The 461,373-nt window shown below is 40.1% G+C and carries 484 protein-coding genes, 1 tRNA gene, 2 pseudogenes, 1 riboswitch and 2 other annotated features (2 of these 490 running past the window's edge); of the genes and pseudogenes, 356 read left to right on the forward strand and 131 right to left on the reverse strand.

What is annotated here, in order from left to right:
• On the reverse strand, nt 1-672 hold the 5' portion of the coding sequence (locus QNN06_RS08215) for an ROK family transcriptional regulator (RefSeq protein WP_284037393.1). Its footprint begins 513 nt before the window's first position; 672 of the gene's 1,185 nt are visible here — the first part of the coding sequence; it begins with the start codon at nt 670-672; its stop codon lies off the left edge, out of view.
• 234 nt (nt 673-906) lie between these two features.
• Here QNN06_RS08215 and uxaC point away from each other — a divergent pair, with 234 nt between their 5' ends.
• Nucleotides 907-2,310 (forward strand): glucuronate isomerase, encoded by a 1,404-nt coding sequence (uxaC, locus tag QNN06_RS08220; RefSeq protein ID WP_284037394.1) that lies wholly within the window; start codon nt 907-909, stop codon nt 2,308-2,310.
• A 104-nt stretch (nt 2,311-2,414) separates the two neighbouring features.
• On the forward strand, nt 2,415-3,827 hold the full coding sequence (gene gndA / locus QNN06_RS08225) for an NADP-dependent phosphogluconate dehydrogenase (RefSeq protein WP_213116772.1): 1,413 nt from the start codon (nt 2,415-2,417) through the stop codon (nt 3,825-3,827).
• A gap of 299 nt (nt 3,828-4,126) precedes the next feature.
• Here gndA and QNN06_RS08230 read toward each other — a convergent pair.
• Nucleotides 4,127-4,295, reverse strand: a pseudogene (locus QNN06_RS08230) (transposase); the annotation flags it as partial.
• 469 nt (nt 4,296-4,764) lie between these two features.
• Here QNN06_RS08230 and QNN06_RS08235 point away from each other — a divergent pair.
• From QNN06_RS08235 to QNN06_RS08265, 7 genes are all read left to right on the forward strand, one after another.
• Nucleotides 4,765-5,925 (forward strand): Gfo/Idh/MocA family protein, encoded by a 1,161-nt coding sequence (locus QNN06_RS08235; protein WP_217033056.1) that lies wholly within the window; start codon nt 4,765-4,767, stop codon nt 5,923-5,925.
• Nucleotides 5,926-6,506: 581 nt separating this feature from the next.
• Nucleotides 6,507-7,775: a nickel pincer cofactor-dependent isomerase, group 22 gene (locus QNN06_RS08240; RefSeq protein ID WP_213116770.1), complete on the forward strand. Its 1,269-nt coding sequence runs from the start codon at nt 6,507-6,509 to the stop codon at nt 7,773-7,775.
• A gap of 21 nt (nt 7,776-7,796) precedes the next feature.
• Nucleotides 7,797-8,567: an SDR family oxidoreductase gene (locus QNN06_RS08245; protein ID WP_213116769.1), complete on the forward strand. Its 771-nt coding sequence runs from the start codon at nt 7,797-7,799 to the stop codon at nt 8,565-8,567.
• 80 nt (nt 8,568-8,647) lie between these two features.
• Entirely contained in the window at nt 8,648-9,448 is an 801-nt protein-coding gene (larE, locus tag QNN06_RS08250; RefSeq protein ID WP_213116768.1) for an ATP-dependent sacrificial sulfur transferase LarE, read from the forward strand.
• A 127-nt stretch (nt 9,449-9,575) separates the two neighbouring features.
• On the forward strand, nt 9,576-10,316 hold the full coding sequence (locus tag QNN06_RS08255; protein ID WP_213116767.1) for a response regulator transcription factor: 741 nt from the start codon (nt 9,576-9,578) through the stop codon (nt 10,314-10,316).
• Between the two features lie 199 nt (nt 10,317-10,515).
• Entirely contained in the window at nt 10,516-12,714 is a 2,199-nt protein-coding gene (locus tag QNN06_RS08260) for a glycoside hydrolase family 3 protein (protein WP_213116766.1), read from the forward strand.
• A 152-nt stretch (nt 12,715-12,866) separates the two neighbouring features.
• Nucleotides 12,867-13,892: a diguanylate cyclase domain-containing protein gene (locus QNN06_RS08265; RefSeq protein ID WP_284037395.1), complete on the forward strand. Its 1,026-nt coding sequence runs from the start codon at nt 12,867-12,869 to the stop codon at nt 13,890-13,892.
• Between the two features lie 17 nt (nt 13,893-13,909).
• Here QNN06_RS08265 and QNN06_RS08270 read toward each other — a convergent pair whose 3' ends face one another.
• The 4 genes from QNN06_RS08270 to QNN06_RS08285 all read right to left on the reverse strand — a co-directional run bounded on the left by QNN06_RS08270 (nt 13,910) and on the right by QNN06_RS08285 (nt 19,124).
• Nucleotides 13,910-14,188, reverse strand: a complete 279-nt coding sequence (locus QNN06_RS08270; RefSeq protein ID WP_213116764.1) for a hypothetical protein — start codon at nt 14,186-14,188, stop codon at nt 13,910-13,912.
• An 11-nt stretch (nt 14,189-14,199) separates the two neighbouring features.
• Nucleotides 14,200-15,480 carry an ArsB/NhaD family transporter gene (locus tag QNN06_RS08275; RefSeq protein ID WP_213116763.1) on the reverse strand — a complete coding sequence of 427 codons (1,281 nt, stop codon included), beginning with the start codon at nt 15,478-15,480 and terminating at the stop codon, nt 14,200-14,202.
• Between the two features lie 297 nt (nt 15,481-15,777).
• On the reverse strand, nt 15,778-16,893 hold the full coding sequence (locus QNN06_RS08280; protein ID WP_213116762.1) for a metallophosphoesterase: 1,116 nt from the start codon (nt 16,891-16,893) through the stop codon (nt 15,778-15,780).
• A 92-nt stretch (nt 16,894-16,985) separates the two neighbouring features.
• On the reverse strand, nt 16,986-19,124 hold the full coding sequence (locus QNN06_RS08285; RefSeq protein WP_284037396.1) for a YhgE/Pip family protein: 2,139 nt from the start codon (nt 19,122-19,124) through the stop codon (nt 16,986-16,988).
• Between the two features lie 212 nt (nt 19,125-19,336).
• Here QNN06_RS08285 and QNN06_RS08290 point away from each other — a divergent pair, with 212 nt between their 5' ends.
• The 6 genes from QNN06_RS08290 to QNN06_RS08315 all read left to right on the forward strand — a co-directional run bounded on the left by QNN06_RS08290 (nt 19,337) and on the right by QNN06_RS08315 (nt 23,150).
• Complete coding sequence (locus QNN06_RS08290) at nt 19,337-19,657, forward strand: hypothetical protein (RefSeq protein WP_213116760.1); 321 nt, start codon at nt 19,337-19,339, stop codon at nt 19,655-19,657.
• 166 nt (nt 19,658-19,823) lie between these two features.
• Nucleotides 19,824-20,501: a CpaE/TadZ family protein gene (locus tag QNN06_RS08295; RefSeq protein ID WP_284037397.1), complete on the forward strand. Its 678-nt coding sequence runs from the start codon at nt 19,824-19,826 to the stop codon at nt 20,499-20,501.
• Nucleotides 20,502-20,506: 5 nt separating this feature from the next.
• Nucleotides 20,507-20,737: a 4Fe-4S dicluster domain-containing protein gene (locus QNN06_RS08300; protein ID WP_284037398.1), complete on the forward strand. Its 231-nt coding sequence runs from the start codon at nt 20,507-20,509 to the stop codon at nt 20,735-20,737.
• Nucleotides 20,738-20,754: 17 nt separating this feature from the next.
• The gene (locus QNN06_RS08305) at nt 20,755-21,819 is read left to right on the forward strand and encodes a 3-methyl-2-oxobutanoate dehydrogenase subunit VorB (protein WP_284037399.1); all 1,065 of its coding nucleotides are present in this window, start codon (nt 20,755-20,757) and stop codon (nt 21,817-21,819) included.
• Complete coding sequence (locus tag QNN06_RS08310; protein WP_284037400.1) at nt 21,816-22,571, forward strand: thiamine pyrophosphate-dependent enzyme; 756 nt, start codon at nt 21,816-21,818, stop codon at nt 22,569-22,571. The genes QNN06_RS08305 and QNN06_RS08310 overlap by 4 nt, the downstream gene beginning before the upstream one ends.
• A gap of 27 nt (nt 22,572-22,598) precedes the next feature.
• Nucleotides 22,599-23,150: a 2-oxoacid:ferredoxin oxidoreductase subunit gamma family protein gene (locus tag QNN06_RS08315; RefSeq protein WP_284037401.1), complete on the forward strand. Its 552-nt coding sequence runs from the start codon at nt 22,599-22,601 to the stop codon at nt 23,148-23,150.
• 1,025 nt (nt 23,151-24,175) lie between these two features.
• Here the strand turns inward: QNN06_RS08315 and QNN06_RS08320 are convergent.
• On the reverse strand, nt 24,176-25,030 hold the full coding sequence (locus QNN06_RS08320) for a nuclease-related domain-containing protein (RefSeq protein ID WP_284037402.1): 855 nt from the start codon (nt 25,028-25,030) through the stop codon (nt 24,176-24,178).
• 256 nt (nt 25,031-25,286) lie between these two features.
• Between QNN06_RS08320 and QNN06_RS08325 the strand changes: the two genes are divergently transcribed.
• Nucleotides 25,287-25,628, forward strand: coding sequence for a cupin domain-containing protein (locus QNN06_RS08325; protein ID WP_213116754.1), 342 nt, complete (start codon nt 25,287-25,289; stop codon nt 25,626-25,628).
• Between the two features lie 18 nt (nt 25,629-25,646).
• Here the strand turns inward: QNN06_RS08325 and QNN06_RS08330 are convergent, their stop codons facing one another.
• Nucleotides 25,647-27,821 carry an MMPL family transporter gene (locus tag QNN06_RS08330; protein ID WP_284037403.1) on the reverse strand — a complete coding sequence of 725 codons (2,175 nt, stop codon included), beginning with the start codon at nt 27,819-27,821 and terminating at the stop codon, nt 25,647-25,649.
• A 220-nt stretch (nt 27,822-28,041) separates the two neighbouring features.
• Here QNN06_RS08330 and deoC point away from each other — a divergent pair, with 220 nt between their 5' ends.
• Nucleotides 28,042-28,716: a deoxyribose-phosphate aldolase gene (gene deoC, locus QNN06_RS08335; RefSeq protein ID WP_284037404.1), complete on the forward strand. Its 675-nt coding sequence runs from the start codon at nt 28,042-28,044 to the stop codon at nt 28,714-28,716.
• 50 nt (nt 28,717-28,766) lie between these two features.
• Here deoC and QNN06_RS08340 read toward each other — a convergent pair whose 3' ends face one another.
• Both QNN06_RS08340 and QNN06_RS08345 read right to left on the reverse strand, forming a co-directional pair.
• On the reverse strand, nt 28,767-29,768 hold the full coding sequence (locus QNN06_RS08340) for an inorganic phosphate transporter (RefSeq protein WP_213116751.1): 1,002 nt from the start codon (nt 29,766-29,768) through the stop codon (nt 28,767-28,769).
• An 11-nt stretch (nt 29,769-29,779) separates the two neighbouring features.
• A complete protein-coding gene (locus QNN06_RS08345; RefSeq protein WP_213116750.1) occupies nt 29,780-30,397 on the reverse strand; it encodes a DUF47 domain-containing protein in 618 nt (205 codons plus the stop codon).
• Between the two features lie 308 nt (nt 30,398-30,705).
• On the opposite strand from QNN06_RS08345, the gene QNN06_RS08350 reads away from it, so the two are divergent.
• On the forward strand, nt 30,706-30,960 hold the full coding sequence (locus QNN06_RS08350) for a GlsB/YeaQ/YmgE family stress response membrane protein (protein WP_213116749.1): 255 nt from the start codon (nt 30,706-30,708) through the stop codon (nt 30,958-30,960).
• Nucleotides 30,961-30,999: 39 nt separating this feature from the next.
• Here QNN06_RS08350 and QNN06_RS08355 read toward each other — a convergent pair whose 3' ends face one another.
• Complete coding sequence (locus QNN06_RS08355) at nt 31,000-31,923, reverse strand: RluA family pseudouridine synthase (protein ID WP_213116748.1); 924 nt, start codon at nt 31,921-31,923, stop codon at nt 31,000-31,002.
• Between the two features lie 127 nt (nt 31,924-32,050).
• Here QNN06_RS08355 and QNN06_RS08360 point away from each other — a divergent pair, with 127 nt between their 5' ends.
• Both QNN06_RS08360 and QNN06_RS08365 read left to right on the forward strand, forming a co-directional pair.
• The gene (locus tag QNN06_RS08360) at nt 32,051-32,449 is read left to right on the forward strand and encodes a YhcU family protein (RefSeq protein WP_284037405.1); all 399 of its coding nucleotides are present in this window, start codon (nt 32,051-32,053) and stop codon (nt 32,447-32,449) included.
• Between the two features lie 199 nt (nt 32,450-32,648).
• Nucleotides 32,649-34,391 carry a phospho-sugar mutase gene (locus QNN06_RS08365; protein ID WP_284037406.1) on the forward strand — a complete coding sequence of 581 codons (1,743 nt, stop codon included), beginning with the start codon at nt 32,649-32,651 and terminating at the stop codon, nt 34,389-34,391.
• 116 nt (nt 34,392-34,507) lie between these two features.
• Here the strand turns inward: QNN06_RS08365 and QNN06_RS08370 are convergent, their stop codons facing one another.
• Nucleotides 34,508-34,762, reverse strand: a complete 255-nt coding sequence (locus tag QNN06_RS08370) for a YhdB family protein (protein WP_213116745.1) — start codon at nt 34,760-34,762, stop codon at nt 34,508-34,510.
• 198 nt (nt 34,763-34,960) lie between these two features.
• Here QNN06_RS08370 and QNN06_RS08375 point away from each other — a divergent pair, with 198 nt between their 5' ends.
• The 12 genes from QNN06_RS08375 to QNN06_RS08430 all read left to right on the forward strand — a co-directional run bounded on the left by QNN06_RS08375 (nt 34,961) and on the right by QNN06_RS08430 (nt 48,591).
• Entirely contained in the window at nt 34,961-36,370 is a 1,410-nt protein-coding gene (locus tag QNN06_RS08375; RefSeq protein ID WP_284037407.1) for a SpoVR family protein, read from the forward strand.
• 122 nt (nt 36,371-36,492) lie between these two features.
• The gene (locus QNN06_RS08380) at nt 36,493-37,248 is read left to right on the forward strand and encodes a GTP cyclohydrolase II (RefSeq protein ID WP_284037912.1); all 756 of its coding nucleotides are present in this window, start codon (nt 36,493-36,495) and stop codon (nt 37,246-37,248) included.
• A complete protein-coding gene (ribD, locus tag QNN06_RS08385) occupies nt 37,241-38,335 on the forward strand; it encodes a bifunctional diaminohydroxyphosphoribosylaminopyrimidine deaminase/5-amino-6-(5-phosphoribosylamino)uracil reductase RibD (protein ID WP_284037408.1) in 1,095 nt (364 codons plus the stop codon). Before QNN06_RS08380 ends, ribD begins: the two co-directional genes overlap by 8 nt.
• 183 nt (nt 38,336-38,518) lie before the next feature.
• Nucleotides 38,519-39,694, forward strand: a complete 1,176-nt coding sequence (locus QNN06_RS08390) for a hypothetical protein (protein WP_284037409.1) — start codon at nt 38,519-38,521, stop codon at nt 39,692-39,694.
• 95 nt (nt 39,695-39,789) lie between these two features.
• Nucleotides 39,790-40,743, forward strand: coding sequence for an NAD-dependent epimerase/dehydratase family protein (locus tag QNN06_RS08395; RefSeq protein WP_284037410.1), 954 nt, complete (start codon nt 39,790-39,792; stop codon nt 40,741-40,743).
• Entirely contained in the window at nt 40,727-41,659 is a 933-nt protein-coding gene (locus QNN06_RS08400; RefSeq protein ID WP_284037411.1) for a lysylphosphatidylglycerol synthase transmembrane domain-containing protein, read from the forward strand. The genes QNN06_RS08395 and QNN06_RS08400 overlap by 17 nt, the downstream gene beginning before the upstream one ends.
• Nucleotides 41,660-41,661: 2 nt before the next feature.
• A complete protein-coding gene (locus QNN06_RS08405; protein ID WP_284037412.1) occupies nt 41,662-43,155 on the forward strand; it encodes an alkaline phosphatase family protein in 1,494 nt (497 codons plus the stop codon).
• Entirely contained in the window at nt 43,115-43,876 is a 762-nt protein-coding gene (locus QNN06_RS08410; RefSeq protein WP_213116737.1) for a glycosyltransferase family 2 protein, read from the forward strand. Before QNN06_RS08405 ends, QNN06_RS08410 begins: the two co-directional genes overlap by 41 nt.
• A gap of 100 nt (nt 43,877-43,976) precedes the next feature.
• Nucleotides 43,977-44,732 carry a hypothetical protein gene (locus QNN06_RS08415; RefSeq protein WP_213116736.1) on the forward strand — a complete coding sequence of 252 codons (756 nt, stop codon included), beginning with the start codon at nt 43,977-43,979 and terminating at the stop codon, nt 44,730-44,732.
• A 37-nt stretch (nt 44,733-44,769) separates the two neighbouring features.
• Nucleotides 44,770-45,693, forward strand: coding sequence for an FTR1 family iron permease (locus tag QNN06_RS08420; RefSeq protein WP_217033043.1), 924 nt, complete (start codon nt 44,770-44,772; stop codon nt 45,691-45,693).
• A gap of 67 nt (nt 45,694-45,760) precedes the next feature.
• A complete protein-coding gene (locus QNN06_RS08425) occupies nt 45,761-47,230 on the forward strand; it encodes a hypothetical protein (RefSeq protein WP_213116734.1) in 1,470 nt (489 codons plus the stop codon).
• Nucleotides 47,231-47,256: 26 nt separating this feature from the next.
• The gene (locus QNN06_RS08430; RefSeq protein WP_213116733.1) at nt 47,257-48,591 is read left to right on the forward strand and encodes a UDP-glucose dehydrogenase family protein; all 1,335 of its coding nucleotides are present in this window, start codon (nt 47,257-47,259) and stop codon (nt 48,589-48,591) included.
• Nucleotides 48,592-48,625: 34 nt separating this feature from the next.
• On the opposite strand, the gene ald is transcribed toward QNN06_RS08430, so the two are convergent.
• Nucleotides 48,626-49,759 carry an alanine dehydrogenase gene (gene ald / locus QNN06_RS08435; RefSeq protein WP_213116732.1) on the reverse strand — a complete coding sequence of 378 codons (1,134 nt, stop codon included), beginning with the start codon at nt 49,757-49,759 and terminating at the stop codon, nt 48,626-48,628.
• Between the two features lie 131 nt (nt 49,760-49,890).
• Nucleotides 49,891-51,066: a PucR family transcriptional regulator gene (locus QNN06_RS08440; RefSeq protein ID WP_284037913.1), complete on the reverse strand. Its 1,176-nt coding sequence runs from the start codon at nt 51,064-51,066 to the stop codon at nt 49,891-49,893.
• A gap of 200 nt (nt 51,067-51,266) precedes the next feature.
• On the opposite strand from QNN06_RS08440, the gene QNN06_RS08445 reads away from it, so the two are divergent.
• A complete protein-coding gene (locus tag QNN06_RS08445) occupies nt 51,267-52,085 on the forward strand; it encodes a 5'-nucleotidase, lipoprotein e(P4) family (RefSeq protein WP_213116730.1) in 819 nt (272 codons plus the stop codon).
• Between the two features lie 107 nt (nt 52,086-52,192).
• Here QNN06_RS08445 and QNN06_RS08450 read toward each other — a convergent pair whose 3' ends face one another.
• The 4 genes from QNN06_RS08450 to QNN06_RS08465 form a co-directional block, all read right to left on the reverse strand.
• Nucleotides 52,193-52,561, reverse strand: coding sequence for a cytochrome-c oxidase (locus tag QNN06_RS08450; protein WP_213116729.1), 369 nt, complete (start codon nt 52,559-52,561; stop codon nt 52,193-52,195).
• A gap of 228 nt (nt 52,562-52,789) precedes the next feature.
• Nucleotides 52,790-54,046 (reverse strand): DUF445 domain-containing protein, encoded by a 1,257-nt coding sequence (locus tag QNN06_RS08455; RefSeq protein WP_284037413.1) that lies wholly within the window; start codon nt 54,044-54,046, stop codon nt 52,790-52,792.
• 131 nt (nt 54,047-54,177) lie between these two features.
• Nucleotides 54,178-54,741: a DUF3939 domain-containing protein gene (locus QNN06_RS08460; protein WP_217033038.1), complete on the reverse strand. Its 564-nt coding sequence runs from the start codon at nt 54,739-54,741 to the stop codon at nt 54,178-54,180.
• 140 nt (nt 54,742-54,881) lie between these two features.
• The gene (locus QNN06_RS08465; protein ID WP_284037414.1) at nt 54,882-55,187 is read right to left on the reverse strand and encodes a HesB/YadR/YfhF family protein; all 306 of its coding nucleotides are present in this window, start codon (nt 55,185-55,187) and stop codon (nt 54,882-54,884) included.
• A gap of 230 nt (nt 55,188-55,417) precedes the next feature.
• On the opposite strand from QNN06_RS08465, the gene QNN06_RS08470 reads away from it, so the two are divergent.
• Nucleotides 55,418-55,714: a hypothetical protein gene (locus tag QNN06_RS08470; protein WP_249366446.1), complete on the forward strand. Its 297-nt coding sequence runs from the start codon at nt 55,418-55,420 to the stop codon at nt 55,712-55,714.
• A gap of 46 nt (nt 55,715-55,760) precedes the next feature.
• On the opposite strand, the gene QNN06_RS08475 is transcribed toward QNN06_RS08470, so the two are convergent.
• The 5 genes from QNN06_RS08475 to QNN06_RS08495 all read right to left on the reverse strand — a co-directional run bounded on the left by QNN06_RS08475 (nt 55,761) and on the right by QNN06_RS08495 (nt 60,099).
• On the reverse strand, nt 55,761-55,946 hold the full coding sequence (locus QNN06_RS08475) for a hypothetical protein (RefSeq protein ID WP_213116725.1): 186 nt from the start codon (nt 55,944-55,946) through the stop codon (nt 55,761-55,763).
• Between the two features lie 115 nt (nt 55,947-56,061).
• Nucleotides 56,062-57,417 (reverse strand): hemolysin family protein, encoded by a 1,356-nt coding sequence (locus tag QNN06_RS08480; RefSeq protein ID WP_213116724.1) that lies wholly within the window; start codon nt 57,415-57,417, stop codon nt 56,062-56,064.
• Nucleotides 57,418-57,479: 62 nt separating this feature from the next.
• Nucleotides 57,480-57,917, reverse strand: a complete 438-nt coding sequence (locus tag QNN06_RS08485; protein WP_284037415.1) for a MerR family transcriptional regulator — start codon at nt 57,915-57,917, stop codon at nt 57,480-57,482.
• 148 nt (nt 57,918-58,065) lie between these two features.
• Nucleotides 58,066-59,373 (reverse strand): hemolysin family protein, encoded by a 1,308-nt coding sequence (locus tag QNN06_RS08490; protein ID WP_213116722.1) that lies wholly within the window; start codon nt 59,371-59,373, stop codon nt 58,066-58,068.
• Nucleotides 59,374-59,544: 171 nt separating this feature from the next.
• On the reverse strand, nt 59,545-60,099 hold the full coding sequence (locus tag QNN06_RS08495) for a GNAT family N-acetyltransferase (protein ID WP_213116721.1): 555 nt from the start codon (nt 60,097-60,099) through the stop codon (nt 59,545-59,547).
• Between the two features lie 166 nt (nt 60,100-60,265).
• Nucleotides 60,266-60,373, forward strand: a riboswitch (TPP riboswitch).
• Between the two features lie 72 nt (nt 60,374-60,445).
• Between QNN06_RS08495 and thiT the strand changes: the two genes are divergently transcribed.
• The 5 genes from thiT to QNN06_RS08520 all read left to right on the forward strand — a co-directional run bounded on the left by thiT (nt 60,446) and on the right by QNN06_RS08520 (nt 64,156).
• Nucleotides 60,446-61,033 carry an energy-coupled thiamine transporter ThiT gene (gene thiT / locus QNN06_RS08500; protein WP_284037416.1) on the forward strand — a complete coding sequence of 196 codons (588 nt, stop codon included), beginning with the start codon at nt 60,446-60,448 and terminating at the stop codon, nt 61,031-61,033.
• A gap of 138 nt (nt 61,034-61,171) precedes the next feature.
• Nucleotides 61,172-61,396: a FeoA family protein gene (locus QNN06_RS08505; RefSeq protein ID WP_213116719.1), complete on the forward strand. Its 225-nt coding sequence runs from the start codon at nt 61,172-61,174 to the stop codon at nt 61,394-61,396.
• A complete protein-coding gene (gene feoB, locus QNN06_RS08510; RefSeq protein WP_213116718.1) occupies nt 61,397-63,400 on the forward strand; it encodes a ferrous iron transport protein B in 2,004 nt (667 codons plus the stop codon).
• A 19-nt stretch (nt 63,401-63,419) separates the two neighbouring features.
• Nucleotides 63,420-63,578, forward strand: coding sequence for a FeoB-associated Cys-rich membrane protein (locus QNN06_RS08515; protein WP_213116717.1), 159 nt, complete (start codon nt 63,420-63,422; stop codon nt 63,576-63,578).
• Nucleotides 63,579-63,697: 119 nt separating this feature from the next.
• Nucleotides 63,698-64,156 (forward strand): helix-turn-helix transcriptional regulator, encoded by a 459-nt coding sequence (locus QNN06_RS08520; RefSeq protein WP_213116716.1) that lies wholly within the window; start codon nt 63,698-63,700, stop codon nt 64,154-64,156.
• 605 nt (nt 64,157-64,761) lie between these two features.
• Here QNN06_RS08520 and QNN06_RS08525 read toward each other — a convergent pair.
• Nucleotides 64,762-65,676: a nuclease-related domain-containing protein gene (locus tag QNN06_RS08525; protein ID WP_284037417.1), complete on the reverse strand. Its 915-nt coding sequence runs from the start codon at nt 65,674-65,676 to the stop codon at nt 64,762-64,764.
• Between the two features lie 499 nt (nt 65,677-66,175).
• Here QNN06_RS08525 and QNN06_RS08530 point away from each other — a divergent pair, with 499 nt between their 5' ends.
• The 3 genes from QNN06_RS08530 (at nt 66,176) to fumC (ending at nt 71,628) form a co-directional block, all read left to right on the forward strand.
• Nucleotides 66,176-67,933 carry an ABC transporter ATP-binding protein gene (locus QNN06_RS08530; protein ID WP_284037418.1) on the forward strand — a complete coding sequence of 586 codons (1,758 nt, stop codon included), beginning with the start codon at nt 66,176-66,178 and terminating at the stop codon, nt 67,931-67,933.
• Nucleotides 67,930-69,948: an ABC transporter ATP-binding protein gene (locus QNN06_RS08535; RefSeq protein ID WP_213116713.1), complete on the forward strand. Its 2,019-nt coding sequence runs from the start codon at nt 67,930-67,932 to the stop codon at nt 69,946-69,948. Before QNN06_RS08530 ends, QNN06_RS08535 begins: the two co-directional genes overlap by 4 nt.
• A 300-nt stretch (nt 69,949-70,248) precedes the next feature.
• Complete coding sequence (fumC, locus tag QNN06_RS08540; protein WP_217033027.1) at nt 70,249-71,628, forward strand: class II fumarate hydratase; 1,380 nt, start codon at nt 70,249-70,251, stop codon at nt 71,626-71,628.
• A gap of 72 nt (nt 71,629-71,700) precedes the next feature.
• Here fumC and QNN06_RS08545 read toward each other — a convergent pair whose 3' ends face one another.
• A complete protein-coding gene (locus QNN06_RS08545) occupies nt 71,701-71,904 on the reverse strand; it encodes an alpha/beta-type small acid-soluble spore protein (RefSeq protein ID WP_213116711.1) in 204 nt (67 codons plus the stop codon).
• Between the two features lie 514 nt (nt 71,905-72,418).
• Between QNN06_RS08545 and QNN06_RS08550 the strand changes: the two genes are divergently transcribed.
• On the forward strand, nt 72,419-72,589 hold the full coding sequence (locus QNN06_RS08550) for a hypothetical protein (RefSeq protein ID WP_349654949.1): 171 nt from the start codon (nt 72,419-72,421) through the stop codon (nt 72,587-72,589).
• Between the two features lie 63 nt (nt 72,590-72,652).
• On the opposite strand, the gene QNN06_RS08555 is transcribed toward QNN06_RS08550, so the two are convergent.
• The 8 genes from QNN06_RS08555 to QNN06_RS08590 all read right to left on the reverse strand — a co-directional run bounded on the left by QNN06_RS08555 (nt 72,653) and on the right by QNN06_RS08590 (nt 80,296).
• Complete coding sequence (locus QNN06_RS08555) at nt 72,653-73,765, reverse strand: ABC transporter ATP-binding protein (protein WP_213116709.1); 1,113 nt, start codon at nt 73,763-73,765, stop codon at nt 72,653-72,655.
• 109 nt (nt 73,766-73,874) lie between these two features.
• Nucleotides 73,875-74,777 (reverse strand): PucR family transcriptional regulator, encoded by a 903-nt coding sequence (locus QNN06_RS08560; RefSeq protein ID WP_213116708.1) that lies wholly within the window; start codon nt 74,775-74,777, stop codon nt 73,875-73,877.
• A gap of 101 nt (nt 74,778-74,878) precedes the next feature.
• Entirely contained in the window at nt 74,879-75,070 is a 192-nt protein-coding gene (locus QNN06_RS08565) for a hypothetical protein (protein WP_213116941.1), read from the reverse strand.
• 75 nt (nt 75,071-75,145) lie between these two features.
• Nucleotides 75,146-75,355, reverse strand: a complete 210-nt coding sequence (locus QNN06_RS08570; RefSeq protein WP_213116707.1) for a YheE family protein — start codon at nt 75,353-75,355, stop codon at nt 75,146-75,148.
• Between the two features lie 73 nt (nt 75,356-75,428).
• Nucleotides 75,429-76,475, reverse strand: a complete 1,047-nt coding sequence (locus tag QNN06_RS08575; protein WP_217033023.1) for a YheC/YheD family endospore coat-associated protein — start codon at nt 76,473-76,475, stop codon at nt 75,429-75,431.
• Nucleotides 76,472-77,836 carry a YheC/YheD family endospore coat-associated protein gene (locus QNN06_RS08580; RefSeq protein ID WP_213116705.1) on the reverse strand — a complete coding sequence of 455 codons (1,365 nt, stop codon included), beginning with the start codon at nt 77,834-77,836 and terminating at the stop codon, nt 76,472-76,474. The genes QNN06_RS08575 and QNN06_RS08580 overlap by 4 nt, the downstream gene beginning before the upstream one ends.
• Complete coding sequence (locus QNN06_RS08585) at nt 77,814-78,917, reverse strand: YheC/YheD family endospore coat-associated protein (RefSeq protein WP_213116704.1); 1,104 nt, start codon at nt 78,915-78,917, stop codon at nt 77,814-77,816. The genes QNN06_RS08580 and QNN06_RS08585 overlap by 23 nt, the downstream gene beginning before the upstream one ends.
• Before the next feature lie 5 nt (nt 78,918-78,922).
• The gene (locus QNN06_RS08590; RefSeq protein WP_284037420.1) at nt 78,923-80,296 is read right to left on the reverse strand and encodes a YheC/YheD family endospore coat-associated protein; all 1,374 of its coding nucleotides are present in this window, start codon (nt 80,294-80,296) and stop codon (nt 78,923-78,925) included.
• Nucleotides 80,297-80,447: 151 nt separating this feature from the next.
• Between QNN06_RS08590 and QNN06_RS08595 the strand changes: the two genes are divergently transcribed.
• From QNN06_RS08595 to QNN06_RS08615, 5 genes are all read left to right on the forward strand, one after another.
• Nucleotides 80,448-80,795, forward strand: a complete 348-nt coding sequence (locus QNN06_RS08595; RefSeq protein ID WP_213116702.1) for a YlbF/YmcA family competence regulator — start codon at nt 80,448-80,450, stop codon at nt 80,793-80,795.
• A 110-nt stretch (nt 80,796-80,905) separates the two neighbouring features.
• Nucleotides 80,906-81,775, forward strand: coding sequence for a Cof-type HAD-IIB family hydrolase (locus tag QNN06_RS08600; RefSeq protein WP_217033017.1), 870 nt, complete (start codon nt 80,906-80,908; stop codon nt 81,773-81,775).
• Between the two features lie 237 nt (nt 81,776-82,012).
• Entirely contained in the window at nt 82,013-83,524 is a 1,512-nt protein-coding gene (locus QNN06_RS08605; RefSeq protein ID WP_284037421.1) for a coproporphyrinogen III oxidase, read from the forward strand.
• Between the two features lie 275 nt (nt 83,525-83,799).
• Nucleotides 83,800-85,419: a long-chain fatty acid--CoA ligase gene (locus QNN06_RS08610; protein WP_213116699.1), complete on the forward strand. Its 1,620-nt coding sequence runs from the start codon at nt 83,800-83,802 to the stop codon at nt 85,417-85,419.
• Nucleotides 85,420-85,552: 133 nt separating this feature from the next.
• On the forward strand, nt 85,553-86,344 hold the full coding sequence (locus tag QNN06_RS08615; protein WP_284037422.1) for an enoyl-CoA hydratase: 792 nt from the start codon (nt 85,553-85,555) through the stop codon (nt 86,342-86,344).
• Nucleotides 86,345-86,386: 42 nt separating this feature from the next.
• Here the strand turns inward: QNN06_RS08615 and QNN06_RS08620 are convergent, their stop codons facing one another.
• Nucleotides 86,387-86,572, reverse strand: coding sequence for a YhzD family protein (locus tag QNN06_RS08620; RefSeq protein WP_213116697.1), 186 nt, complete (start codon nt 86,570-86,572; stop codon nt 86,387-86,389).
• 124 nt (nt 86,573-86,696) lie between these two features.
• On the opposite strand from QNN06_RS08620, the gene QNN06_RS08625 reads away from it, so the two are divergent.
• The 6 genes from QNN06_RS08625 to QNN06_RS08650 all read left to right on the forward strand — a co-directional run bounded on the left by QNN06_RS08625 (nt 86,697) and on the right by QNN06_RS08650 (nt 94,475).
• Nucleotides 86,697-87,596 carry an ABC transporter ATP-binding protein gene (locus QNN06_RS08625; protein WP_217033012.1) on the forward strand — a complete coding sequence of 300 codons (900 nt, stop codon included), beginning with the start codon at nt 86,697-86,699 and terminating at the stop codon, nt 87,594-87,596.
• Nucleotides 87,589-88,842 carry an ABC transporter permease gene (locus QNN06_RS08630; RefSeq protein ID WP_213116695.1) on the forward strand — a complete coding sequence of 418 codons (1,254 nt, stop codon included), beginning with the start codon at nt 87,589-87,591 and terminating at the stop codon, nt 88,840-88,842. The genes QNN06_RS08625 and QNN06_RS08630 overlap by 8 nt, the downstream gene beginning before the upstream one ends.
• Nucleotides 88,843-88,956: 114 nt before the next feature.
• A complete protein-coding gene (locus tag QNN06_RS08635) occupies nt 88,957-90,174 on the forward strand; it encodes a metallophosphoesterase family protein (protein WP_213116694.1) in 1,218 nt (405 codons plus the stop codon).
• 17 nt (nt 90,175-90,191) lie between these two features.
• Complete coding sequence (locus QNN06_RS08640; RefSeq protein WP_217033009.1) at nt 90,192-93,179, forward strand: ATP-binding protein; 2,988 nt, start codon at nt 90,192-90,194, stop codon at nt 93,177-93,179.
• Nucleotides 93,180-93,231: 52 nt separating this feature from the next.
• Nucleotides 93,232-94,176, forward strand: coding sequence for a 3'-5' exoribonuclease YhaM (yhaM, locus tag QNN06_RS08645; protein ID WP_217033008.1), 945 nt, complete (start codon nt 93,232-93,234; stop codon nt 94,174-94,176).
• Between the two features lie 104 nt (nt 94,177-94,280).
• Nucleotides 94,281-94,475 carry a sporulation YhaL family protein gene (locus QNN06_RS08650; protein WP_378580821.1) on the forward strand — a complete coding sequence of 65 codons (195 nt, stop codon included), beginning with the start codon at nt 94,281-94,283 and terminating at the stop codon, nt 94,473-94,475.
• Between the two features lie 118 nt (nt 94,476-94,593).
• On the opposite strand, the gene QNN06_RS08655 is transcribed toward QNN06_RS08650, so the two are convergent.
• Nucleotides 94,594-95,454, reverse strand: a complete 861-nt coding sequence (locus QNN06_RS08655) for a peptidylprolyl isomerase (protein ID WP_213116690.1) — start codon at nt 95,452-95,454, stop codon at nt 94,594-94,596.
• A gap of 213 nt (nt 95,455-95,667) precedes the next feature.
• Here QNN06_RS08655 and QNN06_RS08660 point away from each other — a divergent pair, with 213 nt between their 5' ends.
• On the forward strand, nt 95,668-95,760 hold the full coding sequence (locus QNN06_RS08660; protein WP_213116689.1) for a YjcZ family sporulation protein: 93 nt from the start codon (nt 95,668-95,670) through the stop codon (nt 95,758-95,760).
• Nucleotides 95,761-95,813: 53 nt separating this feature from the next.
• On the opposite strand, the gene QNN06_RS08665 is transcribed toward QNN06_RS08660, so the two are convergent.
• Entirely contained in the window at nt 95,814-95,993 is a 180-nt protein-coding gene (locus QNN06_RS08665) for a hypothetical protein (RefSeq protein ID WP_213116688.1), read from the reverse strand.
• A gap of 171 nt (nt 95,994-96,164) precedes the next feature.
• On the opposite strand from QNN06_RS08665, the gene QNN06_RS08670 reads away from it, so the two are divergent.
• Nucleotides 96,165-96,512 (forward strand): DUF1878 family protein, encoded by a 348-nt coding sequence (locus QNN06_RS08670; protein ID WP_217033004.1) that lies wholly within the window; start codon nt 96,165-96,167, stop codon nt 96,510-96,512.
• Here QNN06_RS08670 and QNN06_RS08675 read toward each other — a convergent pair.
• Nucleotides 96,509-97,084 carry an HTH-type transcriptional regulator Hpr gene (locus QNN06_RS08675; protein ID WP_213116686.1) on the reverse strand — a complete coding sequence of 192 codons (576 nt, stop codon included), beginning with the start codon at nt 97,082-97,084 and terminating at the stop codon, nt 96,509-96,511. The genes QNN06_RS08670 and QNN06_RS08675 overlap by 4 nt on opposite strands.
• Before the next feature lie 304 nt (nt 97,085-97,388).
• On the opposite strand from QNN06_RS08675, the gene yhzF reads away from it, so the two are divergent.
• The gene (gene yhzF / locus QNN06_RS08680; protein ID WP_213116685.1) at nt 97,389-97,580 is read left to right on the forward strand and encodes a membrane protein YhzF; all 192 of its coding nucleotides are present in this window, start codon (nt 97,389-97,391) and stop codon (nt 97,578-97,580) included.
• 52 nt (nt 97,581-97,632) lie between these two features.
• Here yhzF and QNN06_RS08685 read toward each other — a convergent pair whose 3' ends face one another.
• On the reverse strand, nt 97,633-98,160 hold the full coding sequence (locus tag QNN06_RS08685; protein ID WP_213116684.1) for a tryptophan transporter: 528 nt from the start codon (nt 98,158-98,160) through the stop codon (nt 97,633-97,635).
• 141 nt (nt 98,161-98,301) lie between these two features.
• Nucleotides 98,302-98,721 (reverse strand): HIT family protein, encoded by a 420-nt coding sequence (locus tag QNN06_RS08690; RefSeq protein ID WP_213116683.1) that lies wholly within the window; start codon nt 98,719-98,721, stop codon nt 98,302-98,304.
• A 575-nt stretch (nt 98,722-99,296) separates the two neighbouring features.
• Between QNN06_RS08690 and QNN06_RS08695 the strand changes: the two genes are divergently transcribed.
• The 3 genes from QNN06_RS08695 to QNN06_RS08705 all read left to right on the forward strand — a co-directional run bounded on the left by QNN06_RS08695 (nt 99,297) and on the right by QNN06_RS08705 (nt 102,064).
• Nucleotides 99,297-100,037 (forward strand): ABC transporter ATP-binding protein, encoded by a 741-nt coding sequence (locus QNN06_RS08695; protein ID WP_213116682.1) that lies wholly within the window; start codon nt 99,297-99,299, stop codon nt 100,035-100,037.
• The gene (locus QNN06_RS08700; RefSeq protein ID WP_213116681.1) at nt 100,030-101,256 is read left to right on the forward strand and encodes an ABC transporter permease; all 1,227 of its coding nucleotides are present in this window, start codon (nt 100,030-100,032) and stop codon (nt 101,254-101,256) included. The genes QNN06_RS08695 and QNN06_RS08700 overlap by 8 nt, the downstream gene beginning before the upstream one ends.
• Before the next feature lie 85 nt (nt 101,257-101,341).
• Nucleotides 101,342-102,064, forward strand: coding sequence for an EcsC family protein (locus tag QNN06_RS08705; RefSeq protein ID WP_213116680.1), 723 nt, complete (start codon nt 101,342-101,344; stop codon nt 102,062-102,064).
• A gap of 925 nt (nt 102,065-102,989) precedes the next feature.
• On the opposite strand, the gene QNN06_RS08710 is transcribed toward QNN06_RS08705, so the two are convergent.
• From QNN06_RS08710 to QNN06_RS08725, 4 genes are all read right to left on the reverse strand, one after another.
• A complete protein-coding gene (locus QNN06_RS08710) occupies nt 102,990-104,165 on the reverse strand; it encodes a M20 family metallopeptidase (protein ID WP_213116679.1) in 1,176 nt (391 codons plus the stop codon).
• Between the two features lie 397 nt (nt 104,166-104,562).
• Nucleotides 104,563-105,993 (reverse strand): recombinase family protein, encoded by a 1,431-nt coding sequence (locus QNN06_RS08715; protein WP_284037423.1) that lies wholly within the window; start codon nt 105,991-105,993, stop codon nt 104,563-104,565.
• A 128-nt stretch (nt 105,994-106,121) separates the two neighbouring features.
• On the reverse strand, nt 106,122-106,340 hold the full coding sequence (locus QNN06_RS08720; RefSeq protein ID WP_284037424.1) for a helix-turn-helix domain-containing protein: 219 nt from the start codon (nt 106,338-106,340) through the stop codon (nt 106,122-106,124).
• Between the two features lie 11 nt (nt 106,341-106,351).
• The gene (locus tag QNN06_RS08725; RefSeq protein WP_284037425.1) at nt 106,352-107,059 is read right to left on the reverse strand and encodes a LexA family protein; all 708 of its coding nucleotides are present in this window, start codon (nt 107,057-107,059) and stop codon (nt 106,352-106,354) included.
• Nucleotides 107,060-107,224: 165 nt separating this feature from the next.
• Here QNN06_RS08725 and QNN06_RS08730 point away from each other — a divergent pair, with 165 nt between their 5' ends.
• The 22 genes from QNN06_RS08730 (at nt 107,225) to QNN06_RS08835 (ending at nt 120,722) form a co-directional block, all read left to right on the forward strand.
• Nucleotides 107,225-107,515, forward strand: coding sequence for a helix-turn-helix transcriptional regulator (locus QNN06_RS08730; RefSeq protein ID WP_284037426.1), 291 nt, complete (start codon nt 107,225-107,227; stop codon nt 107,513-107,515).
• Nucleotides 107,516-107,852: 337 nt separating this feature from the next.
• Nucleotides 107,853-108,182, forward strand: coding sequence for a hypothetical protein (locus QNN06_RS08735; protein WP_284037427.1), 330 nt, complete (start codon nt 107,853-107,855; stop codon nt 108,180-108,182).
• Nucleotides 108,183-108,308: 126 nt separating this feature from the next.
• Entirely contained in the window at nt 108,309-108,659 is a 351-nt protein-coding gene (locus QNN06_RS08740) for a hypothetical protein (RefSeq protein ID WP_284037428.1), read from the forward strand.
• Between the two features lie 5 nt (nt 108,660-108,664).
• Entirely contained in the window at nt 108,665-108,916 is a 252-nt protein-coding gene (locus QNN06_RS08745; protein WP_284037429.1) for a hypothetical protein, read from the forward strand.
• 103 nt (nt 108,917-109,019) lie between these two features.
• Nucleotides 109,020-109,253: a hypothetical protein gene (locus QNN06_RS08750; protein WP_284037430.1), complete on the forward strand. Its 234-nt coding sequence runs from the start codon at nt 109,020-109,022 to the stop codon at nt 109,251-109,253.
• A 5-nt stretch (nt 109,254-109,258) separates the two neighbouring features.
• Complete coding sequence (locus tag QNN06_RS08755) at nt 109,259-109,807, forward strand: host-nuclease inhibitor Gam family protein (RefSeq protein ID WP_284037431.1); 549 nt, start codon at nt 109,259-109,261, stop codon at nt 109,805-109,807.
• 4 nt (nt 109,808-109,811) lie between these two features.
• Nucleotides 109,812-111,173 (forward strand): DNA cytosine methyltransferase, encoded by a 1,362-nt coding sequence (locus QNN06_RS08760; protein ID WP_284037432.1) that lies wholly within the window; start codon nt 109,812-109,814, stop codon nt 111,171-111,173.
• A gap of 62 nt (nt 111,174-111,235) precedes the next feature.
• Nucleotides 111,236-111,889: a hypothetical protein gene (locus QNN06_RS08765; protein WP_284037433.1), complete on the forward strand. Its 654-nt coding sequence runs from the start codon at nt 111,236-111,238 to the stop codon at nt 111,887-111,889.
• 11 nt (nt 111,890-111,900) lie between these two features.
• Nucleotides 111,901-112,572 carry an AAA family ATPase gene (locus tag QNN06_RS08770; protein ID WP_284037434.1) on the forward strand — a complete coding sequence of 224 codons (672 nt, stop codon included), beginning with the start codon at nt 111,901-111,903 and terminating at the stop codon, nt 112,570-112,572.
• Between the two features lie 19 nt (nt 112,573-112,591).
• The gene (locus tag QNN06_RS08775) at nt 112,592-113,068 is read left to right on the forward strand and encodes a DUF669 domain-containing protein (RefSeq protein ID WP_284037435.1); all 477 of its coding nucleotides are present in this window, start codon (nt 112,592-112,594) and stop codon (nt 113,066-113,068) included.
• A gap of 70 nt (nt 113,069-113,138) precedes the next feature.
• Nucleotides 113,139-115,493 (forward strand): phage/plasmid primase, P4 family, encoded by a 2,355-nt coding sequence (locus QNN06_RS08780; protein WP_284037436.1) that lies wholly within the window; start codon nt 113,139-113,141, stop codon nt 115,491-115,493.
• Nucleotides 115,494-115,738: 245 nt separating this feature from the next.
• On the forward strand, nt 115,739-116,167 hold the full coding sequence (locus QNN06_RS08785; RefSeq protein WP_284037437.1) for a hypothetical protein: 429 nt from the start codon (nt 115,739-115,741) through the stop codon (nt 116,165-116,167).
• Nucleotides 116,168-116,169: 2 nt separating this feature from the next.
• Nucleotides 116,170-116,571: a YopX family protein gene (locus tag QNN06_RS08790; protein ID WP_284037438.1), complete on the forward strand. Its 402-nt coding sequence runs from the start codon at nt 116,170-116,172 to the stop codon at nt 116,569-116,571.
• Nucleotides 116,572-116,575: 4 nt separating this feature from the next.
• Nucleotides 116,576-117,115: an ERCC4 domain-containing protein gene (locus QNN06_RS08795; RefSeq protein ID WP_284037439.1), complete on the forward strand. Its 540-nt coding sequence runs from the start codon at nt 116,576-116,578 to the stop codon at nt 117,113-117,115.
• Between the two features lie 118 nt (nt 117,116-117,233).
• On the forward strand, nt 117,234-117,755 hold the full coding sequence (locus tag QNN06_RS08800) for a DUF5651 domain-containing protein (RefSeq protein WP_284037440.1): 522 nt from the start codon (nt 117,234-117,236) through the stop codon (nt 117,753-117,755).
• Between the two features lie 601 nt (nt 117,756-118,356).
• The gene (locus tag QNN06_RS08805) at nt 118,357-118,821 is read left to right on the forward strand and encodes a hypothetical protein (protein ID WP_284037441.1); all 465 of its coding nucleotides are present in this window, start codon (nt 118,357-118,359) and stop codon (nt 118,819-118,821) included.
• A gap of 26 nt (nt 118,822-118,847) precedes the next feature.
• On the forward strand, nt 118,848-119,051 hold the full coding sequence (locus QNN06_RS08810) for a hypothetical protein (RefSeq protein ID WP_284037442.1): 204 nt from the start codon (nt 118,848-118,850) through the stop codon (nt 119,049-119,051).
• A complete protein-coding gene (locus QNN06_RS08815; RefSeq protein ID WP_284037443.1) occupies nt 119,042-119,233 on the forward strand; it encodes a hypothetical protein in 192 nt (63 codons plus the stop codon). The genes QNN06_RS08810 and QNN06_RS08815 overlap by 10 nt, the downstream gene beginning before the upstream one ends.
• A gap of 4 nt (nt 119,234-119,237) precedes the next feature.
• Nucleotides 119,238-119,540: a hypothetical protein gene (locus QNN06_RS08820; protein WP_284037444.1), complete on the forward strand. Its 303-nt coding sequence runs from the start codon at nt 119,238-119,240 to the stop codon at nt 119,538-119,540.
• On the forward strand, nt 119,537-119,827 hold the full coding sequence (locus QNN06_RS08825; RefSeq protein ID WP_284037445.1) for a MazG nucleotide pyrophosphohydrolase domain-containing protein: 291 nt from the start codon (nt 119,537-119,539) through the stop codon (nt 119,825-119,827). The genes QNN06_RS08820 and QNN06_RS08825 overlap by 4 nt, the downstream gene beginning before the upstream one ends.
• A gap of 24 nt (nt 119,828-119,851) precedes the next feature.
• The gene (locus QNN06_RS08830; protein WP_284037446.1) at nt 119,852-120,211 is read left to right on the forward strand and encodes an organic solvent tolerance protein OstA; all 360 of its coding nucleotides are present in this window, start codon (nt 119,852-119,854) and stop codon (nt 120,209-120,211) included.
• 70 nt (nt 120,212-120,281) lie between these two features.
• A complete protein-coding gene (locus QNN06_RS08835; protein WP_284037447.1) occupies nt 120,282-120,722 on the forward strand; it encodes an ArpU family phage packaging/lysis transcriptional regulator in 441 nt (146 codons plus the stop codon).
• A gap of 10 nt (nt 120,723-120,732) precedes the next feature.
• On the opposite strand, the gene QNN06_RS08840 is transcribed toward QNN06_RS08835, so the two are convergent.
• Nucleotides 120,733-121,524: a hypothetical protein gene (locus QNN06_RS08840; RefSeq protein WP_284037448.1), complete on the reverse strand. Its 792-nt coding sequence runs from the start codon at nt 121,522-121,524 to the stop codon at nt 120,733-120,735.
• Nucleotides 121,525-121,776: 252 nt separating this feature from the next.
• Here QNN06_RS08840 and QNN06_RS08845 point away from each other — a divergent pair, with 252 nt between their 5' ends.
• From QNN06_RS08845 to QNN06_RS08980, 28 genes are all read left to right on the forward strand, one after another.
• The gene (locus QNN06_RS08845) at nt 121,777-122,598 is read left to right on the forward strand and encodes a toll/interleukin-1 receptor domain-containing protein (protein ID WP_284037449.1); all 822 of its coding nucleotides are present in this window, start codon (nt 121,777-121,779) and stop codon (nt 122,596-122,598) included.
• 54 nt (nt 122,599-122,652) lie between these two features.
• Nucleotides 122,653-122,805: a hypothetical protein gene (locus QNN06_RS08850; RefSeq protein WP_284037450.1), complete on the forward strand. Its 153-nt coding sequence runs from the start codon at nt 122,653-122,655 to the stop codon at nt 122,803-122,805.
• Nucleotides 122,806-122,905: 100 nt separating this feature from the next.
• Complete coding sequence (locus QNN06_RS08855) at nt 122,906-123,220, forward strand: HNH endonuclease (RefSeq protein WP_284037451.1); 315 nt, start codon at nt 122,906-122,908, stop codon at nt 123,218-123,220.
• Nucleotides 123,221-123,384: 164 nt separating this feature from the next.
• Complete coding sequence (locus tag QNN06_RS08860) at nt 123,385-123,717, forward strand: hypothetical protein (protein WP_284037452.1); 333 nt, start codon at nt 123,385-123,387, stop codon at nt 123,715-123,717.
• Nucleotides 123,714-125,426 carry a terminase large subunit domain-containing protein gene (locus QNN06_RS08865; protein WP_284037453.1) on the forward strand — a complete coding sequence of 571 codons (1,713 nt, stop codon included), beginning with the start codon at nt 123,714-123,716 and terminating at the stop codon, nt 125,424-125,426. Before QNN06_RS08860 ends, QNN06_RS08865 begins: the two co-directional genes overlap by 4 nt.
• A 19-nt stretch (nt 125,427-125,445) precedes the next feature.
• On the forward strand, nt 125,446-126,588 hold the full coding sequence (locus QNN06_RS08870) for a phage portal protein (protein WP_284037454.1): 1,143 nt from the start codon (nt 125,446-125,448) through the stop codon (nt 126,586-126,588).
• A complete protein-coding gene (locus tag QNN06_RS08875; RefSeq protein ID WP_284037455.1) occupies nt 126,585-127,382 on the forward strand; it encodes a head maturation protease, ClpP-related in 798 nt (265 codons plus the stop codon). The genes QNN06_RS08870 and QNN06_RS08875 overlap by 4 nt, the downstream gene beginning before the upstream one ends.
• Nucleotides 127,383-127,388: 6 nt before the next feature.
• Nucleotides 127,389-128,546 (forward strand): phage major capsid protein, encoded by a 1,158-nt coding sequence (locus QNN06_RS08880; protein ID WP_284037456.1) that lies wholly within the window; start codon nt 127,389-127,391, stop codon nt 128,544-128,546.
• A 16-nt stretch (nt 128,547-128,562) separates the two neighbouring features.
• Nucleotides 128,563-128,757, forward strand: a complete 195-nt coding sequence (locus tag QNN06_RS08885) for a hypothetical protein (RefSeq protein WP_284037457.1) — start codon at nt 128,563-128,565, stop codon at nt 128,755-128,757.
• Nucleotides 128,758-128,804: 47 nt separating this feature from the next.
• Nucleotides 128,805-129,053 carry a hypothetical protein gene (locus tag QNN06_RS08890; RefSeq protein ID WP_284037914.1) on the forward strand — a complete coding sequence of 83 codons (249 nt, stop codon included), beginning with the start codon at nt 128,805-128,807 and terminating at the stop codon, nt 129,051-129,053.
• Entirely contained in the window at nt 129,040-129,393 is a 354-nt protein-coding gene (locus QNN06_RS08895; protein ID WP_284037458.1) for a phage head closure protein, read from the forward strand. Before QNN06_RS08890 ends, QNN06_RS08895 begins: the two co-directional genes overlap by 14 nt.
• Nucleotides 129,393-129,815 carry an HK97-gp10 family putative phage morphogenesis protein gene (locus QNN06_RS08900; protein WP_284037459.1) on the forward strand — a complete coding sequence of 141 codons (423 nt, stop codon included), beginning with the start codon at nt 129,393-129,395 and terminating at the stop codon, nt 129,813-129,815. The genes QNN06_RS08895 and QNN06_RS08900 overlap by 1 nt, the downstream gene beginning before the upstream one ends.
• A gap of 4 nt (nt 129,816-129,819) precedes the next feature.
• Entirely contained in the window at nt 129,820-130,194 is a 375-nt protein-coding gene (gene gp17 / locus QNN06_RS08905) for a tail completion protein gp17 (RefSeq protein WP_284037460.1), read from the forward strand.
• 5 nt (nt 130,195-130,199) lie between these two features.
• A complete protein-coding gene (locus tag QNN06_RS08910; protein WP_284037461.1) occupies nt 130,200-130,778 on the forward strand; it encodes a hypothetical protein in 579 nt (192 codons plus the stop codon).
• Nucleotides 130,779-130,834: 56 nt separating this feature from the next.
• The gene (locus tag QNN06_RS08915; protein ID WP_284037462.1) at nt 130,835-131,173 is read left to right on the forward strand and encodes a hypothetical protein; all 339 of its coding nucleotides are present in this window, start codon (nt 130,835-130,837) and stop codon (nt 131,171-131,173) included.
• Between the two features lie 23 nt (nt 131,174-131,196).
• On the forward strand, nt 131,197-131,463 hold the full coding sequence (locus QNN06_RS08920; RefSeq protein WP_284037463.1) for a hypothetical protein: 267 nt from the start codon (nt 131,197-131,199) through the stop codon (nt 131,461-131,463).
• The gene (locus QNN06_RS08925) at nt 131,460-134,195 is read left to right on the forward strand and encodes a phage tail tape measure protein (RefSeq protein WP_284037464.1); all 2,736 of its coding nucleotides are present in this window, start codon (nt 131,460-131,462) and stop codon (nt 134,193-134,195) included. The genes QNN06_RS08920 and QNN06_RS08925 overlap by 4 nt, the downstream gene beginning before the upstream one ends.
• A 2-nt stretch (nt 134,196-134,197) precedes the next feature.
• Nucleotides 134,198-135,061, forward strand: a complete 864-nt coding sequence (locus QNN06_RS08930; protein ID WP_284037465.1) for a phage tail family protein — start codon at nt 134,198-134,200, stop codon at nt 135,059-135,061.
• Between the two features lie 11 nt (nt 135,062-135,072).
• On the forward strand, nt 135,073-135,987 hold the full coding sequence (locus QNN06_RS08935) for a hypothetical protein (RefSeq protein WP_284037466.1): 915 nt from the start codon (nt 135,073-135,075) through the stop codon (nt 135,985-135,987).
• On the forward strand, nt 135,987-136,259 hold the full coding sequence (locus QNN06_RS08940; RefSeq protein ID WP_284037467.1) for a hypothetical protein: 273 nt from the start codon (nt 135,987-135,989) through the stop codon (nt 136,257-136,259). Before QNN06_RS08935 ends, QNN06_RS08940 begins: the two co-directional genes overlap by 1 nt.
• A 3-nt stretch (nt 136,260-136,262) precedes the next feature.
• A complete protein-coding gene (locus QNN06_RS08945; protein ID WP_284037468.1) occupies nt 136,263-136,451 on the forward strand; it encodes a hypothetical protein in 189 nt (62 codons plus the stop codon).
• A 4-nt stretch (nt 136,452-136,455) separates the two neighbouring features.
• On the forward strand, nt 136,456-136,689 hold the full coding sequence (locus QNN06_RS08950; RefSeq protein ID WP_284037469.1) for a hypothetical protein: 234 nt from the start codon (nt 136,456-136,458) through the stop codon (nt 136,687-136,689).
• Between the two features lie 68 nt (nt 136,690-136,757).
• Nucleotides 136,758-137,411: a HEPN domain-containing protein gene (locus tag QNN06_RS08955; RefSeq protein ID WP_284037470.1), complete on the forward strand. Its 654-nt coding sequence runs from the start codon at nt 136,758-136,760 to the stop codon at nt 137,409-137,411.
• 136 nt (nt 137,412-137,547) lie between these two features.
• Nucleotides 137,548-138,687, forward strand: coding sequence for a siphovirus ReqiPepy6 Gp37-like family protein (locus QNN06_RS08960; RefSeq protein ID WP_284037471.1), 1,140 nt, complete (start codon nt 137,548-137,550; stop codon nt 138,685-138,687).
• Between the two features lie 142 nt (nt 138,688-138,829).
• On the forward strand, nt 138,830-139,099 hold the full coding sequence (locus tag QNN06_RS08965) for a hypothetical protein (RefSeq protein WP_284037472.1): 270 nt from the start codon (nt 138,830-138,832) through the stop codon (nt 139,097-139,099).
• A gap of 75 nt (nt 139,100-139,174) precedes the next feature.
• Nucleotides 139,175-139,432 (forward strand): hemolysin XhlA family protein, encoded by a 258-nt coding sequence (locus QNN06_RS08970; RefSeq protein WP_284037473.1) that lies wholly within the window; start codon nt 139,175-139,177, stop codon nt 139,430-139,432.
• Nucleotides 139,432-139,698, forward strand: coding sequence for a phage holin (locus QNN06_RS08975; protein WP_284037474.1), 267 nt, complete (start codon nt 139,432-139,434; stop codon nt 139,696-139,698). The genes QNN06_RS08970 and QNN06_RS08975 overlap by 1 nt, the downstream gene beginning before the upstream one ends.
• Nucleotides 139,699-139,798: 100 nt before the next feature.
• Complete coding sequence (locus tag QNN06_RS08980) at nt 139,799-140,764, forward strand: N-acetylmuramoyl-L-alanine amidase (protein WP_284037475.1); 966 nt, start codon at nt 139,799-139,801, stop codon at nt 140,762-140,764.
• 42 nt (nt 140,765-140,806) lie between these two features.
• Here the strand turns inward: QNN06_RS08980 and QNN06_RS08985 are convergent, their stop codons facing one another.
• The 5 genes from QNN06_RS08985 to QNN06_RS09005 form a co-directional block, all read right to left on the reverse strand.
• Entirely contained in the window at nt 140,807-140,953 is a 147-nt protein-coding gene (locus tag QNN06_RS08985; RefSeq protein ID WP_284037476.1) for an aspartyl-phosphate phosphatase Spo0E family protein, read from the reverse strand.
• Between the two features lie 131 nt (nt 140,954-141,084).
• The gene (locus QNN06_RS08990; RefSeq protein ID WP_284037477.1) at nt 141,085-141,303 is read right to left on the reverse strand and encodes a hypothetical protein; all 219 of its coding nucleotides are present in this window, start codon (nt 141,301-141,303) and stop codon (nt 141,085-141,087) included.
• A 100-nt stretch (nt 141,304-141,403) separates the two neighbouring features.
• The gene (locus tag QNN06_RS08995) at nt 141,404-141,652 is read right to left on the reverse strand and encodes a hypothetical protein (RefSeq protein WP_284037478.1); all 249 of its coding nucleotides are present in this window, start codon (nt 141,650-141,652) and stop codon (nt 141,404-141,406) included.
• A complete protein-coding gene (locus QNN06_RS09000) occupies nt 141,652-142,245 on the reverse strand; it encodes a membrane lipoprotein lipid attachment site-containing protein (protein ID WP_284037479.1) in 594 nt (197 codons plus the stop codon). The genes QNN06_RS08995 and QNN06_RS09000 overlap by 1 nt, the downstream gene beginning before the upstream one ends.
• Entirely contained in the window at nt 142,229-142,444 is a 216-nt protein-coding gene (locus tag QNN06_RS09005) for a helix-turn-helix transcriptional regulator (RefSeq protein ID WP_284037480.1), read from the reverse strand. Before QNN06_RS09005 ends, QNN06_RS09000 begins: the two co-directional genes overlap by 17 nt.
• A 591-nt stretch (nt 142,445-143,035) precedes the next feature.
• Between QNN06_RS09005 and QNN06_RS09010 the strand changes: the two genes are divergently transcribed.
• Genes QNN06_RS09010 through QNN06_RS09020 form a run of 3 tightly spaced genes read left to right on the forward strand, consistent with a single transcriptional unit; the run spans nt 143,036 to nt 145,039 of the window.
• Nucleotides 143,036-143,224, forward strand: a complete 189-nt coding sequence (locus QNN06_RS09010; protein WP_284037481.1) for a hypothetical protein — start codon at nt 143,036-143,038, stop codon at nt 143,222-143,224.
• Nucleotides 143,221-144,411, forward strand: coding sequence for an FtsK/SpoIIIE domain-containing protein (locus tag QNN06_RS09015; protein WP_284037482.1), 1,191 nt, complete (start codon nt 143,221-143,223; stop codon nt 144,409-144,411). Before QNN06_RS09010 ends, QNN06_RS09015 begins: the two co-directional genes overlap by 4 nt.
• Nucleotides 144,386-145,039, forward strand: a complete 654-nt coding sequence (locus QNN06_RS09020) for a replication-relaxation family protein (RefSeq protein WP_284037483.1) — start codon at nt 144,386-144,388, stop codon at nt 145,037-145,039. Before QNN06_RS09015 ends, QNN06_RS09020 begins: the two co-directional genes overlap by 26 nt.
• Here the strand turns inward: QNN06_RS09020 and QNN06_RS09025 are convergent.
• Both QNN06_RS09025 and QNN06_RS09030 read right to left on the reverse strand, forming a co-directional pair.
• The gene (locus tag QNN06_RS09025; protein WP_284037484.1) at nt 145,036-146,349 is read right to left on the reverse strand and encodes a hypothetical protein; all 1,314 of its coding nucleotides are present in this window, start codon (nt 146,347-146,349) and stop codon (nt 145,036-145,038) included. The two genes, QNN06_RS09020 and QNN06_RS09025, sit on opposite strands and share 4 nt — an antisense overlap.
• Before the next feature lie 171 nt (nt 146,350-146,520).
• Nucleotides 146,521-147,015: an antibiotic biosynthesis monooxygenase family protein gene (locus QNN06_RS09030; protein ID WP_284037485.1), complete on the reverse strand. Its 495-nt coding sequence runs from the start codon at nt 147,013-147,015 to the stop codon at nt 146,521-146,523.
• Between the two features lie 237 nt (nt 147,016-147,252).
• On the opposite strand from QNN06_RS09030, the gene hemE reads away from it, so the two are divergent.
• From hemE to QNN06_RS09075, 9 genes are all read left to right on the forward strand, one after another.
• Nucleotides 147,253-148,299, forward strand: coding sequence for a uroporphyrinogen decarboxylase (gene hemE, locus QNN06_RS09035; protein WP_284037486.1), 1,047 nt, complete (start codon nt 147,253-147,255; stop codon nt 148,297-148,299).
• A 164-nt stretch (nt 148,300-148,463) separates the two neighbouring features.
• Entirely contained in the window at nt 148,464-149,396 is a 933-nt protein-coding gene (gene hemH / locus QNN06_RS09040; protein WP_284037487.1) for a ferrochelatase, read from the forward strand.
• 36 nt (nt 149,397-149,432) lie between these two features.
• Nucleotides 149,433-150,860, forward strand: coding sequence for a protoporphyrinogen oxidase (gene hemY, locus QNN06_RS09045; protein WP_213116674.1), 1,428 nt, complete (start codon nt 149,433-149,435; stop codon nt 150,858-150,860).
• A gap of 199 nt (nt 150,861-151,059) precedes the next feature.
• Nucleotides 151,060-153,294, forward strand: a complete 2,235-nt coding sequence (locus tag QNN06_RS09050) for a YhgE/Pip domain-containing protein (protein ID WP_213116673.1) — start codon at nt 151,060-151,062, stop codon at nt 153,292-153,294.
• Between the two features lie 116 nt (nt 153,295-153,410).
• Nucleotides 153,411-154,145 (forward strand): MBL fold metallo-hydrolase, encoded by a 735-nt coding sequence (locus QNN06_RS09055; protein WP_213116672.1) that lies wholly within the window; start codon nt 153,411-153,413, stop codon nt 154,143-154,145.
• A gap of 17 nt (nt 154,146-154,162) precedes the next feature.
• The gene (gene lplA / locus QNN06_RS09060; protein WP_217032976.1) at nt 154,163-155,152 is read left to right on the forward strand and encodes a lipoate--protein ligase; all 990 of its coding nucleotides are present in this window, start codon (nt 154,163-154,165) and stop codon (nt 155,150-155,152) included.
• Nucleotides 155,153-155,318: 166 nt separating this feature from the next.
• Nucleotides 155,319-156,881: a fatty acid--CoA ligase family protein gene (locus QNN06_RS09065; RefSeq protein ID WP_284037488.1), complete on the forward strand. Its 1,563-nt coding sequence runs from the start codon at nt 155,319-155,321 to the stop codon at nt 156,879-156,881.
• A gap of 74 nt (nt 156,882-156,955) precedes the next feature.
• A complete protein-coding gene (locus tag QNN06_RS09070; protein WP_217032972.1) occupies nt 156,956-157,732 on the forward strand; it encodes an enoyl-CoA hydratase-related protein in 777 nt (258 codons plus the stop codon).
• 137 nt (nt 157,733-157,869) lie between these two features.
• A complete protein-coding gene (locus QNN06_RS09075; RefSeq protein ID WP_284037489.1) occupies nt 157,870-159,141 on the forward strand; it encodes a M48 family metallopeptidase in 1,272 nt (423 codons plus the stop codon).
• 92 nt (nt 159,142-159,233) lie between these two features.
• On the opposite strand, the gene QNN06_RS09080 is transcribed toward QNN06_RS09075, so the two are convergent.
• Nucleotides 159,234-159,470 carry an IDEAL domain-containing protein gene (locus QNN06_RS09080; protein WP_213116667.1) on the reverse strand — a complete coding sequence of 79 codons (237 nt, stop codon included), beginning with the start codon at nt 159,468-159,470 and terminating at the stop codon, nt 159,234-159,236.
• Between the two features lie 192 nt (nt 159,471-159,662).
• Here QNN06_RS09080 and QNN06_RS09085 point away from each other — a divergent pair, with 192 nt between their 5' ends.
• Nucleotides 159,663-160,205: a competence protein ComK gene (locus QNN06_RS09085; protein ID WP_284037490.1), complete on the forward strand. Its 543-nt coding sequence runs from the start codon at nt 159,663-159,665 to the stop codon at nt 160,203-160,205.
• A gap of 18 nt (nt 160,206-160,223) precedes the next feature.
• Here the strand turns inward: QNN06_RS09085 and QNN06_RS09090 are convergent, their stop codons facing one another.
• Complete coding sequence (locus QNN06_RS09090) at nt 160,224-160,589, reverse strand: YhjD family protein (RefSeq protein WP_213116666.1); 366 nt, start codon at nt 160,587-160,589, stop codon at nt 160,224-160,226.
• A gap of 267 nt (nt 160,590-160,856) precedes the next feature.
• Between QNN06_RS09090 and QNN06_RS09095 the strand changes: the two genes are divergently transcribed.
• The 5 genes from QNN06_RS09095 to addA all read left to right on the forward strand — a co-directional run bounded on the left by QNN06_RS09095 (nt 160,857) and on the right by addA (nt 170,489).
• Nucleotides 160,857-161,798, forward strand: a complete 942-nt coding sequence (locus QNN06_RS09095) for an LCP family protein (protein ID WP_213116665.1) — start codon at nt 160,857-160,859, stop codon at nt 161,796-161,798.
• Between the two features lie 49 nt (nt 161,799-161,847).
• Nucleotides 161,848-162,501, forward strand: coding sequence for a TVP38/TMEM64 family protein (locus tag QNN06_RS09100; RefSeq protein WP_213116664.1), 654 nt, complete (start codon nt 161,848-161,850; stop codon nt 162,499-162,501).
• A 1-nt stretch (nt 162,502) separates the two neighbouring features.
• Nucleotides 162,503-163,057, forward strand: a complete 555-nt coding sequence (lepB, locus tag QNN06_RS09105) for a signal peptidase I (RefSeq protein ID WP_213116663.1) — start codon at nt 162,503-162,505, stop codon at nt 163,055-163,057.
• Nucleotides 163,058-163,222: 165 nt separating this feature from the next.
• The gene (addB, locus tag QNN06_RS09110; RefSeq protein WP_213116662.1) at nt 163,223-166,720 is read left to right on the forward strand and encodes a helicase-exonuclease AddAB subunit AddB; all 3,498 of its coding nucleotides are present in this window, start codon (nt 163,223-163,225) and stop codon (nt 166,718-166,720) included.
• Nucleotides 166,713-170,489: a helicase-exonuclease AddAB subunit AddA gene (gene addA / locus QNN06_RS09115; RefSeq protein ID WP_284037491.1), complete on the forward strand. Its 3,777-nt coding sequence runs from the start codon at nt 166,713-166,715 to the stop codon at nt 170,487-170,489. Before addB ends, addA begins: the two co-directional genes overlap by 8 nt.
• 47 nt (nt 170,490-170,536) lie before the next feature.
• Here addA and QNN06_RS09120 read toward each other — a convergent pair whose 3' ends face one another.
• The 6 genes from QNN06_RS09120 to QNN06_RS09145 all read right to left on the reverse strand — a co-directional run bounded on the left by QNN06_RS09120 (nt 170,537) and on the right by QNN06_RS09145 (nt 172,579).
• Nucleotides 170,537-170,755, reverse strand: coding sequence for a spore germination protein (locus QNN06_RS09120; protein ID WP_213116660.1), 219 nt, complete (start codon nt 170,753-170,755; stop codon nt 170,537-170,539).
• Between the two features lie 42 nt (nt 170,756-170,797).
• Nucleotides 170,798-171,187, reverse strand: coding sequence for a spore germination protein GerPE (locus tag QNN06_RS09125; protein WP_213116659.1), 390 nt, complete (start codon nt 171,185-171,187; stop codon nt 170,798-170,800).
• The gene (locus QNN06_RS09130) at nt 171,180-171,374 is read right to left on the reverse strand and encodes a spore gernimation protein GerPD (protein WP_213116658.1); all 195 of its coding nucleotides are present in this window, start codon (nt 171,372-171,374) and stop codon (nt 171,180-171,182) included. The genes QNN06_RS09125 and QNN06_RS09130 overlap by 8 nt, the downstream gene beginning before the upstream one ends.
• Nucleotides 171,371-171,982, reverse strand: coding sequence for a spore germination protein GerPC (gene gerPC / locus QNN06_RS09135; protein ID WP_213116657.1), 612 nt, complete (start codon nt 171,980-171,982; stop codon nt 171,371-171,373). Before gerPC ends, QNN06_RS09130 begins: the two co-directional genes overlap by 4 nt.
• A 118-nt stretch (nt 171,983-172,100) precedes the next feature.
• Nucleotides 172,101-172,340: a spore germination protein GerPB gene (locus QNN06_RS09140; RefSeq protein ID WP_213116656.1), complete on the reverse strand. Its 240-nt coding sequence runs from the start codon at nt 172,338-172,340 to the stop codon at nt 172,101-172,103.
• 17 nt (nt 172,341-172,357) lie between these two features.
• Nucleotides 172,358-172,579 (reverse strand): spore germination protein, encoded by a 222-nt coding sequence (locus tag QNN06_RS09145; RefSeq protein WP_213116655.1) that lies wholly within the window; start codon nt 172,577-172,579, stop codon nt 172,358-172,360.
• 193 nt (nt 172,580-172,772) lie between these two features.
• On the opposite strand from QNN06_RS09145, the gene QNN06_RS09150 reads away from it, so the two are divergent.
• The 3 genes from QNN06_RS09150 (at nt 172,773) to QNN06_RS09160 (ending at nt 173,905) form a co-directional block, all read left to right on the forward strand.
• Nucleotides 172,773-173,132 carry a YisL family protein gene (locus QNN06_RS09150; protein WP_217032964.1) on the forward strand — a complete coding sequence of 120 codons (360 nt, stop codon included), beginning with the start codon at nt 172,773-172,775 and terminating at the stop codon, nt 173,130-173,132.
• A 226-nt stretch (nt 173,133-173,358) separates the two neighbouring features.
• On the forward strand, nt 173,359-173,631 hold the full coding sequence (locus tag QNN06_RS09155; protein WP_213116653.1) for a ubiquitin-like small modifier protein 1: 273 nt from the start codon (nt 173,359-173,361) through the stop codon (nt 173,629-173,631).
• Between the two features lies 1 nt (nt 173,632).
• Nucleotides 173,633-173,905, forward strand: coding sequence for a MoaD-like domain-containing protein (locus tag QNN06_RS09160; RefSeq protein WP_213116652.1), 273 nt, complete (start codon nt 173,633-173,635; stop codon nt 173,903-173,905).
• A gap of 46 nt (nt 173,906-173,951) precedes the next feature.
• On the opposite strand, the gene QNN06_RS09165 is transcribed toward QNN06_RS09160, so the two are convergent.
• Nucleotides 173,952-175,781: an aldehyde ferredoxin oxidoreductase family protein gene (locus tag QNN06_RS09165; RefSeq protein WP_213116651.1), complete on the reverse strand. Its 1,830-nt coding sequence runs from the start codon at nt 175,779-175,781 to the stop codon at nt 173,952-173,954.
• A gap of 220 nt (nt 175,782-176,001) precedes the next feature.
• Between QNN06_RS09165 and QNN06_RS09170 the strand changes: the two genes are divergently transcribed.
• Nucleotides 176,002-177,030, forward strand: a complete 1,029-nt coding sequence (locus QNN06_RS09170; protein WP_213116650.1) for a ThiF family adenylyltransferase — start codon at nt 176,002-176,004, stop codon at nt 177,028-177,030.
• A gap of 34 nt (nt 177,031-177,064) precedes the next feature.
• On the opposite strand, the gene QNN06_RS09175 is transcribed toward QNN06_RS09170, so the two are convergent.
• A complete protein-coding gene (locus QNN06_RS09175; protein ID WP_213116649.1) occupies nt 177,065-177,628 on the reverse strand; it encodes a DUF2777 domain-containing protein in 564 nt (187 codons plus the stop codon).
• A gap of 223 nt (nt 177,629-177,851) precedes the next feature.
• Here QNN06_RS09175 and asnB point away from each other — a divergent pair, with 223 nt between their 5' ends.
• The 3 genes from asnB (at nt 177,852) to ltrA (ending at nt 182,961) form a co-directional block, all read left to right on the forward strand.
• Entirely contained in the window at nt 177,852-179,699 is a 1,848-nt protein-coding gene (asnB, locus tag QNN06_RS09180; RefSeq protein WP_213116648.1) for an asparagine synthase (glutamine-hydrolyzing), read from the forward strand.
• Nucleotides 179,700-179,780: 81 nt separating this feature from the next.
• Complete coding sequence (locus QNN06_RS09185; protein WP_213116647.1) at nt 179,781-181,154, forward strand: alpha-amylase family glycosyl hydrolase; 1,374 nt, start codon at nt 179,781-179,783, stop codon at nt 181,152-181,154.
• A gap of 532 nt (nt 181,155-181,686) precedes the next feature.
• Nucleotides 181,687-182,961 carry a group II intron reverse transcriptase/maturase gene (gene ltrA, locus QNN06_RS09190; protein WP_284035999.1) on the forward strand — a complete coding sequence of 425 codons (1,275 nt, stop codon included), beginning with the start codon at nt 181,687-181,689 and terminating at the stop codon, nt 182,959-182,961.
• 81 nt (nt 182,962-183,042) lie between these two features.
• Here ltrA and QNN06_RS09195 read toward each other — a convergent pair whose 3' ends face one another.
• Nucleotides 183,043-183,534, reverse strand: a complete 492-nt coding sequence (locus QNN06_RS09195; RefSeq protein WP_213116646.1) for a YajQ family cyclic di-GMP-binding protein — start codon at nt 183,532-183,534, stop codon at nt 183,043-183,045.
• Between the two features lie 113 nt (nt 183,535-183,647).
• Here QNN06_RS09195 and QNN06_RS09200 point away from each other — a divergent pair, with 113 nt between their 5' ends.
• Both QNN06_RS09200 and QNN06_RS09205 read left to right on the forward strand, forming a co-directional pair.
• On the forward strand, nt 183,648-184,511 hold the full coding sequence (locus tag QNN06_RS09200; RefSeq protein ID WP_213116645.1) for a CvfB family protein: 864 nt from the start codon (nt 183,648-183,650) through the stop codon (nt 184,509-184,511).
• Nucleotides 184,512-184,583: 72 nt separating this feature from the next.
• Nucleotides 184,584-184,715 carry a DUF3941 domain-containing protein gene (locus QNN06_RS09205; RefSeq protein ID WP_213116644.1) on the forward strand — a complete coding sequence of 44 codons (132 nt, stop codon included), beginning with the start codon at nt 184,584-184,586 and terminating at the stop codon, nt 184,713-184,715.
• A 101-nt stretch (nt 184,716-184,816) separates the two neighbouring features.
• Here QNN06_RS09205 and QNN06_RS09210 read toward each other — a convergent pair whose 3' ends face one another.
• A complete protein-coding gene (locus QNN06_RS09210; protein WP_213116643.1) occupies nt 184,817-185,677 on the reverse strand; it encodes a DegV family protein in 861 nt (286 codons plus the stop codon).
• A 111-nt stretch (nt 185,678-185,788) separates the two neighbouring features.
• Between QNN06_RS09210 and QNN06_RS09215 the strand changes: the two genes are divergently transcribed.
• Together QNN06_RS09215 and QNN06_RS09220 are read left to right on the forward strand one after the other, a co-directional pair.
• A complete protein-coding gene (locus QNN06_RS09215; protein ID WP_213116642.1) occupies nt 185,789-186,631 on the forward strand; it encodes a YitT family protein in 843 nt (280 codons plus the stop codon).
• Nucleotides 186,632-186,724: 93 nt separating this feature from the next.
• Nucleotides 186,725-187,414, forward strand: a complete 690-nt coding sequence (locus tag QNN06_RS09220) for a BsuPI-related putative proteinase inhibitor (RefSeq protein ID WP_213116641.1) — start codon at nt 186,725-186,727, stop codon at nt 187,412-187,414.
• A gap of 172 nt (nt 187,415-187,586) precedes the next feature.
• On the opposite strand, the gene QNN06_RS09225 is transcribed toward QNN06_RS09220, so the two are convergent.
• The 3 genes from QNN06_RS09225 to QNN06_RS09235 form a co-directional block, all read right to left on the reverse strand.
• Complete coding sequence (locus QNN06_RS09225) at nt 187,587-187,772, reverse strand: DUF3813 domain-containing protein (protein ID WP_213116640.1); 186 nt, start codon at nt 187,770-187,772, stop codon at nt 187,587-187,589.
• A 2-nt stretch (nt 187,773-187,774) separates the two neighbouring features.
• The gene (locus tag QNN06_RS09230) at nt 187,775-187,927 is read right to left on the reverse strand and encodes a hypothetical protein (RefSeq protein WP_213116639.1); all 153 of its coding nucleotides are present in this window, start codon (nt 187,925-187,927) and stop codon (nt 187,775-187,777) included.
• Between the two features lie 114 nt (nt 187,928-188,041).
• Nucleotides 188,042-188,854 (reverse strand): Cof-type HAD-IIB family hydrolase, encoded by an 813-nt coding sequence (locus QNN06_RS09235; protein WP_213116638.1) that lies wholly within the window; start codon nt 188,852-188,854, stop codon nt 188,042-188,044.
• 167 nt (nt 188,855-189,021) lie between these two features.
• Between QNN06_RS09235 and QNN06_RS09240 the strand changes: the two genes are divergently transcribed.
• From QNN06_RS09240 to QNN06_RS09250, 3 genes are all read left to right on the forward strand, one after another.
• Entirely contained in the window at nt 189,022-189,330 is a 309-nt protein-coding gene (locus tag QNN06_RS09240; RefSeq protein WP_213116637.1) for a metal-sulfur cluster assembly factor, read from the forward strand.
• Nucleotides 189,331-189,347: 17 nt separating this feature from the next.
• A complete protein-coding gene (locus QNN06_RS09245; RefSeq protein WP_213116636.1) occupies nt 189,348-189,686 on the forward strand; it encodes a DsrE family protein in 339 nt (112 codons plus the stop codon).
• A gap of 159 nt (nt 189,687-189,845) precedes the next feature.
• On the forward strand, nt 189,846-190,970 hold the full coding sequence (locus QNN06_RS09250; RefSeq protein ID WP_213116635.1) for a TIGR04053 family radical SAM/SPASM domain-containing protein: 1,125 nt from the start codon (nt 189,846-189,848) through the stop codon (nt 190,968-190,970).
• A gap of 43 nt (nt 190,971-191,013) precedes the next feature.
• On the opposite strand, the gene QNN06_RS09255 is transcribed toward QNN06_RS09250, so the two are convergent.
• On the reverse strand, nt 191,014-191,712 hold the full coding sequence (locus QNN06_RS09255; protein ID WP_213116634.1) for a Crp/Fnr family transcriptional regulator: 699 nt from the start codon (nt 191,710-191,712) through the stop codon (nt 191,014-191,016).
• A 225-nt stretch (nt 191,713-191,937) separates the two neighbouring features.
• Between QNN06_RS09255 and moaA the strand changes: the two genes are divergently transcribed.
• Nucleotides 191,938-192,954: a GTP 3',8-cyclase MoaA gene (moaA, locus tag QNN06_RS09260; RefSeq protein ID WP_284037492.1), complete on the forward strand. Its 1,017-nt coding sequence runs from the start codon at nt 191,938-191,940 to the stop codon at nt 192,952-192,954.
• 52 nt (nt 192,955-193,006) lie between these two features.
• On the opposite strand, the gene ric is transcribed toward moaA, so the two are convergent.
• The gene (gene ric, locus QNN06_RS09265; RefSeq protein WP_213116632.1) at nt 193,007-193,702 is read right to left on the reverse strand and encodes an iron-sulfur cluster repair di-iron protein; all 696 of its coding nucleotides are present in this window, start codon (nt 193,700-193,702) and stop codon (nt 193,007-193,009) included.
• A 226-nt stretch (nt 193,703-193,928) separates the two neighbouring features.
• On the opposite strand from ric, the gene QNN06_RS09270 reads away from it, so the two are divergent.
• Both QNN06_RS09270 and mobB read left to right on the forward strand, forming a co-directional pair.
• Nucleotides 193,929-195,194, forward strand: a complete 1,266-nt coding sequence (locus QNN06_RS09270) for a molybdopterin molybdotransferase MoeA (protein ID WP_213116631.1) — start codon at nt 193,929-193,931, stop codon at nt 195,192-195,194.
• Entirely contained in the window at nt 195,182-195,736 is a 555-nt protein-coding gene (gene mobB, locus QNN06_RS09275; RefSeq protein ID WP_372447573.1) for a molybdopterin-guanine dinucleotide biosynthesis protein B, read from the forward strand. Before QNN06_RS09270 ends, mobB begins: the two co-directional genes overlap by 13 nt.
• A gap of 19 nt (nt 195,737-195,755) precedes the next feature.
• Here the strand turns inward: mobB and QNN06_RS09280 are convergent, their stop codons facing one another.
• Entirely contained in the window at nt 195,756-196,448 is a 693-nt protein-coding gene (locus QNN06_RS09280) for a Crp/Fnr family transcriptional regulator (RefSeq protein ID WP_213116629.1), read from the reverse strand.
• A gap of 258 nt (nt 196,449-196,706) precedes the next feature.
• Here QNN06_RS09280 and QNN06_RS09285 point away from each other — a divergent pair, with 258 nt between their 5' ends.
• Entirely contained in the window at nt 196,707-196,886 is a 180-nt protein-coding gene (locus QNN06_RS09285; RefSeq protein WP_213116628.1) for a YjzC family protein, read from the forward strand.
• Between the two features lie 122 nt (nt 196,887-197,008).
• Nucleotides 197,009-199,606, forward strand: a complete 2,598-nt coding sequence (gene clpB / locus QNN06_RS09290; protein ID WP_284037493.1) for an ATP-dependent chaperone ClpB — start codon at nt 197,009-197,011, stop codon at nt 199,604-199,606.
• Between the two features lie 56 nt (nt 199,607-199,662).
• Here clpB and QNN06_RS09295 read toward each other — a convergent pair whose 3' ends face one another.
• Nucleotides 199,663-199,845 (reverse strand): YjzD family protein, encoded by a 183-nt coding sequence (locus QNN06_RS09295; protein ID WP_213116626.1) that lies wholly within the window; start codon nt 199,843-199,845, stop codon nt 199,663-199,665.
• 394 nt (nt 199,846-200,239) lie between these two features.
• On the opposite strand from QNN06_RS09295, the gene QNN06_RS09300 reads away from it, so the two are divergent.
• The 3 genes from QNN06_RS09300 (at nt 200,240) to QNN06_RS09310 (ending at nt 202,985) form a co-directional block, all read left to right on the forward strand.
• On the forward strand, nt 200,240-200,962 hold the full coding sequence (locus QNN06_RS09300) for an alpha/beta fold hydrolase (protein ID WP_284037494.1): 723 nt from the start codon (nt 200,240-200,242) through the stop codon (nt 200,960-200,962).
• 76 nt (nt 200,963-201,038) lie between these two features.
• A complete protein-coding gene (locus QNN06_RS09305; RefSeq protein ID WP_284037495.1) occupies nt 201,039-201,896 on the forward strand; it encodes a Rossmann-fold NAD(P)-binding domain-containing protein in 858 nt (285 codons plus the stop codon).
• Nucleotides 201,897-202,037: 141 nt separating this feature from the next.
• On the forward strand, nt 202,038-202,985 hold the full coding sequence (locus QNN06_RS09310) for a BMP family ABC transporter substrate-binding protein (RefSeq protein WP_213116623.1): 948 nt from the start codon (nt 202,038-202,040) through the stop codon (nt 202,983-202,985).
• Nucleotides 202,986-203,015: 30 nt separating this feature from the next.
• Here QNN06_RS09310 and QNN06_RS09315 read toward each other — a convergent pair whose 3' ends face one another.
• Nucleotides 203,016-203,351, reverse strand: coding sequence for a hypothetical protein (locus QNN06_RS09315; RefSeq protein WP_284037496.1), 336 nt, complete (start codon nt 203,349-203,351; stop codon nt 203,016-203,018).
• A 192-nt stretch (nt 203,352-203,543) separates the two neighbouring features.
• Between QNN06_RS09315 and QNN06_RS09320 the strand changes: the two genes are divergently transcribed.
• The 9 genes from QNN06_RS09320 to QNN06_RS09360 all read left to right on the forward strand — a co-directional run bounded on the left by QNN06_RS09320 (nt 203,544) and on the right by QNN06_RS09360 (nt 213,644).
• Nucleotides 203,544-204,476, forward strand: coding sequence for a beta-ketoacyl-ACP synthase III (locus tag QNN06_RS09320; RefSeq protein ID WP_213116621.1), 933 nt, complete (start codon nt 203,544-203,546; stop codon nt 204,474-204,476).
• Between the two features lie 72 nt (nt 204,477-204,548).
• A complete protein-coding gene (gene fabF, locus QNN06_RS09325; protein ID WP_213116620.1) occupies nt 204,549-205,787 on the forward strand; it encodes a beta-ketoacyl-ACP synthase II in 1,239 nt (412 codons plus the stop codon).
• Nucleotides 205,788-205,915: 128 nt separating this feature from the next.
• Nucleotides 205,916-206,710, forward strand: coding sequence for a DUF2268 domain-containing putative Zn-dependent protease (locus QNN06_RS09330; RefSeq protein ID WP_213116619.1), 795 nt, complete (start codon nt 205,916-205,918; stop codon nt 206,708-206,710).
• Between the two features lie 148 nt (nt 206,711-206,858).
• Entirely contained in the window at nt 206,859-207,881 is a 1,023-nt protein-coding gene (locus tag QNN06_RS09335) for an ABC transporter ATP-binding protein (RefSeq protein ID WP_217032959.1), read from the forward strand.
• Entirely contained in the window at nt 207,881-208,888 is a 1,008-nt protein-coding gene (locus tag QNN06_RS09340; RefSeq protein ID WP_284037497.1) for an ABC transporter ATP-binding protein, read from the forward strand. Before QNN06_RS09335 ends, QNN06_RS09340 begins: the two co-directional genes overlap by 1 nt.
• A gap of 74 nt (nt 208,889-208,962) precedes the next feature.
• On the forward strand, nt 208,963-210,678 hold the full coding sequence (gene opp4A, locus QNN06_RS09345) for an oligopeptide ABC transporter substrate-binding protein (protein ID WP_284037498.1): 1,716 nt from the start codon (nt 208,963-208,965) through the stop codon (nt 210,676-210,678).
• A 176-nt stretch (nt 210,679-210,854) separates the two neighbouring features.
• Complete coding sequence (gene opp4B, locus QNN06_RS09350; protein ID WP_213116615.1) at nt 210,855-211,820, forward strand: oligopeptide ABC transporter permease; 966 nt, start codon at nt 210,855-210,857, stop codon at nt 211,818-211,820.
• Nucleotides 211,821-211,833: 13 nt separating this feature from the next.
• On the forward strand, nt 211,834-212,745 hold the full coding sequence (opp4C, locus tag QNN06_RS09355; RefSeq protein ID WP_213116614.1) for an oligopeptide ABC transporter permease: 912 nt from the start codon (nt 211,834-211,836) through the stop codon (nt 212,743-212,745).
• Between the two features lie 152 nt (nt 212,746-212,897).
• Entirely contained in the window at nt 212,898-213,644 is a 747-nt protein-coding gene (locus QNN06_RS09360; protein ID WP_213116613.1) for a YjbA family protein, read from the forward strand.
• A 167-nt stretch (nt 213,645-213,811) separates the two neighbouring features.
• Here the strand turns inward: QNN06_RS09360 and trpS are convergent, their stop codons facing one another.
• Both trpS and QNN06_RS09370 read right to left on the reverse strand, forming a co-directional pair.
• The gene (gene trpS, locus QNN06_RS09365) at nt 213,812-214,801 is read right to left on the reverse strand and encodes a tryptophan--tRNA ligase (RefSeq protein ID WP_213116612.1); all 990 of its coding nucleotides are present in this window, start codon (nt 214,799-214,801) and stop codon (nt 213,812-213,814) included.
• 48 nt (nt 214,802-214,849) lie between these two features.
• Nucleotides 214,850-215,067: a binding site (T-box leader), on the reverse strand.
• A 46-nt stretch (nt 215,068-215,113) separates the two neighbouring features.
• Nucleotides 215,114-215,479, reverse strand: a complete 366-nt coding sequence (locus tag QNN06_RS09370; protein ID WP_213116611.1) for a DUF3899 domain-containing protein — start codon at nt 215,477-215,479, stop codon at nt 215,114-215,116.
• A 211-nt stretch (nt 215,480-215,690) separates the two neighbouring features.
• On the opposite strand from QNN06_RS09370, the gene QNN06_RS09375 reads away from it, so the two are divergent.
• From QNN06_RS09375 to QNN06_RS09395, 5 genes are all read left to right on the forward strand, one after another.
• The gene (locus QNN06_RS09375) at nt 215,691-217,403 is read left to right on the forward strand and encodes a peptide ABC transporter substrate-binding protein (RefSeq protein WP_213116610.1); all 1,713 of its coding nucleotides are present in this window, start codon (nt 215,691-215,693) and stop codon (nt 217,401-217,403) included.
• Between the two features lie 110 nt (nt 217,404-217,513).
• Nucleotides 217,514-218,443 carry an oligopeptide ABC transporter permease gene (gene opp3b, locus QNN06_RS09380; RefSeq protein WP_213116609.1) on the forward strand — a complete coding sequence of 310 codons (930 nt, stop codon included), beginning with the start codon at nt 217,514-217,516 and terminating at the stop codon, nt 218,441-218,443.
• The gene (gene opp3C, locus QNN06_RS09385) at nt 218,444-219,472 is read left to right on the forward strand and encodes an oligopeptide ABC transporter permease (RefSeq protein ID WP_213116608.1); all 1,029 of its coding nucleotides are present in this window, start codon (nt 218,444-218,446) and stop codon (nt 219,470-219,472) included.
• Between the two features lie 17 nt (nt 219,473-219,489).
• Nucleotides 219,490-220,533, forward strand: coding sequence for an ABC transporter ATP-binding protein (locus QNN06_RS09390; protein WP_213116607.1), 1,044 nt, complete (start codon nt 219,490-219,492; stop codon nt 220,531-220,533).
• Nucleotides 220,534-221,475 carry an ABC transporter ATP-binding protein gene (locus tag QNN06_RS09395; protein ID WP_213116606.1) on the forward strand — a complete coding sequence of 314 codons (942 nt, stop codon included), beginning with the start codon at nt 220,534-220,536 and terminating at the stop codon, nt 221,473-221,475.
• Nucleotides 221,476-221,518: 43 nt separating this feature from the next.
• On the opposite strand, the gene QNN06_RS09400 is transcribed toward QNN06_RS09395, so the two are convergent.
• Nucleotides 221,519-221,704, reverse strand: coding sequence for a hypothetical protein (locus QNN06_RS09400; protein ID WP_213116605.1), 186 nt, complete (start codon nt 221,702-221,704; stop codon nt 221,519-221,521).
• 563 nt (nt 221,705-222,267) lie between these two features.
• Here QNN06_RS09400 and spxA point away from each other — a divergent pair.
• The 5 genes from spxA to pepF all read left to right on the forward strand — a co-directional run bounded on the left by spxA (nt 222,268) and on the right by pepF (nt 228,588).
• A complete protein-coding gene (gene spxA / locus QNN06_RS09405; RefSeq protein ID WP_042455300.1) occupies nt 222,268-222,663 on the forward strand; it encodes a transcriptional regulator SpxA in 396 nt (131 codons plus the stop codon).
• 347 nt (nt 222,664-223,010) lie between these two features.
• Nucleotides 223,011-223,682, forward strand: a complete 672-nt coding sequence (gene mecA / locus QNN06_RS09410; RefSeq protein WP_213116604.1) for an adaptor protein MecA — start codon at nt 223,011-223,013, stop codon at nt 223,680-223,682.
• A 157-nt stretch (nt 223,683-223,839) separates the two neighbouring features.
• On the forward strand, nt 223,840-225,351 hold the full coding sequence (cls, locus tag QNN06_RS09415; protein WP_284037915.1) for a cardiolipin synthase: 1,512 nt from the start codon (nt 223,840-223,842) through the stop codon (nt 225,349-225,351).
• A 105-nt stretch (nt 225,352-225,456) separates the two neighbouring features.
• Nucleotides 225,457-226,638, forward strand: coding sequence for a competence protein CoiA (locus tag QNN06_RS09420; protein ID WP_213116603.1), 1,182 nt, complete (start codon nt 225,457-225,459; stop codon nt 226,636-226,638).
• A 126-nt stretch (nt 226,639-226,764) separates the two neighbouring features.
• On the forward strand, nt 226,765-228,588 hold the full coding sequence (pepF, locus tag QNN06_RS09425; protein ID WP_213116602.1) for an oligoendopeptidase F: 1,824 nt from the start codon (nt 226,765-226,767) through the stop codon (nt 228,586-228,588).
• Nucleotides 228,589-229,135: 547 nt separating this feature from the next.
• Here pepF and QNN06_RS09430 read toward each other — a convergent pair.
• From QNN06_RS09430 to QNN06_RS09440, 3 genes are all read right to left on the reverse strand, one after another.
• Nucleotides 229,136-230,002: a ClpXP adapter SpxH family protein gene (locus QNN06_RS09430; RefSeq protein WP_213116601.1), complete on the reverse strand. Its 867-nt coding sequence runs from the start codon at nt 230,000-230,002 to the stop codon at nt 229,136-229,138.
• Nucleotides 229,999-230,406 (reverse strand): globin domain-containing protein, encoded by a 408-nt coding sequence (locus tag QNN06_RS09435; protein WP_213116600.1) that lies wholly within the window; start codon nt 230,404-230,406, stop codon nt 229,999-230,001. Before QNN06_RS09435 ends, QNN06_RS09430 begins: the two co-directional genes overlap by 4 nt.
• 134 nt (nt 230,407-230,540) lie before the next feature.
• The gene (locus QNN06_RS09440) at nt 230,541-231,119 is read right to left on the reverse strand and encodes a CYTH domain-containing protein (RefSeq protein WP_213116599.1); all 579 of its coding nucleotides are present in this window, start codon (nt 231,117-231,119) and stop codon (nt 230,541-230,543) included.
• A gap of 120 nt (nt 231,120-231,239) precedes the next feature.
• On the opposite strand from QNN06_RS09440, the gene QNN06_RS09445 reads away from it, so the two are divergent.
• The 4 genes from QNN06_RS09445 to QNN06_RS09460 are packed head-to-tail and all read left to right on the forward strand — an operon-like array spanning nt 231,240 to nt 234,012.
• Nucleotides 231,240-231,599 carry a UPF0738 family protein gene (locus QNN06_RS09445; RefSeq protein WP_213116598.1) on the forward strand — a complete coding sequence of 120 codons (360 nt, stop codon included), beginning with the start codon at nt 231,240-231,242 and terminating at the stop codon, nt 231,597-231,599.
• A gap of 23 nt (nt 231,600-231,622) precedes the next feature.
• Nucleotides 231,623-232,261 carry a GTP diphosphokinase gene (gene yjbM / locus QNN06_RS09450; protein WP_213116597.1) on the forward strand — a complete coding sequence of 213 codons (639 nt, stop codon included), beginning with the start codon at nt 231,623-231,625 and terminating at the stop codon, nt 232,259-232,261.
• A gap of 42 nt (nt 232,262-232,303) precedes the next feature.
• Nucleotides 232,304-233,098 carry an NAD kinase gene (locus tag QNN06_RS09455; RefSeq protein ID WP_213116596.1) on the forward strand — a complete coding sequence of 265 codons (795 nt, stop codon included), beginning with the start codon at nt 232,304-232,306 and terminating at the stop codon, nt 233,096-233,098.
• 17 nt (nt 233,099-233,115) lie between these two features.
• Nucleotides 233,116-234,012 carry an RluA family pseudouridine synthase gene (locus QNN06_RS09460; RefSeq protein ID WP_213116595.1) on the forward strand — a complete coding sequence of 299 codons (897 nt, stop codon included), beginning with the start codon at nt 233,116-233,118 and terminating at the stop codon, nt 234,010-234,012.
• Nucleotides 234,013-234,110: 98 nt separating this feature from the next.
• On the opposite strand, the gene prpE is transcribed toward QNN06_RS09460, so the two are convergent.
• Nucleotides 234,111-234,851 (reverse strand): bis(5'-nucleosyl)-tetraphosphatase PrpE, encoded by a 741-nt coding sequence (gene prpE / locus QNN06_RS09465; RefSeq protein WP_213116594.1) that lies wholly within the window; start codon nt 234,849-234,851, stop codon nt 234,111-234,113.
• A gap of 75 nt (nt 234,852-234,926) precedes the next feature.
• Between prpE and QNN06_RS09470 the strand changes: the two genes are divergently transcribed.
• The 3 genes from QNN06_RS09470 to QNN06_RS09480 all read left to right on the forward strand — a co-directional run bounded on the left by QNN06_RS09470 (nt 234,927) and on the right by QNN06_RS09480 (nt 238,272).
• On the forward strand, nt 234,927-236,798 hold the full coding sequence (locus QNN06_RS09470; RefSeq protein ID WP_284037499.1) for a monovalent cation:proton antiporter family protein: 1,872 nt from the start codon (nt 234,927-234,929) through the stop codon (nt 236,796-236,798).
• Between the two features lie 90 nt (nt 236,799-236,888).
• Nucleotides 236,889-237,659: an enoyl-ACP reductase FabI gene (gene fabI / locus QNN06_RS09475; RefSeq protein ID WP_213116592.1), complete on the forward strand. Its 771-nt coding sequence runs from the start codon at nt 236,889-236,891 to the stop codon at nt 237,657-237,659.
• A gap of 115 nt (nt 237,660-237,774) precedes the next feature.
• Nucleotides 237,775-238,272 (forward strand): CotO family spore coat protein, encoded by a 498-nt coding sequence (locus QNN06_RS09480; RefSeq protein WP_213116591.1) that lies wholly within the window; start codon nt 237,775-237,777, stop codon nt 238,270-238,272.
• Between the two features lie 78 nt (nt 238,273-238,350).
• Here the strand turns inward: QNN06_RS09480 and QNN06_RS09485 are convergent, their stop codons facing one another.
• Nucleotides 238,351-238,860 (reverse strand): CotY/CotZ family spore coat protein, encoded by a 510-nt coding sequence (locus QNN06_RS09485; protein WP_213116590.1) that lies wholly within the window; start codon nt 238,858-238,860, stop codon nt 238,351-238,353.
• A gap of 148 nt (nt 238,861-239,008) precedes the next feature.
• On the opposite strand from QNN06_RS09485, the gene QNN06_RS09490 reads away from it, so the two are divergent.
• The 7 genes from QNN06_RS09490 (at nt 239,009) to spoVIF (ending at nt 242,631) form a co-directional block, all read left to right on the forward strand.
• On the forward strand, nt 239,009-239,365 hold the full coding sequence (locus QNN06_RS09490; protein WP_213116589.1) for a DUF1360 domain-containing protein: 357 nt from the start codon (nt 239,009-239,011) through the stop codon (nt 239,363-239,365).
• A 315-nt stretch (nt 239,366-239,680) separates the two neighbouring features.
• A complete protein-coding gene (locus QNN06_RS09495) occupies nt 239,681-240,151 on the forward strand; it encodes a YhcN/YlaJ family sporulation lipoprotein (RefSeq protein WP_249366443.1) in 471 nt (156 codons plus the stop codon).
• Between the two features lie 13 nt (nt 240,152-240,164).
• The gene (spoVAC, locus tag QNN06_RS09500; RefSeq protein WP_213116588.1) at nt 240,165-240,644 is read left to right on the forward strand and encodes a stage V sporulation protein AC; all 480 of its coding nucleotides are present in this window, start codon (nt 240,165-240,167) and stop codon (nt 240,642-240,644) included.
• A complete protein-coding gene (gene spoVAD, locus QNN06_RS09505; protein ID WP_213116587.1) occupies nt 240,645-241,661 on the forward strand; it encodes a stage V sporulation protein AD in 1,017 nt (338 codons plus the stop codon).
• A gap of 13 nt (nt 241,662-241,674) precedes the next feature.
• Nucleotides 241,675-242,031, forward strand: coding sequence for a stage V sporulation protein AE (spoVAE, locus tag QNN06_RS09510; protein ID WP_213116586.1), 357 nt, complete (start codon nt 241,675-241,677; stop codon nt 242,029-242,031).
• Nucleotides 242,032-242,139: 108 nt separating this feature from the next.
• Nucleotides 242,140-242,259, forward strand: coding sequence for a YjcZ family sporulation protein (locus QNN06_RS09515; RefSeq protein WP_213116585.1), 120 nt, complete (start codon nt 242,140-242,142; stop codon nt 242,257-242,259).
• A 117-nt stretch (nt 242,260-242,376) separates the two neighbouring features.
• The gene (spoVIF, locus tag QNN06_RS09520; RefSeq protein ID WP_213116926.1) at nt 242,377-242,631 is read left to right on the forward strand and encodes a sporulation-specific transcription regulator SpoVIF; all 255 of its coding nucleotides are present in this window, start codon (nt 242,377-242,379) and stop codon (nt 242,629-242,631) included.
• A gap of 18 nt (nt 242,632-242,649) precedes the next feature.
• Here spoVIF and QNN06_RS09525 read toward each other — a convergent pair whose 3' ends face one another.
• The 5 genes from QNN06_RS09525 to QNN06_RS09545 form a co-directional block, all read right to left on the reverse strand.
• Nucleotides 242,650-244,965: an ATP-dependent helicase gene (locus QNN06_RS09525; RefSeq protein WP_284037500.1), complete on the reverse strand. Its 2,316-nt coding sequence runs from the start codon at nt 244,963-244,965 to the stop codon at nt 242,650-242,652.
• 127 nt (nt 244,966-245,092) lie between these two features.
• The gene (locus QNN06_RS09530; RefSeq protein WP_213116583.1) at nt 245,093-245,515 is read right to left on the reverse strand and encodes a GNAT family N-acetyltransferase; all 423 of its coding nucleotides are present in this window, start codon (nt 245,513-245,515) and stop codon (nt 245,093-245,095) included.
• Between the two features lie 6 nt (nt 245,516-245,521).
• Complete coding sequence (locus tag QNN06_RS09535; RefSeq protein WP_284037501.1) at nt 245,522-246,034, reverse strand: YjcG family protein; 513 nt, start codon at nt 246,032-246,034, stop codon at nt 245,522-245,524.
• Between the two features lie 129 nt (nt 246,035-246,163).
• Entirely contained in the window at nt 246,164-246,886 is a 723-nt protein-coding gene (locus tag QNN06_RS09540) for an alpha/beta hydrolase (protein WP_213116581.1), read from the reverse strand.
• A 104-nt stretch (nt 246,887-246,990) separates the two neighbouring features.
• A complete protein-coding gene (locus tag QNN06_RS09545) occupies nt 246,991-247,215 on the reverse strand; it encodes a hypothetical protein (RefSeq protein ID WP_213116580.1) in 225 nt (74 codons plus the stop codon).
• Between the two features lie 155 nt (nt 247,216-247,370).
• On the opposite strand from QNN06_RS09545, the gene QNN06_RS09550 reads away from it, so the two are divergent.
• Nucleotides 247,371-247,443 (forward strand) — tRNA-Val (locus tag QNN06_RS09550).
• 4 nt (nt 247,444-247,447) lie between these two features.
• Here QNN06_RS09550 and QNN06_RS09555 read toward each other — a convergent pair.
• The 3 genes from QNN06_RS09555 to QNN06_RS09565 all read right to left on the reverse strand — a co-directional run bounded on the left by QNN06_RS09555 (nt 247,448) and on the right by QNN06_RS09565 (nt 250,303).
• Nucleotides 247,448-247,966, reverse strand: coding sequence for a tyrosine-type recombinase/integrase (locus tag QNN06_RS09555; RefSeq protein ID WP_261363768.1), 519 nt, complete (start codon nt 247,964-247,966; stop codon nt 247,448-247,450).
• Nucleotides 247,967-248,156: 190 nt separating this feature from the next.
• Nucleotides 248,157-249,035 (reverse strand): cation diffusion facilitator family transporter, encoded by an 879-nt coding sequence (locus tag QNN06_RS09560; RefSeq protein WP_213116579.1) that lies wholly within the window; start codon nt 249,033-249,035, stop codon nt 248,157-248,159.
• Between the two features lie 800 nt (nt 249,036-249,835).
• Complete coding sequence (locus QNN06_RS09565; RefSeq protein WP_284037502.1) at nt 249,836-250,303, reverse strand: DUF1259 domain-containing protein; 468 nt, start codon at nt 250,301-250,303, stop codon at nt 249,836-249,838.
• Between the two features lie 466 nt (nt 250,304-250,769).
• On the opposite strand from QNN06_RS09565, the gene QNN06_RS09570 reads away from it, so the two are divergent.
• Nucleotides 250,770-251,063, forward strand: a complete 294-nt coding sequence (locus QNN06_RS09570; protein ID WP_213116578.1) for a hypothetical protein — start codon at nt 250,770-250,772, stop codon at nt 251,061-251,063.
• Nucleotides 251,064-251,509: 446 nt separating this feature from the next.
• Here the strand turns inward: QNN06_RS09570 and QNN06_RS09575 are convergent, their stop codons facing one another.
• Nucleotides 251,510-251,986 (reverse strand): hypothetical protein, encoded by a 477-nt coding sequence (locus QNN06_RS09575; RefSeq protein WP_213116577.1) that lies wholly within the window; start codon nt 251,984-251,986, stop codon nt 251,510-251,512.
• A gap of 252 nt (nt 251,987-252,238) precedes the next feature.
• Between QNN06_RS09575 and QNN06_RS09580 the strand changes: the two genes are divergently transcribed.
• Together QNN06_RS09580 and QNN06_RS09585 are read left to right on the forward strand one after the other, a co-directional pair.
• Nucleotides 252,239-253,432 (forward strand): iron-containing alcohol dehydrogenase, encoded by a 1,194-nt coding sequence (locus QNN06_RS09580; RefSeq protein ID WP_213116576.1) that lies wholly within the window; start codon nt 252,239-252,241, stop codon nt 253,430-253,432.
• A 152-nt stretch (nt 253,433-253,584) separates the two neighbouring features.
• Entirely contained in the window at nt 253,585-254,511 is a 927-nt protein-coding gene (locus QNN06_RS09585) for an aldo/keto reductase (RefSeq protein WP_213116575.1), read from the forward strand.
• 112 nt (nt 254,512-254,623) lie between these two features.
• Here the strand turns inward: QNN06_RS09585 and QNN06_RS09590 are convergent, their stop codons facing one another.
• The gene (locus tag QNN06_RS09590; RefSeq protein ID WP_213116574.1) at nt 254,624-255,793 is read right to left on the reverse strand and encodes a pyridoxal-phosphate-dependent aminotransferase family protein; all 1,170 of its coding nucleotides are present in this window, start codon (nt 255,791-255,793) and stop codon (nt 254,624-254,626) included.
• A gap of 265 nt (nt 255,794-256,058) precedes the next feature.
• On the opposite strand from QNN06_RS09590, the gene QNN06_RS09595 reads away from it, so the two are divergent.
• From QNN06_RS09595 to QNN06_RS09605, 3 genes are all read left to right on the forward strand, one after another.
• Nucleotides 256,059-256,937 carry a GNAT family N-acetyltransferase gene (locus QNN06_RS09595; RefSeq protein WP_213116573.1) on the forward strand — a complete coding sequence of 293 codons (879 nt, stop codon included), beginning with the start codon at nt 256,059-256,061 and terminating at the stop codon, nt 256,935-256,937.
• 100 nt (nt 256,938-257,037) lie between these two features.
• Nucleotides 257,038-258,204 carry a tryptophan synthase subunit beta gene (gene trpB / locus QNN06_RS09600; RefSeq protein ID WP_213116924.1) on the forward strand — a complete coding sequence of 389 codons (1,167 nt, stop codon included), beginning with the start codon at nt 257,038-257,040 and terminating at the stop codon, nt 258,202-258,204.
• A gap of 324 nt (nt 258,205-258,528) precedes the next feature.
• Nucleotides 258,529-260,172 (forward strand): long-chain-fatty-acid--CoA ligase, encoded by a 1,644-nt coding sequence (locus QNN06_RS09605; protein WP_213116572.1) that lies wholly within the window; start codon nt 258,529-258,531, stop codon nt 260,170-260,172.
• Between the two features lie 94 nt (nt 260,173-260,266).
• Here QNN06_RS09605 and QNN06_RS09610 read toward each other — a convergent pair whose 3' ends face one another.
• Nucleotides 260,267-261,070 carry an alpha/beta fold hydrolase gene (locus QNN06_RS09610; protein ID WP_213116571.1) on the reverse strand — a complete coding sequence of 268 codons (804 nt, stop codon included), beginning with the start codon at nt 261,068-261,070 and terminating at the stop codon, nt 260,267-260,269.
• 498 nt (nt 261,071-261,568) lie between these two features.
• Here QNN06_RS09610 and QNN06_RS09615 point away from each other — a divergent pair, with 498 nt between their 5' ends.
• From QNN06_RS09615 to QNN06_RS09640, 6 genes are all read left to right on the forward strand, one after another.
• The gene (locus QNN06_RS09615) at nt 261,569-263,203 is read left to right on the forward strand and encodes a long-chain-fatty-acid--CoA ligase (RefSeq protein ID WP_213116570.1); all 1,635 of its coding nucleotides are present in this window, start codon (nt 261,569-261,571) and stop codon (nt 263,201-263,203) included.
• A 23-nt stretch (nt 263,204-263,226) separates the two neighbouring features.
• Nucleotides 263,227-264,006, forward strand: a complete 780-nt coding sequence (locus QNN06_RS09620; protein WP_213116569.1) for an SDR family oxidoreductase — start codon at nt 263,227-263,229, stop codon at nt 264,004-264,006.
• A gap of 135 nt (nt 264,007-264,141) precedes the next feature.
• Nucleotides 264,142-264,600 carry a hypothetical protein gene (locus QNN06_RS09625; protein WP_213116568.1) on the forward strand — a complete coding sequence of 153 codons (459 nt, stop codon included), beginning with the start codon at nt 264,142-264,144 and terminating at the stop codon, nt 264,598-264,600.
• Between the two features lie 3 nt (nt 264,601-264,603).
• A complete protein-coding gene (locus QNN06_RS09630; protein WP_213116567.1) occupies nt 264,604-265,209 on the forward strand; it encodes a hypothetical protein in 606 nt (201 codons plus the stop codon).
• Between the two features lie 14 nt (nt 265,210-265,223).
• Nucleotides 265,224-265,787, forward strand: coding sequence for a polyhydroxyalkanoate biosynthesis repressor PhaR (locus QNN06_RS09635; RefSeq protein ID WP_249366442.1), 564 nt, complete (start codon nt 265,224-265,226; stop codon nt 265,785-265,787).
• A gap of 24 nt (nt 265,788-265,811) precedes the next feature.
• Complete coding sequence (locus QNN06_RS09640; RefSeq protein WP_213116565.1) at nt 265,812-266,879, forward strand: alpha/beta fold hydrolase; 1,068 nt, start codon at nt 265,812-265,814, stop codon at nt 266,877-266,879.
• 84 nt (nt 266,880-266,963) lie between these two features.
• Here the strand turns inward: QNN06_RS09640 and QNN06_RS09645 are convergent, their stop codons facing one another.
• Nucleotides 266,964-267,743 carry an alpha/beta fold hydrolase gene (locus QNN06_RS09645; protein WP_213116564.1) on the reverse strand — a complete coding sequence of 260 codons (780 nt, stop codon included), beginning with the start codon at nt 267,741-267,743 and terminating at the stop codon, nt 266,964-266,966.
• Between the two features lie 212 nt (nt 267,744-267,955).
• Between QNN06_RS09645 and QNN06_RS09650 the strand changes: the two genes are divergently transcribed.
• The 4 genes from QNN06_RS09650 to QNN06_RS09665 all read left to right on the forward strand — a co-directional run bounded on the left by QNN06_RS09650 (nt 267,956) and on the right by QNN06_RS09665 (nt 271,449).
• A complete protein-coding gene (locus QNN06_RS09650; protein WP_213116563.1) occupies nt 267,956-268,507 on the forward strand; it encodes a hypothetical protein in 552 nt (183 codons plus the stop codon).
• Nucleotides 268,508-268,671: 164 nt separating this feature from the next.
• Nucleotides 268,672-269,814, forward strand: a complete 1,143-nt coding sequence (locus QNN06_RS09655) for a sensor histidine kinase (RefSeq protein ID WP_213116562.1) — start codon at nt 268,672-268,674, stop codon at nt 269,812-269,814.
• Entirely contained in the window at nt 269,807-270,406 is a 600-nt protein-coding gene (locus tag QNN06_RS09660) for a response regulator transcription factor (RefSeq protein ID WP_213116561.1), read from the forward strand. Before QNN06_RS09655 ends, QNN06_RS09660 begins: the two co-directional genes overlap by 8 nt.
• A 164-nt stretch (nt 270,407-270,570) precedes the next feature.
• Nucleotides 270,571-271,449, forward strand: coding sequence for a processed acidic surface protein (locus tag QNN06_RS09665; RefSeq protein WP_217032951.1), 879 nt, complete (start codon nt 270,571-270,573; stop codon nt 271,447-271,449).
• A 59-nt stretch (nt 271,450-271,508) separates the two neighbouring features.
• Here the strand turns inward: QNN06_RS09665 and QNN06_RS09670 are convergent, their stop codons facing one another.
• Nucleotides 271,509-272,357 (reverse strand): alpha/beta fold hydrolase, encoded by an 849-nt coding sequence (locus tag QNN06_RS09670; RefSeq protein ID WP_213116559.1) that lies wholly within the window; start codon nt 272,355-272,357, stop codon nt 271,509-271,511.
• A 184-nt stretch (nt 272,358-272,541) separates the two neighbouring features.
• Here QNN06_RS09670 and QNN06_RS09675 point away from each other — a divergent pair, with 184 nt between their 5' ends.
• The 5 genes from QNN06_RS09675 to QNN06_RS09695 all read left to right on the forward strand — a co-directional run bounded on the left by QNN06_RS09675 (nt 272,542) and on the right by QNN06_RS09695 (nt 276,451).
• On the forward strand, nt 272,542-272,736 hold the full coding sequence (locus tag QNN06_RS09675) for an IDEAL domain-containing protein (protein ID WP_213116558.1): 195 nt from the start codon (nt 272,542-272,544) through the stop codon (nt 272,734-272,736).
• Nucleotides 272,737-272,888: 152 nt separating this feature from the next.
• Complete coding sequence (locus tag QNN06_RS09680; protein WP_213116556.1) at nt 272,889-273,659, forward strand: nucleotidyltransferase domain-containing protein; 771 nt, start codon at nt 272,889-272,891, stop codon at nt 273,657-273,659.
• 79 nt (nt 273,660-273,738) lie between these two features.
• Entirely contained in the window at nt 273,739-274,914 is a 1,176-nt protein-coding gene (locus QNN06_RS09685; RefSeq protein ID WP_213116555.1) for an LL-diaminopimelate aminotransferase, read from the forward strand.
• Nucleotides 274,915-275,006: 92 nt separating this feature from the next.
• Nucleotides 275,007-275,456, forward strand: a complete 450-nt coding sequence (locus tag QNN06_RS09690; RefSeq protein WP_213116554.1) for an SRPBCC family protein — start codon at nt 275,007-275,009, stop codon at nt 275,454-275,456.
• A 125-nt stretch (nt 275,457-275,581) separates the two neighbouring features.
• Nucleotides 275,582-276,451 (forward strand): cadherin-like beta sandwich domain-containing protein, encoded by an 870-nt coding sequence (locus QNN06_RS09695; protein ID WP_213116553.1) that lies wholly within the window; start codon nt 275,582-275,584, stop codon nt 276,449-276,451.
• A gap of 112 nt (nt 276,452-276,563) precedes the next feature.
• Here QNN06_RS09695 and QNN06_RS09700 read toward each other — a convergent pair whose 3' ends face one another.
• The 6 genes and pseudogenes from QNN06_RS09700 to QNN06_RS09725 form a co-directional block, all read right to left on the reverse strand.
• On the reverse strand, nt 276,564-276,845 hold the full coding sequence (locus QNN06_RS09700) for a hypothetical protein (protein WP_284037916.1): 282 nt from the start codon (nt 276,843-276,845) through the stop codon (nt 276,564-276,566).
• Between the two features lie 178 nt (nt 276,846-277,023).
• Nucleotides 277,024-277,323 carry a hypothetical protein gene (locus QNN06_RS09705; RefSeq protein WP_213116552.1) on the reverse strand — a complete coding sequence of 100 codons (300 nt, stop codon included), beginning with the start codon at nt 277,321-277,323 and terminating at the stop codon, nt 277,024-277,026.
• A gap of 123 nt (nt 277,324-277,446) precedes the next feature.
• Nucleotides 277,447-277,728 carry a hypothetical protein gene (locus QNN06_RS09710; protein ID WP_213116551.1) on the reverse strand — a complete coding sequence of 94 codons (282 nt, stop codon included), beginning with the start codon at nt 277,726-277,728 and terminating at the stop codon, nt 277,447-277,449.
• A 251-nt stretch (nt 277,729-277,979) separates the two neighbouring features.
• Nucleotides 277,980-278,348: pseudogene (locus tag QNN06_RS09715) on the reverse strand (DUF1259 domain-containing protein).
• 261 nt (nt 278,349-278,609) lie between these two features.
• A complete protein-coding gene (locus tag QNN06_RS09720) occupies nt 278,610-278,789 on the reverse strand; it encodes a GMC oxidoreductase (RefSeq protein ID WP_284037503.1) in 180 nt (59 codons plus the stop codon).
• A 12-nt stretch (nt 278,790-278,801) separates the two neighbouring features.
• Complete coding sequence (locus tag QNN06_RS09725; RefSeq protein ID WP_284037504.1) at nt 278,802-279,089, reverse strand: GMC oxidoreductase; 288 nt, start codon at nt 279,087-279,089, stop codon at nt 278,802-278,804.
• 316 nt (nt 279,090-279,405) lie between these two features.
• Here QNN06_RS09725 and ppc point away from each other — a divergent pair, with 316 nt between their 5' ends.
• The 5 genes from ppc to QNN06_RS09750 all read left to right on the forward strand — a co-directional run bounded on the left by ppc (nt 279,406) and on the right by QNN06_RS09750 (nt 287,443).
• Complete coding sequence (ppc, locus tag QNN06_RS09730) at nt 279,406-282,159, forward strand: phosphoenolpyruvate carboxylase (protein ID WP_284037505.1); 2,754 nt, start codon at nt 279,406-279,408, stop codon at nt 282,157-282,159.
• 186 nt (nt 282,160-282,345) lie between these two features.
• On the forward strand, nt 282,346-284,949 hold the full coding sequence (gene adhE / locus QNN06_RS09735; protein ID WP_284037506.1) for a bifunctional acetaldehyde-CoA/alcohol dehydrogenase: 2,604 nt from the start codon (nt 282,346-282,348) through the stop codon (nt 284,947-284,949).
• Nucleotides 284,950-284,990: 41 nt separating this feature from the next.
• Nucleotides 284,991-285,593, forward strand: a complete 603-nt coding sequence (locus QNN06_RS09740; RefSeq protein WP_284037507.1) for a hypothetical protein — start codon at nt 284,991-284,993, stop codon at nt 285,591-285,593.
• An 18-nt stretch (nt 285,594-285,611) separates the two neighbouring features.
• Complete coding sequence (locus tag QNN06_RS09745) at nt 285,612-286,343, forward strand: hypothetical protein (RefSeq protein ID WP_213116547.1); 732 nt, start codon at nt 285,612-285,614, stop codon at nt 286,341-286,343.
• Between the two features lie 20 nt (nt 286,344-286,363).
• Nucleotides 286,364-287,443: an alpha/beta fold hydrolase gene (locus tag QNN06_RS09750; RefSeq protein ID WP_213116546.1), complete on the forward strand. Its 1,080-nt coding sequence runs from the start codon at nt 286,364-286,366 to the stop codon at nt 287,441-287,443.
• 72 nt (nt 287,444-287,515) lie between these two features.
• Here the strand turns inward: QNN06_RS09750 and QNN06_RS09755 are convergent, their stop codons facing one another.
• Nucleotides 287,516-288,298, reverse strand: a complete 783-nt coding sequence (locus tag QNN06_RS09755) for an alpha/beta fold hydrolase (RefSeq protein ID WP_213116545.1) — start codon at nt 288,296-288,298, stop codon at nt 287,516-287,518.
• 146 nt (nt 288,299-288,444) lie between these two features.
• On the opposite strand from QNN06_RS09755, the gene phaQ reads away from it, so the two are divergent.
• The 4 genes from phaQ (at nt 288,445) to yjcZ (ending at nt 289,951) form a co-directional block, all read left to right on the forward strand.
• Complete coding sequence (gene phaQ / locus QNN06_RS09760; protein ID WP_213116544.1) at nt 288,445-288,894, forward strand: poly-beta-hydroxybutyrate-responsive repressor; 450 nt, start codon at nt 288,445-288,447, stop codon at nt 288,892-288,894.
• Nucleotides 288,863-289,465 carry a hypothetical protein gene (locus QNN06_RS09765; RefSeq protein WP_213116543.1) on the forward strand — a complete coding sequence of 201 codons (603 nt, stop codon included), beginning with the start codon at nt 288,863-288,865 and terminating at the stop codon, nt 289,463-289,465. The genes phaQ and QNN06_RS09765 overlap by 32 nt, the downstream gene beginning before the upstream one ends.
• A 228-nt stretch (nt 289,466-289,693) precedes the next feature.
• Entirely contained in the window at nt 289,694-289,789 is a 96-nt protein-coding gene (locus QNN06_RS09770; RefSeq protein ID WP_213116542.1) for a YjcZ family sporulation protein, read from the forward strand.
• A gap of 21 nt (nt 289,790-289,810) precedes the next feature.
• On the forward strand, nt 289,811-289,951 hold the full coding sequence (gene yjcZ, locus QNN06_RS09775) for a sporulation protein YjcZ (RefSeq protein WP_213116541.1): 141 nt from the start codon (nt 289,811-289,813) through the stop codon (nt 289,949-289,951).
• A 137-nt stretch (nt 289,952-290,088) separates the two neighbouring features.
• Here the strand turns inward: yjcZ and QNN06_RS09780 are convergent, their stop codons facing one another.
• On the reverse strand, nt 290,089-291,813 hold the full coding sequence (locus tag QNN06_RS09780) for an AAA family ATPase (RefSeq protein WP_213116540.1): 1,725 nt from the start codon (nt 291,811-291,813) through the stop codon (nt 290,089-290,091).
• A 131-nt stretch (nt 291,814-291,944) separates the two neighbouring features.
• Nucleotides 291,945-292,205: a hypothetical protein gene (locus tag QNN06_RS09785; RefSeq protein ID WP_213116539.1), complete on the reverse strand. Its 261-nt coding sequence runs from the start codon at nt 292,203-292,205 to the stop codon at nt 291,945-291,947.
• 168 nt (nt 292,206-292,373) lie between these two features.
• On the opposite strand from QNN06_RS09785, the gene QNN06_RS09790 reads away from it, so the two are divergent.
• The 3 genes from QNN06_RS09790 to QNN06_RS09800 all read left to right on the forward strand — a co-directional run bounded on the left by QNN06_RS09790 (nt 292,374) and on the right by QNN06_RS09800 (nt 296,068).
• Nucleotides 292,374-293,954 (forward strand): peptide chain release factor 3, encoded by a 1,581-nt coding sequence (locus tag QNN06_RS09790; protein ID WP_284037508.1) that lies wholly within the window; start codon nt 292,374-292,376, stop codon nt 293,952-293,954.
• Nucleotides 293,955-294,239: 285 nt separating this feature from the next.
• Nucleotides 294,240-294,986: an RNA polymerase sigma factor SigI gene (sigI, locus tag QNN06_RS09795; protein WP_213116537.1), complete on the forward strand. Its 747-nt coding sequence runs from the start codon at nt 294,240-294,242 to the stop codon at nt 294,984-294,986.
• Complete coding sequence (locus QNN06_RS09800; protein ID WP_284037509.1) at nt 294,983-296,068, forward strand: anti-sigma factor domain-containing protein; 1,086 nt, start codon at nt 294,983-294,985, stop codon at nt 296,066-296,068. Before sigI ends, QNN06_RS09800 begins: the two co-directional genes overlap by 4 nt.
• A gap of 61 nt (nt 296,069-296,129) precedes the next feature.
• Here QNN06_RS09800 and QNN06_RS09805 read toward each other — a convergent pair whose 3' ends face one another.
• The gene (locus QNN06_RS09805) at nt 296,130-296,324 is read right to left on the reverse strand and encodes an alpha/beta-type small acid-soluble spore protein (protein ID WP_213116535.1); all 195 of its coding nucleotides are present in this window, start codon (nt 296,322-296,324) and stop codon (nt 296,130-296,132) included.
• Nucleotides 296,325-296,431: 107 nt separating this feature from the next.
• A complete protein-coding gene (locus QNN06_RS09810; protein WP_213116534.1) occupies nt 296,432-296,785 on the reverse strand; it encodes a DUF3905 domain-containing protein in 354 nt (117 codons plus the stop codon).
• Nucleotides 296,786-296,919: 134 nt separating this feature from the next.
• Here QNN06_RS09810 and QNN06_RS09815 point away from each other — a divergent pair, with 134 nt between their 5' ends.
• Nucleotides 296,920-297,081, forward strand: a complete 162-nt coding sequence (locus tag QNN06_RS09815) for a hypothetical protein (RefSeq protein ID WP_213116533.1) — start codon at nt 296,920-296,922, stop codon at nt 297,079-297,081.
• A 1-nt stretch (nt 297,082) separates the two neighbouring features.
• The gene (locus QNN06_RS09820; protein ID WP_261363767.1) at nt 297,083-297,208 is read left to right on the forward strand and encodes a hypothetical protein; all 126 of its coding nucleotides are present in this window, start codon (nt 297,083-297,085) and stop codon (nt 297,206-297,208) included.
• A gap of 33 nt (nt 297,209-297,241) precedes the next feature.
• Here QNN06_RS09820 and QNN06_RS09825 read toward each other — a convergent pair whose 3' ends face one another.
• Nucleotides 297,242-298,984, reverse strand: coding sequence for a B12-binding domain-containing radical SAM protein (locus QNN06_RS09825; protein WP_284037510.1), 1,743 nt, complete (start codon nt 298,982-298,984; stop codon nt 297,242-297,244).
• A 461-nt stretch (nt 298,985-299,445) separates the two neighbouring features.
• Between QNN06_RS09825 and QNN06_RS09830 the strand changes: the two genes are divergently transcribed.
• From QNN06_RS09830 to QNN06_RS09840, 3 genes are all read left to right on the forward strand, one after another.
• Nucleotides 299,446-300,459, forward strand: a complete 1,014-nt coding sequence (locus QNN06_RS09830; RefSeq protein ID WP_284037511.1) for a 2-oxoacid:acceptor oxidoreductase family protein — start codon at nt 299,446-299,448, stop codon at nt 300,457-300,459.
• Nucleotides 300,459-302,753, forward strand: a complete 2,295-nt coding sequence (locus QNN06_RS09835; protein ID WP_213116530.1) for a thiamine pyrophosphate-dependent enzyme — start codon at nt 300,459-300,461, stop codon at nt 302,751-302,753. The genes QNN06_RS09830 and QNN06_RS09835 overlap by 1 nt, the downstream gene beginning before the upstream one ends.
• Before the next feature lie 288 nt (nt 302,754-303,041).
• Nucleotides 303,042-304,148 carry a PAS domain-containing sensor histidine kinase gene (locus tag QNN06_RS09840; protein ID WP_284037512.1) on the forward strand — a complete coding sequence of 369 codons (1,107 nt, stop codon included), beginning with the start codon at nt 303,042-303,044 and terminating at the stop codon, nt 304,146-304,148.
• Between the two features lie 663 nt (nt 304,149-304,811).
• On the opposite strand, the gene QNN06_RS09845 is transcribed toward QNN06_RS09840, so the two are convergent.
• On the reverse strand, nt 304,812-305,720 hold the full coding sequence (locus tag QNN06_RS09845; protein ID WP_372447572.1) for a carbon-nitrogen family hydrolase: 909 nt from the start codon (nt 305,718-305,720) through the stop codon (nt 304,812-304,814).
• Between QNN06_RS09845 and QNN06_RS09850 the strand changes: the two genes are divergently transcribed.
• The 6 genes from QNN06_RS09850 to QNN06_RS09875 all read left to right on the forward strand — a co-directional run bounded on the left by QNN06_RS09850 (nt 305,712) and on the right by QNN06_RS09875 (nt 311,471).
• A complete protein-coding gene (locus tag QNN06_RS09850) occupies nt 305,712-306,893 on the forward strand; it encodes a pyridoxal phosphate-dependent aminotransferase (RefSeq protein WP_284037513.1) in 1,182 nt (393 codons plus the stop codon). The two genes, QNN06_RS09845 and QNN06_RS09850, sit on opposite strands and share 9 nt — an antisense overlap.
• A 364-nt stretch (nt 306,894-307,257) precedes the next feature.
• The gene (locus tag QNN06_RS09855; protein ID WP_249366437.1) at nt 307,258-307,518 is read left to right on the forward strand and encodes an aspartyl-phosphate phosphatase Spo0E family protein; all 261 of its coding nucleotides are present in this window, start codon (nt 307,258-307,260) and stop codon (nt 307,516-307,518) included.
• A gap of 484 nt (nt 307,519-308,002) precedes the next feature.
• Nucleotides 308,003-308,827 (forward strand): electron transfer flavoprotein subunit beta/FixA family protein, encoded by an 825-nt coding sequence (locus tag QNN06_RS09860; RefSeq protein WP_213116526.1) that lies wholly within the window; start codon nt 308,003-308,005, stop codon nt 308,825-308,827.
• A 40-nt stretch (nt 308,828-308,867) separates the two neighbouring features.
• Nucleotides 308,868-309,899, forward strand: coding sequence for an electron transfer flavoprotein subunit alpha/FixB family protein (locus tag QNN06_RS09865; RefSeq protein ID WP_213116525.1), 1,032 nt, complete (start codon nt 308,868-308,870; stop codon nt 309,897-309,899).
• Nucleotides 309,892-311,187, forward strand: a complete 1,296-nt coding sequence (locus QNN06_RS09870; protein ID WP_213116524.1) for an FAD-dependent oxidoreductase — start codon at nt 309,892-309,894, stop codon at nt 311,185-311,187. The genes QNN06_RS09865 and QNN06_RS09870 overlap by 8 nt, the downstream gene beginning before the upstream one ends.
• A complete protein-coding gene (locus tag QNN06_RS09875; protein ID WP_040204690.1) occupies nt 311,187-311,471 on the forward strand; it encodes a ferredoxin family protein in 285 nt (94 codons plus the stop codon). The genes QNN06_RS09870 and QNN06_RS09875 overlap by 1 nt, the downstream gene beginning before the upstream one ends.
• Nucleotides 311,472-311,598: 127 nt before the next feature.
• Here the strand turns inward: QNN06_RS09875 and QNN06_RS09880 are convergent, their stop codons facing one another.
• Nucleotides 311,599-311,946 carry a hypothetical protein gene (locus tag QNN06_RS09880; protein ID WP_213116523.1) on the reverse strand — a complete coding sequence of 116 codons (348 nt, stop codon included), beginning with the start codon at nt 311,944-311,946 and terminating at the stop codon, nt 311,599-311,601.
• 223 nt (nt 311,947-312,169) lie between these two features.
• Between QNN06_RS09880 and QNN06_RS09885 the strand changes: the two genes are divergently transcribed.
• The 3 genes from QNN06_RS09885 to QNN06_RS09895 all read left to right on the forward strand — a co-directional run bounded on the left by QNN06_RS09885 (nt 312,170) and on the right by QNN06_RS09895 (nt 315,106).
• On the forward strand, nt 312,170-312,649 hold the full coding sequence (locus tag QNN06_RS09885) for a hemerythrin domain-containing protein (protein ID WP_349654935.1): 480 nt from the start codon (nt 312,170-312,172) through the stop codon (nt 312,647-312,649).
• 226 nt (nt 312,650-312,875) lie between these two features.
• Complete coding sequence (locus QNN06_RS09890; protein WP_213116522.1) at nt 312,876-313,316, forward strand: MarR family winged helix-turn-helix transcriptional regulator; 441 nt, start codon at nt 312,876-312,878, stop codon at nt 313,314-313,316.
• A gap of 95 nt (nt 313,317-313,411) precedes the next feature.
• Nucleotides 313,412-315,106, forward strand: a complete 1,695-nt coding sequence (locus QNN06_RS09895) for a M3 family oligoendopeptidase (RefSeq protein ID WP_213116521.1) — start codon at nt 313,412-313,414, stop codon at nt 315,104-315,106.
• A 37-nt stretch (nt 315,107-315,143) separates the two neighbouring features.
• On the opposite strand, the gene QNN06_RS09900 is transcribed toward QNN06_RS09895, so the two are convergent.
• Nucleotides 315,144-317,288, reverse strand: a complete 2,145-nt coding sequence (locus QNN06_RS09900) for an ATP-dependent Clp protease ATP-binding subunit (RefSeq protein WP_213116520.1) — start codon at nt 317,286-317,288, stop codon at nt 315,144-315,146.
• Nucleotides 317,289-317,491: 203 nt separating this feature from the next.
• Here QNN06_RS09900 and QNN06_RS09905 point away from each other — a divergent pair, with 203 nt between their 5' ends.
• Nucleotides 317,492-318,541, forward strand: coding sequence for a YkvI family membrane protein (locus QNN06_RS09905; protein WP_213116519.1), 1,050 nt, complete (start codon nt 317,492-317,494; stop codon nt 318,539-318,541).
• 26 nt (nt 318,542-318,567) lie between these two features.
• Here QNN06_RS09905 and QNN06_RS09910 read toward each other — a convergent pair whose 3' ends face one another.
• Entirely contained in the window at nt 318,568-319,182 is a 615-nt protein-coding gene (locus QNN06_RS09910; RefSeq protein WP_213116518.1) for a CPBP family intramembrane glutamic endopeptidase, read from the reverse strand.
• A gap of 126 nt (nt 319,183-319,308) precedes the next feature.
• On the opposite strand from QNN06_RS09910, the gene QNN06_RS09915 reads away from it, so the two are divergent.
• On the forward strand, nt 319,309-319,428 hold the full coding sequence (locus tag QNN06_RS09915) for a DUF6254 family protein (protein WP_249366436.1): 120 nt from the start codon (nt 319,309-319,311) through the stop codon (nt 319,426-319,428).
• 58 nt (nt 319,429-319,486) lie between these two features.
• Here the strand turns inward: QNN06_RS09915 and QNN06_RS09920 are convergent, their stop codons facing one another.
• Nucleotides 319,487-319,675, reverse strand: a complete 189-nt coding sequence (locus QNN06_RS09920; RefSeq protein ID WP_213116517.1) for a YkvS family protein — start codon at nt 319,673-319,675, stop codon at nt 319,487-319,489.
• Between the two features lie 234 nt (nt 319,676-319,909).
• Here QNN06_RS09920 and QNN06_RS09925 point away from each other — a divergent pair, with 234 nt between their 5' ends.
• The 14 genes from QNN06_RS09925 to QNN06_RS09990 all read left to right on the forward strand — a co-directional run bounded on the left by QNN06_RS09925 (nt 319,910) and on the right by QNN06_RS09990 (nt 333,069).
• The gene (locus QNN06_RS09925) at nt 319,910-320,104 is read left to right on the forward strand and encodes a hypothetical protein (protein WP_213116516.1); all 195 of its coding nucleotides are present in this window, start codon (nt 319,910-319,912) and stop codon (nt 320,102-320,104) included.
• A gap of 116 nt (nt 320,105-320,220) precedes the next feature.
• Nucleotides 320,221-321,171, forward strand: coding sequence for an AAA family ATPase (locus QNN06_RS09930; RefSeq protein ID WP_284037514.1), 951 nt, complete (start codon nt 320,221-320,223; stop codon nt 321,169-321,171).
• The gene (locus QNN06_RS09935) at nt 321,168-322,364 is read left to right on the forward strand and encodes a DUF58 domain-containing protein (protein WP_284037515.1); all 1,197 of its coding nucleotides are present in this window, start codon (nt 321,168-321,170) and stop codon (nt 322,362-322,364) included. The genes QNN06_RS09930 and QNN06_RS09935 overlap by 4 nt, the downstream gene beginning before the upstream one ends.
• Nucleotides 322,361-323,563 carry a DUF4129 domain-containing protein gene (locus QNN06_RS09940; RefSeq protein ID WP_284037516.1) on the forward strand — a complete coding sequence of 401 codons (1,203 nt, stop codon included), beginning with the start codon at nt 322,361-322,363 and terminating at the stop codon, nt 323,561-323,563. Before QNN06_RS09935 ends, QNN06_RS09940 begins: the two co-directional genes overlap by 4 nt.
• A gap of 32 nt (nt 323,564-323,595) precedes the next feature.
• Nucleotides 323,596-324,150, forward strand: coding sequence for a glycerol-3-phosphate responsive antiterminator (locus QNN06_RS09945; protein ID WP_213116512.1), 555 nt, complete (start codon nt 323,596-323,598; stop codon nt 324,148-324,150).
• A gap of 129 nt (nt 324,151-324,279) precedes the next feature.
• On the forward strand, nt 324,280-325,770 hold the full coding sequence (gene glpK / locus QNN06_RS09950) for a glycerol kinase GlpK (protein WP_213116511.1): 1,491 nt from the start codon (nt 324,280-324,282) through the stop codon (nt 325,768-325,770).
• A gap of 177 nt (nt 325,771-325,947) precedes the next feature.
• Nucleotides 325,948-327,648 carry a glycerol-3-phosphate dehydrogenase/oxidase gene (locus QNN06_RS09955; RefSeq protein WP_284037517.1) on the forward strand — a complete coding sequence of 567 codons (1,701 nt, stop codon included), beginning with the start codon at nt 325,948-325,950 and terminating at the stop codon, nt 327,646-327,648.
• A 305-nt stretch (nt 327,649-327,953) separates the two neighbouring features.
• Complete coding sequence (locus QNN06_RS09960; RefSeq protein ID WP_213116509.1) at nt 327,954-328,220, forward strand: phosphocarrier protein HPr; 267 nt, start codon at nt 327,954-327,956, stop codon at nt 328,218-328,220.
• Nucleotides 328,220-329,932: a phosphoenolpyruvate--protein phosphotransferase gene (gene ptsP / locus QNN06_RS09965; protein ID WP_284037518.1), complete on the forward strand. Its 1,713-nt coding sequence runs from the start codon at nt 328,220-328,222 to the stop codon at nt 329,930-329,932. Before QNN06_RS09960 ends, ptsP begins: the two co-directional genes overlap by 1 nt.
• A 238-nt stretch (nt 329,933-330,170) precedes the next feature.
• Nucleotides 330,171-330,317, forward strand: coding sequence for a hypothetical protein (locus QNN06_RS09970; protein ID WP_213116507.1), 147 nt, complete (start codon nt 330,171-330,173; stop codon nt 330,315-330,317).
• A 193-nt stretch (nt 330,318-330,510) separates the two neighbouring features.
• Nucleotides 330,511-331,146 carry an FMN-dependent NADH-azoreductase gene (locus tag QNN06_RS09975; RefSeq protein WP_213116506.1) on the forward strand — a complete coding sequence of 212 codons (636 nt, stop codon included), beginning with the start codon at nt 330,511-330,513 and terminating at the stop codon, nt 331,144-331,146.
• 224 nt (nt 331,147-331,370) lie between these two features.
• Nucleotides 331,371-331,841 (forward strand): hypothetical protein, encoded by a 471-nt coding sequence (locus QNN06_RS09980; RefSeq protein WP_213116505.1) that lies wholly within the window; start codon nt 331,371-331,373, stop codon nt 331,839-331,841.
• Nucleotides 331,842-331,932: 91 nt separating this feature from the next.
• A complete protein-coding gene (locus QNN06_RS09985; protein ID WP_213116504.1) occupies nt 331,933-332,811 on the forward strand; it encodes an NAD(P)-dependent oxidoreductase in 879 nt (292 codons plus the stop codon).
• A gap of 81 nt (nt 332,812-332,892) precedes the next feature.
• Entirely contained in the window at nt 332,893-333,069 is a 177-nt protein-coding gene (locus tag QNN06_RS09990) for a hypothetical protein (protein WP_213116503.1), read from the forward strand.
• A 36-nt stretch (nt 333,070-333,105) separates the two neighbouring features.
• Here the strand turns inward: QNN06_RS09990 and QNN06_RS09995 are convergent, their stop codons facing one another.
• Complete coding sequence (locus tag QNN06_RS09995) at nt 333,106-334,254, reverse strand: aminotransferase A (protein ID WP_284037519.1); 1,149 nt, start codon at nt 334,252-334,254, stop codon at nt 333,106-333,108.
• 126 nt (nt 334,255-334,380) lie between these two features.
• A complete protein-coding gene (locus QNN06_RS10000) occupies nt 334,381-334,860 on the reverse strand; it encodes a YkyB family protein (RefSeq protein ID WP_372447571.1) in 480 nt (159 codons plus the stop codon).
• Nucleotides 334,861-335,068: 208 nt separating this feature from the next.
• Between QNN06_RS10000 and QNN06_RS10005 the strand changes: the two genes are divergently transcribed.
• Nucleotides 335,069-337,171 (forward strand): sensor domain-containing protein, encoded by a 2,103-nt coding sequence (locus QNN06_RS10005; RefSeq protein WP_249366435.1) that lies wholly within the window; start codon nt 335,069-335,071, stop codon nt 337,169-337,171.
• On the opposite strand, the gene QNN06_RS10010 is transcribed toward QNN06_RS10005, so the two are convergent.
• Together QNN06_RS10010 and QNN06_RS10015 are read right to left on the reverse strand one after the other, a co-directional pair.
• Nucleotides 337,160-338,026 (reverse strand): metallophosphoesterase, encoded by an 867-nt coding sequence (locus QNN06_RS10010; RefSeq protein WP_213116500.1) that lies wholly within the window; start codon nt 338,024-338,026, stop codon nt 337,160-337,162. The genes QNN06_RS10005 and QNN06_RS10010 overlap by 12 nt on opposite strands.
• Before the next feature lie 798 nt (nt 338,027-338,824).
• The gene (locus QNN06_RS10015; protein WP_213116499.1) at nt 338,825-339,667 is read right to left on the reverse strand and encodes a C39 family peptidase; all 843 of its coding nucleotides are present in this window, start codon (nt 339,665-339,667) and stop codon (nt 338,825-338,827) included.
• Nucleotides 339,668-339,810: 143 nt separating this feature from the next.
• Here QNN06_RS10015 and QNN06_RS10020 point away from each other — a divergent pair, with 143 nt between their 5' ends.
• From QNN06_RS10020 to QNN06_RS10065, 10 genes are all read left to right on the forward strand, one after another.
• The gene (locus QNN06_RS10020) at nt 339,811-341,022 is read left to right on the forward strand and encodes an EAL domain-containing protein (RefSeq protein WP_217032939.1); all 1,212 of its coding nucleotides are present in this window, start codon (nt 339,811-339,813) and stop codon (nt 341,020-341,022) included.
• A 64-nt stretch (nt 341,023-341,086) separates the two neighbouring features.
• Nucleotides 341,087-341,323 (forward strand): type II secretion system protein, encoded by a 237-nt coding sequence (locus QNN06_RS10025; protein ID WP_213116497.1) that lies wholly within the window; start codon nt 341,087-341,089, stop codon nt 341,321-341,323.
• Between the two features lie 226 nt (nt 341,324-341,549).
• Nucleotides 341,550-341,786: a YkuJ family protein gene (locus tag QNN06_RS10030; protein ID WP_213116496.1), complete on the forward strand. Its 237-nt coding sequence runs from the start codon at nt 341,550-341,552 to the stop codon at nt 341,784-341,786.
• A 111-nt stretch (nt 341,787-341,897) separates the two neighbouring features.
• The gene (gene cbpB, locus QNN06_RS10035) at nt 341,898-342,341 is read left to right on the forward strand and encodes a cyclic-di-AMP-binding protein CbpB (RefSeq protein WP_213141314.1); all 444 of its coding nucleotides are present in this window, start codon (nt 341,898-341,900) and stop codon (nt 342,339-342,341) included.
• A 74-nt stretch (nt 342,342-342,415) separates the two neighbouring features.
• Complete coding sequence (locus tag QNN06_RS10040; RefSeq protein WP_284037520.1) at nt 342,416-343,294, forward strand: transcriptional regulator CcpC; 879 nt, start codon at nt 342,416-342,418, stop codon at nt 343,292-343,294.
• A gap of 80 nt (nt 343,295-343,374) precedes the next feature.
• On the forward strand, nt 343,375-344,085 hold the full coding sequence (gene dapD, locus QNN06_RS10045) for a 2,3,4,5-tetrahydropyridine-2,6-dicarboxylate N-acetyltransferase (RefSeq protein WP_213116493.1): 711 nt from the start codon (nt 343,375-343,377) through the stop codon (nt 344,083-344,085).
• A gap of 58 nt (nt 344,086-344,143) precedes the next feature.
• Nucleotides 344,144-345,268 carry an N-acetyldiaminopimelate deacetylase gene (locus QNN06_RS10050; protein ID WP_249366434.1) on the forward strand — a complete coding sequence of 375 codons (1,125 nt, stop codon included), beginning with the start codon at nt 344,144-344,146 and terminating at the stop codon, nt 345,266-345,268.
• Between the two features lie 58 nt (nt 345,269-345,326).
• Nucleotides 345,327-345,782, forward strand: coding sequence for a TlpA family protein disulfide reductase (locus QNN06_RS10055; RefSeq protein ID WP_213116491.1), 456 nt, complete (start codon nt 345,327-345,329; stop codon nt 345,780-345,782).
• Between the two features lie 129 nt (nt 345,783-345,911).
• Nucleotides 345,912-346,829, forward strand: coding sequence for a DUF4349 domain-containing protein (locus tag QNN06_RS10060; RefSeq protein ID WP_213116490.1), 918 nt, complete (start codon nt 345,912-345,914; stop codon nt 346,827-346,829).
• 87 nt (nt 346,830-346,916) lie between these two features.
• Nucleotides 346,917-347,576, forward strand: coding sequence for a potassium channel family protein (locus QNN06_RS10065; RefSeq protein WP_213116489.1), 660 nt, complete (start codon nt 346,917-346,919; stop codon nt 347,574-347,576).
• 840 nt (nt 347,577-348,416) lie between these two features.
• Here the strand turns inward: QNN06_RS10065 and rnjA are convergent.
• From rnjA to def (QNN06_RS10080), 3 genes are all read right to left on the reverse strand, one after another.
• Nucleotides 348,417-350,084 (reverse strand): ribonuclease J1, encoded by a 1,668-nt coding sequence (rnjA, locus tag QNN06_RS10070; protein WP_213116488.1) that lies wholly within the window; start codon nt 350,082-350,084, stop codon nt 348,417-348,419.
• 6 nt (nt 350,085-350,090) lie between these two features.
• The gene (locus tag QNN06_RS10075) at nt 350,091-350,300 is read right to left on the reverse strand and encodes a DNA-dependent RNA polymerase subunit epsilon (RefSeq protein ID WP_213116487.1); all 210 of its coding nucleotides are present in this window, start codon (nt 350,298-350,300) and stop codon (nt 350,091-350,093) included.
• A 552-nt stretch (nt 350,301-350,852) separates the two neighbouring features.
• Nucleotides 350,853-351,407 carry a peptide deformylase gene (gene def, locus QNN06_RS10080; RefSeq protein ID WP_213116486.1) on the reverse strand — a complete coding sequence of 185 codons (555 nt, stop codon included), beginning with the start codon at nt 351,405-351,407 and terminating at the stop codon, nt 350,853-350,855.
• Between the two features lie 171 nt (nt 351,408-351,578).
• On the opposite strand from def (QNN06_RS10080), the gene QNN06_RS10085 reads away from it, so the two are divergent.
• The 6 genes from QNN06_RS10085 to QNN06_RS10110 all read left to right on the forward strand — a co-directional run bounded on the left by QNN06_RS10085 (nt 351,579) and on the right by QNN06_RS10110 (nt 357,973).
• Complete coding sequence (locus QNN06_RS10085) at nt 351,579-352,235, forward strand: YkyA family protein (protein WP_307851989.1); 657 nt, start codon at nt 351,579-351,581, stop codon at nt 352,233-352,235.
• A 394-nt stretch (nt 352,236-352,629) separates the two neighbouring features.
• A complete protein-coding gene (gene pdhA, locus QNN06_RS10090) occupies nt 352,630-353,745 on the forward strand; it encodes a pyruvate dehydrogenase (acetyl-transferring) E1 component subunit alpha (protein WP_213116484.1) in 1,116 nt (371 codons plus the stop codon).
• Between the two features lie 3 nt (nt 353,746-353,748).
• Nucleotides 353,749-354,726 carry an alpha-ketoacid dehydrogenase subunit beta gene (locus tag QNN06_RS10095; protein ID WP_217032937.1) on the forward strand — a complete coding sequence of 326 codons (978 nt, stop codon included), beginning with the start codon at nt 353,749-353,751 and terminating at the stop codon, nt 354,724-354,726.
• Between the two features lie 85 nt (nt 354,727-354,811).
• On the forward strand, nt 354,812-356,158 hold the full coding sequence (locus QNN06_RS10100) for a dihydrolipoamide acetyltransferase family protein (protein ID WP_213116482.1): 1,347 nt from the start codon (nt 354,812-354,814) through the stop codon (nt 356,156-356,158).
• 5 nt (nt 356,159-356,163) lie between these two features.
• On the forward strand, nt 356,164-357,579 hold the full coding sequence (gene lpdA / locus QNN06_RS10105; protein ID WP_284037521.1) for a dihydrolipoyl dehydrogenase: 1,416 nt from the start codon (nt 356,164-356,166) through the stop codon (nt 357,577-357,579).
• A gap of 151 nt (nt 357,580-357,730) precedes the next feature.
• Nucleotides 357,731-357,973, forward strand: a complete 243-nt coding sequence (locus QNN06_RS10110) for a hypothetical protein (protein ID WP_284037522.1) — start codon at nt 357,731-357,733, stop codon at nt 357,971-357,973.
• Nucleotides 357,974-357,993: 20 nt separating this feature from the next.
• On the opposite strand, the gene QNN06_RS10115 is transcribed toward QNN06_RS10110, so the two are convergent.
• A complete protein-coding gene (locus QNN06_RS10115) occupies nt 357,994-358,428 on the reverse strand; it encodes a DUF1885 family protein (RefSeq protein ID WP_213116479.1) in 435 nt (144 codons plus the stop codon).
• A gap of 284 nt (nt 358,429-358,712) precedes the next feature.
• Here QNN06_RS10115 and QNN06_RS10120 point away from each other — a divergent pair, with 284 nt between their 5' ends.
• Nucleotides 358,713-358,838: a GapA-binding peptide SR1P gene (locus tag QNN06_RS10120; RefSeq protein ID WP_213116478.1), complete on the forward strand. Its 126-nt coding sequence runs from the start codon at nt 358,713-358,715 to the stop codon at nt 358,836-358,838.
• Nucleotides 358,839-358,895: 57 nt separating this feature from the next.
• Here the strand turns inward: QNN06_RS10120 and QNN06_RS10125 are convergent, their stop codons facing one another.
• Nucleotides 358,896-360,368: an aminotransferase class I/II-fold pyridoxal phosphate-dependent enzyme gene (locus QNN06_RS10125; RefSeq protein ID WP_213116477.1), complete on the reverse strand. Its 1,473-nt coding sequence runs from the start codon at nt 360,366-360,368 to the stop codon at nt 358,896-358,898.
• 205 nt (nt 360,369-360,573) lie between these two features.
• On the opposite strand from QNN06_RS10125, the gene QNN06_RS10130 reads away from it, so the two are divergent.
• Together QNN06_RS10130 and QNN06_RS10135 are read left to right on the forward strand one after the other, a co-directional pair.
• Complete coding sequence (locus QNN06_RS10130; RefSeq protein WP_213116476.1) at nt 360,574-361,533, forward strand: NAD(P)H-dependent flavin oxidoreductase; 960 nt, start codon at nt 360,574-360,576, stop codon at nt 361,531-361,533.
• A 35-nt stretch (nt 361,534-361,568) separates the two neighbouring features.
• Nucleotides 361,569-361,841 carry a UPF0223 family protein gene (locus tag QNN06_RS10135; RefSeq protein WP_213116475.1) on the forward strand — a complete coding sequence of 91 codons (273 nt, stop codon included), beginning with the start codon at nt 361,569-361,571 and terminating at the stop codon, nt 361,839-361,841.
• 698 nt (nt 361,842-362,539) lie between these two features.
• Here the strand turns inward: QNN06_RS10135 and QNN06_RS10140 are convergent.
• Nucleotides 362,540-363,172 (reverse strand): YktB family protein, encoded by a 633-nt coding sequence (locus tag QNN06_RS10140; protein WP_213116474.1) that lies wholly within the window; start codon nt 363,170-363,172, stop codon nt 362,540-362,542.
• 169 nt (nt 363,173-363,341) lie between these two features.
• Between QNN06_RS10140 and QNN06_RS10145 the strand changes: the two genes are divergently transcribed.
• Both QNN06_RS10145 and QNN06_RS10150 read left to right on the forward strand, forming a co-directional pair.
• Complete coding sequence (locus tag QNN06_RS10145) at nt 363,342-363,536, forward strand: hypothetical protein (protein WP_213116473.1); 195 nt, start codon at nt 363,342-363,344, stop codon at nt 363,534-363,536.
• A gap of 263 nt (nt 363,537-363,799) precedes the next feature.
• Nucleotides 363,800-364,597 (forward strand): inositol monophosphatase family protein, encoded by a 798-nt coding sequence (locus QNN06_RS10150; RefSeq protein WP_213116472.1) that lies wholly within the window; start codon nt 363,800-363,802, stop codon nt 364,595-364,597.
• Between the two features lie 106 nt (nt 364,598-364,703).
• On the opposite strand, the gene QNN06_RS10155 is transcribed toward QNN06_RS10150, so the two are convergent.
• Nucleotides 364,704-364,889, reverse strand: coding sequence for a YlaF family protein (locus QNN06_RS10155; protein WP_213116471.1), 186 nt, complete (start codon nt 364,887-364,889; stop codon nt 364,704-364,706).
• A 143-nt stretch (nt 364,890-365,032) separates the two neighbouring features.
• Here QNN06_RS10155 and typA point away from each other — a divergent pair, with 143 nt between their 5' ends.
• The 3 genes from typA to QNN06_RS10170 are packed head-to-tail and all read left to right on the forward strand — an operon-like array spanning nt 365,033 to nt 367,502.
• On the forward strand, nt 365,033-366,871 hold the full coding sequence (gene typA / locus QNN06_RS10160; protein ID WP_213116470.1) for a translational GTPase TypA: 1,839 nt from the start codon (nt 365,033-365,035) through the stop codon (nt 366,869-366,871).
• A gap of 19 nt (nt 366,872-366,890) precedes the next feature.
• On the forward strand, nt 366,891-367,196 hold the full coding sequence (locus tag QNN06_RS10165) for a YlaH-like family protein (RefSeq protein WP_213116469.1): 306 nt from the start codon (nt 366,891-366,893) through the stop codon (nt 367,194-367,196).
• A 12-nt stretch (nt 367,197-367,208) separates the two neighbouring features.
• Nucleotides 367,209-367,502, forward strand: a complete 294-nt coding sequence (locus QNN06_RS10170) for a hypothetical protein (protein WP_213116468.1) — start codon at nt 367,209-367,211, stop codon at nt 367,500-367,502.
• Between the two features lie 31 nt (nt 367,503-367,533).
• Here the strand turns inward: QNN06_RS10170 and QNN06_RS10175 are convergent, their stop codons facing one another.
• Nucleotides 367,534-367,734 carry a YlaI family protein gene (locus tag QNN06_RS10175; RefSeq protein WP_213116467.1) on the reverse strand — a complete coding sequence of 67 codons (201 nt, stop codon included), beginning with the start codon at nt 367,732-367,734 and terminating at the stop codon, nt 367,534-367,536.
• A gap of 158 nt (nt 367,735-367,892) precedes the next feature.
• Here QNN06_RS10175 and QNN06_RS10180 point away from each other — a divergent pair, with 158 nt between their 5' ends.
• Entirely contained in the window at nt 367,893-368,348 is a 456-nt protein-coding gene (locus QNN06_RS10180) for a pyridoxamine 5'-phosphate oxidase family protein (protein ID WP_213116466.1), read from the forward strand.
• A 20-nt stretch (nt 368,349-368,368) separates the two neighbouring features.
• Here QNN06_RS10180 and QNN06_RS10185 read toward each other — a convergent pair whose 3' ends face one another.
• On the reverse strand, nt 368,369-368,959 hold the full coding sequence (locus tag QNN06_RS10185; protein ID WP_213116465.1) for a YhcN/YlaJ family sporulation lipoprotein: 591 nt from the start codon (nt 368,957-368,959) through the stop codon (nt 368,369-368,371).
• A 208-nt stretch (nt 368,960-369,167) separates the two neighbouring features.
• Between QNN06_RS10185 and QNN06_RS10190 the strand changes: the two genes are divergently transcribed.
• The gene (locus QNN06_RS10190; RefSeq protein ID WP_213116464.1) at nt 369,168-370,496 is read left to right on the forward strand and encodes a PhoH family protein; all 1,329 of its coding nucleotides are present in this window, start codon (nt 369,168-369,170) and stop codon (nt 370,494-370,496) included.
• Nucleotides 370,497-370,521: 25 nt separating this feature from the next.
• On the opposite strand, the gene QNN06_RS10195 is transcribed toward QNN06_RS10190, so the two are convergent.
• Nucleotides 370,522-371,019, reverse strand: a complete 498-nt coding sequence (locus tag QNN06_RS10195; protein ID WP_213116463.1) for a peptidyl-prolyl cis-trans isomerase — start codon at nt 371,017-371,019, stop codon at nt 370,522-370,524.
• Nucleotides 371,020-371,296: 277 nt separating this feature from the next.
• On the opposite strand from QNN06_RS10195, the gene QNN06_RS10200 reads away from it, so the two are divergent.
• The 3 genes from QNN06_RS10200 (at nt 371,297) to pyc (ending at nt 376,480) form a co-directional block, all read left to right on the forward strand.
• A complete protein-coding gene (locus QNN06_RS10200; protein ID WP_213116462.1) occupies nt 371,297-371,578 on the forward strand; it encodes an Fpa/YlaN family protein in 282 nt (93 codons plus the stop codon).
• Between the two features lie 192 nt (nt 371,579-371,770).
• Nucleotides 371,771-372,973, forward strand: a complete 1,203-nt coding sequence (gene ftsW / locus QNN06_RS10205) for a putative lipid II flippase FtsW (protein ID WP_213116461.1) — start codon at nt 371,771-371,773, stop codon at nt 372,971-372,973.
• Nucleotides 372,974-373,036: 63 nt separating this feature from the next.
• A complete protein-coding gene (gene pyc / locus QNN06_RS10210; RefSeq protein WP_284037523.1) occupies nt 373,037-376,480 on the forward strand; it encodes a pyruvate carboxylase in 3,444 nt (1,147 codons plus the stop codon).
• Nucleotides 376,481-376,514: 34 nt separating this feature from the next.
• Here the strand turns inward: pyc and QNN06_RS10215 are convergent, their stop codons facing one another.
• The gene (locus QNN06_RS10215; protein WP_213116459.1) at nt 376,515-377,423 is read right to left on the reverse strand and encodes a COX15/CtaA family protein; all 909 of its coding nucleotides are present in this window, start codon (nt 377,421-377,423) and stop codon (nt 376,515-376,517) included.
• A gap of 678 nt (nt 377,424-378,101) precedes the next feature.
• Here QNN06_RS10215 and cyoE point away from each other — a divergent pair.
• The 7 genes from cyoE to QNN06_RS10250 all read left to right on the forward strand — a co-directional run bounded on the left by cyoE (nt 378,102) and on the right by QNN06_RS10250 (nt 384,684).
• Entirely contained in the window at nt 378,102-379,028 is a 927-nt protein-coding gene (gene cyoE / locus QNN06_RS10220; RefSeq protein ID WP_213116458.1) for a heme o synthase, read from the forward strand.
• A 113-nt stretch (nt 379,029-379,141) separates the two neighbouring features.
• Complete coding sequence (gene coxB / locus QNN06_RS10225; RefSeq protein ID WP_213116457.1) at nt 379,142-380,200, forward strand: cytochrome c oxidase subunit II; 1,059 nt, start codon at nt 379,142-379,144, stop codon at nt 380,198-380,200.
• 31 nt (nt 380,201-380,231) lie between these two features.
• Nucleotides 380,232-382,106, forward strand: a complete 1,875-nt coding sequence (gene ctaD / locus QNN06_RS10230) for a cytochrome c oxidase subunit I (RefSeq protein ID WP_213116456.1) — start codon at nt 380,232-380,234, stop codon at nt 382,104-382,106.
• Entirely contained in the window at nt 382,106-382,732 is a 627-nt protein-coding gene (locus tag QNN06_RS10235; RefSeq protein WP_213116455.1) for a cytochrome (ubi)quinol oxidase subunit III, read from the forward strand. The genes ctaD and QNN06_RS10235 overlap by 1 nt, the downstream gene beginning before the upstream one ends.
• A gap of 4 nt (nt 382,733-382,736) precedes the next feature.
• Nucleotides 382,737-383,072, forward strand: a complete 336-nt coding sequence (ctaF, locus tag QNN06_RS10240; protein WP_213116454.1) for a cytochrome c oxidase subunit IVB — start codon at nt 382,737-382,739, stop codon at nt 383,070-383,072.
• 144 nt (nt 383,073-383,216) lie between these two features.
• Complete coding sequence (gene ctaG / locus QNN06_RS10245) at nt 383,217-384,122, forward strand: cytochrome c oxidase assembly factor CtaG (RefSeq protein ID WP_213116453.1); 906 nt, start codon at nt 383,217-383,219, stop codon at nt 384,120-384,122.
• A 97-nt stretch (nt 384,123-384,219) separates the two neighbouring features.
• Nucleotides 384,220-384,684, forward strand: a complete 465-nt coding sequence (locus QNN06_RS10250; protein ID WP_213116452.1) for a DUF420 domain-containing protein — start codon at nt 384,220-384,222, stop codon at nt 384,682-384,684.
• 45 nt (nt 384,685-384,729) lie between these two features.
• Here the strand turns inward: QNN06_RS10250 and QNN06_RS10255 are convergent, their stop codons facing one another.
• The gene (locus tag QNN06_RS10255; RefSeq protein WP_217032933.1) at nt 384,730-385,089 is read right to left on the reverse strand and encodes a YugN family protein; all 360 of its coding nucleotides are present in this window, start codon (nt 385,087-385,089) and stop codon (nt 384,730-384,732) included.
• Between the two features lie 179 nt (nt 385,090-385,268).
• Between QNN06_RS10255 and QNN06_RS10260 the strand changes: the two genes are divergently transcribed.
• Nucleotides 385,269-385,703 (forward strand): CBS domain-containing protein, encoded by a 435-nt coding sequence (locus QNN06_RS10260; RefSeq protein WP_213116450.1) that lies wholly within the window; start codon nt 385,269-385,271, stop codon nt 385,701-385,703.
• Nucleotides 385,704-385,903: 200 nt separating this feature from the next.
• Complete coding sequence (locus tag QNN06_RS10265) at nt 385,904-386,950, forward strand: CAP domain-containing protein (protein ID WP_307851988.1); 1,047 nt, start codon at nt 385,904-385,906, stop codon at nt 386,948-386,950.
• Between the two features lie 47 nt (nt 386,951-386,997).
• Here QNN06_RS10265 and QNN06_RS10270 read toward each other — a convergent pair whose 3' ends face one another.
• Both QNN06_RS10270 and QNN06_RS10275 read right to left on the reverse strand, forming a co-directional pair.
• Nucleotides 386,998-387,372, reverse strand: a complete 375-nt coding sequence (locus QNN06_RS10270) for a hypothetical protein (protein ID WP_284037524.1) — start codon at nt 387,370-387,372, stop codon at nt 386,998-387,000.
• 11 nt (nt 387,373-387,383) lie between these two features.
• The gene (locus QNN06_RS10275) at nt 387,384-387,866 is read right to left on the reverse strand and encodes a PaaI family thioesterase (protein WP_213116449.1); all 483 of its coding nucleotides are present in this window, start codon (nt 387,864-387,866) and stop codon (nt 387,384-387,386) included.
• Nucleotides 387,867-388,123: 257 nt separating this feature from the next.
• On the opposite strand from QNN06_RS10275, the gene ylbD reads away from it, so the two are divergent.
• From ylbD to coaD, 7 genes are all read left to right on the forward strand, one after another.
• Entirely contained in the window at nt 388,124-388,531 is a 408-nt protein-coding gene (ylbD, locus tag QNN06_RS10280) for a YlbD family protein (protein WP_213116448.1), read from the forward strand.
• A gap of 16 nt (nt 388,532-388,547) precedes the next feature.
• Complete coding sequence (locus QNN06_RS10285; RefSeq protein WP_213116447.1) at nt 388,548-388,787, forward strand: YlbE-like family protein; 240 nt, start codon at nt 388,548-388,550, stop codon at nt 388,785-388,787.
• Between the two features lie 94 nt (nt 388,788-388,881).
• Nucleotides 388,882-389,244: a hypothetical protein gene (locus QNN06_RS10290; protein WP_213116446.1), complete on the forward strand. Its 363-nt coding sequence runs from the start codon at nt 388,882-388,884 to the stop codon at nt 389,242-389,244.
• A gap of 63 nt (nt 389,245-389,307) precedes the next feature.
• A complete protein-coding gene (locus QNN06_RS10295) occupies nt 389,308-389,745 on the forward strand; it encodes a YlbF/YmcA family competence regulator (RefSeq protein ID WP_213116445.1) in 438 nt (145 codons plus the stop codon).
• 99 nt (nt 389,746-389,844) lie between these two features.
• Nucleotides 389,845-390,120 carry a YlbG family protein gene (locus QNN06_RS10300; RefSeq protein ID WP_213116444.1) on the forward strand — a complete coding sequence of 92 codons (276 nt, stop codon included), beginning with the start codon at nt 389,845-389,847 and terminating at the stop codon, nt 390,118-390,120.
• Nucleotides 390,121-390,487: 367 nt separating this feature from the next.
• Nucleotides 390,488-391,048: a 16S rRNA (guanine(966)-N(2))-methyltransferase RsmD gene (gene rsmD / locus QNN06_RS10305; protein ID WP_213116443.1), complete on the forward strand. Its 561-nt coding sequence runs from the start codon at nt 390,488-390,490 to the stop codon at nt 391,046-391,048.
• Nucleotides 391,049-391,060: 12 nt separating this feature from the next.
• Complete coding sequence (coaD, locus tag QNN06_RS10310) at nt 391,061-391,540, forward strand: pantetheine-phosphate adenylyltransferase (RefSeq protein ID WP_213116442.1); 480 nt, start codon at nt 391,061-391,063, stop codon at nt 391,538-391,540.
• Nucleotides 391,541-391,555: 15 nt separating this feature from the next.
• Here coaD and ylbJ read toward each other — a convergent pair whose 3' ends face one another.
• Entirely contained in the window at nt 391,556-392,776 is a 1,221-nt protein-coding gene (gene ylbJ / locus QNN06_RS10315; protein ID WP_213116918.1) for a sporulation integral membrane protein YlbJ, read from the reverse strand.
• Between the two features lie 334 nt (nt 392,777-393,110).
• Between ylbJ and QNN06_RS10320 the strand changes: the two genes are divergently transcribed.
• Entirely contained in the window at nt 393,111-393,890 is a 780-nt protein-coding gene (locus tag QNN06_RS10320) for a patatin-like phospholipase family protein (protein ID WP_284037525.1), read from the forward strand.
• Nucleotides 393,891-393,897: 7 nt separating this feature from the next.
• On the forward strand, nt 393,898-394,920 hold the full coding sequence (locus tag QNN06_RS10325) for a SepM family pheromone-processing serine protease (RefSeq protein WP_284037526.1): 1,023 nt from the start codon (nt 393,898-393,900) through the stop codon (nt 394,918-394,920).
• Nucleotides 394,921-394,943: 23 nt separating this feature from the next.
• Here QNN06_RS10325 and QNN06_RS10330 read toward each other — a convergent pair whose 3' ends face one another.
• Entirely contained in the window at nt 394,944-396,158 is a 1,215-nt protein-coding gene (locus tag QNN06_RS10330; protein WP_213116440.1) for a nucleotidyltransferase, read from the reverse strand.
• Nucleotides 396,159-396,383: 225 nt separating this feature from the next.
• Here QNN06_RS10330 and QNN06_RS10335 point away from each other — a divergent pair, with 225 nt between their 5' ends.
• From QNN06_RS10335 to QNN06_RS10350, 4 genes are all read left to right on the forward strand, one after another.
• Nucleotides 396,384-396,908, forward strand: a complete 525-nt coding sequence (locus QNN06_RS10335; protein ID WP_213116439.1) for a YceD family protein — start codon at nt 396,384-396,386, stop codon at nt 396,906-396,908.
• A 56-nt stretch (nt 396,909-396,964) separates the two neighbouring features.
• On the forward strand, nt 396,965-397,138 hold the full coding sequence (rpmF, locus tag QNN06_RS10340) for a 50S ribosomal protein L32 (protein ID WP_213116438.1): 174 nt from the start codon (nt 396,965-396,967) through the stop codon (nt 397,136-397,138).
• Between the two features lie 95 nt (nt 397,139-397,233).
• Nucleotides 397,234-397,995 (forward strand): enoyl-CoA hydratase/isomerase family protein, encoded by a 762-nt coding sequence (locus QNN06_RS10345; RefSeq protein WP_213116437.1) that lies wholly within the window; start codon nt 397,234-397,236, stop codon nt 397,993-397,995.
• A gap of 81 nt (nt 397,996-398,076) precedes the next feature.
• Nucleotides 398,077-398,694, forward strand: a complete 618-nt coding sequence (locus QNN06_RS10350) for an RsfA family transcriptional regulator (RefSeq protein WP_213116436.1) — start codon at nt 398,077-398,079, stop codon at nt 398,692-398,694.
• 151 nt (nt 398,695-398,845) lie between these two features.
• Here the strand turns inward: QNN06_RS10350 and QNN06_RS10355 are convergent, their stop codons facing one another.
• Entirely contained in the window at nt 398,846-399,313 is a 468-nt protein-coding gene (locus QNN06_RS10355) for an N-acetyltransferase (RefSeq protein ID WP_213116435.1), read from the reverse strand.
• A gap of 233 nt (nt 399,314-399,546) precedes the next feature.
• On the opposite strand from QNN06_RS10355, the gene QNN06_RS10360 reads away from it, so the two are divergent.
• The 48 genes from QNN06_RS10360 to pyrE all read left to right on the forward strand — a co-directional run bounded on the left by QNN06_RS10360 (nt 399,547) and on the right by pyrE (nt 449,842).
• Nucleotides 399,547-400,884: an acetyl-CoA carboxylase biotin carboxylase subunit gene (locus QNN06_RS10360; RefSeq protein ID WP_213116434.1), complete on the forward strand. Its 1,338-nt coding sequence runs from the start codon at nt 399,547-399,549 to the stop codon at nt 400,882-400,884.
• A gap of 14 nt (nt 400,885-400,898) precedes the next feature.
• On the forward strand, nt 400,899-401,111 hold the full coding sequence (locus QNN06_RS10365; RefSeq protein WP_213116433.1) for a biotin/lipoyl-containing protein: 213 nt from the start codon (nt 400,899-400,901) through the stop codon (nt 401,109-401,111).
• 10 nt (nt 401,112-401,121) lie between these two features.
• Nucleotides 401,122-402,663 carry an acyl-CoA carboxylase subunit beta gene (locus tag QNN06_RS10370; RefSeq protein WP_217032927.1) on the forward strand — a complete coding sequence of 514 codons (1,542 nt, stop codon included), beginning with the start codon at nt 401,122-401,124 and terminating at the stop codon, nt 402,661-402,663.
• A gap of 106 nt (nt 402,664-402,769) precedes the next feature.
• The gene (locus tag QNN06_RS10375; protein WP_213116431.1) at nt 402,770-403,669 is read left to right on the forward strand and encodes a 2-dehydropantoate 2-reductase; all 900 of its coding nucleotides are present in this window, start codon (nt 402,770-402,772) and stop codon (nt 403,667-403,669) included.
• Nucleotides 403,666-404,061: a DUF3397 domain-containing protein gene (locus QNN06_RS10380; RefSeq protein ID WP_213116429.1), complete on the forward strand. Its 396-nt coding sequence runs from the start codon at nt 403,666-403,668 to the stop codon at nt 404,059-404,061. The genes QNN06_RS10375 and QNN06_RS10380 overlap by 4 nt, the downstream gene beginning before the upstream one ends.
• A 90-nt stretch (nt 404,062-404,151) precedes the next feature.
• Nucleotides 404,152-405,786: a bacillithiol biosynthesis cysteine-adding enzyme BshC gene (gene bshC, locus QNN06_RS10385; RefSeq protein ID WP_284037527.1), complete on the forward strand. Its 1,635-nt coding sequence runs from the start codon at nt 404,152-404,154 to the stop codon at nt 405,784-405,786.
• A 383-nt stretch (nt 405,787-406,169) separates the two neighbouring features.
• Nucleotides 406,170-406,601 carry a division/cell wall cluster transcriptional repressor MraZ gene (gene mraZ / locus QNN06_RS10390; protein ID WP_213116427.1) on the forward strand — a complete coding sequence of 144 codons (432 nt, stop codon included), beginning with the start codon at nt 406,170-406,172 and terminating at the stop codon, nt 406,599-406,601.
• Between the two features lie 70 nt (nt 406,602-406,671).
• On the forward strand, nt 406,672-407,604 hold the full coding sequence (gene rsmH, locus QNN06_RS10395; RefSeq protein WP_213116425.1) for a 16S rRNA (cytosine(1402)-N(4))-methyltransferase RsmH: 933 nt from the start codon (nt 406,672-406,674) through the stop codon (nt 407,602-407,604).
• A gap of 32 nt (nt 407,605-407,636) precedes the next feature.
• Complete coding sequence (gene ftsL / locus QNN06_RS10400) at nt 407,637-407,996, forward strand: cell division protein FtsL (protein ID WP_213116424.1); 360 nt, start codon at nt 407,637-407,639, stop codon at nt 407,994-407,996.
• Complete coding sequence (locus tag QNN06_RS10405; protein ID WP_213116423.1) at nt 407,993-410,230, forward strand: penicillin-binding protein; 2,238 nt, start codon at nt 407,993-407,995, stop codon at nt 410,228-410,230. Before ftsL ends, QNN06_RS10405 begins: the two co-directional genes overlap by 4 nt.
• Nucleotides 410,231-410,358: 128 nt before the next feature.
• The gene (locus QNN06_RS10410; protein WP_213116422.1) at nt 410,359-412,278 is read left to right on the forward strand and encodes a stage V sporulation protein D; all 1,920 of its coding nucleotides are present in this window, start codon (nt 410,359-410,361) and stop codon (nt 412,276-412,278) included.
• A 169-nt stretch (nt 412,279-412,447) separates the two neighbouring features.
• Nucleotides 412,448-413,917: a UDP-N-acetylmuramoyl-L-alanyl-D-glutamate--2,6-diaminopimelate ligase gene (locus QNN06_RS10415; RefSeq protein WP_213116916.1), complete on the forward strand. Its 1,470-nt coding sequence runs from the start codon at nt 412,448-412,450 to the stop codon at nt 413,915-413,917.
• Nucleotides 413,917-414,366: a hypothetical protein gene (locus QNN06_RS10420; protein WP_213116421.1), complete on the forward strand. Its 450-nt coding sequence runs from the start codon at nt 413,917-413,919 to the stop codon at nt 414,364-414,366. Before QNN06_RS10415 ends, QNN06_RS10420 begins: the two co-directional genes overlap by 1 nt.
• 1 nt (nt 414,367) lies before the next feature.
• The gene (mraY, locus tag QNN06_RS10425) at nt 414,368-415,342 is read left to right on the forward strand and encodes a phospho-N-acetylmuramoyl-pentapeptide-transferase (protein WP_213116420.1); all 975 of its coding nucleotides are present in this window, start codon (nt 414,368-414,370) and stop codon (nt 415,340-415,342) included.
• Nucleotides 415,343-416,695 carry a UDP-N-acetylmuramoyl-L-alanine--D-glutamate ligase gene (gene murD / locus QNN06_RS10430; RefSeq protein WP_213116419.1) on the forward strand — a complete coding sequence of 451 codons (1,353 nt, stop codon included), beginning with the start codon at nt 415,343-415,345 and terminating at the stop codon, nt 416,693-416,695.
• Nucleotides 416,696-416,803: 108 nt separating this feature from the next.
• A complete protein-coding gene (gene spoVE, locus QNN06_RS10435) occupies nt 416,804-417,868 on the forward strand; it encodes a stage V sporulation protein E (protein ID WP_249366536.1) in 1,065 nt (354 codons plus the stop codon).
• A gap of 146 nt (nt 417,869-418,014) precedes the next feature.
• Nucleotides 418,015-419,106 carry an undecaprenyldiphospho-muramoylpentapeptide beta-N-acetylglucosaminyltransferase gene (murG, locus tag QNN06_RS10440; RefSeq protein ID WP_217032915.1) on the forward strand — a complete coding sequence of 364 codons (1,092 nt, stop codon included), beginning with the start codon at nt 418,015-418,017 and terminating at the stop codon, nt 419,104-419,106.
• Between the two features lie 80 nt (nt 419,107-419,186).
• Entirely contained in the window at nt 419,187-420,095 is a 909-nt protein-coding gene (murB, locus tag QNN06_RS10445; RefSeq protein ID WP_284037528.1) for a UDP-N-acetylmuramate dehydrogenase, read from the forward strand.
• A 251-nt stretch (nt 420,096-420,346) separates the two neighbouring features.
• The gene (locus QNN06_RS10450; protein WP_213116415.1) at nt 420,347-421,138 is read left to right on the forward strand and encodes a cell division protein FtsQ/DivIB; all 792 of its coding nucleotides are present in this window, start codon (nt 420,347-420,349) and stop codon (nt 421,136-421,138) included.
• Complete coding sequence (locus QNN06_RS10455; RefSeq protein WP_213116915.1) at nt 421,122-421,823, forward strand: DUF881 domain-containing protein; 702 nt, start codon at nt 421,122-421,124, stop codon at nt 421,821-421,823. Before QNN06_RS10450 ends, QNN06_RS10455 begins: the two co-directional genes overlap by 17 nt.
• 42 nt (nt 421,824-421,865) lie before the next feature.
• Nucleotides 421,866-422,597, forward strand: a complete 732-nt coding sequence (locus tag QNN06_RS10460) for a DUF881 domain-containing protein (protein ID WP_217032910.1) — start codon at nt 421,866-421,868, stop codon at nt 422,595-422,597.
• A complete protein-coding gene (locus QNN06_RS10465; protein ID WP_213116413.1) occupies nt 422,597-422,959 on the forward strand; it encodes a small basic family protein in 363 nt (120 codons plus the stop codon). Before QNN06_RS10460 ends, QNN06_RS10465 begins: the two co-directional genes overlap by 1 nt.
• A gap of 121 nt (nt 422,960-423,080) precedes the next feature.
• Nucleotides 423,081-424,376: a cell division protein FtsA gene (ftsA, locus tag QNN06_RS10470; RefSeq protein WP_213116411.1), complete on the forward strand. Its 1,296-nt coding sequence runs from the start codon at nt 423,081-423,083 to the stop codon at nt 424,374-424,376.
• A gap of 41 nt (nt 424,377-424,417) precedes the next feature.
• Nucleotides 424,418-425,572, forward strand: coding sequence for a cell division protein FtsZ (gene ftsZ / locus QNN06_RS10475; RefSeq protein WP_213116410.1), 1,155 nt, complete (start codon nt 424,418-424,420; stop codon nt 425,570-425,572).
• A 437-nt stretch (nt 425,573-426,009) separates the two neighbouring features.
• Nucleotides 426,010-426,948 (forward strand): sigma-E processing peptidase SpoIIGA, encoded by a 939-nt coding sequence (gene spoIIGA / locus QNN06_RS10480; RefSeq protein ID WP_213116409.1) that lies wholly within the window; start codon nt 426,010-426,012, stop codon nt 426,946-426,948.
• 45 nt (nt 426,949-426,993) lie between these two features.
• Nucleotides 426,994-427,713 (forward strand): RNA polymerase sporulation sigma factor SigE, encoded by a 720-nt coding sequence (gene sigE / locus QNN06_RS10485; RefSeq protein WP_213116408.1) that lies wholly within the window; start codon nt 426,994-426,996, stop codon nt 427,711-427,713.
• Nucleotides 427,714-427,882: 169 nt separating this feature from the next.
• Nucleotides 427,883-428,662: an RNA polymerase sporulation sigma factor SigG gene (sigG, locus tag QNN06_RS10490; RefSeq protein ID WP_149869517.1), complete on the forward strand. Its 780-nt coding sequence runs from the start codon at nt 427,883-427,885 to the stop codon at nt 428,660-428,662.
• Between the two features lie 243 nt (nt 428,663-428,905).
• Nucleotides 428,906-429,169, forward strand: coding sequence for a YlmC/YmxH family sporulation protein (locus QNN06_RS10495; protein WP_213116407.1), 264 nt, complete (start codon nt 428,906-428,908; stop codon nt 429,167-429,169).
• An 81-nt stretch (nt 429,170-429,250) separates the two neighbouring features.
• Complete coding sequence (gene pgeF, locus QNN06_RS10500) at nt 429,251-430,069, forward strand: peptidoglycan editing factor PgeF (protein WP_284037529.1); 819 nt, start codon at nt 429,251-429,253, stop codon at nt 430,067-430,069.
• A gap of 8 nt (nt 430,070-430,077) precedes the next feature.
• Nucleotides 430,078-430,755, forward strand: a complete 678-nt coding sequence (locus tag QNN06_RS10505) for a YggS family pyridoxal phosphate-dependent enzyme (RefSeq protein WP_213116405.1) — start codon at nt 430,078-430,080, stop codon at nt 430,753-430,755.
• A 10-nt stretch (nt 430,756-430,765) separates the two neighbouring features.
• Nucleotides 430,766-431,218 carry a cell division protein SepF gene (locus QNN06_RS10510; RefSeq protein ID WP_213116402.1) on the forward strand — a complete coding sequence of 151 codons (453 nt, stop codon included), beginning with the start codon at nt 430,766-430,768 and terminating at the stop codon, nt 431,216-431,218.
• A gap of 4 nt (nt 431,219-431,222) precedes the next feature.
• Nucleotides 431,223-431,486, forward strand: coding sequence for a YggT family protein (locus QNN06_RS10515; RefSeq protein ID WP_213116401.1), 264 nt, complete (start codon nt 431,223-431,225; stop codon nt 431,484-431,486).
• 27 nt (nt 431,487-431,513) lie between these two features.
• Nucleotides 431,514-432,287: a YlmH family RNA-binding protein gene (locus QNN06_RS10520; RefSeq protein ID WP_213116400.1), complete on the forward strand. Its 774-nt coding sequence runs from the start codon at nt 431,514-431,516 to the stop codon at nt 432,285-432,287.
• Nucleotides 432,288-432,368: 81 nt separating this feature from the next.
• Nucleotides 432,369-432,884, forward strand: coding sequence for a DivIVA domain-containing protein (locus tag QNN06_RS10525; RefSeq protein WP_213116399.1), 516 nt, complete (start codon nt 432,369-432,371; stop codon nt 432,882-432,884).
• A 48-nt stretch (nt 432,885-432,932) separates the two neighbouring features.
• Nucleotides 432,933-433,171: a binding site (T-box leader), on the forward strand.
• Between the two features lie 72 nt (nt 433,172-433,243).
• A complete protein-coding gene (ileS, locus tag QNN06_RS10530) occupies nt 433,244-436,015 on the forward strand; it encodes an isoleucine--tRNA ligase (protein WP_213116398.1) in 2,772 nt (923 codons plus the stop codon).
• Between the two features lie 219 nt (nt 436,016-436,234).
• Nucleotides 436,235-436,528, forward strand: coding sequence for a hypothetical protein (locus QNN06_RS10535; protein ID WP_217032908.1), 294 nt, complete (start codon nt 436,235-436,237; stop codon nt 436,526-436,528).
• 79 nt (nt 436,529-436,607) lie between these two features.
• Nucleotides 436,608-437,099 (forward strand): signal peptidase II, encoded by a 492-nt coding sequence (gene lspA, locus QNN06_RS10540; protein WP_213116396.1) that lies wholly within the window; start codon nt 436,608-436,610, stop codon nt 437,097-437,099.
• Nucleotides 437,071-437,982 carry an RluA family pseudouridine synthase gene (locus QNN06_RS10545; RefSeq protein WP_217032906.1) on the forward strand — a complete coding sequence of 304 codons (912 nt, stop codon included), beginning with the start codon at nt 437,071-437,073 and terminating at the stop codon, nt 437,980-437,982. The genes lspA and QNN06_RS10545 overlap by 29 nt, the downstream gene beginning before the upstream one ends.
• 169 nt (nt 437,983-438,151) lie before the next feature.
• Nucleotides 438,152-438,694: a bifunctional pyr operon transcriptional regulator/uracil phosphoribosyltransferase PyrR gene (gene pyrR, locus QNN06_RS10550; protein ID WP_213116394.1), complete on the forward strand. Its 543-nt coding sequence runs from the start codon at nt 438,152-438,154 to the stop codon at nt 438,692-438,694.
• A 177-nt stretch (nt 438,695-438,871) separates the two neighbouring features.
• Entirely contained in the window at nt 438,872-440,179 is a 1,308-nt protein-coding gene (locus QNN06_RS10555) for a solute carrier family 23 protein (RefSeq protein WP_284037530.1), read from the forward strand.
• A 160-nt stretch (nt 440,180-440,339) separates the two neighbouring features.
• Nucleotides 440,340-441,284, forward strand: a complete 945-nt coding sequence (locus QNN06_RS10560) for an aspartate carbamoyltransferase catalytic subunit (RefSeq protein ID WP_284037531.1) — start codon at nt 440,340-440,342, stop codon at nt 441,282-441,284.
• Nucleotides 441,244-442,530, forward strand: coding sequence for a dihydroorotase (locus tag QNN06_RS10565; RefSeq protein ID WP_284037532.1), 1,287 nt, complete (start codon nt 441,244-441,246; stop codon nt 442,528-442,530). Before QNN06_RS10560 ends, QNN06_RS10565 begins: the two co-directional genes overlap by 41 nt.
• Nucleotides 442,527-443,618: a carbamoyl phosphate synthase small subunit gene (locus tag QNN06_RS10570; protein ID WP_213116390.1), complete on the forward strand. Its 1,092-nt coding sequence runs from the start codon at nt 442,527-442,529 to the stop codon at nt 443,616-443,618. Before QNN06_RS10565 ends, QNN06_RS10570 begins: the two co-directional genes overlap by 4 nt.
• Nucleotides 443,611-446,817 carry a carbamoyl-phosphate synthase large subunit gene (gene carB / locus QNN06_RS10575; protein ID WP_284037533.1) on the forward strand — a complete coding sequence of 1,069 codons (3,207 nt, stop codon included), beginning with the start codon at nt 443,611-443,613 and terminating at the stop codon, nt 446,815-446,817. The genes QNN06_RS10570 and carB overlap by 8 nt, the downstream gene beginning before the upstream one ends.
• Nucleotides 446,814-447,587: a dihydroorotate dehydrogenase electron transfer subunit gene (locus QNN06_RS10580; protein WP_217032896.1), complete on the forward strand. Its 774-nt coding sequence runs from the start codon at nt 446,814-446,816 to the stop codon at nt 447,585-447,587. Before carB ends, QNN06_RS10580 begins: the two co-directional genes overlap by 4 nt.
• Complete coding sequence (locus QNN06_RS10585) at nt 447,584-448,495, forward strand: dihydroorotate dehydrogenase (RefSeq protein WP_284037534.1); 912 nt, start codon at nt 447,584-447,586, stop codon at nt 448,493-448,495. Before QNN06_RS10580 ends, QNN06_RS10585 begins: the two co-directional genes overlap by 4 nt.
• A 1-nt stretch (nt 448,496) precedes the next feature.
• Nucleotides 448,497-449,213: an orotidine-5'-phosphate decarboxylase gene (gene pyrF / locus QNN06_RS10590; RefSeq protein WP_213116386.1), complete on the forward strand. Its 717-nt coding sequence runs from the start codon at nt 448,497-448,499 to the stop codon at nt 449,211-449,213.
• Nucleotides 449,210-449,842, forward strand: coding sequence for an orotate phosphoribosyltransferase (gene pyrE / locus QNN06_RS10595; RefSeq protein WP_217032894.1), 633 nt, complete (start codon nt 449,210-449,212; stop codon nt 449,840-449,842). Before pyrF ends, pyrE begins: the two co-directional genes overlap by 4 nt.
• A 205-nt stretch (nt 449,843-450,047) precedes the next feature.
• Here the strand turns inward: pyrE and QNN06_RS10600 are convergent, their stop codons facing one another.
• Complete coding sequence (locus tag QNN06_RS10600; protein ID WP_213116384.1) at nt 450,048-451,757, reverse strand: Rqc2 family fibronectin-binding protein; 1,710 nt, start codon at nt 451,755-451,757, stop codon at nt 450,048-450,050.
• A 217-nt stretch (nt 451,758-451,974) separates the two neighbouring features.
• Between QNN06_RS10600 and QNN06_RS10605 the strand changes: the two genes are divergently transcribed.
• The 9 genes from QNN06_RS10605 to fmt all read left to right on the forward strand — a co-directional run.
• Entirely contained in the window at nt 451,975-454,653 is a 2,679-nt protein-coding gene (locus tag QNN06_RS10605) for a calcium-translocating P-type ATPase, SERCA-type (RefSeq protein ID WP_284037535.1), read from the forward strand.
• Between the two features lie 95 nt (nt 454,654-454,748).
• Complete coding sequence (locus QNN06_RS10610; protein ID WP_213116382.1) at nt 454,749-455,624, forward strand: YicC/YloC family endoribonuclease; 876 nt, start codon at nt 454,749-454,751, stop codon at nt 455,622-455,624.
• Nucleotides 455,625-455,684: 60 nt separating this feature from the next.
• The gene (gene remA / locus QNN06_RS10615) at nt 455,685-455,948 is read left to right on the forward strand and encodes an extracellular matrix/biofilm regulator RemA (protein WP_213116381.1); all 264 of its coding nucleotides are present in this window, start codon (nt 455,685-455,687) and stop codon (nt 455,946-455,948) included.
• 12 nt (nt 455,949-455,960) lie between these two features.
• The gene (gmk, locus tag QNN06_RS10620; RefSeq protein WP_213116380.1) at nt 455,961-456,575 is read left to right on the forward strand and encodes a guanylate kinase; all 615 of its coding nucleotides are present in this window, start codon (nt 455,961-455,963) and stop codon (nt 456,573-456,575) included.
• 1 nt (nt 456,576) lies between these two features.
• Nucleotides 456,577-456,795 (forward strand): DNA-directed RNA polymerase subunit omega, encoded by a 219-nt coding sequence (gene rpoZ / locus QNN06_RS10625; protein WP_213116379.1) that lies wholly within the window; start codon nt 456,577-456,579, stop codon nt 456,793-456,795.
• A gap of 377 nt (nt 456,796-457,172) precedes the next feature.
• Entirely contained in the window at nt 457,173-458,387 is a 1,215-nt protein-coding gene (gene coaBC, locus QNN06_RS10630) for a bifunctional phosphopantothenoylcysteine decarboxylase/phosphopantothenate--cysteine ligase CoaBC (RefSeq protein WP_284037536.1), read from the forward strand.
• On the forward strand, nt 458,384-460,795 hold the full coding sequence (gene priA, locus QNN06_RS10635) for a primosomal protein N' (protein ID WP_213116377.1): 2,412 nt from the start codon (nt 458,384-458,386) through the stop codon (nt 460,793-460,795). Before coaBC ends, priA begins: the two co-directional genes overlap by 4 nt.
• Nucleotides 460,796-460,846: 51 nt before the next feature.
• Nucleotides 460,847-461,332, forward strand: a complete 486-nt coding sequence (gene def, locus QNN06_RS10640; protein ID WP_213116376.1) for a peptide deformylase — start codon at nt 460,847-460,849, stop codon at nt 461,330-461,332.
• Nucleotides 461,329-461,373, forward strand: the 5' portion of a protein-coding gene (gene fmt, locus QNN06_RS10645; protein WP_213116375.1) for a methionyl-tRNA formyltransferase. It continues 900 nt past the right edge of the window; only the first 45 of its 945 coding nucleotides appear in the window; it begins with the start codon at nt 461,329-461,331; its stop codon lies off the right edge, out of view. The genes def (QNN06_RS10640) and fmt overlap by 4 nt, the downstream gene beginning before the upstream one ends.

The raw sequence follows: 461,373 nt of genomic DNA on the forward strand, positions 1-461,373 counted from the left end.
ATCTTTCATCATCATTCCCATTCCAATTCCAGAATAGAGAGTGGCACAGAGCAGGTTATCTGTTTCATGGTGGAAAAATACCCGTTCTGCAAAAGAGCTTAGGTTGGCATTGTTCTCAAGATAAACATCGATATCAATTTCATTTTCAAGATCGGTTTTTAAATGAATATCCTCCCATCCAAGCCGTGGTACAAAATGAACCACTTCGTCCTTTCCAACAAGGCCATGGATGGCAATGACAATTCCGACAATACCGTAGAGGCTTTCAGTGTATTCTGCTTTGAATTTTTTTATTTGTTCAACTAATATAAGAAGAATCTCTGCATAGTCTTTTGTATTTATTTTAATAATAGTAGATGTAACAGGATGACCTAGCAGGTCTGATAAGGTAAAAGATATTTGACCATAATCAAGGTCGATCCCAAGGGCATAGCCTGCCTTGCTGTTTAATGAAAGCATAATCGGCTTTCTTCCGACAGAAAAATGCTCTAGCTGTGTCTCAATAATCAGTCCTTCATCCAAAAGGTCAGCAACCTGGGCGGAGATGGTAGCTCTCGTCAGGTCAGTAACCTTGGATATATCTGCGCGGGAAATCATTCCTGCTTTTACAATTTCCTTAATGATTAAGGAACGATTTATTTTTTTTATATATGCCGCATCACCGGTAATCATTGATTTCCTCCATTTTATACACTTTTATAAGCATTTCTATTATATCAAATTATTAAATGGCGGAAAAACATATTATTGATTTCCTTCATTGACGAATTTAGATAAACGTGATAATTTATACTTGTATTTAATTAGTTTAATAAACAAATCAAATTAAACTATATGTATTTTTTAAATTTTTTAGCACAATTGAAAGGGTTTACAGCTAAAGCTTTACTATTGGGAGGGAATAGAATGAAAGCTTTTTTAGATAGTCATTTCTTATTAAATACCGAAACAGCTAAGGGACTTTATGAAACTGCCGCACAGGGATTGCCGATTTTTGACTTTCACTGCCATTTAAATCCCCAAGAGGTTTGGGAAAACAAACCTTATCGTAGTATTACGGAGGTTTGGCTTGGCGGCGACCATTATAAATGGCGGGCAATGCGTATGCATGGTATTGGCGAAAGATTCATTACCGGCGACGCTGATGACTGGGAGAAGTTTGCTGCATGGGCGGAAACAGTGCCTCATTTAATTGGCAACCCGCTTTATCATTGGACACATATGGAATTAAAAATGTTTTTTGGAATCGAGAAGGTTCTTAGTCCGGAAACCGCACGTGAAATTTTTGACGAGTGCAATGAAAAACTCGAGAAGCCGGAATTCATGCCAAGAGCTTTCATTGAACGATCTAATGTAAAATTTATCGGTACTACTGATGACCCAGTTTCAACTCTTGAATACCACCAATTGTTGAAGAAGGATGAAACGTTTAAGGCCATTATTGCGCCTACTTTCCGTCCTGACGGTGCGCTTTTCATTGAGCGTCCAACCTTTAAAACTTGGCTTGAAAGTTTATCTGAAGTATCCGGGATCAAGGTGGACTCTTTAGATTCTTTTTTACAAGCATTAAAACAGCGGGTTGATTTCTTCCATGAAAATGGCGGCCGGGCATCTGACCATGATATTCAAAAAATGGAATATGTTCAAACGACAAAAGAAGAGATTTCACCAATTTTTGATAAGCGGTTCAACGGTGAAGAGCTTAATGAAGAAGAAATCACTCTATATAGAGCGTTCCTATTGACGGAGCTTGGAAAAATGTATGCGGAAAAACAATGGGTCATGCAGCTTCATATGGGCGCCATGCGCAGCAATAATACGAAAATGAAAAATCTGCTTGGTCCTGATACAGGTTTTGATTCTGTCGGTGAAACTAATTTTGCTGAAGGCATTTCCCGCTTTCTTGATGCTCTTGACGTACAGAATGCATTGCCAAGAACAGTATTGTTTAATCTAAATCAGAAGGATAATGTTGTTCTTGCTGGCATGATGGGTAATTTTTATGAAGAGGGTATCCCGGGTAAGGTTCAATTTGGTTCAGGATGGTGGTTCCTCGATCATATCGATGGAATGGAAAGACAAATGAAGGATCTCGCAAACGTTGGGCTATTAAGCCACTTTATTGGTATGCTAACAGATTCCCGCAGTTTCCTATCTTACGCAAGGCATGATTATTTCCGTCGAATCCTCTGCAACATTCTTGGAGAATGGGTGGAAAGAGGCTTAGCGCCAAATAATCAGGAGTTCATGGAGCAAATGGTTAGAAATATTGGCTATCACAATGCAGAAAAGTATTTCTTACAGCGATAAGTTAGAAAATGCCTTTCTTGATGTTCTTTACTTAAACCGCTATTATGAATGGTATATTAATGGTGCCCACGAGCCCAAACCGATAAACGGAGGGAGATTGTAATATGTCAAAGCAACAAATTGGTGTAGTTGGATTAGCTGTAATGGGGAAAAATCTTGCTTTAAATATTGAAAGCAGAGGTTATTCTGTTGCAGTCTTTAACAGATCCTACGAAAAAACAGAGGAATTTTTGAAAAATGAAGCAGAGGGTAAAAACTTTGTTGGTGCCCGCACTGTCGAGGAATTTGTTAACTCTTTAGAAAAGCCTCGCAAAATTTTATTAATGGTTAAAGCAGGTACTGCTACCGATGCCACAATTGACTCTTTAAAGCCATATCTTGAGGAAGGCGATATTCTTATCGATGGCGGAAATACCTTCTTCCAGGACACCATCAGACGGAATAAGGAACTAGCAACAGCAGGATACCATTTTATCGGAACTGGCGTATCCGGCGGGGAAGAAGGCGCATTAAAAGGACCTTCGATTATGCCTGGCGGTAAACAGGAAGCTTATGAGCTTGTCAAACCGATTTTAGAAGCTATCTCTGCAAAAGTGGAAGGTGACCCATGCTGTACGTATATCGGTCCAAATGGTGCTGGACACTATGTGAAAATGGTTCATAATGGCATCGAGTACGGCGATATGCAGCTAATTTGTGAAGCATACTTTATCCTTAAGAATGTCCTTGGTTTAAATGCAGAGGAGCTTCATCAAGTATTTGCCGAGTGGAATAAAGGCGAACTAGACAGTTATTTAATTGAAATTACCGCTGACATTTTTACAAAAGTGGATGAAGAAACTGGAAAGCCAATGGTTGATGTCATCATGGATACTGCCGGCCAAAAAGGTACCGGTAAATGGACAAGCCAAAACGCTTTAGATTTAGGTGTACCGCTTCCGCTTATTACTGAATCTGTATTTGCGCGCTTTATTTCAGCAATGAAAGAAGAACGTGTAAAGGCAAGTAAAGTGTTGAATGGACCAGAGGCAAAACCATTTGAGGGCAATAAAGAAGAGTTGATTGAAGCGGTTCGCAAGGCATTATACATGAGTAAAATTTGCTCTTACGCTCAAGGCTTCGCGCAAATGCGTGCAGCATCTGAAGAGTACGATTGGAACCTTCGTTACGGCGATATCGCGATGATTTTCCGCGGCGGCTGTATCATTCGTGCCCAATTCCTGCAAAAAATTAAAGACGCTTACGATCGTGACCCAGCATTAGCGAACCTTTTACTTGATCCTTACTTTAAGGAAATTGTTGAAGGCTATCAGCAATCACTACGTCAAGTGCTATCCTTGGCAATTGAACGCGGTATTCCGGTACCATCGTTTGCAAGCGCAATTGCTTACTATGACAGCTACCGTACGGAAACACTTCCTGCGAATCTATTACAGGCACAACGGGACTACTTTGGTGCTCACACTTATCAACGTGTTGATAAAGAGGGAGTATTCCATACAAACTGGATGGAATAGGAAGATAAATAAATGTAAAAGTCGGCCATTTAGGCCGGCTCAGATTGTCGAGAAAGGGTATTTTTCTCGGCAATTTTTTATTTTGTCCAAACCTAAATTACCAAACTTTTTATTGTTTATCCCTGCTAACAGGCCTGTTGATTTCCGCTCCAGGCACTCGCTTTCCGCGGGGAGCTCCTGGAGCCTCCTCGACGCTTTTGGCGCCTGCGGGGTCTCCAGTGACCTCTATATCCCGCAGGAGTCGAGTGCCCTCCGCTCCAATCAACAAGGATGCAATTCGACCTAAAGGATTGCAACACACGAAAAACAAAAAAATACCCTATAACCACCATATAAAAAAGAAGAGGGATCAGATGGGCGGCTATTGTCCTCACTATAAAAAGGACGAATTTTTTCAAGAAGAAACGAGAATTCAATATATTTGTCAATCAAGCGAAGAAGGTGGTTATTTGGAACCAATCCATCAATAGAAACAAATTCATATTCACTTTGGCTATATTCTTATGGGCTTAACCATTAAATTTAACACTTATTTTTATTGGAGTTGAAGGACTTAATTGAATACACCTGTTGATTGGCGCGGAAGGCACGAAGACTCCTGCGGGAGTACGGGGCAGGGGAGACCCCGCAGGAGCGAAGCGATGAGGAGGCTCCCCTGCACGCCCGCGGAAAGCGAAGTGCCTGGAGCGCCAATCAACAGACTTGTTAAAAAGCTTTATATAAATGATATTCAAATTAACGCGGTCGATCCTTAAAGAAAATGAGTAAAATAAAAGGTTGTCGATAGTTTCTCGACAGCCTGAGTCGGCCATTTAGGCCGGCTTTTGTTGTAAACAAAGTAGAATAATGTCTTTTCTTTATGTGGCAGCTATCTTAAAATAAATATATGTTTAGTTAACAAATTAAATGTCATTCTTAATAGGAGGGGAAATTAAACATGGTTCAAGTGAAAGTAGGGATCATTGGCTTAGGGGCACAAGGCAATGCATATGCCGAATTTATATCTGCCGGAAAAGTGAAAAACATGGTCCTTGGAGCCCTATGTGCCACAAGCGCGACAAAAAAGGAAATGGCTGCCGAGAAGTTCCCGGGTGTCCCATTTTATCAAGATTATACAGAGTTGCTTGAAAGCGGAAATGTTGATGCTGTCATTATTTGTACACCGCACTATCTTCACCCGGAGATGGGGATTGAAGCAATTAAAAGAGATGTACATGTATTAATTGAAAAACCTGCCGGAATTTATACGAAGCAGGTAAAAGAATTAAACGAAATTGCGGCAGCAAAACCCGAAATAAAAGTTGGTATATTGTTTAATCAGAGAACAAACCCGCTTTACCAAAAGGTAAAAGAGATTATTGATAATGGCGAGATTGGCGGCATTCGCCGGGCAAACTGGATGATTACAACCTCGTGGCGGCCGCAGGGGTATTACGAACAAAACGAATGGAGAGCAACCTGGGGCGGTGAAGGCGGCGGGATCCTGGTTAACCAAGCGCCACACCAGCTTGATTTATTTCAATGGATTTGCGGCATGCCGAAAAAAGTATATTCTAATGTCAAGTTTGGCTATCAACGAAATATAGCGGTGGAAGATGATGTTACCGCTGTTTTTGATTATGGGAATGGAGCAACGGGTGTATTTATTGCTTGTACACATGATGTGATGGGGACGGACCGTTTTGAAATATTAGGTGACAAAGGAAAAATCGTTGTCGATGACAGTAAAAAAGTTACGATCAAACGGCTTTACAAGTCAGAATCTGAAATGAGCGCTTCGTTGACCCAGGAGGAAGTGGCAAATATTTTCAAACACGGGTATCTTGGAGATATTTACAAGGAAGAAGTTTTGGAGTTTAATTCTGTCTGGGGTGGACAACATACCGCTGCAATGGAAAATTTCGCCTCAAGTATCCTTGAAGACACGCCTTTACTTGCCCCTTGCAATGATGGGATTAATCAAGTGGAACTGGCAAACGCCATGCATCTCTCAACTTGGTTGGGGAAAGAAGTGGAATTACCAGTCGATGAAGAATTGTTTTTGGCAGAATTAAATAAAAGAATTTCAGAAGAAAATAAGTATCCTATAAAGAAATAAAAAATAAAAACCAATTCACACATTATTTTTGTGAATTGGTTTTTACTGGTTCTGATGAATCGAATGGTACGAATTCTCCGTGCTTTTCGATTAACTCAACAACTGTTTTAATAAGCTTTTTCATGTTTTATTTCCTCCTAGTGATTTGATACTCTCATTATCAGGGAATGGAAGGATTTTTACAAAGCGGCTGAAAACGGAAACATTCGAGATGAAAACGAAAACAAGGATACTGAAAGCGTACTTCATCTACCTTTTTCTCAGTATTTCGCTGTTTTTCTCCGTTTTTCAGGGGGTACAAGGTGCAGATAAATTTCAAAAACTACAAACACTGTAATCCGTTATTGGATCACCAAAAATAAGAGTACACTTTCGCAAATAAATTGACGTAAAATAACGATAGTGATATGATACAAATGAATTTGTTAGTTTGATAAACAAATTAAAATGAATGGTGGTTTACATCTCCTTTTTGAAATAATTTGAAAGGGATTACACTACGTAACAGATCTTGAAAAAAGGCCGTACATGTAAATTTTTCATAAGGAAACACTAAAGATATAGAGAAGGAGTGAAGAATTGTGGGTGTTATTCAAGACTTACTAAAAGATATACCAGTGCCGAAGATGGCAAAAGTGAAAGTGAATTTTAGCGACGAGAAAATTGATAATCTTGAACATGCGTTAATGGAAAAATTACAGCAAGAACATATAAGAAAAACAGTTAAGCCTGGAATGGAAATTGCCTTGGCCGTTGGCAGCAGGGGACTTGACCGACTTGTTGAACTAACGGAAGTGACCGTTAGATTCTTAAAGGAACTTGGGGCAAATCCTTTCATCGTGCCAAGTATGGGAAGCCATGGCGGTGCAACTGCTGAAGGACAGCGTGAAGTGTTAGCACATCTTGGCGTCACAGAAGAAAGTGTTGGCTGTGAAATCCGCTCCTCGATGGAAGTGGTTAAGATTGACGAACTGCCAAATGGTTTGCCAATTTATATTGATAAGTATGCTTCAGAAGCTGATGGAATTGTCGTCATCAACCGTGTGAAGCCTCATACTGCTTTTAGGGGCCCTGTTGAAAGCGGCATTATGAAAATGATCAGCATTGGTTTAGGAAAGCAAAGAGGTGCAGAGGCCTGCCATCAACTAGGCTTTAAGTATATGGCGGAAAATGTTCCGGCAATGGCCAAGGTCATAATGGCGAAAAAGCCAGTCCTGTTTGGTGTGGCGTCCGTTGAAAATGCTTTTGATAAAGTGGCAGCTGTGGACGTTCTTACACCTTCAGAAATTATCGAAAAGGAAGCCGACCTGCAGAAAAAAGCAAAAGAGCTATTGCCTAAGCTTTTCTTTGATCAATTGGATGTGCTAGTGATTGATGAGATTGGAAAAAATATCAGCGGTGATGGAATGGATCCGAACATAACCGGACGTTATCCAACTCCATATGCAACCGGAGGTCCGGATGTTAACAAAATGGTCGTGCTATCTGTTACTCCTGAATCCGAAGGAAATGCCAATGGGGTAGGTACCGCTGATTTTACAACTCAGCGCCTAGTAGACAATATGGACTTAGAAGGAACATATGCCAACGGCTTAACTTCAACGGTTGTGTCGCCTACAAAAATTGCCACTACGCTGCCAAATGATAAACAGGCGATTCAGGCTGCCGTTAAGACGTGTAATATTTTAGATTTTACCAAAGTGAAAATGGTGCGCATTAAAAATACATTGAAGATTAGTGAAATAGAAGTTTCTGAGGCATTGCTAGATTATATAGGCAATCATCCAAATATGGAGCAAGTTTCAGATTTATATGATATTAACTTTGATGAAAATGGAAATTTATTCTAGAAAAATCAGGGGGAGAACAATATGACAAACTTATTTGACCTAACCGGAAAAACAGCAGTAGCCGTGGGTGGAAATGGCGTATTAGGCTCAGCTATGGCCAAAGGATTAGCAGAGCATGGGGCAAAGGTTGCGATTGTCGGCCGCAATCTCGAAACGGCTGAAAAGGTTGTAAAGGAAATTGTCGAAGCGGGCGGGGAAGCGAAGGCTTTTCAAGCAGATGTCAGTTCCAAGGACTCTTTGCAGCAGGCAGCTAATGAAATCGAACAATGGGCAGGCGGCTGGGATATTCTTTTGAATGCACCAGGAACAAACAGTGCCACACCATTCTTTGAACTTGATATGGATGAGTACGACAAAATCATGGATATAAACTTAAAAGGTATTGTGATGACCTGCCAAATTTTTGCGAAGCGAATGATTGAGCAGGAGCGTAAGGGCAGCATTATTAATATTTCGTCTGTTTCATCGACAACTCCGCTTTCTCGCGTCTTTACGTATTCTGTATCAAAAGCCGGCCTTAATAGCGTGACACAATTTTTAGCGCGTGAATTTGCGCAAAATGGAATCCGTGTCAATGCGATCATCCCTGGGTTCTTCCCGGCTGAACAAAATCGCAAAATTTTGGACAAGGAGCGGATCGAGTCCATTATGCGTCATACGCCAATGAACCGCTTTGGTGAAGCGGAAGAGCTTCAAGGGGCAACTGTATGGCTTGCGTCTGAAAAAGCCTCCAGCTTTGTGACAGGTGCCATGATCCGTGTCGATGGCGGTTTCGGAGCGATGACCATTTAAACATAATGACAAGCAATTCCCTAATAAGATAACAATGATGAAGTATAAATAGATTGATTTTATTGAGGGGAGAGGGGACAATGCTTACCGAGAAATACAGTAAATTACAGTCTATTCTCCGAGAAATGGATTCAGTTGTCGTTGCCTTTTCAGGCGGTGTGGATAGTACGTTTCTGCTAAAGGCTGCAGTCGAGACATTAGGGCCTGAGAAGGTCCTGGCGGTTACAGCCGATTCAGAAACCTATCCATCCAGCGAGCTTCAAGAGGCGATTAAACTAGCGGAACAAATCGGCGTGAAACATCAGGTAATTGAAACTTCCGAGTTAGCGATTCCTGGTTATGCAGAAAACAGTAAAAACCGCTGCTATTTTTGCAAAAGCAGTTTGTTTGATCATTTAATCCCTGTCATGGAAGAAAAGGGCTTTAAAAATGCCATTTATGGTGTTATTGCCGATGATATGAATGAATTCCGTCCAGGCATGCAGGCAGCTAAAGAGAAGGGAATTCGCGGCCCGCTTCAGGAAGCGGACCTCTATAAGGAAGAAATCCGCGAGCTTTCCCGGGAGTTTGATTTGCCTACGTGGGATAAACCATCGTTCGCCTGTCTTTCTTCAAGGATTGCGTATGGTGAGTACATTACGAAAGAAAAGCTGACAAAGGTGGAAAAAGCAGAATACTATTTAAAATCCCTGCAAATCCGCCAAGTTCGCGTAAGAACTCACCAGGATATCGCCCGAATTGAGGTAGAACCTAAAGATATGGCGATCATTCTTGAAAATCATGATACCATTGTGCGTAATTTACAAGAGTTTGGCTATAAATATATAACACTTGATTTAATTGGCTATCAGAGCGGAAGTATGAATAAGGTTCTTTCCTAACAGCTTTTTAATTTGTTTTGCCTCCATAGAAAATTCACCAATAAAAAAGGTTTTGGATTTTTCCAAAGCCTTTTTTGTAGATTACTAGATTGACGGTTAATAAAAAAAGTGGATAGAGGTTAGCACAATGAAAAAAATCTTATTGGTTGACGATGAAAGGTGGGTTCGGACAGCCCTTAAGTGGACAATCAAAAAGTTGGCACTTCCCCTAGAAATTATTCATGAATGCGAGAATGGTTTAGAGGCACTGGACTGGATCAAGCAAAATGACGTTGACCTTGTCATCACAGATATCCAAATGCCGATAATGGACGGACTTTCGTTGGCGAATGAGCTATCAAAATTAAACAAGAAACAGGATTGTTTTATCATTAGTGTTCATCATGAGTTTCAATTAGCGCATCAGGCGTTGAGGAGCGGTGTGACGGATTATCTTATTAAACCGATTGAGGAAAATGAATTAAAAGAATGCCTGGAAAGATGGTTATTTAAACGAAATAAAGAAGAGGCATTCAGAAAAATTGCTCAAGTACAGGATGAGGCAATTCCATCATCTACCATTGAAAGGGTATTACAATATATAGAAAAAACCCCTTTAGATCAAATAACTCTAAAGGCTGCCGCAGAACATGTCCATATTAATCCCAGCTATTTAAGTCAATTATTCAAACAGCAGTTCAATAAAAAATTTGTTGGCTATATCACTGAGCTGCGAATTCAAGAGAGTAAAAGATTGCTTCAGAATACATCATTACGCATGTCAGAGATTGCGGAACGGGTCGGTTATTCAGATTTAGCTTATTTTAGTAATAATTTTAAAAGAATTACGGGTAGTTCTCCCTCTGAATTTAGAAAGTCAAGCGATTAACGGAATCTATTAAATGGCTCTTTTTTTTTATGCCTTAAAAAGATTAATAGGAATTTAGAAATAGGTAAGTTGACCTATTTTTCTAAATATTAAAAAAACACAAATATAGCAAAAAAAATCCTATACTACTATCATTCAATATCCTCTTAAAATTATAGTTGAAAGCGTTTACTAAAACCAATTAATAGGGGGAAGAAAAATGGCGTCAGTATCAAAACAAATAAGAAAAACGTCAAGACTGAGAAAAACACTTCTTACTGGTACACTTGCTTTATCTCTGTTAGCTCCAGTCATGGTCCCACAGGTAAGTGCAAATAGTAATGAAGACTTGGGGTACGTTGACCCAGCTTCACAAAATGCCGGAAACGGCGGGGCAGATACGGTTACATATCGTATTGCAGCCAACTCGGTTACCGGTCAACCAGAAATTGAGGCAGCAAAGAAAGGCGTTCTGACGGCGGATGGGAAGCAATTCAGAGATTTAGATGGTGACAGGAGTTTAGATCCTTATGAGGACTGGAGAAAACCTGTTAATGAGCGGGTAGCCGATCTGGTGTCAAAGATGACTTTGGCTGAAAAGGCGGGCATGATGTTAATTAACACGCACACTCCGATTGCCAACCCGGCTGATGGAAGATATGTAAGTGCAGATGACCCGATGATTGTTGGGAAAAATATGCGCCATGTCATCTTCCGGCAAACTCCGACCGTCGATGTGATAGCAAAATATACAAATCAGCTTCAGGAATTAGCAGAGGAATCGAGGTTGGGTATCCCAGTTGTTGTCACTTCAAACCCTCGTAACCATGCTTCCACAGATTACACTAATAATAGTGACGGTGCAGGTATGCACACCTTCTGGCCTGGGCCGCTAGGGTTTGCAGCAGCACGAGACGCAGAAGCAGTTAAGGAATTCGGACAAATTGCTGCAAAGGAATGGAGAGCGGCCGGCATTCGCAAGGTTTATGGTTATACAGCAGATGTCTCCACAGACCCATTATGGGCAAGAATCGAAGACACCTTTGGTGAGGACCCTACTCTAGCATCAGACATGGTATATAACGTCATAACCGGCTTCCAGGGCGAAAAGCTTGGCAGCGACAGTGTTTCGATTACGGTCAAGCACTTCCCAGGCGGAGGGGCACGTGATAATGGTTTGGACCCTCACTTTGTGGAAGGGAAATTCAATCCATATCCGACAGAAGGCAGCTTGTTAAAGTACCATATTCCTCCTTTCCAGGCAGCTATTAAAGCTAATGTTACGTCTGTCATGCCATATTACGCTTTTCCGAGTAACGAGTATAGCGCTGATCAAGGATTGCCATGGTATAAACCTGATCAGCAATTTGAAGAAGTCGGCTTTGCATTAAACAAAGGAATTTTGGATTTCTTGCGCAACGGCCTTGGTTTCAAAGGATATGTAAACTCTGATACTGGTGCTGTTGGTGGCAACGCTTGGGGTGCTGAAGATTTATCGCCGGAAGCGAAAGTAGCTAAGGCCATTCAAGCAGGAACAGATATCATTTCAGGATCATCCGACCCACAGGTTATTATCAATGCAGTAAAATCAGGGTTGCTGTCAGAATCAGAAGTTAACGAATCTGTCTCATTGCTGCTGACAGAAATGATGAATTTAGGTCTATTCGAAGATCCATATGTAAATCCACTGCAAGCTTTGGAAGTTGTCGCAGATCCTAAAGCAAAAGCACTTGCAGATGAAGCACACCTTAAATCAGTGGTTTTATTACGCAACGATAAAAATATCTTGCCGTTAAAAGATGCTAAGCTGCAAAAAGTGAAGCTTTATGTTGAAATGTTCGGCGGAGATGCAGCCGCTGCTACAGCCAATTTAAAACAGACTATTAAAAATCATGATGCCTCTATCACTATCGTGGATAATCTTTCGGAAGCAACACATGCGTTTGTTTGGGTGAAACCGGCACAATCCAACTGGGATAATAATCCACGAATCACAGTAGGTCCTGAAACAGGAGTCGCGAATGTAGATCGAATTGTTGAAATTCAAAAAACCGTTCCAACAATTACGGCAATCAACTTTATCAGCCCTTGGTTAATTAATCAAATTGAACCAAATGCGGCTGCTGTTTTAGCCACATACGGTACGAAGCCTGAAGCAGTAATAGATGTCATTCGCGGCGAATTTAACCCGATTGGAAAGCTGCCAATGGCCATCCCTGCTAGTGCTGAAGCTGTGGACAAGGAAGTTGGCGATGTCCCGAGCTTTGCACCTGAAGAAACCCCTAATTATTCTTATTTAAATAAAGCTGGTAACAAATACGAGTATGGATTTGGTCTTTCTTATAATCAAGGAAAAGCTGTTGGAAAACCAGACCATGCGGGGGAAATTGGCACACCTGCTCATGCCCAAAAAAAATAAAAAATAACATGTCAGGGCTGTCTCTACTGGGGACAGCCCTGACATGTTATTTTCATAAAATTGTTAGAAATGAAAAATAATTTAATGATAAACTATAATATGATATAGATAGTTTTATATATATTAGCAGGACAAAGAGGGCGGGATCAGAATTGAACAGACAATCCCTTGAACATGAAAATATCGAAAGTTTGAAAAAGAAAATTACTGATCTTGAAAAACGAGAAAAAGAGCTTTTAAAAAAACTCGATTATCATACATCCCTTCGTGCTATGGTTTTGGATGCCCTTCCTATTAATGTTTTTTTAGAGGAACCGGATGGGAAGACGATATTTGCTAATAAGCAGGCATGTCAAATGAATGGTATGAAATTAGAAGATCTCATCGGCAAAACGGTTTTTGATTTTTTTCCGAAACATATTGCGGAAATGAATCGGAAAATGGACCTTGAGGTTTGGCAAAAGCGTGACCTGATTACCTGTGAATTAAAGGCTGGATTCAAAGGTAAGGAACACCATATGTTTACCGGCAGAACCATAATTCACGTACCTGAATCTGGGGAGGAATATCTTCTCGGCTTTGGGTTGGATATTACCGAATTAAAATTGGCCCAGAAGCAGATTTCCCATATGGCTTATCATGATGCCTTAACCGGACTTCCCAACAGATGGTTTATAAAATCATACCTCGAGCAATATCAAGCGGAGCAAAGGAATCCAAACGAAATGCTCGGGCTGATTCTTTTGGACTTGGACCATTTCAAAATCATTAATGACAGTCTAGGCCATCAAGCAGGAGATGTGTTATTGCAATCCGTTGCTGATCGGCTTAAAACCGAGACTGGTACGGGAAATATTCTTGCTCGGTTTGGCGGAGATGAATTTATTATCCTTCTTCCACACTTAAATGGTGTGGAGGATGCTGTAGAAATTAGCCAATTGGTCCTAAATCTCATGGAGGAACCTTTTTGCGTTCATAGCCAGAATTTTAAAATTACCCCAAGTATCGGAATCAGCATACACCCATTTCATGGAGAAGATATTAATACATTAATAAAAAATGCCGACATCGCGATGTACCATTCGAAGGAAAAAGGGAGAAATCGCTATTCACTCTTTACCCCAAACATGAAGAAGCAGGCATTGACTGAAATGGAAAAAATAACGGCTGCCATTTGAATGGCAGCCGTTATTAATCATACCCATTTTAGTTCTAACAAAAATTGTTCCTTAAATAGCTGAATTAAAAACTCATTATAGTAGTCGTTTCTGACGATTATTTGATAGCGGTTGTTGGCATGAATATAAAAGTGAATGTCTGTCAGAACCTTATTATTGTCGAAATATTCACGGACCTTTTCAAGTCCTTTTTTCTGCTCCTTTGATAGAAGGGTGATGGAGAATTCATAATCATCTCCATTTTTCTTTTCCGTTAATTCAATCAGTTTCTCGTTCAATTTATACTTAACCTTCATCTAATCCCCTCCTAAATTAAATATCTCAAATAGATATAAACTGTACAAATCATAATTGAAAGAATCATTAATGGAAAGGCGATGAGCAAGAATTTACCGAATGAAATATGATGACCTTCCTTAGCTGCCAACCCAGCCACAATGACATTGGCGCTAGCACCAATCAAGGTCCCGTTTCCGCCGAGACATGCCCCTAGTGCCAGGCTCCACCAAAGCGGTTCAAGGTTTTGAATACCAAGGTCGCCCATATCTTTTATCATTGGAATCATCGTGGCAACAAACGGGATATTGTCTATAAATGCAGATGCAATCGCACTTACCCACAGAATTAAAAGCGAAGTGGAGGTAACGTTTCCACCAGTAAGATGAACAGCTTTGTCTGCCAATAAGGAAATGACGCCCGTCTCAACCAATCCGGATACAAGGACAAACAGTCCGATAAAGAAGAAAATGGTTGTCCATTCTACTTTTTCTAAAGCCTTATCCAAATACTTTTCGCCTGTTAATAAAAGCAGCAGGAAAGCTCCGGCTAAAGCAACAGTGGCTGATTCAATATGTAGTAATTGATGCAGGAAGAATCCTAATATCGTTAATCCGATGACAGTTAACGATTTTGTTAATAACACTTTATCGGTTATTTCCTCTTTTTCATCCAAATCCATTACATTAGCTTTTAGTTCAGTCGATGTTTTAAGTTGTTTTCGATATATGAAAGCCAAAATGGCAATATTCACAAAAAGGATAAGAAATGAAATAGCTGAAAGGTTATAAATGAATTCCATAAAGGTTAGTTCTTTAACAGCGCTTCCAAGCATGATATTCGGAGGATCACCAATCAGAGTAGCGGTTCCGCCAATATTTGACGCAAGAATTTGCGTTATTAAAAAGGGTATTGGATTCACCTGCAGTTGGCGAGTAATACTGAAGGTAACAGGGACCATCAACAGGACGGTGGTGACATTGTCCAAGAAAGCTGAAACTACTGCCGTTATGATCCCGAACATAATTAGCGTTTTTAAAGGATCAGCTCCAGCTTTTTTGGCGGACCATATAGCAAGATATTTGAACAAACCCGTTTCGGCTGTAATGGTAACGATAATCATCATACCGGTTAATAATCCAATGGTATTAAAATCAATATGATGAAGTGCTTCTTCTTGACCGACAATTCCCAGTACAACCATTAAAATTCCACCAATCATGGCGATAATGGTTCGGTGAATCTTTTCTGTGACGATAAAGGCATAGATGACGAGAAAAACGCCTAATGCTATGAGTGCTTGTGTTGACATGTTTCGACCTCTTCTCCCTAATTTCTGCTATAAGTGTGAATACAAAAAGGAGCCCGAAAATACGACAGACTCCTCTATAATTCACCGAATATTTCCTTATTTTATTTTATAAAAGTCTGCATAGGTTGTAAAGTGTCTAAACAAATAGATGTTGTCCAAGCTTTCGTCTGTAGCCGCACATTCCTCCAATGGAAATGGACAGCCAGAGCAAGAAAGCCGGACAACAATTATTATTTTAATCATATCCATCTGCAAAACAATGGATAATTTGTGAATAAAAAGATAACATTTTAAGACCTAGTGGCCTAATTTATTTATAGTTTTAACCATTTCCTTATGCTCTGGCATTAATAATTTATACAGCTGAGTATCTGTTTGGACAAGCGGCTTGCCTTTTTCGTCCGCAATTGGCCTGACCTGGGATATGCCATTTACGACCTTCCATTTGCCGGCCACTTTTTTTATATTTAAATCAATAATCCCCAGATGACTTCCAAAGGCTCCTGCCATGACTATCGGTTTTCCATTTATTCGTCCGGTTTTCATATCCGTGTTGGCAATCTTTTGATAGGAAGGCCCGGGAAACACGCTGTGGGAATGCCCTGAAAGGATAGCGTCAATCCCAGGGATTTTTGTTAAATAGTAAACCGCATCTTCCGTATCGGGATGGTATGGTTCGTCGGTGATTCCCGTATGGGCTAGGGCTATTACAACATCTGCACCTTCCGCCTTCATGATAGGGACATATTCCTTTGCGGTTTCCACAATCGGCCGCGGGAAAACTCTGCCTTCAAGGTTTGACTTATCCCACTTCATAATCTGTGTTGGCATAAAGCTAATCACACCAATATTCAGGTCATGTTTCTTCCCATCTTGGTCCTCCAGCTTTCGTTTTAAAATGACGTAGGGTTTAAAATATGGGGTGTTTGTTTTTATAGAAATAACATTGGCGTTAATGGCAGGCATTTCGGCCCCTTTTAAAGCAGTATTTAAAAATTTTAATCCATAATTAAATTCGTGATTGCCGATTGCGATGGCATCATACTTTAAATGATTGAAGGCCCGGTAAACGGGGTGGATCTTGCCTTTGTTGATTCCTTTAATTCTGGCCAGATATTCGCCAAGGGGATTCCCCTTTAAGTGATCGCCACCATCAAATAATAGTGAATTCTTCACTTCGTTTCGTGCCTGGCGAATGAGAGAAGCAGTTTGAACCAGGCCGATTCGATTATTTTCCCTTGATAGATAGTAATCATAGTTGATTAAATCTGCATGCAAATCGGTCGTTTCAAGCAATCTTAAGTCAATCGACGTGCTTTTCTGTGCCGTTGCTTTTGCAACCGGATGCGTTGCGGAAGGCTGCAACATGAATACAAGGGCAAGCAAAAATAGAAAGGAAGTTTTTTTAAACAATAGAGGGACCTCCTTTGGTCTTAAAAGTATAGGTCCAAATAGTATTTGTTTTTTTAAAACAATTATTAATTAAAATTGGACGGACATTCCTCTTAATGTATGAGTCTGCTTTCTTTTGCTTTTTTTTGCATGGTGCCGCCGTATTTTTCAATGGGCCCTTTTAAAACTAAACCAAAGATCAAAGTGATCACGGTGATCATCGAAAGGATGGTAAGGTCATGTTTGGCAACATCCCACTCGATTCCTCCGACGGCTTCCCGCATCAGGCTGATGGCATAGGTAAAGGGTAAAAAGGGATGAAGCTTTTGAAAGAATGACGGCATCACCTGAACAGGAAAAGTGCCCCCAGCACCGGAAATTTGCAGGACAAGAAAAACTATGGCCAACCCTTTTCCAACATTTCCGAAAATGGATACCAGTGTATAGGTAATCAGCATAAAGATAGCACTAATCAGTAATCCAAATAAGATAAACCAGGTCTTATCAACTACATAGGTCTTCAACAGCAGAATATCACCCGCGGTTACGATGAGAGCTTGGCATAGCGCGACGGTCAAAAAGGTTAAAAAGCGGCCTAAATAGACATGATTCGGATGATACGTACCTGGCAAATCATGCACTTCGACAGGGATTAATGAAATAAGCAGAGTCGCACCTACCCATAAAGCAAGTGTGGTAAAAAAGGGAGACATGGCCGATCCGTAATTCGGAATCGGAAATAGCCTTTTTTCCTTTAATAGAACAGGCTCGGCAAAAAAGTCACTTTCCTTTTTGACATCGTTACGCAGCAAATCAATAATGTCACGGATATCCTCCGTTTTTTCAAATTCACGGATTTGATTGGCTAGATTTGTGATTTTTTGCTTTACAGCAGGGAAATCCCTTTTTATTAGGGCCAAATCCCGTTTCCCGATGGCAATTCCGGCTGCGGCATCCTGAAGGATTTTTTTAATTTGTAAAAGTGTTTGGTCAGCGTTTGCAAAAAATTCATTTGCCTTGACGGGAACTTGTTTGGCGGCATCACTGATTTGCGCAAACTTCGGTTCGATTTTGCTGTCATATTGATTCACAAGCTGTCCTAAACCTGATGACAGATCCGAAGCAATTTGGTTAGTCCGCACCAGCAGGTCCTGTGAGGGTGTTCCAAGGCTTTGAATCGTTTTTAAATTATTTAATAGTCTTTCGGCGGAGTCTTTTTGCTTATTTAGTTGTGCTATTTCACCCGTAAAGAGTGGTGCAGTCCCTAAGCCATTTACTTGATTTAATAGGTTGATTAAAAGTGTTTCCGCATGGATTAATGCGGTAAGGCGGGTGATTCCATCATTTAGTGCACTCTGCTTTTCCTCTGTATTGGCGGTATTTGATAATAAAATTCCCGTGACTTGTTCCACATCTGCTGCTGTTTGCTCCATAAAGATTAGATTTTGCTTAACGGCGGGTGCGAGATTTTCGAATGTTTCTTTATTACTGTCAAAAAACGTTGTTAGTTGTTCGGATAGCTCTTGGGCGTGGCCCAATATGGAGTCTACTTCATTGATTTTTACTTGTAAGTCTGCCACGATTTTTTCCGCCTGGTCTGCGTCTTGATTCGAGGTATTAATGATATTTTCGGCCTCCGTCAAATGATCGTTTAACCAAAAAATCATGGTTTTCAGTTTCTCAATATCAGGCAGGTTTTTTTGCAGTTCAATGCCAAGCTGATTAAAAATATCAAAAATAACGCCATTGGCTGTCTTCACAAAGTTTTTGCTGATTTGCTCTTTGATGCCTGTGGCTCCTTTAGCTGTGATTTTTGGGGCAATAGCATTAATTTTTTCATTTACAACATAGATGAGTACCGGCTTTTGCGGGTTATCGCTGAGGACAGTTCCAATTTTTTTAGAGAAATCCTTCGGAATCGTAATGCTCGCGAAATAATCTCCGTGTTTCACGCCTTGGTCCGCTTTTTTAGCATCAACAAAATCCCAGCCAAGCGATTTATTTTGTTTAAGAGATTTCACAACCTCTTCGCCGATGTTGATCTTTTTCCCTCTTAGGACGGTGCCGTTATCCTCATTGATAACGGCAATTGGAATTCCGCCCGTATTGCCGTATGGATCCCATGACGCTATTATATTAAACCAGGCATAAAGAGACGGTAGAAACATCAGTGCGATAATCACGAGGGCTGCAGCCCAATTCGTCATGACACTTTTTATATCATCTTGAAAAATTTTCAAAATCTTATTCATATCAGCCAATCACCTAACATTGATGTTTAATAATTAATAGTATTTGTCATATTTACCTGTTGATACCCTAGATTTAAAAAGCAAATGCTAGGGATACTGGTCAGAAATTTGTCAAAAACATATGAACAAATAGTGAATAATACTATCTTCATAATAAAAAAGAAGATAAATTTTTTATAATGATGGTAGTTAAATCAGGGAGGTAATTTGACATGAATATAACTACTATTATTGAATTAGAGAATCAAGAAGTTGAAACGATCGCCGGTGCAAAATTAGTGTTCGCCCAGGAACAAATTGAGGAAAATATCATCGAGACCTGTGTGGAATGTTTTCAAGAGGATGATTCCGAGGATCGGATTTCAACGGAAGAAGCTATGGAAAGAGTGTTTGCCAAATTGCAGGAAGATGGAATTATTCCCGAAAATGTCGAGGAGTTTTCCTTTGAACTGCCATCCTGTGAGAGATTAAAAAGCAAAGCTGATAATATGGCCGACATTCCGCAAAAAGTTATTCTATCATTTGTGTCATAAAGAAGTTCCTTGGAGCTTCTTTTTTCCATTCTGAGTTGTAAGTAAGTGTGACATAAGTCGAAGCCAGAAGCTTCCATGTGCATTATAATGGAATTGGTAAACCTTGGAGATTGGTTCAGATAACTCATTTGTAAACGCTTACAAACGTTAGGGGGCGGCTGTTAATTTGAAGGCGAATGGCAAGATTACCATTTTATCAGGGCATTTTGGCAGCGGAAAAACCGAGATTGCCATCAATTTGGCTTTATCAGAACGGACGAAACATGATAAAGTTGCCATCAATGATTTGGATATTATCAACCCTTACTATCGTTCCCGGGATGCTGCCTCAGTTTTCAGGGAGCATGATGTAGAATTAATCGCCCCACAAAACCGCTTGGCTTCAGCGGATTTGCCAATCGTATCAGGGGAGATTTACCGGGTGCTCCATGACTCCAGGTATCGCTTAATCGTCGATGCCGGTGGGGACAAGGACGGGGCGACAGCGCTTGGGCAATATTATCACGAATGGAAAGATATGCAGCCAGAACTATGGTTTGTCTTGAATGCGAACAGGCCTTTTGTCAGTACATTAGAGGGGGCGGCATACACGATTGGCAAGATTGAAAACGCCTCCCGCTTGAAGGTGACCGGCATCATTAATAATACCAACATCGGTCTTGAAACCACCATGGAAGATGTTTGGCGGGGCCATGAGTTAAGTAGTCTATTGGCGGAAAAGCTGAATATCACATTTTTATTTACAACGATAGCCAATCATCTACAAAAAGATGCCTGCAATTTTGCTTACAGATATGAAGCGTTTTTTATTAAGCGGTATATGAAGTTACCTTGGGAAGGGTGAGTTCTATGGAAAAACGAGTTGTTTTTAATGAAGCCAGTTGTAAATCGTGCAGCCTTTGTGTGCAGGTTTGTCCCACCAATGTTATTTGTCTCGCAGACTATTTAAACGGTAATGGATACCGGCCTGCCGCAGTTGTTGATCAGGAGAACTGCATTAGCTGTGCCAAGTGCGCCCAGGTTTGTCCGGATACGGTCATCTTAGTGTATAGGCCAGTCAAGGTATTACAAACGGTGTGATAGGGGGCGTTAGTTGTATGGGGAAAGTATTAATGAAGGGAAATGAAGTGATTGCAGAGTCGGCAGTCCATGCTGGCTGCAAATATTTTTTTGGTTACCCGATTACGCCGCAAAGTGAGCTGGTTGCCTACATGGCAAGACGGCTGCCGGAAGTGGGCGGATTGTTTTTGCAGGCAGAAAGTGAAGTCGCCGCCATTAATATGGTGTACGGTGCCGCTTCGGCTGGTGTCCGAGTGATGACTTCCTCGTCAAGCCCAGGCTTTAGCTTGAAGCAAGAAGGGATTTCTTATTTAGCAGGAGCACAGCTGCCGGCCGTGATTGTCAATATTGCCAGAGGCGGCCCCGGGCTCGGCAATATCCAGCCCGCCCAATCGGATTATTTTCAGGTAACGAAAGGGGGCGGGCACGGTGATTATCATACTCCCGTTTTGGCTCCAGCCAGTCTGCAGGAAATTGTAGACTTGACCAAGGCTGCATTTGATATTGCCGACCGTTACCGAACACCGGTAATTTTGCTGGGGGACGGAATGCTTGGGCAAATGATGGAACCGGTGGAATTCACGGAGGGTACAGAAATTCGTAAATTTGCAAAGCCGTGGGCGACAACCGGAACCCTTGGTGACGGCCCTCCTAGGACGATCACATCGCTTGAACTTGATGCTGAAAGTTTGGAAAAACGAAACTGGGATTTGCAGCAAAAGTTTGCTGTCATGAAGGCAAATGAGATCCGCTATGAAACTTACCTGACGGAAGATGCGGATTATATTATGGTGGCTTTGGGGACGGTAGCACGGATTACCATGAATGCTGTTAATAAGGCAAGGGAGGCAGGCGTCAAGGTTGGATTGATCAGGCCGATTTCATTATGGCCATTCCCAGAGAAGCCGTTTCTTGAATCGCGTGACCGGGTAAAAGGCTATATTTCAGTAGAAATGAGCGCCGGACAAATGGTCGAGGATGTCAGGCTGGTTGTTGAGGGACATGCTCAGGTTGACTTCTTCGGACGAACAGGCGGCATAGTGCCAACGCAAGATGAAATTTTTGAAAAAATCATGATGGCTGCCGGGGGGGTTACGGTATGACAATGAAGATAGTCTTTCAAAAAACGAGCGGACTAACTGACAAGCCCACGCATTACTGTCCCGGCTGTACCCATGGCGTCATTCACCGCTTGGTGGCCGAGGTTTTGGAGGAAATGGGTGTTTTGGAAGATACGGTTGGCGTGGCTTCAGTCGGCTGTTCGGTTTTATCGTATGAATATTTTAATTGTGATATGACACAGGCCGCCCATGGCCGCGCCCCTGCTGTTGCGACCGGAGTGAAGCGGGTTTTGCCGGATCGGATGGTGTTTACCTATCAAGGTGACGGCGACCTTGCTTCAATTGGTATAAGCGAGGTCATCCACGCCGCTGCTCGTGGTGAGAATATTACCGTGATTTTTGTAAATAACGCCATTTACGGGATGACAGGCGGACAAATGGCGCCAACAAGTTTGATTGGGCAAAAGACAGCGACCACCCCTTATGGCCGGGATGTCTCGGTCCATGGTTCACCGATCAAGGTTTGTGAAATGATTTCTGTGCTGGATGGCGCCGCTTATATTGAGCGGGTATCGACGCATGATGTTCCCAATATACAGAAAGCCAAGAAGGCCATTCGCCGGGCCTTTGAAACACAAAAAAGAGGCGGTGGATTTTCAATGGTTGAGATTTTATCGACATGCCCGACCAACTGGGGACTGGACCCGGCGGAGTCACTTGAATGGGTAAGGGACAATATGGTGCCAGTTTACCCTTTGGGGGTTTATAAAAATAAAGCGACTGGGAACCTGTAGAAGGGATTAGAGGGGGTGGGCGGAATTATGCTTGAGGAAATGATTATTGCCGGCCTTGGTGGCCAGGGAGTGATGTCGATGGGACAGCTGATTGCCTATGCCGGTATGCTTGAAGGGAAAGGTGTCTCCTGGCTTCCTTCATACGGCCCTGAACAGCGCGGCGGGACAGCGAACTGTGCGGTAGTGGTGAGTGATGAACCAGTCGGATCGCCGGTCGTAACACGGCCGTCAACGGCGATTATTTTAAATAACCCTTCCTTTGACAAGTTTGAACCTTGTGTTCGTCCGGGTGGGCTGCTCATCGTTAATTCGTCACTGGTGACAAAGACCTCGGGGCGGGAAGATATTGAAATGATTGAAATATCAGCAACCGACATGGCCAATGATCTTGGAAATTCGCGTGTGGCCAATATGATTTTATTGGGTGCGTTCCTGGAACAAACGAAGGTCGTCTCAGAGGGGGCTGTTATTGAATCGTTGAAGAAGGTTCTTGGTGAAGAGAAACAGCACTTGATTGAGGTCAATAAGTTGGCATTGAAAAAGGGAGCGGCTTTTGTTGGGGGAAGAATGGTTGTTTGATGTTTGATGGTGGAGGGCCAGCCGAGGGTTCGGCTGGCTTTTCTCGTACCTCTCATTAATAATATAATCTTCGAGGAAGAGACGCTATATTGCTCAAGGACCAAAAAATGGTCGGTGGTAAAATAAGGCAGCTATATTGCCCATGGACCAACAAAAAAATGGCCGGTGGTAAAAATAAGGCAGCTATATTGCCCGTGGACCAACAAAAATATGGACGGCGGTAAAAATAAGGCAGCTATATTGCCCGTGGACCAACAAAAATATGGTCGGCGGTAAAAATAAGGTAGCTATATTGCCCGTGGACCAACAAAAATATGGTCGGCGGTAAAAATAAGGCAGCTATATTGCCCGTGGACCAACAAAAATATGGTCGACGGTAAAAATAAGGTACCTATATTGCCCGTGGACCAACAAAAATATGGTCGACGGTAAAAATAAGGTAGCTATATTGCCCGTGGACCAACAAAAATATGGTCGGCAGTAAAAATAAGGCAGCTATATTGCCCGTGGACCAACAAAAATATGGCCGGTGGTAAAAATAAGGCAGCTATATTGCCCGTGGACCAACAAAAATATGGTCGGCGGTAAAAATAAGGCAGCTATATTGCCCAGGAGCACCAGAAAAATAAGCTAACGGTAAAAATAGAGCGGCTATATTGCCCAGGAGCACCAGAAAAATAAGCTAACGGTAAAAATAGAGCGGCTATATTGCCCAGGAGCACCAGAAAAATAAGCTAACGGTAAAAATAAGGCGGCTATATTGCCCGTGGACCAACAAAAATATGGTCGGCGGTAAAAATAAGGTAGCTATATTGCCCAGGAATACCAGAAAAATAAGCTAACGGTAAAAATAAGACAGCTATATTGCCCGTGGACCAACAAAAATATGGTCGGCGGAAAAATAAGGTAGCTATATTGCCCAGGAATACCAGAAAAATAAGCTAACGGTAAAAATAAGGCAGCTATATTGCCCAGGAGCACCAAAAAAACAAGCTAGCGGTAAAAATAGGGGCTTTTTCCCCTTTTTATTCAAAATAACGCCCTAATGTATTCCCTTTAGCTATATAATTTTGTAGTAAAATTCTTCTAATTGTCTTTTTTGATACCATTTCATTACACCACTCAAAAACCAAATTGGTAGTAATCTTAATTCCCGGAAACAGCATTACCAACTCCCGTACACACCGCAAAACCGCAGAATCAACGTACTCCTCATGCCCGCATAATCCGCACAGAATTGTATTCCCCTTTAAAGATGTTGAAAGTGTATGGCAGGAAGAAGAAAGGATCCCTTTTTGCAAGTGAGTATATTCATATAAAGGAAATTCAGCAAAGGGCAATTCTTCTTGATCAAGCGAAATGAGCAGCTCTGCCAGTTTCTCATGACCCTCATTCAGTATCGAATATGGTTTATCCAATTTCTTCATAAATTTCTTGATTTGTGTCGGGAAAATAACATGGTCATTTTGAGGCGCTTGGTATAAGGTAAACTCGGGGTTTATGTGGACTAGGTAAGATTCAACATGATATTTGTATCCATAGTTTTGAAGCAATTGCCTAAATAGATTTTCACATCGCTCCAACTGATTAATAGGGTTTCTTATCTCTCGATTGCCTTTCTTTAAATGCCCGTCAGCATCGTAATAAAAATCCCCTTCAAAATTTTTCACATCAATCAGATAAATTTCTCTTTGATACATAATTACTGTATCAATTTGAAAATAAGATTTGTTGAGCTTGAGCTGCAAATCGTTAATAACTAGACACTGACACTGAAGCTTTTCAGTCAACTTGTCAAACTCCAATTCACCGGCAAAACCCTTTTCCGCATTCAGATAATTCCATTTGTCATCATCTGACAACAGCATGCGGGCATTCAATGACCTCATTTTCCTTAATTCCTTTCTTAATGTGCGCGGTTTCTTAAGCATAGTCCACCATCCTTTATTAAAATCTCAGATTTATTTTACTAAAAAAATAACTTTCACAACGGCACGAACTATGAAATATTTGTTAACATTTTCCTGCAAACTAGATATTTTTTGAAAAAATAGTGACATATTAAAAAAAGTGACCCAACTCACTTAACTGAAAATGATTATCATTTATAATGAAAACATAAAGGAGGCATAAACAATGGAAAAGAATTCAGTTAAAGCCTATATGGAATACAGTGAAGAGAAATTCACGAAAAGGATTATTTACAAGAAGGGTGAAACGACAGCATTTGTTTTAAACTTTCTGCCAAATCAAACCCTCCCAACTCATAAACACCCAGGAACAGAGGTTTATCTGTATGTTCTAACCGGCAGCGGCACAATAATCATAGATGGAACAGAGACAACGGTAACTGAGGCAGACCTCATCCATGTTCAAAGCGAAGAGGAAATGTCCTTCAAAAATACGGGCAGTGAACCTGTAAGTTTATATGTAGTATTAAGTAAAATTCCAAGCGAGCTATATGCTAAAAATATTTAACAGCAAAAGCCAGCCCAATCAGGCTGGCTTTTTACGATGCGAAATATCACGTTTATTCTTGAATCCAAAAAACCACCAATTCCAATCACCCAACAGCTTCATTAAAGAAGGAACAAGGACCATCCGGACAATGGTAGCGTCAATAAAGATGGCGACCGCAATGCCGACTCCCAATTGCTTGATGGGCATGACGCCAGTAAAAGCAAAAGCACCTGTTACGACAATCATAATCGCTGCCGCGGAGGTAATGATTTTACTCGTATACGTTAAACCGGAAATGGTCGCTTCGGTATTATCGCCAGTCCTCAAATAAAATTCTTGTATCCTGGAAATGAGGAACACCTCGTAATCCATTGACAGTCCAAATACAAGCGTAAACACAAAAACGGGCAGAATCAATCCGATGTTAACGGGAGAAACCCCGAGATGTCCCTCCTGGAAAACCCATACAACAATCCCAAATGTGCAGCCAAGGCTCAAGGCGTTCATCAAGATGGCTTTAAACGGAATGAGAATCGACCGAAAAGCAGCCATTAAAATTACCAAAGTTGAAATCATAATCAACAGCAAACCATACGGAGCCTTCTCGATAATCTCATCAAAGATTTCCTGCTCGAACTTAATGGGACCGCCAACCGAAGCCTTCACACCTAAATCTTTGTCCGACCAATCCTTAACCAATTGCCGGGCTTTAGCTGAATGCTCACCGGTCTTTAAGTAGACCTCAACAAGCATTTTATTTTCACGGATGAAGTGATCGAAAACAGGGGTAAGCTTGCTCATTTCACCATAAAGCAGCAGCTGTTGGAATTGCGCAGCATTCTTAATGCCAAAGGCAGAAAAGGGCGAATCGACCGTATAAACTAGTGGGTCCTTCTCCAATTTATTGATCACTAGGCTTACCTTTTCGAGATTATCCCTCGTCAGCACACCGCCGCTGGTCTCCAGAATAATCGATACCTTTTTTTCATCGCGTTTTTCTTTTTCGAAAAAATGATCCTTAAATTTTTCTAAAGCGACACGTGATGGATAATTAGGCGGCAGGGAATCGGTGCCCGGAATCGTAAGAACCATTTGCTTAACAGGAATAAGTCCAACCAGCAAAATGGCTAGAGCGCAGACTGCCATCAGAACGGGCCGGCGCATGACAAACTTGGCAAATAAGTACCAGCCGCTTAGCCGATTGTCTGAAATCTGCCACAAGCTAAATTTATTGATTCTGTGTCCTAATAGTGCCAAGAACGCCGGCAGAAACGTTAAAGAGCAGAGTGCGGAAACAAGGACGACAGTCATTCCGCCAAGGGCGACATTTTGAAAAATATCAATTTGGATAAACCAAAGCCCTGATAATCCGATAAATACGCATAGGCCGGAAAAGATAATGGACCTGCCGGCCGTGGCAACGGTGATCGCGATGGCTTCGCCCACTGATTTCCTTGTTAATTCTTCCTTATAGCGGTTAATAAATAACAGCGCAAAGTCGATACTTAAGGCAAGACCGATCATCGGCACTATATTTAAAATAAAAATAGTTAGGTCGATGCCGTAACTGAAAAAATAAACTGTCCCCATGGTGGTTAAAATGGATACCACACCAATAATCAGCGGAAGGGCTGAAGCGACAAGACTGCCGAAAGCGAGGATGAGAACGAGCAGGGCAATTGGCAGGCCAATCATCTCCGCTTTAGCCAAATCCTCTTGGCTGGCTGTATTTAAATCTTTAACGATGATTGGTTCCCCCGTCATCGTTACCTTTAACCCCTTTTTATTTTTAAGCAGCTTTTTTAAATCGCTTATTTCTGCCCCAAGGCTTTCCGCTTTTTTATTAAAAGTAAGCATGCCATAAGCGTAATTCCCTTTTATCATACCGTCCTGGGCAAATGGGGGAATAATGTCCTCTGCATGGTCAAAGTCCTTAAGTCTTACAAAGGTATCCTGCATAAAATCCTGAAACTTTTCATCGCTGACGCCCTTTTCTTTTTGAAAAACAAGGATGATAGAGGATTTGGCCTGTCCAAAGTCTTTTTCCAAAATCCGCCTCGTTTCGTTATATTCTCCCTTATATTCAAAACCGTTTCCGCTTAACACCGCAGGCAGTTTCAAAGCGAAAAAGCCAAACAGGATAATAGCTAAAATCCAAACCAGTATCACCCATTTTCGATTCCGATAAATAAATCCACCGAGCTTTTCCAACCCATCACCCCAATAAAAAATAACAACCAAATTAAGTATACAAATATTACAGCGATAAACGTTTGACTATTTCATGACTTTTTAAAAAGAAAACCTTCTATAAATATTTCCCTTCTTATCCAGTGAAAATGTACATATTTACAAATGTTCAACCGCTTTGTTATAGTTATTTCTGGGCAAGCTAAGATGCATAATGATATAAAAATAGGGGGAATCAGCAATGAGCCAAAACATAGCAAGAATGATTGACCATACATTATTAAAACCAGAAGCAACAAAAGAGCAAATCGTTAAATTAGCGGAAGAGGCAAAAGAATATTCATTTGCTTCCGTTTGTGTAAATCCTACCTGGGTAAAAACAGCTGCTGAAATACTTAAAGATACACCAGATGTTAAAGTTTGTACTGTCATCGGCTTTCCGCTTGGGGCAACGACCTCAGAGACGAAAGCATTTGAAACAAAAAATGCGATTGACAATGGTGCGGATGAAGTGGATATGGTCATCAACATTGGTGCACTTAAAGATCAGCAGGATGATTTAGTTGAATCGGACATTCGCAATGTTGTGGAGGCAGCGAAGGGGCAAGCATTAGTAAAGGTCATTATCGAGACTTCACTGTTGACTGATGAAGAAAAGAAACGGGCATGTGAGCTTTCAGTCAAGGCTGGTGCTGATTTTGTTAAAACTTCGACAGGATTCTCTACCGGTGGGGCTACGGTAGAAGATATCCGCTTAATGCGCGAAACAGTTGGCCCGGATATCGGTGTTAAAGCATCCGGTGGCGTAAGAAGCAGGGAAGATGCCCTTGCAATGGTTGAAGCCGGTGCAACACGGATTGGCGCAAGTTCAGGTGTGGCCATCTGTAAAGGAGAAGTTTCCTCAAGCAACTACTAATACTTATATGACAAAAAGAGGCTGCCCTTAAAGGACAGCCTCTTTCGTGACTAAAAGAAAAGATGTAGAACGTAATATAAAATACCAGCTAATAGTGCGGTTATTGGCAAAGTAATTACCCAAGTAATCAGCATCCGTTGGGCTGTATCCCATTTGACTCCTTTAAGTCTGTGAGAAGCACCCACACCTAAAATTCCGGAAGATATGACATGTGTTGTACTGACAGGCAAATGGATATAAGTGGCGCCAAAAATTATTGCTGCACCAGTTAAATCAGCGGCAACACCATTAATTGGACGGATTTTCATGATTTTGCCGCCAACGGTTTTTATAATTTTCCATCCACCGATAGAAGTACCAAGTCCCATCGCTATCGCACAGGATAATTGGACCCAAAAAGGTACCTCGGCATTATGTGGAAGATACTGATTCGCAATCAGTGCCATTGTGATAATCCCCATCGATTTTTGGGCATCGTTTGTTCCATGTGAATAAGATTGCAATGCCGCAGTTGCGATTTGGATAAAACGGAAATTTCGATTTGTTTTTGTTAAATTGAAATTTTTAAAAACAACTTTAAAAATACTATAAATAATGAAACCAACAACGAAAGCTAAAATCGGTGAAAGGATTAAAGCTTCCAGAATTTTTATAAATCCTGTGTAATTTAATACTTTTAGTCCTTCCGCTGCAACAGCGGCACCGGCAATGGAACCAATTAGTGCATGGGAAGAACTGCTCGGGATTCCGTAATACCAAGTGATTAAATTCCAGGCTATTGCCGCAAGCAGTGCAGCTAAGATAACAATTGATCCGTGAGCTAAATTAAATGGGTCAACGATATCCTTTGAAATTGTTTTAGCAACGCCTGTGAACGTAAGGGCCCCGACGAAATTCATGACAGCGGCAAGCAAGATTGCCTGTCGTGGTTTCAATGCTTTTGTCGAAACCGAGGTAGCAATTGCATTTGCCGTATCATGGAAACCATTAATAAAGTCAAATGCAAGAGCCCCGATGACGATTAATATTGTAAGTATTAAGACAGCACTCATATTAAGACTCCTTATGCATTTTTCATGATAATGGTTTCAAGAATATTGGCAACTGTCTGGCAGCTGTCGGCAACGTCCTCAAGGTTCTCATAAATTTCTTTATATTGGATGATACGGATTGGATCCTTTTCTACATTAAACAGATTTTTAATGGATTGTCGTAAAATATTATCGCACTTGGATTCGAAATCCTTAATTTTAATAGCATGTTCTCTTATTTGCGGAAGCTTTTTATTAGATAGAAGCTCCACGGCTTTATCAATTTCAATAACACTGCCTCGAATGGCGTCCACAAACTGAAGCATGAAATCATCTGCCTGAGTGATGGAGTACATTTCAAATAATGCGGAAGTTGCTTCAAGACCGTCTAATACATCGTCCATTACCATTGCAAGGTGAAGGATGTCTTCCCGTTCGATTGGTGTGATAAAAGCATCATTTAATTCTTTAATGACTTCATGAACAAAGGAATCTCCCTTCGTTTCAATTTCCTTCATTTTTTCAGAGAAAATTTTTAAATCACTGACGTTTTTCAGCTTATATTCTGTAAAAAAATTTGCCCCTTCTTTAAGGTTGGAAGAAATATTGCTTAGCAAAACTGAGAATTTGTCATTTTTCTTAAATGCCATTAGAGATACCCTCCATATTTGTACGTGTTGTTCATCAACGGAATAATTTTAATGAAGATAGTGTAAAAAATAAATAATTTAAAAATAAATTTACAAAAACTTAACAAAAGAATTTTCAGACAATTATTTTGCAGATGTACTATTTTACTTTTGCCAAGATGCCAAAATTTATGTATGAATTTTGGCATAGCCATGAGTAAAAAAAAGAAAACAGGGTAATTTATAAGGTAACAGGCAGACATCCTCAGATGCTCTGCTTGGCAGGCTCAAGAAAAAATCGAATGAATACTAAAAAAGGAGTGTTCTATGTGAGCTTTATTTGGGCATTAATTGTTGGCGGTATAATCGGTTGGTTAGCCGGCCTTATTGTAGGAAGAGACGTACCTGGGGGAATTATTGGTAATATCATTGCTGGTTTTGTTGGTGCATGGTTGGGGACTCTGGTATTGGGAAACTGGGGCCCGCATGTGGCTGATTTCGCCATCATACCGGCGATCATTGGTGCAGCAGTCCTAGTGCTTTTATTAAGCTTTATCATGAGGGCCTTCAGGAAAGCAGACTAATCATCATGAAGAAAGCCTCCCGAATTTTTGGGAGGCTTTTTATAGTGAGTAAATATCAAATTCTTTAAAAATAACCGGGTCATCCGTAAATGGTCCATATACAACGATTTTTTCCTCTGTTAAGGGGTGGGTTAACTCCAGTTTTCCGGCATGGAGGGCCTGTCTGTTCACGAGCGGTTTCCCCCCATAAACAACATCCCCAACTATAGGGTGGCCTAGATGGCTTAAATGCACACGAATTTGGTGCGTCCGCCCCGTATCAAGCCAGCATTTTACGTAGGATAAATTACCCTTTCTGTCTTCCTTCACCACTTGATAATGCGTAATCGCGGCTTGCCCAGAGGGGGATACCCTTCTTTTGGTGGGGTGATGCCGATCGCGGCCAATCGGGGCATTAATCGTCCCTTTTTTTTGCTTCAACAATCCATGGACCAAGGCAAGGTATGTTCTTTTGATTTCCCTTTTTGCAAGCTTTCCGTCCAAAAGTGCTCCTGCCAGTGCATGTTTAGCTAGCAGGATGGCACCGGAAGTATCACGGTCTAACCGATGAATCTGGCGGACATCCCTGATTTCCCCTTTTGCTTGCAAATAAAAGGCCGCTGCATTGATTAAAGTATCGGTATCATTTTCAGAGTCATTTGGATGTGTGTTCATGAATGGCGGTTTATTAATAATCAATAAATGGTCATCCTCAAAGAGGACATCGATATCCAGATAGTTAGGGATCACATGCGGTTCCTCTTCGGTAAATAATTGAATTTGCAGTTTCGTGCCCTCTGAGAGCGGAGTCGTCCAGGAACATTCAGTGCCATCAACCTGAACCTTTTTTTCCATTCGAAACGCATGTGTTAACTTTTTAGGGGCTTCCCATTCATGACGGAAGATTTCTTCGATTGTCGTTCCTGCCCATTTTTTAGGAACGATAATCTGAAACCATTCCCCGAGCCGTATTGTTTTCAGCATAATATCTCCTTCTTATTCCAGCAGGGCAGCTAACAGTAATTACCACCCTAAATACAAACTAAGATATGTTATTCTTATCATATATAATACGACAGAAATAAGCGCGTGAGCAAAGGTGGGTTATGGAGTGAAGATCGTTTTTGCCTCGACTCCAAGTCAGGAAGAAAAAATTTGTGAGCTCGTGGGATATATTTATTCCAATATATTTCCGCTATATTTTACGGACGAAGAAATTAACCGCTTTGAAAAATTAAAAATATTGCATACCTCTAAACAACATTTTGAAGAATTCAGCACGTTAAAGGATGCGTTTCAAGTGATGGCCAGTATTCAAACCTTAATATCGATACTGGAGTCACATCAGCTAGACGACCAATACGAAGCTATTTTTAATAAAAATGCGGCAAACCTTCATGATTTCGGCTTGTTTTTTCCGTTTGAGTTTGAACAGTTTGCTGAAGCAAAAAGCATGAAAAATACTGTTCTCAGCATTTACACGAAGGCAGATAACCAACTGCTTATTTAATAGAAGAAAAAGCCGTTATGCTGGCTTTTTCTTTTTTTTATAAAAAAACGGCTCATTTTAAGGTAATATAAGTATTGGATTGCCGAAAATATTGGGCCTGCGAAAATTGTCGGGATTTTGACGCTAGGTTTTAAAGGAGTATCAACCACCTGCTTAGAACCAATATTAGGTATAGATAACATACTGGAGGGAACCTAAAATGAATTGGAGAAATGCAGCAAAGAGCTGGATCGAATTTAATGAATTGGACTCCGAATTAAAGAGCCAATTAAAAACGCTTGAGAGAGACGAAAAACTGCTTGAAGAAGCTTTTTATAAAAATTTAGAGTTTGGAACAGGCGGAATGCGCGGAGAACTTGGTGTCGGGACAAATAGAATGAATATATATACTGTCCGCAAAGCATCAGCTGGTCTGGCTGCATACATAGAAGAGCAGGGGGAAGAAGCAAAACAACGCGGCGTTGTCATTGCGTTTGACTCTCGCCATAAATCACCGGAATTCGCGCTGGAGGCTGCTAAAACCCTTGCAACGCGAGGAATTCAAACCTATGTGTTTGATGAGCTTCGCCCTACTCCGGAGCTTTCATTTGCCTTACGGTATTTAAACGCATTTTCGGGGATTGTCATTACCGCCAGCCATAATCCACCGGAATATAATGGCTATAAAGTATACGGATCAGATGGCGGTCAGCTGCCTCCGGAGGCTGCCGATCAGGTTATTGCGAAAGTAAATGAAATTGACAATGAATTGGTTATCAAGGTCGATAAGGAAGAAACTTTAAGGGCTTCCGGTTTAATTAAAACCATTGGTGAAGAAGTCGACCAAGCCTATATTTATAAGCTAAAGACGATTTCCGAAAATCCGCAGCTTGCCGAAGAAACGAATATTCAAATTGTCTTTACACCATTGCATGGGACGGCGAATAAACCTGTCCGGTCTGCGCTTCGGGCATTAGGCTATAAAAATGTAACGGTGGTAAAGGAGCAGGAACTGCCTGATCCCGAGTTTTCAACCGTGAAAAGCCCTAACCCAGAAGAACATGCCGCTTTTGAGTTAGCCATTCGTGATGGCAAAGCAGTGGGGGCCGACCTGTTAATTGCAACAGACCCAGATGCTGACCGCCTGGGAATAGCTGTTCAAAATCCAGAGGGTGAGTATGTAGTATTAACTGGTAACCAAACCGGAGCATTATTGCTTGATTACTTACTTTCTCAGAAACAGCAAAAAGGGACTTTGCCACAAAACGGTGTGGTGTTAAAAACAATTGTAACCTCTGAATTAGGACGCAAAATTGCATCAGCCTATGATTTAGAAACGGTCGATGTTTTAACTGGCTTCAAATTCATTGCCGAAAAAATCAAGCAATATGAAGAAACAGGTGAACATACCTATTTATTTGGCTATGAAGAATCTTACGGCTATTTAATCGGCGACTTTGCCCGTGATAAGGATGCCGTTCAAGCAGCCCTTTTGGCGACAGAGGTTTGCGCGTATTATAAGAAGCAGGGATTGAACTTATATGAAGGTATGATGCAGGTTTTTGAAAAATACGGCTATTACCAGGAAGGACTCCGCTCTTTAACATTAAAGGGAAAAGAAGGAGCAGAATTGATTCAGCGTATTTTGGCTTCCTTCCGCAGCGAACCGTTAACGGGGCTGGGTTCCTTAAAAACGTCTATAACCGAAGACTATTTAACAGGTATTAGGACGATTGATAACCGAGAAGAGAAAATTGACCTTCCAAAATCAAACGTGTTGAAGTATATTTTTGAGGATGGATCATGGGTTTGCTTACGCCCATCGGGGACTGAGCCAAAGGTTAAATTTTACTTTGGTGTTAACAGCGGGACGCTTGCGGACAGCAAAAGCAAATTGCAAACCATTGAAAAGGACTTCATGGATTTGGTTGATCAAAAGGTTAAGCAAATTCAAAACGTATAGTATTATTTATGAAAACACGACATCCAAAAGGTTTTGGATGCCGTGTTTTTTTGGTGGAATTCATAGGTTTGGTTTGGAAAAAGGTTCTTTAATAAAATCAGTATCCACTTGATGTTTCAGGAAAGACTATACATCGGTATCTCATTTGGCGATTGTTCAAATGTTTCGTTGGCATGGTCGATGTAGCGAAGCAGGCTGTATAGTTTAGTCTCGATAACGGAATAGTCGCGTTCAAAATTGTAGGCGTGCAGGAAATGTTCAATCTTCTTAGATAAGAACTGGTCTGTGGTTCTCACCATTAATATCAATAAATTATCCCATTCAGACCGGTGTGTATAAAACAGCGCCCGGTCATAATCCAATTTATTCATTTAATTTTCTCTCCTCCTTACTAGGAGTTGAGATTATTTTATGAAGTTTTGCGCTGAACTTTCACGCAAAAATTTGGACACCTTGTCCTCACAACGTTTTCAACATTTACCTGTATATTTTGTAATTGTTATTATCTTGTTTCATCAATCCTTCTCTTTCTTCATACATTGTGGTAAGAGGAAAAGGGGGAATGGCGGATGAATGAGGGAGATAAGAAGGCACTCGAATATGCGATCGATGAAATAACGGAAATCGCCAAAGGTTTTGGCTTAGAATTTTATCCGATGCGTTATGAAATTTGCCCTGCCGAAATCATTTATACATTTGGAGCTTATGGGATGCCGACCCGATTTTCACACTGGAGCTTCGGGAAGCAATTTCACAAAATGAAGATTCATTATGATTTAGGTCTAAGTAAGATTTATGAACTCGTCATTAATTCTGACCCATGTTACGCATTTTTGCTGGATTCCAATACGTTAATCCAAAATAAACTGATTGTTGCCCACGTTTTGGCCCATTGTGATTTCTTTAAAAACAATGTCCGGTTCCAAAATACAAAACGGGATATGGTTGAAAGCATGGCAGCTACGGCGGAAAGAATTCATCAGTACGAAATTCAATATGGAAAAAAAGAAGTAGAAAGCTTTCTTGATGCAATATTGTCTATTGATGAGCATATCGACCCTTCCTTGATGCGTCCAAAATTGGCATGGTCCTTGGAGGACGATGAGGACGAGGAAGAACACCGGGCAGTTTCACCGTATGATGATCTTTGGGGTTTGGACAAAAAAGACGAAAAGGATTCAAAGCCGCCACGTCGAAAAAAATTTCCGCCAAGACCAGAGAAAGATATATTACTCTTCATTGAAACATATAGCCGCGAACTGGAGGATTGGCAGCGTGATATTCTTACGATGATGCGGGAAGAAATGCTGTATTTCTGGCCGCAGTTAGAAACAAAAATCATGAACGAAGGCTGGGCCTCTTTCTGGCATCAAAGGATATTAAGGGAAATGAATCTGACCAGCGGTGAATCCATTGAGTTTGCCAAATTAAATGCTGGGGTCGTTCAGCCGTCAAAAACGGGAATTAACCCTTATTATCTTGGCTTGAAAATTTTCGAAGACATCGAGGATAGATATAATAATCCGTCTGAGGAAATGAAAAGACGAGGTGTTGAGCCGAATTCAGGACGTGAGAAAATCTTTGAAGTCAGGGAAATTGAATCGGATATTTCCTTCCTTAGGAATTATTTAACCAAGGATTTAGTCTTTAGGGAAGATATGTATCTTTTCCAAAAGCAAGGCCGCGATTATAAGATTGTTGATAAAGAATGGGAACATGTCCGCGATCAATTGGTGAATATGCGGGTAAATGGTGGATTCCCGTATATCACGGTGAATGATGGCGACTATATGAAAAATGGCGAGCTATATTTGAAGCATTGGTTTGAGGGTGTAGAGCTTGATGTCAAATATCTTGAGAAGGTTCTGCCATATGTACATCAGCTATGGGGCAGGACGGTCCATATGGAAACTACCATTGAAGACAGAGCCATGTTGTTTTCCTATGATGGTAAAGGAGTTCACCGCAAGTACTTATAAATATGCACTTAATGACAAACATGATATTATGTTAGAGGCTGAAAAATTCCAGTCTCTTTTTTATTGTGTCATAAATGAAAATACATACCTTAATCCAAACTAATCTTAAGGGGGATTGAATGATGAAAGATACCAAATTGGATTCTAAAGTGCTTGATGTGCTTCAAGATAAAATTCAATTAATTAAAACAGAAAAAGGTGCCATCTATTTAGTTGGACCGATTCGCCTTCCGGTAAATTTATACGGTGAAACCGTTGTATTTCAATGGTATTGTTGGCTGAATTGCAATGAGGTAACCGAGGATTTTGAAAGGATTATTGATAAATTGTCTTCGGTTAATTTAGCCGAGCTTCAACAATCCAGTGTACTTGTATATGGCGACTTCACATATGGTGAGGATGCCATTATGCGAATGCATTCGATTTGCCACACAGGCGATATTTTTGGCAGCAAAAGATGCGACTGCGGCTTTCAATTGAAACGGTCCATGAAAATGATTGTCGAACATGGGACAGGCGCCTTGTTTTATTTGGCCAATCATGAAGGGCGTGGAATTGGTTTATTTAGCAAGGCAATGGCGTATATCCTTCAAGAAAACAATTATGACACCGTCGAAGCGAATCATGCGCTTGGATTCGTGGATGATGCAAGAAATTATAGCGATGCCATTCGGGTTCTTAAAGCATTGCGTTCTAAACCGGTAACCTTGATTACAAATAATCCAAAAAAATTAGATGCATTGAAAAACGCTGGTCTACCTGTTTCCGGGAGGAAGCCGTTATGGGGAGATGTATCCGAGTATAACGAGAAATACCTGCAAACAAAGATTAACCGTTCAGGCCATTTAAAGGACGAAGGGACCTGTCCAAATGACTAATCACGAATTTTATATGGATTTAGCATTAAAAAATGCTGGGGCGATGAAGGGACAGACGGCCCCCAATCCATTAGTGGGTGCGGTGATTGTTAATGATAACCGGGTGGTCGGAATCGGTGCCCACTTGAAGGCCGGTGAACCTCATGCCGAGATTCATGCCTTAAGAATGGCAGGTGAGAAAGCAAAAGGCGGAACTATTTATGTAACCCTTGAACCATGTTCCCACTACGGAAGGACAGGCCCTTGTGCTGTTGCTTTAGTGGAAGCAGGTATTAAAAAGGTAGTAATCGCAACCCTCGACCCGAACCCGGTGGTAGCGGGCAATGGCGTTAAAATTCTTAAAGATGCCGGAATTGAGGTCGTGGTCGGCGTTAGGGAAGCGGAATCCAACCGAATGAATGAGGTTTTTAATAAGTTTATCGTTCAAAAAACGCCATTTGTGACCATGAAGGCTGGATCCACCCTGGATGGAAAAATTGCCACTCATACCTCTGACAGCAAGTGGATTACCGCCGAGGAAGCAAGACTCGATGTCCACCAACTGCGAAACGAAAATATGGCCATTCTTGTGGGAATCAATACTGTCATAAAAGATAATCCGGAATTAACGGCACGCATTCCGAACGGACGAAACCCATTACGGGTTATTTTGGATTCTACCTTAAAAATTCCGCTGGATGCTAAGGTGGTTACGGACAAACTTGCTCCAACCTGGATTTTTACTAGTGAACAGTATGATACTGAAAAGCAAAACAGATTAGAGGACTTGGGAATCAAAGTTTTTCAAACAAATGGGTCAAACCGTGTATGTCCCGAACAGGTTGTACGTATTTTGGGTGAAAATCTCATTTCCTCTGTGTTTATTGAAGGGGGAGGGGCGGTTCATGCTTCTTTCCTTGAAAGAAAACTGATCGATAAAGTGGTATTGTATTTTGCCCCTAAACTAATTGGCGGTACTAACGCACCAACCTTCCTTGAAGGGACAGGTATAGAAAAAATGCGTGATGCAGTTGAATTAACAGACTGTTCTTTTACATCAATCGGAAAAGATTTTAAATTCATTGGTTATCCAAAATATAATTTTTAATAAAGTTGACTGCCATAAGAGTTCATTAGGGCAGTCTTTTTTTATCTATAAATCGTGTATATTTTGTGAAACCTTAAAAATGAATGTTGACATTGAGAATCATTCTCTCTATAATCAAAAATGTGAATGATAATCATTATCAAATAAATGGTTTACATAAAAATTAATCGGGGGAGTTACAACATGTCACTAAAACTGAAACTTATTACATCACTTGCAGCATTATCACTTATTCTTGGTGCATGCGGAAAAGCAGAAGAGACAGAAAACAAGCCAAAGGTTGAAAATACGGAAAAGCCAGCCGAAAAGAAAGAAGCAGCAGAAAAAGAAGTAGCAAACTATGCAGATTCATATAAAGAGGCTATTGCTGAGCTCGATAAAGCCAAAGAGGGCCAAGATGTAGATTTTGCTAAAGTAACAGAATTGTATAATGCAAACTTACAAGAATTAGTTAAACAACGTGATTCAGAATTCCAAGATACGCTGGATGAAAAAATAACAGCCGCTTTAGCAGCAGGTAAAGACGGGTCCATGGACAAAGTGGTTGTAAGGCAAATTTTCGATAAATTAATGCAAAAGGTATTCTATACATCCATCAAGCATGATTTCACAGAGATGGTAGAATACTGGGGCAAAACAGAAGAAGTGAATAAAGAACTTGAGGAAGCAAAAGAATTTTATGCTATCATCAAATCGACTGTTGAAAAGCGTGATGCTGCCTATGGAACAAAAATGGCAAGCGCCATTGAGGGCGGCTTTAGCGAAATTGATAATGGTATTAAAAACAATGACCAACTGGCAGTAAATTTAGGCAAGCAAGTAATCGATAAAACGTTAATGAAGACCTTCTATCTTGCAACCGGTGCGCTTCCAAACGGCTATGCAACAAAGGCAGCAGCTGATGCGCAGAAGGATGCTGCTCTTGCAAAGGTTGAACAGGCTGAAGGATGGGCTTTCTTACAATCCATTTATACTTACTTAAACAAGCATGCTGCTGATGAAACTGCCTTTATTGAAAAGCAATTTAATCTTGAAACAGATGCCAAAACAATTGATCCAGCCGCTGTTAATAAAGCATTTGTTCGTGGCTTTGCGAAAATTGCCATTGATGAATACAAAGAAAGTAAAGAATCGATTGGTGAAGATAAAGGTGTCATTACCGGATTAGAGGGAGCTTTATTTATCGATGTGATTGGTGAGGATATTAAAACGCTTATTGGCGAAGCAGAATATAAATCCTTAACTGATAAAGCGACAGAATATGTTGAAACAGCAAAAGCGAAAGATAAGGCGGCAGGCGAGGGACAGGTTGACGAGCTAATTGCTGCTCTATACTCCATCGTAGACAAGGCAAAATAATTTTCAGGAAAAACCTTGACTAAAGGCAAGGTTTTTCCTTTTGTTTCCGGTTATGAGAAAATGGGAATATTACTGTGTTGTAGAGGTGTTTTTACTTGAAAATAATCGTCACCGGTGGAGCAGGATTTATTGGTTCCCACCTATCAAGCAGGTTGATAAAAGAAGGGCACCAAGTGCTAATCATTGATGAATTACACCCGTATTACTCCGTTGAAAGGAAAAAGCGGCAGCTTGAAATGATCAAACGTGCCGGGAAATTTACCTTTTATCAGAAGAGCCTGATTCATCATGAAGGGGAAGTAAGGGACCTTTTTCATTTATTTAAGCCTGATAAGGTCATTCATCTTGCTGCCATTCCTGGAGTCCCCAACTCGATTGTGGTTCCGAATGAATATGTAGATTATGACATCAAGGCAACTATTAACGCTTTAAGACTTGCTGGTGAAACAGGTGCCAAGCAGTTTATATTCGCTTCGTCATCGTCCGTCTACGGTGACAAGCAAAACATCCCGTTAAAAGAAGAGATGGCTAATGGAAAGGTAGTTTCCCCGTATGCGGCGGCTAAGTACGGCGCAGAGGCGTTTTGTCATGCCTACTCGACCATTTATGATTATCAGGTATCGATTCTCCGCTTTTTTACGGTTTATGGCCCATGGGGACGTCCGGATATGGCGATCACGAAATTTATTAAACAGTTGATGGCTGACCAGGAAATTGTCGTATTTGGCAGCAGAACAGCCAGGGACTATACATATATTGATGATTGCGTTACAGGGATCATTAGTGCGTTTCAGCAAAAGGATCAATTCGCTATTTTTAATATCGGTTCAGGCAGTCCAATCCTGATTGAAGAGTTAATTGAGCAGCTGCGCGGTTTTTTTCCCGGAATGAGGGTCAAACATGCTGGATTTCGTCAGGGCGATGTTCATTCAACATGGGCAGATGTTTCGAAGGCTAAGGGCGAGCTTGGCTTTTACCCGTCTATGTCATTTACGGATGGACTAAGCATAACAATTGAATGGGCAAAGGCGCATGCAAAAGAATTTTAAATACATAGCAGGGGTCATTCTTTTTGGCATCTTTATTTATTTGTCCATCCGCTATTTTCATTTTGGAGAATTTTTAAAAGAAACGAAACGGTTCTTTTGGGAGAGCCCCTATCTGATTATTGGGGTGACGATTTGCTATAGTTTATCGTTTATACTCAGGGCTGAAGCCTGGAAATTGTTTTTTGGGAATAGAGTCAAATTTTATAGTTGCCTCGAGGGAGTGCTCTTAAGCCTATTCGTTAACCATATTACCCCCATCAAGCTTGGCGATGTCGTGAGGATAGGCGTTTTGTCTTTAAGAGAAAAACAGGTGAGCCCGGGGGAATCCCTTCAATCTGTGGTCATACTTCGGTTTATCGATATGGCCATGCTCTTGTTCTTTTCTTTTATTGGCTTGATTGTTTTTGCAAAGGCGTTTGTTTTCCGGTATTCAATTTTGGTAATTGTAATTTTAGCGATTGCTTGTCTGGTAGGAGGCATCATGTTGTGGAGGTTTCTTCCCACATTTGTTCACAGGCAAATTCAATTAGTTAAAACCAATTTATCAGGAAGGAATGCCTTGCTTATTTTTCTTATGATTGCCGTGAGTTGGGCATTAGAAGGGGCTGTCATATGGGGCGTTACTGCTTCCATGGGCAGTGGTCTTTCGATTTATAAGGCTATTTGGGTTAACTCGATTACCGTTGGCGGACAAATTTTTCAAATTACACCTGGTGGCATCTCAACATATGAATCTGTCATGACGGCAGCTTTAACGACATTTCATTTTTCAGTTAAAGACGGCTATATGGCGGCCATTATCAGTCACAGCTATAAATTTGTCTTTTCTTATTTGGCTGGAATGCTTCTGCTCCTCCATTCCCCTGTCTTAAAAATAAATCAAATTAAAGAAATCCTAGCAAGGAGAGGATTATAAGAATGAAAAAAGCATCATCTTTTGAAAAAGCAGCAGCAAGATGCTGGAATCTTTTAAACGAAGGGAAGCCCTTTACACCGATCTTTACAGTTGGGACAATGGCGATTTACTCGGTTACAAACCTCGGAAATTCCGGCTTTCTAGCCGATTTTTTGCTAGGCTTGTTAGCCATTTTGCCGTTGCTAGTGATTTATTACGTTTTTGATTTCCCGTTATTTTTAAGAAATTATTTATGGATTCCGCTAGTTGCCTATCTTATTATTTGGAACAACGTGAATCTAGGATTACTGTTTACGGCAGTAGGATTATATTTCTTCTTTACCGTCTTTTTTTGGGGCACCTTTTATTATCATTTACGAATTGGTACCTCATGGCTTAATTTTACCCGCTTTTGGAAGCTAGTCTTGAAAAACAGCGATTCTACCAGTGGCAATGCTCAGGAACAGCTGCCAAAGTTTCTTTTGTTATTATCACTATGGAATTTTTCGCTTTCGGAACATACATGGTCAGGGGCTGAAATCGGACAGCTTATCCTGTTTTATGTAGGAGTCCTTCTATTTTCATGGATTCTTCACAAAAATCTTTTTGATTGGAAACCAAAGGTTATTCCAACCTACACCTCTAATGTTGTGGCAACCACAAGGGCAATCAATCAAAAAGTTATTGTGATGGTCATTGACGGGATGAGAAAGGAACGGTTTGAGGAAGCGAATACGCCGTTTCTTGATTTTTTAAGGAAAAATGGAACAGAGTATGCCCGGATGGAAACGGTCTACCCTGCTCGAACCGTTGTTTGTTTTTCGTCTATGTTTACCGGAACCTATCCATTTGAACATGGGATTAAATCAAATATGGTGTGGAAGCTGGGAATTAAGGTTGAAAGTGTTTTTGATAGTTTAAGAAAGGTTAGTAAAAAGGGATCTCTTTTGGCAGTGGCCCATCTGGTTGATTCGTTTGGCAGTGATGTTGATACCTTCACGGCGGTCATGCATAACGATGTTGTCGATCGAAAAATTATCGAGAGGGCAAAGTTGATTATGGAGGAAAAAAATCCCGATTTGCAAATAGTTCAGTTGATCAGTACCGACCAAACCGGCCACAGCCGGGGAGTATTATACGACGAATATATTCAAAAGATTGAGGAAGCCGATGCGCTAGTCAAAGAGTATTTTGATTGGCTGAAGGAAAAAGGAATGCTGGAAAATTACACGTTCATCGTTTGTGCGGATCATGGCCAGGCGGATGGCATTGGCGGTCACGGTCACCTCGATGAAGGTGAACGGTTCGTACCATTTTTCATGTACGGTCAGGCGATTGAGAGTGGCAAGGTTGTCGAAGAAAAGCATAGTCTTGTTTCCCTTGCTTCAACCATTTCCTATTTATTAGGGGCGCCGTTTCCAAATAAAGCCCGTGGGCCAGTATTAAACGAAGCAATTAGGAAGGAAGTATTAATAAATGATGCAGCAAAAGGTGATCGTATTTCTTCCAGCTCATAATGAGGAAGAGTCAATCGCGGAGGTTATTAAAAAGATACCTAGAGATTTTAATCCACGTGTGCAAGTAGAAGTTTTAGTTGTCAATGACGGCTCCAGTGATCAAACGGTTGAACAATCTCTAAGGGCTGGAGCAGATCATATCTATACATTTGAAAAGAATCAAGGATTAGGGGCAGCTGTTCGAAAAGGATTGGAGCTTTGTGTAGAGAAAAAGGCGGATATCGGTGTCATGATTGATGCGGATAATGAGTATCCTGCTGAGCAGATTCCTGAATTAATTGAGCCTATCCTAACTGGAACGAGTGACTATGTTATGGGGTCACGGTTCATGGGAACAATTAAGGGGATGAAGTGGAACCGGAGACTCGGAAATTATTGTTTTACGCTACTTCAAGCACTCTTACTTCGGAAATGGATCTATGATGGTCAATCCGGTATGCGGGCTTTCTCTAGACAGGCAATGAGGGAGGCTGAAATCATTCATGATTATAACTATGCCCAAGTGCTTACATTAAATTTAATAAGAAAAGGATTTCGAATGAAAGAAATTCCTATTCATTATCAGGTTCGAAAAGCAGGAGAATCATTTATTAAGTTTAGGGCCTATATGACCTCAGTCCTGCCGGCCATTATCAAAGAGATGACAAGGCCTGTTAGAAAGAGAAGGGTTTATCTTGAACAAGACAGCGTTTTTCCGTTAATGAATAATAAGAAGGATTAATAAGTATTATAATTATGTTATTTATGTGAATTTCTAATTTATCGGATTGACAGCGAGGATGATAATCATTATCATTATCAGTGGAGGAGGAAATTTTTTAATGAAGAAATTTTCAGTATTGTTTTTCATTACTTTTTTTATCATAAATGCCCTTTCCATTCACGGGGTGGAAGCTTATTCCTACGGTGACCCCAACGAAGAGAAAGTTGCTGAAGTTTACAAAGAAATGCTCGTAAAGCTTGATGAGAATCCTCCAAATTTTACAGCTGCAAAAAAGTCTTATGAATCTGTTCAAGAAGAAATTGATATGCACATGGGGCCTGAGCCCTCAAAACTTATTCTGAAAAACTTGGCTGATGAAGATAAACAGGCGCTAACCGATAATATGGAAAAGCTTCTTGTCTTAAATATCGCGAGACGCCTTGATAGTATTGAAAATAATTTTTCAGAATATGAGACTACGAAAAGACTCCTTGCTAAAGGATTTGCTACATACGAAGCATTGTCACCAAAGGTTGAAGCTGAGCATCCGGAAAACAATAAGAAAATCCGAGCGGATTTTGATGAGGCACTTCAAGCATTGGGGAACCCTGGTTTGTTTGGCGTAGGGAAAAAGGAAGCTAGTCTAGATTCCTTTAAGCAAAATAAAGATGAGATTTTGGATACTTTAAAAACAGAATTTAAAATAAAAAGCCTTGATGTAGGACATTTTTCAGAGAGTGCGACAGAATCTAATGCCGGTGGCAAAAAGGATTGGACAGATGTTTCGAATATTCGAAATTGGATTCCGCTGATCTTAATTGCTGCAGTGATTATTGCAGTTGTCATATTTGTTGTCCGAAGAAGAAGGAAATAAAAACGAAAAGACACCTTTGGAGAGAGGAGAGGCGGCTGTGGAAATTCAAGCGCTGCTGATTACATTTCGGGAAGTTTTAGAGGCATTGCTCATTGTCGGGATTATTACGACCTATTTAAAAAGAGTGAACCAAAAGCAATACACCAAATATGTCTGGTTGGGAGCAGGCCTTGCCGTCCTGGCGAGCTTTGGGGCGGCCATGTTATTCCAGGTCGTGTTTACTGGATTTGCGGCAATGGGAAGCGAGATGTATCTGAAAATAGGGATTATGCTTGTTTCAACCGTCCTCCTCACGCAAATGGTGTTTTGGATGGCCAGTCATGCCCGTGATTTAAAAGGGAACATGGAAGGAAAAATGAGTAAGTTTATTACCACCGGCAACGTTGTTGGCATGGTCATTCATTCCTTTCTTGTCGTCCTTCGTGAAGGAATTGAAACGGTATTTTTCTTTGCTGCTATTACCGGCGGTAACATAGGCGCTGCCATGCAGGGCTGGGGTGCAATAACCGGGGTGATCATCGCCGCTGTCGTCTCATATTTCTTCTTTAAAGGGACAATGAGAATTCCATTAAGCACTTTCTTTAAACTAACTGGCGCATTTATTATTTTAATTTCCGCAGGCTTATTGGTACAGGCGATTTCGATGATGCAGGATTTAAACATTATCGGCAGTGTCATTCCACATGTTTATGACCTTACCTGGTTTTTACCTGAGCATCCGATTGATTATAGCCATTATCTTCGGGATCATGGTACTGCGCCGCTCCTTTCAGGGGATATTGGCATCTTTTTAAAGGCATTATTCGGCTATTCATCGATGCCTTCGATTGAAGAGGTACTTGCCTATATTGGTTATTTTGTAGCTATTTTATTGCTTACTTCCTCTAAAAATACTCCGGTAAAAGCAAAAAAGGAAGAAGCGGCCAAATCAGCCAAGCTGCTTAAACCACAGGCAAAATAGTTCAGCGAAACTAAAAAGTACAAGGCGGAAGCCTTGTACTTTTTCTCTTACCAAAAGAGGTGATTATATGAAGTTAGCAGGATTCAATCGTGGATTACTAATTGCGATAAGCATGGTTACAATCATAATTGTGATTGCCTCCCAGCTTTATTTTTTAAATCCATTCGCCTCAACATGGGATCAGGTGGATTTTTCCCTGGCGGTTAATCGTTTTGATTTAATGGCTATGCAGCCTCATTTTCCTGGGTATCCCTTCTTTATATTGGGTGGAAAAATCCTTTATCCTTTTTTAGGAAATCCAGCAGAGGCCCTGACCATGTTTAATATTCTGGCTTATGCAAGCTCGCTTTTTCCGATTTATCGATTATTTCGAAAATTTTTACCTAACCACTTTTCATGGCTGGCAACGGCCATCATTTTTTCGCAATCCTATATTGTGATCATGGTCAATCAGCCGATGTCAGAAGGTACGGCGCTCGCTGTATTTTGGTGGTTTGTTTGGAGTCTTTCATTAGCTATGGAAAGACACAACTCCTCCCTTATTTTATTGCCATTAGGCATTTTAAGTATCATGCTAGGTACCCGTCTTTCCTATCTGCCGTTTGCATTGGGCATCTTGTTATTATTTTTTTGGAAATGGAAAAATGGGCTACTAACCGTAAAAGAGGCAGGTTATTATGCTCTCTTTGGGCTTGTCTTTCAGGCCTGCTGGGTTGTCGCTCTAATCATCTCAGAGGGAAGTCTGACAGGTTTTATTAAGCTTTCTTTAGCCTTTACAAGTGGACATTTTACAGATTGGGGCGGAGCAGTCGAAACATCTGAGATTAGTTTTTTGAAGAGATCATCGATATTTTTATGGGATAATATTCTTTGGACAGGTATTGCCGCAAAAGAGTACATAATTGCTGTTATTTATCTTTGCTTGTTTATCATGTTGGGAGTTAGCAAGGGAACCCAAATAGGGCATGAAGCAAGAAAGCCTTTGGTAAATTTAATTTATCTGTTGTTTTTCAGTTATTTTTTATGGGCACTGTTGGCACAAAATATTGAAAAGCCAAGGCATATCCTCCCGCTTGCGGTTCTGCTTATTTTCTATCTTTGTTTTCAGCTTTTCGCAAACAGGATTCCCTGGTTCATCACTGTTTTAGCCGTTATTTTGCTAGGATTTCAAACAGTAAAAAGTGTTGAGTTATTAAAAACGGAAGCGGCTGAACTGCCTGCCGTTTATCAAATGAATGCGTATATTGAAAAAATGAATGAACCGGTTATTCTTTACACATGGGAGGAAACACGGGTATTGCAATATTTACATGCACCGTACACCCACAAAAGGATTAACACGTACCAATTATTTCAAATGGAAACAAAATATTATCAAGGAAGAACGGTGCTGCTGACGGACAAAGTAGTAAAAGGGTTTGTTTCGCAGGGGGGTTCGGTTAAGGGGAAAATAAAAAAGCTAAAGAGCTTCAAATCTCGAGAGCTTTATGACCCAGTTTATAATGAAATAACCTTATATAAATGGATCGACCATTAATTGTTGTAAGAGAAAGGACTTAGGCATTGAATAAAATTACGATCGCAGGAACAGGATATGCTGGACTAGTCACAGGGGTTTGTTTAGCGGAGATTGGTCATTCGGTGATTTGTGTTGATAAAGAATCGCCTAAAGTTGAAATCCTCAAAAAAGGAATATCAACGATTTATGAACCTGGCTTGGAAGAGATGCTAAAGAGAAATTTAGAGGCGGGCAGGATTTCATTTACGGCAAGTTCTTCGGAGGGATATAAGGATGCGGAAATAATCATCATTACTGTGGGAACGCCGAAAACAATAGATGGATTGTTGGATTTACAATATATTAACCAAGTCTCAATCGAAATCGGCCAATCCATTGTTCGTCCAGATGTCATTATCGTAACGAAAAGTACAGTACCTGCTGGAACTAGTGAAAAGATTAAGGGATGGATTAAGTCAAATCTATCGCAACAGCTCAATTTTCACATGGCGGCAAACCCTGAATTTCTGCGCCAAGGTTCAGCTATTTACGATATGTTTCATGGGGACAGGATCATTATTGGTTCGGAAAGTGAATATGCTTTAAATTGCTTAGAGGATTTATATAAGCCATTTGGCATTCCGATTATGAAAACAGATACAAGCAGTGCAGAACTAATTAAGGTTGCTGCAAATGCATTTTTGGCCTTGAAAATTAGTTATGTGAACGTCTTGTCCAATTACTGCGAACAAATCGGAGGAAATATTGAAGATGTTGCAGCAGGAATGGGGATGGACAATCGGATTGGCCTGTCGTTTTTAAATGCCGGCATCGGTTTTGGCGGCTCATGCCTTCCGAAAGATACCGAGGCACTTGTTAATATGGCCAAAAAGGCAGGAGAGCCAAACAAACTGCTGGAGGAAGCATTACATATAAATCGAAGGCAGGAATTACGACTATTTCAAAAGGCAAAGACCAGATTTTCTAATTTAAAAGGGAAGAGAGTAGCGATATTAGGTATTGCCTATAAACCCGATACAGATGATGTCCGTGAGAGTGCTGCAATCAAGCTGGCAAGACAGTTGGTGCAGGATGAGGCCTCAGTCATTGCCTTTGATCCTGTGTCAATAGAGAATGCCAAAGTGGAATTAGGGGAGCTCATCTCCTATACAAATTCACTAAATGAGGCACTTAAGGGGGCTGAGTTGGCGTTGATCGTGACAGATTGGGAGGAAATTAAAACGATTAACTTAAATACCTTTTCTGAACTCATGAAACAGCCGGTTGTTTTTGATGGAAGAAATTGCTTTCAGCTTGATATCGTTGAAAAATATCCAATCGAATATCACTCAATTGGCAGACCCAGTATATTTGGAAAAATGAAAAAGGAAATCCCGTAAGTAAATGGGATTTCCTTTTTGTAAGCAAGCGTGATTATTTTGAAGAAAGTTCCTTTTCTAATGCGGTTTCAACAGGTACATAAGCATATCCCAAATCGTGGGCAACTGCTTCGTAAGTGATTTCTCCGTTTGCCACGTTTACGCCAAGTTTCAATGCTGGGTTTTCCGAAATCGCTTTACAAACCCCATTATCAGCAATTTTTAGTGCATAAGGAACCGTTACATTTGTTAAGGCAATTGTAGAGGTTCTAGGAACCGCACCTGGCATATTGGCAACAGAGTAGTGAATAACTCCATGCTTCTCAAAGGTTGGGTTATCATGGGTGGTTACGTGATCAATTGTTTCTACGATACCGCCTTGGTCAATTGCCACATCAACAATAACTGCCCCCGGTTTCATTGCTTTCACCATTTCTTCTTTAACAAGCCTAGGCGCTTTAGCACCAGGAATTAACACTGCCCCAATTAACAGATCAGCTTCAGCAACCGCTTCAGCAATATTATATGGATTGGACATTAAAGTTTTAATTTGATTACCAAAAATATCATCAAGCTGGCGCAGCCGGTCAGCACTTAGGTCAATAATCGTTACGTCAGCACCTAAGCCGATGGCCATTTTAGCCGCATTTGTTCCTACAACACCGCCGCCAATGATAGTTACTTTTCCGCGGTTCACTCCCGGTACACCAGCAAGCAGAATCCCTTGACCGCCGTTATTTTTTTGCAGGAATGCGGCCCCGATTTGTGCAGCCATTCGGCCTGCCACTTCACTCATCGGCGTTAGCAATGGAAGTGTATTGTTTACTGATACGGTTTCATAGGCAATAGCAATGACGCCTTTATCTTTTAATGCCTGTGCTAATGCAGGCTCAGCAGCAAGGTGTAGATAAGTAAATAAAATCAGCCCTTGTCTGAAGTATTGATACTCACTGGCGAGCGGCTCTTTGACTTTCATAACCATATCCGCTTTTATCCAGACCTGTTCGGCGCTATTAATAATTTCGGCGCCGGCTTTTTCGTATGATTCATTATTGAAACCGCTTCCAATTCCGGCGTCCTTTTCGATTAAAACCGTGTGGCCGGCATTAATAAATGAAATAACACCTGCTGGAGTAAGTGCTACTCGATTTTCATTATTCTTTATTTCTTTAGGTACCCCGATAATCATATTGTTAATTCCTCCCTAATCTACAATCAAAAATCCTATGGATAAAGTATAAAAGGTTTAAGGAAGGATTTCTTTGTCAGGAAAGAAAAATAATTATTTAACTTTTTGGGGATTTTCACAAAAAGTTTTGTTTAAATCCCCTTATATTTATTAAGCTTTAAATCAATGTAGAGCATCATTTTTTGATTAGGGTCTTTAAAATTAATGTCGCCAATTTCTGAAATTCGTTTAAGTCGATAGGCCAAAGTGTTGGCGTGGACATTCAAATCCTTCGCTGCATCGTTTATATTGTCATCAAAGTTCAAGAAACTTTCCAACGTTTCAAGAAGATTGCTGTTATGTTTTTGATCATATTCGTGAAGCTTTTTTAAGGAATAGTTTTCGTATTCTTCATTTCTTCTTTTTTCTAAAAGCAAATCAAATAACTGATAAATCCCCAACTTTTGATAGTTAATGATGTTTTTTGTTTCCTTAGGGAATTTGCTTTTTACCGTTAATACAGCATTTGCCTCGTCGTAAGCTTTGCTGATTTTTGAATAATCCTCATAAATGCCGCTGCAGGCGGGGGTAATCTCTTTAATTCCGAATCGGTCATCCAATTTGGCGGCAAACATTTTCGCAAAATAATCTAGTTCTGGGATCAGGTTATCAAAATAATCGGCTGCGGCCAGTAAGATTAGCTGGTTACAATCAATGGCATAAAGCAAAATTTTGACCCGCTGAGTCGTCTTTAATAAATAGGAAATAGCCTGCTCTTCTTTGTTAGTAATGTTATGCGGCAGTTTGTAAACCTGCACGGCAAAGAATTTAGCGGGAGTTATTTGCAAAGAATGGAAGTGCTCCATTATTTCCCTCGGGGAGTTCAAATGCCGGGTTAACAGTTTCCAAAAGAATTCCTGGGTACGCTCTTCCTTTTTATTTTTTCTGGTCTGAAGCTGCAGCAGTTTGTTTTTGACTGCGTCTGCAGCATTTTTTAATAAGGTAAAATCATCGTTTGTTAATGACCGATCGATTTCCAGTGCCCAAATGAATCCTAATACCTCATCCTGCTTCCAGATCGAAATCGCGACCCGATGACCCAGTCCGATATCCTCCATGCTTTTTACCCGAATCGGTTCCTTGGTTTTAAGAAGGGCAGGAATCGTTCCTTCTTTCCATAATTGATTAATAACTTTTTCAGGTACTCGGCGGCCAATGATGGTGGAAATTCTAGCCGGATCCGTTCGCTCGTCATGGGTGCTATAGGCAAGCAGACGATGGTTCGCATCTTCAATTGTAATCGGGCATTTAAGCACCTGGCTAATCATGTCGGCAAATTCATCTAAACTATCAAAAGCGGCCTTAAAAGGGTCATATCGATTACCTTCCAATTTGTTGACCTCCATTTATGTAGGAAAACTTTTCTGTTATATAATGCTCTTTGTTTTATTTTACAAAATTACAAGATAAGGTTGAATGATTTATTTTTTCGCATACTAAAATTATATGCGTAAAGGAGGTATGTACAATGAGGAAACTGACAATGTTATTTGCCGCAGCTCTTTGTTTATTGATTTTCCCAAATTCACTTGGCTTGGCGATGACTGAAAAAAGTCCGCTTGAAAGCCTGTATGAGCAGAATACCATGTCAGTACTTTGGTTTCAAAAGTCTGGTGAGGCAAAGGCATTATATTATCAAGGGTACTACCTTGGCAGACTAAGACTGGATGAAATTCTTTCCAAGAAGGAAAAAGGGAATGGGTTAAAACCAGCGATTGTGCTTGATATTGACGAAACTGTCCTGGATAACAGTCCATATCATGCCTGGATGGTTCAGACCGGCAAAGGAGACCCAATTGATTGGAGTGATTGGTTTAACAGGGCGGAAGCAAAACCGCTGCCAGGTGCCCTGGATTTCCTGAAGTATGCCGAATCAAGGGAAGTGGAGATCTTCTATATTTCTAACCGCAAGGAAGCACAAAAGGAAGCAACAATCAAAAATTTACAAATGGTCGGCGCTCCGAAAGCGGATGCGAAGCATGTTTTATTACAGCAGGAGAAAGAAATCGGCAAGGAAATACGGCGGGAACAGGTGGCGAAAGATTACGATATTGTCTTGTTATTTGGAGATAATCTCGGGGATTTTAAAGGGTTTGATCAATTATCTGCTGTAGATAGGATAAAGTCAGTTGACAGAATAAATGCTGAGTTCGGCAGCAAGTTTATCGTCTTTCCGAATCCAATGTATGGGGATTGGGAAGGGGCCATTTACGATTATGATTTAAAGAAGACTCCTGCAGAATATATGAAAATAAGAAAAGACAACCTTCAAAGCTTTGAACCATAATTTTCATTTAAAAAGCGCTGCAGAAAAAAGTCCGTAGCGCTTTTTATTGAAATTTTAGAAGGACTATCAGAATAAATGCAGGAAATTTAATTTGTTAAGCCAGAATATTAATTTGCTTTTACATTCTTAAGGATATTGATGGCAAAAAGGATAATACCGAGTACCATTAATGTTCCGCCAGTAGCAACACCTGGACCGGCAGACTCATTACCTGAAACGAGCAGTGCCAGTGAGATCATCATGACAGGAAGGGCAATATTATGAAGCCAGAAGTGAACTTTTGCCAATGTGGTTTCCGCGGCTTGAGGAAAGGCAACATAAATAAGACCGGCAAGCGTCATCGCTGTCCATCCTAATAAATTAATATGGACATGAACTGGAGTAAAATTAAAGTTTTCCGTCATCGACATGTACATTCCGAGGCATACCCCAATGACAAAGTAGCACACAGAAACTTTAATAAACTTAACACCCATTTTCTTACCTACCTCCCTTAAAAATAATGACTATAGTAGTAAATATGTAGGTCTATTTCATTATAGAACCATCATTTACTAGGACTTGAACGGATTTTTGAGGGACTAAAGTAATGGAAAAAAAGCACCCTAAAAAAAGGTGCTTTCTATTTTAGCTAATAAGAAAGTATAAATTCAACTACGCCTCATGAACCGTCCTAGCGGACTCGCCAATCGGCGAGTTTTCATTTAAAATAACGCTTTAATTCCCACTAGTGCCAGCCCGATGAGGAAACCACACAATGCTCCATTTACCCGAATCCATTGCAGGTCTTTTCCTACATTAGTTTCAATCATGTGGATGAGCGTTTTATTATCCAGCTTTTCAAGATTTTCTTCGACCAGTTTTCCGACTTTGGAATGGTTTTTATCAACAAACCCGGCAATTTGCAATTTAATCCAAGCTTCAAGCTGCCCCATCTTTTCCTGATCTGAACCGAATTCACTTAGTCCTTCCTTTATGAAAGGAAGAAGATATTCATCGTAGAAAATAGGGTCTTCAACAAAATCCAGTGCCTTAGCTTGAGCATTCGCCAAGAATTCGTTGATTTTTTCTCCAGGTTCCCATTTTGCTATCAATTGGGATTTAAAGCGTTCCAATTCTTCATACATTTTTTCGTCACTTTTCAGGCTCTCAAGTTTCTGATGGATGTGAATCAATAGGGTTTGCCTGTTTTGGTTAAAGGGGTCACGAAAGCTATCGACACCCTTAATGATTAGATTCTGGATAATATTGCCCAGCTTTTCCTCATTCACGAGATTGCTAAATGAACGTATCGCAAACTGCATAATGCCGTCGGCTGGAATATTTTCAATCATGTCCACGGCAATTCCGCCGAGCCGATATTTAGTACTATCCTTTTTGGCCCAAACATCAATTTCCTTCAGAACCAAATCCAGTGCTTTTTCATCATATTTTCGGACTGTAACCTGGTCAATAAGAAGGGGGAGATAATGCTTTGTATCTAAGCTATTCAGTTGGGATTTAAGCTCCTTTTCAATGGCCGGGGCAACTTTTTGCAGGTTTACCATCTTAATTAAATGTTTAATAACCTTTATGCTATTCTTTTTTAGATTATTTCCGTGTATTTCCTCATTGATGAGTGAAAAAATTTTCTCAGTGAACTGGAAATTGTTTATTTTCTGCTGGATACTTTCTTTCGTCAGCCAATCATTTTCCAGCATCGAGATGATTTTTGCGATAATTTTACTGCGATTTTTCGGCAAAAGCGCAGTATGTGGGATGGGCAGCCCTAGCGGATGCCGAAAAAGTGCCGTCACGGCAAACCAGTCGGCAAGGCCCCCTACCAGCCCTGCTTCAAAACCGCCTTGGAGAACAGTTCTCCAAATGGATTGCGGCATTGGAATTGTAGCAAGAAACCCGGCTGCCATAATAATTAATGAAATGGTAGCTAGATGTCGTGTATTTGTTTTCTTATTACCCATTATTTTACCCCTCATTTTTTCATAAAGATAAAGTCATATTGCTATTATCTCAATATTGTAGAAAAAAAAGCAAAAAAAACCTATCTAAAAAACCTATTCTTGTTAAGAAAGAAAAAAACCTTCTCATTGACTTAAGAGGAGGTTTTTTTCGCGGGTTTTTTGTGGGTAATCAACCCGTCTAAATCAGTAATATAGAATTGTATTTCTGGAGCTGATTTTAAATATTTGTCCTGGATTAGCTGATAATAATTTACCCTGTGCTCCGGGTCAAACGGCAGCATCGGATATTCATTGTGCTCCTTGACATATAGGTCGACTGCTTTTTGGACAATGTCCATTTCCCCCGGGATATGCTTTTCGTGTTCTTCAAATATGTCATAGGTTTCCTTCGACATAAAGTATTTTCTTTCAGGTATCCCGCCAAGAAGATGGGCAAGCTGTTTAAAATCGATGCTGTTATCCTCTTTAACAAGAATGGTTCTGTATACCCCTTTGGGTAAGCTGTTAGAAAAATCATGAACAGTTTTTTTTATATCTTCTAACGTTGCACCTATAATCGGATATTGTCTTTCCTTCGTTGTACCATTGACTGGAACCTTTAGTTCCTTTTTGTGACTAGTAAGTTTTAAGAATAAATAAATTGCTGCTCCGCCTACTCCAAGTCCTAAGATAATATAAATTAATATAATATCCATGCCTCCCTATTTAGAAGTATTATTAACATTTAATATTTCATCTTATAAAATTCTGCCATTTTTTGGTGATAATGTCGAGGGGTTTTGAAAAATATGAAAAGGTATCCAGCAGGATACCTTTTCATATGCTCTTAGTGAGATTAATTTGCGAAATTTACATCCTTGTATATAACGTGTAACTCTTTAAGGAAATCATCAACGGATAAATAGGTTTCGGTATCCTCAAAAAACCATAAATCATTTTCTTCTATATAGAAGTTCATTCCATTAACTTCTTTCGAGAACCCAGAGTTTGCTGGTGTTTCAATTGAAAATGCAAGACTATAGCCTTTGTGCTTTTCGCCAAAGCCGGCATATTGCGGGAACAGACGAACGCTAAAGGGCCTTTTGTATTCGAATTCTCCTGCAAACCACGTTACTGCTTTTTCATCAATAGAAATCAACATATTCAAACACCAACCTTTTCTAATGAGGTGACAATTCTAAAGAAATATCTTTACTAAAAGGTTACGTTTTTTCTTGAAAATTGCCTATGATAATATTCACATGAAGCTATTTTCAGGGTTAATTGTAATAAAAAATTCATTTTTAAAAAATGATCATAGAGTTACTGTTTTTGTAACATCTTTATGGTGATAATGGTGATATGATAACCACATGAAAGGGGATGTTGTTGATGGAAAAGCAATTTGAGAAATTAAATGAGAATGTAAATGACATGAAGTCTCTAATAAATACTTTTAACAAAACTTTAGAAAACATTGAAAAAAGACTTTCAAGATTAGAGAAAATGGATAGTATAGAACATCGCGTCGCTGTTAACCAAATCGATTTATCTGATATTAAAGAAGTTTTAGAACGGATCGAGGAATCGCAAAAAAATGATATCCAGCATATCAATCGCCGTCTTGATTCCCACCTTATTAAAATTGCAAAAGTAGAAGAAGAAACTTTGATTTTAAAGTCAAGATAAAAAAGACCAGGGACACTGGTCTTTTTCTATCCAGAGGCGAATGCGCTTACAGCTTTTTGAAGAAAGCTTTAGCACCAAGGTAAAGTGTTGCAAGTGCGAAGATAAGAATGGCAAGTGCACCGATAACATGAAATAATGATGACAGGCTAGCTAAAAATGAAATGGTCGGCATTTTAACTAAGGCGAAGCCAGCCAAAATACAGGCCAAGAAAAGAATAGCTGTTTGGTTCAATTTTATCCCCTCCTTGTTAGCAGGATATGCAGGCAAGACAAATGTTGGAATGAGTCAATTGTCCTGATTAAAAGGACAAAAAAAACAAACCTTTTGCAGGTTTGTTTATATTATGTCAGTACAGAACCTCCGAGTTGGATAAAGACACCTGCTTGAGGTTTGTTGGTTCACCGTCGTTTATACTTTTCATGACTTCTATATATTTAATATGATGGTCTTCCATTTCAATAATTTTAAAAGTGTACGTTTCATGTGCAATAATGTCGCCTTCTTTGGCATCGTAATTCTCGGTTAAAATCCAGCCGCCGATAGTATCAACATCTTCGTCATTAATTTCGACGCCCAATAAATCATTGACTTCGCTCACTAAAACCTTTGAATCAATAATATAATGATTTTCCTTGATTTTGCGAATTTCAGGAATCTCATCCATATCAAATTCATCGCGAATTTCCCCGACAATTTCTTCAAGGATATCTTCTACCGTTACCAAACCTGAAGTTCCACCGTATTCATCCATTAAAACCGCCATATGCATTCGCTCTTTTTGCATTTTTACAAGCAAATCATGAATAGGGATCGTTTCAATTACACGGATGATAGGACGGATGTAGCCTTCGAGAGTTTGTGCCGAAAGCTGTTCGTTTCCAATAAAATCTGTCATGACTTCCTTGGCGTTGACAATCCCAACGATATGGTCCTTATCCCCATCGATTACAGGATATCTGGTGAATTTTTCTTCCCGGATCGTTGATAAAAAGGCATCAAGCGAGTCATCCTTAGACAATGAGACGATTTCGGTCCGCGGTACCATAATTTCTTTTGCTATTCGATTATCAAAATCAAATATTTTATTTACATACTTGAACTCTGATTGGTTAATTTCACCACTTTTATAGCTCTCCGATAAGATAATTCGAAGCTCTTCCTCCGTATGAGCGATTTCATTTTCGGAAACAGGTTTAAGCCCAAAGATTCTCGAAATGATTCGAGCGGATCCGTTCAATACCCAAATAAACGGGTACATAATTTTATAGAAGAGAATGAGCGGGCGAGCTACCTTAAGTGTTATCCATTCTGCTTTTTGAATGGCCAATGTTTTAGGCGCAAGTTCTCCGACTACGACGTGTAAAAATGTAATTGTTCCAAATGCAATCGAAATGGATAATATTTTTACAGCATTGTCGGGAAGATTCAATGAAATGAAGAGAGGACCAAGCAAATGTTCAATCGTTGATTCCCCAATCCAACCTAACCCAAGAGCCGTGATGGTAATTCCAAGCTGACAGGCAGAAAGATATTCATCTAAATTTGAAATCACTCTTTTGGCTGAAACGGCCTTCGAACTTCCTTCTTCAATTAACTGATCGATTCTTGAACTCCTAATCTTCACAATCGCAAACTCTGAAGTTACAAAAAAAGCAGTTAATGCTATTAAAATGGCTATTAAAACCAAATTAAATATGTCCAAATAAGTTCCCTTAACTCGTTGTTTAGACGAGTAAGGTAGTCACCTCCTGGTATTTTCAAAGATTAACTTGAAACCTTTAAAAGCGATTTCAATAATGCTGTTCTAAGCAGACTTAGGTTATTCGTCAGCGTCTCTTTTTGCTTTTCATCCAATTTTTCAATAAATGGGATGATGTCAAATAAATCATTGTGTAGCTTGAGCATTTGCTGGGTCAGCGTACACACATGTTTTTCCACTTCTGAAGCCTGAATGCTGCCTGCTGCTTTGCGCATTTCTAGTTTTCTTTTAATCTCGTCTAATGGATAATGCAAACTCTTGCATTCTTCGATAAATTTTAAATCATGTAATGATTCGTCCGTATAGATGCGGTAATTGGACTTAGATCGATCTGCTTTGAGCAGTCCAATAGACGTATAGTAATCAATTGTTCTCTTGGAAACCATTGCTCTTTCCGCTAATTCGCCAATTCGATAGACAGCCCCATCATACCACCTCGACATATATATAAATTAACAATATTATAGAGAATTTAAACCGTACAGTCAAACGTTTCGGTTATTATAGGCATTGTTAACTATATTTTATGGTGAATTATAGGTAATATGAATACTAATGTCAAAATATTATAAAAAAATAAAAAACGTCTCCTTATTCGGGAGACGCTGGCAATTTTTTTACTTCTATATAGCCGATATGGTGGCCGTCGATTTCTTTGATTTGAAAGGTGAAGCCATCTCTTTCGAGTGTATCGTCTTTTTGGACATCAAATTTTTGGGTCAAAAACCATCCGCCAATGGTATCAACATCATCGTCCTCGAGGGTAGTGCCTAAAATATCGTTGACCTCACTGATGAGGACTTTCCCATCTAAAATATAATGATTCTCACCCTTTTTCTGAATAAGGGGTACTTCATCCAAATCAAATTCATCCCTGATTTCCCCGACGATTTCTTCTAAAATATCCTCGACCGTGACAACCCCGGCTGTACCGCCATACTCATCGGATAGAACCGCCATATGAGAGCGGTTTTTTTGCAGTTTTACTAACAGTTCCTGAATCGGGATAGTTTCAATCACATGTATAACAGGCTTTATGTAAGTAGCAAGCGGTTCTTCGCCGCTGCATTTCTGCTGGATGCAGTCGGTCAGCACCTCCTTGATATTGACGACACCTAAAATGTTATCCTTATCCCCATCAATGACGGGATAACGGGTGTATCCTTCTTCCTGGACAGTTTCAATAATTTCATTAAGAGAGGCATCTTTGGAAAAGGTGATGACCTCCGTCCGCGGCACCATAATTTCCTTGGCGATGCGATCATCAAATTCAAAAATCCGATTCATGTAGCTATATTCCGACTGGTTAATTTCACCGCTCTTATAGCTCTGCGATAAAATTAGCCGTAATTCTTCTTCGGAAAGGACGATATCATTTTCCGAGGCTGGTCTAATCCCAAACAGTCCCGTAACATAACGAGCGGAGTGGTTTAACGCCCATATGAACGGGTACATTAGCTTATAAAACAAAATCATAGGCTTGGCAACATGCAGGATAATTTCCTCCGACTTTTGTATTGCAAACGTTTTTGGCGATAATTCACCAATGACCACATGGACAAAGGTGATGGCAATAAACGAAAAAATAACGGAAATTATGTGTCCCAGTGAAGCCGGAATTTGCAGCCAATCCAAGATAGGTTTTAACAGCATTCGAATTGTGGGTTCGCCAAGCCACCCCAAGATTAACGAAATAATCGTAATTCCGACCTGAGTGGCCGATAAATATCCATCCAAATTGGAAATGACTTTCTTGGCGGCTTCGGCTTTTTTATTGCCTTCGGCAACCAATTGGTCGATTCTGGTTGTCCGTACTCTGACGATCGCAAATTCTGATGCGACAAAAAATGCAGTAAATAGTATGAGCAGAGCTATTATCAAGATATTTATCCAAATCATTGGGGACCTTACGATGCGTAAGGTATGCCACCTCACTTACAAAATAATCTTTTTCTTCTTACGGCCTTCCCGTATTTGTGTATAGTTTTATTATTTCAAAAAAATGCTTCTTGAGCAAATTAATGAACAAACCAATATAAAAGCCGCCATCTGGCAGCTGGTGAAAGGGGTTTAATATGAGGGGGGCTGCTGCCATTCGCGGGCGAGCATACTGTACACGATAATATCATGGAAATAATCGTTCAAATGTTCTCCGTCCCTTAATATACCTTCTTTCCGAAATCTTAGTTTTTCGGGAATAGCCCGGCTTCTGATGTTCTTTACGCCACAGCGGATTTCAATCCGGTTTAAGCCTAAATCTAAAAATGCATAATTAAGCACGGCATGAACAGAGCGGATCATAATCCCATGACCTTCTGCATCCTTTGCTAAATAATAACCGATGCTGGCCATTTTATTGTACCAGTCAATTTGATGAAGTCCTATTGACCCAACAAGCTTTCCTTTGTAGAGGATGCCAAGGTTGCAGGCGTTACCCTCGGCCAATTGATTCAGCCAATGAGTGATCACAGTTTCGAATTGATAGGGAGTGGTCATGCTATCGACCCAGGGAAGCCATGTTCGCAAGTGGTCACGGTTCTTCTCGACAAGCTGATAAAGCTGTAAAGCATGCTGGCGTTGAAAGACAAGAAGTTCAATTTCATGGTCAGCCTTTAAAGTAAACATAGGTCATAACTCCTGAAAAATTTTTACTACATACTATGCAAATTGGATTTGGGCTGTGATGATGTTTTTTTTTTGAAAAAAATAGTTCCGGATTTACAACACGCTTGTAATAATTTCCTTGTCAAACCTTTTAATCAGTAGTATCATTCGTTATGTAAACAAGTAAATAGTCCACAGGGGGAGCTGCGCATAAGCGGCTGAGAGTGAACGTTCGAGTTCTGACCCTATGAACCTGTTAGTTAACGCTAGCGTAGGGATGTGGTTTTGCCGATATTAAAAAGCAATGCAGACAATCCTTACGTCCTGCATTGCTTTTTTATTTTTTATAAACAAGGGGGAAAATGGTGTGAATCAAAATGGAAGCAATACACGTTTTATCGCAGAGGTTGCCGTCTTTTCGGCACTTGCTTATTTATTAGACTTAGCTGCAAGTATTTTGTCCTTGAAAATTTGGCCACAAGGAGGATCAATCTCCATTGCGATGGTTCCGGTCTTTATTATGGCGTATCGCTGGGGAATTAAGGGTGGCTTATTAACTGGCTTCTTGTTGGGATTATTGCAATTCATTCTTGGTTTTGCGCAAATCTACACAATTATTCAGGGAATTATCGATTATTTTATTGCGTTTACGGTTCTCGGTTTTGCCGGAATTTTTGCCCGCCAGGTTAAGAATTCTCTTGAGGAGGGAAATAAAGGAAGCTGGATGGTCTATTCTATCCTTGGAACGTTCTTAGGAAGCTTGCTTCGATATATTTGCCATGTGTATTCAGGAATTGCTTTCTTTGGCGAGTATGCCCCTAAAGGACAACCGGTTGCTGTGTATTCCTTGATTTATAATGGGACCTATATGCTTCCAAACTCTATCATCAGTGCCATAATCGTTGTTTTAGTCCTTGCCGCTATGCCGAAAAGAATGGTTGTTAAATATCAATAATATTAATGAAGAAAAGCCTCGTGCTTTTCTTTTTTTCTTTTTTTGTCACAATTTATATATTTTTTTTTGAAATTTAGGTGTAAAATGTCAATATAGAAAGATAATCATTCTCAATTACAATGGATTGGGTGATAATATATGTTTACATCATTGAAAGCAGGGGAAAAGGGGAAAATCGTAGATATTTCCCATGTCGGCAACCTTGTGAAAAGACGTTTGCTTGATTTAGGAATAACCGAAGGATCGGAAATATGTGTGAAATGTGTTATGCCTTTTGGCGGCCCGATTATGATTGAGTCCTGCGGTCAATGCGTCGGTATCCGCCGCAAGGAAGCCGTCCAGATTGAAGTGGAGAGAATATAAATGGAAATTGCTCTAATTGGAAACCCGAATACTGGAAAAACATCATTGTTTAATAACCTCACTGGATCCTATGAGTATGTCGGCAACTGGAGCGGAGTAACGGTTGAAAAGAAAGTTGGCGTTTTCAAAAATAATATTGGCAGATTAATAGATTTACCGGGTGTCTACACACTAAACCCGCTTTCAAGAGATGAGGGAGTCGTCACTTCCTTTTTTCTAAACGATTCCGTGGATCGGCTATTGAATATATTGGATGCATCTCAATTAGAACGGAATCTACATTTAACCATGCAGCTGCTGGAGTTTGAAAAACCGCTCTTAATTGGTTTAAATATGATTGATGTTGCTAGCCAGCGTGGGATTATGATTGATGCCAAGAAACTTTCGGAAAAATTGGGTGTCCCGGTTGTCCCGGTTGTCGCCAGAAGTGGTAAGGGCTGTGACCAATTGGTTGATACTATTTCCACAAAATCATTTACGCCGGTGAAAAAGAACCTTGTAAACTATGGCGTGGAAGTGGAAAAGGCAATTGCCGATCTATCTCAGGAACTGGCTGGGAAAACAGAGCATTCAAAACGCTTTTTGGCGATTCAGTATTTTGAAGGAAATGAATACGTTAAAAATTACGTTACGCAAATTGTGGATGGCGAAAAACTTCAGGCTATTTCAGCTAAATTGGAAGAGTCCATCAAGAAATCGTATGAGGTTAAAACGTTACCAAACTTTATTTATATGAAAAGAAAAGCAGCGATTGAAACAATTATCGCTGAAACAACGAGTAGACGTGATGGTGTCGTACCATTATCTGAAAAAATTGACAGCATTGTCACCAATAAATATCTTGGTATGCCAATCTTCTTATTGCTAATGTATTTAATGTTTATGCTGACGTTTGACTGGCTTGGGACACCGATGTCTGATGCACTTGATGGGTTATTGACTGGACCGGTTGCGTCAGGTATTGAAAACGCCCTGACGGCTGTCCATGCGTCCGCCTTTATTCATGCGCTGATTATTGAAGGATTAGTTGCCGGGGTTGGCGGTGTTCTTGTTTTTGTACCGCAGATTTTTATTTTGTTCTTTTTCATATCGTTATTAGAGGATTCCGGCTATATGGCCCGCGTCGCGCTGGTTATGGACAGAATTATGGAATCGGTTGGTTTGAACGGGAAAGCATTTATCCCAATGATGATTGGGTTTGGCTGTAATGTTCCAGGCATCATGGCGGCAAGAACGATCGAAACACCGCGCGAACGGCTGTTAACGATTTTGCTGACACCGTTAATGTCTTGCTCGGCTCGTCTGCCAGTGTATGCCTTATTTGTCGGGGCATTTTTTGCAGCCCATAAAGCTTTTATTGTCTTAAGCTTATATGTATTAGGGATTGTGGTTGCGTTAATTTTAGCAAAACTCTTTTCATCGACCATGTTAAAATCGCAGACTTCCTTATTTGTCATTGAATTGCCGCCATATCGGCTGCCGCAGTTTCAATCCTTATGGAGAAGCACCTGGGATAAAGGCAAGGGTTTTGTTCGGAAAGCAGGTACGTTTATATTTGCCGGTTCCGTTTTCATTTGGATTTTATCCTATGCAGGACCGGGCGGCTTGAAGGTGGAGATGGATGACAGTTTCCTTGCAGCAATCGGTGGTGTCATTGCACCGATTTTAGCACCGATTGGCTTTGGAACATGGCAGGCGGCAGCATCCTTAATTACCGGCTTCCTTGCCAAAGAAGCAATCATTTCGACCATGAACATTATTTATTTTGTGCCGAGTGATTCAAGTCTGCAGGGGCTGCTAGCCAATTACTATACACCGCTTGCTGCTTACAGCTTTATGGTCTTTATTTTATTGTACATTCCATGCTTGGCCACTACCGCAACCATTTATAAAGAAACAGGTTCAAAAAAATGGACAGCCTTCGCGATCGGCTATGCTTTAGTCATTGCTTATGTTTTATCGCTGATTATTTATCAGGGCGGCAAGCTGTTTGGTCTGGTATAAACAAAAGGAGTGAAATTCTATGATTGCTAGCATTGTTATTGGAGTTGCTATTTTTGGATATGCCGCTTGGGCTCTTGTACGATTTATTAACCGCTCGAAACAAGGTAAATGCGCTGCATGCGAATTGAACAAATCTTGCTCCGGCGGATGTAGTGTACCGCCAGAAATCAATAGGTAATGAACGAACTGCTATCTATATGGGATAGCAGTTTTTTTTATGTGAATACCCTTATTACTTTTAAAATTGGGAAAACTTGTGTAAAATTACACTAGATGTTATTGAAGGAAGGGCTTTGTATGACCAGAGATGAAATTATTCAGAATGTTTCAGAGAAATTGCGGCTAATCCGGACTGAAGCAGGCTATACTCAGGATAAAATGGCAGATATTATTGGTGTTTCTAAGAAAACCCTTGTACAGATTGAAAAAGGAAGAGTTCTTGCCAACTGGTCAACGGTAGTTTCTGTTTGTGCCTTATTTCGTGAAACGGAAACGGTCCAATTTTTATTTGGAAACGAGCCCCTCGAAGTACTTGAAACGGTAGCAAGAGAAGGGATCGATTATCGGAAAGCCAAAACACTTGGCGGCCGGGTCTGGTGGCGGGTCGTTTTAAAGAAGAACGGATTCATGCTCCAGCAGAATATTCTAAGCAAGCATTTTCGGATCTTGGATGGGGGAAATTACCGTATTTTTAGCAGCTTTGACGAAAAGCTTTCTAAGCAGCGGTTCAAGGAATTGTCTAAAGATGAAGACTAAATACATGAAGATGGGATAGCCGTGGGTGGCTGTCTTTTTCTTTTTTGGGGATTGTTCTATGGTCGGGTAAATGAGCCCGAACCATCGAAAGAACGAAGAGTTGGGTAGCATAGAAAGGGTCTATGAGCCCGAACCATCGAAAGAACGAAGAGTTAGGTGGCATAGAAAGGGTATATGAGCCCGAAATGTCGATTGAACGAAGAGTTGGGTAGCATAGAAAGGGTCTATGAGCCCGAACCGTTGAAAAAACAAAGAGTTGGGTAGCATAGAAAGGGTCTATGAGCCCGAACCGTTGAAAGAACAAAGAGTTGGGTAGCATAGAAAGGGTCTATGAGCCCGAAACGTCGAAAGAACGAAGAGTTGGGTAGCATAGAAAGGGTCTATGAGCCCGAAATGTCGATTGAACCAAGAGTTGAGTAGCATAGAAAAGGTATATGAGTTCGAAACAACGAAAGAACGAAGAGTTGGGTAGCATAAAAAGGGTATATGCTACCGCAACCAGGAAAATCAAAAATTCTGTATTATAAAAATGGTGTAAGCTACCGAAATCGCATTAAAAACCAAGATCTTGGTTGAAGAAAAAGTCTGCCATGCACCTTTCCCATTTATACATAATAAGTCCATTTTCCAGATGACATCACCTTATAGTTCTGTTTTAGTACTCTTCCAATCGTTTTTCTCGGGACTGCACACCCACACCACTCATAAACCTCACTTGTCGTAATCTGCCTCTCCGGAAAAAGCAAAATTAACTCCCTCACGAACCGCCGCACCACAGATTCCAAACGCTCCTCACACCCACAAGTATTACATACCATTTTCCTCTCCCCCACAGAAACCGAAAATGAGTGGCACTTCGAACAATAAGGACCCTTTTTCAGCTCCTCATAACTATAAGCGGGCTTTGGAGCATTAGGATAATCACCTTGATCCAAAGAAATTAACAGGTCTGCCAACCTCTCAAGGCCGCCATTCAGGTTTGATGGGATATTTTCTAATTTTCTTATGAAGCGATTGATTTGTGTTGGGAGAATAACATGATTGTTTTGAGGAGCATTGTATAAGGTGAACGTGGGGTTAATATGAACCACGTAGGATTCAACCATCAAATTAAATCTGTACTCATCGAGAAGCTGCCGTAGTTTTGACTCGCTTCGAAACAATTGAAGGATAGGGTCGTCAATTTCAGTATCATTTTTACAAAAACGGTCGGGGTCAGACTTATAAATATAGTCTCCTTCAAAATTTTTAACATCAATCAGGTAAATCGTTTTTTGAAAAATAATAATAGTATCGATTTGAAAGTGCTTTTCCTTCAATTTAAAGAGCAAGCCATTTAATACGATGCAGTTATTCTTCAATCCTTCGGTTAAAACATCAAACATCACTTCTCCTTGATAGCCTTTTTCAAGAGCGTAATACTTTCTCCTGTCTTTGTCAGAAAGTTTCATACGCAGGTTTAAGGCACGTAATATAAGTAACTCCTCTGTTTCTTGGCGGGATTTTTTCGGTGTAGGCATAGTCCACATCCTTTCAAATTTATTAAATACCCATCTTCCATTTTACTCCAGTTTACAGAAAGGCAAATTCAAATGTATGAATATTTTGTTAACATTGGCCGATGTGACAATTCTGAAAAATGGGAATTGACATTTAAAACATCTGGTGTTAATCTTACAAAGTAAGAAAAAAAAGGAAATGGAGGGCTGCAAAATGATTATCTTAAACCACTTAATTTATCAATCAACTGAATATGTAAACGCAGCCAACCCTGAAGGGATTTCCTTGTAATATACACTTTACTTATGTATTTTCAAACACAGGCTGCGTTACTTTGTGATGCGCGGCGTGTGTTTTTTATTTTTAAAAAAGAGGCATACTGCACAGTTGCGGCAGTATGTCTCTTTTTTTATAAAAAAGGAGGAATTAGCATGCTGAAAAGACTAAATGTAAGGCTTGTACACAAAATAGGAGATCTAGAAAGCGGATAGATTAAACAGAAATAGGGGGAAAAACAGCATGTTTTCCGTATTGAAGAAATTAAGCTGGTTTTTTAAAGAAAATTGGAAGCGCTACCTAGTAGCGGTCACTTTACTTATATTCGTGGGTTTGCTGGATGTCATACCTCCCAAATTAATTGGCTTGGCAATCGACGATATTCATTCCGGGGCGATGACAAACCAGAAAATCTACATGTATCTTGTCTATCTCACCATCATTATGGTTTCATCGTACGCTATCACTTATATATGGCAATATCAATTGTTCGGCGGTGCATTTTTAATCGAAAGAAAGCTGCGCTCAAGATTTATGGGACATCTTTTAAAAATGACGCCGGCCTTTTTTGAAAAGAATCGTACTGGAGATTTAATGGCTCGTGCCACCAACGATTTAAAGGCTATTTCCATTACAGCCGGGTTCGGGATTTTAACTCTTGTCGATTCGAGTGTCTGGATGCTGACGATTCTGTTTACGATGGGCTTTTTCATCAGCTGGAAGCTGACCTTGGCGGCGATATTGCCCCTGCCGATCATGGCCATCCTGATGCAAATGTATGGAAAAAAGATCCACACCCGCTTTACCGAAGCACAGGATGCCTTCGGGGAATTAAATGACCGCGTTCTCGAATCGATTGCCGGAGTGAGAGTCATCCGTGCCTATGTCCAAGAAAATGCGGACCGCGAGCGATTTCACGAATTGACCGAAGATGTTTATCAAAAAAATATAAACGTCGCAAGAATCGATTCATTATTTGATCCGACCATTAAAATACTGGTCGGCATCAGCTATTTAATTGGCATTGGATACGGGGCAACTCTCGTTTTCCATCAGGCTATCACTTTGGGGGACCTTGTTTCCTTTAATGTGTACCTGGGGATGATGATTTGGCCAATGTTTGCCGTCGGCGAACTGATCAACGTAATGCAGCGGGGGAATGCGTCGCTCGACCGGGTCCATGAAACACTCAGCTATCAGGAAGAGGTCAAAAACCCATCCCAGCCAATAAAGATAACCGAACCAAACCCAATCCATTTCGAAAAAGTAACGTTTCGTTACCCATCTTCGAAAACGGATAATCTGCAAAATGTCACCGTCAAGCTGCTTCAAGGCCAAACACTTGGGGTTGTCGGCAAGACGGGCAGCGGAAAAACAACTTTTATCAAGCAATTATTGCGGCAATATCCACTTGGAAAAGGCGGACTTTCAATCGGCGGGGCCTCCATTGAAGACCAAACACTAGAACAAGTACGCCAATGGATTGGCTACGTCCCGCAGGACCATGTTCTTTTTTCGAGAAGTGTAAAGGAAAATATTTTGTTCGGCTGTAAGGACGCATCTGAGGACGACCTGCAGACAGCCATTGATCTCGCGGCTTTTCGCAAAGATTTGCAAATGCTCCCGGAAGGTCTCGAGACACTAGTTGGAGAAAAGGGAGTCGCGTTATCGGGCGGGCAAAAGCAGCGGATTTCGATTGCCCGCGCGCTCATTAAAAATCCGGAAATATTGATTCTCGATGATTCCTTATCTGCGGTAGATGCGGAAACGGAGAAGAAAATCATCGACAATATCCGTACAGTAAGAAACGGGAAAACAACAATTATTACTACGCACAGAATGTCTGCAGTCCAGCATGCCGACCATATCATCGTTCTTGATGAGGGGTTCATTATTGAGGAAGGAACTCATGAACAGGTGCTTGAGCGGGACGGCTGGTATAAGGAGCAATTTTTGCGCCAGCAGGTGGAAGCCAAAATCGAAGAGGAGGTATCAGCATGAAGGTCGGCAGACGCTTAATTAATTACGCTTTATTTTATAAAAAAATCATTATCGCGGCCCTGTTCATGCTGACCATCTCGGTCGTAACGGATTTGGCCGGCCCGTTTATCGCGAAGAACATCATCGATCAGCATATTTTAGGGATTGAGTCGGTTTGGTATGAAACAGCAGCAAAAGGTGATAAAGCCGTAAGCTATAACGGAACGTTTTATAAACGGGAAAAGTATTTTACAAAAGGCGAGGAAAAGGGAGAAAAAGTCCGGATCCTTCAGGTAGGAATAAAGTTTGTGTTTATAGAGGATGATCTGGAATTTGACGGTAAAAGAAACCTCAAGGACAGCAAACTATTTATTTCAAAAGGGAAGAAGCAAGCAGAATACCCTGCAAAAATTATCAAAGGGCCTGAACTTTTAGCGTTTTATCAGCCAGAAATACCGGGGATCTTTAAACTGCTGGCACTTTATTTTGGACTCTTGGTGGTTTCGGCGGTTTTTCAATACGGCGAGCACTTCTTTTTGAAAAAGTCAGCCAATCGGATTATTCAAAAAATGCGCGAGGATGTTTTTCATCATATTCAAAGACTTCCAGTCCGCTATTTTGACAAGCTTCCCGCAGGCAAGGTCGTTGCCAGAATCACAAATGACACCGAGGCGATTCGTGAGCTTTATGTAACCGTATTGGCAGCCTTTTTTACAAGCGCCATTTATATTACTGGCATTTACTCAGCTTTGTTTATTTTAAACGCAAAGCTGGCGGCAATTTGTTTGCTGCTCTTGCCCATTTTGTATATTTGGATTTTGATTTACCGGAAGTATGCTTCCAGATATAATCGGGTGATTCGTTCACGGAACAGTGAAATCAATGCGATGGTTAATGAATCGATTCAGGGGATGAACATTATCCAGGCCTTCAACCGGGAACAGGAAACGATGAAGGATTTCGAAAATCTTAACCATGGCCATTTTACCTACCAAAATAAACTGTTAAACCTGAATGCCTTAACAGGTCACAACCTGGTTGGAATTTTAAGAAATCTCGTCTTTGTGGCATTTATCTGGTACTTTGGAGGCCAGGCACTTTCACCTGAATCTGTTATTTCATTGGGAATGCTGTACGCTTTTGTCGATTACGTCAATCGGCTGTTTCAGCCCGTCCAAGGCATTGTAAACCAATTGGCCAATCTGGAGACAGCACTTGTTGCTGGTGAGAGGGTATTTAAGCTGATGGATGAGCCGGGGGAAAACGTCAGTCCGGAACGAATTTCACGGATTAAAGGTAACGTCACATTCGAAAATGTTTCTTTTGGTTACAAAGACGGTGAATATGTTTTAAAGAATATTCAATTTGAGGCAAAGCCTGGGGAAACGGTGGCGCTTGTTGGCCATACCGGTTCCGGGAAAAGCTCCATCATGAATCTGCTTTTTCGATATTACGACTGTCAGAAAGGACAAATCTTGATAGACGGAAAAGATATCGAATGCATCCCGCGGCAAACGATACGTCAGCATATGGGGATTGTCTTGCAGGACCCGTATTTATTTACAGGAACAATCTCCTCCAATGTGAGTTTAAATGATCCGTCCATTACAAGCGAAAAAGTCGAAAAAGCATTACGTGATGTTGGTGCGGAAAAAGTATTTAAAAACCTTGAAAACGGTTTTGATGAACCGGTAATAGAAAAAGGCAGCACACTATCAAGCGGGCAGCGCCAGCTAATTTCCTTTGCCCGCGCCCTTGCTTTTAATCCGGCTATTCTTATTCTGGATGAAGCCACCTCCAGCATTGATACGGAAACCGAAGCGCTGATCCAAGAGGCAATGGATGTCTTGAAAAAAGGGAGAACAACCTTTATCATTGCCCACCGTCTGTCGACGATTCGAAATGCCGATCAAATTCTAGTCCTAGACCGCGGTACCATCGTTGAACGCGGGACCCATGATGAATTAATGGCGTTTAAGGGAAAATATTATCAAATGTATGAGCTTCAAGTTGGAAGCACAGACATGGCAGGTTAAATAAAAACGTTCATAAAAAATTCATATCTTCGCCAAGAAAGTGTAATTTTTATCACTTGTATTCGTTTCACCCCATGATATTGTAGTTTTAATTCAAATTAAAAATGGGGTGGCAAATCAATGTCAGATTACACAGTTGTTCTAACCATTGGCAGTTTTTTAGTTCTTACGTATTACATTGGCTATACACTTATTAGCAGACATTAAGGCTGCGGACAAAGTTCCGCAGTTTTTTTTATTTATAAAACAGATTAGTTTGGGAATACATATGAAAGGATGATAAAAAGTGAGGTGGAAATGATGGAGAAATTTAGAATAGAACACGATACATTAGGTGAAGTCCGTGTTCCTGAAGATAAATTTTGGGGAGCACAGACGCAGCGGAGCAAAGAGAATTTTAAAATCGGGATGGAAAAAATGCCGCTCGAGCTCGTTTATGGTTTGGTTTACATTAAGCAGGCGGCTGCGATCGTTAATCATCAGCTCGGTAAATTGAGTGAGGGTAAAATGAACGCTATCAAAAAGGTGTCTGAAGACATTTTAGCGGGACAACATGATGAACATTTTCCATTGGCGGTTTGGCAGACAGGCAGCGGTACACAATCCAATATGAACGTTAATGAAGTCATTGCCAATCGCGCAAATGAATGGTTAAAAAGTCAAAATAGCACTGAAAAGATTCATCCAAATGATGATGTTAATATGTCGCAGAGTTCAAATGATACGTTCCCGACGGCAATGCATATTGCTGCTTTTATAAAAATTACCGAAAACCTTATTCCGGCAATACAGGAATTAAAAAATACGCTGATAGAAAAGGAAAAAGCCTTCGCAAACATCGTAAAAATTGGCCGAACCCATCTGCAGGATGCTACACCGTTGACTTTGGGGCAGGAAATCAGCGGCTGGAGGTATATGCTGGAGAATAATGAGCGAATGATTACAGAGGCAAGCCAGCACTTGCTCCAATTAGCTATCGGAGGAACTGCAGTCGGTACTGGAATTAACGCTAGTCCGGAGTTTGGCGTAAAAGTCGCTGAAGAGCTCCACACGCTGACTGGTTTCCCGTTTCAATCCTCAGAAAATAAATTCCACGCTCTGACAAGCCATGATGAAATCGTTTATGCCCATGGGGCTTTAAAAGCATTGGCGGCCGATTTAATGAAAATTGCCAATGATGTCAGATGGCTTGCAAGCGGCCCGCGCAGCGGCATTGGCGAACTGACGATACCGGCCAATGAACCTGGCAGCTCTATTATGCCTGGGAAAGTGAATCCAACGCAAAGTGAAGCATTGACGATGGTAGCCTGCCAAATCTTTGGAAATGATACATCCATTGGCTTTGCCGCAAGCCAGGGCAATTTCGAGTTAAATGTTTTTAAACCGGTGATTATTTATAATTTAATCCAATCAATCAGGCTTTTAACTGACAGCATTCGTTCCTTTAACGTCAACTGTGCAGTTGGGATTGAAGCAAATGAAGAAGCCATTAAAGAGCATGTTGGACGTTCGTTAATGCTGGTTACCGCCTTAAACCCTTATATCGGCTATGAAAAGGCAGCTGCAATCGCCAAACTTGCCTTTAAAGAAAATAGCACCCTGAAGGAAGCGGCAATCAAAACGGGCTATCTGACCGCTGAGCAATTCGATGAGTGGATTAAGCCAGAAAAAATGATTTAAACAAATGAAAGCCCCCTCTAAAGGAGGGGGCTCTTAGCCATATTATGAACTTTTATCAATTAGGTTTACTAATTAGCGTTGGAAACCGCCAAGTTGAGATTCAGCCATAGCGACAAGACGCTTAGTGATTTCTCCTCCAACAGATCCGTTAGCGCGAGAAGTTGTGTCTGCTCCAAGATTTACGCCAAATTCTTGAGCAATTTCATACTTCATTGAATCAAGTGCTTGTTGTACTCCTGGTACTAAAAGTTGGTTAGAGTTGTTGTTGTTAGCCATAGTAAGTTAACACTCCTCTTTTTAGTTTTGGGGTTAGTATGGAGTTGAACCATAATGGGATTATTACCATAGCCTCCTAGGCCTAACCCATGATAATAAATATTGTCTAGCTTCAGCGCCTAGGGGGACGAAGGTCTACAGCAATCCGTCCTGAAGGTTAAAAAGCACCCTTCATGCCGGCTCGTCTTATGCCTGTCGCCCCTGGTCGAGGCGCTTGAAGCTTTTCTTAGTTGGATGAACCGGAGTTGCACCGGTTGTAACCCTGTCTGGCTTCATCCATCGTTGTAAGTGTTGCTTGTTTTTCTTGGTGGGGTGCTGCTTGTAATCTTATTATGACTAAATCTAAAAAGCTTATTCGAAAATTTTAAGTGGAAATTTATTCCCTATCATAGGGGTTACAAAGTGACGCAAACTAAAGAAAACAAATTAAAGGGTGAATTAGATGACCGTGTGCCCAGTATGTAATGGCTTGAGGGAAGTATATTTATTATGTAGGGATTGTGGGGAGCCAATGTTGGAAAGCGGCAGACTTCAAGATTACTACGACGATTACAGTCCCTATATGGAAATTGAATTGATGAAAATGGAAGATGGATATGCGGATACCTATTCTGAGAATAAATGCCCGCATCTGTATCGTTGCTCTGCCTGCCATAAAGATGAGGTTATCTTTATTAAAGAATAATCAAAAGGTCCTGACCTCATTCTGCGGTATAGCAGGGTGGTCAGGACCCAAAAGAATCATAGTTTATTTTTCGCTTTGTGGGCGGATACGTAGTTCGGTTTCCACGTCGAAGAAGTGGGCTTTGTTTAAATCAAATGCCAACTCTAATTTATCGCCTGGTCTTACGTTGCTGCGAGAATCAAGGCGGGCCACATAATCTTGACCATCGATGCTGGAGTATATCATTAATTCAGCACCAGTTAATTCGGCAACATCAATATGGGCAGCAATTTTTGTACCTGAAGAAGCTTCAATAAATAGAGGCTCATCATGAATATCCTCAGGGCGGACACCAAGGATCAGCGATTTGCCGACATAGCCTTGCTCACGAAGGAATTTCATTTTTCCTTCCGGAACAGCAATGGAGTTTTTACCAATGATAAACTTGCCGTCTTCTAATTTTCCGTTGAAGAAGTTCATCGCTGGTGATCCGATAAAGCCGCCAACAAAGACATTTTCAGGCTTCTCATAAACTTCTTTTGGTGAACCAACCTGCTGGATGATGCCATCCTTCATAACGACTAAACGGGTAGCCATTGTCATGGCCTCAGTTTGGTCGTGCGTTACATAAATAGTCGTTGTATTTAAGCGGCGGTGAAGCTTGGCGATTTCAGCGCGCATTTGCACACGAAGTTTCGCATCAAGGTTTGATAATGGCTCGTCCATTAAGAATACTTTAGCATCACGTACAATCGCACGGCCTAATGCAACACGCTGGCGCTGTCCACCTGATAGCGCTTTCGGCTTACGAGCTAAATATGCTTCAAGGCCAAGGATTTTAGCAGCTTCTTTCACGCGGCGGTCGATTTCATCTTTAGGAAACTTACGAAGCTTTAAACCAAATGCCATATTATCATAAACGGTCATATGCGGATAAAGCGCATAGTTTTGGAAAACCATCGCGATATCGCGGTCTTTTGGTGCTACGTCGTTTACGCGTTTGCCATCAATGAGAAAATCCCCTTTTGAGATTTCTTCAAGACCGGCAATCATTCTAAGTGTCGTTGATTTTCCGCATCCGGATGGACCGACAAATACGATAAATTCCTTATCATCAATGTGTAAATTAAAGTCTTTAACTGCTGTTACCTTGTTATCGTAAATTTTATAAATATGGTCTAATTTTAATTCAGCCATGTTCACAGCCTCCTTGTGTTGTTTGTACTTTAAGTTTACAAGGAAAGCGCTTTAATCGATATGGTAAGGCTGCACAAATATTGAAAACGCTTTTTTGGGCAGATTGACATTAGCCCTTTTGTTCAAAGAGCAGGCACGCTAAAAAAACGATAAACGCACCGTTAAAATCCTTTAATACTATTCCGGTTTTTTCCACGAATTTATCAATCCGATATTGCAGCGTGTTTCGGTGGATATATAATTTTTTAGCTGTAAGACTGGCATTTAAATTGGTTTCAAGAAATACTTTTATCGTTGAAAACATTTCAGGGTCATCCGCAAAAAGGGCAAAAACCGCTTCGGGAACCATATTTTTTATTTCAGCGGGCAAGCGGGCAGAAAGGTAAGCAGGAAAAATTCTTTCAAAAGAAAAAATCTTGGAATTGTGCACTTTCGCTAGAGCAAACTGGAATAATTCTCTTTCCTCTTGGAAGAATGCTCGTAACTGCTCAGAAAAAGGATGAACTTTTCCGATGAAAAAAGTGACACTTTCATAAAAATCGCTTTCCAATGTTTCTGATATGGCCAGTAATTCTTCTTCGGAAAGAGAAATTTGTTTTTGTTCTTCAATAATCACACCTTTGGATTGACTTTCCCAAAGAAACACTGCCTCATCCGAAAAGAAGCCTTTTAACGCAGATTCCATTTCCTTTTGATCTGTATCATCGCCATTTAAATGAAAATGGATAAAGCGAAATGACGTGTCCTGCTTTTCTGAAGGGAGAACCCCATTTAAAAATAAAAACTCATACCAGGTGTTTACTCTGGACGACACGGCTGAAGACTGCCATTCCACCAGTTCATACAAAGTCTTTAGAAGGTGGAGCTCTATATCGCTAATTTCCTTTTTGGGAATACTCAGCCATTCATCAGCTGCCTGGTCGTAAAAAAGATAAAGCTGTTCAGATGGCACATCTGGCCTTTCGGAAAACAGCACTGAATTTTCATATACAGTAAGTAATTTTCTTAGCATAGTTCATTTCCCCATTAGATTTCTTAGAGCCTATTATACCAGTTTCAATTTGTTTCCACAGAAAAATTGCCGAACCCTCTAAACTGGTTCGGCAAATGTTATCATGTATTTTCATTTGGCGGTGATTCTTCTATAAGATCGCGCGCTTCTTCAATATTTGTTGAATCATATCGGGCGTGGACAGATCCTCCGGACATTCCTTCATTAATCATTCTGTCAATATCCATGTAAGCCATGTCCCTTCCTTCATAAGCAGACCCTTCAGCAATAGGCTGTTCATTTTTTTTAGTCACGTTCAACCATCCTTTCCTTCTAATTCGTTTTTAGTTTGTACAGAAAGGATGGAGTTTCATGCAGGGAATAGTCGATTATTCATATACATGATAAAGCATTAGCTCATGAATCTGGCTCGTCAATGCCGTCAAATCTTCTTCGGCAGGAGGATTTGAGGTCCATTCAAGATTTCCAGTTTGGTGATAAATTCCTGTATATCTCTGTTTTTTAAAATAGAAGGAAATATTCCAGCCGGGAATATTGGTATTTTCAAAAAGCGGATTATATTGAAAATGCATGATCATCCTATTGTCCTCCCCTAACACCTTATATTACTTATAGCTTACCTCGTTTTGAATATTATGCAAATAAAATTTTTTATGGGCAGGAGCTTGTTAAGTGGAGGAAAACACGGCATAGCTGTTCAATTTTTTTCTCTTCAATTTCAGCTTCATCAAAGCGCATTGGTTTTGAATTCACTTCATAAATATAATATTTTCCATTTTTGCTCATGCCGGCATCAATGGAAAATTCCCCGAAAAAGCCAAACTGTTCCGATAATGCTTTCCCAATGTGCGGGATGATCATTTGAAAAAACCTATCATGTTCGTTCGTTTGCAATAAAGAGTAGGGAAGAAGTCTTCCGCCCGATGGAATATGGGTGGTGACTCCTTGCTCCTGGGATTGCCGGATGCCGACGCCGGTTATGGCGTATTCCTCTTTTTCCGCGTGGGCAATAATCCGAAAATCATAGCGAAACCCTTCATATTCAGCAGAATTGATATCAATCTGTGCCAAATAGGTTTTTGATAAGAGCAATTCGCTCCAATCCTGCCAAAAATCTTCAAAAGATGGGTAGGAGATGCTTCTTTTCCTTGATTCAAATTGGATGTATGGCGAGGATAAATGCCTGACGCGAAAAATGCCTTTCCCCTTTGAAGAGGCTGCCGGCTTTAGATAAACACTAGAATTTGCTTTCAATAACAATTCTAGGTCTTTTTTTTCCTGAAGGAGGATCGTCTTAGGTACATAATCTTTAAGGACGGGATGGTTTTCCATTAGTTGATAAAGCTCGTACTTATCTATAAAACCTGGGTTGAAATAGGGAATTCCTTTATCCTTTAAATGCTGAAAGAACCTTTTACAATCTTCGGTCTGTTCTGTTTTTCTAAAGGGAATTCGGTTATACACCAAATCTGGATTGGGGAAAGAGCCCTTTATCCAGCGGTTTTCATCGGGTGAATAACTGAATCCCTCGATATATTCCGCTCCAGTCCCCTCAAGGGTAAAAATAAAGCTTATTCCATTGAGCGAAATAAGCTTTTTTTGCAGTTTGATAAAAAGCTCCCCGTTTCCAGCGACTGTTCCATCGGATTTAAGCGCGGTCATGATGCCAATCACCGGCCCTGCTTGTTTGTCGATCATTGATAAAGTTCCTCGGGATGGAGTAAGGATTGCTCGGTGAGAAAAACGGCGAAGGCAAGGGACAATTCACGCGTCAATAAATCAAATTCTTTTAATTCTGGATGGCTGAAAATTGAACGTCCGGGTTTGGAATTTGCCTCGAACAGCCAGACATCGCCGTTACGGTCAATGCCTAGATCAAAGCCAATTTCGCCGATAATTCCTTCGACATTTCGGTCTAGGGCATGACTTAAGGAAAGGGCAGCGTTGGAAAGCTTCTCTTCGAACATGCCGGCTTCTTCAGCAGGAAAGATCTCGCTGATGGTTTTAATTTCCCCGCCGCTTCTCTTATGGGTTGTCGGGCTTCCCGGCCCGGCTATTTTTGCTGCGAGCGCGGAAACATGCCAGCTGCCTGTTTCGTCCTTGTTCGTATGAACGCGAAAATCAACAGGCCGCTGCTCGTTGCGAACTAAATGAATACCCTGTTGGACAACCATTTTTTCAAGCGATTGCTTCGCGAATACCCGCTCAAACAATTTCTCCAGGCTGTGGAATTTTTGTAATCTGTTTGCCCCCTCGTCATCTTGATAACGGCAGTAATAGTCGTTTGTGTTTTTATCAAAAATAATTTGATGAATGCCAAAGCCAAGACTGCCGTTTTTCGGCTTTATATACACATGCCCGTATTTTGAAAGCATCCTCTCGATTAAGGAAAAAGAGGTAAATGGATGGGTCTCAGGAAGGTATTTATCAACCGAATGGTCTTGGAGAAGCCTTTCGTAAATATCTAACTTGTTGAAAAAGCCGGGATTATACCAAGGGATTAAATATTCCTTTTGAAGCCGTTTTTTTACTTTAACTAATTTGGGAGTTCCTTCACTCCTTCGGTTTGGCAGACGATCATAAATGACGTTAGGGAAAGGGACCTCCCGCTGTTCCCAATCTCCATCGTGGAAAAAATAACCATCAATCGTTCCTTGTTCCCAATCAATATGCTGCTTTCCGAAAACAAAAGCGAGGGCGCCGACGTTTTTATTTACGGATAAAAGCTTTGAAAAAAACTGTGTTCTCTCGCCGATGAGCTGATCAGGTAGCATTGTAAATCCAGCTGTGAAAATGCCAACAAGAGGACCGATATACAGGGTTTGATTATCTAAAAAGACATGGAGCGGCAGCTTGAATTCTGGAAATTGGAGTTCTTTTTGAATGGCCCTGCTAATCACAATCCGATCTTTTCGGTCAGGATGGGGCAGAAATTCTACTGCCATTGAATTTGAACCAAAAGCAATTCGCTTAGGCCCATCTTCTTGAAGGAGGGAAGGAGGGCAAAAAACAATCAATTGATCATTTTGGACGACCTCAATGAGATAACGTTTTCTCATAGATGTTCTTCCTTTCTTGGTCTTTCGATTCCGACAGGTATTTTGCGTAAAGCAGTGGTGCACAGTACAGCTTTTCCTTAAGATTAGGCCGGGTTTGCAAAATAACCTTCCTGCCAGGCTTTGAGTTCATATCTAAAATCCAGATCGAGTCGTTTTTGGCGATGCCAATATCGACTCCAATTTCAAAGAGCGGCAGGAAGCTTTTTTCAAGAAGATGTGGTAATTCTGTAAGAATGCTGGTTAATTCCTGCTGAATAAATTCCCTTCTCGTTGCAGGCAGGGAAGCTGACCATTCTGAGAAAGCTGTTGCCATCCCACCTGCACTTAAATTCGATAAAATCCCGCCGCTGGTACCGTTTCGCACTCCGCGCCCGATTTCTCCCCAATTGCCATGCTCATTTTTTTGCAGGAGAATTCGGATGTCAAAGGGCTGCAATTCACTGTTGGTTAATTCAAGATAGGGCTGCATAAGATATTGATGCCGCGCGAGCAAGCTACTAAGCCACTGCGAAAATTTTCCTTCGTTTGGAAAAATCCTTGATATAATCTGTTTTTGTTTTTCCGTTTTAACATGAATTGATTTGTCATTTTTCTTCAAGTAATAAATGCCATAACCCTGTGAACCGTTAATGGGTTTTATGACAATCCTTTTTCCACTGTTTAATTCTTTTAAAATTTCAATTGTATCGATTACCTGCTTTGTCGGCGGCAGATAGGCGGATAGCTTCGTGTCTTTCAGGGCCTGATAGAGGTCCAGTTTATTAGGCAGACCATATCCTAAAAAGTTAATATCCTTCCTGCTTTTTAGCCACGATACAATCGGAAGGCATTGTTTCGATTGTTCATCCTCCCCGTAGAAGCAACGGTCATAGAGGATGCGGGGGATGGGGAATTCGGCATTGACCCAATCCTTTTGTTCAGCGTCAAATTTTTTCCCTTGAACCTGAAGTGTATTTGGATTGATATTGGTTGGAACGAAGCGAAAAGCTTCGATACCTAAGTCTTTTGCATGTTCGGCCATTTCCGTTATATAGGGGGCCTCTGTTTCTAGGTTTAAGGACATAATACCAAATGTAATCAAGTGAATTAAACCTCCTTTTCATTCAGGGTTTCAAAGGCCAGGCTTGTGCAAAAGCGAATGATTGCTTTTGCAGACGGTCTGATTTTCCCTGAATCATCTTCAAATGCCTTTGATGGTTTTGAGTTTACTTCAATCAGCCAGGGCTTCCCCTTTTCATCAACGCCGACATCGATCCCCAGTTCACCGGTAATTCCGGCGGACAGTGCACTGACCTTTTCTGCGGTTTCCAACGATAGCTCTTTTATTAGCTTAAATGTTTGCAAAGCGGTTTTTGGGGCCATTTTGGAACGTAAGGCAGTTACCGGTTTTATCGTATGGCCGCCCCTGGCAACATTGGAGACAAATTCCTGTACAGCCCCGATTCTTGCCACAATCGATGTAATTTCCCACTTTTTTCCATAATTTCGATGGACCAATACCCTGAAGTCCATGGCAGATGATTGATAGTCAATAAAAGAAATACCCTCCTGAACAATACAAATTCGGTTTTGCATCAGTAATTTTATTTCTTGATAGATTTCATGCGCTGCTAGGGCTTGTAAAGCATCAGCCTGGGATTGGCCTGAAGTTTGGAGGGTAAATTGGTCTTCCGAGATTTTTTCCAGTTTAATAATATTTTTTCCCTGGCTGCCATGAATCGGTTTAATAAAAATGGTTTCATAGGTTTGCAGGAAGGAATGTAAAGTATCCCTTGAGAGCAAGGCTGTCTCGGGAATGTAGGATGACAAATGATGTTCATTTTTCAACTGGTCGTATACTTCCCATTTTGACAGAAAGCGGTCATTGAAGATGGGAATGGCTAGTTGTTCAAGCGTCCCTCGAAATTCAACAAATTCTTGTTTGTTTTCTAGTATTCGAGAATGGATCCGATTGTAAATAACATCAGGGGCAGGCGGGCTTGTTCCTATCCAGCTTCCGTTTTCAAAATAATAGCCGTGCTGTAAAAAATGTTTAAAAGAAAAAACATAAAGAAAGCCGCCATTTTCTGATACCACTTGATGGAGGTCCTCACAAAACTTATGAATGGAACGGAAATTAGGTTCTTCACCATTCTTCGGTGAAAAATCTGTCAGCAATCCGATGACAGGACCAAGCTTAAGTGTGTTGGACCCAGAAAAGTATTTTGCCTGAAGGTTAACCTTTCGGACAGGCAAACTAAAATAGGTAAAGAAGTCCTCCGGCATATGCAGTTCCCGGGGAAGGCTATCGCTAATCTGGATATTGGCACGAATTGTTTTTGTGCCGACCATGATTTGTAATTCGCGGTGATTCTCCATTTGCAGGTAGTGATACAGCCTGCGGGACATTTTAATCAAACGAGAATTGGTTTCTTCGGATTTCTCTGGTAAAATTGTTACGCTCGTTAATGAACCGGACATAATCACTCCTCATTCTTTATTAAATAGGCATCCGCTGATGTAGTATCCTATGTGGAAGCTTACGGGATGGTGATTTGAACATTCTCGCATTCCCTTGAATAGTTTGATATAGTTGGGAAGTATTGTTAACTAAAAAGGAGTGAGCCCGCAAATGGCAGTAAATTTATATGATTCCGCCTATGCTTTAGAAAATGCGATTCGTCAAAGTGATGAATTTAAACAACTACAGCAAGCTTATCAAGAGGTAAATGCTGACCAGGCAGCGAAGCAGCTGTTTGATCAATTTCGCCACATCCAAATGAATTTGCAGCAAAAACAAATGATGGGACAAAACATTTCCGAGCAGGAAATTCAGCAGGCCCAAGCAACAGTCGGAGTTGTTCAGCAGAATCCGAAAATCGCCCATCTTATGCAGGTGGAACAGCGAATGAATAATGTAATCGGTGAGTTAAACCAGATCGTCCTAAAGCCATTAGCTGATTTATACGGACAAATTTAATTTTTTAAGAAGCTGCCAAGCCCTCACTTTTACAAGCACTGTTCTATAAATTGGTGAAAAATCATAAAAGTGATATAAAGGTATTTTCACCAAGAACAGGGGGCAGCATAATGATTTATCGCTTACTTGCGTTAAATATTGATGGCACACTCTTACAAAGCAATGGCAAAATCCATAAATCGACAAAGGAAGCCGTAGAATATGTTCAGCAAAAGGGGATTTATGTCACACTCGTTACATCACGGAGCTTTCACTCAGCCAAGAAGGCAGCGAAAGCCTTAAAGATATCGTCACCTCTTGTCACCCATCAGGGGGCATTCATTGCGCGGGAGGAAAATAAGCCGGTATACGCGAAGCGGATTAATGAGGAAATTACCTATGATACCATTCGTCTGCTTGAGGCGCTGCCGTGTCAAATCCGTTTGGTTCACGAGAATTTTTCGATTGCCAATAAATATAAACTGCACCAGCAATTATTAGCAAAAACGGTTTTCACCACAGGCGACCCTTTTGTTTATTCACAGCAATTTGTCGAATCCCTCAGCGAATATTTGCATGATCAGCCGGCAACCCCTCCGAAGATTGAGGTTTATTTTGAAAATAAACGTGATTTGGAGGATGCCAAAACCGCCATTGAAAAAATGTTTACGGAAATCACTCCAATTAAACTTGATTCATTGCGGCTCGATCTTGTTCCGGCCGGAGTTTCCAAACTTAATGGGTTAGCGTTTCTTGGCAGCCAACTCGGTTTCCAGTTAAAAGAGATGGTCTATATTGGTGACAGCCTCGATGACATCCCGTTAATTGAAGCGGCTGGTCTAGGGGTTTCGATGTGGAATGCTCCTTTTGAGGTGAAGAAAGCATCAGATTGGGTAACAAGGTCGGAAAACGAACATGGCGTTTCCTATATGGTGAAGGAACACTTCAGAAAGCAGCAACCGATTGAATTTTTAAGAAAAATGAAGATTATCAAAAATTAATCTTGAATGGAGATATCAGGGCGTTGAGCCTCTGGTATCTTTTTTGCTAATAAGTATAAACTTTCTGTCGAAAGCTTTATACTTAACGCATAAATTCAACTACGCCTCATGAACCGTCCTGCCGGACTCGCCAATCGGCGAGTTTTCATTTATTTAGTCCAATGATTTCCACTATATTGACCTTATTTTTGTGATTTTGTACACTTAAAGAAGTTTATTTTTGAAAGGTGATAAAGCTTGCGAATTTGGATACTAGGCTTAGAGGATGAAAGATTCAACCGGCCATTGACGCTTATTGCGAATTTATTTTTTGAAGAGTCACAGATTTTGACATCTCAGACGGATGATGCTGATATACAGATAGCATTTCAATTACAGGTTCAGGAAAATATTGTTGTTTCGGCAAAATTAACGGATCAAAGTGGAAAAGCCCTATTTGCTGAATATCAGCAGGATTTTAAGGGAGCCGATTCTGAAAAAGAACGGTTTAAACAGATTAAAAATGCCGTTTCCCACGTTTATTTAACGGTTCTCCAGGACTTGACCGGCATTACGCAAAAATGGGGGATTTTAACGGGTGTGAGACCGACTAAGCTGCTTCACAAAAAACTGCAGGAAGGCATTCCAGCTGAAGTGGCCCATCAGCAATTAAAGGATGAATATCTAATTACTGACGAAAAAATTGCGCTAATGCAGCACATCGTCAACCGGCAGTTGACGGTTGTTCCAGACCTTTACTCACTCGAGCGGGAAGTGAGCATTTATATTGGCATTCCGTTCTGTCCTACGAAATGTGCTTACTGCACCTTCCCAGCCTATGCCATCAACGGGCGGCAGGGCTCTGTTGATTCCTTCTTAGGCGGCCTTCATTATGAAATGAGGAAAATCGGCGAGTGGCTGAAGGAAAAAGGGGTGCGGATTACAACCGTTTACTACGGCGGCGGCACACCGACAAGCATTACCGCCGAAGAGATGGACATGCTCTATGAAGAGATGTACAACTCGTTTCCTGATGTCTCTAATATTCGGGAAATTACTGTGGAGGCAGGGCGTCCGGATACGATTACCCCAGAGAAGCTTGACGTTTTGAAAAAGTGGAATATTGACCGGATCAGCATCAATCCGCAATCGTATACGCAGGAAACATTGAAGGCAATCGGACGGCATCATACGGTTACAGAAACGATTGAAAAATATCACTTGGCTCGGGAAATGGGGATGAATAATATCAATATGGACCTTATCATCGGCCTTCCAGGTGAGGGACTCAAGGAATTCACCCATTCCTTAGCTGAAACTGAAAAGCTGATGCCTGAGTCGGTAACCGTTCATACTCTATCATTCAAGCGTGCGTCTGAAATGACGAAGAATAAGGAAAAATATAAGGTGGCAGACCGTACTGAGGTTGAAAAAATGATGAATCTGGCCGAGGACTGGACCGCTGACCATGGCTATGTCCCTTACTATTTATACCGCCAGAAAAACATCCTGGGCAACCTGGAAAATGTCGGCTACTCTCTGCCGAATCAAGAAAGTATCTACAATATCATGATTATGGAAGAGCAGCAGACCATCATCGGACTCGGCTGCGGGGCATCGAGCAAATTCATTGACCCTGTCACTGGGAAAATTACGCACTTTGCCAATCCGAAAGACCCAAAATCTTATAACGACGGATTTGAAGCATATACTGAAGATAAGATAAAAATATTAGATGAGTTATTTTCGGAAAAAGGATCTCCTGCTTAATTTTAAGCGGGGGATTTTTAAATTTTGGGGGGTGGGTATTTCCCGTAATGGGTCGGTCGAGGGGTCAACCGGTAAAAAAAGAGCCGCTATTTTGACCGCTAGCAGGCGTAGAAGGGTTAACCGGAATAAAAGAGGTCCAGCAAACAGCATTTACCCCTGAAAAACCAATCAATTATGTTCTTAATAAAGGATTATTTTCCCCGATGTCGAATATTTAAGAGGAACTGCCACATAGGATACTATGGGGTTAAAACGCATTTAAGGGGGACTAAGCTATGATGCAAACACCTTTAACAATGACGCAAATGTTGGAAAGGGCTGAAAGGTACTTTCCAAAGAAGCAGGTTGTCTCAAGAACCGCCAGCGGAATCCAAAAGCTGACTTACAAACAAATTGGTGAACGAACACGGAGGCTTTCAGATGCCTTAACAAAACTCGGCGTTGAAAAGGGTGACAGGGTGGGTACATTAGCTTGGAACCACCACCGCCATCTCGAAGCCTACTTCGGCATTCCTTGCATTGGTGCAGTAGCTCACACCATCAACATCCGTCTTTCACCACAGCACATCAGCTTTATCATTAATCATGCCGAAGACAAAATACTCCTTGTTGATGCAGACATCCTTCCATTGCTTGAAAAATGTTCACATGAACTGAAAACTGTTAAAGCATTTATTATCATGACAGACGAAAAAGAGATCCCTCAGACCACACTCGCACCTGTATATCATTACGAAACACTTTTAGCTGAAGCAAACCCAGAATTCCAATACACTACTCAAATTGATGAAAATGACCCAGCCGGGATGTGTTATACATCAGCGACTACTGGAAATCCAAAAGGAGTTGTATATTCTCACCGGGGGATTTTTCTGCATAGCCTGGCGATAGGTTTAGCTGACACTTTAGCAATTAGTGAAAAGGATGTTGCCCTTGCGGTTGTCCCGATGTTCCATGCAAATGCTTGGGGAATGCCGTTTGCCGGCGTTTGGTTTGGAACAACGTTAGTCCTTCCCGGACCAAATTTTACACCAAAGCTGTTAGCTGAATTAATCCAGCAGGAAAAAGTGAGCATCACAGCCGGGGTTCCAACGATTTGGATGGGACTGCTGAAAGAACTTGAAGAGGGCAGCTATGATCTAAGCAGCCTAAGAGGAATCCTGTGCGGCGGTTCTGCAGCGCCTAAAGGAATGATTAAAACATTTGAACAAAAATACAATATTCCGTTTATGCACGGCTATGGGATGACTGAAACAAGCCCGCTTGCGGTATTCTCCTCATTAAAAAGCTATCAACAGGAGCTCGATTACGAGGAAAGATTGGAATTAAGAGCTAAACAAGGAGTTCTTGTCCCTGGACTAGAGATGAAAATACTTGGTCAGAACGGTGAAGTCGCATGGAATGGCAAGGAAATGGGCGAATTATGCTTAAGAGGACCATGGATTGCTTCCGAATATTATAAGGATGAACGGACGAAGGATGCTTTCCACGATGGCTGGCTGCACACCGGGGATGTCGCTACTATTGACGAAGAAGGGTTTGTTAAAATAGTCGACAGAACCAAGGACCTGATCAAGAGCGGCGGGGAATGGATCTCATCTGTTGATTTGGAAAATGCTTTAATGGCCCATGAAGCAGTGTTTGAAGCGGCCGTTGTAGCAGTTCCTCATGAAAGGTGGCAGGAACGTCCAATTGCCTGCGTTGTGCTAAAAGAAGCATATAAAGGAAAAACAACCAAAGAAGAGCTATTTGAATTTCTTCTGCCTCAATTTGCAAAATGGTGGATTCCGGACGATATTTTATTCATCGAAGAAGTTCCAAAAACCTCTGTAGGGAAATTTTTGAAAATGGCCCTTCGTGACCAGGTGCAAAAGGAAGTAAGTCAAAAAGGTTAATTGACAAGGACAAGGGGGGCCAGCTCTTTGTCCTTTTTGCCCGCGGAAAATTCAATCTATTACGAAAGTTTGTTTTTATTCTGTTCATTTCTCTATATAATGAAGATGAACAAGTTTATTGGGGGGATTGGAAATGGCTTTAAATTTTGTCACAGAAAAGGTGAACTTAAAAGTAGAGGGCCGGGTAGCCACATTGGAAATGAATCGGCCGGAAGCGCTTAACGCGATGGACGTGGATATGATTAAAGGCCTTGTCAGCAAACTGAAAGAAATCAGCGAATCGGATGATGTGGATATCCTGATTTTAACCGGAAAAGGAAAAGCGTTTTCAGCCGGGGGAGATATTAAAACAATGCTATCATATATGAACGAGAATGGATTTCTTCCGCTCATGGACTGTATCAGTGAGCTGGTTATCACCTTATATAGCATGCCAAAATTAACAATCAGCGCGATTACCGGTGCAGCAGCGGGCTTAGGGTTTAGTTTAGCGTTAGCAACCGATCATATTATCGCTGAAAAATCTAGCAAACTGGCAATGAATTTTATTGGTATAGGGCTGATCCCAGATGGCGGTGCCCATTTCTTCATGGAAAAAAGATTAGGAGAAACCAAGGCCAAGCTGGTTATCTGGGAGGGTAAAATGATGAGTGCGGAGGAAGCGCATTCAATCGGTCTTATTCAGGAAGTAGCTGATGGCGAGCTGCAGGATGCTGTACATACTAGAGTGGCAGATTGGCTGCAAAGACCTGTTCAAGCGATGATCAAAACTAAAAAGATATTAGCTGAAAAGAATCGCCCGCAGCTCTTGAAAATACTAGAGTTGGAGAAGTACGGCCAGCAGAAAATGCGCGAAACCGAGGACCACAAAGAGGGAATCAAGGCGTTTATTGAAAAAAGAAAGCCAAATTTTATCGGAAAATAAAAAACAAGAGGCTGTCATAAGACGGCCTCTTATTGCTGATTTTTAAGCATGGAAAAGTAGCAGTTTGCCTGCAGGAGATGTGCAGCGGTGCGTTTTATCTAGTAAATTTTTCTCTGATAATAGTTTTTCCCCCTGCGCCTTTGCAACATCATCGTTTTCTGCTTGGAAGGCTTCGTCTAAAATCTTTTCTCCATTTGCCTCAAAAGCCGTTAATTTATAAGTTTTCATTCCACATACCCCTTTTTAAAAAAATTCTTACTATTATTTTTGCATAATTCTATAAATTGTGCAAAGAGAAAATAAAATCCATAATATGGTACAATTGTATTGTTGGAGGAAAGGAGTAGGTAAAATGGTACTTAAACTGGAACGGGTTACCAAACGTTTCGGAGAATTTATTGCTGTCAGCGATTTATCCCTGACGATTCCGGAAAAAGAAATGTTTGGTTTTTTGGGGGCAAATGGCGCTGGGAAAACAACAACGTTTCGAATGATTTTAGGGTTACTCGATGCAAGCTCCGGTAAAATAACCTGGGACGATAAACCACTTGATTATTCTACCAGCCATCTGGTGGGCTATCTTCCTGAAGAGAGAGGGCTGTATCCAAAACTCAAAGTCCGGGACCAGATTGTTTATTTAGCTAGATTAAGAGGAATGCCTAAAGGTGAGGCTTTAAGGGAGCTTAGAAGCTGGCTCGAGAAATTTAAAATACCCGAATATGAAAATAAAAGAGTCGAAGAGCTTTCCAAGGGGAATCAGCAGAAGATTCAATTCATTGCTGCTGTGATCCATAAACCCAGGCTGTTAATATTAGATGAACCGTTTAGTGGGCTGGACCCTGTCAATGTCGAGCAGTTAAAAGAGGCGGTTTTAGGGCTAAAGGAAAACGGAACAACCATTGTCTTTTCGAGTCATCAAATGCACCATGTTGAGGAAATGTGCGAGCATCTCTGTATTCTCCAAAAAGGAAGTCCCGTGGTTCATGGCTCCTTAAAGGAAATCAAGCGCGCCTATGGGAAGAAGAACCTAATTATCCATGCGGATTTTTCTTTGGAGTCGCTAAAGGAGTTTCCAGGTGTGGTAAAGACGAAACCCACGATGGAGGGGATGGAATTACAGATTGAAGGAGAACAGGTCGCGGAAGGAATCCTTAAGGAAATTGCTGGGAAAGGCTTGCTGCGGAAATTTGCCCTTGAAGAGCCGTCATTGAATGATATTTTTATCGAGAAAGTAGGTAATGCATATGAATAATTTTTGGATTATTTTAGTACATACCTACATGAATAAATTAAAAAGCAAATCCTTTATTGTGACAACCTTTTTGACAATCGTAATTGTTCTGGGGTTAACAAACTTTCAAAATATCATTGAAATTTTTGATAAAAACGGTGGTAAAGAAAATGTTGCTGTCCTGGATGAAACGGGTAAGCTTTACGAGCCTTTCAAGCAGCAATTGAAAACGATCAATAAAGATATAAACTTAACATCCTATAAAGGCACTGAAAAAGAAGCGGAAAAAGCGGTTGAAAATGGTGAGTTTGCTGGATTGCTTGAATTGCGTTTCAACAAGGAAGAACTTCCGGAAGCGGGCTATAAGGCAATGAGCATTGCTGATTCTGCGTTGTATACGGATCTTCAGACCAGCTTGCAGCAGGTTAAAACGATGCTCGCCGCTTCGAAAATTAATTTGGCTCCTGATCAGCTGCAAAAGCTTTACGAGCCGGTTTCGTTTGAAAAAACAGCGCTTGAGAAAAATGCGAAAACAGAAGAAGAACTCAATCAAGCACGCGGGCTTGTCTATGTCCTCTTATTTATCATCTATTTTGCTGTCATTATGTATGCTAATATGATTGCCATGGAGGTGGCAACGGAAAAATCATCCAGGGTGATGGAAATCCTGATTTCCAGTGTCTCGCCAATCAAGCAGATGTTTGCCAAGATTCTCGGGATCGGTTTATTGAGTTTAACCCAGTTGGCCGTGTTTTTGATTGTCGGTTACTTCTCCTTAAAGAGCAATATGGAGTCGTTAAAGGATGGATTCTTTGGGGTGTATGGGTTTGGTGATATCCCGGGGGCAACCATCGTCTATGCAGTGATTTTCTTTATCCTTGGCTATTTTCTTTATGCCACCCTTGCAGCCTTTTTAGGCTCGCTGGTCAGCAGGATTGAGGATGTCCAGCAAATGATTACCCCGATGACGTTATTGGTTGTTGGCGGTTTTATGATTGCTATGTTTGGCCTTGGCAAGCCGGATGCTGCGTTTATTACCATCACGTCCTATATCCCATTCTTTACGCCAATGATTATGTTCCTACGCGTCGGGATGCTGACCATTCCGGCATGGGAGGCTGTTTTGGGGATTGCCATTCTTGTGGTAACGATTGCCGTATTAGCTATTTTTGGTGCACGAGTCTATCGCGGCGGTGTTTTGATGTATGGCAAATCCAATTCCTTTAAAGATATTAAAAAAGCGCTGCAATTAACAAAAAACGAATAGTCTGTCTCAGCTTTACCATTTTTGGTAAAGCTTTTTATTAATTACGACACAGAACGTGCATTCGTATTTGAGCCGTGATAAAATGAAAGAAAAGAACGTTTGAGAGGAAATTTTATGAAAAAATTATCATTTCTTCATGCTGCCGATTTACATTTGGACAGTCCGATGGTGGGTTTAAAGCATTTGCCCGCTGCTATTTTTTCAAGAGTAAAAGAGAGCACCTTTACTTCCTTAAAAAAGCTAACTGAAACAGCAATTGAAAGGCAGGTTGATTTTGTCATCATAGCAGGTGATTTATTTGACGGGGAAGATCGCAGTCTCCGGGCCCAGTCACGATTCAGAGCGGAAATGCAGAGGCTTGCAAAACATGGTATTCCTGTCTATGTGATCCACGGCAATCATGACCATTTAAATGGTTCCTGGGTGCACCTTGACATGCCGGAAAACGTCCATGTGTTTGGCAGCAAGGTCGAAAGGATAGAACTGCAGACAAAGACTGGTGAAACAGTATCCTTCTATGGCTTCAGCTACCCAACCCGACATGTGTTTGAGAGAAAAATAGATGAGTATGTGAAGTCAGTGGGTTCAGATTTCCACATTGGCATCCTTCATGGAAATGAAAGCTCTTCCTCTGAACACGATAACTATGCCCCGTTTACTGTTAAGGATTTACTTGATAAGGACTTTGATTATTGGGCATTGGGCCATATCCATAAACGCTCTGTATTATCTGAACATCCTCCGATTATCTATCCCGGTAATATTCAAGGGAGAAATAAGAAGGAAAAAGACGCAAAAGGATTTTATCATATCATGCTTACGGAACTTGAGGCAAAACTGGACTTTGTAGAAGCAGCAGATATTGTCTGGGAAGAGGCTGAAATTGATGCAGCATCAGCGATAAATTTTCATGATATTCTTCAATTATGTCAGTCAAGCCTAAATACCTGGAGAAAGGATAAAACAGGCACATTCTTGTCCCTAGCCATCAAAAATATTCTCCTTGAAGACGACATGGAGAAAAGAAGCTTACAAACGGACCTGCTTGATCTTTTGTTGGAAGATGAACAGGAAGAGGAAGCATTTGTCTGGATTGTGGAGTTATCTTTGTCCGAAAGGCAGCATGTGAACAAGGAGCAATTAAAAAAAGAAGCCAATTTTTATGGTGAACTTTTTGCTGCAATTGAGCAATTCGATCATGTAGATGAAGCCTTGTCCGTTTTGTACGAGCACCGCTTGGGTAAAAAATATTTGCCGCCCCTATCCTCAGGTGAGCAGCATGAACTGATTAATAGGGCGGAGAAGCTGCTAATTGAATTACTTTATAAATAGAAAGGAGTGAATCCAAATTGAAAATCACGGCAATGAATATTTACGGTTTTGGACAACTGGAAAATATCATCATCGAAAATCTGAATGAATTTCAGGTTTTCTTCGGAGAAAATGAGGCTGGAAAATCTACTATTATGGCCTTTATACATAGTATTTTATTTGGTTTTCCAACTAAGCAGCAATCCGAGCTGCGCTACGAACCGAAACATGGTACAAAGTACGGCGGGAATATCCGAATTTATCTTGAGGGGCAAGGCTTTGCCGTCATAGAACGGGTAAAAGGAAAAGCCGCCGGTGATGTCAAGGTAGTCATGGATAACGGGATCATTGGCGGTGAAGAACTTTTAAAGGAATTACTAGAAAGCTTTGATAAAAATCTATTTCAAGCCATTTTTTCCTTTAATATTCACGGGCTGCAAAACATCCACCAGATGAAGGGTGAAGAGCTGGGCAAATACCTATTTTCGGCCGGAACACTAGGGACAGAACAGCTGGCAAAGGCAGAGGCTGCCCTCCAAAAGGAGCTGGATATCCGCTTTAAGCCAGGGGGAAAAAAGCCCGAGCTAAATGAAAAACTGCAGGAGCTTCATGAGGTCAATCAGGAGCTAAAAAAAGCCGCTGCGAAAAATAAGGAATATGAGACCTTGGCAGCGAGAAAAGAAAGCCTGCGGCAGGAAATCGCTAATCTTCACGAACAGCTTACCACCCTTCAGGTAAATACAGCAAAGCTTTCGGAGTGGAAAAGGATAGAATCTTCTGTTAAACAAGAAAAATGGATTGAGAACGAGCTTGCTGAACTTGGAGAAGTACAGTTCCCTGTACGAGGAATGGAAAGACTCGAAAAATTAAACCAACTTATTCTTCCCTACAAAGCCGAGCTGAACAGTCTTGCGGAACGAATCGAAAAGGTAAAGCTGGAAATAGCCGATTTGGAGCCAAATGAGGGGCTTCTCGAGAACGAGCCGGCGATATTAATGTTATTGGATCAGATGCCAGTTTATGACCAGTTCAAATTGGAACTGGGCCAATATGAACAGAGAATGGCTGACTGTGATGCGGAACTTTCCAATATTAAAGCTAGGCTTCATCTCCCATTGCAGGATCAAGATTTTCAAGCCATTAATACAAATATGTATATGAAAAGCCAGGTTGAAACAACCGTAAAACAAAGCAGAAAACTGGCGGAAGCAAAAGAAGAACTGGATGAACGGTATGAGGAAGAAAAAAATGCCTTAGAGATGATTGAAAAGGAGGTTCTCTTGACCGAGGACTTATGTTTGCCAGACCAAGACAGAATGCTCCTTGAAAAACAGGTTCACGGAAATGATAAAAGGGGCTTAGAAGAGGAATTAAAGGGAATCAAGGAAAAAATCCATTTCCACCAAAGCTCGCTTGACCAGGAGCAGGCTGCTAAATCAAGGATTAAGCTTCAATTTATCACGTTAGAGCTGATTCTCCTCGGACTAATCCTTTATGGACTTCTGACAAAACAATGGGTACTGATGATCTTGGGGTTAGGAGGCTGTTTGGCTTTTGCCGTGTACATGCTGCAATCCTTAAAGCATGCTAAGGAAAAGCAGCTTATTCAACAGCTTGACGGGCTGCAGGAAAAAGAAAAACAGATAAGCGAAAAACTGCAATCTGCCGAATACGTGGATTTGAGCAAGGCAACTGAAGAGTTGAAGATAGACAATCAGCGGCGCGAAAAGCTACAGCTATTAAAATTAAAGCTCAAGCAGCAGCAAAGCCAATTTGAAAAAGTGATTTCGAAATTTGAAGAATGGGAGATTGCCTCAAGTCAGCATAAAGAGACGCTGCTTACAATTAGCAGGGAGTTAAAAATACCTCATAATCTTGCCGACGCCTTTTTGGAGGAAGCATTTAAACAAATCGAAAAATTTAAAGAGATTTTATGGGAACGAGATAAACTTATTGCAAAAGTGGACAAAGCTAATCAACAGCAAAGCCAGATCGCCGGAGGAATTCAGGAATATGGCAAACGCTTTTTGCCGGAAAAGGATCTCGGTTTACATAAGACCGCATTTTTATTGAGGACAAAGCTTAAGGAAGAACTTGAAAAGAGAATCAAAAACCAGGAAAGAAAAAATAAACTTGCTGGCATGGAAGCGGATCGTCAAGGCAAATCACAAGAATTGGAGCAGCTCGAAGCGGAGTATGCTTTACTGCTTCAGTCTGCTAATACAGATACGGAACAGCAATTCTATGAACTTGGAAAAAAGGCGGAAAAAAGATCCGAACTGATGGCTGCTTTGGATAATATCCGCAGTCAGCTCAACTATTCAAGCCTGTCTGAGGGAGAGAGGGAAAGCTTCCTAACCATCCATAATTGGGATGAATTAATAACTGATGGCCTTGATGAATCCAAGCGCTTGCAAGCTAGATTAAAAGAGCTGCAGGAGGAGCAAGCCAAGGTCAAGTACGAATTACAGGTTCTCGAAGAAGGTGGCGTTTATTCCGATATTCTCCATCATTATATACAGAAAAAATTTGAACTCGAGGAGGCAGCAAAAGAGTGGGCTGTTTATTCTCTTGCACAAAATATTCTGACGGAAACAATCGAGAAATACAAAAATGAACATTTGCCCAGAATGCTGGAAAGGGCGGAGGAGTTTCTGTCTTTTCTTACGAATGGCAGATACCACCGAATACACCTGCATCCATTGGGGACTGGTTTCCTAGTAGAACGGGAGGACCGGACCCTATTTGAAGCAAACGAATTAAGCCAAGCCACCACAGAACAGCTATATGTTTCGATCAGACTGGCACTGGCTACAACCCTTTATGAAAAATACCGGTTCCCGATTATCATTGATGACAGCTTCGTAAACTTTGATATCGGCAGAACAGAAAGGGTCATCGCGCTTATAAAAACGCTGGAACAAAATCAAATCTTATTTTTTACTTGTCATCAGCATTTACTACAGTTCTTTCCAAAGGAAAATGTTCTTTTCTTGGAAAAAGGTGCTGTTCAGATAATTTCATAGAGTGAAAGAAGGATATGTTATACTTTTACTATCGGAAGGGAGCGTGTCTAGGTTGGCGAAAGGTATTTTAGATTATGAAGTTGGGGAACAGATTGAGTTATATTTATTAATTAAAACGTCCACAAAAGGAATTGCGAGCAACGGAAAGCCGTTCTTAACGTTAATCCTGCAAGACCAAAGTGGGGATATTGAAGCCAAACTTTGGGATGCCAATGAAGAGGATGAAAAAATGTATGCCGCCCAAACCATTGTCAAAATTCAGGGAGACGTGCAAAATTACCGGGGCAAAAGCCAGTTGAAAATCCGCCAGATTCGGAGAACCGGACCAGCGGATGCGGTGAAATTGGAAGACTTCCTTGAAACCGCACCGTTAAGTCAAGATGAAATGGTGAGTAAACTGACCCAGTATATTTTTGATATGAAAAACCCGAATATCCAAAGGATTACCCGCCATTTAATAAAGAAGCACCAGAAGGCATTTTTGGAGTATCCGGCGGCGACCAAAAATCATCATGAGTTTGTTTCCGGGCTTGCCTATCATGTGGTCAGCATGCTTGACCTCGCCAAAGCAATCTCCGGCCTATACCCAAGTCTTGACAGGGACCTGCTGTATGCAGGTATTATCCTGCATGATATGGGCAAAGTCATGGAATTATCCGGGCCAATTTCAACTGTTTATACGCTCGAAGGAAATTTACTTGGGCATATTACGATTATGATCAATGAAATTGGCAAAGCAGCCGAAGAACTTGGTATTAACGGGGAGGAAGTGTTAATCCTCCAGCATCTCGTTCTAAGCCATCACGGAAAAGCGGAGTGGGGAAGCCCGAAACCTCCGTTAGTGAAAGAAGCAGAAATCCTTCATTACATTGATAATCTCGATGCAAAAATGAACATGCTTGATCGGGCTTTGGAAAGAGTCAAGCCAGGGGAATTTACTGAACGGGTTTTTGCGCTGGATAATCGTTCCTTCTACAAGCCTACTTTTCATAAATAGGAAGGGTAACCTCTTTATTGGGGGTTATCCTTTTTTTATGCATAATTTTTTAATCCATGAATATTATTTATTAGAAAATTGGACAACCATTATGAAGGGGGCAAGTGAAGTTGACTATACCTATTTGGGTTTATGCAGTTGTGGTTGGGATTATCATTAGCGCGTTAATGGCCATTAAAACAGGGCGGGAAGAGCGTCAGCTTGAACAAGAAGATATAGAACGTGAGGGAGAAATCTATATGATGCGCCTTGAAAAAGAAAAGGAAGCACGAAAAGGTGAACATGCAACAAGCGAATAAAAAAACGGAAGCGCAAAATTAGGCGCTTCCGTTTTTCTGATTTAGCTAATAGAAAAGTATAAATTCAACTATGCCTCATGAACCGTCCTATTGGACTCGCCAATCGGCAAGTTTTCATTTATTGGGCTGCACTCTGAGGTGTAAGTGCGTCTTTTAAGTCTTTGTCATTAATCTTTACATTAGCGTCTTTTAATTCACGTTCCATGGCTTTATTAATCACATCGGTAGTTAACTTTTGAGATTTTACTTGATATTCAATATCTTTTTTCATTTCATCATAGGATTTTTTCTCTTTTTTATCAGTAACCTGAATAATATGGTAACCGAATTGAGTTTTTACTGGAGCACTGATTTCATTAACTTTTAGGGCATAGGCAGCCTTTTCAAAATCAGGATCCATTTTTCCAGCTCCAAACCAGCCTAAATCGCCGCCATTTTGGGCAGAAGCTTTATCAGTTGAGTATTCTTTTGCCACATCTTCGAATTTTGCTCCGCCATCAAGCTTTTGTTTTACAGTGTTTGCTGTTGCTTCATCGGCAACGAGAATATGACGTGCCTTAATTTCAGGCTGATAATTATCATAGTAATCCTTTAATTCTTTATCGGTTACTTTAATGTCTTTCATCGCCGCTTTTTCCTGCAGCATACCAAGCTTCATTGTTTTCTTAAGGTCGGCTTCACTTTTATAACCATATTGGGCCAAGGTCATTTCAAAGTTTGAGCCAAGGTCCTCTTTGATTTGATTAATTTTGTCATCTAATTCTTTGTCGGTTACTTTGTACTTTTTAGAAAGAACCTTTTCATAGACAAGCTGCTGTAATGCCTGATTGCCGAATTTATCCTTCATTGCCTTGTAAAGATCCTCTTGTGTTACATCCCCAGCTTTGCTCTCTGCAACCGTTTCCGAACCATTTTGATTACATGCACTTAAGGCAAGAATTGAGCTTGCAAGCGTTAGGGCCATTATCCATTTTTTCATGATGAATCTCTCCTAAATAGTAAATTCTTATGGGTTTTTGTCCACATCCTTAACTATAACATAAATGGCAACTCCTGCAAAAAATTAAAAGGATTATCATTTTAAAAAATTCACCAAGCCCAAACTGGTCTTTACCCAAAAAATAAGATAAGAGCCTAGTCAATTGGCGATTGTTTGAATAGTATATCGTAGATTACGAAAGGAGGAATAAATATGACTGGTGGAGCAGGTTACGGAGCAGGCTTTGCGTTAATCGTTGTTCTATTCATTTTATTGATTATCGTTGGTGCTGCTTGGGTAATTTAAGCATAAGTAAAAAGCGATGAGAGACACCTCATCGCTTGTTTTTTACTTATACACTATGTATACAAAATTTCCAAATAGGAAGAAATTAATAAAATGGTAACGAGAACATTAATCGTACGAAACACCTTGTGCTGACGTTCTTCCGGAATTTCTTTTTGAATACATAATGAACTGGTCATTTTATTTACATAAAACAAAATAAAAATGGCAAAGACGATAAAAATGGAGATCATAAGAAATCCCTCCCCCCAGATACTGTTCCATTTTACCTTACCAAATAATTTATTAAAAAGATAGTCAAAAAGAATGGAAGGTTCTTAGATTTTGATGCCAAATAAGTAATACTGAAATACGTTTATCCAAGTCCCAAAAAGGTGAATAATATGGAAAAAGGGGGGCTTTTCATGGATAAATATGAAATGCTGGCAGAAAAAATAAATATGCTTGAATTTCATCAAAAGCTGTTATTAGAGGTAGTGGATCATCCATCCAAGAAGTTCACTCGACTGATCATTGAATCCGGCCTTTCCGAATCAGAAGTGAATCATTTTTATTCCATATGTGATAAACTGAGCAAAAAATTGGAAGAACAAAAAGCGGAAGGGTACGTATACTTTCATCCGCTTTTTGATGAGCTTTCGATCTCAATGCCAGACAAACTGGATATCGGACAAACCATCAAAGCATGTCTATCACAGAATCTATACAAATCACTTTTTCAGGAATTTGAAAAATTTATTGAGCCTAGTTAGGCAAGTTCTTGTTCTTTTTCTTCTGATTTTTTTAGCTTCCCGTCTTCTTCCACAAACTTACTTTCAAGATTATGGAAGGAACGTTCAAAAATCTCCATGAAGTCCTGTCCATAAATATTCCGGATAATCGCCATCATTTCAATGATGTCCGGAAATTTCCCGTATAATTCCCTTAAAGGCAGTGCTCCGGTAAATGCTGAGTAGGCATTTGGATCATAGGTTTCCATTAACTGCAGGAGAATGTTTTCACCCTCTGGTGTCAATTGAATATACGTATTCCGTTTGTCATTTTCCTTTTTAGAAAATTTCAGCAAGCCTCGTTCTTCTAATTTTTTTGAAAAATTAAAAGCTGTTGAGACATGCATGACACCAAACTTGGCTACATCGGAAATAGATGCACCGTTCAAATGGTAGGCAATCCAAAGAATGTGGTGTTCATTGATATTTAAATCATAAGGTTTTATCCATTGCTGCCAGTCTTTTTCAATTGATTTCCATAACGCCTTGCTTAATTGCGCAATTCTTTGACTAAAAATCATTGCTTCCTTCGCCGAATATTGTTTCTCCGTCATCTCCATTTTCACCTACTTTATTATTACTCTATTTTCATTATGCCAATAAAATAAAAATTAATAAAGAAAAAATTCACAAAATTTTTAGAAATTACGATAATTTTATATTGAAATTAAAATTGTTTAAAAGATTTCTATTTTATTATAATTGATTAATAAGAAAAATGGAAACTTTTTGAATATTTTTGTTAAAAATTTAATTTACTTATATAGTGTTACTAAATTTTTCATAGGTATGGACAGAAAAACATATAAATAGTTACAACATCAATTGAAAATTGGAATCCTGCAGGGGGATCTTACTATGAAAAGTGCAGCTATCATGTTTTTTGTTCTAAGTGCCATTTTTTTCATGGGTACAGGTAAGTTCGTCATTGATTTAACGAGACCAGGTGTATATCCGCCTAAACAAATAATAAAGAAAAGGGCAGCTGTCTGCGCTAGCGGCGGGGGAATCTTTTTAGTATTAGCCTTATTGTTTACCTATTTTTTCTAAAGTGAATTTAAGAAAAGAACCCTTAAGGGTTCTTTTCTTAACGTACCTGTCATTACTTTTCAATGACGGAAACAGTTGATGATTTAGTTCTTTTAGCAATCGATTGCGCGATTGGGTACAAGATAACCATTGTGACAGTATTGATGGCAGCAGCAGGTAAGACAGCTACGCCAAACAGCGCTGCAAATGGACCAGGCAGACCTACCAAGAAATAGGCAGATGTTAAAAAGACTGTTCCGGACACGATCGTTCCAATCGCTGTTAAAGCACCAACACTTACAATAGAATTGCGGTATTTTTTTAATGCTAAAAATAAACCGAAGAAGACTAATGCAGTGACGGGCTTATCAATGATATTTGGAAATTGCCCACCAGGGAACTGAGTAGTGATAGCGGATAATACTCCTGTTACAATCGCCAAAAGCATAACGCTTTTGATTTCCGGAATAAGAATAATTCCTAAGAACATCATCGCCAACATCATATCAGGTTTAATCGTTAGGAATGCCGGCATTACCGCGTGCAGCACAAATCCAATCGCCGCTAAAAGTGCTAAAATGACAAGGTTTTTTGTTTTCATTTCTCATCTCTCCTCTGCTCTTCTAAAGCTTTTTTCTTCCTGCAGTGCACTCATTGCCTGCAGCGAAGAAGTTATACACATTATAGCATATTACGATAATAATAATAAAGAAATAATTTTCAGATAACTTCCGGTACGGGCCTATAATTTCTTGGCAATATTGGCCGCCATTTCCTGGAGCATTTGTGGTGTATAGTCACTTTGATTATTTTTCCAGACTACACCAAGGCCATCTCCTTTGCCATAACGAGGAATTAAATGCATGTGGTAATGAAAAACAGTTTGTCCAGCTAACTCGCCATTATTGTTAATGGAATTTAAACCGGCCGGTTCAAATTCCTGTTTTAAAGCGTTGGCAATGGCAGGGACCACTTCGAAAAGGTTTCTGGCGATTTCGGGCGTCAGTTCAAAGACATTTTCTTTATGTATTTTTGGGATGACCAGTGTATGCCCTTTCGTCACTTGACTGATGTCCATAAAGGCTAGGACATGTTCATTTTCAAATACTTTTGCGGAAGGAATTTCACCATTAACAATTTTACAAAAAATACAATCGTTCATTTTTGGGACCAGCCTTTCATTATATTTTGTATATTTTACCATAGAATTCTTTCGCAAAAAAGAAAAGAGCAGGATTCGCTTAGAATCCCGCCCTCTCGAAGGGGAAATTGCTTCAAATTTGACGTTCAATAGGAGTGTTCTTTGATAAACACCTCATTTTACATTAGAGTGTTGTTATAAAGAAACATCATTGTTCAAGCTGACCATCCCCTATTTGTTTTTATCGGTTTTCTTACCTTTAAAAACGGACGATGTCTGCGACAAACACCTCATTTTCAGTTTTTTATCCAAAAACCTGGTGTTATTTGAACTCAAAATGGTTACCATGCACATTGTACAATACAACCATCCCCTTGTTTTGAAACGTTTTTAGAAGCTTCTGGGTTTGAAACGGATATTGTCTTTTGTAGACACCTCATTTCAAATGGTTGATGAATCACTTCATCAATTGAACTCCCCTTCGAATATTATGATGTCCGATTGAAAAGGAAATATACAAATAAAATTGAATTTCTATTTTTATTGAAAACGATTTGATAAAATAAAGGATAATCTAATGGGAAGGACTTAAAAAAATGTCTTTATTAACGATTGAAAATCTAGTTGGCGGTTACACAAGGAATCCGGTCTTAAAAGACGTTTCTTTTGAGGTGAACGAAAAAGAAATGGTTGGCCTAATTGGCTTGAATGGCGCAGGAAAGAGCACAACCATTAAGCATATCATCGGATTAATGGAACCACATCAAGGTGCCATAAAAATAAATGGACAAACCATCACAGATCATAAAGAGGCATATCGTAAAATGTTTACGTTTGTTCCGGAAACACCAATTTTATATGAAGAATTAACATTGGAGGAGCATTTACGCTTAACGGCGATGGCTTATGGACTTTCTGAAACGGACTATAAAGCCCGCGTTTCTCCATTGCTCACTGAATTTCGGATGGAGAAGCGCCTAAAGTGGTTTCCAGCTCATTTTTCTAAAGGGATGAAGCAAAAAGTAATGATTATGTGTGCGTTTCTTGTGCAGCCATCCCTCTACATCGTAGACGAGCCGTTTGTCGGCCTCGACCCGCTCGGTATCCAATCATTGCTCGATTTAATGAAGAAAATGAAAGAAAATGGGGCGGGAATCTTAATGTCGACCCATATTCTAGCTACTGCGGAAAAATATTGCGACCGGTTTGTTATTTTGCATGAAGGGAAAATTCGGGCAAAAGGGACACTTTCAGAGCTTAGGGAGCTATTTTCGATGCCGGCCGCGTCATTAGATGACATCTATATTCAGTTAACAAAGGAAGAAAATTATGTTTAATGCGGTGAAACTTTGGAAGGAACGGGCAGGCCGGCGTGTTAAGGATTTGAGCACGTATCTTCGCTATATTTTCAATGGCCATCTTGTCATTGTTTTATTGTTTCTGATTGGCAGCGGTGCTTATTATTATCAGGAGTGGATTAAAACTTTATCTACTGATTTTCCTGCGGAAATCATTCTCGCCCTGTTTATCAGTTTTTTCTTAACGTACAGCCCAGTTTATAATTTTTTATTGGAAGCGGATAAGGTATTTTTACTTCCGTTAGAAGATAAATTAAAAGGGTATTTTCTTCGTTCCGGATTCGTGAGCTTTGTCTTTCAAGGCTACATACTGTTAATCATTTTTGCTGTTCTAATGCCAATGTATGCCCATATAAGCAGCACTGGCTTCCGCTTGTTTTTGCCGTTTCTCATTGTTCTTTTTATCATCAAGGGATGGAATCTATTAGTCGGCTGGCGGATTTCTTATTTTGTTCAGACATCAGTACATAGATGGGATCTGACCGTGAGATATTTCATTAATCTCTCACTAACCTATCTGCTGTTTAAACAGGCAAATTTTGTGGTCCTTTTGGTAATTGCTTTGATTATGGTCTTGTATTATTTCTTTTTCCATAACAAAACAAAAGTCCTAGGGTTAAAATGGGATTTATTAATTGACCAGGAAGAAAAAAGAATGGCTTCCTTTTATCGGCTTGCGAATATGTTTACTGATGTGCCGAAACTAAAGGATACGGTAAAAAGAAGAAAATGGCTGGATTTCCTCTTGGGGGGGGGGCCCTTTTCGCAAGAAAAAACGTATCTCTATTTGTATGCAAGGACTTTTTTGCGGTCATCGGATTATCTCGGACTGTTTTTCCGCTTAACGGTTATTGGCATACTAGGGATTTATTTCATTTCGTTTGGATTGGGACAAATTCTCATCAGTATTTTGTTTTTATATTTAACTGGATTTCAACTGCTTCCGCTTATCCATCACCACCAAAACAAGCTGTGGGTCGACCTTTATCCGGTTGCTGAAAAACACAAGCGTGACGCTTTTCATTTATTGCTGATGGTCATTTTAACAATTGAAAACATTGCTTTTGCCTTGTTTATTTTTCTAAAGGGAGAAATGTACCTGGCATTATTGGAGCTTGCCGGAGGCTTATTGTTTAACTTCTTATTTGTTTATTTTTACAGTAAAAATAGAATGAAGGATAAAATGAACCCTCTTTGAGTTTAGGCAAAGAGGGTTTTTTTGAAACCAAATAGCTGATTCTTACGCATTTACGCATAAAATTAGTATGGTGAGGTGAGGTTTTATGAACGATTATGAATTAAAGGTATATGATGAAGTTCAAGATTGGAAACGAAAATTGACGAGACGGTCAGGAATGATGAACAGGATCTCCAAGAAGGCGCAAGGGAAAATCAATGAAATCATCCCCGAAAAAGTTCATGAAGTCATGACGGATAGCATTAAAACAATGGTAAAGGCTACTTTATTTGGTTCGCAGATGACCATCAACAGAAACGCCGCAGAAGGGTTAACTCTTGAAGAAAGAGATGAATTAGTCCGCAAGAAAATTTCCACCTACCAAAAAACAGCGATGGTGGAGGGGGCCGGCACTGGTGCGGGTGGGATTTTGCTGGGGCTGGCAGACTTCCCGTTGCTATTAACCATCAAGATGAAGTTTCTATTTGATGCAGCATCCGTTTACGGCTTCAATACAAAGGAATATGCGGAAAGGTTATTTATTCTTCATGTCTTTCAGCTTGCTTTTTCAAGCGATGAAATCCGCAGAAATACGTTAGCTGAGATTGAAAACTGGGAGGAGCGAAAGCAGGTTCTTGTGGAGATGGATTGGCGGAAGTTCCAGCAGGAATACCGGGATTATATTGATTTTGTCAAAATGCTTCAGCTTGTTCCGGGGATCGGCGCCTTTGTTGGGGCATACGCCAATAACAACTTAATGAAAACATTAGGCCAAACGGCGATGAACGCTTATCGGTTAAGAATTTTGCAAAAAGCCCCTGAGCTTTAAATAAGCTTCAGGGGTTCAGATTGTCGAAAAAGGGTATTTTCTCGGCATTTTTTTTATTTTATCCAAACCTAATTACCAAACTTTTGTTGTTTATCCCTGCTAACTGGCCTGTTGATTTCCGCTCCGGGCACTCGCTTTCCGCGGGGAGCTCCTGGAGCCTCCTCGGCGCTAAAAGCGCCTGCGGGGTCTCCAGTGACCTCTGTATCCCGCAGGAGTCGAGTGCCCTCCGCTCCAATCAACAGGGAGGGAAATTAACCTAATTGTTGCAACACACATTTCCTTGATAAGTGTTTTGCAATCTTTTTCATATTCTGGCAGGTTGCAGTAATGTCCTTTCAGAAAGAATACCAAAAAAATACCCAATAAACATCATTTTAAAAGAGTGAGGAGAACGGATGGGCGCCATTGCCGTCACTATAAAAAGGACGGAACTTTTTCAAGAAACGAGAAATCAATATATTTGTCAATCAAGAAAAACAAATCCATATTCACTTTGGCTATACTCTTTTGGATTAAATATTATATTCACCACTTATTTTATTGGAGTTGAAGAACTTAATTGAATACACCTGTTGATTGGCGCGGAAGGCACGAAGACTCCTGCGGGAGTACGGAACAGGGGAGACCCCGCAGGCGCCTACGGCGCCGAGGAGGCTCCCCGTACCGCCCGCGGAAAGCGAAGTGCCTGGAGCGCCAAGCAACAGACTTGTTGAAAAGCCTTATATTAATAATGTAATAACAAATTAACGCGGTGAATCAATAAAGAAAATGAGTAAAATATAAGGCTGTCGTTAGTTATTCGAAAGCCTGAACCCCTGAGCATTAAATAAAGTTCAGGGGTTTTTTCTTTTGCTAATAAGAAGGTATAAATTCAACTACGTCTCTGTCTCCGTCCTAACGGACTCGCCAATTGACGAGTTTTCATTTATTCGTTATGCACCTTTATGGCTGCTGTTCCCAATGTCTTGGCAGCAATCAGCATGGCTTTTTCATCGATATCAAATCGTGGATGGTGATGCGGGTAAGCAGCATCATCTGGTTCCGGCTTTGCTCCGGTGTAGAAGAAGGTTCCCGGCACCTTTTGCAAATAATAGGCAAAATCTTCTCCGCCCATGTCCGGTTCGGTCTCTTCCACGATTTTTACTTCTGCTGCAAGGTGAGCACAGGCAGCCAGGAATTCCGTTTCCTTGGCATGATTCACCACTGGCGGATAGCCGCGAAAATACTTATAGTCGTAAGTGCTGCCTGACATATAACAGGTGCCGTGGACAATTCGTTCGATTTCTTCTTCAATAAAGCTTCTAAGCTCCTCATTGAAGGTCCGCACAGTGCCGATAAGCTTTGCTTTATCGGCAATGACATTGAAGGCATTTTGGGCAGTAAATGATCCAATGGAGACAACAGCAGAATCAATCGGATTAACCCTGCGGCTGACAATTTGCTGAAGATTTAAGACAAGCTGGGAGGCTGTCACGATTGCATCTTTTGTAGTATGAGGCTGTGCGCCATGCCCGCCTTTGCCTTGAATTTCAATTTCAAACCGGTCAGCAGCTGCCATAATAGGGCCAGTTCGATATTGAATTGTACCAGTTGGCACGCTTGCCCATAAGTGGGTGCCAAAGATAACATCCACACCTTCCAAGCAGCCATCCTCAATCATCGAAATGGCACCACCTGGGGCATATTCCTCGGCATGCTGGTGAATAAACACATAGGTTCCTTCGAGATTGTCCTTAAGTTCATTCAATGCTTTGGCAAGGAGCAGGAGAGTGGCGGTGTGCCCATCATGTCCGCAAGCATGCATAACTCCTGGCACTGTTGATTTATATGGGACATCCTTTTCATCCTGAATTGGCAGGGCATCAAAATCAGCTCGCAATGCCACGGTTTTACCCGGCTTTTTACCATAAACCTTTGCCACTACACCGTTTCCGCCGACATTGCTGTTCACTTCAATTTCAAGTTTTTCATAAAAGGAAACAATAAATTTGGCCGTTTCGTATTCTTGAAAGGATAGTTCTGGATGCTGGTGAAGATGTCGGCGAATGGAGACCATTTCCGCATAGGAATTTTCTAATTTGGCAAACAATTCATCTAACATATGTAAATCCCCCTCTCAGTTTTTACTAGGCTAATAAGAAAGTATGAACTTTCTGTAGAAAGCTTTATACTTTCTTAACGCATAAGTGCAACTACGCCTTCTGTCTTCGCCCTTAGGGCTCGACAATCAGCGAGTTTTCTTTAGAAATAAATAATCTATTTTTCATACTATTTTAACATTTATATAAGATATGGAACAAATAGAAGAGGCTGAAGATTTTCAGCCCCATTTAGAGATTTAGATTAGAAACATTGCTGCTATCGTGGTCACCACAAGGCCAATCACGACCGGAACGAGATTTCGCCGTGCCAGTTCGAAGGGGTCAACATTACAAATTGCTGCAGCTGGGATGAGGGCCCAAGGGACAAGGGTACTTCCACCGACAAAAGACATTTTATTATTTAGCAGAAATAATGAGTATTTCTCGAGGTTTTCCAGTTCCTCTTTTATACTCATCTTTAGTATCTATAACTAATTGGGTAAATAGTGTGTTAATCATTTGTTTTCTCTCAAAGTCATTTGCATATTCCCATAAAGTCCAAATATTTTCTGAAATATAAAGAATTTCTTCATTGTTAGTTTTTTGAGCTTGAAAATATTGTTGAAGTTCAGAGTTTATCTTCTTCTCTTTTTCCCGTAGTGACTCGGATTTTTCAATCAATTCATCAATATCTATAATGTCATTTTCATACATGTTTTTTTGCTTTGTTAAAAGTTTCTGTATTAATTTTAGTTCACCTTCAAGTTCATTAATTTTCTCTTGAGATATATCACTTATTTCTGTTTTTCCCTTTACAGAATCAATCAAAGCATCAAATGAGACAAATATAGTTTTTACTAAATTATCTTCAAGAATTATATGGCTCGAACAATTTTTTCCAGCTTTTTTTCCGGAACATCGATAAGTCTTTTTACCAGCACTCATGTGCCCTGACATGGAGTGACCACAACGTCCGCATATTAGTATTGATGAAAAGTAATAGTTACTTGTTTCGCGTTTACCACCAACTCCTCTACGTTTATCCAAAATATCTTGCAATTCCCAGAATTCATCACGATTAATAATTCTTGGGTGAAGTCCTTCGAATAATGTTTGTTCTCTCGGAGGTTTTTTGGAGTCTTTTCGATTTTTATTATGGGTGAGGTATCCTGAGTATACAGGATTATTTGCGATTCCTCTTACTGTATCTACGTGCCAATCTCCGCCTTTTTTAGTCTGATAATTAGTGTTATTAGTGAGTGTTTTTGCAATCGTGTAAAAGCCTGTAGTTTTAGCCATTTCAAATATCTTTTTAACCACTGTAGCTTCTTTAGAATTAATAATAAGTTCATCATTGATAAAAAAATAACCATAGGGTGGTTCGCCGCCTGGCCATTTTCCCATTTTTGTTTTTTTCTCCATACCAAAACTTACGCGTTCAGCTGTATTTTCTCTTTCCCACTGGGCGATAGCAGCTACGAGTGTAATAAATAATCTTCCCATTGCGTTTGTAGTATCATAAACTTCCGTAGCACTTCTGAACTTACAATTATACTCATCTAATACTTGTAGAACTTTGTATAAGTCAAGTACTGAACGAGTTAAACGATCTAGTTTATAAACAAGTAAAACATCTGCATTCCCTTTTTTTATTTCGTTCATCATCAATTGAAATTTAGGCCTTTCTAAGTCTTTAGCAGAATACCCGTCATCAATAAAAGGTTCACCAACAATTTCCCAACCTTGTGAAAGGCAAAAAGCTCGTAACTTTTCTTCCTGCGCAGCAATAGAATATCCGTGTTTTGCCTGTTCATCAGTTGATACTCTTATATAAATAACACATTTCATTTTTGGTCACCTCAATAAAACTTATTTATATTCTTGGAAGTTATGTATGTAGGTATGTGAAGGAATTCTGTAGTATGTAATATTTGGAGTAAAGTAAGTACTTGACTGTCGTGCCCAGTGAGGTAAACTCACTGTTTTTCCGACCAAATGAAATCATATAGATCTTCCATTAGCACATTCAGTTGATAGGCGATATTCTTCGCTGTTCTATAGGACATGGTGGTTTCATTATTAGCATAGGCGTTAATTTGTTGTTTCTTCATTCCTAGTTTTTCTGCTAATTCAACTTGTGACATTTTCTTTTCTTTAAGGATTTCATTTAGTCGGCATCTGCCGACATCAAACACTCTTTCACCGCCTAGTTACTGATCATAGGGCTTACACTATATAAAAATTTTCCAATTATTTTTATGTCTTCACAATTTTCTTTTGTATATTTCTGATCAATAAATGTTTCATCATAAGAAAATGGTTCTAATACAATTAAATCCGTAAACTTATATACTTTTTTTAGTGTTGCATAATTCCCATTTACAATTACCGCAGCTATTTCTCCATTTTCAACCTCTGATTGCTTTCTTAATATCGCATAATATCCATTAGGAACTATCCTATTCATACTTTCACCTTGAACAACTAATCCAAAAATTTCAGTTGGATTAGTAAAATCATATGGTGGAACAATTTCATCCACAATATCTTCAACTGCTTCTATTGGTTGTCCAGCTGCTATTTTTCCTATGATAGGAATTTTCTTATTTTGTAAAGATAAATATTCAGTTACTAAATCTACTCCCTGTCTTTTTGTTACATATTGTAATTTTCCAGCAATAATTTCAGCAGTTGTATTCTTATAAGTTGTATCAATATCTGCTTTTGTAACGCCAAACACCAAGGCCATTTTTTCAAGTACTCCCGGACCAGGCTTAGCTCTATAATTCATATAATCACTCATGGTGCTCTTTGCAATTCCAATTCTATTCGCTAGTTCAGATTGTGTCATATTATTTTCCTCTAGAAGTCTTTTGATATTACTAGCGATGACCTGCTTTTGTTTATCCATCAAAATCACCACCTTATAAATTTTTTTTGGTAAATTACTCTTTACAAATACACAATACCACATTACGAAAAATTCGTAAAGTATGAATATTGTATGAAAATATCGTATTTTTATATTGAAATTACATAAAATTGGTACTATCATTGGAAATATAAGGAGGAGATGACATTGATAAATAAGCAGTGGACAATCAGTGAACTGCGTGAAAGAACTGGTTATAGTCAAGCGCAATTTGCTAAGGAAATAATGCATGTGTCACCAAAAACTCTCTGGTTATATGAACAGGACTCTAGCAATCTTCCAGATGATTTAATCAAAAAATACATGTACTTGTTCAATGTAACTTATGAGGAAATTTTTTTTGGTCCAAAGTACGAAAAAATCGTACTTATACGTAAAGAGATCGAAAAGCGTATCGAAATGTTAAAAAATATCGAACTTGTAGAGCAGTCCTCATAAAATCCCTGCATAAGCATATAAAGAGGTGATCAGCTTGAAGCTTAACATTACAGAAGAAAAACTTCGTAAGTTAAAACCTGTCTTCGAGAGTATTTTATCTAGAAAGTACGGGAAGGAAATAAAATTTGTCACTCTTACTATGGGGAAAATAACAATAAAAACTTAATTTTTTACTGGTTTTATTTTTGGGAAAATTCGTAAAAGCGAATGCATGAACTTATTAGAGAAGCTGGTTACTAAGGCTGAATAAGCCTTCTCTTTTTAGCTATTTGGCGAAATTTGAGGAACGAATTTAGGAATAAAAAATTAATAGATTCATAGGGGAGGAAAAATCGAAATGGAAAAAGTTTTGTTATCCAATCAAGAAGCTGAGGCGTTAAAAAGTGCTCTTGAAATTAATGGAGGAGATAAAGCACATGTTATCTCATGGCACTCCCAAGATTTGTGGTCAGATAAACTTGCGGTTTTAAACGATTTGGATTTGAACACAGTTTGCACTGCATTGTATGTCGGGTATGAAGTAGAGCCGGGGCCAGAAGAAAAAGTAATGGATTATTACCAAAGTCTTGATACGAGCCGTGAATTTTCAGCGGATTGGCATAAATCGATAGCAGTCTCACATACTCTCAAACTTTTAAACATCCATATCAAAGGAAACAATTGCTAGTCTTAAAAATTTGAAGGAGGTGATTTATACGGGTATCGGAGTTACAGCCGTAATAGTTTTTGGAATAATGGCAGTTGGTGTCGTAGCCGGTTGGATGTTAGATCTGTGGGAATTGGAGGTTAAATAATGTCATTGGGTAAAGTAACAGTTTGGTACATGACGGAAGAAGAGCGCCTAGCTTATATCAAAAAGCATCCTATTGTTCCAACGGAAAAACCATCGGGGGCAACATTTGAGAATACATCGCAAGCGCAATATGAAAAAGCCAAAGAAAACGGCCGGAAGAACCGGAAATACAAGAAAATCATGGATAGTGTGGATGTTAAATTACTGCATGAATTGTTTATCCAAGGAAATCCCTTAAATTACATCGCAAAAGCCTTACAAATTACTGAGGCAACGTTAAGCAATTACATCAAAGAGCAGCGCGAAATTGATCCGGAAAAATGGCCTTATAGACACCCTTGGAGGAGGTGAGTAGTTTGAAAGAAATCGAGAATCCTATGGTTATAGATTCACTTTGGCGCCACCGCGAAAAAGAACCGCAAGTATTCGGTGAGTGTGCCGGCTGCAAGGAAGATATTATTGCCGGTGATGATTACTACGAATTTGTAAGTGTTGAAATTGCAGAAGGACAAGCCCACAGAGAAACAATTCTTGTTCATCAAAGTCCTGAATGTTGCCAGCAGTATGTTGGGGAAATGTCTTTTTGCAGAACGGCAGGGGAAAAATAAAAGACCCATCGGCCAGGATGAGTCTTTAAAGAAGGTTTTTCTAAAACATATCTACTTACATCATAGAGGATGTTACAGGATGAATCAATAGGGAGGGAACGAAATGAATATTGAGGATAAATTAGCTTATATTCGCAAAGCACTTGAATTAGGTGCACTGGTAGAGATGAAGTTTTTCTTTATTAAAAACCAGGAAAAAGCAGCTGAAATTATGGATAATTTGCAACCAGTTGTTCAGACCGAATATGGAAGCAACCATGGTACACATTGGTGTTCAGCTGATGATCGTGACAACAAATTAGAAACTACAATTTATTTTCAAAATAAGGGGAGGTAACTTAAATGAACTCATTACAACAGATTGAACTCATGGAAGTTGAAGAAATCCAAGCACAGGAAACTAAGTTTGAAATTACAGACCTTAATAGCCTTAACTGGGCATTCCGTAAATTGTCTGCTTTAAAGTCAAAGGAAAAGGAAATCAAGCAGGTGGCTGACGTTGAAAGGGAGCGCATTGCCCAATGGGAACGCGGGGAGCTGTCCACAATTTCTAGCAGTGTTGAATTCTTTGAAAATATGATTTCTGTTTACCATGCCAACCAATTGGCTCAGGATCCAAAAGCAAAAACTATCAGCACACCTTACGGTAAATCAAAATCTAGGAAAACTAAGGAAGCACCTGATAAAGCGAATGAAGAAGCCATCCTGCAGCATGTTATCGAAAACGGAATGGATGATTACATCAAGAACAGTCTAAAATGGGCTGATTTCAAAAAGGCTGTCAAGATTGTGGAAATATCCGGCGAAAAGGTTGTAGTCGATGAAAATGGAGCTATTGTTCCTGGTATGACCGTAAAGCCTGAGTCAATCTCTTATGCTGTGGAAGTTTGATCTAATGCAACTCGATTTATTTAGAGAAATAATAGTGGACAACTTCGCGGGTGGCGGCGGTGCCAGTACCGGAATTGAAATGGCAACCGGCTTATCGGTGGACATAGCCATCAATCATGATCCTGCCGCAATCGCCATGCACAAAGCCAATCATCCCGACACTGAGCATTACTGCGAGTCGGTTTGGGATGTAGACCCTGTTCAGGCTGTCAAAGGTCGAAAAGTTGGGCTGGCATGGTTCAGCCCGGATTGCAAGCATTTCAGCAAGGCAAAGGGCCGCAAGCCGGTAAATAAAAATATCAGGGGGCTGGCTTGGATTGCGGTCAAATGGGCCATAGCTGTTAAGCCGAGAGTCATCATGCTTGAGAATGTGGAAGAATTTAAGACCTGGGGGCCGCTAACGGAGGAAGGCTATCCGGATGAGGCTAAAAAGGGAAGGACATTCAATAGCTTTGTTAAGTCGCTTGAGGCATTAGGATACAAAGTGGAATTCAAGGAGCTGCGAGCCTGTGATTATGGAGCGCCAACCATTAGGAAAAGGTTCTTTATGATTGCTAGATGTGATGGTAATCCAATCGTATGGCCGGAACCTACTCACGGTGATCCGCATAGTTTGGCTGTGCAAACAGGAAGATTGAAGCCATGGCGGACGGCAAGTGAAATTATTGATTGGTCCATAGGCACTCCTTCTATTTTCGAGAGGAAAAAGCCTCTTGCGGAAAATACAATGCGAAGGATTGCCCGGGGGATTCAGAAGTTTATCATCGAGGACCCGAATCCATATGTTTTGCCAGATAAAGAAGCGGCGGCATTTCTCACTCAATACTATACCGAAACTAATCCAGATGAAGTGAGAGGGCAGTCATTAAGGGAACCGATATATACCATTCCTACGGCAAACAGATTTGGTTTAGTGACAGCATTTATTGCACAGCATTATAAAACATCTACAGGGAATAGAGTTGACCAGCCTTTAGGAGCAATAACAACTGTAAATAAAGCCAGCTTAGTATCTGCCTTTCTGCTCAAATATTATGGCAGTGATGTGGGCCAGAGGTTGTCAGAACCGTTACACACTATTACAACGAGAGACCGTTTTGGGTTGGTTACATTGCAAGGGCAAGATTACAGAATCATGGACATAGGAATGAGGATGCTGCAACCACACGAGCTGTATCCAGCCCAGGGCTTTCCTGAGAACTATATTATCGACAGGGATAACACAGGCAAGCCGTATCCTAAAACAGAGCAAGTAGCAAGGGTTGGCAATTCAGTGCCTCCGCCATTTGCCGAGTCATTAGTAAGGGCTAACCTACCAGAATACTGTAGCAAAGAAAGCCGGTATAAGTCGGCGGTGGCTAATTAATAAAGAATCGCTAAGGCAAATGTTCTTATAGCACACCAAAAATACGAAATGGAGGTATAAAAGTGGATTGGTACGAAAATGATTTTTACGATGAACCAAGTGAATTCGATATCCAAGTGGATGAATTTAAGCAAAGGTTAATGAAATCCGTTAAAGAAGAATTCGTTTCCGAAATGGAACGTTTGATAAAAGAAAATAAAGAACTTCAAGATGTAAAAGCTAATTTTGAAGAAATCAAACGGGACTTTGAAAATGAAAAAAGAAAGCTAGAAAGTGAATATCAAACACTTAAAAGTAATGTTCGTAGAGAACGATTAGTGGACCTTTTGAAAGACCATAAAATCATTCTGTATAAAGCATACTCAAAGACAGAATATCCTCCAAAGTGCGATAAGTGCGATAAACACAGAAGGATTCAGTATATTTCTCCTTTGGGAAGAAAAACAAGTGAAGATTGTTTATGTAAAGAAGTCAAAACAGTTTATTACCCTCGTGAATTTATACGGTATGAGTTTAGGTTAAATAGGGATAAAAATGGTGTGACTGCATGGTACAGGCAATACAGTGACGATGAAGATGGTTATATTCACGAAAGTTCCATTCATGCGGACAGCATATATAGTCCCAACATGAAATTTGAGGATATAAAACAATATAGCACTTTCTTTAAAACTGAAGAAGAGTGCCTAGCTTACTGCGATTATTTGAATAGTTAGGAGGAATGAAAGTGGAAATCACAAACGGTGCCCAAATCACCAAAAGTAAAAAAGCCAAAATCATCATCTACTCAAAACCGGGTGATGGAAAAACTACAGTAGCAGGTAAGCTTCCAGGCAAAACATTGGTATTAGATATCGATGGTACCAGCCAAGTGTTAGAAGGGTACGCAAATGTCGATGTTGCAAAAATCAATGGAGATGACCCACACCGCAGCATTTTAGAGTTCTATGCCCATGCTAAGGCGAATATCGCAAACTATGACAATGTTTTTGTGGACAACCTTACACACTATCAAAAATTATGGTTGATGCATAAAGGGGAAAACACAAAAAGCGGTATGCCTGAATTAAAAGATTATGCTCTTTACGACACTCATTTGCTAAAAGTTGTTGAAGCTTTTAATGGATTAAATGCCAATGTCATTTACACCGCATGGGAAACTACACGAACTATCATCCATGACGATGGCCAGCAGTATAACCAATTCATTCCGGATATTCGGGATAAAATCGTCAATCACGTTATGGGGATCGTACATGTCGTTGCTAGATTGGTCCGAAAAGCAGATGGAACAAGAGGATTTATCCTTGAAGGCAATCAAAGTATTTTTGCGAAAAATCATTTAGATGATCGTAAAGGCTGTGTTCAAGAAGAATTAATAGTATCATCCACAAATTAGAAAATAGGGGGAATAAACAATGTCATTTTTTAAATTCGATGAAGAAAACGCAAGTGCAGGCTTCGAACTAGTTGCTGAAGATAAATATGAGGCAGTTATTGTTAACGCCGAAGCGGGGAAAACTCAAGCTGGGAAACCTAAATTATCAGTAGATTTTGAGATTCGTAGTGATGTACCTCAGCAGCATCAAGGCGCAAAGGTTCTTTACAACACATTCACCTTCGAACATGAGGTTTCAGTAAGAATCGTCAACTCATTATTAAAAGCTTGTGGCTTCCCAAATGGTCATCCATTTAGTTCGGCCGAAGATATGGCAAAGCAGCTTATCAACAAAAATTTGAAAATTACTGTTAAGCATGAGGAATATGAAAAAGTGGTTGATGGTGAGAAACAAAAACGCACTGCTGCTAAAGCGAAATATTACGATGTGTCCGATGTAAATCCGATTATGTCAGCTGGTGCAATTCAAATCGGCGATGATGATTTACCGTTCTAATAACTAAATAGAGAGGTTGGTCTTGCCGGCTTCTCTTTTTTATACCCTAAAAACGTAATCGGAGGGCGAAATGAAAGAAAATCCATACTATTTTAACGATATCCCTGCCGAATTAAAAGCCCTGCCGCAATGGATTTTGTGGAAATCAGAGAAGCGCAATGGCAAGCCAACAAAGGTACCATATCAAGCAAATGGTGAAATGGCGCAGGCTAATAATCGTCGAACATGGAGCACTTTTGCAACGGCTGTTAAGTTTTATCTCCAGGGCGATTATGACGGTATAGGTTTTGTTTTTAGCCGGCAAGACAATTACATCGGAATTGATATTGATAAGTGTGTAACTGATGGAAAAACTAATGCTTTTTCAACGGAAGTCATAGACACTCTCGATAGTTATACAGAGTTTTCTCCTTCCGGAAAAGGCATTCACATCATCGTAAAAGGGAATCTTCCACAAGGTGTTATAGGGACCGGCCGTAAAAACACAAAACACGGACTTGAAATATACGCGCATGGTCGTTATTTTACCTTCACTGGTAATAGGGAAAATTCCAATGAAATTTATGATCGGACCGATGAGCTAGCAGATGTGTTTGAGCAATATTTCGATGACAGCGATATTCAAGGCCGCATCAATTTAGCAGAATTTGAAAAAGACGAAATCAAAATTTCGAATGATGCACTCTGGGAAAGAATATTTCGCTCTAAAAATGGTGACGAAATTCGTTCATTGTTTAACGGCAATTTAATCAATGGTGATCATTCGGCAAGTGATTTGGCTCTTTGTAATCACCTCGCGTTCTGGACAGGAAAATCAGCAACTCGAATAGATACCATGTTTCGAGAATCAGGCCTTATGCGTGATAAATGGGACGTTATCCATTACAGAGATACAAATGAAACTTATGGCGAAAGAACAATAGCGACTGCTATTTCTTCTACTGCTACAACGATTTTAGATAACAAAGAACAATTCGCAGAATTCTCTTTTGACTTCCTCAATGAGGAAGCTGCAGAAGTTGTGGAGGAAAAGCCAAAAAAGAAATTCCGTTTAACCGAACTTGGTAATGCAGAACGGATCGCATATGAATATGGCCATGTAATCAAATATGTTTCTGACATGGGTTGGTTAATATGGGACTGTAAACGGTGGAAGCTGGACACTAAAAAAGAGATTGAACGGATTACGGCAAAGGTGCTGCGTAGTCTCTATAAGTCAGAAGATGAAGCTGAGACAAAATGGGCCCGAATGTGTGAACGAAGAAATATCCGAATGAACAGCATTAAGGACCTTATGCCATTGGTTCCAGGAGAACGGGAAGACTTTGACCGGCACAAATATTTGTTCAATGTCGAAAATGGCATAGTTGATTTGAAAACAGGAAAGCTACAGCCCCATGATCGGGAACTCGGCCTAACAAAAATCACAAATGTTGCTTTCGATGAAAATGCCAAATGCCCCGAATGGTTAAGTTTTTTAGAGCAAATATTTCAAGGGGATAACGAGCTCATCGAATACATGCAACGATTAATCGGCTATTCTCTCACTGGAGAAATCACAGAGCAAATAATGGTTTTTCTAATCGGTGGTGGATCCAATGGTAAATCAACTTTCATTAATACCATTAAGGACCTTATGGGTGAATACGGCAAACAGGCAAAATCAGATACTTTCATTAAGAAAAAGGAAACAGGTGCGAACAATGATATTGCTAGGTTAGTAGGCGCCCGCTTTGTATCTGCAATCGAAAGTGAAGATGGGGAACAACTATCAGAAGCATTCGTAAAGCAAATAACGGGTGGAGAGCCAGTGTTGGCCCGATTCCTTAGACAAGAGTATTTCGAGTTCATTCCAGAGTTCAAAGTTTTCTTTACTACAAATCATAAGCCAGTAATCAAAGGTGTTGATGAGGGTATTTGGAGACGCGTTCGATTAGTTCCATTTAATCTGCAGCTTCCAAAAGAGAAACGTGATAAGAAGCTTCCAGAAAAGTTGTCTCTTGAAATGCCTGGCATTCTGAACTGGGCCATCGAAGGTTGCTTGAAGTGGCAGCAGACAGGATTAAACGATCCGAAAACAGTTATGAAAGCAACCAATGATTACAAAGAAGATATGGATATCTTAGGACCATTCTTGTATGAACGATGTTATATCGGAGATGACCAAAAAATTTCCGCAAAAGAACTATATGAAGTTTATTCAGATTGGTGTTTCTCAAATGGTGAATTTTCTTTAAAAAATCGAGCATTTTATCGGGCGCTTGAAACGAAGGGTTTTAAAAAAGAGCGTGGCACTGGAAATAAATTTTTCATTCTTGGAGTTACTTTACAAGAGCGAAAAGTTAGTCATTATCAGCAAAAGTTATCAGGTTTAGACGAAAATCAGCATAATTCTTCAAAAAGTAACTTTTTCAAAATCACCTAAAAACCCTTTAGTATCAACGGTTTGTAGTTATTTTTTTTAGTTATTTAGTTACTTAGTTACCTAAAAAATATATAAACAAAAAAATATATATAAATATAAGTCTATTAGTAGCGTTAAACACCTTTTTAGGTAACTCTTAGTAACCCTATCGTGCAAAGCCTTGGGGCAGTAAGGTTAAAAGGCGTTTTTAAAAAGTAACTATTCGATAAAAATAGTTGTTTTTTAGTAACTAAGAGGTGAATCTCATGCAAGTATTAATGATTTTAAGCCAAATTTGGAAATCCGGTGCAAATATCTATCTTGATAGAAAAGATGATCGGATTGCAATTGATAGACAGAAATTAATTCCTCCAGAAGTTATGCAAGCTGCTGAACAGAATTTCCAAGCTATTGATGCTTGGTTTAAATCTTGGAAAGATGCGAGTCCAGAGAAAATTACACTTATGAAAATGGTTCATCAATTCTGTGGCTGGCAAGAAAATGAAAAGTTGCTTGATTGGTTATTGGATGAAAAAGATTCTCTAATGATGTTTGATGATTGGATGATCGCTCTTAATAAGAATGGCTGGAAAGATATATATGACGATTTTCGGCAATTTGAAAATGAGGAATCTAATAAATTGGCAAAAGAATTATACATCCGTGCTGTTACATATGCCAGGAAAGGTGCATGAGTATGAGGGAAATTAAGTTTCGTGCGTGGGAAAAATATCTAAAAGAAATAATTCCTGTAGATGATATAAATTTTGAAAAAAGAATGATTAATACAGATTCTGCTTGGCGGCTTTTCGATGAAATTGAATTGATGCAATACACCGGATTATCTGATAAGAACAGCCGCGAGATTTATGAAGGGGATATTGTTGTTCTTAATACTTCTCATAAAGTTTTAGATGTTCAATTTAACCCTGAAATATACGTTGTCCAGTGGAGAAGTAGCGGAGCGTGCTTTGATATGCTTCACAAGGATTACTTAAATCATGAAAGAAAAGTCGGATTAATGTTTGACAATGGAATGGTGGACTCTGTTGAAGTCATTGGTAACATTTACGAAAATCCTGAGCTATTGGAGGAATAGATTAATGATTTCCTACCATTACTCAGACACGGAATTAAATAAAATACTCAAAACATTAACCATCGTTATTGACACTAGGGAACAGGTCAATGGTCATATTCTAAATTATTTTCGCCAAAAAGATGTGCAAGTAAAAATTCAAAAATTAGATACCGGTGATTATGGCTGCATGATACCGAAAAATGAGGAGCTGGGGATAACGCGCGATATCTATTTGAATAGTCGAGTGGAACGGAAAGCTCACATGGATGAAATCACAGGGAATCTCCAAAAAGATACGGCAACAGCTTTTGAAAATGAATTGATCCGTTCCAAAGACATTCCCTTCACTTTAATTGTGGAGGACCTACATGGGTACGAAAAGATGCTGAAAGGTGAATATCGTTCCAAATATAATCCACTGGCATTGCTCGGAAGACTCAATACATTTAAAGCCAAATATAATTTTGAAATTGTGTACTTAGACCAAAAATACACCGGCAACTGGATATACCACCATTTTTATTATCAAGCCAAACATTATCTTAGAACGGGGGCTTTTTAATAATGGCCAATAAACGAAAGTGCAAAAGAAGGTTGAAAAAAGCCATTAAACGCCGGGAAAAGGACTATCTTAACTGGTGCTGGCGAAATATCTTTGTGAAAGCTGGGATTTTAAAACCATGAAAGATTATTTGAATAAATTTGAGACAAATCAATTTATGGTCATGAATTCTATTTTGCAGTCGATTTTAGGTATAAAAAACTCTGGAGTCGATGGTCCCAAACTAAAAACTATGAGGGAAGAATGGGCAAAAGGAGGAAACCTGACCAAAGAGGAACACAGAAGTTTGAAAACGATTGAGACATATATGGAAAAATTCATCATGTCCGTTTATAACAGGTTGAGTCCGAAAGAGCAGGAAAAAATTCAAAAGAAATTGTTCAAATATGCTTTCCAATTAGTTGACGATTACACTTTCCAGAAAATGAGCCGGGATGCGCAGGATAAAATTCAAAATGCAGTAATGCCTCGCCAGCAGTTTTACAATTGGTGCAAGGAAATTATGGCCGCAAAATGTAATGGCTGTACAAAAGATTGGAACACGTGTGATCTTTACGAAGTGTTTGAAGATAACTTTGTTCCTGAGTCCGGCTTTGATTGCAAGAATTGCAAGTTTGCTTACAGCCTGGAAAATGCATAGTCGAACTAAATTGTTCATTAAGGAAGGGTGAAATAATGTGCCAGACATTGTTGTTAAGAATTGGCTTGGAAAGTTACTGTGTAGGCATAAAAACAAAGGTTGGTTTGCTAAAAAATCAATGTTTCACGCTCTTAATGGAGAAAGACAGTACCAAGTCTGTAAGGATTGTGGAAAAGAACTTGATGAACGATTTATACCATATGACTAATGCGCATTTCGGATCTATACCTATTTATCTTGTATATAAAAAATGGTTATAAAGTGAAATAAAATTCGCAAATTATGGTGATTATCTCTCCAATAGTTTTAATGGCTATAGGTAATAACCAAATACACAAAATACACAATATTATTAAAGAAAATGGAAACAAAACAATAATTTTTTTGTTCAAAATAATTCCTCCATATTGGAATTGTGATTATTTAATAATATAAATCTCTTTTATTAACTCAATCATGTATCTTTGTTAAGACTTTATAAATTTATGTTAAATTTCGGATCAATAACGGAATAAGCATTTCTCTGTTTCATCAAATGGTGTTTATATTTGCAGTGATTGTTGGATAGATGGCGAAGATAAAGAATAAGTAGGGGGAAAACATGCAAAGACCTTTAACTAGTCAAATGGTTATTGATGAGTTTACTAAAATCATAGATTTACAGGATGAAAAAGGCTTTAAGAAATACGGCACAACCATCGATCAGGCTGATAACAAGGATTATAACTGGGAGCTTATGGCGCTTGAAGAGACTGCCGACTTACAGAAGTATTTGGTCCGTAGAATTCTACAGGTTGCGGGGGAACTTGTGAGGGCAAAAGAGGAGAATAGGAAATTGGAAAATGAACTAAATGGATACATCGATGATGTTGCCCAACTGGAAGGAATGCTCGCCCAGGCTAATGAACGGATAAAGGAATTGGAAAGCAAGCAATCTATCACTTTTGTAGATGAGGACCATCGAATCTTTAAAAAGCAATTAGCTGAATTCATGCAGCAGATTAATCCAAAACCAACTATGGAACAAATTGAACAATTACGGCAGCAGTATTTAAACAAGCGTTAAAAAATTTAATCCTAGGGTGTGATAGTATGGGAGTCTTATACAACTCAGTCATGCTACAACAGGAATTGAAACGGAAATTCGTTATTGAAAAATTACATGAACAAGGCATAACTCATACAAAGAACGGGACAAGCATTGAGGAACTGAGTTATGACGATCTGAAGTATGAATTAGTGCTTGCTGCCTTTCGGGAAATTGATTCGGATTGTGAGGCAGGAAAATGGTTTTAGATTTTACCAAAGCAAATAAACAACAGCTATTAACAATCTTGTCAGAGGATTGCCCGCATGGTTATAAAAGGCGGGCGGCCCTTGAATTATTAAGCAGTAAAGAAAACGAAATCAGCCGAAAGGTATCACAGTTTAAACATAAGGCAGCTTATTCGGACAAAACTTATCGTTTTGGAGGGTGAGAACATGTTTAAGATTTGGGATTTGGTTATTAACCATTACCGCTTTGGTTATATCACTAAAATTGAAACAGATGATATTTTCACAGACGTAATTGTTTATTTTGTTAAGTTTTTTCGCTATATGGACGGAGGTCGTGTTCATGCCTCTGGCTGGTTTGATGAAAATGAAATGGTTTTAGCTCCACTGGATATTTGGGAAGATGATTTATTAGCTATGCAGCACATGGCATTAGAAATGAACGATAAAGCGTGGTTTGAGGAATTAGGTCTTAGATTAAAGAATGAAAGGGAAGGAGTAATAAGATGATTAACAATTTATGCAAAGAAGCTTATCTGACAGCAAAGTCTAAGGGATGGCATGATGAAGAACGAGAAACCGGCACTTTATTAGCACTAATCCATAGTGAGGTTAGTGAGGCTTTAGAGGCTGACCGCAAAGGTGACCAGGAGCATTTCGCTGAGGAATTATCAGATGTTTGTATTCGTGTATTCGATTTGTGTGGATCCAGAGGAATTGACCTGGAAACTGCCATTTCAAGAAAGATGGAATATAACAAAACAAGGCCTTACAAGCATGGTGGAAAAGCTTACTAATCTATTAATAAAGGAGAAAATAACATGGCAAAAGTACAACTTAATCAAAAGGAACAACATTATGCAGATACACGTGAGCAAGCTGAGGAAATTATTTCAGCTGCTAAAGAAAATGAAAATCTTCAAATGCACAAAATTGCAGAGAAGTATAACAAGTACGGTCAATATTTCTTAATCGATTTAACTTACGCTTATCAAACTCCTAAAGAAGTAATGGAGAGTCGTCCACAAAAAGATAATGTGCCAGAAGGACAAATGAGCATTGATGATCATGAAGGCATTGAGTATTCTGTGGACGGAAGTGGCAATGTCTCGATGCCAGCTGGTCAATTATCCATAGAGGATGAAGAGGCCGAAGCGCCGAAGCTTCAGAGGGTGAAATAATTTAGAACCAAGTAATTAAAATAGATAAAACCCTGGGATTCCTCAGGGTTCCCCAAAGGGGTGTCGAATATTGGATTTTGAACTGCCTGAATTAGACAGAAAAGCAACTCAAGAAAAAGTCGAGGAATACTTAGCAAAATATCGTCTCTTTAAATATTTAGAATTTGAAGAAAGAGAAGCTTCCATTACTGCAAGCAGCACACCTCGTTATCATGGGGCAACTAATGTCACTAGTGACCAAACTGGTTCCATTGCTATTTATAATGTGGATGAACAGCAGAAAAGAAAGCAATTCTGTGAACGGATTGAATGGGCTGTAAAGCGTCTTCCTAAAATGGAGAGGTTCTTAATTGAAGAACGATATATGAGTGAGGATGCCGAATACTTAACCGATTTCAATGTATACTGTTTCAAATTCCAACCGCCCATTAGTCATGTCACATATGGAAATATACGGTGGAAAGCATTTTATAAGTTAGCCTTAAATTTGAACATAGCAGTTACAAAATAAAAGCCACTGTTTAGTGGCTTTTTTGTAGTTCAACAAGTTCACAAATATCTTTCACAAAAGTGTTTTCTTTTAGGACATCCATTAATTCATCCATTGCTATTTCAAAATTCGGAGAGAGCTGTATTATCATTTTAGATTCTACTGATTCATCACATACATTTAAACTTGAAAATACAGTATATGCTCCATGAAAGACATTTTTGAATATTAATGGGTATTCCTCTCTTTCTTGTTTATTATCAGATTTATTTGCAATATAAACACCTAATAATTCAAAATCCAACTTAACTTGATTTTTATATGTTTGGTAAATATAAAGTAAAACTAGACCCGAAACGGTTCCAATAGAAAAATAATCTTGTAGATATTTTTTCCATTCATCTTTGGAAAAAACTTCGAAATCAGAAGCATTGTTTTTCTTAAATAGACTATTTATGATTGATTCAATACCTTTTTGGTGCTCTTTTAATTTTATATTCATACTTTCATCAAGCGATCCATTTAATGATTCTATTTTTTTTTCTAAATTAATGAACAGATCATTAATACTAGTTTCTTGTAAAATTTTTGTAACATTTTCAATTTGTTTTGCAGAGTCCTCCAATTTTCTAGTGGAGTATAGTGTGGTAGAACTTTGGTCGAATGAATATATGATTGCTAGAACTGCAAGGATTATTGAAATAATAGTACCGGCAAAACTCCACTTACTTAAAGTCACGTCATAATTTGAAGTTAATAGCCAAATGCTAATTATGATAATAATCCAATATGTTAAGTCTTTTTTTGTAATCCACTTGAACATTGAAATTCACCTTTCGGGTTGATTTTCCTTTATATTACAATATATTTAAAAATTTTAGAAATATTTTTTAATAAATATTTAAAGTTATTTTATGTTATTAGGTAAATATCCTGTTAAATTTATATTATCGGGAATTGATTAAGGGACAACCTTTTCAGTTCCCTTTTATTTGTCATAATTTGACGAACGATAGTATTTGTTAAGAGCTCTCCTTTCATTAATAATGATTTAGTGAAAGGGTGGTATTTGCATATGAAAGTTTTTATAAGTTGGTCTGGAACACAATCAAAAGCAGTTGGTGATTTACTAGAAGAATGGTTGCAGTGTGTAATACAGGCAATAGATCCATGGATTTCAACAAGGTATATTGATAGGGGAGCGTTATGGTTTACAGAAATAACTTCCCAATTAAATGACACATCGGTAGGTATTATTTGTTTAACTAAAGAAAATTTAAATAAACCTTGGATATTGTTCGAAGCAGGTGCTCTTGCTAAAGGTCTTAATTCGAGTAGAGTTTGCACATTGCTAATTGATTTAGAACCAAGTGATATTCAAGATCCTTTAGCACAATTTAATCATACAATGCCTGATAAAACCGGAATGTATAACTTGGTAATGACATTAAACTCTAGCTTAGGTGAAAATGCACTTAAGGAAAAAGTTATTACCCAAGTATTTGAAACTTATTGGCCAGTATTTGAAAAGAAATTTAATGAAATTCTTGCAATGGGTCCAGTAGAAGAAAAAGTTGCAGTTAGAAGTGAAAATGATTTACTTAAAGAGTTATTAGCAATGACAAGATCAATGGATAAAAGAGTACGAGAAATTGAATATAATAATCTGAAGTTTAGAGATGATAGTCCTAGGAAAATTGCTGCTGCAAAGAATTTTATTTTGAAATGTGCATTGACTCGTGATCCAGTTGGGGCTGTTATTGAAAATACAATAAAACGTTACGGATTATCAAGAGCTCATGCTGTTGATCTCTACAATGAAGTAATAACAGAATATGAAAAGGAAATTTTGAATCACAATTCTTCCGAAAAAAATATTATTGAAGTAATCGAGTAAACATCCTCATTTGAGGGTGTTTTTATTTTGCCCAAGTAGGTGATGACTTTGAAATTGGCTGATCATTTATCAGATGAACAGATTAAAGAGCTAGAGGAAATAAAATCACCTAAGAAAAGGAAACAAGAAAAGGTTAACTGGAAAGAAATAATGGGTATGAACCGGGATACGTATACTCGGAAGAATGGAGCGATTCGGAGAAAATGATTAGAGTAATCCTGTTTGCTTTATTCCTTTGTTCTGGTGCCTCAGTTACTTATGCAGTATTGGAACCGCCTTTAAGGACAGCCGATTGGAGATTAATCTAATGGCAGACTATAAAACCTATGAACAAAAGATGCGCTTCTATAAGTCAGCTGGGTGGCAAGCAATTAGGCAGCAAGCATTAGTACGTGACAACTATGAGTGCCAAGAATGTAAACGCCAGGGAAAAGTTTATACAGACCATCATGATCCGGATAAGCGCAAGCGATTAGATGTGGACCATATCAAAGAGATTGAGCATCATCCTGAGCTTGCATTAGAACTGGATAACCTTCAAGTCCTTTGTGTTTGGCATCATAACGAGAAGCATGGACGCTTTTCGAAAAAAGAAAACAAGTGGGATGATGAAAAGTGGTAAAAAATGTCGAAATTAGAATAAAAATAAAAAATACGAACAAATATCCCCCCCGGTCAAAAATTTTTTAAATTTTTTTCCGGCTAAGGAGCGGTCGCGGGCTCGACTCTCTGAAAATATGTAAAAATAAATCCTTCACATTAGGGGAGGTAGGGGGGAGGGGTAACATGGAAAAGGAAGAATTAGAGAAACTTAGAAAACAGTTGCTGTCTCGAATTGATACAGAGGATTTGCTGGAAGTAAAGAAGGTAAATGATTTAATTCGGCTGCATGAATTGGATGCAGCTTGCGATGAAGTAATTGATCGTGATGGAGTAAGTATTACTGTCGAGAACGGAAAGCAAAAATTCACCAAGAGCCATCCGAGCATGAATGAAAAAATGAAAATTAATGCTCAAAAAATCGCACTGGAGAAATCGATTAAATTTAAATTGAAGGCAGCCCCTGCCCCTCCATCATCTAGTGTGGAAGACAACCCGAAGCGTGGTAGTTTACTTTGATTAGTTATCCGTACATCGAAGAATATATTCGCCAGTGGCGAGAGGGAAAAATCATTCTAAATAAAAGACGTATCAAGCTGCTGAAGTTAATTGAACGCGACATATTAACAGCAGATGATATGTATTTCGATAGCGAGCAAATTGAAAATTATATTGCTTTTACTGAGAAATATTATTTCCCTCTAACGCTTACTCAAAAATTCAAAACCTGTTTTATCTTCCTTTATTACAAAGATGGTTCATTAGTATTCGATGAACATTTAGATTATGAAGGTCGCGGCGGCGGTAAGACAGGCCGAATATCAACGCTGGCAAATTATTTTATTAGTGATTTGCACGGGATAGATAATTACAACGTATCGGTTGTAGCGAATAGCGAGAAGCAAGCGAAAATGTCGTTCACTGAAGTGTTTAATAAAATCGATAAAGACGACAGATTGAAAGGACATTTCCATCATAAAAAAGCTTTAATCGAATCCCGTGTCACGAAATCCGTATTCCAATATCATACATCTAATGCGAATACAAAAGATGGTTTGCGGGATGGTTGTGTTATTTTTGAAGAAATTCATCAATATGAAAATTCCTCCACAGTTGATGTATTTACATCCGGGCTTGGTAAAGTTCCGAATCCAAGAATCTTTTATGTTGGTTCGGATGGTTATGTGCGTGAAGGATTTTTAGACAAGCTTTTAGAACGTGCTGATAATATTTTAGATGGCCAAGTGAGTATTCGTGAGGATGGTTTATTTCCGTTTTTGTGTTGCTTAGATAAAGAGGAAGAAATGCATAGTTCCGAGATGTGGCAAAAAGCGAATTCGCAATTCCATCCACCACTCACAGATTACGCTAAAACACTTTTGAAAACTGTGATGAAGCAATATAACAAATTGGAACACAATCCAGACGGTTATGAAGAATTTGTTACAAAAAGGATGAACTTACCAAAAGTGGATTTAGAGAAAAGCGTAACCTCATGGAAGAAGATTATGGCAACTAATCAAGAATATGATTTAGACGAATTAAAAAAACGAGAATGCATTGGCTGTTTATATTATGCAGCTGTTCGTGACTTTGTTTCAATGGGATTGTTATTTTTGAAGAATGAAAATTATTTTATACCAAAAGAATTGACACACTCATATATTTGTAAGCCATTTGCTGATAAACATTATGCATACAGCAAGAAGAAAGCCGAGAATAATAACAAGAAAGACCATCGAAAATTCGCTCCAATTAGAGAGTGGGAAAACGATGGTCTTTTGACTGTCCTGGACATTGAAACAATGGATCCACACCTTGTAGTTAAATGGTTTGTCGATAGACGCGAAGAAGGCTGGAACATTAAAAAGATTATTGGAGATAGCTTTAAAATGGATATTTTAAAACCATTATTTGAAGCGGCTGGCTTTGAAGTTGAAGTAATACGAAATCCAGATGCTGCAAGTGGATTACTAGCTCCACGCATCGAAATAGCTTTCCAAAACGAGAAAATTATTTTTGGCGATAATCCATTAATGCGTTGGTATACAAATAATGTACTTGTTAAACGACTACCCAACGGAAATAAAGTGTTTAAGAAAAAAGAGGAAGTTAAGCGTAAAACTGACGGTTTTATGATGTTTTTATACGGAGTATGGGCATCTAGGGATTTAGATGATTACGATGTTTCGGATGCTTTAGATGCTCTAGACTCATTGGACTTTTAGGGAGGGGGTGAATATGTAAATGGGATTCTTGGACACTGTATTAAGGCGCAACAAAGAACTAGAATCAATGATTGATTTAGATTTGTTCTCTGAAAATGTACCTCATCGGGCTTACTTAAAAAAGATGGCTCTCGAGACATGTATTAATTTTATCGGCCGCACCATAAGTCAATCCGATTTTAGGGTAATGAAGAACGGAAAGCGGAAACTTGAAGATTGGCATTATTTGCTTAATGTTCGACCTAATACAGATCAGTCAGCTGCAGATTTTTGGCAGAGGTTTATTTATGAATTAATTAATGAAAATGAGGTCCTAGTCATCCTATCAGATAAAAACGATTTGCTGATTGCTGATGATTTTACCCGAAATGAATATGCTGTTTACCCTGATATTTTTACTGATGTTACTGTCAAAGACTATACTTTTAAACGCTCATTCAAGATGGATGAAGTTATTTATCTTACCTACAATAATGAAAAATTATCGAAATTCATGGAAGGTATGTTTGAGGACTTTGGCGATTTATTTAGTAGAATGATTGAAACAAGCAAGAGGGCTAATCAGATCCGCGGTACTGTTGATATTGATTCCACACAATCGCTTTCAAAAGAAAATCAAACCAAGTTGCAGAATTTTATCGACAAATTGTTCAATGCATTTAAAAATAATCTCGTTGCCATCGTCCCAAAATTAAAAGGTTTTGATTATAGCGAGGTCTCTAAAGGTGATGTTAATGGAAAGTCCATCGAAGAGATTATTAAGCTCAAGAAATCTTTGATTGATGATGTTGCAGATATACTCGGCATTCCAAATGCGTTAGTGCACGGAGAACTCTCGGATTATGAGACTAGCATTAAAGCGTATTTGAAATTCTGTATTGGTCCTCTCATCAAGAAAATTTCAGACGAGTTGAACGCAAAACTTCTTGATAAAAATGAATATTTGGAGGGAGCCAAGATTGAAGTGAGAGGTGTCATTGAAAGCGATCCTATCGAGAATGCGGAAGCGGTGGATAAGCTAGTTGCTTCTGGTGCTTACACTCGTAATGAAGTCCGTGAAAAATTTGGTGATGAGCGTTCCGACAATCCTGAATTAGATAAGTTTGTAATTACGAAAAACTATCAATCTGCAGATTCTGTGGAGGGAGGTGAAAGTGAATGAGAGGAATGACAAAAGAAGATTTTTTCAAGCAATTCAAGAATCAGTCTTATGTTGAACAATTAAAAAACATCCCGCAAAAGTTTAATGCTGTCCACAACGAGGAAACAAAAACTAGTGAAATCACTATTTATGGTGTGATTGGTACTTCATGGTGGAACGATAGCTTTTCTGCAAGTGATATTGACGAGGCCATCAAATCAGCAGGAAGTAATGACATAATTATCAACCTAAATAGTCCTGGTGGAGATGCATTTGACGGTATTTCCATTTTCAATCGTTTGAAGCGTCACGAAGGAAAGGTGACTATCCACGTTGATGGCTGGGCATGTTCAGCGGCTTCTGTTATTGCAATGGCAGCGGATGAATTAATCATGGGGCTTGGTTCAATGATGATGATCCACGAAGCCAGTAACATTGTTTGGGGTACCAAAACGGATATGCGTAAAGAAGCTGCTGTACTTGAGGAACTGGAGGAAGGCATCATCGATATTTACATGACTAAGGCAAATGTTAGTCGTGAGGAAATTCGAGAAAAAGTCGATGCTGAAACTTGGTTTAGTGCTAAAAAGGCTGTTGAAATCGGCTTTGCTAGTAAAGCAGAAGGTACAGAAGCAGAGGAACCACCAGAACCAAGCAATACTGTTTTAAATGCAGACCAGAAACGTCAAATCCTTAATGAATTAAACGGTATTTTAAAACCGGATAATCAATCAAAAGAACCTTCTCCTACATCCTCAACAACTGTGGAAAACAAAGGGAAAGGTTCTTTTAATTTACTTAAAAAATGGAGGTAACAAATTATGGTTATGAAATTAAAAGGTACTATGGCAAATTTTGAAGCAAAAAAGCAAGCGTACATGAATGTTATGAAGGCTGAAAATTCAACTCCTGAACAGTTGGAAGCAGCATTCAGTGAAATGTTTTCTGCTCTTCAAACTGATTTAACGGAGCAGATCACTAATGAAGCACGCAAAGAAGTGCACGATGCTCAAATTTTAGCAGCACGCGGCCAAAACGTTTTAACATCTACAGAGCGCAAATTCTTCAATGAAGTAATTGCAAGTGGTGGTTTTGCTGAAGATACTATCCTGCCAATCACAACTCAGGAGCGAGTGTTTGAGGATTTAGTAACTCAACATCCATTACTTGATGTTATTGGATTAAAAGATTTAGGGGCTATTACTCGCTATATTTATTCAGATGCAACAAAGGCATATGCTTGGGGTGCACTATTTGGAGAAATAAAAGGGCAAATTTCTGCAGCATTCCGTGAAGAGCAAATTGGTCAGTTAAAACTTACTGCTTTTGCCGTTATTCCTAAGGATATGCTAGAGCTTGGACCTGAATATGTTGAGCGTTATGTGCGTACAGTTTTAGTTGAATCTTACTCTGTTGGATTGGAATATGGTCTTGTGAATGGTCGCGGCCAAGCACAAAACGAACCTATTGGTTTGATGAAAGATGTGAATGCAGAAACAGGTGCAGTGACAACAAAAACTTCTTCTGGAATCTTAACATTTGCACCTTCAGAAAAAGGTGAAATTGTTGCTAAAGAATTAGGCGGAGTAGTTATTAATTTGTCAACTGATGCAAAAGGCAAATCTCGTAAAGTCTTAAATAAAGTTGTTATGGTAGTGAATCCGGTAGATGCAATTAAAGTGCAAATCGGCAACACCATTCAAACTCCAAACGGTCAATGGGTAACGACATTGCCTTATAACATTTCTCCAATTGAATCAGAAGAAGTACCAGCAGGTAAAGCATTATTCTTTGTGAAAGAGGCTTACTTAGCGGCAATTGCAGGTGGTTACAAGATTAATAAATTCGATGAAACTTTAGCGATTGAAGATGCGCGTTTATACACCATGAAGCAATTTGCTAATGGGAAGCCAAAGGATAATAAGACAGCTTTAGTATATGACCTTAACATTGATTTAGATCCTGCTCCAGCAGTGTAAATGAGGAGTGAATTAAATGTTTAAGGTAATTAATGATTTTTACGATAAGGAAAGTAAAAATACTTTTTATCGATCCGGCGACGAGTACCCAAAAGGAGACTACAAGCCTACTAAAAAGCGTATTAAAGAGCTATCTGAAGTCCATCCACAATACAAGAAGGTGTTTATCGAGGAAGTAAAAGAGGAAAAGAAAGCATCTGAAAAGGAGTGATGTGATTGAGCATCACTAACGACATTTTAAATGAATTCAAGGAAAGGATGCACTTAGGGGATCATGAAGACGAGAATCTAAGACGCATCCTTTCTGCGTCTGTTGCGGCATTGACAAGGATGTGCGGGGATTACGATATAGACGATGACGAAGAGTTCAAAGAGCTAGTTTTTGAGCGTTCCCGGTACGTCTATAACGATTCGTTAGAGTATTTTAACGATAATTTCCTTAGCCAGATTAATAATTTGGGCCTTGCTAAAGCCTTAGAGGAGGAAGATGCAGATGCAGCCGTTTAAATATAAGCCTAATAGAAATTCCGGCCTATTTAGACATCGCATCAGCATCTTTAAACCTCCAGACCCGGAAATCGATGTAGACGAAGCAGGTCAGCCTTTGGAGGATTGGATTCCGGTGGCAGAGACCTGGGCAGATGTATTCCCTTTACGAGGCCGTGAATTATTTGCGGCTCAGCAAGCCAGCGCAGAGGTTACGACTCGAATTACCATTCGTTATCGAACTGGAATTGACCGGACCATGAAAGTTGTTTATGACGGGACTGAATTTGAAATTCTTTATATCATCCACACGGATTATGCTAAAAAAGAATTACAGCTGATGTGTAAGGAGCGGCAATAATGGGCAGACGAATGCGGCTCAATACTAGAATGCGGTTAAGGGTCGATGGCATGGAAGATATCATTAGAGAGCTTCAACAAGCAGATGAGGAACTGCAAAAGGAATTAAATGATCTTGTGTCTGAATGTGCCGAAATTGTTTTCCGTGAGGCCGATTCAAGGGTACCTATTGAGACAGGAAAAGCCCGGGAAACACTGCGCATTGAGGTAGGTAAAAATAGCAAAGGCGTTTTTTACGCTAATGTTGTAATTGGTAATGGAACCGGAAAGAATGATCCATATTACATTACCTTTAATGAATTAGGAACCTCAAGACAGCAGCCTAGACCGTTTATGCGCCCGTCTCTCGATAAAAGTAAGAGAAAGATACGGGACCACCTAATTAACGGATTAAGAGCAGCACTGGCAAGACAAGGAAGGTGATAGCTTGCTAGAAATTGATATTCGAAACTATTTGCTTTCCCATGAGTCTTTGAAAGAAAAAATAGGTAGCCGTCTTTACCCGGGGTGGATACCTGAAAACGCAACTATGCCTTCTGTTGCTTTTCTTGAAGTTTCCGGGGTCCGGCACCATGATATCGATGTGGCCTATCCCCGATATCAATTTTCTGTATTTTCTCCCAGGTATCTCGAAGCAAAAGAGGTTACGGCAGAAATTCGAAATATCCTCCAGCGTTTTAAAGGTAAAATGGGAGATTCAAATATAATACAGGTTGCATTTCAAAATGAATATGAGACCTACGAACAAAATACAAAACTCTATCATATTGCAATGGATTTTAAATTTATTTTTTGGGAGTGAATTAAATGGGACGTAATATGACAACGGTTCAGCATGCCAATACTATCCGTTTCGGCTCGGCTAAGTTCGAGGTTGGGGAAACCGAGGAAACTTTAGTCGATTTAGGAGCAATGCGCGGCATCGCTTTTGAAGAGTCCTGGGATGAGCGGCAAGTAACAAGTGATAATGCAGGCGTGATCAGTGCTGGTATTAGCAACCATCAGGTGAAGGTTTCCGGTGATTTGATGGAAATTAACCTTAAAAATCTTGCTTTACTTCGTGGTGGTATTGATAAATATTCTGAAATTCCGGCGGACCAACAAGCAGGAAAGAAAGCAGCCGTTAAACTATTAAGCGGCGGAGTAAGCACTTTTAGCCCACGCATTGTGAGGATTACAAACTATAACGATAAAAATGAAGAATTCAGAATCACTGTATTTAAGGCGAATTCTGCTACAGGATTAAATATTTCCTTCCCGGAAGCAGACGGAGAGGATCCAGTTATGACACCAATTGAAATGACAGGTACTCTTGATACTTCCCGTGCTATCGGAGAACAATTATTCGAGATTTACGACGAGCAGGGAGTCTCTCCTGCTGTTTAAGCACTTCTAATTTCTAGAAGTGCTTTTTTATTTTTGACTTGAAAGGATGAAAATAAATGGCTCAAGATATTCTTGATTTAGACAAGCTTATTCCCGAGCAACGTATTGTGCGGTTATCGGGAAAAGAGATCGATGTTTCCAAAATACCCTCTCGAGTTACTCTGGAAATCGCGAAAAAATCAGATGTCCTCAAATCTGGTTCAGAGGAAAGTTTTCCTCTCCTTCTTGAATTAATCGTGAAAATTTGTAAACCATCTCAGCCGGATATCACCAGCGAATGGATTATTGATAACACTAGCCTTGATCAGTTGATGGCATTAATTGAATTCATCCTAAAACCGATTAAAGACCGGGCTTCTGGAAATGGAAAAAACGAGGTAAGCCCGAGCCCATAGAAATGGGGCGTATTTTCGCCCGTATGGGTTCTATGTATGCTTGGGCTACACCAGAATACCTTTTGGATTGTATGTCTCTAGATGCTGTTTTAATGTATTACGATTACGGCCTAGAGCACGAAGAAATCAAATCGAACATTTTAGTCAGCAGAATTGCTGTTGGCTTATTTGGTGCAAAAGAGCCACCTAAGAAAAAGAAAAAAGACTATGCAGAAACGCCTGATAAAGAGGCGTTTTATAAGCATTACGGAGACCGGATTAAACGGCCAGAGAAGGGAGGTAAAGCATGAGTCTATTAGGAAATTTGACAGTCGGTATTCTCGGTAATATGAGCGGTCTGTCAAACACATTTACTGATGCGCAAAACTCTGTTCGACAGTTCGGCCGACAAATGGAAAACATAGGTAAAAATTTAACTGATGCAGGTTCGGCTATTACTCAAACGTTCGGACCGGCATTCCTGGCATTAGGTGGAGCTATGGCATTTACCGTTAAAAAAGCTATGGATTTTGAGTCGCAAATGTCATCGGTATATTCCGTTATGGCTCCAGAAGAAGTAAAAAAATTTGGGAAATCACTTGAAAAGCTGGCCATACAAATGGGAGCGGAAACGAAATATTCCTCACTTGAAGCTGCTCAGGGGATTGAGGAATTGATCAAAGCCGGTGTCAGTCTAGACGATATCATTAAAGGCGGATTAAAGGGATCGCTCTCTCTTGCTGTGGCAGGGGAACTGGATTTGGCCAGTGCTTCTGAGATTGCTTCTACAGCATTGAATGCCTTTAAGAAGGATAGTTTAACCGTTACCAGGGCGGCAGACCTTTTAGCAGGGGCAGCAAATGCCTCGGCAACCTCTGTCGGGGAAATGAAATTCGGTCTATCCATGGTGTCAGCTGTTGCCAGTGGGGTCGGATCAACGTTTGAAGATACTACGACTGCATTGGCGACATTTGCACAAAACGGGTTAAAAGGCAGTGACGCTGGTACATCTTTAAAAACTATGTTATTAAATCTTTCTCCTAGCACTAAAGAAGCTACAGTGCAGATGAAGGAATTAGGACTTTTGACTAAAAAGGGCACAAGTGAGTTTTATAATGCGAATGGATCCATTAAAACAATGGCTGAGATTGCAGAGCTCCTAAAAACAAAATTATCCGGATTGACTGACGAACAACGGCAAATGGCTTTAAAGACAATGTTCGGTACGGACGCAATCAGGGCGGCTAATATCCTCTATAAAGAGGGGGCAAAAGGCATCGAGTCGATGAATACGGCAATGAATAAAATCTCAGCTGCCGATGTCGCGGCTACAAAGCTTGACAACGTAAAAGGTAGAATTGAAATCCTAAAAGGGACAATCGAAACAGCCGCAATATCAATCGGGAATGCATTTCTCCCAACTATCGACAAAGTAGTTGGGGCTATTCAAAAAATGACTAACTGGTTTAACGGCTTATCTCCTGAAATGGTAGATTTGATTGCCAAAATACTATTGGGAGCGGCAGCATTAACGGGGCTTGCCACAGCGTTCGGCGTAATCTTAATGGTGGTCGGCGGGGTAATATCCAGTATTGGCGTTATTACCACAGCTTTTGCGAGCCTTAGCGGTTCAATTGCGGCAGCTGGAGGAGTAATGGGGATTATTACGGGTCCGATAGGTATTGCTGTTGTGGCAGTTGTTGCGCTAGGAGCGGCATTAATAGCTCTGTGGAAGCATAGTGAAACCTTCCGGACTTCCGTCACAGAGATATTTAATAAAGTAAAAGATGCGGTAGTAACGGCATTTGGAATTGTTTCAAGTTTTGTCCAGGAAAAAATAGCGACTATTAAAAAGTTTTGGGACGAAAACGGGGATCAATTTCTCGCGGCTGTTGAGAACGTATTTAACGGCATAATGGCCGTTGTTAACTTCGTCATGCCAGCTATTAAATTCATTATTGAAATGGTCTGGACGGCCATTAAGCAAGTAATTGGCGGGGCGTTGGATATCATCATGGGGCTCATGAAAGTATTCGCCGGACTATTCACTGTAGATTTTAGCAAGATGTGGGAAGGCATAAAGCAAATATTCTGGGGTGCTATAGATTTTGTGCTGGGGATAATGACTTTAACCTTTGTCGGAGGTCTTAGATCACTTCTTACTAATCTTTTAAAATCTGGTTTAAGCCTGGTCAAAGGGTTAGCAGATGGCATCGTAAACTTCTTCAAGAATTTCGTTACGTCTGGACAAAGCTTGGCAAATGGATTCGTTAACAGCATCGTAGGATTCTTTAGAAGTTTAGTAGATGCAGTAATCACTTTATTTGACCTATTCAGAGCTCGTGGTGCATCCAGTTGGGAAGCTTTCAGAGGCGTGGTTATGTCCATATTTAACTCTTTAAAAGCTGGATTAGAAGCTGTTTGGAATTTTATTATAAGTTTCCTGACCAATGGAGCCTCAATGATTTGGAACGGAGTAACTGGAGCATTTAGAGGAATGTTAAACGGCATCAGCTCTATATTTGGAACTGTCAGGGGAACGGTAGAAGGAATTTGGAATAATGTAATGAGCTTTTTCAGAGGAATTGACTTGTGGCAAATCGGAAAAGACATCATTCAAGGCCTTGTAAATGGTATAGGTTCAATGGGGTCTGCGGTTTGGGAAAAAGCGAAAGGTATTGCCAGCAGCATTGGCGAGTCAATAAGGAAGAAGCTAGAAATTAATTCTCCATCTAAGGTCATGCTTCAGATAGGTAAATGGACAGGCATGGGTCTTGATGATGGTTTAAGCAGTATGGTTTCAAAAATTAACCGAACTTCCACGGAGTTGGCCAATGCAGCTATTCCAGACATTCCTTTAGTCAACACAGAATTAAATGTGGGTGGCAGAGGAAGTTCTAGCGGTGCTCAGCTCGCTCAAGGAGGTTTTGGTGGAATTACACAGAATATCACGATTAACAGTCCATCACTATTATCTGCATCCGAAACAGCCCGAAAAAATCTCCAAGTTGCTAGACAATTAGCGATGGAATGGGGTATTTAAATATGCAACGCTTATTATTTACAAATAGTAGAGGTAAAACAGTAGAGTTGGGGGATAATCCCCCTTTTATTCTTTCAAAAATAGATGGTCTCGGAGATGTGGAGGCCGAAAATCAGACGCAAAAGGCCCCATATCAAGACGGTTCAACTTATATTGATAGCTTGTTAAATGAAAGAATTATCTCGATGGAGATAAGTATCTTAGCTCCTTCCAAAGGTGAATTATCAGAAACGAGGAGGCATTTTTCATCCGTTTTTAGCCCGAAACACGGAGAAGGTTTTTTGCAATACATTTACGGAAATGAAATAAAAACGATTAAAGCGGTACCGGAACATGTACCGATTTACCCATCGGGAAAAGATAATCGATTTGACAATTTACAAATGTCGATTGTTACCCTTAAGTGTGCAAATCCACATTGGATGGATTTGATAGAAACAGAGAAACCACTTACAGCTTGGCTTGGCAAATTCGAATTCCCGTTTGAGTTTCCTGTCGAATTTGGAGAGAGAGCTAATCGGGCAACTCTTGTTAATGATGGTGATGTATCCACACCTGTCACAATCGACTTTTATGGACCGGCTACAAACCCGACAGTCACAAATGAAACGACCGGGGAATATATCAAAGTCAATCGTTCTTTAGGTGCAGGCGATGTTCTAGAAGTTTCAACGGAGTTTGGCAATAAGACGGTGGAAATCGTTTCTGCAGATGGGAACAGGACTGATGTGTTTAATTACATCGATTTAGATTCTTCGTTCTTTCAGCTTTTAACGGGTGAAAACGAAATTTCCTTTTCATCCGATGACGCGGAAAGCAGTGGATACGTGGAGATACGTTATAAAAATAGATACCTAGCAATCTAGGAGGTGAGACCTTGGAAAAATATTATTTCTTTGATTCAAATACATCGATTAATGACAGGCGACTTTACGCTTCCTCTGATTGGTCAAAGGTACTTTCGAAGTTTTTAGAAAACGGTATTTACAAGGAAGGGGACAACCTGGCGGTATCGGCTGATGGTACCGGGATGAAAGTTAAGGTTGGTATTGGTTGCGCATTTATCGATGGGCATATGTACGAAAACGATGCAGTTTTAACTTTAAATGTGGATGCAGCTGAGGCGACCTTAGACCGTATCGATTTGGTAGTTTTACGCTTAGACTTGACCGAGCAAAATCGATATATTAGAAGTTTCGTAGTAAAAGGGACAGCTGCGGCAAATCCAGTTGCTCCTGTGCCAGCTAATTCGACTTTTATTAAAGAAATTGCGTTAGCGGAAATCCGGGTAACAAAAAGCAAATCGACTATTGATCAGGCTCAGATTACGGATAAGCGGTCTGCAGATTTTGTAGATCCGTTTGTGGATGGGTCTAGAATTACTGCTTTGGAAAATGGGCTTTCCACTTTAAGACAAACTAGCGAAATAGTTGAAAGCGGGAGCAACGTGAATGGGTATTATATCCGGTTTGCAAATGGTCTTCAAATGTGCTGGTTGCGTAGTTCTCCTGTTTCCGTATCAAGCATAAATGTTGCACCTGGTGGAACTTACACTTCTCCTGAGCTACCTTATCCTGCTACATTTACTGGCGTTCCAGCCGTATCCATTATGGGCTATCCTACTAATTCTGATGGAAGTCGTTTGTATATCCCTATTATGGATGACCAAGCTACTGGAACTGGTACTATTGGCGTTTTAGGCGCTTGGAGATTCAGTTTTAAAAATACTTCAGGAAGCACCGTAAATAGTGTTGCTGGAATGAATTGTTTTGCGATTGGATGGTGGAAATAATGAGAGTTTATTTTAGTCCTGTTCGTTCTGACGATTCTCTAGTTTACGAGTTTAATGGAGAAGCGATTACTGTTACTCTAAACGGAGAATCGGAAGTATTTGATTTTTCCGAGATGCCTGACGGACGATTAGATAGCGTAGAAACGACCTTATCTGTTAATCCAATCCTTTCTGCAGAACGAGTGAATGGTGTTTTGTCGGTTCAGTTGTTGAATTTTATTGGTGTAAATGCGGATCAAGAGGACTTATTTCCTGAATGGAAAGAGGTGTAGGTAATGCCGAAGATAATATGGAAAACAAAAGAAGAAATTGAGGCAGAATTAAACGCACCTCCTGAAAAGTCAGAGATTGAAATTTTACGAGAAGAAAACGAAAAACTAAAAGCTGAAGCCAAAGCGCTTCGGCAGAGGGATGCAAAAATGCAAGACGATATTAATTTCATTTTGGAAACATTAGGAGGCTAACTCTATGGCTGAGACATTAAGACAGAGACTTGTTAGAGGATACTCTTATTCTATTTATATTGATGGTACACGCACGTTTTCGGGGACGATTGAAAGCTATCATGAAGAAATTAAACAGTATGCTGCAGCTAATTTCACTGATGTGCAAATCAATAACGCACTCGCTCAAGGATGGATTACTCAGCAAGAATATGATGATACAATTGCATATACACAAATGCAAACACCTTTTATATAAAATGTTAACCTATGTACTTCCCTTAAGGATTTTGGTAAAATATTACTGATTTTTAAGGGGGGATAATTATGAAAAGTTTTGATATAGATAGCAGTAAATTCGCTAGAATTTCAGGGTTTCTGACTGTAGGATATAGAGATTATTTGGCTGCTAGAACACTTTTAATCAATGGGTTACTTTTTAGAGGGATAATTCTTTCGGCTACAGCTATTGAAAAATTGTTGAAAGTGTTTATTGTTTTGAACGGAAGCTCAAAGAAAACACATCAGGTGGATAAGCTTTTTGCGGAGGTAATAACATTCGATGCTGAATTAAGCAAAAAGCTTAACGAAGATTTTATGGATTTTTTATCGCGATCCTATAATCTTCGCTACTTTGATAATCAGGTTTTTAATAATCCAAGTAAACCATTTAAGCTTTCGGTAGCACAATATAAAACATTAGCGGAATTAGACTTCACAGCTATCACAATTTTAAACAGTATTAGTGTCTCGATTAATGGGCATACGCTAAAATCTGAATATCATGAACATCTAGATGAAAAACATGATTTGTTATTTAATAAAAACTTTTTATTATGTAATATCCGAAAAGATGATTTCATACAGCAAAAGCAGTATGTATTTCAAATAATGTCCATTAAAGAAGGAATCGTGGATAGGACCTATCAAACTGAAAATGTAAAAGATGATGGCATTTTCCTATTTAAAGATGAACGTTGAGACAATATTGTCATTAAGTTAAACCAGTAAGAAGTGGGGTAAAAGAGGACACTAACAGTCCTCTTTTTTATTTTGAATACAATAAAGAGAGCCTAATCACTTATTAGGTCCTTTTTTATTAGAAAGCAGGTGGATCATGCAGCCAATACGAATAATCACACCGAGTTTTGAACTGTTAGCCGAAATAGATAACTATGAGTCTATGTTTTTTACTCGTTCATGGCACGGCATTGGTCAGCTGGAACTAAGGATTAATCGATATAAAAAGCATGTGGAACATCTTGTAAAAGGTAATATCATTTATATTAATCCTAAAAAGGCGTTTATTATTAAGCATCGTGAAATTGCTCTTGATGAAAATGGAAAAGCCTCAGAAAACTGGGCAATCAATGCTTTAGCTTTAAAGTCTCTTATTGGCCAAAGGGTGACAGTTCCACCTTCCACAACGGCTTATGATAATAAATCCGGAAACACTGAAACGGTGATGCAGCACTATGTTAATAATAATCTGATTAATGCTGCTGATCCTAACCGAAAAATTTCTCAATTGATCTTGGCAGCTAATCAAAATCGGGGTCAGTCTATTTCGTGGCAGTCCAGGTATAAAAATTTAGCAGAGGATTTGTCGGAAATATCTTTATATAGTGGATTAGGTTGGGATGTAAGTCTTGATATTCAGTCTAAAAAATGGGTTTTCGACGTAGCTGCCGGCAGAGATTTAACGGTTAATAAATCAACCCTTCCACCAGTTATTTTTAGCCCACAGTTTGATAGCTTGCAATCCCTCCAGTACACCGAGAGCGAGCTCAATTATAAAAATTATGCTTATGTGGGCGGCCAGGGAGAGGGCGTAGACAGGCGAATAGTTACCGTTGGAACCGATATAGGTTTATCTAGGCACGAAATCTTTATCGATGCCCGGGACGTGGCAGAGAAGGATGATAATGATGTACCTATTCCAGAAGCGCAGGTTATCCAAACTCTAACCGACCGGGGACAACATCAGCTAAATGAATTCCTACAGGAGCAATACCTGGAAGGACAGATTTTAACTAAATCACCTTTTAAGTACGAAAAAGATTACGACCTTGGCGATGTCGTTACCATCCAAAACAAAGACTGGGGAGTGACATTGGATTCCAGGATAACCGAAATCAAAGAAATCTATGAAGTATCCGGATTTAAGCTAGAAGCTACATTTGGAAACAATCGCCCAACCTTAATTAAGAAAATTAAGCAAGAGCTTTCTCAGATAGCAGGGGAAGTTAGAAGATGAACTTTAGTTCAAATCTCGATTCAGTTTATCAAATAGCTCAAAAATTTTATGAGTCATGATGTGAAAATATTTAGGACTTAAATATTGAAAAAATTCTTTTTTTGTTGGACAATATTACCATCCAATATGGGAGGTAATAAAAATGGTAAAGAGAGTTGAGACAGACAAAAAGAATCTTGAGCATTACGTAAAACAAGTATTAAAAAAATTAGTTAGTAACAAAACTACAGCGACAGGTTATAAAAGCATGGACCTCGATGGATTAGATTTATTATTAACAAAACATCTTAAAGGTTTTAAACTCGTTAAAAATTCAGATATGAGTATGACAGTTACTTGGGTAGAGAATGGGGTAGAAATTGAGGAAACATATTCTGTAGACCCAAATACTGGTGAAATCAACAAAGATTAACTTTAATTATTTTGAAAAATATTTCGACAAAAGAGCTCTTAGGGGCTCTTTTTATTTTGAATTCAGGAGGTCAAAATGGAGCCAAACGTTAGCAAACTCGAAGAAAAATTAGACGATATCAAGGACCGTCTCATTGTTATTGAAACAAAGATGGCCATGATAAACGGTGTAGAAAAGGACTCAACAGAAGCTCTGCAGAGTACCAGGAGCGCACACAAAAGATTGGACGAAATGCAGGGTAATATTACTTGGCTTTGGCGAACAGTCATAGCAGCAGTCCTGGTCGGGGCCGTCAACCTATTATTTCATTACGCGAAAAATGGGGGATTGTAATGATTAACTGGAAAGTCCGTTTTAAGAATTGGCCGTGGGTTGCCGGATTCGTATCACAGATTATGATTGTCGTGCAGCTGGTGTTATTCGCTTTAAACAACCTGGGAATAACTGATTTCCAAATAACAGAAGAATTCAAAGGGTGGGCGTTGGCATTGGCTAACGCTATTTTTGTGCTTTTGTCCATGCTCGGAATGGTACAGGACCCAACCACAAAAGGATATGAGGACAGCGAGCGGGCAAAACAGTATTCAGAGCCTAATTGATTCGAAATGATTACTCATAGTCCCAATTACTCAAAAAGAGAAATCGCCCACCCGAATATGAAATGTTACACATAAAAATATATAAAGGAGAGGATAAGTGATGGTTAAAAGAATTTATTTTGACCCTGGGCATGGAGGTATTGACCCCGGAGCATTAGGGAACGGATTGCGTGAAGCAGATTTGACCCTAAAAATTGTTCAGTATGCCATGACTTACTTAGAATCTTACTATTACGATTTTGAGCAGCGGGCAACCCGAACAAAGGATGCAACCGTGGAATTAACTAGACGTGATGATGGGGCAAATGCCTGGCCCGCAGATGTTTTTGTTTCCGTCCATATTAATGCAGGTGGGGGAACCGGTTTTGAAAGTTATGTATATAACGGCGCTGGAGCTTCCTCCATTGCTTTGCAGAATATTCTCCATGCTGAAATTTTAGCAGCTATGCGACAGTACGGATCTATTACAGACCGCGGTAAAAAGCGCGCAAATTTCGCTGTGTTAAGGACAACCAATATGCCATCTATCCTAACTGAAAACCTGTTTATCGATAGCAATGATGGCAACCGATTAAAGGATGAAGCATTTTTGAAAGCTCTAGGCGAGGCTCATGCAAGAGGAGTGGCGAAGTATTTGGGATTGCCAGAAAAACAACAATTTCAATCCACTTCTACCACTAAGCCATCTATCGTGTATGAAGCCCACGTACAAAGTATTGGGTGGCAAGGGCCTCGTAGAGATGGTCAAACAGCTGGGACGATTGGACGATCCCTAAGATTAGAAGCTTTAACCGTAAGACTGGATAATTCAGATGCAGCTGTTTCGGTTGAAGGACATGTAGAAAATAAAGGATGGACACCAGCTCGCACCAACGGGGAAGTTGTTGGAACAATTGGTGAAGGTCTTAGACTGGAAGCTGTAAAAATAAATTCTGACAAACTTAACTTATTATATAGAGTACACGTTCAAAATATTGGCTGGACTGATTGGAAGAAAAACGGTGAAGTTGCTGGAACAGTAGGGGAAGCCAAGAGAATAGAAGCCATTGAAATTAAATTAGCCTAACAAAATAAGCCCTCTTTCTCGATTGAGCAGGAGGGCTTATTATTATGTATTCATTTTTAAATTTAATAATTTATCTAGCATTTGACTTAAATTAATAGTAGCTGCAGATGTAAGGCCCTCAGTCATCCCCGTATGTATCATTTTCCCCCTTATTAGTTCGATTTTCTTGGTCAATTCATCATTGCTCACTTTATTTCTCTCCCACTTTAAAGTAAATATGGGATAATTTTACCAAATAGAATGAGTATTGGGTAGTAATAATTTGGTTACAAAATGGGAAAAGTGCCTGGCTCATTGAGTAAGGAGCTTAACCAAGATTATCAATGTTCTTTTTGCATTTCTTCGAGAGCTTGCTTTAATTTAAATAGAGCCATTTCTTTTGCTGCCTCTGGAGTATTTCCATAACAGTGCCAAACAAATGTCTTTCCGTTTCCGGCTGATGCCTCATAATTACCTTCGTAACCATAAACAGTAAACTTGATTTTCCCGCGTCGATAATACCAAAACCAATCCCAAAAGTCGCGTATCCACAATGGCATAATATTGCCTCCTTTCCATGATTGATTTCGATATCAATTCTTTATTCCCTAGCGCCAAATATGGACGTTTTATGGCAAAATAAAAAGCCCATATTCGGGCTTAAAAGGGCAAATTATCATCTAGCGATTTATCCCATTCCTGCTTCTCCAATTCTATTACCATCTGAGTTATATCCTGATCACCGTTTAGGATAACGGTCACCAGATTGGCGTGGTAAGACATATCTTTTTTAATTTGCTTCCAAAAAGCGAGTGCGACTTGTTCCGGGCGGCGCCCTCTTAACTGGAATGTTCCACTTTGAGATAATTTACTGGATGCGATGTAGTTTATTTGAATGTGTATGGTCATTATTTATTCAACTCATTCGCTAAAGCCGGATGAATCCAATATTGATCTGCAATCTTCTCAAAGTTGTTGTAATCAAAGTTTTGCCATTCGACTTTATCAAAAGTTTCACGTGTTAACGATATTTTTATGACATTTTCTTCTTTAGATTTTCCATAAGAGTCAACCATTGGAAACTGCCAAAATAAAGTGACCTCGGAAGCATCTTTATTCTTAAAAACTTCTTGGAACGCCTTGCTGCTATCCATTAACATTCCCTTAATTGTCATTTTGTTAGACAAATTTTCATCGCCGGCCAAAGTTAAAAGTATAATCTTATCTCCTTCTACCTCTGTTCCAGCATTATCATTCGCAGTCAGATCAACAATTCTTTTCTTTTTGGTGTTGGTCTGCTTACCAAGTTTCTTTTCGATATCCTTTGTGATTTTCTCTTCTAGTGTCAGCTCTTTCTTAGGTTCTTCTTTTGGAGCTGCAGCCTTTTTTTGTTTTTGTTCAACTTTTGGTTTTTCTTCCTGGTTAACAGGCTTGCCGTTTTCATATTTTGTACATCCGGATAGTAAAGCGGCTGCCACAAATAAACTAATCACTTTTTTCAACTTCATTTTCCTCCTTTGTGTATAGATCATCGACCTTAACACTTAATAATGCGGCCAATTTAAAAGCCTTTTCAATCGTCGGATAAGAGCGCCCGCTTATCCAGTTCGATAATTGAGTTGGAGATACTTCCAATTCTTTTGCTATGTATTTCTTCTTGTACCCAGCTGCATCAATAAATTCTCCGATTCGGCTTTTCATCAGTAAACACCTCTATATTTATATTCTTCTAGTCCATTTAAAATCCTTTCAAAATTTAATTTGCAGAGGAATCAAAATAAAATTTAAAGGACAGGCAAGATTACGGGTATTCGCCCATAGGCTATATCAACAACAAATCATCCGCAAAACATTTACAGCTGATTTATTCTTCTATTTTGTATCATTTCCACATCATCATTATCAGTGCACTTGTACAAGAAAAAAAGCTTATCTGATACGAAAAACAAAATCTGTTAATAGGGAGGCGAAAGCCGGACGTCCTAAAAGAGGGGGTCCGGGGGAGGTGGGCAATTTTCTGAAAATCTGGCAATTTGAAAGGAGGCGATTTTATGAGCGAGTTTTGTGTTAACTGTGGATGCCAAAAGGACGAAGATCATTGGAATTGCCGTTTTTGTGAAGATTGTTTAGAGGATTGGGCAGAGGAAAATGAAGTTTATTTATAGGAGGAAAATCAAAATGCACATTTGTGAAAATTGCGGCGAAGAAACTTATCGTACTCACGGTAATTGGTCTGACGCATTGGACGGTTGGTACTGCGGCGAATGTCTAGCTGAATTAAGGGAGGAATAAATGATGTTTTCAACCGGATTAATTATGGCAGCTGGCGGAACCATTGTAATTGCTATTGCGGATAAAGCTTTGGAGGATACCGGATTTTTCTGGCTAGGAACAATTTTAAAACTAGCGGTTCCCTTAGCAGGAATGGCTCTTGGAGTCTACTTCTTAGAAACAAATCCGATATTAGGGTGGTTAAGATGATTGGACAGTTTATAAATTCAATGAAACAAAGAAAGCAGCTGATTAATGCTTTTAAATTAGCTGGTATTTATAAGACTTTTAAAACAGATAACGGGGAACGAAAAGTGTTTCCTAAAATCCACAACGTACCAGGCGATAAATATAACTATTTTGTTTTCACCCTTCCAAATGGTGTTGATCCAAAGTTACTCAAAAAGCATTTTTATGTATTTCAGCAGTGTTTTGGGGATGGCGTTAACTTGGAAGGTGATTTTAAAAAATTCAAACTAACCATTAGGGAAAGTCAAAAAATAGGGGAAGTCGATTACACCTATCCAAAGTACTTAGAAATCATCAAAAAGGAAAATCTGATCATCCCGATTGTCTGTGGAGGTGATGCCCTGGGCAACTTCAGAATTTACGATGCAACTAACAGTCCAAACTTACTAATTTATGGTGAACCAGGCAGCGGAAAAAGTTCCATCCTACATGTAATATCCACAACCCTAATCCAGTTTTATTCTCCTCAACAAATCCAATTTTTTTTTGCTGACTTCAAAATGTCTGAATTAAACCTGTATGAAGGAATTGAACATGTAAAAAGCGTCTGCTATACCCAAAAGGAATTTGCGCCGGTATTAAAACATTTGAAAAAAGAATTAACGAAAAGAGGCCAATTATTAAAGGATCATAGAGTCCGTCATATTAACAAGCTGCCAAACACCAAAAAACCACCTTATATCGTTCTTTGTGTGGATGAATTTGTGATGATTAGGGACGAAGACATCATGGCTGATTTGCTCCAAATTGCAAGCCTGGGTAGGGCATACGGAATTTATTTAATCTTAGCCATGCAGCGGCCCAGCCATAAAATTTTATCCACTGATGTTAGAGGGCTGTTGTCGGTACGAATGGGCTTTAGAACCGTAGATAAACGCAATGCATTGATAGGAGAGACACCTGGAAGCGAGCTTATCAGTAAAGAACAGCCGGGGACATTCTTATTAAATCTTGATGAATTAACAGAATTACGGGCCCCATTTTTAAATGAGGATAAAACAGAAAAAATTTTAAAGCCTTACAAAAAGACTGATTGGAAAAATCATAACTATCAAAAGCAAGCTCCAGAGGAAAAAGAAGCGAAGGAAGAGCAACCAGTATTAACTGAGAAGGACGTGTTTAATGATGCCATTGACCAACAGGGATAAGGCAATTTTGAAGGATTTAAGCAAATTCAGAGTAATGGATCGCGATTCAATAGCGGAATTATATTTCGGCCATCTTAAGAATCCCACATATGCAGCCAACAGCGTTTTGTTAAGACTGCTCCGGGAAGGGCATGTGCAGCGGTCAACCAAATTCGTACCATACGTTTACTTTGCAGCTGAAACTAACATTAAAAAGGATTCAGCGAAGATAAATCATTTTCTCGCAATCTTAGAAGTGTATAAGGAGCTAAAACGATTAGGGAACCTGGAAACATTCCTGGTTGAACCAAAATTCGGGAAGAAGGGCGAGTGTGCCGAGCCGGATATATTTTGCCAATATAGGAGGACCAATTTCTTTGTGGAGGTTCAAAGAACGGTTTATTCCGAGAAGCAAATGAATGTAAAATTAGACCGATATGTTGATTTGTATAACACCGGCAACATGGGTACGCCCTTCCCTCATATTTTGATTCTTTCTGATCAACGTTATGCACTGGATGGGCAGTATCCCTTTAAAGTTTTCCAAGCGGAGTCGTTCGAGAAATTTGAAGCTAGTTTGAAAATGCGTGAAGAGAGGGTAAAAGTAGAAGTTAAGCCGTTTCGGGTGAAAATTGCTAATACCCTCTAAGGAGAGAGCACTATCTTTCTATATTTTTTGTCTTTTGTCGGTATCAGTGTTCCACCGCCAACCCAGATTGCAGCGATTTGACCTAGCGCAGTCAGGGTAGCCGCACCTTTTCCAATTGCGACGGCAAAAAGAGCAGCAACTGAACCGGCTAGTGAGATACCGGAAAATCCTGAGCCGTCAAGTCCGGTAATGGCACCAACAGCAGTCAGAGTAACGGCTCCAACCGCCTTGCTTAACGGAACGATGTTAGCTAGTGCCAGACCTAGATCGTTGACTATTCCTTGAGAGGCTTTCGGCAGATATTCTCCAATGATTTTTGTAAAGCCGGCATCTCCCAAGTAGAAGAAAGCGGCAATTGGAATGACTGGACCAAAGACTTTAAAACCAAATTGGAAGCCCTCAATCAAGTAATTAGTTGTTTTTTCAAGACCTTCATTTTTAAAACTTGTCAATGAGATTAACAGAAGAATTAAAATCGAGGTTCCGCCAATCAAAGCTGTTGCATCTCCCCCGGTTAAATCAAGGATTGTCATAGCAGCAACGTCAGCGGCAAATAATAAAGGAACTATTATGGCAAAGAATCGTTTTTGGGAGAGAGAAAGCAGCCCTGGCTGTATGGTTTCAGCTTCAGAAGCGGAGATAATTGATGTATCGGCCTTGAGAATTCCCCGCTTCATGTCACGGCGCAGGAAGTAAAAGGCCGCAATCGTTGTCACAATACCCATGATAAATACTAAAGGAATGCTGGCATCAATGACATCTTGGATGGGGATCCCGGCGGCATCAGATGTAAGTTTCGGTGCAGCTTGAATGACAAAATCCCCCGATAAAGCAATTCCGTGCCCGAACAGGTTCATGGCCATGGCAACACCTAGCGCCGGCAAGCCTGCTCTAATCGCTACCGGGAGGAGAACAGCACCAAGCAGGGCTACGGCAGGGGATGGCCAAAAGAACCAGGAGATGACCATCATTAAAATTCCGATTGTCCAGTATGCTAATGCCGGGTTGCGAATCAGCTTCCGAAAAGGCGAAATCATCACATCATTGATCCCTGTTGTGGTTAACGTATGGCTCATCGCCACAATGATGGAGATGACAAGGATGGTGGACAATAATTCTGTTATCGCATAAGCAAAACTATTAAAAATGCTGCTTATCGCATGACTTAAACTGCCTGTAGCGATAAGACCAATTAAGAAAATACCGGCAATGCAGACAATCGTCGTGTCTCGTCTCATGACCATAAAACCAATAATCAGTGCAATAAAGACGACATATATCCAATGAAGAGCAGTAAGCTCCACGAGCATAAAATTAACCTCCTTTCTTTCATCCATGGACTTTTCATAATAGGTATCTGCCCGGCTGGATGTAATACAGAATATGAAATTGCTTAAAAGAGGTGAGCGGGGGAAAAACAAATTTTTAAACCGTGGAAAGGAAAAAGGAATGGCTTTAGATTCTCCATTCCTTTTGAAAAATTAATCTTCAATTGTGTAGCTGCTGATATAGGGTGCACTTTCGAATATGTTTAGAAGATCGTCATTCTCGGGATTGTTTTTATCCCCTTCAAGAAATGAACTCGTGACATGCCAATCTTCAAAAGATTTTTCATCGGTCCACACGATCATAATTATATATGTATTTGAGGCCAAGGGGCGGAGCCCGCGAAGGGCGATAAAACCAGGTGTGCCTTCCAGTTTCCTGCTTTGATTTTTTAGGTGATGTTCAAATATTGGGTGGCCTTCAGGTGTAACGGGAATATTTTTCATCACAACAAACCCTTCGCCACTCATTTCTCCGATTGATTCAAAGACTTCATATTTCCTTGGTTCATTAAAAATGGTTTTTCCGGCAGTTTCATGGAATAATAATGCTCCATTTGCACTGCTCATCATAATAATTTTTTCAGCGGGATATTTCGCTTTAATCGTTTTTAAAAAATCGAGCGTTCCACTGGTAATATAAACGGTCATTTTCAAATCCCCCCATAAGTTTATCTTAAGTAATAGCTTATGCAAAAACTATTTTCTTATTTAAACTCATTTTCAAACGTAAAAATCGACTTTTTTTTGACAAAAGTAATCGTTTGCTATGCAGAGGAGGAAATTATCGATATAGTGAAGACAACTGTGTATGAAAGAAAGTTTTTAAAATCCTGTTCTATATATTAAAATGGAAAACAGAATGTCTTGAAAGGTGGACTTATTTTTATGGCAAAGCCTATTAATGAAACATTTTTAAAAGCAGCTCGGGGAGAGAAGACGGATTATGTTCCAGTTTGGTACATGCGCCAGGCAGGACGTTCACAGCCGGAGTACCGGGAAATTAAAGAAAAATACTCTCTATTTGAAATTACTCATCAGCCGGAATTGTGTGCTTATGTCACCCGCCTGCCTGTTGAACAATATAATGTTGATGCCGCGATCTTGTACAAGGATATCATGACACCGCTTCCTGCCATTGGGATGAATGTGGAAATCAAAGGCGGCATCGGTCCAGTCATTGATAATCCAATTTGTTCGCTTGCGGATGTGGAAAAACTAGGGGAATTGAATCCTGAAGAAGATATTCCTTATGTCATCGATACGATTAAATTATTGACAGAGGAACAATTAACCGTGCCGTTAATCGGATTTTCCGGTGCCCCATTTACGCTTGCCAGTTATATGATCGAAGGCGGCCCTTCAAAAAACTATAATAAGACAAAAGCGTTTATGTACGCTGAGCCGAAGGCCTGGTTTGCTTTGATGGATAAACTAGGCGATATGGTCATTACATACGTAAAAGCGCAAATCAAAGCCGGAGCACGCGCCATTCAAATTTTTGATTCTTGGGTTGGCGCTGTAAATGTAGAGGATTACCGTTATTTTATTAAACCAGTCATGAACCGGATTTTTGCTTCATTAAGAGAAGAGAATGTTCCATTAATCATGTTCGGTGTCGGCGCAAGCCACCTGGCATTGGAATGGAATGACCTGCCGCTAGATGTTGTTGGGCTTGATTGGCGTTTGCCAATCCGCCAAGCACGGGAAATGGGTATTCATAAAACAGTCCAGGGAAATCTTGATCCAGCGATCCTTCTGGCTCCATGGGAAGTAATTGAAGAGAGGGCAAAAGCTATCTTAGATCAGGGAATGGAGCAAGGCGGCTATATCTTTAATTTAGGCCACGGGGTATTCCCGTCTGTTAATCCGGAAAACCTGAAAAAACTTACGGCTTTTATTCATGAATATTCAGCAGCGAAAAACGGCAGATAACCTGTTGAATTAAGCTTTTTATTGGTATTAAGAGCAGATTTTTGGCAAAATAAAAAAGCTATTAAAAAGGGCCATAAGGGATGTCAGGTTGAGACTGTACAGGCCTTGTGGCCCTATCCCTAATTATAAATGGAATACGGAAAATTACATAAGAGGTGCAAACGATGACGAAAGAGAAAATGGGCTTGCTGGTGATGGCATACGGCACCCCCTATAATGCAGACGACCTGGAAAGATACTATACCCATATCCGGCATGGAAGAAAACCAACCCCGGAAATGATTGAGGACCTTCGTAACCGCTATGAAGCGATTGGCGGGATTTCTCCGCTTGCAAAAATCACTCTTGAACAAGGTGAAAAGCTGGAAGCATATTTAAATAAAATTCAGGATGAAGTTGAATTTAAAATGTATCTTGGATTAAAGCATATTGAGCCGTTTATTGAAGATGCAGTTAAACAGATGCATGACGATGGCATTAAAGAAGCTGTCAGTATCGTACTGGCCCCTCATTTTTCTACATTCAGCGTAAAATCCTACAATGGCAGAGCGGTTGAAGAGGCAGAAAAATTAGGTGGACTTACGATAAAAACGATTGAAAGCTGGTATCAGGAACCAAAGTTTATTTCATATTGGGCGGATAAGCTCAAACAAACTTTTGAACAAATGCCTGAAGAAGAAAAGAATCATGCGGTGTTTGTCGTTTCAGCTCATAGTCTGCCGGAAAAAATTCTTCAGTTTGGCGATCCATATCCAAAACAGCTGCAAGAAACTGCGGATTTAATTGCTGCTGAAGCAGGAGTAAAGAATTATGTGATTGGCTGGCAAAGTGCAGGAAATACGCCGGAGCCATGGTTAGGACCTGATGTTCAAGATTTAACGAGAGATTTATATCATAACCATCACTATAAGGCATTCGTCTATGCACCAGTCGGGTTTGTTTCGGACCACCTTGAGGTTCTATATGATAATGATTATGAATGTAAGGCTGTTACCCGTGAATTAGGTGTGAGCTACTATCGCCCGGAAATGCCTAATGCAAAGGAAGAATTCATTGATACATTGTCAACCGTCATCTTAAAGAAGTTAGCGGATTAGGAACGTGAAAATTTAATTTGAAGAAGGTGACGTCAGGTGGCAGAAGAAAAACAGAAGGTAATTATTATTGGTGGGGGAGCTGCCGGTTTGACCGCAGCCTATTATCTTCAAAAAGAAGTGAAGGAGAAAAATCTCCCGCTGGAGATTCAACTTATTGAAGCTTCACATCGACTCGGTGGAAAAATGCAGACCGTTGTAAGAGATGGTTTTACCATTGAAAGAGGTCCGGATTCCTTCTTGGCCAGAAAAACGAGTATCATCAGGCTGGCGAAGGAAGTTGGGATGGACGATCAATTAGTACCAAACTCAACGGGAAAATCCTATGTTTTGGTAAATGAAAAGCTCCATTCCATGCCAGGCGGGTCGATTATGGGAATCCCGACCGAAGTTGGGCCGTTTATGACAACAGGCTTATTTTCCATTCCAGGGAAGCTGAGAGCAGCGGCCGATTTAATATTGCCCCGCTCTGAAAGTGGAAAAGACCAAGCATTAGGCCATTTTTTTAGAAGACGGTTGGGCGATGAAGTGGTCGAGAACTTAATTGAACCGCTGCTTTCGGGAATTTACGCAGGCGATATCGATCAAATGAGTTTGATGGCCACCTTTCCGCAATTTTATGAAGTGGAACAGAAACACCGCAGCCTGATATTGGGGATGAAAAAATCAACTCCGGTGCAGCCAATACAGCAAGGTGATAAAGGGAAATCAAAAAAAGGCGGATTCCTCACCTTTAAAACAGGCTTACAATCGTTTGCTGAAGCGATTGAAGCGAAACTAGATGCCAACTCGGTTTTAAAAGGGCATCGGGTGGAGAACATCGCTCGGGTAAATAATAAATATGAGGTTTATCTAAACAATGGGGAATGCTTGACAGCCGATAGTATTATTGCTGCTACACCCCATAAAGTAACACAGGCGATGTTTTCTGATTATCGTTTTTTTGAACCTTTAAAATATGTTCCCTCGACTTCCGTTGCCACAGTTGCCTTGGCCTTCCCAGAAGCGGCCATAAATGAAGACATAGATGGGACTGGCTTTGTCGTTTCTAGAAACAGTGATTATACAATAACGGCCTGTACCTGGACACATAAAAAATGGGAGCATTCTACGCCAAAGGGGAAAGTTTTGCTCCGCTGTTATGTAGGCAGGGCCGGGGATGAAACGGTCGTCGACTTATCCGATGACCAAATCGTTAAAATAGTACTTGATGATTTAAACAAAATCATGCAAATTAATATGAGCCCTGATTTTGCCGTCATTTCCCGCTGGAACAACTCGATGCCTCAATATACAGTCGGGCATAAACAGCGGCTCACTTCAATTCTGGAGGCTATGAAACAAGAACTGCCGGGCGTATTTTTAGCCGGAGCATCCTATGGTGGTGTCGGTGTCCCGGATTGTATCGACCAAGGAGAAGCAGCCGTTAAAAATGTACTAGAGTATTTAAAAAACAAAGGAAGCTGAACTTAAAATCAGCTTCTTTTTTAATTTTTCTTGTCAACAAATTAAAAAGGGAGTATACTCATTAAGTGATTAATGACTGAAATGTTCATTTGGTCATTTTATTAGTGATTCATTTAGGATTGTCTGCTGGATAGTCCTTCTTTTTAGGATATAAATGACCGTATGAACAAATTAGTCAATAATAGAGAGGAGGATAAAATTGAAGTCAAACCTATTAAAGGCTGAACTATCAACTATTCTTAAAAATAGAAAAATCTTAATCCCGATCATTGCGGTCATGCTGGTCCCGGTGTTATATGCTGGCATGTTCCTTTGGGCATTTTGGGATCCATACGCCAAACTGGATAAGCTGCCTGTTGCCATAGTTAATGAAGATAAAGGGGCAACACTTGACGGAGAAAAGCTTAAGCTTGGCAATGACCTAGTGCGAAAACTGGAGAAAAGCAAGGAGTTTGGCTTTGAATCGGTTGGTAAAAGTGAGGGTTATAAAAAGCTCAAAGAACAAAAATATTATATGCTGATTGAAATTCCGAAGGATTTTTCGGAAAATGCGACCACATTAATGGACGACCAACCGAAAAAATTAAAATTAACCTATGTCCCAAACGAAGGCTATAACTTCCTATCTGCTCAAATTGGCGGTACGGCTGCAGAAAAAATAAAAACAGCAGTTTCTGAAAAGGTAACGGAAACGTATGCTGAGACTATTTTTTCCAAAATCACCGATCTAGCTGATGGAGTTCAACTGGCTAGTGATGGGGCCGGCAAGTTAAGCGATGGTTCGGTTGAATTAAATCAAGGATCGAAGGATCTTTACGAAGGTCTCACCACACTGGCAGAAAAATCCATCGAATTTGATGACGGCATGAAAACGGCGGATGCAGGATCGGATAAGCTTGCAGATGGCTCATCTAAGCTTAGCGCTGGTTTGTCTGAGGTGGATTCCAATCTTCCAAAGCTTGTTGCAGGAACAAAGGAGGCTTATGCGGGTGCTGCCCAATTAAAGCAGGAACTTCCTTCTGGAATTGCCAAAGAAATCAATAACCAATTGAGCGGCAGTGTCGTGGAATTAAATAATGGGATAAACAGTTTTGAATCCCAGTTATCCACGTCATTAATTGAACAAATGGCTGACCAGACTGCAGGGCAAATTTATCAACAAAAGCAAGCTTTGAATCAAATAGCTCAAAGCCTACTCTCAAGTGGGAAATTTACTCCGGCTGAAGTGCAAGGCATAATGGGGCCAATCATTGAAAATCAAACAAAGGCACTAGTCGCCAACGGTATCCCGGAACAGTACGCACAACAAATTATTCAGGCGGAAACAAAGGACCAAATCAAGGCAATCATGAAGCCAATTGTATCTGCCAAGCTGACCTCCAATTTGGGAGTGGGGTTTGATACGTTTAAATCAGAGTTGACTGGTAAACTTTCAGGAGCAACCTCAGGCCTGGAGCAAAAAATTGCCAGCCAAACAAACCCATACTTTGATCAATTGTTATCAGGAATCGGATCGATCAACCAAGGGCAGCAGGCCTTACAGGCAGGGGTCCATCAATTATATTTAGGCTCTAATGAGTTAAACGGCGGTGCGGGCAGTCTCTCAACAGGGATGAAGCAATTAACAGCTGGTGCCGATGCTATTGCCTCTGGTGCCGGACAGCTAGCAGATGGATCGGGGCAGTTAAAAGATGGAGCAGGCAAACTGTCTGCTGGTGCCAAGGAGCTGGCTGATAAATTGAAAGAGGGTTCTGATGATGCGGCAAAGGTCCACACAGATAACAAAACCTATGATATGATGGCTAAACCAGTAAAACTGGATAAGGAAAGTTTAAACACTGTACCAAACTATGGAACGGGGTTTGCGCCATACTTCCTATCATTGGGGTTATTTGTCGGTGCCTTATTATTATCCATCGTCTTCCCAATCAGGGATGCTGCCATTCGACCGGCGAACGGTTTTAATTGGTTTGCCAGCAAATTTGCCATTATGGCAGGGATCGGAATAATCCAGGCATTAATTGCTGATGCAATCCTTCTGTTTGGATTAAATCTTGAAGTTCAAAGTACGCCAAAGTTTATCTTGTTCTCGATTATTACAAGCTTAACTTTTATCGCGTTAATTCAACTGCTTGTATCGGTACTTGCTGATGCCGGGCGGTTTATTGCAATTATCATTTTGATTTTCCAATTAACAACAAGTGCAGGAACATTCCCACTTGAATTGATTCCTAATTTCTTGCAGCATTTTAATGCATTTCTGCCGATGACATATTCGGTGCAGGGCTTTAAAGCCGTGATTTCAAGCGGTGATTTCAGCTTTATGTGGGAAAATGCCCTCATTTTATTTGGCTTTATTTTCGGCTTCTGCGTATTGTCAATTGCCAACTATGCGATAAGGATGAAGCATCAATTTAAATTAGGACATGAATAAACTTCAAAGACCAGCCTTCAACATTGATACGGCTGGTCTTTTCGTGTATGAATATAGTAAAGAACTGCTGATAATGTACATATTAAAAATGAACTGGAATTCTGGAGGGATTTATCATGAAATTGACGGTCATCGGGTTTTGGGGCGGCTATCCGAAAAAGGATGCAGCAAGCTCAGGCTATTTACTTGAACATGAAGGGTTTCGGCTGCTAGTCGATTGCGGCAGCGGAGTTCTTGCGAAACTTCCAAATATCGTTGAGCCTGAGGAGCTTGATGCGGTTATTCTTTCCCATTATCATCCTGATCATATTGCCGATATCGGTGTCCTGCAGCATGCCCGTCTAATCCAAGGCTTTTTGGGAAAGCAATTTCCGACCCTGCCGATTTATGGGCACCATTTTGATCAACATGAATTTACTAAATTAACCTATAAAACAATTACGAAAGGGATTGCCTATGAACCAAATCAGGTCCTGTCTATCGGTCCGTTTCAAGTAAGCTTTTTAAAAACAGACCATCCTGTGCCTTGCTATGCAATGAGGTTTGAGGCGGGCGGCAAGTCATTAGTCTATACAGGGGATAGCGCGTTTAAAGAGGAATTTATTCAGTTTAGCAGCAATGCAGATTTGTTGTTATGCGAATGCAACTTTTACGGGCATCAAAATGGCAAATCAGCCGGACATATGAACAGTGTAGAGGCTGGCCGATTTGCTCGTGAAGCAGGCATAAAGCAATTAATTCTTACTCACCTGCCGCATTATGGAAATGTAAGTGATTTAGTTCATGAGGCATCAATTGAATTTACTGGTATAATAAAACTCGCAGAAGAATTTCAAACCATTGCACTTTAAAGGGGGATTTAAGGAGTATGCTGTTTATTGATAATAAAGGGATTACCGATCCGCGCATTAACCTTGCGATTGAAGAGTATGCATTAAAGAATCTTGATATTAATGAGACGTATTTATTATTTTACATAAATGAGCCATCCATCATCATTGGAAAAAATCAAAATACGATTGAAGAAATTAATACCGATTATGTGGAGAAAAACGGAATCCATGTGGTTCGCCGTTTATCAGGCGGCGGGGCGGTTTATCATGATTTGGGGAATTTAAACTTTAGTTTCATCACGAAGGATGACGGTGAAAGTTTTCATAATTTCCGTAAATTTACTGAACCTGTGATTGCGGCCTTAAGAAAGTTAGGAGTAAATGCGGAGCTAAGCGGCCGTAATGATATTGAAGTAGAAGGACGGAAGATTTCTGGGAATGCCCAATTTTCAACTAAGGGGAGAATGTTCAGCCATGGAACGCTGCTTTTGAATTCAGAAATGGAAAACGTTGCGTCTGCCTTAAAGGTCAAGAAAGATAAGATTGAATCAAAAGGAATCAAATCAGTCCGCAGCCGGGTTGCTAACATTTCTGAATTTTTATCTGAAAAAATAAGCATCGAGGAATTCCGCTCCCTGCTCCTTAAATATATTTTTGAAGGACAGGAAGATGTTCCTGAGTATGTGTTAACGGAAGAAGATTGGCAAAAAATCAATCAGCTTTCCCAAGAAAGATATCAAAACTGGGATTGGAATTACGGAAGGTCTCCAAAATTCAATTTACAGCACTCGCACAGGTTCCCGGTTGGTTCCATTGATGTCCGGCTTGAAGTGAGCAAAGGAATCATCGAGAATTGCAAAATTTATGGTGACTTTTTTGGTGTGGGCGATGTCAGTGAAATAGAACAGCGGCTTAGTGGAATTCGTTATGAAAAAAGCGAAATGGAGAGTGCGCTGGAAGATGTGGATACCACGTATTATTTCGGAAATGTTTCCAAAGATGATTTTATTAACTTAATATACTAATTTTAGGTTGTGGGAAGTGTTGGAATTAAAACGCTTCCCATTATTATTTTTTTCTGAAATTTTTAAGTATTATACTTGTATAGATAAATTTCTAGCAATATAATATATTTAGAAAATTGTTAAAAATTTGTGAATGAGTATTCATTCATTTGAGAGGAGAGAGAATATGAATCTATCGTCACAGCTTCATGAAACTGCCAAGGCTTCAACCACGAAAATTGCTTATCACTTTATGGGCAAATCCAGCACATATGCCGAACTAGATGGGGCGATTACCAAGTTTGCTTCAGGCCTTGAAAAATTGGGGGTAAAACAAGGGGACCATATAGCACTATTGCTGGGAAATTCCCCGCATTTTGTCATTGGGTTGTATGGGGCACTCCGCCTAGGAGCAACAGTTATTCCGGTCAATCCGATTTATACTGCTGATGAGATCGGTTATATCCTGAATAATGGCGATGTAAAAGTGGTTGTCGGCCTTGATCTGATGATCCCATTAGCAGAAAAAGTTCATACCATGCTTCCGAAAGTGAGCCACTATATTATTTGCGAAACAGAGCAAAATGGATTGGCACAGCCTGGTGTTGAGGGACTTTCCGTGTATCCTAAAATGAAATCGTTTACAGATGTGGTGGCATCCGGTGAATTAAGTTTCCAGGGTCCTGAACTTCAAGACGATGATACCGCCATTATCCTTTATACTTCCGGTACAACGGGTAAGCCAAAGGGCGCGATGCTAACACATAAAAATCTGTATAGCAATGCTAGTGATGTCGGCACTTATTTGAAAATGAATGATGACGACCGTGTGATTACAACCTTGCCAATGTTCCACGTCTTTTGTTTAACGGTTGCGTTGAATGCACCGCTGTTAAAAGGAGCAACACTTTTAATTGCTCCAAAATTTAGCCCGAAGGATATTTTTCATCTTGCGAAGGAATATAAGGCGACTGTGTTTGCGGGTGTCCCAACCATGTATAATTTCTTATTTCAATATCCGGAAGGAAGCCCTGAGGACTTAAGTTCATTACGTCTCTGCATTTCCGGCGGTGCAGCGATGCCTGTTGCCCTATTAGAAAACTTCGAAAAGAAATTTGATGTGCTCATTTCTGAAGGCTATGGTCTTTCGGAGGCTTCTCCGGTTACCTGCTTTAACCCGCTTGATCGTCCGCGCAAAGCAGGTTCGATCGGACCTTCCATCGTTAATGTGGAAAACAGAGTCGTGAATGAACTTGGTGAAGAGGTTCCTGTCGGCGAGGTTGGAGAACTGAATGTCCGTGGTCCAAACGTTATGAAGGGCTATTATAAAATGCCGGAGGAAACGGAAGCGAGCATTAAGGACGGCTGGCTTCATACAGGCGATATGGCAAGAATGGATGAAGATGGCTATTTTTATATTGTTGACCGTAAAAAAGATATGATTATCGTTGGCGGCTACAATGTATACCCACGAGAGGTAGAAGAAGTTATCTATAATCATCCTGATGTTGTCGAAGTCGCGGTGCTTGGTGTTCCGGACTTGAACCAAGGAGAAGCGGTACAGGCATATGTCGTAAGTAAAAGGGCAGATCTTACGGAAAAAGAGATGATTAGCTACTGCAAGGAGCATCTTGCCAAGTATAAAGTTCCTTCTTCGGTTGTCTTTCTAGAGGAACTTCCAAAGAATACAACCGGTAAAATCTTAAGACGGGCTTTAAAGACGCAGGTAGCTCAAACTGTTGGGAACTAAAATTTTTTAATGAAAAAGGCAGGCTTTTAGCTTGCCTTTTTCGAATTTATAAAGGCGAAAGGGGTGCAGGATAAATGAAGTCCATTTTACTTGAGGTTGCCAACCACATAGCGGTTGTTACGCTCAATCGCTCTAATGCGCTGAATGCCTTTAACCATGAAACTTTAATGGAATTGCAGGATACAGTTGAGGAAATACGCGTTAATTCGGATATACGGGCTGTTGTTTTTACAGGTGCAGGGGAGAAGGCATTCAGTGTCGGTGCAGATTTAAAAGAACGCAAAAGTCTGTCGGATGAACTGGTGAAGCGTAATCTATTTAAAATCAACGAATGTTTTAATGCAATTGACCAGCTGCCGCAGCCGACGATAGCGGCGATTAATGGATTTGCCTTTGGCGGCGGGATGGAGCTTGCTTTGGCTTGCGATTTTCGGTTTGCCGCAAGCGGTGCCTTGATGGGGCTGACAGAAACGAGTCTTGCCATCATTCCTGGGGCAGGGGGAACACAGCGGCTGCCGCGCTTGATTGGGCAGGCGAAGGCGTTGGAGCTGATTTTAACTGCTAGGAGGCTAACGGCAGATGAAGCCTTTAGCTATGGCATTTTAACAAGAGTGGTAGAAGGTAATGAGCTTTTGGCTGAAAGTCTCGCATTCTGCACACAAATCATTGCTAATGGTCCAGTGGCCCTACAGCAGGCGAAATTTGCGGTTAAACAGGGGATGAATACTGATTTGAATACCGGGCTGCAAATTGAGCGCAAGGCATATGAGGTAACGCTCCCGACAGAAGACAGAATCGAGGCACTTCAGGCATTTGCAGAGAAAAGAAAACCGGTTTTTAAGGGGAAATAAGCTAGTTTTTCAAATTCGGTCACGTAGATGTTTCTGCGTGGCCGAAACTATTTTAGCAGAAAAAAAACACGAAGTTCTATTTCCTGTATTTTTAACTAAACTAAATATAGAGGGTTGTACACAAAGGGGGACAAATCATGGCGAGAAAAATGGGGGTCTATGCGGTTTTGGCCTTTGTTTTATATGGCTTATTCTTTTACTGGTATTTATTCCAGTTTGCCGACCCGAAGCTTCCGTTTGAATATGAAGGAACAAATGCGGATCCGGCAACTTTTTTAAATGGAAGAGAACTTAGTTTGAGTGAGGAATATTCGAAAATTAGAAATCTACTGTTTTTCCTGTCTACTCCGCTCGAATGGCTGATTTATTTTTTGATTTTATTATTTGGCTTGTCGAAGGCATTCAAACGCTGGGCCGAGGACTCAGTGAAACATAAACTGCTGCACACCCCAATCTACCTATTTTGGTTATCCTTGTTTGCCTTTATTGCGGTATTGCCATTAAGCTATATCAGCTATTCTTTATCAAAAACGTATCATATTTCAACGCAATCCTTCCCTTCTTGGATGAAGGACGAACTGATTGATTTCTGGCTTAATTATGCAACATGGCTCATTATTGTTCCAGTTTTATACTGGCTAATGAGAAAAAGCCAAAAACGTTGGTGGCTTTACCTGTGGATATTATCGGTTCCTTTCACTCTATTTATGATGTTTATTCAGCCTGTCATTATCGATCCATTATATAATGACTTTTATCCTTTGAAAAACAAAGCATTAGAAACCAAAATCCTGACGTTGGCCGATAAAGCCCATATCCCTGCGGAGCACGTCTTTGAGGTGAATATGTCGGAAGAAACAAATGCCATGAATGCCTATGTTTCCGGGATTGGCTCCAATGCGAGAATTGTTCTTTGGGATACAACCTTAAATAAGCTCTCAGATGAGCAAATTTTATTTATTATGGCTCATGAGATGGGGCATTATGTGGAGAAGCATATATATTGGGGAATTGCCGGCTACCTGCTGCTTTCGCTTTTCGGGTTGTATTTAACCTACCGGCTGATGAATTGGGCTGTTGCCCGCTTTGGTAAAGAACTGAAAATTTCGGACACAAAGGATATAAGGTCGCTTCCGTTATTTTACATGATTATTTCAATGCTGTTATTTGCGTCAAGCCCGCTGTCCAATTTTGTTTCGCGATATCAGGAAACAAGGGCTGACACCTATGCGATCGAGATGACGAAAAATCCGGATGCCGCCATCACATCATTTCAAGAGTTGACCCGCAACGGCTTAAGTCAAGTCAACCCGCCGATGCTGGTGAAAATTTTCCGCTACACCCACCCGCCAATGCTGGACCGAATTTCCAAACTGGAAGAATATGAGGTCAAGCATCGAACAGAATAAAATTTTATTAAATAAAGCTGAGGATCATTGATCTTCAGCTTTTTCGCTTGACAAAAAGAAAAACCGTCAATGACGGTTCAATGTAGAAATTTTTAAGTTCCGAACTTTTTATTGATTTCCCTAAGCTGGCGCGATAATTGGAGAAATAATTTTTTGTCCCGCCGATCAATAGCCGAGTCAATTTTCCGCAGCAATTTTTCCTTTTCAACCGTAAGCTGGATTTCCGATAAAAGCATGTCGATGTAGAGGTCCTGGACGAAATTCTCTTTCCTTTGGTTCCGTTTCATGGCAGCAACTTTCATTAAGTCCGTGTAGGATTTTTCATTCAAGAAAATCACCTCTGATGCTTTTTTTTATTATATGGAGTTTTTAGTATATTATCAATAATATTTATAATTTTCGTAAAACTTTTTCCTTGACAGGATTTGTGAATAATTTAGTAACAATTCAGAAAAGTAAATGCTTTGGGAAATAAAAGTGTTAAGATATGGTGGAAGTCATATGAATAGGAGTTGACGAGTTTGAAAAAACAAATAGAAGAGTATGAGATTAATTCATGTACCATGTTTTTGGCACCAATGGAATACGGAAGTAAAGTATACACAAAGATTATTGAGGTGGATGATGAATTTATTTCACCTTTTAAACCATTAGACATCATCAAAAAAAGCTGCGACTATTTTGGCGTCGATTATGAAAGTAGAAAGAAGGGGACTAGACAACTAATTGGATATTCCCGTAAGATTCCTATTGCCATTGAGCCTGCAAACCATATTTTCTTTTTTCCAACCACATCACCGAGCCGCCCCGAATGTATTTGGATTTCACATGAGCACGTTGAGAATTACCGTCGTGTAGGGCCTCATCAAACTCAAGTTACTTTCCAAAACAAACAAACGCATCTTTTTTCAGTTTCATTTGGGACTATTGAAGGCCAAATGTTAAGAACGGCCTTATTAAAAACAAAGCTCCTCCAAAGAATCGAAGGTAATAAAAAAATGACTTACATATTTAATGCTCCAAAGCCTATTAAAGCCTCTGAACATTCACATGATTATAAATAAAAATGACTTTGTGGCGGGTTAACGGGACAGGTGTTTTTTTAATAAGTAGGTTTCCATTAATTCTTGGACCTTATTGCGGATGCGCGGATTAAAATAATTATGATGCTCTTCATAACCTTTATAGATAAACATGTACATGGTAAAGGCATCGTCCCGTTTGGTTTCACTAACCTGAAGCTTATTCTTTTTCATATATTGCTTTACCTCGGCTAATTCCCCTTGAATAGCCTTCATCGTTTCTTCGATTAACTCCAAATATGGCTTTTTTAATTTAAATGGACTCTTTTCCACCACATTCAAATCCCTATTTAAGATCGTTAAAACCATCGGTAAATAAATGGCCTTTTCCATCATATCACGGTCATTCTCCGGAATTCGCGTCATAATAAGATCTCACCCTTCATTTTATGCGAACCTGTGTTCCTGTTTTTATTTTACAAAAAAGAAAACAGAAATGCAATACTGCTGCCACGCTTCTAGCTTTGCTTTAGGTGAGCTTTTTAATTGAAATATTCGACAAATTCATGAGAAAGTTTTTATTAATAGAAGGATATCTGATAGGGGAAAATGAATTAAAGAAGAAACGAAGGATAGAAAAAAACAGTCATATATAGTGGTGAAACCAAAAATACATAGATTAAGGTGATAAACATGCGGGCTGATAAACATCGAAATAAGAAAAGGAGAAGATGGAAATCCATATTATTGGTGTTATTACTTTTAATTGGGGCCGGAGCGGCTTACTCCTATTTTCAATATAAACAGGGAGTCAATCAATCATTAAAAAAAATTGATAATGAAACGAAAGAGCAAAAGGTAGTGTATAAATTTAATGGACAGAAGGACCAGTATGGCGACACAAATGTTCTGATGCTCGGAAGCGATTCGCGCGGGGAAGAAAAAGCTCGCTCAGATACCATCATGATTGCCCATTACAACGAGGACAAAGGGACTTTTAAACTTACCTCAATTATGCGCGACAGCTATGTGGCCATCCCTGGGCATGGCAAGCATAAAATAAATTCTGCTTTCGCCATTGGCGGTCCGGAGTTAATGAGACAAACGATTAAGCAGAATTTTGATATTGATTTGCAGTATTATGCGATTGTTGATTTCCAAGGGTTTGTCCAGCTGATTGATGAAGCGTTCCCACATGGGGTAGAGATCGATGTGGAGAAGAAAATGTCCGCATATGTTGATCCGCCGCTGCAGCCCGGGCTGCAAAAGTTGAATGGCCAGCAGATGTTAAGTTATGTTCGCTTCCGTCATGATGCCATTGGTGATTTTGGGCGGGTCGAGCGGCAGCAGAAGGCAGTTAAGGCCATTGGTGACCAACTAAGTGCTATTCAAACCCTTCCAAAGCTGCCAAAGCTAATAGGTGTGGTAACTCCGTACGTTAATACAAATATGAAAACATCGGATATTCTCTTTATGGGTAAAGACTTCTTCGCCGATAAAAGAGGAAGTGTCGAAACATTACGGATCCCTGTTGATAACAGTTTTGAAGAGACGCGTGTTAAAGGGGAGGGCGCCATTTTGGATATAAATCTTGCAAAAAATAAAGAGGCGCTTCACCAATTTATTACAAAATAATACTTGTCTAGGATATAAAATAGAATTAGAAGTGGGTAGGAGAACACGGATGGATTTTGAAACATTTAGAGCTTGGTTTACACTAGAAAATATCATGAACCTTATTCAGGACTATAAAGCCCTTGGGCCTCTGCCTGGAATTCTGTTGACGATACTTGAAGCCTTCCTGCCGTTTCTCCCATTATTTTTATTTGTGATGGCCAATGCCAGTGCTTTTGGGCTCTGGCTGGGATTTCTGTATTCCTGGCTGGGTGCCTGCATTGGCGCACTGCTAGTCTTTTCGTTCATCAGAAAATATAGTCAAAAACGATTGCTTGCCTTTTTGCCGAGGCACCAGAAAGTCCGAAGGCTGATGGACTGGGTGGAGCGGCATGGGTTTGGCCCGTTGTTTTTGCTGCTTTGTTTTCCCTTCACACCATCTGCAGTGGTTAATATTGTAGCTGGGCTTTCGAAGCTAAGCTTTGCCCAGTATATGCTTGCTGTATGCATTGGAAAAATGGTGATGATTTTTACCATTAGTTTCATTGGATATGATATTCGCTCCTTGGTTACTCAGCCGTTTCGGACGATTATTGTTTTTATTATCATTTTTATTCTTTGGGTCGCTGGAAAAAGAATTGAAGCAAGACTAAACAAAAATGTTAAAAATGATCATGTAGAGGAGAAGCGCCAGGGGAAAGAGCTAAAAAAACGGAGGGGATAAAGTGAGGAGTGAATGGAGACAGGAAGGAATCGAATGGGTTAAGGCTTTTGCAATCGGTATTATTATTTTCGTTTTTATTCGAACATTTTTTTTCTCGAATTACGTAGTTGAAGGTGAATCGATGATGCCAACGCTCCAGGATGGGAATAAACTTGTTGTTAACAAGCTGGGCTTTCAAACAGGCGAACTGGAAAGATTTGATGTTATTGTTTTTCATGCTAATGAAAAAGAGGATTTTGTCAAACGGATTATCGGCCTCCCCGGCGACAAAATTGAATATCGGGATGACCAATTATTTATTAATGGCCATAAATATGAAGAACCTTTTTTAAAGAAGTATAAACAAGAGTCGCTTGGTATGAAATTGACTGGTGATTTCAGTTTAAAAGAGATTACCGGTGAAGATAAGGTCCCTGAGGGGAAATTATTTGTCCTTGGCGATAATCGTTTGGGAAGCTGGGACAGCAGACACTTCGGATTCATTTCAGAGACGCAAGTGGTCGGTAAGGTCGACTTGCGGTATTGGCCGTTAGATGAAGTGGACGTTCATTTTTAATATTTTTTCGTTTCTGAACACGATAGTAAGCTATCGTGTTTTTTGTCTTTTTAAGCTTAGTTTTACCATTTTTGGCTTTAATCTATCACTGGCTATTGCAAACGTTTGTACTTCTTTTATGATAAAATGAAGGATACGTAGTTAGGAGAGGACGGAGGGGAATACATGTCATTAAGAATGGTAATCGGACGGTCGGGAACCGGCAAAACGGCCATGTTTTTTAATGAAATTACCAGCAGCCTTTCGGAGAACCCGGAAGGAAAGCCGATTATATATATTGTTCCTGAGCAAATGACCTTCATGTCTGAATATCGTTTAGCAACAGACACAAATATTGGCGGAATGATTCGCGCCCAGGTATATAGTTTTCCGCGCTTGGCATGGAGAATCCTGCAGGAAACAGGCGGAATCAGCCGGATGCATTTAAGCACTGTCGGCATGAGTATGCTAATCCGTAAAATTATCGATGAAAAGAAGGAACAGCTGAAACTGTTCAATCGGGCAGCGGATAAAAATGGTTTTATTCAGCAGGTAGAGCAAATGATTACGGAGCTTAGGCGGTATTGTATAAGCCCTCAGGATCTTGCCCTAGGTTCATTCCGGATGGAAGCGGAAGGTTCTTCTGCTTCAAAATCCTTGCAGGATAAATTGAGTGATGTGGAACTGATTTATCAAAGGGTTGAGGATGAAATCTTCGGTAAATATTTGGATTCCGAGGATTATTTTCGGCTGCTTTCTGAGAAAATTTCCTCCTCCCACTATTTAAGAGATGCGGAAATTTATATTGATGGTTTTTACAGCTTTTCTCCACAAGAATATCAAGTGATAGCGGAGTTAATGAAGCGTTGCAGGAGAGTTTCGGTTGCGCTGACAACCGATTCCATTAAGGTTGATTCCGGACCGGATGAACTAGATTTGTTTCGTGCTTCGAGCGAAGCTTGTTTTACAATCAATGAGATAGCAAAGATCGAAGGGATAGCGGTTGAGCAGCCTGTTATTCTTAGAGGATCAAAAAAATGGTCTGGGAGCGTCTTAAGTTACCTAGAGGAACATTTCGATGCCAGGCCTGCTGAGCCCTATCACGAAAAAGCAAATTTAAATCTATTCCAAGCTGCTAACAGAAGGGCTGAAATTGAAGGAATTGCCCGTGAGATTCGTGATTTAGTCCGATTAAGAGGATACCGCTGGCGTGATATTGCTTTATTGGTTCGAAACGGCGGGGAATATCATGAATTAGTGGAACCGGTGTTTACCGACCATCAAATTCCCTTTTTTATTGATCAAAAACGGACGATGCAAAGCCATCCGCTAGTTGAACTGATTCGTTCTACGCTTGAAGTCATCAATTCTTATTGGCGCTATGACCCGGTCTTTAGGGTAATAAAAACAGAGTTAATCTATCCGCTTCAGGAAAACCCTGTGAAAATGCGTGAACGAATGGATAGGCTGGAAAACTATTGTTTAGCTTACGGAATAAATGGAAGCAGCTGGACGAAAAAGGATCGCTGGACTTATCGGCGTTACCAAGGACTAGATGTAGAGCAAAATGTGCAAACAGATGCTGAAAGAAAGATGGAACAAGAACTGAATGAGCTGAAGCTTATGATAACAGCTCCTATTCTTCGGCTGTCTAGAAGATTGAAAAAGTCGGATTCAGGCAAAAAATTTTGTGAGGCCATCTATTTATTTTTAGAAGAATTAGATGTTCCGGCTAAGCTTGAGAAATGGAAGATAGCTGCGGAAGAAAAGGGGAATCTGGTTAAGGCACGAGAGCATGAGCAGGTTTGGAATGCAGTAATTGATCTCCTTGACCAGTATGTGGAAATATTGGGTGAGGAGCCTGTTTCTTTAAAATCATTTGCAGCCATTTTGGAGGCCGGTTTTGAATCCATGCATTTCTCCCTAATTCCCCCGGCCCTTGACCAGGTTTTAGTAGGTGATTTGGAGAAATCGCGGCTGAATGATGTCAAAATTGTTTTCGTTGTTGGCGTGAATGAAGGTGTTCTGCCGGCGAAAATCGCTGACGAGGGGATTCTTTCAGACGAGGATCGGGAGCTGCTTGCAGTCGGCGGCATTTCGGTTGCGCCAAGCAGCAGAATACGCTTGCTGGATGAAAGCTTTATTGCCTATAAAGCCTTTACCGCCCCAACAGATATGCTTTATATCAGTTATCCGCTTGCAAATGATGAAGGAAAAGCGCTAATTCCTTCTTCATACATTAAGAGAATAAAAGATATGTTTCCGGAGGTTACTGAACGGCTGCTGAGTATCGACCCTTCACAGGTTTCAGAAGAAGAGCAGCTGACCTTTGTTTCCAATACTGGCGCTACTCTTTCATACCTTAATGCCCAGCTTCAATTGAAAAAGCGGAATTATGGGATTCCTGACCTTTGGTGGGATGTCTATAACTTTTATATGGATGGCCAGTGGAAAGACAGGGCACAAAAAGTATTTTCTAGTCTTTTTTATGCTAATCAAACTGTAAAATTGTCAACGGAGACAGCTGATAACCTGTATGGGGAAACGATTCAGGCCAGCGTTTCAAGAATGGAGCTTTACAACTCGTGCGCCTTTTCCCATTTTGCTCAGCATGGGCTGAAGTTAAAGGAACGGCAAATTTTCCGCCTTGAAGCCCCAGATATTGGGGAGCTGTTTCATGCGGCCTTAAAGCAAATAGCAGACACAGTTACTGAACAAAATTTATCATGGGCAAGCTTAACGAGAAAACAATGTGAGGAGCTTTCGAAAGATGCTGTTAAAAGCCTGGCACCTAAGCTGCAAAATCAAATCCTATTAAGCTCGGAGCGCCATCATTATATTAAACGAAAGCTGGAGCAGATTATTACCCGGGCTTCCGTGGTATTGAGCGAGCATGCAAAGGTTAGCGGCTTTTCGCCAATTGGCTTAGAATTAGGCTTTGGCCGGAATGAGAAGCTTCCGCCTTTATCCTTTACATTAAAAAATGGAAAACGGATGGAACTGGCGGGAAGAATAGACCGGGTTGATCAGGCTAAAGCCGAAGATAGCAGCATCTTTTTGCGGGTCATTGATTATAAATCGAGCGAAAAGGATGTCAATTTAACCGAAGTCTATTATGGACTTGCCCTTCAGATGCTAACCTATCTTGATATTGTTATGACTCATTCAAATGAATTAGTTGAGATGAAGGCAAGCCCGGCAGGTGTGCTCTATTTCCATGTGCATAACCCCTTTGTCCAGTCGACGAAAATGCTGACCATCGACGAAATTGAAAAGGAAATCATGAAAAAGTTTAAAATGAATGGTTTAATGCTTGGAGATCAGCAGGTCATCCAGCTTATGGATCAAACGCTTGAATCAGGTGACTCGCAGATTATCGCTGCCGGAATCAAAAAGGATGGACAATTATCAAAAAAATCAAAGGTTGCTAGTTTGCAAGATTTTGAGGATCTAAAGGTTTACGTTCGCAATTTATATCAGAAAACAGGAAATGACATCATGGAAGGCCGTACGGATATCGCGCCATATAAGTTAAAGGACAAAACGCCATGTACTTTCTGCGCCTTTAAATCTGTCTGTCATTTTGATGAATCGATTGAAAATAATCATTATCGTATTCTTTTCCCGCGTGCCAAGGATGAGGTACTCGAGTTAATCAGGAAGGAGCTGCATGAGAATGAGTAAAATCGTTATTCCCAAAAAGCCTGAAGGCGTAACCTGGACGGATGACCAATGGAAAGCCATTCAGGCGCGTGATAAGGACATTCTTGTTGCGGCTGCAGCGGGTTCGGGTAAAACGGCAGTGCTGGTTGAAAGAATGATCCAAAAAATCCTTGCTGAAGAAGACCCCATCAATGTTGATGAATTGCTCGTGGTTACATTTACGAATGCCTCCGCGGCGGAAATGCGTCATCGAATTGGAGAGGCATTGGAAAAAGCAATTGACAATGACCCTGCTTCAAGGCATTTAAGAAAGCAGCTCAGCTTGTTGAATAAAGCATCCATATCAACACTGCATTCTTTTTGTATGGAGGTCATCCGCAAATATTATTATCTGATTGATGTCGACCCTGGTTTCCGAATTGCGGATGTCACAGAAGCGCAGCTACTCCGGGATGAAGTGTTGGATGAGCTGTTTGAAGAGGAGTATGGGAAAGAGAATAATGAGGCATTTTTTAGATTAGTAGACTCCTTTACAAGCGACCGCAGTGATGCTGCCTTAATGGAAATTGTGCTTTCCATTTACGATTTTGCCCGGGCAAATCCTTCACCACAAGGTTATTTGCAGTCACTTGTGGATATGTATGACGTTTCTGCTGTAAAAAATATCGAGGAGCTGCCCTTCGTTCAATTGCTTCTCTTTGATATTGAGCTTCAATTAGAGGCTGCCAGAGATATGATTTTAAAAGCTTTAGAGATTGCCAAGCTGCCGGGCGGGCCGGCTCCGAGAGCGGAAAATTTTCTCGAGGACCTGCAGCTAATCGACTCTTTGATGCTGGCAAAACAGGAATCCTGGACTATTCTCTATGAGGCTATGCAGGCATGGTCATTTTCAAGAGCGAAACAAGTCAAAGGTGACTCTTTTGATAAAGAATTGACGGAAAAGGCTCAAAAGCTTCGGGATAAAGCAAAGAAAAAGCTTCAAGATTTGAAGGATGAACTTTTTTCGCGAAAGCCTGATAGCTTTTTACGGGATATGGATGAAATGAAGCCACTGATTCAAACGATCGTAAGTCTTGTAAAAGAATTTTCTGTTCGCTTTGAAAGTGTAAAAAAGGATAAAGGGCTTGTCGATTATGCGGATTTGGAGCACTATTGCCTTGATATATTGACAGGTGAAATTACGGTAGACGGGGTTTTTCATCCTTCAGAGGCAGGACTTGCCTACCGGCGTCATTTTAAAGAGGTGTATGTGGATGAGTACCAAGACACCAACATGGTTCAAGAAACGATTTTAAAACTTATCGCGAAAGAGGACGAGGCCAAGGGTAATTTATTTATGGTCGGGGATGTAAAGCAATCCATCTATCGCTTTCGGTTAGCGGAACCCAACCTGTTTCTTTCAAAATATAATCGATTTCGGCTCGATGGGGAAGCTTCAGGATTAAGAATTGATTTAGCCCGCAATTTCCGCAGCCGTAAGGAAGTCCTTGATGCGACAAACTATATTTTCAAACAAATCATGGGTGTAAAGGTCGGGGAAATTGAATACGATGAAGCTGCTGAATTGAAAAAAGGAGCTCCCTATCCTGAGGATCAGCCATTTCCTGCTGAGCTGATTCTGATTGACCAAAATCGTGATACCGATGGATCAGAATCGGCAGGGGGGATTGATGATGATTCCCAGCCTGCTGAATTCGATCAGATCGATCTTGAACAATCACAGCTGGAAGCACGGAAGATCGCGGCCAAAATAAAGGAATTAGTGGAAAATAGGGCTGAAGTGTATAATCCAAAAACGAAGTCAGGCCGGCCGGTTATGTATCGGGACATCGTCATTCTACTCCGTTCCATGACATGGGCTCCGCAGATTATGGAGGAATTCAAGCAACAAGGGATACCAATTTATGCCAACCTATCAACTGGTTATTTCGAGGCTTCCGAAGTGGCCATTATGATGTCGCTGCTGCGAATCATCGATAACCCGTTTCAAGATATTCCATTAGCGTCAGTGTTGCGGTCACCCATTGTGGGCTTGAACGAGGAAGAGCTGGCGCAAATCCGATTATGCAAGAAAATCGGATCATTTTGGGAAGCTGTTCATTCTTTTTGCATGAGTAAACCAGCTGAACACTCTGAATTCTTTTATGAAAAAGTTCGGCACTTCTACGATATATTGAAGGAATGGCGCTCAGTGGCGCGGCAGAGCTCGCTTTCAGAGCTTATTTGGCAGCTATACCGCGATACTCATTTTTATGATTTTGTCGGTGGTCTGCCGGGAGGAAAGCAGCGGCAGGCTAACCTCAGAGCCTTATATGACAGGGCGCGGGCCTATGAAAAAACCTCCTTTCGCGGTCTATTCCGCTTTTTACGCTTTATTGAACGGATGATGGAGCGAGGCGATGATCTTGGGGCTGCAAGAGCACTTGGGGAGCAGGAGGATGTTGTCAGGGTTATGACCATCCACAGCAGTAAAGGGCTGGAATTTCCAGTAGTTTTCATGGCAGGAATGGCTCGAAGCTTTAACATGGCGGATATACGTAATCCATATTTACTTGATAAAGAATATGGGTTTGCATCTAAATATGTTAATCCGGAAAAGCGAATCTCCTATCCGTCTTTGCCGCAAATTGCCTTTAAGCGTAAAAAGAAAATGGAGATGCTGGCTGAAGAAATGCGTGTATTATATGTGGCCATGACAAGGGCAAAGGAAAAGCTGTATTTGACAGCCACACTAAAAGATGCCAGAAAGAAAATCGATCAGTGGAACGACTCCGCTAATCATCTGGATTGGCTGCTGAAGGACTTTGAACGGGCTTCGGCCACAAGCTATATAGACTGGATCGGGCCGGCTATAATCCGTCACCAGGACAGTGGAGTATTAAAGGCTGTAGGTGCGGCAAATGACCTGGTTCCTGAGGAAATCACCCAGCATCCTTCCTCCTGGAAAATAGCCATTATGCACGCAGATGAGATTCAAAACCAAGTAATCGTTCAGGAGGAAGAAGAAAACCACTATTTAGATCTGGTCATGTCAGGGAAAAAAGTTCCCCAGTCCTCCGCACTCTCTGATGAGATAGCATCCAGACTATCATGGGTATATTCGTTTCCAGAGGCTTCTATTCATCGCTCAAAGCAATCGGTTTCGGAGATTAAACGCTTCTCGGAACTCAAAGATGAGCAAAGCGGTACAGACATTGTCCGCAGAATGAAGAAACCGATTCTGAAGCGGCCGAGGTTTATGCAGGAAAAATCGATCACTCCTGCGGAACGCGGGACAGCCATGCACATGGTCATGCAGCATCTTGATTTGACTAAACCTGTTCAGGCGGAAAATATTACCGAAAAGATTTACTGGATGGTAAATAATGAATTATTAACACTTGAACAGGCAGAAGTAATTCCGGTTGAGTTAATTGTTCAATTCTTTCAAACGGAATTGGGAAGAAGATATTTTCAAGCTGCTGCGATCCATCGTGAAGTTCCCTTTACGCTTGCCTTGCCTGCAGGGGAGGTTTACCCTGATTGGAAGAATGAAGAAGAATCCGTCTTTGTCCAAGGAATCATCGACTGCATTCTCGAGGATGAAAGGGGTCTTGTCCTCATCGATTATAAATCAGATGGAATTACCGACAGGTTTAAAGGCGGGGTTGAACAGGCAAAACCAATTCTTGAAGAAAGATACAAAGTGCAAATTAATTTATATACAAAAGCAATCGAACAAATTTGGAAAAGAAATGTAAGCGAAAGATATTTATTTTTCTTTGATGGTGCCCATATTTTAAGGTTTTAATAAAAACATAAAATGACATAAACCTAATTTGAAGGTTTATGTCATTTTTAATTGTTCCCGACAATTGGCTGGTCAAGCAGCTTTGTATCAACCACATTGGTCCCGCTAAGGCCATTGTTGGCAATCACTACTCCACCAGTATTGAACCCTCCAGAACCCGCGGCAGTTTTCGAAGTGGATTTTGGCGAAATATAAAAGGTATCTCCAAATTGCACGATTCCGCCGGAAACATTAACAATCTGAACTGGTCCTATAATTGCAGGCATTTATAACATCCTTTGCAAAAAAACTTGTTGATCGCGTATCTCTTACCGCAGATCCTCTTCATGTCCATGTGGAAGGAGCTGCCGGATATGTTTTACACGTGCTTCCATTGAAACATTCCTCGTATTACCGACATTCAGTACGGAGGCATTGGAAATTCCTACGATATCTATTTTCTGAACCTTTATAACAGGATTGGAATGATGCGACCTGATGGATATGTTTTCATTAATCGGCAGAAACGGAATCGGTTTTGTCGTTACCGGAAATGAAGGAGTATTCCCTTCTTGACCATAAAAGATTTCCGCTTCTCTTTGAACGGCAAGAGCCCGAGAGAATGCATCTAAAATGCAGGAATCACCCACCTGAATAATGGAGGAGAAAGAGACAACCTTTGTACCTAAAAAATCGACTTTAGATATTCGTTCAAGCATAACCAGGAGTCACATCCGGTGCAAGCGGAACGAAGGGGCCGATGATTAAGGATTCCGGAGGAGTATCAAAAGCACTTGCCAACTGGATGGTTTGAGTATCGCCCACCATGACCAATGAAGAGCTTGCAACCCCGGTGATTTTAATATTCCCTACACAAATATCCCTGTTATAGACTTCAAAAATCATTCCTTGTTCATTCCTTTCATATTATCAGGTATATTTTGCAGAAAAACGAATACGCCATTTTGAATTTCCTTTTTTATAAGTTCTATAATTTGTTCCTCAGTTGTATTTACATCAATTGTCCGGTCTTGGCTCAATGCCTTAAAATGAAAATCAATCCTGTTCGGAAGCTGTTTCATAATATCATCCCGAATGAAGCTAAAATAGGATTCATTTGGCGGGATAGCCAGCTGATTTTGGGCATTTTCAATAATTTGCGGCAAATCTGATTCTAAATATTGATAAATAGCCTCTTCTATTTTCATTGTTCTTTGCATGAAATCCTGGGGTGTAATTGGAGCCTTAGGAGATTGATTTTGAACCGCAAAATCCTCAATCCCGGAAAGGTCATTCGGATTTAACCCAATCGTTAATGTTCCTTCAAGTGTTTCCACCTTTAACTGGTCAAATTTGTATTCAATTCTCTCCACATTGATAGGCGGCTTTTCATTTAACTTTTTGATTTCATCCTTCATTTGTTGAATAGCCCTTTCTAATGAAGCAATTCGGTTTTCCTGTTCCTGAACACTCCGAACCAGCCATTGAATATATTGGTTCAAATCCTGATACATATATCTCACCTCACTAGAAAATTACTTTTTCCTGTTAAGTAAATATATGCAGCAGCAATGGTATTCTGGTTGTTATTTTACAAGAATGCTTATCTTTAAAGGATTCCATTCTTTTCTGCTACGTGACTGGCGCTTGCAGTGGAACAGCAGGGGCCAGTGTTAGTGGGGATGTAGTCGGGCTTACGACTTCACCAGGTTTAATAGCGGTTGGAGCCGGCTGTGTAAATCCGCCGGTATTGCTTAAATAGGCGGCTGATTTAATGATCCCGGCACTCCCAATTTGTAAGATAGAAGAATTGGTGATACCGCCGATTTTGATATAATTGATGTGAATGGATTGTTGAATAAAAAAATTCATAATACCCCACCCATTCATTACATATTAAAGGCATTTGCTTGATCAATCAGCTCTGGATCGTAGGTATTTGTGGAACTCATTCTGTTATTAACATCCAATCTTTCACCGGTATTAAAGGATCCAGCCCCGGAAAATGTTTTCGCAGCTGCAAACGGCATAATCTTATAAACATCGCCAATGTGAAAAACAGAGCTGTTACCCAGTGTAATGACTTGCGCAACTCCAACGATGGCTGGCATAAACAACACCCTTATGTTTTATTTGGTCCTTACCATTCTATGTTTGGGCTCATATAATGTGATAAAAAAGCCCAAATAAACTTATTATCGTGATTTTTATTCAAATAAGGCTCTTACCATTCCTTTTCTTCGTTTTTTTCATTTCCCTATGATATGATAGACAGGATAACAATACATAGGAGGCAGTTATTATATGATTCATGGTCACGTTACGGCTTGGGCGTTAGCTCTCATTTTGTTTTTTGTGGCCCTTTCCTTGCATTCGAGCGGGAAGGCAAAAGGGGCAAAAATTGTACAAATGATTTTAAGGGTGCTTTATCTTGTTATCATCGCAACTGGTGTTGGTCTGCTATTCATGCTGTCAAATATCAGCGTGTTGTATATTTTAAAAGCAGTTGTAGGACTTTGGATTATCGGCCTTTTTGAAATGATTCTCAGCCGCGCAACAGCTAAGCGAAAAACTTCAGTATTTTGGATTCAGTTTGTGATTGCATGGGCCCTTGTTTTATATTTGGGTTTTGTTGAACTGCCAATGTCCATTCTAAACCCTTAAAATTTTTAAGCTGTCGGATTGTTCCGATGGCTTTTTTAGCTATAGGAAATTATAAATTTTCACAAATTTATAATTTCCTAACGCATAAATTCAACTATGCCTCAGTCTTCGTCCTATCAGACTCGCCAATCGGCGAGTTTTCATTTATTTTATTTATTACCATTAATAGGATGACAACTAGGTGTTTTTCTTTTAATATTTTAATAAATAGAGAGGAGTGGAGCCGGTGGTTGTAAAGGTATTTGCTAACCTAAGAGAAATTTGCGGTGGTGTATCCGTAAATGTATTGCCTGAGGGAGATCGGGTCATTGACGTTCTTGATAAATTGGTGGAAATGTTTCCTGCACTAAGGGAGGAAATTTTTACAGAGGAAAAAAAATTGCGGCAATTTGTCCATGTGTTCATCAACGGCAGAAATATCATCCATCTTGATGACCTGGAGACAAAAGTAGTGGATACCGACCAGTTCGCCTTATTTCCGCCCGTTGCTGGAGGATAATATGCTGGTGAAAGAGTTAGAGTTTCGCGGCATCCGTAAAGAACATCTTGGAATGTATTTCGAGGAACTTGGCGCCGAAAAGGTGACGGATTTCTTCCCATATACATATTCAGCAGAATGCTGGACGGGTCAGATTCTATCAGAAGAAATCATATCCATTACATCAACTTTTAAGGTGAATGCTGTTTTTGTTCGTTTTTGTGCAGAAAGTACGAGCGCCCTTGAGGAACTAATCAAAAAATATCGATATAAAACCTCCAGGGTAGGAGGTTAAGAAAAGAGGCTGACTCATAATGAGTCAGCCTCTTTTAAATGAACTATTAAACTAATTGACCTTCATGGTCGATAATCCCTAATTCACGAAGTTTTTCTTCCGTTACAACTCCATCTTTCCATCCGCGTACCTGGTAGTATTCTTCAAGCATGATATCCATGCGGCTTACAAACCCAGCACTATTTCCTGAGGCAGGTTCCTCCGTAAAGCGTTTTGGAAGGAAATCATTTTCTCTCTTGTTAAAGCCGGCAAGGTTATTATAATAGCGTTCAAGATTGTAAATTCTTTCCCCTGCCTTCATTACATCTTCAGCAGTGAGTGAAATACCGGTCATTGCACTATACTGCTCGGCATAATGCTCAGCATTCTCAGAGAAGGAGGAGAACTTACAAATATTCATGGAATCACCAAAGGCCAGCATATCCTGGAATACCTTTAATAATTCGCCCTTTCCTTCTGGCTTTAAGCGGTCGGTAGGCTCCGGAATTCCGGCAATCTCACTTGCCACGGTATAACCGCGCAGGTGACAGGCACCACGATTGCTTGTCGCATACCCAAGACCAATACCCTGAATTCCGCGTGGGTCATAGGCAGGTATGGACTGCCCTTTAACGGACATGGATAATTCAGGCGCTCCAAAATGGGCTGCCGCACGGGCAGGACCTTCGGCAAGAATGCCGCCCAAACCTTCACGCAGAGCAATCTTTCTTGTCAATTCAATCATCGCATCTGCATCGCCCCAGTTGAGTTTGTCGGTAATAATCCCTTTTTCGTAAGCTTCCATTGTTACTGAAAACGCATGACCAAGCTCAATGGTATCAAGACCGTACTCATTGCAGCGGTCAATTAAGTAGGAGATGGCCTCGGAATCGCTTAATAAGCAGTTGGAACCAAGTGACCAAGCAGATTCAAACTCGATGCTTTCAACCCTCGTCTTATACTTGCCATCCTTTACTTCAACTTCAATTTTACAACCGACCGGGCAGGCATGGCAGGTGTTGTTGGCAACACGAAGGTGTGTGTTTACATATTCACCGCTATGCTTTTCGGCTTCTTCCCAGTGAGTGAATTGGGAGTTCTTTGTTGGAAGCGCGCCAACCTCATTGATGATATTGGTTAATACGTTCGTTCCGTATACGGATAAGCCGCCTTTATTTGGAGCGGTCAAACCGCCATCTAAAATCGCTTTCACAGCCTTTTTGTTGGCTTCTTTATATTCGTTTTCAAGCTTTGGCGCCGGCATATTGCCTTTTTGGGCTGCTTTAATGACAATCGCTTTTAATTTTTTATAACCAGCAACCGCGCCTGTTCCGCCGCGTCCTGCAGCCCGATCATGCTCGTTGATGAAGCATGAGAAGCGGACGGTATTTTCACCGGCCTGGCCAATGGTCATGACACTCAGGTCCTTCTCACCGTATTGGTCCTTCATCGTTTTAACAAATTCTCTGGCGCTTGTTCCCCACAGGCTTGAGGCGTCGCGAAGCTCGGCTTTGCCTTCTTCGATATAGAGATAAACAGGCTGGTCACTTTTCCCTTTGATGAGAATATTATCGACACCTGCCCATTTAAGGCGTGCCGCTGTCCACCCCCCCATGTGAGAATCTGTTACGGTACCTGTAAGCGGGGATTTTGTGACAACACAAAGGCGTCCGCTCATCGAGGAGCGTGAACCTGTAACAGGACCAGTCATGATGCAAAGCAGGTTCTCAGATGAGAGCGGTTCCACATCGGGGCCGTTATCTAAAACATATTTAACGCCAAGCCCCCGTCCGCCAATATACTTTTTCGCATCTGCTTCGTTGATGGCTCTGTAATCAATGGTACGAGATGATAAATCGACGACTACTTCTTTGTTTTTAAAACCACCTAAATTCAAGCTAATACCCCTCTTCCTATAAAAATGTATAGCAACATCTCTTATTTTTATATATTTTTTTAATAAGAGATTTCTCCCAAAAATTATCTTTAAATCCAATATTTATTGTATCATTTTTACAATATTTTTAAAATTAAAATTTATGTGATAGTAGGAAATTATGAATTTGATAAAATAGAAATAATTGCAATTCATTAACTTGTAGAAATGGGGCGGTTGGATGAGTAACTTAGAGCGGTATTCGAGACAAATTCTGTTTCGGGCCATTGGAGAAGAGGGACAAAAGAAATTGCTGGAAGCCCGAGTGGTTGTGATCGGAGCAGGTGCGCTTGGGACGGTTATTGCGAATCATCTAGTCCGCTCAGGTGTCGGTTATCTTAGGCTGATTGACCGGGATGTAGTGGAGCTGTCCAATCTCCAGCGGCAGACGCTATTTGATGAAGAGGATGCGGAATTAAATCTTCCAAAAGCGATTGCCGCGCAAAAAAGGCTGAATAAAATTAATTCATCCGTTAAGGTTGATGCTGTTATTGCCGATGTTAATTTGGATAATGCTGAAGAGCTGATAAGTGGGATGGATATAATTGTGGATGGAACGGACAATTTTATGACCCGTTTCTTAATCAATGATGTGGCCATTAAGTATGACATTCCTTGGGTTCATGGGGCGGCTGTCAGTTCAAGAGGAATGTTTGCCGTCATCAAACCAGGGATTACTCCTTGCTATCGCTGTCTATTTCCAGATGTTCCGGAAGGATTGGGCGAAACCTGTGATACTGTTGGCGTTCTTTCTCCGTTAACGGATATTATCGGTTCCTTTCAGGCGATGGAAACCATCAAATATCTAGTTGATGCAAAGACGACTCCTAATCTTGAACAAATCGACATCTGGGATATGACGATGATGCAAATGGATATTTCACAGGGGCGAAATCCTAATTGTCCGGCCTGCGTGGAAAGGAGATTTGACTTTCTGGACCGCTCCTCGGAGCAGCAGGCATCCTATACATCTCTTTGCGGGCGGAACACAGTGCAGGTCAATCCTAGAAGGAAACGGGAGCTAGATTTAAAAACAGTTCGTGCAAGGCTTGTAAACAGCACTCAAGCGGCCGGAAATGACTTTCTCGTCCGATTTTCCCCCGAAGAAGGGATTTCCATTGTCATTTTCAAAGATGCCAGGGTCCTAATCCATGGAACTAACGATATCATCAAAGCAAAATCACTTTATGCCAAATATATTGGAGATTAAATAAAAAAAGGCTGACGACTCAGCCTTTTTTTATTTATGAAATCATTTTTTCAATGATTAATCGCTTGCCAGTGTTAATTGTAAACTCAAACCGGTCGTTGACCTTTTCATAATAATAAAAATGATGCTGGACATTGCAAATGAGCTCTTGATTATCAAAAACCATAAAATTGACCCCATCTTTACGATTCTCATCCGAAAGAAAGGACAAATGATTATAACAGTAAATACAGTCATAAATGGAAAAATCCAAAGAATTCAAGGTCGTGACAAATTGGAAAAAGGCATCATCATTAATTCCATCTAAAAGCCGTTCGAGAGAGTAGATTAAATGCTTCCTAATTCTTACAGTATCATGATCCCGCAGCATCGTTACTTCGTTTCCAATTCTGATGTTGCCTGGTTCATACAATATTCCCTTTTTCCAGCGGTTCATCCGGAAGATTTCAATTTCCTGGTGAAGAAATTCCTCTAACATAGAAGCTTCCTCAGTTTCCTCATCAAAAAATATCCATTGATCATTTATTTGTTCTACGGTCCCTTCTGTATAAGACCGCTCTTGAATATCGTATAGATGGATTCGTTGTTGTCGATTCATCGTTAACCTCCATGCCAGATGCTTTCATTTTCCTTTTTTGACATCTTAAAGGGATTTTATAACTACACCTATTTTAAAAAAATCAATTGAATCGTAAGTATATATACAATCTGACCGATTCCATTTCTGTTATGGACAATTAACCAATTCTTTTGGGCTGAATAGAATAATCACCATCTAGGCAGTAAATTTAACTGCAATCACCGAGAGGAGTACAAATTACATGTGTGGTATCTCAGGATGGGTTGATTTTAAAAAATGGGTTGGAAGAGAACAACATTCAATTGAAAAGATGACGCAAACATTGGCAAAAAGAGGTCCTGATGAAACGAATCTATGGGCAGATACACATGTTGGTTTCGGTCATAAGCGGCTGATCGTCGTCGACCCTGCCGGGGGACGTCAGCCCATGTCCAAACAAAAGAATGGATCAACATATACAATTTGCTACAATGGAGAATTATACAACACCGAAGATTTGCGCAAAATTCTCCTTACTAAAGGATATTCTTTTAATGGTCATTCTGATACTGAAGTACTGTTAAGTGCCTATATAGAATGGGCGGAAGAGTGTGTGAACTATTTAAATGGGATCTATGCCTTTGTAGTTTGGGATAGCAAAAAAGAGCAACTCTTTATCGGACGCGACCGATTGGGTGTAAAACCATTATTTTACAAAGAACATCAGGATGGGGTGTTGTTTGCATCAGAGTTAAAAGCTATCCTTGCCCACCCAGAGGTGAAAACAGAGATTACTCATGAGGGTCTGGCAGAGGTTTTGGGTGTTGGGCCATCGAGGTCGCCAGGGTCTGGAGTTTTTAAAGGGATTAACGAATTACGGCCGGCACATGCCCTTACCTTTTCCAAAAACGGCTTGAAAATTTGGCGTTATTGGAATGTAAAAAGTGAGGAGCATAAGGATAATGCGGAGGAAACAGCGGAAAAAGTACGTTTCTTAGTCAGCGATGCCATCACAAGACAGCTTGTTTCGGATGTACCCTTATGTACCTTATTGTCAGGAGGTCTCGATTCGAGTATCATTACAGCCGTTGCCGCTAAAGGTTTAAAAGAGCAGGGGAAAGGGCAGCTTCAAACGTATTCGATTGATTATGAGGGTAATCAGCAATTTTTTACTGCGAATGAATTTCAGCCGGATTCCGACGAAAAATATATTAATCTTATGACAAATACGTTTCAAACGAAACACCATAACGAAATTATTAAACAGCAGCAATTAGTTGATGAATTAGTGGAAGCTGTTCACGTTCGTGATTTACCCGGCATGGCCGATATAGACTCTTCCTTACTATGGTTTTGCAGACAGATAAAAAAGGATTTTGTTGTAAGTCTGTCAGGTGAATGTGCGGATGAAATTTTTGGCGGCTACCCATGGTTTCATCGCAAGGAAGACTTAGAGCGCCCCGGCTTTCCGTGGATGCGATCGGTTGCGGAAAGGGAAAATTTATTAAAGCCGTTTTGGAAGGACCGGTTAAATTTAAGTGAATATAGCTTGGAACAATATCGTCAGACCATCTCCGAAACGCCTAAACTAGAAGGGGAAAGCTTGGAGGAATCAAAGCGAAGAGAGTTATTTTATATCAATATGATATGGTTTATGAACACTCTGTTGGATCGGAAAGACCGAATGAGCATGGGGGCTAGCCTCGAGGTCAGAGTCCCGTTTGCAGACCACCGAGTAGTAGAATACGTTTGGAATATCCCGTGGGAGATGAAAATGTACTGCGGCAGGGAAAAAGGACTTCTGCGTAAGGCCTTTGAGGGCATTTTGCCTGAGGAAGTATTGTACCGTAAAAAAAGCCCTTATCCAAAAACACATAATCCGGAATATACCAAGGCCGTTCAAAATCAGATGCTGGCTATTTTACAGGATAAGTCTTCAGCTATTCATGAATTCTTTGACAAAGAGCAATTGGAAAAACTGACTCAATCTGGAGGAAAATCGTTCAAAGAGCCTTGGTTTGGCCAGTTGATGACAGGACCGCAATTATTAGCCTACTTTGTTCAGCTTCACACATGGTTTAAGGATTACAATATCAATATCGTAAATTAAATTTGGAATAAAAACTTAATTAGATTAAAATGGATGTAGGGAAGAGGGAATCCTCTTCTCTTTTTATGAGGAGGAAGCTAGATGAACAGGATTATACTCATTTTAATCGCAATTTTACTTGGGGTTTCGTCACCGGCCTATGCAAATGTAACAAAAGAAAATCGACAGTGGCAGGATGAAACCATTTATTCTATTATGATTGACCGGTTTAATAATGGGAATACCCAAAATGATTTCGATGTGGATACAAAGAATCTCGAAAAGTACAATGGCGGGGATTTTCAAGGAATTATCGATAAGCTTGATTACATAAAAGACATGGAATTCACGGCAATTCGCCTGACTCCAATTTTTGATAATAGGGAAAATGGTTATCACGGTTATTGGGTGAAGGATTACTATAAAGTGGACGAGCATTTTGGAACAATGAAAGATTTCGAGAAGCTTGTCAACGAAGCACATAAAAGGAAATTGCGGGTAATAATTGATTTTCCTGCAAATTCAGAGGTAAAGGGCAAAAATTTAATTGATGCCGCCACATGGTGGATCAAGAAAACGAATATTGATGGATACAGCCTCCCAGAAGTCAATAAAGTTCCAATTAGCTTTTGGCGGGAGTTTTCGGCTGCTGTAAAGCAGGAGAAAAAAGACTTTTTATTGATGGGAGTCTCCTCGGGAAACACAGCCGATGACTTGGAAGTTTATCATGAAGCGGGAATTGATAGCTTATTTGATTATAACGAGAGTGAACAGATGAGGCAGGTGTTTGCCACTACAGACCGCTCCTTTCAATCGATTCCTCCTGCAGCGGACAAACAAAACTTAGATGCTCATTTTTTTGATAATGAATTTACCAAAAGATTTACCAAAGATATAGTAGATGAAAGACAATTCCCTGGAGCCAGATGGAAAACTGCCTTAACCTATATTTATACGACACCAGGGATTCCCGTTATGTATTATGGGACGGAAATTGCCTTGACGGGCGGAGATATTCCGGATAACCGCAGGCTGATGAATTTCCGGACGGAAAAAGATCTAATCGACTATATAACAAAGCTTGGTGAATTAAGAAATCAACTGCCTTCCTTAACAAGAGGAACGATGGAAATGCTCTATGAAAAGTCCGGAATGGCGGTTTATAAGCGTGTCTATAAAGGGGAAACATCGATAATTGCCATCAATAATACAAACAAATCCCAAAAGGTTACCTTAACTGGCGATCAAGTGGAAGGCGGCAAAGAGCTTCGCGGCCTCCTGGGCGGAGACCTTGTCCGTAGCAGGGATAATCAATATATTCTAATCGTTGATAGGGACAATTCTGAAATATATGTATTGGCGGAAAAAACAGGCTTTAACCTGAAATTTATTGCTGCGGCAGTGATACCGGGGATACTTGCCATTTGGTTTCTTCTGTTAGTTTTTAGACGGGGTAAAACGAATATCGTAGAATAAAGAGGCTGCCTAAGGACAGCCTCTTTTATTATGTGTGCCAGGCATGACAACTATCTAGGTGGTGAAAGTCCACTGTGGGGGTACACATCGACCAACCACTAAGGAAACGCAAGGCGCTTACCGTGAGGTAGGGGCTGGAGGAAGCGTGGAATAAAATCTTGGCTCGACGAACAGAAATCTGATACCAAGGCTTTATAAAAGGATAAGGCTCCATATCAAGTCAAAGTCCAAAAGATGTGCGTAACTTTATAGAGTAAATCAGGCGAGTAAAAGAGGAAAGATAGTTGTCTTACCCTGGGAGGTCTTGCGGATGTACAGAAATACAGTCGAAAAAGGTTAGCCGCAAGAAGTCAGCAGAAGCCATAGTAATGAATGAAAATTCATGAAGGGCTGAACAATTTATAGTGTTTCAACACCACGAATGCGTGAGTGACGTACTCCGAATGTGTTAATGGCGAAAGTATGAGCGTATCTCAAAGGATAACCAAAAGGGAGCTATCACTTACTACGTGAGAGGGAAGGAGAAACGAGTGTGGAACTTTTAGAACAGATTCTAAGTAATAAAAATATGAATGAAGCCTACTTACGTGTCTATAAAAATAAAGGTGCAAGTGGGGTCGATGGAGTAACGGTCGATGAATTAAAGCAATATCTGAAAGAGAATAAGGATGAGCTGCGTCAGCGTATCAGAACAAGAAAATACCAACCACAAGCTGCCTTAAGAGTGGAAATCCCAAAAGAAAATGGAAAGATGCGCAAATTGGGAATACCAACAGTAGTGGATAGAGTAGTTCAGCAAGCCATTCATCAAGTTCTCAGTCCGATATTTGAAGAGCAGTTCAGTGAATTCAGTTACGGCTTTAGACCAAAAAGAAGTTGTGAAATGGCGATTATAAAAAGCTTGGAAATTCTGAATGATGGACACGATTGGGTAGTAGACATTGACCTTGAAAGATTCTTCGATACAGTCCACCACGATAAACTTATGCGAATCATATCTAACACAATAAATGATAGAGACGTCATATCACTAATAAGAAAATACCTTGTCAGTGGGGTTATGGTGAATGGGAAATATGAAGAAACACCAATTGGGACTCCGCAAGGAGGCAACCTCAGTCCGCTCTTAAGTAATATTATGTTAAATGAATTCGATAAGGAATTAGAAAGTAGAGGACTACGATTCGTGAGATATGCGGATGATGCCCTCATCTTTATGAAGAGTGAAAAAGCAGCGAACAGAGTGATGAAATCAATCGTGAAATTTATAGAAGAAAAATTAGGGTTGATAGTCAATGTCGAAAAGAGTAAAATCTCTCGCCCAAAAGAATTGAAATTCTTAGGATTTGGGTATTACTACGATTTCACAAACAAGAGATACCAAGCGAAACCTCACCCAACTTCAGTACAGAAATTTCAAAGGAAGCTTCGACAACTGACAAAGCGAAACTGGAGTGTTCCGCTAGACTACCGAATATTGAAACTGAAACAAGTCATGTTCGGGTGGGTAAATTACTTTAGAATCGCAAATATGAAAAAATTAACAAGTCGAATTGATAAGAAACTACGCTCAAGAATAAGAGTAATCATCTGGAAACAATGGAAAGTATCGGCAAAACAAATCAAGTCGCTAATTCAACTAGGAATACCCGAAGAAGAAGCGAAAGGATTAACGTTCTGCCGGAAAGGATACCGGTATATCGGGTTATCAAAAGTTGTCCAAAGAGCAATCTCAAACAAAAGACTAAAGCAGAGGGGAGTACCCTCTGCTCTAGAACGTTACCTAAAAGTACACACTGTAATATAAATTGAAACGCCGTATACGCGAACCGTACGTACGGTGTTGTGAGAGGGGCGAAAATAGTCAACCTATTTTCCCTCTACTCGATTACCGATAATTAATAAATTGAACATCAATGGTGAGATCTGCTTCACGAACAAGGGATATGATTTTTTGTAAATCATCTCGGTTTTTGCCACTGACCCGGACTTGGTCATCCTGGACCTGACTTTTGACCTTCAGTCCGCTATTTTTAATAATAGTGTTAATTTTTTTTGCATTTTCCTTATCAATGCCTTGAACAAGTTTGGCTCTTTGACGGACGGTACCGCCTGAGGCCTTTTCGATTTTACTATAATCAAGATTTTTAATCGGGACGCCCCGTTTAATTAATTTGCTGAGCAAAACATCTTTAAGCTGGTCCATTTTATATTCATCGTCAGAAATAAGTACCAATTCTTCTTTGTCTAACGAAACTTCACTTTTACTTCCTTTAAAATCGTAGCGCGTACTAATTTCCTTCATCGTTTGTGTAATGGCATTGGTGACTTCTGAAAATTCAACTTTGGATACAATATCAAATGAGCTATCTTTTGACATGACAAAACCTCCGAATTTGCTAAAGTTTCCCTTTATGTCTACATTATAGTAAAATATAGCAGTTCAAACAACCTAAAGGATAACTCCGAGATGGAAAAGGGGAGTATAAGATAATGGCAATAAAAGAACTTATAGGACAAACAACAACTTTAACGGTAGCCCGTCAAGCTGAGTTCGGCTATTTTTTAACAGATGGCAATGAAGATGTATTGCTTCATAATAATGAAGTGAATCGAGATGTTGCGGAAGGCGACGAAATAGAAGTGTTTATCTATGTGGATTCTCAGGGACGTCCAGCGGCCTCCACGACGATACCTGAAGTGGCCGTCGGCCGCTACGCATGGGTTAAGGTGACAGATGTAAAAGAGGAGATTGGTGTCTTTTTAAATATCGGGTTAATGAAAGACATTCTGCTTGGTGCCGAAGATTTACCGGTGCATAAATCGGTTTGGCCCAAGGAAGGGGATATGGTTTATATAACCTTAAGGGTCAACCGAAATTCTCTTTTGTACGCCAAGCTTGCCAGTGACCCGGTAATCCAGTCTATATCCACAAAAGCTTCGAGAAACGAATTTAATAAAAATGTTCAAGGGTACATTTACCGAACGGCCAAAGTCGGCAGTTGGCTTTACACTATTGAAGGCTTCAAAGGATTCATTCATGAATCGCAGCGTCGGATTGAGCCACGTCTGGGTGAGAAGGTTGAGGGGCGAGTCATCGATGTTAAGGAAGACGGAACGATAAACGTTTCCTTACTTGCCAGAAAACAGGAGTCCCAGGATACTGATGCAGTCAAAATATATGAATATCTGATGAGCAGAAATGGTGCTATGCCTTACAGTGATAAAAGCATGCCAGAAGACATTCAAGAGCGTTTTGGCTTAAGCAAAGCCGCATTTAAGCGAGCTCTTGGTAAGCTCATCAAAGAAGGAAAGGTATACCAGGAAGACTTTTGGACCTACGTCAAGAAGGAGTAGATTTTGGCGTACATACTCTTTTCCAAATTGACAGACACTACTAAGCGAAAGCAGATGGAAAGGGGTAAGAAAATGCCACACACATCCGATAATGATAAAAAGGCACAAGACAATAATGCGTTGCACCATGAAAAAAATATGATGCGAGAAAAAAATCGCCAAGCAGGAAAAAATCAGTACTCGAAGAAAACCGATCATAAATGAAAACTTGCCGATTGGCATGTCCGATAGGACGGTTCATGAGGCGTAGTTTAATTTATGCTATTAACAAAATAAAAAACAGAGCCCAGAGCTCTGTTTTTTATTTATGAAGGAATTTTATTCAAGAAGAAAATGGAGATGGTCCCTGCACCGGTATGGGCCCCAATTGCTGAGCCGATGGAGGAAATATAAACTTCTTTTGGCTGGAATTCCTCCTCAAGCATCGCTTTTACTTCTAGTGCCGTCACTTCATTATCCGCATGACTGATGCCAATGATCTGGTTTGACAAGTTCTCGCCACGTTCATATGCAAGTTCAATTAGGCGCCGGAGCACTTTTTTCTTACCGCGGATTTTTTCAATTGGAACCAGTTTGCCGTCTTCCACATTCAAAATTGGCTTAATATTTAATAAGCCCCCAAGAAATGCTGAAGCTTTTGAGACACGGCCGCCTTTAGCTAAATAATCCAAATCTTCAACCGTAAAAAGATGCTCCATATGGTTTGCTCTAAACTGGACATCTCTTAAGATTTCATCTTTTGCTGCATTTTGTGCTGCAAGTTTTGCTGCTTCCATCACAATTAAGCCTTGACCGAGAGAGGCACATTTAGTATCGACAATGGTTAAATTAAAATTTGGATATTTTTCCTTGACTTGGTCAAGAATCATAACAGCGGTTGAATATGTTCCGGATAGTTCGGATGAAAAGGCTATGTATATTCCGTATTCATTATTTTCCGCCATTTTTGTAAATACTTCCTCAAACAGAAGTGGTGAAACCTGAGAAGTTTTCGGTACTGATCCATTCCGGATAGAATCATAAACCGCTTTCGGGTCTATGCTTTTGACATCTTCATATTCTTCACCGTTAATGAGGACCTTTAAGGGAAGTAATGTGACGTTGTTTTCTTCATAAAAACTTTTAGGTAAATCGCATGCGCTGTCAGCTAGTATTTTTACCTGCATGAAGCTCACCTCATTCAAAATCTTATCATACTCGTTTTAAGTGTATCGGTTTCATCTGGAAAAAACAATTAATTTATTAAGGTTGAAGTAAAAATAAAGGGGGATTTATCAATGGTTTGGCAGGAAACAAAAAAAATCGTCATCGTCATTGTGGGTGCTTTTTTGACTGCCCTTGGAATGAATTTATTTCTTATTCCCGCCAATGTTTATTCAAGCGGTTTTACAGGAATTGCTCAACTGCTTTCTAAAGTATTGACCGAATATACACCGTTGAACATTTCAATGGGGGTCTTGCTGTTGTTATTAAATATCCCGGTTGCGTTCCTAGGATGGAAAAAGGTAGGGAAGTCCTTTACCATTTATAGTTTTCTTAGCGTGGTTCTTTCTTCATTATTTCTGGAGCTTATTCCAATCCATCGGATGTCTCATGATATTTTGCTTAATGCTGTCTTTGGCGGTGTCATTATTGCGGCGGGCGTCGGGATCACCTTAAAATGGGGCGCCTCTACCGGAGGGCTTGATATTATTGCGATGGTGCTTTCAAGAATGAAGGATAAACCGATTGGCCCGTATATGCTTCTCTTGAATGGCATTATTATTATTACGGCCGGTTTTCTATATGGCTGGGAAAAAGCTTTGTACACGCTTGTTTTTTTATACACTTCAACAAGGGTGATTGATGCGATTCATACCAGGCATGCCAAGCTTACCGCGTTTATTATTACGAAAAATGCGGATGAGCTTAAGAAAGCGATTCATAAGAAACTGGTCAGAGGAATCACCATGCTTCCGGCGAAGGGTGCTTTTTCTAACGAAACAAGGGAAATGTTAATGATCGTCATTACCCGCTATGAATTATTTGATTTAGAGAGAGTGATTAAAGAAGTTGACCCCCATGCGTTTACAAATATAATTCAAACAACCGGAGTTTACGGTTTTTTTCGCAGAGACTAAAGGAAAAAGGAGCTCCATATGCGTATATTATGTTGTATCATGTTACTTTTCTTTCCTATGGTAATAAAAACAGATGCAAATGGGGTGGACCAATTGGCATACAAATTTTATGTAATCCCAACAAGCATGCCTGAGCAATTAACGATCGAAATGTTTTTAAAAAATGAGGAGGATTTCCCGCTCCATTTTGAATTTCCCACTTCACAATTTTATGAAATTAAAATTTTTGATACTGCGGGCCGTGAAGTATATGACTACTCAAAAGGCCGGTTTTTCCTTCAGGCGTTTCAAACCATCAGTCTTAAAGCACATGGTAGCAAGAAATGGCTTGAGACATGGGACTATCATTTTATGGGAAAAAGAGTTCCAGCGGGGGAATATACCATCCAAGCCGTTTTAAGGGCAGCAAGCTTGAACAGCAAGCCAGTAACTGACCGCTCGAAACTGAACATAATGCAAAAAATATATGTACCTGAGGAAAATGCTGTTTTCCGAAATATAAAAATATCAGGAACAAAAGGAAACTACCAAGTCAGCGGAGAAGTAAAGTCACCAAACAGGTTGGTTTATTATTCAGTGGAGGATGGGCATAGAGAATTCCTGAGGGAGCAAAAGCTTGATGTTGCCGGAAAAGGTGATAAATGGAGACCTTTTAAGGTAGATATTCAGATTCCAGCTGAAAAGCTTCCAAACCATGGTGGGGTCTTTCTGAATTTTTATGAAAAAAATGCTGAGGGCAAGAGGAGTAATCCTTACCCTGCATTATTAGAAAGATTTGAATGAAAAAAGCGGAAGTCGCCTCCCTAGGTACTTCCGCTTTCCTCATTTACTGTCCAGCTTCAGCGCCTAGGGGCTCGCAGGTCTACAGCCAATCGTCAAGAAGGCTAAAAGGCAGCCTTCTAGCAGGCTCGTCTTATGCCTGTCGCCCCTGTTCAAGGCGCTTCCGCTTTTCTTATTATTGGATCTGGTCAAGCTCTTGTTGCATTTCTTGGAGCTGTCTTTGCTCAGCGACCGTCGAGTTGGCATAAGCAGAACTTAGGGCATTCTTGGCTTTTGCCACTGCTGTGTCACGTTCACCTGGGCCGGCAGTTATTGCCGATTCAACAAATCTACGTGCTTCCTGGAATAAACGGTTACCCATCGTTAAATTCCTCCAAGCGAGGATTCTTGCACATTGGCCATTTTCTGAGCTTCCGCTTCAGCGTAGGTCATGTGATAAGGAATCCGTTCTGAATGCTTGTTGACCGAATCCTTTCCTTGCTGGACAAAGCGTTTTGATTTGTTTGATCTACCCATTCGAATCCCTCCAATATGCTAAAAAGCTCGGATTGAAACAGCTTCGCTGCCTCATCCATAGTATGCTCCAACATTGAGGGGTTCATATAGGTAAACAATGGTGACTAGATGTAATTATTTTAAACGTAACAAATCAGTCAAATATTCTGCGACTCCATCTTCTTCATTGGTAAGGGTAACATCATTGGCGATATTTTTCACTTGGTCAATGCCATTTCCCATCGCAATTCCATAACCGGCATATTCAAGCATTTCTAAGTCATTATCCTCATCACCAAAGGCAATCACTCTTTGTTTGGAGATACCATAATAATCCGCCGCTTTTTTTAACCCTACTGCCTTATTTAAGCCGGACTTAATGATTTCGATAACATGCCATGGGGCAGCCCAACTGCGGTGATCGATGACTTCGGCATGGGCGTCAGATAGATGGCCGCGGATCTTCTTTAATTGGTCTTCCTCTGTATGGATGAGCAGGCTTGTCGGTGAATCCTTCAAATAATTGCTTAAATCACCTGTGGTAATATTGGGATTGCCAAAATTAAAAATCTCAATCAGCTTTTGGTCATGATAATGGAAGTAAACATCATCCATCACTTCAGCAATTATGTTGTGAAAATGAAAGCTGCGGCAGGCCTCCACGATATCTTTTGCCACGCTAATATCAAGCGGCTCATGGAAAAAGCCCCATTTCGGATTCCGGGGATGATGCATGAAGGCTCCATTGAAATTAACAATTGGGGTATCTAAATCCAACTCTCGATAATACATTTCGCTGGAACGATATGGCCTCCCAGTGGCGATCATCACGATATGGCCATCTTCTCTTGCTTTTCTTAAAACTTCCTTCGTTTTTTCCGAAATCGTTTTATCATCTTTTAATAAAGTTCCGTCTAAGTCCAATGCAATTAAATGTCTATCTGTCATTTGAAACCTCTCTTTGGAAGTATTTGTTTCTATTATCAATATGTTATCAATTTATATTAAAACTGTAAAAAAATTCACTTCAAATGTTTCTGAAACGCGCTATACTGGTTTTCGAAATACCTTTTGTTATAATGGTTACAATAAAACTGAACAGGAGTGAAGATAAAATGAATGAAGATCTAAAAGAAAATATAATGGGTGCCCTTGAGCTTGTTATTGACCCTGAGCTTGGCGTCGATATCGTCAATTTAGGCTTAATATATAATACTGAAATGGACGACGAGGGAAAACTGACGGTTACTATGACATTAACAGCAATGGGCTGCCCACTTGCCGGTACAATTGTTGATCAGGTAAAAAGAGCATTGGCTGATATCCCGGAAGTCAAGGATGTCGATGTCAATATCGTCTGGAATCCTCCTTGGAATAAGGACATGATGTCCCGTTATGCAAAAATTGCACTGGGAATTCGTTAAGGAGGACCTTCAGCAGGATGAAAAATAAAGTCATTTTAGTTAGTTCAAATCAGTTGGGTAAAGGCGATCAGGTTTTAGGGGAGAATGTTTTAGAGACTTTCTTTACTGTTTTAAAACAAAGAGAGGAACTCCCAGCAGCTGTTTTTTGCATGAACAGTGGGGTATTAACGTTGACTGAGGATTCCTTTGTATCCGTTCATTTAAAAGAGTTGGAGGATAAAGGTGTTAACATTTTTGCGTGTAAAACCTGTGCCGACCACTACGGTGTTAGCGAAAAATTAACAGTTGGCAAAATAAGCGGAATGGCTGACTTTGTTGAGCTGTCTTCAAAATACGAAGTTTTAACCATCTCATAAAAGCAGAGCGATATGCTCTGCTTTTTATATTCACAAATCGTCCATATAATGAAAGCAGATTGTGAGGTAGTTCACTTTTTTCAAACATAAACACCTTTATAATACGAAGTAATAAGGCTATTTAGTTTGAACTAGCCGTTTTATAGGAGGCGTTTCAAGATGGATTTTAGCCGAGACTTTAATAAAGATCCGTTTATTGTCATTTGGGAACTAACTCGAGCATGTCAATTAAAATGTCTGCACTGCCGTGCAGATGCCCAGTATACGAGGGACCCTCGAGAACTTACGCTTGAAGAAGGCAAGCATTTGATTGATCAGATATATGAAATGAATAATCCGCTTCTTGTATTTACCGGCGGAGATCCGCTTATGAGAGAGGATATTTTTGAAATTACCAAATACGCAGTCTCAAAAGGGGTACGTGTTTCGATGACACCAAGCGCTACTCCTAACGTAACAATTGATGCAATGCGTAAGGCTAAAGAAGTCGGACTTTCTCGTTGGGCGTTCAGCCTTGATGGTCCTACTGCTGAGATTCATGACCATTTTCGTGGGACAGCGGGCTCTTTTGACTTAACAATGGAACGAATTAAATATTTACATGAACTGGAAATGCCGATTCAGATTAACACCGTAGTATCCAGATATAATTACGAACATCTTGATGAAATGGCGAAATTGGTTGAAGAATTAAAATGTGTTCTGTGGAGTGTCTTTTTCCTTGTTCCCACCGGAAGGGGACAGGCATCTGATATGATATCGCCTGTGGAGCATGAAAAGGTGCTAAGATGGCTCTATGATCTAAGCAAGCGAGTTCCTTTTGATATTAAAACCACGGAGGCGATGCATTACCGCCGTGTAGTAATCCAGCAAAAAATGCGTGAAGCCAAAGAACAGACGGAGGAGATCAGCTATTTATCTGCGTTGACAGAAAAAGGCTTAACTGGCTCGATTGATGGCCTAGGCCGTGCACCAAAGGGTGTAAATGACGGCAATGGCTTTGTGTTTATTTCTCATATTGGAGATGTCTATCCGAGCGGCCTGCTTCCGGTTAAAGCAGGAAATATTAGGGAAACCCCTTTGGCGGAAATTTATCGCGAGTCGCCAATCTTTAAGGCACTTAGAAATCCAGATGGATTTAAAGGGAAATGCGGTGTCTGTGAATTCCGACATGTATGCGGCGGCTCAAGATCAAGGGCATACGCCATGACTGGGGATTATTTAGAAAGTGAACCATTCTGCGTTTATATTCCTAAGTCTTTAAGGGAAAAACAAACACAATAAATTTATAGAGGCAATCGATTCTCGATTGCCTCCTCTCAAAAAACTATTCAATGCTGCAATAAACAGTGGAACAATTTTCACAGCCAATTTCATCTTTTAAATATTGCAAATCGAGGACGGTAATTTTACCTCGTTTAATGGAAATGATGTTATCACGCTTCAGCTCACTTAAGATACGGTTTGTACTTTCCCGTGAAGTGCCGCAGAAATTTGCCAGCTCTTGATTGGTCAACGGCAGATCGATTAATATTCCATCACTTTTTGGTACCCCATAGCTATTGGTCATCCGGATTAAGGTTGAAAATAAAGCGCCGCGCTTTCCGTTTAGGACAAGGTCGCGAAATTTTGTCTGCGTTTTGCGGAAGTGATCGCTCATCCACTTCATAAATTCAAAGGCAAGCTTGCTGTTTTGGAAAATTTCACTTTCAAGTACTTCTTTTTTTATTGCCGCGATCTCACCTTCTTCAAGAACTTTGGCACTTAATAAATATTTTGGACTATCAGTGAAAAGGGTTAATTCTCCGCAAATATCGTTTTCTCCGCAAATTCTTAGTGACAACTCCCGCCCATCTGCTGTAATTTTGCTGATTTGAATTTTACCGGAGATAATGACATATAAATCATCAGCAAGCATCCCTTCCTGAAATAGAAATCTTCCCCGTTCACTTTTAAACTTCCGATCAGCAAAATTAAGCAGTTCTTTTATTTCAATTGAATGAGTTGGTTTCATTGTCGTAACCATTTTTCTCCACCCCTGTACTATATTTCTATATAAATAACTTGGATTCGTTAGTAACATTTTATATCAAGATTAGTCACGTAGAAGTAGTAAACAATGACAATATAGTGAAAACTGTACGATTTTTTTTGAGGGAAATATGGATAGTGAAGAAAGTAACAGTATTTTTTTAAACCATCTGTTACAATGGTATTAAAATGAGCTTCTTTATTTATTGGAGTTGATTAAATGGAAAAAACAATCATTACAGATAAATTTAATAGACCGTTAAGGGATTTAAGAATTTCCGTTATCGATAGATGTAATTTTCGTTGTCAATACTGTATGCCAGCCGATCAATTCGGGCCGGATTTTGAATTTCTGCCAAGAAGCGCCCTTCTGACCTATGAGGAAATTGAACGGTTAGCAAAAATCTTCGTGCGGCTAGGCGTGAAAAAAATCCGCTTGACAGGCGGTGAGCCACTGTTAAGAAGGGATTTACCGATTCTCATTGAAAAGCTTGCCGCAATTGAAGGCCTTAGTGATATTGGCTTAACAACAAATGGCGTTCTTCTTCCTAAATTGGCTGCGAAATTGAAGGAAGCAGGCTTGAAGAGAGTGAATATCAGCCTCGATAGTCTTGATGATGAATTATTTGGCAAAATCAATGGCAGGGGAATTGGGACCGGTCCTGTTCTTGAAGGAATTCAAGCTGCTAAAGATGCAGGATTAGGCGTAAAATTAAATATGGTCGTCAAAAAGAATTTAAACGACCAAGACATTATTCCAATGGCTAAATTCTGTAAAGAAAAAGGGCTGGAGCTGAGGTATATTGAATATATGGATGTTGGCTCCACCAATGGCTGGAAAATGGATGATGTTGTGACGAAAAAGGAAATTTACGAAATGCTAAAGGCGGAATTTGAATTGGAACCGGTTGACCCTGCTTACTATGGTGAGGTTGCTAAGCATTATCGCTACAAAGGTACCGATGCCAATGTTGGTTTTATTACCTCCGTTTCGGAATCGTTCTGTTCCAGCTGTACCCGGGCCCGTCTTTCTGCGAATGGCCAGATTTTTACTTGTTTATTTAACGGCAATGGCCAAGATCTTCGTAATTTTATGAGAAACGGCGCATCCGACCAACAAATTTCCGGAAGAATTGCGGAGATTTGGAATGGCAGAAATGATAGATATTCAGATGAAAGAACGGCCGAAACAAACAAAAATCGAAAAAAAATCGAAATGTCCTATATCGGCGGTTAAACAAATTGCAAAGAAAAGAAAACAGCCTGCAATCACAGGCTGTTTTCTTTTCTTAAATATATCTTGGGAATAGAATGTTATTTTCCAAATGAACATGCATAAAGGTTAGTCCTTCGAGATCTTCTAAACGGTTATAAACCAGCCGATACGTACCGCAGGTATCAATCGGCGGCGTAAAGTCGCCGGTAATCTTCCGAAGCTCTTTCAATATGGCGCCGGCATTGTCATGTTCTTTCTCAAGTTCGATTATCATGTTAATCGCTTCTTCGCGATTTTCCACTGTTCCGTCTGCCAGTTTACGAATGATTGGGAATACGGTTTCTTCTTCTTTTGCCATATGTTCTAACATTTCTTTTTTCAATTCCTGGTAGAGCTCATAGACCTTTAGCAATTCAGGATGATTGTCTCCATGAACGCGGGACACCTTTGTCACATAAGGACTAAGCATTTTAAATTCTTCTTCCGTTGCCCGGTGGTAATTAGCGATCACATGGTCAATGATGGTGTTGGAATCAGAGTTAGTCCAAACTTCTAAATCGGTTTCTTTGGACTCATTTTTTTCATAAACCGCTTTTAAATCCTCTAAAATAGAATCGATATCAAGATCGCCTTGGGTTGCAGCTTCGGAAAGCGGGATATTACCGCCGCAGCAGAAATCGATTCGATAACGTTTAAATACATCACTTGTTTTTGGTAATTCGTTTACAATATCTTTAACTAATGAATTTGCCGAAAATGGGAAAGTCATCATGAATATTCCTCCTTGATAAAAGGGTTTTTCTATTTACATTAAGCATAATCGAAAATGAAATAAAAAATGGTGACTAAAATCACACTATCTGCGTGATTTTGATTTTTCCCTCAGCAGAAAAGTTTCGATTTTGTGACTTTTGATATGTCTATAAGTTTTTTGTAAGCTTATAATGGATACAGTTAAAATACATAACGTTCAAAAATGATAGGAGCCGATGAATTTGTTTGAAAGACGACAACCCATTCCAATCGGAGAAGCAGTTCAAAAAATAATGGAATACCAATTGTCCGGTGAGACGGAATATATCAACATAGAAGAAAGCTTTGGCCGATTTTTATCTAAGGATTTAGTTGCCACCTGCGATGTCCCTCACTTTGACAGGGCACCCTATGATGGTTTTGCTGTTAGAGCAATAGATACACAAAATGCATCCCAAGCTAATCCGGTGGAATTTGAGGTAATTGACCATATTGGGGCGGGGATGATTTCTAACATGACCGTAACAGAAAATCAGGCAGTCAGAATTATGACTGGCGCGATTATGCCTGAAGGAACTGATGCTGTTGTTATGTTCGAAGTAGCGAAAACCTACGAAAAAGATGGGAAGCCGTTTATGTCCATTAAGCGCAGTTTTAAAAAGGGGGATAACGTCTCCTTTCGTGGGGAGGATGCAAAAGAGGGAGAGGTACTAGTTAAAAAAGGTACACTAATTAACCCTGGAATTCAAGCAATGCTTGCCACTTTTGGCTATAAGCATGTTCCCGCAGCCAAAAAACCGATTGTTGGCCTGTTTGCAACTGGTACAGAATTATTGGATGTTGGTGACCCTTTAGTTCCTGGCAAAATCCGCAATAGCAATTCTCATATGATTGCCGCCCAGATTGAGAGGGTTGGTGGTATCGTTCACTATTTTGGAAAGCTTCCAGATGAATTTGATACCTGCTTCGAGGCTGTGAAAAATGCCGTAAACAAGGTTGATTTGTTGATTACAACTGGCGGGGTTTCAGTTGGTGATTTTGATTACCTGCCAGAGATTTACGAAAAGCTTGGTGCCGAGGTTTTATTTAATAAAGTGGCAATGCGGCCTGGAAGTGTTACAACAGTGGCCAGCCATAACAGAAAGCTTCTCTTTGGTTTATCCGGTAATCCGTCTGCTTGCTATGTCGGATTTGAATTGTTCGCAAGGCCAATTTTGCGCAGAATGCTTTTTTCTGAAAAACCTCATTTAAGGAAGGAGCAAGCAATCCTGGAGGTGGATTTTCTAAAAGCCAATCCATTTACAAGATTTGTTCGCAGCTCTGTTTTTATCGAGAACGGCCGGTTAAAGGTGACGCCAAGCGGCCTGGATAAATCCAACATTATCATGAGTCTTGCCGGTGCAAATTCATTAGCCATCCTCCCGGGTGGAACACGTGGGTTCGCTGCCGGAACTGAGGTAGATGTTCTTTTGCTTGAAGATCAGTTTGGCAGTGGATGGCCTTGGTAGGGCCGGTCATTTTTCAAGTTACCGGTTACCAGGATAGCGGGAAAACAACATTTATTGAAAAGCTTCTTCATGGCTTGAAGGCAGAGGGATTAATGACGGCTGTTATTAAACACCATGGTCATGGTGGTAAACCAGATGTTTTGCCTAAAAAGGACTCAACCAGGCATCTTGAAGCTGGTGCGATTGCTTCGATTGTTGAAGGAGAGGGAAGGCTGCTCCTGCAAACCGAACAGTTGGAGTTCAAATTGGATAAACAAATAAACCTGCTTGGCTTATTCAATCCGGATATTATCTTAGTTGAAGGACATAAACAAGAAAGTTTTCCAAAGATGGTCCTCCTGCGGGATACGCGTGACCTTTCCCTGATAAAAATGCTGAAAAATATTGCAGCGGTTGTTTATTGGGAGGAAGGGATGGAGGGGGCAATTAGTGAGGTTTTGGAAGTTCCATGCTTTCATATTGGCGATGCAAAAGCTGAGCATCAGATTGTTCGATTATTAAAACAGATGCATGATATGGAAACGGCTGACTCGAATAACTGAGTCAGCCGTTAATTTGATTTCAATCTACCCTGCAAATGTCCACAGGACAATCTTCGCAATCAATTTCATTTTTTAAATAATCAATGTCATGAATGGTGATCGTGCCTTTATTTATGGAAATAACCCCTGTCTTCCTTAAGTCAGCCAATAGTCGATTGACAACCTCCCTGGAGGTTCCACAGAAATTTGCCAGTTCCTGATTGGTTAAAGGCAATTCAATCAAGATTCCATTGATCGTTTTGACAGCAAAACTGTTGCTGATTCTGATTAAGGTTGAATATAAGGCACCTTTTTTTCCGTGTAAAACCAAGTCGCGAAATTTTGTTTGAGTTTTTCGGTATTGAAGACTCATCCATTGAATGAATTCAAATGAAAGAGGAAGATTTTGCGATAATTTTTCTTCCAGAAACTCTCTCTTTATTACCGCCGCTTCACCGCTTTCAATAATTCGTCCGCTTAACAGATATTTTGGCTGAGGGGAGAATAAATGTAACTCTCCCACAAAATCTCCGCTTGAACACATCCTTAAGGTAAGCTCTCTACCATCAGGAATAATTTTACTAACATGAAGAATCCCGCTTTTAACAATATATAACTCATTTGCTGGCATTCCCTCTTGAAATAGAAAGGAGCCTTTCTCCATTTTCTTTGTATGTTGTACTGTTTCGAAAAGACGAGACAATGTGACAGGCATTTCTTTAATGGACTGCATGCCGATACCCCCTTTTATGGGAATTTAAAAGCGATGAATCGCTCAGTAAAAATTTATAAGATATTACTGTAATTATATTGTTAATAATGAATCAATCGCAATAAATGGATGGATAAGTTCATATAATCGTCAAAATTTGGGTACAAAGCAATATTTCTTAGGAAATATTGTCGAACATTGTGAAATTGAAGGAACTTCCTTTAATGAACAAATGCTTAAAGGGAATAATAAAATCGAAATCGATAAGGAGGGAAAAGCATGGGACAAAGCCGTCAATTCGGGCCGGGAAAAAAAGCACCGAATAATGGTGTTTATATTGAAGTTGGGGATACAGGTGATAACGTAGTCAATCCCAAAAAAATAAAGTTAAAAGCCGGCGACAGATTTCCGGAAAACTCAAATGATGACCGTGTATGGACTTACCAGAGAAAGCCATGATTAATATAAATTTGTTGAAAGAGCTGTCCGGACCGGATGGCTCTTTCAAATTTTACTTTTAAATAAAGGATGAATTATAATATAAGTAATAGGTCAAAAAAGGTCAAAGGATGTGAAAACTCATGGATTTAAACCGAATGACGGAGCGGATGCAGAATGGTTTAATGGATGCTCAAAGTATTGCCATTAAATATAACCACCAAGAAATAGATGAGCCCCATTTGTTTTTAGCGCTTTTAAATCAAGATGACAGTCTTGCTGCATCCGTATTGGAAAGGGTCGGGATTTCCGCTAAAAAAGCAGAAGAAAGTTTGCTTAAGGCACTTGCCAAGAAACCACAGGTCACCGGCAGTGGAATTGAACAGGGAAAGCTTTATATCACAGCCAAACTGCAAAAATTATTGGTAAGTGCTGAAGAATACGCGGCAAAATTCGCTGATGAATATCTATCCATCGAGCATATTCTGCTTGCCGCAGCAAACGCGAACGATACGGAAATTAAAACAATTATTCATTCATTTGGCCGCACCTCGGAAGATCTTTTAAAGGTTATAAAAGAAATAAGGGGGAATCAAAGGGTGACAACACAACATCCTGAAGCGGGATATGATGCTTTAAAAAAATACGGGCGGGATCTTGTAGCAGAAGTAAGAGCCGGGAAAATGGACCCTGTCATTGGCAGAGATACAGAAATAAGAAATGTTATCCGCATTCTTTCAAGGAAAACAAAAAATAATCCCGTTCTAATTGGTGAGCCTGGTGTGGGGAAAACCGCCATTGTTGAAGGATTGGCCCAGCGGATTGTTAGAAAAGATGTACCAGAAGGCTTGAAGGATAAGACTATTTTTGCCTTGGATATGAGTTCTCTGATTGCTGGTGCGAAATTTAGAGGTGAATTCGAAGAAAGATTAAAGGCAGTTTTGAATGAAATTAAAAAAAGTGAAGGGCAAATATTGCTATTTATCGATGAAATCCACACGATTGTAGGTGCGGGAAGAACTGATGGAGCGATGGATGCCGGAAATATGTTAAAACCAATGCTGGCCCGGGGTGAGCTACATTGCATCGGGGCAACCACACTTGATGAGCACCGTAAATATATTGAAAAAGACCCTGCACTTGAACGGAGATTTCAGCAGGTCCTTGTTCAAGAACCGGATGTTGAAGATACAATCTCCATCTTGCGGGGGTTAAAGGAACGGTTTGAAGTACATCATGGGGTGAAAATTCACGACCAGGCCTTGGTCGCTGCTACTACCTTATCTGACCGCTATATTACGGACCGCTTTTTGCCTGATAAAGCAATAGACCTTGTCGATGAAGCCTGTGCGATGATTCGGACCGAAATTGACTCGATGCCAACTGAGCTGGATGAAGTGATCCGCCGGGTGATGCAATTGGAAATAGAAGAAGCTGCGTTAACAAAAGAGCAGGATGAGGTTAGTAAACAAAGACTCCGCTCCTTGCAAAAAGAGTTGGCTGATTTGAAGGAACAGACGAATGCTATGAAGGCGAAGTGGCTTGAGGAAAAACAAACCATTAATAAATTACAGGAAAAACGGGAGCAAATTGAAAAACTTCGCCGCGAGCTGGAGCAGGCAGAAGATAAATATGATTTAAACAAGGCAGCAGAACTTCGTCACGGTCTCATCCCAGCTACGGAGAAAGAGCTATTGGCACTTGAAGAAAAAGCTGAAAGTGACGACCGGCTTCTACGTGAAGAAGTAACTGCAGAAGAGATTTCCAATATTGTTTCAAGATGGACAGGGATTCCGCTTTCCAAGCTTGTCGAAGGTGAGCGGGAAAAGCTATTAAGACTGGAATCAATCCTGCATGAACGGGTCATTGGACAGGATGAAGCAGTAAGTTTAACTGCTGACGCTGTTTTGAGGGCACGCGCAGGGATTAAAGACCCGAACAGACCAATTGGTTCATTTTTGTTTTTAGGACCGACTGGAGTTGGTAAAACAGAACTTGCGAAGGCGCTAGCGGAAAGCTTATTCGATAGTGAAGAACATATGATCCGGATTGATATGTCGGAGTATATGGAGAAGCATGCTGTTTCACGTCTTATTGGTGCACCTCCCGGCTACGTAGGTTACGAGGAAGGCGGCCAATTAACGGAAGCAGTCCGTCGAAAACCGTATTCGGTTATATTGATGGATGAAATTGAAAAGGCGCATCCTGAAGTATTCAATATCCTCCTGCAGGCACTTGATGATGGGCGAATTACAGATTCCCAAGGCCGGGTTGTTGACTTTAAAAATACAGTCATTATTATGACATCCAATATTGGGTCACACATTTTACTTGAACGAAATGAAAATGAACAAGAAATCTCAGAAGGAACGAGAGAAAAAGTGTTGAATCTTCTGAGAGCACACTTCCGGCCGGAATTTTTAAATCGTGTAGACGAAACAATTCTCTTTAAGCCATTGTCTATGGACGATATTAAGAATATTGTCGTCAAGCTTTTAAAAGAGCTTAAGGCAAGGTTAAAAGAGAAACAAATCGATATCACGATTGATGATCAAGCGAAGGAATTCATTGCCGCAAATGGCTTTGATCCTGTATACGGGGCAAGACCGCTGAAACGTTATATTCAGCGAAATCTTGAAACAAAGCTTGCCCGTGATATTATTGCAGGAAAAATTCATGATGGGACAAACGTCGAGATTACAGTTGAAGACGGGGAAGTGGCTTTAAAAATCATTTCATAAAAGCCATCGAATTAAAAAAGGTCCTCCCATTGGGGGAGGACCTTTTTTAAAAAGTCTTAGTGTTTTTCAACAGGTTCATTTGGAATAACTGTCGAAATAATGAAAATTAAAATGGTAATTCCTACAGATAAAATGGCACCAAGCTTGAAATCAAATGCCGCACCGGACATCGAGCTGACTACATATGTAAGCATTTCCGTTAAAAGAAAAGCCCAGAAAAAAGTCCAAAAGAAACGCATATTTTTTCACCTGCCTATTTTAGCTAATAGGAAAGAATAAATTTTATCAAATTTATTCTTTCCTAACGCATTAAGTGCAACTACGCCTCTGTCTTCGCCCTTTAGGGCTCGCCAATCGGCGAGTTTTCTATACATCCAATCTTATATTACCACATGATATGAAATTAATGAAAGGGTTTCTTTAAGCTAATAAGAAAATATAAAATTTCCCCAAATTTTATATTTTCTTAACGCATAAATTCAACTACGCCTCTGACTTCGTCCTAACGGACTCGCCAATCGGCGAGTTTCCATTTACAAATAAACGAGTAATAAAAAATAGGCAATGCCCCATTCATCTTTTGTGAAATGACATACATTATCATGAGGAAATATGGAAAAAGGAGTTTTATCTATGGAATGTCGGAGTTTTCAAATGGATTCCCAATGGAACATTATTTATTATCCTGAAAAGCCTACCGGGTTTGGGGTCTTAGTAATCGGAGATGAACGGCATTTTGTGGACGAGAGTAAAAGCTTTTGGACTCAAAATGAAGGAAAGCAAATCATAATCAACGATTTAAAAGAAAAAGGATACACCATTTTTTCCTCAAATCTTTATGGGCGGAACTGGGGCAGTGATAATGCGGTTGAGCTTGCGCAAAGCCTGTATCAACATGTCATTCGAAGTGAAATTCTTAATCAAAAAATTCATATTTTGGCAGAGGGCATGGGCGCGCTAGTTGCTCTAAAATTAATGGAGAAAATGAAAGACAACATCAGATCGGTTATCCTCCTAAATCCTGTGCTTTCTTTAAAATATCATCTCCAGCAAGAAAAAGAACATAAATTTTTTTATAAAAAATTAATCAGGGAATTAGTTGCAGCCTATCAAACAAATCAGCAAGACCTTGAAAGTGCCATTTCTAAAATGGACGATATTGTAAATCTTAATTACGACTGCCCGATACAAATCATCCATATCTTGGCCGGCGGCAGATCCTATAACCAATCGAAACAATATCAGCAGATCCTCGGACCCTCAAAAATAAATCCAACGTTTATTCTTCTGGAAAAAAAGAAACAGCTAGGTAAAATATGTGCCAAATTTCTAAGCAGCCACGAATCGGTCTTGTGACCATCCCTCCTCAAGTGAAATAATTCCTTATTGAAGAGCATAGGATTCAGTAAGGTAGTTTGGGGAGGGTGATGAAATGGACAAGGCTGTCATTTGGGGCGTTTTCGACTTTGTCAATTTTCACGTTTGTAAAACGTTATTAAATAAAGGCATAGAGGTTACTGGTATCCATTTAGAGGATACAGGCAAAATCCCTTATTTAGATGAAAAAAGGCTTGAAGTGGGGAGAAATGCTAATTTTGACGAGTACTCCTTCTCACAATGGAGGAAAAAAATACAGAACCGATCAGCTGAAAACCAACTGTTTATTTTTTCTATTTATGATCTTTACATGCTTCGGCAAGAACATCTATTATTAAATGTGCAAGTTAGAGAAACAATATTGGATTATCTTAAAAAGTATAATAGAAATATAGAGGTACTTTTTATTTTGCCTATGCAAATGTTGGAAACGAACGAGGAAACTGCTGTTTTAGATTTTCAAAGGCAAATAAAAAATCTGGTGGAAAACTTCAAAATTATTTACCTGCCATCTGCTTACGGACCTTGGCAGCCCAACGCTTTTTTTATTCAACAAGCTATTGTTGCGGCCATTACAGATATAGCTATTTCAATTAATGATAGGGAATGGACTGAAGATGCAGTATATGTTGAAGATGCTGCTGAATCTATACTTGAACTGATTGAAGGAGAGGAATCAGGGGCATTTATTGTGGAAAGCGGTCAGGAGAATTATTGGGATAAATGTGTCACTTATTTAAATATTACGGAACAGTGGGAACAGTCCAAAAGGCGGATAGTGCCGCATCTCTCTGACCATTTTGTGGTAAGAGTACCTGTTAAAAAGATAACTGATTTAACTGAATCACTGAACAGACAAAAGCAGCATACTCAGATGCTGTATCTCAATTGTTTTGAAAATGATGGACGATAGGCTCCTTTGTACGGGGGAAGCGAAGAAATTTACTTTTCAATTATTTATTGAACAGGTAGAATAATAATTAACAAGATTTACTAAAAGGTTAGTTTAGTTTAGGTTTGAGAGCTAGGCCGCCGTACGAAGGAGTTGCATTCAATGCTTAGCCGCTTCGGCATCATTTTTTTATGCCTTTTTTTACTAAGTGCTTGCGGGGAAACGAAAGCACAAGGCCACCTGCAAAAGGCTGGTTTATTAGTGCCCGATACCGTAAATGATCAAGTGTGGGCCACGAAAGGCTTTAATGGACTGTTAAAGATTCAATCCAAATTTAATATCGATGTATTTTATAAAGAGGGCATGAATTCAGAGGATAAAGTAGAAAAGGCCGTAAAAGAGTTTGATCAAAAAGGGGTCAATCTCATTTTCGGGCACGGGTCGGAATACGCCGAATATTTTAATAAAATTTCAAAGGATTATCCTAATATTCACTTTGTCAGTTTTAATGGTGATGCCAAAACACCCAACACCACCAGCCTGAACTTCAAGGGGCATGCGATGGGCTTTTTTGGGGGGATGGTTGCAGCCCATATGTCAAAGCAGCATAAAGTCGGAGTCTTGGCCGCCTATGAATGGCAGCCGGAAATCGAAGGGTTTTACCAAGGAGCCATGGCGGAGGATAAAAATACCCATGTAAGTATTGAATATGTCGGCAATTGGGATGATGATAATAAATCCATCCAATTAGTTGATCGAATGCTTGATACCGGTGTGGATGTTGTTTATCCTGCCGGGGATGGGTTTAACGTACCCGTGATAGAAAGAGTAAAAGACCGAGGGCAATATGTGATTGGTTATGTTTCTGAACAATCGGATTTTGGAGAATCGACGGTCTTAACCAGCACGATTCAACAGGTTGATAAATTGTACGTTAAGGTTGCCGAACAGTTTAATAACCAGAAACTAAAGTCGGGGAATCTTTCCTTTGATTTTCAAGATGATGTCATTTCATTAGGCAAATACAGCCCTTTAGTAGACAAGGGTTTTATCCATAAAATGGATAAATATATCGAGACCTATAAAAATTCCGGGAATCTCCCCAAATAATGGATAAAGCTGCCTTTTTGGAAGGCAGCTCTATTTTTTTTTCAAAAGCTGTTCGACAAAGGGATAAATTTTTTGAAATAAGGGCTTTAATCCCCGGGCAGATTCCATTAAAGTATCTACATGCCCCATGACCTCCGTGTAATCAATATTCGGCGGCTGATATGGCTGATGTTGCGGGTGCTGGAAAAGATGGTCATGTTGGACCGTCTCCTGGCCCTGACGCCCCCGTCCATGTCCAAACATTAATGCCGTGAATGGATCTTCCTCCCACTCCTCTTCTTTTCCATCATGGTTAGCTAAACTCTCTAGGTCTTCCGCCTTGTCATTACCAAAATCCCTCAGTTCATTCAGTTCCTGATCGTCCACTGCTAATTTGGCTCCCTTCAAAAATAATTCGTTTAGTATTACCTTATGAATAAACCAATAAATGGAATGTACATTAGCGGAGGGATCCAGGAAGAAACTATTGCTAAACAAAGCACTAATTTGATAAAATTAGTACCAAGTCATAATAATTGATATTAAATGTATTTGGATAAATCCAAAGGAGATGGAAATATGCGAGCAGGCATTGTTGGTATTGGAAGATATTTACCGGAGAAAGTGGTAACCAACTTTGATTTAGAGAAAATGATGGACACCTCTGATGAATGGATTCGCACAAGAACAGGTATTGAAGAGCGGAGAATTGCAACGGATGATGTGAATACTTCAGATATGGCCTTTTTTGCGGCTGAAAAAGCGATTAGTGATGCAGGTATACGTGCGGAAGATCTAGATTTAATCTTAGTAGCAACGGTTACTCCGGATACACCTTTTCCATCAGTAGCTTGTAAAATTCAAGAAAGACTAGGTGCTCATAAAGCTGCTGCAATGGATGTCAGTGCAGCATGTGCAGGTTTTATGTATGGAATTGTGACAGCCAAACAATTTATTGAAAGTGAAGTTTATAAAAATGTCCTTGTTGTTGGTGTCGAAAAGCTTTCAAAAATCACCGACTGGAATGATCGCAATACCGCAGTTCTATTCGGGGACGGAGCGGGTGCAGTGATCATCGGACCGGTTTCGGACAATAGGGGAATCCTTTCCTTTGAACTAGGTGCAGACGGAACAGGAGCAAAGCATTTATATCAAGACGAATACATCATTATGAATGGCCGTGAAGTATTTAAGTTTGCGGTAAGGCAAATGGGTGAAAGCTGTATAAATGTTCTTGAAAAAGCAGGTTTAAAGAAAGAAGACGTTGATTTTCTGATTCCTCATCAAGCCAATATCAGGATTATGGAGGCTTCAAGACAAAGATTGGAGCTGCCTGTCGAAAAAATGTCTAAAACAGTTCATAAATACGGAAATACTTCAGCAGCTTCGATTCCAATTTCGATAGTTGAAGAGTTGGAAGCAGGTAAAATAAAAGATGATGATCTAATCGTGATGGTTGGATTTGGCGGCGGCCTAACATGGGGAGCCATTGCCATCCGCTGGGGAAAATAATCGTAAGTTTAGCTAATAATAGAACAAGGTTTATTTATAGGGAAAAGGAAATCCTAAAAAGGAGATGGAAAAATGAATAAACGCAGGGTAGTTGTGACAGGCGTTGGAGCGGTAACACCACTCGGGAATGATGCTGAAACAACTTGGAAAGGCATAATTGAAGGTAAATCAGGAGTCGGGCCGCTTACCCGCTTAAATGCAGATGAATATCCGGCCAAGGTTGCAGCAGAGGTCAAGGATTTTAATGCGGAAACCTTTATTGACAAAAAAGATGCAAGAAAAATGGATCGTTTTACGCATTATGCAGTAGCGAGTGCATTAATGGCTGTAAAGGATGCGAACTTAACAATAAATGAAGAAAACTCTCACCGTGTCGGAGTCTGGATTGGTTCTGGTATCGGCGGCATGGAAACTTTTGAAAATCAATTTGAGATGTTTCAAAAAAGAGGCTACAAGCGGGTCAGCCCGTTCTTTGTTCCTATGATGATTCCTGACATGGCCACAGGCCAGGTTTCCATCACACTTGGTGCAAGAGGTTTTAATTCGTGTACCGTTACCGCTTGTGCGACAGGGACAAATTCCATTGGGGATGCATTTAAAGTCATTCAACGCGGGGATGCAGATGTCATGGTAACAGGTGGTGCAGAGGCTCCGATTACGAGAATGGCGGTAGCAGGCTTCTGTGCAAATACAGCTTTATCGACAAACCCGGATCCAAAAACGGCCAGCCGTCCATTTGATAAAAACCGTGATGGCTTCGTTATTGGCGAGGGTGCCGGAATCGTTATTCTAGAAGAGTTAGAGCATGCGCTCTCCCGCGGAGCAAAAATATATGCGGAGATTGTTGGTTATGGAGCAACCGGAGATGCCTATCATATCACTGCACCGGCGCCAGGAGGAGAAGGCGGTGCCAGGGCAATGAAAATGGCAATTGAAGATGCCGGGTTGAGTCCGGAGGATATCGACTATATCAACGCTCACGGAACAAGTACTGAATATAACGATAAATTTGAAACAATGGCTGTTAAAAATGTTTTTGGAGAACATTCCTATAAGGTAGCCATGAGTTCAACAAAATCGATGACGGGACATTTACTTGGCGCTGCGGGGGCGGTAGAAGCTATTATTACCGTTAGGGCTATTCAAGAGAGCATTCTTCCGCCAACAATGAATTATGAGACACCAGATCCGGAATGTGACTTGGATTATGTTGTCAATGAAGCAAGACCAAAAGAAATCAACGTTGCCATGAGTAACTCATTAGGATTCGGCGGTCACAACGCAACCATTGTCTTTAAAAAATATCAATAATATGAAATGGGGACCGAGAATATCTTGGTCTCTTTTCTTTTTATGTTACAGCGCCTTTCAACCGAGAACCACCCCTAAAAGCCATCATAAACTATAAATTAGAATGAACACTTAAATGGGGTGCAATAATGGGGATCATCAGAACCGATCAATGGCTTGAAAAAGATTTTGATCGTCCAATAAAAATCTGTGAACGGCTGCTCCCATATTTTAAGGGGCAAAAGGCCAATGAAATATATAATCAGCTGCAAAACTTTGGAATGTACCGGCCATCCTGGAAATCCCGAAATAATGTAAGTGAAATGAAGGAATACAACGCCTGGGATAGGGTGGAAGAATTGTTCAATATCTATATAAAGAAATGGTCAGGCCCGAATATACCCATTTTCCTTTTCCCGTTAAATGAAAGGGGAGGGTTATTTATTAGGAGAGATGAGAGGCGGAAGGCAGGGGTATCTTTCCCTGATAAGATGTTCCTTTTTCTTTCCAGCTACGAAGATTTAAAAGAGGTTGAAGCTCTATTTGTACATGAATATCATCATGTCTGCCGGCTTCGTGCACTTAATAAAGATTTTAAAGAATACACCCTTTTGGACTCCCTTATCATTGAGGGCCTTGCGGAATATGCTGTCTATAAACATTGTGGCAAGGAATATTTAGCAAACTGGTGCCGTATGTATACAGATAGGGAAATCTCTTATTTTTGGGATCGTTATATAAAAAAACAGCTAGATATAAGTAAAAATCAAAAACTCCATGATGAACTTCTATATGGCGGGGGAAGATTTCCGTTGCTACTCGGATATGCTGCAGGATATAATATTATCCGAAAATTCTACGAGAAACAAAATTATTCTACAAAACTAAGTTTTACTCAGCCTGCTTCAAAATATTTAAAAGAGAATGTTGATTTTTCCAGGTAGAGCCTGATTTTTCAGGCTTTTCCCATTTCAGTTAATTTAGAATTGACTAATTAAACAAAAAAGTCTTGCAATTGTAATAACTCTGTAATAAAATTCTATCTAAATATAACTAATTAACAGAATAATACAAAAAGTAAGAAGGTGTAGCATGAGCGCAAATAAATCATCACTCAAAGAGGCACCAATGCTAGAAGTAAAAAATTTAGAAACTGCTTTCGATATTGACGGGACTTTTTATAATGCTGTCGATAATGTTTCATTTAAGGTTAAACCGAGGCAAATTGTCGGAGTTGTCGGTGAATCAGGCTGCGGTAAATCTGTCATGAGTTTGTCAGTCATGCAGCTCCTTCCTAAAGGGATAGGGAAAATCAAGGCAGGTGAAATCGTTTTTGATGGCATAAATCTTGAAAAAATGACTGAAGCACAAATTAATAAAATTCGCGGAAAAGATATTTCAATGATCTTCCAAGAACCAATGACCTCTCTCAACCCTGTTTTTACAATAGGATATCAGCTTGAAGAGGTTCTTTTTAACCATATGAAAATATCAAAAAAAGAAGCTAGGCAGAAATCTATTGCTTTGTTGAAAAGCGTAGGAATCTCCCGCCCGGAAAAAATCGTTGATGAGTATCCGCATCAGCTTTCAGGCGGTATGAGACAACGCGTTATGATTGCAATCGCGATTGCTTGTCAGCCTAAATTGTTAATTGCTGATGAGCCGACTACAGCCCTTGATGTGACGGTTCAGGCACAAATTCTCGAATTATTGAAAAGCATTCAGGAAGTAAATGATATGTCCGTCATTTTAATTACCCACGATTTGGGTGTGGTTGCCGAGATGTGTGACGAAGTCATCGTTATGTATGCCGGCAAAATTGTTGAACGTACTGATGTTGAAACATTGTTCTATAATCCAAAGCATCCTTATACGACTTTACTTTTGGGAGCGGTTCCAAAAATGGAACAAGAGGAAGAAAGACTTAGCTCCATTCAAGGAATCGTACCTTCTTTAACGAATATGCCTAAGGTCGGCTGCCGGTTTGCGAACCGCTGTCCAAAGGCGATGCCAGAATGTCTGACAACAACCCCAATTCTCGCTGAAACCGATTATGGCCATGAAGTTGCCTGCCTGCTCTACGAAACAAGTAAACCAAGAGAAGGGGTGAGGTAATGAGACCTACTTCTGTACATAACCAAGAAGCATTTTCCTCTCAATCTGAAACACTATTACAAATTCAAAATCTAAAAACCTATTATCCTGTTAAAGGTGGTTTTATTAAACGGACTGTCGGCCATGTCAAAGCGGTTGATAATATTTCCTTTGAGATTAAAAAAGGGGAAACGCTAGGGCTTGTAGGGGAATCCGGCTGTGGAAAATCCACGGCGGGCAGGACCATTTTAAGACTTCTAAAACCAACGGAAGGTAGTATTCTGTTTGACGGAAAAGACATTACGAAAATTTCCGGAAAACATTTAAGGGAAATCCGTCAAGATATGCAGATGGTATTCCAGGATCCCTACGCTTCTTTGAACCCGATGCAAATGGTAGGGGATATTATTGCCGAACCAATCTATAACTTTCACAAAAAAAGCAAATCTGAATTAAAAAATGAAGTAATGGATTTGTTAGAAAAGGTAGGCTTGCCGCCGGATGCCTATTATAAATATGCGCATGAATTTTCTGGTGGACAGCGCCAGCGGATTGGAATTGCCCGAGCCCTTGCGCTGCGGCCAAAATTGATAATAGCGGATGAACCGGTGTCTGCTTTAGACGTATCCGTGCAATCCCAAGTATTAAATCTATTAAAGGATTTACAGGAAGAATTTGACCTGACTTTTCTTTTTATCGCTCACGATTTAAGTGTTGTCAAACATATGAGTGATCGCATTGGGGTTATGTATTTAGGGAATATGGTAGAGATTTCCGATAAAAATAGCCTTTATGCCGAACCCTTGCACCCATATACCCAGGCATTAATTTCCGCAATACCAAATCCGGATCCACGGCATAAGAAGGAGCGGATCATTTTAACTGGAGATGTGCCAAGCCCAATCAATCCTCCTGCAGGCTGTCCATTCCATCCTCGCTGCCCAATGGCAATGGAGGAATGTTCTAAAAGCAAACCTACATTAAAGGAGGTGAAGCCCTCTCACCGAGTAGCTTGCCACCTTTATTAGTAGAAAAGCGGAAGCGCCTTGACGCTGAAGCTGGACATCTACAAAAGCAGTAAAACTTATTAGGGGGGAAACAAATGAAGAAGAGAAGTATGCTCTGGCTTGCAGTTTTAATGCTCGTGTTATCAGCATTTTTAGCTGCATGCTCCGGCGGCGAAAAAGCTGGTACTAAGAAAGAAGAAAACGGAGGAAAATCCGGTGAAACTGCAGGAAAACCTCAGGATGGCGGGACATTAGTTTATGCTTTGGATTCTTCCTTCAAGGGATTATTAAACTACTCTTTCTACGGCGATGCAGTTGATGATGAAATTCTTCAATTATTTGATGAAAACCTAATCGATTATGATGCGCAATTAAAGGCACAGCCATACATCGCTTCTTGGAAAACCGAAGACAATAAAGTGTTTGATTTTGAAATCAAAAAAGGTGTTAAATGGCACAACGGCGATGAATTATCAGTAAAAGACTGGGAATTTGCCCTATATACTATTGCCGACAAAGATTATGAAGGCCCTCGTTTTGATAACGTAAGAAATATCGTAGGTGCTCAAGATTTCCATGATGGAAAAACTGACAAAATTGAAGGTATTAAAGTCACCGATGATTATCATGTCCAAATTACATTTGACAAAGCCCGTGTCAACAACTTGGATAATCTTTGGACATACCCAATGAACCGTACTGCTTTTAAAGGTGTCGCTGTTAAAGATATGATGAGCGCTGAAGCAGTCCGCACTAAACCAGTGGGTCTTGGACCATACAAGGTAACAAAAATCGTTCCAGGTGAATCTGTTGAAATGGAACGATTTAATGACTATTTTGCTGGCAAGCCTCATATCGACAAAATTGTAGTTAAGGTAATTGACCCATCTCTATCCGTTGGCGAACTAAAAAACGGTACACTTGACATGACTTCATTCCACCCAAGCATTATTGATCAAGTTAAAGCTCTAGATAATGTCAATGCAATAACATATCCTGGCGTTAGCTACTATTATGTTGGTTTCCGCTTAGGTACTTGGGATGGCGAGAAAAACGTCATGAATGAACCAAAATACGCTGACAAAAAGCTTCGTGAAGCGATGTTCTATGCAATTAACCGTGAAGAGTGGGTAAAAGCGTTCTTCTTCGGCGTAGGTAAGCCGGTTAACCGTCCTATCCCAACGAACCACTGGATTGCAGCACCAAACGACCAATTAGAGCAGTACAAATATAATCCGAAGAAAGCAAAAGAATTGCTTGATGAAGCAGGTTATAAGGATGTTAACGGTGATGGTTTCCGTGAAGATCCAAACGGTAAGGAATTTGTTGTGAACTTCTCTCACTATGCAACACAAAACCCTACATTTGAAGCCCGTGCGAAAGCAATGGCTCAATATTGGGAAGCAGTTGGCTTAAAAACGAAGGTTTCCATGGTTGATTTCAACTTGTATTATGATCAACTTGAAAAAGCAGATAAGTCTATGGAAGTATTCTTCGGCGGCTGGTCCACTGGGTCCGATCCAGATCCAACTCCACTATGGGGCTCCAAAGCACTTTGGAACTACCCACGCTGGGTAAATGATGAAAGTGACAAGTTACTAGATGAGGCACTTGACATTAATGTTGTTGGAACAGACACCAACAAGCGTAAGGATCTCTATATTCAATGGCAAAAACTATTTATGAAGGATCTGCCTATTTTACCGATTGCTGAATTAGAAGAAACAATGGCAGTTTCTAAGCGTGTTCAAGGCGTTACATTTGACGTATCAGGTAAGAATCGTCCAAATGAATGGTGGATTAAGCAATAATCACAGCAAATAGACATGCATTAAACTATGTAAATGCATTTTCACATGAATATGTAAGCTATTGATATAAATGGGAAGAGGAAGGGGAGACTTAGGGTCTTTCTTTTCTCTCCCGTTTTAATCAACGGGGCATTGCACCACCGTATTTAACATAGTTATAGACAAGGAGAATGCACATGCTGAAGTACTCATTTCGAAGAATTTTGGGCATGATTCCGATGTTATTCCTCATCTCCATCGTCGTTTTTACTTTAGCAAAATTAATGCCGGGTGACGGCATCAGCGGCGAAATCGACCCACGGAATACAGATCCACAATATATCGCTGAGATGAGGGAAAAATTAGGCTATAATGATCCAATGCCTCAGCAATATTTTCGCTGGATCGATAATTTTGTCCAAGGGGATTTTGGCAAGTCAACACGCTTTAAAATTCCTGTAGCAGATGTTATTTCCGAACGCCTTCCTAATACTCTTATGCTTGGCATTACATCCATACTAATAACTTATATTCTCGCTTTTATTATGGGCTCATATGCAGGCCGAAAACCCTATACATTTGGAGATAATTTTATTGGGGGATTAAACTATTTAGGTTTATCTATTCCATCGTTTATTGCCGGTGTATTTGCGATATACTTATTTTCCTTTACTTTAGGATGGTTTCCTTCCAATGGATCGGTTGACATCGGGGTTACCGATGGTACATTGGAATATTGGTTAAGTCGTCTTCATCATGTATTGCTGCCAGCCATTGTACTTGGTTTATTAAGTACAGCAAGTTATACACAATTTTTACGGAACGATATTATTGAAAACAGCCGCAAGGATTTTGTTCGGACAGCACGCGCTAAAGGGACGCCTGAAAGAAAAATTTATAATGTTCATATTTTAAGGAATTCGATTATTCCTTTGATTACCTTTTTGGGATTTGACCTTGTTGCGATTATTAGCGGTGCCATCATTACGGAAACCATTTTTACATATCCGGGTCTTGGACAGCTGTTCCTCCAATCAGTTGGAACAAGGGATTATCCAGTTTTAATGACGTTGACCATGTTGTTCTCGTTCTTAACACTAATCGGAAACCTAATTGCTGATGTTTTATATGGTGTTGTAGACCCGAGAATCAGATTGGATTAAAGGGGGAGAAAAGATGCAAATCGATACACAAAAGGATACCAATATATCGGCAGCACCCCCGAAAAAAAGCTTATCACCATGGGCAATCGCTAGGAAAAAATTCGTTCAGAATAAACTCGCAATGATTAGTTTCATTTTCTTAGTTATTGTTGGGATTATCTCCTTTTTGGCTCCTTATATCACAACGGCTGATATAACGAGAGTAAATATTGCGGACATGTCCTTAGAGCCTTCGAGTAAGCATTGGCTCGGAACGGACAAATCAGGCCGGGATGTGTTTACCAGACTGATATATGGCGGTAGGATTTCGCTATTGGTTGGATTAAGCTGTACGATATTTGTTATTTTTATTGGGACATTAATTGGCTCTGTAGCAGGTTATTTTGGCGGAGCAGTTGATAACCTATTAATGAGATTTACTGATTTTATCCTAAACTTCCCATTTTTGGTTTTTGTCATTGTTATTAATGCCATTTTCTTTGGGAAAGTAAGCGGCTTATGGGTTTTAATCGCTGTAATTAGTTTCCTTTATTGGGGTGGTATTGCTCGGATTGTCAGAAGTAAAATTCTAGCCGAAAAAGAAAACGAATATATTACAGCGGCCATCTCTATTGGTTGTTCACCGGCAAAAGTAATCGTTAAACATCTTTTACCAAACGTATTATCAACTATCATTGTTCAAGCAACCATTACATTTGCTTCGATGATTGTCATTGAATCGGCACTGAGTTACCTTGGATTTGGTGTACCGCAAGAAACGCCAAGCTGGGGCAATATGCTTAATTCTGCGAATGAACCTGATGTCCTTCAGTACAAGCTCTGGATATGGATGCCGCCAGCACTCATCATTACCATGACCATTCTGTCCATCAACTTTATTGGTGAAGGCCTAAAAGACGCTTTTAACCCTAAATCAAGAAGATAAAAATCTACCATTTAGACATGGTAGATTTTTTTATGAGGCTTTATACCTAATAATATGGAAACAACCGGAGCAAAATGTATATAAAGGAATAATTTAACTGTCGCCTGCCCATACTGATTGACAAACAGTTTCTTGAAGTGAGGGATTATACAATGTTATATCTTCATGATGTATGGGTGAATTGGTTTGAAGGAGAAGAAAACGGTTATAATGTCTGCCACTTCCACGAATGGCGCAAGGATGACGGAGTTGAACTACTTGACCAAGTACCGCTGCTAAAAGTGGAGCCAATTCTTTTTAACTATATTGAAAATGATTTATCTGAATTGCCACAGCAGCTTCTAGATGATATTTACCAAAAAGCATACTTGCGAAAAAACCATGAACGGATCCAACTGGATTACTGCTTTGTGGTAACCGATGGGGTAGGCATTCTTGCTGTTGATACGATTGGCTATAATATTCCTATTCGAAAAAGCCGGTTAATTCCAAGACAGGAACAGCTTGTGTACGAAATGATCAGCAATCATGAACCTAAGGAATTTATATTTTATAATCAATCGAGTAAAAAAGACTTCCATATTCTTTCTCCAGAACCTACGTTAATGCTGGGTTTGACAAGAAAAGAGCGGCAGATAAAGCAGCTTCTGTTTATGGCTTTAGATCAGTTGTTTTCATCGAATAATGAAGCTGAGATTCGTTATTGGTTTACTGAGTGGTGCCCAGAACGCTACCAAACAATCCAAGAACTAAATTTTGCTGATGCCTGGGAACAGCTTTATGAAGAAATCAAATTTGGCTGGTCAAAAAAACACGAAATCTTTTGTGAAAATTTAATAAAGGGACAGCCATTTTTTGAAAAGCTATGGGAAATGGAACACGGTCCAAAGGTAAACTAAAAGCCTGACCCAAAAGGAATATATTTCATTCCTTTTGCGGTTCAGGCTTTTTTTGCTAATAGGAAAGTATAAATTTTCAAAAATTTATACTTTCCTGTCGCATAAATTCAACTACGCCTCATGAACGTCCTATCGGACTCGCCAATCGGCGAGTTTTCATTTATTAGCTATTTGCGCTTTCTTCCAAGGCCCATTGCATTTTCCATTTTCTTCAAGGTTTTGCTAGCAACTTTATTTGCTTTCTCTGCACCAAGGTCTAATATTTCGTCTAATTCAGTTGATTCCATTAATTCATAGTATTTATCTTGGATTGGTTTAAATGCCTTAATAACAACATCGGCCAAATCACCCTTAAAGTCCCCATAACCTTTACCATGGTACATCACTTCAAGTTCAGCAATAGTCATATTTCCTAAGATAGAGTATATGGATAAAAGATTTGAAATACCTGGTTTATTTTCTTTATCATACTTAACAATTCCCTCTGAATCGGTCACAGCACTTTTAATTTTCTTTTCAATTTGTTTTGGGTCATCAAGCAATGCAAGGAATGCTTTTTGATTCGGGTCGGATTTGCTCATTTTCCTAGTCGGGTCCTGCAGGGACATAATACGGGCACCGACCTCCGGAATGCGGACTTCAGGCATCGTGAGAATTTCTCTATATTTTTTATTAAATCTTTCGGCAAGATCACGTGTAAGCTCTAAATGTTGTTTTTGGTCTTCACCTACTGGAACAAGTTCAGCATTATACAATAAAATATCTGCGGCCATTAATGGCGGGTAGGTTAATAAACTTGCAGATACAGCCTCTTTACCTGCAGATTTATCCTTAAATTGGGTCATTCTCTCTAGTTCTCCGATATAGGACACACACTGCATCAACCATCCGGCTTGAGCGTGGGCGGGAACTTCTGATTGGATAAACAATGTCGCTTTTTCCGGATCGATTCCCACTGCGATATACAAGGCTGCCAAGCTGCGGATGTTCTTTCTCAAAGTTGCGGGATCTTGCGGGACAGTTATTGCATGCTGGTCGACTATGCAGAAGTAGCAATTATATTCATTCTGCAGCTCAACGAATTGCTTAAGTGCACCAATATAGTTACCAAGTGTGATTGTTCCACTTGGCTGAATTCCCGAAAATATTGTCTTCATAAATAATCCTCCTAAACAAATATATAAAAAAAGCCATTCATCCCCAAAAATAGGGACGAATGGCTCGCGGTACCACCCTAATTACTCAGTATACTGAGTCACTTTAAAACCCTTTAACGCGGGGAACGTCTACTCCTACTTTTCCTTTTATAAGGCTCAGAAAGAAGCTCCAAAGTCCATTCCGTATTTCTTTGTGTTTGTTTCCACCACCCACAAACTCTCTAAAACAAAGGACGATACGTACTACTCTTTTTCATTGCTTATCTAATATATTCGATTATTTCCCATTATAAATGATTTACATATTTCATTTCAAGCTAGTAAAACATAATAAACAACGAGGGCAATCAGCATAAGAATGCCGTTTACAATAGCATAAAAAAGGAAGGGTTTTTTATCAATTGTTACAAGTTGTGATAAACCAGGAATGTCTTCAAATTTCCGTTTATTAGTCTTAAGCGATTGGGTAAAGTTAAACGACTTGGAAATCGCATCATAAAATCCGCTTTGAATTGTGAAAATAAGCAAAAAGGAAAGGAGCAGTGCAAGTGAGATATAAAAAGATATATTGATATAACTAACAATGGAAATTTCACCGTAAAAAATAAACGATAAAATAAAAATGACAATTTGTGTAAACGCTACCAAAAAGACACTTTTATTAGGGACAATTTTCAATTAAATTCCTCCAAAACACTGTATTAGTAGGGTTTTTTAAATGAAAAAACCTTTATAAATATAAATTATAACATAGTAAATTGTAATTCATACGTAAGAATTGTCTCGAAAATGTAAATTAATTTTCAAAAAGTAATGTACAAGAGAATGAAAATATGTATAATAGAGAATGTAGTAATTTTTCAGAATAATAGAAAAGGGAGGTCTACTAGTGAAGAAATCAAAACTTTCACTACTTCTAGTTTTATCGCTAGTACTTAGCATGTTCCTTGCAGCCTGTTCTGGTGGTACTAAGAACGAGGAAAAAAGCAAGGACGAAGGAAAAACCAAAACTACAGAGGAAAAATTAGCGGCAGATCAAACGCTAAATGTTCTTGAGTCAGCCGAAATTCCAACAATGGATAGTGCTAAAAACCAAGACACCATGGGCGGCATCATGTTGAATGCTGTGAATGAAGGTTTATTCCGCTTGGATGAAAACCAAAAGATCGTTCCAGCCGCAGCTGAGAGCATGCCAAAATATAACGAAGATAAAACTGTAATTACAATCAAGTTGAGAAAAGATGCTAAATGGTCTAATGGCGATCCTGTAACCGCACATGACTTCGTATTTGGATGGCAGCGTGCGCTTGACCCAAAAACTGCTTCTGAATATGGTCCATATTTCATGGAAGACAGAATTAAAAATGCTTCTGAAATCATCGCCAAAGGGGAAAAAGCTACTCCTGAAGATATCAAAACTTTAGGTATTAAAGCTTTAGATGACTATACACTTGAAATCGATTTAGTAAGACCGCTTCCATATATTGAATCGTACCTTGCGTTTTATACATTCTTCCCTCAAAACCAAAAGTATGTTGAGGCACAGGGTGATAAATATGCGACAGATGCTGCACACATTCTTTTTAATGGTCCGTTCAAAATGACAAAATGGGACGGCCCGACAGCAACTGAATGGGCGTTAGAGAAAAACGACACCTATTGGAATGCTAAAAATATTACATTAAAGAAAGTTAACTTTAATGTTTCAAAAGACCCGCAAGCTTCTGCAAATGCTTTTGAAGCGGGGGAAGTAGACGTTACGCCTAAGCTTGCTCAAGCTGCTATTCTTTCACAATATCAAGGATCTGAAGAATTGCTTACTTACACAGAACCATCAGTATTCTGGCTAAAAATGAATCAAAAAAATCCTGCATTCCAGAACTTAAATATTCGTAAGGCTATTGCATTAACAGTTGATAAGAATGCCCTTGTTAAAGACGTATTGGCTAACGGTTCTATTGCTGCAGATTACATTGTTCCAAAGGAATTTGCTTTTAATAATGGCAAGGATTTCCGTGATGGCGCAGCCACTTATATGAAAATGAATAAAGAGGAAGCCAAAAAGTTTTGGGAAAAAGGTCTTCAAGAGCTTGGTCAAAAAGAATTAACGTTCACTTATGTAGGTCAAGATACTGAATCTTCTAAGAAAACGGATGCGTTCGTAAAAGACCAATTAGAGAAAACCTTACCTGGTTTAAAAATCAATATTGAAAGTGTTCCGTTCAAAATCCGTATCGACCGTGAAAATAAACAAGATTATGATTTATTATTTGCCGGATGGGGACCTGACTACGCAGACCCTATGACTTATATGGATTTATTCTTAACTGGCGGACAAAATAACCGCATGAGCTATAGCTCTGCAAAATATGATGAGTTGGTCAAAGCAGCCCAAACCACTTTGGGAGCGAAGGCTGATGAGCGCTGGAAAGCTCTTCATGATGCGGAGAAAGTTCTTTTAGAAGACGATGCAGCAATTGTACCGATGTATCAACGTGCAGCTAACATCTTAGTTAACCCGAAAGTAAAAGGTCTTGTTACTCATGCAATGAGCCCAGACATGGATTTCCAACATGTTAAGATTGTTGAAACCAATAAGTAATCATAATTAACCAAATAGGGGAGAGAGTATATTGTCGAAATATACTCTCTTTTCACCTGTATCTAAATTGTCGAAAAACGTCGAATATTTCATTAATAGGAGGTGTAGGCATGGCAAAGTATCTTTTGCAACGAATTGTCTATATGATATTGACCTTATTCATTGTAGCTTCTGTTACTTTTTTCCTCATGAAACTTATACCGGGTACTCCTTTTAATAGTGCGGAAAAATTAACGCCTCAACAGCTTCATATCATGCAAGAAAAGTATGGATTGAATGATCCTGTGCCTATTCAATATGTTCATTATATAGCGAACTTGGTTAAAGGTGATTTAGGAGTCTCCTTTCAATTTGATAATACCCCGGTTACAAAACTTCTTCAAATACGAATTGGTCCATCTGCTGTACTTGGTATTCAGGCAATGATTTTAGGTGCTTTAATAGGAATTGTCTTAGGAGTAGTTGCCGCATTAAAGCAGAATACATGGGTGGACTACGGTTCGACATTTATTGCTGTTGTTGGTAAATCAATCCCATCATTTATTTTTGCGGGATTGCTTCAGTATTACCTAGGAGTCAAACTTGGTTGGTTCCCTGTAATGTTTTGGAAAGGGCCGGAATATACCATTATGCCAACGATTGCTTTGGCGATGTTCCCAATCTCGATTACGGCACGTTTTATGCGGACTGAAATGGTGGAAGTTTTGGGTACAGAATACATTACATTGGCAAAAGCAAAAGGCGCAAGTTATTGGCAGATAAGTGTAAAACACGCTTTAAGAAATGCCTTAATTCCAGTTGTTACAGTTCTTGGCCCCTTAGCAGTAGGGCTTATGACAGGTTCCCTCGTTATTGAAAATATCTTTGGAATACCAGGTATTGGTGAGCAATTTGTTAAAGCGATTATGGTAAACGACTATCCGGTTATTATGGGAACGAATATTTTATTTGCTGCTTTGTTTGTGGTCATAATATTAGTAGTAGATATTCTTTACGGTATAATTGACCCACGTATTCGTATCTCGGGGGGGAAAAGTTAAATGTTAAACAAAGAAACAGCTATTTCGAAGGATATGTTTGCGCCCGCCCATATAGATCCATCTAAAAGTGAGAAAATTTCCAAGCCCAGCTTAAACTTTTGGCAGGATTCTTGGCTAAGGGTCAAAAAAAATAAAGGTGCAGTGCTAAGTTTAGTGATAATTGTCATCGTCATCTTTTTAGCGTTTGTCGGGCCTTTATTGACACCATATAAATTTGATACGCAAAATACAAAGAATAATAACTTACCACCTCGTATACAAGGGTTGGAAAACATCCACTGGCTCCCGTTTGATGGGACATTAAAGCGAAAGAATGGGACGGAGTACAACCCTTATGAGATCCGAGAGGTAAAGGAGTACTATTGGTTTGGTACAGATGGCCTTGGCCGGGATCTCTTTGCACGTCTTTGGAAAGGAACTCAAATATCACTTTTCATCGCTTTTATGGCAGCACTAGTGGACATGCTGATAGGGGTGACCTATGGGGCGATTTCAGGTTACCTAGGTGGGCGCGTAGATAGCGTCATGCAGAGGATAGTGGAAATTATCGTCGGGATTCCTAACCTAATTGTCGTCGTATTAATGATTCTTGTGTTAAAACCGGGTATTGTTCCGATCATTATTGCAATCGCTCTTACCGGTTGGACAAGTATGGCCCGTGTGGTCCGTGCCCAGGTATTAAAATTTAAAAATCAGGAATTTGTTTTGGCTGCCAAAACGTTAGGCGCTTCAAATGGATCTATCATATTTAAACATATGATTCCAAACATGTTTGGCGTCATTATCATAAATACAATGTTCTCTATCCCGAATGCGATTTTCTTCGAAGCATTCCTAAGCTTTATTGGGTTAGGTCTGCAAGAGCCAAATGCGTCCTTGGGGACATTGGTGAATGACGGCTATCATTCAATGATTGCTTTTCCATATCAAATGATTATTCCATCGATCATGATTGCGTTAATTATGGTTTGTTTCAATCTGGTGGCAGATGGTTTACGAGATGCATTCGATCCAAAAATGCGTGATTAGAAGGCGGGTGATTTATAGTGGAGAAAATTTTACAAATAAAAGATTTAAATATTTCATTCCACACCTTTGCTGGGGAAGTTAAAGCAATTCGCGGAGTGAGTTTTGATTTATTTAAAGGGGAAACTCTGGCAATTGTAGGGGAATCTGGTTCTGGTAAGTCTGTTACCACAAAATCCATTATGCGGCTTCTTCCAGAACATAATTCCGAGATAAAAGGAGGCCAGGTCCTTTTTGATGGCAAAGACCTAACCAAATTATCTGATAAGCAAATGCAAAAAATCCGTGGTAAAGACATTTCGATGATTTTCCAAGACCCGATGACATCATTAAACCCTACAATGAAAATCGGAAATCAAATTATGGAACCGCTGATTAAGCACCAAAACATGTCTAAAGGTGCCGCCAGAGAAAGAGCAGTTGAACTTTTAAGGCTGGTTGGTATTCCTAAGCCGGAAATTCGTGTTGATCAATACCCGCATCAGTTTTCGGGCGGGATGAGACAAAGGGTTGTTATAGCTATTGCGTTAGCTTGTAATCCTAAAGTTTTAATCGCAGATGAACCAACAACGGCTTTGGACGTTACAATCCAGGCTCAAATTCTGGAATTAATGAAGGATTTGCAAAAGAAAATTGATACATCAATCATCTTTATTACCCATGACCTTGGCGTTGTAGCTAATGTTGCTGACCGAGTCGCTGTTATGTATGGCGGTAAAATCGTAGAAGTTGGGACTGCTGATGAAATTTTCTATAATCCTAAACACCCATATACATGGGGATTGATTAGCTCCATGCCGGATATGGAAACAAATGATGAGGAATTATACTCAATCCCGGGAACACCGCCTGATTTATTAGATCCGCCAAAGGGTGATGCATTTGCACCCCGTAACCCTTATGTGATGAAAATCGACCTAGAACAGGAGCCGCCATTCTTTAAGGTATCTGACACTCATTATGCAGCCACTTGGCTATTGCATCCGGATGCTCCAAAGGTGGAACCGCCTGAGGCTGTGAAAAGGCGTCAAAGTCAATTCCCTGGTGTAAAGGTGGGAAAATAAATGAGTGAAAGAAAAAAATTATTAGAAATAAAAAATTTAAAACAGTATTTTAATGAAGGCAAACCTAATGAGGTAAAAGCGGTTGATAATGTCTCTTTTGATATTTATAAAGGAGAGGTAATGGGGCTTGTGGGTGAATCAGGCTGCGGTAAATCTACAACAGGCCGGACAATTATTCGTCTATACGATGCCACAGGCGGAGAAGTCCTTTATGATGGTGTTAATGTTCACGGAAATAAATCCAAGAAGGAACTGAAACAATTCAACCGTAAGATGCAAATGATTTTCCAAGATCCATATGCATCATTAAATCCTCGCTTGAAAATTGCGGATGTTATTGCCGAGGGAATCGATATCCACGGGTTAGCTAAATCAAAACAAGAGCGAATGGAAAAGGTATACGAATTGCTTGAAACTGTTGGATTGAACAAGGAACATGCTAATCGTTATCCACATGAATTTTCTGGCGGACAGCGGCAGCGGATTGGGATTGCCCGTGCTCTGGCAGTTCAACCGGAGTTCATTATTGCGGATGAGCCTATTTCAGCATTGGACGTATCGATTCAAGCGCAGGTTGTAAACCTAATGAAAAAGCTCCAGCATGAAAAAGGGTTAACCTATCTGTTCATTGCACATGACTTGTCAATGGTAAAATACATCAGCGACCGTATCGGTGTTATGTATTTTGGGAAAATAGTTGAGCTTGCACCAGCAGATGAACTTTACCGAAACCCGCTTCATCCATACACGCAATCATTATTATCTGCGATTCCTGCTCCTGATCCGATTAGTGAGCGGACACGGAAACGTAAAACATATGATCCGGCAACTCATAATTATCAGGACAATGAGCCGGTTGAATTCCGAGAAGTTACGCCGGGACACTTTGTCCTTTGTTCAGAAACAGAATTTAAACAATATCAAGCACAATCTAAACAATAATAAAAAAAACGACCTCGAATTTCGAGATCGTTTTTTTATTATTTTACTTTTTCTTTCCGCCAACGGTTTTCCAGCCAGTTTGAAATCTGGCACTTTGGTCGACAAATTCGCTGCGGCGTTTTCCGCCAAATACCTTTTCACCAATACCGTTTGTGATGACTCCCATAAAAGCTGTAATCCCGATCACTAACAGTGCAACAACTGTTAAATCAGTTATGTATCCAGCCATGATTGTCCCTCCATTTGATGAATCAAAGAATTGATTTTATTTTATTCACTATACCTATTGTAAAAGAACTTTGCCTTTAAGAAAAGAGAAAAATAAAAAACTATTGAAAAGCTATATTTAAATACTGATATCGTTTTCATCTTGTGATTTTAATTGAGAATGGATTTTTTAGAAAAAATCCTAGCAGGTTATTTGTTATTAAAAAGAGATTTAATTCACAATGCATTACCCTCAGAAAGCATAAATAAAGATACGAACATTTTAGTATGATTAACAAAGAAAAGTAATAAAAAATAAAAAAATAAAAAAATTTTTGAAACTTTTGCAGAAATTATTCGTCTAATATAATAAAGGACGTATAATTTAGGGGGGATTCTGATAGTGATTATTTTTGAAAAAGGGATACCTTTTTTCGATATTGTAGTGTATAATGGGTGATATAAATTCCTTATTTATAATAATTTTAATTTTATAAACTGTAATACATTGGAATTGTGTTAATTTCCCTTATTTCGGATTGATATATGATAGATTTGCAAATAATAGAGGAGTGTGAAACACAGATGGTAACACTATACACCTCACCGAGCTGTACATCATGTCGGAAAGCAAAGTCATGGTTAGAAGAGCATGAGATTCCATATAAGGAAAGAAATATTTTCTCTGAACCTTTATCTATGGAAGAAATCAAAGAAATTCTACGTATGACTGAAGATGGAACGGATGAAATTATTTCAACGAGATCTAAAACCTTTCAAAAGTTAGATGTGAATTTGGATACAATGCCTCTTCAGGATTTATTCAAATTAATTAAAGAAAACCCAGGTTTGCTTCGCCGCCCAATCATCATTGATGAAAAACGTTTGCAAGTTGGATATAATGAAGATGAAATCCGCAGATTCCTGCCTAGAAAGGTCAGAACGTATCAATTGCGAGAAGCACAGCGGATGGTAAATTAATTGAGAGTAAGACCTTTTTTATAAAGGTCTTTTTTTCATTTTTATTGTTTGAAATTTTTATTTAATTTTGTTATTATTAAAGGAATATCTATATTGGAAATTTTCCCTCTGAATGTTGACTGGACTACTGTTCGTATTGGATATTGGGCGGATTTACGGATTTTGTGAAATTGCGCTTTTTTATTTCCCTTATTGGTTCTTTTATCATAAAATGAAAGTACAAGAGTATTTGCTTTTTTATTTAAAGTTTCATTGAATAAACTTTTTTTAAGAGTGAATGCTAAGGGAGTTATCTGCTTGGGGGTATTTAGTCCCTTCAATATGAACAATGGAAGGGAGAGGTTAAAATGGAGATTGAACGTATTAATGAAAATACGGTTAAATTTTATATTTCCTATGGTGATATAGAAGAAAGAGGCTTTGATCGGGAAGAGATTTGGTACAATCGTGAACGAAGTGAAGAACTCTTTTGGGAAATGATGGATGAAGTTCATGGAGAGGAAGAGTTTGTGGTTGAAGGTCCGTTATGGATTCAGGTTCAAGCCTTGGATAAAGGCTTAGAGGTACTTGTGACCAAAGCGCAGCTTTCTAAAGATGGCCAGAAATTTGAACTTCCCATTCCTAATGATAAAATTAAGGATTTACCTGTTGACGATAAGATTGACGAACTTTTAGATCAGCATTTTAATCCAAATTATTCAGATGATGAGGAAGTCCTCCTTGAGGAAGATAATTTGGAGTTTATTCTTGCATTTAGAGATTTTGAAGATGTGATCAGTTTGGCAAAAAGGCCGGGTCTTGATAACTTAGTCACAACGCTATATCACTTTGAAGGAAAGTATTACTTATATACTGAATTCCCGGAAGATGTTTTCGGTGAAGATGAGATTGATGATGTTTTAAGCGTATTGCTGGAATATGGGTATGAAACACAGTTAACGATTCACCGAATTCAGGAGTACGGTAAAGAAATAATTGCTGAGAATGTTTTTGAAGTTATTCGAAACCATTTTAGCTAAAAAAGGTACCGATTTCACAGTTGAAATCGGTATTATTTTAGCTCATAGGAAATTATAAATTCAACTATGCCTCTGTCTTCGTCCTATCGGACTCGCCAATCGGCGAGTTTTCATTTATCTAACTTTAAATATTGGTGTTTCAAAGCAGGTGAGGACACTGAAGAATACGGTTCGGGTTGTCATATTTTTGTTGGTTCTTTCAATTCTTCTTTTTGCATTCAAAAATCAGTTGGAGAGTGGCATTTTAGGGTTCCTAAGTGTAATGATTTCGCTTTCCGTCATCTTTATCGGGTTTGTTATATTTCTGGAAAACCGACATCCTACACAAACCATAACATGGCTGGTTGTTCTTGGAAGCTTTCCGCTGGTGGGGTTTATTTTTTATCTTCTCTTTGGCAGGAATTATCGAAAGGAACGGATGTTTAGAAAAAAGTATTTTCTTGATAAACAGGCTTTTTTAACTATTGAGGGTGAAAATGACCCAAGAAGTGAAGAAAAGCTGCAGTTAATGGGGGAGCATCAAGGCAAATTATTCATGCTCGCTCAAAAACTGGGGAATAGTCCAATATCCTTTGATACAGCAACCAAGGTTTTAACAAACGGTGAGGAAACTTTTTCTCATATAATGGAGGAACTAAAAAGGGCGAGGCACCATATTCATCTGGAATATTATATTATTAGGCATGATCAGATTGGTCAAGAAATAAAGAATATATTAATTGAAAAAGCGAATCAAGGTGTAAAGGTTCGTTTTATGTATGATGCCGTTGGGTCCTGGAAGCTTTCAAAAGCTTATATCAATGATTTAAAGAATGCAGGAATAGAAACTGTTCCATTTGGGCCGGTAAAATTGCCTTTTTTAAATAATAAGTTTAATTTCCGCAACCACCGAAAAATAATTGTCATAGACGGGAATATTGGGTTTGTCGGCGGATTAAATATTGGCGATGAATATCTGGGACGAAATAAGGATATTGGATTCTGGCGGGATACCCATTTGATGCTTCGGGGCGAAGCAGTGCGGACTCTGCAGCTCATTTTTCTTCAGGATTGGTATTATATGACGAATCATAGTTTTCTGACGGCAGAATACTTATCTCCACAAATTGACCATAAAAGCCACGGCGGTGTTCAGTTAATCGCAGGAGGCCCGGATAACGAATGGAGTGTCATCAAGAATATATTTTTCTCCATGATTGGATCGGCAAGAAAATCAGTCTGGATTGCTTCTCCTTACTTTATACCAGATGAGGATATTTTCTCCGCCATTAAAGTAGCCGCCTTAAGTGGAATTGATGTACGGCTTCTAGTTCCAAACCGTCCGGATAAGCGGATTGTCTTTCATGCTTCAAGATCCTATTTTCCTGAGCTTTTAGAGGCAGGAGTAAAGGTGTTTGAATATGAAAGAGGGTTTATGCACAGCAAAATTGTCATTGTTGATGGGGAATTGGCTTCGATAGGAACCTCTAATATGGATATGCGAAGCTTTCATTTGAATTTTGAGGTAAATGCGTTTCTTTTCCGGACGAAAAGTACCCAAAAGCTTGTTGCAGAATACCTAAACGATATAGAATTTGCAATACAATTAGATTTAAAAACATTCCAACAGCGGCATTTGGGGTATCGGTTGCTAGAATCCACTGCAAGACTGCTCTCACCGTTATTGTGAAAATTTTGTTAAAACTCGTCGAAACCGGCGGGTTTTATTTTTTTTGTAAAGGAATTTTGGCAAGTTTAGTCGAATTGGAGAAGAAAAGAAGGAGGGGGATTCCGATTGTTAACAGCCCAGACGAAAACAGGTAAACAAATTTCGCTTGGAAATTGTTACTCGAAAGAAGCACTTTTAAGCCTTAGAAAATCCGAGGAGTTCATATGTCCTGTCTGTGGGGAAAATGTTTCATTAAAGCTTGGTGAGCAGCGAATATTCCATTTTGCCCATAAAAAAGGAAGCACCTGCTGCGAAGTATACGAAGCAGAGTCCATCAATCATATTGAAGGAAAGCTTCAGTTATATCATTGGCTATGCATGCAAAAAATTCCTTGTATCCTCGAATTTTATGATCGGAAGATGCAACAGCGTCCCGATATCATGTTTGAACATAATGGTCAGAGATTTGCCCTAGAGTTTCAATGCTCCACACTATCAGAAGAGATATTTTGGAAAAGAACAAAAAACTACCTTGAACACCACTATACTCCTCTATGGATTATCTCCAGCCATCACATTCATCAAAAAAACCGCTACATCATTCCTTTTTCAAATTTTCATTACTTATTTTTACGAACGGGCATGGCAGGTCAATTGTATATACCCTGCTATTCTACTGAAAAGAAAGCCTTCCAATTAATTAGTTCTATTACTCCGTATTCCATTAAAAATGCTTTTGCGGAGCAATCATTCAATTCCCTTGATCGTTTGCGACTTGAGGATTTGCTCAATCCTAAGCCCGATGCATGGAAGATTAACCTATTAAAGTGGAAGGAAGCCGCAGAAAATTATCAAATTAGTTGGGTTCTTCATGCAGGTGCCGTAAAAAATCCCTTTCTCCATGAAATTTATCAGCGGAAATTAAATCTCTTTTTATTACCACCAGAAATAGGCCTGCCAGTTCCTCATGCAGTTTACATTCAAACCCCTCCAGTTGTATGGCAAACCTACTTATTCCTTGATTGTCTAGCTGATAAAAATCCTGGAGCATTGATCTCGTATCAGGATATACATTACCAGGTGCAGAAAAGAATCTCAAAAAAAGATATTACGATCCGAACTTTTCCTTTACTAGAAACTATTAATCCGATGATACCGGTCATAGAATATTTCCGGACGCTGATTGAATTGGGCGTTTTAATTCGAAAAGGGGACTGGTTATGCGAAATAAACCGAAAAATCAAGATTCCACAATCAAACCGAGAAAAGGATGAGGCAAAGTCAAAATTTTATCAAAATAATAAATGAAAATAGATGACAGGGCATAATATAGGAGAGGCTTTACTGCTTATAAGCGTAAAGGAGGAAAAATAAAGAAAAAATGGAATATAATAAAGTGGAATTGGATTATCGAATGGAAATGGAGGATCAATCATGACAAATGAAACGGCTGTAAAGTCACTCCCGGCAAGAAGTGAAATTCCAGTTGAAGATACGTGGAAGCTGGAGGATATTTTTGCAAGTGATGAGGGATGGGAAAAAGAATTCCAAGAGGTGAAGGCACAAATTCCGGGAATTAAGCAGTTCGAAGGAAAATTGGGAGAAAGTGCAGAGACGCTTTATAAAGCCCTTCAATTTCAGGACCAGCTTTTTGAAAGAATCGGCAAGCTCTATACATATTCACATATGAGATACGACCAAGATACGACAAACTCTTTTTATCAGGGCTTGGATGATCGAATGAAGAATCTTTATTCTCAAGCAGCGAGCCAATTTGCCTTTATTGTTCCGGAAATTCTAGCAATTGACGAAAGTAAAGTAACTGGTTTTTTAAGTGAAAAAACGGAATTAAAGCTATATGAACATTCTCTTGAAGAAATTAATTTGCAACGGCCGCATGTATTGAGTGCGGAGCAGGAAGCTCTGCTTGCTGAGGCGAGTGAAGTAATGAATGCGTCTAGTAATACATTCGGCATGCTGAATAATGCCGATTTGGAGTTCCCGTCCATTAAGGATGAAAATGGAAACGAGGTTGAAATTACTCATGGCCGTTATATCCGTTTCCTTGAAAGTGAAGACCAGAGGGTTAGGCATGACGCTTTTAAAGGGGTATATCAAACCTATGGCCAGTTTAAAAATACATTCGCAAGTACCTTAGGCGGTAATGTAAAAAAGGATAATTTTAATGCTAGGGTCCGGAACTATGACTCAGCAAGACATTCAGCCCTTGCTGCTAATAATATTCCTGAAACGGTCTATGATAACTTAGTGAATACCGTTAATGAGAATCTGCATCTGCTGCACCGTTATGTAAAGCTCCGCAAACAAGTATTAGGGGTTCAGGAGCTTCATATGTATGATTTGTACACACCACTAGTTAAAGATGTGAAAATGGAAATTAAGTATGAAGAAGCAAAAGACCTTGTTATAAAAGGGCTAGCTCCGTTAGGTGATGAGTATGCCCAGATTCTAAAAGAAGGCTTTGAAAACCGCTGGGTGGATGTCCATGAGAATAAGGGCAAGCGAAGCGGGGCTTACTCCTCAGGAGCATACGGAACGCATCCATATATCCTGATGAACTGGCAGGATAACGTAAACAATTTATTCACCTTAGCACATGAGTTTGGCCACTCTGTACACAGCTTCTATACGCGGAAGAATCAGCCGTTCCCATATGGGGACTATTCGATTTTTGTTGCCGAGGTGGCTTCTACCTGCAATGAGGCGCTGCTGAACGACTATTTGTTAAAAACAATTGATGATGAACAAAAGAGGATTTATCTGTTGAATCATTATTTGGAAGGCTTTAGAGGGACGGTATTCCGTCAGACGATGTTTGCTGAATTCGAGCATTTAATCCACCAGATGGCGCAGAATAATGAGGCATTAACGGCTGAAACATTAACAAAAACCTATTATGAATTAAATAAAAAGTACTTCGGTGAAGAGGATATTGTCATTGATGAGGAAATCGGCCTTGAATGGACCCGCATCCCGCATTTCTATTACAACTATTATGTCTACCAATATGCGACAGGCTTCAGCGCGGCCACAGCACTAAGCAAGCAGATTTTAGAGGAAGGCAAGCCAGCAGTAAAACGGTATATTGAATTCCTCAGTGCAGGAAGCTCCGATTATCCAATCGAAGTATTAAAGAAAGCCGGAGTGGATATGACAAGCTCTGAGCCAATCAAGGATGCCTGCAAGGTGTTTGAAGAAAAACTAGGTGAATTAGAACAACTATTGCTAAAAAAATAAAGAAGGAGGGATGGTATAGTCGCCATCCCTTTCCTAACGAATAATTTCAACTACGCCTCATGAACCGTCCTATCGGACTAGCCAATCGGTGAGTTTTCATTTAAAATCCCTTAAATTTTTTTCTGTCATTGATGGAGATTATGGGGGTTAAGATGGAAAGAAACAATACGGGGATGCTAATTATAATCGGGAAAATTTTCATGAGTGCCAGTACATGTAAAAAAAATGCAAAAATAAAAAAAAGAATCATCAGCGTAATGGAGAACTTTTTCAATTTCTTAATCCATCCTTTTTTAGTAAATATCTTTCCTTTATATTTATGGTCTACTCTATGAATTTATGATATTTTGACAATAATGTGAAATAAAGCACAAACTTATTGTCACCCATCTCAGCCCATGCTATATTTAATACGTGAAGTTGATCACAACAAACATATACCCCTTTGTTTGACCGTGAAAAATTTCTCCCATCCCCTTTGTTCGTATTAAGAGAAATGCCCTGCAGTTGATGGCTGCAGGGCATTTCTGTTATACATTATCATAAGCTATTTAATATACTTCCAAAAGGTCCCGAACTTTGCAGGGATTTGCTGCACCACCTGCTTAAGGAGCAATTTTTTCATTTCCCGTTCAATTTGTGAAATGGTCATATTATATACAAGAGCAATTTCCTTTGAGGCGACAAATTTAAAATTCTTTAAAAATATTTCCAGTGGAGGAAGTGGAGATTTAATCGGTTTTTCTGCGAGCATTTCCTCCAGAATTTGAACATAAACCTCATATGGATATGTTCCTGTTATTTTTATTCCTTCTTCTTCAACGTTCTCATTGAAGAAGACAAGAGTGGGAATTTCGCGAACTTCCATTTCGGAAGTAATTTGCAGGTCGCACTGAAAAGCTTTTGCAGCACTCTCCGAATGCATGTCTTGAAGAAATTCTTGAATTTCAAGTCCTGCTTTATCTGCACACTCTCTTAATACTCCTAAATCTGAAATATTCCTTTTTTCCAAAAATAATACCTCTTGGATTGCGCGGAGGAAGCGAATTCCTGCACGTCTCCCCTGAAGCTCTGCTGCTTTTAACGCAATCGATACATTATAGGGAGCATGTACAGGGTCTTCAAACCCATGATTTCCTTCACAAGATATTATTGACCTGCTCGTTGTTTTCTCCCAAACCTGCGCAAGGTTTTCAACATTTTTTTTTCGGCTTATATTTAAATTCGTCAATTTTCCACTTAGAACATGCTTGATAGAAAAGTAACGTCCATACTCAATCTGAAGCTTTTTCATGATAGGCTCAAGTGACCAGCATTCGGGACAAAGCGGATCAATAAATAAATAAATTTCTATCGGTTTTTTATCGCTGCTATTGATTGGCTGCAAAGAATTTGAGTAATCAAAATTATTCACGATGGCTCACCGGAATTTTCTTGATTGTCAGGTGTATTTATCATGTGCTGGGCAGTTAGATAAAGCCTGTAATAAAATTCATCCCTAATCGGTCCTTCTAAGCCGATTTTATCCATTGCTTTGGTCATGCATGAAAGCCAGGCTTTGGCACGCTTTGGCGTAACCGGAAAGGGCAGATGGCGGGCACGCATCATCGGGTGTCCATGTTCCTCAGAATAAAGTGGAGGGCCGCCTAAATATTGTGTTAAAAATTGCTTTTGTTTATGGGCAATTTCAGAAAAATCATTTGGGAATATAGGAGCAAGGTCAGGATGTTGTGCAACAAGGCCATAAAAAGTGTCCACAAGACGATGGAGCGTTTCTTCTCCAATAACCTCAAATGGTGTTAGTTGATTATTCATCATGTTGACAACTCCTCCTCTCGTCATTATCAAGTTTACATTCATTTTAACAATGCCTAATTTTTATCTCAAATGAATTGCTTCAGAAAAAAGGATATTATTAATGTGTCCAATATGGCTTTTCTTACGAAACTAATTTATAAGTTGTATTTCTGCCTGTAAAAGCGGCGAATTTTGTTTTCTGTTTTTCTAACAGGAATTTGATAATTTTTTAACAGCTGCAAAAAGACTTCCTGCCCCTCCTGAAAGTTTTCAACCTCATATTCTAGTTCAAAATCCTCTTGATTTAGGTAAATATTGTGGTCGAAAACGAGTACGCCTTTCTTAAACGCTGCTTCAGCACGTCTTGTTGCCAAAGATCCGAAATAAACCAATTTACCAAAGGGGATACCCATTTCTTCTATGATCAGCTTTATTTGGCCCAAAGGAAGTCTCCCAAATTGAATTGCTTCTAGAGCTTCCCTTTCGCTAAGTATTTGATTTGTTTCAAGAAGTCCGATTTCTGCAGGCTGCTTTAACGTCATTTCCCAGCTATTCTTTTTTAACCGGATTCTTAAAGCTGAACCCTTATCCTTTAAGGCAAACTCCTTCGTATCGAAGTAATGGTTCTCCTGAAAAAAAATATTTATTTCATCAATTTGAAAATCGGTTAATAATCTTAAATATTCTTCTTTTGTCAGCATGTTTTTAAATTCTATTTCAATATTTTGCGGCATCGTTTGTCTTCCTTTCCGATAAAAATTATTTACATTATCTCATCTTCAGTTGAAACTGCAATCCTTGGGAGAAATGAGGAATTATGTTAAAATAGTGGGTATGGAAGATGGAGGTAAAAAATGAGGAAAAAACTAATAGTCCAAGCGGCAAATGTAATGGAAAATGCACTTGTTTTAGAAGTATCGGAAGCAATAAATGGTTTAGTTCCAGCCGAACAAATCCTGGTGGATTCTGAACATTATTCCTTTATTTATCTAATGGAAGATTCAGATGACTATACATACATCGTGTTTCCGGAACCAATCTGGCCAGACTTGAAGATGGCTGCAGAACTTCCGGTTTGGATTTCCGACGGAAATGAAAAAATAGAACTTCAGCGTTTTAATGAAGAGTTTGATTTTATTATTAACAACATAAAAGGAAATAGCAATTACGGTAAAGAAATGGTTGAAAAAGCAGAATCAGTTTTTCATCCATAATTTGTTCTTGTCGAGGTGGAGTCATGAAGCATTGGGACCAATTTTTAACCCCTTATAAGCAGGCAATTAATGAGCTCAAGATAAAATTAAAGGGAATGAGAGGTCAATTTGAACTCGATTCGACACATTCACCAATTGAATTTGTTACCGGCCGTGTAAAGCCAATTGCCAGTATTTTAGATAAAGCAACTCAAAAAGGAATACCGTTAGATAAACTTGAAGTGGAAATGCAGGATATTGCCGGCCTTCGGATTATGTGTCAGTTTGTGGAGGATATTTATCGGGTCGTTTCGCTGCTCCGAAACCGCAATGATTTTGAAATAGTGGAGGAAAGGGATTATATTTCTCATGAAAAAATCAGTGGATACCGTTCCTATCACGTTGTCATTCAATACCCGGTGCAAACTATTCACGGGGAAAAGAAAATTCTAGCCGAAATACAAATTCGGACCTTGGCCATGAATTTTTGGGCAACCATTGAACACTCCTTAAACTATAAGTATAAAGGTGCCTTTCCTACTGATATAAAAATGCGACTCCAGCGTGCGGCAGAGGCAGCTTTCCGTTTAGATGAGGAAATGTCACTTATTCGGGGTGAAATTAAAGAAGCACAGGCTTTTTTTACGAGAAAGAAGGAAACAGCCCAAGAAGAAAAAAAATGAGCCGCTGTTTATATAGATTATTCCAATACAAGGGGTAAAAAAATGAAATTTGCGATAACATCTAAAGGGGATCAAAAATCAAATATTCTAATGCATAAAATGAGGACCTATTTGCTGGATTTTGAGTTAAAGTATGATGAAGACCAGCCGGATATCGTCATCTCCGTAGGAGGAGACGGGACGCTCCTATATGCTTTCCACCGTTATAGCAGCCGTTTGGATAAAACGGCATTTGTTGGGATCCATACTGGACACCTCGGTTTTTATGCAGATTGGACCCCTGAGGAAATCGAAAAGCTGGTCATTGCTATTGCAAAGACACCGTTTCAGGTTGTTGAATATCCACTTTTGGAGGTCATTATTCGTTATTCTCATGCGGGTAAGGAATCCAGGTACCTAGCGTTAAATGAATCTACCGTAAAGGGTGTGGAGGGAACGCTGGTCATGGATGTAGAAATACGCGGCCAGCATTTTGAAAGATTTCGTGGAGATGGTCTTTGTATTTCTACCCCTTCAGGCAGTACAGCCTATAATAAAGCGCTAGGCGGAGCCATTATTCACCCGTCCATCCAAGCCCTTCAAGTGGCGGAAATGGCATCCATTAACAACAGGGTTTTCAGAACAGTAGGGTCGCCGCTTATTCTGCCTGCACACCACACATGTATGTTAAAGCCCGTAAATCGGACGGATTTCCAGATTACGATTGATCATTTAACCCTGCTCCATAAGGATGTAAAGTCAATCCAATTCAGGGTTCCGGAGGAAAAAATCCGTTTTGCTAGGTTCCGTCCGTTTCCTTTCTGGAAAAGAGTACATGATTCATTTATTTCGGACTAATTGAAGGAAAACACGGAATGACACAAAATTTTAAACTTCATTGGAGTATTGATCATAATAGTGCCGGATTGCTCATTAAAGAGTTTTTAAAGATGGAAGAAATCTCTCGGACTGCTTTGACGGATATTAAATTCAAGGGCGGGAGAATCCTTGTCAACAGTGAAGATGTAAATGTTAGGTATAAGCTCGTCGAAGGGGATGTACTGACAGTTATATTCCCTTCCGAGAGCCCGAGTTTTCCGGGAGAGAAGCTTCCATTGACGATTCTGTTTGAGGATGAATTTTTGCTTGTTGTAGTTAAACCAGCCGGTATGAGTACAATTCCATCAAGGGAGCATCCTGCCGGGAGCCTGGCAAATGCCCTTCTAGGATATTATCAAAAAACAGGTCTAACCGCCACAGCCCATATTGTAACTCGGCTGGATCGGGATACCTCTGGGATTGTTTTAGTGGCCAAACATCGTCATGTTCATCATTTGTTTAGTTTAATGCAGCGAAAATCTCAAGTGAAACGAACCTATGAAGCATTTGCAGGTGGTTTGTTGTCAGTGGATAGAGGCACGGTAAACGCCCCAATCGGACGTAAAGCGGAAAGCATCATCGAAAGGGAGGTCCGTGAGGATGGACAATATGCTTGTACCCATTACCGAGTCATATCAAGGCATAGGGAATTTACCCAGGTTGAACTGAACCTGGAAACTGGACGGACCCATCAAATCAGGGTCCATATGTCTTATTTGGGTCATCCTTTGCTCGGTGATGATTTGTATGGGGGAGACATCTCGTTAATTGATAGGCAGGCGTTACATTGTAAAGAAATCCACTTCATTCACCCCCTTACCCGGGAGGAAATGATCTTTACGGCACCTTTGCCGGATGATATGAAGAAATTAATAGAGGCTGGTCGTGATTAAAAAGGCCAGCCTTCTTTTAGCTAATAAGAAAGTATAAATTCAACTACGCCTCTGTCTTCGTCCTATCGGACTCCCCAATCGGCGAGTTTTCATTTATTTTATTCAAAATGTTTAAACTTTTCTTCAATGTATGGCATAGTGGAAGGGACGGAGACGACTTCCATTTCCGGATATCTTAACGCTGAAAGTTGGCCGCCAAATACTGCTCCTGTGTCAATATTATACGTTTTATTAATGATTCTTGGTTCCTTCACAGGCGTATGTCCATAAACAATATAAGCTTCCCCATGATACTGTTTAGCCCAGTCTCTTCTGACAGGGGATCCATCCGGGTGCTTTTCACCTGTAATATCTCCGTAAAGGACGAATTTTTTCACTTCATTATTTCTCTTTCCGATTAGTTCTTGTTTAATTCCCGCATGGGCGATTACTAGCTGTTTGTTGTCTAATACTAGATACATTGGAGCCTTTTCATAAAGTTCCATAAATTTTTTACGAATGGACTCTTGGTCTTTCCTATATAATGATTCATATTCCGCAACAGTTGTTTCGAGTCCGTGAGCAATTTGAACTTTGTTGCCAAGGAAAAAGCGATACAGCTTATTGCAATGGTTTCCAGGAGTATAGAAAGCTTTTTTCTGCTCGATGACCAGCTTCCAAACGACTTCAATTACTTTAAGAGAATTTGGCCCTCTGTCGGTTAAATCACCGACAAACCCAAGTATTCTGTTTTCCGAATGGAGGGGAATCCCACTTTTCCAATCGTAACCTAATTTTGCGGTTAACTCCGAGAATTCTGTGAAGCATCCATGGATATCTCCGATAATATCTATTTTCATGATAGTTGCCCCTTTCCAATTCTTATTTTTTGTCGGATTGTCAGCATTTATTACTATTCGTAAGGGAGGAGTATGATGGAACAACACGTCTCCATTATTTCATTATTGATTGTTGTGACAATGGCATTTTTAACTCCAATTCTTTTGCATCGATTTAAATTAAATTTCATTCCAGTTGTTGTTGCGGAAATTATCATGGGCCTCATTATTGGGTCGAGTGGATTCAATATCGTTCATGAAGATATGTGGCTGTCTACCTTGTCAACACTTGGCTTTATTTTTCTTATGTTCTTAAGTGGACTTGAAATTGACTTTACTGCATTTTCAGGTGGGAAAAAACGTGAGACCCTTCCAAACGGGAAAAAAGAACCGAACTCCTTTCTGGTCTCATCCGTTATCTTTGCCGGTGTCTTCATTCTCTCACTCGGTTTATCGTATCTCTTTGTTTTGGCAGGATTTATCGATAATGCTTTTTTAATGACACTGATCATTTCGACGATTTCATTGGGAGTAGTCGTGCCCACCTTAAAAGAAGCCCACTTAATGAAAACGGTGATAGGGCAGATTATCTTATTGGTGGCGGTAATCGCTGATTTAGCTACAATGATTCTTCTTGCCCTCTTTGTGTCCTTGAATGAAGGAGGAGAGGGAGATACATGGCTTCTGCTGATATTATTCGGAGCAGGAGTTATCCTCTATTTTATCGGCAAAAGATTTAAAAATCGCAGTTTTATTGAAACACTGTCAACAGGGACTGTCCAAATCGGCACGAGGGCTGTATTTATGCTGATTATTGTATTGGTGGGATTATCCGAAACTGTCGGGGCCGAAAATATCTTGGGTGCATTTTTGGCAGGTGTTCTCGTTTCTTTATTGGCACCAAACCAAGAGCTGGTTCATAAGCTTGATTCCTTTGGGTACGGTTTTTTAATTCCTATCTTCTTTGTAATGGTAGGTGTAGAACTGGATATTTGGACGTTATTCAGTGAAAAGAAACTGTTGTTATTAATACCGTTATTATTGATAGGGCTTTTATTGTCAAAGCTGATTCCTGTATACCTTTTAAAGATATGGTACGATATGAAAACAGTCATTGCCTCGGGCTTTCTGCTTACCTCCACATTGTCACTTGTGATTGCGGCGGCGACAATCGGAGAACGGATTGGAGTTATATCAGAGCAGATGAAAGGAACACTAATCCTTGTCGCAGTAATCACTTCTATTTTTACGCCGATTGTTTTTAAAAAGTTGTTTCCTCGAGAAGCAGCAGAGGGAAGAAGGGTGTCCATTGCCTTTTTAGGTGCTAACCAGATTACTTTGCCTGTCTCCCGGGAATTAAAGTCCGGACTCTATAATCCCGTCCTATATCATCAAAAAATTGAAAAAGCAGAAAAACCATTTGCTGACTCGGTATTTGAAATAAAGGAAATCCCGGATTATTCGCAGGAGGCCATTGAAAATACAAAAGTATTTGAGTCTGAAATAGTGGTTATTTTAACAGGAAACCAGGAAGTGAATGCAAATCTGGCTATGGCTGCAAAAGAAAAAGGTGTCCAAAGGGTCATTGCTAGGATTGAAAGTCCTGAACTGGAGACTAGATTGCGGGAACAAGGGGTTGAGGTGTTTTCATCTTTTACGTCAACTAAAGCGTTGCTTCGGGCGATGATTGAGTCTCCTACAGTCATAAATATATTGACGAATCAGGAAACAGGGTTATATGAAATTGTCATGAAAAATGAATTATTTGACGGTATGTCATTAAGAAGATTTCCGTTTACCGGGGATGTTATTTTTGTCAGGATTTTCAGAGGAAAGGATTCCATCGTGCCTCATGGAGATACGGAGCTGCAAATACATGACCGCCTGATTGTCACAGGTTCAAAGGAATATGTGGATGAACTGAAGAGAGAGCTTGAATTTTCAGAACCAGGCAAAAGCTATTATTAGAAAAGGCAAGTACTTTTCATTTATTCAGAATTAGTGTAGAATTAGTACCAAGTACTAATATCAGTTATCATGTAGGAGGATTTTTTTAAAATGAATTTATCTTTAACTGGAAAAACATTTGTCGTAATGGGTGTTGCTAATAAGCGGAGTATCGCTTGGGGGATTGCCCGCTCACTGCATGACGCTGGGGCACGGTTGGTATTTACGTTTGCCGGGGAAAGACTTGAGAGCAGTGTACGGGAATTAGCGGATTCCTTAAATGCAGAGGGAACTTTAGTGCTGCCATGTGATGTGACTAGTGACGAAGCAATTGCTACGTGTTTTGCCGAAATAAAAGAAGCGGTTGGAACTATTCATGGAGTGGCCCATTGTATTGCATTCGCTAATAAGGAAGAATTATCTGGCGAATATATGAATACAACTAGGGACGGCTTCCTGCTGGCACATAATATCAGCTCCTATTCCTTAACGGCAGTAGCGAAGGAAGCACGCGGCCTCATGACAGAAGGCGGCAGCATCGTAACTCTCACATACCTTGGGGGAGAAAGAGCCATCAAAAACTACAATGTTATGGGTGTTGCAAAAGCTTCCCTTGATGCAAGCGTTCGCTATTTAGCTGCAGATCTAGGTAAAGATAATATTCGTGTAAATTCCATTTCTGCCGGTCCAATCCGAACACTATCCGCAAAAGGAATCAGTGAATTTAACATGATTCTAAAGGAAATTGAAGAAAAAGCCCCATTACGGAGAACAACAACGCCGGAGGAAGTAGGCGATACGGCAGTTTTCCTATTCAGCCATCTTTCCCGTGGAATTACAGGGGAAAATATTCACGTAGACTCTGGATATCATATTGTGTAATACAAAAAAGCCCGCAAAATGAACTGCGGGCTTTTTTGTGTTGAAAAAAAGTTAACGACTATAGGCCATTTACATATATATAAAAGTGTAGGATGCCATAAGGGAGGTGCTTTTTATGTCAAATACAAAAAATCAGGGGCCATTTTTCAACATTGGGCAGCCTTTTTCAAGGAATCATACAAACCAAAATATGCAGGAGATTTTTAGAATTAAGATTGATGCTGAGCCGGAAGCGGAAGAGGAAGAGAACCTAAGTACAGAGGAAAATAAAAAAATTGTCACTAATGCTAACAGGGGGGCAGAATCGTTAGATGCAAAAACAGAAAAAAAGAATTCTGCATCTTCTATACCCCCCGAACATAACCGCTCTGCCTTTAAACGGGTTAAACCATTTAAGGAAATGTCGGTAAAGGAAAGGTTGGAATATTTAATTAACTTTCCGAAAGTACTTCCGCCTGTTCCCTGTGTCTTTTATACAAAAGATGAAAAACATTTAGGCTACCTGACCAGTTATGAGGATAATCAAATAACCATTCAATATCATAATAAAATGCAAAAAACATTTTATGCTGATGAAATTACAAATGTCATTATGATTGGAATAAAGAGATAATGAATAGCTTTAAAATACCATATTCTTCTTATAGCTAGACAAAAAAAGGCCAGCCGATTCACCGACTGGCTAATTTATTTAATCGCAAATTCCAAGGTTTACGTCTGCAATACATTGGATTGCACAGAAGCAGCTTAAGTCAACTGTTACACAATCGTTGCTTGCCTTAAAGCAAGTTACTTGGCAATGTTTAGAAAGGTTAATGCAGCATTTGTCATCGCCTCTTACGAAATTGACTGGAACAAAGTTTCCACCGTCTTTTTTGCCAGGAACTAATACGCGAAGTGTAGCACAGCAGTTATCGAACACATCCTCTACGCGGAAATAGATGGAGACGCATGCATTGTAATCGTCATTAAAGAATGCGTGAAATGGTGTGCCATCAGCTGTTTTTAAAACGAATACGCGCGTGTCAACCATTTCTTTTACAGGTGAGACTAATGAACCAAGCGGCTCATTAAAGCAGCTGGTACATGATTGACATTCTGCTTCTTCAACAGCGTTATCTTGGAGCTCTTTAATCGCGCGGACTACTTCGCATACACAGTTGGTGCTTTTGTGATCATTACGAAAATTTCCAGAACCCATTTATTTTTTCCTCCTTAATCCGTTATATATCTTACATTACTAACATATTTCACGAAAGCCTTATGGGTTACGGACAATTGCCTTATTTAACAAAATTAGGCTATTTCCATATACAGACATATGTCCAAAAATGAAAGGGTTTTTCAATATGAAGATAAATTTAATCAACCTGCTCCTTTTAGCGTTGGCAAGCTTTCGGTTTACAAGGTTAATTGTTTTTGATAAAATTACTGAATTTTTACGAAATCCCTTTTTTGATGAGGTAGAGGAAGTAAATCCAGAAGGTGAAGTGGAATTATATTATATTCCCAAAAAATCTGGAATAAGACGATTTATAGGCGAACTGCTGAGTTGTTATTGGTGTACAGGAATATGGTCTTCTGCCATTATTGTAGGTATATCCTATCTCTCCCCTAGATGGGCGGAGCCGATGATACTCATACTAGCCGTTGCAGGTATAGCGGCGATGGTGGAAACAGTTATTCAATATTTAATTGAGAAATAAGGATTTTGCCTGAGACAAGACTTTCGTTTTTTTCATATGATGATTAGTAACTAATGAATTGTATTTGAATGGAGGAAAAAACGTGACAAGGAAAAAGAAGAAATCCCAGACAAATCAGACAACGAAGGTTACACAACCATCAAATGCTATAAAAAAACAGGGATGCGGCTGTGGTAAAAAGACAACATATAAGTAGGAGTGAAAACTGCTGGGTAACTGGCAGTTTTATTTTTTTCTCTTAACTTAGTCATATTTTTAGTCAATGTCGAAAAAACTAATGACAGTCATATTTATAAAAAAGGGATGAAAACCGTTATGCATAATACATATCGATTCATTATATTGATGAGTGTAATCTTACTGGTTTCCTGCAATCAGGATCAAAAAGCAAAAGACAGCCAGCTCGCGCTCGTGAAAACTACAAATCCCCCACCAGTTGTCACTGATGGGCATAAAGGAAATGACCAGGTAGAGAAAATTAAACAAGATGTAAGTTCTTTTCCAGAATTGTATGATGTCGCTGTCGTCAAAGGGAAAAAAGCAATCCTTGTTGCCTATAAGGTAAAGCATTTGCATCGCTTTAAAATGAAAAAGATTGAAAAAAATGTTACCAAAATGCTTGAGAAAAAATATCCAAAAGAGAAATTTACCGTCTCAAGTGACTATAAAATATTTCTGGAAGTCGTACGGCTTGATGAAAAGATGAGGTCCTCGTCTAAGTTTAACCATCGAGATGCAGAAAAACGTTTTAATGAGATCGTTAAAATGACAGAGGATATCAAGTAGGAAAGGGGATTTAATGATGGCGAGCAAACAGAAAAATATGACACCCGAGCAGCAAAAATACCAGCAGCTTCAGCAAAAGCACGAAAAAAAACGGCCAGTTTTAAAAAATTGTATCAGGGCTTTTTTTGTTGGCGGACTGATATGCGCAATCGGCCAGGCCATCAGTTATTTTTACATTTACTTTTTTAATTTTACGGAACAAAGTGTCGGGAATCCAACGGTGGCAACAATGGTGTTTTTCTCCATGCTTTTGACCGGCTTCGGTGTTTATGACCGGCTGGGGCAGTTTGGCGGGGCAGGGAGTGCGGTGCCGGTCACTGGTTTTGGCAATGCCGTCATCTCTGCAGCCATTGAACATCGCACAGAGGGGTTTGTGTTAGGAGTCGGCGGCAATATGTTTAAGCTTGCAGGCTCAGTTCTTCTTTTTGGTGTATTTGCAGCCTTTGTGGTAGCGCTGATTAGAACGGTTTTAAGTATTTGGGGGGTATTGTAATTGCTAAAAGGACATCAATCATGGGTCTTTCAAAATAAACCGATGATATCGGCGACTGGAGTAACAGGAGGCCCCTTTGAGGCTAACGGAAATTTGGCAAATGACTTCGATTTATTGTATGAAGACCTATGGATGGGCCAAGAGTCCTATGAAAAAGCCCATCGAATCTTGCTTGAAGAAGCGATAAAAATCGCACTGGATAAAGCAAATATTGAAAAAGAAAAAATTCAATTTTTAATTGCCGGTGATTTAATTAATCAAATAACGCCGACTAGCTTTACGGCAAGGACTATGCAGATCCCCTATTTCGGGTTATTTGGGGCCTGTTCCACTTCCATGGAAGGCTTAGCGCTAGCCTCATTTATTGTCAATTATCATGGAGCACAAAATGTGGTGACCGGAGCATCTAGCCACAATGCCGCGGTTGAAAAACAGTTTCGCTATCCAACAGAATACGGCAGCCAAAAGCCTCCGACGGCTCAATGGACGGTTACAGGGGCTGGTGTGGGAATCATTCAGCCAAACGAACCGGGGAAGAAAAACCCTGTCACAATATCTGCAACCATTGGAAAGGTAATTGATATGGGTTTAACAGACCCGTTCAATATGGGAGGTGCGATGGCTCCTGCAGCAGCAGATACGATTATGGCCCATTTTCGGGATCTTGACCTTGATCCATCTTATTATGATCTAATTATTACTGGCGACTTGGGGAGAGTCGGCCATGACACGGCTTTTGAATTAATTAATAAAAGCGGCCTTAAGCTTGAAAGAAATCAATTTCAGGATTGCGGGATCCTCATCTATAAGGATGACCAGCCCGTTCAATCCGGAGCAAGCGGAGCAGGATGTTCGGCGACAGTGTTGTATGGACATCTGCTGAATGAAATGAGAAAGGGTACATACAGACGGATTTTGCTTGTTGCTACCGGTGCATTGTTATCCCCGCTCACCTTTCAACAAAATGAATCGATTCCATGTATTGCCCACGCAGTTGGTATAGAAATGAACAATTAAAGGGGTGACGATTATGTTAGCGATGTTTTTTTGGGCCTTTGTCATAGGCGGATTGATTTGTGTCATTGGCCAGCTATTATTTGATGTTGCCAAGCTTACACCAGGACATACATTAAGCTTATTGGTTGTAGCCGGGGCGATTTTGGCGGGATTTGGGTTGTATGAGCCACTTATTAATTTTGCTGGAGCAGGTGCGACCATTCCGATAACCAGCTTTGGAAATGCATTGGTTCACGGAGCGCTTGATGATGCCAACAACCATGGGCTGATAGGCGTGTTAACCGGGATGTTTCAGGTGACCAGTTCTGGTGTATCAGCCGCGATTATTTTTGGATTTATCGGAGCACTTGTGTTTAAGCCGAAAGGGTAAATGCTGATTTTTTTCTTAAATGAATGAATAGCTTATTCGTGCCTATACACTTTTTTAAGTGATTTCATATTGTATTAATGAGATTACTAAAGAGAGGTGAATGAATCGATGTGGGGTTGTGGAGGTTACGGCTACGGCTACGGCGGTGGCTTTGGTTATGGCAGCACCTTCGTACTAATTGTAGTTCTGTTCATCCTATTGATCATTGTAGGTACTAGCTTCTATTAATAGGTAAACGGACAGCAGGAAAGGGATGGCCAATTAAAGGCTATCCTTTTCTTTTTTCACCATTTTTTCATTCCTTCATACAATAAAGTAGTTTATGAAGGAGTGTGAATTTTGATCATGGATAATGGTTTCTTTAAAAATATAGAGAAAAAAACTGGCGTAAATATGAAAGATATTTTTGATTTGGCTAATTCTCTTCAGAATGCCAACTTTAAAGACGAAAAGACAGTCCGTGGAGTCATTCGCAAAGTATCTCAGCTTGCAAACAAGCCGATAAGCAGGGAATTAGAAGATCAGATTTGCAACACCATCATTAAAGATGGAAAAAGTCTTGATTTCAATACCATTTCAAACATGATGAATAAGAAATAAGCAAAAAGGCCGCTTTCCTTATTGGAATTTGGCCTTTTTGCTTAATTTTAAAAGTGGTGCGAGAAATCTGGAACGGTTGACTTTCTTTCCTCTTCGATTGTCCGGAATAGATAAATAAAGACCTTCTTGAGCCCGGGTCATGGCAACATAAAACAGCCTTCTTTCTTCTTCGAGACCGGAAAAGTCACCGTTTCGACTGGTTTCCAAAGCGTATTCGTGCGGGAGGCTGCCGTCGACTGCGCCAAGCAAATATACATATTTATACTCAAGTCCTTTAGCCCTGTGAATGGTGCTTAAGGTGATAGCGTCGCGAAAATGCTTGCTTAAATTTTTTATTTCTTTATTCATTGCTGCCATATGTTCGGCATGTTCTAAAAAACCATCGATCGTGTCAAAGCTTTTCGCCGCCACTTTTAAATCCTTCAAATCATCTGATCCTTTTTCGATTTGATTTGCTTCGTTGCCGCGTTTTTTAAGAAAATCCAGGAAGCCTATCTCCTTTTCAATCTTTTCAATCGCTTTTGCCGGTGTCAAGGTTTTAAGGGCGCGAATTAGCGGAACTGCCTTTTTTAATTTTTTTTCCTGAAAGGCATGGGATGTTTTTAAATGCATCAGTGCCTCAAGGAGACTGCAGTCCTGAAGGATACTAAGTGCTTTCATGTCCTTAAGGGCTGATTGTTTTAAAAATAATAATGGCAAAATTTCGGTCATGCTTTTTGGGTCTTCTTCATTTAAGCTGACCTTTAAAAAGGCTAGGGCGCATCTGACGATATAACGGTCATAAAAGGCTTCAGCGTCCATGTCGATTTTAAAAGGGAGGTTCGAACCTGCCAGCCTTTCAAACACTGCCCTTGAAGCAGCATTGGTCCGATACAAAATCGCAAAATCAGCGGGAGTTGCTCCGTTTGCAATCCGCTCAGAAAGATCAGTGACAATCATAGTGGCTTCTTCCTCTTCGTCAAAAGGGAAAAAAGTATGTGGCATTTCACTGCTAGAAAATTGCGCCTGCATTTTTTTTGCTTTTCTCAATTTATTAGCAGAAATTACTTGATTGGCGGTTGAAACAATCTCATGAGAAGAACGGTAATTTTGTTCAAGAGTTAATGTCTTTGATGAATGGAAGTCCATTTCGAATTCGAGCAGAAAATTTGGGTCGCTTCCTCTGAAGGAGTATATGGCCTGGTCATCGTCACCAACAGCACAAACATTTTGGTGCTTTTTCGATAGTAGTTTAATCAATTCATATTGAACTTTGTTGATGTCCTGGAACTCATCGATTAAAAAATAATGAAATCGGTCTTGATAATACTCCAATATGGCAGGAGTGGTTTTCAACAGCCAATAGCAGCCAATCAGCATGTCATCAAAATCAAACAAACCTTCACGCTTTTTGTAATCCTCATATTTTTTATATAAAATTGCGGTTTTTTCTTCCCATTCTGATGTCGGTCTGACCTCTGCGGGAAGGAGCATCGTATTTTTCCATAGTCCAATCTGCTGCAGTGCTAGATCATAAGCAAATTCCTTTTCGGACAAATCGAGTTCTTTACCGACCTCTTTCAATATTCTATCCCGTTGCCACTCTTTTTTTAATAGCTTGTCAGAGGTCCAACTAGCGGCATCATGAAACATGAGAATCCGGTAAAAGATACTGTGGAACGTGCCGGTTATGAGCTGCTGGATTTTTTCACGCTTCATATTTGGATAAGAAAGAAGACGATTTTTCATTTCAGCTGCTGCTTTGGTGGTGAATGTAACCAACATGATGGTTCGAGGATCGATTTGTTTAGCCTCGAGCATGAACGCTGTCCGGCAAGTCAGCACTCTTGTTTTGCCGCTTCCTGCACCGGCAAGCACTAATAAGGGGCCTTCCGTATCTATTACTGCTTTCGTCTGACTATCATCTAAAATAACTCCATTTGCTGATAGCTGTTGCAAATATGGGGGAAGGCTTTCTGGAGAATTTGTCTGTGTTTGCTTAAACGGAACTTTATATTCGATAGGTTTTGCTGTTTTAAATTTTACAGGAGCAGGATTTTCTTCTGTAATGGTTCTGCCCTGGGGAATTCTAAACCCGTTTCGTTCAATATAGTGATTTTCTGTGTGTGGATGTAGTCCTGTGTCAAGTCTTTCGGGTACCGGACACCTCTTTTCCGGTAAAGAATGGTGGAAAAAATGGGGGTCACTCAGGATTCCCAGATACAGCTGCACCTTTTCTTTACAAGTAGGACATGATAATTCGCCTCTTTTGCCGGCGATGTAAATAGACTGGAATTCCTCACGATTGAGCTCGTCAATCACAATATTCCGATTTCGATAAACTGCTGTTTTCATTTTTATAACCCTCTATTTTGAAATAAGACATGTTCTATCATATCAAAACCTGGAATGATGGGAAAGAAGTTTTGAAGAATACCAATAAAAAGCACCTGCCAACCTTAATATTGGCAAGTGCATATTTCTATAAATTCTTTACCATTGTTTTGTGTGGAATTCCGGCATCCATGAATTCCTCTGAAACTACCTCGTAGCCCAATTTTTCGTAAAAGGGGATGGCCTGCGTCTGAGCGTTAAGTTTTAGCTTTTGGAAGTCTTTATCCCGGGCATGGGACTCGATTGTCTCCATAATGGCTTTACCGGCACCAATGTTTCTAGCCTCTTTGAGGACACAAATTCGTTCTACCTTTCCAAAGCCCTCAACATTGCGGAATCGTCCGGCACCTACTGGGATGCCTTCATGGTACATCACAAAATGAGTGGCATCCTTTTCGAATTGATCAATTTCCTCGTCAAGGGGGACGTTTTGCTCATCTACAAAAACTGTCTTCCTTATTGTATAGGCATCCTCGAGTTCTTTTGGGTTTTCAACAACTTTTACTGTCACTTAGAACTATTCCTTTCTAAACCGAAATGTTTCAGAAACTGTCCAAGAGCCGTTATCCAGCTGGTAGAGGAGATGGAAACGGTCAATCGTTTCTTCGTGGTCAATTTTTTTCATACGCAGCGACCCGTAAACATCGGAGTGCTCATCATTTGAAAGGTTCTGGCCAATCGTAATATGGGGAACAAATGCGTATTCCGGATTTTGTTCGCTAAATTCTTTATTAACTTCTGCATGTAAGGAAGTTAGTTCTTCTGTCGGCTCAACTTTAAAGTAAATAACATTGTTAACCGGATGAAAAGAACTAACTTTAGTAGTTTTTATGGTGAAAGGCTGCGTATTGCCGGCAATTCTCCGCAGTTTATCGGCAAATTCTTTAACATCTTCCTCAGTTGCTTCAAAGGTATTTTTTAATGTCAAATGTGGTGTAATTAAAGCATAATGCGAATCATAGCGCTTGCGATAAGAATTTGCAAGGTCTTGAAGCTTTTTCGATGGAAAAATAACAACTCCAAATTTCATGGTAGTACCTCCGTTTTAAGTAGTGGGTTCTATCATAAGTCAAGGAATGACAAGGAAAATAGCGAGTAGAAATGGGTACTTTTTATTATAACAAATTTTCTAAATATAATAAATAATTCAAATGGCTTACTAGAACATCATTTTAAGGGCCCGTCGTAAGTCTGGCTGCCAATAGGTCCAAGTGTGATTTCCATTAAATTCTTCATAAAAATAAGTAAAAGGCTTTTTGGAAAGGACTTTTGAAAGCTCCCGATTGGGTGTCAGAAAATCGCTGATTTTTCCATCTGTTGTTTTCACTTCAGTTTCAAGTTTTCCTATGACATGATAAATTTCCAGTGATAACGGCTCTGTATAATGCTTGGCAGCTTCTAAAACAATCTCGTCCACATAGGGAGATTGAAGCAGCACTTTCCCAAACGTATGCGGGTATTGCAATGCAGTCATTAAGGAAACCGCTGCACCCAGCGAGTCCCCAATAAGTGCTCTGGTTGTCCCAACTTGGTACGTTGGGTATTCACTGTCCAAAAAGGGGACTAATTCATGAGCAAGGAAGCGTATGTATTGCCGGTTTTGGTCCCCGGCAGGATGATATTTTCTGCGGCGGTCCTTTACATTCTTATAGGGTACCCCAACAATAATTAAATTTTCCATTTCTTTTATAGAAAGATACTCGTCTGCCACTCGACCAATTCGGCCAAGCTGAAAATAATCACGGCCATCCTGAGCAATCAGCAGCGAGTATTTATATAGCGGTGAGAAATTGGCTGGTTGGTAAATGAGCAGCTGCATTTCTTCTCCAAGTTCATTGCTATAAAATGTTTGTTCTTTAATGGTACCTCTTGGATAATCCATATTGAAAAATCCCCCCGAGTTCAACTGTTTTATAAAAAGAATTTTATCATAATGAAAGTGGAAATGCAGAAATGTGTGTAAGGATAAGGGGGCTAGGTTGAGGATTAATGCAGGTAACGGCTTTTATTATGCTGATCAGGCATGATGGAAAGAATGTTGTCCCGTTTAAAGGTGCGGATTTGTTTCCGCAGCAGGCAGTAAGCGCGAATGTATTCGTCAGTTACCTCTTTAATTATTAATCTTCGCCGGGTAATTTCCTGGTTTTCGGCAAGATAAATCATCTCCAAAGGAATATTTTCTTCGATGGAACGAATAAACAGGCCATCCATTTTAAAACTCCTCCTTTCTATAAATCATTATAACCGAACGTTAGTTCTATAATCAATAAAAAGTGGAATGTGTGTTCTTTGGAGGAATATTTATTAAAAAATTGTATTGACTTTTTTGTTTTTTTTACTATAATAATATTTGTAGCTTAAATATCGATCTGTTAGCTCAGCTGGGAGAGCGCAACCTTGACAGGGTTGAGGTCGGGGGTTCGAACCCCTCACAGGTCATCATCTAAACGAGGCTCAAATCCTTATGTATCAAGGGTTTGAGCTTTTTGTTTGTCTCTTGGGTCTTCCATTTTTGCCCTGTATTTTTATACATTGCACAATGACTGCACAAACGCTGTACGAGAGAGCTGATAGGGCTAGGTGCAGCAAGGCTTCCATTGATTCTTTTCTGTTCATTTTTGTCCATTGTGTCCAAAATAAGTATCCAAGCGCTCGGCTGTTTTCTTCTGCATTTCTTCCTTGTATGTGAGTAAATGTCCAGTGTAATTCCCACTCTGGCATGTCCTAATCGCTCACTCACCACTTTCGGGTTTTCACCCATTCGCATCAGAATGGTGGCATGAGTGTGCCTAAGATTATGAAACGGTATCGCTGGCACCTTTGCTTTTTTATTAATGCCTGAAACTTTCTTAATAAGTTTCTTGGGTTCATGTAGCTGCCTGCTTGCGAAGGAATCACTAAATCCAATGGGTTCAACATCGGTTCTAAAGGCCCAGGTATTGCCTGTTTTGATGACTGACATGATGTTTACTTATACAGAGAATATATAACGAAAGATATTACGTTGGATAGAATCCCGTTATTTGCACAATAAAATAGTTTTGATCGTTAGAAAGACCTAACAACTTTCGGGTATATATTTGTTGTTCAACATACTTAGTATTTAGCACAAAAGAAAAGTCCCTCTTTGACAGAAGAACTTTCACTTATCTTTATCGAATTAAATTGGGTTCTACATGGACATGAACATCGAGTACACCATAATCTTTCATCATGACTTTTTCAACATAGGAAGCTATATCGTGAGCTTCTTTAATACCTAGCGTAGAATTAACAAGAATCACAACATCTATTACTTCATTATTTCCATAGTTTCTTCCTTTAATTTCTTTTACCCCTTTGACGCCATCCAATTGTTTAATGACATCGTGATAAAGCTTAATTTTATCTTCATTGAAACCGTCTGAAAGTTCATGTGATGATTCTCGAAAGATGTCCCAAGCAGTTTTACATATTAATAATCCGACAATAATTGCAGTTATGCTATCCAGCCAAGGCATTTTTAATTGTGAACCCAAAATACCTATTGCTGTTCCTATACTCACCCAAGCATCGGAAATGTTATCTTTTGCAGCAGCCATTACAGATTTGCTATTTATCCTAAGAGCTAATTTCTTGTTATAACGATAAACAAAATACATGACTAGCGCTGAAAAAACACCTACATACGCAGCCATAATATTCGGTGATTCTTTTGTTCCTTGAAACATAGAGGTACTCGCCTCAATTAATACTTGAATACCGACCGCAGCCATAATAAATGAAGCGACCATTGACGCAATTGTTTCGCTCTTCCAATGTCCATATCGATGGTTTTTATCGGGGGGTCTTTGCGAAATCTTGAGTCCAATGAGTACAGTAATAGATGCGATAATATCAGTTGTATTGTTTAGACCATCGGCTTTCAAAGCATCGGAATCACTTATATATCCAATAACTAGTTTTAAGAATGAAAGACATATATATGCAATAATACTAATGATGGCTCCACGTTCACCTAATTTAAGGTCATTATACTTTTCCTGCTCCATTTCAGTTCCTCCCCACAAAGCCCTTCACAATGATAACAGCTAAAATATAGGTGGGTCTAGAGCAATCTTTTTGCATTGTTTTATATTAATAAGGGACATGCAATTAAGTTGCACAAGGGAAAAAGTCAATAATGTTTTTCCCTTATTTAAAGTTGGCAGTAATATAAAGTTCTACTGATTTCGTCAACTATTTGTTTTGGAGAATGCGAAAAGCAGTGCGAATTCACTTACAAATTGCACTGCTTTTATATTTTTTATTATTTGGAATATCCAATGCAGGTACTCCAAAAGAGAACGTCTTACTTTAATGATTGTTCTTTAAATAGCTAATAAATAAGGTCTTTTACTTAAAGATGGGATTGCAGGAAAGCCCCCATCTTTTTTTGTTCTTCAATTAACGGAGGTTAGTGGAATAAGAAAGATGAAAATCAATCTCTCATTTATGTCTAATTAGACACAAAATCCGAAAAAAAAGAAGCGTCCTAAGACGCTTCAACGAATAGACGGAAAGTTTCCCCTTGAGCATAATTATTTTATGAAATTCTTATGAAGTAGTTTGGGCAAAAGTCTATTTTGTATTGATACAAAATGCGAAGTTAATAAAGAAGCCCCTCTTAGACATGCCGCAATAATAATGGACAACGTAAAAAAGGAGACATTAAGGCTCAGAAGCAAAATGGTTTAGCAAAGGATATTTTAAGGGGGGGTGTAGTCAACTTTCAGCTTTGGAAAAGGCCTGCTTCTCTTGCGGCGGCAAAACTGATTCTAGCAAATTCAAACGGATCCATTCCTACATTTTCCTAATGCATATACATTAACCGTGGTTTTTCAAAAAGCCAGTGGTTGTGAAAAGCTGTAACAATAAGTCCTCTTCTTCGTAAAGCAGTTAGCATTGGATTCACTTCTTTTTGGCGGAGTACAGTTTCACCCAGGTTAAGACTATTATTTTCAAAGGTTAACATAAATGGCAGTGCTAGTGGGGAACGGGTGGGAAGACCTAAAATAGTTGCTTTAATATCATCTCTAAGACGCATTATAGTACACACAGGAGTGGATGAGATAACCTCTCCACCGATAATATCTGCAAGTTGTTGGCACTTTGAGGCACTTATGCCCATAACATCCCGATGAGCAACATTTGTCTTTCGTTTTCCTGAATGATGCCTAGATGAGTATGAACCCGATTCTAGTAAATCAAAACTTGATCTTTCATCTGAACCTCTAAAGATATTTTGATTACCAAAGTTATCAATTTCTCTTCTACTCACTTAAAACCATCTCCTTGTCCGACCTACTCATTAAACAGCACATTCTGTGATTGTGGAAAGGAATAGATACATGACTATGGTTAAAAAGACTTTTTTACTATTATTATATTAATTGATAACTTGTAATATTTATTTCAATACCTCTAATCACGTAATAGGCGCTTTCCAATGGTATATCCTATTAGGAATGCAGCGGCAGAAGTGTTTCCATAAACTTTAATGGGTATTATTTATGCAGCCGCTTTTCCACGATAAAAATCACGAACCCCAAGCAAAAACGTGAAATATGAGTAGCATGGGGCTTTTAACCATATATTTCAACGCAACACGAAAAGAATACGGTATACGGATTGGAAAGAATCTCGTTCTACTAAAACGGGTAGTTGTGCTAGGACATGTGACCAAGCTTTTTTATTCATAAAGAATATCATATTTTTGAAAGTACAAAATTAAGGAGGAATTTTGAATGAACAGAAGGCGTAATAATAATACAAATGTTGATGTGGATACAGATATCGATAATCGATTAAGAAATCGAAGTGAATCAGAGGCTGAAGCAGAGGTACGTAATGTAGATAAAAATACCAATGAGGCTCGTGCAATAATAACTAACTCAGGTAATTCAAGAGTAGATGTTCGTTTAAACAGCAGAAGTAATGCGAAAGCTAATACTGATCAAGAACAAGAAAACGACCTGGACCTGGATCAAAACATTGATATTGATGTTGAAGAAGAGAGACGTAGACGTAGAGAATTTTGATGAAAGTTTTTAACATTTGGTTATGGGATGGAGTTTTTTAGCTTCATCCTTTTATAATAAAGCTTGAAAATAACGATTAAAAGAAAACGCACATGTGCAGGTATTTTTCTTAGATCGTTAATGCGAAAGAGAGCATCTTCATTTTCTACTGTAAAAGCAAATACATAAATTTTTCATATGCATAATATAGGACATGGAGAAGTTTCTTTTAATTGAAGCGCCTTAAAACGCTTTTTTTTTACTTCGCGATTTAAGGGGATAATAAAACATATGATGAGTATCCTAATATTTCCCTTGTTTGATTTAAGTATTACAAAAGGAGTATAGAGCTAATAATAATTTAATTACACCCTACTTGAATTTCAATTAATCCTAACATTTGCAGATGTTAGGATTTTTATTTTGTCTTGGATATGATGGAAAAATAAATATTAAAAAAGCAAACTTTAATCAAAAGCCTGCTTTTTTGGCTCAGCGAATTTTTTTATTATAGCTTTTATAATAAACCCTGCCGCGACCCCGGGTATGACAAACAACATCGGCAGCCAGACTGGTCCAAACAGGACACCAAAGATTTTTAATTTCGAGGAATAAATACAGCCGACCGTGACAAAATAAGCGGCAAATACGAAGGGAAGAAAGGAATATCTTTCACTGCCTCCGCCTCCATCCTTATACGCATCCCACATCGCAAAGAAATATAAGCAAGGATAAAACATCAGCCACTGATAATCAGTTAAAGCAATTGCCTTTTCAATCTCTCCATGAAAGCTTAGCATGATGATGGTATTGAAATTTGCTTGTGTATTCACCAGAATTTCTAAAAAAACAAACAAGAGACCTTTAAGATATTTTTTATTTAATAATTGCCCAAACCCTGGAAGGGCAATGCTCCAAAATAACTTTTCAATTGGATTTGACAAGCCAACTTCCCCTTCCAAGGATATGTCTTTAGGACTAAATGCTTATTTTTAAAGTAAACATATATCGTACTAATCAGTTTGTCCCGGATTATCATGGAATATGACAGACAATTTGGTACGGTTCAATAATTTTTTATTGGTGCTTAGGCTAAAAGGTTTTAAAAAAATTGAATGAATATAACAAGTTTCAACACAATTCTTTTTCTCCTTTTGTTATGATGTAATCGTTTACATAGAAAGGAGGATTTTTTGATGGGGGATATTGCTTATTTTAGGGCTCCGCAAAGTATCGTTTATGGAAAACAGGCATTTAATCGAGTAGGAGAGGAAGCAGCAGGATTAGGGGATAGAGCGTTAATTATTTCAGACAAAGTCATGAATCACCTTGGGTTTGTTGATAAATGTATACAGTTATTAGCAAATCATGGTGTTCAAAGCCATGTATTTCTAGGCGTGGACTCTGAACCGACAGTCAATTATGTTTCTGAAGCACATGAGCAGTTCAGTTTGGAAAAGTGTAATTTACTTATATCTATTGGCGGCGGCAGTTGTATCGATACCGCCAAAGCAGTTGCTGTATTAGAAACAAACGGAGGAGATATTGGAGACTATGCGGGCAGTGCAAAAATTGCCGGAGAGAAACCAATCCCACATATAGCGATACCTACCACTGCAGGGACAGGCTCAGAATCAACTGATGTCACTGTCATTACCGACACCTCCACTAATGTAAAAATTATGGTCAAACAGCCCGCGCTCATGCCAACAGTAGCCATAGTCGATCCGCTTTTAACCGTTTCCTCCCCGCAGCATGTAACCGCCGCAACAGGCGTGGATGCATTAAGCCATGCCATTGAAGCATATCTTTCCAAAAAAGCGAATCCTATGACAGATACGCTGGCATTATCAGCCATGAAACTCATTGTCCGAAATCTTTATCAAGCTTATACGAATGGAGAAAACCTTGAAGCAAGGGAAGCCATGTCGCTCGGAGCCCTTCAGGCAGGAATGGCGTTTTCCAATGCGTCTGTATGTCTCGTACATGGAATGTCGAGGCCGATTGGGGCGCTGTTTCATGTTCCGCATGGGTATTCCAATGCCATGCTGCTTCCGGCTGTACTTGAATTTAGTATGGATTCCTGTATTGACAGGCTATCCGATTTAGGGGATATCTTTGACCCCAATCATTCCAATCGTTCTAAAGAAGAAAGGGCGAAATTTGCAGTGGAATCGGTCAAACAGCTATGTTCTGCTTTAAAAATACCGAATTTAATGGAGTGGGGAATTGACAGACATAAATTTACCGGCACCATCAGTAAAATGGCCAAGGATGCATTAGATAGCGGCAGTCCAGCCAATAATCCAAAAGTCCCCACACAGCAAGAAATTGAACAATTATACCGTATATGTTATGAATATGATTTCTCGATTAAAGAAATAGTATGAATGCTTCATTAAAAGCCATTGTTTTTTGCAATGGCTTTTTTAGCTAATAAGAAATTCAACTACGCCTCATGAACCGTCCTAACGGCCTCGCCAATTGGCGAGTTTTCATTTAATATATAAGAAGGAAAAGACAATGAAAGAAGGAATAGAGTGTGGAATATATAAACATTGCCAATACCGATTTAAAAACTTCTAACATGATTATGGGCAATATGCGGTTAACCTCGTTATCGGTACCAGAGGCAGAAAAGTTAATCCGTACGGCTTTGGAAGAAGGGATCAATTTCTTTGACCATGCCGATATTTACGGAAGAGGTAAATGCGAAGAAATATTTTCTGACGCCATTCAAATGAATTCCAGAATTCGTGAAAACATGATTTTGCAGAGCAAATGCGGGATCCGTTTGCCGGAGGGCATTTTTGATTTTTCAAAGGATCATATCCTGAATTCTGTTGAAGGTATCTTAAAACGTTTAAAAACGGACTATCTTGATATTCTCCTCCTGCATCGCCCTGACCCGCTAATGGAGCCTGAGGAAGTTGCTGAAGCTTTTGAACAGCTTCATACAAGCGGAAAGGTAAAATATTTTGGTGTGTCGAACCACAATCCGTCCCAAATTGAACTGCTGCAAAAATACATACCTTTTAAACTAGTGATTAACCAGCTCCAGTTTAGCATAGCCCATACTCCGATGATTGACTCCGGAATTTCATTAAATATGAAAATTGACCAGGCTATTAATCGTGATAGCAGCATTTTAGAATACTGCCGTTTGAACGATTTAACCATTCAAGCATGGTCCCCATTTCAGCACGGCTTTTTTGAAGGTTCATTCCTTGGGGATTTGGAACGTTTTCCTGAATTGAACAAAACTATTGACGGAATTGCTGAAAAATACAGTGTAACCAACACTGCAATTGCGGTTGCTTGGATTACTCGCCATCCGGCCAACATCCAAGTCGTACTCGGAACGACCAATCCGGGACGATTAAAAGATGCCTGCAAAGGGTCTGAAATCAAATTAACAAGAGAAGAATGGTATCAAATTTATAAAGCTGCGGGGAATATTGTGCCTTAATTTATAATTAGAATAAATCCAACTTTTTATATGTCTTTCAATGCTTTATCATTAAGCGGAAATAAGCTAAGCTAAAAAGACCTGCCCTTACTTTGGGACAGGTCTTTCTCTATTACATTTTCAATGGCGATAGGCACTGCTGGAAAATTACAGCTGCCTTTTCCGGGTTTACTGAAAAGCCCATTTCCTTCATCGTTTCCCCGATTAAAACAACTGCTTTCTCAAGCATTTCATTTGTGGTGTTGCCCATATGGCCGATTCGGAATGCCTTTCCTGCTAAATGCGCAAGCGCACCGGCGACAATGACACCTTTTTCGGCAAGGGCAGCGCGGAAGGCGGCATCGTTCAAGCCTTCTGGGTACAGAATACAGCTAAGAGTAGCGGCAGCTACATCCTCATTGGCTATTGCCTTCATGCCGTATTCGACGAGAGCGGTCCGGACTGCTCGTCCGTAAGCTTTGTGACGTTTATAGCGATTTTCCATCCCTTCGGCAAGCACCAATTTCATTCCCTCGTCGTAGGCGTAAATAAGGTTAACCGGCGGTGTTGCAAAGTATTTGCCAGGATCATTCATAATTGGGATCCAATTATGAATGTCACAATAGTAGGCTGGTACACGCCCGATTTTTTCACGTGCGGCCAATGCCGATTGGTTAAAGGCGACAACTGCCAGTCCTGGAGGAACACCGATTGCTTTCTGCGATCCTGTTAACACAACATCGATTTTATAATCCGGATGGCCGTATGTCTTACTCATGTCTTCTTCCATCGCAGCAGTGGCACAAACACCATCCAGAATAACCAGTCCCCCGTGTTTTTTAATTACGGGAACAAGTGCATCCAAGTTTGCGGCGACACCTGTTGAAGTATCGGCATGGGTAATGGTAACCGCTTTGTAATTCCCGGCAGTTAATTTTTCTTCTACATCCTTTGTCTGAACCTGACTGCCCCATTCTGACTGAATGACGTCAACCTCAATTCCAAACGCCTTTCCTAAATGAATAAAGCGGTCGCCAAAATAGCCTTGACTGATGACCAGTAATTTCTCTCCTCCAGCCACTGTATTTACAATGGCCATTTCCATCGCAAGGGTTCCGGACCCGGAAACTACAAAGACTTCCCCGTCTGTTTTAAACATCTCTCTTGTTTTTTCAATAGCACTCTTAAATATTTTCACAAATCTTGGATCAGTATGACCCCGGGTTTCCTGTGCCAGCGCATCATAAATGGAATCAACGACAGGTGTCGGGCCGGGGATAAGCAGCATCTCTTCGTTACGCATTTTTCGTTCCTCCTAAATAGACTTTTTTTGCTAAAAAGAAAGTGTAAAATTTTCCGAATTTTATACTTTCTTAACGCATAAATTCAACTGCGCCTCATGAACCGTCCTAACGGATTCGCCAATCGACGAGTTTTCATTTAAATGAAAAATAAACCAACATTTACCTCTTCTATATCATTTTCGAAAATCCTTTAATATTTTTATGGATTCTTCCATTATATAAAATGGTATAATATGGTCTGGTTTCCAGAAAGGATGGTGTCGTATGAAAGAATTGGTATTCGCAAAGGGCTATCAAGAAAACGAACTCTTAAGAAAAAGTTTTAATGAATTAGCTTCCTCTATCTTTGGAATTGACTTCGAAGTTTGGTATCAGCACGGCTTCTGGACAGAAAAATATATACCTTATTCGTATATTGAATATGGCAGAGTCGTAGCAAATGTATCAGTAAATCTTGTGGATTTAATCATTGATAACGAAAAAAAACAGTCTGTCCAAATCGGTACGGTTATGACGCATCCCGATTATCGAAATCAAGGTTTGTCCAAAAAACTGATGAATCAGGTTTTGGAAGATTACAAGGATATAGATTTAATGTATTTATTTGCTAATCAATCTGTACTAGATTTTTACCCAAAGTTTGGTTTTAAAGAATATGAAGAACTCCAATTTTCTATGGATCGTTCGTTCGAGGCAAAAAACGAAACCGGCATACGAAAATTAAATGGGAGAAATATTGAAGATTTAGCATTTATTTATAGATTGGCAGCTGACCGGCTATCAGGGTCAGCTGCCTTTGGGACACACGGAACAGAGGAGCTGCTAATGTTTTATTGTTTGATGGTCTTTAACGAAGACCTCTACTATGCCCAGGATGAGCAGGCTGTAGTCATCATGCAGCATGAGGAGGATACGCTTCACCTTTATGATGTTATTAGTAAGGAGAAAGTAGAATTAATAAGTGTCTTAAGTAAACTTGTTAATAAGAATACTGCAAAAGTTGTTTTTCACTTCCAGCCTGAGGATGACAGGCTGCCGCTTAAGACTATGGTTGATAAGTCCAGTAATGTTTTATTTATCAAAAATCTTACAGGCGTTTCATTGCCAAATGGGTTTAAACATCCGCTTACCTCACAGGCCTAAAGCTGATTATTGGCAGAATATTAAAATAGTGATAATATTTTAATATTCAGTTAATGTTTTGTTTATAAATTGTTTTTGAAGGAGACGAGTAGAGATGAGTATGGAAAATTTGAGCGTAGCAAGAAAAGGGTATTTTGGCGAATTCGGAGGCAGTTTTGTTCCAGAGGATTTACAAGGAGTTCTAAACGAATTGGAACAGCAATTTTTAAAATACAAGGATGACCCCGAATTCATTGAAGAATATAAATATTATCTCAGGGAGTACATTGGAAGAGAAAATCCATTAACATTCGCTGAAAATTTAACAAAGCAAATTGGCGGGGCGAAAATCTATTTGAAACGGGAAGATTTAAATCATACCGGGGCCCATAAAATTAATAACGCGATTGGGCAGATTTTGCTGGCTAAACGGATGGGAGCGAAGCGGATTATCGCAGAAACGGGCGCTGGCCAACATGGTGTAGCAACCGCAACCGCCTGTGCCATGTTTGGCATGGAATGTATCATCTATATGGGAAAATTGGACACAGAGCGCCAAGCATTAAATGTTTTCCGTATGGAATTATTGGGGGCAAAGGTGATCCCAGTAACCAAAGGACAGGGGCGTTTAAAGGATGCTGTTGATGAGGCTTTAGGGGACCTTGTCCAAAACTATCAAAATACCTTTTATTTGCTTGGTTCAGCAGTTGGCCCGCATCCATATCCAACCATGGTGAAGCATTTCCAAGCGATTATCAGTGAGGAATCGAAGCGCCAGGTTCTTGAAAAAGAAGGAAAGCTCCCAACAGCGGTAATTGCCTGTGCAGGTGGGGGCAGCAATGCCATCGGTGCATTTGCCCACTATATCGATGAGGAAAATGTCCGGTTAATCGGTGTTGAACCAGCAGAGGCTCCGACCTTGACAGAAGGGGTGCCGGCTGTAATCCACGGTTTTAAATGCTTGACGCTGATCGATGAAAATGGGGAGCCGAAGCCCACCTATTCCATTGCGGCAGGTCTTGACTATCCAGGTGTTGGTCCAGAACACAGCTATTTAAAAGAGAGCGGCAGGGCGGAGTATGTTACAGCAACTGGTCAGGATGCGTTAGAAGCGTTTCAACTTTTATGTAAAACAGAAGGCATAATTCCGGCGCTTGAAAGCTCTCATGCGGTTGCACATGCAGTGAAGCTGGCCAAAGAATTATCATCGGACGATGTGTTAATTGTAAACCTTTCAGGACGTGGGGATAAAGACGTTGAGCAGGTTTTTCAGATGTTAAAAAAATAATGTAATGAAGGATGACCCTTTTTTCGGGTCGTCCTTTTTTTGTCAAAAGTTATTCACAAAAAATTGTTAAAGTTTTGTGAAATACTTCTGATAAATTGCCGAATTTCGACATCTTTCTCTCGTTGACAGTTCCAGAGGTAGATAATTACGGGAGTATTAGTTCATAAATAACAGGATGCATGCCGAAACGTGTCGAGATTATCGCGTTTACAATTTTTCCAAACCTATCAATAATTTAAATTGAATTATATTCCAATAAGTAATTTTTACGGAATTTGCTTGGTGGAATATGACCATTCATTAAATTTTTGAGGAGGATGTGTAATGGTGTATCAGCAAAAGCCTTGGTTGAAATGGTATGATCCTAGAGTGGAAGAACATGTAAGTGTAAAGCATGAGTCCCTGTATGATTTTTTAGAAAGTGCCGTAGATCGTTTTAGCGAAAAACCAGCATTCACTTTTTATGGAAAGGTTTTCAGTTATAAGGAAACAAAATGGATGGTGGAGAGACTCGCGTCTGCATTACATAAAGAAGGCTTTAAAAAAGGCGACCGAGCTGCAATTATGCTTCCTAATTGCCCTCACTATATATTCAGCTTATTTGCCGTTTTCCGTTTAGGCGGGATTGTTGTCCAAATGAACCCAATGTATGTCGAAAGGGAAATCGAATACGTATTGGAGGACTCGGGCGCTAAATATATGATTGTACTGGATTCATTCTATCCTAGGGTTAAAAAGGTTCAGCCGAGCACATCTCTAAAAAGGGTCATAGCAGTGAACTTAACCGGTAACCGCGGCGAGCTTGGCGAAGGAGATTATTATTTTGAAGCAGCACTTCAAGATGATGATGTTAATCTTCCTGAAGTGGAAATAGACCCGCATGAGGATGTCGCGGTGCTGCAATATACTGGTGGAACAACTGGTGTACCGAAAGGCGTTATGCTGACACACTACAATCTTTTAGCGAATTTCAATCAAGTCTGCGATTTTATTTATAATACCTGTGATGATGTTCCAGAATCTTTTAAAATGATTACCGTCCTGCCAATGTTTCACGTCTATGGACTTTCAAGTGTAGCTCTTTGCGGAATTCGCGAAGGCGCTAACCAGATTATCCTGCCTCGCTTTGATTTAAAAGAAGTAATGGAAACCATTAAGCGGGAAAAGCCATTTATCTTTGCTGGAGTTCCTACCATGTATTTTGCATTGAATAGTTTGCCTGAAGCATTAAAGGATTGCGGTTTTTCAGATGTATATTATGCGGGCAGCGGCGGGGCACCGTTACCAGTGGAGCAGGCGAAAGCATTTGAAAACATTACTGGTTCAACCCTCCGTGATGGCTACGGGCTTTCTGAAGCATCACCAACGATTGCATTCAATCCGCCGTTTTTGCCAAGAAAGTATGGAAGTATCGGCATACCGGTACCAAGTACATTTGTTAGAATTGTCCGGGAGATTGAAGACGGCGAATATGTGGATGTTCCTGTAGGTGAATCAGGAGAATTAATTGTTAAAGGGCCTCAGGTCATGAAAGGATATTGGAACCGTCCGAAAGATACGGAAGATGTAATCAAGGATGGCTGGCTGTTCACTGGTGATATTGCAAAAATGGATGAAGAGGGCTATCTTTATATTCTTGACCGGAAGAAGGACATGATTATTGCCAGCGGTTACAATGTTTATCCGCGCGAGGTGGAAGAAGTCCTCTATAAGCTGGAGGGTGTAGAAGAGGCGATTGTGATCGGTGTCCCTGATAGCTATCGTGGGGAAACGGTGAAGGCGTTTATTAAACTTAAAGATGGCTGTGGAATTTCTGTAGAAGAGATTATTGCGTTTGCAAAAGCCAACCTGGCACCTTATAAGGCTCCTAAAGAGGTAGAAATACTAGCGGAATTGCCAAAATCATCAGTTGGAAAGCTGCTTAGAAGAGTTTTGCGGGATGAAGAGATTGCAAAAGTGAAGGCTTAATATCTTTAAATTCAATTTGCTTGTAGGAATAAAGTTTAATAGTTTTAGCTGCACAGAAAAATGCCCAGTCTAATCGATAGGGCATTTTTCTGTATTATTGCTTTTTTAGAAATTCCAGTACCTTTTGATTAACAAGCTCAGTGGCTTCGGTAACATAGATATGTCCTGTGCCTTTAATGGTCAGGAATTCGGCATTTTCGATATTCTCTGCCAGGGTAACGCCATTTTCATATGGGACTAAACGGTCTTCATCGCCGTGAATAACTAGAGTTGGTACCTTAAGTTGTTCGAGTTCACTGTAAGTGTCGTGAGCAAGGCATGCTTGGAGCTGAAGCATATATGCGTATGGAAGAATCGGCCTTTCAACTCTTACTTTAATATCCTCTGCGACGAGATTGCGCTGATTTTCAATAAATGATTGGCTGTATAGAATGGGGGCAGTGGCCCAAGCCATTTCCTCAGGAGTCGCAGTGGACGAAGCTCTAGACAGCATAAGCATAGAGACATCCGCCCCTGGCTGAACATGATTTGTACCGCCGGAAGTGGTACACCCAAGGATAAGGGATTTAATCCGCTCCGGATATTTTATCGCCAGCCTTTGGGCAATCATCCCGCCCATGGAAATACCATAAACATGTGCGGCTTCAACTCCTGCCGCATCGAGGACGGCTCTTGCATCCTCTGCCATCAATTCAATAGAATACGGGGTAGTTGGCTTATCGCTTAAGCCAACACCGCGATTATCAAAAATAATTACTTTATAGTGTTCCGATAGAGCTGGCATAGTTCTATACCATGACCTGGAATCAAGGGATAACCCCATAATCAATAAAAGCGGCTCTCCTTCACCATGAACCTCATAATAAAGATCAATTCCATTTGCATTCGTAATCGGCACGCAAGCACAACTCCTTTAATCATAATATTAAAATATATGACCATAACTCTAAGGACATGTCTAAAAAATCGCTTATCCATTTTAAAAAAGAACTGACCGCATAATCATTAAACTGTCTACCCAACACAGACAAATGTCTTTTGTGGAGGCTGACACTAAGTATGCTATTCACCTCAAAATGAAAGCGTTTTCTTAAAATAGTGTCTTAAAGGAAGTTTTGGCGGGGATAACGGTGGGGATGGGGTGGAGGATGAGAAAATTTCCAACATTTTTCGACACAAATAGTATTGTTTTTGGAAGGGGGTTCAGAATAAGCACTTATTATTTAGGTATTGATTGTAAATTATGTGGTGTTCGTTCTGGAAGTTTGAAATTTTTTGCGGAATTTTGTCGATAAGCATTGGTTTACAAATCTAAACTTTCCTTCAATAATTAAAATTATATTAATATTCTAACAAATATTATTAAAGTTATTATCAAGAGGAGGCATCGTGTTTTATGGTTTATCAGCAAAAGCCATGGCTTAATGTTTATGATTCAAGACTGGAAGAGCATCTTAGAATTGACTATAATTCTCTTTATCATTTTTTTGAGGAAGCAGTAAATCGTTATAATACCAAACCGGCAATGACTTTTTTGGGGAAAGTGACTAGTTTCAATGATACCAAACTGATTATTGACCAGTTTGCCTCTGCCTTACATAGAGCAGGATTTGCTAAAGGCGATCGTTTAGCAATCATGCTGCCAAATTCCCCTCATTACATATTTACATTATTCGGGACTTTTCGCCTTGGAGGGATCAATGTCCAAGTAAATCCCATGTATGTTGAAAGAGAGATAGAGCATGTTTTAAATGACTCCGGTTCAGAGTACATGGTGGTCCTCGATGCGCTTTACCCAAAAGTAAAAAAAATCCAGTCAAATACTTCGTTAAAAAAGGTGATTGTTGTTAATTTTGGCGGTGCCAAAATTGATCTTGCAGATGGTGATGTTTATTTCGATGAATTCCTTGATAAGGAGGCCAGTCTTCCAGAGGTGGACATTGACCGTGATGAAGATGTCGCTGTGCTTCAATATACCGGTGGAACAACCGGTCTCTCCAAAGGGGTAATGCTTACCCATACGAATCTTTTAGCCAATTTAACACAGGTTTGTGATTTTGCTTATAAAACATGTGATGACAAACCAGAAGATTTTAAAATCATAACCGTATTGCCGATGTTCCATGTCTATGGATTATCAAGTGTTGCGCTTTGCGGAATCAGAGAAGGTGCTAACCAAATTATCCTACCGCGCTTTGATCCAAAGGAAGTAATGGAGATAGTCAAACGTGAAAAACCATTCCAATTCTCAGGTGTTCCAACCATGTTCTTTGCATTAAACAGCCAAGAGGGACTAGAGGATGCAGGTTTTGATTCACTATACTACGTAAACTGCGGTGGTGCTCCACTTCCAATAGAAGCGGCCAAAGTGTTCGAAAAAAGGACAGGGAAACAACTGCGTGATGGATACGGTTTATCTGAAGCAGCACCAACAGTCATCTTTAGTCCTCCATTTGTGCCAAGAAAGCACGGAAGCATCGGCATTCCAGTTCAAAGTACAGTTGCCAGAATCGTTCACGAAACAGAAGATGGCTTTGTCGATGCACCAGTTGGTGAGGCTGGGGAGATAATCATCAAAGGGCCGCAAGTTATGAAAGGTTACTGGAATCGACCTGAAGATACGAAAGCAGTAATAAAGGATGGCTGGCTGTTTACTGGCGATATGGCAAAAATGGACGAAGATGGATATTTTTATATTGTTGACCGTAAGAAAGATATGATTATTGCAAGCGGCTTCAATGTTTATCCAACCGAAATTGAAGGGGTTCTCTATCAGCTGGAAGAAATCGAAGAAGTGGTCGTAGTGGGCGTCCCGGATCCTTACCGCGGCGAAACCGTAAAGGCTTATGTAAAGCTAAAAGAGGGTTATTCTATTAGCGAAGAAGAAATCAAACAGTTTGGTAAGGAAAACCTAGCACCATATAAGGCGCCAAAGGATGTAGAAATCCTTCCGGAGCTGCCAAAATCTTCAGTTGGGAAACTGCTAAGAAGAGTATTAAGAGACCAAGAGAAACAAAAAGTAAAAGCCTAATAGTCAACTAGGAGGAATTTAAGATGAGTTTGCAAGATTTATTCAGTTTACAAGGAAAAACGGCGATTGTTACAGGCGGTGGCAGAGGCTTAGGACAGCAAATTGCCACTGTGTATGCAGAAGCAGGTGCTAATGTTGTGGTTTGTTCAAGAGATGTTGAAGCATGTCAGCAATTAAGCGATGCCCTTAAGGAAAAAGGCGTTCGCTCACTTGCATTTAAATGTGATGTATCAAATCCTGAAGATATCCAGCATGTTGTGGATGAAACGCTAAAAGAATTTGGCTCAATTGATATCTTGGTTAATAACAGCGGAACAAGCTGGGGAGCCCCTGCGCTTGAAATGCCAGCAGATAAATGGGATAAGGTAATGGATATCAACCTGAAAGCAGTATTTTTATTTTCTCAGGCTGTTGGAAAAATTATGGTCGAGCAGCGCTCCGGAAAAATCATTAATATTGCTTCGATTGCCGGTATGGGCGGTCAGAAACCAGAAGTTATGGATGCCATTGGTTATTCTGTCAGCAAGGGTGCAGTTATTACATTAACGAAAGATTTAGCAGTAAAATTGGCACCGCATAATGTCCATGTGAATGCCATTGCGCCAGGGTTTTTCCCAACAAAAATGACCAAAGCTATATTAGGCTATTCTGGTGAAAGTATTCTTGATCGTACACCTGCAGGACGTTTTGGTTCCGATGAAGATATGAAGGGGCCGGCGCTATTTTTAGCATCATCAGCATCAGATTATGTATTTGGTCATGTACTGGTTGTTGATGGTGGAACGACTGCAAGTGTGGAATAAGTCCGCAAGCACTTTTTAAAATTTTTCTGAATTTTTAAGAGATAGCCTTGTAGGGTTCCGGTAAATATGTTTAGATTGACATATTAGTACATATGTTAAGAAGAACATACCAACCGGTTAGTAAGAGGGAATCAAATGGAAACCACGCACCATGATGAAGTTGCTTTTTCCAAAGAACTCGAAGCAAAAATAAATAAAAGAATCCATGAACTCACTAATAGCCGGGGCTTTACCCTAGCATGGGGGAGGGCAATGGATGCCCATTTGGCTCGGTTAAAAATTCACAAAAAATTAACAACTAGATGGTTAAAACGATTAGACATTCCCAATAAAGATGAAGTAGCAGAGCTTTCAATAAGATTGGTTGATTGTGTGGAGAAAATCGACCTGCTCGACGACACGATCTATAGTTTTAAAAAACGGCAGCAAATAAATTTAACTCATTTAAAAATGGTACGACAATCATGGGAAGAACTGCTGGTTGTTTTGCGGACGGAAGAAAAAGAATTAAAAGCAGGTAATCTTACATCGCTTGAAAAGGAATTAATAGAACTAAAGCGATTATTTCAAATAGAATTCGAAATGGAGGAATAACCAATGTCTGAGAAAAATGAAAAAGAGTTAGAGGTTGAGGTTAATGTTGAAAATCAATTGTCAAGCCTTGAGCTAATTTGGAAGATTGGCTTTGATGAATTAGATGCATGGGCCAATCGTTTTAATAAACGCGATGAGCTATTCCTGTCAGCGGTTAAAAACTATGTAGAAAGTGTTAAACGCAATCAGGATAATCTAAAAGCCGTCACTGAGCAATTTAACCGGGAAGTCAAGGAATGGGAAAAAGCTGCGCGTGAAGAATTACTTGTGACAACCACCACTTTGCAGCATTTCTTCCCTGTTAAATCTTATGAAGAAATCAATAAAGTTGTAGATGACATCCAACAAAAAACAGCAGCTCTACTGTTAACTCCGGTAAAGGCATTAACCGGCGGTCAGGCACTCGACAAGTATCTGGATGCCGTTGCGCAATATCTGGCTTTCAGGAAAAAAGCACGTGAAAAATATATTGATAGTGTAAAGAAAACTACTAATGTATTATATGAAAATCAAAAAATATTTGTTGATTTATTCTCAAAACAATTAAAAGCAGCTATTTTCCCTTTTCAAAAATTCATGAAAAACGCGGTTGAATCAACAAAATCATAACGAGGTGAATGTTAATGTCGGAGAAAAAATACGATCCTTATGAATCCTTTCATAAATTAAGTCTTTTGTGGGAAAAGCAAATCAATGATTTTATCTACCTGTGGACAAATAACAATGAGTTTGTCAAAATGTCCAATTTCGGAACTGAAGTGCAAACCCGTTATCTGGAGCAATTGAAAAAAAATCAAGAAGCCTTCGCAAGTGTCCTAAATTTACCGACGAAGAGCGACGTTACAAATGTGGCAAACTTAACGATTCAAGCAGAAGAGAAAATGGAGGCACTTGAAGAGCAAATTTGGGATTTACAGGATTCTGTAAAATCACAGAGTAAAGAGATTGCAAGTGTCGTAGAAGTCTCTCAGGAAATCATTAAACTGACAAAACAGCTAAAACAGGAATTGGTTAAGTCAAAAAAAGAACTGGCCGATACAAAGAGCCTGCACGCTGAACTTCAGGAAATGAAATTTGAACTATTGAAGTTAAGTAACTTTAAAGAAGAACTTGACGCTATTAAGGGTCTGATTGAAAAGGAAAAAACGGAGCAACCTGTGTTATCTAGTGCAGGATCATCTAAATAATTTTAAAGGGAGGGAAACTTAACTGTGGCGATAGAGACACCTTTTAAGAATTTGATTCCAGAATTGAATTATGAGAAAGAAACGAATCGTTGGAAGAATGTTGTAAAAGCTTTAACTGGACCGGCGCCGAAAATGGGACACTCGCCAAGGAACGAAGTATGGCGGAAAAATAAATCGGTATTATGGCATTATCCTGCTAAACAAAAAAAATATGAAATTCCATTATTTTTTGTTTACTCCTTATTTAATAAGCCATATATTTTAGATGTTGCTCCCAAGACCAGCGTGATCGAGGGTCTCACAAATTTAGGCTATGAGGTGTATTTGTTAGATTGGGGTACACCAGGCTATGAGGACAAAAAAATTGGTCTCGATACTTATATCGACAAGTATTTAAGAACTGCGGTCAAGCGTGCAATCCGCCATTCAGGTGCGGATGAAATTACCGTGGTCGGCTATTGCCTTGGCGGAACGATTGCTTCCATTTATGCGTCAATTGCTGATGAGCCGATTAAAAATTTAATTGTTGCAACTGTGCCAATTGATTTCAAACCGGCTATCGGTCCGGATAAATGGACAGAAGGCTTTAGAAACGGAGATATTAACATAGACAGCTTTATTGATGTTTATGGCAACATCCCGCCTAAAATGGTCGAAGGCATGTTCAGGGCAATGCAAGCACCTGTTTATTTTACTAACTACACAATGCTGCTTTCGAGGGCACATGACCAGCGTTATGTTGATAAATGGCAGCGTATGAACAAATGGACAGTTGATCAGGTTCCATTTGCAGGCGAAGCCTACCGTCAATTAGCTAATGAGCTTTTTAAACAAAATAAGCTTGTTAAAGGTGAGTTAGTTATTGGCAATAAAAAGGCGGACTTAAAAAATATTAAAGCCAATTTATATGTTATTTCTGGTTCTAGAGACCATTTAATCCTGGAAGATCAAAGTAAACCAATCATGGACCTAGTTTCCAGCGAGGATAAAACGTATGTTGTTGTGGAAACCGGGCATGTAGGCTTGGCGCTTTCTGGATTATTTGGAAAAATTGTAGATCAATGGGCATCCAGCCGTTCCAATCCCCTATAACAAAGAAATAGGAATATAGTACGGTACAAGGGCATATATAGTATATAGTGTTGCATAAAAGAGGAAGGAATAATTTCCTTCCCCTTAACTTGCAGCCTGGTGTTTATTCAAAAAATTGCGAAGCACTTCATTAAATGCATCTTTTGCTTCAAGTTTAGCAACATGGCCGGTATTTCTAAAAACCACAAACTCGGAGTGGCGGATTTGTTTATGCATTAAATATTGAATCCAGACAGGTGTTACGGAATCATATTGTCCGCCAATAATAAGGGTCGGCACCTCGATTTTTGGAAGGAGTGTTAAATTATTGACCTTAAGACACGCTTCCATGGCTTTAAAATAATATTCCTTGTTCGGACGGTAAAATTCGTAAAATTGTTCAAAATTCTCATTCGACCAAGTATACAGGCAAACCTTTGCTGCAGTTTCCCTAGTAATGTCTGGAGTTTTATTTGCTGCCCGTGCCTTTCTATAGGCTAAAAATAATTTCCCGAAATTTTTCGGGGCATAATGGAACGTGCTGACCAGCATTAAGGAACGGCATACTTCTGGTGCCTGACGGTAAATCTCTTGTGCAACCATACCGCCCATGGATAAACCGCATATGTGTGCGCTTTCAAAGCCTAGCCCTTTTATAAGACTTATACAATCGGCTGCGAAATTTTTTATTGAAATCTCACCAGGCTTTTGATATTCACCGTGTCCTCGTAAATCAGGAATAATTAAGTCATATTGATCTGCTAATTCAAACTGATGTAACCAACCTTCTTTTACCTCCCCAAGTCCATGAATAAAAACTAAAGGCTCACCGGCACCGAGTCGTAAATAAGGAATTTCATGGGTGACTTTAAAAAAATTACGCAAATTGCATTCCTCCCTGTGAATTTTAATAACCTTTGTTTCCTTCATTTCTATAATATATACATTTATAATATTCTGATTATTTTATTATATAATTGGTGTTGACAAAATATAACACATAGGTGTAAATTACATATATAGACTAGCAATGAAATTACATAAAGAAAATGCCAGATTTAAGCGATTGGACTAAAAATGAAAAAGGAGGAAGAAACATGAGCACAACAAAGAAAAATGGCCAAGCTGAAGAATCTCTTCAGACCAACCAATTAGTTGACACACTTTGGAATCAATATGAACAATCCTTAGACCGTGCCAGAAAGATTCGTGAAAACAGGGAAGATGCTTATTTAAATGCAGTTAAAGAGGTAGTAAAGTTTAATCAAGAATTCAGATTTTCGCTTGGAAATCTATACCGTACTTTTAGAAACACCAATAGTGAATTAGTCAAGGGTGTTTCAAACGGACTTGTAAAAGAAGCAGAAGCAAAAAAAGTTGTTCGCCCAGAATTAAAAGAACAAATTGAAGAAGTAAATGGCCGGATTGAACAATTGGTAGCAGCTCCGATAGCTGCCGGCCTTGATTTGGTTGCCCGCACCGAAAATAGTTTTATTGAGAATAGTGAAAAATATGTTGAGTACTCAAGAGCGCGCAGAGGCAGCTGGCAGCAAGTTACAGATGGTTATGTAAAAGCCGCAAGAAAAAGCCATCAACAAGTGGTTAATCGCCTTGAAGAAAGTGTAAAAGTATTTGTAAATGCAAAATAATGATTTTAAACACTGCTGTTCATTTGGATAGCGGTGTTTTTATTTTTTATTCGTTGGCTTTAAAGCTGTTTTGTTTTCATAAAATAAAGAGTATAAAGAGGAAAATTTAATCATTTTCGGCTATGATAGAAAGTAAAGGATTTCAGGAAAAAAGAGGTTCAGCTATGCTAAAGAGTTTACTGACATTCCAAAAAGCGAACGGGATTGCACCGTATATTTGGACTGTTCTTTGTATTTTGCCATTTTATTTTATATTTCAGGCTCCAACAACACTGCAAATCGTTGTTGGGATCGCGCTGACATTGGCGTTCTTTATTTTCTATCGGATTGCCTTTATTTCCAAAGGCTGGCTTGTATATGTTTGGACAATGATTTTGATTGCGATTTCCATAACTGCAACCAGCCTTTTCAGCTATGTATATTTCGCTTTTTTTCTTGCTTACTTTCTAGGAAATATCAAGGATCGGGTTGCTTTCTTTACATTGTACTTTATCCATTTGCTAAGTACTTCCGCTTCCATCAATTACAGCATTGTCATCCATGAAAAATTGTTTTTGCAGCAACTCCCGTTTGTCATCATTATTTGGATTAGCGTCATTCTCCTTCCATTTAGTATCCATAACCGCAAGGAGAGAGGGCAGCTTGAAGAAAAACTCGAGGATGCCAACAAACGGATTTCTGAACTGATTAAACTTGAGGAGCGGGAACGGATTGCCCGCGATCTTCATGACACACTGGGGCAAAAGCTTTCCATGATTGGGCTAAAGTCTGATTTAGCAAGAAAGTTAATCTCGAAGGACCCCGATCAGGCCCGAAACGAACTAAAAGATGTTCAAGCTACGGCACGAACTGCATTAAGTGAAGTGAGAAAAATGGTTTCCTCCATGCGGGGAATTCGTTTAAAGGATGAAATTCAGCGTATTAAACAAATGCTTGCAGCCGCTCAAATCGGTCTGGAATGCAGCGGAGAATTTATTTTAACAAATGTCACGCCATTTACTGAGAATATTTTAAGCATGTGCTTAAAAGAAGCGATTAATAATGTTGTGAAACACAGCGGGGCTAGCAGTTGTTTAATCTCTATTGAGCAAACGTGGAAAGAAGTCGTGATGACGATACATGATAATGGTTCATTTAAAACTGTCAAGGGGAAAATTTCTGATGGCCATGGTTTGAGAGGGATGCAGGAAAGGCTGGAATTTATCAACGGCAGTTTAGAGCTATTGACAAGCAATGGTACTGCTATAATTATTAAAGTCCCAGTAGACTTAAAACCTCGCCAGGATAGGAGAGTTGGAAATGATTAGGATTGTCATCGCCGAAGATCAACAAATGCTTCTCGGTGCATTTGGGTCATTACTTAATTTGGAAGAGGACATGGAGGTAGTGGGGAAGGCCACCAACGGAGAAGATGCCGTTACTCTTGTCAAGAATCTAAGTCCTGATGTCTGTATTATGGATATTGAGATGCCCGGCAAAAGCGGACTTGAGGCCGCAGAGGAAATTAAGGGTCTAAGCTGCAAGGTGATCATTTTGACAACCTTTGCCAGATCAGGGTATTTTCAGCGGGCTTTAAAGGCAGGGGTGAGCGGATATCTTTTAAAGGATAGCCCAAGTGAAGAATTGGCAAGTTCCATCCGAAGTGTTGTGGCAGGAAGACGAATCTATGCGCCAGAATTAATGGACGATGTGTACGCCGAAGAAAATCCATTAACAGACCGGGAACGAGAGGTATTAGAACTAGTAGCAGACGGCAAAAACACAAAAGAAATAGCGGAAGAGCTTAGCATCAAAACAGGGACGGTCCGGAATTACATCTCCATTATTCTCGATAAACTGGAGGTAAAAAACCGGATTGAAGCCATAACCCAATCAAAGGAGAAAGGCTGGTTTAAATAGGTTTTCCAGCTAGCTTGTTTTTATTAATCGAAACGGGTGCCGATATAAGGCATCTTTTTTTTACCAATTTTTTATTTAACCAAATCAGCCAATAATTTTCATTTCTTAACTTTTTTACAAAGGGAACATTAATATTGAACAAAGTTCTGAGGAGGGAAATAAATTTGAATATAAAGAGGATCATTAGCTTTTCCTTCATCCTGTTCATGTTTTTGTTTAGTGTTCCTTTTGTATCTGCAGCACCAACAGATACAGAACTAAACCAGTATTTGCAGGAAATTGGTTGGACGAAGCAAGAACTTCAGGATTATCTTGATTTTTATGAAATTCCCTTGGATGAATTTGCTTCAATTGATGAACTTCGTGAGTTCCTCGGGACACCTATCAATGAACAAAATTTACAGGAACTATTAACGAAGTATCACCTGTCCCAGAAAGAACTGGATGATTTGTTGAATCATTTTGGTGATTCTCTGGGGGAGTATAAGTTCATAGAGGATTTGGATTCTGCATTAGACTTTTATGTCAATCATGATAAGTATATGGCTGATATAGAAAGTGAATTAAACGAAATTGGGATTACTGAAGAAGAATCTGAGAAGTTTTTTAATTATCTTGGGCAGGTAGAAGAGAAAAACAGATATCAGCTGGACCAAATGGATTTGTATGACTCTCTTTTGGAAAAATTTGTAGGTCTTGATGATACCACCGACCTTACAGAAGAACAGCTGGATGAATTGGTGCAAATACTCACTGAAACCATTGAAACTTATGAAATCAAGGTTCAATTTAAAGTCAACAATCAGAATATCTCCTTAAAAGAACTGCTTAAAATGAAGGAAGCACCTGATAATTTGTATGTCGGTATATCCAGTATTGCAGGTGAACATTTGATTGACTTTACAATTCCAGGGTCATATTTCCAAACTGGAGAAACAATTGACCAGGGAGAACTAATGATTCATTTGGGGGAAATCTCCAATGAGTTTATTGATCATCTTCATGATGAAAAATACCAAAATGCAGATAACCGATATAAATAAGGAATAACCCGCCAGTATCTCCAACCTGGCGGGTTTATTTTGCATAATTCATAAGTATTTCAGCTAGACGCAGTTGTTTGGAATTTGCCAATGTAGTTTTTTATATATTCGAATACCTCCATGGGACGTTCCTCTGGCAGAGCATGGCCGGTTTCTTTTAAGATAATCAATTCCGAGTTTGCTAGGTCCTTGTTTAATTTCTCCCCAATTTTTAAAGGCACTGATTTATCCTGGTCACCCCAGATTAATAAGCATGGTGTTTTGATTTGTTTTAAAATTTCCGATGGAAGATCGCCTTCGCGGTCGCGAATCATCCGTGTTAACGCAACAAATATTTCATCCTGTAAAAAGGGCTGCAGATAGCCATTTATCATCTCTTCATTAATAATGGAATGGTTATAAAGGGCCTCCTGAAGGTTTTTCTCTACCCCGGTTCTGGCAAACCAATACTTTACGAAGCGATGAAAGTAAGGCAGGTAGCTGGTAAGAATGAGCGGAAGTTTCGCGCGTTTTAAATAGGCTGAGCTGCAGAGTAAAATTGCCTTGTCGGCAAGCTCCTGTTTTAGGTGAAGAATATTTAAAACAATTTGTCCACCCATAGAATGGCCGATAAAAGTCATTTTTTTTAAGCCCAGTGATTCGATAAGTTGTATGACGGTATCGGCTAAATTTTTATAGGAGTAGATATATCGGCTGCATTTTGCACTTTTCCCAAAAGGGGGAAGATCAATAGATAACACCTGATACTCATTTTTTAATAACGAAATTAAATGACGATAGGTGAAGGTGGAAGAAAGAAAACCGTGCAATAAAACGAAGGTCCTTTCTGCGTTTGGATTAGGATAAAATTCATAATAAACATTAATGTTATTTAGCGGCTTATACCCTGCTACAACATTCTGCTCCATCATCCTTCCTCCCAATTAATAAAAATAGATGAAATTAATATTCCCCCTTTTATTAATCCATACAACAATAAATTAAAATAACTCCTTTTTTAATTCCTAAATTTTTAAAAATTTCCAAAATAAAGTGTTTGAATTTTTAGAAAACTAACTGTATAATAAGAAAAAGCTCAAGGAGTTGATTTCCATGGAAAAGAAGTTACTTAATTCCCCGCAACATTCGGATGAAAACACTGATTCTGTCCTTGCTGAGATGTTTTTAAACAACGCCCTGCTTGAATTTAAAAGGGAGAAGATCCGGAAGGAAATCGACCAAACGTTACAAGATGGGAACAAGGAATTATTTCTTCAATTGACAGAAGAATTGAAGAAAATTAACTAGTTCCGAACAACCAACTATCTATTATGACAAATTTAAAAAAAGAAGCCCTATCCAATACGGATAGGGCTTCTTGGCCGTTCTGACGGGAATTTCATTTGGACCCTGAACCCTTTTTTTGTATGATAAAGAAAAGGAATCGGGGGCGGTTAGTAGTGAAAGAGAAAATTATCGAGGAATTAAAAAAAATCGAAGAACAATATGCCGTAAAAATTTGCTATGCTGTTGAGTCAGGCAGCAGGTCCTGGGGATTTCCTTCAAAAGACAGCGACTATGATGTTAGGTTTATTTATGTCCCCAAAAAAGAATGGTATCTTTCCATTGAAGAAAAGCGGGATGTTATAGAACTGCCAATAAATAATCTCTTGGATATAAATGGATGGGAGCTTCGTAAAGCACTCAGGCTTTTTAAAAAATCAAACCCGCCCCTAATGGAATGGCTTCATTCGGGAATTGTCTATTATCAGGCCTATTCTTTGGTGGATAAAATGATGGCCATCCAAAACCAGGTGTTCCGGCCGCAGTCGGCCCTTTATCATTACCTGAATATGGCCAAGGGGAATTACCGTGACTATCTTCAAGCAGATGAAGTGAAAATTAAGAAATACTTTTATGTGCTGAGGCCAGTTTTAGCCTGTAAATGGATTGAAAAATATAATAGTGTCCCACCTATTGAATTCCAGGCATTAGTGGCGGACCTGATTATGGACGGCCCTCTTAAAAATGAAATCAATACATTGCTTGACAGGAAAATACGCGGCGATGAACTTAACTTCGAGCCAAAGGTTGTTATTATTAATGAATTTTTGGAGAATGAAATAAATCGTATTGAAGATTACGCAAAGAAAACGTCTTTTCCAAAACAAGATATTTCCCCAATACTGGATGAACTATTTAGGGACATACTTGACGAGGTATGGCCATGATTACCAAAAAATATGTTAAAATATATAAAAATATTATTTTCCGAAAGATTTTGAAAAAATAAAGAATGAGGGGAATTCTATGAATATCGTTGCATCCGAGAAACTTCAAAAAATGTCATCGAGTATTTTTCAAGAGGTGGCCGATCAAAAGCAAAAGGCATTAAAAAATGGAATTGATGTCATCGATTTAAGTGTCGGAAGCCCGGATTTTGCACCGCCAGCTTTTGTGGTCGAGGCATTAGCAGAAGCGGCAATGGACCGAAGTAAATATGGTTACACTTTAAAAGGGATTCCTGAATTTAATGAAGCGGTCAGTTATTTTTATAAACAGCGTTACGGTGTAGAACTTAATCCAGCATCTGAAGTTATTCAGCTAATGGGTTCGCAGGATGGACTTGCTCATTTAGCGATGGCGGTTATTAACCCTGGCGATTATGTTCTGGTACCTGATCCTGGATATCCAATCTATGAGGCAAGTGTGACGATTGCGGGCGGAAATATTTATCCAATGCCGTTATTGGAGGAAAACAGGTTTCTACCTCAACTAGATGAAATTCCTTTAGTGGTTCTAAAGAAAACCAAATTGATGATTATCAGTTATCCAGGTAATCCGGTTACCGCTCTCGCTGACAGAAGCTTTTTCCAAGAGGTGGTCCGTTTTGCCAAAAAGCATGATATCCTAGTTTTGCATGATTTTGCCTATTCTGAGTTAATTTTTGATAACAATCCGCAAATTAGTTTCATGTCTATGCCGGGAGCAAAGGAGGTCGGGATTGAGTTTAATTCACTTTCCAAAACATTTAATATGGCAGGCTGCCGGATTGGCTATGCGGTAGGGAATGAACAAGCTCTTGCCATCTTAGCTTCTTTAAAATCTCATATCGATTATGGTGTGTTTTATCCAATCCAAAAAGCAGCCATAACTGCTTTGACTTCGGATTTCTCATTTTTGCAATCTCAAGTGAGAGAATATGAGAAACGCCGTGATGCATTGATATCAGGCCTATCAAAAGGCGGGTGGCAGGCGGCAAAATCTCCGGCGACAATGTTTGTTTGGGCAAAAATCCCATCAGGATGGACATCCCGTCGCTTTGCCTTTGAACTGATTGACAGTAAAGGAGTTGCGGTTATTCCTGGAGATGCGTTTGGAAAGCTTGGTGAAGGCTATGTCCGGATTGCCTTGGTTCAGCCTTCGGAACGGCTCTCCGAGGCGGCAGAGCGAATTCAAGAATTCCTCAGGGAAACTCAAGTTTAATTCTTCTATTTAAACCTTTCTAAACATATATCTTTAACAAAAGGCCTTCACACGAACTGAAGGTCTTTTACTTTGAAGGGGAGAGGGAGATTATGCCTAGCGGAATGCATCAGGTCGAACTAGATTTGCCAATTGATGTGATTTGGGACTTTGTAAAGGATATGGACAATTGGGCACCGCTTGTGCCCAACTATATTCAACACGAAAAGCTAAATGAGCATAGGTCCACATGGGAGTTTAAAAGCGATATTGGCATAATCAAGAAAAAAATCAGTTTAATAATTGATATTAATGAATGGAAAGAACCAATAAGAGTCAGCTTTGCCTTAAAAGGCAAAAGTGAAAAATATTCTGGCGAAGGATTTTTCGAAGCGAAGGCAATAAACGTAAAAAGAACAAGATTAACAGGCTTTCTTGAAGTGAACGTTATTGGGAAGATGGCCGGAGCGTTGAACTCAAAACTGGAAACCGCTCTCCCAGAAGCGGTGAAAGAAATGGCGGAGGCTATTTCGGAAAAGCTTGTGGAAGTAAAATCTGTTTAATAGGTGCATCGATATCGACAAACTAGAAATTCGCCATATGTAAAAGTTAAGGTAATCTTAAGCTTAGCATGGTATGTTAGTCCCAAATCCACTATCAATCAGATAGTAGACAGGGGGATTAGCTTATGTTAAGCACAGGGCATAAAAGAAGTATAAATTTATTTCTTGTTACCGCTATGGCCGGTATGAGTTTGGGCTATTTTACACCTGTTGTTTATGCCGAAACGACTGAAACAACCCAACAAACCCAGACGGCAAGTCCATTGACAAAACTGGAAATCGACGGAGTAAAGCTCGACAAGGAGTTTTCAGCAGATGTAAAAGAATACTCCGCTTCCGTTGTAAATGAAGTTGAAACGATTAAAATGCTGGTAGAAGGGAATGAATCAGCCTCTGCCATCACCATTAATGGTCAATCTGTTCTTAGCGGGACACCTGCTGTTTTTTCACTTCAGTCTGGTGAGAATATTTTACAAATTATCATCTATGATGCCAATCATGCAGAAGCTACTTACTCAGTTCATGTAACTAGGTCCGCAAAGGTTGAACCGGTTACTCCTGCCGCTGTTGCAAATTCGTCAGACACGGCTGTAGGCAATGTTTCACAAACAACCTCTTTGCCCGGCACTAATTCCAGTTTTCAGGCAAGCCTAATACGTACCAATGCTAATAATGCTTCTCAATCTTCAACACAGTCCATGAGCGAAACAACTCAAACTGTTAGTAAGGCGAAATTGTCTTCACTAAAGGTCTCTGAAGGCACTTGGGATAGTTCGTTTTCATCCGATGATTATACATATCATATTGCTGTTCCAAGTGATGCAACAGCCGTGACTATCCATCCAACTGCTGCAAACCAAGGAGCCTCAATTAAGATTGAAGGAGGTACCACTAAAACAATCCAACTGGACAATGATAATAAAACAATTTTATCAGTAGTCGTGACCTATAGTGATAACGATCGGAAAACTTATGTACTTGTATTTGACAAATAACGTGACTAACATACCCTTCATATATAAATTCAAAATATGGAGGGTATGTTTTTTAAGTCCCGTTCAAAATAATCCACCAAAAAATAGCTCAATAAAAGAAAGTGGAACAACATTAATCCACTCTCTTTCTATCCCTTTTGTTTTCCAATAAATTTGTATTATTTGGGGGATTTAAGGAATAAATAAAATCTTCTTTTGGATTAAGACTTTGAAGTCTATCAACTGCTTCTTCAAACTCGAAATTGCTCATTTGTTTAGTGGCAAGTAATGAACAAAGTATCGCAAATGCAATTGGGGTTGTATCAACATGTACATCAACATGTACATCAACGTCAGAGTTTCCACTTTGCTCAATTGAATTTAATCCTTCGTTCCTTATTTTAATATTGTCTATTTGTGAGGCGCGTGATCTTAAGTTATTTTTGTTTTCAATTGAATCTCTTTGTGAATTACGTCCCTTTTGATTTACCCAATTTTGAGGAATATTTTGTCTTTGTGAACTTTTTCTATTCATGTTTTCACCTATTCTTCTTAAGGATGGGGTTTAATAACCCCACCCTCCAATATATATATTAGAATTCAAGATCAAAGTCAGTATTTTGATCTAAATCATTTTCCTGATCTTGATCGGATCTTACACGTGCATTGCTTCTGCTATTCAAAGTAACATCCACTCTTGCATTTCCGGAGTTAGTTAATTCAGCACGGGCAACGTTCGTATTTTTATCAACGTTCCGAACTTCTGCTTCGGCTTCCGACTCCGTTCTGTTTCGAACCTCATTATCCAAATCAGTATCGATATCTACGTTAACATTAGTATTATTTCGACGATTTTGCCTATTTACATTTCGATTTCTTCTTCTTCCTGCCATTTGATATTCCTCCCTAATTTAAATCAGCACTTGAAATTAAGCCATCGTTCCAGATGTTCGTAATCTTTAAATATACGAGGGCAGCTTTTAATTAAAATAATTGTTTTAACTACAACCTGCCATTTACCGATCAAAATCAATATCAAAATCATTATTAATATCTTGATCGTTTTCTTGTTCTTGGTCTGTTCTTACCCGTGCATTACTTCTGTTATTCAACCTTACATTAACGCGAGAATTTCCGGAATTGTTAAGAATTGCACGCGCGACATTGGTGTTGTTGTCAGTATTACGGACCTCAGCCTCAGCTTCAGACTCCGTTCTGTTACGAATATCATTATCAATATCAGTATCAATATCAGTATTTACATCAATGTTTTCGCGATTCCGATTTCTTGAACTCATAATTTCCCCTCCTTACCCCTGTACTTGATTTACATATTATTCATTAGTTAGAAAAAGGCTTAGTCATTTTACCGAGGACAAATACCTGTTTTGTTTTTCCAAACAGTATTCCTTACATTCCAAATATGGAAAATACGATGAAGAAGTAATTTAGTGGAAAGGTAGAACCTATCAATTTGCAAAAAGAATTAATATAGAATAAAAAAGCAGCCATTTGTGAAATTTTACGAAATATCACAAATGGCATCCATTCAGAAGAGGCCGGCCTCTAATGCTGCGTCAAAGCTTTTTTGAGCAAACACAAACGGATCGCCGACATTTTCCCAGTGCATATACATTAATCTTGGACTATCAAACAACCAATGATTGTGTACAGCTGTTACAATAAGTCCTCTTCTGCGCAATGCTGTCATGAATCGTTATATTTCTTTTTGAAGAATTACTGTTTCACCAAGATTTAGCGTTCTTCCATTTTGATTATTTTCAAAGGAAAGTGCAAATGGCAGAGCTAAGGGAGATTGAGTGCGGCGGCCTAAAATTGTTGCATTAATATCACGAAGGCGCTGAACCACACAAACTGGTGCTGCAGTAATAACTTCTCCTCCGATAATGTTTGTCAGCTGGTTGACATGTTGAAGTTTTCATTGCCTGACCACCAGTACGTTTAACATTTTGGTTTCTCCTTGTTGTTTGACGATGATGCGAACTTAATTGATTGGGGACATTTGAAGTTCTTAAGAAGTTTTGATTGCCTCTGTTATCAAAAAAATCATTATTCACAATAACAACCTCCTTGTCCATCTGAATCACTAATCAGTTTATTCTTTGTTTTGCTAGACGAATGGACGAATTGATATGGACAAGCACCCTTTTTATTAGATTTAGAACATATTTTCTTCTAATAATTGTTTTGTGATGGTATATCCAATTAGATAAGCTGTTGAAGATGTATATCCATCAACTGTAAACGGTATAATTGAGGCATCCGAAACAATTAAGTTATTGACACCGTGAACTCTTCCGAAACGGTCCACCACACCGCCATTATTTAACGGTGCCATTCGCAGTGAGCTTTATTGATGGTGATTATGACCAAAGTTTTCCTTAATAAAGTTTTCAATTTCTTTATCATTATCAATTGTGTCAAGAGTCGGATTGATAAGTTTATAGGCGGGGTCAATTTTTGAAAGTTTATCGGCTATATCACGAATGTAAATCTTATAAATCGCCTTTATAGTTTCCAAGTCAAAGCTGTTATTAAGAAACCCTTCATCTGCTAGCACGATCTTAAGGGGGGCGTTATTTTGTAGTTTAATAGATCCCCGGCTCCTAGGTTGAATAAAAAGTATGATGATATTCAATTTTCCACCTGCAACTGTTCCAATCAGCTGTACACTGCGGCGGTTACTATTTTTTGATAGAGGATGCGGCAGAAAAGCACCGCTGTGCCCAGTGCCAACAATAATATAGTCAAATATATTTTTTGACCGGCTTTTCATATGAAATAAGAGGAGAAAGAAATAGGGAAGATGACTAGAATGTAAAATGATTCGATTTATAGAAAGAAACTTTTTTATTGCTGTAAAAGGCAAAATTTTTTTAACAAAATTCAGAAGATATGGTATATTAATAAATAAAAATTTTAGTACTTTATTTGATTAAAGGGAAGGTGAGAGAATGGCAGCAGATTTGATGAAAAAAGACAGCAGTCTTCCGTTGCGTCGCGATGTTAAACTACTTGGCAAAATGTTAGGTGAGATTCTGGTGAACCACGGTGGCGAGGAGCTATATGAGAAAGTCGAAAAAATAAGACTTATGGCTAAATCACTTAGGATTCACTTTGACGAAGAAATTTATTCAGCATTAAAACAGGAAATCGTTACCTTGACACCGCCAATGCGCAAGCAGGTAATCCGAGCATTTTCTATGTATTTCCATTTAATAAATGTTGCTGAGCAAAACCATCGAATCCGCAGGCGCAGGCAATATCAGCTTCAAAGTGACAACATCGTCCAGCCTGCTTCAATTGAAAGTGCAATCCTTTCACTGAAAGAAAATAACATTAACATGCAAACTATTCAAAACGTGCTGCAAAGCATATCACTTGAGCTTGTTATTACGGCACATCCAACAGAGGCAACAAAGCGTTCCATTCTTGAAATACAACAGCGGATTGCCGAAATTCTAAAAAATCTTGATCATCCGCTTCTTTCAGGCAGGGAACAAAAAAAGCTCGAAGAAAGTTTGTTTAATGAAGTCGCTATTCTTTGGCAGACCGATGAATTGCGGGAAAATAAACCAACCGTAATGGATGAGGTTAGAAATGGGCTGTATTATTTTGATCAGACATTATTTGAAGTCCTCCCTGATATCCATCAAGAGGTTTCAGATAGTCTCGAGAAATATTATCCTGAAACCTCCTGGGATGTTCCAAATTTCTTGAGGTTCGGGTCATGGATTGGCGGGGATCGGGATGGTAACCCGAACGTGACCCATGATGTGACCTGGGAAACATTGGACCGGCAAAGGCGTCTTGTCTTGCAAAAATATAAAAATGTTTTAGTAGATTTAATGAAACGCTACAGCCATTCCACCTCAAGGGTAAAGGTCAGCGAAGATCTGCTGAAATATATTGATGAAAAAGAAGATTTCTATTTGACAGAAGATAAAAAATGGCCGGTCCAAGCGGAGGTATACCGTCGCGCTTTCGCCATTATAATTGAGCGGGTGAAGCAGACTGGGAAATCTGAACTAGGCTACAGCAGTGCGGAAGAATTGCTGGAAGATCTGTTTTTAATTAATAGAAGCTTAAAGCAGCATCACCCTGCCCGCCACGAACTCGGGAACATTGAAAAACTGATTCGTCAGGTCCAGCTGTTTGGTTTCCATTTAGCCACACTTGATATTAGAAATCATAGCGGGGAGCATGAGGCCGCAATAACTGAGATACTTGGAAAAGTAGGCATCACTGAAAACTATGCAGCACTAAGCGAAACAGAAAAATTAGAAATATTGCAAAGGATTCTCCTTGATCCTCGGCCGCTCCTTTTATTACATGAAGATTACTCCACGGAAACACAGGAAATGATTAAAGTATTTCAGATGATTAAAAACGCTCATGAAGAATTTGGACAAAGAGCAATTACAGTATATCTGGTAAGCATGACTAAATCACCGAGTGATTTATTGGAGGTTTTAGTTTTAGCCAAAGAAGCTGGACTCTATCGTCTTCATGCGGACGGGACGTTGACAAGCCATTTAAATGTTGCTCCGCTATTGGAGACCATTGATGATCTAACAGCCGGTTCACTTATTATGGAAGAACTTTTCAATATGCCAGTTTACCGCAATCATTTGCAGAGCTTGCGGAATCAGCAGGAAATTATGCTCGGCTATTCTGATGGCAGCAAAGACGGCGGCACGCTGACGGCGAACTGGAAGCTTTATAAGGCACAGGTTGAAATTCATGAAATGGCGAAAAAATATCAAATCAGCCTGAAATTCTTCCATGGGCGCGGCGGTTCATTTGGCCGCGGCGGCGGTCCTTTAAACAAAAGCCTTTTATCACAACCGGCTGAAACAATTGGTGACGGCGTGAAAATTACCGAGCAGGGAGAGGTTTTATCTTCTCGATACCTGCTTGAGGATATTGCCTATAGAAGCTTGGAACAAGCTGTATCGACCCTGATTCTTGCCGCAGCGCATGTTACGGAAGAAGGAGAAATGCGGGAGGCGTCATGGGAAAAAGCAATTGAAGAAATATCAAATGCTGCTCTTGCTAAATATCAATCTCTTGTGTTTGAGGATCCCGATTTTCTAACCTATTTTCAATCTGCAACACCACTAAGGGAAGTGGGTGCATTAAACATCGGCTCAAGACCAATGAGCCGCAAAAACCAAGGACGCTTTGAAGACCTGCGAGCGATTCCATGGGTTTTTGCCTGGACCCAAAGCAGACAACTCCTTCCGGGGTGGTATGCGGCAGGATCAGGTCTGGAAGCTTTTGCATCAGGCAGTGAGCAGAACTTAAAGCTGCTAAAGGAAATGTATCTGAAGTGGCCTTTCTTCCAATCAACGATTGATAACTTGCAAATGGCTCTTATGAAGGCTGATATTACAACTGCTAAAGAATATTTAACACTTGTTGAAGATAAAACGATTGCTGAAAGAATTTTTACGAATATATTCGAGGAATATGAGAAAACAAGAGCGATTCTTTTGAAAATTACGGGGGATCAAGAATTACTTGACCATACTCCTAACATAAAAGAATCTGTGTTCCGCCGCAATCCGTATGTCGACCCGCTTAATTTCCTTCAGGTCGAATTAATAAAAGAACTTAGAAAACAGGACGAGCCTGACGCTGCTGTTTTGACGGAAGTTCTCTTGACCATTAGCGGTATCTCCGCCGGTTTGCGTAATACAGGTTGATCTTTAGCCACAAACCTATTTTAGGGTTTGTGGCTTTTTTGAATTTTTTGTGAACTTTTGTAAAATGAATGGCTGTTCATTCATTTTGTCGCAAAATTCGACAAAATCGAAAAAAGTCACGTGCTATATTTATGCAGAGGGGAAAAGGAGTGATTCCATAATTCATTTTACCGGAGGGATGTCTACATGGCAGTAAAAGAAAAAGTTGTGCAGGAGAAACATCAGGTTTATGCAATGATCGATGAATTAGCCAATAACGGAGCGAAAGCACTGAATGAATTCCGCTGTTATAATCAGGAAATGGTGGACGAAATTGTTAAACAGATGGCTCTTGCTGCACTTGAAAACCACAAGTATTTGGCCAAGCTTGCAGTAAAAGAAACACAAAGAGGGGTTTACGAGGACAAAGTTTTTAAAAACATGTTTGCCACCGAAATGATTTACAACAACATCAGGGATATGAAAACGGTGGGTGTCATTGCCGAAAATGATAATGATGGGATGGTCGAAATGGCCGAGCCGGTTGGTGTCATTGCCGGTGTTATCCCCATCACCAATCCGACATCGACAGTCATTTTTAAATCGTTGATTTCACTTAAAACAAGGAATCCAATCATCTTTGCATTTCCACGATATGCTCAAAAATGCTGTACAATAACAGCCCAACTGCTTAGCGAAGCGGCTGAAAAGGCTGGCGCACCAAAGAATTGCATCCAGTGGATTGAGGTACCTTCTCATGAAACATTTCAGGCCCTAATGAAACATCCGCAGATATCGCTCATCCTTGCAACCGGCGGCCCGAATCTAGTGAAGGCAGCCTACAGCTCAGGAAAGCCTGCACTAGGCGTTGGTGCCGGAAATGTACCTTGTTATATTGAAAAATCGGCCAACATTAAACGTGCAGTCAATGACTTAATTTTGTCAAAGACCTTTGACAACGGTATGATTTGTGCTTCCGAACAAGCCCTAATCATTGATCAAGAAATTTATGATGAAGTAAGACAGGAATTGATCGCCAATCACTGCTATTTTCTCAATGGGGAAGAAAAGCAATTGCTCGAACGCGCCGCAATTGATCCGAAAACAAAAGAGCTTAACCCAATGATTGTCGGTCTTCCTGCTTATATGATTGCAAAAATGGCTGGAATCAATGTGCCGCTCAATACAAAGATTCTAATTGCCGAGTTAGATGGTGTAGGGCCGCAGTATCCACTATCCTGTGAAAAATTAAGTCCGATTTTAGCGTGCTACAAGGTAAATAGTTTTGCAGAAGGACTTCTTGTTGCTGAAGAGACACTTGAATATGGCGGTCTTGGGCATTCGGCAGCGATTCATACTTCCAATCAGGATGTGATTGATACATTTTCGCAAAGAATGAAAGCTGGCAGGATTATTGTCAATACACCATCCACACACGGGGCAATCGGCGACATCTATAATACATCATTACCGTCCTTAACTATCGGATGCGGAACATATGGAGGGAATTCTGTGTCACAGAATGTGGGAGCAGCAAATTTACTCAATATCAAAAAAGTAGCCAAAAGAAGAACTATGACTCAGTGGTTTAAAGTTCCATCACAGATTTACTTTGAGAAGAATTCGGTTCAAACACTTGCAGCCGTTCCCGGTATTTCAAAAGCATTTATTGTGACCAGCACAAGCCCGCTAAAGAATGGCTATGTCGAAAAAGTGCAGTATTATTTAAAAAAGAATCCGAACAATGTTCTTTGTGATATTTTCTGGGAGATTGAACAGGACCCAAGTATTGAAACGGTAATGGCCGGTGCAGAACGGATGAAAAAGTTCCAGCCTGATTGTATAATCGCCCTTGGCGGAGGTTCGGTCATGGATGCAGCCAAAGCCATGTGGCTGTTTTATGAACACCCAGACACAGATTTCAAGAGCCTGACGCATAAATTCTTTGATCCAAGCAAGCGAGTGGTTAAATTCCCGGCTCTACGAACTAAGGCGAATTTTATTGCGATCCCAACCACATCCGGCACAGGATCCGAGGTAACATCCGCCTCCGTTATTTCAGATAAAAAGACAAATATCAAATATCCAATGGTTGATGCGCAGCTGACACCAGATGTTGCCATTGTCGATCCACAGTTTGTCATGACTGTTCCTAAACATGTAACTGCGGATACGGGCATGGATGTATTAACACACGCGATTGAAGCCTATGTATCGGTTCTAGCCAATGATTATACGGATGGACTTGCAATGAAGGCTATTCAGTTGGTCTTTGAATTTCTGCCTAAGGCATACAGGGATGGAAGCGATGAACTTGCCCGTGAAAAAATGCATAATGCGGCCACGATTGCCGGTATGGCATTTGGCAATGCTTTCTTAGGCATTAATCACAGTCTTGCTCATGTCATTGGTGCGGAATGTAATATTCCTCATGGACGGGCAAATGCCATCATGCTGCCGCATGTCATCCGCTTTAACGCGATGAAGCCCAATAAATTAATGACTTTCCCTAAATATGAACACTTTATTGCGGATGTACGTTATGCGGAAATTGCCAAAATGCTTGGCCTGCCTGCAAGCACAACCGAAGAGGGAGTGAAAAGCTTAATCGCAGCAATCGTTGAACTTGCTGAGGAATTGGATATACCAATGTGCATCGAAGCGTCTGGTGTTAGGAAAGATGAATTTGAAAGCAAATTATCAGAACTTGCTGAACGGGCATTTGATGATCAGGATACAATTGCCAATCCAAAAATGCCTCTAGTAACTGAATTAGCACAAATCTATCTTCAAGCATACAAAGGTGTCTAAATAAAGTCAGTCTATGGAGGGAGAAAAAATTGTCGGAGGAAATGGAGCAAAAACAGGAAACCAAAACAGTAGGTGAAGAACATATTCAGCTTGAGGTCAGCGGTTTAGACCTGCTCTGGCGTGCAACTTTTAGGAAAATGGATGAATGGGCAAAACGTGCTGAATTCGAAGATGAGGTATTTTTGAAGAGGGCTAAGCTATTTGCAGATAGTGTAGGACGAAGCCAAGCAGATATGAAAGAAATCACTGATAAATTTACAAAGGAATTTGCACAATGGGAAAAAACAGCACGCGATGAATTTTTTATGTCAACAACCACTCTGGCACACTTTTTCCCGATTAAGTCTTTTAAAGAAATAAATGAGCAACTCGAGCGCATTCATCAAAAAACACTGTCACTTCTTAACAGGCCATGCCAATTTATAACTAATACGGACGCAGCAGATAAATATTCTGCAATGATAGAACAGTATATTTCGCTAAGAAAAAAGGCAAGAAGCCGATACCTTACAACTATAAAACAGGCTGGAAATCTAGTCTATGAAAATCAAAAAGTGTTTGTAAACTTATTTTCCAAACAAGTCAGTACGTTTGTCTTTCCGCTAAACAAATATCTGGAGAGAAGTACGATTAGAAAATTTTAATACAAGGAGTGAGGCGGCATGTCTAAAGAAAAAACCTATGATCTATTTGCAGGTTATAAACTGCTAAGTGAAATGTGGGAAAAACAATTAATGGATCTTTTATTTAAGGCGACTGACAACAAAGAATTTGTCCGCACGGCAAATATAGGACTTGACCTGCATTCGCGATATATGGAAAGGGTGCGAAAAAATCAGGAGTTTATCGCTGCATTAATGAATATTCCAACCAAGAAGGATGTCGCAAACGCGGCAAAAATGTCGATTCAGGCTGAAGAAAAATTTGATAGTTTAGAAGAACAGGTATGGAATTTGCAAGACGGTTTGGCAAGCTTTAGTAAAGAAAATTTGACCTTCCTTCAAGAAATAATCAACACTATCAATCAAATGAAAGCTGAATCACTGAAAACAAAAGCAGAGCTGGCAGAAACGAAAAAAATTAAGACAGATCTTCAAGATTTACGGCAGGGTTTGGTTGATATCAAAATCCTCCAGGTGAACCTCCAAGAAATGTGCAAGGAGCTTGAGGGACTAAAGGTAATTCAAGCAGAACTTAAAGATTCTCTCACCCATCAAGAACCGCCAAAAACGGATCGCGGTTTGGAGGAACTAAGGCAGGAGATTGCGCAATTGGCTGAAATAAAAAGCGAAATTGCCTCATTAAAGGAATTAATGGGAAAAGAGAAAGAAAGAAAACAAAAAAAGGAACCGGAAAAAGAGCTGGTCCTGCCAGGGGCCAGCACTACAAAATAACGTGAAGGGGGTATTGGTAAATGAGTGCTAGAGTTTCGACAAAAAGTTTTTTACCGCTTTTAAATATCGAGAAGGAAACGAAACGATGGAATCAGCTTTATAAAGTCATGACTGAGCCAAAGCCGGATATCATCCCTACACCGAGAAAATGTGTATGGAAAAAAAATAAAACTACTTTATGGTATCATCCTGCAAAGGAAAAGAAGCATGCCGTACCAGTATTTCTTGTATATTCGCTTTTGAACAAAGTGTACATTTTGGATGTAGGAGAAGGCAGCAGCGTGGTTGGCGGTTTAACGGAAAGAGGATACGATGTTTACCTGCTGGATTGGGGTACTCCGGGCCTGGAAGATGCTGATCTTACTTTAGAAAACTATATTATTGATTATTTGGAAAACGCACTAAAACGAGCGATAAGACATTCTGGTGCAAAAGAAATGTCCTTAATGGGATATTGTTTAGGCGGGACAATGGCCGCTATTCTTGCCTCTATTACAAGTCTGCCAATTAAGAATTTAGTACTAGCCGCAGTCCCGATTGATTTTAGCATAGGGACTGTACCGCAAAAATGGCTGGATGGGATTCAAAATGGTGAGCTAAGCTTTGACCGCTTTGCCAATGCTTATCAAACCCTTCCATCCGAGTTCCTTTACTTGATGTTTAAGCTGATCACACCGTTAAACGCGGCCACAATGGCCAACCTATATACCCGCGCTCATGATGAGATATATGTTGAAAAGTGGCGCCGGATGGATAAGTGGACGAAGGATGCTCAGGCATTTACGGGTGCCGCCTTTAAGCAATTTTTTAATGATTTTTATAAAGAAAACAAATTATTAAAAGGTGAATTAGTGATGGATGGAAGGAAAGTAGATTTGAAGAATATTAAATGCCCGTTGTTTGTGTTCTCTTGTTCCCGCGATACATTAATTGCTGAAAAGCAAAGTCTGCCGATCATGGACCTTGTTTCAAGTGAAGATAAGACATATGAAGTATATGAAGGCGGCCATGTTTCTCTCGTGCTCACAGGGGTTTTCGCAGAAATAATGGACCCATGGTTATCCACTCGTTCACATGATTTACAAGAAATCCGTTCATAATTTCCAAGGACGAGAATAAATTTATTAACGGGAAGAACGGAGTGGGGGCCCCATCCTTCCCGCTAATATAAATTATCCGGCATTTCGATGCTGGTTGAGGAATTCACGCAAGAGAAGGTTAAACCGGTCTTTTGCTTCGAGTTTGGCAAGATGGCCGGTATTCCTCATAATAATGAATTTAGAGTTTGGTATTAACTTATGCATCCATGCCTGTATCCAAACCGGCAATACAGAATCATACTGTCCGCCGATTATAAGGGTTGGCACTTCAATTGTTGGCAGTAATGATAAATTATTCACTTCTAGGCAAGCTTTCAATGATTCAATAAAAATCTCATGTTTAGGTCGAAAAAGTTGGTTGAATTGTTCAACAGTTTCCTTATCCCAGGAATACAGGGCCATTCGGGCTAAATATTCTGATTCCTTCCCGGCAGAAGCGACTTTTTGAAACTTTGCTTTTCGATTTTCGAATAGTAGGCGTTTGAGTTTATTTGGAAAGTAGTGGAATGTACTTACTAGCATGAGAGAACGGCAGATTGAGGGCGACTGGCGGTAGATTTCCTGTGCAACGGCTCCACCCATTGATAATCCAACAATGTGAGCGTTTTCAATTTTTAACTCCTTTAATAGGCTGATAATGTCTGCAGCAAAATTCTGAATCGTGATTCCATAGGTCTTGGTACACTCCCCGTGGCCTCTTAGGTCTGGAATAATTAATTCATATTCATCGGCAAATTCAAATTGGTGCTGCCACCCCTCCTTTATCTCACCAAGACCATGAATAAACACTAATGGCTCGCCTTTACCTAAATGTAAATAAGGAACACCCAATTTGCTAACCTTTGCTTTTTCCATTTTACACCACCTTTCATTTTTAATAGTTTATATCCAAGTTGGTAAAATTGTAAACAGGTTTACTCAGCTTTTAGTAATATTTATTGACAAGATTGACAAAATATTACTGATAGGTGTAAAATACATATAGGTGAGGTGATAAAGACATGGTAAACCAAGATAATCAATCAGTCAATCCATCAAAAAATTTTGTGCTGCCATTTATTTTATTGCTTCTTAGCAGGGTTTCTCTGCATGGGTATGAATTGAGTCAAAAGCTGGAGTCATTTGGCTTTAAAACTTTGGATCAAGGAAACCTGTACAGAATGTTAAGACAATTAGAAAAAGAGGATTTGGTTTCATCTGAATGGGATACTACTGGTGCAGGTCCAGCCAAAAGAAGGTATTCCATTACAAAAGCTGGTATTACATACTTAAAAGGATATGCCAATCAACTAGAAACGTATCAATCACTCCTCGATCAATTTTTCAAAATGTATACCAGTGTCCTTGAGCTCTATATTCCTTCTTTCCAAAAGAAGGATGCAATAGAGAAAGTAAATAATCGTAAGAGGAGGAAGGACGATGGCGCAGAAGAAGATCGAAGCGATTCCTGAAGTCGACGTAAAAACAGTTCCACAAGCTGCGGAGGAATCTATTGCTGAAGTTTCGTTTGTGAACACTTTTTGGGAACAATATGAGCTTTCCCAGGAACGGGCACGGAAGCTAAGGGAGAGCCGGGAGGATGCCTACCTTAATTCTGTAAAGGAAGTCATCAAGTTCAATAAGCAATATAGAAAATCCGTCGCGAAATTATATGACCAGGCAAGAAAAACAAACAAAGAAATGGTATCTGAGGTTGCCCAACAAGTTAATTTTCGTAAAGAGGATGCAAAGGATGAGGCAGTGCCAAATAACGATCGGGAAGAGCTTAAAAAGCAGCTTAGCGAGGTTTCCAGCCAATTGGAGATATTGGCTTTGACCCCAGTTAAAACCTTTTTCCAATTTGTCGAACAAATGGAAGACAATTTTGTGAAAAATACTGAAGCAGGAATTGGCTTTGCTCGCGAGCGCAGAAATGCGTGGCTGCAAGTTAGAAAGGAATACGTTAAATTGGCACGTAATACCCATCTTGATTTAGTTGAACGCGGGAAGAATAGTTTGAAAGAGCTTGTTAAATCGAATTAACTACTAGCATATCGCAGCAAAGGATTATCACAGAATGTGTATATACTTGAATTAAAGCCGCACTCTCTATTTTACAGGGAGATGTGGCTTTTTTACTTTAAGCCCAATTTCTTTCTAAGAATGGGCTTTTCCTTTTTTACAAATCTGGGTAATAGGGATAAGTGTCTATTGCACATTTTTATCTAGGTGAATAGGATATATGGAATTCAAAAAAGGAGGTAATGTTAAATGACTGGTGTAGCAGGTGGCTACGGAGCAGGATTTGCCCTAATCGTGGTTCTGTTCATTTTATTAATCATTGTAGGGGCTTCTTGGGTTATATAAAAATATAAGGAGGTAAAAAGTATGTTTGGATATGGCGGTTTTGGCGGCTACGGCTATGGCGGCTGTGGCTACGGCGGCTTTGGCTATGGCTGTGGTGGCTTCACTTTAATCGTGGTGTTATTTATCCTCTTGATTATTGTAGGAGCAGCTTGCTACTATTAAGAAAATGAATGGGTAATTAGCCCAAAAAACCCGCTCGGTTTCCCAAGCGGGTTTTGCCTGTTAGCTAAAAGGAAAGTATAAATTCAACTACGCCTCTGTCCTCGTCCTATCGGACTCGCCAATCGGCAAGTTTTCATTTATCCGGCTACATTCATATTCGCACAAACGATTTCTTCGACTTCATGCCCTTCCAAAGTTTCTTTTTTTAATAAGGCATCCACCAATTGTAAATACTGCACTTGATGGCTTTCGATTAATTTTTCTGCTTTCTCTATACCCTCTGCAAACAGTTCTTGCATTTTGATTTCTTTATCCGGTTTACTAAAGGTTAACGTAAAGCCGTCCTGAAGCATTCCAATTTCAACCATTTGTTCAATAATATGTTTAGCCTGTTGCACATCACCGGATACACCGATACTGTGTTCACCTAGAAACATCCTTTCGGCGGTACCGCCGGCTAATATCATGGCAACTCGGTCAAGCAGGTCGCTTGTTGTAGATAAATTTAATTCTTTTGGAATTGGTGCTACATACCCCAAGGCTTCACCCCGTGGAATAATTGTCGCTTTTCTGACTGAACCCGGTTTTGTTACAGAAGCAACAAGGGCGTGCCCGGCTTCGTGGATGGCTACCCGCCGCTTTGTCTCATGATCCTGCAACGACCGTGAAGTACTTCCTAAAATGGTTCGGTCAAGAGCATAATCTAGGTCCTGTTTTTGAATCATATCACGCCCATTACGGACTGCATGACGGCTTGCTGATTCAAATAATGAAAACAGCTCTGCTCCGGAAAACCCGGAAGTACTTTCCGCTAAATCATCTAATGACGTAAGGACATTTTTGGCAATCGCTTTTCCTTTTGAATGAATTTCAATGATTTCCCTGCGACCTTTTGTATCAGGCAGAGGAACATGGAATGAGAAATCAATCCTCCCGGGACGCAAGAATGCTTCATCAAGCATATCTTTTCTGTTTGTAGCGGCAATAAATAAAATGCCGTCATTGGAATGGCCGCCGTCAAGCTGGACAAGAAGTTCAGTTAATGTTTTTTCTCCTTCTTCGCCGCCATGGGCTTTACGTCTGCCGGCAAGGGCATCTACTTCATCGATAAAAATGACAGCAGGACGCTGTTTTCTGGCCGCCTGAAACAATGAGCGGACACGGCTTGCACCGACGCCGACAAATAATTCATTAAACGCCGACCCGCTGGCAGAGAAAAACGAAGCATTCAGCTCATGGGCGATTGCTTGCGCAAGCAAGGTTTTTCCGGTTCCAGGAGGTCCGTATAACAGGATTCCTTTCGGCGGTTTAATCCCAAGCTTTAACGCTCTTTCCTTATCCTTTAAAGTTGTTAAAGTTTGCAATATCTCTTCTTTCATTTCATCGCCTAGACCGCCTACATCCTTTAAACTGATGTTTGGCAGAGGGCGGGCCTTTGCGACGCTGTTTTTCATGGAATTTCCTAAGCCGATGCCGCCCTTTCTTTTTTGGACAGTGTAGACAGCACCTCCTAATAAAAGAAGGACTCCAGCCATGATCCATTTACCATAGCGGCTGCTAGATGAAAAGGAATATTTGATATTATATTTCTCAACCAGTTTATCCACCATTTGGCTATTAGGGGGAACTTGGGAAACATATTCAGATTTTCCTGCTTTTATAAAGAGACTTCCATCGGATTGTTCAGTTAGGGTGACTGTTTTTCCGTTTTGCTCTTGAATAATTGTTTCTACAGACGAAAACGGAATAGATACTTGGTTAGTAGTTGATTGAACGAACCAAATAATTCCGCCAATCACTATAATAAATGCAGCGAACAGCGGAAAGAATTTTTTTGAAACTGTTTTTTTGCTTTGATTCATGGGCTATTCCTCCTTTAACAGAAGTACAACCTCTATTATAAAGGGATTTCCAATAAAATGGATGTGGGAATCGATGGAAGCTGATCGAAGAAAAAACACTTCCCATAAAAAACAGGAAGTGCTGCTCAAAATTAGGATAATAGCCGAAGATGGGGAATAATGGGTGTGAGAACGCTTTGCGCTAGAACACCGATGCTGACGCCAATGCTCGATGCCTTTTTCCATTTAAATACATGAACCTCTTCAGCTTTACCTTCATATAAAAATACAAGCTGCTCAGCTTCTTCGGCAATCCCGATTTTTTTAAAGGGAATCTTGTTTTGTTCCAGCACGATTTCAAATGCCTTTTGCAATAAATTTAATGTTTGTCGATCAAATTTTGTAATTTCCATAAATCCTCCCAAAATCATCAATTATGTATATATTTATTATAGTCATTATTTCAGCCCGATTAAAGAAAATCTCAATTGTCTATTATTGAAATATTGCAAAGTAAACGTTTGAGCGATAAGATTGAAGTTATGGAAAAAACTTAGGCTGTTAAAAGAGAGGAAGACATAATGGGAAACGATTTTAAAAAAGAAGTATTATCGCGCCGTACATTTGCGATTATCTCGCATCCGGATGCGGGTAAAACAACCTTAACGGAAAAATTGCTATTGTTTGGCGGCGCAATCCGCGATGCCGGAACAGTAAAGGCAAAGAAGACAGGAAAATTTGCCACTAGTGACTGGATGGAAATTGAAAAGCAACGGGGAATTTCTGTTACCTCCAGTGTCATGCAATTTGATTATAGCGGTTTTCGCGTCAATATTTTAGATACTCCTGGACACCAGGATTTTAGTGAAGATACGTATAGGACCTTAATGGCAGTTGACAGTGCCGTGATGATTGTGGATTCGGCGAAAGGAATCGAGGATCAGACCATTAAGCTTTTCAAGGTTTGCCGGATGCGGGGAATTCCTATTTTTACGTTTATTAATAAACTTGACCGCCAAGGAAAACCACCGCTAGAACTTCTGGCAGAACTGGAAGAAGTTCTGGGAATTGAATCCTACCCTATGAATTGGCCAATTGGAATGGGAAAAGAGTTCTTGGGAATTTACGACAGATATTATAATCGGGTAGAACAATTCCGGGTTGATGAAGATGCACGCTATATTCCCTTAAATGATGATGGAGAAATTGATGGTGATCACAAGCTGAAATCTTCAGGTCTTTATGAGCAGACACTAGAGGAAATCATGCTGTTAAATGAAGCGGGAAATGATTTTTCTGCTGAAAAAGTGGCAGCAGGAAGCCTGACACCTGTGTTCTTCGGAAGTGCATTGACGAATTTCGGGGTCCAGACATTTCTAGAGACTTACCTGCAATTTGCGCCGCCTCCTAAGGCGAGAAATTCATCTATTGGGGAAATTGATCCGCTTTCCGACCAATTTTCCGGTTTTATTTTTAAAATTCAAGCGAATATGAATCCCGCACACCGGGACCGGATTGCTTTCGTACGAATTTGTTCTGGAAAATTTGAAAGAGGAATGACGGTAAACGTTCCACGGCTTGATAAGCAATTAAAGCTTTCTCAATCCACTTCCTTTATGGCAGAAGAACGAAATACAGTGGAAGAAGCAGTCAGTGGGGATATCATCGGTTTATATGATACGGGAACTTACCAAATCGGCGATACGCTTACCACGGGTAAGCACAATTTTCAATATGAGAGGCTTCCGCAGTTTACCCCGGAGCTTTACGTCAGGGTATCTGCCAAGAACGTTATGAAGCAGAAGTCCTTTTATAAAGGGCTGCATCAGCTTGTTCAGGAAGGTGCTATACAGCTCTTTAAAACCGTTAAAACAGACGAGTATTTATTAGGGGCTGTAGGTCAGCTGCAGTTTGAAGTATTCGAGCACAGAATGAGGAATGAATACAATGCCGAGGTTTTAATGGAACGAATGGGTTCAAAAATTGCCCGCTGGATTGATCAGGACGAGGTTGATGAAAATCTGTCTAGCACTAGAAGCCTTCTCGTGAAGGATCGTTATGAGCATTATGTATTTTTATTTGAGAACGATTTTGCATTACGGTGGTTCCAGGAGAAAAATCCGAATGTAAAGCTTTATAATCCAATGGACCAGCATGAATAAAATCCAAAAAATTAAGGCTGCCTCGGACGAGGCAGCCTTAATTTTTTTATTGTCCAGCTGCAAAAGGGATACTTCGTCAGCATAGGCTTCGCTTTTCTTATTGGGAAAATTTTTTAAAAACCCCCATAAAGAGTATTTCCATATACGTAACATTTATTTAATAAGACATGAACAATAACAAATAAACGAAGGCTCGTGGGCTAAATGCAGTCTTTTCCTATGCTTAACCCCATAAAGACCAAAGCTTGTTCTTATGTTATAATTGGTCGAATAAGAGGTGAGCAAATGCTAGGTTTATTGTTTATGGCTAAAAAGAATAAAAGAACATTAGAAGATACAGTTGCCTTGATTCAGCAAGGTGATAAGTCATTGCTGAATGAACTCATCCAGGCCTATAAACCATTTATCGCTAAAACTGTTTCTTCAGTATGCCGCCGGTATATCTATGAATCCGATGATGAATTTAGCATTGGCCTTATTGCTTTTAATGAGGCGATTGAAAAATATTCAAAAGACCGTGGCAGCTCTTTATTAAGCTTTTCAGAAGTGATTATTAAAAGACGAGTTATTGACTACATCCGAAAGCAAACAAAAAATCAGCACATCAGTATTGATATAACGAATTCCCTCCAAGATGAGGAATTACCTGGAACGGCAATAGTCAATGAGCTTTCCCTTGATGAATATCAGAAAAAGACTGACGAACAGCTAAGAAAAGAGGAAATTATTCATTTTCAATCATTATTAGCTTCATTTGATTTAACCTTTAGCGATTTGGTGGAGAATTCCCCGAAGCATGCAGATGCCAGGAAAAATGCAATCATCGCGGCAAAAAAATTGGTTGACAATGAAGAATTATTTAAATCATTACGCGAAAAGAAGCGGCTGCCTATTAATCAGCTTGAAAAAATGGTAAATGTCTCTAGAAAAACCTTAGAAAGAAATCGCAAATATATTATTGCCATTGCTTTAATTTTATCAAGTGATTATGTGTATATGAAGGATTATATAAAGGGGGTGCTTGATACATGAAAAAGGGAATAATAATGGAAATGGATGATTTTTTTCTCACGCTTTTAACCCCTGAAGGTGAGTTCTTACGGGCTAAGAGACTAAAACAATCCTATTCAATTGGAGAGGAAATAACTTTTTATCCCGTTGAAAGCAAGAATCAATTAAAATATCTATCGTCCATAAAGAAAGTTGCCAAAATGAAAACCGTTTGGGCTGCAGCGGCTGCAATTTTACTATTTTCCGGTTCATTTATTCCAATGTATCAAAATAATAAAGCTTATGCCTATATGTCAATTGATGTGAATCCGAGTATTGAACTAGGAATAAATAAAAAGATGCAGGTTGTGGAATTGACAGGCTATAATCCTGAAGGTAAAAAGATTATTTCCCATTTGGATGATTGGAAGAAACAAGATGTTACGAAGGTGACTGAAGAAATTTTGTCGGAAATAGGTAAAGAAGGGTATTTCAAAACGAATAAGCATGTTATTATTTCAACCGTTCCGACCGGTCATATGGAAAAGAAGGAAGAGCAAAAGCTTGAAACTGATATTAAAGAGATTACCAAAGCTGTTTCCGAGCAGCAGCTAGCATATACTGTTTTATCAGGCACTGAAAAGGATCTTGAAACTGCTCACGAAAAAGGTGTCACTGCTGGTAAATACAAGGCAATAAATAATCCGGTGGCAAAAGAGAAAGTGGAGAATAATTGGAAAAAGTACAAAAATCATAATAATCCTACTGGTCCGGAAGCAAATGCACCGCCAGGGCAATTAAAGAAACAAATGGAGGAAAATGTTACTCAGGAACCTCCTGCCGTTGATAATACTCCGCAGGCGACCGTAGGCCAATCTCCAGTCGAAGATAAAATCCCACCTGGACAGGCAAAAAAGATGGATGATAACCAACAAAAGCAAAATCCGGGGCAGGCCAAGAAGCAAGCCAATCAACAGGAAATTTCACATGGAAATTCACAAGGAAATTCACAAGGAAATTCACATGGAAATTCACATGGAAATTCACAAGGAAATTCACAGGGAAATTCACAGGGAAATCCCAATCCCAAAGGCAAATACCATCATTCAGACAACCAAAATTAAACAAAGAAACAAATAAAAAGAGGCGCTCCATAAGAGCTGCCTCTTTGCCATTTTTATGAAATTATTCACGTCCTGATAATTGTGCCTGTGCCTGCTGGACAAGTCTTTTAGTTATTTCCCCACCGACCGAACCATTGGCTCTAGAAACGGTATCGGATCCCAAATGTACTCCGAATTCTTGGGCTATTTCATATTTAACTTGATCAAGGTATTGTTCAATCCCAGGCACTAATAATTTATTTCTGCTGTTAGCCATATTTTTCACTCCTTATTCTATCCAGAGATTTATTTCTCTGTAAGGGTAGTATTGATTGCTTTGACTTTATTCATAAGTGGAAATGTTTATCGAATCTGGTTAGCTTTTCAATCTGTCCCTTTGCTTACATCCTTGGTGGGATGCATAAAAGGATATGCTTGCGGCTTTCTTTTGCTTTCTAGCAGTTCCCGATTTTCTGCTGTGTTCCAGCCGATATCGTTTGTCGGGTGCACCCACGCATCACCCGACATTATGGCTGGGTCCGTATCCTCTGACCAATTTTCTAGTGGAGAATTTTCTGAGGCATATAAGCTATCTCCAATGACTACTCCGTGCTCATTAACAAATGGCGCTTCCATTTTTATTCCTGTTCCTTCAAAGCTTGGTGCATTTATTTGATGCGGCAAAGTTTCATCGATACTTACTTTCTGTTCAATTTTCTTCCTATTATCTTTTTTCATCCAGCATTCCCCCTGTTTTCATTTATTATTTGCGTAAACCTTTTTTTTATTTATGAAAAATAAGGAAACGAATGATTCCACAAAAATTGCTTAAAACTATCTATGTAACATGAATTTTAAGGAGGTTTTCCAAGATGGCTAAGAGGAAGGCTGAATTTGATGCAGTGGAAAAGTACACCAAAACACCAAAGAAGAATGTCCAGGAAAGTGAATTTTCCGCTGAATTTACCGATAACAATAATGCAATCAGATTTCAAAACCGCAATTCAAAGCTAGGAAAAAAGGGAAGAAGTTAAAATGAAAGGCCGTCGCAAGACCCCGCCAAGAATACCTACAGAGGAATTTAGTGTAGAATTTGGTGATGTAAACGGTATTCCATTGGTTGAAAAAATAAAAAACAGATTTAAGAAAAAACGTACCTAAAAAAGAAAAATAAGCCGGGAGCACCGGCTTATTTTAGATTTTAAAAGGAAATAAGATTGTCTCTAGGTTGGTAGGGTCAAAATACGCCAATAAACCTGAGGACTGGTGGTCTATTTCACCGTTTAGAAAATACTTTGTCAAGTCAAAAGACAAAAGTTCCAGCATGGTATGCTTATAAAGTTCTTTTTCATCAAGCTCAAGTTTGAGAAATTCCGGTCCTAAAAGCTGCGGAGTCTCGGAAATTCGTTTGTAGATTTTCGAACGTTCGCTTTTTTCCAGCCCTGCTTCCCACCAAGGTTTTCTCGGTTTGTATTTATGATGATTTAAATAATCATATTTCATTAAACCGGAAATAACATCAAGGTTCGGAACCGCCCTCTTGACTAAAAATGAATGTAATCGCCGAAAAAGATCCTCCAACTGATGGCCGATTCTTGACCAGCCCTGTTCATCCCAGTAGGAACCAAAATCCTGAAAGAAATCGAACGGTGAAGGGAAAACATGTGTCACCAGGTATTCAACTGTGTGATCCATACGGTGGTCATTCCAATATTTCTCTAACACATCTTCCACTTGCTTTATTTTAACAATATCGTCAAACGATAGAACATTGTTGCTTAAAATCTCATATGGGGAATGATCCATATATACATAATCATGTTCTGCAGCACGTATACGTACCCCTGTTCCGCGCAGCATTTTTAAAAACCCTAACTGCAGTTCTTCCGGCCTCATTTCAAACACATCGTTGAAGGTCTTCCGGAAGGAGGCATAATCTTCTTCAGGCAGTCCCGCAATAAGATCAAGATGCTGATCGATTTTCCCCCCATCTTTCACCATCGTCACTGTTCTTTTCAGTTTTTCAAAATTTTGCTTTCTTCTCACAAGCTCATTTGTATAGTCATTCGTTGACTGTACACCAATTTCGAAACGGAAAAGTCCTTTTGGTGCCTCTTGGTTAAGAAATTCAATGACTTCCGGCCGCATAATATCGGCAGTAATTTCAAATTGGAACACAGTTCCGGGAAGATGTTCATCAATAAGGAAACGGAACATTTCCATTGCATAGCTTCTGCTAATATTAAAGGTCCGGTCAACAAATTTAATTGTTTTTGCACCGTTTGCCATTAAATAGCGAATATCCTCTTTAATTCGTTCCCGGTCAAAATAGCGGACACCGACTTCGATGGAAGATAGGCAAAATTGACAGCTGAACGGACAGCCTCGGCTTGTTTCGATATAAGTAACCCGTTTCCCCAACTGGGGAATATCCTCAGGAAAGCGGAATGGAGAAGGTAATTCTTTTAAATCAAGCTTATTTCTCTGTGGTGTGCTGGCTAAGTTTCCATTGTCACGATATGCAACTCCATGGACATTTTCGATATTTTTGTTTGTATTAAGCTCCGTCAGCAATTGTTTAAAGGTTTGTTCCCCTTCGCCCATTACGATAAAGTCGATTTCTGAATGTTTTTCCATCCATTCACGTGTGTCGTAGGAAACCTCAGGGCCTCCTAATACAATGATGAGGGAAGGGTCAATTTTCTTAAGCATATTGACGACCTTAAGGGTCTCTTCAATATTCCAAATATAACAGCTAAAACCGATAACATCCGGCTTTTGCTGGTGTAGATCTGAGACAATGTTCATCACCGGATCTTTGATGGTGTATTCCTTTAATATGATATCAAATTCAGGCGCTGCATATGCCTTTAAGAACCTGATGGCCAGATTGGTATGAATGTATTTTGCGTTAAGTGTGGAACAAATGACTTTCATAAAAAAGCTCCTTTTTTAGCTAATAAGAAAGTATAAACTTTCTGTCGAAAGCTTTATACTTTCTTAACGCATAAGTGCAACTACGCCTCATGAACCACCCTTAGGGGCTCGCCAATCGGCGAGTTTTCTTTATAATAAAACAAAATATTATTATAGCTTATTTTAGCCGAAAAGGACAGGGGACAAACCGGTGCCACTTTAGCTTATGCTAAGTTGATTATCAATTGCAATTACTCTGTTATAATACAACGTGAAACCTGTTATATAATTGAAAACAATGAAGATGCTTTGTAAATAAAGAATTTTTTCGATGGATTAAAATGTGTTTTAAAAAAAATGTTTGGATGTTTGATTTTTGTCACAGATTTAAAAAATAATATGGCCTACAATAGCGGTGAGATAAGTTAATTATTTATGTCTTTTTCGGGTAGTTTTATTGAACAAAGAAGGAGAGGGACATTATGTCTATTTTACCGCAAAAAAATGAGCTGGGTTTTTTTGAAATCCGTCTCGAATCAATCGGTGGTCTTGGAGCAAATCTTGCCGGAAAAATGCTGGCGGAAGCAGGGGTATTAGGGCTTGGTTTAAATGGCTCCAACTTTTCGTCGTATGGCTCGGAGAAAAAAGGAACTCCGGTTAAAAGCTTTATCCGCTTTTGTGAACCTAGGGTTGAAATTCGTGACCACAGTCCGATTGAGCAGCCTCATATTGTGGGCGTTTTCTACGAAGCATTGTATAAAACGATTAATGTGGTCAGCGGTTTAAATGCTGACGGTATCGTCTTAGTCAACTCATCAAGGGATTTCGATGATGTGAAACAGGACTTAAAACTGGAATATGGAACATTAGCGATTGTAGATGCTTTAACTATTGCCGTCGAGGAAAAAACGAAAGTAAATACAGCGATGCTCGGGGCGTTATTCCGCATATGTGATTTTTTGGATCCGGACGCCATGAGAAAAGTTATCCGGAAGACATTCGAGAAAAAATACCCGCACTTTGTCGAACCGAATCTGCGTACGTTTGACCGCGGCTATAGTGAAGTTGAATTTAAAACATACCATGTTCCGGAGGATGCCCAAGGTAAAGCCTTTACCCGCCCGCTTCCGCAGCTAGGCTATATGACCCAAGAGCTTGGTGGTGTTATCACCACTCAGGCAAATAGTATATTAAAAGATTTGAGCGGCTCAAGACAAGGCTTCTTGCCAAAGTTTGAACGCGATAAGTGTATAGACTGTGCGGCCTGCGATAACGTTTGTCCAGATTTCTGTTTCGTCTGGGAAGAGGGAGCGGACAAACGCGGCAGAGAGCAAATGTTTCTTAAGGGAATTGACTATCAATATTGCAAGGGCTGCTTAAAATGTGTGGAAGCATGTCCGACAAGTGCTTTATCGGATCTTCGAGAAATGATCGGATACGCAGACGCAAATCGTGTGAAGCAAAACTTTCCTTATGCAGTAGGAGGGAATTTATAATGGCTATTTTAGAGGAAAAATTAACAGCGCAGGTTGGAGCCGAGCAGATTTCGACCTTTGAATCCGGCAATGAAATGGCTGCGATGGCGGCAGCGCAAATCAACTATCATATCATGGGTTATTTCCCGATTACTCCATCTACAGAGGTGGCACAATTTTTAGATCAAATGAAAGCCCGCGGCGAGCATGATATTAAGTTGATTCCGGCAGATGGCGAGCATGGCTCGGCCGGTATTTGCTATGGTGCTGCCGCCACTGGGGCGCGCGTCTTCAATGCAACAAGTGCTAACGGCTTTTTATATATGATTGAACAGCTTCCAGTTCAGGCAGGCACACGATTCCCGATGGTCATGAATCTTGTCACTCGGGCTGTCAGTGGTCCGCTTGATATCCGCGGGGACCACTCAGATCTTTACTTTGGTCTAAATACCGGTTGGGTTATTTTAACGGCAAGAACTCCGCAAGCGGTCTATGACATGAATATTATGGCATTGAAAATTGCCGAACACTCCAAAGTCCGGCTCCCTGTCATTGTTGCATATGATGGATTCTGGACCTCCCACCAAAAACGGAGAGTTCAATACTTCAAGGACCGCCGGGTAGTCCAGCAATTTGTCGGCGAATGCCCGACTGATTACAATTTTATTAGAGATCCGCAAAAACCGGTAACGATCGGTGCCCACATGAACGGCGAAGATTTGATGAACAATCACTTCCAGCAATCCGAAGCTATGTACAATGCTGGAGAGGTATTCAGGGAAGTGTCTGCCGAATATGCAAAACTTTCAGGAAGAGAATATTCTGTTTTGGACTTATACAAAATGGAGGACGCTGAAGTTGCGTTATTCCTATTAAACTCTGCAGCCGAATCGGCAAAGGATGTTGTCGACCAGCTACGCGCCCAAGGAATTAAAGCCGGGGTAATCAGTCCAAATATTATTCGTCCATTCCCGGTTAAAGAAATCCGTGAAGCTCTTAAAAATGTGAAAGCATTATTAGTTGGTGAGCGTGCTGATTCCTATGGTGCACATGGTCCAAACTTAACGCATGAGGTCAAGTCTGCCCTGCAGGATGACAAGAATAATCAAACTATCGTGTTAAGCCGTGTATTCGGAATGGGCGGTAAGGATTTCTATGCAAATGATGCCCAAGAATTCTTTAATATGGCGATTGATGCGATGGAGAAAGGCTATGCAGAAAAACCATTTGATTATTTTGGGCATGTACCGGGAAATCCGGAAAAAATCCTGAAGCCTGTCATCACTCCGCAGCAGGGTGATGCCTATAAATCTGGTTTAATTGAAGTAAAAATGGATGAAGAAACAAATAAATTAAAAGTGAAAATCCCGCCACTGCGGATGCTGACAAATAAGCCGAAAAGAATTGCTTCCGGTCATGGCGCCTGCCCGGGCTGCGGCATATTCGGCGGACTGGAGTTGTTCTTTAAAGGGATTGAAGGGGATATTGTCACTCTATTCCAAACTGGCTGTGCCTACGTTACAACAACTGCCTATCCATATAGCTCGCATAAGCAGACGATGATGCATAACCTGTTCCAGAATGGTGCAGCAACCCTTTCAGGTACTGTTGAGGCCTTCATGGAATTAAAGCGGCGCGGGGAAATTCAAGTGTCTGATGATGCAACATTCGTGATGATTACCGGTGACGGCGGAATGGATATCGGTATGGGATCGGCAATTGGGACGGCACTTCGCGGCCATAAGCTGATTATGCTCGAATACGATAATGAAGGCTATATGAATACCGGGTCACAAATGTCTTATTCAACACCGCTTGGCCATATGACAAGTACTTCTGGTGTGGGAAAAACACAGCAAGGGAAAAGTTTCCACCACAAAGATACAGTACAAATTATGGCTGCGACAAATATCCCTTATGTATTTACTGGTTCAGAAGCATTCCCACAGGATTTGGTTAAAAAAGGTGCGAAAGCCCAGTGGTACGCACAAAATGTCGGACCAGTATACGGAAAACTTTTAATAACCTGTCCATTAAACTGGAAATCCGAGGACCGTTATGGAACAAAAATTCTTGAAGAGGCCGTCAACTCCTGTTTCTTCCCACTGTATGAAGTAGAACAGGGTGTTACCGCTATTACCTATAACCCAGAAGAAAAGAAAAAGCGCGTTCCGGTAACAGAATGGTTTAAATATATGGGGAAAACGAAACATCTCCTCAAAGAAGAAAACAAACATCTAGTAGACGAATTCGAAAGAGAAGTAGAAAAAAGGTGGCAGCGCCTTAAAGCAAAGCATGAAAATCCATGGCTATAAAAATAGAAAAACGCAAAGCAAATTAGCTTTACGCCAAATTGTCGAGAAAGGATATTTTTCTCGACAATTTTTTGTGCTTTTCCAGAATCAACTATCGATATTTTTGATTGCCCCTGCTAATCAACAGACCTCTTCGACAGCATGACTCAAAGCAATTTAGCTTTGCGTTTTTCTTTTTATAGGAAGAAATAAAAAATATTGGCAGAAAAAAGGAATTAACAAGTTTTGTATAGAATATAAGTTTTTAAATTAACGCTGAACTTTGGTTGATAGCGGGGTGGCCGTTTAGTGGAAATTAAATTGGAACAGGATGGTACTTTACCGAGCAAGCCTGATGTAGTGTTTTCAAAAAATGCAAAATTGCAAAAGCACGAACAAAGATATAAACGCATTTTTGAAGATTCCATTGATGGACTCATCCTTTGGGATTACCAATATCGCATAGTAGATGTAAATTTTACAGCAGAAAAGCTATTTGGTCTTCCAAAGGAAAAATTAATAGGTAGATTGTTTTTTGAGCCATTTAGCAAGCTTGAAAAACAAACGCTAGAAATAAAGAAACATATTAAGCAGGTAATTGAAAAGGGGTATCATACATCCATTATTGTTTTTGAGATGATTTCCGGCAAAAATAGGCATATCGAAATCAGTTCAAAATTAGACATTATGGAGGACTTGAATTTTACTGCCTTAAAGGATATTACTGAAAAGATGGATATGCAGGAACAGCTTAGGAAATCAGAAACGTTAAAGGTTATAGGCGAGCTTGCGGCTGGAATTGCCCACGAAATCAGAAATCCGATGACAGCTTTAAAAGGCTTTATCCAGCTACTTGAAGGTAGCATCAAACAAGAACATTCCATGTACTATGAAGTGATAACTAGTGAGCTAGAGCGGATTGATACCATCATTAACGAATTTTTACTATTGGCTAAACCCCAGGAAATCCGTTTTCAGGAGAAGAATCTGAATCAAATAATGAGGGAAACCTTAGACATTTTACACGCCCAGGCTGTTTTACATAATGTTCAATTCTCAACAAGATTTGATGAAACGCTTGCGCCGATTTTTTGTGAACCCAATCAGTTGAAAAAAGTTTTTATTAATTTAATCAAAAATGCGATCGAAGTCATGCCAGACGGCGGGACAATTACGGTTACTATAGAGGCCTTTGAAAATAATCAAGCTCTGATTTCAATCCAGGATGAAGGGATAGGAATATCCAAAGAGAAATTACAAAGGCTGGGGGAAGCTTTTTTCACAACCAAAGAAAGAGGCACAGGACTTGGGTTAATGGTCAGCTATAAAATTATTGAGGAGCATAAAGGCTCAATACGGATTGAAAGCGAAGTAGGAAAAGGGACTACATTCTATATCACCCTGCCGCTGCTTTAAAACTTAAAAAGTATGATTGCAGTCTCCCAAATTGTCGAGAAAGGTTATCTTTCTCGGCAATTTTTTATTTTATCTAAATTGATAGTCTATGCAACTAGGGCTGTTGATTTCCGCTCCGGGCACTCGCTTTCCGCGGGGAGGTCCTGGAGCCTCCTCGGCGCTTTAGCGCCTGTGGGGTCTCCAGTGACCTCTATATCCCGCAGGAGTCGAGTGCCCTACGCTCCAATCAACAGGGAGACAAATTAATCTAAATTATTGCCACACACTTTTTCGAACCTTGCTAAGTGTATCGCCTTTATGAGAGACATTTCCCTCAATGATTCCATCGATTTTGTCCTTCATTGGTCTTCTGGCAAGATAATAGAAGCTTCATCTTGTGAGTTGAAGTTTTAATTTAATACACCTGTTGATTGGCGCGGAAGGCACGAAGACTCCTGCGGGAGTATGGGGCAGGGGAGACCCCGCAGGAGCTTTAGCGACGAGGAGGCTCCCCGGCACACCCGCGGAAAGCGAAGTGCCTGGAGCGCCAATCAGCAGACCTGTTGAAAGGGCCAATATATTAATAATATTATAATAAACTATCGCGGAATATCACTAAAGAAATAGAGCGAAATGAAAGGCTATCGAAAAGTTTTTCGACAGCCTCTTATTTTCTGTGAAAAATTATTTGTAATAATCTGGTCTTCGGTCTTCAAAGATTGGAATTTGCTTACGGATTTCTCCAACAAGCTTTAAATCAATCTCTGCGGTTAAAATCTCCTCATCTGCGCCCGCTTCGGCGATAATCTCACCCCATGGATCAATGACGAGTGAATGTCCGGCAAATTGATTATTCGGATCGCTTCCGGAACGGTTACAGGCAATCACAAAACATTGGTTTTCGATTGCTCTCGCAATTAATAGATTTCTCCAATGTGATAATCTTGGAGCAGGCCATTCCGCCACTACAAACAGTGCTTCCGCCCCTTCAGATGTATGGGCACGAATCCATTCCGGGAAGCGGATATCATAGCAAATGACTCCGGCAAATGCGTGGTTATCAAGCTTAAACAGGCCTTTTTCACTACCCGCTTCCAAATAAAGGTGCTCATCCATCAGCTTGAATAAATGAAGTTTACTATATTCGGAACTAAGTTCGCCCTCACGGTTTATGATGAGAAGGGTATTTTTCACTCCCTGGTCGTCCTGATTGGCGACAGACCCGCCGACAAAGTTAACATTGTACTTTTTGGCAGCATTTTTTAAAAATTCTATTGTTTGAAGCGCTCCCTTATCAGCGATTGTATCAAGGCGGGTCAAATCATAGCCTGTTGTCCACAGCTCGGGCAATACAATGATATCCGGCTGTTCGCTAATAGCTGTTTCGATTAGTTTTTCTGCATTCTGATAGTTTTTTTCGGGATTGCCAAAGGCAATATCCATCTGCAAACAAGCAATCTTTAATTTCATTATTCTCTCTCCCTTATGAAATTTCGGAATTTTTCCTTTACAAGCCGTTATAAAAGTTATATCATTTGTGACTAGAATTTCAACCTTAAAATTAAGAAAATAGCAGGTGAGAACATGAAGCATTTTCCTCAATCGGAAATATTGAATAGTCTTCCAAAGCAATTTTTTGCATCACTCGTAAAAAAGGCAGGTGAATACATAGAACGGGGATTTGATGTGATCAATTTAGGCCAGGGGAATCCTGACCAGCCGACACCAGGGCATATCGTTGTTAAGCTTCAGGAGGCAGCGGCAAACCCTATAAACCATAAATATTCTCCATTTCAGGGATTTCCTTATTTAAAAAAAGCGGTCGCAGATTTTTATTTTCGGGAATATGGTGTAGAACTCAACCCCGAAAAGGAAGTCGCAATCCTTTTTGGCGGCAAAGCGGGTTTGGTGGAGATTCCCCAATGTTTGTTAAACCCTGGGGATACCGTTTTGGTTCCTGATCCAGGATATCCTGACTATTGGTCCGGGGTCGCACTGGCTAAAGCCGAAATGGTCACCATGCCTTTGAAAGAAGAAAATCGTTTCCTTCCTAACTATAGCGAACTAAGGACAGAGGACCTTGAGAAGGCAAAATTAATGTTCCTAAACTATCCTAATAATCCGACCGGGGCTGTAGCTGACCTAGAATTTTTTGAAGAGACTGTAAGGCTTGCAAATGACCATGATATTTGTATTGTACACGACTTTGCCTATGGAGGCATCGGGTTCGATGGTGTAAAACCACCAAGCTTCCTCCAGGCACAGGGTGCCAAGGATGTCGGCATTGAAATATACACACTCTCCAAAACTTATAATATGGCAGGCTGGCGCGTTGCTTTTGCAGTAGGAAATGAAAGTGTGATTTCTGCACTAGAGCTCATTCAGGATCACTTATATGTCAGTTTGTTTGGTGCCGTCCAGGAGGCAGCGGCAGAAGCGCTGACAGGCCCTCAGGACTGCGTGAAGGAATTAAATGAGATGTATGAGCAAAGACGAAATTGCCTCATTGACGGCCTCTGTTCGATAGGCTGGGACGTGACTGCGCCAAAGGGATCTTTCTTTGCTTGGCTAAAAGTGCCGAATGGTTTTTCTTCTGAAGAATTTTCCAACATTTTGTTGGAAAAGGCTCAAGTAGTAGCAGCACCGGGAGTTGGTTTTGGTTCGTATGGTGAAGGATATGTCCGAATCGGCCTGCTGACCTCAGAAGAGCGCCTTGCAGTAGCAGTCAAACGGATCAGTGAGTTAGAGATATTTAAAAAAAGCTAAAAATATAAAGTTACAAAGCTGGCTTAGATTTTTTTGAGCCAGCTTTTTTATATTAGATTCAGGGACTTTTGTACTAAAAAAATATTTTAAAAAAATGTACAATCCTTCCACAAAAGTGAATGCGCTTTCATTATTGGAACAAAGCGGTTTTCTTTAATAATTCCAATCCGTAACTAACGATTTGGAAATTTATGTCGAAATTTCAAGGAAACGAGCAAATAAACTGTCGAAAATAGAAAGTTTTAGAATGTTTTGTCTACTTTTGCGAATGTATTTACAATTGAAGAAATTCTTGTCATAATTCATCAAGTAGTCTAATTTTTTAGCGAATTACAGTAAGTGTGTAAGAGGTAGGAGGATAACATTGTACGAGTATAGTAATACCACTAGTCACAGTCCGAGCCATAGTCAAATGATTGAAAAGATAAAAGCAAAACGAGAACTTATGATAAAAAGTGCAAATACATTGGGATTTACAAGTGAACAAACCATTAAATACAGTCAAGAACTGGACGAGTTAATCAATGAGTATCACCGAATGATGGGACAAGCCTCCAAACCACCCGAAGAAATCAAATTCGCCTTAAAGCAAATGATCATGATTTGGCCCAAAGTATTAGTCTAACTAAAAGGTATCTTATCACTGTTCTAATGAAAACTACTTTAGTAAGTATCTAACTGTAAAATGCCCAGAAACCTCAAAATAAAGGCCTTCCGTTACATTTAATTATTGTAGCAGAAGGCCCATTCTTTTTAGTGCCTCCTTTAAAAACAAATTTTTCAGAGAGAAAAATATTTTCTACATGTATAGACAGTGCTGTGATTTTTATCATTGTCTATATCTCAATATTTCATATAGTTAAATTAGTACTATTTTCTATCTAAAATACCCACACCATGATGAACTTCACCCGTGCTTGCTGCACATGCAGCAAATTTCTCTTATATGAATTTTCCAGCTTTTTTCATTCAATTAAAGAAATCTATTAATTTTGGGTAATATGCTTAAATTGCGATTCATATATCGTTAATAAAAGCATTTTTAATAACCAACCAGAAAGTCAAACGCTTTCATCATTTTTAGCTTATTTGGAGGAGGGAAGTCCTACATGCACATTGTCGTATGTGTCAAACAAGTACCCGATACAAAAATCATCAAAATCAATCCAAAAACAAATACACTCGACCGCAGGAGTGCCCCGGCTATTTTGAACCCATATGATGCCCATGCGGTTCAAGAAGCTGTTAAAATCAAAGAAAAAACTGGCGGGACCATCTCGGTTTTATCAATGGGACCTCCGCAGGCAACTGCTGTCATTAAGAAAAGCGTTGAAATAGGCGCAGATCAGGGGTATTTAATATCGGATCGTGCTTTTGCCGGTGCCGATACTCTTGCTACCAGTTACGCCTTATCAAAGGCGTTAGAAAGAATTGCCAAGGAACTCCCGATTGACATGATTATTTGTGGAAAGCATGCCATTGATGGAGATACCGGCCAGGTTGGCCCTGGTATCGCACGGAGATTAGATATTCCTCCTGTTACAAATGTGATTGAGGTAACAGAAGTGAATGAGCGTGAGAAAACGGTCTTAATTAAACGGAAATTAACCAACGGATACGAACTGGTCCAGTCGGAAATGCCTTGTCTATTAACAGTTGAAAAAGAAATCAATGATATCGAGTATTCACCAATGCCGAACATGATTAGTGCTGCAAGATATGAACCGATTATTTGGGCAGTGGATGATCTTGAAAATGTTGACCGCTCACAGCTTGGACTAAAAGGGTCACCTACGGTTGTCGGTAAGATGTTCACACCTCCACGGCCTGAAGGCGGGAAAAAGCTAGATGGGTCCGCCGATGAGCAGGTAAGTCAGCTAATGGATATTCTGATGGAGAAAAAAGACCTGTTTACATTACAGTCAACTAAATAATGTTAATAAATTTTAGGGTATAGAGCAGGAGGGGTCTTAAATGAATCTTGACGATTACCGTGGAGTCTGGGTATTCATTGAACAAAATGACGGTAAAATTGAAGATGTTTCACTAGAATTGCTGGGTGCCGGCAAGAAGCTGGCAGATAAGCTTGAGGTTCCATTAGGGGGATTCTTGCTGGGCAATCAAATAAGGCCATTAGCCAATCAGGTTATTTCTTATGGGGCTGACGAGGTCTACCTAATTGACCATCCAGTTTTGAAGGATTATCGTACAGAATCTTATATGAGCGGTGTTATGCTGCTAGCGCAAAAATATATGCCGGAAATTATTCTTTACGGTGCAACACCCAACGGAAAGGACTTGGCAAGTGCTGTTGCAACTGATTTAGTTACAGGATTAACAGCAGATACGACGATGCTGGATGTGGACGTAGATAATAGATTGCTAGAAGCAAGCCGGCCGGCATTCGGCGGTAATATTATGGCAACGATTCTCTGTAAGAAGCATCGCCCGCAAATGGCAACAGTAAGACCTAAAGTAATGAAGGCACTTGAGCCAGATGCAGTAAGACAAGGAAAAATTATTGAAGAGAAAATAGCTTTGAACGAAGAGGAAATGCGTACAAAAGTACTGCAAATTGTGAATGACGTAACAAAAAAAGCTAAATTAGCCGATGCCCATGTTATCGTATGCGGTGGCAAAGGAATGGGCGACCTGCAAAATTTCCAGCTAATACATGAATTGGCGGAAACAATCGGCGCCAGCGCAGGCGGAACCCGCGATGTCGTTGAAGCAGGATGGCTGCCGCATGAGCAGCAGGTTGGACAGACAGGAGAAACGGTCACACCGAAAATTTATTTTGCCATTGGAGTATCCGGAGCGATTCAGCATGTGGTCGGTATGAAGAATTCCGAGTTTATAATTGCAATCAACAAAGACCCGAACGCCCCGATTTTTGACGTGGCAACGTACGGCATTGTAGGAGACGCAATGGAAATTGTCCCTAAACTAATCGAGCAATTTAAGAAGCTTAAAGCTGAAAAGGGCGGTGAACTGAGCTATGCCTGAGAAGTTTGACGTGATTGTGGTAGGGGCTGGCCCTGCAGGAACCTCTTGTGCTTACACTTGTGCTAAAAACGGTCTGAATGTGCTGCTGATTGAACGTGGAGAGTATCCAGGGGCCAAAAACGTTATGGGTGGAGTATTGTACCGCCAGCAAATGGAAGAATTGATTCCTGACTTTTGGAAAGAAGCGCCGCTTGAAAGACCGGTCATTGAACAGCGGTTCTGGATGATGGACAAAGAATCAGTTCTTTCGTTCGGATATAAGGGCCTCGAATGGGGCGTGGAGCCATATAATAACTTTACAGTCCTAAGGGCCCAGTTTGACCAATGGTTCGCAAAGAAAGCTGTGGAGGCAGGAGCGCTTCTAATTACCGAAACAGTTGTCACGGAATGTATTGTCGAAGACGGCAAGGTAGTTGGCGTCCGAACCGACCGGCCGGATGGTGAGGTTTTTGCAGATGTAGTCGTCCTTGCTGACGGAGTTAACTCGCTTTTATCCAAACAGCTTGGGTTCCATAAGGAGTTCCGCCCAGACGAAGTGGCACTGACGGTTATGGAAGTTGTTAATCTTCCAAAAGACAAAATAAATGACCGCTTTAATTTGGAGGACAACCAAGGCTGCACGATTGAGATCTTTGGAGATTCCACAAAAGGAAATCTGGGTACGGCTTTCCTATATACCAACAAAGAGAGTTTGAATATCGGTGTAGGGACAACACTATCGAGTATGATAAAAGCAAAAATGAAGCCATATGAACTGCTGGATTACTTAAAGAACCATCCAATGGTCAAGCCGTTCATTGCCGGAGGCGAGTCTGCTGAATATCTTGCCCACCTCATTCCGGAAGGCGGCTACCGCTCAGTTCCTAAAGTGGCAGGCAATGGAGTTATTGTTGTTGGGGACGCTGCCCAGCTTGTTAACGCCATTCATCGTGAAGGTTCGAACATGGCGATGCACTCTGGCTTATTGGCTGCCGAGACTGTTATTGAGGCGCACCGCCTCGGCAATTTCAGCCAATCAATGTTAAATAACTACCGCGAGGCCCTATATAATAGCTTTATCATCAAAGATTTAGAAAAGTACAAAGATGCTGCCCATACATTCGAAAAATACCCGCAATATTTTAAAGAGTATGTTCCGATGATGAATCAGGCAGCTAGCAAATTCTTTACGGTTGATGGCACGCCAAAACGTGATAAACAAAAGCAAATTATTAAGAATATGACCTCGCAAAGAGGAACGCTTCGCGTATTGCAAGATCTCTATCGTGCATGGAAGGCGGTGAAATAATGTCAACGAAGAATATTGAGGAAAAACAGTATCTTCTCAGGTTTAAGTGTGACACAAAGTCCCATCTTACCGTTCTTGATCATGACGTTTGTATGACCCAATGTCCTGATAAAATTTGTACAGTATTTTGCCCAGCCGAGGTATATAAGTGGGAAGGAACGCGGATGCAGGTAGGTTATGAAGGTTGTCACGAATGCGGAAGCTGCCGGATTGGCTGCCCTTACCAAAATATTAAATGGGAATATCCAAAAGGCGGTCATGGAATTGTCTTCAGGTTAGCGTAAAAAAAAGGTGCTGTTTGCTATTTGCAGGCAGCACCTTTTTTTGCTAATTGTAATTTACACTATATGTATATTTTTTCACAAGGGATTTTAAAAAGAAGGTGAAGCTAGAAGGTAAGTATTTACAGGGTCAGCTTATTTTCTCTAAAAGGGCTGCCGAGGAAAGTTCATCTTTTTTGCAGGAGGCTGCAAGCGAGGAAGCAAGGGCTATGGCATGATCCATTTGTTCCATATTTTGTGAGCAAAAATACGGCTTTTTCCAATTGAAGTCGCCGTCATTTGCGGCTGGATATATACTGACTTTCCAATGATAATAAATCCGTGGCTGAGGGAGCTGGACCCCTTCTACGGCAATTAGCCAATGTGTAGAATTGGATTCTGGAATGTAGGCATCTGTATCCTTAAGCGAAACAAAATCATTTGCACCAATCGGTAAAAATGCCGTTTGATAAAAGTCATGATAATTTGGGGTTTTCAATATATTTACCTCCCTTTCATAATATCTAACTTTATTATATGAAACTATAAAGATATTTTTGAGTGATAAATGTTATAATTTTTCAAAAAAATAAAACGTTTTCAAAAAGTTGTCAATAATATTCCGAGGACGTTGTAAATTTGGTATAGATGTGACGATTGTCACTACATAATAGGAATGGCGCTTTTATACTATAAGCAGAAGATTGAAAGAAGTGAATGGAATGAGCAGTTGTATGAGCGGTATCGGCGGGATGCCGAATGCTGAACTAAAAAGTAAGGGATTAAGGCAATTAAAGGAAGAACATCCCTCATTAAGAAGCCAAATGGAAGGATTGTTCAGCTTAACCCAAAAAATCGATAAAGATATTGATATAGAAGCTAATTTCCAAGAGTTAATTATGAAGGTAAAAGAATTTCAGGCAGCGCTTGACCCGCATTCGGAAAGAGAAGAAGGTGTGCTGTTCCCAATAATGGGGACTTATATTGGGACAACTTCTGGACCAATAGCGGTAATGGAGTATGAGCATGACCAAGCAAAAGCACATATTAAATCCTTTCTTGAACAGGCAGCCAGGACCCCTGCTTCACATGATGAATTAAAAATATTAGCCGGATACATCCAAAATGCTTACTTTATTTTAACAGAGCATTTTAACAAGGAAGAAAACGTCCTCATCCCAATGGCCGAGATTGCTCTCTGATGAAGAAAAAGAAGAGTTACATCAAAGGATTCAAAAAATTAAGTAAAAAGGATGGACATTCCATCCTTTTTACTTTTTTCGCAATAGAAACATTTAGGATAAAAAGTGTGACTTTGCCGTCAATTGACAGAGGTTCGAAATTTTTTTATAATAATTTTGAAATCGAGATATTATGGGTATTTTGCTTTTGAGGGCAATTTCCCAAAAAGATAAAGGATGAGTTGTTATGGAAAAAGATTCAACAGCTGTTTCGTTAAAGCTATTCATTGTTCTCTCAAGAGCCTATAAAGCCATTAATGAACACGTCAATAAAGTTATCCAAGCAAGCGGTTTAAACCCAACTGAGTTTGCCGTATTAGAGCTTCTTTACCACAAAGGCGACCAGCCGCTGCAACAAATTGGTGCAAAAATTCTGCTTGCGAGCGGAAGCATTACGTATGTTGTCGATAAGCTGGAACAAAAGGGATTATTGAGAAGGAGCGCCTGCCCGACAGATAGACGTGTAATTTTTGCGCAAATAACAGATGAGGGGAAAAAATTGATTCAGGATATTTTTCCTGAACATGCCCAACAAATTGATAAACTTATGTCAAGTTTATCTGATTCCGAAAAGCTGGAGGCAATTGACTTGTTAAAAAAATTAGGTCTGCCTGCAGGAAAATTTTAATACGGCTTTTAGTCGTATTTTTTTTGCAAAAAGGAATATTAATCAATAGTGTCGAAATGAATATAGCCGAAAAAAATGAAAAAGGGGGTTTTTTCATGGGCTTTGAACAGTATACATACGTACGACCTAACTTAGACGAGGTTCGGGCAAAATTTAATGAAGCATTAGAGCGTTTCAAAAACGCTGACTCAGTGGAAAAGCAGAGCGGGGTCATGAATGAAATCAATCAACTGAGAAATGACTTGGGGACGATGTTCAATCTTTGTAATATTCGCCATACCATTGATACGAATGATGAATTTTATAAAAATGAGCAGGATTACATGGATGAAATCCAGCCTGAGGTTGAAGGGTTAATCACAGGATATTATCAGGCTTTGGTTGATTCCAAATTCCGCCCGCAATTGGAAAACAAGTGGGGCACTCAGCTTTTCGCCCTTGCTGAAAGTCAGCTAAAGACGTTTAAACCGGAAATTGTTCCTTTGCTGCAAAGGGAAAACCGATTATCGTCAGAATACACCAAGCTTGTTGCATCGGCGAAAATCGAATTTGAAGGGGAAGAGCGTACACTTGCGCAAATCGACCCGTTTATTGAATCGACAGACCGGGAGATGCGCAAACGCGCGAGTACGGCGAAATTTGGTTTCTTTGCAGAGCACGATGCGGAGTTTGACCGGATTTATGATGAATTGGTAAAGGTGCGGACCGAGATTGCTCACGCCTTGGGTTATAAAAACTTTGTCGAGCTTGGTTATAACCGCATGATGAGAACCGATTACAACGCCGAGATGGTGGCTAATTTCCGTCAGCAGGTAAAGGACTTTATTGTTCCAATCGCATCTAAGCTAAAAGAGCGGCAGCGGGAACGGCTTGGCCTTGATAAATTAAAATTCTATGATGAAGGTTTTGTGTTCGAGACCGGAAACGCTGTACCGAAGGGTAGTCCAGAATGGATCATTGAGAACGGACAAAAAATGTATCAGGATCTTTCAGAGGAAACCGGAGAATTTTTTACCTTTATGATGGAAAATAATCTGATGGACCTTGTTGCCAAGAAGGGAAAGGCAAGCGGGGGCTACTGCACTTATATCGAAAATTATAAAGCTCCGTTTATTTTTTCGAACTTCAATGGCACATCAGGTGATATTGATGTCCTGACTCATGAGGCAGGCCATGCCTTCCAGGTTTATTCGAGCCGTCAGTTTGAAATACCTGAATATAATTGGCCAACCTATGAGGCATGTGAAATTCATTCGATGAGTATGGAGTTTTTTACCTGGCCGTGGATGGAGCTGTTCTTTAAAGAAGACACCGATAAATATAAGTTCTCTCATCTTAGTGATGCGCTCTTGTTCCTGCCATACGGAGTTTCCGTTGATGAATTCCAGCACTGGGTTTATGATAACCCGGAAGCCACGCCAACAGAGCGCAAGCAAAAATGGCGGGAAATTGAGAAAAAATATTTGCCGCATAAGGATTATGACGGCAATAAGTATTTGGAGAACGGCGGCTTCTGGCAGCGTCAGGGACATATTTATAACTCACCGTTCTATTATATTGACTATACGCTTGCGCAAATTTGCGCCTTCCAATTCTGGAAGCGGTCAAGGGAGAATCATCCAGAGGCATGGGCAGACTATGTCAAGCTTTGTAAGCTTGGCGGTTCTATGTCATTTACTAAACTAGTGGAAGCAGCCAATTTAATATCACCATTTAAAACCGGCTGTGTAGAATCTGTTGTTGGTGAAATCGAGAATTGGCTGAATTCGGTTGATGATAAAAAGCTATAAAAAAAGCGAAGCCGCAGGGCTTCGCTTTTTTTTTTGGCTAATAAGAAAGTATAACTTTGATTTGGCCATCTTCTAAAATAGCAGCAAGCTGTTTAGCATCTGGCTGGTCTAAAATAAAATCAGTAATTTTGTCCTCAAGCTGTTCCTGAATGGCACGTCTTAATGGACGAGCACCAAATGCAGGATGGTAGCCAAGTTCTGCTAATTTTCCTTTTACCTCTACTGAAATGGTTAGTTCAATGTTTTGTTCTTTTAATGTTTCTTGCAACTCAGAAGCCATTAGGTCGACAATAGATAAGATATGCTCTTTATCCAGCGATGTAAATTCAATGATGCTGTCAAAGCGATTTAAGAATTCCGGCTTGAAGAAGCTGCCAAGAGAGTCAAGGATGCTAGCTTCTTCCATAGCATTGGATGTTCCAAAGCCAACGTGAATGTTTTTGTGTCCAACGCCGGCATTACTAGTCATAATAAGGACGGTGTCCTTAAAGCTTACCACTCTTCCTTGGCTGTCAGTAAGACGTCCGTCCTCAAGAATTTGCAGGAACATATGCATTACGTCGGGATGGGCCTTTTCTATCTCATCCAAGAGAATAATGCTATATGGGTTGCGGCGGACTTTTTCGGTTAATTGACCAGCCTCCTCATGGCCAACATAACCTGGAGGTGAACCAATTAATTTTGACACGCTGTGTTTTTCCATGTATTCGCTCATATCAAGTCGAATCATCGAATCCTTCGTGCCAAATAATTCTTCTGCAAGAGTCTTAGATAATTCTGTTTTCCCAACACCTGTTGGACCGACAAATAAGAAGGACCCGATCGGACGATTTTTTGCTTTTAAACCGGCACGGCTGCGGCGAACAGCTTTTGCGACCTTCTGAACGGCTTGTTCCTGGCCAATAACCTTTTTATTCAAATTCTCTTCCAGTGATTTCATTTTAAGCTGCTCGTCTTCTTGAAGTTTACCGACCGGAATCCCAGTTTTTTCTTCAATAATTTTTTGGATATCAGAAACTGTAACAACCGGTCGCTCCGTTTTTGAGGCACTATTTAATGCCTTTTCAAGTTGTGCTTCTTCATCACGAAGCTTTGCTGCCAGTTCATAGTTTTCCTTTTTCAATGCTGTTTCCTTTTTAGCAGCAATTTCCTTAAGACGGGCCTCGATTTGTTCATTATTCCGATAATCTGAAGTTAGATTTAGTTTTGAACCTGATTCATCTAATAAATCAATCGCCTTATCAGGCAGGAAGCGGTCTTGAATATAGCGCTGCGATAAGGTCACACAAGCGTGGATGGCTTCGTCTGAATAATTGACCTCATGAAAGTCCTCATATTTTTTCTGAATCCCTTTAAGGATGGCAATGGCTGCATCTGTATCCGGCTCTTGAACCTGAATAGGCTGGAAGCGGCGTTCTAAGGCTGAATCCTTTTCAATTTGACGGTATTCTTTTAATGTCGTAGCACCAATAACCTGAAGTTCACCGCGGGCAAGGGCTGGTTTTAAAATATTGCCGGCATCCATAGAGCCTTCAGCGGAGCCTGCACCAACAAGCAGATGGATTTCATCAATGAATAAAATGATGTTTTTCCGCTCCTGCAATTCAGCGATTAACTGCTTCATCCGCTCTTCAAATTGACCGCGGATTCCGGTATTGGCAACTAAAGAAGCTACATCTAATAAATAAACTTCTTTATTTTGCAGCTTGCCTGGTACATTGCCATCGGCAATCTTTAAGGCAAGACCTTCCGCTATGGCCGTTTTTCCAACACCAGGTTCACCAATTAACACAGGATTGTTTTTATTTCTTCTGTTTAATACCTCAATGACTCGTTTAATCTCGTGATCACGGCCAATAACCGGGTCAATTAAGCCGGCTTTTGCCATTTGTGTTAGGTTACGGCCAAATTGGTCGATAAAGCCGCCGCGGCCGTTTTTATTTTCAACTGCCTGACTAAATTGACCATTTGGAATGTGGCCTTGGGAAAAGTTCTTGCTAGCAAAAAGCTCTTCAAATGGAAAACCGTTGAATGGGTTCATATTCATTCCAAAGCCTGCACCTAATGCTTTTTTCTCCTTTGTATAACATTCATGGCAAAGTTTCAAATCATGATGCTGCCCATTAACATTCATGTTTAATTGTACATTTGCTTGATTTTGATTACATTTTTGACAAAGCATGTAAACAACCTCCTTGTTATTAGCTTTTATCAATTTGACTTTGACTATATTTGACCTTATGACCATAGTATACTCTGACCTTTTTTGACTTTCAAGTCTTTCGCTTGGTGAAATTTTTTCCATGATAGGAAAATAAGCTTACGAGAAAAAGCTCGTCATTGTTTGTCCCTTTGGTCATATATTTGTGATAAGGGGGAGATGATGTGAAAAAAAGCTGGAATCAAGCTTTTCAAATAGCGGCAGTCTATGTGGGGACTGTTGTTGGAGCAGGATTCGCTACAGGAAAAGAAATCGTGGAATTTTTCTCACGGTTTGGTTTCTTTGGCTTTATAAGTATATTAATGAGCGGCTATCTTTTCGTTGTGATCGGTTCAAAACTGATGCGGATTGCTGCACAAATTAATGCAAAATCGTACCAGGAATTTAATGATTATTTATTTGGAAAATGGGCTGGAGGCATCATCAATTTTTTTATGCTATTTATGCTGCTTGGGGTAAGTGCCGTCATGCTGGCAGGAGCAGGGGCCGTTTTTGAAGAACAGCTTGGATTGCCAAAAAATGCGGGGGTGTTTATAACCATTTTTTTATCTTATTTGGTGATGCTTGTAGGTACTAAGGGGCTTTTTGCTGTCAATACTTTTGTGGTTCCTTTAATGATTGGCTTTAGTCTGATTTTAATGCTTTTGTCTTTGCAAATGCCAAACTTTTTAGAGCAATTTTTGTATATTCCTCATGCTTCTGATGGGTGGAAAAGCGTTATTGCACCATTTTCGTATGCTGCCTTGAATCTTGGACTTGCTCAAGCGGTACTAGTGCCGATTGCATCAGAAGTGAAGGACGATTGGACGATCAAATGGGGAGGGATTCTTGGTGGTGTGGCTTTAACGGTAATATTAATTGCGAGCCACTTTACATTAATCATGCTCCCAAACCTGGAATTATATGAAATTCCGATGGCCGTTATTATGAGAAATTTAGCCCCGTTTTTCTATTGGATTTTTGTTATTATCATTTATGGAGAGATTTTTACTTCAGTTATTGGTAATGTTTTTGGTCTCGACCGGCAGTTAAAGCAATATATGCCTGTACCGACGCTAGTTTCTGTAACAGCTATTTTTACAGTATCTTACTTAATTAGCTTGGTGAATTACGGAACACTTTTGTCCTATCTATATCCATTGTTCGGGTATATTTGCATGAGTTTTTTTATTCTCCTGTGGATGAAGCCATTTACACCCCCAGAAAGAAATTGAAAAGCAGCTGCTCAGGCCAGCTGCTTTTATGTTAGTGGCAGAAAGATAAACATCATCATGTCAAAAATGATATGAGAAACAATCACGAGGGGCATGCTTTTTTTCCAAAAGTATAAAAACCCCCACACAAGACCGGAGGAGAATGCAGCGAACATTAGTAAAAAGGACCCCGAATAAATATGAACTGACCCATATAATAAAGAGCCAGCAATAATGGCGACGTACGGTTTCAGGTGTTTTAACAGTCTTTTTTGGACAAACCCTCTCCAGAACATCTCTTCGCCAGGTGCTGCCACCAAAATCAAGGCTAAATAGTGCCAGAATAACGAAGGGGCAAACCATCGGTACAAACGTCTTACATCTTTTTTAAAGCCTGAATTGGCCATCTCGAAAAGCTGATAGCCAATCCAAAACAGCAAATATAATAGCAAACCGGAAATGACGCCTAAAAATAAATACTTGATAAAAGAGGCCTCATCTTCCACGTCTCCCTGAAACGTGGCAAAGGCGATTAGTATTAGGATGGAACCGGAAAAAATGTACCAAAATATCGCCTTATCATGAAAAGAAAAAAAGAGAAGGGCATGGGCGATAATCAATCCGGTAATTAGACGTAAATCCAGGGTTCGTTTTAATTCCATAATAGGCTCCTTCGAAAATCATAACTCAATATGTAAAGGAAAAGATTTCAATATACATTTTATCCAATAACATTGATAAGAATATCTTTAAATGAAAAAAATATAATCGAGAAAGGAGTGAAGAGAATGAGTAAAGCACAAAGTCAAAAGGAACGTGAATGGACGGTCAGAAAGCAGGATCAAAATCCTCATGGCAAGGTTAAATCGTTTAAAGAGCTTTCAAAGGAAACGGACCAAGGAAAATAAACGGCTTTCTGGTATAAAAAAGAAGAAAAGGCAGTGTGCATTCTGCCTTTTCAAACAATTAGTAAGCGGTTTCTTTGATAACCTTATAATTTTTATGATTAACGACTGTACGCTGATCTAATTCTAAATCACGATAATTATCCATATATGTTAAGTCAACTATTACAGAATTTTCATTAACTTTTTCAACAATCCCTTGCAGTCCGCCGCGAAATTCGATGATATTTCCTACCTCTGCTTTTTTCAAATTTCCTCTCTCCTTTATCTAGCAAACTTAAAAACTATTTAAATAACAGTTTGCACTATTTTTCCAAATTCGTAAAGGTGTTAATGTTACAATTTAGTTAATTTCTTATATGTTTTTGTAAAAAAATTCTGGAAATACAATTAGATTATGGTAACGTTTTCATATTTAGGGATGAAATTAGCTTTAAAATAGGTTTTTACGTTAAAATAAGGAAGTGGAAAGAGGTGCTGAAAAATGAGGGAAGAAACAGTTAACGATATATTAGATCGTCTTATGAACGGAGAGCTTTCCGAATATTACGTTAACGTTGAGGAATTTATGGATTTCCGTCAGGTGCTGGTAAAACGAAAAGATTTTAAACACTTCCGCGGCATTGCTCAGCGAAATGGAGATGTTCTCTACCAATATTTAAAAGAGCCGAGAAGTTAAATGAACGAACCCGTTTTTATAGGGTTCTTTTTTTACCAGTATGTTTGGGAAGGTGGAAAAATTTGATAAAATAAAAGGGTTACGTATATAGATGAAACTTCCAGGGGGATGAGAAAATGACTGTAACAGAAAATATACAATCGTTAAAGCAGGAGATTAGTAAAGTAATTGTCGGAAAAGACTTGGAAGTAGAGTTGATGGCAATTTCGTTATTGTTTAATGGACATATTTTACTTGAAAGTGTGCCGGGGACAGGAAAGACCATGCTTGCGAAAAGTTTTGCAGCAGCTATTGGCGGGCACTTTTCAAGAATTCAGTTTACCCCCGATGTTCTTCCGAGTGACGTCACGGGAATTCAATTTTTTAATCCGAAGGTACAGGAATTTGAGCTTCGCCCTGGGCCAATCATGGCTAATCTTGTCTTGGCAGATGAGATTAATCGCGCGACTCCGAGAACACAATCCAGTTTATTAGAGGTTATGGAAGAGAGACAGGTCACGATTGACGGTATTACTGTTCCAATTAATGAGCCATTTATGGTCATCGCAACGCAAAACCCTGTAGAATCCCAGCAAGGGACTTTCCCACTGCCTGTTGCGCAAATGGACCGTTTTTTTATGAAAATAAAGGTGGGGTATCCTGCATTTGAAGAAGAAAAACAGATTATGCATAATGGGCGGGTAAATCCAGGGCAGGATCCACTCCGTCAAGTTTTTTCACTTTCTGATCTTGTTGAGTTAAAGAAGACAATAAATAAGGTTTACATGACAAACGATATGGAAGATTACCTGCTATCTATTGTCAGAAGAACAAGGGAGCACAGCAGTATTGAGCTCGGGGTCAGCCCGCGGGGAACATTGGCACTAATGAAAGCTTCTCAAGGGAAAGCTTTTTTAAACGGGCGCACCTTTGTAACGCCTGATGATATAAAGTCAGTTGCTCCATTTGTAATTGGACATCGAATCATCCTATCAATCGAAGGGTCGTTAACCAAATCCCAAGAAGAGATTATTTTGGAAATTATCGATTCGGTTCCGGTTCCAGTAGAAGCGGGGGCAGACGGATGAATTGGAACAAATACTCAATAGAGGACCAGGTAATTCCCAGCCTTGTCGGTTTGGCTATTGTTATGATTATAATTGGACTCTATATCCAATCAAAATGGACTCTTTTTTTAGCCGGCTTTTTTCTGGCAATAATCATATTTAATCGTTATTATTTGAAAAAAGTAGGGAACGGCCTTTTTTTAGAAGATAGGAATGAGTTGAATCGCTTTTTTATTGGTGAGGAGGGTAACTGGAACATTGTGTTCAAAAACCATGGGTATCCAATCATTAAAGGTGAATTAAGAGTCTCCTTTGATTCCTATGTAGCTCCCAAAGGAAATGAACAAGAAGATAGGTTTTCTTTGTACGAGGTTAATGTCCCTTTTTCACTTTTTCCGAATCAAACAAAACATGTGGAGATTCCATTTACAGCAATCAAAAGAGGCATTGCTCGGATTCGCAAAATCGAATACCGTATTCCAAGTTTAATTGGGTTTGGGGAAATGGTGTTAGAGTCCAGATTTCTGTTAAAACAACAGGCTGTTGTTTATCCATCCACCGTACCGGTAAAAGGTTTAGCGGAACAAAAGACGATCCGCCAAGGATATAATGCCGTTCCCTTTTCTGTTTTTGAGGAGCGTCTTGGACCGTTAGGAACGCGGGACTATGTTGCAACCGACAGCTTTAACCGAATTCATTGGAAAGCAAGTGCTAGAAAGCAGATTTTACAAACGAAACTTTATGAAAAAATTTCTGAAAAGGGCTGCGTAATCGCCCTGAATATTTCTAATGGGCATTCCATTACCGGCGATCTTGAAACATACATAAGTGCGATTGCGGAATTTGCATATTATGCCTATCAACAGCAGCTGCCTTATTCTTTATGTATCAACGTTCGAACAGCAGGGAGCACCCCTTTTCTTTATTTGCCCAAAGGGGAGGGAAAAGAACATTTACAAAAGGCCCTGGAAACCCTTTCCTCCATCAGTTCACTTAATACAACCTTACCCTATCATCAGCTTGTTTCATTCTATCAGCGCCATTTCGAAAGACAGCCCTTTTTGATTCATCTCGGAGTCAGGACTGACGAAACAAATAGGCTACTATTAAATGAAGCGCAAAAAGGTGTAAGATTAATGGAATTGAGGTTAGCAGCCGAAGATTGCCTTTTAGGTGAGTTGGAAATTCACAAAGAAAGAAGGCAGCTGCTATGATGTATCGAATTGCAGCCGCATCCTCACATTTTATATTAGAAATAATCATTGCTAATTTATTTCTGTTTTTATTTTTTATCGGTCAAAAAGCGTTTCCCCCTATTTTGCTGTTTTCTTCTTTAGGTTTTATCAGCATCATTTTATTTTTCATATTGCTTGAAAGGTTTGCAAGTAAGGGGAAATGGCTTTTTTTAATCATCATCTTGCCGGTTATCATCATCATCGGTCATCTTGGGGGGCTATCTCTTTTTTTCACATCGGTAATAGGTTTGTTTGTTTTTTGGCGTGGAATTACCATTTATGATGAAAGTTCAGGGCTTTCAAAAACCATACTGTTATTTTTTTCCTTTATTCTTGGGATTATCGCCCTTGTGTATTCCGCAATGATTTCCTATCCATATCAAAATGAGATTATTTTTCAAATTATCCTTTTTATTGTCGTCATCATAATGGACGGTTTCTGTAGGAAGTGGTCTGCAATTACCAATGACAAAACGAAATTTGCCTTTTATTTTTTTAGAATAATGGCAAGTGTGACAGTGATTGGAATTGCCTTTATGTTCTTATTAAAATATATTCAGCTGATTTTCTCGAGTATTTTGCAAGGTATTGTTTTTTTATTTTCAGGCCTTGCAGTCCCCGTGATTCGTTTTATCGAATTTGCGCTATCCTTATTTGGCAGCAGCGCCTATAAACCTACTACAAAGACTGGGGAAGGTACAAACGAGGGGTTTGACTATCAGCCAAGATCCTTCGAAGTAACGGAAAATGTTTTGTATTTTCTTGCTCTCTGCACTGTAGTTGGGTTTGTTATATATTTGCTCCGAAGGAAATCAAGACTGAAGGAAACAGGCAGCCATTTTCATCATTCCGTGATTATTTCTGAAGGCGAGCCTGGCGGAGTATTCACCTCCATTTTTAAAAGAAAGGAAGTGCCGCCGGATGATTTTATTCGAAAGGAAATTTTTCGGCTGGAAAAATTTGCGCATCGTCTGCGTTTAGGACGAGCGGCAAACGAGACGCTTAAAGAGTGGCGGCAAAGGACTGGACTTCATTTGTCAAATGAAACCATTCAAATTTATGAAAGGGTACGCTATGGCGGAGATGAGGCTTCTATTGAGGATAAGAAATATGTTCAACAGGAAGCACAAGCATTAAAATTACATCTGAAGGAAATACGAAAAGAACAAAAAAAATAGACATTTAAAACTAGTAGGTGAACTTAAATACGATGAAACAAAATATCTTGCCGGCCTCTGGAAATATGAAGGAATTTGAGCGGTTTTTACAAAGTCCGTACGAAATTGGGGTTTTTTTAGATATGCATATTGCCCAGCTGAAAAATATTAATCAAATGGCCAAGCAATCTGGGAAAAAAATGATCTACCATGTTGACTTAATTCATGGCATTAAAAATGATGAATATGCAACGGAATATATTTGCCAGGAATTCAAGCCGTACGGACTTATTTCCACAAAGGCTGGTGTGATACAGAAAGCCAAGCAAAAGGGAGTCATTGCGGTGCAGAGAATTTTTTTAATTGACAGCCACGCCCTTGAAAAAAGCTATAAGCTAATCGAAAAAACCCAGCCGGATTATATTGAAGTACTTCCAGGGGCAATGCCGTGGATGATTAAAGAAGTGAAAGAACGCGTTAATATCCCGATTTTTGCAGGCGGCCTAATTCGAACAGCAGTTGAGATCGAAAATGCCTTAAATGCAGGCGCCACTGCAATAACAACCTCAAAAAAAGAACTCTGGAACCGATTTGAAAAAATAGGTTGACACCGTTTTCCTAACTTTATATACTCAATTTAACAAGTTAATACTTTGTGACGGAGATAAGGAGAAACACAGTTGGTCGTTTAATGCGGCTAGTTTGTGGTTCTCCTTTTTTGAATGTGAGGTGTAAGTATGGAAAAGTATATTTTATCACTAGATCAGGGAACTACAAGTTCCCGTGCAATTCTTTTTAATCAAAGTGGCGAAATAGTTTATTCTGCCCAGAAGGAATTTACCCAGTATTTTCCGAAACCGGGCTGGGTAGAGCACAATCCCAATGAAATATGGGGTTCTATTCTTGCTGTTATAGCTGCTGTCCTCTCGGAATCAGGAGTTAAGCCCGAACAGGTTGCCGGAATCGGAATTACCAATCAGCGGGAAACAACTGTTGTCTGGGATAAAGAAACAGGAGTTCCTGTTTATAATGCTATCGTCTGGCAGTCTAGACAAACGACCGAAATATGTGAAGAGTTAAAAGAAAAAGGGTATCAGGAAACCTTCCGTAATAAAACAGGTTTGCTGATTGATGCCTATTTTTCAGGAACGAAAGTAAAATGGATTTTAGACAATGTTGAAGGCGCACGGGAAAGAGCGGAAGCAGGGAAACTGCTATTCGGGACAATTGACACTTGGCTGATTTGGAAATTGTCCGGCAGGCGAGCACATGTGACAGATTATTCCAATGCTTCACGTACGTTGATGTTTAACATCAATGAGCTAAAATGGGATGATGAACTATTGGGAATTTTAAGTGTTCCAAAGTCCATGTTGCCTGAAGTTCGCCCATCATCTGAGGTTTATGCCAACACAATCGATTACCACTTTTTTGGCAAAGAAATACCGATTGCCGGTGTTGCAGGCGATCAGCAGGCAGCCTTGTTTGGCCAGGCTTGCTTTGAAAAAGGGATGGCCAAAAATACGTATGGCACAGGCTGCTTTATGTTAATGAATACTGGGGAAAAGGCTGTCCGTTCAGACCATGGTCTGCTGACAACGATTGCTTGGGGATTGAATGGCAAGGTTGAATATGCGCTCGAAGGCAGCATCTTTGTTGCTGGATCGGCGATTCAATGGTTGCGCGATGGGTTAAGGATGTTCAAGGATGCAAAGGATAGTGAGGTATATGCCCAAAAGGTGGAATCGACTGAAGGTGTATATATCGTACCGGCATTCGTTGGATTAGGAACACCATACTGGGATAGTGAAGTGCGTGGGGCCGTATTTGGCTTGACACGCGGAACAACAAAGGAACATTTTATTAGGGCGACACTTGAATCACTGGCTTACCAAACTAAAGATGTGTTATCTGCGATGGAAGCTGATTCAGGTATTGAACTGAAGACTTTGCGTGTTGACGGCGGTGCTGTAAAGAATAACCTCTTAATGACTTTCCAAAGCGGTATCCTCAATGTGCCGGTTGAAAGACCAGTCATTAATGAAACGACCGCACTCGGTGCAGCCTATTTAGCAGGTCTTGCGGTCGGTTTCTGGAAAAGCCAAGAGGAAATTTCAAAACAATGGGCTATTGATAATCAATTCAATCCAACCATGTCAGAAGAAATCCGGACTGGATTGTATGCCGGCTGGAAAAAAGCAGTAAAAGCAGCGATGGTTTTTAAATAATTAATAACCATTTGAGGTAAATTATGGTATAATATTATCAAGTTAATAAATTGTCTGGAGAAATTGGAGAGACCACAAAACATTATCTAAAAATAGATAATGGCTTTTGTGGTCTCTTTTTATTTCCCCTTAAAAAAGTTTGCATATAATATGGCAATTAAATTGGAGGAAATGACGATGAAATTTTCAAATTTAAATCGTATTGAAATTGCAACTAAACTAAAAAATAAACGATTTGACATTTTAGTAATTGGCGGAGGCATTACAGGTGCCGGAATCGCATTAGACGCGGCAACAAGAGGAATGAGTACAGCCTTGGTTGAAATGCAGGATTTTGCGGCAGGAACCTCCAGCAGATCAACGAAGCTGGTCCATGGCGGGCTTCGTTATTTAAAACAATTTGAAGTGAAGATGGTGGCTGAAGTAGGAAAGGAAAGGGCCATTGTGTATGAAAATGGACCTCATGTGACGACACCTGAATGGATGCTCTTGCCCATGCATACAGGCGGTACTTTCGGCCCGTTCAGCACTTCGATTGGACTTAGGGTATATGACTTTTTGGCAGGGGTGAAAAAATCCGAACGCCGCAGCATGTTATCAGCAGAACAAACGCTCGCTAAGGAGCCACTGGTGAAAAAGGATGGTTTAAAGGGCGCGGGCTATTATGTTGAATATCGTACTGATGATGCTAGACTGACCATTGAAGTGATGAAGGCGGCAGTTGAAAATGGAGCAACTGCCTGCAACTATACAAAGGTAACCAAGCTTATTTATAAAAATGGAAAAGTTGTCGGAGTAGTTGGTGAGGATCAGATAACTGGTGAAAAATACGAAATCAGGGCGAAAAAAATTGTTAATGCTGCCGGTCCTTGGGTTGATCATATCCGTGAAATGGACAAATCTAAAAAAGGAAAAACACTTCAGCTTTCAAAAGGGGTTCATCTAGTTATCGACCAATCCCGATTCCCATTAAAGCAAGCAATATATTTTGATACACCAGACGGTCGAATGGTTTTCGCAATTCCGAGAGATGGGAAGGCTTATGTTGGTACGACTGATACTTTTTATAATGAAGATGCAGTACATCCACAAATGACAAAATCAGACCGTACCTATATCATTAATGCAATTAATTATATGTTTCCAGAGGTTAAGATTACGGAACAGGATATTGAATCCAGCTGGGCTGGCGTACGGCCGCTGATTTATGAGGAAGGAAAGAATGCGTCAGAAATTTCCCGTAAGGATGAAATTTGGGAATCAAATTCTGGTTTGATTACAATTGCCGGCGGCAAATTAACGGGCTATCGGAAAATGGCGGAGACAGTTGTTGATTTGCTAGTTGATAAATTTCAATCAGGAGAAGGGAGAACGCTCCCTTCATGCCAAACAAGAAACATGCCGATATCAGGAGGAAATGTAGGAGGTTCTGCCAATTTTAATTCCTATGTTGCAAAACAAGTTCAGAACGGGACAGAGCTGGGGCTGTCCAGCAAAGAAGCTGAAAAATTAACGAGAATGTACGGGTCAAATATTGACTCTGTCTTTAACCTCTTAAAAGAGAATAAGGATGATGCAGTAAAATACAAACTGCCTTTGGATTTATTTGCAAAACTAATTTACGCAATTGAGCATGAAATGATTGCTACGCCAATCGACTTCTTAAATCGCCGCACTGGTTCAATATTATTTGACATACAAACAGTTCGGAAATATAAAAAACAAGTAATAAATTATATGTCTGCCAAATTTGGCTGGAGTGACAAGGATCAGGCAAAATACTCTTTAGCGGTCGAGGAGGCTTTAGTGTCCGCAGTCACACCGGTCGATGAACCGAACGATTTTCCCCAAGCAGTGAGCGAGAATAAAAAAAATTAGCATTAAAGGTACCAAAAGCCGTCCGTTTGGGCGGTTTTTAATGTTTTTGACGTTTTTGTGAACGTAAACACAAAATATTTGAATGAATTTAAAGAAAATGCTATTCTACCATTTGTAACATTATTATATAACCTTGATAGATAAATAATCATTACATGTTTGGATAACTTTCAGGGGAAAATAAATTTAAATTCTTTACTTTATTTCTTAAATGTCTTATTTGACTAAAGAAGGTATTTTGGCTATTTTATGAAAGTGAGCATTAATTTTTATTTATCTACATAAAAAAAGGAGTTTGATTGAAGATGGCAGAAAAACAATTTACAGTAACAGCAGATACAGGAATTCATGCTAGACCGGCAACACTCTTAGTCCAAACAGCTAGCAGATTTGATTCAGAAATCAATCTTGAACATAAAGGCAAAACAGTTAACTTAAAATCAATTATGGGCGTTATGTCTCTCGGCATTGGCAAGGGAGCCGAAATCAAAATTACAGCAGAAGGCAGCGATGCAAACGATGCTTTAAACAGCCTGGAAGAAACATTGAGAAAAGAAGGATTGGCTGAATAATGACTTTTTTAAAAGGAATTGCTGCATCAAATGGTATCGCCATTGCTAAAGCATACCGCATGGTTGAACCAGATTTATCTTTTGAACAGAAAAAAATTGAAGATGCTTCATCTGAAGTAGCGCGTTTTCGTGATGCCATGGCAAAAGCGAAGTCTGAACTTGAAATCATTCGCGACCGAGCAAAGGTTGACCTTGGCCCTGATAAGGCAGCTATTTTTGAAGCGCATCTCCTTGTTTTAAGTGATCCGGAATTAAATAATCCGATTGAAGATAAGATCGGGTCCGAGAACGTAAATGCAGAAGCAGCGCTTAAAGAAACTGCGGATATGTTTGTGATGATGTTCGAACAAATGGATAATGAATACATGAAGGAGCGTGCTGCGGATATCCGCGACGTGACCAAGCGCGTACTAGCTCATTTATTAGATGTGCAGCTGCCAAATCCAAGCATGATTGCGGAAGAAGTCATTATCGTTTCAGAAGATCTGACCCCTTCGGATACAGCACAATTAAACCGACAATTTGTAAAAGGGTTTACTACAAATATTGGCGGACGGACATCCCACTCCGCTATTATGGCGCGCTCATTGGAAATTCCTGCAGTCGTGGGAACCAAGACAGCTACCGAAGAAATTCAAAATGGCGATTTGGTCATTGTTGATGGGCTAAAGGGTGAAGTACATATTAACCCAACCCCTGAACTCGTGGAGCAGTACAAAAAAGTTCATGAAGATTTCGAAACACAAAAAGCAGAATGGGCCAAGCTTGTCAACGAGCCTACTGTTTCCGCTGACGGGCATCATGTTGAACTGGCTGCTAACATCGGTACTCCAAAAGATTTAAAAGGAGTAAAAGAAAATGGTGGCGAGGGAGTTGGCCTCTATCGTACAGAATTCCTTTATATGGGACGAGACCAGCTGCCAACAGAGGAAGAGCAGTTCGAGGCATATAAGGCAGTCCTAGAAGGAATGGAAGGAAAGCCAGTTGTAGTGCGGACATTGGACATAGGTGGCGACAAAGAGCTTCCATACTTGGAATTACCGAAAGAGATGAATCCATTCTTAGGCTTCCGAGCGATTCGTTTATGTCTGGAAGAGCAAGGAATTTTTCGGACACAGCTTAAGGCATTATTACGCGCAAGTGTATACGGAAACTTGAAAATTATGTTTCCGATGATTGCCACTCTAGATGAATTCAGGGCAGCAAAAACGATTCTTGAAGAGGAAAAGCAAAAATTGATTTCAGAAGGGCAAAAGGTTGCTGAAAAAATTGAACTTGGTATCATGGTTGAAATTCCATCGACTGCGGTTCTGGCTGATCAATTCGCCAAAGAAGTAGATTTCTTCAGTATTGGTACTAATGATTTGATTCAATATACAATGGCAGCCGACCGTATGAATCAGCGTGTCTCCTATCTATACCAGCCATATAGCCCATCAATTTTACGATTAGTAAAAATGGTCATCGATGCTGCTCATGCAGAAGGTAAATGGGCAGGTATGTGCGGAGAAATGGCTGGCGACGAAACAGCGATTCCAATTCTGCTCGGTCTTGGACTTGACGAATTTTCAATGAGCGCCACATCCATTCTTAAAGCACGATCATTAATCAAAAATTTACAGAAATCAGATATGGAAAAGCTTGTGCAGCAAGTCTTGAACATGCAGACAACCGATCAAGTAATTGAAGCAGTAAATGCTGCTGTTAAATAATTGAAAACTCAACATATCTTTCAAAAGGACTGGCTAATATGGCTAGTCCTTTTTTACTGTTTTTATTTTCAATTTATTATGTTCTTTCAGAGAATTTTTAGTTATAATATTAGTCATAAAGACCTGAATTTTAACTTCATACCATGTTGATAGTATGAGGAAATTTGAAAGTCTTCTAAGTAATTTGAATGAAACTTGGGCATCTTAAGTGTAAATCAATGTGGGAGTGGGTAGTATTATGGAACAAAAACCAGTACATTATGACGGCAGTTTCCATCTTGAACAAGCAGAAAATGAAGTGAATGTTAATGAACCTTTTCTAATGACTGATGAAATGAGAAAAAACGTAGGTCAAAGTCCTTATTCAATTGACGCAAATGAATAAAAACTACTATTGGATTTGTCAAAATGACAAATCCTTTTTTTATGTTTGAAAAGCAAAATAATTGATACGTTAAAGCTTTTATTTTAAAGTTACCTTGATTTTAATCATTTCAAACTGAAATAAATTTTGATTGGTTAAAAAATATGATTTTGAATCAGACTATGTATATCAATCGAAGAGAAAGGTGAATGACATGGCACAGGTTTTATATATCACAGCTCACCCTCATGATGAGGCTCAATCTTACAGTATGGCAGTGGGTAAAGCGTTTATTGACACTTACAAACAAGTTAATCCTAATGACGATGTGATCCATTTGGATCTATATTCTGAAAATATCCCTGAAATTGATGTGGATGTGTTCAGTGGATGGGGAAAGTTACGGTCCGGTCAGTCTTTTGATGATTTATCAGCAGACGAAAAGGCAAAAGTCGGCCGTTTAAATGAGTTAAGCGAGCAATTTATTGCAGCAGACAAGTATGTTTTTGTTACCCCTCTATGGAATTTCTCATTTCCTCCTGTCATGAAGGCATATTTTGATTCCGTGGCAGTTGCGGGTAAAACTTTTAAATATACGGAAAAGGGTCCAATTGGTCTATTAACCGATAAAAAGGCATTACATATTCAAGCCAGAGGAGGCTTTTATTCCACAGGGCCGGCAGCAGAACTAGAAATGGGGCACCGTTATATCAATGTCATGATGAGTTTCTTCGGTGTACCTTCCTTCGAAGGACTGTTTGTGGAGGGCCATAATGCCATGCCTGACAAAGCGCAGGAAATCAAAGAAAAAGCAATTGCTCGCGCAAAGGATTTAGCTCATACATTCTAATAGCTAATTATGATAGAGGCTGTCCCAAAAGTGTAACTTTTAGTGGCAGCCTCTTTTTGTATAGCTATATCTTTATTAATTGATTGTCTCTGCTAAAAGGCATGTTTGAATGTATTTAATACTAAATGTATAACGAGGTAATTCATAGAAGGAGTTTATGCTTCTCCTTATGTTTAACACCAAAAATTTTTGGCGATGGTGAAAGATATAAAGGAGTGGTCAAAATGAATAAAAACTTTAAACTTATTTTAGGTCTCTATATCATTTTCGGGTCTTTTCTATTAAGCGGATGTGGAATATTGACTTCCAATGAATTAATTGCGAACCGTTATGCGGATGCTCTGTTAACGAAAAATAACGAAATCCAATTTCGCTTTCGAATAAACAATGAAATTTTGGAGGGACACCAATTATATAAGGTGAAAGTAACCATCCACGATGACCGCTTGGCGGCTGCCATCGGCAGGCGGGAAATTGTCTATGGTGAGGAGCAGGTTCTTAACGGAGAATATATAGACGTTAAGGGGAAAAAGGAGAAATATATCTTTATGGACCCGCTTCCTCTGCAAAAGGATTTGCATATCCAAGAGCTTCAAAATATGATTGAACAGAATAACGCTGTCTCTATCGAAGTGTTCAATAACAAAAAGGTCTTTGGTAGAGCCTTTTTAACAAATTTTTCGTCTGAACTTTAAGACCGGAATAAAAAGTTTCGGTCTTTTTTATTACGATAATATTGGCGGAAAATGCTAAAATAAAAGCAAATATACGAGAGGAGAGATTTTTTTGTTAACAGCAGATAATACAGTAATCGGTTTTATTGGAATAGGGGTGATGGGTAAAAGCATGGCAGGTCATCTGCTTGCTGCAGGATTCCCTGTAATGGTTTATTCAAGAACAAAAGAAAAAGCTGCAGGAATAATCGAAAAAGGAGCTTTATGGGCGGAATCCCCGAGGGCCGTTGCCGAAAAGGCAAACGTGGTTATTACGATGGTAGGGTACCCAAACGATGTTGAGGAGGTCTATTTGGGTGAAAACGGCTTAATTCCAAATGGAATTCCGGGCAGTTATTATATTGACATGACGACTTCTTCACCATCTCTGGCTGAAAAAATATACAACGAGGCTAAAAAAAGAGACATCTATGCGATTGATGCTCCTGTTTCCGGCGGTGATATCGGTGCAAGGGATGGAAAGCTCTCCATTATGATTGGCGGAGACTACGATGCCTTTGAAGCCGTTCACCCGCTATTAAAATTGTTGGGAACCAATATTGTTTACCAAGGACAGGCAGGAGCAGGACAGCATACCAAGATGTGCAACCAAATTGCGATCGCTTCTAATATGATTGGTGTCTGTGAAGCCATTATTTATGCTGAAAAGGCGGGACTTGATCCTGAAACTGTTTTAAAAAGTATCACAGCAGGTGCTGCCGGAAGCTGGTCATTGAGCAATCTGGCGCCAAGAATGTTAAAAGGGGACTTTGAGCCTGGATTTTACATAAAGCATTTTATTAAAGATATGAAAATAGCATTGGATGAGGCTGAACGTATGGATATGGAAGTGCCAGGATTGGCTTTGGCAAAATCCATGTATGATAAGTTAGCTTCCCTGGGTGAAGAAAATAGCGGTACCCAAGCTTTATATAAGTACTGGAAAAAGTAGCGGACCGGCCACAAACTGCCAGGCATAATTACCTCCTTCCTACATGAAACTATTCTAGAAACTAAAATAGGAGGAATGTTTATGGCAAAGCGAACAAAGAAAAACGACCCGCAGCAAAAAAACAAAAAAGGTTTTGATTCTGCAGTATTAAATGAAGAATTTGCCCACGAAATGGGCTCTGCCGATACGAATAAAATTCATCATGATAAGGCAAAAAAGGTAAAAGCAGCGAAAAATAACGGAAAATATAAAGGTTGAATCCATAAAAAAGTAAAAGAGGCTGATTGGCCTCTTTTACTTTTTTAGGAACTGTTCGATTCGATTTAGTCCTTCTTCAAGCGTGCCCATTGAGCAGGCAAAGGATAAACGGAAATATCCTTCTCCGTATTCAGAAAAAGCACTACCGGGTACTACTGCTACCTTTACGTCATTCACAAGTTTAACTGCAAAATCAAAGCTATTCAAAGCAATCGTGCTTGGAATTTTTATAAAGAAGTAAAAGGCCCCGTCTGGCTTGACCACTTCAAAACCCATTGTCTCAAGGCGCTGATAGACATAATCACGACGCTTTTCATATTCCTTTTTCATGGAAAGGGCATCATCAATCCCTGTTGTAAGCGCCTCATATGCAGCTTTTTGAGCAATAGAATTTGCACAGGAAACATTATATTGATGAACCTTTAAGATATGCTTTGCAATATTTTCGGGAGCAAACAAAAAGCCGATTCGCCAGCCCGTCATTGAATGGGACTTAGATAATCCGTTAATGACTATTGTTTGTTCTTTAAGAAAGCTTGCAATCGAATAATGCATCTGGTTATAGGAAAGCTCGCTATATATTTCGTCAGCAAGAACGAAAATATCTTTATCCCTTAAATAATCCGCTATTTCTCGTAGCTCTACTTCGTTTAGACTTACTCCGGTAGGATTTGATGGATAAGGGAGGACGATACAGCGAGTCTTTTCTGTTATGTATGGTTTTATCATATCCAGCGTAAAGCGAAATTGATTTTCGCGAATATCACTATAGATCGGCTGTGCCCCCATCATTCGAATCACCGGTTCGTAACCCGGGTATATCGGTCCGGGTAAAATAACCTCAGTGCCTTCCGTTAAGATGGTCCTTAAAGCAATATCAATTGCTTCACTAGCTCCCATTGTGACGATTACTTCCGATTCCGGCTGGTAGTTCAACTGATATTTCTTTTTTACAAATTCACAAGCAGCCTTTCTTAATTCTATTGTGCCGGCATTATGTGTATAAGAGGTAAAATTATCAGTAATTGCTTCGATACCCGCCTTTTTTACATGCTCCGGGGTAGGGAAATCAGGCTGCCCGATTGTTAAGGAAATCACGTCCTCAACATGGGAAACCATATTGGAAAACCTTCGAATCCCTGAAATTTCAATGTTTTTTACACGTTCATTAAGTAAATGCTCCAAAATTGTCCGTCCTTCCCGCGATAAAATCAATAAAAGTTATTTTGCTTAATTATAGAATATTTACAAGAGATGTTTCTAGTATTAAGAACAAATGAAAAAGGCCGGAAAAGTCCGGCTTTTAAACCACTATGAATATCTTTCACCCAATTTTTTAAAGATCGGTTTTTGATAGGTCCGAGGCCTTTTTCTCGGGCTGCCTGGCGGAGGATCTAGCTCGGTTATGCCTGTATAAGTCTGCAGCAGGGCTTTTGCTGCATTAAGGGACAGTACTGCCTTTGGATTTCGGATATGTCCGTCCAATTTTCCTAAATGAGGAAGATCCATAAAGTCACTCTTAGTAGGCGGAATGTGGAATAGGTAATTTCCGCATTCTACTAAAACATCGGATTGCTGCTGACTATTTCTGGGATGTTCGGAAAAGTGAAGACCCACTTTTTTAGCTTTACCTTCTTCAATCAATTTCTTTAATGATTCTTGTTTTAGTTTATACAAAAACTTGGGATTTGGCGCTGTCTTTGCATGTCGGTTCACGATAAAGACAGCTTGTGAGAGGTTTTCGATGGTTAGGTTTACTTTTTTATGGGGGGATTTCTGGTCGGGATTCAAAATCATATCTCCTTTCTTTTTTAGACAATTATATTATACCGTTTTTTTTAGGAAAATAGAAATACATTAAGTAAAAGAGGAAAAATTTTTGTAGAATAGTCATTATTTTCTATAAATTACTTCCAATCAAATTATTTCGTTGTAAAATAAATTTAGAAATATTGTATAGGATAAGGAAAAAATTTATTTTGTTCGTGAGGATGATGAAATGACCCAATTCAATCAGTTTTTTATAAGTGAAATTGAATCCGGGAAAGCCGGGCCTAAAATACAGGAAATCATCTTCGATATTATTTTTCAATATATACAGGATATGGTATTTGTCGTCAAAGTGGAAGAAGGCCCAAGCTTTCGATACCTGTTTATCAATGAGGCGGGAATGAGAAAGGCAAACTTAAATGTGGAGGCGATAGGGAGGACTTTTCAGGATGTTCTGCCAGAGGATTTTGCCAAATCGCTTCAGCGAATGTATGAGAAACTATTAAAAAAAAGGGAAATCATTACTTTTGACGATGTATTTTATGGCGATAACGGGAAAGAGGTTTACGGGGAATCCATTTTAACTCCAATCTATGATGAGGATAACGCCATTCGTTATATTGTAGCAGTAACAAGAGATATTACCGAATGGTCCCTTGAGAGAAAAAGAATCGGCGAAAGTGAGCAGCGATACCGCTCTATAGTTGACCATAACTTGGATGCAATTATTATCATTAGTCCGGAAGGAAAAATAATGGAAGCAAACCCGGCTGCTGCTATTTTGACGGGATCATTGGAAAGACATCTGTCAAATCGGTCGATTTATGATTTAATTGATGACCATGATTTGGAAAAGTTTAAAGGTCTTATCGAAAAGACGTGTTCCGGTTTTTCTCTTGAGTCACTGGATTGTAAAATTTTAAACAATAAAGGGAAACGGCTCATTGTACATATAAAAACAGTACCAATTGTCGTATACGGGGAAATAAACGGGGTCTACATAATTTTAAGAGATTTGTCAGAGCAGGCAAAAAACATGGAAATGATAAAATTCATGGCATTTCATGATCAATTGACAGGATTATTTAACCGCCGCGCCCTGCTTGAACATTTAAATGAACGTATCCCGGCTGACCATCATCCGGCAGAGGAGTTTGCCTTAATCTCAATCGACTTGGACAGATTTAAATATTTGAACGATACTCTTGGACATTTGGCTGGGGATGAAATTTTAAAGCAGGTTTCCAACCGGTTATTACAATTCCAAAATGAATGCTGTTTTATTTACCGGGTTGGCGGGGATGAATTTACTATTCTATTGCTTAACACAAATCGTTCCGGGGCTAATTTTTTTGTAGGAAAGCTGCTTACTTCCTTTTCTCGATCCTTTTATTTTAATTCCCATGAGTATTTTATTTCTCCAAGCATTGGAATCAGCATGTACCCTAATGATGGGAAGGATGCAGAAATGTTAATTAAGAATGCAGATGAGGCGCTTTTTCGCGTTAAGGAGAGAGGCCGGGCGCATTACCAATTTTATCGATCAGATATGAATTCGTTATTTTCCAATATTGTAACTTTGGAAACTCATCTAAGAAGAGCGATAGACAGGGGCGAGCTTACATTGTATTATCAGCCCCAAATAGATGTCCTGACCGGGAAAGCTGCATCTTTTGAGGCGCTTCTGCGCTGGAAGAATACAGAGTTCGGCTGGATTTCCCCAGGGGTTTTTATTCCAATCGCTGAAGATACAGGCCTTATTGTTTCTATAGGGAATTGGGTAATAGAAAATGCCTGTAAACAAATTAAAAGCTGGAATGATAAAGGGATCATGGGTATACGGATTGCAATAAATATTTCACCGAAACAATTTCAACAGCCTAATTTGGTTTCTTTTATTCAATCGATGATCAATAAATATTCAATTCAGCCAACGTCATTAGAAATTGAAATTACCGAAGGCATTATGCGGGACATGAAGGAAACAATCCCGCTTCTAAGAAAGCTAAAAGACTTGGGTCTTTTAATATCAGTTGATGATTTTGGAACAGAGTATTCATCGTTAAACTATTTGAAAAGGTTCCCACTTGATTGTCTGAAAATCGACCAATCGTTCATCAAGGAAATATTAGACGATGATAAGGATGCGGCAATCACATCGACCATTATCCACCTTGGCAGAAGCCTTGGCCTTGAAGTGATTGCCGAGGGCGTGGAGAGGAAAGAACAGGCTGAATTTTTGATTCAGGCGGGCTGCCACAAAATTCAAGGCTTTTATTATTCGGAGCCTATCCCACCAACCTTGCTGGAAGAGCGTTTTTTAATTTTTTAAAGTAAACACTGTAAGCTCTGGCTTGGCCATAAATCGGAAAGGCAGGCGTGTCGTGCCGATTCCCCTATTTACATAAAGATTTAGCTCATGGCCGCCGCGGACAATGTAATGACCTTCCTGATAAATCTTCGCAAAAGGCGGAATAACAAGAGCGCCGATAAACGGAAGTTTAACCTGACCGCCGTGACTGTGTCCGCTCAGCTGCCATTCGATCGGGTATGAGCTTGCGGTATCGGCCATATCTGGCGCGTGTGATAATAATATTTTAAAACAATTATTTGGCACATTTTTTATGGCTGTCGTAATATCAGGTCTGCCTAACATTCGGTCATCAATCCCAAGCAGGCTGATAAAACTGTTATCCTCTAAGGTAACTGAAACTGCTGAATTTAACAGGATAGTAAAACCCGCTGTATTCATAATTTCCCGATATATTTCTGAGCCATAACCGCCATGATCATGGTTCCCATATATACAATACTTTCCTAATGGCGCATGCAATTTCTTTAGAATTGGCGCGAGCTGATTCGTTTCCAAATATTTATTTGGCTCGTCCATTAAATCGCCCGTAAAAACAATAATGTCCGGCTTGAGGTCATTGATGGAATCAACTAAACCTATAAACTTATCCAAGGTATATTGAAAACCAAGATGGGTGTCGCTGAATTGGACTATTTTTTTTCCGTTAAAGCTGCTGGGAATTCGTTCATGAATGATTTCCAATTGTTTAATTTCAAGAAGAGATGGTTCAATTCGATTTGCATAATAATATCCCCCCGCCCCCATTCCGAGGACTGTAAGCAGGGAACCAAATGTTCTTTTAATAAATGTCCTCCGAGTTAAATTTTGAAACATTTTTATTACCAGCCTATTTTTTTATTAGAGTCCCTTATGTATTTTCAGAAAAAATAAAGCTTATTGCAAGAATAAAGGCTCATGTTAGTGTTTATTCTGAAAAATCATAAAAAATACCAATAAAAAGCAGCCTAGACGACTGCTTTTTGTTTTGTCTAAATCTATATGCTGTCTCTGCAATTAGGCCCGTTGATTTCCACTCCGGGCACTCGCTTTCCGCGGGGAGGTCCTGGAGCCTCCTCGGCGCTATGGCGCCTGCGGGGTCTCCAGTGACCTCTATATCCCGCAGGAGTCGAGTGCCCTCCGCTCCAATCAACAGGGAGGCAAATCAACTAAAGTATAGCAACACACAATTTCCAGCCTTGCTAGTGAGTTACAATCTTTTTCATATTTTGGCAGGCTGCAGTAAGAATTCGCGGGGAACAATTCATCAATTGAAACAAATTCACATTCACTTTGGCTATTCAATTTTGGCTAAAACATTGAATTCACTACTTATTTTATTTTTATTGTATTTGAAGGTCTCTATTATAAAACACCTGTTGATTGGCGCGGAAGGCACGAAGACTCCTGCGGGAGTACGGGGCAGGGGAGACCCCGCAGGAGCGAAGCGACGAGGAGGCTCGCCGGCACGCCCGCGGAAAGCGAAGTGCCTGGAGTGCCAATCAACAGACTTGTTGAAAAACCTAACATTAATAATATTGTAAAAAGCGGTGTATCACTAAAAAAGAGCAAAAATAAAAGGCTATCGAAAGTTTTCCGATAGCCTGAGCAGCCGGGGTGGCTGCTCTTTGTTGTTTATTTGTAACTGACAGCACGATTTTTTAGGGCATTCCATGAAGCGATAAATTGATCTTTGTTTACTTTGACTTGTTTTTTTCCTGAAAGTGGATCATTCAGATATACATGACCCTCGTCATAGCCGACGAGCAAGACGACATGTAAATCAAGCGGTGTTTTTATATATTCTTTTCCATGATTCCATGCTTCCCACCGATCTGGGAGCCGGTAATCACCTGTTGTCCAGATCACGACAGGAAACCCACTTGAAACATGTTCCAATATTTTTTCAAATGGCTGATTGGTCAAATTAACGGCTCTGCCCGGCAACTTTTTATTTATTAAATCAATCATTGGCTGCTCAAAAGCAGCATACCCCGGTTGTTTGCCGGTCATATCACCAACAAATCCGTGATCGGGATTCCCCCAATGCAAGAAATCACCTTTTGGTGATTTGATGAGCGGATCGGGGTCTTTTTTTATCTGCCGGTACAACTCCATTTTGTTTGTTTGAACCCCGGCGTAGTTTAGCATCATCGCAAGGCTGGTCACTTCACATCCGTTTCTAAGCTCTGGGGTTTGCCGGATTATGATAACGTCCAATAAGGTGGATTCCTTCTTTACAAAGGGCTTTGCTGTTTCCTCTTCTTGGCTTATATTTATGATCTGACTGTTTAGGTCATTGAAATTATAGGAGCGATTATCCTCTTTTGTAGAAGAAACGTTCTTGGGTTTTTCATCCTCAATGATCGGAGGCTCTTGCTTAATATTGTTTTGCTTAGAACTCACTTCGTTATTTTCACCAACATGGCTGCATCCAAGCAATGGAAGGATTAAAGCGAACAGACTTAGCTTTTTCACATCCTTACCTCCTCTTTTGAAGAGCTAAGAATATTGTTTGATTGTTTCTTTAGAGTTATAATGGTATCCTTTTGGCAAAGAACAGACGGTAATTCTTGTGCGTATGGTATAATGAAATTAACAATTTTTTGGAGGTACTTTGGATGGATGCACTGGAAATACTCTCAAATCTAAATGATGTTTTTCCTTATTTCCAGCCGATTTTTAGTGCCGATGAACAGCGTGTAATCGCCTATGAAGTGTTAGGAAGATATAAATCAGCAGAAAATGTTATAAGCTTAGGTCCGTTTTTTTGTGATGAACAAATTCCTGAAGAATATAAATTCGAAGTTGATTTGCTTTTAGTTCGAAAAGCGCTGGAAAAGGCGGAGGAGCTGGATGAAGATGTCAGCATATTCCTGAACCGGAATGCTGAACTGCTTATGTATGGACATGGAGAACCATTTCTTCAGGAGCTTTTAGAATTCGAAAGCAGGGGTTTTAAGTTAAGTCGAATTGTCCTTGAAATTTCTGATCACAACTACTCAGGAGATTTAGACCAATTTGATAATCTTTTGCAATATTATCGGACCTATGGAATTAAAATTGCCATTGCAAATCTTGGCAGTGAAAATCATTTTTTCGAACGAATCGGGGAGCTTGAACCGGACATTTTAAAAATTAATTTAGAAGCTTTAAAATCAACCTCAATTGGTACCAATTTCAATGATGTTTTATTTTCCGTGTCGGTCCTTGCTAGAAAAATTGGAGCAACGCTCTTGTTTGAAAATATTGAGATGAGCTACCAGTTGCAGTTTGCTTGGAAAAATGGCGGCCGTTATTATCAGGGTTATTATTTGCACCCTCCAGCCGCAGAATTTATCAGCCGGGATTTCTTAAAACCCCGATTAAAGGAAAAATTCCACGACTTTATTGTATATGAAAAAAGAAAATTGGAGGCTGTTTATACAACTGCTGAATATTTTCAAGCAAAGGTTCAGGAAATTGTAATGAAAAACCGGAAGTCCGGCTATGAAGAGCTCCTGCATGTCCTGGGAAAAGAAATGGATCACATCGTCTTTCGGTTATATATTTGTGATGAAGACGGCTTTCAAAAGTCGGCCAATCTTTTTAAGGAAAACGGAGGCTGGAGTATTCAGGCTGAATATATCAATAAAAACTGGAGCTGGAGGCCGTATTTTCTAGAGAACATCATCAAAATGCGGAATGAAAGAAAAGGCATTTTGTCGGACCTATATAGTGATATTGAAACCGGTGAGCCGATTCGAACCTTTTCATTTCCCATCAATGGCAGTGAATACTTATTTATCGATATTTCATACCAATATTTGTTTGAACACGATCAATTGCTGTAAGAATAGAATGTGTCACGGAGTGGCAATTTAAAGATATAGTTTATCTTTAAAGGAGAAATGCTCAATGACTCTTTTTGAAATGACGGTTGCCATTCTTATTGTTGGTATTTTGGCTGTTTCCCTCATTTATACACTTGCCCTTGGAAGGCAGCAAAAAGCTGTGGAGGGTGAATTTGATACCCAGTTAGACAAAGGAATTCAAAAAAATGTATATGTCAAAAACCCTATTTTTTTATCCTACGGCATCTTCTTTGCACTGACTTTATTTATTATACTTTTTATAGCCATCAGATTTTTTTGAGAAGGTCTCAGTCAATGAGGGCCTTCTTTTTTCATTTAGAAAAATTTTTTAGCCAATTTTTTCATTTTTATTTGGACAAATAGAGGACGTTATTTTATTCTTTTAATATTGGCATGTTTAAAAGATGATTTTTTTATTGATGAAAATAATTCATTAGGATAGAAACATGTCAAATGCAAAACCTAATTTATAGAATTCTTGTTTGTGTTTGAAAGGAGATAAGCACATGTCACAGCTTCAAGGTATATTAACAAGATTAAAAAACCTTCAGGAACAATCCGCTAGCGGAGAGCCGGCGCAGCGTTATTTTGAGGTTAATGGAGAAAGGAAATGTCAAGTCACTTTCCATCCAAAAACTGAAACATTTGAGTTAGAGGTTTATTTTGAGAAGGAAAAGCCAAAACGATATCAATTCGATAATATTGATATGATTACAATCGAGATTTTTGACTTGATTCAATAGGAGCCTGTATGGTTCCTTTTTTTTATCAGGGCAATCGCAATTTTTGGCATGAGGTCCGAAAACTATGATAGAATAGGTCTGTAGAAAAACAAACATGAGGAGTTTTCGGTGATGATTAATCTTCCCAGCGGGGAATTTCTAGAATTAATGATAAAAGACTTGATTATCCCGTCTGAGCGGGTCGCACATGTACAAATCGGAAATAGTGTGGAACATGCCTTATTGGTGTTAACGAAAAGCGGTTACACGGCTATTCCTGTTTTGGACCCATCCTACAAGCTTCATGGTTTAATCAGTACACCCATTATAATGGATTCCATTTTAGGTCTTGAAAGAATTGAATTTGAAAAGCTTGAACAAAGACGGGTAGAAGAAGTAATGAAAAAGTCTATGCCTAGAGTCACAATATCCACCCCATTTAACAAATGTTTAGATTTGCTAGTTACCCAACCATTTCTTTGTGTTGAGACAGAAGATGGTTTTTTTGAGGGGATTTTGCCAAGAAGTACGGTATTAAATCAATTAAATCTGTTTATTAAGCGCGGTAATAGATAACTTACGAAAAGCAGGGCCCCCTTTTTTGGGGGCTATTTTTTGCAGGTGAAAAGGAAAAAGGAGGGGAAAAAACAGTGTCATCATTGTCGGAATTTCAACTACTGTCTGTTTTGGCACAGGAAATGAATATGCGCAAAGCCTCGGAACGGCTGTTTGTTTCCCAGCCGGCCCTCTCACAGCGTCTGCAAACCATCGAGAAGGATTGGGGGACTAAGCTTTTTATCCGCTCACAAAAAGGATTAGCGCTGACCCCTGCCGGTGAACATGTGATAGCCTTTGTAAACGAGGTCCTGAAAAAAGAGGAAAAGGTACGGGAAACAATTTACTCCCTGCAAGAGGGCGTATCGGGTACCTTAAAAATTGCTGTAGCCTCCATTGTCGGGCAAAACTGGCTGCCACAAGTTCTGAAGAAATTTATCGATAAATATCCCCAAGTAAAGCTTTCACTAGTAACAGGCTGGAGCAGTGAGATTTTAAACTGTTTGTATGAAGACCAGGTCCATGTTGGCATTATTCGTGGTACACCTGATTGGAAGGGGGTTAAAGTACACCTGTTTCGTGATCCGCTGTATTTGGTGGATAGAGAAATCACCAACCCAGATCAAGTCCTTGAAACAGACCGCCCGTTTATCCAATTTAAGAGTGACTCTAATTATTACCAAGAAATACAGGATTGGTGGATGCGGAACTTTAAAACCACGCCGAAAAGGACCGTTGTCGTTGACCAAATTGAAACCTGTAAGCAAATGGCCTTTAATGGAATTGGCTATGCGATTCTGCCTGGAATTACCTTAACGAAGGCAGAAAGAGATATTTGCAAAATTCCCCTTGTGAATGAAAAAAATGAACCTTTAAGCCGCGATACATGGCTTCTTGGGTATGAGTCTGCTTTTCAATTGAAACAAGTACAAGCATTTGTAGAGTTGATTAAAGAATATGTTTCGGAATCTTAAATAAAGCATATGTTTTTCTTGTTTTCAGCGCTTTTGTTTGCTAAAGTATTTTTTAGTACAAGTATAGGGGGATTTAGAAAATGAAAATGATGGATGCACATGAAATTATATCCTTTATCCAAAATAGCAAAAAATCAACACCAGTAAAGGTTTATGTAAAAGGTGAGCTTGAAGGCATTGACTTTGGTGCCAATGCAAAAGCATTCATTAATGGTAATACCGGGGTTGTCTTCGGTGAATGGTCTGAAATCAACACTGCTCTTGAGGCAAATCCGGCAAAAATTGAAGATTTTGTTGTTGAAAACGACCGCCGTAATTCAGCCATTCCATTATTGGATATGAAGCATATTAATGCCCGAATTGAACCAGGTGCTTTTATTCGTGACCAAGTAGAGATTGGCGATAATGCCATTATCATGATGGGGGCCGTCATCAATATTGGAGCTGTAATTGGTGAAGGAACGATGATTGACATGAACGCAGTTCTTGGCGGCAGGGCTACGGTTGGTAAGAAATGTCATATCGGTGCAGGTGCTGTATTGGCTGGAGTGGTTGAGCCGCCATCAGCAAAACCGGTTATTATTGAAGATGATGTTTTAATTGGCGCCAACGCCGTTGTTCTTGAAGGAGTAACAGTTGGAAAAGGCTCGGTTGTCGCTGCCGGAGCTATCGTTACCCAAGATGTTCCGCCATATACAGTGGTTGCAGGAACGCCAGCAAGAAAAATTAAAGATATTGACGAGCAAACAAAATCCAAAACAGAGATTTTAGATGCACTTCGTCAATTATAATTAGGACAAAAAAGCGTGGAATTGTTCCACGCTTTCTGCATAGATTGGAGTGGTAACCATGAATCCATTTGTTAAAATCCGCCGTGATCTTCATCAAATACCTGAACTTGGGTTCCAAGAATATAAAACTCAGGCCTATTTATTAGCTTACATACACTCATTACCCCAAGAGCGGGTTGCCTTAAAAAAATGGAAAACTGGCCTCTTTGTCAAGGTTTCAGGGTTGAACTCGAAAAAAACAATTGGTTATAGGACCGACATTGATGGTCTTCCCATTACTGAGGAAACGGGTCTTCCATTTTCTTCACAGCACAGCGAGCAAATGCATGCCTGTGGGCATGATTTTCACATGAGCATTGCACTTGGAGTGCTTACCTTTTTTGTAGAGAACCCAATTGATGACGATTTATTATTTATTTTTCAGCCTGCTGAGGAAGGTCCTGGCGGTGCCGAACCGATGTTAAGGACAGCGGAAATGCGGGAATGGATGCCAGATGTGATTCTTGCGCTTCATATTGCACCCGAGTATCCAGTCGGAACCATCGCTGTGAAAGAAGGATTATTGTTTGCAAATACATCTGAACTATTTATTGATTTGAAGGGAAAGGGAGGTCATGCTGCCTATCCGCATCAAACCAATGATATGGTCATCGCTGCTTGCCAGCTTGTCAATCAGCTGCAAACCATTGTTTCTCGAAATGTTAACCCATTAGACAGTGCCGTAATCACGATTGGAAAAATCACAGGAGGAACTGTTCAAAACATTATTGCCGAGAAAGCAAGGCTAGAAGGGACAATCCGAACATTGTCCCCGGAATCGATGAAAAAGGTCAAGCATCGAGTTGAAGCGATTGTAAAAGGAATTGAAGCCGGTTTTGAATGTGAGGCAGTAATTGACTACGGATCTATGTACCATCAGGTGTATAATAACGAGGAAATTACCAGGGAATTCATAAATTTTATAAAAGAAGATGATGCGGTTCAATTCGTAGAATGTAAAGAAGCCATGACAGGGGAAGATTTTGGCTACATGCTGAAAGAAATTCCTGGATTTATGTTTTGGCTCGGTGTCGATTCCCCCTACGGACTGCATCATGCCAAATTAACACCAAGTGAAGCGGCAATCGATGTTGCGGTAAGAGTGATCACAAAATATATTGCCTTAAAAGGAAATCATTCATAAAGCATGCTTAGCTAGACCTAACCTTCGTGTTAGGTCTATTTCATAGGAGGGAAAAGAGATGAAGCTAAGGGAGGAAATGCCCGAGTTAGTGGGAGCGGTTGAATGGCTAAATGGTCAGGTAACCAAGGATGAGTTAGTTGGTGAAAAGCCGACCCTATTTCATTTTTGGTCCATCAGCTGTCATCTTTGTAAAGAAGACATGCCGCGGATTAATCAATTTCGCGACCAATACAAGGACAAATTGAATGTTGTCTCAATTCATATGCCAAGGTCAGAGAATGATTTAAATATTCAAGATATCAAACAGGCAGCGGCTGAACATGGCGTCACCCAGCCGACTTTTGTCGACAGCGAACATAAATTGACAGCTGCCTTTGAAAATAAATATGTTCCTGCCTACTATGTGTTTGACAAAAAAGGCAAGCTCCGCCATTTCCAAGCCGGAGGCAGCGGCATAAAAATGCTCGAAAAACGCATTAACCGGGTGTTGGGTGAGATAGAGAAAACAGAATAAATCTTGTGAAGCTGTTTTAATCACGCGCCGTATTTTATTTTTTATCAGAAGGAAATGATGTAACCATACCCTTATAAAATCGTCAGTGTATTAAATGGACTATTTTATAAAAAAGGGGTGTCTTAAGATATGAAAAATGGAATACAACTTTTCATTATTTTTATTATGACATTGATGGTTATACTGACTGGCTGCAGCTCGAACAATAGCAGAAGTGAAAGTGGGAAAATGAATGTGGAAAACATGGCACAAATGGATTCTGCAGGTTCGGACAATGCTGAGAAACCCTCCTTATCTGCTAGTGACAAATCAACCGCAAATAAGGCTTCTGAAACGGTCAGCTTAGAGGTTCAAAGTAAAATGGTCATCTATCAAGCAGACCTAGAACTCCGTGTAAAGAAATTTGACCGGACTGTTCGGACTTTTGAAGAAAAAGTCGCCCAATATGGCGGCTATATTGCTGAGTCCAATGTTGCAAAAGCAGGAAAAGAACAAATCAGCGGACATATGAAGATAAGAATCCCGCAAAAACATTTCCAGGATTTTTTGCACGATGCAGAGGGGCAAGCAGTTGAAGTGTTCCAGCGGAATATTATCGGGCAGGATGTAACCGAGGAATATGTCGACCTTGAGTCAAGGCTAAAATCCAAACGGGTCGTGGAGGAACGTCTTCTTTCCTTTATGAATGGGGCAGTTAAGACAGAAGACCTTTTAAAAATCTCTGCAGATTTAGCGGCTGTTCAAGAGGAAATCGAAACAATCGAAGGAAAAATGAAATATCTCGAAAATCAAACATCTTTCTCAACAGTAAATATTGCTCTCTATGAAAATAAAATTATTGTTCCTGATATTGAAAAGGACAAACTAAATACTTGGGAAAAAACGAAAAAACAGTTTATGAAGAGTACCAATCTTCTGTTATCCTTCTTTTCCGGGTTGGTCGTTTTTATTTTTGGCAATATGCCGATAATAATACTATTTATCATATTAGCAGCAGCGGGCATAGTTATTTATAAAAAAAGAAAGCAGCAGAGAAACCGTGATTAAATCGCTGAAATCTCGCTCTATATAAAAATTATGATGGATGTTAAAATGATACCAGTTAACTAATTGAATTTCCTGGGGGAATTATTTGTGAAGAAAAGTTTTGCTGTTATTGGTCTTGGACGATTTGGCGGCAGTATCTGCCGGACCTTAACAGATGAGGGAATGGAAGTATTGGCAATTGACGTAAACGAGGAACGGGTAAATGAATTTTCGATGATTGCATCACATGCCGTTGTCGGCGACTCAACCGATGAAACAGTTTTAAAAAGTTTAGGAATTCGTAATTTTGACCATGTCATTGTCGCTATTGGCGATGATATTCAATCAAGTATTTTAACCACTTTAATTCTAAAAGAATTAGGAGTGAGCCGCGTAACCGCAAAGGCGCAGAATGATTATCACGAAAAGGTTTTAAGAAAAATCGGCGCAGATCATGTTGTTCATCCTGAAAGGGATATGGGACGGAGAATCGCCCATAATATGACCTCAAGTAATGTTGTTGATTATCTTGAGTTATCGGATGAACATAGCATCGTCGAAATCGTTGCAAACGGTAAAATTGGCGGCCATACCATTATGGATCTGGATATCCGGAAAAAATACGGTTTGAATATAGTGGCCATCAAAAGGGGAGAGGACATTATTGTTTCTCCTCAAGCAGGAGAGATGATCAATGTCAATGACGTTTTGATCGTGATTGGCACCGACAATGATATAGACCGATTTGAACATAAAGTGATGGAATAAATGAAAACTCGTCGATTGGCGAGTCCGTTAGGACGAAGACAGAGACGTAGTTGAATTTCTTATTAGCTAAAAAAAGGGAACCGGCCAAGCTGTTCCACTATTTGTCGAGAAAGGCTATTTTTCTCGGCAATTTTTTATTTGGTCAAAATCTATATTTATTGTGACTGCAACTAGGCCTGTTGATTTCCGTTCCGGGTACTCGCTTTCCACTGGGAGGTCCTGGAGCCTCCTCGGCGCTGAAAGCGCCTGCGGGTCTCCAGCGACCTCTATTTCCCGCAGGAGTCGAGTGCCCTCCACTCCAATCAAAAGGATGCAATTCGACCAAATTGATTCCAACACACGAAAAACAAAAAAATACCCTATAACCATCATCTTAAAAAAGAAGAGGAATCAGATTGGTGGCCAATATTCTTACTATAAAAAGGAACAATTTTACAAGGAAAAAAAGAATTCAATATCTTTGTCCATCAAGCAAAAAACGGTGTTAGTTTAGAACCCATTTATAAATAGAAACAGATCTTTTTCACTTTGGCAATTCTCTATTGGCACAACATTTAATTCGTCACTTATTTTATATTTATTGTAGGTGATGGTCTGTATGTAAAACACCTGTTGATTAGTGCGGAAGGCACGAAGACTCCTGCGGGAGTACGGGGCAGGGGAGACCCCGCAGGAGCGTAGCGACGAGGAGGCTCCACGGCACGCCCGCGGAAAGCGAAGTGCCTGGAGCGCTAATCAACAGACTTGTTGAAACCGCGGTGGATTTTTAAAAAAGGAGCATAATAAAAGGCTATCGAAAGTTTTTCGATAGCCTTGAGGAACCGCTAGCGGTTCCTTTTTTTATACTTCCATAATAATAGGTAAAATCATTGGTCTTCTCTTCGTTTTTTCATATAGGAATGGAGCCAGCGTATCGGTAATTTCATTTTTAATTTCTGACCATTGGCTTGTTTTTCGCTCCATTATCTTGTTAAGATGCTTGGTAATTAAATTTTGTGCATCATTGATTAGGTCCCCAGACTCACGCATATAAACAAATCCTCGTGAAATTAAATCTGGACCGGAAGCAATTTTAAATTCCTTCATGTTGATGCTGACAACAACTACTACTAAGCCCTCTTCAGATAAAATTCTTCTGTCTCTTAAAACGATATTGCCAATATCACCCACACCGCTTCCATCAATATATACATTCCCAGATGGAATCTTTCCGGCAACCTGGGCTGTATTTTCTGATAAAGCAAGGACTTCGCCATTGTCCATAATGAAGCAATTTTCTTCTAGCACGCCGCAATCGACGGCAAGTTTAGCATGCATTTTTTGCATCCTATATTCGCCATGAATAGGCATAAAGAATTTCGGCTTGATTAATCGGAGCATTAACTTTTGTTCTTCTTGTCCGCCATGACCGGATGTGTGAATATTACTTAATTTACCATGGATTACCTCGGCGCCCGCTCTAAACAACATATTAATCGTTCTTGAGACACTAATAGTATTTCCTGGAATAGGAGATGAGGAAAAGACCACAGTATCACCAGGAATAATTTGAATTTGTCTATGTGTGCCGTTAGCGATTCTCGATAACGCAGCCATTGGCTCTCCTTGGCTTCCTGTGCAAAGGATGGTTACTTTATCAGCCGGCAGGCGATTAATCTGACCAGCATCAACAAAGGTTTCTTTCGGTGCCCTAATATAGCCTAAATCAAGACCGATATTAATCGCTGCTTCCATACTCCGTCCAAATACAGCAATTTTGCGGCCGTATGTAACGGCTGCTTCTGTTACCTGCTGAAGTCTATGAATATTGGAAGCAAAAGTGGCAAAAATGATTCGTCCGTCTACCTTGCGGAAAATATCATCGATGCTTTCACCAACCCGACGTTCCGACATAGTGAAATCAGGAATTTCACTATTGGTACTATCAGATAATAAACAAAGCACGCCTTCTTTGCCGATTTCCGCCATTTTTGTTAAATTTGCTGGTTCTCCGACTGGTGTGAAATCAAATTTAAAATCACCTGTGTGGACGATCTGGCCCGGAGGCGTTTTTACGACAATGCCATATGAATCTGGGATACTATGGGTTGTCCGGAAAAAGGTAACCGATGTTTTCCGGAACTTAATCACATCATCTTCTTTGATTTCGATTAATTTAGCATTCCGCAATAGACCATGCTCTTCCAGCTTATTTTTAATTAACCCAAGTGCCAGCTTCCCTCCATAAATCGGAATATTGACTTCGCGCAATAAATAAGGAATGCCGCCTATGTGGTCTTCGTGGCCGTGGGTGACGAATAAGCCCTTAATTTTGTCTTCATTTTTAACTAAATAACTGTAATCAGGAATGACATAATCTATTCCTAATAATTCATCCTCGGGAAATTTAATTCCAGCATCAATTAAGATAATTTCATCTTGGAATTGTACCCCGTATGTGTTTTTGCCTATTTCACCCAATCCCCCCAGGGCAAAAACAGCTGCTTGATCGTTTTTTACAAATTTCATAAATTATCATATCTCCAATACTTTAAAGTTTTCGTTTTGCTGCTCATATTCTAAATAGGCTCCTTTTACCTCTTGAACATATTCAACATTAAATTTCCGTTCCGCAATTTTTGAAAGAACATTCCGTTTTGATTCACTTTCAACGAAAAGGGTTTTTGTATTTTCTCTAACTGGGACTTCGCTAATGCTTTCTTGATAGTAGACCTTAAATATCATTATTCTCGCTCCTTAATTCATCATGACTTTTTCTATTATATAAAACATTTTCATCTTTTTCATTATTTTCAGTGGAAAACTTAGTTTCATTATGAAATGTATGTAAAAATGCATGTTTTAATAGCTAATAAGAAAGTGTAAAATTTCCCCGAATTTTATACTTTCTTAACGCATAAATTCAACTACGCCTCATGAACCGTCCTAACGGACTCGCAATCCGGCGAGTTTTTATTTAATTTACAATAACGAAGGAGCCCTTCGCAACTTTGAAGGGCTCGAAAAGTTTAGGCAATCGATTTTTTTCTGAGTAATTCTTTCCACTGTTTTAAAAGCTTCTTCCTTAGCTTCTTTAACATAGTGGATCATCTCCTTACTTCTTATTTTAAACAATCCTTGTCCAATGTAAAGGTGGTGATGGCAGATAATTGAAATTTTTTGAAAGAGCCTTTTTTTACTATTATTATATGGTGAAATGGCTGAATTTTTTCATGGATAAACATGGAATAAGGGGGGAAGCAAACATAAAAAAAGGCTGTCCTTAAAACAGCCTCATCATCGTTCAATCGCGCTGGCCCCTTCAATTGGCTTTAAAGGGTCCTTTTTATCAATATGATCATAAAACATAATCCCATTTAAATGGTCGATTTCATGTTGAAAACAAATAGCAGGCAAACCTTTTAAGCGGATTTTAATTTCCTCGCCAGTTAGACTTGTTCCTTTTACAGTGACACGGGCATACCTCGGCACAAAGCCCGGAATCGATTCATCAACCGATAGACAGCCTTCGCCTGTTTGTAAATAGGCCTTTTCAACCGAATGACTGATGATTTTGGGGTTAAATAGAGCATAGCTGATAAGCTGTCCCTTGTCATCGGTGCAGTGAACAGCAATCATCCGTTTGGATACATTTATTTGCGGTGCTGCAAGTCCTATCCCAGGCCGCAGACCATATTTTTGCGCTATTTCAGGGTCCTGGCTGTTGATAACATATTCTAACAGACTCGAAAGAATCTGTTTATCCTCATTACTTGGCGGCATGGAAACTTCTGCTGCTGCCATCCTTAAAGTGGGATGTCCATCACGAATGATATCATCCATCGTTAACATAAACCTTCACTCCTATGTTCGAATAAAATTATTGTACTCATTAGTCTATCAAACATTTTGGGATTTGTTAACGGTGATGGTTCTTTACTTCTCGACAAAAGGGTATGTTGTCAAATAAACAAAGTAAAGATATAGTAGAGGGTGATAAGAAGGAAAGTAAGGTGCTTTATGATGAAAAGAAAACGGTATGTTCTGTTTATTTTCGCTCTTATTTTGATATTATCGGGCTGCACAAATGAAAAAGATCCCACGAAGGAAATGTATGATGTCCTAGAAAAGGTTGTAGCAAAAGAGAAAGGGTTTGAAGAACAACAGGAACCACTCGTTTCTCTGGAAAAGAAAGAAAAAGCCCTATATGACCAAATCATAAAACTAGGAATGAAGGAATATGAGCAAATTGTTAAGCTATCCGATGAGGCATTAGACTCTGCGGATAAAAGAAAAGAGCTTTTGGAAAAAGAAACAAACAGCTTAAAAGAGTCTGAAAAAGAATTTCAAAAGGTAAAAAAAATAAAGGATCAGTTAAAAGACCCGGAACAAAAAAAATTTGCAAATGAACTGTATGATATTATGATGCAAAGATATAGGGCGCATGATGTCTTATACAGTAATTATTCCGAGGCATTAAAAAATGATAAAGAATTGTATGAAATGTTTAAAAACAAAGAGCTCCCGCTAGATGCTCTGGAAGCCCAAGTTATGAAAGTAAATGAGACGTATAAAAACGTTCTTGCAGCAAACGAAAGTTTTAATAAGTTAACAGAGGAATACAATGCGACAAAGCTTTCGTTCTATAAACAGGCAGGAATAAAATCATCTAATAAATGACATTATAGAAAGTCAGCCGAAAAACAAGGCTGGCTTTTTTCTATATTATAACAACTCCAGATAAATGATGTTTTTTATATAACAGATTAGGATTATAAATTAATACAGGTTATTAGTCTGGGCGAAAAATAAATAATATGGATGTGGTGAAAAATTATGGTGTAAAGGATTTGACGCTTCAGATTGGATGGTGTAAACTCGGTTATGGAATGATATGTTGTATTAATATTTTCTATTGGAAATATTAATACAGATTATATGTGGCAGTTAGGTTCATGATTTTTACTTGAAAAAATTTGGAATACCCTATTTTCTTGCTTTTTTGGGTAACCTAACGTAGTGGATTTTATTTTAATAATAAGTATTTAAATAATGAAAGGAAGATGTGACCACGATGGCTTCTCAAACCAAAAATATGCCGTTGGATGCAGTTAAGTCACTCCAAGCAGCAGAAGAACAGTTTAAAACATTCCAAATCTTAAATGAAGAAGGGGAAGTTGTTAATGAAGGCGCAATGCCAGAATTAACAGACGAGCAGCTGCAGGAACTTATGCGGCGGATGGTGTACACAAGAATTTTAGACCAGAGATCCATTTCCCTAAATCGTCAGGGCCGTTTGGGTTTCTATGCACCGACAGCAGGACAGGAAGCGTCCCAGTTGGCATCACAATTTGCTCTTGAGAAAGAAGATTTTATTTTACCTGGATATCGGGATGTTCCTCAGTTAATTTGGCACGGACTGCCGCTTTACCAAGCATTCCTGTTTTCACGTGGACATTTTCATGGCAACCAAATTCCTGAGGGAGTTAATGTTTTATCTCCACAAATTATTATTGGTGCCCAATATGTGCAGACAGCAGGTGTGGCATTAGGACTTAAAAAGAACGGCACGAAGGCAGTAGCGATTACCTATACAGGTGATGGCGGCGCGTCCCAAGGAGACTTCTATGAAGGTATTAACTTTGCAGGTGCATTCAAGGCGCCAGCTATTTTCATAGTTCAAAACAACCGATTTGCGATTTCCACTCCAGTTGAAAAGCAATCTGCGGCTAAAACAATTGCCCAGAAAGCGATGGCTGCTGGAATCCCTGGTATCCAAGTCGATGGAATGGACCCGCTTGCAGTATATGCTGCCGTAAAAGATGCTCGCGACCGTGCCATCAATGGCGAAGGACCTACCTTAATTGAAACGTTAACCTATCGTTATGGACCACATACGATGGCTGGTGACGATCCAACCCGTTACCGTACTGCTGACCTTGATAATGAATGGGAAAAGAAAGATCCGCTTGTCCGTTTCCGTAAATTCCTTGAGAAGAAAGGCTTATGGAGTGAAGAAAAAGAAAATGAAGTAATTGAACAAGCAAAAGAAGATATTAAAGAGGCAATTAAAAAGGCGGATTCGGCTCCTAAACAAAAGGTTACCGATTTATTATCCATCATGTTTGAGGAAATGCCGGTTAATTTAAAAGAACAAAATGAAATTTATCAAGCAAAGGAGTCGAAGTAAGTCATGGCTCAAATGACAATGATTCAAGCAATTACTGATGCACTTCGTACGGAGTTGAAAAATGACCCTAAAACGTTAGTATTCGGCGAAGACGTTGGCGTAAACGGCGGTGTATTCCGGGCGACAGAAGGCCTTCAAAAAGAATTTAGTGAAGATCGTGTATTTGACACTCCTCTTGCCGAATCAGGAATTGGCGGACTAGCAATTGGTCTTGCTATGACAGGATTCCGCCCAATCCCTGAGATTCAATTCTTTGGCTTCGTATTTGAGGTAATGGATTCTATTGCAGGGCAAATGTCACGTATGCGCTACCGTTCAGGCGGTCGTTATCATATGCCGATTACTGTTCGTTCTCCATTTGGCGGCGGTGTCCACACGCCTGAGCTGCATTCCGATAGCTTAGAAGGTTTGATGGCGCAAACACCAGGGTTAAAAGTCGTTGTCCCATCTACGCCGTATGATGCAAAAGGATTATTGCTTTCAGCAATCCGTGATAATGACCCTGTCATTTTCCTTGAGCATTTGAAGCTTTATCGTGCTTTCCGCCAAGAGGTGCCAGAGGAAGAGTATACTATTCCACTTGGTAAAGCTGATGTAAAACGTGAAGGTACTGATTTATCTATTATTACTTATGGTGCAATGGTGCACGAATCTTTAAAAGCGGCAGATGAGTTAGCGAAGGAAGGACATTCTGTTGAAGTAATCGACTTGCGTACAATCAGCCCACTTGATATCGACACTATTATTGCATCTGTTGAAAAAACGGGCCGTGCGATTGTCGTTCAAGAAGCACAAAAAATGGCCGGTGTTGCTGCCAATGTAGTGGCTGAAATCAATGACCGTGCAATTTTAAGCCTAGAAGCACCAGTTCTGCGCGTGGCTGCACCGGATACTATTTATCCTTTCTCACAAGCCGAGTCTGTTTGGCTTCCAAATTACAAAGACGTAATTGAAACAGCTAAAAAAGTATTAACATTTTAATGAAAAGGGAAATAGGGCTTAACTGTTTCCCTATTGCCCTTGATACTAAAAGCAAACCACAAGCGAAATAGGAGGATGAATACCAGTGTCATTTCAATTTAAAATGCCTGACATCGGTGAAGGTATTCACGAAGGGGAAATTGTTAAATGGTTCATCAAACCTGGAGATCAGGTAAAAGAAGATGATGTCCTTTGTGAAATTCAAAACGATAAAGCTGTAGTTGAAATTCCTTCCCCTGTTGAAGGAACAGTACTTGAAGTATTAATTGGTGAAGGAACGGTAGCAACAGTAGGACAAGTTCTGGTGACTTTTGATGCACCGGGTTATGAAGACTTACAATTTAAAGGAGACCATGCGGAAGAACAGCCGCAGCCAGAAGCACAAGCAGCTCCTCAGCCGGCACCTTCTCCAGATACAAAACCTGTAGAAGCGCCATCTCAGCCTGCTGCACAGCCTCAAGAAGCTGCAGCGGCACAACCGCAGGCTGATGTGGATCCTAATAGACGCATTATTGCTATGCCATCTGTTCGTAAATATTCACGTGATAAAGGTGTAGAAATCAGTTTAGTGGCTGGGTCAGGGAAAAATGGCCGGGTTCTAAAAGAAGATATTGATTCATTCTTAAACGGTGGTGCACAAGCAGCGGCACCTCAAGCAGCAGCACCTGCAACTGAAGCTGCTGAAACGGTTGAAGCGCCTAAAGCTGCTGCACAAATTCCGCAAGGGCAATATCCGGAAACTCGCGAGAAGTTAAGCGGAATCCGCAAAGCAATTGCGAAAGCGATGGTCAATTCCAAACATACTGCTCCACATGTTACATTAATGGATGAAGTGGATGTAACAAAGCTTGTTGCCCACCGTAAAAAATTCAAGGAAGTTGCTGCCCAGAAAGGCATCAAGTTAACCTTCCTTCCATATGTCGTAAAAGCTTTAACAAGTGCATTGCGTGAATACCCTGTTTTAAATACATCGATTGACGATGCTGCCGGGGAAATTGTTCATAAGCACTACTTCAATATTGGCATTGCTGCTGATACTGAAAAAGGTCTATTAGTTCCGGTTGTTAAGGATGCAGACCGTAAATCAGTTTTCTCAATCTCTCAAGAAATTAATGAATTGGCTGACAAGGCTAGAAGCGGAAAGCTAGCTCCTGATGAAATGAAAGGCGGCTCATGCACAATCAGCAATATCGGTTCTGCTGGAGGACAATGGTTTACTCCAGTCATTAACCATCCTGAAGTGGCTATTTTAGGAATTGGCCGTATTGCCGAGAAACCGATTGTCAGAAATGGCGAAATCGTTGCAGCCCCTGTATTAGCCATCAGCTTAAGCTTCGACCATCGCATGATTGACGGTGCAACTGCTCAGAATGCACTAAATCATATCAAGCGATTGTTGAACGATCCAGAACTATTGTTAATGGAGGCGTAAGAAAAATGGTAGTTGGAGATTTTCCGATTGAAACAGAAACTATAGTCATCGGCTCTGGTCCTGGCGGGTATGTGGCAGCTATTCGTGCGGCTCAACTAGGACAAAAGGTAACAATTGTAGAAAAGGAATATGTAGGCGGAGTATGTTTAAATGTCGGCTGTATTCCTTCAAAAGCTTTAATCGCCGCAGGTCATCGTTATGAAACTGCGCTTCATTCCGAGGGCTTCGGGATTACAGCTGAAAATGTAAAGGTTGACTTCTCGAAAGTTCAAGAATTTAAAGCTGGTATCGTTAAAAAATTAACCGGCGGTGTAGAGGGCTTATTAAAAGGGAATAAAGTGAACATTGTACGCGGAGAAGCATACTTTGTGGATGCTAATACCCTTCGTGTAATCAATGAAGATTCTGCTCAAACTTATACTTTTAATAATGCTATTATTGCAACTGGTTCCCGTCCTATTGAACTGCCGGCATTTAAATATTCAAAGCGTGTTCTAAATTCGACTGGTGCCCTTAATCTAAACGAAATTCCTGAGAAAATTGTCGTGATTGGCGGCGGTGTTATCGGGATTGAACTTGGCGGTGCTTATGCAAACTTTGGCAGTCAGGTGACGATTTTGGAAGGTGCCGAGGAAATTTTAGGAATGGGCGTTTTTGATAAGCAAATGGCGGCCTTAGTTAAGCGCAACATGAAGAAAAAAGGTGCGGAGTTTTATACGAAAGCCTTAGCTAAAGGTGTGGAAGAGACAGAAAACGGCGTCGTGGTAACCTTTGAAACAAAAGGTGAAGAAAAGAAAATCGAAGCTGATTATGTTTTCGTCATGGTTGGACGACGTCCTAATACTGATGAAATGGGTCTTGAACAAGCCGGGGTGAAATTATCAGACCGCGGATTGATCGAAATCGATAAACAATGCCGAACTAATATTAGTAATATTTACGCTATCGGTGATGTCGTGGCAGGCCCTCAATTAGCCCACAAGGCATCATATGAGGCTAAAATTGCGGCGGAGGCAATTTCGGGACATCCGTCTGAAATTGATTATTTAGGAATTCCAGCCGTTGTCTTCTCTGAGCCTGAGTTGGCTGCAGTTGGATATACTGAGGCGCAGGCGAAGGAAGAAGGAATGGAAGTAACGGTTGCTAAGTTCCCATTTGCAGCAAATGGCCGTGCTCTATCGCTTGACTCAAGTGATGGTTTCTTACGATTAGTTACTCGGAAAGAAGACGGCCTTGTAATCGGTGCACAAATTGCCGGTGCAAACGCTTCTGATATGATTGCTGAGCTTGGCCTTGCGATTGAAGCAGGGATGACTGCAGAAGATTTGGCTATGACCATTCATGCCCATCCAACCCTTGGTGAAATCACTATGGAAGCAGCGGAAGTAGCTCTAGGAAGTCCAATTCACATCCTTAAATAATAAAAAAGAGTCCCTTTTGTGCATAAACACGAAAGGGACTTTTTTTATGGGGGAAATCAAATATTTGTAGTTAGTATTGCAAAGTTTTACAAATAATTTGCTGTTCCTATAATATAATTATTTTAATAAATGTAACTGCGTGGTGACAAAGATGAAGGTTTATATCGTCATGATGCTGCAATTTATTATTTGGAGTGGCTATACATTAATCGAATGGCTGTCAAAACATGATCAGCTTCTATTTAAAGTTATTATGTTTTTCGTCTTTTTTTATTTGGCTTTCATTATCGGCAACAAAATCACCAATTCTTTCCGTAAGACACTTTTTATTACCACATTAAGCCTAGTGGTCTATACATCAATCCATTACACCATGGCACGTTATATACATTAAAAAAAGCTCCCGATGGGAGCTTATTTTCTTGGGTAAAAATACATAATTCTTTCGTTAAAGAGGTGCAATTCTCCTTGAAGTTTTTTGGCCAGGAATTTGCAAAATTCATTTGCTTTTCCTTTATCTCCGTATGTAGATTGTTCCGGCAAGGTAACCTGAATATATGTCTGCTCATATTCCCCGCCTTCTTCTGTTTTGACAGTTTCTTTATCAACACCTATTAAAATGGCAAAGTAACGCTCATGGTCAGAATGTAAATAAAACCAGTTTCCTTTTCCTTCAGACGTTTCTTTTATCTCATAAGGTAGTGCTGCATCCTCAAATTGCCAATTCAGCTGATCGCCTGTTTTGCTTGTAATGTCTTTATAGTAGTGAAATAAATCCTTTACTTCTTCGATTGTAATCGTTTGCTTCGCTGATGAAGGCACGAGCTTTATATATGCATTTAAAGCCATCATTATCCCCCTTATATACCTGTAATATCACCTCTTTTATTCTAGCATTGAATAAAAAATAATGACAACTTAAATAGGAATATTTATAAACTTTTCTTTATTTGTCCAGTTCGAAGCTAAAATGTTTGTTATTGGGACATTTTTAACTCCTATTTAAATTATTAATTTTAAATGTGACATACAATTAGGCTTGAAATTTTTAATGTGATATATTATTATGATTTCAAGGATAGTAAATCGCTTTCAATTTAGTGATAATTCCATAAAAAAGGGGACTAATAAGCATGGGTACTATTGTATGCCAAACTTGTAATTCAACAATTGATCATTTTGAAGATGAAAAAGTTACGGTTCTCTATTCAAAATGCGGCTGCTGCTGCGAAAGCCATGGGGAAAAAGAAGTAAAATAAATATAATTTACTTAAAAATAAACAGGATTCCATTAGGAATCCTGTATTTTTTATTTGCTATTGAATTGCCTTATATTCTTTAATAACCCGGATTGTTTTCAGTTCATCGTCCTCAGGTCCTTGAACAGGCAGTCCGGCCTCCAGGTTTTTCTTTATATAGTGGAGGTTTTCTTTCGTAATAATCTCACCAGGAATAAAAATTGGGATTCCTGGAGGATACACCATAATGAATTCAGCAATTATTCTGCCCTCAGATTCCTCAAGTGCAACTACTTCCGTTTCAGAGTAAAACGCATCCCTCGGAGTTAAGGCAAGTAAAGGAATTTCCGGAAGGAGAACCTCAACAGGCTCAATCTTTTCAGAACGATGCTCATACTCTTTAGAAAGCTCCCTTAATGCGGTTACTAAAAGATCCCCTTCATTTTCCGTATCTCCTAAAGTAATTATACAGAGGATATTGTAAAGATCAGACATTTCCACTTCAATATTGTGCTTTTCCCGGAGCCAATTTTCTACTTCATAGCCCGTAAGCCCTAAATCTTTGACGGAAATAATCAGTTTTGTCGGGTCATAATCAAATATGGCTTTGGAATCTAAAATTTCTTCACCAGGGCAATAAAGATGTTCAATTTCGTTCACTCTTTGACGGATGGACTGCGAAAGGCGAATCGTTCTGTCAATTAATTCTCTTCCTTTCATCACCAGCTGTTTCCTGGCAACATCCAGCGAAGCCAATAATAAATAAGAAGTGGATGTTGTCGTCAGCATGCTGAGAATGGATTGAACATGTTTAACCGAAACAAGACCTTCTTTAACATTTAAAATGGAGCTTTGCGTCATCGAACCGCCAAGCTTATGAACGCTTGTTGCAGCCATATCCGCACCTGCCTGCATGGCTGATATTGGAAGGTCTTCATGGAAATGAATATGAACTCCATGGGCCTCGTCTACAAGGACAGGCACTTCATAAGAGTGGGCAATTTCCACGATTCTTTTTAAGTCGGCGGAAACTCCAAAGTAAGTAGGGTTAATGACTAATACCCCTTTAGCATCAGGGTGCTGTTCAAGTGCTTTTTCTACTGATTCCGGTGTAATGCCATGGGAAATCCCCAGCTCCATGTCAATTTCCGGATGGATAAATACAGGAATTGCACCTGAAAAGACAATCCCTGACATGACTGATTTATGGACATTTCGTGGCACAATGATTTTATCTCCAGGGCCGCAAACTGCCATAACCATTGTCATAATGGCTCCGCTGGTACCTTGGACGGAAAAGAAAGTATGGTCGGCACCAAAAGCTTCTGCCGCCAATTCCTGGGCCTGCTTGATCATTCCTTTAGGTGAATGCAGGTCATCAAGTGGTCCAATATTGATTAAGTCAATGGAAAGAGCATTCTCACCAATGAACTCTCGGAATTCCGGATCCATACCGGCTCCTTTTTTATGTCCAGGTATATGAAATTGAATTGGATTTCTATTGGCATGTGCTAATAAACCGCTAAAGAGCGGTGTTTGATTTTGGGACAATTTATACACACCTCTTATTAAAGATCTCTTATAAATAAATTCAAAAAAACAAATTGAATTATAGCATTAAATATGTGGTCTGCATAGGAATTCTGTAAATTTTTATCCGAATGGATTTATAAAATTTAGTTTCCCAAAAGAAAAGGAAATTTACCCGTTTGAAACGAAATAACAAATAACGACTAATTAAGGAGTGATTTTTAAAATGAATTGGCAGACACGAGTAACGGAAATATTAAATATCCGCTATCCAATTATTCAAGGCGGGCTTGCGTATTTAGCTTATTCTGATTTAGCCGCAGCCGTATCCAATAGTGGCGGCCTTGGGCAAATTACGGCCATGTCCTTGGCAAGTCCTGAACTTCTTAGAGAAGAAATTAAGAAGGTTAGAGAATTAACCGATAATCCTTTTGGAGTGAATTTTGCCATCGGACAAACCGGAAGGCCTTTTGCTGACTTTTTGCAGGTTGCTATTGATGAAGAGGTACCTGTTATTTCTATGACTGGCGGAAATCCGGCTCCTATTTTTGAACAATTACAGGGTACAACCATTAAAAAGCTTGTCCTTGTTGCTGCAAGAAGGCAGGCAGTGAAGGCGGAGGAACTTGGCGCTGATGCCGTAATGGTAGTTGGTCAGGAAGGTGGAGGGCATCTTGGCCGTGATGATCTAGGTACCATGGTGTTAATTCCTCAGGTTGTCGATTCAGTGTCAATACCTGTTATTGCTTCGGGCGGAATAGGTGACGGCAGAGGGCTAATGGCTGCACTCAGTTTAGGTGCTGAAGGAATAGAGATGGGTACTCGTTTTATTGCCACTAAGGAATGTGTTCATGCTAATGATGTGTATAAAAATGCATTGATTGAAGGCACTGAAACTGATACAGTGGTGATTAAGCGCTCGCTCGGCGCACCAGCAAGAGCAATTGCGAACACATGGACAGATAAAATTCTTGAAATTGAAAAGAATCATGGCGGTTATGAAGAGCTTAAGGATTTTATTAGTGGAAAAGCTAATCAACGGTACATTTATAATGGTGAAGTAGATGAAGGCTTCGCGTGGGCGGGCCAGGTCATGGGACTTATTAAAGACGTACCGTCTACTGCCGAGCTTTTTGATCGGATTATCCTTGAAGCTGAACAAATTCGCCGGAAGTGGAAAGAATAAGAAACAATACAAAAGAGAAAACAGCAGGTGATCACATGGAATATCAGTATCCAATAGACTACAGATGGTCGACAGAGGAGATTGTCGATGTCGTTCATTTCTTTGAAGCCATTGAAAAAGCGTATGAATCCGGAATTGAACGCGACCAGTTGATGTCCGTCTACCGGAGATTTAAGGAAATTGTCCCAAGTAAAGCAGAGGAAAAGACCATTTGCGGTGAATTTGAAGAAATCAGCGGATATTCATCCTATCGGGCCATAAAAAAAGCAAAAGAAGCTTCTCCCGGTGACCGGATTACGATGAAATAAACAAAGGAGACAGCAACTGTCTCCTCAGATTGTCGAGAAAGTGTATTTTTCTCGGCAATTTTTTATTTTTTGTTTAAACCTAAATTGTGCTTGTCCCTGATAACCTGCCTGTTGATTTCCGCTCCGGGCACTCGCTTTCCGCGGGGAGGTCCTGGAGCCTCCTCGGCGCTGAAAGCGCCTGCGGGGTCTCCAGTGACCTCTATATCCCGCAGGAGTCGAGTGCCCTCGGCTCCAACCAACAGGGGGGCAAATCTATCTAAAAGATTGCAACACACCTTTTTCTAACCTTGCTAAGTGTGTTGCAATATTTTTATATTTTTGGCAGGCAGTTAGAAGAGCCTTCTATTGAACAATTTAACACCAAGTGCCACCCGTTTTGTCCAATAGAAGTGTTTTATTGGACATTTTCATATGAAAAACCACCCGTTTTGTCCATTAGAAGCCTCCTACACTCAAAGCCACACCTGTTTTGTCTTTAAGAAGCCTTTTATTGGACATTTTCCATTTGGCTTCCTACCCTTGTCCTATATCATCTTTTCTTATTTTGTAAGTTGAAGGTCTTTAATGAATACACCTGTTGAAAAGCTTATATATTCATTATGTCTTAACAATTAAGGTGTGAATTATTAAAAAAATAAGTATAATAAAAGGCTATCGTAAGTTTTTCGACAGCCCAAGAGAGACAGCAACTGTCTCTTTTATTTTAAATTACAAGCAATTTTATAAATCGGCGCAACTTTTTGAAAAACATTTTCGATTTCGTTTATCAAGCCTTCAGAGCCAAGCGCAATAGCAGCTTCTCGCTCTATTGTATAGCCGCATAATAGTTCTGCTTTTTTTATTGTTTGTAAGCGGTCGATAAGCCCCTTTAATTCTTCCTTTGACATTTCCCTGTGTGATAAAGTATCAGGCTTCGTATGATCAGCGGACCACGCAAATTCTTTTGGTATTTCTTTATATATTTTGGTCAATTTTTTTGACAGGCGAGCTGCGATTACTTCCTTTTGTGGAGCTTCATAAATAACCGCAAACCAAATAAATAAGTGGGTATGCCACAAGCCGATTTGAAAATGTGGCAGCATTTTATAGCCGCGCGGATTATTGGCGAAAGCCACCCAGGTATCCTTTGGCGGATTAACTGTCCGCCTTGCATGTTTGGCAATATGAACAAACATTTCATCTCCTGTTAATACATTCAAGGCTGGGGTGAAATGATGGCCCAATTGCTCTAATTTAGGACGAATGGAGGTTTTTAAGGCTTCCATTCTATTCTCCAATCCTTCGACCAAAAACACATTAAAATCTTCTTCAGTAAATCCTTTAAAATCCATCCCTATACCTCCTACAAGCAATTCCCCAAACATTGTAGCATAATGCCTTAACAGACATGAAATGAATAGCATTCTGGGTTAAAGCACATATTTGTTCCAACATTTCAAAATGCCTCATATTATACAGTAAAAAAATAATCCAAAATGAATCGATAGGGGAGGAGAAAAGGTGAAGCAGTTGATGAATACATCACTTAAAAAAGTTGGCGAAAAGCAAAAAGCAGCGGTTCTAAGATTGGAAATGGACTATGAATTAGCAGTTTTATTTGAAGCGATTGAAGAAAAAGACGAGAAAAAAATCAAAGAATGCAAACAGAAGCTTGAAAGAATCCGTTTAGAATTAATGCGGCTAAAAGCTTTTTAAAAATAAATTTGTATTAATAATTTAAGGGGATACAAAATAGAATGAAACGAAAAGTTTTCATGCTCTAAACGAACTCCAATATGGACGGGGGAGTTCGTTTATTATTGTGTTGGGAAAAACGCTAATAAGAGCAATAAAGGCGGCTAAAAGTTGATGATTGGCTTATCTTTGATTAAGCTATAGATACATGAAATTTTTTCCGTATCTCATACTACATACATCGAAAGCTCACAAGAAATAAAGATAAATTGGAGTGAAGAAGGATGAAATGGGAAAGTCTTTATTCCCAGGCGAAACAATGGGTAAACGAAGCAGGAGAGAGGATTCGGCAATCCTTTAATCAGCGCTTAAGTATTCAAACCAAATCAAATGCCAATGATTTGGTAACAAATATTGATAAAGAAACAGAACAATTTTTTATCAAAAAAATAAAAGAGGCTTACCCTCATCATAAAATCATGGGAGAAGAAGGGTTCGGAGATAAATTGGACAGCCTTAAGGGAATCGTCTGGATGATTGATCCAATCGATGGAACGATGAACTTTATTCATCAGCAAAGAAATTTTGCGATTTCTATCGGGGTCTATGAAGACGGTGTTGGTAAAATTGGGTTAGTTTATGATGTGGTTCATGATGAATTGTACCATGCTTTCTCCGGCAAGGGAGCCTATTTGAATGAAACTCCCATTGCGAATTTAAGCGAGACTGCAGTGAATAAGTCCATTATTGCCTTGAACGCAACATGGGTAATGAAAAATCACCGAATTGATCATAATTTGTTAATTCCATTAGTTAGGGATGCAAGAGGGACAAGATCTTATGGGTCAGCGGCTTTAGAAATGGTGTTTGTGGCTACTGGACGGGTAGATGCGTATATTTCTATGCGTCTGTCACCATGGGATTATGCTGCAGGGGCTGTGATTATCGAGGAGCTTGGTGGAGTTGTCACTAATTTAAGGGGAGAAAAGCTGGATTACCTAACACAGGACTCCCTTTTTGTCGCCAAGCCGGGGCTGCATCAAACGATTCTTCAAGAATATTTAAAGGACGGAAAATGGTAAGAGGCGGACTTAAAGGTCGGCCTCTTTTTTACGCTAATAAGAAAGTATAAATTTAACTACGCCTCATGAACCGTCCTCACGGACTCGCCAATCGGCGAGTTTTCATTTATAATGTTCCGTTTTCGCGCATTTTCTTTTTTGTTTTAAAACCAAGTCCCATTATAACGACAACAGCAATAATACATCCTAATATTCCTAGCAGGCTCTTTTCGGCTATTGCAATACCTATTCCCATAATGCTTGCTGCGGTAAGGATTGCATAAATGAGGAACGGCCATTTCACTTCTTTCATGATTTTTACCCCTTTATCAAAACTTTATTTTTCATTTACAAAAAAATACTTTTAGGTTTCCACTTCTATTATGGTATAATGTTTTAGTTGTAAATGAAACTATAAATAGATTTTACCCGAAAATAGTCAGGAGTGGAACTTCTTTGAAAAAAAGAGATAATATAAGAAACATTGCGATTATTGCACACGTTGACCACGGAAAAACCACCTTGGTGGACCAGTTATTAAAACAGGCAGGAACGTTCCGTTCAAATGAGCATGTTGAGGAACGAGCTATGGATTCCAATGATTTGGAAAGAGAGCGCGGCATTACAATCCTTGCCAAAAATACTGCTATTCAATATAAAGATACGAGAATTAACATCCTGGATACTCCCGGACACGCTGACTTCGGCGGGGAAGTAGAGCGGATTATGAGAATGGTCGATGGTGTTCTGCTCGTGGTGGACGCCTATGAAGGCACTATGCCGCAAACAAGATTTGTGTTAAAAAAGGCGTTGGAACAAAATCTGACTCCAATCGTTGTCGTGAATAAAATCGACCGTGACTTTGCCCGACCAGCCGAGGTTGTAGATGAAGTTATTGACTTGTTCATCGAATTGGATGCCAATGAGGAGCAATTAGAATTCCCTGTCATTTATGCATCAGGCATCAATGGAACAGCAAGTTTGACTCCAGACAAACAGGATGAAAACATGCAGTCATTATATGAAGCCATTATTGAACACATTCCTGCTCCAATCGATAACAAGGATGAACCCCTGCAATTTCAGGTAGCCCTTCTAGATTACAGTGACTATGTTGGAAGAATTGGGATTGGCCGGGTCTTCCGCGGAACGATGAAGGTTGGACAACAGGTTGCTTTAATGAAGCTTGATGGCTCAGTCAAACAGTTCAGAGTAACGAAAATTTTTGGTTTCTTTGGATTAAAGCGCGAGGAAGTTCAAGAAGCGGTTGCCGGTGACTTAGTGGCTGTTTCTGGTATGGAAGATATTAATGTCGGGGAAACCGTCTGTCCAGTAGAAAATCAAGAAGCCCTGCCGGTGCTAAGGATTGATGAACCGACCCTGCAGATGACCTTTGCAGTCAATAACAGCCCATTTGCCGGCCGTGAAGGCAAATATTTAACATCCAGAAAGATTGAGGAAAGACTTCAAGCTCAATTGCAAACAGACGTCAGCTTACGTGTTGAAAATACGGATTCACCGGATGCCTGGATTGTTTCCGGACGCGGAGAACTGCATTTGTCCATCTTAATTGAAAACATGCGCCGTGAAGGATATGAGCTTCAAGTATCCAAACCAGAAGTTATTGTTAAGGAAATTGATGGAGTACGCTGTGAGCCAATCGAGAGGGTACAAATTGATGTTCCTGAGGAGCATACAGGTTCTGTCATGGAATCTCTTGGAGCTCGCAAAGGTGAAATGCTTGATATGATTAATAATGGAACAGGTCAGGTTCGGCTAATATTTAATGTTCCTGCCCGCGGCTTAATTGGCTACACAACAGAATTTTTGACGCTGACTAGAGGGTACGGAATCATCAATCATACATTTGACAGCTACCAGCCAATGGCTACGGGTCAGGTTGGCGGAAGAAGACAAGGTGTTCTTGTCTCAATGGAGTCTGGTAAAGCATCGACTTATGGTATAATGCAAGTGGAAGACCGCGGAACCATTTTTGTTGAGCCGGGAACGGAAATTTACGAAGGAATGATCGTAGGGGAACATACCCGAGAAAATGACCTTACAGTTAATATTACGAAGGTTAAGCAGGCAACAAACGTTCGTTCTGCTAATAAAGATCAGACTTCTGTTATTAAAAAACCTCGTCTCTTGACCTTGGAGGAATCATTGGAGTATTTAAACGATGATGAATTTTGTGAAGTCACTCCACAATCAATCCGCTTGCGGAAGAAAATTTTAGATAAAAACGAACGGGAACGTTTGGCTAAAAAGAAAAAATATGCTGAAATGAGTTAATAAAAGGAGTGCAATTTAAATGGAAGGATTCTCCCCCACTCTAAGATTTTTCATGCAGCTTACAGATGTTAAAACGGCTGTTTGGCTACAGTTTATATATATCGTGATTTTAGCTGTCGTTGTTTATAAATTAGGATATGCGAAGAAGCTGCCTCTTTTAAAAAACGTGGTCATTTATACCTGTCTCGTAATTGGATGCTTAGTTTTGCTGATCCTTTCTTATGCATTGCCAGTAGCCGAAGCGTTAGCTGTATCTGCGCTAATCTTAATAATATATAAAATCCGCCTGCATCAATCGAAAAAGCAGCAGTCAGAAGCAAAGTAATGGGGGGATACGATGAATTCCGTTCAGGATGTTTTATATAATTGGCTTACCATAAAAGTAGTTAGTGATGCCCGTCCGGAAGATACGGCTGCGATAGATACCCTAAAGCATTTCGAACGAATGCTTAAGGATGAATACCTTATTAGCAATGTTGAAATTACGCACGATGAAATGATGTATTATGTTGCCTATCAGCAGGGTGAAGATAGTAAGAAAACACGCTTCCCACGGGAATTAATTGAAGTTATGCTGGATCAAATCAGTAGAGAACCAGAGAAATACGAAAACTTTCCTATTGCAGATTAAAAAAAGAGGCTGACCCGAAAAGTCAGCCTCTTTACCATTCATCCCTATCTGATTTTGGCCTGAGAAAACGGAAATTTCCGGTTTCCAGCCGGTCGTTCGTTTTTTTCGCTATACGTTCCTGACATGGATCGCACATATATGTATGGATTGGACGATTTCTTAAGCGTTTTGCCTCTGGAGATTCGTCATCAATCGTTTCAATTTTATCACAAAGCACGCATTTAACTCTCATTTTGCACCTCTTTATATTTCTTGGTTACTACTTATTATACTATAGTATCAAGGCTGTCTGTAGGGGAACTGTGTATTAGTTGAAGAAAAAAAGAGATAGTAGTAATATGGGAATATCTGTTTTAAGACAGCATGAAGAAAAGGGAGTTGAAAATAGAAATGGTCAATCAAGTCGAACCAAAATTAATTAAACCATTATATGAGGAATTGCAAAAAGAAAGATTTGTTACGCTGGCTACCGTTGATTATGAAACAGGTGGACCAAATGTCAGTGCAATATCCTGGGTACTTGCAAAAGATGAAAATATCATCTATTTTGCGGTTGATAACCGTTCCAGAATCATCGAAAATATAAATAAAAATAATCATGTCGTGATTAATATAATTGCTAATGAGTCTACATACTCCATCCAGGGAGAAGCTAATTTAAAAGAAGAAAGACTGAAAGATGTTCCGTTAAAACTGGCCCTTATTGAAGTGAAAATTAAGGAAGTAAGGGATGTCATGTTTTATGGCTCTAAAATTGTTCAGGAAGTCCAATATGACAAAACCTATGATAAAAATGCCGCTGAAAGATTGGACAGGCAGGTCATGGATGCAATAAGAAAAGCTTAGCCTACAGCTAAGCTTTTTTCTCATTTATGATAATTAGACTGTTTTTCCTGCTCTTTTTCAAGCTGGTTTTCTTGTTTTGCAGGGAGCTTTTTATCGGGTTCTTCCGTTGCATTTTTCGGATTAGGGGTTATTAAATCTCCAGGTATTTCCGGCATTAACCTCCCGGCAACGTCAGCCAGCTCCTCCATAATCCCTTGGATTGGACGCCCATTGTTTATATCTGCCTGAATTTCTTTGAGCCGCTCAGTGGTATCGGCATCTGCTACAACGATGGCATTGGCACCATAGCGGTCCTTTTTGAGGCTTTCTGCCACGGAATATTTTATAGTCCCCACCTGAGAACGGTCAATTTTGGCATTTACATCGATTCCAACGATTGCGTAACGCCCTATTACCACGGCAGTTGCATCATTTACATTCGGTACACTTGTCGCCAGCTCCACCAACCGCTTTGATATTTCCTGACCCGTTTTTCGGTCTACACTTTCTATGTAGCTATTTTTTACATTTACTAATTTATTTTGTTGATTTTTTGCTGTCTCGTTTTTTTGATTCGTATTACATCCCGTTAATAATAAGAAAATGGCAGCTGTCACTAAAATCTTCTTCATAAAAAACCCTCCCAAAAAGCTAATTAAAAGACTGGGAAAATTCACATGAGATTCTCTTTGATATGAAGGTCCCAACTAACAATTATTGTGCGGAACACCTTCTATCTTTATTCCAATAAACATATATTTTACCAAAGTCCAACCGGCAAAATGGCATGTATAGTAACGTTACACTTTCCTTACACCAAGTAAAGCAGGAGGCGTCGCTTTGAGTAAAATATACGTGTTAGATACAAACGTCTTATTACAAGACCCGTATTCCATTTTTTCCTTTCAAGATAATGAAGTAGTTATTCCTGCAGTCGTACTCGAAGAAGTGGACTCAAAGAAAAGGTACATGGATGAAATAGGTAGAAACGCTAGGCATGTATCAAGATTAATTGATGGTCTCAGAGCCTCGGGAAAGCTCCATGAAAGAATCCCGCTCGAAAATGGGGGAACCATCAGAATTGAGCTAAATCACCGATCATTTCATGAGCTTCAAGATATTTTTGTTGAAAAAACGAATGATAATAGAATTCTTGCGGTTGCAAAGAATTTGTTTTTAGAGGAACAAACAAAGGAGAATGGGAAACCTGTTATTCTAGTCAGCAAGGATGCATTAGTAAGAGTAAAAGCGGATGCCATCGGTCTATCTGCAGAGGATTTTCTAAATGACAGGGTGGTGGAAGTTGATTCTTTATATACGGGATTTCTTGAGGTCTATATCCCAAAAGACCTGTTAAACCGTTATTATGAGAAAGGAGAACTTCTACTATCAGAAATTACGAATTATACCTTTTATCCAAACCAATTTCTGATATTAAAGGATGCCCTCGGCAGCTCGGCCTCGGCGATTGGGATGGTTAATATAACGGCCAAGAAGGTCAAGAAGCTAGCGCTGAACCAAGAACATGTTTGGGGAATTCATTCGCGGAATGTACAGCAAACAATGGCAATCGAATTGTTGCTGCGAAAAGATATCCCGCTAGTAACTTTAATCGGCAAAGCAGGAACAGGAAAAACCTTGCTGGCATTAGCCGCTGGACTTATGCAGACAGAAGATTTTCACGAATATAAAAAACTGCTCGTAGCCCGGCCGATTGTTCCTGTCGGCAAGGATTTAGGCTTTTTGCCAGGTGAAAAACAGGAAAAGCTGCGGCCGTGGATGCAGCCAATTTATGATAATTTGGAATTTCTGTTTAATACAAAAAAACCTGGGGAACTGGATGCAATCTTAGCTGGTATGGGATCCATTGAGGTGGAGGCACTAACTTATATTCGGGGAAGGAGTCTTCCTAAGCAATTTATTATTATCGATGAGGCGCAGAATCTGACCAAACATGAAGTGAAAACGATTATAACCAGGGTTGGAGAGGACAGTAAGATAGTTTTAATGGGGGATCCGGAGCAGATTGATCATCCATATCTTGATGCTTATAATAACGGTTTAACCTATGTCGTGGAGAAATTTAAAAATCAAGTCATTTCCGGTCATGTGAAACTATTAAAAGGGGAAAGGTCGGGATTGGCACGACTGGCCGCGGATTTATTGTAAGTAAAAACGGGCAAGATTGCCCGTCCTATTTTACGATAAAACTTGTTACTTTTTTAATAGGGTTTTGCTGGTTTGAGCCGTCCCCAAAATAAACGTGAACAGGACCATCAGCGGATAGCTGCTTGCCTTTATCTGAGAAGCCCAAAATCAGTTCATAGGCCTCATTTAAAGGCAGCTCATAATTATCATCTTCTGTTTCAATTACAAGCGCTCTGGCAGTGCTTTCCGGCTCGGAATTTTTCAGAAATGGTTTAAACAGAATTCCAAAGGTTCCGGTTAGCATCTTTTGTTTTTCATATATGCGCTCTGTTTTTAATGTCGGAGGGAAGACGGCTCCTTCCATAATTTCACGGTCCCAGTGCTTTGACACGGCTTTTGTATATGCTTCCGTAGAATCGGTATTATCTTTTTCAGTTGAAAAATGAGTAGTTAAATCAAGCCGGCGATCATCGAAAATCCAAACACTTGGGTCAAGTGTGATTGGATATTTTACTTTACCTGTAATATTGATAATGCGTTCCATTGTCAATCCTCCTTTTTAGCTAATAAGAAAGCATAAAATTTCCCTAAATTTTATGCCTTCTTAACGCATAAATTCAACTACGCCTCTGTCTTCGTCCTAACGGACTCGCCAATAGGCGAGTTTCCATTTACATTACTAAGTATAGCCTTTTTCTGCTCGAAAGTCATAATTATTCAATCGAGCGGCAGCTAAGCCTCATTGTTCTTGCAATTTTCCGCTGCAAAAGGTAAAATTTATAGATAAGTTGAATATTCGCTCTGAAATGGGGGGATCAATGTTGGCGTCTGAAATGATCGTGAATCACCAGGAAAAAGCTTTTGCCTTATTGCAGGCAGACGCTGAAAAAATATTAAAGCTTATCAAAGTGCAAATGGACAATCTCACGATGCCTCAATGCCCTCTTTATGAAGAGGTGTTGGATACCCAAATGTTTGGCCTATCTAGAGAAATAGACTTTGCGGTAAGATTGGGCTTAATAGATAGCAAGGATGGGAAAGCGATTTTAGATCAATTGGAACGAGAACTATCTGTGCTTCACGATGCATCCATAAAAAAATAACGCAAAAGGACTCAAACAATGCTTGCGATTGTTTGAGTTTTTTGTTATATATAGAGTTAATATTTTTTACCTCACTTTTCTGAATTTTCTCTATTAAAATCTTGTAACAAATAATTGTTTCATCAAGTCATAACATGAAATTTCGATTATAATAGAATGATATAAACCTAAATTGAAAATGAGGATGTAAGCATGGTAAAGAAAATATTGAAATCATATGATTATTCCCTAATCATTACCATTATACTTTTATGTACTTTTGGATTAATCATGATCTATAGCTCCAGCATGGCTTGGGCCGTCCAAAGGTATGATGTGCCAAGTGATTATTTTTATCAAAAGCAAAAAATGTGGCTGCTATTGTTTGCTTGCATCTTCCTTTTTACAGCTATCATTCCGTATAAAATTATGAAGTTTACGCAAGTAATGGTATTTATTGTTCTGACCTCCCTTATCACTTTATTGGGACTTTTCGTATTTGGTACTGTCGCAGGTGGTGCACAAAGCTGGTATCAGATTGGTGGTTTTAAATTTCAGCCTTCTGAATTTGTGAAACTGGCTATTATCATTTATTTGGCAGCTGTTTATTCGAAGAAGCAGGATTATATAAACCAATTTAACAAAGGGGTACTTCCTCCAATTTTCTTTCTTTTTATTGTTTGTGTATTAATTGCTCTTCAGCCTGATTACGGCACAGCGAGCATCATTGCGCTCATTGCCGGCATGGTCATTTTTAGTTCTGGAATGAATTATAAAACGATCGGGAAACTGCTTGTGATGGCTTTAATCATTATCCTGCCTCTTTTTATTGCGGCTAAGGGTTTTATCTTTTCTGAAAAACGGCTTGAACGATTCTCATCTTGGGGTGATCCGTTTGCTGATGCCCAAAACGCTGGATTTCACCTTGCAAATTCCTTTATTGCAATAGGACAGGGCGGAATAAATGGTTTGGGGCTAGGTAAAAGCATTCAAAAGCTAGGCTATTTGCCGGAATCTCATACTGACTTTATTATGGCGGTAATTGCCGAAGAATTAGGAATCTGGGGTGTAGGCTTTGTCATTCTGTTACTAGCTTATATTGTTTTGCGTGGGATTTATATCGGCTTACAATGTAAGGACCCCTTCGGTAGTCTCCTTGCGATTGGGATTTCAAGTATGATTGGGATTCAAACCTTTATTAATCTTGGCGGGATATCTGGGGTTATTCCGTTAACAGGTGTTCCGCTGCCGTTCATCAGCTATGGAGGTTCCTCCTTGTTAATGCTGGCTGCGGCAATGGGAATCCTTGTGAACGTTTCTATGTTTGTTAAATATGAGAAAAAATATAAAACAAAAAAACAAACAGCTGATACTAAAGTGCAAAGCGGTAATGGAAAAGTTATTTATATGAAATAAAAATGAGGGGGCTGATTATCAGCCTCCCGCATTTTTAAAAATACATAGATTGAGGTGTTTTATGTGGCAAGACAAATAAATAAAATATTGGTTGCAAACCGTGGGGAAATTGCAATTAGGGTTTTTCGCGCCTGTACTGAACTGAATATTCGAACTGTTGCGATTTATTCTAAGGAGGATTCCGGCTCTTATCATCGCTATAAAGCAGATGAGGCATATTTAGTGGGCGAAGGGAAGAAACCAATTGATGCCTATCTAGATATTGAAGGAATCATTGGGATTGCTAAAAGAAGTGGTGCAGACGCCATTCATCCGGGCTATGGGTTTTTGTCGGAGAATATCCACTTTGCCAGACGCTGCGAGGAAGAAGGGATCGTGTTTATCGGTCCTGCTTCTAAACATTTAGATATGTTTGGCGATAAGGTAAAAGCCCGCTACCAGGCTGAACTGGCGGGAATACCAGTTATACCAGGGAGCGGTGGACCTGTTAACAGTGTTGAGGAAGTGCTGGAATTTGCCGAAGAACATAGCTTCCCAATCATCATCAAAGCAGCGCTTGGCGGCGGTGGACGAGGAATGAGAATTGTCAGAAGCCGCGAAGAAGTTCGTGAAGCATTTGAACGGGCTAAATCAGAAGCAAAGGCAGCCTTCGGAAACGATGATGTTTATCTGGAAAAATTAATTGAAAAACCAAAACATATTGAGGTTCAGATTATTGGAGATAAAGAAGGAAATATCGTTCATCTTTTTGACAGGGATTGCTCTGTCCAGCGGCGCCACCAAAAGGTGGTCGAGATTGCTCCAAGCGTCTCCCTTACTGCTGAGTTAAGAAAGCGGATTTGTGATGCGGCTGTAAAATTAATGAAAAATGTCAATTACATCAATGCAGGAACAGTGGAATTTCTAGTTTCGGAGAATGATTTTTATTTTATTGAGGTAAACCCCCGTGTTCAAGTGGAGCATACCATTACGGAAATGGTAACAGGTATCGATATTGTCCAGACACAGATTTTAGTTGCAGAAGGACATGAACTGCATGGGCCTTTAATTGGGATACCAGAACAAGAAAAGATTCTTTTATATGGATATGCTATTCAATCCAGGGTTACAACAGAAGACCCGTTAAATAACTTTATGCCTGATACCGGTAAAATTATGGCGTACCGCTCTGGCGGTGGTTTTGGCGTACGACTGGATGCCGGGAATGGATTTCAAGGCGCAGTCATTACTCCTTACTATGATTCTTTATTAGTGAAGCTTTCCACATGGGCATTGACGTTTGAACAGGCATCTGCAAAAATGGTTCGTAATTTGCAGGAATTCAGGATAAGAGGAATCAAAACGAATATTCCATTTTTAGAAAACGTTGTGAAACACGAATTGTTCCTAAACGGCAAGTATGATACCTCCTTTATTGATACAACACCAGAGCTGTTTATTTTCCCAGTCCGTAAAGACAGGGGAACAAAAATGCTGTCCTATATCGGCACTGTCACAGTAAATGGTTTTCCGGGCGTGGAAAAAAAGAAAAGACCCGTTTTTTCTAAGCCGCGAATTCCTTCTCTGCCATATGATTTAGCATATAAAGAAGGGACTAAACAAATTTTAGAAAAGCAAGGAGCAGATGGCCTCGTCCAGTGGGTAAAAGACCAAAAGCAGGTGCTGTTAACTGACACAACTTTCCGAGATGCCCATCAATCATTGCTGGCAACACGGATGCGCACAACTGATATCGCTCATATCGCCGAACCGACAGCAAAGCTATTGCCGGAGCTATTTTCTTTTGAAATGTGGGGAGGAGCTACGTTTGACGTGGCCTACCGGTTCCTTAAGGAAGACCCTTGGGACCGACTCTTGAATCTTCGCGAAAAGATTCCGAATGTTCTGTTCCAAATGTTAATTCGCGGAGCAAATGCTGTTGGGTATAAAAACTATCCTGACAATTTGATCAGGGAATTTGTTACGCAATCGGCGTCGGCTGGGATAGATGTGTTTCGAATTTTTGACAGCTTAAACTGGATCAAGGGAATGGAAGTGGCTATCGACGCTGTAAGGCAGACCGGAAAGATCGCCGAAGCCTCCATTTGTTATACTGGGGATATATTGGACCCAACGAGAACGAAATACAATCTTGAATATTATAAAAACCTCGCCAAAGAGCTTGAAAATCAAGGTGCCCATATTCTTGGCATAAAGGATATGGCAGGCCTATTGAAGCCAGAAGCTGCTTACCGGCTGGTGTCAGAATTAAAAGCGACAATCGATATACCAATCCACCTTCATACTCATGATACTAGTGGTAATGGGATTTATACTTATGCCCGTGCAATCGATGGAGGTGTAGATATTGTCGATGTTGCCATGAGTACAATGGCAGGGTTAACATCCCAGCCGAGTGGTAACTCCCTTTATTACGCTTTAGAAGGCAATCAGCGAAAGCCTGATGTAAACATCGATGCTCTAGAAAAGCTATCCCATTATTGGGAGGATGTCCGCAAATATTATCAAGATTTTGAGTCCGGAATGATGTCGCCGCATTCGGAAATTTATCAGCATGAAATGCCAGGAGGACAATACAGCAACCTTCAGCAGCAGGCAAAGGCAGTCGGGCTTGGCGAGCGCTGGGATGAAGTTAAGGAAATGTACTCCCGTGTTAACCAAATGTTTGGCGATATTGTCAAGGTAACCCCATCCTCAAAGGTTGTTGGCGATATGGCGTTATTCATGGTGCAAAATGACTTAAATGAGGAAGACGTCATATTAAAAGGAAATTCGCTCGATTTCCCTGATTCAGTTGTTGAATTGTTTGAAGGTTATTTAGGTCAACCGCATGGCGGATTCCCTGAGGAGCTGCAGAAGGTGATTTTAAAGGGCAAGAAGCCTTTGGAAGTGCGACCTGGAGAACTGCTTGAACCAATTGATTTTAATTCGTTACAAGAAGAGCTTTATGAGGAATTGGGAAGACAGGTAACTGATTTTGAAATTATTTCGTATGCCCTTTATCCAAAGGTGTTTATGGAATATGCTAAAACAACAGAGCTGTATGGGGATATTTCCGTTCTTGATACTCCAACCTTCTTGTATGGAATGCGCTTGGGCGAAGAAATTGAAGTAGAAATCGAAACAGGAAAAACGCTCATTGTGAAACTAGTTTCGATTGGTCAGCCGCAGGCAGACGGGACAAGAGTCATATATTTTGAATTAAATGGCCAGCCTCGTGAAGTGGTTATAAAAGATGAGAGTATTAAAGCAAAGGTTGTCTCTAGACTTAAAGGGGATCCGAAAAATGAAAACCATATTTCCGCCTCGATGCCTGGAACAGTTATAAAAGTATTGGTAGAGAAGGGCGAAAAGGTCGAACGTGGTGATCATTTGATGATTACAGAAGCAATGAAGATGGAAACGACCGTTCAAGCACCATTTTCCGGAGTCGTAAAAGACATTTATGCATTAAACGGTGACTCTATCCAAACCAGTGACCTCTTGATTGAACTAGTTAAAGCGTAAGAAAAAGGCTGTCTCAACTCGAGACAGCCTTTTTTTATTGAAAGTTCCTTTTTGACCTTGAATATAAAAGGACAAAATAGCTTAAGAGACCAAATAAACAGGTAATAAAAAATGCATGCAGCAAGGCAATGTAAAGGTTTAGGCGGCTGAAAATGATAAATGCGCCTGCGGTTACTTGCAATGATACCAATATAAACGAAATAATCCAGCCCCAATACAGGACTCTCTGGTGCTTATAATGACGGACAGCGAGCACAGTAATGTAAAGGATCCAGAGAAAAATCAAGCCCGCGGCCGTTCGGTGGCCCATTTGCACCCACTCGTATAGATTGGTTGGAAGTCCGGGAGAATCGTTTAGACAAAATGGCCAATCCCTGCAGACTAGGCTTGATTTTGTATGACGGACAAGGGCGCCGGTGTAAATGACGATATAACTATAAATGGTAACGCCAATAATATGGAAACCCATCCGTTTATCAATATAGAGTTTCTCAGCGGCGAACTTTTTATCGATTTCAAAAATGAGCAGCGTTAATAAGAAAACAGCCGCAAATGAAATAAGAGAAATACCGAAATGTAAAGCCAGGACGAAATCGGATTGTCCCCATTTTACTGCCGCAGCCCCAATTAACCCCTGGAGCAGCAGAAAGAAAAAAGACAGAAAGGAAAGAAATTTTGTTTCCCTTATATGTCCGATTGCCTTCCAAGACCAAACGGACAATATTAATACCATCATGCCGACAGCACCTGAAACAAGCCGGTGGGCAAGTTCAATAATAAGTTCCGGTGTAATGTCCGAAGGCAGAATTTTGCCGTGGCATAATGGCCAAGATCTGCCGCAGCCCATTCCTGAACCCGTTTTGGTAACGAGTGCCCCGCCGAGTAAAATAAGTATCATTCCAATGGTGGTGGCAACAGCCAACCACTTCAAAGAGCGTCGCAAAAAATTTCACCTCTAACTAAAGTTCAATAATTTGTCAAAAAAAAATCTTGACAGTATAATGGATAAAAAAAGAAGCAAGATTAAAAGTACTTATACATCATAACGAATTATCCAAAAAAAGAACAGAATTTCAGCCTAGTTTCTTAAAGGATTTTTTTTGGCTAATAAGAAAGTATAAACTTTCTTTCGAAAGCTTTATACTTTCTTAACGCATAAGTGCAACTACGCCTCTGTCTTCGCCCTTAGGGGCTCGCCAATCGGCGAGTTTTCTTTAAAAATGGATAATGTTAATTTATCACTATTATTATAGTGAAAAACGTTGAAACTTAAGGTGTAGTCTGTTAGAACTATAGAGGGATGAAATTTTCAAGAGGTTCGACAGGGTTTGCATACGCAGTCTTAATTCAACAATCCTATGTTCTGCCTGTTGAAATAAATACATAAAAGACTTCTTTTTTATTTTTTTACAAAACTTTAATGGTCTGAACAATGGGAATATAAGAAGAAATTTTTTTTGGTCACAAATTAGTCAAAAATTATTCAAAAAAAGTTCACAAAAATTCCTGAAAGTGTGATTTAATATACAGAGAAAGTGTTATTAAAATCACGGTATACATAAAGAGGGTATGCTTCATCAAGTGATAAAGGTCAGTATTAAGAATCAGGAGGAGAAATTAAATGTCCAACTCAAAGGCTGCCATTGGAAATGGTGCAACAAGCCTGGATTCTGTTTCAGAAAAAACATCCGTTTGGAAAGACTTTATGGCCCTTATCAAAATTGGAATCGTTAATTCCAATCTGATCACTGTCTTTACAGGTCTTTGGCTTGCATTGCATTTTTCCGGCCTTAGCTTTTTGAATAATTTAGATATTGTCTTCTTTACAGTGGCGGGTTCAGCTTTAATCGTTGCTGGTTCCTGTGCAATAAACAATTACGTTGACCGGGATATCGATCACTTAATGGAAAGAACAAAATCTAGACCTACAGTTACCGGGAAAGTGGTGCCGGTAAAAGTTTTGGGGTTAGGTATTTTACTTATAGGACTGGGAACACTGTTTTTATTGTTTACAACGATAACTGCAACAGTAATAGGACTGCTTGGAGTTTTTAGTTATGTTTTCTTATATACACTATGGTCAAAAAGACAGCTTGTCTCTAATACCATCATTGGCAGTATTTCCGGGGCTGTACCACCGTTGATTGGCTGGGCTGCAGTAGATGCAAATCTTGATGTCATGGCATGGGCATTATTTGTTTTAATGTTTGTATGGCAGCCGCCTCATTTCTATGCTTTGGCGATGAGAAGGGTGAAGGAGTATAAAGCTGCGAACATCCCAATGCTTCCGGTAGTAAAAGGGTTTAAAACCACAAAAATTCACATTGTACTCTGGGTTACAGCACTTTTGCCAATCCCATTTTTTCTTACTAAATTAGGAATCCCATTTCTAATTCTTGCCACCGTCTTAAATCTCGGCTGGCTGGCATTAGGGATTTATGGATATAAGATCAAAGATGACATAAAGTGGGCAAAACTAATGTTTGTTTACTCATTGCAATATTTGACTATTATTTTTGTGGCGATGGTTATAGTTACATTAATCTAGTTTTGCTGACGTATCTTTCCTGAAGTAATTTCTTTCGGGAAAGGGGTCGTACATACTTCTTTGATCAATCAAAAAAATAATAAACTAAGAGTGAAAGAGGGGTTTGATTAAGCATGAAAAGGCTTGCAAATTGGCGTTTATTCTCGCTGTTTGCGATAGTAGCGCTTGTACTTTCCGGTTGTGGTAAACCATATTTATCCACATTAACTCCAGCCGGTGAAGTTGCTGACATCCAGTACGATTTGATGGGGCTAAGTACGATAATTATGGTTGGCGTTATTATTGTAGTTATGTTAGTTTTTGTTATCGTCTTTTTCCGTTTTAGAAGGAAGGATGACAGGATACCTAAACAGGTGGAAGGAAGTCATAAATTAGAAATTATTTGGACCGTTATTCCGATTCTTTTGCTTTTGGTTCTAGCTGTTCCAACTGTTTCCGCAACATTTAAGCTTGCGGATGTTAAAACAATGGATGACAAAAACTCTAAAGCAGTTGTAGTTAATGTTCGTTCCCATTTATATTGGTGGGATTTCGAATATCCTAAACAAAAGATTGTAACCAGCCAAGAACTAGTAGTACCAACTGATGAAAAAGTATATTTCAGTTTGAAATCCATGGACGTTAAACACTCCTTCTGGATTCCGGCTGTAGGCGGAAAACTTGATACGAATACAGACAATATTAATAAATTTTGGTTAGAGTTTGATGCAGAAAAATCTAATGAAGCAGGAAATCTTTTCTATGGAAAATGTGCTGAACTTTGCGGACCATCCCATGCTTTAATGGACTTTAAAGTAAAAGCAATGAGCAAAGACGATTTCAATGCTTGGGTGAAAGATATGCAGAGCGTCAAAGCGCCTGAAAAAGCCCAAACTGCTTTAGCACAGCAAGGTCAGGATATTTTCAATAAAAGCTGTATTGGCTGTCATGCTGTAACACCTGAAAACAAAATGCCGGAAACAGCCCGTATCGCGCCGAACCTTTCAAACTTTGGCGAAAGATCACGTGTTGCTGGTATTTTGGACCATAATAAGGAAGAAGTAAAAAATTGGATTCGTAATCCAGAAACCTATAAGCCAGGCAACACTATGACTGGTAAGTATCCGCAAATGACGGAAGATCAGCTAAATGCTTTAGCAGAATATCTGATGGGCTTAAAGGTTCAGGACTAATAGGGGATTTGGTTGAAAGGGAGGTAAAAACGTGAGTACCTATGCTCAAAAAAAGGGATTCGGTGCAACTTTATGGGACTTTTTAACAACAGTTGACCATAAAAAAATCGCCATCCTATATCTGATTGCAGGTGGATTTTTCTTCTTAATTGGCGGTATTGAAGCTGTCTTTATCCGTATCCAGCTTGCAGTTCCTAACAATGATTTTGTAAGCGCCGGTGCATTTAATGAAATCATTACAATGCACGGAACAACAATGATTTTCTTAGCTGCCATGCCGCTTGTGTTCGCGTTCATGAATGCCGTTATGCCACTCCAGATAGGAGCTCGTGACGTAGCTTTTCCTTATGTGAACGCATTAGGGTTTTGGTTGTTCTTCTTTGGTGGTATTTTTCTAAACCTTTCATGGTTCTTAGGAGGAGCGCCAGATGCTGGTTGGACTTCTTATGCATCTCTCGCTATACACTCCAAAGGACATGGTGTTGATTTCTATGTTCTAGGTTTACAGATTTCTGGTTTAGGTACGTTGATTGGTGGTATTAACTTCCTTGTAACGATCATTAACATGCGTGCGCCTGGAATGACCTATATGCGGATGCCGTTGTTTACTTGGACAACATTTGTAACGTCAGCACTTATTCTTTTTGCATTCCCTCCATTAACAGTGGGATTAGTATTAATGATGTTTGACCGTTTATTTGGAGCTAATTTCTTTGAAGTTGCACAAGGTGGTAATACCGTAATTTGGGAACACTTATTCTGGATTTTTGGTCACCCGGAAGTATATATCTTGATCTTGCCAGCTTTCGGTATTTTCTCGGAAATCTTTGCAATGTTCTCAAGAAAACGTTTATTTGGTTATTCGTCTATGGTGTTTGCAACAGTCCTAATCGGTTTCTTAGGATTCATGGTTTGGGCGCACCATATGTTTACAACAGGACTTGGTCCGGTAGCAAATGCTATCTTCGCTGTAGCTACGATGGCAATTGGGGTGCCGACAGGTATTAAGATTTTTAACTGGCTGTTCACCATGTGGGGCGGAAGTGTTAAATTTACAACTCCAATGCACTATGCGTTTGCTTTTATACCTACATTTGTTATGGGTGGAGTAACAGGGATAATGCTTGCTTCTGCTGCTGCTGACTATCAATACCATGACACATATTTCGTTGTTGCCCACTTCCACTATGTTATTGTTGGTGGGGTAGTCTTAGCGCTTTTAGCTGGTACACATCTGTATTGGCCAAAAATGTTTGGAACAATGTTAAATGAAACAATGGGTAAGATTACGTTCTGGACTTTCTTTATCGGATTCCATATGACATTCTTTATCCAGCACTTCCTTGGTCTATGGGGTATGCCTCGCCGCGTATTTACCTATCTGCCAGGTCAGGGCTTTGAAACCTCAAACATGATCAGTTCCATAGGAGCTGCCTTCATGTCTGTCGGTGTTATTGTCCTATTAATCAACATTATTGTGACATCTGTTAAAAATGTTAGAGTTGGAAATGACCCTTGGGGTGACGGACGTACATTAGAGTGGTCTATTCCATCTCCACCGCCTTTCTATAACTTTAAGCAGCTTCCACTTGTTCGCGGTTTGGATGCTTATTGGATAGAAAAAATGGAAGGAAAGAAAGAAATGACTCCTGCTGAGCCGCTTGGTGATATTCATATGCCAAACTCTTCTTTCTTGCCATTTACAACATCGCTTGGTCTTTTCATCGCCGCTTTTGGTGCTATGTACCATGTAGATGATAAGGGATGGGCATTGCCAGTCTTGTTTATTGGTCTGCTCGTAACATTTGGTTCCATGTTATTACGGTCTGTTAAAGACGACCATGGTTTCCATATTCATAAAGAAGAATTAATGAACGAAGATGATAATAAGGGGGTTAAGGCATAATGCACGCTGAAGAAAAATTAACTTATGAAACTTGGCCTGCAGAGCCGGAGAAATCAACCCTTGAAGCGAAAAATAAATTTTTAGGTTTTTGGTTATTCTTAGGGGGAGAGACTGTGCTTTTCGCCTCTCTCTTCGCCACTTACCTTTCATTAAAGGATAAGGTGCCAAATACTTCTCAGCCGCTGGCCAAGGATTTATTTGAACTTCCGTTGACATTCGTGGCAACGATGCTGTTATTGACAAGCTCTTTAACAAGTGTTTACGCAATTTACCACATGAAAAATTTTGCTTTCAAAAAAATGATGGTGTGGTTAGGGCTTACTGCTTTATTAGGATTCGGGTTCTTAGGACTAGAAGTTTATGAGTTTAACCATTATGTCCATTTAGGCCATAAATTTACCAGCAGCGCCTTTGGATCTGCCTTCTATACCTTGGTTGGCTTCCACGGAGCACACGTTGCTTTTGGATTAGCTTGGTGCTTATCGTTAATGTTCCGTAATGCAAAACGTGGCTTAAACTTGTACAATGCGCCAAAATTCTATGTATTTAGTTTATATTGGCACTTTATTGACGTTGTATGGGTATTCATCTTTACTGTTGTATATTTAATGGGAATGGTGGGATAAACTGATGGCAAATCAACAATTAAATTCAGGGAACCCAAGAGTTGACCTTGAATATCGCCGCCGTAAAAGTGCGGAAGAGATGAGATATCAAGTCATTTCATTTGCTTTGATGATTTTCTTAACATTGGTTGCTTTTGCTGCTGTAGCTGCTAAAGGATTTACAGCGTGGTTTACAATACCATTTATCGTTCTTTTGGCTGCGGTGCAAGTAGTCTTCCAATTGTTTTATTTTATGCATATGAGTCATAAAGGCCATGAGGCCCCAACATTATTCCTTTTTTCAGGATTATTTGTTGGCTTGGTTATGATTTGGGCATTTTCGACCATTATCTGGTGGTAGGAGTTAAAAGGAAAATCGGCTTTTAAGCCGATTTTCTTTTTTAGTAATTGGAAAACATATGCAGCATCATTTCTTTGCCTATCCCAAAGGCCAAGGGTATAATAAAGTTGATGATTCTTTAATTAATTTTGAGGTGATATTGCAGTGCTTACCTTGGATATATTTGGTTTTCAAGCGCTATGGAGCCCGTACTTTTTATTGATTATGATTGTTTTGACAGGAGGATTTTTTCTTCTAACCACAAGATTTAGACACCGTTTCCAGGACAGTTTGCGCTTAACAAAGCAGCAAGGGGCTTTATTTCTTACCTCAATGATTCTTTTGTATGCTATTAAAGGATCTCCATTGGACTTAATGGCCCATTTAATGTTTTATATTCATATGATACAGATGGCTGCACTTGTCTTAATTGTTCCGCCTTTATTCATTTTGGGTGTACCTGCATGGCTGTGGAGAGCGGTTTTGCGCATCGAAGTATTTAAGTCTCTCTTTAAGTTTTTCACTAGACCACTTATGGCTCTATTAATCTTTAACGGGTTATTTTCGTTTTACCATGTTCCAATAATTTTTGATCATGTCATGCAAAATATATGGCTGCATGCAGGCTATTCGATTCTATTGTTTGTAGTTGCCATTTTTATGTGGTGGCCATTAATTAATCAGCTTCCTGAGCATCAAACCCTAAGTGGTCTAAAAAAGGTTGGTTATATTTTTGCTGATGGGATTCTCTTAACACCTGCCTGCGCTTTGATTATCTTTGCTGAAACACCTATTTATGCCACCTATTCTGATCCGCATGTATGGGGCAAAGTGATGAGCCTGTGTGTGGGTACTGCCAATTTTGAAAGTTTAAATTTGAGCGGTCCAGAGCTGTTTAGTTCGATGTCCTTAATCCATGACCAACAGCTTGGCGGCGTATTGATGAAGATTATGCAGGAAATCATTTATGGGGTAATCCTTTTCCGCGTCTTTTTTGAATGGTATCGTAAGGACCAAGCAGAAACAGAGCGCGATTTAAATCAAAAATTAAATCCATCGCTCATTAAATAGAGGCTGTCCGAACGACAACCTCTTTTTCTTTTGGTTGAAGTTTAGGAAGGTTTACTCTACTATAAGAGGAGAATAAACAAAAAGAGAGGATTTATGCATGGATTCGATACCAATTTTACCCACGATTAGTACCACTTTTATTGTTTTAAGCGGGATTACAGTTGCCATCGGTTGGTGGCAGATTAAGCAAAGAAAATTGGAAGCTCACAAACGGACTATGTTTTTTGCAGCTATTTTTGCTCTTATTTTCTTTATTATTTATGCATCTAGAACTATTTTCATTGGGAACACATCGTTTGGAGGACCAGATAATATCAAAATATACTATACTGTATTTTTGATTTTTCATATTACCTTGGCCACGGTAGGAGCAGTTTTGGGGATATTGTCTCTTAATTCAGGTTATAAAAATAAACTCTCTTTCCATCGCCGCCTTGGCCCCATTACCAGCATCGTCTGGTTTTTTACAGCCGCTACCGGAGTAGTTGTCTACCTGCTTTTATATGTATTTTACCGAGGCGGGGAAACGACTTCCATGATAAAAGCGATTTTAGGTTTATAAGATCAAAAAAGCCGCATGATTAACATTCATGCGGCTTTTTCAGCATTATACAGCAAATTTGCTGATTTCGTTTTTGATATCTTCGATAATTTTTTTACATTGATTCACAAGTGATGCAGGGAAGGTTTCGCCTTCACCGTATTCAACACCGTGCGGGTAATAATGTTTTCCTAACAAAGGAGTCATCAATTGTATTACAGCTTTGAAGGTATCTACATCTCCTTCAACCGAATAGCCTTGAATCCGAAGGTAAAATACTCCCTCTCTTAGTTCAAACTTTTTGTCGTATGTAACGCGTTCATAATCCCATTGTCCTGCGCGCACTAAACCATGCTGTTGCATTACGTCATCAAGCCGGTTTATGTCTGCTTTAAACTCCTCAATTCCAGTGTTTTCGAATTTCATAAATAAATCCCTCCTAGAAACGCTTGCCTGTATTCATTATTTGGTAATAAAGCAAGATTAATTCAATTTAATAATAGATGAAATTTCTGTAACTTGCAACGAAATCATATAACGAATAAATCCATTATGGCTGGATATTCTAATTTACGAAAAGAGCTATAATTTTTGGAGGCGATTTTATGGAAAAAATCCGTGATATTATGACTGATGATGTAGACTGCTGTACTCTATTAGATAATATCTATGAAGTAGCTGTAAAAATGAAAGAATTAAATGTCGGGGCTATTCCTATTGTCGATAAAGAAAAAATTGTTGGAATGATTACTGATCGTGATATTGTCATTAGAGGCGTGGCAGAAAAGCATCCTGGCTCATCCAAAGTGGAGGAAATCATGAGCAATGACCTGATTACTATTTCTCCAGAGGCTTCTACTAGAGAGGCGGCAAAATTGATGGCACAACATCAAATTCGTCGTTTGCCTGTTGTAGAGGATGAGAAGTTGATTGGTATTGTATCACTTGGCGATTTTGCAATCCGTGAACTAACGGATGATCAAGCGAAGCAGGCCTTGACACAAATTTCCGAACAAAATTATAATAGTGCGCAGCATTAAAATAGTAATTTATTATAGGACAAATATTTCTAAACAGGCGCCCCGGTGCCTGTTTTCTTTTTTAATTAAGCATTTTCAGACATTTTAGGAAAACGGGTATTACTTAAAAAGATATAAATGCTATAATTATTCTAACAGTACATACAATGGTAGAAATAGTAATAGAGAGGGTGTAGCCTCTGAAGACGCTTTTAAGAATTTTGGTACTTTCTGCGGTAATCGTCACAATTGGCTTTTATGTTGGCATAAATGAAAAAAATCAGGATAAGGTTTTAATAAAGAAAGACAGCACATCAGAAATGGAACAAACTTATCAGCAAAATTCTAATTCACAATCAAACAATAAATTGAAAAAACCTGAAGAAGGTTTGTCTTTATTGATAGGCAAAAATGCTGCGGACATTGTCAAAGAACTAGGGGAACCACAGCGAATTGATGAGACTCCATATGGCTATCAATGGTATATTTATAACTTGGACTTTAAACGTTATGTTCAAGTTGGGATTGAAAATAGTCAGGTAGCAACGATTTTCGTCCTTGGTGAAAATTTGAATATATCGCCTTTTGAGATCGGGCAGCCGGTGGAAGAAATATTTAATACTCAATTTTTCGAAACGAATATCAATATCGATTTGAATGGGAATAACTATCGGTTTGAATTAAATGACACAGATTTAAACCTTCGACCAATCATTCAGCTGGGGGATGTTTTTTTTCAGCTTTATATTGATAAATTCACTGGTACTCTTTCAAGCGTACGCATTTTAAATGCAGAGACGTTTATCAAGCAGCGCCCATATGAGCTCGTGTACCGCGGTGAATTAATCGATCAGCCTCTGCCTGACGAAGAAATGTGGGAAAAGATCGAAACAGGGGCAGAACAAGAAATTTTTGATATTTCAAATGTGTTAAGGCAAAGGTACAAATTGGATCCATTAAAATGGGACGACAGTACGGCTGAAGTAGCATTTGGCCATAGTAAGGATATGGCATTGAATAATGATTTTTCACATACATCTAAAAAATTTGGCAGTCTTGCCGATCGATTAAATAAAGCTGAGGTTGCCTATAAAACGGCTGGTGAGAATATCGCCGCGAATTATACGGACGGGCCTGCTGCGGTTGAAGGGTGGCTGAACAGCAAGGGCCACAGGGATTCGTTATTAAATAAGGAATTCACCCATCTTGGTGTTGGTGTATATCAAAAATATTATACGCAAAACTTTATCCAAAAAACAGAACAATAAAAAGGAGAAAAAGCAGTATATCCTGCATTTTTCTCCTTTTTTATTCATTATTTGACATTTGAAGTTTTCGATTCAAATCGGTTAAATAAAAACGTATTTCCTTCCCAGCTCCCATATAGACGAATGAAATGGCCTGGTGTAAATAAGCATTTTTCCATGTTTTTCGTAACAGGAGTCATTCTTTTGGCAGTGATTATTTTAGCATCAGTTTGAAGTTTAATTGTCTGAACCAAAAGATAACGGTGATAATAATAACGTTCCTTGCTTTCGTCGATGCTTTTAATTTCACCTGTTAATATCGCTTCTTCCCCTACATTCCCTGCAGCAAGCCATTTTTCATCGTGCTCTTTCATCTCTTTTTTAGTCAGCAGGTAGAAATAAAAACAAATAATCGGGATAAGAATGGCAGTAACCATTATCATTAAACCCCTTCTTATTTATTTATGATAAAAAATGTGCCAGTGGCATAGGCTATTTTTTTGCCGTCATTTCGGTAGGCAGTGCCTGAGACGACGATTGTTTTCGTGCCATGATGAATGATGTCAGCCTTGCAGCTTAATGTGTCCCCAATTCCAGGAGCAATATAGTGGATATTAAGCTGATTGGTTACAGCCCCCAAACCTTCTGGCAAAACATAGTTTGCTAATGAACCCATTGCCGTATCCAAAACTGTGGCTGTTATTCCGCCATGAACAATGTCTAAATTATTATGAATGATTGGATTAATGGGGATGGTAATTTCACACGTGTTTTTGTCCATTTTTCTGTCCATATGGAGAAGATGGCCAATATAAGTATCACTGTTCATATCAATCTTTTGTTGAACTCCCCGTAATAGGGAAGCGAGACTTTCCAAGTCTGATTCCGAGCCATTCTCGATACAATCTTCTAAAAGCTGCCGTAACTCTTGTTTCATTTTTTTACCTCTTTCTTTTTGGCTAATAGGAAAGTATAAATTTTCACAAATTTATACTTCCTAACGCATAAATTCAACTATGCCTCATGAACCGTCCTATCGGCCTCGCCAATCGGCGAGTTTTCATTTGCGTTTCTTTGACCATCTTACCACTTGTGTGCCTAATAATAAATGTTTTGAACCTAATTCGCCGTTTCACATTTCTTATGATTTATCATACTTTATTATTGGAATGAATAGGGGCAGAGGTGAGGATAATGACGCAAAAGAAATTGCACCCATCCGTTGAAAAATTTAAAGAATTTGTTAGAAACAATCCAAAAATTATTAAGGAGGTCCGCAAGGGAAACGCCACCTGGCAGGAATTATACGAGGACTGGTACTTATTAGGCGAAGAAGACCAGCGTTGGGAGAAAATTGGTTCAGATGGTGAAGCTGCGGAGGTAAAAGATGAGAAAGAAGCCAAAGGGGACTTAATGTCCAATGTGATGGGGATTTTCAAAAAAATGGATCCCAATCAAATGCAGTCCCATCTACAGAATATCAGCCAGGCGATTGGCGCCATCCAAGGCCTAGTTTCCCAATTTCAAGGCGGTAATGCACCTAATAATCCTGTAAAACCTCCTGAAGGGCCAAAACATCCATTTTCATTTAGACAAGACTAATTAAAGGGTGGGGGATATGCGCAAGGAAATTTTAGAATATGTAGAAGGACAAAAGGATTTAAAACGGTTTATTCGGGAGCAGCCACTTTGGTATCGGAAACTGTCAAGAAACCCTTATGATATTCAATCATTAGAAATTGCAGCATTACATCATTACAAAAAAACCATTCCCGATCAAGTGGAGAAATTCACAAATGGAGTGCAAATGGCTTCAATGATGTACTCCATGTTCCAAGCCATGAAAAACCAAAATTAACAAAGGGCACCCAAATTTGGATGTGGCCTTTTTTTGTTTGGATTAAAAAATATTGAGAAGGCGAACAATACAAACATGAGAAGGAGTGATATTGGTGAAAAAACATATCCTCATTGGTTTTATTTTGTGCTGGGTTTTAGGAGCCTCAATGCTTCACGAGGCAAAGGCAATCTCAAACGAAATACCTGAGCTGATTGTTCAACACGAAACAAAAGGAAATCAAGTGCTGGTAGAATGCATTTTAACGGGAATTAGTTTTAGGGAGACAGAGGATTCAAAACAAAAAACGGGTAAAATTGTCATTTGGGTAGACGGACAGAAAAAATCCGAAGCCTCCTCGGCAGTATTCATTATCAAGGATCTTTCTCCAGGGAACCACAAGGTAAAGCTGGATGTGGTTGATTTAAAATATAATTCCTACGGTTTGAAAAAGGAGTTTGTAATAAATATCCCCTAATTAAATGGATTTTTTCGCTTTCAGGAGGTTTTCGTGATAAAATGTCAGTGGAGGTGAGCGTACATGCTTGCTACATCAGAAAGAGTTGAATTACTGGACTACGCTGAACAGCTGGCAAAAATGGTTCTCGAATCTGACATTGTTGAACATTATCGGATTTGTTTATATAAAATGCAAAGCAGCCGTGAAACGCAGCAAAAGATACAGCGTTTTGCGAAGCTTAAAGACCTTTATGAAGAGGTGCAAAGGTTTGGTAAGTACCATCCTGATTATAAAAATGTGATGACTCAAATTCGTCAATATAAACGGGAAATGGACTTGGACGCAAACGTAGCCGAATTTAAATTGGCGGAAAATGATTTGCAAAGCCTTTTGGATGAAATCAGTCTCCACGTTGGTCGATCCGTCTCCGAGCATATAAAAGTCCCGACCGGCAACCCGTTTTTTGATAACGGTCATTCAAGCGGCTGCGGTGGCGGAGGAAGCTGTGGCTGCAGTTAAAAAAATGAGCATGTGGGATAAAGGGGTAAGGATTGAAATAAAACCTTTTCATGTGCTAGACTTATTTAAAAAGAAGCCTGCAATGAAGGGGAAAAAATTATGTTTGTTCAAAGACAAGGATTAGTTGTTTGGCTGTATTCATTAAAACAGGCCAAAATGCTCAGACGTTTTGGAAATGTCCATTATGTGTCAAAAAAGCTAAAATATGTTGTGGTGTACTGTAACCAAGACGATGCAGAGGAAATTATAGAAAAGCTCCAATCCTTTTCGTTCGTGAAAAAAGTAGAGCCTTCATACAAGCCCTTTTTAAAAATGGAATACGAAAATTCAGCACCTGACAAGGCAAAAGAATATGACTATAAAATGGGGATATAAAAAGGTGAGAATCATCTCATCTTTTTTTTGCCCTAAAAAGAAAAAAACCCTGCAAAAATTTTGCAGGGTCCTTCTAAATCCTGATATAGGACAGAAGGCAAAGGGAGAGGAGAAACCGGAGGAAGAACTTATGGGGAAACGTAAGTCTTCTCCGCGGTTGGCAACAACATCCTCGAATTGATGTTGTTACTTACATTATTTCCACAACCCAAAACCTTATACGTCGAAATTTAAAATTTCCTTTTTTCGCAAATTTTTTATAAAATGTAAGAAAAGAAAAAACTAATGTGACAAATTTGTTTATATTTTGCAGCCTATGGTAGGATGTAAAAAAACGTAATTTTGGATAAAATGTGGTGGTGAACACGTGAGAGTAGTTTCTGGCATCTGTAAAGGCCGTCCTCTTAAAGCTGTCCCTGGTAATACAACAAGACCTACAACAGATAAGGTGAAGGGAGCCCTATTTAATATGATTGGCCCTTATTTTGACGGGGGTACCGGGCTTGACCTCTTTGCTGGGAGCGGAGGATTAGGTTTGGAAGCACTGAGCAGAGGCTTGGATAAAGTGATATTTATCGACAGGGACGCCAAAGCAATTCAGACAATCCAAGACAATATCAGCGCATGCAGGTTTGAAGACAAAACTGAGGTATACAGGAATGATGCAGACAGGGCACTTAAGGCTTTAATTAAACGAGAAATTATGTTTGACTATATTTTCTTGGACCCGCCGTACAAGCTTCAAGAGCTGATCAGGTTAATGGAAAAAATGGATAAAGAGAATGTGGTTAAGGACCAAGGAATTATTGTCTGTGAACATAGTTTTGATGTCGATTTACCTTCCTCTGTCGGGCGGTTCTCGCAGATAAAACATGAGAAATATGGGATTATTGCTATAACAATATATTTAAAATCTAATGGGGAATAAGGGGGAGTCAAGTTGGCAAGTATAGCCGTTTGTCCGGGGAGTTTTGATCCAATTACATATGGCCATTTAGATATCATCCGCAGAGGGGCTAAGGTTTTCGATAAGGTTTATGTTGTGGTATTAAATAATGTCTCAAAAAATCCACTCTTTACTGTTGAGGAAAGGCTTGACCTGATAAAGGAAGTTACAAAGGACATCCCTAACGTGGCTGTCGATCAATTTTCCGGGCTGCTTGTCGATTATGCCAAGAGTGTGAACGCAAATGCAATCCTTCGGGGCCTTAGGGCTGTTTCCGATTTTGAATATGAAATGCAGATTACCTCGATGAATAGGTTTTTAAACGATCATGTGGAAACCTTTTTTATGATGACCAATAATCAATATTCCTTTTTGAGCTCAAGCATCGTGAAAGAAGCAGCAAAGTACAAAGGGGATATTTCAGGGCTTGTTCCGCCTCCAGTCCAAAAAGAATTGCAAAAAAAATACAGATAAAAAAAGAGCTAATTTTTAGCTCTTTTTTATATTACTTTCTTTTAGCTTGATAAATAAGATTAGTATATATATTGATAGGGAGCAAATCGTGATGAGTGGGCCAGTTTCCAGCATTTTATGATAAAAATCCTTTGTCCATATTCCATCTCCAAATACTGGCAGGGCGCCTGCAGGCTGATTATGGCCTTGGAAGCGCACATAAATGGGATTCCATAAGAGGAGCGTTAAGAGCCCGGCAAAAATGCCTTGGAAGATTCGCGCAATAAAGAATGGCCGAAAGCGGATGTCAGTCTGGGCTAAGATACTGGCAACCTGCGCTTGGACACTAAAACCGCCAAAGGCTAAAATAAAGCTTGTTATGATTGCTTTCTGTAACAATAACGCCTCATCCACCCTGCTGGTCAGATCGCTCCCAAGTGTGATTTCAAACAATCCGGAGATAAACGGTATGCTTAACATTTCTGGAAAATTAAACACGGAAAAAATCATTTCCACGAATTTTGCCAGCGCAGCCGTGATATGTAGATGGTAAAGAAGTTTATTTATGACAGAGAACAGGATGATAAAACCGCCGACCATCAATAATGTTTGAATCGAAGAGGTAACAGCATCGCCAAGAAGCTTTCCAATCGGGCGGTTATCCTTTAGCCTTGTTTGGTGCAAAGCCGATAAGGCTGCTCGAATCTTAAGTTTTTTGGCGTTTTTCGCTTTATCAGGTGATTCCTTTCCATAAAACCGCATCATAATTCCAACACATACGTTGCCCAAATAGTGAGCAGCCGCTAAGAGTATCCCTAATTGGGTATTATGAAAAAATCCCACAGCTACTGCGCCAAAGATAAATAGGGGATTAGAGGAGTTGGTAAAGGAGACGAGTCTCTCGGCTTCAATCCGTGTTATGTGGCCTTCTTGCCGCATTCTTGCAGTAAATTTTGCGCCTGCTGGATTCCCTGATGCCATTCCCATGGCCCAGACGAATCCCCCTACACCAGGAACTTTGAAAAGCGGTCTCATAAAAGGTTCGAGAAGAACCCCAATGAACTTGACTACTCCAAATCCAATCAACATTTCTGATACAATAAAAAAAGGCAGGAGGGAAGGGAATACGATTTCCCACCACAAATTAAGGCCACGGATAGAGCCTTCAAATGATTCTTTTGGATAGAAAATAAGTGACGCCGCTAAAACGATGCCGGAGATGGCTAAAGCAAGCGTTTTGAGCTTTGACCGAAACATCGAAGAGTTCTCCTTCCTTGTGAAGCTGTCCAGCTTCAGGCGCCATCGGCTCGTGGTCACAAGCGGGTCCTCCAAAAGGTTAAAGAACTCCCTTTCGGCCGACTCGTCTTGTGCTTGGCTATAGAAAGCTTTCGCTTTCTGTACGCATTAAGGGCGACTAATCCCTGTCTTCTCTACGCTTGTCAGTGATAAGTCGCCCTATATCGCCGATAAACGGGCGCCTTCTGCTTTTCTTTCTACTTGTCCTCATATAAAATAAATATACTCATAGAATGTTGTTTTAGACCATAAGATTGAACGTGATTTATTAGATGTATAATAGGAGGGTTCTGCTATGGAGCACCCTAAGATTGGCTTGGCGCTCGGCTCTGGAGGAGCTCGCGGGTTTGCTCATTTGGGTGTTATAAAGGTGTTAAAGGATGCCGGTATTCCGATTGATTTAATTGCAGGCAGCAGCATGGGAGCCCTGGTCGCTTGTTTTTATGGAGCTGGGATTGATTTAGACCTTCTATATAAATATTCAACCGCTTTTAGGAGAAAGTATTTTCTTGATTTTACTGTCCCGAAAATGGGATTTATTACAGGCAAGAAAGTAAAGGAATTTATTCGTATCTTTACCCATGGGAAAAATATCGAAGACTTGTCAATACCACTTGGGATTGTGGCAACGGATTTATTAACCGGAGAAAAAGTTGTCTTTAAAGAGGGGCCGGTGGCAGAGGCTGTCAGGGCAAGCATTTCCATACCAGGAATTTTTGTGCCTGAGAAGTATAAGGGAAGAATCCTCGTGGATGGCGGAGTTGCTGACCGTGTTCCCATTTCTGTTGTGCAAGAGATGGGGGCGGATATTGTGATTGCCGTGGATGTCTCACGGGTTAAGCGAAACGCGGAAATTACCTCCATTTACGATGTCATCATGCAAAGTATTGATATTATGCAGACTGAGATTATCAATTTCCATGAAACATCTGCAAATGTGATGATTCGTCCCCCTGTCGAGGGCTATAGTTCGCGGGCATTTACTAACATTGAAGAAATCATTAAAATTGGCGAAGACGAGGCAAAAAAGTATCTTGAGCAAATTAAGAAGGTAATTGATAATTGGAAGGGGTGATGGCAGCTTGCGTAAAAAACTATCAATTGGCATTTTCTTTATCCTTGCAGTATTTCTGATAGGCGGAATGTATTATTCATTACCTTACTATGTTTCAAAACCAGGGATGGCAAAAGAACTTGCTCCAATCATTACAGTTGAAGGCGGTTATCAGGAAAAAGGAAATTTTATGCTGACAACTGTCCGGATGGGAAGGGCTAATATCTATTCCTATATAGAGGCCAAAATGAGAAAATATGAGGAAATCTATCCGCTCGATATGGTATTAAATGAACAGGAAACGGAAGAAGAATATAATGTCAGGCAGCTGCATTTGATGGCAGCATCAAAACTTAATGCGATTGAGGTGGCATACCATAAAGCAGGGCTGCCTGTACATTATAAATATAAGGGAATATATGTGATGCAGGTCCTGCCGGGAATGCCTGCAGAAGGGAAGCTCCAGGCAGGTGACCGCGTTTTTAAAATGGATGGACACACATTTCCCTCATCAAAAGATTTCATTGAATATTTAGGGAAAAAAAGTGCCGGAGATCATGTGAAATTAACCTATTCCAGAAATAACGAGGAAAAAAGTGTGAATCTTATTCTGCAGCCCTTTAAGGATCAGCCTGGGAAGGCAGGCATAGGCATTTCACTTGTGGACGATAAAGAAATCACCGTCGATCCCGAGGTTAAAGTCAGAACAGATGAAATCGGCGGGCCTTCTGCGGGTTTTATGTTTACCTTGGAGATATATAACCAGTTAACAAAGAATGACCTAACGAAAGGCTACCAAATTGCCGGAACGGGAACGATTGACCCAGATGGCACCGTTGGGCCGATTGGCGGTATCGAACAAAAAATTGTTGCCGCTGATAATGCCGGCGCAGAAATCTTTTTTGCACCGAACGAAAAGGGTGCTAAGGACTCCAATTATCGGGCAGCCTTAAAGGCAGCACGAGATATCAAAACAAAGATGAAAATTGTTCCGGTCGATACCTTTGACGATGCGGTAAAATATTTAGAAAAATTGCCTAAAAAGAAATAGGATGGTGCCAAAGAGGCGCCGTCCTATTTCTTTATAATGATTGGAGGCTGTTTGAATTCCTGTTCCATCAAAATTTTTTTTGCCGGGCCCGGGACCCCCATTGCATATACCCTAGCAGCCTTTAGGTCGAGGTTAACCTCTTCGTCCTTAAATGAAGACAATTTCGCAACCAGAGGCAAAGCAAATTCCTTTTTCATTTTATTTAGGTATTCTTGTCCTCTCTCTGACATCCCAAGGAGCCTTAAATAGCCCGCTCTTTTGCTTCCTTCCATGTCTATTTTTTTGCTATTGGTCAATATGTGAACACATAATCGCTGCAGCCTCGTCCATGTATAGCGTTTTGTTTTTATTCTTTCCATAAACTCCTGAAAGCTTCCTGCTTCGGTTGCTGCATGTTGTAACCTGTTCTCAAGTCCCTCTTCAGCCTCATATATTTCTTTTAACTCTTCTGGGGAGGAATGGAGGAGACGAAGCTGAAGAAACGGCCAATAATTTTCCCAGCGGTGGTAAAGACCATGTTGATTTAGATATTCATGTAATAATTGCCTAGTAGCCTCCGGCACATACTGATTAATTTCAGATGGGCGGTTTATATCTGAGAATAGTGCTTTCCTGATGCTGGTTGCACTGGCAATTGTTTCGGAGGCAAAATGTTCATCATGATAGTCGGCGATTTTGCGTGCTACAGTTAAGGGAGTAATCTGACTTCTTTGCTCATGGATCGCTTTTATGTAGTGAAAGCCTAGTATGTTGTTTGGCCTGGACAAATCTAAATAATTTTCCGAATTTGACAGCTGTTTGTATGACAATGCTAAAGCCTTCGGATAGCTGACACCTGAACCCATAAAATGCTTTATATTTTTTTCATGGGAATCCTGCTGACTTTCCAAAAAATGAATCGTTTGTTGAAAGGCTTCAATCTCCCCGCTTTCGCTGCCAAAACAAAGGTACTGACAGCCTGCAGCAGCAAGAATGGACACTGCCCCATTTGCAAAGGTTTCGGCATTTTGTGTGGCATAGCGGTAGGGAAGTTCAAAAACGATGTCCACGCCATTTAATATGGCCATTTTCGTTCTCTGCCATTTCGAAACAAGTGCAGGCTCCCCCCTTTGCAGAAAATTTCCGCTCATTACCGCAATAACCACATCTGCTTGGGCTGCCTCGCGGGATGCCTGCAAATGAAAGGCATGTCCATTATGAAATGGGTTGTATTCAACAATAACACCAACTGCTCTCATAACTCTCTCCTTGAAATTTAATTACTATCATTATAGCAATTTATTCCGTTTTCCAATCGAATAATATGATATGATGATACATATGTTTGCAAAAGGTATTTATGGATACACTATAATGGAAAAAATTTATTTATTTATGCAACATAAGGTGAAGTGTAAAGAAAAAATATTGACAAAAATTTTATCGAAAGCTATAATTACCTTTGTTGCCTTGGGGTGATTCAATTGAAATGGACATTAAATCAATTGCAAAAATATCGAAATAAGGAATTTTCGATTGACGATACCATTCGGGTTGACGAGCTTAAACTGGATGACCCAACTATTCGTGAAGTGTCTCCAATGCAAATTACCGGACGTGGAGATATAGATTCTTCAAAAGTTACCTTTCATTTAAAAATTGAGGGGTATCTGATTCTTCCATGTTCGCGAACCTTAGTGGATGTCAAATTTCCAATTAATGTCGAAACGACGGAAACCTTCCTCCTGCAAAATTCAGTTTACCAAACTGAAGAGGAGGCCCATCAGGTAAAAGGAGATATGATTGATTTAAAACCAATCATAAGAGAAATTCTGATACTTGAGGTTCCAATGCAAGTATTCTGCGATGATGTCCAATCTGAAGATGCAGCACCGCAATCCGGTAAGGATTGGGAGGTTATTCAGGAGGAGGAACAATCTAAAAAGATTGATCCACGCCTTGCAGGGCTTGCAAAGTTTTTTGACAAAAACAATTCTTCGGAAAGCTAATCGAAATGATCTGACTTCAAGCGCTCCTGCGCATTTTTTATAAGGAGGTGGGAAGAATGGCTGTACCTTTTAGAAGGACTTCTAAAACTGCGAAGAGAAAGCGTCGTACTCATTTTAAATTAAACGTTCCTGGTATGGTAGCATGCCCAAACTGTGGTGAAATGAAACTTGCTCACCGCGTATGCAAATCTTGCGGAACATACAAAGGAAAAGAAGTAGTAAACGACTAATTTCTACTTAGATAAAGCACAAGGAGCAAACGCCCTTGTGCTTTTGTCATTTCAAAACAAATACATACTTTTTTAATTGAGAGGGTGAGCAAAAAATGGCTTTTTCGATTGAAAGGCGGGACCCGGGATATTTATTATTTACCATCGAAAGAAGCGAAAAGCGAAACGCCATAAACTACGATGTTATGGAAGGGCTATCGCAAGCGTTAGAAAAAGCTAGTGAACCTGAAATAAAAGCTCTTGTCATTACGGGGAGTGGTGAGAGTGCGTTTTGCTCCGGCGGAGACTTATCCGTTTTTCATCTCCTGCACACCAAAGAGGATGCGTATCCAATGCTTTCAAAAATGTCCAATATTCTGTATTCCTTATTAACCTTGCCCATTCCTACTATTGCACTAATGAACGGTCCAGCGGTTGGCGGAGGCTGTGAGCTTGCAGTTGCCTGTGATTTCCGGCTCGCTAGAAAAGGCGTTAAAGCAGGGTTTGTTCAAGGAAAACAAGCCATTACGACCGGTTGGGGTGGAGGCTCTATTCTAGTCGAAAAGTTCCCATCCCCATTTGCCATGAAGCTTTTGATGGAAGCAGACCTCGAAACCGCAGAATATTTATTTAAAACCGGTTTTATTAATCACCTATTCGACGGAGACTCCCTTCAACAATGTGGAGATTACCTTGAGAAAATGCTGTCCAATGATTTAGAGGTTCTCAAATCCTATAAAAGAATATGGATTAACAAGTGGAAGCAGGCAGGCCTTCGTGAAAGAATAGAGGAAGAGGTTAAAAACTGTGCCATCCTTTGGGAAAGTGATGCCCATCATCAATATGTAAAAAATTTTATTAAGAAAAACACCAGATAAGATGAATTCACGGCTCCAGATTAAGTCTATCTTTTCTAGTAGATGCATATGTTTATAAAAACACTACTAGGAGGGGATTTGATGTCACCAACTCGACAAGATGCTTGGAGCCAAGATGAGGATTTACTGCTAGCTGAAGTTGTATTAAGGCATATTCGAGAAGGCGGGACACAGCTTCAAGCATTTGAGGAGGTAGGGAAACAGCTATCGCGGACACCTGCGGCCTGTGGATTCCGTTGGAACTCATATGTAAGAAAGCAATACAAGTCTGGAATAGAGCTTGCCAAGAAGCAGCGTAAAGAATTGAAAAAACATATTACTCCTGCTGAAGCTGATCCAGCCCCTGAAATAATCAAAAAGGAAGCTGTCTCGACCGAGCCGGGGGGTACTTTGACATTTCCGGCTGTCATTCAGTTTTTAGAGGGCATTTTTAAACAAGTGGAGAATTTTGCTGAGCTTGAAGAGGGAAGCAGGAAGTCTTCCGAAAAAATAAAAGAATTAGAGAAGAAAACTTATTATTTAGCAGCAGAGAATGAAAGACTCACGGAGAACCTAAAGGCCATCGAAGAGGACTACCGTTCATTACTGGAAATTATGGAAAGAGCTCGCAAAATGGTTGTCCTTCAGGATGAAGACCGACAATCTAAAGTTAGATTCCAGATGGATAAAAACGGCAACCTGGAAAGAGTAGAGAAATAGAAAAAAGCGGACATCCGGTCCGCTTTTTCGCTTAGCTAATAAGAAAGTATAAACTTTCTGTCGAAAGCATTATACTTTCTTAACGCATAAATTCAACTACGCCTCTGTCTTCGTCCTATCGGACTCGCCAATCGGCGAGTTTTCATTTATATTATTGTGCTTCCACACCTTCTGGATACCAGACAAGCGGATTTTCCCCGCGGTCTCGTTCCATATCGTAATCAACACTTGTAAAGCCCATTTTTTCCCAAAAGCCGCGAGATTGCATTCTTGCATTTGTCTTAATTGGAAGTCCAAAGCTTTTGGCGAAATCTACAAGTTGTCTACCAAAGTCTTTTCCCTGATAGTCTTGTAATACTTCCAGTTTCCATAATTCCAAATAACTTTGTGGCGGATAAAAATATCGATCGAATTTAGCTTCAATTTGGTATAAGCTCATCCGGGCAACAAGCTTATCTCCATAGTAAATACCATAAAACGGTGAATCGATATCATTGTCTATCATATTGGCTTCAAGATCTTCGAACATTGAAAGCTCTTGAAGACCATATTCTTTAAACTTTTTAAATTCTTCTAGAGTTTTGAAATTAACTTTTAATTTTTCCACTTTAGTCCCCATGTTCTTCCTCCTAGAAATTATATTCTGTAATCTTGTATATATTTTTTTTAACTGAATAACATGATATGAATAATTTTTTCATTATTCAAATGAATTACTATCATTATAATACAAAAAAACTAAAATTTCCTCATTGAATAATCGAAAGCGGTTTCAAAGGTGGCAGGAAATTCGAAGAATGATGTAGAAACTTAATAGTGAAAGTGACATTGGGTCAGGAAAGGGGAAGAAATGTGCAAAAAATTTTAATTGCCAATCGGGGAGAAATTGCCCTTCGTATTATTAGAACGTGCCAAGCGATGGGAATTGAGACAATTGCTGTTTATTCCGAAGCAGATAGGGAGATGCCTTATGTAAAGGCTGCGACGAGGGCGGTATGTATTGGGGAAGCGCAAGTTAACAAGTCTTATTTGCAGGCAGAGAAAATTTTAGAGGTAGCAAGAGCAGAAAAAGTGGATGCCATCCATCCAGGCTATGGCTTTTTATCGGAGAATGCAGCCTTTGCACAGCAAGCCAGAAACGAAGGCATGATCTTTATTGGACCGAAGCCCGAAACAATTGATTTAATGGGAGATAAAATTGTTTCCCGACAAACAATGGAAAAAGCGGGAGTTCCGGTCGTCCCAGGCAGCGGCACCGGTTTAAAAACGGTTGAAGCGGCCCTTGCCTTAGCAGAAAATATAGGCTATCCGATAATGCTGAAGGCGAGCGGCGGCGGCGGGGGAATCGGCATGGTGTTATGTGAAAATGAGCAAGCGCTCGCTAAGTCATACGCATCCACCAAGGCAAGGGCGCTTGCCTATTTTGGGTCGGATGAGGTATTTATCGAAAAATATATCGCGGATGCCAGACATATTGAGGTACAAGTTTTCGGTGATGAATTTGGCAATCTCATTCACTTATTTGAAAGGGACTGTTCCGTCCAAAGAAGGCACCAGAAGGTTATCGAGGAATCGCCATCGCCGTTTCTTTCCGATTCAGTCCGGCAGCAAATGTATGAAACGGCCGTTAAAGCGGCTCGTGCCGTCAATTATACAAATGCGGGAACGATTGAATTTATTGTTGATGAGAACGAGAATTTTTATTTTCTTGAAATGAATACGAGACTTCAAGTTGAACATCCAGTAACTGAATCTATTACAGGTCTTGATTTAGTAAAATGGCAGATTCTCGTTGCACGGGGAGAAAGGCTGCCGCTGCTGCAATCAGAAGTCCATTCTTCCGGCCATGCTGTAGAATTTCGTCTTTATGCGGAAGATCCTGTACGGTTTTTGCCTTCTCCTGGCAAAATCACCACCTTGAAGTGGGAAGAAAAAGAAGGTGTACGGATCGATTCGGGTTATGAAGAAGGTGGAACGGTCACCCCATTTTATGATCCGATGATAGCTAAATGCATTTTTTATGGTGCAGACCGACAAAAAGCATTGGAAGCGGCTGAGACTTTCTTCCAGGAAATTAAAATTGAGGGGATTAAAACAAATGCCCCATTATTCTTAAATATTCTTGCTAATAGAGATTTTCAAAATGGAAATTATACCACAAGCTTTTTAACAAAAACATTAGTGAACTAAGGAGTGTTTTAAAGATGAAAGAAATAACAGCATCAATGGCAGGAACCGTACTTAATATTTTCACAGCAGCAGGCGAATCCATCAACATGGGTCAAGAGGTATTAATGCTTGAATCCATGAAAATGGAAATTCCGATTGAAAGCAGTATCGAAGGTGTTGTCAAGGAAGTAAAGGTTAACATCGGAGACTTCGTAAATGAAGGCGATGTGCTGATTGTTCTAGTTTAGGAGGGGCATTATGGCACAGACAAATACATTAAATGATCAATTAAACGAATACCGGAAACAAATCGAAGCGGGCGGGCATCCAAAATATCATGAAAAGGCCAAAGAGCAGAATAAGCTGTTCGTCCGTGACCGCTTAAGGTTATTGTTTGATGATGGGCAATATGAAGAAGACGGCAAATTTGCCAACTTTACGGCAGGTGATTTGCCTGCTGATGGCGTGGTAACAGCAATTGGCAAAATAAATGGCCAGACTGTATGTGTAATGGCAAATGACTCCACTATAAAGGCAGGCTCCTGGGGAGCACGGACCGTTGAAAAAATCATCCGTATTCAAGAAACAGCTGAGAAATTGCAGGTGCCTTTATTGTATTTGGTGGATTCGGCAGGTGCGAGAATCACCGACCAATTAGAGATGTTTCCAAACCGCCGCGGGGCCGGAAAAATTTTTTATAATCAGGTAAAGCTGTCCGGCATGATTCCGCAGATTTGTATCCTGTTTGGGCCATCCGCAGCAGGCGGGGCCTATATCCCAGCTTTTTGCGATATTGTCATCATGGTCGACCAAAATGCCTCCATGTACTTAGGGTCGCCGCGAATGGCGGAAAAGGTCATCGGCGAAAAGGTGACGCTAGAGGAAATGGGCGGGGCTCGAATGCATTGTACAATTTCGGGCTGTGGTGATGTTCTGGTTTTCAACGAGGAGGAGGCAATTGAGTCTGCCAAAAGATATATCAGCTTTTTTCCAGCCAATTTTAAAGAGAAGACAAAAAAGATTGCTGGTGCGGCGGCTAAGGAAGGAAGGGAATTAGAGGCGATTATTCCGGAAAACCAAAATGCCCCGTTTGATATGTATGAGTGTATTGATCGACTGGTTGATGCCGGCAGCTTCTATGAAATTAAAAAATTATTTGCACCTGAGTTAATAACTGGACTTGCTAGAATAGATGGAAGAGCGGTTGGAATCATTGCCAATCAGCCAAAGGTAAAGGGCGGCGTCCTGTTTGTCGATTCCGCGGATAAAGCCGCAAAATTCATTCAGCTTTGTGATGCCTTTCATATTCCGTTATTGTTCTTGGCAGATGTGCCGGGCTTTATGATTGGAACAAAGGTCGAGCGTGCGGGCATCATCCGTCATGGGGCTAAATTAATTGCTGCTATGAGTTCTGCCACAGTGCCAAAAATCTCAGTCATTGTTCGCAAGGCTTACGGTGCCGGGCTTTATGCGATGGCAGGCCCTGCCTTTGAACCGGATTGCTGTATCGCTCTGCCTACCGCACAAATCGCCGTAATGGGTCCTGAAGCTGCGGTAAATGCTGTCTACTCCAATAAAATAAATGAAATTAACGATCCAAAGGAAAGAATCGCTTATGTTCAGGCGAAACAAAAGGAATATAAAGAAGCTATTGACATTTATAAGCTGGCTTCTGAGCTTATTGTTGATGAAATTGTTGCCCCATCCGAATTAAGAAGCGTACTCATTCAGCGCTTTGATTACTATGAAACAAAAGAATTGAACTTCGGTGTCAGGAAACATCCTGTCTACCCGGTCTAAAAAAATATCCCTTTTCGAACTTTCTGTCGAAAAGGGTTTATTTTTTTACAAACAATTAATTGCTTTTGGTAAAATACGGGTAAGACGATTTAAAGAAGGGATAGCGATGAAGGTTGGAATTATTGGAGCGGGTTCATTAGGTTTATTATTTGCTGCCTATTTGAGCCGGGCTTTTGAAACCATTATTTACACAAGAACCCCGGCACAAGCAGAGCAAATTAACCAAAATGGAATCGTGCTTAAAAAAGGAGATACTGAGACGAGCACCAACGTACAAGCCTTCCCAATCAGCGATTGGAAAGGAACGGAAACTGTTACGGTTGTTGCTGTAAAACAATATCATCTGCAAACGATTATTGAAAAAGTGAACAGCTCGGCGGCACCTAACTTACTTTTTATCCAAAATGGTATGGGGCATTTAAAGCTGCTCGAAGCAATTAAGGAAAAAAATATTGCGGTAGGCTCTGTAGAACACGGTGCCTTAAGAGAAAATGCCTACACGGTTTATCATAATGGCGAAGGAATCACGAATGCTGCCAGGTTTCAAGGAACGGCCGATTGGCTGCATTTTCTTGCAGCTAAAGTACCGAATGATTTTCCGATTGTGATAAGAGAAAATTATTTTGATATGCTGCTAAAGAAATTGATTGTCAATGCAGCAATTAATCCTCTGACGGCTATTCTTCGCGTCAAAAACGGAGACTTAATCGAGAATCCATATTACCTGCAGGCACTGAACAACTTATTCGAGGAAATCTCGGACGTGCTGCGTTTAGATGATAAGGAAGCCTATTTGCAGCATATTCATTATGTTTGTCAATCAACAGCCGAAAATCGTTCGTCCATGCTGAAGGATTTGGAAGCGGGCAGAATGACCGAGGTGGACGCTATTTTAGGCTTTCTCTTGGATGAGGCAGAGACGCTGCATAAAAAGGCCGCACAAATACAGGGGCTATATTTTCTAATTAAGGGAAAAGAACAAGAAGAAAGGAGTGAGCAGTTTTGAGCTCCATCCTATCAACTTTGTTAACGCTGTTGTTCATTATGCCGTTCCTTGGCTTTTTACTCGTTTTTCTCGTCTTTAAACTCATCACGAATGACACTCGAAAATCAGTGCATCATGCCCTTGATTATTCAACCATTTTATTTATTATTTCTGTTCATTTTTTAGTAAAAACAATTTGGGGGAATTCATTTTTTTGGATAATACTACTAGTAATGATTTTCATCGCGATCATTTTTGTTGTTGTCCATTGGAAGGTGAAAGATGAGATCATTTTAACAAAGGTGATGAAAGGTTTTTGGCGGTTTAATTTTCTTCTATTTTTTCTTGCCTATATATCCCTGACGCTATTTGGTGTAATTCATCGGGCCATTATCTTTTCGTTAGCATCTTAAAAAAATTGAAGCATATGTTTTTTTTATATAGGCCGGGGAGTGGTATACTCTTAAAAGAATAATTTGGGTTTACAGAAAGGGAGTTCATGAATGGAGATTTTAAATCTCTCTTTACCAGCGGCCAACCGGTTCGCTTCAAATTACTTGGCGCAATCAAAGGATGTTATGCCTTTTTTTCATTATCACTTCAATGATTTAAACGAAGATTTAAAGAGGATGGCTGAATTAAGGGAGAGAAGCTTTCCGCGCATTGAGACTGCTAGACATATTGAAAGCTTTATGGAGCGATTTGGCAACTCGGAAGCGGTGGAAAACTCCCTTGAGAAGCTGAAGCGTGAGGACAGTGCAGTCGTAATCGGGGGACAGCAGGCAGGAATCCTCACAGGTCCGCTTTATTCGATACATAAGGTTATTTCGATCATTAAATTGGCAGAACAAAAAGAGAAACTTCTTGGGATTCCGGTTGTCCCTGTGTTTTGGATTGCGGGTGAAGACCATGATTATCAAGAAGTGAATCATGTCTATGTTCCGATGGAAGAAAAGCTTGATAAATGGACCTATCCGAAAAAGGTTCATAGCAAGCCAATGGTTACTGATATTCCGTTGGACCAGGAAATCTGCCGGGAATGGGTTCGGAATATTATTGAGAATTTCGGTGAATCGGAGCATACGAAGCAGCTATTAGACTTTGCTGAAAGGCAGATTGAAAAATCAGCCACCTTTGTTGACTTTTTCGCTTATATAATTATGGAGCTTTTTAAGGATTATGGTTTATTACTTGTCGACTCCGGCGACAAAAGCTTCCGGCAGCTTCAAAAGGATTTTCTAACGGAGCAAATTGGCAATCATGAGGTAATCACCTTTTCACTATTGGAACAGCAAAAGCAAATAGGCGAGAAAGGATTCCCAATCACCATTGAAGCGGGGGAAAATGCGGCTAATTTGTTTTATTATGATCAAAAATTAAAAGAACGCATTTTGCTGGAATATGACAGGGCCGCCAATCTCTTTGTGGGGAAAAGTGGAAGAGTTACCTTTACCCAACAGGAATTAGTGGAGATGGCAGCACAATATCCTGAAAAATTTAGCAATAATGTGGTGACCAGGCCGCTCATGCAGGAATGGCTCTTTCCTACCCTTGCCTTTATAGCAGGTCCAGGCGAGATATCGTATTGGGCGGAACTAAAGCTTGTCTTTGAACATTTTAACATGAAAATGCCGCCAATTGTTCCTCGTTTAAATATTACGTTTTTGGACCGCTCCGTGGAAGCGGAAGTGACACAATTAAATTTAAAGCTAGAGGAAGTTTTACAAAGGGGAACGAATCAAGAAAAAGAGCAATTTCTTGAAACGGTAAAGGATAAGGAAGTTGAAGCGTTATTTTCTACTGTTAAGGAAGAACTGCTTAAACAATATCAGTTTATTGAAACAAAAACAGCTGTAATCGACCGGGGTCTCCTGCCGCTGCTCAAGAAAAATGAAAGCTATCTTCTTAAGGAGATAGGGTTCATGGAAACAAAGCTCGAAGATGCAGTAAAGCAGAGACACGATATCCAATTAAAAAAATTCAGCCGGATCAATCTCGCCTTAAGACCAGACGGCTCCCCGCAGGAAAGGGTCTGGAATATTTTCTATTACCTAAATCAATATGGATTAACCTTTATCAAAGACCTCATGATATTACCATTCGAATTTGACGGTCTGCATAAGGTTATCAAAATCTAGGGGCTGTCCAAAAAGTCAGGTAACTGACTTTTGGAAGCCCCTCTTTATTTTATTTGACTGTGTAATAAGTCTGGAATAAGTCTGTTGATTTCCGCTTCAGGGGCTCGCTTTCCGCGGGCGTTACGTGGACCTCCCCGCGGAAAGCGAGTGCCCGGAGCGGAAATCAACAGGCCCATTAGCAGGGGCAATCGATCAATAAAAAATTGCCGATAAAATAAATTTTTTACAATCCGAGAAAACTTCGCCTATGTGGGGTTTTCTTTTTTTTGTAAAAATAACCAATTTGAAAAGGATTTTTGGATTTAAAGAAGAATAGTTAAAAAATAGGTGGTGGAAAGTGGGGGAATGTGGTACATTTTTAATAGAAAGTGGGGGTAGTGGGTATGTTCATGGGTGAATACCATCATAGCATTGATAACAAAGGCCGACTGATTGTGCCCTCCAAATTCCGCGATGAACTCGGCGAGATGTTCATCATCACTAGGGGTTTGGATCAATGTTTGTTTGGTTACCCATTATCAGAATGGAAGCTGATTGAAGAAAAATTAAAAGGCTTGCCGCTGACAAAAAAAGACGCCCGTGCCTTTACACGATTCTTCTTTTCCGGCGCAACAGAGAGTGAACTGGATAAACAAGGAAGAATTAACATCCCCGCACCATTATTGCAGTATGCAAAATTAGATAAAGAATGTGTGATTTTGGGTGTTTCCAATCGAATCGAAATTTGGAGCAAGCAGATTTGGGAAGACTATTTTTCACAGTCTGAAGAATCTTTTGCGGAAATTGCAGAAAATATGATTGGCTTTGATATATAATGGATAAGTTATCTTAATATATTTTCTGCATACAAATGTTTAGCGATAGATTGGAAAAGGTGGTACGTAAATGTTTAAACATACAACTGTGTTATTGGATGAAGCGGTAGAAGGCTTGAATATTAAGCCTGATGGTATTTATGTGGATTGTACATTGGGTGGTGCAGGGCATAGCTCTTTAATCCTCTCGAAACTCGGGACAGAAGGCAAATTGTTTGCATTTGACCAGGATGATACAGCCATCAGAAATGCAGAGCAGAAATTAGCCGAATATGGCGACCGCTTAACCATTATTAAAAGCAATTTTTTACATTTAAAAGAAGAACTTGAAAAACAAGGAATTGAAAAAGTTGATGGAGTTCTGTATGACTTGGGTGTATCCTCCCCACAGCTTGATACTCCTGAGAGAGGCTTTAGTTATCATCATGATGCCCCTCTCGATATGAGGATGGATACGGGTGCACCAATCTCTGCCTATGATGTAATTAACCATTGGTCTTATGAGGATTTAGTCCGAATCTTTTTTCACTATGGTGAGGAAAAATTCTCGAAACAAATCACCCGTAAGATTGAAGCGGCGAGAGCGGTCAAACCAATTGAAACGACATTTGAATTGGTTGATTTGATTAAGGAAGCCATTCCGGCCCCTGCAAGGAGAAAAGGCGGGCACCCTGCCAAACGAATTTTTCAAGCGGTCAGAATTGCAGTTAACGATGAACTGGGTGTGTTTGAGAAGTCTTTAAACCAGGCGATTTCTTTACTGAATAAAGGCGGGCGTATCAGCTGCATCACGTTCCATTCGCTTGAAGATAGAATTTGTAAAGCAACATTTAAAAAGGCAAGTGAAACACCACCGCTGCCGCCAGGTTTGCCGGTCATTCCGGATGAGTACAAGCCTATTTTAAAATTAATCACAAGGAAACCGATTATTCCATCCGAAGAAGAGGTGGAACACAACAATCGTGCACGATCGGCAAAGCTACGTATTGCCGAAAAAATATAGAATATAAATAATCAAACCGGAGGGGAAAAAGATTGAGTAATCTTGCCAGGAAAGTTCAAGAGCAGCAGCGAACAGAACAAACAGTACGCGACGAAAGACAGGTAAAAATAAAAAAATCCTGGCTTACTCCAGGGGAAAAAATAATCGGAGTTGTTTTTGCAGGTGTCGTTTGCTTTGGGGCTGCCCATCTCCTAAACAATCAGGCAAAAATCTATGACGTGAATAAAGAAATTCAAACGGTTGATGCCAAGTTGAAGGAACAGCAGAAAGTTAATAGCGACCTGCAGGTACAAGTTAGCGAATTAAGTACGTACGAGCGGATTTATGAAAAAGCCAAACAAATGGGATTAATTTTAAACGAAAATAACGTCAAGGTTGTGCAGCAGAAATGATTAAGAAACAGCCATATATAAATTCTGGAGCAGCGATATTGTTTATAATATTCAGTCTGCTCTTTTTTGTCTTATTGTGCAGATTTCTTTACATTCAAGTTACTGGTGAAGCAGCAGGCCAGAAGTTATCAGCACTTGCTCAGGAAAAATATAACCGAAATGGAACCATCCCTGCTGTACGGGGAGTCATTTACGATCGGAATGGTGAGGTGGTTGCGGAGGATACTGCATCTTATTCCTTAGTAGCAATTCTTGATAAGAAAATGACGACTGACCCGAAGAAACCGATGCATGTAAAGGACCCGGAGAAAACGGCAAAAGAGCTGGCCAAATATATTAAAATGGATGAATCAGAGATTTACCGCAGACTAACGATAAAAGGCAGGTTTCAGGTGGAGTTTGGAAAGGCAGGAAAAGATATTACCCATGAAACAAAAACAAAGATAGAGGCACTGAAACTGCCAGGAATTACATTTATCCGTGATTCGAAAAGGTTTTATCCAAATGGTACCTTTGCCTCGCATTTAGTAGGTTATACAGACAGCGTTAAACAAAAGGATAATACCTTCAAATATGAAGGGATAATGGGAGTTGAAAAATCGTATAACGATGCCTTGACTGGCAAAGACGGAAAAATACAATATGAAAGTGATAAATGGGGATATATTCTTCCTACCGGAAAAGAAAAAGTCACCCCCGCAAAAGATGGAAATGATGTCTATTTAACGATTGATAAGAAAATCCAGACATTTTTAGAGGATGCCATGGACAAAGTGGTTAAGGACTACAAGCCGAAGAAAATTATTGCGATTGTGGCCGATCCGAAAACAGGTGAGATATTAGCAATGGGCCAGCGGCCGTCCTTTGATCCAAAGACAAAAGACGGGATTGATAAAAGCTGGCATAACGAAGCGATTGAAACTTCGTTTGAGCCAGGTTCGACGATGAAAATCTTTACACTTGCTGCAGCCGTTCAAGAAAATGAGTTCGATCCAAATGAACTGTATCAGTCCGGGTCCTACCGGGTGACGGATAAGGATAAAGCCATCCATGACCACAACGGGTCTGGCTGGGGCAGCATTACTTATCTTGAAGGTGTACAGCGCTCCTCGAATGTGGCGTTTGCGAAAATTGCTAAGGAAAAATTGGGCTTTGAAAGATTCAGAGAGTATTTAACGAAATTTGGTTTTGATAAGCCGACAGGCATTGAACTGCCAAATGAAACATCCGGGAAAATTCAATACACTTATCCAATTGAAAAAATCACCACCGCCTATGGTCAAGGAACAGCGATAACACCAATTCAGCAAATCCAGGCGGCTACGGCCGTTGCCAATGGCGGGAAAATGGTAAAGCCGCATGTGGTCAAGAAAATTGTCAATCATGATACCGGTGAAACGATCAAAGAAGAAACTGCTGAGGTTGTTTCTAGCCCGATTTCCGCCGAAACTGCCAGCAAGGTTCTCGATTACCTAGAAACGGTGGTCACCTCTCCAAAAGGCACCGGCGGGCGTTATAAAATTGACGGCTACAGTGTGGCAGGGAAAACAGGAACAGCTAATATTCCCGGTCCGGATGGAAAATATCTAAGCGGGGTTAACAATTATATGTTCTCCTTTTTAGGGATGGCTCCAAAGGATGACCCGAAACTGATTGTTTATGTGGCCGTTCAGCAGCCTGATTTGAAAGGACTTGATGCAGGCCAAGGCGCCATTCCTGTGTCGGCCATTTTTAACCCTGTCATGCAGAACAGCTTACACTACTTAAATATTCAGCCGTCTGCTGCGGAAAAAACGAATGTCAGCGAATTGCCTGATTTACAGGGGATGGACGTAAATGAGGCGGTAAAAAGTCTAAAGGACAAGGGAATTGAAGCAGTGGTTCTCGGAACCGGAACCAAGGTGGACAAGCAGCTGCCTAAAGCCGGAACGGAGATTCTCGAGGGTGAAAAGGTGGTTATACGAACAAATGGTGAATTGACTGCTCCGGATCTAACAGGCTGGTCACTAAGGGATGTCATGAAGGTTGCCAATTTGGCCGGATTAAATTTGAATCCAAAAGGAAAAGGATATGTTGTTAGTCAAAATATTCAACCACAAGCGTTATTGCGTAAGGATGATTTCTTGATTGTCGAACTTAAAACGCCCGAAGAACAATGGACAGAGGAAATAAATGGGCAGCAGCAAGAGGGAACAAATCAAGAGGACAATCAGGAAGAAAAAGTGCAGGATTAACTAAGAGAAGAGGCTGTAATCGGACAGCCTCTTTTCCGCGGTTTGAACCGTTTGGACCCGTTCTAATCAAGGAAGTACAAGCATATAAATGAACGATAAAGTAAAGGAGTAGGAGGCATTGTTCAAATATGCGCGTTTCAAATGTAACGGTCCGTAAACGGTTATTACTTGCACTAATCATCGGAATTCTGATCTTTTTGATTATTGATGTCAGGCTAGGTTATGTACAATTTTATCTCGGAGACATGTTGACTGGACGTGCAAAGGATTCTTGGAGCCGGAATATTCCATTTGAGCCTCAGCGAGGCGAAATTGTTGACCGCAATGGTGTTCCATTAGCGACTAATATGAGTGCCCCAACTGTCTGGGTTGTCCCAAGGCAGGTTAAAGACCCGGCGACAACAGCTGAAAAACTGGCCACAGTATTAAATATGCCTAAAGAAACAGCCTATCGCGAGATCACACAAAAAGAGAGAATTGTTCGGATAAAGGAAGGGCGAAAGATCTCCCATGAAAAAGCAAAAGAGATCCGGGCATTAGGTCTTGATGGTGTCTATATAGGGGAAGATTCTAAACGACATTATCCTTACGGCAGCTATTTAGCCCATGTTCTAGGCTTTGCAGGAGTGGACAACCAGGGATTGATGGGCCTTGAAAAATATTATGATAAAGAGCTGAGCGGGGAAAGAGGCTCTGTTAAATTTTATGCAAATGCCAAAGGCGAACGAATGAATGATATGGCTGATGATTATGAGAAGCCCGTCAACGGTCTTGACCTAAAATTAACGATTGACACAAAGGTCCAGACGATTGTCGAAAGAGAGCTGGATATTGCCGAAGCGAAATATAATCCAGATGGAATTATTGCCATCGCGATGAACCCGAACAGTGGGGAGATTTTAGCGATGTCAAGCAGGCCATCCTTTGACCCGGCAAATTTCCGCAACGTTCCGCAGGAGGTTTACAACCGGAATTTACCTGTCTGGATGACGTATGAGCCGGGGTCGACTTTTAAAATCATTACGCTGGCAGCGGCATTGAATGAGGGAAAGGTAGACTTAGAGAAAGAACATTTTCATGATTCCGGCTCAGTTCAGGTAGCCGGTGCCAGGTTGAAATGCTGGAAACGAGGCGGACATGGAGATCAAACCTTTTTAGAAGTTGTGCAAAATTCCTGCAACCCCGGATTCGTGGAGCTTGGTCAAAGGCTGGGCAAGGAAAAGCTTTTCCAATATGTAAAGGATTTTGGCTTTGGCCAAAAGACAGGGATTGATTTACAGGGGGAAGCAACCGGGATTCTATTTAATATGAACCGCGTCGGCCCGGTTGAATTGGCAACAACTGCTTTCGGACAAGGGGTATCTGTTACACCAATCCAGCAGGTTGCTGCAGTGTCTGCTGCCGTAAACGGCGGGATCTTATATAAACCTTTTATTGCAAAGGAATTAATCGATCCAGTAACAAAAGAAATCGTAATGAGAAATACTCCGGTTGAAAAGCGCAGGGTTATTTCTGAGGACACATCTAAAGAAATTCGCCATGCCCTTGAAAGTGTTGTTGCCCAAGGAACTGGAGGTAAAGCATTTGTTGATTCATATCGGATTGGCGGCAAAACTGGAACAGCCCAAAAAGCTCAGGGTGGCCGATACTTAGAAAATAACTATATCGTCTCGTTTGTTGGCTTTGCTCCCGCGGATGACCCGCAAATTGTTGTTTATGTTGCTGTTGATAACCCGAAAGGCGTAACTGCATTTGGAGGTACTGTTAGTGCTCCGATTGTAGGGAATATAATGAAGGACAGTTTAAGTGCGATGGGAGTAGAACCAAGAAAAGAGCAAATTGAAAAAGAAATCAAATGGCCTGATACTGCACCAATCGAACTACCTGATTTTGTCGGCATGACAAAAGTTGAACTTATGGAACAAATCTTGAACCTTCGAGTTGATGTAAGCGGCGAGGGCGATGTTGTTGTGAGACAATCTCCTGCACCTGGAACGAAAGTTAAGGAAGGTTCAAAAATTAGACTATACTTCGGCAGTGGTGATTAATTAATAAGTCTTAAATCAATTCTCACCTCTAGCTTTTGCCAATACAAAAAACAAAATGGCAAAAAAATTTATTTTCATGTAAAATAAAGTGAAACTTTCGCCCACTAGTCTCTTCTAAAGGGGCATTGGCAAAAGCAGAGGTAAGGTAATGAGAGGATTTGAGATGAACATGAAGCTGAAAAAGCTGCTTGAGAGTTTGCATCTGATAATTCCCTATGAAGGAGAAGACCGGGAAATCACTTCAATAGAAAATGACAACCGCAAGGTGCAAAATGGGAGCTTATTTATTTGCATTAAAGGCTACACCGTGGACGGGCACGATTTTGCTGAATCGGCTGCAGCAAGCGGTGCTGCTGCTATTCTCGCGGAACGTCCGCTTATGCTCGATGTTCCTGTTATCGTTGTGAATGATACAACAAGAGCAATGGCGGTTCTGGCTGATACCTTTTTCGAACAGCCTTCAAAGAAACTGCACTTGATTGGAATTACAGGTACAAACGGAAAAACAACAACCAGCCATATGATTGAAAAGATTGTTGCTGATTATGGGCGGACTACCGGATTAATTGGCACGATGTATACAAAAATTGCTGATAAGCTGATTGAAACTAAAAATACCACACCTGAAAGCTTAACGCTGCAAAAAACCTTTAAACAAATGGTGGATGATGGGGTGGAAACAGCCGTCATGGAGGTCTCTTCACATGCTTTGGATTTAGGAAGGGTCCATGGCTGCGACTTTGACGTGGCCGTATTTACCAACCTTACTCAAGACCATCTCGATTATCATAAGACAATGGATGAATACCAACGGGCAAAGAGTCTATTATTTGCTCAGCTCGGTAACACCTTTAACCAGAAAAATCCAAAATTTGCCGTGTTAAATGCTGATGACCCTGCGTCAATCATGTTTAAACGGTCGACGGCTGCCTATGTTGTGACTTATGGGATCGACTCAAAAGCGGACATTCAAGCGGAAAATATCCAGATGAACGCATCAGGCACCGAATTTGAGGTCGTGATTGGCAATCATAGATATCCCGTAAACATTCAGTTTATCGGCAAATTCAGCGTTTATAATGTTTTGGCCAGTATCTCGGCCGCACTGGTATCAGGGCTTCCAATAGAGACGATTATTGGCTCTCTTGAAAGTATTAAGGGAGTGGCAGGAAGGTTTGAGCTGGTCCAAGCAGGTCAAGATTTTACCGTGATTGTCGATTATGCCCATACACCGGACAGCTTGGAAAATGTTTTGAAGACAATTCAGCATTTTGCCAAGCAAAAAATCTTCGTTGTGGTCGGGTGCGGCGGTGACAGGGACAGGACGAAACGTCCTCTGATGGCGCAAATTGCCTGCCAATATGCAACTGATCCGATCTTCACGTCGGATAATCCACGCAGTGAGAATCCGCTTGAAATTTTAAAGGAAATGGAATCTGGGGTTCAAGGCAGGAACTATATTTATCGGGTGATTCCTGACCGTAAAGAAGCCATTGGCGAAGCGGTAAAGCAGGCAACAGCAGGTGATGTCATTTTGATTGCCGGCAAGGGACACGAAACCTATCAGATTATCGGCAGTGAAGTTTATGATTTCGATGACCGGCTTGTCGCTAGGGAAGCAATTGAGGAGAGAAAATAATGGTTTTGACCTATCGGGACTTGGCTGAAATTTTTTCGGAAAAACAAGGAGTCCAAGGTGATTTTGCTTTTTATACGGTGACTGATATGGCGGGGGATATACAGCCAAAGGGACTGTTTATCCATATAAGCGAAGATAGCGGCAGTCTATCTGAAGCCATTGCTCAAGGTGCTATCGCGGTTCTTTGGGACAAACGAAAAAAACTGCCGAATTACACTCCAAATCATTTTCCGGTATTTTTTACAGATGATTTAGGGGATGCAATTGTACAGATTTTAACACGATATATTGAAAAATTGGATGGAGAAACAACTGCAAAAATGGAGACAACTAACTTTAAATTTTCAAATAAAAAACTTCTTAATAAAAATAACGAATCATATGATATTGCTGTAATGCTAAAAAAAATAATCGAAAAACAAGAAAAGATACACGGGGGGAGGGGATAATATGCTGGAGCAAGTTATATTTTTCACAATCATCATGGCGTTTCTAATATCGGTGCTGCTATCACCAGTTTTTATTCCCTTCTTAAGAAGGTTGAAATTTGGACAAAGCATCCGGGAGGAAGGACCTAAATCACACCAGAAAAAATCAGGAACACCGACGATGGGCGGCATCATGATTTTATTTGCAATTGTCATAACAACGCTGGTGATGACGGGCAAATTTTCCGAACCGACGGTTAAAACGTATTTGCTGCTTTTGGTCACGCTTGGGTTTGGTTTATTGGGATTTTTAGATGATTTTATAAAAGTAGTCCTGAAGAGAAACCTGGGATTAACCTCCAAGCAAAAGTTTTTAGGACAAATTATTATTTCCGTTATATTTTACTTGGTGTACAAACAAAACGGTTTTTCAACCGAAATCATCCTTCCATTTACCGACAAGTCGCTTGATTTGGGATGGTTTTTTGTCATTTTTATTGTTTTTTGGCTAGTAGGTTTTTCCAATGCTGTCAATTTAACGGACGGATTAGATGGCTTGGTGTCCGGTACTGCCGCTATTGCGTTCGGCGCGTTCGCCGTCCTTGCCTGGAATCAGTCGCAAATGGAAGTTGCGATTTTTTCTGTTGCCATTGTCGGTGCTGTACTTGGCTTTTTGGTATTTAATGCCCATCCGGCCAAGGTTTTCATGGGGGATACAGGCTCGCTTGCGCTGGGAGGAGCCATTGCCGCCATTTCCATCCTTACGAAGCTAGAAGTATTGCTTCTGATCATTGGCGGGATCTTTGTGATTGAAACTTTATCAGTCATTCTTCAGGTTGCTTCCTTTAAAACAACTGGAAAGCGCATCTTCCGAATGAGTCCCCTGCATCATCATTATGAGCTTGTCGGCTGGTCTGAATGGAGAGTAGTTGTTACTTTTTGGAGTGTCGGCCTAATTTTTGCGATTCTTGGAATCTATATCGAGGTGTGGTTGTAATTGAAGCAGATTGAATCTTATCGCCATAAAAAAATTCTTGTCTTAGGGTTAGCCAAAAGCGGAGTTACGGCCGCCGCTCTTTTACATAAGCTTGGAGCCTTTGTAACAGTTAATGACAAAAAGCCATTGTCGGAAAATCCCGAGGCTCAAGGGCTGTTAGAACAAGGGATTAAAGTAATTTGCGGGGAGCATCCGGTTGAGCTGCTGGATGAGGGATTTGAGTTGATTGTCAAAAATCCCGGAATTCCATATACCAATCCAATGATTGAAGGCGCATTTGAAAAAGGTATTCCTGTCATAACTGAAGTGGAGCTTGCCTATGAAATCTCCGAAGCCCCACTTATCGGGATTACCGGAACGAATGGGAAAACCACTACGACAACACTCGTGTATGAAATGCTGAATGAGGGTGAAAAGCAGCCGTTAATTGCAGGGAATATCGGGACAGTTGCATCTGGTGTAGCTGAGATAGCGGGGAAAGACAATACAATTGTTATTGAATTATCATCCTTCCAGTTAATGGGGATTAATACTTTTAAACCGAAAATTGCTATTATTACAAACATCTATGATGCCCATCTGGATTATCATGGGACTAGAGAGGAATATAAAAGGGCAAAAGCAAACATTACGAAAAACCAAACAGAGGATGATTATTTAATCATAAATGCCGACCAGGAAGAAACTTTCGAAATGGCCCGCCATTCCAAAGCGAAAATCATTCCCTTCTCTACCAAAAAAGTGCTGATGGAAGGGGCCTGCATCAAGGACGGCTGGATTTGTTTTAATCAAGAAAAAGTCATGGAAATTGAGAAAATTGTTCTGCCGGGCCGCCATAATTTGGAAAACATCTTATCGGCCATGGCTGCAGCCAAGCTTTCAGGTGTTGAAAATCATGCCATTCAACAGGTTCTTCTTACATTTACAGGAGTCAGACATCGCTTGCAATACGTTGCTGAAGTGAATGGGAGAAAATTCTATAATGATTCAAAGGCAACGAATACGTTAGCAACAATCAAAGCACTTTCGGCATTTGACGGTCCGATTGTCCTGCTTGCAGGCGGGCTGGATCGGGGTAATGAGTTTGATGAGTTAATTCCTTACTTTGAAAATGTAAAAGCAATGGTTACGTTCGGCCAGACAGCGCCAAAGCTTGAACGCGTGGGGCAAGTTGCGGGAATAAAATGCATAAAGCGTGTCGATAATGTTGACAAGGCTGTACCTGCTGCATTCGGATTTTCGGAACCGGGTGACGTAATTTTGTTATCTCCTGCCTGCGCCAGCTGGGATCAATATAAAAGTTTTGAAATCAGGGGAGACATTTTTATCGAAGCGGTGCATAAGCTTAAGTAAGGGCATGTCCAACTTAGAGTTCTAAGGCGGTGATGTTTCAAGCCCTAAAACTTGTAGTTGAGGTGTTTAGCTGTGCCGACAAAGAGAACAACTCCCGATTTTATTTTAATGATCGTTACCTTTACCTTGCTCGCCGTAGGGTTGATTATGGTGTACAGCGCTAGTGCAATCTGGGCTGAATATAAATTCGAAGATTCCTTTTTCTTTGCAAAACGGCAAACCTTATTCGCGGGTGTTGGCATACTGGCAATGTTTTTTATTATGAATATTAACTACTGGACATGGCGGACGTGGTCTAAAACTATTTTAATTGTTTGCTTTGTCTTATTAATTCTCGTCTTAATCCCGGGTATCGGAAATGTTCGGAATGGGTCACGAAGCTGGATTGGGGTAGGGGCGTTCTCGATTCAGCCGTCAGAATTTATGAAGCTTGCGATGATTGCCTTTTTGGCAAAGTATCTTTCGGAACGGCAAAAATTGATTACTTCCTTTAAAAAAGGACTTGTCCCTTCATTGGGCCTCGCTTTCGTTGCGTTTGCAATGATTATGCTCCAGCCAGATTTAGGGACTGGTACTGTCATGATGGGCACGTGCGTGGTGATGATCTTTATCGCGGGTGCACGCATCAGTCATTTTGCCTTTCTGGGACTCATTGGAGTAGCCGGATTTATCGGCTTAATTGCCTCTGCTCCCTATCGTATTAAAAGGATCACGTCATTTTTAGATCCATGGTCTGACCCTTTGGGAAGCGGATTTCAAATCATTCAATCGCTTTATGCCATAGGCCCTGGCGGTTTGTTCGGACTTGGTCTTGGTGAAAGCCGGCAAAAGTTTTTCTACCTGCCTGAACCGCAAACAGATTTTATTTTCGCGATTCTCTCGGAGGAACTGGGCTTTATTGGCGGATCATTCGTTATTCTTTTATTTGCGCTTTTATTATGGCGCGGGATCCGTATTGCCTTAGGTGCACCTGACTTATATGGAAGTTTTCTAGCCGTCGGAATAATCGCAATGGTTGCGATTCAGGTTATGATTAATATAGGTGTTGTTACAGGATTGATGCCGGTTACGGGGATTACCCTGCCATTCTTAAGCTATGGAGGATCTTCCTTGACACTTATGCTAATGGCAATTGGTGTGCTCCTGAATATAAGCCGCTATTCGAGATATTAAAGAGTACCCTGTTGGTTGACAGGGTCTTTTTGTTTGTTTCTAATTTTCTTTTTCATTACAAATAGATAACATTCTTTTTTCGATAGCTTTTTTCATATAATTTTTATAGTAGAATGTGTTTAGCTGACTTTTACGAGGTGAGAAATTTGAAAATAGCGGTAAGCGGCGGCGGTACAGGAGGTCATATATACCCTGCACTTGCACTTATTCGAGAAATCCAAAAGGAAAATAATCAAGCCGAATTTCTATACATAGGTACAAATAATGGTTTGGAAAGTAAACTTGTTCCTAGGGAAAATATCTCTTTTAAGTCCATCCACATTACAGGCTTTAAGAGAAAGCTATCCTTTGAAAATGTGAAAACGATTTGGCGGTTTCTTAAAGGAGTAAGAGACAGCAAAAAAATATTAAAAGAATTTAAACCGGACATAGTGATTGGGACAGGAGGATATGTTTGCGGGCCGGTTGTCTATGCTGCTGCCAAACTGCATATCCCTACGATTATCCATGAGCAAAATAGTGTTCCAGGCTTAACGAACAAGTTTTTGAGCCGTTACGTCAGCAAAATTGCCATCTGTTTTGATGAAGCGAAAGAGTTTTTCCCTAAAGACAAAGTAGTCTTTACAGGTAACCCCCGCGCATCTGAGGTCATTGGTACGGATGGCATTAAGGGGCGGCTTTCTGCGGGTTTGAGCACGACAGAGCCTTGTGTCTTAATAGTTGGCGGGTCGAGAGGGGCGAGGCCTATAAACGAGGCGGTTATTAAGGCAATCCCTGAGTTTGCAGGTAAACCATATCAGGTGCTTTATGTAACCGGTGAAGTGCATTATGAAGATGTTAAAAAAGAAGCTGAATTGATTGGAAGCCCCAAAAATGTCGTCATCAAACCTTTTATTCATAATATGCCCGAAGTTTTGGCGGGGACTGATTTAGTTGTAGCGAGAGCAGGGGCTACCACATTGGCAGAGCTCACTTCGCTTGGAATACCTAGTATTTTAATCCCAAGTCCGTACGTAACGAATAATCATCAAGAAAAAAATGCCAGGTCACTTAGCAGCCATGGAGCTGCACAAGTTTTACTGGAAAAGGATTTAACGAGCGTGGCCCTTGTTAAGGAAATAGATCGGATTTTGCTAAATAAAGACATACTCAAGGAAATGAAGCAAAAATCCAGGGAAATGGGTGTTCCGGATTCAGCTGTTAGACTTTACAAAGTTATGAGGAATCTGATGAAATAATGGTAATCATTAGTAGCCCAAATTATTTTTTTGGCATAAACTAAAACGATATGTAAGTTAGGAAAGCTAGGTGGTATAAATTGGTTGAAGCTGTAAAAGAATTGCAAGAATTAAATATCGGAAGAGTGAAGATAAATGAACCTCTTGCCCATCACACCACAATTAAAATCGGCGGTCCCGCTGATATACTTATTGAACCTTCTTCAGTTGAAAATTTGCAAAAGGTAATGGAAGTCATTAGAAACCATCACTTAAATTGGCGGGCCATCGGCAGAGGCTCCAACCTTTTAGTGTCAGATAAAGGAATTGAGGGAGTTGTCCTGAAACTGGGCAATGGTATCGATTCGCTTGAGATTAATGGAACTGAAATAACTGTTGGCGGCGGACATTCGCTTGTTAGTCTATCTACCCTAATTAGCAAAAAAGGTCTATCCGGTCTGGAATTTGCTAGCGGAATTCCCGGTTCTGTCGGCGGGGCCGTGTACATGAACGCTGGAGCGCACGGGTCTGACATCAGCAGGGTTCTTACAAAAGCACATATCCTATTTTTGGATGGTTCAATGGAGTGGCTTTCTAATGATGAGCTAGAGTTTTCTTATCGGACCTCCATTCTGCAGAATAAACGTCCGGGTATCGTCGTCGAAGCTGTATTTCAACTCGAGGCAGGAGAAAGGAACTCGATAGTAGCCCAGATGCAAAAAAACAAAGATTACAGAAAGGAAACTCAGCCTTGGAATTTTCCGTGTGCAGGCAGTATTTTTCGGAATCCACTACCTAATTACGCCGGAAAATTAATTGAAGTAGCAGGCCTTAAGGGCTTTAGTATTGGCGGTGCAAAGATTTCCGAAATGCATGGGAATTTTATTGTCAATGCCGGCAATGCCACGGCAGGGGATGTGCTTGCCTTAATTCAGCATGTTAAAGATACGATTTACAATTTATATCAAATAAAAATGGAAACGGAAGTTGAAATCATCGGGAGAAAATAAGCAAGGCCGCCTGTGGAATTTTCCTGACATTAGTTCCAAAATTTTACCCTTATTTTGAGCAAGAAATGTCTTACGAATGACAAATATTGTGATATAATTACTGGTAATATTATAGGAAAAATGCGGTAGAAAATGAATGACGGCATGACTTTTCGTGCCGTTGTTTCTCTTTCTTAGAAGCGTCTTCCAATCTTTTGGACAAGCACGACAAAAATCAAGGGAAACCACTTTTTATGGTGGAGGAATTATAAATGGAAAATGGAAAAATAGTTGCTCTAGAGGATCGAATTCCTAAATTAAAAGAACAAAGGCGGAAAAAGGCAAACAAAAGGCTTGTGCTTTTATTGTTTTTGTTTTTTACAATGATAGCAGCTGTTGCTTATACACAATCACCGTTAGCCCATATAAAAAAGATTACCATAAAAGGAAATGAGGTATATTCCCAAGCCGAAATCATCAAAACAAGCGGCCTAACGAACAGCACGAACATTTGGGAAGTCAGAAAGGATAAAGTAGCCGCCAGCCTGAAACGGCTATCTGAAATTAATAGTGCAGAAGTTAAGGTTATTTGGCCGAATTCAATCTTGATCCAAGTAAAAGAACATAAAAGGATGGCTTATCTATATCAAGACAATGCCTACCTTCCGGTGATGGAAAACGGAAAAATCCTAACCGATAAAAAAACTGATATGATTCCCAGCAATTCTCCGATTCTAGTTAAATTCAAAGAAGGGCCAGTCCTCGATGAAATGGTTGAAGGGTTAAAAAATCTTCCGGTTGGAATTGTGAACTCCATTTCTGAAATTCATTACACTCCGAAAAAAACCGACAAATATCATATTACTCTTTTTATGAATGATGGTTTTGAGGTAAGTGCCACACTTAGAAGCTTCGCTGAAAAGATGGTCCACTATCCTTCCATAATCAGCCAGTTAGACCCAAATAAAAAGGGCATTATTGATTTAGAGGTAGGTTCATATTTTAAGGCTTTTGATACGGAAGTGGAGGAAAATAAAGTTGAAAATCATGAAGGTGAAGGGTAATCATCTCGTTTTATCCCTTGTCTGTTTAGTTTTGGGGTTCATTATGGCATTCTCGTATCATTTAACCCAATTGGAACATGAATCGGAAAGGACAAGCCTTTCTGATAACCAATATAAAACAACCCTTGCCTTACGAAACCAGTTAATTTCGCAGGAAGAGGCGAATCGAAAACTGCAAAAGGAACTGCGGCAAAAACAGGCCAGTGTGACAGAAAATGAAAAAAGCCTAGCAAAGGAAGCACAGGTGTTTACCAACCTTGCCGAGGATGCAGAAAAATACAGGATGTTTTTAGGTAAGGTAAAGGTTACGGGAAAGGGAGTAAAAATTACTCTGACTGATGGGGCTTACAATCCGAAAGAACAGAATATAAACAGTTATTTGGTTCATGAACATCATGTTTTCAAGGTGATCAATGAGCTTTACATATCAGGAGCGGCTGCGGTTGCGATAAATGGCCAAAGGTTAACGAGCCATTCTTATATTAACTGTGAGGGCCCTGTCATAACAGTTGATGGAGTGCAGTATCCAGCCCCTTTTGTCATCACAGCTATCGGAGACCCTGAGGTCCTTGCATCATCTATTAACTTAGTCGGCGGGGTGAAGGATCAGCTGGTTAACGATAATATCATTTTCACACTAGAAAAAGAAAGTGAAATTGTTTTAAACCCTATTCTTGGCGGTTAATAATGTGTCCACAAGTATATATGAGAAGGCTGGGTGGAAAAAGTGGACAAACGGAAAATGAAAATAAACTTTACGCTGATTGCGGCGATAATTGGTTTTATGATAGCAGTCCAATTTCAAACGGTAAAAAAGCCTGAGGACAGGGATACAAGGGATATTTGGCAGCTTAGAGAAGCCTTGCTAAAGGAAAAGGAGCTGCAATCTAATTTATTGAATGAAATTCGATCAAATGAGGAAAAACTATCAGCCTATAAATCTAAAAGAGAGCAAAGCAAAGAAAAGGCTCTGCGGGACACCCTAAATGAATTAAAGACAGACGCAGGCTTAACAGAAGTAACTGGCCCGGGAATTACTTTAATGATTGAACCCGTCATGGAAAATATTCAACTTGGGGAAACGACGAAGAATGTTGTTTCACCGGAACTCTTGAAAAGACTGTTAAATGAGCTAAACATGTATGAAGCCAAATATGTTTCGATTGATGGACAAAGGGTTATTAATACGACTGTTATCCGGGATATCAATACCGAAACGAAAATTGATGGCCATACCGTAAAGGAACTGCCACTCGAGGTAAAAGTAGTCGTCAATGATCTTAGTACGGCTGAAAAGTTATATAACCGAATGAAAGTTTCCAAAGCGAGAGACGAATTTTTCACGGAGAACTTAAGGCTCGATGTGAATGCGCCAAATCCGGAAATAACAGTCCCTGCTTATCAGAATCCAATTCGCATCCGGTATATGGAGCCGGTTAAAGAGGGGAGCGGTTCCTAATGTGGCTTCCGGTCATGGGATTAATAATTGGCATTATTCTGGGCTTGCTGACAGAAATTCGGATTCCTGAAGAATATTCCAATTATTTGTCGATTGCTGTCTTAGCAGCACTCGACACATTATTCGGAGGAATCCGTGCTTATTTGCAAAATATTTATGATGAAAAGGTCTTTGTTTCTGGATTCTTTTTTAATATAATACTTGCTGCAAGTTTAGCTTTTCTCGGTGTTCATCTTGGTGTAGACTTGTATTTAGCAGCGGTTTTTGCATTTGGCGTAAGGCTTTTTCAAAATATTGCTGTAATTCGTCGAATTTTGTTAACGAAATGGTCAACAAAGAAAGAAAAATTAGAAAAAAGTTGAAAATTTTTAAAGGGAATCATTTAGTTTTGACGAATATTTTTATAAGATATTACTATGAATAATTCATTTGAACAAATAAATTGTTGTTCAATAAAAGGGAAATTAAAGGAGGTGCCAGAGAATGAACAGCAATGAAATATACGTAAGTCTTGACATCGGTACATCCAGTGTAAAAGTAATCATTGGTGAAATGGTCAATGACTCAGGAAAAGGCTCGTTAAATATAATTGGAGTTGGCAACGTAAATTCTGAAGGCTTGCGCAAAGGCTCAATCGTCGACATGGACGACACCGTTCATTCTATAAAAAGGGCGATTGAACAAGCGGAAAGAATGATCGGAATGGAAATTCATGAGGTTGTTGTCGGAATACCGGGACACAATATCATGATGCAGCCCTGCCATGGAATAGTAGCTGTCTCTGGTCAAAACCGTGAAATTACGAACGATGACGTTGCACGTGTTATTGAAGCGTCCTATGCTGGTTCTATTCCACCTGAAAGAGTGAATATGGGGGTTATCCAAAGGCAATTTATTTTGGATGGAAAAGATGAAATCAATGATCCTCGCGGGATGATAGGTGTCCGCCTTGAGATGGATGGAACACTTGTGACCGGATCAAATTCAGTTCTGGCAAATATCATTCGTTGCGTTGAGCGCGCCGGACTTCAATTTTCAGATATTATTCTTCAACCTTTGGCAGCGGGAGATTACGCTTTATCAAAGGATGAAAAAAATCTTGGCGTCGCCTTGATTGATATGGGCGGCGGCTCGACTACAATTGCAGTTTATGAGGAAGGCTATTTAAAAGCTACAAGTGTCATTCCTGTAGGTGGTGATTTGCTCACGAATGATCTATCTAAAGTGCTGCACACATCCACAGAGGATGCAGAAAATATAAAATTAAAATATGGACATGCATTCTATGATCATGCATCTGAAGACCAATTTTTCAGTGTACCGATTATCGGAAGCGACCAGCATCAACAATTTAATCAGCTTTATGTATCAGAGATTATTGAAGCCAGAATGGAAGAGATTTTTGAGCTTATAGCAAAGGAATTAAAACGTATGGGCGTGTCCGACCTGCCAGGCGGTTTCGTATTAACGGGCGGAACAGCCAATATGCAGGGGCTGCTAGAACTTGCTCAGGATATGTTTAAAAATCCCGTCCGCATTGCCCGTCCCGATTATATAGGTGTAAGAGAGCCTCAATATACAACAGCGGTTGGCTTGATAAAGTATGCTTACAAGAATGCTAGATTACCAGGGAGCGTGGCGAGCCCGCAATCCGCAGTTTCAGAGCCAGTCGAAAAGAGGGCCCCGAAGCAGCAACAGCCAAAAACAAAAGTAGAAAAGCATCCGGAAGAAAAAATGACTTCAAGAGTAAAAAAATTCCTTGGATACTTTTTCGAATAAGCTAAATTGAAAAGGATATCGAAGAATTAGGAGGATTTTTCATGTTAGAGTTTGATACAAATTTAGATTCTCTTGCCACAATAAAGGTAATCGGGGTTGGCGGCGGCGGTAATAATGCAGTAAACCGAATGATTGAGCATGGTGTGCAAGGTGTGGAATTTATTGCAGTGAATACAGACGCACAAGCGTTAAATCTTTCAAAAGCAGAAGTAAGAATGCAGATCGGCGCTAAGCTAACCCGCGGTCTTGGGGCAGGGGCAAACCCTGAAGTGGGCAAAAAGGCCGCGGAAGAAAGCAAAGAGCAACTTGAGGAAGCATTGCGCGGTGCGGATATGGTGTTCGTTACAGCCGGCATGGGCGGTGGTACTGGAACTGGTGCTGCACCTGTAATTGCTCAAATTGCCCGTGATTTAGGAGCTTTGACAGTAGGAGTAGTTACCCGTCCGTTTACGTTTGAAGGTAAAAAGCGGGCTACACAAGCCTCCGGCGGAATCGGCTCAATGAAAGAGGCAGTGGATACACTGATTGTGATTCCCAATGACCGCCTGCTTGAAATTGTGGACAAGAGCACTCCGATGCTTGAAGCATTCCGTGAAGCGGATAATGTTCTTCGCCAAGGTGTTCAAGGTATTTCCGATTTGATTGCCGTGCCTGGTCTTATTAACCTGGACTTTGCCGATGTAAAAACGATTATGTCGAATAAAGGTTCTGCTTTAATGGGTATCGGTGTATCTGCAGGTGAAAACCGTGCTGCAGAGGCGGCGAAAAAAGCAATCAGTTCTCCTTTATTGGAAACTTCTATTGACGGTGCTCAAGGTGTCCTAATGAACATTACCGGCGGAACAAACTTAAGCCTTTATGAAGTTCAAGAAGCTGCAGATATCGTTGCTTCTGCTTCTGACCAAGAAGTTAACATGATCTTCGGTTCTGTCATCAACGAGAACCTTAAAGATGAGATCATCGTAACTGTGATTGCTACAGGCTTTAAGGAAGAGGTAATCCAGCCAAAGGTAACACGTCCAACTTTTGGACAAGTTAAACCTCCAGTCGGCGGCGTCAAGAGAGAGCCAAAACGCGAAGAAGCACCACCACAGCAGCAGGCTCCACAACAAGAGCCAGTACGTAATAACAATTCATACCAGGAAGACACACTAGACATCCCAACCTTCCTGCGCAACCGCAACAGAAGACGATAGAATTATCTAAAAGATAAAAGGTATGGCCTGAAGGCTGTACCTTTTTTATTTTGGGGTTTTTACCATATTTTAATCGCTTAGTTGATTGGAGTGGAAGGGGCGAGACTCCTGCGGGAGTACGGGGCAGGGGAGACCCCGCAGGAGCGATAGCTCCGAGGAGGCTCCCCTGCACGCCCGCGGAAAGCGAGCCCCTCCTCCTAAAAGCTACTGCTTTTAGTCGTGCGATGCTTATGCTGCCGAAGCATTCCTTGTGGAGCGCAAATCAACGAACTTGTTAATAGCCATTATATAAAATTTATCTGACAAAATCCGAACAGAATAGGGAAAATTTCTGTTTTTTTGATTACAGAAAGTGACACACTTCAGACATACATCTAAGGTATACTTTTCCATAATCAGAATAATAGAAAGGGCCATGAAGAAGGAGGAAGCGTTTTTTGATTGTCTATTTGGATGTGATTTGGGCTCTTAACCTGCTATTTGATAGTCTTCTCCTTTTTTTAACAGCTATTATTCTAAAAAGAAGGATTCGGCTGTGGAGAATCTTTGCCGGGGGATTCATTGGTTCACTGATCATTCTATTATCTTTTACGCCAGTAAATGCCATCTCCGGCCACCCGCTTTCAAAACTGTTATTTTCGATTGTGATGGTCTTAATAGCCTTTGGGTATAAGCGTTTGTCCTTTTTTATAAAGGCATTGATGACGTTATATGTGTCAACTTTTTTAATTGGCGGCGCATTAATGGGCGTTCATTTTTTTATCCAATATGACCCGAAACTTACCGTCGGTGTTCTAAAGTCGAGCGTGTTGGGATTTGGCGATCCGATTAGCTGGTTGTTTGTCCTTATCGGATTTCCTGTTGCGTGGCACTTTTCAAGAAAAAATATTGAAAGCATGGAAATGACAAAAATTCAATACGATCAAATTGTAACTGTAACGGTAGTGATTGAGGAACAAACTTTATATTTGAAGGGCTTAGTCGATAGCGGCAATCAGCTCTATGACCCTCTGTCAAAGCTACCTGTCATGTTTGTTTCTATTAAGAATCAATTTGATAATATGTCGGACCTAATCAAGAAAATGGCGGCGGACCCTGAAGCACTTGTATTAGGCAATTCTGAGTTCCCCGAAGAATGGCAGAGCAGAATGAGAATTATCCCTTACCAGGTAGTAGGCCAAACCTCTCAGCTCATTATTGCGGTTAAACCCGATAGGATATTGATTGAACATAATGGTTACGAATACTTGTGTGATAAGGGGCTGGTAACATTTACACTTCAGCAGCTTTCATCTGATGATGCCTTTCAGTGCATTGTTCATCCAAAAATGCTAACCGGGTCAAGGCAGAATGGGGAAACAGTGAAGGTAAGTTAATATTACTATACTCAGAAAAACAAAATTTTAGAAGGAGGAATACACATGAAAAAATGGAGACTTCGCTTATCCTATTATTGGTATAAACTATTAATGAAATTAGGTCTGAAAACAGATGAAATATATTATATTGGCGGAAGCGAAGCACTGCCGCCTCCTTTAACAAAAGACGAAGAAGAAATGTTATTAAAGAAATTACCTGGCGGCGATAAGGCGGCAAGATCGATATTAATCGAGCGAAATCTCAGACTCGTAGTCTATATCGCCAGGAAGTTTGAAAATACCGGCATCAACATTGAAGACTTAATCAGCATTGGGACAATTGGCTTAATTAAGGCCGTTAATACATTTAACCCGGAAAAGAAAATAAAACTGGCTACATACGCTTCAAGATGTATCGAAAATGAAATTCTCATGTACCTTAGACGCAATAATAAAATCAGGTCAGAGGTTTCCTTCGACGAGCCGCTTAATATTGATTGGGACGGCAATGAACTGCTTTTGTCAGATGTTTTGGGAACGGATGACGACATCATTACAAAGGATCTTGAAGCAAATGTGGACCGAAAACTGTTAACCAAAGCATTGCATCAGCTTAGCGACCGGGAAAAGCAAATCATGGAGTTAAGGTTCGGCCTGACAAATGGGGAAGAAAAGACACAGAAGGATGTTGCCGATATGCTTGGCATCTCCCAATCCTATATATCAAGACTTGAAAAAAGAATCATTAAAAGGCTCCGCAAGGAATTTAATAAAATGGTCTAAAAGACAAGGTCTAGAAAAATTTTTTTCCGTAAAAAAGCTTTGAAAAATATTGCCTCTAATGCATTTTTCGACAATAGCTGACTTTTCCTTCCATTCATCAAGTGCATATTTTTCCTCCTCAAGGAGATACTGTTTTTTGTACAGCAGCTCTCTCGAGGAGGGAAAAGAATTGACTCGAAATAAAGTTGAAATTTGCGGTGTAGACACATCAAAACTTCCTGTATTGAAGAACGAAGAAATGAGAATACTCTTCAAGCAAATGCAAGAGGGCGATATAACCGCCAGAGAAAAGCTAGTAAACGGCAATCTACGCCTAGTATTAAGTGTTATCCAAAGGTTCAATAACCGGGGCGAGTTTGTTGATGACCTGTTTCAGGTTGGCTGTATTGGACTGATGAAATCCATTGATAATTTTGATTTAGGCCAAAACGTCAAGTTTTCCACTTATGCCGTCCCGATGATTATTGGCGAAATCCGGCGCTATCTGCGTGACAATAATCCGATCCGAGTATCCCGCTCTCTAAGGGATATTGCTTACAAAGCCCTCCAGGTCAGGGAGAGGCTGATGAGTGAAACCTCTCGGGAACCGACTGCTGAAGAAATTGCGAAGGTCCTAGAAGTACCGCATGAAGAAATTGTCTTTGCGCTTGATGCAATACAAGACCCGGTATCTCTATTTGAGCCGATTTATAATGATGGCGGGGATCCTATTTATGTTATGGACCAGCTGAGCGATGAAAAAAATAAAGATATCCATTGGATCGAAGAAATCGCCCTTAAAGAGGGAATGAGAAGATTAAACGAACGTGAAAAGTTGATTTTGAGAAAGCGTTTCTTTCAGGGGAAAACACAAATGGAGGTTGCAGACGAAATTGGCATCTCCCAAGCGCAAGTATCCCGCTTAGAAAAAGCAGCAATCAGACAAATGAATAAAAATATCCAAAGCTAAGCTGCCTTGTAAAGGCAGCTTATTATATTGCCGGGAAATGGTGTTTTCTCGGCAATCTTTTTGTTTAAATTAATGATTGTCTCTGCTATTGGGCCTGTTGAAAGCTTTAAATTTTTTAAAATAGGAAAATTACTCGGTGAGTTAAATAAGTGAAATAAAAGACTAGCTTAATTTTTCCTTTCTAATTTCCAAAATACAAACATATATTTTATATAGTATCGTAAGATTGGGAGTGGTTGTTTAATGGTTAAAATTTCCGATTTTCAGATAAAAGATGTTGTGAATGTTTCAGATGGCAAAAGACTAGGGAATGTTGGAGATATAGAAATTAATTTAACGACGGGAAAAATAGAAGCGGTTGTAATTTCCGGAAACGGGCGCGTGCTTGGCTTTTTTGGGAAGGACGAAGATATAGTGATCCCGTGGAAAAACATTATTAAAATTGGTCAGGATGTCATCTTGGTCCGCTATAAAATCAGCGATGAAAAAATAACGGAAGAAGAGTAGGCATTAAAGGAAATAAAACTGCTTCGATGACCAAAGCCCGGTTTCATGGTAAACTATAGAAAAAAGTTCAGAGGTAATGGAATGGAACCATTTATTATAAAGAATGAATCCTTATTAACCATCGACGGTTGGATGAATAGTAATCCCGGCCTTGTGGCAGGAATAACAACCAAGCTGGGGGGACAAAGTAAAGGCAGCTTTGAAGCCCTGAATCTCGGCTTTCATGTTGGTGATATTTTCAATGATGTTTGCGCAAATAGAATGAAAGTTTCCGAACTGCTTGATTTTCCATTAGCTACATGGGTTAGCGCTGAGCAAACACATGATATTTTTCTGCAAAAAGTAACAAAAGCAGATCGCGGGCGAGGGTCTATTTCCTACGAACAGTCGTTTAAGAGCACAGACGGCTTCTATACAAGTGAAGAGGGAATATTGTTAACGCTCTGTTTTGCCGACTGTGTCCCTCTTTTTTTTATTGCTCCCGAATATCGGATGATTGGGGCGGCACATGCTGGATGGAAGGGGACGGTAGGACAAATTGGCCGTGAGATGATAAAAAGATGGCAAGAGGAAGGCATCAAGGCTGAGAAGGTTTTTGTCGCCATCGGTCCATCGATTTGCGAAAAATGTTATATTGTGGATGAACGTGTCGTTAACTTGGTTGAAAATATACTAGAAGATGTCGATAGAAAACCCTATAATTTAATTAGTGAAGGTCAATATTCATTAAACCTAAGGGAATTGAACAAGCAGACTCTTGTCAAGGCAGGAGTTCCAAAGGAAAATATAATCGTCACCAATTATTGCTCAAGCTGTAACAACCATTTGTTTTTTTCCCACCGGAAGAGCCATGGCAAAGCCGGAAGAATGTTAAGCTTTATTGGCTGGAAGGAGAATTAGAACCGCTTATGAGAGTAGCAGCAAAGTATGAACTTATTAGACAGCAAATACATGAAGCGTGCGAAAAGACAGGCAGGAAACCAGATGAGGTAACAGTAATTGCCGTTACAAAATACGTCAGTACCCAAAGAGCGCAGGAAGCGCTTGATGCAGGCATTCAGCATCTTGGTGAAAACCGGGACGAAGGAATGCTTGAAAAATGGGAAGTTCTTCAGGACAAGCCAATTTGGCATTTTATTGGAACTCTGCAAACACGAAAGGTAAAGAATATTATCGATAAAGTGGAGTACATTCATTCCCTTGACCGTCTTTCTTTGGCTCAAGAAATAAATAAACGTGCCAATTCAAAAGTAAAGTGTTTGGTACAAGTTAATGTAGCAGAAGAGGACTCAAAGCACGGTTTAGCGGTTGAAGAAGTGATCGACTTTATTAAATCACTTGGCTCCCTAGAAAATATTATTGTTGCTGGTTTAATGACAATGGCCCCATTCACGGACGATGAAGAAGTCTTGCGTGATTGTTTTCAAAAACTTAGAGAACTTCGTACTCAAGTTCAATCCTTTCACTTAGACTATGCTCCTTGTTCAGAGCTGTCGATGGGTATGTCTAATGATTTTGCTATCGCCATCGAAGAAGGGGCTACGATGGTAAGAATAGGTACAGCGCTTGTTGGTGAAGCTGGTTAGGAGAGTTGATATGACAATTAAATCTAAACTAAAAACATTTTTCTTTTTAGACGATGACAACGATGAGCAAAATGAAGATTATAGTGAGCCGAAGGAACCGATAAAGCAGAAAAAACAGCCGTTAAAAAGTCATAATGTAGTCAGCCTGCAAAGTGTGCAAAAGCCCCCTGTCCAAGTAAAGCCTTCAAAGCTTATATTGGCGGAACCGCATTCCGAATCTGAGGCAACCGAGATTGCCGACCATCTAAAAAACCGCCGTGCGGTGGTGGTGAATTTGCAGCGGATTGATCCAGAGGAAGGCCGGCAGATTGTTCATTTCTTAGGAGGAGTAGTATATACTCTTGGCGGGGAAATCCAGAAAATTGGCGCCAATATATTCTTGTGCACCCCGGATAATATGGAAGTATCGGGGAATATTTCGGAATTGCTCCCTGACCACGAAAATATGAATACGAGGTGGTAAAGAGATGTTTTTTGTTATCGGTTTAATACAAAAACTCATTTGGGCTTACTCGTGGGCATTAATTATTTACATATTGATGTCTTGGTTTCCGGGTGCCAAAGAATCCGCAATCGGTCAATTCTTAGCAAGAATTTGTGAGCCATATTTAGAACCATTCAGAAGGATTATTCCCGCAATCGGCATGATTGACATTTCTCCGATTGTCGCATTTCTTGTGCTCAACTTTGCAACACGGGGCTTAAGCTATGTAGCTGTCTGGCTCTCATAATAATTAAAATAGGTTGGTTTTTAGAGCATGAATATATATCAGCATTTTCGTCCAGAAGAACGGGATTATATTGACCAGGTCATGCAGTGGAAAAACACTGTCGAACTTCAGTATGCCCCGAAATTAACGGACTTTCTTGACCCAAGAGAACAGCATATCTTAAAGACGATCATCGGTGAAAATGGTGATGTAAAATATCAACTCTTTGGCGGCTGGCCAGGGGCAGAACGAAAAAGGGCTCTTCTATTCCCTGAATATCTAGTGCCAGTTCAAGAGGATTTTCAAATCAGCTTGTTTGAAATTGACTATCCAAAGAAGTTTATCAAAATTGAACATCCCAACGTCCTAGGCACATTGATGTCGTTGGGACTAAAACGTGGGAAATTTGGCGATATTCTTGTCGATGATGAACAAATCCAATTCTTGGCAGCCAAGGAAATCGGCGGCTATATCAGCACTAATCTTGAATCAATCGGTAAAGCAACGGTTCATTTATTTGAGAAGCCGCCCGAAAATATAATTTCTCCTAAAGAATTATGGGAGGAACATGAATTAACAGTATCTTCTTTAAGGCTGGATACTGTTATTTCTGGTGTTTATAATCTTTCTCGGCAAAAATCGCAAAACTATATTGCGGCAGGCCTAGTTAAGGTCAATTGGACTCAGATTGAAAGCCCGGCCTTTGTTTGTGAAATTGGCGATATGCTGTCGGTCCGGGGCCATGGAAGGGTAAGATTGTCCGGTATTGAGGGGAAAACAAAGAAAGAAAAATGGCGAATTTCTGTCGGAAGACAAAAATAATTTATTTTCTTGCAGGATTTTCAAAAAACTTGTCGAATATTCACATTTACATAGATTGCACAGATTGTTGGAGGTGGCATCATGCCGTTAACGCCGTTAGATATTCATAATAAAGAATTTAATAAAGGATTTAGAGGGTATGACGAGGATGAAGTAAACGAATTTCTTGATCAGGTAATCAAGGATTACGAGCTTGTCCTAAGAGAGAAAAAAGAATTGGAAGAGCGTTTAACTGACCTGCAGGAGCGTTTAGGGCATTTTACAAGTATTGAAGAAACACTTAATAAATCGATTGTGATTGCCCAGGAGGCAGGGGAAGAAGTAAAACGCAATGCCCAAAAGGAAGCGAAGCTAATCGTCAAGGAAGCGGAAAAGAATGCGGACCGTATCGTTAACGAATCCCTATCTAAAGCGAGAAAGATTGCTCTGGAGATAGAAGATTTAAAGAAGCAGTCGAAAATTTTCCGCACCCGTTTCAAAATGCTGATTGAGGCACAGCTCGATATGCTGAATACTGACGATTGGGATCACCTTTTAGAGTACGAACTTGATGCCACCGAGCTGAAAATCCACGAAGAAGAGGATTCATTAGCTTGACGAACAGCTATTTAGTAGCATATAATTTCTTAACAGATTAATTGAATGAAAATGACGAAGACAGGGACAGTACAATTTTTCAAAAAGCTTATTAGCGAGTCGGGGATGGTGGAAGCCCGATAAAGCCGAAAGATTGGAAAATCACCCTCGAGTTCCGAGGTCGAACCTCTATATTTAGAACAGTAGACTAAGGCGTGTATTCACGTTACGAATTCGCAAGAGGATAGAATAAGACAGTTCTATCAATCAGGGTGGTACCGCGGGAATAAAACCTTCTCGTCCCTTTTTTGGGATGAGGGGGTTTTTTTATTTGCAAGAATGTCAATTCTGTTCAATAGAAAGGTATTGGAGGAAATAAAATGGAATACAAAGACACGTTATTAATGCCGCAAACGGATTTCCCAATGCGTGGTAATCTTCCGCAAAGAGAACCGGAGATGCAGGCAAAATGGGAAGAAATGAATATTTACCAAAAAGTACAGGAGCGCACTAAAGGGCGTCCGATGTTTGTTTTGCATGATGGCCCTCCATATGCAAATGGTGATATCCATATGGGCCATGCATTAAATAAAATTTTAAAGGATTTTATTGTCCGCTATAAGTCAATGAGCGGCTATCATGCCCCATATGTGCCGGGCTGGGATACTCACGGTCTGCCGATTGAGCAGGCTTTAACTAATAAAGGGGTTAAACGGAAGGAAATGTCCGTTGCAGAATTCCGCCAGCTTTGTACAGATTATGCGCTTGAACAGATTGACAATCAACGGACCCAGTTTAAACGCCTTGGTGTCCGCGGTGATTGGGAGAATCCATATATCACTTTAAAGCCTGAATACGAAGCCCAGCAAATCAAGGTTTTCGGAGAAATGGCAAAAAAAGGTTATATCTATAAAGGGTTGAAGCCAGTATATTGGTCTCCGTCAAGTGAATCCGCTTTGGCTGAGGCAGAAATTGAATATAAAGATAAACGTTCACCGTCCATTTATGTTGGTTTTCCGGTGAAGGATGGCAAGGGAGTACTTGATACGGATACGGAAATCGTCATCTGGACAACAACCCCATGGACCATTCCTGCCAACTTGGGAATTTCGGTTCATCCTGAGCTAACTTACGTGGTTGTAGCTGTAAATGATAAAAAATATGTTGTGGCTGAAAGCTTATTGGAAAGTGTAACGAATGAAATTGGATGGGAAGAAGCGGCCGTTCTTAAAAAGGTCAAAGGGGCTGAGCTTGAATATGTTGTAGCCCGTCATCCGCTTTATGACCGTGATTCTCTTGTCATGTTAGGCGAGCATGTGACAACTGATGCTGGTACTGGCTGCGTTCATACTGCTCCTGGTCACGGGGAAGATGACTTCCATGTTGGTCAAAAATACGGCTTGGATGTCCTTTGTCCGGTTGATGATAAAGGAAATATGACAAATGAAGCACCGGGATTTGAAGGATTATTTTACGACGAGGCCAACAAACCGATTTCCCAAGCCCTAGAGGAAAAAGGAGCTTTGTTAAAGCTTACATTTATTACTCACTCCTATCCACATGACTGGAGAACAAAGAAGCCGGTTATTTTCCGGGCAACTGCTCAGTGGTTTGCGTCCATTAAAGATTTCCGCGACCAATTGCTCGAAGCTGTGAAAGCAACCAAATGGGTGCCGGCATGGGGCGAAACAAGGCTTTTCAATATGGTCCGTGACCGCGGTGATTGGTGTATTTCCCGCCAGCGCGTCTGGGGTGTGCCAATTCCGGTATTCTACGCCGAAAATGGAGAAGAAATCATTACCGACGAGACGATTGAACACGTTTCTAATTTATTCCGCGAGAATGGATCAAACATTTGGTTTGAGCGGGAGACAAAGGATCTGCTTCCGGAAGGATTTTCGCATCCTGGAAGTCCGAATGGCAAGTTTACGAAGGAAACAGATATTATGGACGTTTGGTTTGATTCTGGTTCTTCCCATCAGGCTGTGCTTTTAGAAAGAGAGGATTTGGTCCGTCCGGCAGACCTTTATCTTGAAGGTTCTGACCAATACCGCGGCTGGTTTAACTCGTCTTTATCTACTGCAGTAGCTGTCACAGGCAAGGCTCCATATAAGGGAGTATTAAGCCATGGATTTGCTCTTGATGGTGAAGGTAGAAAAATGAGTAAATCATTAGGTAATGTCGTCGTCCCTGCGAAGGTTATGAATCAATTGGGAGCAGATATTTTACGCCTATGGGTGGCTTCTGTAGATTATCAATCCGATGTCCGCGTATCCGATGCAATTTTAAAGCAGGTTGCTGAAGTATATCGGAAAATCCGCAATACATTCCGCTTCTTGTTGGGGAATTTAGCGGACTTTGACCCGGCTGTTAATAAGGTTGCTTACGAAAACCTTCGTGAAGTAGATCAATTTATGCTGGTAAAATTAAATAAGCTGATTAAGAGTGTTCGCAATTCTTATGAAAATTACGATTATGCAGGCATTTACCATTCTGTTAATAATTTCTGTACGCTTGATTTAAGCGCGTTCTACCTAGATTTTGCAAAAGATGTTCTGTACATTGAAGCAGTTGATCATCCAGAACGCAGGGCGATTCAAACTGTTTTATATGAATCATTGCTTGCTCTGACCAAATTGGTTTCGCCAATCCTTTCTCACACTGCAGACGAGGTGTGGAAATATATTCCGAAGGTTCAGGAGGAAAGTGTTCAGTTGACAGATCTTCCTGAATATCAGGAACTTCCAGGTGCTACAGAGTTGGAGGAGAAATGGTCTGCATTCATGAAGCTGCGCGATGATGTCTTAAAGGCACTTGAAGAAGCCCGGAATGCAAAGGTGATCGGTAAGTCATTAACAGCGAAAGTAACCTTATACGTAAATGATAATACAAAAGCGCTGCTCGATTCTGTTTCAGAGAACTTGAAACAATTGTTTATCGTATCTGGTTTTGAAGTGGCTGGTGCTTATGATGAGGCGCCAGAAGATGCCTTGAAATTAGATACAGCGGCAATTGTGGTCACAAAAGCAGAAGGTGAAACCTGTGAACGCTGCTGGGTAGTGACGCCTGATGTTGGCCAAGATGCGGAGCATCCAACTCTTTGCCCTCGATGTGCCCAAGTTGTAAAAGAAAATTATTCACACTTAGCGTAAAATAGAAAGGGGCTGACTTGTCAGCCTCTTTCATTTTGCTAAAAGAAAAGTATAAATTCAACTACGCCTCATGAACCGTCCTATCGGAATCGCCTAACGGTGAGTTTTCATTTATTTCCACCTCCGTTAATTGTTGTTGCTGATGTCAAATTATTATCCGGGTCAATGGAAAACGATCGGTAATAATAAGACAAATAACATAACGGAGGTATTAACACTATGAATGCAATGCAGGAAAAGCTGTTTCAAGAACTCCGTCAAACAAAAACAGAAATCGAAAGGTCATTAAAGAAAAAACAAACAGAGAATTGGCTTACAACCATTTTAGAGGAAGAAATGGCGGACATTGATTTAGCACTGAAAAAAATCAAAGAAGGAAATTTTGGCCAATGTGAACTTTCCGGTGAATTATTACCCCTCGACTTGTTAAATTTGATTCCAACCATTAGAACAGTCAATGATCCCAGCTTGCTTGGCGGCTTTTGCAAGAAACCGATCTTCCCCACACCGTAATTTTTGTTTCATTGTGATATAGCGATTAAGTATGCTAAACTAGGGGAGCAAGTCTAGCTTAAGTTGGAGGTATTTCTTAGTGTATTATTACTTAATCGCCCTATTCGTTATTGTGCTCGACCAAATTACTAAATGGCTTATTGAAAAAAATATGTATATCGGTGAGAGTATACCCATCATTGATAAATTTTTATATATTACTTCTCACCGGAATCGCGGGGCCGCATGGGGAATCCTTCAAGGGCAGATGTGGCTTTTTTATGTCATTACGGTTATTGTAATTATTGCGATTATGTATTATCTTTACAAAGCGGCCAAAGGAAAATGGCTGTTAGGTGTATCTCTTGCTTTCATGCTTGGAGGTGCAATTGGGAATTTTATCGACCGAGTGGTTCGGAAAGAGGTTGTTGATTTTATTCATACCTTTATTTTCGGCTATAATTTCCCTGTATTTAATATTGCTGATTCAGCATTAGTTATTGGTGTTGGATTATTAATGATTCAAATGCTGCTTGAAGAGAAGTCGTCAAAGGAGAAGTCTTATGGAGAAAATGGAACACACCATTCTTGAGGAACAAAAAGGAGACCGGATTGATAAGGTAATCTCCGGCCTGAATGAAGAATGGTCTAGAACACAGGTGCAGGATTGGATAAAAGAAGGCAATGTACTTGTGAATGGGAAAAATGTAAAAACGAATTACAAATGCAGTGTAAGTGATTTTATCGTTATTTCCATTCCAGAACCGGAAGAATTGGACGTGGTTCCGGAAGAAATGGATTTAGATATCTATTATGAAGATAAGGATGTATTGGTCGTAAATAAGCCAAAAGGGATGGTGGTCCATCCTGCACCTGGGCACCTTACTGGGACACTTGTTAATGGGTTAATGGCCCATTGTAAGGATTTATCCGGTATCAATGGTGTATTAAGACCCGGTATTGTGCATCGGATTGACAAGGATACATCAGGGCTGTTAATGGTTGCGAAAAATGATTTGGCCCACGAAAGTCTAGTTAACCAACTGGTGGAAAAGTCTGTGACACGGAAATATAAGGCGATTGTCCATGGAGTGATCCCTCATGAATATGGAACCATCGATGCTCCGCTTGGGAGGGATCCAAAAGATCGGCAAAGCATGACGGTTGTTGATAACGGGAAGCATGCTGTTACACATTTTCGTGTCCTTGAGCTTTTTAATGAATTCACATTCGTGGAATGTCAATTGGAGACAGGCCGGACCCATCAGATTCGTGTCCATATGAAATATATCGGTTATCCGCTTGCCGGTGATCCAAAATATGGACCAAGAAAAACACTTGATTTAAATGGACAGGCATTGCATGCCGGTCTGCTCGGTTTCATACATCCAAGAACAAATGAGTATCTAGAATTCGAAGCCCCGCTTCCCGAGGATTTTGAAGAGCTTCTTGACCGGTTAAGAAATAATCGTTGACAGGATAAATAAATTAAAGTATGCTTACTATAGTTTAATAAGCCTTTAAGTCGGTCCCGTGAGGCCGAGAAGGAACGGTTAATAGGTTATTTCCCTAAGGAAGAACTGTCTCCCTCTCGCCATCACAGGCGAGAGGTTTTTTATTTCAGTATAATAAGAAGGTGAGACTATGAGCCAAAAAGCAATTGTTCTGGATGAACAGGCAATCGGGCGGGCGTTGACAAGGATTGCCCATCAAATCATCGAAAAAAACAAAGGAATCGAAGACTGCGTGCTTGTAGGAATTCGGACCAGGGGAATTTACATAGCAAAACGACTCGCTTTAAAAATAGCCCAAATTGAGGGAAGTCCGATTCAAGTCGGTGAATTAGACATCACTCTTTATCGGGATGATTTAACAAAGAAAACGGAGAGTCAGGAACCGCTAGTAAAAGGATCGGACATTCCGTTTGACATAAGTGACAAAAAAGTAGTCCTCGTGGACGATGTTCTTTATACAGGAAGAACAGTTAGGGCTGGACTTGATGCCCTTATGGACCTTGGACGTCCTGCTTCCATCCAGCTTGCGGTACTAGTCGACCGCGGTCACAGGGAGCTGCCAATCAGAGCAGACTATGTTGGGAAAAATATCCCTACTTCAAGCAATGAAAAAATTGTCGTTGAGCTGCTGGAAGTAGATAAAGTTGATCAAGTAAGTATTTATGACAAATAAATAGCAGCCCTTTTAATTTCAGTCCCGTGAGGCTGACAAAGGGAAAAGCGCAAACCTTGGACCATGTTCCGGTGCGCCTTTCACCCCTCTTTGTCAACCACAAGGCAAAGAGGGTTTTTTATATGAACAATTGAAGAAAATAAAGAAAACAATATAGAAATTAGGAGAGAACAGAAAATGAGTAATAAACCAATCCTAGATGTTAAAGATAGACCAAAACCAGCCCAATGGCTGACCTTAAGCTTGCAGCATTTATTTGCGATGTTCGGGGCAACAATCCTAGTACCATACCTGGTTGGTTTAGACCCAGCGATAGCACTAATATCCAGCGGACTCGGAACGTTGGCATTCCTATTGATTACGAAATTTCAGGTTCCTGCCTATCTCGGTTCATCTTTCGCTTATATTGCACCGGTAATTGCCGCAAAAGCCTCTGGCGGACCTGCAGCCGCGATGGTCGGTACATTTTTGGCTGGTCTTGTTTATGGAATTGTCGCTTTAATTATAAGCAGAGCGGGGCATCGCTGGATTATGAACTTACTCCCGCCAATTGTTGTTGGCCCGGTCATAGTTGTGATTGGCCTCGCCATTTCCGGAACTGCGGTTGGAATGGCAATGAACAACCCAGCCGGAAAGTATAGCATGCTGCACTTCTCAGTGGCGCTTGTGACGCTGGCAGCGACTATTATTTTCTCAATATATGCTAAAAAAATGCTCAGCATTATCCCTATCTTGGCCGGGATTATTGTCGGCTATGTGTATGCTGTGATTGTAGGGATTGTTGATTTCAAACCTGTACTAGAAGCAAAGTGGTTTGCCGCTCCTGATTTCTTAATTCCGTTTGTCAGCTATGATGTCAAGTTTACGTGGAATATTTTCTGGTTAATGGTGCCTGTTGCCATTGTTACACTATCTGAGCATATTGGACACCAGCTTGTTCTTAGCAAGGTTGTCGGCCGTGATTACATAAAAGAGCCGGGCCTGCACCGTTCAATCCTTGGTGATGGAACAGCAACAATAATCTCGGCACTAGTAGGTGGACCTCCCAAAACCACCTATGGTGAAAATATTGGCGTATTGGCAATTACAAGAGTCTACAGTGTATATGTCTTAGCAGGTGCTGCGGTTCTAGCCATCATCTTCGGGTTTATTGGAAAAATAACAGCTTTAATCCAAACGATACCAACACCTGTAATGGGGGGAGTTTCCATTCTCCTGTTCGGAATTATCGCTTCCTCAGGATTAAGAATGTTAGTTGACAGTAAAATTGATTTTGGAGACAAACGTAACCTCGTGATTTCATCGGTAATCCTTGTCATTGGTATCGGTGGTGCGATTGTCAAATTGCCTTTTAATATAGAAATCCAAGGTATGGCCCTGGCGGCAATTTCCGGAGTGTTATTAAACCTGATCCTTCCTGGAAGACCTAAAGTCAGTGAAAACATGTTTGAAACAGAAGAAACAACTAACAAAAAAACAGCATAAAAAAATGCCTTTTAAATTAAGTACAGAGAGACTTGGAAGGGTGTGTTACTTAACTTGGATATGGGCTGCAGTTGTGTCCATATCTTAAGTTAAACTTTTGGCACCCTGACCACTTAGTCAGGGTGTTTTTTTTAGCAATCAGAGAAGGTGGGGAAAAAGGATGTTACAGCACCTATTAACAACAAACGAGTTAAAAGTTGAGGAGATTTATCAAATCCTTGAGGATGCTGAAAGGTTTTCACAAGGACTGTTTTGGAAACCGGAAAGACAAATGTATACAGCAAACCTCTTTTTTGAAGCTAGTACCCGAACGAAAAGCAGCTTTGAAATGGCTCAAAGAAGATTAGGATTAAGCGTCATTCCTTTTGAAGTCCAAACCTCTAGCGTTCAAAAAGGTGAGACATTATATGATACTGTAAAAACGCTGGAATCAATCGGTGTTGATACTGTTGTCATCCGCCACAGCCAGGATCGCTATTTTGATGAATTGGTTGAAAATATCAATATTCCAATTTTAAATGGAGGCGATGGCTGCGGACACCACCCGACACAATCCCTTCTTGATTTGTTAACGATAAAGCAGGAGTTTGGCAGTTTTTCAGGCTTGAAAATTGCAATAATTGGGGACATCAGTCATAGCCGCGTAGCGCGTTCCAACGCGGATGCATTGACCAGGCTGGGGGCGGAGGTCATTTTTTCAGGGCCGGAAGAATGGTTTGACTATCATAGTTTAAGTACTTCCCGTTTTAAGCCAATTGATGTGGCTATCAGCGAATCCGATGTTGTCATGTTTCTGCGTGTGCAGCATGAACGCCATCAGAAAAAGGGAAGCTTTACTGCCTCTGAGTACCATAAAAAATATGGCCTAACCATAGAGAGGGAAAAGCAAATGCAGCCGCACAGCATTATCATGCATCCGGCCCCGGTAAACCGAAACGTTGAAATTGCAGACAGCTTAGTTGAATGTGAACGGTCAAGAATTTTTAAACAAATGCAAAATGGTGTTTATGTAAGAATGGCTGCCCTGAAGCGGTCACTTGAAAGCTTAGGAGGAGGAAATCAATATGAAGCTGCTTATTCAGAACGCAAAATATATAGCATCTAATGGTGAAATGAAACAATCTGATATTTTAATAGAAAATGGGATTATTATCAAACTGGCACCTAGTTTAACAGAATCGGCTGAAAGAACTGTAGATGCACAAGGAATGCTTGTATCACCAGGGTTTGTTGATCTTCACGTCCACCTAAGGGAACCTGGCGGCGAGAAAAAGGAAACCATCGCAACTGGTACGATGGCAGCAGCCCGGGGTGGTTTTACGACAGTAGCGGCCATGCCAAATACGAGACCGGTGCCTGACACCAAGGAGCAGTTGGATTGGGTGATGGACAGGATTAAGGAAACAGCAAGCGTACGTGTTTTGCCATATGCCTCCATTACAACAAGACAGCTTGGTCAGGAATTAACTGATTTTGCGGCGCTGAAAGAGGCTGGAGCATTTGCCTTTACTGATGACGGTGTAGGTGTCCAATCAGCAGATATGATGCTTCAGGCAATGCAAAAAGCAAAAGAAGTAAATATGGCAATCGTAGCCCATTGTGAGGAAAATACGTTGATTCATAAAGGTTGTGTACATGAAGGTACATTCTCCAAGCAGCACGGGTTAAACGGGATCCCTTCTATTTGCGAATCCGTTCAAATTTCCAGAGATGTCCTGCTTGCTGAAGCTTCCGGCTGCCATTATCACGTCTGCCATATCAGCACAAAGGAATCGGTGAGGACCGTCCGTGACGCCAAGCGGGCCGGCATTAAAGTTACCGCGGAAGTAACTCCGCATCATCTATTATTATCAGAAAATGATATTCCAGGACTGGATGCTAACTTTAAGATGAATCCTCCGCTACGGGGGGAAGACGATAAAAAGGCGTTAATCGAAGGGCTGCTGGATGGTACGATTGATTTTATCGCCACTGACCATGCACCGCATACTGCCGAAGAAAAAGCTGAGGGAATGCAGCTGGCGCCATTTGGAATTGTCGGTCTGGAAACTGCCTTTCCACTTCTTTATACCCATTTTGTCTTGAAAAACATCATCACACTTGAACAGTTAATTGCTTATATGACGACAAAGCCTGCTGATTGCTTTGAACTTCCTTTCGGAAGAATTGAAGAGGGTGCGGCAGCGGATATCGTGTTATTAGACTTGAACGAAGAAAAAGAAATCAATCCTGATGAGTTTTTATCAAAAGGGAAAAACACCCCATTTGCCGGATGGAAGTGCAAAGGGTGGCCGGTATTGACAATCGCATCTGGCCAAATAGTTTGGGAAAAAGGACGTGTTACAGCATGAAGGCGCAGCTTATATTAGAAGATGGAACTGTTTTTATCGGTGATGGCTTTGGAAGCCATGTAGATACAATTGGTGAAGTTGTTTTTAATACAGGAATGACAGGCTATCAGGAGATTCTATCCGACCCATCCTATTGCGGACAAATCGTTATGCTCACATACCCGTTAATCGGGAACTATGGGATTAACCGCGATGATTTTGAATCCATTACTCCTGCCGTAAAAGGTTTTATTGTTAAAGAAGTCAGCGACTTTCCGTCTAACTGGAGAAGTGAGTTTACTGTTGATGAATATTTTAAAATGAAAAAAATCCCTGGAATTGCCGGGATCGACACCCGTAAACTGGCAAGGATTATCCGCCAGCACGGCACGTTAAAGGGAGCGATTTGCAGTATTGAAAACGATGCAACGGAAGTGTTAAGACAGTTAAGACAGACTCGTCTTCCAATTGACCAAGTAAGAAGGGTTTCCACAAAGAATCCTTATCCAAGTCCGGGACGCGGAAAAAGAATCGTGCTTGTCGATTTCGGGATGAAGCACGGAATTTTGCGGGAATTAAATGAACGCGGCTGTGATGTAGTTGTCGTTCCATACCATACAACAGCCGATGAGATCTTAAGATTGCGTCCTGATGGAGTCATGCTTTCCAACGGACCTGGGGATCCAAAGGATGTTCCGGAAGGAATCCAAATGATAAAGGACATCTTGGGAAAAGTGCCTCTTTTCGGAATTTGCCTTGGCCATCAATTGTTTGCCCTGGCATGCGGCGCTGATACCATTAAAATGAAGTTCGGACATCGCGGTGCGAATCATCCAGTTAAGGACTTGGCAACTGGTAAAGTTTCGATTACTTCTCAGAATCATGGTTATACAGTCGATGAAAAATCAGTTAAAAATACTAGATTAGAAGTAACACATATCGCTTTAAATGATGGAACCGTCGAGGGCCTTAAGCATCTGGATGTCCCGGCCTTTACCGTGCAGTATCACCCAGAGGCCTCACCAGGTCCTGAGGATGCAAACGGACTATTTGAACAATTTCTTGCGATGATTGAAGCTGAAAAACAGGAGGTAGCAGCAAATGCCTAAACGCACAGATATCAACTCCATTCTAGTGATTGGCTCGGGGCCAATCGTCATCGGTCAAGCGGCAGAATTTGATTACGCAGGTACTCAAGCTTGTCTGGCCCTTAAGGAGGAAGGATACCGGGTGATCCTCGTCAACTCCAATCCTGCTACCATTATGACAGACGCAGAGATTGCCGATGCCGTTTATATTGAGCCTCTGACACTGGATTTTGTCTCAAGAATTATCCGTAAGGAGCGTCCTGACGCCGTTTTAGGAACTTTAGGCGGTCAGACTGGGCTAAATTTGACTGTTGAACTGGCAAAATCAGGCGTTCTTGAAGAGTGCAGCGTTGAGATTCTGGGAACGAAGCTTACTGCCATTAATCAAGCAGAAGACCGTGAATTGTTCCGTGCACTTATGAATGAATTGAATCAACCGGTACCTGACAGCGAAATTATCCATGGGCTTAATGAAGCCAAAGTTTTTGTGGAAAGGGTAGGTTTTCCGGTCATTGTCCGTCCGGCCTTTACACTGGGTGGAACTGGCGGCGGCATCTGCCATAATGACGCCGAGCTTGAGGAAATCGTAACAAGCGGACTTAAGAACAGCCCTGTTCACCAATGTTTATTGGAAAAAAGCATCGCTGGTTACAAAGAAATTGAATATGAAGTGATGCGCGATGCAAATGACAATGCCATCGTGGTCTGCAACATGGAAAACATCGATCCGGTCGGTGTTCATACGGGTGATTCCATTGTTGTTGCGCCAAGTCAGACATTAAGTGATAGAGAATACCAATTATTAAGAAATGTGTCTTTAAAAATTATCCGTGCGCTGGGTATTGAAGGAGGCTGTAATGTTCAGCTTGCCCTAGACCCATGCAGCTTTAACTACTATGTCATTGAAGTAAACCCAAGGGTAAGCCGTTCTTCGGCCTTAGCATCAAAGGCAACAGGATATCCAATTGCCAAGCTTGCAGCAAAGATCGCAGTTGGATTGACACTTGATGAAATGCTGAACCCTGTTACCGGAAAAACATATGCGAGCTTCGAGCCAGCCCTTGATTATGTGGTAACGAAAATCCCTAGATGGCCGTTTGACAAGTTTGAGTCCGGAAACCGTTCGCTTGGAACACAAATGAAGGCAACTGGTGAGGTCATGGCAATTGGCCGAACTTTTGAAGAATCATTGTTAAAAGCAATTCGTTCCCTCGAAGCGGGTGTTTATCATTTCCAACTTAACGGTGCCGCCGAAATTGATAACGACCTAATAGAAAAACGAATCAGAAAAGCTGGTGATGAGCGTCTCTTTTACATTGCTGAAGCGTTAAAACGCGGCATTACGATTGATACGATTCATGAGTGGAGCAAGATTGACTTATTTTTCTTGAAGAAAATGGAGGGCATTATCAAGCTTGAGGCAAAATTGGCTGACAATCAGCTTGATATTGAACTTCTTAAAGAAGCAAAGCAAAAAGGCTTTACCGATAAGAAAATTGCTGAGATTTGGGATAAAACAGAAGGCGAGATTTACAAGCTTCGGAAAGACTCATGTCTCATCCCGGTTTATAAAATGGTAGATACATGCGCTGCGGAGTTTGAGTCAGAAACTCCATATTTCTATGGAACATACGAAGAGGAAAACGAATCTCTTGTGTCAGATAGAAAAAGTGTCATCGTTCTCGGATCAGGCCCAATTCGGATTGGCCAGGGGATTGAGTTTGATTATGCGACTGTCCATTCTGTAAAAGCCATTAAGGAAGCTGGATATGAGGCAATTATCATTAACAACAACCCGGAAACAGTCTCGACGGATTTCAGTATCTCCGACAAGCTGTACTTTGAACCGCTGACAATTGAAGATGTAATGAGCATCATTGATTTGGAACAACCGATTGGAGTAGTCGTTCAATTTGGCGGGCAGACAGCGATTAACCTTGCTGCGAAGCTTGAGGAAAATGGTGTTAACATTTTAGGAACAAGCTTAGAGGACTTAGACCGTGCAGAGAACAGGGATAAATTTGAGCAGGCGCTTGAATTGTTGAACATTCCGCAGCCGCTTGGAAAGACCGCCCTTTCAGTCGCAGAAGCAGTCATAATTGCTGAGGAAATCGGCTATCCGGTCCTTGTCCGTCCATCCTATGTGCTTGGCGGCCGGGCGATGGAAATTGTGTATCGTAAGGAAGAACTGCTCCATTATATGGAGAATGCCGTCAAAATCAATCCTGATCATCCAGTCTTAATTGACCGTTATCTAACCGGTAAAGAAATTGAAGTAGATGCCATTTGCGACGGACAAAATGTTTTGATTCCAGGTATTATGGAGCATATTGAGCGGGCAGGGGTGCACTCCGGTGACTCAATCGCCGTATATCCGCCGCAAACATTATCTGAGGATGTTAAGAAGACACTTGTTGAATATACAGAAAGATTAGCAAGGGGCTTGAACATTGTGGGTCTCCTAAACATTCAATATGTGTTATCGGGCGGTCAGGTTTACGTGCTGGAAGTTAATCCACGTTCGAGCAGGACGGTGCCATTCTTAAGTAAAATCACCCATGTTCCGATGGCCAAGATTGCAACAAAGGCTATTCTTGGAGTTTCAATCGTTGAGCAGGGCTATCAATCCGGACTGGTGCTTGAACAATCAGGTGTATATGTGAAAGTTCCGGTATTCTCTTTTGCCAAATTAAAAGATGTTGATATCACGCTTGGACCAGAAATGAAATCAACTGGCGAGGTAATGGGCAAGGATATCACACTTGAGAAGGCTCTTTACAAGGGATTAGTTGCATCAGGAATGAATATTAAGCCGTTTGGGACAGTTTTGTTTACAGTCGCAGATAAGGATAAACAAGAAGCACTTAAGCTTGCGAAACGGTTTGCCAGCATTGGCTATCGACTGGTGGCCACAAGCGGAACAGCAGCTATAATAAAATCTGCCGGTCTTCCGGTTGAAGTAGTCGGCAAAATTGGTGCAGAAGGCCGAACATTATTGGATATCATCCAAAACGGTGAAGCGCAGTTAATCGTTAATACATTGACAAAAGGCAAGCAGCCTGAGCGTGACGGTTTTAGAATCCGCCGTGATGCTGTTGAAAATGGAGTTCCTTGCTTGACTTCATTAGATACTGCTGATGCTATCTTAAAAGTGGTGGAGTCCATGAACTTTTCCGCTGAAGCGATGAGTGTACCAAGCAGGGAGGCAGTTTTTGCATGATACGGAAGGAAATTTGCAAAATCATCAGTCAAAAGTTAATTGCTGAAAACATTTATGAGCTTACCGTAAAGGCTGAGATGGTTCATGACATCACCGAGCCTGGACAATTTGTTCATATTCGGGTAGGAAATGGATTGGATCCACTATTGCGAAGACCAATCAGCATTTCCTCGTATGATGTAACGGAAGAGCAGTTTACGATGATCTATAGAAAAGATGGAAAAGGAACGTCGCAATTGGCCTCTATGGTGCCGGGGATGGAACTCGATATCCTTGGCCCTCTTGGCAATGGCTTCCCTATTAATGAAGCTAGTATTGGTGAGACTGCATTGCTCGTGGGTGGAGGAATTGGTGTTCCTCCCCTCTATGAGCTTGCGAAACAGTTGACAGCAAAAGGCGTTAAAGTCATCAATGTCCTAGGCTTCCAAGCTGAATCCGCCGTCTTCTACGAACAGGAATTTTCGGAACTGGGCGAAACATATGTTGCTACTGCGGATGGTTCTTACGGAGTTAAAGGGTTTGTAACAGATGTCATAAAGGATTTACAATTTGATTGTGTATATTCCTGTGGTCCGACCCCGATGTTAAGAGCACTTGAACAGCAGTACTCTCATAAAAAAATGTTTTTATCTTTAGAGGAACGGATGGGCTGCGGCGTTGGGGCTTGCTTTGCCTGCGTATGCAAAAAGGTGGATGACCCGTCAGGAGCTTCCTATAAAAAAGTATGCAGTGACGGACCTGTATTCCGTGCCGGAGAGGTGATAATATGAGCCGATTACATGTTGAATTACCAGGATTAAGCTTGAAAAACCCAATCATACCGGCCTCAGGCTGCTTCGGATTTGGCCGCGAGTACAGCCAATTTTACGATTTAAGCATTCTTGGTGCAATCATGATCAAAGCAACAACGGCAGAGCCCCGGTTTGGAAACCCGACACCAAGGGTTGCTGAAACTTCAGCAGGGATGCTAAATGCAATCGGGCTGCAAAACCCAGGATTAGAAAAGGTTGTTTCCGAAGAGCTGGCATGGCTGTCCCAATATGATGTACCGATTATTGCCAATGTGGCTGGGTCGCTTGAAGAGGATTATGTGAAGGTTGCACGGGAAATCTCAAAAGCGCCAAACGTCCATGCACTGGAATTAAATATTTCGTGCCCTAACGTTAAAACGGGTGGAATTGCCTTTGGAACTATCCCAGAAGTGGCTATGCAATTAACACGAAGAGTAAAGGAAGTTTCCGAGGTTCCGGTTTATGTAAAGTTGTCTCCAAACGTCACCAATATTGTCGAGATGGCAAAGGCAGTAGAGGATGGCGGTGCTGATGGCATTACAATGATTAACACGCTTGTAGGAATGCGGCTGAATTTAAAAACAGGCAAGCCAATTTTGGCGAACCGAACGGGCGGCCTTTCTGGCCCTGCTGTAAAACCTGTTGCGATTCGAATGGTGTATGAAGTAAGCCAATCGGTAAATATACCGATTATCGGAATGGGCGGGATTGAATCTGCGGAGGATGTCATTGAATTTTTCTATGCGGGAGCAAGTGCCGTCGCTGTAGGTACAGCAAACTTTGTAAATCCGTTTGTCTGCCCGGAGATTATTGAACAGCTGCCGGAGCTGCTAAATCAACTAGGATTTGAACATATTAGTGAATGTACGGGAAGGAGCTGGAAATAGGATGGACAACTCGCTTATCATCGCGCTTGATTATGCTAATGCAGCTGAAGTAGATCAATTTTTACAACCATTTGCCGGCAAAGAGCTTTTTGTTAAAGTGGGAATGGAGCTTTTTTACCAAGAAGGGCCTTCGATCATTCACCGCTTAAAGGAATCAGGACACCGCATTTTCTTGGATTTGAAGCTTCATGATATACCAAATACTGTTTACAGTGCGATGAAGGGGCTTGCCCGCATGAACTGTGACCTTGTCAATGTACATGCTGCGGGCGGAAAAGAAATGATGGCAGCGGCGTTAGAGGGACTGGAGGCTGGTACTGCTTCCGGAAAGAAAAGGCCGTACTGCATTGCCGTTACCCAGCTGACAAGTACATCAGAGGAGCAAATGAAAAGAGAGCAGCTGATTGGGGTTTCGCTTGAGGAATCGGTCCTGCGCTATGCTTCTCTGACAAAGGAAGCAGGGCTCGACGGAGTCGTTTGTTCAGCATGGGAAGCAGCGTCCATCCGTGAAAAGATTGGCGCTGACTTTTTGTCTGTATGTCCGGGAATCCGGCTTTCTTCGGATTCTGTTGGGGATCAAAAACGGGTAGCAACACCTGAATTTGCGAGAAAAGCAGGTGTCAGTGCGATTGTTGTCGGGCGTTCGATCACAAGGTCGGCTGATCCTCTGAAAAGCTATGAACACTGGATGGAAGTATGGAAGGGAGTACATCAATGAAACACACTATTGCTGAAAAATTACTAGACATTAACGCGGTGGGATTAAGCCCGCAAAATCCATTTACTTGGACTTCGGGACTTCGTTCCCCCATTTATTGTGACAATCGGCTCACCTTATCCTATCCGGCCGTCCGCAGGGCTATTGCTAGTGGGCTGCAAAAACTAATTGCTGAGAATTTTCCCGCTACTGAAGTGGTGGCAGGAACAGCAACTGCCGGTATTCCTCACGCTGCCTGGGTCAGCGAGCTGATGGATTTGCCGATGTGCTATGTCCGCTCTAAAGCAAAGGGCCATGGCAAAGGTAATCAGATTGAAGGAAAAGTCGAGCAGGGACAAAAAGTGGTTGTGGTTGAAGATTTAATCTCCACCGGCGGAAGTGTCATCACAGCTGTAGAGGCTCTTAGAGAAGCTGGCTGTGAAGTACTTGGGGTCGTATCCATTTTTACATACGGTCTTGAAAAAGGTAAAGAAGCATTTGCTGCGGAAGGAATTACAAGTTACTCCTTGACTGATTTTCCTTCACTTGTTGAGACGGCCATTGAAAAAGGCAATATCAGCCAGGATGATCAGGCAAGCCTGCTTTCCTGGAGCAAGGACCCTGGTGAGTGGAGCAAGCGGTTCGAGTAATATATTTATAGAAATTGTAGATAAATTTGAAGAATTGTCGATATATTAATGAAATTTGTAGATATAATCTTAAAAATTGTAGATATAATATAAATTTGTGTCGATATATCACAGAAACGTGTCGATAACTATTATCAACAAGCTGTTTCGTTGATCTAATCATAAAAAAGCCCCGGGCCGCCCCGGGGCTTTACATATTATTAGCTCATTTCTTTAATTTCAGTACCATTTCCTCATCCGGCGTCACGTAAACCGTCTGCTGGTGATCATAAATGACAAATCCTGGCTTAGCACCGCTAGGCTTTTTGACGTGTCGCACTTTTGTAAAATCAACCGGAACTGAACTGGAATTTTTCGCCTTGCTAAAATAGGCTGCCAGCATTGCCGCCTCGTGAATTGTTTGCTCCGATGGCTCCTTACTGCGAATAACGACATGCGAACCGGGAATGTCCTTCGTATGCAGCCAAATTTCATCCCTTGCCGCAAGCTTATTAGTTAGATAGTCATTTTGTTTATTATTTTTTCCAACGATAATTTCAGTTCCAACTGAGGACTGATAGAAATCAAGAACCGGCTTGGCGTTTTGCACTTTTTTGCCGTTCCGCTTTTTACGGTCGCGAATATATCCGCCCTCCACAAGCTCATCGCGTATCTCCTGCAAATCTCTTGGGGAAGCAGACTGGACCTGCTGCAGAAGGCTGTCAAAATAAGCAGCTTCAACGCGCGCCTTGTCAATCTGTTCGATGACTATCGAAACCGCGTTTTTCGCTTTCTGATACTTGGAAAAATATTTTTGCGCGTTATCAGAAGGAGATTTCCGAGGGTCAAGTGGAATAACAATTGTTCCGCCGTTTTCATCATAATAATCAAGAACCTCGATTTCTCTCATACCCTTTTTGGCTGCATAAAGATTGGCTGTTAATAATTCCCCGTAACGCTGATATTCATCGGCTTTTTCCGCTTCCTTTAGGGTCGCTTCCAGTTTATCTATTTTCTTTTCATTTTTTTCTTTTTCATTCGTAATAAGCTTCTCAATATCATTCCCTTGCTGTTTGACCCTGTCCCGTTCCGCCTTGCCAAAATAATAACGCTCCAACATTTCGCTGAGGCTGGAAAAACTCTTTACTTCACCTTTCAGGTGCTCAAGCGGAAACAAATAAAAGGCTTCCTTTTCGGGAGCAGCGATGATTGACGGTGCAATCGTCCCTGATTCGATTTTTTTAATTAGGCTTAAAAATGTTTTGGGAACGGTCGTCCGATTGGCAAGTCCGCTTTGAAAAATGACCTCTTTCGCAAACAGCGGCGAGATGCCAGCGAACTGCTCGACGAGTTGGCGGTCAAGCCGTCCAGCATTAAAATCAATGCTCCTTACAACATCATCTTCATTTGCCAGAAATGGATTTTGCTTGTTTTGCTCGGGCGGGAACACAAACGGCTGCCCAGGCAGGATGGCCCTGTGACTGTTAACAGCAAACGAAACATGTTTGATACTGTCCAAAATAATATTCCGGGTTTTATCAACTAAGATGATATTACTGTGCCTGCCCATAATTTCGATAATTAATTGCTTATAACTGATATCGCCAATTTCATTCCGGCCTTTGATTTCAAAAATAATCATTCGGTCGGTTTCAACTTGATATAAATCCTCCAAAATATGACCCTCAATATGCTTTCTTAGCAGCATACAAAACATTGGCGGCTCACTCGGGTTTTCGTGGGTTTCGGTGGTAAGCTGTGCCCTTGCATAGCTCGGATGGGCAGATAAAAGCAGTCTGTGATTAACCCCTCCAGCGCGAATCGTTAAAATAATTTCATTTTTATAAGGCTGATGAACTTTATTAATCCGGCCGCCTTTTAGGGCACGGGAAAGTTCATGACTAATCGCTTTTGTAAATAAACCATCAAATGACATGGTGAACATCCTTTTCTATTAACAATAGTTTTCTATATAAGTATAACCTTTCAATTGAGAATCTGTCTTTTATCATAGCATTTTTTTGGACGACCCTGAATAAGCTGTCTATAGAGTTCTTGCTTGTGGGTACTTTGCATTGGCTTCAACTATTTTTATGCAGAGATTCACAGGCTTGTCATTAGAATTAGAGCTAAGGGGGAAGTGAGATGGTCGGATGAAATTCCATGAGATGGAGATAAAACAAGTTGAAAGGGCTCTAGAAACCGACTTTTCATCTGGATTATCAGCAGAGGAAGTGAAAAAAAGGGTAAAGCAATTTGGTTTAAATGAGCTAGAAGAAGGGGAGAAGCAATCGGCTTTACTCTTATTTTTTAGCCAATTTAAAGATTTCATGGTGTTGGTACTCCTTGCAGCAACGTTAATATCGGGGCTGCTTGGTGAATATATCGATGCAATTGCAATCATTGCCATTGTCATTATCAATGGATTTCTTGGCTTCTTCCAAGAACGGAGAGCGGAAAAGTCACTTCAGGCATTAAAGGAGTTATCTGCTCCGCAGGTTTCAGTGTTAAGAGATGGAAAATGGATGAAGATTCCCTCAAAGGAAATCGTCGTTGGCGATATTTTGAAATTTACGAGCGGCGACCGGATTGGTGCGGATGTTCGTCTGATTGAATCGAAAAGTTTGGAAATTGAAGAATCAGCGCTGACCGGTGAATCGGTACCCGTTTCGAAAATTACGGAAAAGCTGACGAATGAAAATCCAGGCATTGGCGATATGGAAAATACAGCCTTTATGGGAACGATGGTGACGAGAGGCAACGGTGTGGGTGTGGTCATTGCTATCGGTATGAAAACAGCAATGGGTCAGATTGCCGGACTTATGCAAACGGCAGAATCCCAAGAAACACCGCTGCAGCGGAGGCTCGAACAGTTAGGCAAAATTCTAATTACAGTGGCACTTCTTCTGACCTTTCTTGTAGTAGCGGTTGGTGTGATTCAGGGACATGATATTTATACAATGTTTTTGGCAGGCGTTTCCTTAGCAGTAGCGGCAATACCTGAAGGTCTGCCGGCGATCGTGACGGTAGCTTTATCCCTGGGTGTCCAAAAAATGATCAAGCAAAAGGCGATTGTCCGCAAACTGCCAGCAGTTGAAACCCTCGGCTGTGCATCGGTCATTTGTTCCGATAAAACGGGAACCATGACGCAAAACAAAATGACGGTAACCCATCTTTGGAGCGGCGGCCAAACATGGACAGTTGACGGTGGCGGCTATCAGCCAAAGGGTGATTTTTACCGGAATGAAAAGAAGGTTCATCCTAAGGATGAAAAAGCCTTGCAACAAATGCTGATTTTTGGGATGCTATGCAACCATTCTGAGATAAACCTTAAAGGTGAGGACTATATTCTTGACGGTGATCCAACGGAAGGCGCACTTTTGGTAAGTGCCATGAAGGCAGGTTTTAATCGTCCGAAGCTACTTGAGGAATTTACCATTATGAATGAATTTCCTTTCGATTCCTCAAGAAAAATGATGAGCATCCATGTAAAAGACAAACAGGGCAGACATTTTATCATCACAAAAGGGGCCCCGGATGTTATTTTGGGAATCAGTGAATCGATTCTTTGGGACGGGCGAACCCAATATTTAAACAAGGAAACAAACCAAAAGGTTCAATCCGCGATTGACAATCTGGCATCACAGGCATTAAGGACGATTGCGATTGCCTTTAAGCCAATTCCCGCGAACACGTACATTTTCAGCGAAAAAGAAGCTGAAAGCAAATTGACCTTTATTGGTGTCCAAGGGATGATTGACCCGCCAAGACCTGAAGTGAAATTAGCCGTTAAAGAGTGTAAAGAGGCAGGCATAAAAACTGTCATGATTACCGGCGACCACGCCATCACCGCTAAAGCAATTGCAGCTCAGCTTGGGATCTTAACGAGTAAAAGCAAGGTGCTTGACGGTAAGCAATTATCTGAAATGTCGGTTGAGGATTTAGAAAATGTGGTGGAAGATGTTTCGGTTTTTGCCAGGGTATCACCAGAACATAAACTGAAAATTGTTAAAGCCCTTCAGAACAGAGGTCATATTGTAGCGATGACAGGGGATGGCGTCAATGATGCTCCTGCCATCAAAGCCGCAGACATTGGGGTAGCCATGGGTATCACCGGAACGGATGTAGCTAAAGAGGCATCGGCACTCGTTTTACTAGACGATAATTTTGCAACCATTAAAGCAGCCATCAAAGAGGGCAGAAATATTTATGAAAATATCCGCAAGTTCGTTCGTTACTTGTTAGCTTCAAACGTCGGTGAAATTTTGGTGATGTTGTTTGCCATGCTTCTTGGTCTTCCTTTGCCGCTCGTGCCAATCCAGATTCTTTGGGTGAACCTGGTGACAGATGGACTGCCGGCGATGGCACTTGGACTTGATCGCCCGGAGGAAAACGTTATGAAACGTGGGCCTAGAAGTCCTAATGAAGGAGTATTCTCACGTGGACTTGGCTGGAAGGTAGTCTCCCGCGGATTTTTAATCGGACTGGTGACGCTTTTTGCCTTCATGATTGTCTATCATAATGACCCATCACAGCTGCAATATGCTCAGACTGTTGCTTTTGCCACCCTTGTTATGGCTCAGCTGATCCATGTCTTCGATTGCCGCAGTGAGAAATCTGTCCTGTCAAGAAACCCTTTTGGTAACCAATACCTTGTATGGGCAGTTATATCATCATTGCTAATGGTGTTGGTAGTTATCTACTATCCGCCGCTGCAGCCGATCTTCCACACCCTTCCAATCGCTGCAAAGGATTGGCTGTTGATTATCGGATTATCCTCCATCCCAACTTTTTTACTAGCAGGCTCATTTTTATTAAGAAAAACGAAATAAAGTGTGTTATAATCCAAAAGGTAATAGAATCCATTCTATTACCTTTTGGATTTTTTGGCTTATAGCATAAATTCAAAGAATGGATGTGCGCCTAGATGGTTGTAAGTATGACAGGCTTTGGAAGAGGCCGGGCAGAATCGGATTTCTTTATCGTGAATGCCGAAGTGAAATCGGTTAATCATCGCTTTACTGAAATAAATATTCGAATGCCAAGACAGCTATTAAAAATAGAAGATAAAATTAAGAAGAAGCTGAATCAGTATATCCGCCGTGGCCGGTCGGAGGTATATATCAACATTGAAGGTGCAGGTCTAATTACTCGAAAACTTCAAGTTGATTGGAAATTGATTGATGAATATTATCAGTTTATCGAACAGGCAAAGAGCAGATATGGATTTGAAGGAAAAGTAACCCTTCAGGATTTGCTCCTTCGTGCAGACCTATTACATATTGAAGAAAATGAAGCCGGTAATGAAGAGCTTGAAAATTTAGTGCTATCCGCTACTGAGGAAGCGGTCATCCTGTTGAAACAAATGAGGCTCGCAGAAGGCGCGGTTTTAAAGAAAGACTTGCTTGCCATTATTGCCCAGTTGGAAACCCATGTAAAGGAGCTGCAAAATTATGCGCCTGAAGTGGTTCAGCTATACAAGGAGCGTGTCTTAAAGAGAATGCAGGAGTTTACCGGCGGTCAGGTGGACGAGACAAGGCTTTTGACAGAAGTGGCTGTTTTTGCAGAAAAAGCCGATATAAATGAAGAGATTACCAGATTGACAAGCCATCTGGAGCAGTTTGTGCAAACATTAAATGAAGCTGAACCGATTGGAAGAAAACTTGATTTTATCGTTCAGGAGATGAATCGAGAGGTCAATACCATAGGGTCAAAAGCAAATGATGCAAAAATTGCCAAGAAGGCAGTTGAGATGAAAAGCTTGCTTGAGAAACTGAAGGAGCAGGTTCAAAATATCGAATAGGATTTGTTTAGAAATGCATTGACACGGTCAAAATATATTATTAATGATTGGATGATTTTCATGGCAATTAAATTAATTAATATTGGTTTTGGTAATATTGTATCGGCAAATCGAATTATTTCTATCGTAAGTCCCGAATCAGCTCCTATAAAAAGAATTATCCAAGATGCCCGGGACCGCGGGTCATTAATCGATGCTACATACGGAAGACGGACTCGTGCTGTTATTGTAATGGATAGTGACCATGTTATTCTTTCCGCCGTTCAGCCTGAGACAGTAGCGCACCGCTTAACGGACCGTGAGGATACTATTGAAGAAGGGTAGGATTTTAGTAATATGCCAGAAAAAGGATTGTTAATTGTACTTTCCGGTCCATCAGGGGTTGGTAAAGGAACTGTAAGAAAAGAGATTTTTTCACAGCCTGATACGGCTTTTGAATATTCTATTTCAGTTACAACCCGAAAGCCTCGTGCTGGAGAAGTGGATGGAGTGGATTATTTTTTCCGAACCCGCGAAGAGTTTGAGGAAATGATCAGGCACGGCAAGCTGCTTGAGTATGCTGAATTTGTTGATAACTATTATGGCACTCCAGTGGATTACGTCCGGCAAACCCTAGATGAAGGCAAGGATGTTTTCCTCGAGATAGAGGTCAAGGGTGCCCGCCAAGTTCGTGAAAAATTCCCTGAAGGTTTATTTATTTTTCTGATGCCGCCAAGTCTATCGGAATTAAAAAACCGAATTGTGACAAGAGGAACGGAAACAGAAGATATTATTCATAATCGGATGCTGACAGCCCGTGAAGAAATTGAAATGATGGAATTATATGATTATGTTGTTGAGAATGACCAAGTGGAACTCGCCTGCGAACGCATTAAAGCGATTGTAGTTGCAGAGCATTGCCGCAGGGAACGAGTAGAAAAACGATATAAAAAATTGCTGGAGGTTGATTAGAATGTTATACCCTTCTATCGATTCATTGCTGGAAAAAATTGATTCAAAATATTCCTTGGTATCCGTGGCAGCTAAGCGTGCCCGCGCCATGTCGCAGGCAAAAGACGAGAGACTGCCAAAATATGTTTCCTACAAATATGTTGGAAAAGCACTTGAAGAAATTTACAGTGGCGAGCTAACCTACCGCATTGCCAAAAAAGCAGATACTCCTGCTGAATAAATGTAGAAAACCATTTAATGAAGGCTTGACATAACAGTCAGCCTTTTTATTTTTGTTAAAGTTATGATAAGTATTTTTCTCTCTGTTGATTGGAGCGAAAGGCGCTCGACTCCTGCGGGAGTACGGGGCAGGGGAGACCCCACAGGCGCTTAAGCGCCGAGGAGGCTCCCCGTACCGCCCGCGGAAAGCGAGCGCCTCCTCCTAAAAGCTATCGCTTTCAGTCGTGCGATGCCTATGCTGCCGAAGCTTTCCTTGTGGAGCGGAAATCAACAGACCCATTAATAGAAATTTGTCGAATTCGAATAGTAAAAGGTGAAAAATAAGTAAAATTCAATCATAATAAAGAAAAAGGTGTTTACATAAAGCGGGGGAAAAGTATGTTAACCAATAAAAGAATATTATTATGTGTAACAGGTGGAATTGCTGTTTACAAAGCAGCGGCCTTGACAAGTAAACTCGTTCAAGCCGGTGCCCAAGTTAAGGTTATAATTACCGAATCAGCCAGCCAATTCGTAACCCCATTAACCTTCCAAGCACTTTCACGCCATGAAGTTTATACAGATACATTTGATGAAAAAAATCCGCAGGTCATTGCCCATATCGACTTAGCCGACTGGGCCGATCTGATCCTCGTGGCACCAGCCACAGCCAATACGATCGCCAAACTGGCGGGCGGGATTGCTGATAATATGGTCACGACTACGTTGCTTGCAACAACGGCACCCGTCTGGATTGCACCAGCCATGAACGTCCATATGTATGACCACCCAGCGGTTAAAAAGAATCTTGACACTTTAGCGGACTACGGATATCGGTTCATCGAACCAAGCGAAGGCTATCTTGCCTGCGGCTATGTTGGCAAAGGACGCTTAGAAGAACCAGAGAAGATTGTTGAATTAATTCAAGGTTTTTTTGCCAAAAAGGAATTTAAACTGCTTAAAGGGAAAACAGTGGTGATTACGGCTGGACCGACAAGGGAAAAAATTGACCCTGTCCGTTTTATATCGAATCATTCAAGCGGAAAAATGGGTTATTCCATTGCAGAAGAAGCTAGGAAGCAAGGGGCCCGTGTAGTGTTGATTTCCGGTCCGGTGCAAATACCCGCTCCCACTGGTATTGACCTAGTCAAGGTTGAGAGCGCGGAAGATATGTACAACGCTTGTATAGAAGTTTTTGATAAGGCGGATATTGTGATAAAAACAGCGGCTGTTGCTGATTACCGTCCGAAATTTGCTTATGATGAAAAGGTGAAAAAACAGCCTGGCGGCACTACACTAGAGCTTGAACGAACAAAGGATATTTTATTTGAACTTGGCCAAAGAAAGAAAAATCAGTTGCTGATTGGTTTTGCGGCGGAAACAAATAATGTCGATGAATATGCTCGGAAAAAACTGTTAACAAAAAATGTTAATATGATTGTTGCAAACAATGTGAAGGCCGAGGGAGCAGGATTTGGCACAGATACAAACATCGTCACCCTATACAAACGTGACGGCTCAATTGTTGAATTGCCTTTGATGTCTAAAGCGGACGTCGCCGGAAAAATTATTGAAGAAATTGCCGCCCTTCTAAAGGATTTGGAGAAAAAATGAAAATTGCCAGTGTCATTGTAGACGTGCCGGCGAAACAAACAGATAAAGCATTCGATTATCTTATTCCATCCCAATGGGAGGAGACGATTCAACCGGGAATGAGAGTCGTTGTTCCGTTTGGCCCGCGTCATATTCAAGGGTTTGTTATTGAGGTGAAGCGTGAGTCCGAATTCAAACAGTTAAGGGAAATTATTGAACCGATGGACCTTGAGCCGGTTTTGAATCATGAATTATTAAAGCTTGGAACTTGGCTCACAGACCATACCCTATGCTTTAAGATTTTTGCCTTTCAGGTCATGCTTCCCGCGGCTTTAAAAGCTAAGTACGAAAAAAAGGTAAAACTTGCTCCTGGAGCGGACGTCGCGGATTTGCAATTGCCGCTCCAGTCGTACTTTTCTAACAGCAGTACGCTCAATTGGGAGATAGCATTAAAAAATGGCCTTGTTCCATATCTTCAGCGGGCTTCGGCCGAAGGGCTTCTGGAGGTGTTATATGAAGTCAAGGAAAAGGTTAGGAAAAAACATGTTCATGTGATAGGCCCTGCTTTAGGTGCGCAGGACATGAAGCTAGAGCTGGAGAGGCTGCCTGGAAACGCGGAAAAGCAGAAGCAAGTGCTGGCGTATTTTATAGAACACCACAGCGAAATTGAATTGCGGCAATTAACCGAAAAAATTAAAGTCTCCTCGACCACAGTCAAAGCCCTTGTTGAAAAGAAACTGCTATGGGAAGCGGAAAAAGAAGTATACCGGGACCCATATGAAAACCGCATCTTTGAACGAACCAGCCCGCTGCCCTTAACAGAGGCCCAAACCACCGCCATTAAACCGATTCTTGATTCGATTGAAGGAAATCAACATGAGGTATTTCTGCTTTATGGTGTTACTGGCAGCGGTAAAACAGAAATTTACCTGCAATCCATTCAGGAGGTCATTGAAAAAGGCAAGGAAGCGATAGTCCTTGTTCCGGAAATTGCTCTTACACCGCAGATGGTCAATCGGTTTAAAGGAAGATTCGGTGACCAGGTTGCGGTGCTCCACAGCGGTTTATCGGCCGGTGAAAAGTACGATGAATGGCGGAAAATCCAACGGAAACAGGTTAAGGTAGCGGTCGGAGCAAGATCCGCTATCTTTGCCCCGTTTGAAAATATCGGCATTATCATTATTGATGAAGAGCATGAGACAAGTTATAAACAGGAGGAAATGCCGCGCTATCATGCTAAAGATGTGGCGATTGAAAGAGCGAAAACCTATTCTTGTCCGGTTGTGTTAGGCAGTGCCACTCCATCTTTAGAATCGTTTGCGAGAGCGCAAAAGAAGGTATATCATCTCTTGTCCTTGCCGACGCGAATGAATAATCAAGCATTGCCGTCTGTGGAAATTATTGATATGCGTGAAGAGCTTCGCGCCGGGAACCGTTCAATGTTTTCCACGAAACTTTTTGAAATGCTTAAGGACAGGCTCGAAAAAAACCAGCAGTCCGTTTTATTTTTAAATAAACGCGGACATTCTTCGTTTGTCATGTGCAGGGATTGCGGCTATGTTGTAAGCTGTCCTAACTGTGACATCTCCCTTACCTACCATCGGGCCGGAGTTCAAATGAAATGTCACTATTGCGGTTTTGAAAGCCCGGTTCCAAAGATATGCCCTGAGTGTTCAAGCGAATATATCCGCTACTTTGGAACAGGGACACAAAAGGTTGAGGACGAGCTTGGAAAAATTTTACCCGAGGCCAGGGTCATTCGGATGGATGTGGACACAACAGGCCGTAAGGGTTCACATGAAAGATTGCTGAAGGAGTTTCAGGACGGCAAAGCAGATATTTTATTGGGAACGCAAATGATTGCAAAAGGGCTGGACTTCCCTAATATTACTCTTGTCGGTGTGCTTTCCGCTGATACGATGCTTCATTTGCCTGACTTCCGGTCATCAGAAAAAACCTTTCAATTATTAACACAGGTAAGCGGCCGGGCCGGGCGTCATCAGCTGCCCGGAGAGGTGATTATTCAAACCTATACTCCGGAACACTACAGCATCGAGCTGGCAGGAACACAGAACTATGACCTTTTTTATCAGCGGGAAATGTTTGTCAGGAAAATGCACCATTATCCGCCTTTTTATTTTCTTGCTCTTATTACGGTCAGTCATGAGCAGTTGATGACAGTAATGTCCGCGACAGAGAAAATTGCCCGATTCTTGAGATCACAGGTTTCTAACCAGGCTGTTGTTCTTGGCCCCTCAGTCTCGCCAATCGCAAGGATTAATAATAGATATCGCTATCAATGTCTGATAAAATACAAGCGGGAACCGAATCTGACAAAAACATTGAAAACAATCATTGATCAACATCAAAATGAAGCGAAAAATGGACTTCTTGTGTCCGTTGACGTAAATCCGTTTATCTTAATGTAAACTGGGTGAAAATGAAATAATAATTAGTAGAAAAATACTGGAGGAACAGTTTTGGCGATACGTAAAATTGTAAACTACCCTGCGGAGATACTGGAAACAAAATGCCAAGAGGTAGTAAAGTTTGATAAAAAACTGGCAAAAATGCTAGATGATATGTATGACACCATGATTGAATTTGATGGGGTGGGGCTTGCCGCTCCGCAAATTGGTATAGACGCCCGTGTGGCGATCGTCGACATTGATGATGAATCAGGGACGATCGAAATGATAAATCCGCGTATTCTCGAAACAGCCGGAGAACAAACAGGACCGGAGGGCTGTTTAAGCTTTCCTGATTTGTTTGGGGAAGTATCAAGACCAAATTTTGTGAAAATTGAAGCCTTGGACCGAAAAGGGAGAAAATATGTAGTGGAGGCTGAAGGGTTCCTGGCACGGGCTATTCAGCATGAAATCGACCATTTAGACGGGATTTTGTTTACAGCAAAGGTATTGCGATATCTCGAGGAAGATGAGTTAAAAGGAGTAGAGGCTGAATGACGAAAATTGTTTTTATGGGTACACCTGATTTTTCAGTGCCT

It is taken from the genome of Neobacillus sp. 114 (assembly GCF_030127045.1).
GTDB classification, from domain to species: domain Bacteria; phylum Bacillota; class Bacilli; order Bacillales; family Cytobacillaceae; genus Neobacillus; species Neobacillus rhizophilus.

What these genes read in the sequence shown, in the direction of transcription:
- QNN06_RS08900 (WP_284037459.1), top strand. Translation starts at nt 129,393, where the DNA reads ATGGGCAGACGAATGCGGCTCAATACTAGAATGCGGTTAAGGGTCGAT.
- QNN06_RS08970 (WP_284037473.1), top strand. Translation starts at nt 139,175, where the DNA reads ATGGAGCCAAACGTTAGCAAACTCGAAGAAAAATTAGACGATATCAAG.
- QNN06_RS08860 (WP_284037452.1), top strand. Translation starts at nt 123,385, where the DNA reads ATGGAAAAGGAAGAATTAGAGAAACTTAGAAAACAGTTGCTGTCTCGA.
- opp4B (WP_213116615.1), top strand. Translation starts at nt 210,855, where the DNA reads ATGCTGAAGTACTCATTTCGAAGAATTTTGGGCATGATTCCGATGTTA.
- spoVIF (WP_213116926.1), top strand. Translation starts at nt 242,377, where the DNA reads ATGGATAATGGTTTCTTTAAAAATATAGAGAAAAAAACTGGCGTAAAT.
- QNN06_RS10275 (WP_213116449.1), bottom strand. Translation starts at nt 387,866, where the DNA reads ATGAAACAAGAGTTACGGCAGCTTTTAGAAGATTGTATCGAGAATGGC.
- QNN06_RS09885 (WP_349654935.1), top strand. Translation starts at nt 312,170, where the DNA reads ATGAGCAGTTGTATGAGCGGTATCGGCGGGATGCCGAATGCTGAACTA.
- QNN06_RS09100 (WP_213116664.1), top strand. Translation starts at nt 161,848, where the DNA reads ATGGATTTTGAAACATTTAGAGCTTGGTTTACACTAGAAAATATCATG.
- QNN06_RS09635 (WP_249366442.1), top strand. Translation starts at nt 265,224, where the DNA reads ATGTCGGAGAAAAAATACGATCCTTATGAATCCTTTCATAAATTAAGT.
- QNN06_RS08615 (WP_284037422.1), top strand. Translation starts at nt 85,553, where the DNA reads ATGGCTTTAAATTTTGTCACAGAAAAGGTGAACTTAAAAGTAGAGGGC.
- QNN06_RS08950 (WP_284037469.1), top strand. Translation starts at nt 136,456, where the DNA reads ATGGCTGAGACATTAAGACAGAGACTTGTTAGAGGATACTCTTATTCT.
- QNN06_RS10135 (WP_213116475.1), top strand. Translation starts at nt 361,569, where the DNA reads ATGGAATATCAGTATCCAATAGACTACAGATGGTCGACAGAGGAGATT.
- QNN06_RS09650 (WP_213116563.1), top strand. Translation starts at nt 267,956, where the DNA reads ATGAGCACAACAAAGAAAAATGGCCAAGCTGAAGAATCTCTTCAGACC.
- QNN06_RS08695 (WP_213116682.1), top strand. Translation starts at nt 99,297, where the DNA reads ATGTCTTTATTAACGATTGAAAATCTAGTTGGCGGTTACACAAGGAAT.
- fumC (WP_217033027.1), top strand. Translation starts at nt 70,249, where the DNA reads ATGGAGAAATTTAGAATAGAACACGATACATTAGGTGAAGTCCGTGTT.
- QNN06_RS08810 (WP_284037442.1), top strand. Translation starts at nt 118,848, where the DNA reads ATGGGAGTCTTATACAACTCAGTCATGCTACAACAGGAATTGAAACGG.
- pdhA (WP_213116484.1), top strand. Translation starts at nt 352,630, where the DNA reads ATGGCTTCTCAAACCAAAAATATGCCGTTGGATGCAGTTAAGTCACTC.
- QNN06_RS08255 (WP_213116767.1), top strand. Translation starts at nt 9,576, where the DNA reads ATGAAAAAAATCTTATTGGTTGACGATGAAAGGTGGGTTCGGACAGCC.
- QNN06_RS08600 (WP_217033017.1), top strand. Translation starts at nt 80,906, where the DNA reads ATGATTTATCGCTTACTTGCGTTAAATATTGATGGCACACTCTTACAA.
- QNN06_RS08525 (WP_284037417.1), bottom strand. Translation starts at nt 65,676, where the DNA reads ATGCCTACACCGAAAAAATCCCGCCAAGAAACAGAGGAGTTACTTATA.
- QNN06_RS10320 (WP_284037525.1), top strand. Translation starts at nt 393,111, where the DNA reads ATGGAGCACCCTAAGATTGGCTTGGCGCTCGGCTCTGGAGGAGCTCGC.
- QNN06_RS08885 (WP_284037457.1), top strand. Translation starts at nt 128,563, where the DNA reads ATGTTTAAGGTAATTAATGATTTTTACGATAAGGAAAGTAAAAATACT.
- QNN06_RS09330 (WP_213116619.1), top strand. Translation starts at nt 205,916, where the DNA reads ATGGGGATCATCAGAACCGATCAATGGCTTGAAAAAGATTTTGATCGT.
- opp3b (WP_213116609.1), top strand. Translation starts at nt 217,514, where the DNA reads ATGGCAAAGTATCTTTTGCAACGAATTGTCTATATGATATTGACCTTA.
- QNN06_RS09195 (WP_213116646.1), bottom strand. Translation starts at nt 183,534, where the DNA reads ATGTCAAAAGATAGCTCATTTGATATTGTATCCAAAGTTGAATTTTCA.
- pepF (WP_213116602.1), top strand. Translation starts at nt 226,765, where the DNA reads ATGACAAATGAAACGGCTGTAAAGTCACTCCCGGCAAGAAGTGAAATT.
- QNN06_RS08575 (WP_217033023.1), bottom strand. Translation starts at nt 76,475, where the DNA reads ATGATCGACAAACAAGCAGGGCCGGTGATTGGCATCATGACCGCGCTT.
- QNN06_RS08855 (WP_284037451.1), top strand. Translation starts at nt 122,906, where the DNA reads ATGGCAGACTATAAAACCTATGAACAAAAGATGCGCTTCTATAAGTCA.
- QNN06_RS10345 (WP_213116437.1), top strand. Translation starts at nt 397,234, where the DNA reads ATGGCTTTTTCGATTGAAAGGCGGGACCCGGGATATTTATTATTTACC.
- QNN06_RS08660 (WP_213116689.1), top strand. Translation starts at nt 95,668, where the DNA reads ATGACTGGTGGAGCAGGTTACGGAGCAGGCTTTGCGTTAATCGTTGTT.
- QNN06_RS09215 (WP_213116642.1), top strand. Translation starts at nt 185,789, where the DNA reads ATGGTTTGGCAGGAAACAAAAAAAATCGTCATCGTCATTGTGGGTGCT.
- QNN06_RS10020 (WP_217032939.1), top strand. Translation starts at nt 339,811, where the DNA reads ATGGATGCACTGGAAATACTCTCAAATCTAAATGATGTTTTTCCTTAT.
- QNN06_RS10370 (WP_217032927.1), top strand. Translation starts at nt 401,122, where the DNA reads ATGGCACAGACAAATACATTAAATGATCAATTAAACGAATACCGGAAA.
- QNN06_RS09065 (WP_284037488.1), top strand. Translation starts at nt 155,319, where the DNA reads ATGAATCTATCGTCACAGCTTCATGAAACTGCCAAGGCTTCAACCACG.
- remA (WP_213116381.1), top strand. Translation starts at nt 455,685, where the DNA reads ATGGCAATTAAATTAATTAATATTGGTTTTGGTAATATTGTATCGGCA.
- QNN06_RS09435 (WP_213116600.1), bottom strand. Translation starts at nt 230,406, where the DNA reads ATGATGAATAATCAACTAACACCATTTGAGGTTATTGGAGAAGAAACG.
- QNN06_RS09615 (WP_213116570.1), top strand. Translation starts at nt 261,569, where the DNA reads ATGGTTTATCAGCAAAAGCCATGGCTTAATGTTTATGATTCAAGACTG.
- QNN06_RS08920 (WP_284037463.1), top strand. Translation starts at nt 131,197, where the DNA reads ATGGGTTCTATGTATGCTTGGGCTACACCAGAATACCTTTTGGATTGT.
- moaA (WP_284037492.1), top strand. Translation starts at nt 191,938, where the DNA reads ATGGAAAAAACAATCATTACAGATAAATTTAATAGACCGTTAAGGGAT.
- feoB (WP_213116718.1), top strand. Translation starts at nt 61,397, where the DNA reads ATGGAAATTGCTCTAATTGGAAACCCGAATACTGGAAAAACATCATTG.
- QNN06_RS08450 (WP_213116729.1), bottom strand. Translation starts at nt 52,561, where the DNA reads ATGGGTGTTAAGTTTATTAAAGTTTCTGTGTGCTACTTTGTCATTGGG.
- QNN06_RS08815 (WP_284037443.1), top strand. Translation starts at nt 119,042, where the DNA reads ATGGTTTTAGATTTTACCAAAGCAAATAAACAACAGCTATTAACAATC.
- QNN06_RS08945 (WP_284037468.1), top strand. Translation starts at nt 136,263, where the DNA reads ATGCCGAAGATAATATGGAAAACAAAAGAAGAAATTGAGGCAGAATTA.
- ylbJ (WP_213116918.1), bottom strand. Translation starts at nt 392,776, where the DNA reads ATGTTTCGGTCAAAGCTCAAAACGCTTGCTTTAGCCATCTCCGGCATC.
- QNN06_RS10025 (WP_213116497.1), top strand. Translation starts at nt 341,087, where the DNA reads ATGACTCTTTTTGAAATGACGGTTGCCATTCTTATTGTTGGTATTTTG.
- yjbM (WP_213116597.1), top strand. Translation starts at nt 231,623, where the DNA reads ATGAAGCATTGGGACCAATTTTTAACCCCTTATAAGCAGGCAATTAAT.
- larE (WP_213116768.1), top strand. Translation starts at nt 8,648, where the DNA reads ATGCTTACCGAGAAATACAGTAAATTACAGTCTATTCTCCGAGAAATG.
- QNN06_RS08465 (WP_284037414.1), bottom strand. Translation starts at nt 55,187, where the DNA reads ATGTTGATTTCTATTGATGAAAAAGCAGTAACGTGGTTTGCAGGAGAA.
- fabI (WP_213116592.1), top strand. Translation starts at nt 236,889, where the DNA reads ATGAATTTATCTTTAACTGGAAAAACATTTGTCGTAATGGGTGTTGCT.
- QNN06_RS08820 (WP_284037444.1), top strand. Translation starts at nt 119,238, where the DNA reads ATGTTTAAGATTTGGGATTTGGTTATTAACCATTACCGCTTTGGTTAT.
- spxA (WP_042455300.1), top strand. Translation starts at nt 222,268, where the DNA reads ATGGTAACACTATACACCTCACCGAGCTGTACATCATGTCGGAAAGCA.
- QNN06_RS08655 (WP_213116690.1), bottom strand. Translation starts at nt 95,454, where the DNA reads ATGAAAAAATGGATAATGGCCCTAACGCTTGCAAGCTCAATTCTTGCC.
- QNN06_RS10580 (WP_217032896.1), top strand. Translation starts at nt 446,814, where the DNA reads ATGATACGGAAGGAAATTTGCAAAATCATCAGTCAAAAGTTAATTGCT.
- QNN06_RS08990 (WP_284037477.1), bottom strand. Translation starts at nt 141,303, where the DNA reads ATGCCATTGTGGATACGCGACTTTTGGGATTGGTTTTGGTATTATCGA.
- QNN06_RS08910 (WP_284037461.1), top strand. Translation starts at nt 130,200, where the DNA reads ATGGGACGTAATATGACAACGGTTCAGCATGCCAATACTATCCGTTTC.
- QNN06_RS09560 (WP_213116579.1), bottom strand. Translation starts at nt 249,035, where the DNA reads ATGGAGCAGGAAAAGTATAATGACCTTAAATTAGGTGAACGTGGAGCC.
- fabF (WP_213116620.1), top strand. Translation starts at nt 204,549, where the DNA reads ATGAATAAACGCAGGGTAGTTGTGACAGGCGTTGGAGCGGTAACACCA.
- QNN06_RS09910 (WP_213116518.1), bottom strand. Translation starts at nt 319,182, where the DNA reads ATGGAATTAAAACGAACCCTGGATTTACGTCTAATTACCGGATTGATT.
- QNN06_RS09890 (WP_213116522.1), top strand. Translation starts at nt 312,876, where the DNA reads ATGGAAAAAGATTCAACAGCTGTTTCGTTAAAGCTATTCATTGTTCTC.
- pyrE (WP_217032894.1), top strand. Translation starts at nt 449,210, where the DNA reads ATGAAACACACTATTGCTGAAAAATTACTAGACATTAACGCGGTGGGA.
- QNN06_RS09745 (WP_213116547.1), top strand. Translation starts at nt 285,612, where the DNA reads ATGTCTAAAGAAAAAACCTATGATCTATTTGCAGGTTATAAACTGCTA.
- QNN06_RS10350 (WP_213116436.1), top strand. Translation starts at nt 398,077, where the DNA reads ATGTCACCAACTCGACAAGATGCTTGGAGCCAAGATGAGGATTTACTG.
- QNN06_RS08975 (WP_284037474.1), top strand. Translation starts at nt 139,432, where the DNA reads ATGATTAACTGGAAAGTCCGTTTTAAGAATTGGCCGTGGGTTGCCGGA.
- QNN06_RS09830 (WP_284037511.1), top strand. Translation starts at nt 299,446, where the DNA reads ATGTCTATTTTACCGCAAAAAAATGAGCTGGGTTTTTTTGAAATCCGT.
- QNN06_RS09595 (WP_213116573.1), top strand. Translation starts at nt 256,059, where the DNA reads ATGAAAGAATTGGTATTCGCAAAGGGCTATCAAGAAAACGAACTCTTA.
- QNN06_RS10420 (WP_213116421.1), top strand. Translation starts at nt 413,917, where the DNA reads ATGGTTTTGACCTATCGGGACTTGGCTGAAATTTTTTCGGAAAAACAA.
- trpB (WP_213116924.1), top strand. Translation starts at nt 257,038, where the DNA reads ATGGAAAATTTGAGCGTAGCAAGAAAAGGGTATTTTGGCGAATTCGGA.
- QNN06_RS10545 (WP_217032906.1), top strand. Translation starts at nt 437,071, where the DNA reads ATGGAGAAAATGGAACACACCATTCTTGAGGAACAAAAAGGAGACCGG.
- QNN06_RS08405 (WP_284037412.1), top strand. Translation starts at nt 41,662, where the DNA reads ATGAAAAAAGCATCATCTTTTGAAAAAGCAGCAGCAAGATGCTGGAAT.
- QNN06_RS09935 (WP_284037515.1), top strand. Translation starts at nt 321,168, where the DNA reads ATGAATTGGAACAAATACTCAATAGAGGACCAGGTAATTCCCAGCCTT.
- QNN06_RS09540 (WP_213116581.1), bottom strand. Translation starts at nt 246,886, where the DNA reads ATGGATTATCCAAGAGGTACCATTAAAGAACAAACATTTTATAGCAAT.
- QNN06_RS08355 (WP_213116748.1), bottom strand. Translation starts at nt 31,923, where the DNA reads ATGCTGAAAACAATACGGCTCGGGGAATGGTTTCAGATTATCGTTCCT.
- QNN06_RS08675 (WP_213116686.1), bottom strand. Translation starts at nt 97,084, where the DNA reads ATGACGGAGAAACAATATTCGGCGAAGGAAGCAATGATTTTTAGTCAA.
- QNN06_RS08750 (WP_284037430.1), top strand. Translation starts at nt 109,020, where the DNA reads ATGAATATTGAGGATAAATTAGCTTATATTCGCAAAGCACTTGAATTA.
- QNN06_RS08555 (WP_213116709.1), bottom strand. Translation starts at nt 73,765, where the DNA reads ATGGCTGAATTAAAATTAGACCATATTTATAAAATTTACGATAACAAG.
- QNN06_RS09800 (WP_284037509.1), top strand. Translation starts at nt 294,983, where the DNA reads ATGAAAAAGGGAATAATAATGGAAATGGATGATTTTTTTCTCACGCTT.
- addA (WP_284037491.1), top strand. Translation starts at nt 166,713, where the DNA reads ATGAGTAAAATCGTTATTCCCAAAAAGCCTGAAGGCGTAACCTGGACG.
- mobB (WP_372447573.1), top strand. Translation starts at nt 195,182, where the DNA reads ATGGCCTTGGTAGGGCCGGTCATTTTTCAAGTTACCGGTTACCAGGAT.
- uxaC (WP_284037394.1), top strand. Translation starts at nt 907, where the DNA reads ATGAAAGCTTTTTTAGATAGTCATTTCTTATTAAATACCGAAACAGCT.
- QNN06_RS10610 (WP_213116382.1), top strand. Translation starts at nt 454,749, where the DNA reads ATGGTTGTAAGTATGACAGGCTTTGGAAGAGGCCGGGCAGAATCGGAT.
- QNN06_RS08590 (WP_284037420.1), bottom strand. Translation starts at nt 80,296, where the DNA reads ATGTCCGGTTCATTAACGAGCGTAACAATTTTACCAGAGAAATCCGAA.
- QNN06_RS08310 (WP_284037400.1), top strand. Translation starts at nt 21,816, where the DNA reads ATGACAATGAAGATAGTCTTTCAAAAAACGAGCGGACTAACTGACAAG.
- QNN06_RS09055 (WP_213116672.1), top strand. Translation starts at nt 153,411, where the DNA reads ATGAAATTGACGGTCATCGGGTTTTGGGGCGGCTATCCGAAAAAGGAT.
- QNN06_RS09360 (WP_213116613.1), top strand. Translation starts at nt 212,898, where the DNA reads ATGTTATATCTTCATGATGTATGGGTGAATTGGTTTGAAGGAGAAGAA.
- QNN06_RS09655 (WP_213116562.1), top strand. Translation starts at nt 268,672, where the DNA reads ATGCTAAAGAGTTTACTGACATTCCAAAAAGCGAACGGGATTGCACCG.
- QNN06_RS09755 (WP_213116545.1), bottom strand. Translation starts at nt 288,298, where the DNA reads ATGGAAAAAGCAAAGGTTAGCAAATTGGGTGTTCCTTATTTACATTTA.
- QNN06_RS09940 (WP_284037516.1), top strand. Translation starts at nt 322,361, where the DNA reads ATGATGTATCGAATTGCAGCCGCATCCTCACATTTTATATTAGAAATA.
- coaBC (WP_284037536.1), top strand. Translation starts at nt 457,173, where the DNA reads ATGTTAACCAATAAAAGAATATTATTATGTGTAACAGGTGGAATTGCT.
- QNN06_RS09305 (WP_284037495.1), top strand. Translation starts at nt 201,039, where the DNA reads ATGGACAAGGCTGTCATTTGGGGCGTTTTCGACTTTGTCAATTTTCAC.
- QNN06_RS09990 (WP_213116503.1), top strand. Translation starts at nt 332,893, where the DNA reads ATGGCAAAGCGAACAAAGAAAAACGACCCGCAGCAAAAAAACAAAAAA.
- QNN06_RS08560 (WP_213116708.1), bottom strand. Translation starts at nt 74,777, where the DNA reads ATGCTAAGAAAATTACTTACTGTATATGAAAATTCAGTGCTGTTTTCC.
- QNN06_RS09440 (WP_213116599.1), bottom strand. Translation starts at nt 231,119, where the DNA reads ATGCCGCAAAATATTGAAATAGAATTTAAAAACATGCTGACAAAAGAA.
- QNN06_RS08800 (WP_284037440.1), top strand. Translation starts at nt 117,234, where the DNA reads ATGAAAGATTATTTGAATAAATTTGAGACAAATCAATTTATGGTCATG.
- QNN06_RS08520 (WP_213116716.1), top strand. Translation starts at nt 63,698, where the DNA reads ATGACCAGAGATGAAATTATTCAGAATGTTTCAGAGAAATTGCGGCTA.
- QNN06_RS09930 (WP_284037514.1), top strand. Translation starts at nt 320,221, where the DNA reads ATGACTGTAACAGAAAATATACAATCGTTAAAGCAGGAGATTAGTAAA.
- QNN06_RS08535 (WP_213116713.1), top strand. Translation starts at nt 67,930, where the DNA reads ATGAAGGTCGGCAGACGCTTAATTAATTACGCTTTATTTTATAAAAAA.
- QNN06_RS08995 (WP_284037478.1), bottom strand. Translation starts at nt 141,652, where the DNA reads ATGACCATACACATTCAAATAAACTACATCGCATCCAGTAAATTATCT.
- QNN06_RS09075 (WP_284037489.1), top strand. Translation starts at nt 157,870, where the DNA reads ATGGCGAGAAAAATGGGGGTCTATGCGGTTTTGGCCTTTGTTTTATAT.
- addB (WP_213116662.1), top strand. Translation starts at nt 163,223, where the DNA reads ATGTCATTAAGAATGGTAATCGGACGGTCGGGAACCGGCAAAACGGCC.
- QNN06_RS10075 (WP_213116487.1), bottom strand. Translation starts at nt 350,300, where the DNA reads ATGATATTTAAGGTCTACTATCAAGAAAGCATTAGCGAAGTCCCAGTT.
- QNN06_RS08940 (WP_284037467.1), top strand. Translation starts at nt 135,987, where the DNA reads ATGAGAGTTTATTTTAGTCCTGTTCGTTCTGACGATTCTCTAGTTTAC.
- QNN06_RS09300 (WP_284037494.1), top strand. Translation starts at nt 200,240, where the DNA reads ATGGAATGTCGGAGTTTTCAAATGGATTCCCAATGGAACATTATTTAT.
- QNN06_RS09590 (WP_213116574.1), bottom strand. Translation starts at nt 255,793, where the DNA reads ATGCGTAACGAAGAGATGCTGCTTATCCCCGGCCCGACACCTGTCGTT.
- QNN06_RS08780 (WP_284037436.1), top strand. Translation starts at nt 113,139, where the DNA reads ATGAAAGAAAATCCATACTATTTTAACGATATCCCTGCCGAATTAAAA.
- QNN06_RS09835 (WP_213116530.1), top strand. Translation starts at nt 300,459, where the DNA reads ATGGCTATTTTAGAGGAAAAATTAACAGCGCAGGTTGGAGCCGAGCAG.
- prpE (WP_213116594.1), bottom strand. Translation starts at nt 234,851, where the DNA reads ATGAAAATAGATATTATCGGAGATATCCATGGATGCTTCACAGAATTC.
- QNN06_RS08470 (WP_249366446.1), top strand. Translation starts at nt 55,418, where the DNA reads ATGGAAAAGCAATTTGAGAAATTAAATGAGAATGTAAATGACATGAAG.
- QNN06_RS10130 (WP_213116476.1), top strand. Translation starts at nt 360,574, where the DNA reads ATGAATTGGCAGACACGAGTAACGGAAATATTAAATATCCGCTATCCA.
- QNN06_RS08710 (WP_213116679.1), bottom strand. Translation starts at nt 104,165, where the DNA reads ATGTTAGATGAATTGTTTGCCAAATTAGAAAATTCCTATGCGGAAATG.
- QNN06_RS09525 (WP_284037500.1), bottom strand. Translation starts at nt 244,965, where the DNA reads ATGAAAACAGCAGTTTATCGAAATCGGAATATTGTGATTGACGAGCTC.
- QNN06_RS09865 (WP_213116525.1), top strand. Translation starts at nt 308,868, where the DNA reads ATGAATCTTGACGATTACCGTGGAGTCTGGGTATTCATTGAACAAAAT.
- QNN06_RS10330 (WP_213116440.1), bottom strand. Translation starts at nt 396,158, where the DNA reads ATGAGAGCAGTTGGTGTTATTGTTGAATACAACCCATTTCATAATGGA.
- QNN06_RS09310 (WP_213116623.1), top strand. Translation starts at nt 202,038, where the DNA reads ATGCTTAGCCGCTTCGGCATCATTTTTTTATGCCTTTTTTTACTAAGT.
- QNN06_RS08380 (WP_284037912.1), top strand. Translation starts at nt 36,493, where the DNA reads ATGAAAGATACCAAATTGGATTCTAAAGTGCTTGATGTGCTTCAAGAT.
- sigI (WP_213116537.1), top strand. Translation starts at nt 294,240, where the DNA reads ATGCTAGGTTTATTGTTTATGGCTAAAAAGAATAAAAGAACATTAGAA.
- QNN06_RS10095 (WP_217032937.1), top strand. Translation starts at nt 353,749, where the DNA reads ATGGCTCAAATGACAATGATTCAAGCAATTACTGATGCACTTCGTACG.
- QNN06_RS09620 (WP_213116569.1), top strand. Translation starts at nt 263,227, where the DNA reads ATGAGTTTGCAAGATTTATTCAGTTTACAAGGAAAAACGGCGATTGTT.
- QNN06_RS10010 (WP_213116500.1), bottom strand. Translation starts at nt 338,026, where the DNA reads ATGTTTCAAAATTTAACTCGGAGGACATTTATTAAAAGAACATTTGGT.
- QNN06_RS08415 (WP_213116736.1), top strand. Translation starts at nt 43,977, where the DNA reads ATGAAGAAATTTTCAGTATTGTTTTTCATTACTTTTTTTATCATAAAT.
- yjcZ (WP_213116541.1), top strand. Translation starts at nt 289,811, where the DNA reads ATGTTTGGATATGGCGGTTTTGGCGGCTACGGCTATGGCGGCTGTGGC.
- rnjA (WP_213116488.1), bottom strand. Translation starts at nt 350,084, where the DNA reads ATGAAATTTGTAAAAAACGATCAAGCAGCTGTTTTTGCCCTGGGGGGA.
- ptsP (WP_284037518.1), top strand. Translation starts at nt 328,220, where the DNA reads ATGACTTTTTTAAAAGGAATTGCTGCATCAAATGGTATCGCCATTGCT.
- QNN06_RS08315 (WP_284037401.1), top strand. Translation starts at nt 22,599, where the DNA reads ATGCTTGAGGAAATGATTATTGCCGGCCTTGGTGGCCAGGGAGTGATG.
- carB (WP_284037533.1), top strand. Translation starts at nt 443,611, where the DNA reads ATGCCTAAACGCACAGATATCAACTCCATTCTAGTGATTGGCTCGGGG.
- QNN06_RS09015 (WP_284037482.1), top strand. Translation starts at nt 143,221, where the DNA reads ATGATTGGACAGTTTATAAATTCAATGAAACAAAGAAAGCAGCTGATT.
- QNN06_RS10255 (WP_217032933.1), bottom strand. Translation starts at nt 385,089, where the DNA reads ATGAAATTCGAAAACACTGGAATTGAGGAGTTTAAAGCAGACATAAAC.
- QNN06_RS10355 (WP_213116435.1), bottom strand. Translation starts at nt 399,313, where the DNA reads ATGGGGACTAAAGTGGAAAAATTAAAAGTTAATTTCAAAACTCTAGAA.
- QNN06_RS10085 (WP_307851989.1), top strand. Translation starts at nt 351,579, where the DNA reads ATGAAAAGAAAACGGTATGTTCTGTTTATTTTCGCTCTTATTTTGATA.
- QNN06_RS09660 (WP_213116561.1), top strand. Translation starts at nt 269,807, where the DNA reads ATGATTAGGATTGTCATCGCCGAAGATCAACAAATGCTTCTCGGTGCA.
- QNN06_RS08685 (WP_213116684.1), bottom strand. Translation starts at nt 98,160, where the DNA reads ATGAAAACAAAAAACCTTGTCATTTTAGCACTTTTAGCGGCGATTGGA.
- QNN06_RS09130 (WP_213116658.1), bottom strand. Translation starts at nt 171,374, where the DNA reads ATGATTTTTGAAGTCTATAACAGGGATATTTGTGTAGGGAATATTAAA.
- QNN06_RS09670 (WP_213116559.1), bottom strand. Translation starts at nt 272,357, where the DNA reads ATGGAGCAGAATGTTGTAGCAGGGTATAAGCCGCTAAATAACATTAAT.
- QNN06_RS08440 (WP_284037913.1), bottom strand. Translation starts at nt 51,066, where the DNA reads ATGATTAGCCAGGTGCTTAAATGCCCGATTACAATTGAAGATGCGAAC.
- QNN06_RS09720 (WP_284037503.1), bottom strand. Translation starts at nt 278,789, where the DNA reads ATGGCACCGTTAAATAATGGCGGTGTGGTGGACCGTTTCGGAAGAGTT.
- QNN06_RS09960 (WP_213116509.1), top strand. Translation starts at nt 327,954, where the DNA reads ATGGCAGAAAAACAATTTACAGTAACAGCAGATACAGGAATTCATGCT.
- def (WP_213116486.1), bottom strand. Translation starts at nt 351,407, where the DNA reads ATGTTAACGATGGATGATATCATTCGTGATGGACATCCCACTTTAAGG.
- yhzF (WP_213116685.1), top strand. Translation starts at nt 97,389, where the DNA reads ATGAAAAGTGCAGCTATCATGTTTTTTGTTCTAAGTGCCATTTTTTTC.
- QNN06_RS08460 (WP_217033038.1), bottom strand. Translation starts at nt 54,741, where the DNA reads ATGGATATTATATTAATTTATATTATCTTAGGACTTGGAGTAGGCGGA.
- QNN06_RS09480 (WP_213116591.1), top strand. Translation starts at nt 237,775, where the DNA reads ATGTCAAATACAAAAAATCAGGGGCCATTTTTCAACATTGGGCAGCCT.
- QNN06_RS08595 (WP_213116702.1), top strand. Translation starts at nt 80,448, where the DNA reads ATGGCAGTAAATTTATATGATTCCGCCTATGCTTTAGAAAATGCGATT.
- spoVAC (WP_213116588.1), top strand. Translation starts at nt 240,165, where the DNA reads ATGATGGCGAGCAAACAGAAAAATATGACACCCGAGCAGCAAAAATAC.
- QNN06_RS09020 (WP_284037483.1), top strand. Translation starts at nt 144,386, where the DNA reads ATGATGCCATTGACCAACAGGGATAAGGCAATTTTGAAGGATTTAAGC.
- QNN06_RS09710 (WP_213116551.1), bottom strand. Translation starts at nt 277,728, where the DNA reads ATGAGTTCAAGAAATCGGAATCGCGAAAACATTGATGTAAATACTGAT.
- QNN06_RS09445 (WP_213116598.1), top strand. Translation starts at nt 231,240, where the DNA reads ATGAGGAAAAAACTAATAGTCCAAGCGGCAAATGTAATGGAAAATGCA.
- rsmH (WP_213116425.1), top strand. Translation starts at nt 406,672, where the DNA reads ATGTTTAAACATACAACTGTGTTATTGGATGAAGCGGTAGAAGGCTTG.
- QNN06_RS10115 (WP_213116479.1), bottom strand. Translation starts at nt 358,428, where the DNA reads ATGGCTTTAAATGCATATATAAAGCTCGTGCCTTCATCAGCGAAGCAA.
- QNN06_RS08735 (WP_284037427.1), top strand. Translation starts at nt 107,853, where the DNA reads ATGGAAAAAGTTTTGTTATCCAATCAAGAAGCTGAGGCGTTAAAAAGT.
- QNN06_RS09095 (WP_213116665.1), top strand. Translation starts at nt 160,857, where the DNA reads ATGCGGGCTGATAAACATCGAAATAAGAAAAGGAGAAGATGGAAATCC.
- QNN06_RS08960 (WP_284037471.1), top strand. Translation starts at nt 137,548, where the DNA reads ATGCAGCCAATACGAATAATCACACCGAGTTTTGAACTGTTAGCCGAA.
- QNN06_RS08505 (WP_213116719.1), top strand. Translation starts at nt 61,172, where the DNA reads ATGTTTACATCATTGAAAGCAGGGGAAAAGGGGAAAATCGTAGATATT.
- pyrF (WP_213116386.1), top strand. Translation starts at nt 448,497, where the DNA reads ATGGACAACTCGCTTATCATCGCGCTTGATTATGCTAATGCAGCTGAA.
- QNN06_RS10570 (WP_213116390.1), top strand. Translation starts at nt 442,527, where the DNA reads ATGAAGGCGCAGCTTATATTAGAAGATGGAACTGTTTTTATCGGTGAT.
- QNN06_RS08830 (WP_284037446.1), top strand. Translation starts at nt 119,852, where the DNA reads ATGGCAAAAGTACAACTTAATCAAAAGGAACAACATTATGCAGATACA.
- QNN06_RS10415 (WP_213116916.1), top strand. Translation starts at nt 412,448, where the DNA reads ATGAAGCTGAAAAAGCTGCTTGAGAGTTTGCATCTGATAATTCCCTAT.
- ileS (WP_213116398.1), top strand. Translation starts at nt 433,244, where the DNA reads ATGGAATACAAAGACACGTTATTAATGCCGCAAACGGATTTCCCAATG.
- QNN06_RS10565 (WP_284037532.1), top strand. Translation starts at nt 441,244, where the DNA reads ATGAAGCTGCTTATTCAGAACGCAAAATATATAGCATCTAATGGTGAA.
- QNN06_RS08740 (WP_284037428.1), top strand. Translation starts at nt 108,309, where the DNA reads ATGTCATTGGGTAAAGTAACAGTTTGGTACATGACGGAAGAAGAGCGC.
- ftsZ (WP_213116410.1), top strand. Translation starts at nt 424,418, where the DNA reads ATGTTAGAGTTTGATACAAATTTAGATTCTCTTGCCACAATAAAGGTA.
- QNN06_RS10260 (WP_213116450.1), top strand. Translation starts at nt 385,269, where the DNA reads ATGGAAAAAATCCGTGATATTATGACTGATGATGTAGACTGCTGTACT.
- QNN06_RS09705 (WP_213116552.1), bottom strand. Translation starts at nt 277,323, where the DNA reads ATGGCAGGAAGAAGAAGAAATCGAAATGTAAATAGGCAAAATCGTCGA.
- QNN06_RS09280 (WP_213116629.1), bottom strand. Translation starts at nt 196,448, where the DNA reads ATGCAGTCCATTAAAGAAATGCCTGTCACATTGTCTCGTCTTTTCGAA.
- QNN06_RS10110 (WP_284037522.1), top strand. Translation starts at nt 357,731, where the DNA reads ATGAAGGTTTATATCGTCATGATGCTGCAATTTATTATTTGGAGTGGC.
- QNN06_RS10180 (WP_213116466.1), top strand. Translation starts at nt 367,893, where the DNA reads ATGGTCAATCAAGTCGAACCAAAATTAATTAAACCATTATATGAGGAA.
- QNN06_RS09685 (WP_213116555.1), top strand. Translation starts at nt 273,739, where the DNA reads ATGAATATCGTTGCATCCGAGAAACTTCAAAAAATGTCATCGAGTATT.
- QNN06_RS08930 (WP_284037465.1), top strand. Translation starts at nt 134,198, where the DNA reads ATGCAACGCTTATTATTTACAAATAGTAGAGGTAAAACAGTAGAGTTG.
- gmk (WP_213116380.1), top strand. Translation starts at nt 455,961, where the DNA reads ATGCCAGAAAAAGGATTGTTAATTGTACTTTCCGGTCCATCAGGGGTT.
- QNN06_RS09580 (WP_213116576.1), top strand. Translation starts at nt 252,239, where the DNA reads ATGGGGGATATTGCTTATTTTAGGGCTCCGCAAAGTATCGTTTATGGA.
- QNN06_RS09240 (WP_213116637.1), top strand. Translation starts at nt 189,022, where the DNA reads ATGAATGAAGATCTAAAAGAAAATATAATGGGTGCCCTTGAGCTTGTT.
- QNN06_RS08690 (WP_213116683.1), bottom strand. Translation starts at nt 98,721, where the DNA reads ATGAACGATTGTATTTTTTGTAAAATTGTTAATGGTGAAATTCCTTCC.
- QNN06_RS09545 (WP_213116580.1), bottom strand. Translation starts at nt 247,215, where the DNA reads ATGGATGGCCTGTTTATTCGTTCCATCGAAGAAAATATTCCTTTGGAG.
- dapD (WP_213116493.1), top strand. Translation starts at nt 343,375, where the DNA reads ATGAAAATGATGGATGCACATGAAATTATATCCTTTATCCAAAATAGC.
- QNN06_RS10270 (WP_284037524.1), bottom strand. Translation starts at nt 387,372, where the DNA reads ATGATAATGGTTACTGCCATTCTTATCCCGATTATTTGTTTTTATTTC.
- phaQ (WP_213116544.1), top strand. Translation starts at nt 288,445, where the DNA reads ATGGTAAACCAAGATAATCAATCAGTCAATCCATCAAAAAATTTTGTG.
- QNN06_RS09335 (WP_217032959.1), top strand. Translation starts at nt 206,859, where the DNA reads ATGAGCGCAAATAAATCATCACTCAAAGAGGCACCAATGCTAGAAGTA.
- QNN06_RS09070 (WP_217032972.1), top strand. Translation starts at nt 156,956, where the DNA reads ATGAAGTCCATTTTACTTGAGGTTGCCAACCACATAGCGGTTGTTACG.
- QNN06_RS08880 (WP_284037456.1), top strand. Translation starts at nt 127,389, where the DNA reads ATGGTTATGAAATTAAAAGGTACTATGGCAAATTTTGAAGCAAAAAAG.
- QNN06_RS09210 (WP_213116643.1), bottom strand. Translation starts at nt 185,677, where the DNA reads ATGCAGGTAAAAATACTAGCTGACAGCGCATGCGATTTACCTAAAAGT.
- QNN06_RS10195 (WP_213116463.1), bottom strand. Translation starts at nt 371,019, where the DNA reads ATGGAACGCATTATCAATATTACAGGTAAAGTAAAATATCCAATCACA.
- QNN06_RS08275 (WP_213116763.1), bottom strand. Translation starts at nt 15,480, where the DNA reads ATGTCAACACAAGCACTCATAGCATTAGGCGTTTTTCTCGTCATCTAT.
- QNN06_RS08610 (WP_213116699.1), top strand. Translation starts at nt 83,800, where the DNA reads ATGATGCAAACACCTTTAACAATGACGCAAATGTTGGAAAGGGCTGAA.
- QNN06_RS10300 (WP_213116444.1), top strand. Translation starts at nt 389,845, where the DNA reads ATGTTTGTTCAAAGACAAGGATTAGTTGTTTGGCTGTATTCATTAAAA.
- QNN06_RS08775 (WP_284037435.1), top strand. Translation starts at nt 112,592, where the DNA reads ATGTCATTTTTTAAATTCGATGAAGAAAACGCAAGTGCAGGCTTCGAA.
- QNN06_RS09340 (WP_284037497.1), top strand. Translation starts at nt 207,881, where the DNA reads ATGAGACCTACTTCTGTACATAACCAAGAAGCATTTTCCTCTCAATCT.
- QNN06_RS08785 (WP_284037437.1), top strand. Translation starts at nt 115,739, where the DNA reads ATGCAAGTATTAATGATTTTAAGCCAAATTTGGAAATCCGGTGCAAAT.
- QNN06_RS09980 (WP_213116505.1), top strand. Translation starts at nt 331,371, where the DNA reads ATGAATAAAAACTTTAAACTTATTTTAGGTCTCTATATCATTTTCGGG.
- QNN06_RS10455 (WP_213116915.1), top strand. Translation starts at nt 421,122, where the DNA reads ATGAAGGTGAAGGGTAATCATCTCGTTTTATCCCTTGTCTGTTTAGTT.
- QNN06_RS09120 (WP_213116660.1), bottom strand. Translation starts at nt 170,755, where the DNA reads ATGCCTGCAATTATAGGACCAGTTCAGATTGTTAATGTTTCCGGCGGA.
- QNN06_RS09460 (WP_213116595.1), top strand. Translation starts at nt 233,116, where the DNA reads ATGACACAAAATTTTAAACTTCATTGGAGTATTGATCATAATAGTGCC.
- bshC (WP_284037527.1), top strand. Translation starts at nt 404,152, where the DNA reads ATGGAGATTTTAAATCTCTCTTTACCAGCGGCCAACCGGTTCGCTTCA.
- asnB (WP_213116648.1), top strand. Translation starts at nt 177,852, where the DNA reads ATGTGTGGTATCTCAGGATGGGTTGATTTTAAAAAATGGGTTGGAAGA.
- QNN06_RS08840 (WP_284037448.1), bottom strand. Translation starts at nt 121,524, where the DNA reads ATGTTCAAGTGGATTACAAAAAAAGACTTAACATATTGGATTATTATC.
- QNN06_RS09630 (WP_213116567.1), top strand. Translation starts at nt 264,604, where the DNA reads ATGTCTGAGAAAAATGAAAAAGAGTTAGAGGTTGAGGTTAATGTTGAA.
- QNN06_RS09770 (WP_213116542.1), top strand. Translation starts at nt 289,694, where the DNA reads ATGACTGGTGTAGCAGGTGGCTACGGAGCAGGATTTGCCCTAATCGTG.
- QNN06_RS09975 (WP_213116506.1), top strand. Translation starts at nt 330,511, where the DNA reads ATGGCACAGGTTTTATATATCACAGCTCACCCTCATGATGAGGCTCAA.
- QNN06_RS09895 (WP_213116521.1), top strand. Translation starts at nt 313,412, where the DNA reads ATGGGCTTTGAACAGTATACATACGTACGACCTAACTTAGACGAGGTT.
- QNN06_RS08445 (WP_213116730.1), top strand. Translation starts at nt 51,267, where the DNA reads ATGAGGAAACTGACAATGTTATTTGCCGCAGCTCTTTGTTTATTGATT.
- QNN06_RS09915 (WP_249366436.1), top strand. Translation starts at nt 319,309, where the DNA reads ATGAGTAAAGCACAAAGTCAAAAGGAACGTGAATGGACGGTCAGAAAG.
- QNN06_RS08955 (WP_284037470.1), top strand. Translation starts at nt 136,758, where the DNA reads ATGAAAAGTTTTGATATAGATAGCAGTAAATTCGCTAGAATTTCAGGG.
- QNN06_RS10515 (WP_213116401.1), top strand. Translation starts at nt 431,223, where the DNA reads ATGTTTTTTGTTATCGGTTTAATACAAAAACTCATTTGGGCTTACTCG.
- QNN06_RS09150 (WP_217032964.1), top strand. Translation starts at nt 172,773, where the DNA reads ATGATTCATGGTCACGTTACGGCTTGGGCGTTAGCTCTCATTTTGTTT.
- QNN06_RS09740 (WP_284037507.1), top strand. Translation starts at nt 284,991, where the DNA reads ATGGAGCAAAAACAGGAAACCAAAACAGTAGGTGAAGAACATATTCAG.
- deoC (WP_284037404.1), top strand. Translation starts at nt 28,042, where the DNA reads ATGAGCCAAAACATAGCAAGAATGATTGACCATACATTATTAAAACCA.
- QNN06_RS09825 (WP_284037510.1), bottom strand. Translation starts at nt 298,984, where the DNA reads ATGAAAGTCATTTGTTCCACACTTAACGCAAAATACATTCATACCAAT.
- QNN06_RS09255 (WP_213116634.1), bottom strand. Translation starts at nt 191,712, where the DNA reads ATGGTTACGACAATGAAACCAACTCATTCAATTGAAATAAAAGAACTG.
- QNN06_RS08630 (WP_213116695.1), top strand. Translation starts at nt 87,589, where the DNA reads ATGAATAATTTTTGGATTATTTTAGTACATACCTACATGAATAAATTA.
- priA (WP_213116377.1), top strand. Translation starts at nt 458,384, where the DNA reads ATGAAAATTGCCAGTGTCATTGTAGACGTGCCGGCGAAACAAACAGAT.
- QNN06_RS08845 (WP_284037449.1), top strand. Translation starts at nt 121,777, where the DNA reads ATGAAAGTTTTTATAAGTTGGTCTGGAACACAATCAAAAGCAGTTGGT.
- QNN06_RS08305 (WP_284037399.1), top strand. Translation starts at nt 20,755, where the DNA reads ATGGGGAAAGTATTAATGAAGGGAAATGAAGTGATTGCAGAGTCGGCA.
- QNN06_RS08875 (WP_284037455.1), top strand. Translation starts at nt 126,585, where the DNA reads ATGAGAGGAATGACAAAAGAAGATTTTTTCAAGCAATTCAAGAATCAG.
- QNN06_RS09695 (WP_213116553.1), top strand. Translation starts at nt 275,582, where the DNA reads ATGTTAAGCACAGGGCATAAAAGAAGTATAAATTTATTTCTTGTTACC.
- QNN06_RS09625 (WP_213116568.1), top strand. Translation starts at nt 264,142, where the DNA reads ATGGAAACCACGCACCATGATGAAGTTGCTTTTTCCAAAGAACTCGAA.
- QNN06_RS10005 (WP_249366435.1), top strand. Translation starts at nt 335,069, where the DNA reads ATGACCCAATTCAATCAGTTTTTTATAAGTGAAATTGAATCCGGGAAA.
- gndA (WP_213116772.1), top strand. Translation starts at nt 2,415, where the DNA reads ATGTCAAAGCAACAAATTGGTGTAGTTGGATTAGCTGTAATGGGGAAA.
- QNN06_RS08965 (WP_284037472.1), top strand. Translation starts at nt 138,830, where the DNA reads ATGGTAAAGAGAGTTGAGACAGACAAAAAGAATCTTGAGCATTACGTA.
- QNN06_RS09455 (WP_213116596.1), top strand. Translation starts at nt 232,304, where the DNA reads ATGAAATTTGCGATAACATCTAAAGGGGATCAAAAATCAAATATTCTA.
- QNN06_RS09750 (WP_213116546.1), top strand. Translation starts at nt 286,364, where the DNA reads ATGAGTGCTAGAGTTTCGACAAAAAGTTTTTTACCGCTTTTAAATATC.
- QNN06_RS09175 (WP_213116649.1), bottom strand. Translation starts at nt 177,628, where the DNA reads ATGAATCGACAACAACGAATCCATCTATACGATATTCAAGAGCGGTCT.
- QNN06_RS08570 (WP_213116707.1), bottom strand. Translation starts at nt 75,355, where the DNA reads ATGATCATGCATTTTCAATATAATCCGCTTTTTGAAAATACCAATATT.
- QNN06_RS09235 (WP_213116638.1), bottom strand. Translation starts at nt 188,854, where the DNA reads ATGACAGATAGACATTTAATTGCATTGGACTTAGACGGAACTTTATTA.
- QNN06_RS08795 (WP_284037439.1), top strand. Translation starts at nt 116,576, where the DNA reads ATGATTTCCTACCATTACTCAGACACGGAATTAAATAAAATACTCAAA.
- hemH (WP_284037487.1), top strand. Translation starts at nt 148,464, where the DNA reads ATGACGAAAGAGAAAATGGGCTTGCTGGTGATGGCATACGGCACCCCC.
- mraY (WP_213116420.1), top strand. Translation starts at nt 414,368, where the DNA reads ATGCTGGAGCAAGTTATATTTTTCACAATCATCATGGCGTTTCTAATA.
- QNN06_RS09780 (WP_213116540.1), bottom strand. Translation starts at nt 291,813, where the DNA reads ATGAATCAAAGCAAAAAAACAGTTTCAAAAAAATTCTTTCCGCTGTTC.
- QNN06_RS08285 (WP_284037396.1), bottom strand. Translation starts at nt 19,124, where the DNA reads ATGAATAAGATTTTGAAAATTTTTCAAGATGATATAAAAAGTGTCATG.
- QNN06_RS08580 (WP_213116705.1), bottom strand. Translation starts at nt 77,836, where the DNA reads ATGAGAAAACGTTATCTCATTGAGGTCGTCCAAAATGATCAATTGATT.
- sigE (WP_213116408.1), top strand. Translation starts at nt 426,994, where the DNA reads ATGAAAAAATGGAGACTTCGCTTATCCTATTATTGGTATAAACTATTA.
- QNN06_RS09320 (WP_213116621.1), top strand. Translation starts at nt 203,544, where the DNA reads ATGCGAGCAGGCATTGTTGGTATTGGAAGATATTTACCGGAGAAAGTG.
- QNN06_RS10185 (WP_213116465.1), bottom strand. Translation starts at nt 368,959, where the DNA reads ATGAAGAAGATTTTAGTGACAGCTGCCATTTTCTTATTATTAACGGGA.
- QNN06_RS08260 (WP_213116766.1), top strand. Translation starts at nt 10,516, where the DNA reads ATGGCGTCAGTATCAAAACAAATAAGAAAAACGTCAAGACTGAGAAAA.
- QNN06_RS09790 (WP_284037508.1), top strand. Translation starts at nt 292,374, where the DNA reads ATGGGAAACGATTTTAAAAAAGAAGTATTATCGCGCCGTACATTTGCG.
- QNN06_RS08515 (WP_213116717.1), top strand. Translation starts at nt 63,420, where the DNA reads ATGATTGCTAGCATTGTTATTGGAGTTGCTATTTTTGGATATGCCGCT.
- QNN06_RS09245 (WP_213116636.1), top strand. Translation starts at nt 189,348, where the DNA reads ATGAAAAATAAAGTCATTTTAGTTAGTTCAAATCAGTTGGGTAAAGGC.
- QNN06_RS10375 (WP_213116431.1), top strand. Translation starts at nt 402,770, where the DNA reads ATGAAGGTTGGAATTATTGGAGCGGGTTCATTAGGTTTATTATTTGCT.
- QNN06_RS08620 (WP_213116697.1), bottom strand. Translation starts at nt 86,572, where the DNA reads ATGAAAACTTATAAATTAACGGCTTTTGAGGCAAATGGAGAAAAGATT.
- QNN06_RS08345 (WP_213116750.1), bottom strand. Translation starts at nt 30,397, where the DNA reads ATGGCATTTAAGAAAAATGACAAATTCTCAGTTTTGCTAAGCAATATT.
- QNN06_RS09395 (WP_213116606.1), top strand. Translation starts at nt 220,534, where the DNA reads ATGAGTGAAAGAAAAAAATTATTAGAAATAAAAAATTTAAAACAGTAT.
- QNN06_RS09785 (WP_213116539.1), bottom strand. Translation starts at nt 292,205, where the DNA reads ATGGAAATTACAAAATTTGATCGACAAACATTAAATTTATTGCAAAAG.
- QNN06_RS10525 (WP_213116399.1), top strand. Translation starts at nt 432,369, where the DNA reads ATGCCGTTAACGCCGTTAGATATTCATAATAAAGAATTTAATAAAGGA.
- glpK (WP_213116511.1), top strand. Translation starts at nt 324,280, where the DNA reads ATGGAAAAGTATATTTTATCACTAGATCAGGGAACTACAAGTTCCCGT.
- QNN06_RS10560 (WP_284037531.1), top strand. Translation starts at nt 440,340, where the DNA reads ATGTTACAGCACCTATTAACAACAAACGAGTTAAAAGTTGAGGAGATT.
- QNN06_RS10410 (WP_213116422.1), top strand. Translation starts at nt 410,359, where the DNA reads ATGCGCGTTTCAAATGTAACGGTCCGTAAACGGTTATTACTTGCACTA.
- opp4C (WP_213116614.1), top strand. Translation starts at nt 211,834, where the DNA reads ATGCAAATCGATACACAAAAGGATACCAATATATCGGCAGCACCCCCG.
- QNN06_RS09605 (WP_213116572.1), top strand. Translation starts at nt 258,529, where the DNA reads ATGGTGTATCAGCAAAAGCCTTGGTTGAAATGGTATGATCCTAGAGTG.
- ald (WP_213116732.1), bottom strand. Translation starts at nt 49,759, where the DNA reads ATGATTATCGGGGTACCTAAAGAAATAAAGAATAATGAAAATCGAGTA.
- QNN06_RS10175 (WP_213116467.1), bottom strand. Translation starts at nt 367,734, where the DNA reads ATGAGAGTTAAATGCGTGCTTTGTGATAAAATTGAAACGATTGATGAC.
- QNN06_RS08530 (WP_284037418.1), top strand. Translation starts at nt 66,176, where the DNA reads ATGTTTTCCGTATTGAAGAAATTAAGCTGGTTTTTTAAAGAAAATTGG.
- spoVAE (WP_213116586.1), top strand. Translation starts at nt 241,675, where the DNA reads ATGTTAGCGATGTTTTTTTGGGCCTTTGTCATAGGCGGATTGATTTGT.
- QNN06_RS08670 (WP_217033004.1), top strand. Translation starts at nt 96,165, where the DNA reads ATGGATAAATATGAAATGCTGGCAGAAAAAATAAATATGCTTGAATTT.
- QNN06_RS08410 (WP_213116737.1), top strand. Translation starts at nt 43,115, where the DNA reads ATGATGCAGCAAAAGGTGATCGTATTTCTTCCAGCTCATAATGAGGAA.
- QNN06_RS08755 (WP_284037431.1), top strand. Translation starts at nt 109,259, where the DNA reads ATGAACTCATTACAACAGATTGAACTCATGGAAGTTGAAGAAATCCAA.
- QNN06_RS10170 (WP_213116468.1), top strand. Translation starts at nt 367,209, where the DNA reads ATGAATTCCGTTCAGGATGTTTTATATAATTGGCTTACCATAAAAGTA.
- QNN06_RS10055 (WP_213116491.1), top strand. Translation starts at nt 345,327, where the DNA reads ATGAAGCTAAGGGAGGAAATGCCCGAGTTAGTGGGAGCGGTTGAATGG.
- QNN06_RS09570 (WP_213116578.1), top strand. Translation starts at nt 250,770, where the DNA reads ATGAACAGAAGGCGTAATAATAATACAAATGTTGATGTGGATACAGAT.
- QNN06_RS10405 (WP_213116423.1), top strand. Translation starts at nt 407,993, where the DNA reads ATGATTAAGAAACAGCCATATATAAATTCTGGAGCAGCGATATTGTTT.
- QNN06_RS10555 (WP_284037530.1), top strand. Translation starts at nt 438,872, where the DNA reads ATGAGTAATAAACCAATCCTAGATGTTAAAGATAGACCAAAACCAGCC.
- QNN06_RS09515 (WP_213116585.1), top strand. Translation starts at nt 242,140, where the DNA reads ATGTGGGGTTGTGGAGGTTACGGCTACGGCTACGGCGGTGGCTTTGGT.
- QNN06_RS09005 (WP_284037480.1), bottom strand. Translation starts at nt 142,444, where the DNA reads ATGAAAAGCCGAATCGGAGAATTTATTGATGCAGCTGGGTACAAGAAG.
- QNN06_RS08980 (WP_284037475.1), top strand. Translation starts at nt 139,799, where the DNA reads ATGGTTAAAAGAATTTATTTTGACCCTGGGCATGGAGGTATTGACCCC.
- QNN06_RS09485 (WP_213116590.1), bottom strand. Translation starts at nt 238,860, where the DNA reads ATGGGTTCTGGAAATTTTCGTAATGATCACAAAAGCACCAACTGTGTA.
- QNN06_RS09535 (WP_284037501.1), bottom strand. Translation starts at nt 246,034, where the DNA reads ATGAAATTTGGAGTTGTTATTTTTCCATCGAAAAAGCTTCAAGACCTT.
- QNN06_RS09945 (WP_213116512.1), top strand. Translation starts at nt 323,596, where the DNA reads ATGAAACAAAATATCTTGCCGGCCTCTGGAAATATGAAGGAATTTGAG.
- QNN06_RS10510 (WP_213116402.1), top strand. Translation starts at nt 430,766, where the DNA reads ATGACAATTAAATCTAAACTAAAAACATTTTTCTTTTTAGACGATGAC.
- QNN06_RS10030 (WP_213116496.1), top strand. Translation starts at nt 341,550, where the DNA reads ATGTCACAGCTTCAAGGTATATTAACAAGATTAAAAAACCTTCAGGAA.
- QNN06_RS09030 (WP_284037485.1), bottom strand. Translation starts at nt 147,015, where the DNA reads ATGACCGTTTATATTACCAGTGGAACGCTCGATTTTTTAAAAACGATT.
- QNN06_RS08370 (WP_213116745.1), bottom strand. Translation starts at nt 34,762, where the DNA reads ATGAATAAATTGGATTATGACCGGGCGCTGTTTTATACACACCGGTCT.
- QNN06_RS09230 (WP_213116639.1), bottom strand. Translation starts at nt 187,927, where the DNA reads ATGGGTAGATCAAACAAATCAAAACGCTTTGTCCAGCAAGGAAAGGAT.
- opp3C (WP_213116608.1), top strand. Translation starts at nt 218,444, where the DNA reads ATGTTAAACAAAGAAACAGCTATTTCGAAGGATATGTTTGCGCCCGCC.
- QNN06_RS09125 (WP_213116659.1), bottom strand. Translation starts at nt 171,187, where the DNA reads ATGCTTGAACGAATATCTAAAGTCGATTTTTTAGGTACAAAGGTTGTC.
- QNN06_RS08290 (WP_213116760.1), top strand. Translation starts at nt 19,337, where the DNA reads ATGAATATAACTACTATTATTGAATTAGAGAATCAAGAAGTTGAAACG.
- QNN06_RS10600 (WP_213116384.1), bottom strand. Translation starts at nt 451,757, where the DNA reads ATGTCATTTGATGGTTTATTTACAAAAGCGATTAGTCATGAACTTTCC.
- QNN06_RS10365 (WP_213116433.1), top strand. Translation starts at nt 400,899, where the DNA reads ATGAAAGAAATAACAGCATCAATGGCAGGAACCGTACTTAATATTTTC.
- QNN06_RS10465 (WP_213116413.1), top strand. Translation starts at nt 422,597, where the DNA reads ATGTGGCTTCCGGTCATGGGATTAATAATTGGCATTATTCTGGGCTTG.
- QNN06_RS09765 (WP_213116543.1), top strand. Translation starts at nt 288,863, where the DNA reads ATGGCGCAGAAGAAGATCGAAGCGATTCCTGAAGTCGACGTAAAAACA.
- QNN06_RS08340 (WP_213116751.1), bottom strand. Translation starts at nt 29,768, where the DNA reads ATGAGTGCTGTCTTAATACTTACAATATTAATCGTCATCGGGGCTCTT.
- QNN06_RS10155 (WP_213116471.1), bottom strand. Translation starts at nt 364,889, where the DNA reads ATGAAAGAAGTGAAATGGCCGTTCCTCATTTATGCAATCCTTACCGCA.
- QNN06_RS08300 (WP_284037398.1), top strand. Translation starts at nt 20,507, where the DNA reads ATGGAAAAACGAGTTGTTTTTAATGAAGCCAGTTGTAAATCGTGCAGC.
- QNN06_RS08270 (WP_213116764.1), bottom strand. Translation starts at nt 14,188, where the DNA reads ATGAAGGTTAAGTATAAATTGAACGAGAAACTGATTGAATTAACGGAA.
- QNN06_RS10295 (WP_213116445.1), top strand. Translation starts at nt 389,308, where the DNA reads ATGCTTGCTACATCAGAAAGAGTTGAATTACTGGACTACGCTGAACAG.
- QNN06_RS10150 (WP_213116472.1), top strand. Translation starts at nt 363,800, where the DNA reads ATGAAATGGGAAAGTCTTTATTCCCAGGCGAAACAATGGGTAAACGAA.
- QNN06_RS09025 (WP_284037484.1), bottom strand. Translation starts at nt 146,349, where the DNA reads ATGCTCGTGGAGCTTACTGCTCTTCATTGGATATATGTCGTCTTTATT.
- ylbD (WP_213116448.1), top strand. Translation starts at nt 388,124, where the DNA reads ATGACGCAAAAGAAATTGCACCCATCCGTTGAAAAATTTAAAGAATTT.
- coxB (WP_213116457.1), top strand. Translation starts at nt 379,142, where the DNA reads ATGAAAAGGCTTGCAAATTGGCGTTTATTCTCGCTGTTTGCGATAGTA.
- ctaF (WP_213116454.1), top strand. Translation starts at nt 382,737, where the DNA reads ATGGCAAATCAACAATTAAATTCAGGGAACCCAAGAGTTGACCTTGAA.
- rpoZ (WP_213116379.1), top strand. Translation starts at nt 456,577, where the DNA reads ATGTTATACCCTTCTATCGATTCATTGCTGGAAAAAATTGATTCAAAA.
- QNN06_RS09205 (WP_213116644.1), top strand. Translation starts at nt 184,584, where the DNA reads ATGCCACACACATCCGATAATGATAAAAAGGCACAAGACAATAATGCG.
- QNN06_RS09140 (WP_213116656.1), bottom strand. Translation starts at nt 172,340, where the DNA reads ATGAATTTTTTTATTCAACAATCCATTCACATCAATTATATCAAAATC.
- QNN06_RS08790 (WP_284037438.1), top strand. Translation starts at nt 116,170, where the DNA reads ATGAGGGAAATTAAGTTTCGTGCGTGGGAAAAATATCTAAAAGAAATA.
- spoVE (WP_249366536.1), top strand. Translation starts at nt 416,804, where the DNA reads ATGATCGTTACCTTTACCTTGCTCGCCGTAGGGTTGATTATGGTGTAC.
- QNN06_RS09145 (WP_213116655.1), bottom strand. Translation starts at nt 172,579, where the DNA reads ATGCCAGCCATCGTTGGAGTTGCGCAAGTCATTACACTGGGTAACAGC.
- pyrR (WP_213116394.1), top strand. Translation starts at nt 438,152, where the DNA reads ATGAGCCAAAAAGCAATTGTTCTGGATGAACAGGCAATCGGGCGGGCG.
- QNN06_RS08825 (WP_284037445.1), top strand. Translation starts at nt 119,537, where the DNA reads ATGATTAACAATTTATGCAAAGAAGCTTATCTGACAGCAAAGTCTAAG.
- QNN06_RS08390 (WP_284037409.1), top strand. Translation starts at nt 38,519, where the DNA reads ATGTCACTAAAACTGAAACTTATTACATCACTTGCAGCATTATCACTT.
- QNN06_RS08715 (WP_284037423.1), bottom strand. Translation starts at nt 105,993, where the DNA reads ATGAAATGTGTTATTTATATAAGAGTATCAACTGATGAACAGGCAAAA.
- ftsA (WP_213116411.1), top strand. Translation starts at nt 423,081, where the DNA reads ATGAACAGCAATGAAATATACGTAAGTCTTGACATCGGTACATCCAGT.
- QNN06_RS09185 (WP_213116647.1), top strand. Translation starts at nt 179,781, where the DNA reads ATGAACAGGATTATACTCATTTTAATCGCAATTTTACTTGGGGTTTCG.
- adhE (WP_284037506.1), top strand. Translation starts at nt 282,346, where the DNA reads ATGGCAGTAAAAGAAAAAGTTGTGCAGGAGAAACATCAGGTTTATGCA.
- QNN06_RS08925 (WP_284037464.1), top strand. Translation starts at nt 131,460, where the DNA reads ATGAGTCTATTAGGAAATTTGACAGTCGGTATTCTCGGTAATATGAGC.
- QNN06_RS10605 (WP_284037535.1), top strand. Translation starts at nt 451,975, where the DNA reads ATGAAATTCCATGAGATGGAGATAAAACAAGTTGAAAGGGCTCTAGAA.
- QNN06_RS09820 (WP_261363767.1), top strand. Translation starts at nt 297,083, where the DNA reads ATGAAAGGCCGTCGCAAGACCCCGCCAAGAATACCTACAGAGGAATTT.
- QNN06_RS09495 (WP_249366443.1), top strand. Translation starts at nt 239,681, where the DNA reads ATGCATAATACATATCGATTCATTATATTGATGAGTGTAATCTTACTG.
- lplA (WP_217032976.1), top strand. Translation starts at nt 154,163, where the DNA reads ATGCTGTTTATTGATAATAAAGGGATTACCGATCCGCGCATTAACCTT.
- ribD (WP_284037408.1), top strand. Translation starts at nt 37,241, where the DNA reads ATGACTAATCACGAATTTTATATGGATTTAGCATTAAAAAATGCTGGG.
- QNN06_RS10165 (WP_213116469.1), top strand. Translation starts at nt 366,891, where the DNA reads ATGGAAGGATTCTCCCCCACTCTAAGATTTTTCATGCAGCTTACAGAT.
- gerPC (WP_213116657.1), bottom strand. Translation starts at nt 171,982, where the DNA reads ATGTATCAGGATTTGAACCAATATATTCAATGGCTGGTTCGGAGTGTT.
- QNN06_RS08485 (WP_284037415.1), bottom strand. Translation starts at nt 57,917, where the DNA reads ATGTCGAGGTGGTATGATGGGGCTGTCTATCGAATTGGCGAATTAGCG.
- QNN06_RS08245 (WP_213116769.1), top strand. Translation starts at nt 7,797, where the DNA reads ATGACAAACTTATTTGACCTAACCGGAAAAACAGCAGTAGCCGTGGGT.
- QNN06_RS09490 (WP_213116589.1), top strand. Translation starts at nt 239,009, where the DNA reads ATGAAGATAAATTTAATCAACCTGCTCCTTTTAGCGTTGGCAAGCTTT.
- QNN06_RS08490 (WP_213116722.1), bottom strand. Translation starts at nt 59,373, where the DNA reads ATGATTTGGATAAATATCTTGATAATAGCTCTGCTCATACTATTTACT.
- QNN06_RS09295 (WP_213116626.1), bottom strand. Translation starts at nt 199,845, where the DNA reads ATGCGTTTCTTTTGGACTTTTTTCTGGGCTTTTCTTTTAACGGAAATG.
- clpB (WP_284037493.1), top strand. Translation starts at nt 197,009, where the DNA reads ATGGATTTAAACCGAATGACGGAGCGGATGCAGAATGGTTTAATGGAT.
- QNN06_RS09850 (WP_284037513.1), top strand. Translation starts at nt 305,712, where the DNA reads ATGAAGCATTTTCCTCAATCGGAAATATTGAATAGTCTTCCAAAGCAA.
- QNN06_RS09555 (WP_261363768.1), bottom strand. Translation starts at nt 247,966, where the DNA reads ATGTCAGTCATCAAAACAGGCAATACCTGGGCCTTTAGAACCGATGTT.
- QNN06_RS08545 (WP_213116711.1), bottom strand. Translation starts at nt 71,904, where the DNA reads ATGGCTAACAACAACAACTCTAACCAACTTTTAGTACCAGGAGTACAA.
- QNN06_RS08805 (WP_284037441.1), top strand. Translation starts at nt 118,357, where the DNA reads ATGCAAAGACCTTTAACTAGTCAAATGGTTATTGATGAGTTTACTAAA.
- QNN06_RS09900 (WP_213116520.1), bottom strand. Translation starts at nt 317,288, where the DNA reads ATGCTTTGTCAAAAATGTAATCAAAATCAAGCAAATGTACAATTAAAC.
- QNN06_RS08425 (WP_213116734.1), top strand. Translation starts at nt 45,761, where the DNA reads ATGAAGTTAGCAGGATTCAATCGTGGATTACTAATTGCGATAAGCATG.
- QNN06_RS09250 (WP_213116635.1), top strand. Translation starts at nt 189,846, where the DNA reads ATGGATTTTAGCCGAGACTTTAATAAAGATCCGTTTATTGTCATTTGG.
- QNN06_RS09225 (WP_213116640.1), bottom strand. Translation starts at nt 187,772, where the DNA reads ATGGGTAACCGTTTATTCCAGGAAGCACGTAGATTTGTTGAATCGGCA.
- lpdA (WP_284037521.1), top strand. Translation starts at nt 356,164, where the DNA reads ATGGTAGTTGGAGATTTTCCGATTGAAACAGAAACTATAGTCATCGGC.
- QNN06_RS09090 (WP_213116666.1), bottom strand. Translation starts at nt 160,589, where the DNA reads ATGACGCGAATTCCGGAGAATGACCGTGATATGATGGAAAAGGCCATT.
- QNN06_RS09805 (WP_213116535.1), bottom strand. Translation starts at nt 296,324, where the DNA reads ATGGCTAACAGCAGAAATAAATTATTAGTGCCTGGGATTGAACAATAC.
- rpmF (WP_213116438.1), top strand. Translation starts at nt 396,965, where the DNA reads ATGGCTGTACCTTTTAGAAGGACTTCTAAAACTGCGAAGAGAAAGCGT.
- QNN06_RS09200 (WP_213116645.1), top strand. Translation starts at nt 183,648, where the DNA reads ATGGCAATAAAAGAACTTATAGGACAAACAACAACTTTAACGGTAGCC.
- cyoE (WP_213116458.1), top strand. Translation starts at nt 378,102, where the DNA reads ATGTCCAACTCAAAGGCTGCCATTGGAAATGGTGCAACAAGCCTGGAT.
- QNN06_RS10450 (WP_213116415.1), top strand. Translation starts at nt 420,347, where the DNA reads ATGGAAAATGGAAAAATAGTTGCTCTAGAGGATCGAATTCCTAAATTA.
- QNN06_RS10495 (WP_213116407.1), top strand. Translation starts at nt 428,906, where the DNA reads ATGGTTAAAATTTCCGATTTTCAGATAAAAGATGTTGTGAATGTTTCA.
- QNN06_RS09810 (WP_213116534.1), bottom strand. Translation starts at nt 296,785, where the DNA reads ATGAAAAAAGATAATAGGAAGAAAATTGAACAGAAAGTAAGTATCGAT.
- pgeF (WP_284037529.1), top strand. Translation starts at nt 429,251, where the DNA reads ATGGAACCATTTATTATAAAGAATGAATCCTTATTAACCATCGACGGT.
- QNN06_RS08895 (WP_284037458.1), top strand. Translation starts at nt 129,040, where the DNA reads ATGCAGCCGTTTAAATATAAGCCTAATAGAAATTCCGGCCTATTTAGA.
- QNN06_RS10140 (WP_213116474.1), bottom strand. Translation starts at nt 363,172, where the DNA reads ATGGATTTTAAAGGATTTACTGAAGAAGATTTTAATGTGTTTTTGGTC.
- QNN06_RS09860 (WP_213116526.1), top strand. Translation starts at nt 308,003, where the DNA reads ATGCACATTGTCGTATGTGTCAAACAAGTACCCGATACAAAAATCATC.
- QNN06_RS08375 (WP_284037407.1), top strand. Translation starts at nt 34,961, where the DNA reads ATGAATGAGGGAGATAAGAAGGCACTCGAATATGCGATCGATGAAATA.
- QNN06_RS10520 (WP_213116400.1), top strand. Translation starts at nt 431,514, where the DNA reads ATGAATATATATCAGCATTTTCGTCCAGAAGAACGGGATTATATTGAC.
- QNN06_RS08635 (WP_213116694.1), top strand. Translation starts at nt 88,957, where the DNA reads ATGAAAAAATTATCATTTCTTCATGCTGCCGATTTACATTTGGACAGT.
- QNN06_RS09690 (WP_213116554.1), top strand. Translation starts at nt 275,007, where the DNA reads ATGCCTAGCGGAATGCATCAGGTCGAACTAGATTTGCCAATTGATGTG.
- cbpB (WP_213141314.1), top strand. Translation starts at nt 341,898, where the DNA reads ATGATTAATCTTCCCAGCGGGGAATTTCTAGAATTAATGATAAAAGAC.
- QNN06_RS10585 (WP_284037534.1), top strand. Translation starts at nt 447,584, where the DNA reads ATGAGCCGATTACATGTTGAATTACCAGGATTAAGCTTGAAAAACCCA.
- QNN06_RS08365 (WP_284037406.1), top strand. Translation starts at nt 32,649, where the DNA reads ATGAATTGGAGAAATGCAGCAAAGAGCTGGATCGAATTTAATGAATTG.
- ric (WP_213116632.1), bottom strand. Translation starts at nt 193,702, where the DNA reads ATGACTTTCCCATTTTCGGCAAATTCATTAGTTAAAGATATTGTAAAC.
- QNN06_RS09970 (WP_213116507.1), top strand. Translation starts at nt 330,171, where the DNA reads ATGGAACAAAAACCAGTACATTATGACGGCAGTTTCCATCTTGAACAA.
- QNN06_RS08495 (WP_213116721.1), bottom strand. Translation starts at nt 60,099, where the DNA reads ATGTTTACTTTAAAGGCTGACCATGAAATTGAACTTCTTGTCTTTCAA.
- QNN06_RS09815 (WP_213116533.1), top strand. Translation starts at nt 296,920, where the DNA reads ATGGCTAAGAGGAAGGCTGAATTTGATGCAGTGGAAAAGTACACCAAA.
- QNN06_RS08700 (WP_213116681.1), top strand. Translation starts at nt 100,030, where the DNA reads ATGTTTAATGCGGTGAAACTTTGGAAGGAACGGGCAGGCCGGCGTGTT.
- mecA (WP_213116604.1), top strand. Translation starts at nt 223,011, where the DNA reads ATGGAGATTGAACGTATTAATGAAAATACGGTTAAATTTTATATTTCC.
- mraZ (WP_213116427.1), top strand. Translation starts at nt 406,170, where the DNA reads ATGTTCATGGGTGAATACCATCATAGCATTGATAACAAAGGCCGACTG.
- hemE (WP_284037486.1), top strand. Translation starts at nt 147,253, where the DNA reads ATGGCAAAGCCTATTAATGAAACATTTTTAAAAGCAGCTCGGGGAGAG.
- QNN06_RS09285 (WP_213116628.1), top strand. Translation starts at nt 196,707, where the DNA reads ATGGGACAAAGCCGTCAATTCGGGCCGGGAAAAAAAGCACCGAATAAT.
- QNN06_RS08455 (WP_284037413.1), bottom strand. Translation starts at nt 54,046, where the DNA reads ATGGGTAATAAGAAAACAAATACACGACATCTAGCTACCATTTCATTA.
- trpS (WP_213116612.1), bottom strand. Translation starts at nt 214,801, where the DNA reads ATGAAGACAATATTTTCGGGAATTCAGCCAAGTGGAACAATCACACTT.
- QNN06_RS08890 (WP_284037914.1), top strand. Translation starts at nt 128,805, where the DNA reads ATGCACTTAGGGGATCATGAAGACGAGAATCTAAGACGCATCCTTTCT.
- ppc (WP_284037505.1), top strand. Translation starts at nt 279,406, where the DNA reads ATGGCAGCAGATTTGATGAAAAAAGACAGCAGTCTTCCGTTGCGTCGC.
- QNN06_RS08760 (WP_284037432.1), top strand. Translation starts at nt 109,812, where the DNA reads ATGCAACTCGATTTATTTAGAGAAATAATAGTGGACAACTTCGCGGGT.
- QNN06_RS08625 (WP_217033012.1), top strand. Translation starts at nt 86,697, where the DNA reads ATGGTACTTAAACTGGAACGGGTTACCAAACGTTTCGGAGAATTTATT.
- QNN06_RS09955 (WP_284037517.1), top strand. Translation starts at nt 325,948, where the DNA reads ATGAAATTTTCAAATTTAAATCGTATTGAAATTGCAACTAAACTAAAA.
- QNN06_RS10060 (WP_213116490.1), top strand. Translation starts at nt 345,912, where the DNA reads ATGAAAAATGGAATACAACTTTTCATTATTTTTATTATGACATTGATG.
- QNN06_RS09875 (WP_040204690.1), top strand. Translation starts at nt 311,187, where the DNA reads ATGTCAACGAAGAATATTGAGGAAAAACAGTATCTTCTCAGGTTTAAG.
- QNN06_RS08400 (WP_284037411.1), top strand. Translation starts at nt 40,727, where the DNA reads ATGCAAAAGAATTTTAAATACATAGCAGGGGTCATTCTTTTTGGCATC.
- QNN06_RS10120 (WP_213116478.1), top strand. Translation starts at nt 358,713, where the DNA reads ATGGGTACTATTGTATGCCAAACTTGTAATTCAACAATTGATCATTTT.
- QNN06_RS10050 (WP_249366434.1), top strand. Translation starts at nt 344,144, where the DNA reads ATGAATCCATTTGTTAAAATCCGCCGTGATCTTCATCAAATACCTGAA.
- QNN06_RS09170 (WP_213116650.1), top strand. Translation starts at nt 176,002, where the DNA reads ATGAGTAACTTAGAGCGGTATTCGAGACAAATTCTGTTTCGGGCCATT.
- QNN06_RS09160 (WP_213116652.1), top strand. Translation starts at nt 173,633, where the DNA reads ATGCTGGTGAAAGAGTTAGAGTTTCGCGGCATCCGTAAAGAACATCTT.
- QNN06_RS10535 (WP_217032908.1), top strand. Translation starts at nt 436,235, where the DNA reads ATGAATGCAATGCAGGAAAAGCTGTTTCAAGAACTCCGTCAAACAAAA.
- QNN06_RS09400 (WP_213116605.1), bottom strand. Translation starts at nt 221,704, where the DNA reads ATGGCTGGATACATAACTGATTTAACAGTTGTTGCACTGTTAGTGATC.
- QNN06_RS09675 (WP_213116558.1), top strand. Translation starts at nt 272,542, where the DNA reads ATGGAAAAGAAGTTACTTAATTCCCCGCAACATTCGGATGAAAACACT.
- QNN06_RS08705 (WP_213116680.1), top strand. Translation starts at nt 101,342, where the DNA reads ATGAACGATTATGAATTAAAGGTATATGATGAAGTTCAAGATTGGAAA.
- QNN06_RS10250 (WP_213116452.1), top strand. Translation starts at nt 384,220, where the DNA reads ATGGATTCGATACCAATTTTACCCACGATTAGTACCACTTTTATTGTT.
- QNN06_RS09010 (WP_284037481.1), top strand. Translation starts at nt 143,036, where the DNA reads ATGATGTTTTCAACCGGATTAATTATGGCAGCTGGCGGAACCATTGTA.
- opp4A (WP_284037498.1), top strand. Translation starts at nt 208,963, where the DNA reads ATGAAGAAGAGAAGTATGCTCTGGCTTGCAGTTTTAATGCTCGTGTTA.
- QNN06_RS08915 (WP_284037462.1), top strand. Translation starts at nt 130,835, where the DNA reads ATGGCTCAAGATATTCTTGATTTAGACAAGCTTATTCCCGAGCAACGT.
- QNN06_RS10285 (WP_213116447.1), top strand. Translation starts at nt 388,548, where the DNA reads ATGCGCAAGGAAATTTTAGAATATGTAGAAGGACAAAAGGATTTAAAA.
- QNN06_RS08325 (WP_213116754.1), top strand. Translation starts at nt 25,287, where the DNA reads ATGGAAAAGAATTCAGTTAAAGCCTATATGGAATACAGTGAAGAGAAA.
- QNN06_RS08235 (WP_217033056.1), top strand. Translation starts at nt 4,765, where the DNA reads ATGGTTCAAGTGAAAGTAGGGATCATTGGCTTAGGGGCACAAGGCAAT.
- QNN06_RS08870 (WP_284037454.1), top strand. Translation starts at nt 125,446, where the DNA reads ATGGGATTCTTGGACACTGTATTAAGGCGCAACAAAGAACTAGAATCA.
- QNN06_RS08665 (WP_213116688.1), bottom strand. Translation starts at nt 95,993, where the DNA reads ATGATCTCCATTTTTATCGTCTTTGCCATTTTTATTTTGTTTTATGTA.
- QNN06_RS09470 (WP_284037499.1), top strand. Translation starts at nt 234,927, where the DNA reads ATGGAACAACACGTCTCCATTATTTCATTATTGATTGTTGTGACAATG.
- QNN06_RS09870 (WP_213116524.1), top strand. Translation starts at nt 309,892, where the DNA reads ATGCCTGAGAAGTTTGACGTGATTGTGGTAGGGGCTGGCCCTGCAGGA.
- ftsW (WP_213116461.1), top strand. Translation starts at nt 371,771, where the DNA reads ATGGTAAAGAAAATATTGAAATCATATGATTATTCCCTAATCATTACC.
- QNN06_RS09925 (WP_213116516.1), top strand. Translation starts at nt 319,910, where the DNA reads ATGAGGGAAGAAACAGTTAACGATATATTAGATCGTCTTATGAACGGA.
- QNN06_RS10505 (WP_213116405.1), top strand. Translation starts at nt 430,078, where the DNA reads ATGAGAGTAGCAGCAAAGTATGAACTTATTAGACAGCAAATACATGAA.
- QNN06_RS09845 (WP_372447572.1), bottom strand. Translation starts at nt 305,720, where the DNA reads ATGCTTCATGTTCTCACCTGCTATTTTCTTAATTTTAAGGTTGAAATT.
- QNN06_RS10235 (WP_213116455.1), top strand. Translation starts at nt 382,106, where the DNA reads ATGCACGCTGAAGAAAAATTAACTTATGAAACTTGGCCTGCAGAGCCG.